Annotated in this window: 349 protein-coding genes, 13 tRNA genes, 2 other RNA genes and 4 pseudogenes (1 of these 368 only partly in view); 126 read left to right on the plus strand and 242 right to left on the minus strand. The window is 35.8% G+C overall.

All coding sequences use genetic code 11. From position 1 onward, the window contains the following. Window positions 1–519 precede the first annotated feature (519 nt). The 7 genes from BZG02_RS02695 to BZG02_RS02725 all read right to left on the minus strand — a co-directional run bounded on the left by BZG02_RS02695 (window position 520) and on the right by BZG02_RS02725 (window position 9,392). The gene (locus BZG02_RS02695) at window positions 520–3,648 is read right to left on the minus strand and encodes an anti-phage protein (RefSeq protein ID WP_101259884.1); all 3,129 of its coding nucleotides are present in this window, start codon (window positions 3,646–3,648) and stop codon (window positions 520–522) included. A gap of 428 nt (window positions 3,649–4,076) precedes the next feature. Next, window positions 4,077–4,481 (minus strand): type II toxin-antitoxin system HicB family antitoxin, encoded by a 405-nt coding sequence (locus tag BZG02_RS02700; protein ID WP_101259885.1) that lies wholly within the window; start codon window positions 4,479–4,481, stop codon window positions 4,077–4,079. A 169-nt stretch (window positions 4,482–4,650) separates the two neighbouring features. After that, window positions 4,651–4,836 carry a type II toxin-antitoxin system HicA family toxin gene (locus tag BZG02_RS02705; protein ID WP_101259886.1) on the minus strand — a complete coding sequence of 62 codons (186 nt, stop codon included), beginning with the start codon at window positions 4,834–4,836 and terminating at the stop codon, window positions 4,651–4,653. A 547-nt stretch (window positions 4,837–5,383) separates the two neighbouring features. After that, window positions 5,384–5,458 (minus strand) — tRNA-Arg (locus BZG02_RS02710). A 38-nt stretch (window positions 5,459–5,496) separates the two neighbouring features. After that, window positions 5,497–5,571: transfer RNA gene (locus BZG02_RS02715), tRNA-Arg, on the minus strand. Between the two features lie 101 nt (window positions 5,572–5,672). Beyond that, complete coding sequence (locus BZG02_RS02720; RefSeq protein WP_101259887.1) at window positions 5,673–7,454, minus strand: aconitase/3-isopropylmalate dehydratase large subunit family protein; 1,782 nt, start codon at window positions 7,452–7,454, stop codon at window positions 5,673–5,675. A gap of 123 nt (window positions 7,455–7,577) precedes the next feature. After that, window positions 7,578–9,392: an aconitase/3-isopropylmalate dehydratase large subunit family protein gene (locus BZG02_RS02725; RefSeq protein WP_218972125.1), complete on the minus strand. Its 1,815-nt coding sequence runs from the start codon at window positions 9,390–9,392 to the stop codon at window positions 7,578–7,580. Between the two features lie 308 nt (window positions 9,393–9,700). Here BZG02_RS02725 and BZG02_RS02730 point away from each other — a divergent pair, with 308 nt between their 5' ends. Then, window positions 9,701–10,873, plus strand: a complete 1,173-nt coding sequence (locus tag BZG02_RS02730) for an MFS transporter (protein WP_218972126.1) — start codon at window positions 9,701–9,703, stop codon at window positions 10,871–10,873. Between the two features lie 108 nt (window positions 10,874–10,981). Here the strand turns inward: BZG02_RS02730 and BZG02_RS02735 are convergent, their stop codons facing one another. The 7 genes from BZG02_RS02735 to BZG02_RS02765 form a co-directional block, all read right to left on the minus strand. After that, window positions 10,982–12,541: a sulfatase family protein gene (locus tag BZG02_RS02735; protein WP_218972127.1), complete on the minus strand. Its 1,560-nt coding sequence runs from the start codon at window positions 12,539–12,541 to the stop codon at window positions 10,982–10,984. Between the two features lie 19 nt (window positions 12,542–12,560). After that, the gene (locus tag BZG02_RS02740; protein ID WP_101260281.1) at window positions 12,561–13,988 is read right to left on the minus strand and encodes a glycoside hydrolase family 28 protein; all 1,428 of its coding nucleotides are present in this window, start codon (window positions 13,986–13,988) and stop codon (window positions 12,561–12,563) included. Between the two features lie 10 nt (window positions 13,989–13,998). Next, window positions 13,999–15,546, minus strand: a complete 1,548-nt coding sequence (locus BZG02_RS02745; RefSeq protein WP_101259889.1) for an alpha-L-fucosidase — start codon at window positions 15,544–15,546, stop codon at window positions 13,999–14,001. Between the two features lie 22 nt (window positions 15,547–15,568). Further along, a complete protein-coding gene (locus BZG02_RS02750; RefSeq protein ID WP_101259890.1) occupies window positions 15,569–17,131 on the minus strand; it encodes a sulfatase family protein in 1,563 nt (520 codons plus the stop codon). Further along, a complete protein-coding gene (locus BZG02_RS02755; protein WP_101259891.1) occupies window positions 17,100–18,605 on the minus strand; it encodes an alpha-L-fucosidase in 1,506 nt (501 codons plus the stop codon). The genes BZG02_RS02750 and BZG02_RS02755 overlap by 32 nt, the downstream gene beginning before the upstream one ends. Window positions 18,606–18,656: 51 nt before the next feature. Continuing rightward, window positions 18,657–20,075: a glycoside hydrolase family 28 protein gene (locus BZG02_RS02760; protein WP_218972128.1), complete on the minus strand. Its 1,419-nt coding sequence runs from the start codon at window positions 20,073–20,075 to the stop codon at window positions 18,657–18,659. Between the two features lie 311 nt (window positions 20,076–20,386). Further along, window positions 20,387–22,468 carry a LamG domain-containing protein gene (locus BZG02_RS02765; RefSeq protein ID WP_180335603.1) on the minus strand — a complete coding sequence of 694 codons (2,082 nt, stop codon included), beginning with the start codon at window positions 22,466–22,468 and terminating at the stop codon, window positions 20,387–20,389. A 711-nt stretch (window positions 22,469–23,179) separates the two neighbouring features. Here BZG02_RS02765 and galB point away from each other — a divergent pair. From galB to BZG02_RS02780, 3 genes are all read left to right on the plus strand, one after another. Further along, window positions 23,180–25,651 carry a beta-galactosidase GalB gene (gene galB, locus BZG02_RS02770; RefSeq protein ID WP_101259893.1) on the plus strand — a complete coding sequence of 824 codons (2,472 nt, stop codon included), beginning with the start codon at window positions 23,180–23,182 and terminating at the stop codon, window positions 25,649–25,651. An 84-nt stretch (window positions 25,652–25,735) separates the two neighbouring features. Beyond that, a complete protein-coding gene (locus BZG02_RS02775) occupies window positions 25,736–27,328 on the plus strand; it encodes a sulfatase family protein (protein ID WP_180335604.1) in 1,593 nt (530 codons plus the stop codon). A 119-nt stretch (window positions 27,329–27,447) separates the two neighbouring features. Continuing rightward, complete coding sequence (locus tag BZG02_RS02780) at window positions 27,448–28,992, plus strand: alpha-L-fucosidase (protein WP_101259894.1); 1,545 nt, start codon at window positions 27,448–27,450, stop codon at window positions 28,990–28,992. A 67-nt stretch (window positions 28,993–29,059) separates the two neighbouring features. On the opposite strand, the gene BZG02_RS02785 is transcribed toward BZG02_RS02780, so the two are convergent. Further along, window positions 29,060–30,688, minus strand: a complete 1,629-nt coding sequence (locus BZG02_RS02785; protein WP_101259895.1) for a helix-turn-helix transcriptional regulator — start codon at window positions 30,686–30,688, stop codon at window positions 29,060–29,062. 197 nt (window positions 30,689–30,885) lie between these two features. On the opposite strand from BZG02_RS02785, the gene BZG02_RS02790 reads away from it, so the two are divergent. Next, window positions 30,886–32,730 (plus strand): sulfatase-like hydrolase/transferase, encoded by a 1,845-nt coding sequence (locus BZG02_RS02790; protein WP_101259896.1) that lies wholly within the window; start codon window positions 30,886–30,888, stop codon window positions 32,728–32,730. Window positions 32,731–32,815: 85 nt separating this feature from the next. On the opposite strand, the gene BZG02_RS02795 is transcribed toward BZG02_RS02790, so the two are convergent. Both BZG02_RS02795 and BZG02_RS02800 read right to left on the minus strand, forming a co-directional pair. Next, a complete protein-coding gene (locus BZG02_RS02795; RefSeq protein WP_245868050.1) occupies window positions 32,816–33,583 on the minus strand; it encodes an MBL fold metallo-hydrolase in 768 nt (255 codons plus the stop codon). Window positions 33,584–33,592: 9 nt separating this feature from the next. Next, complete coding sequence (locus BZG02_RS02800; RefSeq protein WP_101259897.1) at window positions 33,593–34,525, minus strand: bile acid:sodium symporter family protein; 933 nt, start codon at window positions 34,523–34,525, stop codon at window positions 33,593–33,595. A gap of 157 nt (window positions 34,526–34,682) precedes the next feature. Between BZG02_RS02800 and BZG02_RS02805 the strand changes: the two genes are divergently transcribed. Beyond that, window positions 34,683–35,390: an SAM-dependent methyltransferase gene (locus BZG02_RS02805; RefSeq protein ID WP_101259898.1), complete on the plus strand. Its 708-nt coding sequence runs from the start codon at window positions 34,683–34,685 to the stop codon at window positions 35,388–35,390. A 71-nt stretch (window positions 35,391–35,461) separates the two neighbouring features. Here BZG02_RS02805 and BZG02_RS02810 read toward each other — a convergent pair whose 3' ends face one another. Further along, window positions 35,462–36,496 carry a DHH family phosphoesterase gene (locus tag BZG02_RS02810; RefSeq protein ID WP_101259899.1) on the minus strand — a complete coding sequence of 345 codons (1,035 nt, stop codon included), beginning with the start codon at window positions 36,494–36,496 and terminating at the stop codon, window positions 35,462–35,464. 215 nt (window positions 36,497–36,711) lie between these two features. Here BZG02_RS02810 and BZG02_RS02815 point away from each other — a divergent pair, with 215 nt between their 5' ends. Next, window positions 36,712–37,131 carry a nucleoside-diphosphate kinase gene (locus BZG02_RS02815; protein WP_101259900.1) on the plus strand — a complete coding sequence of 140 codons (420 nt, stop codon included), beginning with the start codon at window positions 36,712–36,714 and terminating at the stop codon, window positions 37,129–37,131. Window positions 37,132–37,188: 57 nt separating this feature from the next. On the opposite strand, the gene BZG02_RS02820 is transcribed toward BZG02_RS02815, so the two are convergent. Next, window positions 37,189–37,479 (minus strand): DciA family protein, encoded by a 291-nt coding sequence (locus BZG02_RS02820; protein WP_101259901.1) that lies wholly within the window; start codon window positions 37,477–37,479, stop codon window positions 37,189–37,191. Beyond that, the gene (gene recF / locus BZG02_RS02825; protein ID WP_101259902.1) at window positions 37,476–38,585 is read right to left on the minus strand and encodes a DNA replication/repair protein RecF; all 1,110 of its coding nucleotides are present in this window, start codon (window positions 38,583–38,585) and stop codon (window positions 37,476–37,478) included. The genes BZG02_RS02820 and recF overlap by 4 nt, the downstream gene beginning before the upstream one ends. A gap of 177 nt (window positions 38,586–38,762) precedes the next feature. Between recF and BZG02_RS02830 the strand changes: the two genes are divergently transcribed. The 7 genes from BZG02_RS02830 to BZG02_RS02860 all read left to right on the plus strand — a co-directional run bounded on the left by BZG02_RS02830 (window position 38,763) and on the right by BZG02_RS02860 (window position 41,158). Then, window positions 38,763–39,455 (plus strand): tetratricopeptide repeat protein, encoded by a 693-nt coding sequence (locus BZG02_RS02830; protein WP_101259903.1) that lies wholly within the window; start codon window positions 38,763–38,765, stop codon window positions 39,453–39,455. A gap of 476 nt (window positions 39,456–39,931) precedes the next feature. Then, window positions 39,932–40,013 (plus strand) — tRNA-Tyr (locus BZG02_RS02835). Between the two features lie 39 nt (window positions 40,014–40,052). Next, a tRNA-Gly gene (locus BZG02_RS02840) sits at window positions 40,053–40,125 on the plus strand. A gap of 24 nt (window positions 40,126–40,149) precedes the next feature. Beyond that, window positions 40,150–40,231, plus strand: a tRNA-Tyr gene (locus tag BZG02_RS02845). A gap of 36 nt (window positions 40,232–40,267) precedes the next feature. Beyond that, window positions 40,268–40,340: transfer RNA gene (locus BZG02_RS02850), tRNA-Gly, on the plus strand. A gap of 11 nt (window positions 40,341–40,351) precedes the next feature. Then, window positions 40,352–40,436, plus strand: a tRNA-Ser gene (locus BZG02_RS02855). Window positions 40,437–40,624: 188 nt separating this feature from the next. After that, window positions 40,625–41,158: a site-specific integrase gene (locus BZG02_RS02860; RefSeq protein WP_101259904.1), complete on the plus strand. Its 534-nt coding sequence runs from the start codon at window positions 40,625–40,627 to the stop codon at window positions 41,156–41,158. A gap of 94 nt (window positions 41,159–41,252) precedes the next feature. Here BZG02_RS02860 and BZG02_RS02865 read toward each other — a convergent pair whose 3' ends face one another. The 13 genes and pseudogenes from BZG02_RS02865 to BZG02_RS02920 all read right to left on the minus strand — a co-directional run bounded on the left by BZG02_RS02865 (window position 41,253) and on the right by BZG02_RS02920 (window position 54,191). Further along, complete coding sequence (locus BZG02_RS02865) at window positions 41,253–42,911, minus strand: type I restriction-modification system subunit M (RefSeq protein ID WP_101259905.1); 1,659 nt, start codon at window positions 42,909–42,911, stop codon at window positions 41,253–41,255. A 7-nt stretch (window positions 42,912–42,918) separates the two neighbouring features. After that, window positions 42,919–43,187: pseudogene (locus tag BZG02_RS21260) on the minus strand (four helix bundle protein); the annotation flags it as partial. Window positions 43,188–43,324: 137 nt separating this feature from the next. Next, on the minus strand, window positions 43,325–44,359 hold the full coding sequence (locus tag BZG02_RS02875; RefSeq protein ID WP_101259906.1) for a virulence RhuM family protein: 1,035 nt from the start codon (window positions 44,357–44,359) through the stop codon (window positions 43,325–43,327). A 17-nt stretch (window positions 44,360–44,376) separates the two neighbouring features. Continuing rightward, window positions 44,377–44,556, minus strand: coding sequence for a hypothetical protein (locus BZG02_RS02880; protein WP_101259907.1), 180 nt, complete (start codon window positions 44,554–44,556; stop codon window positions 44,377–44,379). Window positions 44,557–44,565: 9 nt separating this feature from the next. Continuing rightward, window positions 44,566–45,750 (minus strand): ATP-binding protein, encoded by a 1,185-nt coding sequence (locus BZG02_RS02885; protein ID WP_101259908.1) that lies wholly within the window; start codon window positions 45,748–45,750, stop codon window positions 44,566–44,568. After that, window positions 45,747–46,991, minus strand: a complete 1,245-nt coding sequence (locus BZG02_RS20680; RefSeq protein ID WP_218972129.1) for a restriction endonuclease subunit S — start codon at window positions 46,989–46,991, stop codon at window positions 45,747–45,749. The genes BZG02_RS02885 and BZG02_RS20680 overlap by 4 nt, the downstream gene beginning before the upstream one ends. Further along, window positions 46,984–47,112: a hypothetical protein gene (locus BZG02_RS21185; protein WP_281253632.1), complete on the minus strand. Its 129-nt coding sequence runs from the start codon at window positions 47,110–47,112 to the stop codon at window positions 46,984–46,986. The genes BZG02_RS20680 and BZG02_RS21185 overlap by 8 nt, the downstream gene beginning before the upstream one ends. Continuing rightward, complete coding sequence (locus BZG02_RS02895; protein WP_101259909.1) at window positions 47,113–47,931, minus strand: KilA-N domain-containing protein; 819 nt, start codon at window positions 47,929–47,931, stop codon at window positions 47,113–47,115. A gap of 72 nt (window positions 47,932–48,003) precedes the next feature. Beyond that, entirely contained in the window at window positions 48,004–51,000 is a 2,997-nt protein-coding gene (locus tag BZG02_RS02900; protein WP_101260285.1) for a type I restriction endonuclease subunit R, read from the minus strand. Window positions 51,001–51,017: 17 nt separating this feature from the next. Beyond that, window positions 51,018–51,206 (minus strand): helix-turn-helix transcriptional regulator, encoded by a 189-nt coding sequence (locus BZG02_RS02905; RefSeq protein ID WP_101259910.1) that lies wholly within the window; start codon window positions 51,204–51,206, stop codon window positions 51,018–51,020. A gap of 466 nt (window positions 51,207–51,672) precedes the next feature. After that, a pseudogene (locus BZG02_RS21265) lies at window positions 51,673–51,798 on the minus strand (VapE domain-containing protein); the annotation flags it as partial. Between the two features lie 286 nt (window positions 51,799–52,084). Continuing rightward, a complete protein-coding gene (locus tag BZG02_RS02915) occupies window positions 52,085–53,518 on the minus strand; it encodes an FAD-dependent oxidoreductase (RefSeq protein WP_101259911.1) in 1,434 nt (477 codons plus the stop codon). Window position 53,519: 1 nt separating this feature from the next. Beyond that, complete coding sequence (locus tag BZG02_RS02920; protein ID WP_101259912.1) at window positions 53,520–54,191, minus strand: phosphoglycolate phosphatase; 672 nt, start codon at window positions 54,189–54,191, stop codon at window positions 53,520–53,522. 293 nt (window positions 54,192–54,484) lie between these two features. On the opposite strand from BZG02_RS02920, the gene BZG02_RS02925 reads away from it, so the two are divergent. Continuing rightward, window positions 54,485–55,876 carry an OmpA family protein gene (locus BZG02_RS02925; RefSeq protein WP_101259913.1) on the plus strand — a complete coding sequence of 464 codons (1,392 nt, stop codon included), beginning with the start codon at window positions 54,485–54,487 and terminating at the stop codon, window positions 55,874–55,876. Between the two features lie 10 nt (window positions 55,877–55,886). Further along, window positions 55,887–57,899, plus strand: coding sequence for a PQQ-binding-like beta-propeller repeat protein (locus BZG02_RS02930; protein WP_101259914.1), 2,013 nt, complete (start codon window positions 55,887–55,889; stop codon window positions 57,897–57,899). Window positions 57,900–58,180: 281 nt separating this feature from the next. Here the strand turns inward: BZG02_RS02930 and BZG02_RS02935 are convergent, their stop codons facing one another. Together BZG02_RS02935 and kduI are read right to left on the minus strand one after the other, a co-directional pair. Next, window positions 58,181–58,510: a DUF4861 family protein gene (locus BZG02_RS02935; RefSeq protein ID WP_143470408.1), complete on the minus strand. Its 330-nt coding sequence runs from the start codon at window positions 58,508–58,510 to the stop codon at window positions 58,181–58,183. A gap of 111 nt (window positions 58,511–58,621) precedes the next feature. Further along, window positions 58,622–59,464, minus strand: a complete 843-nt coding sequence (gene kduI / locus BZG02_RS02940) for a 5-dehydro-4-deoxy-D-glucuronate isomerase (RefSeq protein WP_101259916.1) — start codon at window positions 59,462–59,464, stop codon at window positions 58,622–58,624. A 314-nt stretch (window positions 59,465–59,778) separates the two neighbouring features. On the opposite strand from kduI, the gene BZG02_RS02945 reads away from it, so the two are divergent. Continuing rightward, window positions 59,779–60,801 carry a LacI family DNA-binding transcriptional regulator gene (locus BZG02_RS02945; protein ID WP_101259917.1) on the plus strand — a complete coding sequence of 341 codons (1,023 nt, stop codon included), beginning with the start codon at window positions 59,779–59,781 and terminating at the stop codon, window positions 60,799–60,801. Window positions 60,802–61,120: 319 nt separating this feature from the next. Here BZG02_RS02945 and BZG02_RS02950 read toward each other — a convergent pair whose 3' ends face one another. From BZG02_RS02950 to BZG02_RS02995, 9 genes are all read right to left on the minus strand, one after another. Next, window positions 61,121–62,044 carry an AbiTii domain-containing protein gene (locus BZG02_RS02950; protein ID WP_101259918.1) on the minus strand — a complete coding sequence of 308 codons (924 nt, stop codon included), beginning with the start codon at window positions 62,042–62,044 and terminating at the stop codon, window positions 61,121–61,123. A gap of 382 nt (window positions 62,045–62,426) precedes the next feature. After that, window positions 62,427–63,635: a GIY-YIG nuclease family protein gene (locus BZG02_RS02960; RefSeq protein WP_101259920.1), complete on the minus strand. Its 1,209-nt coding sequence runs from the start codon at window positions 63,633–63,635 to the stop codon at window positions 62,427–62,429. Beyond that, window positions 63,628–65,589 carry a DEAD/DEAH box helicase gene (locus tag BZG02_RS02965; protein ID WP_101259921.1) on the minus strand — a complete coding sequence of 654 codons (1,962 nt, stop codon included), beginning with the start codon at window positions 65,587–65,589 and terminating at the stop codon, window positions 63,628–63,630. The genes BZG02_RS02960 and BZG02_RS02965 overlap by 8 nt, the downstream gene beginning before the upstream one ends. Window positions 65,590–65,613: 24 nt before the next feature. Beyond that, window positions 65,614–65,973, minus strand: a complete 360-nt coding sequence (locus tag BZG02_RS02970) for a four helix bundle protein (protein ID WP_101259922.1) — start codon at window positions 65,971–65,973, stop codon at window positions 65,614–65,616. Window positions 65,974–66,011: 38 nt separating this feature from the next. Then, the gene (locus BZG02_RS02975) at window positions 66,012–67,025 is read right to left on the minus strand and encodes a virulence RhuM family protein (protein ID WP_101259923.1); all 1,014 of its coding nucleotides are present in this window, start codon (window positions 67,023–67,025) and stop codon (window positions 66,012–66,014) included. An 8-nt stretch (window positions 67,026–67,033) separates the two neighbouring features. Further along, on the minus strand, window positions 67,034–67,453 hold the full coding sequence (locus tag BZG02_RS02980; protein ID WP_101259924.1) for a GxxExxY protein: 420 nt from the start codon (window positions 67,451–67,453) through the stop codon (window positions 67,034–67,036). A gap of 24 nt (window positions 67,454–67,477) precedes the next feature. After that, the gene (locus tag BZG02_RS02985) at window positions 67,478–70,180 is read right to left on the minus strand and encodes a DNA methyltransferase (protein ID WP_101259925.1); all 2,703 of its coding nucleotides are present in this window, start codon (window positions 70,178–70,180) and stop codon (window positions 67,478–67,480) included. Next, window positions 70,177–70,386 (minus strand): helix-turn-helix domain-containing protein, encoded by a 210-nt coding sequence (locus BZG02_RS02990; protein WP_101259926.1) that lies wholly within the window; start codon window positions 70,384–70,386, stop codon window positions 70,177–70,179. The genes BZG02_RS02985 and BZG02_RS02990 overlap by 4 nt, the downstream gene beginning before the upstream one ends. 362 nt (window positions 70,387–70,748) lie before the next feature. Then, complete coding sequence (locus BZG02_RS02995; RefSeq protein ID WP_101259927.1) at window positions 70,749–72,704, minus strand: AAA family ATPase; 1,956 nt, start codon at window positions 72,702–72,704, stop codon at window positions 70,749–70,751. Window positions 72,705–73,667: 963 nt separating this feature from the next. Between BZG02_RS02995 and BZG02_RS03005 the strand changes: the two genes are divergently transcribed. Beyond that, on the plus strand, window positions 73,668–74,387 hold the full coding sequence (locus tag BZG02_RS03005) for a DUF6261 family protein (protein ID WP_101259929.1): 720 nt from the start codon (window positions 73,668–73,670) through the stop codon (window positions 74,385–74,387). Window positions 74,388–74,615: 228 nt separating this feature from the next. Here BZG02_RS03005 and BZG02_RS03010 read toward each other — a convergent pair whose 3' ends face one another. The 17 genes from BZG02_RS03010 to BZG02_RS03090 form a co-directional block, all read right to left on the minus strand. Further along, window positions 74,616–76,916, minus strand: a complete 2,301-nt coding sequence (locus BZG02_RS03010) for a GH92 family glycosyl hydrolase (RefSeq protein ID WP_101259930.1) — start codon at window positions 76,914–76,916, stop codon at window positions 74,616–74,618. A gap of 34 nt (window positions 76,917–76,950) precedes the next feature. Beyond that, the gene (locus BZG02_RS03015) at window positions 76,951–79,599 is read right to left on the minus strand and encodes a GH92 family glycosyl hydrolase (RefSeq protein WP_101259931.1); all 2,649 of its coding nucleotides are present in this window, start codon (window positions 79,597–79,599) and stop codon (window positions 76,951–76,953) included. A 23-nt stretch (window positions 79,600–79,622) separates the two neighbouring features. After that, window positions 79,623–83,180, minus strand: coding sequence for a glycoside hydrolase family 38 N-terminal domain-containing protein (locus BZG02_RS03020; RefSeq protein WP_101259932.1), 3,558 nt, complete (start codon window positions 83,178–83,180; stop codon window positions 79,623–79,625). Window positions 83,181–83,715: 535 nt separating this feature from the next. After that, on the minus strand, window positions 83,716–84,387 hold the full coding sequence (locus BZG02_RS03025; protein ID WP_101259933.1) for a bifunctional 4-hydroxy-2-oxoglutarate aldolase/2-dehydro-3-deoxy-phosphogluconate aldolase: 672 nt from the start codon (window positions 84,385–84,387) through the stop codon (window positions 83,716–83,718). Between the two features lie 113 nt (window positions 84,388–84,500). Next, window positions 84,501–85,544 (minus strand): sugar kinase, encoded by a 1,044-nt coding sequence (locus tag BZG02_RS03030; protein WP_101259934.1) that lies wholly within the window; start codon window positions 85,542–85,544, stop codon window positions 84,501–84,503. 25 nt (window positions 85,545–85,569) lie between these two features. Continuing rightward, on the minus strand, window positions 85,570–86,646 hold the full coding sequence (locus BZG02_RS03035) for a mannonate dehydratase (RefSeq protein ID WP_101259935.1): 1,077 nt from the start codon (window positions 86,644–86,646) through the stop codon (window positions 85,570–85,572). Further along, window positions 86,646–87,833 (minus strand): CaiB/BaiF CoA transferase family protein, encoded by a 1,188-nt coding sequence (locus BZG02_RS03040; protein WP_101259936.1) that lies wholly within the window; start codon window positions 87,831–87,833, stop codon window positions 86,646–86,648. The genes BZG02_RS03035 and BZG02_RS03040 overlap by 1 nt, the downstream gene beginning before the upstream one ends. Window positions 87,834–87,837: 4 nt before the next feature. Then, on the minus strand, window positions 87,838–88,608 hold the full coding sequence (locus tag BZG02_RS03045) for an enoyl-CoA hydratase/isomerase family protein (protein ID WP_180335605.1): 771 nt from the start codon (window positions 88,606–88,608) through the stop codon (window positions 87,838–87,840). Beyond that, window positions 88,601–89,752 (minus strand): ABC transporter substrate-binding protein, encoded by a 1,152-nt coding sequence (locus BZG02_RS03050; protein ID WP_101259938.1) that lies wholly within the window; start codon window positions 89,750–89,752, stop codon window positions 88,601–88,603. The genes BZG02_RS03045 and BZG02_RS03050 overlap by 8 nt, the downstream gene beginning before the upstream one ends. Before the next feature lie 52 nt (window positions 89,753–89,804). Continuing rightward, complete coding sequence (locus BZG02_RS03055) at window positions 89,805–90,857, minus strand: lactonase family protein (protein ID WP_180335606.1); 1,053 nt, start codon at window positions 90,855–90,857, stop codon at window positions 89,805–89,807. Window positions 90,858–90,931: 74 nt separating this feature from the next. After that, entirely contained in the window at window positions 90,932–91,732 is an 801-nt protein-coding gene (locus BZG02_RS03060; RefSeq protein WP_101259940.1) for an SDR family NAD(P)-dependent oxidoreductase, read from the minus strand. An 18-nt stretch (window positions 91,733–91,750) separates the two neighbouring features. Next, the gene (locus tag BZG02_RS03065; protein WP_101259941.1) at window positions 91,751–92,443 is read right to left on the minus strand and encodes an RraA family protein; all 693 of its coding nucleotides are present in this window, start codon (window positions 92,441–92,443) and stop codon (window positions 91,751–91,753) included. A 3-nt stretch (window positions 92,444–92,446) separates the two neighbouring features. Further along, the gene (locus BZG02_RS03070) at window positions 92,447–92,875 is read right to left on the minus strand and encodes a cupin domain-containing protein (RefSeq protein ID WP_101259942.1); all 429 of its coding nucleotides are present in this window, start codon (window positions 92,873–92,875) and stop codon (window positions 92,447–92,449) included. 68 nt (window positions 92,876–92,943) lie between these two features. Next, window positions 92,944–94,392 carry a sugar porter family MFS transporter gene (locus BZG02_RS03075; protein WP_101259943.1) on the minus strand — a complete coding sequence of 483 codons (1,449 nt, stop codon included), beginning with the start codon at window positions 94,390–94,392 and terminating at the stop codon, window positions 92,944–92,946. A gap of 234 nt (window positions 94,393–94,626) precedes the next feature. Beyond that, window positions 94,627–97,497 carry a glycoside hydrolase family 38 N-terminal domain-containing protein gene (locus BZG02_RS03080; RefSeq protein ID WP_180335607.1) on the minus strand — a complete coding sequence of 957 codons (2,871 nt, stop codon included), beginning with the start codon at window positions 97,495–97,497 and terminating at the stop codon, window positions 94,627–94,629. Window positions 97,498–97,764: 267 nt separating this feature from the next. After that, window positions 97,765–98,781 carry a LacI family DNA-binding transcriptional regulator gene (locus BZG02_RS03085; protein ID WP_180335608.1) on the minus strand — a complete coding sequence of 339 codons (1,017 nt, stop codon included), beginning with the start codon at window positions 98,779–98,781 and terminating at the stop codon, window positions 97,765–97,767. A gap of 297 nt (window positions 98,782–99,078) precedes the next feature. Continuing rightward, window positions 99,079–100,074: a GntR family transcriptional regulator gene (locus tag BZG02_RS03090; RefSeq protein ID WP_101259946.1), complete on the minus strand. Its 996-nt coding sequence runs from the start codon at window positions 100,072–100,074 to the stop codon at window positions 99,079–99,081. 115 nt (window positions 100,075–100,189) lie between these two features. On the opposite strand from BZG02_RS03090, the gene BZG02_RS03095 reads away from it, so the two are divergent. From BZG02_RS03095 to BZG02_RS03105, 3 genes are read left to right on the plus strand one after another with little or no spacing between them, the layout of a single operon-like run. Beyond that, on the plus strand, window positions 100,190–101,476 hold the full coding sequence (locus BZG02_RS03095; protein WP_101259947.1) for a cytochrome b N-terminal domain-containing protein: 1,287 nt from the start codon (window positions 100,190–100,192) through the stop codon (window positions 101,474–101,476). A 16-nt stretch (window positions 101,477–101,492) separates the two neighbouring features. Next, the gene (locus BZG02_RS03100; RefSeq protein WP_101259948.1) at window positions 101,493–101,954 is read left to right on the plus strand and encodes a QcrA and Rieske domain-containing protein; all 462 of its coding nucleotides are present in this window, start codon (window positions 101,493–101,495) and stop codon (window positions 101,952–101,954) included. Between the two features lies 1 nt (window position 101,955). Beyond that, window positions 101,956–104,250, plus strand: coding sequence for a tetratricopeptide repeat protein (locus BZG02_RS03105; protein ID WP_101259949.1), 2,295 nt, complete (start codon window positions 101,956–101,958; stop codon window positions 104,248–104,250). 140 nt (window positions 104,251–104,390) lie between these two features. Here BZG02_RS03105 and BZG02_RS03110 read toward each other — a convergent pair whose 3' ends face one another. The 5 genes from BZG02_RS03110 to BZG02_RS03130 all read right to left on the minus strand — a co-directional run bounded on the left by BZG02_RS03110 (window position 104,391) and on the right by BZG02_RS03130 (window position 109,045). Next, window positions 104,391–104,969 (minus strand): uracil-DNA glycosylase, encoded by a 579-nt coding sequence (locus BZG02_RS03110; protein WP_101259950.1) that lies wholly within the window; start codon window positions 104,967–104,969, stop codon window positions 104,391–104,393. Between the two features lie 9 nt (window positions 104,970–104,978). Beyond that, a complete protein-coding gene (locus tag BZG02_RS03115; protein WP_101259951.1) occupies window positions 104,979–105,644 on the minus strand; it encodes a PHP domain-containing protein in 666 nt (221 codons plus the stop codon). Continuing rightward, window positions 105,631–106,113: a DUF1847 domain-containing protein gene (locus BZG02_RS03120; protein ID WP_101259952.1), complete on the minus strand. Its 483-nt coding sequence runs from the start codon at window positions 106,111–106,113 to the stop codon at window positions 105,631–105,633. Before BZG02_RS03120 ends, BZG02_RS03115 begins: the two co-directional genes overlap by 14 nt. A 487-nt stretch (window positions 106,114–106,600) precedes the next feature. After that, entirely contained in the window at window positions 106,601–107,542 is a 942-nt protein-coding gene (locus BZG02_RS03125) for a hypothetical protein (RefSeq protein ID WP_101259953.1), read from the minus strand. A 582-nt stretch (window positions 107,543–108,124) separates the two neighbouring features. Beyond that, the gene (locus BZG02_RS03130; RefSeq protein ID WP_101259954.1) at window positions 108,125–109,045 is read right to left on the minus strand and encodes a hypothetical protein; all 921 of its coding nucleotides are present in this window, start codon (window positions 109,043–109,045) and stop codon (window positions 108,125–108,127) included. Window positions 109,046–109,573: 528 nt separating this feature from the next. Between BZG02_RS03130 and BZG02_RS03135 the strand changes: the two genes are divergently transcribed. Next, window positions 109,574–110,017, plus strand: coding sequence for an Hsp20/alpha crystallin family protein (locus BZG02_RS03135; RefSeq protein WP_101259955.1), 444 nt, complete (start codon window positions 109,574–109,576; stop codon window positions 110,015–110,017). 387 nt (window positions 110,018–110,404) lie between these two features. On the opposite strand, the gene BZG02_RS03145 is transcribed toward BZG02_RS03135, so the two are convergent. The 5 genes from BZG02_RS03145 to BZG02_RS03165 all read right to left on the minus strand — a co-directional run bounded on the left by BZG02_RS03145 (window position 110,405) and on the right by BZG02_RS03165 (window position 117,111). After that, on the minus strand, window positions 110,405–110,833 hold the full coding sequence (locus BZG02_RS03145; RefSeq protein ID WP_101259957.1) for a hypothetical protein: 429 nt from the start codon (window positions 110,831–110,833) through the stop codon (window positions 110,405–110,407). Window positions 110,834–111,201: 368 nt separating this feature from the next. Next, window positions 111,202–112,461, minus strand: a complete 1,260-nt coding sequence (gene glpC, locus BZG02_RS03150; protein ID WP_101259958.1) for an anaerobic glycerol-3-phosphate dehydrogenase subunit GlpC — start codon at window positions 112,459–112,461, stop codon at window positions 111,202–111,204. Window positions 112,462–112,468: 7 nt separating this feature from the next. Beyond that, window positions 112,469–113,710, minus strand: coding sequence for a glycerol-3-phosphate dehydrogenase subunit GlpB (gene glpB, locus BZG02_RS03155; protein WP_101259959.1), 1,242 nt, complete (start codon window positions 113,708–113,710; stop codon window positions 112,469–112,471). 13 nt (window positions 113,711–113,723) lie between these two features. Further along, window positions 113,724–115,349 (minus strand): anaerobic glycerol-3-phosphate dehydrogenase subunit A, encoded by a 1,626-nt coding sequence (glpA, locus tag BZG02_RS03160; protein ID WP_101259960.1) that lies wholly within the window; start codon window positions 115,347–115,349, stop codon window positions 113,724–113,726. Between the two features lie 298 nt (window positions 115,350–115,647). Further along, entirely contained in the window at window positions 115,648–117,111 is a 1,464-nt protein-coding gene (locus BZG02_RS03165) for a hypothetical protein (RefSeq protein ID WP_101259961.1), read from the minus strand. Between the two features lie 403 nt (window positions 117,112–117,514). Between BZG02_RS03165 and BZG02_RS03175 the strand changes: the two genes are divergently transcribed. Then, entirely contained in the window at window positions 117,515–118,390 is an 876-nt protein-coding gene (locus tag BZG02_RS03175; protein WP_101259963.1) for an alpha/beta hydrolase, read from the plus strand. Between the two features lie 24 nt (window positions 118,391–118,414). Then, window positions 118,415–118,612 (plus strand): hypothetical protein, encoded by a 198-nt coding sequence (locus BZG02_RS03180; RefSeq protein WP_101259964.1) that lies wholly within the window; start codon window positions 118,415–118,417, stop codon window positions 118,610–118,612. 59 nt (window positions 118,613–118,671) lie between these two features. Here BZG02_RS03180 and BZG02_RS03185 read toward each other — a convergent pair whose 3' ends face one another. From BZG02_RS03185 to BZG02_RS03225, 9 genes are all read right to left on the minus strand, one after another. Then, on the minus strand, window positions 118,672–119,910 hold the full coding sequence (locus BZG02_RS03185) for a glycoside hydrolase 5 family protein (protein WP_180335609.1): 1,239 nt from the start codon (window positions 119,908–119,910) through the stop codon (window positions 118,672–118,674). Window positions 119,911–120,245: 335 nt separating this feature from the next. Next, window positions 120,246–121,109: a sialate O-acetylesterase gene (locus BZG02_RS03190; RefSeq protein ID WP_101259966.1), complete on the minus strand. Its 864-nt coding sequence runs from the start codon at window positions 121,107–121,109 to the stop codon at window positions 120,246–120,248. A 126-nt stretch (window positions 121,110–121,235) separates the two neighbouring features. Further along, entirely contained in the window at window positions 121,236–122,870 is a 1,635-nt protein-coding gene (locus BZG02_RS03195; protein ID WP_101259967.1) for a sodium:solute symporter, read from the minus strand. Between the two features lie 98 nt (window positions 122,871–122,968). Continuing rightward, the gene (locus BZG02_RS03200; protein ID WP_101259968.1) at window positions 122,969–124,483 is read right to left on the minus strand and encodes a cellulase family glycosylhydrolase; all 1,515 of its coding nucleotides are present in this window, start codon (window positions 124,481–124,483) and stop codon (window positions 122,969–122,971) included. Between the two features lie 154 nt (window positions 124,484–124,637). Next, window positions 124,638–125,651, minus strand: a complete 1,014-nt coding sequence (locus tag BZG02_RS03205; RefSeq protein ID WP_101259969.1) for a glycoside hydrolase family 130 protein — start codon at window positions 125,649–125,651, stop codon at window positions 124,638–124,640. A gap of 122 nt (window positions 125,652–125,773) precedes the next feature. Next, window positions 125,774–127,291, minus strand: a complete 1,518-nt coding sequence (locus BZG02_RS03210) for a hypothetical protein (RefSeq protein WP_101259970.1) — start codon at window positions 127,289–127,291, stop codon at window positions 125,774–125,776. Between the two features lie 54 nt (window positions 127,292–127,345). Then, window positions 127,346–129,049 carry a hypothetical protein gene (locus tag BZG02_RS03215; RefSeq protein WP_101259971.1) on the minus strand — a complete coding sequence of 568 codons (1,704 nt, stop codon included), beginning with the start codon at window positions 129,047–129,049 and terminating at the stop codon, window positions 127,346–127,348. A gap of 8 nt (window positions 129,050–129,057) precedes the next feature. After that, the gene (locus BZG02_RS03220; RefSeq protein ID WP_101259972.1) at window positions 129,058–130,560 is read right to left on the minus strand and encodes a RagB/SusD family nutrient uptake outer membrane protein; all 1,503 of its coding nucleotides are present in this window, start codon (window positions 130,558–130,560) and stop codon (window positions 129,058–129,060) included. A gap of 45 nt (window positions 130,561–130,605) precedes the next feature. Further along, the gene (locus tag BZG02_RS03225) at window positions 130,606–133,698 is read right to left on the minus strand and encodes a SusC/RagA family TonB-linked outer membrane protein (protein WP_180335610.1); all 3,093 of its coding nucleotides are present in this window, start codon (window positions 133,696–133,698) and stop codon (window positions 130,606–130,608) included. Between the two features lie 270 nt (window positions 133,699–133,968). Here BZG02_RS03225 and BZG02_RS03230 point away from each other — a divergent pair, with 270 nt between their 5' ends. From BZG02_RS03230 to BZG02_RS03300, 15 genes are all read left to right on the plus strand, one after another. After that, window positions 133,969–134,826 (plus strand): AraC family transcriptional regulator, encoded by an 858-nt coding sequence (locus tag BZG02_RS03230; RefSeq protein WP_101259974.1) that lies wholly within the window; start codon window positions 133,969–133,971, stop codon window positions 134,824–134,826. A 345-nt stretch (window positions 134,827–135,171) separates the two neighbouring features. After that, on the plus strand, window positions 135,172–135,912 hold the full coding sequence (locus BZG02_RS03235; protein WP_101259975.1) for an NUDIX hydrolase: 741 nt from the start codon (window positions 135,172–135,174) through the stop codon (window positions 135,910–135,912). A gap of 9 nt (window positions 135,913–135,921) precedes the next feature. Continuing rightward, window positions 135,922–137,520, plus strand: a complete 1,599-nt coding sequence (locus BZG02_RS03240) for an MFS transporter (RefSeq protein ID WP_101259976.1) — start codon at window positions 135,922–135,924, stop codon at window positions 137,518–137,520. 77 nt (window positions 137,521–137,597) lie between these two features. After that, complete coding sequence (locus BZG02_RS03245; RefSeq protein ID WP_101259977.1) at window positions 137,598–140,030, plus strand: glycoside hydrolase family 94 protein; 2,433 nt, start codon at window positions 137,598–137,600, stop codon at window positions 140,028–140,030. 13 nt (window positions 140,031–140,043) lie between these two features. Continuing rightward, entirely contained in the window at window positions 140,044–141,777 is a 1,734-nt protein-coding gene (locus BZG02_RS03250; protein WP_101259978.1) for a glycoside hydrolase family 9 protein, read from the plus strand. A gap of 358 nt (window positions 141,778–142,135) precedes the next feature. Then, window positions 142,136–145,201, plus strand: a complete 3,066-nt coding sequence (locus BZG02_RS03255; protein WP_180335611.1) for a SusC/RagA family TonB-linked outer membrane protein — start codon at window positions 142,136–142,138, stop codon at window positions 145,199–145,201. A gap of 17 nt (window positions 145,202–145,218) precedes the next feature. Continuing rightward, window positions 145,219–146,754, plus strand: coding sequence for a RagB/SusD family nutrient uptake outer membrane protein (locus BZG02_RS03260; RefSeq protein WP_101259980.1), 1,536 nt, complete (start codon window positions 145,219–145,221; stop codon window positions 146,752–146,754). Between the two features lie 91 nt (window positions 146,755–146,845). Further along, window positions 146,846–148,306 carry a glycoside hydrolase family 30 protein gene (locus BZG02_RS03265; RefSeq protein WP_101259981.1) on the plus strand — a complete coding sequence of 487 codons (1,461 nt, stop codon included), beginning with the start codon at window positions 146,846–146,848 and terminating at the stop codon, window positions 148,304–148,306. Between the two features lie 49 nt (window positions 148,307–148,355). Continuing rightward, window positions 148,356–150,539, plus strand: coding sequence for a beta-glucosidase (locus tag BZG02_RS03270; RefSeq protein ID WP_101259982.1), 2,184 nt, complete (start codon window positions 148,356–148,358; stop codon window positions 150,537–150,539). 29 nt (window positions 150,540–150,568) lie between these two features. Beyond that, window positions 150,569–152,839: a beta-glucosidase BglX gene (gene bglX / locus BZG02_RS03275; RefSeq protein ID WP_101260286.1), complete on the plus strand. Its 2,271-nt coding sequence runs from the start codon at window positions 150,569–150,571 to the stop codon at window positions 152,837–152,839. Window positions 152,840–153,204: 365 nt separating this feature from the next. Further along, window positions 153,205–153,504 (plus strand): ribosome hibernation-promoting factor, HPF/YfiA family, encoded by a 300-nt coding sequence (gene hpf / locus BZG02_RS03280; protein ID WP_101259983.1) that lies wholly within the window; start codon window positions 153,205–153,207, stop codon window positions 153,502–153,504. Between the two features lie 142 nt (window positions 153,505–153,646). Further along, complete coding sequence (locus BZG02_RS03285; RefSeq protein WP_101259984.1) at window positions 153,647–154,222, plus strand: RNA polymerase sigma-70 factor; 576 nt, start codon at window positions 153,647–153,649, stop codon at window positions 154,220–154,222. 122 nt (window positions 154,223–154,344) lie between these two features. Next, a complete protein-coding gene (locus BZG02_RS03290; protein ID WP_101259985.1) occupies window positions 154,345–155,295 on the plus strand; it encodes a FecR family protein in 951 nt (316 codons plus the stop codon). Between the two features lie 134 nt (window positions 155,296–155,429). Then, entirely contained in the window at window positions 155,430–157,886 is a 2,457-nt protein-coding gene (locus BZG02_RS03295; RefSeq protein ID WP_180335612.1) for a TonB-dependent receptor, read from the plus strand. Window positions 157,887–157,890: 4 nt separating this feature from the next. Then, window positions 157,891–158,754 (plus strand): DUF4249 domain-containing protein, encoded by an 864-nt coding sequence (locus BZG02_RS03300; protein ID WP_101259987.1) that lies wholly within the window; start codon window positions 157,891–157,893, stop codon window positions 158,752–158,754. 33 nt (window positions 158,755–158,787) lie between these two features. Here BZG02_RS03300 and BZG02_RS03305 read toward each other — a convergent pair whose 3' ends face one another. Further along, window positions 158,788–159,231, minus strand: coding sequence for a (4Fe-4S)-binding protein (locus BZG02_RS03305; protein WP_101259988.1), 444 nt, complete (start codon window positions 159,229–159,231; stop codon window positions 158,788–158,790). 255 nt (window positions 159,232–159,486) lie between these two features. Here BZG02_RS03305 and BZG02_RS03310 point away from each other — a divergent pair. Next, window positions 159,487–159,559, plus strand: a tRNA-Trp gene (locus BZG02_RS03310). A gap of 79 nt (window positions 159,560–159,638) precedes the next feature. Here BZG02_RS03310 and BZG02_RS20735 read toward each other — a convergent pair. The 3 genes from BZG02_RS20735 to purB all read right to left on the minus strand — a co-directional run bounded on the left by BZG02_RS20735 (window position 159,639) and on the right by purB (window position 163,203). Continuing rightward, on the minus strand, window positions 159,639–159,794 hold the full coding sequence (locus BZG02_RS20735) for a hypothetical protein (protein ID WP_180335613.1): 156 nt from the start codon (window positions 159,792–159,794) through the stop codon (window positions 159,639–159,641). A 130-nt stretch (window positions 159,795–159,924) separates the two neighbouring features. Next, window positions 159,925–161,748 (minus strand): ABC transporter ATP-binding protein, encoded by a 1,824-nt coding sequence (locus tag BZG02_RS03315; RefSeq protein WP_101259989.1) that lies wholly within the window; start codon window positions 161,746–161,748, stop codon window positions 159,925–159,927. Between the two features lie 117 nt (window positions 161,749–161,865). Continuing rightward, complete coding sequence (gene purB, locus BZG02_RS03320) at window positions 161,866–163,203, minus strand: adenylosuccinate lyase (protein ID WP_101259990.1); 1,338 nt, start codon at window positions 163,201–163,203, stop codon at window positions 161,866–161,868. A 202-nt stretch (window positions 163,204–163,405) separates the two neighbouring features. On the opposite strand from purB, the gene BZG02_RS03325 reads away from it, so the two are divergent. The 5 genes and pseudogenes from BZG02_RS03325 (at window position 163,406) to BZG02_RS03340 (ending at window position 167,142) form a co-directional block, all read left to right on the plus strand. Beyond that, entirely contained in the window at window positions 163,406–164,212 is an 807-nt protein-coding gene (locus BZG02_RS03325; protein ID WP_101259991.1) for an EI24 domain-containing protein, read from the plus strand. Window positions 164,213–164,310: 98 nt separating this feature from the next. After that, window positions 164,311–165,009, plus strand: a pseudogene (locus tag BZG02_RS21400) (NfeD family protein); the annotation flags it as partial. Window positions 165,010–165,057: 48 nt separating this feature from the next. Continuing rightward, complete coding sequence (locus BZG02_RS21275; RefSeq protein WP_483868501.1) at window positions 165,058–165,744, plus strand: NfeD family protein; 687 nt, start codon at window positions 165,058–165,060, stop codon at window positions 165,742–165,744. Beyond that, window positions 165,731–166,153, plus strand: coding sequence for a GNAT family N-acetyltransferase (locus tag BZG02_RS03335; protein ID WP_180335614.1), 423 nt, complete (start codon window positions 165,731–165,733; stop codon window positions 166,151–166,153). The genes BZG02_RS21275 and BZG02_RS03335 overlap by 14 nt, the downstream gene beginning before the upstream one ends. 122 nt (window positions 166,154–166,275) lie before the next feature. Further along, window positions 166,276–167,142 carry a class I SAM-dependent methyltransferase gene (locus BZG02_RS03340; protein ID WP_101259994.1) on the plus strand — a complete coding sequence of 289 codons (867 nt, stop codon included), beginning with the start codon at window positions 166,276–166,278 and terminating at the stop codon, window positions 167,140–167,142. A 65-nt stretch (window positions 167,143–167,207) separates the two neighbouring features. On the opposite strand, the gene BZG02_RS03345 is transcribed toward BZG02_RS03340, so the two are convergent. From BZG02_RS03345 to gldF, 6 genes are all read right to left on the minus strand, one after another. Next, window positions 167,208–169,004, minus strand: a complete 1,797-nt coding sequence (locus BZG02_RS03345) for an AMP-dependent synthetase/ligase (RefSeq protein ID WP_101259995.1) — start codon at window positions 169,002–169,004, stop codon at window positions 167,208–167,210. A gap of 234 nt (window positions 169,005–169,238) precedes the next feature. Continuing rightward, a complete protein-coding gene (locus BZG02_RS03350; protein ID WP_101259996.1) occupies window positions 169,239–169,850 on the minus strand; it encodes a fumarylacetoacetate hydrolase family protein in 612 nt (203 codons plus the stop codon). Between the two features lie 11 nt (window positions 169,851–169,861). Further along, window positions 169,862–170,629, minus strand: a complete 768-nt coding sequence (locus tag BZG02_RS03355) for a 3'-5' exonuclease (protein ID WP_101259997.1) — start codon at window positions 170,627–170,629, stop codon at window positions 169,862–169,864. Window positions 170,630–170,728: 99 nt separating this feature from the next. Continuing rightward, window positions 170,729–171,859, minus strand: coding sequence for a DNA polymerase III subunit beta (gene dnaN / locus BZG02_RS03360; RefSeq protein WP_101259998.1), 1,131 nt, complete (start codon window positions 171,857–171,859; stop codon window positions 170,729–170,731). 320 nt (window positions 171,860–172,179) lie between these two features. Further along, window positions 172,180–173,871 carry a gliding motility-associated ABC transporter substrate-binding protein GldG gene (gldG, locus tag BZG02_RS03365; protein WP_101259999.1) on the minus strand — a complete coding sequence of 564 codons (1,692 nt, stop codon included), beginning with the start codon at window positions 173,869–173,871 and terminating at the stop codon, window positions 172,180–172,182. A gap of 12 nt (window positions 173,872–173,883) precedes the next feature. Then, window positions 173,884–174,615, minus strand: coding sequence for a gliding motility-associated ABC transporter permease subunit GldF (gene gldF / locus BZG02_RS03370; RefSeq protein ID WP_101260000.1), 732 nt, complete (start codon window positions 174,613–174,615; stop codon window positions 173,884–173,886). 196 nt (window positions 174,616–174,811) lie between these two features. Here gldF and BZG02_RS03375 point away from each other — a divergent pair, with 196 nt between their 5' ends. From BZG02_RS03375 to BZG02_RS03390, 4 genes are all read left to right on the plus strand, one after another. Then, the gene (locus tag BZG02_RS03375) at window positions 174,812–175,921 is read left to right on the plus strand and encodes an acyloxyacyl hydrolase (protein WP_101260001.1); all 1,110 of its coding nucleotides are present in this window, start codon (window positions 174,812–174,814) and stop codon (window positions 175,919–175,921) included. Beyond that, window positions 175,911–176,654: a GIN domain-containing protein gene (locus BZG02_RS03380; protein ID WP_180335615.1), complete on the plus strand. Its 744-nt coding sequence runs from the start codon at window positions 175,911–175,913 to the stop codon at window positions 176,652–176,654. The genes BZG02_RS03375 and BZG02_RS03380 overlap by 11 nt, the downstream gene beginning before the upstream one ends. Before the next feature lie 140 nt (window positions 176,655–176,794). Then, window positions 176,795–177,859, plus strand: a complete 1,065-nt coding sequence (locus BZG02_RS03385; RefSeq protein WP_101260003.1) for a hypothetical protein — start codon at window positions 176,795–176,797, stop codon at window positions 177,857–177,859. Between the two features lie 12 nt (window positions 177,860–177,871). After that, window positions 177,872–178,378, plus strand: coding sequence for a hypothetical protein (locus BZG02_RS03390; RefSeq protein ID WP_101260004.1), 507 nt, complete (start codon window positions 177,872–177,874; stop codon window positions 178,376–178,378). A 75-nt stretch (window positions 178,379–178,453) separates the two neighbouring features. Here BZG02_RS03390 and lpxB read toward each other — a convergent pair whose 3' ends face one another. The 3 genes from lpxB to surE form a co-directional block, all read right to left on the minus strand. Further along, window positions 178,454–179,578: a lipid-A-disaccharide synthase gene (gene lpxB, locus BZG02_RS03395; protein ID WP_101260005.1), complete on the minus strand. Its 1,125-nt coding sequence runs from the start codon at window positions 179,576–179,578 to the stop codon at window positions 178,454–178,456. Window positions 179,579–179,644: 66 nt separating this feature from the next. Continuing rightward, window positions 179,645–179,944, minus strand: coding sequence for a hypothetical protein (locus BZG02_RS03400; RefSeq protein WP_101260006.1), 300 nt, complete (start codon window positions 179,942–179,944; stop codon window positions 179,645–179,647). Continuing rightward, a complete protein-coding gene (gene surE / locus BZG02_RS03405; protein ID WP_101260007.1) occupies window positions 179,934–180,710 on the minus strand; it encodes a 5'/3'-nucleotidase SurE in 777 nt (258 codons plus the stop codon). Before surE ends, BZG02_RS03400 begins: the two co-directional genes overlap by 11 nt. Before the next feature lie 428 nt (window positions 180,711–181,138). Between surE and pheT the strand changes: the two genes are divergently transcribed. The 6 genes and pseudogenes from pheT to BZG02_RS21280 all read left to right on the plus strand — a co-directional run bounded on the left by pheT (window position 181,139) and on the right by BZG02_RS21280 (window position 188,897). Then, window positions 181,139–183,589, plus strand: coding sequence for a phenylalanine--tRNA ligase subunit beta (gene pheT / locus BZG02_RS03410; RefSeq protein WP_101260008.1), 2,451 nt, complete (start codon window positions 181,139–181,141; stop codon window positions 183,587–183,589). 190 nt (window positions 183,590–183,779) lie between these two features. Further along, window positions 183,780–184,313 (plus strand): DUF4395 domain-containing protein, encoded by a 534-nt coding sequence (locus tag BZG02_RS03415; protein WP_101260009.1) that lies wholly within the window; start codon window positions 183,780–183,782, stop codon window positions 184,311–184,313. 280 nt (window positions 184,314–184,593) lie between these two features. Then, window positions 184,594–186,327, plus strand: coding sequence for a PAS domain-containing sensor histidine kinase (locus tag BZG02_RS03420; RefSeq protein ID WP_101260010.1), 1,734 nt, complete (start codon window positions 184,594–184,596; stop codon window positions 186,325–186,327). A 313-nt stretch (window positions 186,328–186,640) separates the two neighbouring features. Next, on the plus strand, window positions 186,641–187,315 hold the full coding sequence (locus tag BZG02_RS03425) for a PrsW family glutamic-type intramembrane protease (RefSeq protein WP_101260011.1): 675 nt from the start codon (window positions 186,641–186,643) through the stop codon (window positions 187,313–187,315). Window positions 187,316–187,611: 296 nt separating this feature from the next. After that, window positions 187,612–188,427, plus strand: a pseudogene (locus BZG02_RS21100) (permease). Window positions 188,428–188,471: 44 nt separating this feature from the next. Further along, the gene (locus BZG02_RS21280) at window positions 188,472–188,897 is read left to right on the plus strand and encodes a thiol-disulfide oxidoreductase DCC family protein (protein ID WP_101260012.1); all 426 of its coding nucleotides are present in this window, start codon (window positions 188,472–188,474) and stop codon (window positions 188,895–188,897) included. A 62-nt stretch (window positions 188,898–188,959) separates the two neighbouring features. Here the strand turns inward: BZG02_RS21280 and BZG02_RS03440 are convergent, their stop codons facing one another. Next, a complete protein-coding gene (locus BZG02_RS03440) occupies window positions 188,960–190,054 on the minus strand; it encodes a 6-phosphofructokinase (RefSeq protein ID WP_101260013.1) in 1,095 nt (364 codons plus the stop codon). Window positions 190,055–190,294: 240 nt separating this feature from the next. Here BZG02_RS03440 and BZG02_RS03445 point away from each other — a divergent pair, with 240 nt between their 5' ends. Continuing rightward, entirely contained in the window at window positions 190,295–190,792 is a 498-nt protein-coding gene (locus BZG02_RS03445) for an O-acetyl-ADP-ribose deacetylase (RefSeq protein WP_101260014.1), read from the plus strand. On the opposite strand, the gene BZG02_RS03450 is transcribed toward BZG02_RS03445, so the two are convergent. The 3 genes from BZG02_RS03450 to BZG02_RS03460 form a co-directional block, all read right to left on the minus strand. Beyond that, window positions 190,789–191,223, minus strand: a complete 435-nt coding sequence (locus BZG02_RS03450; RefSeq protein WP_101260015.1) for a rhodanese-like domain-containing protein — start codon at window positions 191,221–191,223, stop codon at window positions 190,789–190,791. The two genes, BZG02_RS03445 and BZG02_RS03450, sit on opposite strands and share 4 nt — an antisense overlap. 93 nt (window positions 191,224–191,316) lie before the next feature. Continuing rightward, on the minus strand, window positions 191,317–191,784 hold the full coding sequence (locus tag BZG02_RS03455) for an HAD family hydrolase (protein ID WP_101260016.1): 468 nt from the start codon (window positions 191,782–191,784) through the stop codon (window positions 191,317–191,319). A gap of 113 nt (window positions 191,785–191,897) precedes the next feature. Beyond that, window positions 191,898–193,430 (minus strand): DUF3078 domain-containing protein, encoded by a 1,533-nt coding sequence (locus BZG02_RS03460; RefSeq protein WP_180335616.1) that lies wholly within the window; start codon window positions 193,428–193,430, stop codon window positions 191,898–191,900. 663 nt (window positions 193,431–194,093) lie between these two features. On the opposite strand from BZG02_RS03460, the gene tnaA reads away from it, so the two are divergent. Both tnaA and BZG02_RS03470 read left to right on the plus strand, forming a co-directional pair. After that, window positions 194,094–195,473, plus strand: coding sequence for a tryptophanase TnaA (gene tnaA / locus BZG02_RS03465; protein WP_101260018.1), 1,380 nt, complete (start codon window positions 194,094–194,096; stop codon window positions 195,471–195,473). Window positions 195,474–195,690: 217 nt separating this feature from the next. After that, window positions 195,691–196,017 carry a hypothetical protein gene (locus BZG02_RS03470; protein ID WP_101260019.1) on the plus strand — a complete coding sequence of 109 codons (327 nt, stop codon included), beginning with the start codon at window positions 195,691–195,693 and terminating at the stop codon, window positions 196,015–196,017. A 115-nt stretch (window positions 196,018–196,132) separates the two neighbouring features. On the opposite strand, the gene trhA is transcribed toward BZG02_RS03470, so the two are convergent. Continuing rightward, complete coding sequence (trhA, locus tag BZG02_RS03475) at window positions 196,133–196,816, minus strand: PAQR family membrane homeostasis protein TrhA (protein WP_101260020.1); 684 nt, start codon at window positions 196,814–196,816, stop codon at window positions 196,133–196,135. A 419-nt stretch (window positions 196,817–197,235) separates the two neighbouring features. On the opposite strand from trhA, the gene BZG02_RS03480 reads away from it, so the two are divergent. The 4 genes from BZG02_RS03480 to BZG02_RS03495 all read left to right on the plus strand — a co-directional run bounded on the left by BZG02_RS03480 (window position 197,236) and on the right by BZG02_RS03495 (window position 199,767). Further along, window positions 197,236–197,991, plus strand: coding sequence for a DUF4197 domain-containing protein (locus BZG02_RS03480; protein WP_101260021.1), 756 nt, complete (start codon window positions 197,236–197,238; stop codon window positions 197,989–197,991). Window positions 197,992–198,347: 356 nt separating this feature from the next. Next, window positions 198,348–198,539 (plus strand): cold-shock protein, encoded by a 192-nt coding sequence (locus BZG02_RS03485; protein ID WP_101260022.1) that lies wholly within the window; start codon window positions 198,348–198,350, stop codon window positions 198,537–198,539. Between the two features lie 401 nt (window positions 198,540–198,940). Then, window positions 198,941–199,132 (plus strand): cold-shock protein, encoded by a 192-nt coding sequence (locus BZG02_RS03490; protein ID WP_101260023.1) that lies wholly within the window; start codon window positions 198,941–198,943, stop codon window positions 199,130–199,132. Between the two features lie 443 nt (window positions 199,133–199,575). Further along, window positions 199,576–199,767, plus strand: a complete 192-nt coding sequence (locus BZG02_RS03495) for a cold-shock protein (RefSeq protein ID WP_101260024.1) — start codon at window positions 199,576–199,578, stop codon at window positions 199,765–199,767. Window positions 199,768–199,855: 88 nt separating this feature from the next. On the opposite strand, the gene BZG02_RS03500 is transcribed toward BZG02_RS03495, so the two are convergent. Next, a complete protein-coding gene (locus tag BZG02_RS03500) occupies window positions 199,856–200,311 on the minus strand; it encodes a cold-shock protein (RefSeq protein WP_101260025.1) in 456 nt (151 codons plus the stop codon). Window positions 200,312–200,601: 290 nt separating this feature from the next. Between BZG02_RS03500 and BZG02_RS03505 the strand changes: the two genes are divergently transcribed. Then, the gene (locus BZG02_RS03505; protein WP_180335617.1) at window positions 200,602–201,135 is read left to right on the plus strand and encodes a GNAT family N-acetyltransferase; all 534 of its coding nucleotides are present in this window, start codon (window positions 200,602–200,604) and stop codon (window positions 201,133–201,135) included. 150 nt (window positions 201,136–201,285) lie between these two features. Here BZG02_RS03505 and BZG02_RS03510 read toward each other — a convergent pair whose 3' ends face one another. After that, on the minus strand, window positions 201,286–202,455 hold the full coding sequence (locus BZG02_RS03510; protein ID WP_101260026.1) for an ATP-grasp domain-containing protein: 1,170 nt from the start codon (window positions 202,453–202,455) through the stop codon (window positions 201,286–201,288). A gap of 212 nt (window positions 202,456–202,667) precedes the next feature. Here BZG02_RS03510 and BZG02_RS03515 point away from each other — a divergent pair, with 212 nt between their 5' ends. From BZG02_RS03515 to BZG02_RS03525, 3 genes are all read left to right on the plus strand, one after another. Beyond that, a complete protein-coding gene (locus BZG02_RS03515) occupies window positions 202,668–203,618 on the plus strand; it encodes an NAD(P)-dependent oxidoreductase (protein WP_101260027.1) in 951 nt (316 codons plus the stop codon). Between the two features lie 63 nt (window positions 203,619–203,681). Then, window positions 203,682–204,449, plus strand: coding sequence for a type III pantothenate kinase (locus BZG02_RS03520; protein ID WP_101260028.1), 768 nt, complete (start codon window positions 203,682–203,684; stop codon window positions 204,447–204,449). 18 nt (window positions 204,450–204,467) lie between these two features. Continuing rightward, complete coding sequence (locus BZG02_RS03525; RefSeq protein WP_101260029.1) at window positions 204,468–204,926, plus strand: CYTH domain-containing protein; 459 nt, start codon at window positions 204,468–204,470, stop codon at window positions 204,924–204,926. On the opposite strand, the gene BZG02_RS03530 is transcribed toward BZG02_RS03525, so the two are convergent. After that, a complete protein-coding gene (locus BZG02_RS03530) occupies window positions 204,897–208,007 on the minus strand; it encodes a serine hydrolase domain-containing protein (protein ID WP_180335618.1) in 3,111 nt (1,036 codons plus the stop codon). The genes BZG02_RS03525 and BZG02_RS03530 overlap by 30 nt on opposite strands. A 461-nt stretch (window positions 208,008–208,468) precedes the next feature. Between BZG02_RS03530 and BZG02_RS03535 the strand changes: the two genes are divergently transcribed. Further along, window positions 208,469–209,011 (plus strand): DUF4468 domain-containing protein, encoded by a 543-nt coding sequence (locus tag BZG02_RS03535; RefSeq protein WP_101260031.1) that lies wholly within the window; start codon window positions 208,469–208,471, stop codon window positions 209,009–209,011. A gap of 6 nt (window positions 209,012–209,017) precedes the next feature. Here BZG02_RS03535 and BZG02_RS03540 read toward each other — a convergent pair whose 3' ends face one another. From BZG02_RS03540 to BZG02_RS03555, 4 genes are read right to left on the minus strand one after another with little or no spacing between them, the layout of a single operon-like run. Beyond that, on the minus strand, window positions 209,018–210,178 hold the full coding sequence (locus BZG02_RS03540) for a cysteine desulfurase family protein (RefSeq protein ID WP_101260032.1): 1,161 nt from the start codon (window positions 210,176–210,178) through the stop codon (window positions 209,018–209,020). 15 nt (window positions 210,179–210,193) lie between these two features. Further along, entirely contained in the window at window positions 210,194–212,140 is a 1,947-nt protein-coding gene (locus tag BZG02_RS03545) for an OmpA family protein (RefSeq protein ID WP_180335619.1), read from the minus strand. Window positions 212,141–212,185: 45 nt separating this feature from the next. Then, entirely contained in the window at window positions 212,186–215,056 is a 2,871-nt protein-coding gene (locus BZG02_RS03550) for a PD-(D/E)XK nuclease family protein (protein ID WP_101260034.1), read from the minus strand. Between the two features lie 34 nt (window positions 215,057–215,090). Further along, window positions 215,091–215,759 (minus strand): YiiX/YebB-like N1pC/P60 family cysteine hydrolase, encoded by a 669-nt coding sequence (locus BZG02_RS03555; protein ID WP_101260035.1) that lies wholly within the window; start codon window positions 215,757–215,759, stop codon window positions 215,091–215,093. Window positions 215,760–216,007: 248 nt separating this feature from the next. On the opposite strand from BZG02_RS03555, the gene BZG02_RS03560 reads away from it, so the two are divergent. Together BZG02_RS03560 and odhB are read left to right on the plus strand one after the other, a co-directional pair. After that, window positions 216,008–218,863: a 2-oxoglutarate dehydrogenase E1 component gene (locus BZG02_RS03560; protein WP_101260036.1), complete on the plus strand. Its 2,856-nt coding sequence runs from the start codon at window positions 216,008–216,010 to the stop codon at window positions 218,861–218,863. A 73-nt stretch (window positions 218,864–218,936) separates the two neighbouring features. Then, window positions 218,937–220,181, plus strand: coding sequence for a 2-oxoglutarate dehydrogenase complex dihydrolipoyllysine-residue succinyltransferase (gene odhB / locus BZG02_RS03565; RefSeq protein WP_101260037.1), 1,245 nt, complete (start codon window positions 218,937–218,939; stop codon window positions 220,179–220,181). A 204-nt stretch (window positions 220,182–220,385) separates the two neighbouring features. Here odhB and tnpA read toward each other — a convergent pair whose 3' ends face one another. After that, window positions 220,386–220,835, minus strand: a complete 450-nt coding sequence (gene tnpA, locus BZG02_RS03570; protein WP_101260038.1) for an IS200/IS605 family transposase — start codon at window positions 220,833–220,835, stop codon at window positions 220,386–220,388. A gap of 496 nt (window positions 220,836–221,331) precedes the next feature. Further along, window positions 221,332–222,282, minus strand: a complete 951-nt coding sequence (locus BZG02_RS03575) for a M23 family metallopeptidase (protein ID WP_180335620.1) — start codon at window positions 222,280–222,282, stop codon at window positions 221,332–221,334. Between the two features lie 857 nt (window positions 222,283–223,139). On the opposite strand from BZG02_RS03575, the gene BZG02_RS03580 reads away from it, so the two are divergent. Continuing rightward, window positions 223,140–224,600 carry a potassium/proton antiporter gene (locus BZG02_RS03580; RefSeq protein WP_101260040.1) on the plus strand — a complete coding sequence of 487 codons (1,461 nt, stop codon included), beginning with the start codon at window positions 223,140–223,142 and terminating at the stop codon, window positions 224,598–224,600. 100 nt (window positions 224,601–224,700) lie between these two features. On the opposite strand, the gene ftcD is transcribed toward BZG02_RS03580, so the two are convergent. Both ftcD and hutI read right to left on the minus strand, forming a co-directional pair. After that, a complete protein-coding gene (ftcD, locus tag BZG02_RS03585; protein WP_180335621.1) occupies window positions 224,701–226,392 on the minus strand; it encodes a glutamate formimidoyltransferase in 1,692 nt (563 codons plus the stop codon). A gap of 584 nt (window positions 226,393–226,976) precedes the next feature. Beyond that, window positions 226,977–228,230 carry an imidazolonepropionase gene (gene hutI, locus BZG02_RS03590; RefSeq protein WP_101260042.1) on the minus strand — a complete coding sequence of 418 codons (1,254 nt, stop codon included), beginning with the start codon at window positions 228,228–228,230 and terminating at the stop codon, window positions 226,977–226,979. 393 nt (window positions 228,231–228,623) lie between these two features. Between hutI and BZG02_RS03595 the strand changes: the two genes are divergently transcribed. Beyond that, a complete protein-coding gene (locus BZG02_RS03595; protein ID WP_101260043.1) occupies window positions 228,624–230,219 on the plus strand; it encodes a YfcC family protein in 1,596 nt (531 codons plus the stop codon). Window positions 230,220–230,336: 117 nt separating this feature from the next. On the opposite strand, the gene BZG02_RS03600 is transcribed toward BZG02_RS03595, so the two are convergent. After that, window positions 230,337–230,507 carry a DUF362 domain-containing protein gene (locus BZG02_RS03600; RefSeq protein WP_101260044.1) on the minus strand — a complete coding sequence of 57 codons (171 nt, stop codon included), beginning with the start codon at window positions 230,505–230,507 and terminating at the stop codon, window positions 230,337–230,339. A 177-nt stretch (window positions 230,508–230,684) separates the two neighbouring features. Between BZG02_RS03600 and zupT the strand changes: the two genes are divergently transcribed. Next, entirely contained in the window at window positions 230,685–231,503 is an 819-nt protein-coding gene (zupT, locus tag BZG02_RS03605; RefSeq protein ID WP_101260045.1) for a zinc transporter ZupT, read from the plus strand. 16 nt (window positions 231,504–231,519) lie between these two features. Here zupT and nth read toward each other — a convergent pair whose 3' ends face one another. Beyond that, the gene (gene nth, locus BZG02_RS03610) at window positions 231,520–232,182 is read right to left on the minus strand and encodes an endonuclease III (protein ID WP_101260046.1); all 663 of its coding nucleotides are present in this window, start codon (window positions 232,180–232,182) and stop codon (window positions 231,520–231,522) included. Window positions 232,183–232,586: 404 nt separating this feature from the next. Here nth and BZG02_RS03615 point away from each other — a divergent pair, with 404 nt between their 5' ends. From BZG02_RS03615 to nadD, 6 genes are all read left to right on the plus strand, one after another. Beyond that, window positions 232,587–233,447 carry a C1 family peptidase gene (locus tag BZG02_RS03615; protein ID WP_101260047.1) on the plus strand — a complete coding sequence of 287 codons (861 nt, stop codon included), beginning with the start codon at window positions 232,587–232,589 and terminating at the stop codon, window positions 233,445–233,447. A gap of 199 nt (window positions 233,448–233,646) precedes the next feature. Next, complete coding sequence (locus tag BZG02_RS03620) at window positions 233,647–235,509, plus strand: ABC-F family ATP-binding cassette domain-containing protein (RefSeq protein WP_101260048.1); 1,863 nt, start codon at window positions 233,647–233,649, stop codon at window positions 235,507–235,509. A gap of 51 nt (window positions 235,510–235,560) precedes the next feature. Continuing rightward, complete coding sequence (locus BZG02_RS03625) at window positions 235,561–236,907, plus strand: MATE family efflux transporter (RefSeq protein ID WP_101260049.1); 1,347 nt, start codon at window positions 235,561–235,563, stop codon at window positions 236,905–236,907. Window positions 236,908–237,052: 145 nt separating this feature from the next. Beyond that, on the plus strand, window positions 237,053–237,919 hold the full coding sequence (locus tag BZG02_RS03630) for a YicC/YloC family endoribonuclease (protein WP_101260050.1): 867 nt from the start codon (window positions 237,053–237,055) through the stop codon (window positions 237,917–237,919). Between the two features lie 82 nt (window positions 237,920–238,001). Then, entirely contained in the window at window positions 238,002–238,568 is a 567-nt protein-coding gene (gene gmk, locus BZG02_RS03635) for a guanylate kinase (protein ID WP_101260051.1), read from the plus strand. Between the two features lie 14 nt (window positions 238,569–238,582). Next, window positions 238,583–239,161, plus strand: a complete 579-nt coding sequence (gene nadD, locus BZG02_RS03640) for a nicotinate (nicotinamide) nucleotide adenylyltransferase (RefSeq protein WP_101260052.1) — start codon at window positions 238,583–238,585, stop codon at window positions 239,159–239,161. Window positions 239,162–239,449: 288 nt separating this feature from the next. On the opposite strand, the gene BZG02_RS03645 is transcribed toward nadD, so the two are convergent. The 11 genes from BZG02_RS03645 to BZG02_RS03690 form a co-directional block, all read right to left on the minus strand. Continuing rightward, the gene (locus BZG02_RS03645; RefSeq protein ID WP_101260053.1) at window positions 239,450–241,513 is read right to left on the minus strand and encodes an insulinase family protein; all 2,064 of its coding nucleotides are present in this window, start codon (window positions 241,511–241,513) and stop codon (window positions 239,450–239,452) included. Window positions 241,514–241,568: 55 nt separating this feature from the next. After that, complete coding sequence (locus BZG02_RS03650) at window positions 241,569–242,894, minus strand: M16 family metallopeptidase (protein WP_218972132.1); 1,326 nt, start codon at window positions 242,892–242,894, stop codon at window positions 241,569–241,571. A gap of 316 nt (window positions 242,895–243,210) precedes the next feature. After that, window positions 243,211–243,762, minus strand: coding sequence for a 2-oxoacid:ferredoxin oxidoreductase subunit gamma family protein (locus BZG02_RS03655; RefSeq protein WP_101260054.1), 552 nt, complete (start codon window positions 243,760–243,762; stop codon window positions 243,211–243,213). Window positions 243,763–243,794: 32 nt separating this feature from the next. Next, window positions 243,795–244,568: a thiamine pyrophosphate-dependent enzyme gene (locus tag BZG02_RS03660; protein WP_101260055.1), complete on the minus strand. Its 774-nt coding sequence runs from the start codon at window positions 244,566–244,568 to the stop codon at window positions 243,795–243,797. 3 nt (window positions 244,569–244,571) lie between these two features. Continuing rightward, entirely contained in the window at window positions 244,572–245,657 is a 1,086-nt protein-coding gene (locus BZG02_RS03665) for a 3-methyl-2-oxobutanoate dehydrogenase subunit VorB (RefSeq protein WP_101260056.1), read from the minus strand. Window positions 245,658–245,705: 48 nt separating this feature from the next. Continuing rightward, window positions 245,706–245,933: a 4Fe-4S dicluster domain-containing protein gene (locus BZG02_RS03670; RefSeq protein ID WP_101260057.1), complete on the minus strand. Its 228-nt coding sequence runs from the start codon at window positions 245,931–245,933 to the stop codon at window positions 245,706–245,708. A gap of 378 nt (window positions 245,934–246,311) precedes the next feature. Next, window positions 246,312–247,628 carry an aminotransferase class I/II-fold pyridoxal phosphate-dependent enzyme gene (locus BZG02_RS03675; RefSeq protein ID WP_101260058.1) on the minus strand — a complete coding sequence of 439 codons (1,317 nt, stop codon included), beginning with the start codon at window positions 247,626–247,628 and terminating at the stop codon, window positions 246,312–246,314. A gap of 207 nt (window positions 247,629–247,835) precedes the next feature. After that, the gene (locus BZG02_RS03680) at window positions 247,836–248,357 is read right to left on the minus strand and encodes a flavodoxin (RefSeq protein WP_101260059.1); all 522 of its coding nucleotides are present in this window, start codon (window positions 248,355–248,357) and stop codon (window positions 247,836–247,838) included. Window positions 248,358–248,419: 62 nt separating this feature from the next. Beyond that, window positions 248,420–249,112 carry a hypothetical protein gene (locus tag BZG02_RS03685; RefSeq protein WP_101260060.1) on the minus strand — a complete coding sequence of 231 codons (693 nt, stop codon included), beginning with the start codon at window positions 249,110–249,112 and terminating at the stop codon, window positions 248,420–248,422. A 443-nt stretch (window positions 249,113–249,555) separates the two neighbouring features. After that, the gene (locus BZG02_RS20740) at window positions 249,556–249,705 is read right to left on the minus strand and encodes a hypothetical protein (protein ID WP_180335623.1); all 150 of its coding nucleotides are present in this window, start codon (window positions 249,703–249,705) and stop codon (window positions 249,556–249,558) included. Window positions 249,706–249,743: 38 nt separating this feature from the next. Further along, window positions 249,744–251,801: an acetate--CoA ligase family protein gene (locus BZG02_RS03690; RefSeq protein ID WP_101260061.1), complete on the minus strand. Its 2,058-nt coding sequence runs from the start codon at window positions 251,799–251,801 to the stop codon at window positions 249,744–249,746. Window positions 251,802–252,073: 272 nt separating this feature from the next. On the opposite strand from BZG02_RS03690, the gene hydE reads away from it, so the two are divergent. Next, window positions 252,074–253,162, plus strand: coding sequence for a [FeFe] hydrogenase H-cluster radical SAM maturase HydE (hydE, locus tag BZG02_RS03695; RefSeq protein WP_101260062.1), 1,089 nt, complete (start codon window positions 252,074–252,076; stop codon window positions 253,160–253,162). A gap of 121 nt (window positions 253,163–253,283) precedes the next feature. On the opposite strand, the gene hydG is transcribed toward hydE, so the two are convergent. The 3 genes from hydG to BZG02_RS03710 all read right to left on the minus strand — a co-directional run bounded on the left by hydG (window position 253,284) and on the right by BZG02_RS03710 (window position 257,556). Further along, a complete protein-coding gene (gene hydG, locus BZG02_RS03700) occupies window positions 253,284–254,717 on the minus strand; it encodes a [FeFe] hydrogenase H-cluster radical SAM maturase HydG (protein ID WP_101260288.1) in 1,434 nt (477 codons plus the stop codon). Between the two features lie 207 nt (window positions 254,718–254,924). Then, entirely contained in the window at window positions 254,925–256,166 is a 1,242-nt protein-coding gene (bamG, locus tag BZG02_RS03705; RefSeq protein WP_143470409.1) for a BamG family beta-barrel-assembly machinery protein, read from the minus strand. Window positions 256,167–256,185: 19 nt separating this feature from the next. Then, window positions 256,186–257,556, minus strand: a complete 1,371-nt coding sequence (locus BZG02_RS03710; RefSeq protein WP_101260064.1) for a DUF4270 family protein — start codon at window positions 257,554–257,556, stop codon at window positions 256,186–256,188. A 333-nt stretch (window positions 257,557–257,889) separates the two neighbouring features. On the opposite strand from BZG02_RS03710, the gene BZG02_RS03715 reads away from it, so the two are divergent. The 3 genes from BZG02_RS03715 to BZG02_RS03725 all read left to right on the plus strand — a co-directional run bounded on the left by BZG02_RS03715 (window position 257,890) and on the right by BZG02_RS03725 (window position 260,149). Next, on the plus strand, window positions 257,890–258,927 hold the full coding sequence (locus BZG02_RS03715) for a Kelch repeat-containing protein (protein ID WP_101260065.1): 1,038 nt from the start codon (window positions 257,890–257,892) through the stop codon (window positions 258,925–258,927). Window positions 258,928–258,990: 63 nt separating this feature from the next. Further along, on the plus strand, window positions 258,991–259,341 hold the full coding sequence (locus BZG02_RS03720) for a DUF4907 domain-containing protein (protein ID WP_101260066.1): 351 nt from the start codon (window positions 258,991–258,993) through the stop codon (window positions 259,339–259,341). An 88-nt stretch (window positions 259,342–259,429) separates the two neighbouring features. Beyond that, window positions 259,430–260,149 (plus strand): LytR/AlgR family response regulator transcription factor, encoded by a 720-nt coding sequence (locus BZG02_RS03725; RefSeq protein ID WP_101260067.1) that lies wholly within the window; start codon window positions 259,430–259,432, stop codon window positions 260,147–260,149. Window positions 260,150–260,393: 244 nt separating this feature from the next. Here BZG02_RS03725 and BZG02_RS03730 read toward each other — a convergent pair whose 3' ends face one another. From BZG02_RS03730 to BZG02_RS03780, 11 genes are all read right to left on the minus strand, one after another. Further along, complete coding sequence (locus tag BZG02_RS03730; protein WP_101260068.1) at window positions 260,394–260,873, minus strand: NADH-quinone oxidoreductase subunit NuoE family protein; 480 nt, start codon at window positions 260,871–260,873, stop codon at window positions 260,394–260,396. A 112-nt stretch (window positions 260,874–260,985) separates the two neighbouring features. After that, window positions 260,986–262,749, minus strand: coding sequence for an NADH-dependent [FeFe] hydrogenase, group A6 (locus BZG02_RS03735; protein ID WP_101260289.1), 1,764 nt, complete (start codon window positions 262,747–262,749; stop codon window positions 260,986–260,988). Between the two features lie 22 nt (window positions 262,750–262,771). Continuing rightward, window positions 262,772–264,565 carry an NADH-quinone oxidoreductase subunit NuoF gene (locus BZG02_RS03740; protein WP_101260069.1) on the minus strand — a complete coding sequence of 598 codons (1,794 nt, stop codon included), beginning with the start codon at window positions 264,563–264,565 and terminating at the stop codon, window positions 262,772–262,774. Window positions 264,566–264,585: 20 nt separating this feature from the next. After that, complete coding sequence (locus tag BZG02_RS03745; protein WP_101260070.1) at window positions 264,586–264,978, minus strand: (2Fe-2S) ferredoxin domain-containing protein; 393 nt, start codon at window positions 264,976–264,978, stop codon at window positions 264,586–264,588. 26 nt (window positions 264,979–265,004) lie between these two features. After that, window positions 265,005–265,544 (minus strand): ATP-binding protein, encoded by a 540-nt coding sequence (locus tag BZG02_RS03750; protein WP_101260071.1) that lies wholly within the window; start codon window positions 265,542–265,544, stop codon window positions 265,005–265,007. 47 nt (window positions 265,545–265,591) lie between these two features. After that, on the minus strand, window positions 265,592–265,960 hold the full coding sequence (locus tag BZG02_RS03755; protein ID WP_101260072.1) for a four helix bundle protein: 369 nt from the start codon (window positions 265,958–265,960) through the stop codon (window positions 265,592–265,594). Between the two features lie 46 nt (window positions 265,961–266,006). Further along, window positions 266,007–266,759 carry a PHP domain-containing protein gene (locus BZG02_RS03760; RefSeq protein WP_101260073.1) on the minus strand — a complete coding sequence of 251 codons (753 nt, stop codon included), beginning with the start codon at window positions 266,757–266,759 and terminating at the stop codon, window positions 266,007–266,009. A gap of 10 nt (window positions 266,760–266,769) precedes the next feature. Continuing rightward, window positions 266,770–267,105, minus strand: a complete 336-nt coding sequence (locus BZG02_RS03765) for a serine kinase (RefSeq protein ID WP_101260074.1) — start codon at window positions 267,103–267,105, stop codon at window positions 266,770–266,772. Window positions 267,106–267,204: 99 nt separating this feature from the next. Continuing rightward, complete coding sequence (locus BZG02_RS03770) at window positions 267,205–268,572, minus strand: [Fe-Fe] hydrogenase large subunit C-terminal domain-containing protein (protein WP_101260075.1); 1,368 nt, start codon at window positions 268,570–268,572, stop codon at window positions 267,205–267,207. A gap of 7 nt (window positions 268,573–268,579) precedes the next feature. Next, window positions 268,580–268,993, minus strand: coding sequence for an ATP-binding protein (locus tag BZG02_RS03775; protein ID WP_101260290.1), 414 nt, complete (start codon window positions 268,991–268,993; stop codon window positions 268,580–268,582). A 6-nt stretch (window positions 268,994–268,999) separates the two neighbouring features. After that, window positions 269,000–269,347, minus strand: coding sequence for a DRTGG domain-containing protein (locus tag BZG02_RS03780; RefSeq protein WP_143470410.1), 348 nt, complete (start codon window positions 269,345–269,347; stop codon window positions 269,000–269,002). Window positions 269,348–269,674: 327 nt separating this feature from the next. On the opposite strand from BZG02_RS03780, the gene BZG02_RS03785 reads away from it, so the two are divergent. After that, window positions 269,675–270,487, plus strand: a complete 813-nt coding sequence (locus tag BZG02_RS03785; RefSeq protein ID WP_143470411.1) for a hypothetical protein — start codon at window positions 269,675–269,677, stop codon at window positions 270,485–270,487. 116 nt (window positions 270,488–270,603) lie between these two features. Here BZG02_RS03785 and BZG02_RS03790 read toward each other — a convergent pair whose 3' ends face one another. The 14 genes from BZG02_RS03790 to tnpB all read right to left on the minus strand — a co-directional run bounded on the left by BZG02_RS03790 (window position 270,604) and on the right by tnpB (window position 285,053). After that, window positions 270,604–272,787 (minus strand): S46 family peptidase, encoded by a 2,184-nt coding sequence (locus tag BZG02_RS03790; protein WP_245868052.1) that lies wholly within the window; start codon window positions 272,785–272,787, stop codon window positions 270,604–270,606. A gap of 75 nt (window positions 272,788–272,862) precedes the next feature. Continuing rightward, on the minus strand, window positions 272,863–273,231 hold the full coding sequence (locus tag BZG02_RS03795) for a four helix bundle protein (RefSeq protein ID WP_101260077.1): 369 nt from the start codon (window positions 273,229–273,231) through the stop codon (window positions 272,863–272,865). A gap of 18 nt (window positions 273,232–273,249) precedes the next feature. Next, window positions 273,250–273,828 (minus strand): Maf-like protein, encoded by a 579-nt coding sequence (locus BZG02_RS03800; protein ID WP_101260078.1) that lies wholly within the window; start codon window positions 273,826–273,828, stop codon window positions 273,250–273,252. 10 nt (window positions 273,829–273,838) lie between these two features. Next, complete coding sequence (locus BZG02_RS03805; RefSeq protein WP_101260079.1) at window positions 273,839–274,792, minus strand: UbiA family prenyltransferase; 954 nt, start codon at window positions 274,790–274,792, stop codon at window positions 273,839–273,841. A gap of 25 nt (window positions 274,793–274,817) precedes the next feature. Continuing rightward, window positions 274,818–275,345: a KdsC family phosphatase gene (locus tag BZG02_RS03810; RefSeq protein ID WP_101260080.1), complete on the minus strand. Its 528-nt coding sequence runs from the start codon at window positions 275,343–275,345 to the stop codon at window positions 274,818–274,820. A gap of 90 nt (window positions 275,346–275,435) precedes the next feature. Then, window positions 275,436–276,212: a Rossmann-like and DUF2520 domain-containing protein gene (locus BZG02_RS03815; protein WP_101260081.1), complete on the minus strand. Its 777-nt coding sequence runs from the start codon at window positions 276,210–276,212 to the stop codon at window positions 275,436–275,438. Between the two features lie 10 nt (window positions 276,213–276,222). Next, a complete protein-coding gene (locus BZG02_RS03820) occupies window positions 276,223–276,723 on the minus strand; it encodes a hypothetical protein (RefSeq protein WP_101260082.1) in 501 nt (166 codons plus the stop codon). Between the two features lie 294 nt (window positions 276,724–277,017). Then, a complete protein-coding gene (locus BZG02_RS03825; RefSeq protein ID WP_101260083.1) occupies window positions 277,018–278,370 on the minus strand; it encodes an OprO/OprP family phosphate-selective porin in 1,353 nt (450 codons plus the stop codon). Between the two features lie 26 nt (window positions 278,371–278,396). After that, window positions 278,397–279,707 (minus strand): glycerophosphodiester phosphodiesterase family protein, encoded by a 1,311-nt coding sequence (locus tag BZG02_RS03830; RefSeq protein ID WP_101260084.1) that lies wholly within the window; start codon window positions 279,705–279,707, stop codon window positions 278,397–278,399. A gap of 105 nt (window positions 279,708–279,812) precedes the next feature. Beyond that, window positions 279,813–281,147: a glycerol-3-phosphate transporter gene (glpT, locus tag BZG02_RS03835; protein ID WP_101260085.1), complete on the minus strand. Its 1,335-nt coding sequence runs from the start codon at window positions 281,145–281,147 to the stop codon at window positions 279,813–279,815. Between the two features lie 713 nt (window positions 281,148–281,860). Further along, a complete protein-coding gene (locus tag BZG02_RS03840; RefSeq protein WP_101260086.1) occupies window positions 281,861–282,895 on the minus strand; it encodes an outer membrane beta-barrel protein in 1,035 nt (344 codons plus the stop codon). A gap of 251 nt (window positions 282,896–283,146) precedes the next feature. Beyond that, on the minus strand, window positions 283,147–284,445 hold the full coding sequence (gene tnpC, locus BZG02_RS03845) for an IS66 family transposase (protein ID WP_143470412.1): 1,299 nt from the start codon (window positions 284,443–284,445) through the stop codon (window positions 283,147–283,149). Window positions 284,446–284,454: 9 nt separating this feature from the next. Continuing rightward, window positions 284,455–284,616, minus strand: coding sequence for a hypothetical protein (locus BZG02_RS20745; RefSeq protein WP_180335626.1), 162 nt, complete (start codon window positions 284,614–284,616; stop codon window positions 284,455–284,457). A gap of 74 nt (window positions 284,617–284,690) precedes the next feature. Further along, a complete protein-coding gene (tnpB, locus tag BZG02_RS03855) occupies window positions 284,691–285,053 on the minus strand; it encodes an IS66 family insertion sequence element accessory protein TnpB (RefSeq protein WP_101260089.1) in 363 nt (120 codons plus the stop codon). Between the two features lie 166 nt (window positions 285,054–285,219). On the opposite strand from tnpB, the gene BZG02_RS20750 reads away from it, so the two are divergent. Then, entirely contained in the window at window positions 285,220–285,363 is a 144-nt protein-coding gene (locus BZG02_RS20750; protein ID WP_180335627.1) for a hypothetical protein, read from the plus strand. A gap of 34 nt (window positions 285,364–285,397) precedes the next feature. On the opposite strand, the gene BZG02_RS03860 is transcribed toward BZG02_RS20750, so the two are convergent. From BZG02_RS03860 to BZG02_RS03875, 4 genes are all read right to left on the minus strand, one after another. Beyond that, window positions 285,398–286,408, minus strand: coding sequence for a glycosyltransferase family 2 protein (locus BZG02_RS03860; protein ID WP_101260293.1), 1,011 nt, complete (start codon window positions 286,406–286,408; stop codon window positions 285,398–285,400). Window position 286,409: 1 nt separating this feature from the next. Beyond that, on the minus strand, window positions 286,410–287,186 hold the full coding sequence (locus BZG02_RS03865; protein ID WP_218972133.1) for a methyltransferase domain-containing protein: 777 nt from the start codon (window positions 287,184–287,186) through the stop codon (window positions 286,410–286,412). A gap of 81 nt (window positions 287,187–287,267) precedes the next feature. Next, a complete protein-coding gene (locus BZG02_RS03870) occupies window positions 287,268–288,215 on the minus strand; it encodes a glycosyltransferase family 2 protein (protein ID WP_101260090.1) in 948 nt (315 codons plus the stop codon). Between the two features lie 9 nt (window positions 288,216–288,224). Then, window positions 288,225–288,872 (minus strand): DUF4199 domain-containing protein, encoded by a 648-nt coding sequence (locus tag BZG02_RS03875; protein ID WP_101260091.1) that lies wholly within the window; start codon window positions 288,870–288,872, stop codon window positions 288,225–288,227. A gap of 167 nt (window positions 288,873–289,039) precedes the next feature. On the opposite strand from BZG02_RS03875, the gene ffs reads away from it, so the two are divergent. The 8 genes from ffs to BZG02_RS03915 all read left to right on the plus strand — a co-directional run bounded on the left by ffs (window position 289,040) and on the right by BZG02_RS03915 (window position 291,384). After that, an RNA gene (gene ffs, locus BZG02_RS03880) (signal recognition particle sRNA small type) lies at window positions 289,040–289,138 on the plus strand. Between the two features lie 28 nt (window positions 289,139–289,166). Continuing rightward, window positions 289,167–289,243, plus strand: a tRNA-Thr gene (locus BZG02_RS03885). A gap of 92 nt (window positions 289,244–289,335) precedes the next feature. Further along, window positions 289,336–289,412 (plus strand) — tRNA-Thr (locus BZG02_RS03890). Window positions 289,413–289,503: 91 nt separating this feature from the next. Continuing rightward, window positions 289,504–289,580 (plus strand) — tRNA-Thr (locus BZG02_RS03895). 37 nt (window positions 289,581–289,617) lie between these two features. Next, a tRNA-Thr gene (locus BZG02_RS03900) sits at window positions 289,618–289,689 on the plus strand. Window positions 289,690–289,698: 9 nt separating this feature from the next. Continuing rightward, window positions 289,699–289,772 (plus strand) — tRNA-Thr (locus tag BZG02_RS03905). 168 nt (window positions 289,773–289,940) lie between these two features. Then, the gene (gene fsa, locus BZG02_RS03910; RefSeq protein ID WP_101260092.1) at window positions 289,941–290,597 is read left to right on the plus strand and encodes a fructose-6-phosphate aldolase; all 657 of its coding nucleotides are present in this window, start codon (window positions 289,941–289,943) and stop codon (window positions 290,595–290,597) included. 175 nt (window positions 290,598–290,772) lie between these two features. Beyond that, window positions 290,773–291,384 (plus strand): L-threonylcarbamoyladenylate synthase, encoded by a 612-nt coding sequence (locus BZG02_RS03915; RefSeq protein WP_101260093.1) that lies wholly within the window; start codon window positions 290,773–290,775, stop codon window positions 291,382–291,384. Between the two features lie 25 nt (window positions 291,385–291,409). Here BZG02_RS03915 and BZG02_RS03920 read toward each other — a convergent pair whose 3' ends face one another. From BZG02_RS03920 to rho, 14 genes are all read right to left on the minus strand, one after another. After that, window positions 291,410–292,858 carry a TrkH family potassium uptake protein gene (locus BZG02_RS03920; RefSeq protein ID WP_101260094.1) on the minus strand — a complete coding sequence of 483 codons (1,449 nt, stop codon included), beginning with the start codon at window positions 292,856–292,858 and terminating at the stop codon, window positions 291,410–291,412. Window positions 292,859–292,919: 61 nt separating this feature from the next. Next, on the minus strand, window positions 292,920–294,368 hold the full coding sequence (locus BZG02_RS03925) for a TrkH family potassium uptake protein (protein ID WP_101260095.1): 1,449 nt from the start codon (window positions 294,366–294,368) through the stop codon (window positions 292,920–292,922). Between the two features lie 116 nt (window positions 294,369–294,484). Next, on the minus strand, window positions 294,485–295,825 hold the full coding sequence (gene trkA / locus BZG02_RS03930; RefSeq protein WP_101260096.1) for a Trk system potassium transporter TrkA: 1,341 nt from the start codon (window positions 295,823–295,825) through the stop codon (window positions 294,485–294,487). A gap of 169 nt (window positions 295,826–295,994) precedes the next feature. Further along, entirely contained in the window at window positions 295,995–298,070 is a 2,076-nt protein-coding gene (locus tag BZG02_RS03935) for a ComEC/Rec2 family competence protein (protein ID WP_101260097.1), read from the minus strand. Window positions 298,071–298,192: 122 nt separating this feature from the next. Next, entirely contained in the window at window positions 298,193–299,143 is a 951-nt protein-coding gene (locus BZG02_RS03940; RefSeq protein WP_342746945.1) for a DUF6588 family protein, read from the minus strand. A 244-nt stretch (window positions 299,144–299,387) separates the two neighbouring features. Next, the gene (def, locus tag BZG02_RS03945; RefSeq protein ID WP_101260099.1) at window positions 299,388–299,942 is read right to left on the minus strand and encodes a peptide deformylase; all 555 of its coding nucleotides are present in this window, start codon (window positions 299,940–299,942) and stop codon (window positions 299,388–299,390) included. 36 nt (window positions 299,943–299,978) lie between these two features. Then, entirely contained in the window at window positions 299,979–300,401 is a 423-nt protein-coding gene (ruvX, locus tag BZG02_RS03950; protein ID WP_101260100.1) for a Holliday junction resolvase RuvX, read from the minus strand. Window positions 300,402–300,686: 285 nt separating this feature from the next. Next, window positions 300,687–300,998 (minus strand): hypothetical protein, encoded by a 312-nt coding sequence (locus BZG02_RS03955; protein ID WP_101260101.1) that lies wholly within the window; start codon window positions 300,996–300,998, stop codon window positions 300,687–300,689. 703 nt (window positions 300,999–301,701) lie between these two features. Next, window positions 301,702–302,253, minus strand: a complete 552-nt coding sequence (locus BZG02_RS03960) for a PepSY-associated TM helix domain-containing protein (RefSeq protein ID WP_101260102.1) — start codon at window positions 302,251–302,253, stop codon at window positions 301,702–301,704. Between the two features lie 492 nt (window positions 302,254–302,745). After that, entirely contained in the window at window positions 302,746–305,466 is a 2,721-nt protein-coding gene (ppdK, locus tag BZG02_RS03965) for a pyruvate, phosphate dikinase (RefSeq protein ID WP_101260103.1), read from the minus strand. A gap of 321 nt (window positions 305,467–305,787) precedes the next feature. Next, on the minus strand, window positions 305,788–306,801 hold the full coding sequence (locus BZG02_RS03970) for a dihydroorotate dehydrogenase-like protein (RefSeq protein WP_101260104.1): 1,014 nt from the start codon (window positions 306,799–306,801) through the stop codon (window positions 305,788–305,790). 384 nt (window positions 306,802–307,185) lie between these two features. After that, the gene (nifJ, locus tag BZG02_RS03975) at window positions 307,186–310,728 is read right to left on the minus strand and encodes a pyruvate:ferredoxin (flavodoxin) oxidoreductase (protein ID WP_101260105.1); all 3,543 of its coding nucleotides are present in this window, start codon (window positions 310,726–310,728) and stop codon (window positions 307,186–307,188) included. 55 nt (window positions 310,729–310,783) lie between these two features. Next, window positions 310,784–311,971 (minus strand): ATP-binding protein, encoded by a 1,188-nt coding sequence (locus BZG02_RS03980; RefSeq protein WP_101260106.1) that lies wholly within the window; start codon window positions 311,969–311,971, stop codon window positions 310,784–310,786. A 284-nt stretch (window positions 311,972–312,255) separates the two neighbouring features. After that, window positions 312,256–314,064: a transcription termination factor Rho gene (gene rho, locus BZG02_RS03985; protein WP_101260107.1), complete on the minus strand. Its 1,809-nt coding sequence runs from the start codon at window positions 314,062–314,064 to the stop codon at window positions 312,256–312,258. A gap of 312 nt (window positions 314,065–314,376) precedes the next feature. Here rho and BZG02_RS03990 point away from each other — a divergent pair, with 312 nt between their 5' ends. Both BZG02_RS03990 and rpe read left to right on the plus strand, forming a co-directional pair. Further along, a complete protein-coding gene (locus tag BZG02_RS03990; RefSeq protein ID WP_101260108.1) occupies window positions 314,377–315,243 on the plus strand; it encodes a sigma-70 family RNA polymerase sigma factor in 867 nt (288 codons plus the stop codon). 117 nt (window positions 315,244–315,360) lie between these two features. Beyond that, window positions 315,361–316,011 (plus strand): ribulose-phosphate 3-epimerase, encoded by a 651-nt coding sequence (rpe, locus tag BZG02_RS03995; protein WP_101260109.1) that lies wholly within the window; start codon window positions 315,361–315,363, stop codon window positions 316,009–316,011. 41 nt (window positions 316,012–316,052) lie between these two features. Here the strand turns inward: rpe and BZG02_RS04000 are convergent, their stop codons facing one another. After that, window positions 316,053–317,285 carry an NAD(P)-dependent oxidoreductase gene (locus BZG02_RS04000; RefSeq protein ID WP_101260110.1) on the minus strand — a complete coding sequence of 411 codons (1,233 nt, stop codon included), beginning with the start codon at window positions 317,283–317,285 and terminating at the stop codon, window positions 316,053–316,055. A 308-nt stretch (window positions 317,286–317,593) separates the two neighbouring features. On the opposite strand from BZG02_RS04000, the gene ssrA reads away from it, so the two are divergent. From ssrA to BZG02_RS04015, 3 genes are all read left to right on the plus strand, one after another. After that, window positions 317,594–317,995: a transfer-messenger RNA gene (gene ssrA / locus BZG02_RS04005) on the plus strand. 472 nt (window positions 317,996–318,467) lie between these two features. Beyond that, window positions 318,468–318,704 carry a helix-turn-helix domain-containing protein gene (locus BZG02_RS21285; RefSeq protein WP_425432609.1) on the plus strand — a complete coding sequence of 79 codons (237 nt, stop codon included), beginning with the start codon at window positions 318,468–318,470 and terminating at the stop codon, window positions 318,702–318,704. Window positions 318,705–318,706: 2 nt separating this feature from the next. Beyond that, entirely contained in the window at window positions 318,707–319,936 is a 1,230-nt protein-coding gene (locus tag BZG02_RS04015; protein WP_101260112.1) for a type II toxin-antitoxin system HipA family toxin, read from the plus strand. 503 nt (window positions 319,937–320,439) lie between these two features. On the opposite strand, the gene BZG02_RS04020 is transcribed toward BZG02_RS04015, so the two are convergent. The 4 genes from BZG02_RS04020 to BZG02_RS04035 form a co-directional block, all read right to left on the minus strand. Next, the gene (locus BZG02_RS04020) at window positions 320,440–323,016 is read right to left on the minus strand and encodes a glycoside hydrolase family 3 C-terminal domain-containing protein (protein ID WP_101260113.1); all 2,577 of its coding nucleotides are present in this window, start codon (window positions 323,014–323,016) and stop codon (window positions 320,440–320,442) included. A gap of 95 nt (window positions 323,017–323,111) precedes the next feature. Then, window positions 323,112–324,494, minus strand: coding sequence for a hypothetical protein (locus tag BZG02_RS20975; protein WP_218972134.1), 1,383 nt, complete (start codon window positions 324,492–324,494; stop codon window positions 323,112–323,114). A 118-nt stretch (window positions 324,495–324,612) separates the two neighbouring features. Beyond that, window positions 324,613–326,010 (minus strand): glycoside hydrolase family 30 protein, encoded by a 1,398-nt coding sequence (locus BZG02_RS04030; RefSeq protein ID WP_101260114.1) that lies wholly within the window; start codon window positions 326,008–326,010, stop codon window positions 324,613–324,615. A 21-nt stretch (window positions 326,011–326,031) separates the two neighbouring features. Then, complete coding sequence (locus BZG02_RS04035; RefSeq protein ID WP_101260115.1) at window positions 326,032–328,890, minus strand: glycoside hydrolase family 2 protein; 2,859 nt, start codon at window positions 328,888–328,890, stop codon at window positions 326,032–326,034. 402 nt (window positions 328,891–329,292) lie between these two features. Between BZG02_RS04035 and BZG02_RS04040 the strand changes: the two genes are divergently transcribed. After that, window positions 329,293–330,468 carry a hypothetical protein gene (locus BZG02_RS04040; RefSeq protein ID WP_101260116.1) on the plus strand — a complete coding sequence of 392 codons (1,176 nt, stop codon included), beginning with the start codon at window positions 329,293–329,295 and terminating at the stop codon, window positions 330,466–330,468. A 363-nt stretch (window positions 330,469–330,831) separates the two neighbouring features. Here the strand turns inward: BZG02_RS04040 and BZG02_RS04045 are convergent, their stop codons facing one another. From BZG02_RS04045 to BZG02_RS04190, 30 genes are all read right to left on the minus strand, one after another. Continuing rightward, the gene (locus BZG02_RS04045) at window positions 330,832–333,009 is read right to left on the minus strand and encodes a glucosidase family protein (protein ID WP_101260117.1); all 2,178 of its coding nucleotides are present in this window, start codon (window positions 333,007–333,009) and stop codon (window positions 330,832–330,834) included. A 96-nt stretch (window positions 333,010–333,105) separates the two neighbouring features. Beyond that, the gene (locus BZG02_RS04050) at window positions 333,106–337,509 is read right to left on the minus strand and encodes a glycoside hydrolase family 38 N-terminal domain-containing protein (RefSeq protein ID WP_101260118.1); all 4,404 of its coding nucleotides are present in this window, start codon (window positions 337,507–337,509) and stop codon (window positions 333,106–333,108) included. A gap of 112 nt (window positions 337,510–337,621) precedes the next feature. Continuing rightward, on the minus strand, window positions 337,622–341,029 hold the full coding sequence (locus BZG02_RS04055; protein WP_101260119.1) for a glycoside hydrolase family 38 N-terminal domain-containing protein: 3,408 nt from the start codon (window positions 341,027–341,029) through the stop codon (window positions 337,622–337,624). A gap of 538 nt (window positions 341,030–341,567) precedes the next feature. Next, the gene (locus BZG02_RS04060; protein WP_101260120.1) at window positions 341,568–342,587 is read right to left on the minus strand and encodes a LacI family DNA-binding transcriptional regulator; all 1,020 of its coding nucleotides are present in this window, start codon (window positions 342,585–342,587) and stop codon (window positions 341,568–341,570) included. 533 nt (window positions 342,588–343,120) lie between these two features. Further along, window positions 343,121–343,579, minus strand: a complete 459-nt coding sequence (locus BZG02_RS04065; protein ID WP_143470413.1) for a V-type ATP synthase subunit K — start codon at window positions 343,577–343,579, stop codon at window positions 343,121–343,123. Window positions 343,580–343,601: 22 nt separating this feature from the next. Continuing rightward, the gene (locus BZG02_RS04070; RefSeq protein ID WP_143470414.1) at window positions 343,602–345,392 is read right to left on the minus strand and encodes a V-type ATP synthase subunit I; all 1,791 of its coding nucleotides are present in this window, start codon (window positions 345,390–345,392) and stop codon (window positions 343,602–343,604) included. Window positions 345,393–345,421: 29 nt separating this feature from the next. After that, on the minus strand, window positions 345,422–346,030 hold the full coding sequence (locus tag BZG02_RS04075) for a V-type ATP synthase subunit D (RefSeq protein ID WP_101260123.1): 609 nt from the start codon (window positions 346,028–346,030) through the stop codon (window positions 345,422–345,424). A 2-nt stretch (window positions 346,031–346,032) separates the two neighbouring features. Next, window positions 346,033–346,536, minus strand: a complete 504-nt coding sequence (locus BZG02_RS04080) for a DUF2764 family protein (RefSeq protein ID WP_101260124.1) — start codon at window positions 346,534–346,536, stop codon at window positions 346,033–346,035. Between the two features lie 2 nt (window positions 346,537–346,538). Then, window positions 346,539–347,144 carry a hypothetical protein gene (locus BZG02_RS04085; RefSeq protein WP_101260125.1) on the minus strand — a complete coding sequence of 202 codons (606 nt, stop codon included), beginning with the start codon at window positions 347,142–347,144 and terminating at the stop codon, window positions 346,539–346,541. Between the two features lie 42 nt (window positions 347,145–347,186). Next, window positions 347,187–348,494, minus strand: a complete 1,308-nt coding sequence (locus tag BZG02_RS04090; RefSeq protein ID WP_101260126.1) for a V-type ATP synthase subunit B — start codon at window positions 348,492–348,494, stop codon at window positions 347,187–347,189. Beyond that, window positions 348,491–350,305 carry a V-type ATP synthase subunit A gene (locus BZG02_RS04095; protein WP_101260127.1) on the minus strand — a complete coding sequence of 605 codons (1,815 nt, stop codon included), beginning with the start codon at window positions 350,303–350,305 and terminating at the stop codon, window positions 348,491–348,493. The genes BZG02_RS04090 and BZG02_RS04095 overlap by 4 nt, the downstream gene beginning before the upstream one ends. A gap of 553 nt (window positions 350,306–350,858) precedes the next feature. Further along, the gene (locus tag BZG02_RS04100) at window positions 350,859–352,211 is read right to left on the minus strand and encodes a TolC family protein (RefSeq protein WP_101260128.1); all 1,353 of its coding nucleotides are present in this window, start codon (window positions 352,209–352,211) and stop codon (window positions 350,859–350,861) included. Between the two features lie 12 nt (window positions 352,212–352,223). Then, window positions 352,224–353,009 carry a Clp protease/crotonase-like domain-containing protein gene (locus BZG02_RS04105; RefSeq protein WP_101260129.1) on the minus strand — a complete coding sequence of 262 codons (786 nt, stop codon included), beginning with the start codon at window positions 353,007–353,009 and terminating at the stop codon, window positions 352,224–352,226. A gap of 16 nt (window positions 353,010–353,025) precedes the next feature. Next, the gene (locus BZG02_RS04110; protein WP_101260130.1) at window positions 353,026–356,067 is read right to left on the minus strand and encodes an efflux RND transporter permease subunit; all 3,042 of its coding nucleotides are present in this window, start codon (window positions 356,065–356,067) and stop codon (window positions 353,026–353,028) included. Window positions 356,068–356,072: 5 nt separating this feature from the next. Next, window positions 356,073–357,152 (minus strand): efflux RND transporter periplasmic adaptor subunit, encoded by a 1,080-nt coding sequence (locus tag BZG02_RS04115; protein ID WP_101260131.1) that lies wholly within the window; start codon window positions 357,150–357,152, stop codon window positions 356,073–356,075. A gap of 147 nt (window positions 357,153–357,299) precedes the next feature. Continuing rightward, the gene (locus BZG02_RS04120) at window positions 357,300–357,866 is read right to left on the minus strand and encodes a TetR/AcrR family transcriptional regulator (protein WP_101260132.1); all 567 of its coding nucleotides are present in this window, start codon (window positions 357,864–357,866) and stop codon (window positions 357,300–357,302) included. A 343-nt stretch (window positions 357,867–358,209) separates the two neighbouring features. Then, on the minus strand, window positions 358,210–359,487 hold the full coding sequence (locus BZG02_RS04125; RefSeq protein WP_101260133.1) for a glycoside hydrolase 5 family protein: 1,278 nt from the start codon (window positions 359,485–359,487) through the stop codon (window positions 358,210–358,212). Window positions 359,488–359,543: 56 nt separating this feature from the next. Next, the gene (locus tag BZG02_RS04130) at window positions 359,544–362,060 is read right to left on the minus strand and encodes a beta-mannosidase (protein ID WP_180335628.1); all 2,517 of its coding nucleotides are present in this window, start codon (window positions 362,058–362,060) and stop codon (window positions 359,544–359,546) included. 276 nt (window positions 362,061–362,336) lie between these two features. Next, window positions 362,337–364,106, minus strand: coding sequence for an arylsulfatase (locus BZG02_RS04135; RefSeq protein ID WP_101260135.1), 1,770 nt, complete (start codon window positions 364,104–364,106; stop codon window positions 362,337–362,339). Window positions 364,107–364,115: 9 nt separating this feature from the next. Next, window positions 364,116–366,083: a sialate O-acetylesterase gene (locus BZG02_RS04140; protein WP_101260136.1), complete on the minus strand. Its 1,968-nt coding sequence runs from the start codon at window positions 366,081–366,083 to the stop codon at window positions 364,116–364,118. Window positions 366,084–366,131: 48 nt separating this feature from the next. Further along, a complete protein-coding gene (locus BZG02_RS04145; protein WP_101260137.1) occupies window positions 366,132–367,505 on the minus strand; it encodes an MFS transporter in 1,374 nt (457 codons plus the stop codon). Between the two features lie 96 nt (window positions 367,506–367,601). Next, complete coding sequence (locus tag BZG02_RS04150) at window positions 367,602–368,813, minus strand: glycoside hydrolase family 27 protein (RefSeq protein ID WP_101260138.1); 1,212 nt, start codon at window positions 368,811–368,813, stop codon at window positions 367,602–367,604. A 5-nt stretch (window positions 368,814–368,818) separates the two neighbouring features. Then, complete coding sequence (locus BZG02_RS04155; RefSeq protein WP_101260139.1) at window positions 368,819–370,018, minus strand: AGE family epimerase/isomerase; 1,200 nt, start codon at window positions 370,016–370,018, stop codon at window positions 368,819–368,821. A 182-nt stretch (window positions 370,019–370,200) separates the two neighbouring features. Beyond that, window positions 370,201–371,622: a glycosyl hydrolase gene (locus tag BZG02_RS04160; protein WP_124992830.1), complete on the minus strand. Its 1,422-nt coding sequence runs from the start codon at window positions 371,620–371,622 to the stop codon at window positions 370,201–370,203. A gap of 96 nt (window positions 371,623–371,718) precedes the next feature. Further along, the gene (locus BZG02_RS04165) at window positions 371,719–373,998 is read right to left on the minus strand and encodes an IPT/TIG domain-containing protein (protein WP_101260141.1); all 2,280 of its coding nucleotides are present in this window, start codon (window positions 373,996–373,998) and stop codon (window positions 371,719–371,721) included. A gap of 27 nt (window positions 373,999–374,025) precedes the next feature. Beyond that, window positions 374,026–375,207 (minus strand): glycan-binding surface protein, encoded by a 1,182-nt coding sequence (locus tag BZG02_RS04170; protein WP_101260142.1) that lies wholly within the window; start codon window positions 375,205–375,207, stop codon window positions 374,026–374,028. A 57-nt stretch (window positions 375,208–375,264) separates the two neighbouring features. Next, window positions 375,265–376,986 carry a RagB/SusD family nutrient uptake outer membrane protein gene (locus BZG02_RS04175; RefSeq protein WP_218972135.1) on the minus strand — a complete coding sequence of 574 codons (1,722 nt, stop codon included), beginning with the start codon at window positions 376,984–376,986 and terminating at the stop codon, window positions 375,265–375,267. Between the two features lie 17 nt (window positions 376,987–377,003). Continuing rightward, the gene (locus BZG02_RS04180) at window positions 377,004–380,171 is read right to left on the minus strand and encodes a SusC/RagA family TonB-linked outer membrane protein (protein WP_101260144.1); all 3,168 of its coding nucleotides are present in this window, start codon (window positions 380,169–380,171) and stop codon (window positions 377,004–377,006) included. 194 nt (window positions 380,172–380,365) lie between these two features. After that, window positions 380,366–381,541 carry a glycoside hydrolase family 130 protein gene (locus BZG02_RS04185; RefSeq protein WP_101260145.1) on the minus strand — a complete coding sequence of 392 codons (1,176 nt, stop codon included), beginning with the start codon at window positions 381,539–381,541 and terminating at the stop codon, window positions 380,366–380,368. A 9-nt stretch (window positions 381,542–381,550) separates the two neighbouring features. Then, the gene (locus tag BZG02_RS04190) at window positions 381,551–382,693 is read right to left on the minus strand and encodes a glycoside hydrolase family 26 protein (RefSeq protein WP_245868055.1); all 1,143 of its coding nucleotides are present in this window, start codon (window positions 382,691–382,693) and stop codon (window positions 381,551–381,553) included. Window positions 382,694–383,031: 338 nt separating this feature from the next. On the opposite strand from BZG02_RS04190, the gene BZG02_RS04195 reads away from it, so the two are divergent. After that, window positions 383,032–383,910, plus strand: a complete 879-nt coding sequence (locus BZG02_RS04195; RefSeq protein WP_101260146.1) for an AraC family transcriptional regulator — start codon at window positions 383,032–383,034, stop codon at window positions 383,908–383,910. 309 nt (window positions 383,911–384,219) lie between these two features. Here the strand turns inward: BZG02_RS04195 and BZG02_RS04200 are convergent, their stop codons facing one another. From BZG02_RS04200 to galE, 17 genes are all read right to left on the minus strand, one after another. Continuing rightward, window positions 384,220–385,014: a peroxiredoxin-like family protein gene (locus BZG02_RS04200; RefSeq protein WP_245868056.1), complete on the minus strand. Its 795-nt coding sequence runs from the start codon at window positions 385,012–385,014 to the stop codon at window positions 384,220–384,222. A gap of 30 nt (window positions 385,015–385,044) precedes the next feature. Further along, on the minus strand, window positions 385,045–385,608 hold the full coding sequence (locus tag BZG02_RS04205) for a carboxymuconolactone decarboxylase family protein (protein ID WP_101260147.1): 564 nt from the start codon (window positions 385,606–385,608) through the stop codon (window positions 385,045–385,047). 502 nt (window positions 385,609–386,110) lie between these two features. Further along, a complete protein-coding gene (locus BZG02_RS04210; protein WP_101260148.1) occupies window positions 386,111–387,142 on the minus strand; it encodes a sugar kinase in 1,032 nt (343 codons plus the stop codon). A 29-nt stretch (window positions 387,143–387,171) separates the two neighbouring features. Continuing rightward, complete coding sequence (locus BZG02_RS04215; protein WP_101260149.1) at window positions 387,172–387,924, minus strand: sulfite exporter TauE/SafE family protein; 753 nt, start codon at window positions 387,922–387,924, stop codon at window positions 387,172–387,174. A gap of 234 nt (window positions 387,925–388,158) precedes the next feature. Beyond that, the gene (locus BZG02_RS04220; protein WP_101260150.1) at window positions 388,159–388,866 is read right to left on the minus strand and encodes a FadR/GntR family transcriptional regulator; all 708 of its coding nucleotides are present in this window, start codon (window positions 388,864–388,866) and stop codon (window positions 388,159–388,161) included. A 292-nt stretch (window positions 388,867–389,158) separates the two neighbouring features. Next, on the minus strand, window positions 389,159–389,830 hold the full coding sequence (locus BZG02_RS04225) for a bifunctional 4-hydroxy-2-oxoglutarate aldolase/2-dehydro-3-deoxy-phosphogluconate aldolase (protein ID WP_101260151.1): 672 nt from the start codon (window positions 389,828–389,830) through the stop codon (window positions 389,159–389,161). Window positions 389,831–389,924: 94 nt separating this feature from the next. Beyond that, window positions 389,925–390,962 carry a sugar kinase gene (locus BZG02_RS04230; protein ID WP_101260297.1) on the minus strand — a complete coding sequence of 346 codons (1,038 nt, stop codon included), beginning with the start codon at window positions 390,960–390,962 and terminating at the stop codon, window positions 389,925–389,927. Between the two features lie 104 nt (window positions 390,963–391,066). Continuing rightward, entirely contained in the window at window positions 391,067–391,828 is a 762-nt protein-coding gene (locus BZG02_RS04235; protein ID WP_218972136.1) for an SDR family NAD(P)-dependent oxidoreductase, read from the minus strand. Window positions 391,829–391,874: 46 nt separating this feature from the next. After that, window positions 391,875–393,161 (minus strand): MFS transporter, encoded by a 1,287-nt coding sequence (locus tag BZG02_RS04240; protein ID WP_101260153.1) that lies wholly within the window; start codon window positions 393,159–393,161, stop codon window positions 391,875–391,877. A 35-nt stretch (window positions 393,162–393,196) separates the two neighbouring features. Continuing rightward, window positions 393,197–393,571, minus strand: a complete 375-nt coding sequence (locus BZG02_RS04245) for a cupin domain-containing protein (protein ID WP_101260154.1) — start codon at window positions 393,569–393,571, stop codon at window positions 393,197–393,199. Window positions 393,572–393,669: 98 nt separating this feature from the next. Continuing rightward, window positions 393,670–395,982, minus strand: coding sequence for a chondroitinase-B domain-containing protein (locus tag BZG02_RS04250; protein ID WP_101260155.1), 2,313 nt, complete (start codon window positions 395,980–395,982; stop codon window positions 393,670–393,672). Between the two features lie 42 nt (window positions 395,983–396,024). Next, a complete protein-coding gene (locus BZG02_RS04255) occupies window positions 396,025–398,274 on the minus strand; it encodes an alginate lyase family protein (RefSeq protein WP_101260156.1) in 2,250 nt (749 codons plus the stop codon). A 47-nt stretch (window positions 398,275–398,321) separates the two neighbouring features. After that, entirely contained in the window at window positions 398,322–399,152 is an 831-nt protein-coding gene (locus BZG02_RS04260; protein WP_101260157.1) for a hypothetical protein, read from the minus strand. 226 nt (window positions 399,153–399,378) lie between these two features. Further along, window positions 399,379–400,905, minus strand: a complete 1,527-nt coding sequence (locus BZG02_RS04265; RefSeq protein WP_101260158.1) for a RagB/SusD family nutrient uptake outer membrane protein — start codon at window positions 400,903–400,905, stop codon at window positions 399,379–399,381. A gap of 12 nt (window positions 400,906–400,917) precedes the next feature. Beyond that, window positions 400,918–403,935, minus strand: a complete 3,018-nt coding sequence (locus BZG02_RS04270; RefSeq protein WP_218972137.1) for a SusC/RagA family TonB-linked outer membrane protein — start codon at window positions 403,933–403,935, stop codon at window positions 400,918–400,920. Between the two features lie 190 nt (window positions 403,936–404,125). Beyond that, window positions 404,126–404,839 carry a FadR/GntR family transcriptional regulator gene (locus BZG02_RS04275; RefSeq protein ID WP_101260159.1) on the minus strand — a complete coding sequence of 238 codons (714 nt, stop codon included), beginning with the start codon at window positions 404,837–404,839 and terminating at the stop codon, window positions 404,126–404,128. Window positions 404,840–405,376: 537 nt separating this feature from the next. Then, window positions 405,377–406,402 (minus strand): UDP-glucose 4-epimerase GalE, encoded by a 1,026-nt coding sequence (gene galE / locus BZG02_RS04280; RefSeq protein ID WP_101260160.1) that lies wholly within the window; start codon window positions 406,400–406,402, stop codon window positions 405,377–405,379. 490 nt (window positions 406,403–406,892) lie between these two features. Here galE and uxaC point away from each other — a divergent pair, with 490 nt between their 5' ends. The 7 genes from uxaC to BZG02_RS04315 all read left to right on the plus strand — a co-directional run bounded on the left by uxaC (window position 406,893) and on the right by BZG02_RS04315 (window position 414,642). Beyond that, the gene (gene uxaC / locus BZG02_RS04285) at window positions 406,893–408,293 is read left to right on the plus strand and encodes a glucuronate isomerase (protein ID WP_101260161.1); all 1,401 of its coding nucleotides are present in this window, start codon (window positions 406,893–406,895) and stop codon (window positions 408,291–408,293) included. A gap of 27 nt (window positions 408,294–408,320) precedes the next feature. Next, entirely contained in the window at window positions 408,321–409,160 is an 840-nt protein-coding gene (locus tag BZG02_RS04290) for an SDR family oxidoreductase (protein ID WP_101260162.1), read from the plus strand. Window positions 409,161–409,271: 111 nt separating this feature from the next. Beyond that, the gene (gene uxuA, locus BZG02_RS04295; protein WP_101260163.1) at window positions 409,272–410,456 is read left to right on the plus strand and encodes a mannonate dehydratase; all 1,185 of its coding nucleotides are present in this window, start codon (window positions 409,272–409,274) and stop codon (window positions 410,454–410,456) included. 63 nt (window positions 410,457–410,519) lie between these two features. Beyond that, window positions 410,520–411,512, plus strand: coding sequence for a TRAP transporter substrate-binding protein (locus BZG02_RS04300; protein WP_101260164.1), 993 nt, complete (start codon window positions 410,520–410,522; stop codon window positions 411,510–411,512). Between the two features lie 13 nt (window positions 411,513–411,525). Further along, a complete protein-coding gene (locus BZG02_RS04305; protein WP_101260165.1) occupies window positions 411,526–411,999 on the plus strand; it encodes a TRAP transporter small permease in 474 nt (157 codons plus the stop codon). Continuing rightward, window positions 411,999–413,459, plus strand: a complete 1,461-nt coding sequence (locus BZG02_RS04310) for a TRAP transporter large permease (protein WP_101260166.1) — start codon at window positions 411,999–412,001, stop codon at window positions 413,457–413,459. The genes BZG02_RS04305 and BZG02_RS04310 overlap by 1 nt, the downstream gene beginning before the upstream one ends. Before the next feature lie 130 nt (window positions 413,460–413,589). Then, entirely contained in the window at window positions 413,590–414,642 is a 1,053-nt protein-coding gene (locus BZG02_RS04315; RefSeq protein ID WP_101260167.1) for a LacI family DNA-binding transcriptional regulator, read from the plus strand. Window positions 414,643–414,664: 22 nt separating this feature from the next. On the opposite strand, the gene BZG02_RS04320 is transcribed toward BZG02_RS04315, so the two are convergent. The 5 genes from BZG02_RS04320 to BZG02_RS04340 all read right to left on the minus strand — a co-directional run bounded on the left by BZG02_RS04320 (window position 414,665) and on the right by BZG02_RS04340 (window position 421,812). Next, a complete protein-coding gene (locus tag BZG02_RS04320; protein ID WP_101260168.1) occupies window positions 414,665–415,618 on the minus strand; it encodes an ROK family protein in 954 nt (317 codons plus the stop codon). Window positions 415,619–415,734: 116 nt separating this feature from the next. Next, window positions 415,735–416,382: a carbohydrate-binding family 9-like protein gene (locus tag BZG02_RS04325; protein ID WP_180335629.1), complete on the minus strand. Its 648-nt coding sequence runs from the start codon at window positions 416,380–416,382 to the stop codon at window positions 415,735–415,737. 65 nt (window positions 416,383–416,447) lie between these two features. Continuing rightward, complete coding sequence (locus BZG02_RS04330; RefSeq protein ID WP_101260170.1) at window positions 416,448–418,775, minus strand: glucosamine-6-phosphate isomerase; 2,328 nt, start codon at window positions 418,773–418,775, stop codon at window positions 416,448–416,450. 257 nt (window positions 418,776–419,032) lie between these two features. Next, a complete protein-coding gene (locus BZG02_RS04335; RefSeq protein WP_101260171.1) occupies window positions 419,033–420,310 on the minus strand; it encodes a sugar MFS transporter in 1,278 nt (425 codons plus the stop codon). 269 nt (window positions 420,311–420,579) lie between these two features. Then, a complete protein-coding gene (locus tag BZG02_RS04340; protein ID WP_180335630.1) occupies window positions 420,580–421,812 on the minus strand; it encodes an ROK family protein in 1,233 nt (410 codons plus the stop codon). Between the two features lie 239 nt (window positions 421,813–422,051). On the opposite strand from BZG02_RS04340, the gene BZG02_RS04345 reads away from it, so the two are divergent. Beyond that, window positions 422,052–423,512 carry an aminoacyl-histidine dipeptidase gene (locus BZG02_RS04345; protein WP_101260173.1) on the plus strand — a complete coding sequence of 487 codons (1,461 nt, stop codon included), beginning with the start codon at window positions 422,052–422,054 and terminating at the stop codon, window positions 423,510–423,512. Window positions 423,513–423,667: 155 nt separating this feature from the next. On the opposite strand, the gene BZG02_RS04350 is transcribed toward BZG02_RS04345, so the two are convergent. From BZG02_RS04350 to BZG02_RS04360, 3 genes are all read right to left on the minus strand, one after another. Continuing rightward, window positions 423,668–424,123: a DUF2062 domain-containing protein gene (locus BZG02_RS04350; protein ID WP_101260174.1), complete on the minus strand. Its 456-nt coding sequence runs from the start codon at window positions 424,121–424,123 to the stop codon at window positions 423,668–423,670. A gap of 77 nt (window positions 424,124–424,200) precedes the next feature. Continuing rightward, the gene (locus BZG02_RS04355; RefSeq protein WP_101260175.1) at window positions 424,201–425,313 is read right to left on the minus strand and encodes an alanine racemase; all 1,113 of its coding nucleotides are present in this window, start codon (window positions 425,311–425,313) and stop codon (window positions 424,201–424,203) included. Between the two features lie 43 nt (window positions 425,314–425,356). Then, the gene (locus BZG02_RS04360) at window positions 425,357–426,778 is read right to left on the minus strand and encodes a nicotinate phosphoribosyltransferase (RefSeq protein ID WP_101260176.1); all 1,422 of its coding nucleotides are present in this window, start codon (window positions 426,776–426,778) and stop codon (window positions 425,357–425,359) included. 177 nt (window positions 426,779–426,955) lie between these two features. Here BZG02_RS04360 and BZG02_RS04365 point away from each other — a divergent pair, with 177 nt between their 5' ends. The 3 genes from BZG02_RS04365 to BZG02_RS04375 all read left to right on the plus strand — a co-directional run bounded on the left by BZG02_RS04365 (window position 426,956) and on the right by BZG02_RS04375 (window position 431,402). Continuing rightward, window positions 426,956–428,335, plus strand: a complete 1,380-nt coding sequence (locus BZG02_RS04365; RefSeq protein ID WP_101260299.1) for an MFS transporter — start codon at window positions 426,956–426,958, stop codon at window positions 428,333–428,335. 153 nt (window positions 428,336–428,488) lie between these two features. Beyond that, complete coding sequence (locus BZG02_RS04370; RefSeq protein WP_101260177.1) at window positions 428,489–429,928, plus strand: MFS transporter; 1,440 nt, start codon at window positions 428,489–428,491, stop codon at window positions 429,926–429,928. A gap of 109 nt (window positions 429,929–430,037) precedes the next feature. After that, window positions 430,038–431,402 carry an MFS transporter gene (locus BZG02_RS04375; protein WP_180335631.1) on the plus strand — a complete coding sequence of 455 codons (1,365 nt, stop codon included), beginning with the start codon at window positions 430,038–430,040 and terminating at the stop codon, window positions 431,400–431,402. A gap of 326 nt (window positions 431,403–431,728) precedes the next feature. On the opposite strand, the gene BZG02_RS04380 is transcribed toward BZG02_RS04375, so the two are convergent. Further along, window positions 431,729–432,709, minus strand: a complete 981-nt coding sequence (locus tag BZG02_RS04380; protein ID WP_101260179.1) for a DUF4097 family beta strand repeat-containing protein — start codon at window positions 432,707–432,709, stop codon at window positions 431,729–431,731. Between the two features lie 441 nt (window positions 432,710–433,150). Between BZG02_RS04380 and BZG02_RS04385 the strand changes: the two genes are divergently transcribed. Together BZG02_RS04385 and rlmN are read left to right on the plus strand one after the other, a co-directional pair. After that, entirely contained in the window at window positions 433,151–433,822 is a 672-nt protein-coding gene (locus tag BZG02_RS04385; protein WP_101260180.1) for a ferredoxin--NADP reductase, read from the plus strand. A gap of 68 nt (window positions 433,823–433,890) precedes the next feature. Then, a complete protein-coding gene (gene rlmN, locus BZG02_RS04390) occupies window positions 433,891–434,934 on the plus strand; it encodes a dual-specificity RNA methyltransferase RlmN (protein ID WP_101260181.1) in 1,044 nt (347 codons plus the stop codon). A 50-nt stretch (window positions 434,935–434,984) separates the two neighbouring features. Here rlmN and BZG02_RS04395 read toward each other — a convergent pair whose 3' ends face one another. Further along, window positions 434,985–436,004: a LacI family DNA-binding transcriptional regulator gene (locus tag BZG02_RS04395; protein ID WP_101260182.1), complete on the minus strand. Its 1,020-nt coding sequence runs from the start codon at window positions 436,002–436,004 to the stop codon at window positions 434,985–434,987. A 192-nt stretch (window positions 436,005–436,196) separates the two neighbouring features. Continuing rightward, window positions 436,197–436,913, minus strand: a complete 717-nt coding sequence (locus BZG02_RS04400; RefSeq protein ID WP_101260183.1) for a pirin family protein — start codon at window positions 436,911–436,913, stop codon at window positions 436,197–436,199. Window positions 436,914–437,207: 294 nt separating this feature from the next. Between BZG02_RS04400 and BZG02_RS04405 the strand changes: the two genes are divergently transcribed. Continuing rightward, window positions 437,208–437,912, plus strand: a complete 705-nt coding sequence (locus BZG02_RS04405) for an XRE family transcriptional regulator (RefSeq protein WP_180335632.1) — start codon at window positions 437,208–437,210, stop codon at window positions 437,910–437,912. Window positions 437,913–438,044: 132 nt separating this feature from the next. Continuing rightward, window positions 438,045–438,986, plus strand: a complete 942-nt coding sequence (locus tag BZG02_RS04410) for a DMT family transporter (protein WP_101260185.1) — start codon at window positions 438,045–438,047, stop codon at window positions 438,984–438,986. Between the two features lie 57 nt (window positions 438,987–439,043). Here BZG02_RS04410 and BZG02_RS04415 read toward each other — a convergent pair whose 3' ends face one another. The 4 genes from BZG02_RS04415 to dinB all read right to left on the minus strand — a co-directional run bounded on the left by BZG02_RS04415 (window position 439,044) and on the right by dinB (window position 442,957). Beyond that, a complete protein-coding gene (locus BZG02_RS04415) occupies window positions 439,044–439,925 on the minus strand; it encodes a cation diffusion facilitator family transporter (protein ID WP_101260300.1) in 882 nt (293 codons plus the stop codon). Between the two features lie 58 nt (window positions 439,926–439,983). Beyond that, entirely contained in the window at window positions 439,984–440,916 is a 933-nt protein-coding gene (locus tag BZG02_RS04420; RefSeq protein WP_101260301.1) for a bifunctional metallophosphatase/5'-nucleotidase, read from the minus strand. Next, entirely contained in the window at window positions 440,906–441,688 is a 783-nt protein-coding gene (locus BZG02_RS04425) for a 5'-nucleotidase C-terminal domain-containing protein (protein ID WP_101260186.1), read from the minus strand. Before BZG02_RS04425 ends, BZG02_RS04420 begins: the two co-directional genes overlap by 11 nt. A gap of 201 nt (window positions 441,689–441,889) precedes the next feature. Next, window positions 441,890–442,957: a DNA polymerase IV gene (dinB, locus tag BZG02_RS04430; protein WP_101260187.1), complete on the minus strand. Its 1,068-nt coding sequence runs from the start codon at window positions 442,955–442,957 to the stop codon at window positions 441,890–441,892. 165 nt (window positions 442,958–443,122) lie between these two features. Between dinB and BZG02_RS04435 the strand changes: the two genes are divergently transcribed. The 6 genes from BZG02_RS04435 (at window position 443,123) to BZG02_RS04460 (ending at window position 447,980) form a co-directional block, all read left to right on the plus strand. Further along, entirely contained in the window at window positions 443,123–444,640 is a 1,518-nt protein-coding gene (locus tag BZG02_RS04435; RefSeq protein WP_101260188.1) for an MATE family efflux transporter, read from the plus strand. Next, the gene (gene mnmC2, locus BZG02_RS04440) at window positions 444,615–445,301 is read left to right on the plus strand and encodes a tRNA (5-methylaminomethyl-2-thiouridine)(34)-methyltransferase MnmC2 (RefSeq protein ID WP_101260189.1); all 687 of its coding nucleotides are present in this window, start codon (window positions 444,615–444,617) and stop codon (window positions 445,299–445,301) included. Before BZG02_RS04435 ends, mnmC2 begins: the two co-directional genes overlap by 26 nt. Window positions 445,302–445,461: 160 nt before the next feature. Next, the gene (gene bamJ / locus BZG02_RS04445) at window positions 445,462–446,064 is read left to right on the plus strand and encodes a BamJ family beta-barrel-assembly machinery protein (protein WP_101260190.1); all 603 of its coding nucleotides are present in this window, start codon (window positions 445,462–445,464) and stop codon (window positions 446,062–446,064) included. 29 nt (window positions 446,065–446,093) lie between these two features. Then, entirely contained in the window at window positions 446,094–446,798 is a 705-nt protein-coding gene (gene bamJ / locus BZG02_RS04450) for a BamJ family beta-barrel-assembly machinery protein (RefSeq protein WP_101260191.1), read from the plus strand. Window positions 446,799–447,147: 349 nt separating this feature from the next. Continuing rightward, the gene (locus BZG02_RS04455) at window positions 447,148–447,585 is read left to right on the plus strand and encodes a peptidylprolyl isomerase (RefSeq protein ID WP_101260192.1); all 438 of its coding nucleotides are present in this window, start codon (window positions 447,148–447,150) and stop codon (window positions 447,583–447,585) included. 20 nt (window positions 447,586–447,605) lie between these two features. Further along, a complete protein-coding gene (locus BZG02_RS04460; protein WP_101260193.1) occupies window positions 447,606–447,980 on the plus strand; it encodes a DUF3127 domain-containing protein in 375 nt (124 codons plus the stop codon). 226 nt (window positions 447,981–448,206) lie between these two features. Here the strand turns inward: BZG02_RS04460 and BZG02_RS04465 are convergent, their stop codons facing one another. Next, window positions 448,207–448,635, minus strand: a complete 429-nt coding sequence (locus BZG02_RS04465; RefSeq protein WP_101260194.1) for a hypothetical protein — start codon at window positions 448,633–448,635, stop codon at window positions 448,207–448,209. Window positions 448,636–448,659: 24 nt separating this feature from the next. Next, window positions 448,660–449,235, minus strand: coding sequence for an RNA polymerase sigma factor (locus BZG02_RS04470; protein ID WP_101260195.1), 576 nt, complete (start codon window positions 449,233–449,235; stop codon window positions 448,660–448,662). A 363-nt stretch (window positions 449,236–449,598) separates the two neighbouring features. Here BZG02_RS04470 and BZG02_RS04475 point away from each other — a divergent pair, with 363 nt between their 5' ends. Continuing rightward, complete coding sequence (locus BZG02_RS04475) at window positions 449,599–449,934, plus strand: DUF6249 domain-containing protein (RefSeq protein WP_101260196.1); 336 nt, start codon at window positions 449,599–449,601, stop codon at window positions 449,932–449,934. Window positions 449,935–450,011: 77 nt separating this feature from the next. On the opposite strand, the gene BZG02_RS04480 is transcribed toward BZG02_RS04475, so the two are convergent. Further along, complete coding sequence (locus BZG02_RS04480) at window positions 450,012–451,295, minus strand: M64 family metallopeptidase (protein ID WP_218972138.1); 1,284 nt, start codon at window positions 451,293–451,295, stop codon at window positions 450,012–450,014. Window positions 451,296–451,410: 115 nt separating this feature from the next. Between BZG02_RS04480 and BZG02_RS04485 the strand changes: the two genes are divergently transcribed. From BZG02_RS04485 to BZG02_RS04505, 5 genes are all read left to right on the plus strand, one after another. Then, on the plus strand, window positions 451,411–452,649 hold the full coding sequence (locus BZG02_RS04485) for a mechanosensitive ion channel family protein (protein WP_101260197.1): 1,239 nt from the start codon (window positions 451,411–451,413) through the stop codon (window positions 452,647–452,649). Between the two features lie 2 nt (window positions 452,650–452,651). Next, window positions 452,652–452,945 carry a PQ-loop repeat-containing protein gene (locus BZG02_RS04490; protein ID WP_101260198.1) on the plus strand — a complete coding sequence of 98 codons (294 nt, stop codon included), beginning with the start codon at window positions 452,652–452,654 and terminating at the stop codon, window positions 452,943–452,945. 41 nt (window positions 452,946–452,986) lie between these two features. Continuing rightward, window positions 452,987–453,541 (plus strand): chalcone isomerase family protein, encoded by a 555-nt coding sequence (locus BZG02_RS04495; RefSeq protein ID WP_101260199.1) that lies wholly within the window; start codon window positions 452,987–452,989, stop codon window positions 453,539–453,541. Window positions 453,542–453,814: 273 nt separating this feature from the next. Continuing rightward, window positions 453,815–454,900, plus strand: a complete 1,086-nt coding sequence (locus tag BZG02_RS04500; RefSeq protein WP_101260200.1) for a 3-oxoacyl-ACP synthase III family protein — start codon at window positions 453,815–453,817, stop codon at window positions 454,898–454,900. A 320-nt stretch (window positions 454,901–455,220) separates the two neighbouring features. Beyond that, window positions 455,221–456,585: a 4Fe-4S dicluster domain-containing protein gene (locus BZG02_RS04505; RefSeq protein WP_101260201.1), complete on the plus strand. Its 1,365-nt coding sequence runs from the start codon at window positions 455,221–455,223 to the stop codon at window positions 456,583–456,585. A 46-nt stretch (window positions 456,586–456,631) separates the two neighbouring features. On the opposite strand, the gene BZG02_RS04510 is transcribed toward BZG02_RS04505, so the two are convergent. The 4 genes from BZG02_RS04510 to BZG02_RS04525 form a co-directional block, all read right to left on the minus strand. Continuing rightward, window positions 456,632–457,492 (minus strand): tetratricopeptide repeat protein, encoded by an 861-nt coding sequence (locus BZG02_RS04510; RefSeq protein WP_101260202.1) that lies wholly within the window; start codon window positions 457,490–457,492, stop codon window positions 456,632–456,634. A 140-nt stretch (window positions 457,493–457,632) separates the two neighbouring features. Beyond that, entirely contained in the window at window positions 457,633–458,373 is a 741-nt protein-coding gene (gene rlmB / locus BZG02_RS04515) for a 23S rRNA (guanosine(2251)-2'-O)-methyltransferase RlmB (protein WP_101260203.1), read from the minus strand. A gap of 12 nt (window positions 458,374–458,385) precedes the next feature. Then, window positions 458,386–459,627 (minus strand): DUF418 domain-containing protein, encoded by a 1,242-nt coding sequence (locus BZG02_RS04520; protein ID WP_101260204.1) that lies wholly within the window; start codon window positions 459,625–459,627, stop codon window positions 458,386–458,388. A 47-nt stretch (window positions 459,628–459,674) separates the two neighbouring features. Beyond that, window positions 459,675–461,373: the 3' portion of an ABC-F family ATP-binding cassette domain-containing protein gene (locus BZG02_RS04525; protein WP_101260205.1), read on the minus strand. Its footprint extends 242 nt past the window's final position; 1,699 of the gene's 1,941 nt are visible here — the last part of the coding sequence; its start codon lies off the right edge, out of view — the gene reads right to left on this strand; the stop codon is at window positions 459,675–459,677.

Genomic DNA, 461,373 nt, shown 5'->3' on the forward strand with positions numbered 1-461,373 from the left:
TTGATAGATATCATAACAGAGATCATCAAGGCATCGATAGGAAGAAGCCGTTTATAATCTATAATATGGCAGCTTAAATTCAACTTAGAAAACAGAAATCTTGGTCCAACAAAACGAGGGTACTATAAAGGAGACCCATTTGGATCTCCTTATTTTTGTATTAGTAGTTTTACCACTATAGTAGTAAAAATAGTTTATATATCAGTACAGGTACTGTATGAGTACTACAAATTTGATAATTCAAACAGATCGCTAGTATATCAACACTTTAAAATTCTGCTTAAAACTGCTTATTAAAGCTATAAAATATATTTAATTTACCTTCTCTTACTGAGAAACAAAATGAAGAAGATATATGTTTCAAGAAAAACCAATTGTAAAAATTAAAATAACATTAATAATTATCGATATCAAAGTGATAATTCAATTTCTCAACCTCACGCTCCAAATCGAAAACACTTTATTACCACCTGTTAATAACTAATATCGGCGAAAGATTAAGGCTAACAATACTCCACCCTATTGTCTATTCTCATTATGACTCTTTTTATAATCTCTAGATTTAACTTCCAATTTTCGTTGCTCTTCCCATTCTATTTCCACAGTATCACACAAACGCTGCTTAATTCTATAATCACTAATTGGATAATAGTTTAAATGTTGCAACACTAGAAATTGCAATGTTTTTTTTGCAAGAGAATTACTTTTAACTTCTTCATAAAGTTTTTCAATTTCCGAAATTGGAAGACTAGTGCTAGAATCAAGTTGTACTGATGCTCTAATTAGTTTATATGAATTAATAGGATTTTGTTCGCAAATCTCTTTGTATATTTGAGATAATTTAGGAGAACCGATTGAAGATCCAATCTTTTGAATCATTATGAAACAAACTATAGTATATAAATTGAAAAGTAAAGTTTTAGCTTCAGTTTCTATTTCAGTTTTAGTTTCAATCTTTTTCTCTTTGATTTTTGATTTAAGTTCACTTAGTATATAATTATTTACATCATTAAAAAAACTTAAAATGTAACTTAAACTGCGCAATCCTAACTTAAATGTCGATAAAACAAGTTTTGATTTATCATCCCCTTTTATAGACCCATAATGTTTTTTAGCTATTTGGCCTATAATTTCCATTGTTTTCATGGCCTTATTTAATTCCGAGGAAAAATCTAATTCTTCCTGTATTTCTCCTTCCAAATTTGTCTTATTCCCATTTTGATTTGAACGGTCATTTTCGGTTGCTACACTTTTGTTTTCTAAATTATCTTGATTTTGAAATTGATCTTCCCTAAACTTCTCAACATCATGATTAGGATTAAATACGAGCGGAGTATATTTTATAGATAATGAATTTATATCCCGAACATCACCGTCAAGTTCAATAGCGGTAACATCAGGAAATAGATCATTGGCCGTTTTTAGTAGAGTATCTCTAACAATTGAATCATTGGAGAGATGAGTAAGAAACATTATAATATTTGAATAATCTACCTTGTGCAATCTACCGCACATGAAAGAAAGACTTTCTAAAACTTCTTTAGATGTTATATTACTAGCCATATAACTAGCAAGAAAAAAATAGTATATATAACTATATCTGAACTCTATTAAAAATTCAATATCAGTAAAATAATGTGCCTTTTTAAGGTTTTTAATTATTTTTTCACAATTAAGAGTAATTTTATAATCCTCACAATACTTGTCAATAAAATCTTCAAAATTATCTTTAGAAATATTATTTAATTTCTCATCATAAAGAAAATAAGCAAATTCACTTAATATATTAAAATACAGATAGATTTCATCGTCTTCGCGAAGTACTTTGTATAAAGCGTCTTTTAATAAAAGTTCATAATAAAAACCATAGCTGCTTACATTTTTACTTCTATTTGTAAATGATTCCGAAGCTTGCAATATTGTTAAAATGAAGATCGGATATGCAGGGACAAGATTTTTACCAATTACATTTTTGATTGTATCCATACTCTCATCTATTTTATATGTGAGAGCCTCTTGAGATATATAATCATGTAAGCCAATAGTGTGCCACTGTCTTATCAGTTTATATTGAAGAAGGTGTCCAAATGCCTTTAAATCATATTTTTTAAAATCATCAAAAGTTACATAAGATGATGATAAAAACTCTTGAAACTTTATTGCCTGATCCCCTGTTGTGATAATATTTTGAAAATACTCTTTAATGTTAGAAAAGAATCTATTTTTATATTTAGGATTGGTAATACTAATATTCTCCAGATCGTCAATTATTATAAAAACTTTAGAATAATCAAGTTGATCAAATATAATATTTTCACTATTTTGAAATTGCTTATTAAATTGGTTAGAGGCAACATTAACAAATTCATCAATTGAAGTGCTACTAATTTCTTTTCCTTTAATTAAAATTGGAATATATCCATTTTCAAATAACTTTATTGTATAGTTTTTAAGTAATGTTGTTTTACCTGATCTTTCCTCTCCAGTTATTAGAACTCTTTTTAATATAGGCAACTCATCTTCCAATAATTTAGCTGATTTATTATCAGCAGAAGCAGTACTATTATCATCTCCTATTTCTTGTAAATCTGGATAAATGTATAAATCATCTAAAGTGATATCATCTTTATGTGGATGTGTAAAAGTCGCACTGGGATCATTTAAATACGCTTTGAAATCCGAACTAAATTCCAACTTTTTTGAAGATGATTTTGAGTATCTAGAAAAATCTTTAGTGATTCCTTGTTCTTTGCAATATTTATCATTAATCCATGACAGCTTCTGATAATTAAATCTTTTGTTAATCGTATCAACATTTAGAATATTAAACTCACTTAATTCTGGTCTAGAAGATTCTTGTAAAACACCACCATCCACAAATTCAGTAAAACTATTATTATTATCAATAACAGTCTTTGCGTCAGATACATGTTCATGGCCTGTTAGTATTATATCAACTGTTTTAGAGATGCTGTTGATAAAGTGTTTTGAGTTATTTGGTTCAAGCCAATTAAAAGTGTGATGTTGCAAACTGACTACTAATGAATAATCTTCACAGATATTAGGAATTAAATCTAATGGAAATTTAAGTTGACCTGCTTTTTCTGGAAGAGTGGAAATCCAAGCTGTATTGAATCCTAAAAATAAAACCTTTTCATTACCAAATGTAAATTCAAATGCTTTATAAACATTATCTTTATTCACTAAAGGAACAATAGTAAGTTTCTCTTCAAACTTAAAAAAATTGGATTGAATTTTTGTACAATTATTAATTAATCCAGTTGCTATAGAATCGTCCTGTTTTCTTATCGTTTGAATTAAAACATTTCTCACATCTAATTCTCCACTAATCTGTTGATCGTCAGATTTAAGAATACAATCATGATTCCCAGGAACAAATATAAAATGAATTGGAATAGTTGTATATCGTTCTAATTCCGTCTTTATATTATTAAAAAACTTTTCAGCAATATTATATTGCTTTTCAGCTCCAGAAAATGCTATATCTCCAGTGACACAAATAAATATAGACTTATAACCATGAATATTGTTTTTAATGGTATCAGTAATTTTTTCAACCCTCCTAAGTACTATATCTTCCTCTGACTTAAGGTGAATGTCACCTAAATGTATGATTAATAACTTCATTTCAATATATTAGATGTTCTTATTTTGAGTTTATTCTTGCGTGGATGTTTCCTTTTTAAAGTTATTCTTAATTCCTCCTTAGTGAAATAATTCCAATTATCTTAAACTTTATCACTTCATTTTATAGTTTTGAACTTTACCACTTTCAAAGTTATGAAAAACTACTGCAACTGCAATCGTAAAATAAGAAAAGCGACTACAATTAATGTAGTCGCTTTTGTTTTGCTTTGTCGGGCCGATAGGATTCGAATTTGTATATTTTTTGCAAGTATTTGTTAATATAAGTAATTGTTATACGATTACTAAATTGGACTTGATGTTGATAAGTTAAATTCTAGGTTCTTTCGTTAGAAAAGAGGAGTAAATACACATTTTAGGCATAAAAAAAGCCACACTGTCTAGTGGGCTTTGGATTATAAACTAACTCTCTAAAGAGTAATGGCTTGTAGGTCTGCTCCGAATTGATGAATACCTTTTTCAATCTTTTTTAATTGTCTTTTACTTGGTGTTTTTAACCCATTTGCATATTGACTAACTAAACTAGCATTCAATCCAGATATATTTGCAATACCTGATCTAGTCAACATACCAGAGACCCAATCAAAGAACGCATAAAGATCTAAATCAAAAATAAGTTCATAATCATCTTGGAATTTCTCAGGGATCACTTCATCAAATTCGACTAATCCTTCTAAATGAAAGTCAATAGCTTCTCGCATATTTTCCTTTACACTCTCAAATGTGTCTCCCGCAGCTACGCAACCAATCAGATCTTCAGTATAAGCTGAATAGCCGGTGTCGGTTTTTTCCACAATTACAATTACATTTTCCATAGCTTTTTGGTTTGTTCTCGATTATAATTAAACAATGTTTAATTGGGTTACATAATGTAAAATTTTTTGATGTAAAGATTTGAATGTTATGCTTTTTGTTAAAGTTTAACCTTTCAAAGCGCAACAATTTTACAATTATGTAATTTTATAATTATTTTTTTTGGCAGGACTATTTAAGTCCTGCCTGTTTAAAAATACTGTTTTCTGTTCCTTTTTTAAGATCGTCACTAAATTTACCTGCAATGGTGACTAAACCTTTTTTTATAGGATGTCTATACTGGCGATGATCGCCTCGTGTTCTAACCAAGCTCCACCCATCCAATTCAATGAGCTTGATTGCCTGTTTAATTTTCATGCTATAAAGGTAATGGAAATATTACCTTTTGCAACAACTAGTAATGAATATATTACTTTTTTTCGAGAGATGGTAATAAATACGTTACTTTTTTCTTATTTAGACACATGAAAAAACGATCAAATAAGATCGCAACACTGTTTAGAATAAAAAATTTATCAATATTATTTCTTAGAATTTGGAGGTGGATTAAATTTAAAATTGCTTCATTGGCTTCCTCGAATGGGATTTAACACCTCATATATGAAGTTATACAAACAACTTTATTTAGGATTATACACAAAGCAAACCCTTTGTATTTCCACAATATCGGCTTTGAAAATTTTAAATTTTGGATAGTTAGGACTAACACACCAAAGAATATCTTCATTTTCAATGTCGTATTCAATTGTCTAATCAAAGATATGAAAAATAAGCGATTATTAACTCCGATAATGAAATCTATGTTAATTGAATTACAAGAGAGTTTATGCAGTTTGGTTAACCTATTGATATTATTCATGAAGATATTAAAAACAAAAAAGCCGATACTTTCGTATCGGCTTTGTGATCCAGCCAGGGCTCGAACCTGGGACCTATAGCTTAGAAGGCTATTGCTCTAATCCAACTGAGCTACTGGACCATCCTTGTTTTTTCTTTTTTTGCCTTTTTAAAAATGAGTGATCCAGCCAGGGCTCGAACCTGGGACCTATAGCTTAGAAGGCTATTGCTCTAATCCAACTGAGCTACTGGACCATTCCTTTAAAAGGCGATGCAAATATAGGGATTTATTGCTTTCCTAAGCAAGTATTTCCTTGTTTTTTTTCAGTAAAAATCACCTACCAGCAAGTAAGAGCTTAAATCTCAGTTCTTACCCAGTTCACAAGGCCTTTACATTTAATTATTTGTTGCAGTTTATCGGGCAAAGCGGGTATTTCGAATCGTTTTTCGCCAATCTGAACGACTCCTTCCTGAAAATCAAGCCTAAGCACATCATTTTTCTGATAAGAATCGACAATTTTCCTGTTTACAATGAGTAGTAATCCCTGATTAATAGCCGAGCGATAAAATATCCGGTTGACTGATTTTACGATAACGGCGCGTACTCCTGCATGTGCCAAACCAACTGCCGGATGCTCTCTGGAACTACCACAACCAAAATTCTCCCCAGCAATTAAAATATCCCCCTCCTCTACTCCATCAGCAAAAGAATCATCGAATCCCTTGAACAAATAGGGTCGAATTCCTTCCGGATCGGAACTCAGAACCTCGTAAGTTAAGTTTCCCGCAAACATTTGGTCGGTATTTAAATGATCAATATCGGAATAATCCCAAACACCATTCGATTTGCGATTGTCCGATTCCTGAATTAGAATGGTGCTAATCTGTTGTTTTTGAAATGGAAATTTTATTTGTCTGGAAGCATCGATTCTGGGATCGGTAATCTCCCCTGTAAGTGCAGAACAGGCTACCGTAGCCGGAGAAGCAAGATATATTTGAGCCGTTTTATTGCCCATTCGACCTAAAAAATTTCTGTTCGCCGTCGAAATCACAGTAAATCCATCAGCAGGAATTCCTTGTCCGGTGCCCAAACAAGGACCGCAGGAAGCACCCAAAATAGTAGCTCCGGCTTTCATCAATTTGGTGATAATTCCCTTCTCGATAGCTTCTAAATAAATATCTTTCGATGCTGGAGCAATTAACAACTGAAATCCGCCAGCAAGCTGCTTCCCATCCACAATTTTACTTGCAATTTCCAAATCGTCTAATCGTCCGTTCGTACAAGTTCCAATTAAGCCCTGATTTACCTTTACGCTGTTTATTTCTGATATCGCTTTTACATTATCGACTTGATGCGGCACTGCAAGCAATGGAACTAAATCATTCAAACTAATTTCGTATTCTTTAAAATATCGCGCTCCTTCGTCGGCCCAAACGCCTTTTATCTTCTGTCCGTAAAAGTCTTCCAGAACCTTATCGGGAGGAAAAACCGCATTCTTAGCCCCCATTTCAGAAGCTAAATTTGCCAAGGTCATGCGTTCCGAAATGGAAAGATTCTTTACCCCGGTCCCATGATATTCAATAGACATATAATTAGCCCCAGCAGCACCTATCATCCCAATGATCCATAAAGAAAGATCTTTTGCATAAACACCTTCGGGCAACTTGCCTTTTAGAGTAATTTTAATGGATTCGGGCACTCGAAACCATGTCTCGCTCCTTTTCCACAATCCGGCGGCTTCGGTGCGATCGATACCAACAGCTAAGGCGTTAAATGCGCCTGCTGTGCATGTATGACTATCGCTACCAACGATTAACATTCCTGATTTGGCATGATAAGACATGATTTGATGACAAATTCCTGAGCCTGCATCGTAGAATTTCTTGATTCCTTGCTCTTGGACCAAATCTCGCACCTTCTGATAATCGGTAGCTAACTTCGCATTGGTAGGAGGTGCATTGTGATCCAACACAACTAACAGATGATCAGGATTTTTCACCTGATGACCTCCCATTTTCTCGAATGTATTTTTAATACTCACCGTATTGTCGTGAGTTAAAACAATATCGGGCGTTTTGAAAACGATACTACCACATTTTGCCCGCAATACTTTTTCAACGAAAGTTAAATTTTGCATGATCGTAATGTATTTTTAACCACAAAGGACAATCTAAGTAATTCTCAAAGTCACACAAAGAATTTTCTTGTTTTTTCTTGATGTAACTTCGTGTTATCCTTCGTTTTTCTTTGTGATTAAAATTTAAAACAGTCCACCATTCTGGTAAATCTCCAACTGAACTTCGGAGAAACGCTCTCCAATTACAGAGATATTCTTAGATATATTGGTGATTTTACCAGTCTCAAAATCCAATCGAATAGTATCCCCATCCTTTAAATTCAGTTTTAAAATTGTATCGCAGGTCATGATTGGAAAAGCTGCATTAATCGCATTTCGCTCGTAAATTGCCCCGTAGGATTCCGCAACAATTGCTTGTATTCCCAGTGCTTTAAAACAATCCACCGCTTGCTGACGAGAACTACCGCTTCCAAAATTTTTGTGCGCAATCACAATATCTCCAGGCATGGCTTTTCGTGCGAATTCTTCGTATCCCATTAAATTATCGAAAGTATATTGTCCCATTTCCTCCATCTCAGTAATGGAAAGATAGCGGTTGTGGAAAATCATATCTGTATCGATATTATCCATGGGAATGTACCACACGCGCCCTTCAATTCTCTTCGGTTTATCGATGGTCTTATGTCCTGAATGAAGCATTGTCCCCACCTCTTTTAATTTTGCTTTTCCAGTACCAAATGTAACGGGAAGCTCTGGTATTTCGTTGTGCGGAACAATACAACCAGCAATGGCAGATGCTGTTACCGTAGCTGGTGAAGCTAAATAAACCAGTCCTTTGCCCTGTTTGCCAGGGAAATTTCTGTTCCCAGTGCTAATCGTCACTTCACCAACTCCATTTTGGCCAACCTGACCAGCCGCACAACCTGCGCATCCGGCATTAGAAACCAAGGCTCCAGCTTCTTTAAATATATTTAGTAAACCTTCTTTTAAACATTCCTTCCATATTTCGTCGGTTGCAGGAACAATTTTAAAAACGACACCCGGAGCTACCTTTTTCCCTTTTAGGATGTTTGCCACGATTCGAAAATCTTCCATGCGTCCATTGGTACAGCTTCCAATAAAAGCAGAATCAATTTTCACTCCTTTAGCTTTACCAACTGGAACGGTATTATGAGGCTCACCTGGCAAGGAAACACGAGGAACAAACTTTTCAATATCCATTTCAAACACTTGATCGTACTCAGCATCAAAATCTGCTCTTACTACATCGATTTTTTTTCCACTACGATACTCAGCGTATTCCATAATAGCCTCATTAGGCGTAAATAGAATAATAATACAGCCCATTTCGGTAGCCATCGATGAAATGGTAATTCTTTCATCAAGCGTAAGATGATCCACCTCTTCGCCATAAATCTCGACGGCATATCCGAGAAGGGAATTCGCTCCAAATCGATTCAATAGTCCCAAAACGATGTCCTTCGCAAAAATTCCCTCTGGTCGTTTCCCGTTAAGATTAATTTTTACGCTTTTAGGAACTTTGAACCACAGCTTCCCTTTGTGAATAGCTACTGCAATGTCTTTATCGCCCATTCCCTGTCCGAATGCACCTACAGCACCCAATATATTGGCATGAGAATCGGTAGTTACGGCTGTAATTCCCGAATAAGCCAGACCTTGCTCAATTAAAGTATGCGTTCCTATCCCCACATTAATATCAAATACCTTCACACCATTATCACGAGCAAACAATCTACATATTTGTTGATTTACTGCATATTTCTGATCCGACCCCGTAGGATTACAATCGAAAGTAAAAAAAGTCTTTTTTGGATCGGCAATTGTTAGGTTATACTCCTGCATATTCTTAACTACATTGGCACCACCAAAATCTCGCGCCGCACGAATATCTATTTCAATATCAACAATTTCGCCAGGTTTCACAACACTCTCTTTGGAGTGATTTGCTAGAATTTTTTCGATTAATGTCATTCCCATAGTTCAAATATTTTAGATTTGATATTATCTCTTCCTGTTTTACTACAGCTCACAAAACCAACACCACTTCTTCTAAATTTACACAAAATATATTCGCTAGCCTCATCAATTAATTCCGATTTAAGGATAGCTTGATTAATTGTGAAAAATAGAAAACTCACGTCCTTCACAAATCCGTAGATTACTCAATATGAGCACAAAAGCCATTCCATTTTTCTTAAGAAACAAAAACATGACCATCAAATAATCAAAAGCAAAGACTTTTCTATTCCGAATGAGCGTGTATCTTTGCAATTCAAATTAAAGCGATGACGAGATCCATTTCCGGAAATATTCCCAAACTGTATTTGATTAAAATTGCCAAGTGGTTTATGCTTACCATGCCCATTATTGTGCTCTTTTATCAGGAGAATGGTTTGAGTATGCAGGATGTATTAACCCTAAAGGGGATTTATTCTGTTGCTGTTGTTGCCCTCGAAATTCCTTCGGGATACATTGCCGACGTTTGGGGCCGAAAAAAATCACTCATTCTAGGTTCTATTTTAGGTTGCTTGGGCTTTGTAGTCTACTCTTTTAGCTCCGAATTTAGTGGCTTCTTACTTGCAGAATTAATACTAGGAATTGGCAGTAGTTTTATATCCGGTTCCGATTCTGCTATGCTTTACGATAGTCTGCTTAAAATGGACAGAGAAAAAGAATATCTAAAACAAGAAAGCAGAGTAATGTCGGTTGGTAATTTTGCAGAAGCCTTAGCTGGCATCGCCGGTGGCAGTTTGGCTTTAATTAGCCTGAGAACACCCTTTATTTTTCAATCATTTATTGCATTCATAGCCATTCCAGCTTCCATTTTATTAGTTGATCCAAATCAAAATTCCATCAAAATAAAAGTTGGATTTAAGCATATTTTAAGCATTGTAAAATTCTCACTTTGGGACAATGCTAAATTGCGTTGGAATATTGTACTCTCTTCGGTAATTGGATCGGCAACACTAACATTGGCTTGGTTCATTCAACCTTACTTGCGTGATTTAGAACTAGAAGTAAGTACCATTGGAATCATCTGGACACTTTTGAACTTAACCGTCGGCTTCGTAGCCCTTTCAGCACATCGAGTAGAGGGATATCTTGGCAAAACAGGCACTTCTGTTTTTATCGTTATTGGAATATCGGCTGGCTTTATATTAACAGGATGGTTTAATTCTTTAATTGGGATTGGTGTCCTTTTCTTTTTCTATTTTGTGCGTGGAATTGCGACTCCTGTTTTAAAAAATTACATCAACCAAATTACGGCATCAGAAATGAGAGCCACGGTACTTTCGGTGCGTAATTTTATTATTCGAATTTGCTTTGCCATTATTGGTCCTTTTTTAGGATGGTACACCGACCATTACACCCTTGCTTCGGCTTTGATATTAGCTGGTATCATCTTCTTTATTTTAGGCGGAATTAGTGTGTTTTTCATGACCAAAGTGGAGAAATAAAAAAACTGCAAACAATTCTAATTAAAGAATTGATTACAGTTTTATATATGCTGCACAATGATCGGTCATAGGTCATAGGTCATAGCATGCTATGACCCTACATTTTAATTAATAAAAATCCCAAAAATCATAGGCATAATCGATGTGTTCTTTATAATCTCCTAATTCAACAGCTTTCTCCTTCATTTCTATTCTCATTACTTTCAAAACTTCCTCATATTCAGGCAGGAATGAAAGATTAGTTGTTTCCCAAGGATCATTCTTGATATTAAACAAAAGTGTGACTCTTGATCCGGACACGAACTCTCCTTTTTGTTTCGAAAAATCCTTTGCCCGAACGAATTCAATCAGTTTATAATCTCCTTTACGATATGCCCGTTGATGCTGACGGTACGCATGATAGGTATAATCTCTCACTTGTTTTTTTTCTCCTTTAATCACCGGCACTAAACTTTTTCCATCCACCGATTCGGGAATAGACAAGTTCGTTAAATCACAAATAGTTGGAAAAATATCATAAGTATAAGTCAAGGCATCAATTCTTTTTCCTTTCTCGGCCCCATTTGCACCAGAAATAATAAATGGCACATGAACACCATCCTCATCGTAAACACTTTGCTTGCCAATTAAACCATGACAACCAACCGCCAAACCACTATCTCCTGCAAAAACAATTAAGGTATTCTCATACTGTCCACTTTCTTTCAAGGCTGTAATTACTCGTCCAATTTGAGCATCCAAATGTGTAATAATCGCATAATAATCAGCCAAATGCTGACGTGCAACTTCTGGAGTTCTTGGCCACGGAGCCAAAGCCTCATCGCGCAAAACCATATGACCATTATCGAAAGGATGCTGTGGCATATAGGAAGGTGGCAATTGAATGCTGTCAGCAGGATACATATCCCGATATTTTTGTGGTGCCTGACGAGGATCGTGAGGTGCATGAAAAGCCAGATACATGAAAAATGGATCTTTTTCTTTATAGCTTTCAATATAATTTATTGCTTTATCAGCAAATATTTCAGATGTATGAGGTCCATCTTCTTCCGTTCCTGTTGGTCCGCGTTTATCCTCTTTTGTGAGTGCTCTTCGAACGGTATTTCCATTCTCATCGTAAACCAGTAAATAAGCATCATCATTACTAAACTTTGCTTCTTTATCCCAATCCCAAAGAGGCATTCGAAAATGGTCGGTAAGGTAAAGACCACGTCCCATCACGGTTGATCCCGAATCGAATGAACGCACTAAGGAATTATTATCCTGATGCCATTTCCCAACCATTTGAGTATTGTATCCAGCCTCGTTAAATCTCTCTCCGATAGTTGTTTGATCTTCTGGAATGAAGTGTCCTTCCCCTTTTAAATGAAACAATTGACGTCCGGTATGCAACATGGCACGACTAGGCACACAAGTAGCTCCAGAAAATGATCCCATTAAATAAGCATTCGTAAATGCGATACCATTAGTTGCTAAAGCATCGATATTTGGCGTTTTAACTTGCTGATGACCCAATGCATGCACCCCTGAATAACGATGATCATCAGTAAAAATAAGTAATACATTCTGCTTTTTAATTTTCTTTGCAAAAACCTCTTTCGCACCTGACACCAAAAACAAACTCATGAAAATGAGCAGTATACCAATATTTTTTTGTTTGAAACACATGATTTTTTTATTTATTCTGTTATTGAATTTGATATTGTTCTCCGTTAATTTTAGCCTCAACTACTTGTTGATTTTGTACGTTTAACATGACAACAGGAAGCCTCTCATCTTTTGCTTCTGTTTGGATTACCAAATTTGAAATCCTTAGAGTTTCCATATGTCGTCCCATAATTCCATAAGAAGGCAAAACTCCAAAAAAGCTAAATTCCGGATACTTTTCTTCATCTTCGGGAACTATTACTTTTGCTTGTTCTTTCGTTCCTCTCCCAGGCAAATAAATTTGGATGTTTTCTAATTTAACAGCACCAAGTGGATGATTTTTTGTACCCGTCATAAAAATTCCTGATGGTGGAGAAACTCTTGATTCTTCCAAATCCCAAGTAGTTGCTACAACATTACTGATGGTCACATTATTTATACTTCCTACCTCTTGTTTTGGAGCATCACGATAAGTTCTTAATCGCTCTCCCAAGCGAATAAAAATTGGCATGTCCACCTTCTCCATTTGAATGCTGTCCATCTTGATGTTATCGATATTTGCACCATCAACACTCAAAATCTTAATACCGCCACCACGCGTTTCGTGGATGTAGCAATTCGTAATTGAAATATCGCGAAAGTCACCCATCGATTCGGTTCCAAACTTGATGGTTCCCCAATCGCTTTTTAAACGACAATTGCTCACCTGAACATTTTGCGTAGCAACGGGACTCGTCGTTTTAAAACAAATCGCATCATCTCCCGAATCGATGGTACAATTTTTAATTACTGCATCTTTACTGGAATCCAGATCGATACCATCGTTATTTTTATGTGCGTGACTATAAATTGTAATGCCATCCACCAAAATATCATTACACTGAAAAAAATGACAAGTCCAAGCGGCTGGCTGACGTAAAGAAATATCAGTAAGAGTAACTCGTGAAGATTTTACAAATCGAAGCAAAAAAGGTCTGTTATTCACAAATTCATTCAGTCTACTTTCATCGAGCTTTAATTTCCTCATGCATTTTGCCAATGCCTCCCGTTTAAAAAGTTCCCCTCTTCCATCGATAATTCCTTTTCCGCTAATGGCGATATTTTTGGCATTTAGAGCACCAATTAAACATTTACCGCGTTGTTGTCCAACCGCATCTGTAAATGGGTCAATTGTTTGATAATCCCCAGGATTATCGCTACCAATTAGTTGAGCTCCTTCGTCTACTTTCAGCGTCACATTATCTTTCAGTAAAACTGTTCCCGAAACGTAAATTCCATCGCGAATAAGAACCGTTCCTCCTCCCGCTTCACTGCACTCATCAATAGCAGTTTGAATAAAAGCAGTATTCAGAGTCAAACTATCTCCTTTGGCTCCATAATCTTGAATGTTCCATACCGTTTTGGGTGCTTGGCAAGAAATAAGGAAAAACACAATTCCCGCAAGTAATAACAATCTATTTTTAAGCATATTAACAATTTTATTTTTCAACAATTTTACGCCTCTCCATCTTCAAACAGTAAGCAAAATCACATGGTTTTTCTTTGGGAAAAGTTACGATCAAAGCTCCTTCAGTTTGTTCCCATTCTATTTTGTCGTTTGAACCAATCAAACTTATATTTTTAATTTGCCCTGGATATAATTTCCCTTGAAAGCCTAAACTTTTAATGTGCAATTTATCCGTTGGCCAATCCAAACAGATCGCGTACAAAGCATCCCCTTTTTCCGTAAAACGGATGTCTTTTTCGGTATACTTAGGAATTTCATTCCCCTGATTTTTTCCTTGACCATGATGTCCTGGATTAATTACCTCTGCCGGTCCTTCGCCATAAATTACCCAAGGAGCTGTTCCATAAATTGCTTCTCCGTTTAATTTCAACCAATCGCCCATAGCATACAATTCCTTTTTCACTTCTTCAGAGAAACTACCATCTGCTTTAGGAGGTACATTCAACAAAATTCGACCATTCTTACTGGTTATATCCGCCAACATATCAATTAACATGTTCGCATCTTTCAGCTTGTTTTTAGGATTGTAAAACCAAACCGTTGGCCAAACCATGTGCTGTTGCATGTTGATATCAGCCATCCAAGGATCGAATTGCAAACCATTCAAATTTCCATTTTCGATATCGCGCATTGCTATTCCTGGTGGGATATCGTATGATTTATAGATAAAACCAACCTCTTTTCCCCATTCCTGAGCTTTGTTAAAATACCTACTTAAATAGGCTTGTTGAATATCTTCACGAATGCCAGACATATGAACAGCTTTTCCTGTATCAACTATTTTTCCGTCTACCAATACCTTCTGTTTCTCAAGCTGTAGCGTTCCTCCAAAACCTACATCAGTCCAAACAATATCGGGCTGATATAGCTCCATCGCCTCCGTCATTCTTTCTAACCAACCTTGCAGGTATTCCGTTCTAAAACGACCTTCTTTCCCATAAATAGTAGGATCAGTCCCTGTCACTACATTTTCATGCTTTGGCGATACATAAGTAGTATCGGTAGAAGAAATTGGTCCCCACAAAGTACTACTATGAAATGAGGCTATAAGCTTCATATCTCGTTTCCGGATTTCACTTGCCAAACTGCCAAAAATATCAACTTTCGGACCTTTTTTTACCGAATTCCAATCGGTGATCTTCGAATCCCAATTCAACATCCCATTTACGTGCCAGGCTACAGGTCCCGCAAATTGAGCTCCAGCTCTTTCGAACAAATCCACCCATTCTTTTGCCGAGAATTTCTCCCCTTTCCACTTTTCAATCGCTTCTGCGTGTGGCATATCCGGATTTCCACTTTCGAGCACCACCGACTGAGCTCCCCAATGACTGTAAATTCCAAATTTGGCATCCTCGAGCCATTGCGGTGTATTGTGTTTTCTCAATGATGACCAATTGGCTTCATAGGGAATTTGCTTTACTTCCTTTTTCATCGCCTCTTGAGCACAACTAGAAAGTAGAATGCTTGCCATTACAGCTAACAAACTCACCCGTTTTTTTGATAGATTTATTTTCATCATGGGTCTATTTTTTATGTTTGGACTATTCTAATTCCTTACTTCTCATTTCCAACAAACCATCAACACTGGTGTTAATCGGCACCTTATCAACACCTAAATATTTTCTAGCATCAATAATTTTATCACCTGTTTGTTTTTGCCATTTGAACAAAAGTTGCTGATAGTTTTTCACCTGTTCCTGGTGTTTGACATCGAAAGCCAAGTTTTTTAGTTGTTTGATATCCTTTTGTAGATCGTACAGCTCAAAAGGCGGTTTTGCTATGAAATACATGGCTTGCAAATCGGTCAATTTATTATTCTTCTGCAAGTCTTTCATGCTCTTAAAAGTTAATGCTCGGCTTGCATAACTATTTTCACAATAGGGAAGCTCTGGGAAAAAATGATGGATGTATTGAAAATCTTTAGTGATCACAGTTCGAGAACAATCAAAAGTGCCATCCATACCATCGCGAGTAGCAAAAACACAAGTACGTTTACGAGGAGCCTTACTCAATAAATTGAGTCCTTCCATTGTTTTTGGAACCTCAGCACTTACTGCCTGCAGACAGGTTGGAGCAATATCAATTATACTTGCCAGCTCTTTATTTACTTGCCCCGCTTTAATATGATTTGGCCAGCGCAATATCATGGGAATATGAACACCTGTATACCACAAACATTGCTTATGTCGTTGTAGTGTTGCTCCATGATCCGACATTAAAATGACCATGGTATTATCGGCACAGCCACTCTCCTCAAGAGCATCTAAAAATTTACCAACTTCAAAATCAACATGGGATACCGCATCTAAACTCGATGCCAATATATGACGAACCTCTCCATTATCTGAATAGTATAGAGGAACATCAATATGAGTTGAATCGACAGCTATTCCGCGCTCTTTTGCCCAAATACGTCCGGGTTCAAAACCGTGTTTTTTCCCTGTTTCGATATTCGCATAAGCGAAAAAAGGCTGTCCTTCCCTCTTCTTTGTCCACTCGCCTCCATTAAAATAGGTTGAAATATCAGTAGGATCAATTATTTGCAAATGATCAAATACCTCTTTACCACTCTCCTGATTGTTCTCCCACTTCCCTCTATCAAAATTCAGATCGGTTTTTGCCGTTGCACCATAAATCTTATTGTACATACGATCGCCATTGCTTTTAAAATTGACGGTAAAATAGCCCGCCTCACTCATCAATTGAGTCAAAATTGTATAAGCTTCGGGTAACTTATCGATATACGAACTACGATGCTGTGGGCACCCAACCGTTGAAGCATAACAACCTGTAAATAAAGAAGTATGGCTAGGACTACAAACTGGAGCCGTTGCATATGCCCGAGTAAACCTCATTCCCTCACCTGCCAATTGATCAATATTTGGTGTTTGAGTTAATTTGTTTCCATAACAGCCAAAATCAGGATCTAAATCATCCAAAAACAGAATTAATATATTGGGCCTGTCCGATTCCGCTTTCAGCATTGTACTTGGTATCAATGCCAAAAGAAGAATTAAGAATACCGCTCTTACGATTCTATTCATGTTACAATTCATGTATAAAGTTGATGAACTATTTTCTTTCGATTTTAATAACATAGGCATAATCACAAGGCTTTACTTGTGGCATTTTCACTTTTAAGCCTTCTGCTGTTTGTTGCCATTTTAGGCTAGCATCGGAACCTAATAAACTTAGCGCCTTAATATCTCCAGGGTATAATTTCCCTTTTGATCCAAGGGTACGAATAAGCGCCTCTTCCCCTGGCCATTCAAGGCAAATCGCATATAAATTTTTACCATTCTGCGTAAAACGGATGTCTTGTGCAGTATAAGTTGGAATTAATTCACCGCGTTGTTTTCCCTGACCATGATGCCCTGGATTGGTAACTTCCGTTGGACCTTCACCAAAGAATACCCAAGGCATGGTATTGTAAATGGCTTCCCCATTAATTTTTAACCAAGCGCCTATCGCCTGCAGTTCCTTTGTAACCTCTGGTGCAAAAGAACCATCAGCCATCGGAGGAACGTTCAGCAACATGCGTCCGTTTTTACTAGTCATATCCACAAGCATATCTACTAAAGTACCAGCAGTCTTCACTTTGTTTACCGGATTGTAAAACCAAGTTGATTTCCATTCGAAATGACGTTGCATGTTTACATCAGCCATCCATGGATCGTATTGCAGACCGATAAGATTACCATCTTCAATATCGCGCATACCAATACCTGTTGGGATATCATGCGTTTTATAGATCACTTCCACATCCTTGTTCCACTCAATGCCTTTATTAAAATAATAACTCAACATTTTCTGCTGATAAGCCTCAGGAACTGAGTTTAAAGAATTATCACCATGAGGCAATAGACGTCCACTGATAGCATACTTTTTTAAATCGCCACCAATAGTTCCGCCAAAACCAACATCAAACCAAATCATATCCGGTTGATATTTAGTAATGGCTTCGGTAATTCTATCGTACCAAGCATCAAAAATAACTTCTGCAATTCTGCCATCGTTTAGGGTAGCATATTTTGAATGATCTTGATTTGGATCCAAGTAAGTACTGTCTTTCCAGCTTAATCGTCCCCACATGCGCTCCCAAAAATTACCCGTATGAAAAGAAGATACAACTGGCATATTTCTCTTGCGAAGTTCTTTAACCAACTCTCCATAAATATCCACCTTAGGACCATGTTTAACGGAATTCCAATCACTTAATTCACTATCCCAGTTTAACATACCACTTCCATGCCATGCCACAGGACCACCAAATTGAGCACCTGCTTCCTGAAAAAGATCAACCCATTTTTTTGCATCAAATTTCTCCCCTTTCCATTTTTCAATGGCTTCCACACGACTTAATTCCTCATTGCCAGGCAATAGCTCGATGGTTTGCGGTCCCCAATGACAGTAAATTCCAAATTTAGCATCCAAAAGCCATTGTGGTGTTTGATGTTTCTGTAGCGAAGACCAATCGCTTTCATATAACGGTTTGACTTGCTTTGTTTCTTTCTTCGTTTCACAGGCAAAAAAGGCAACAAAAGCAATTGATAGTAAGGCAATTTGATTTAGTTTCATAGTTCTTAATTAGCTAGGGTTGATACTATTTTAATCATCAGTAAAGCGCTCTTAGTTCTTGATTTTAACAAGCTTACCATTCCTATAGAATTTACTCACCTCACTATTGGTCACATCATTCAGAATGATAGGTTTACGAGCATCTTCACCAACTACAGTTAAATGAAAATTATCAACAAACACATTTTCCATGTGACGTAAATAAACCCCAGAAGCAGGAAGTGTTCCTACTAAACTAAACTCAGGCCAGTGTCCTTTTAGCACTTCCAAAGTATATTCGTTCAAGTCTGTTTTTTCAGCATCCTCTTTTGTTCCGCCACCCGAAACAAAAAACTGAATGTCTTTAAGAATGATATTTTCAATTTTATGCCCCGGCATACCGGTTAAGAAAAAGGCTGAATTTTTATCCAATTCTGTATTGTCGGCAATAATATTTTGAAAAATGAAGTTTTTCATTTCTTTGTAAGGATACATCTCATCTGGCGCATCAACACATGCCTTTTGTTGTGTAAAAGTCATGAAGATTGGTCGAGGCACATTTTTCATCACCAAATTCGAAAATGTCATGTTCTTCATCGAACCTCCTTCGTTCATCTGAATTTTTAATCCAGAATCTTTGATATTTTTAAAGGTACAGTTGGTTACGGTTACTGATTCAAAATCGCCACGAGACAACAAGCCAATACGCATTCCACCCCATTGTGTCTCAAAAATGCAATTCGAAATCACCACGTCTTTACAAGGCTTATCCACTAAAGAAGCTTGCAAACAAATACAATCATCACTGTTATCAAAAGAACTATTTGATACTCGAACATTGGTGCAACCATCAAAATCTAATCCATCTCCATTTTTATTCGAGCGACTGTGAATATAAATTCCATCCACAACAATTTCGTTGCAATACAACCAAGCCGATGTCCATGCAGCGGGATTAATTAGTTTTACATCTTTCAAATGAATGTCATTACAATTCATAAAACGCATTAGCATTGGACGCTTATTTTTAAAGTATTTCTCGTGTCCATTTCCATCAATTGTTCCATATCCATCTATGGCAAATGATTTTGCATCTTTTGCAAAAATGAAACAAGGATCCATATGCTTTTCACGTTTGTACATGATTTTATGCGTATCATCTGGATAATCCTCTATATCAGGACTCCCCAACAATGTTGCTCCATTTTCCACTCGAAGTGTCACAAAACTTTTCATGTAAATGGTACCAGAAACAACTGTTTTTCCTGCAGGAATAAGAACAAGTCCTCCACCATTTTCGGTGCAAGCATCTATTGCCGACTGAACTGCTTTTGTATCTTTTGTAATTCCATCTGCTTTAGCTCCAAAATCAAGCACATTGAAATTCTTTGAAAAAGCCTGTACTGTAAACAAGCTTAACAATACAAAAACAAAAGTGAACCGACTCATAATTCTCTTTGCATTCATAAGATTTAAATTTCCCTTTTTCATATGATTATTATTTTAAGTTTTTGCCATATGTAACTTACCATGCTGTGATAATCATCTCCCTGTGTGTCAAAACACCCTTGTCATGAACGTTTCATATCCTAAAATAGATTAACGAATAAAACCAATAACAAATTCAATTTGTAGCATTACGTAATGTTCAACTACAAATTAAAAAATCAGAAGTTCAAAAAAGGGTAATGAGGGGGTAATAAATGGGGTAAAATTTAGAATACCCCTCTATTTAATAAGATTTCACTGCAGTAGTACTTATTTTCAAAATATGGATCGTGGAGGTGCTTGTGGAATATTGCTTACGAATTTGTTAAAATACAAGCTTCAAAAGTTTGCTTAAAATCCTCATTGAGCATACTCTTGTAGTTAGTGGTAAACCGGCTGTAAGCATTCAACGCCTTTTGCTTTTGCTCATTATTTACAAGAGCTGTTAGTAAGTAACAAAGAGCCTCCTCGCTAAAAGGATCTATTGAAAGCCAAAGTGAAGCAAACTGCTCAAGAGATTTCCACTCTCGATTTGTAAAAGCTAAAGAACAATAATCATTCAGCAAATCAATATGCCGATCGTTAAATAATCGAACAATAGAATCAAAACATTCATTTTTCAATGGCTTACACAATTGCATGCTTTTGAAAGGAAAATTAAACTCTTTTACAGGCAAATTATCTTTAAAATAAAATAAATCAACAAACACATGCTCAGGAATATCAATTTCCCATTCTTTATTCGTGTAAACAATAGATAATCCGTCAAACTGCTTAAACAAAGTTCGTAAACGGTGGACATTTGTTCCTCGATTATTTTTCTTTTGTGCCACATCATCATTTTCCCAGAGAATATCCGACAGTTCCTGAGAACTAATTTTGCGATTGTAAATTTTAGGATATAAAAGAATCAGTGCAAACAAGCGAATTAATGTAGGCGTAAAATCATGAGAAATATTTGTTCCATTTTGATCAAAAGCTTGAAAAGTCTCAAAAAAGCAGAATGCATTCTTTTGCGGAATATTGTGACCATCCTCTTCATTTTGCTGTTCGTTACGAAGTTTTTTTAATCTATTTTGTATTATTCTCCATAAAAAGAAAATCGCAAAAAGTAAAGTAAGCCCAACAAGAACAATATAAATAGAATAAGAATTTTGAGCACTTGCCAGAACAGCCACATCCAATTTTCCAGAATAAACGTCTTTAATTTCCGATTCGGAAAGCGCACGATCCCAAATCGCAAACTGAGATAATTGTCCATTAAAGGTATTCCCCCAAATACTTTGCCCAATAGTAACAGCTTCCTCTTTACCCACTTTTCCGGAAATACTTTTGCTGTCAACCAATTGTCCATTGATAAAAAAGTCAGCCTTGTGATTATATGTTAATGCGACTGCCAAATGCACCCACTCTTGGGGGTAACCAACCCGTTTTTTTGCCTGACAACTGAACACCATTGGCACATTAAACCACAATCTACCTTGATTAATGATGTACCGAAGGCTAAAGTCCCGATTCCCGACCAGTGCCATCACCCAATTTTTATTGGTAGGTTTTGCCCAAACTGCTATTGTTAATTGATTATCGAAAGAATAACCCGACATCAAAGCATGAGAATCATCCTCCCGAAAATCAGCAACGACACCTCTTATGCTATCCTTTACGAACATCACGTTTCTACTCTCCAACAGCTTTTTAGGATGTTTTGACAAGTCTGAAAAATCTCCTCTCAGAGGCATATAAGATTCGAGCTTATAGGATAAATCAGGAATTGAAACAGTCTCCCTAAACAGCATCTTCATTTCAAGCGAATCAATAGCTCTATCCCATATTTTAAGATCATCGATATATCCCTCGGCGTCAACATTGTACCGATCCTTACCAACAACAATTCGCCCTTTCTTTGTCCACCACAATGGAGAAATTTGTTCCTGTAGAATACTCTCTCCATTCAGATAAATGGTTAAGTTCCCATTCTTTTTTAAACTAAACCCTAGGTGTTGCCACTCATTATTAGTTAGCACCCCTGCAGTGTTCAAGTCTTGTTGCAAATAATGATTAAATTGAATTTCCCGGTTGGGCATGTAGCGAAGATAAAAAACCGAATCTTCACCAATAATCGTACCTGGATGAATGTCGATATTTTCTGGTTTAAACCAGAAAGCAACAGTTAAAGCTGTATCTCGATGATTCGTCAAAGCCAACACATTTTCACTTGCTTTAAATCGGACAACTTCGGTTCTAACTTCATCTTGCAAAAACGCTTCCAAATTTACTTCAGATTGCTTTGCTAAAACACTTAAATCATCAACAAAAAATAAACCTTTCTCATAGCTTTGAGAAACACTACTTACAATGAAAACAAAAAAGAATATCGATGTCGCTATTATTTTCATGAGAAGGTTAAGGTATAGAATTACTAAAGATATACATAATAGCATACTCTTTCACAAATTAACAAATTTGAATCCACTTCCTAAAAAGAATCAAAAAATGGTATAGGTGTTAAAATCCATAATAAATAGGGGGGAGATCGCAAAATAAAACGACAAACACCTAATTATTAGTTGCTTATGTGAAACTTGAAATTATTCTATTTTCATACAAAAAGGGAAATTTTACTTTCTGTAAAGTTTTTGTATAGGCCTACCAAATCAATTCTGACAAACAAATAGAACCATTTAAAGTTCGTATTCGAATCGAAATATCAATAGCTTCTTTCTGTAAATAATTGGATGAAACATTCTATTCTTAAAAACTAATTCATAACCAATTTTAAACTTTTATTAAATAACAATTGGAAGTTTCAAGAAATTGGCATTAGGCTTTACCTACTCAATACTAGTAACATAGAATTGTTTTATTGGCTTGATTTTATCATATCCGCAAACAAACGATATCCAAAGCCTATATTTTGTCTTTATTAATTGCATTTTAATAACAAGATATCAAATACCCCCTTTAAGAAATATTGTCCAAACAAAAACGCTTTATAATATTGATTTAGATTGCATCATTAACGAAAAACACCCCTTTTAAGCAGATATCTCTTTCCAATACTACGTTCAATTTTGCTGAGATTTGTACGAAAGTAAATTATACAACACATGAAGCTAGCAAAAAAACTATTTGGAAATCTAAGTCTCTTCCTGCTTATTTTGAGTGGATACCAAACAGCTCAGGCACAAGATTTAAATTTTAACGACTCGTGGCGCTTCTTTAACGAAGAAGCTAAAGGTGCCGAAATGGCCAATTTTGACGACTCCAATTGGAGAAAGTTAGATCTTCCTCACGATTGGGCTATTGAAGGTCCATTCAACGAAAAATACAACGCTCGATGTGGCGGACTCCCTTTTCACGGAACAGGATGGTATCGCAAGCATTTCAAAACACCCGAAACTGCAAATGGTAAAGTAGTTCGCATCGAATTTGAAGGAGCGATGTACAATGCTCATGTTTGGGTAAATGGAAAATTCGTTGGAAATCGTCCATATGGTTACATCGGATTTGAATTTGATATCAGTAAAGAATTGAAATACGATGGTTCGGAAAATATAATTGCTGTTCGCTTACAACCGCAGGATTTGTCTTCAAGGTGGTATCCCGGAGCAGGAATTTATCGTTCGGTATGGCTAAAAATAGATGAACCTGTGCATATTGCTCAATGGGGAACTTACATTACAACACCAACGGTAACTGAGAAAATTGCAGTCGTTCAAAACGAAACAACAATTGTAAATAAAAGTGGTGAAAAAGCAAGCGTTAGCGTAACACAAGAATATTTCTCACCAGAAGGAAAATCAGTAGCTTCTGTAAATGAAACTATTGAGGTAGATGCAAATTCATCTGCTATTTCCGCTTTATATTGCGAAATTAATCAGCCAGAGCGATGGGATATAGAGACTCCAAATTTATATACAGCTGTAACTACGATTACTCAAAATGGTAAAGTAGCAGATACTTACAATACCCGTATCGGCTTACGTTCGATTGCTTTTACCAAGGATGGATTTTTCTTGAACAACAAAAAAATCCGTTTCAACGGAGTTTGTTTGCATCATGATAATGGAGCATTGGGTGCTGCTATTTACCGCAGAGCCGATCAACGAAAGTTACAAATTATGAAGGACATGGGTGTGAATGCGATTCGCACCAGTCACAATCCTCCATCACGCGTATTTCTTGAATTGTGTGATGAGCTAGGATTAGTTGTTTTGGATGAAGCATTTGATGTTTGGAAAATTGCTAAAGTTCCGAATGGTTACAATGTATTTTTCGAAGAGTGGGCAGAACGTGATATTAAAGATATGGTGAGAAGAGATCGAAATCACCCATCGGTAATTATGTGGAGCACTGGTAATGAAATTTTGGAACAAGGAGATAAAAAGAATGGTTGGAAAATAGCAAAAATGCTGAATGACTACTGCAAGGAAATTGATCCAACTCGTCCAACCACAGTAGGAATGAATAATTACCCAGCCCCTTACGGTGCAAATTTTGCACAACAAACCGATATTGCTGGAATTAATTACAAACCAACAAAATATAGCGAGGTTCGCGAAACTTACCCAGAACTACCAATTTATGGTTCTGAAACATCAAGTTGTACAAGTAGTCGTGGCGTATATCATTTGCCGATTGAAAAATACAAAACTCATGAATCACTGCATGTTACCAGTTACGATTTAATCGGGCCACCCTGGGCATATCCTCCCGATGTAGAATTCCATTACCAAGAACAAAACCCTTACAGTATGGGAGAATTTATTTGGACTGGATTCGATTACCTAGGAGAACCAACTCCTTACGGTGGAAAAGACAATTCGACCAACGGATATTGGAACGGCGACTGGCCATCGCATAGTTCTTATTTTGGAGCTGTTGACTTGTGTGGCTTCCCTAAAGATCGCTTTTTCCTATACCAAAGCCACTGGACTACAAAACCTATGATTCACATCCTTCCGCATTGGAATTGGAAAGGAATGGAAGGCGATATGATACCTGTTTATTGTTACACCAACTGCGACGAAGCTGAACTTTTCGTGAATGGAAAATCGATGGGAAGAAAAGTAAAAGGCAAAGATTTAACTGAATTACAAGTGAATTTCATTCGTTATGAACCTAAGACCTTCCAATCAAAATACCGTTTGTCGTGGAATGTTCCTTACCAAGCAGGAAACATAAAGATTGTTGGTTATAAAGATGGAAAAGAGATCTTAACAGAACAAATCTCAACTGCAGGAAAGCCAGCAAAAATCAACCTTTCGGTTGATCGTAGTGAGATTGATGCTGACGGTAGAGATTTGGCTTATGTAACGGTTCGTATCGAAGATAAAGACGGGAACCTTTGTCCAATGGCAGATAATTTGGTGAACTTCTCTGTAAAAGGATCAGGAGAACTAATTGCTGTTGATAATGGGAACCAAATCAGTTTGGAGTCTTTTCAGGCAAATCACCGAAAAGCATTTAGTGGCATGTGCTTGGCAATTTTGAAATCCTCAAAAAATGCAGGTGAAATCACATTAAGAGCGAAATCGAACCAACTTAAAAGCTCACAAATCACTATCACAACAAAATAAATAATGTTGAATGCCAAATTGGTTGCAGAACCGATCTGGCATTTACTGATTTAAAAACTACAGAATAAGCAAATACAATTGATCATGATGAAGAATAAATATCTTATTACTATCTGTCTTTTAATCCTGTGCAACATTGCATTTGGAAAAAAGAAACAACCAAACATTCTATTCATCATGTCTGATGATCATGCAGCACAGGCAATTGGTGCATACGGTGGTTTATTAAGTAGTTTAAACCCAACACCAAATATCGACAAATTAGCCTCGGAAGGAATACGATTTGAAAATGCTTTTTGCACCAATTCAATCTGTACTCCCAGTCGGGCGTGTATCATCTCAGGGCAATACTCTCAGACCAATGGTGTTTTAGATTTAGATAATCCTTTAAATACGGACAAACAACACTTGCCAATAGAATTAAAAAAACTTGGTTACTCTACTGCTATAGTTGGAAAGTGGCATCTGCATACCGAGCCTGTTAACTTCGACTACTACAAGGTTCTTCCCGGTCAAGGAAAATATTTCAATCCTAATTTTCTAGAAAAAGGGAAAGGAGATTGGCCTAAAAATATCGTAAAATCAAAAGGTCACTCATCGGATGTAATTACCGATATAACAATCGATTACCTAAGTCACAGAGATCCATCCAAACCATTCTTTTTGATGCATCACTACAAGGCTCCTCACGATATGTTCGAAAATGCACCTCGTTACGACGACTATTTAAAAGATGTTGAAATTCCGGAACCTGCCAGCTTGTACAATCAACCATTTTGGGGATCGGAAGGAACACGAGGAAAAAACGATAGCTTAATAGATTATATTGGCACCTCGATTTCGCCACGACACCAACAAAACCACAAAAAACCTACCAATTACACCAACCGATTTTTTGGTGACTCCATCGATCCAAAATTGGGAACACATTTAGCTTATCAAAAATATTTAAAAGATTATTTACGATGTGTAAAAGGTGTAGATGATAATTTGGGTCGTTTGTTCGACTATCTGAAAAAAGAAGGACTGTGGGAAAACACCATCATTATTTATACTGGCGACCAGGGAATGATGCTCGGAGAACATGATTTAATGGATAAACGTTGGATGTATGAAGAGGCCATGCGCATGCCCTTTATTGTACATTATCCTGAAATGATTGAGAAAGAACAGGTTTCTGATATCTTAATCAACAACACCGACTATGCACCAACAATGATTGAACTTGCAGGTGGAAAAACACCAGAATACATGCAAGGCCATAGCTTTATTAACACTTTAAAAGGCAAAGCAGAATCAAATTGGCGAGAAGCAACCTACTACCGATATTGGATGCATATCATTCATCATTACGTTCCTGCACATTTCGGCATAAGAACCAAACAGTATAAGCTAATGTTCTTTTACGGTGCGCATTACATGCCTAAGGAAGAATTTGCCGGACATTATTGGGCTACACAATATAATGGTATCGATCAGGAAACTCCGCATTCATGGGAATTATACGATCTGAAAAATGATCCTAATGAACTTCACAACAGATACAATGATCCCAATTACAAAGAGATTATCAATCAACTTAAAAGTCAGTTGATTGAGCAGCGAAAAGCCTTGAATGAAACCGATAAAAACTATCCTGAAATCGAAAAAATAATTAAAGCAAACTGGGATAATTAATACGAAACAATCAAAATATCTGCTAAGGATATATAATTCGAAATCAGTTTTTACAACTACGCCCAGGCTTCTATTAACTTGTTAAAAGTGAAAAAAAAATAAATATAAAAATAAATAACATGCGAATACTTGCTATCATTCTGATAACAATGAACTTTATTGGATTTGCAAATGCAAAAAAGAAGGAAAAGTTCAAAGAAAACTGGAAATCCCTAGAGAAAATAGAACAGGTACCTGAATGGTTTCAGGATGCTAAATTTGGTATTTATGCACATTGGGGACCTGTCTCAAATGCATTTGAAGGAACTGACCCCAACAAATTTTATGCAGGTTGGCACGGAATGAAGATGTATGAAGATGGTGTGAAAGTACCAACAAAATCGGGACAACCAACCAGTAATTTCATTCATCACTCTGAGCATTTCGGAGATCCTGCAGTGTTTGGCTACAAACAACTAATTGAGAAATTTAATCCATCAGGTTTTAACGCCAAAGAATGGGCTGATTTATTTGCACTCTCAGGAGCCAAATTCGCAGGACCTGTTGCCATGCACCACGATAATTTTGCCATGTGGGATGCAAAATCAACACGTTGGAATTCGATGAATTATGGAGGTATTGACCCATCTGCCACTTTGAAAAAAGAAATTGAAGCCAAAGGCATGAAGTTTATGGCCTCCTTTCATCATGCATTCACCTGGCAATATTATGCGCCAGCGCATGCTTACGGTGGTGTTAGTCCAGAAGATTACGACTTATATACAAATCCACACGAATTGGATTCTGAAACTCCAGACGCACGTTTTTACAAAGAATGGTGGGCAAAATTAAAAGAATACATTGATGTATATCAGCCTGATTTAATTTGGTTTGATTGGTGGTTGGAGAACATGACAGAAGAATGCAGACAAGAGTTCTTAGCTTATTACCACAACAAAGGATTGGAATGGAACAAGGATGTTGCCGTTTGCTACAAGGAAAGCACTTTTCCTGCAAGTACTGCTATTAAAGATTACGAGCGAGGAAGACCAAATCAGCCAGTTGATCAGATGTGGTTAACCGACACCTCTCCAGGAGCATGGTTTTATCGCCCGGGAGCAGTATTTAAAACACCTAACGAATTGGTTGATATTTTAGTGGATATTGTATCGAAAAATGGCTGTATGCTTTTAAATGTTCCTCCAAATCCTGATGGTACTATTCCTCAGGAAATGAAAGATTTGCTTCTTGAAATGGGGAAATGGTTAAAAATAAACGGCGATGCCATTTACGGAACACGGGTTTGGACTGTTTTTGGTGAAGGTCCTACCCGTTTGCCTGAAGGAGGTCATAAGGTTGAAAAACACAAAATTGTGTATACCAATACAGATATTCGTTTCACTAAAAAATCGGACAAAGAATTTTACGCTATTGTAATGGATAAACCTGTAGGTGAGACTATTATTAAGTCGCTAAGCACTCAAATTGGTGTATTAAACTCCAAAATCGAGAAAATCGAACTATTAGGAAGCAATGAGAAAATTGAATGGGAAAGAAACGAAAGAGGTTTGGTAATTAAATCTCCTAAAGTTTTACCTTCGGATTATGCTCATTCTTATAAAATAACATTGGTAGGTTATAGTGAAAATGCAATTGGTGGCGATACCGAAGCACATGTAGAATAAACCATAAGATACTTATGATTGAAAAAAGGGCGTACAATTTAAATTGTATGCCCTTTTGATATTTCAACTATATAGAAGAAATAAAATTACTCAAATTAATATTTCTTTCCAGATCCATTTTCTTCCGTAAGCGATGTCGAGCCATGTGAACACTATTCACCGAGATACCCAATAAATGCGCCATTTCTTTTCCTGAAAAATTTAGTTTAATTAAAGCACAAATTTTTAAATCGGTTGGACTAAGATCAGGAACTTCGGTTCGTAACCTTTCGTAGAAGTTCTCATTCACCGAGATAAATCGATTATTAAAATCATCCCATAAACTATTCGAACTCTTCGTAATTGAACTCATTAAGGAATCATTTATAGCATGTTCTTTCGAAGCGTTTAACTGGTCGGCTAATAACTTAATAATCTCCTCTTTTTCGATTAATTTTAAGGTGGACGCCGTTAATTCTTTGTTCTTAATTTCGAGTAATTCTTTTGATTTAAGTGCCTGTTTTGCACTCACTTCCTTTTCTTTCCGATATTTATTTTGTTGTCTTTTATTCCGGATAATTAGTACCAATAGAACAAGGCTGAAAAGAAATATTACAATCACAATTCTAAATACCAAAATGGCTTGATCTTTTTCTGCCAATTGCAAATTAATCCGATTCAATTCTTTATCCTTGTTGATTAATTCTTCGCGATAACGATTTTTCACCTGAAGAAAACCACTGTTTCCTTTTCGTTTCGTACTAAAAAAACTCTCATTAATATTCTTCGAGATTCTAATATTTTTATAAGCTTTTTCAAACAGTCCCTCTTTTGCCTGTATCCAAGCCAGCCTTTCCAATAAATAAGCCTTTTGAATTGTATTTTTTCCATATAAATTGGAAAGATTATTGGCTTTATTCAGGTAAAGCAATGCCAAAGAGTCTTCATTCTCTTTCCGATATTCCTCACTCAATTTTGAATAGATCGTAATTAAATACCTATTGCTTTCCGAAGCATTTTCGTTACTATTCTCGAATACATCCAATATTGAAAGTAATAACTTAGTCCCTTCTTCTCTCTGATTATTTTGATACAAAAAAGTTGCTTTTTTAACATCCAAATATGCCCTTTCAATTGGACTTTGCTTGATTGCATCAGATATCATGTAACAACTATCTAAATAGCTTCTGGCAGTATCGAAGCTTTTATATTTTAAATCCACAAGCATTTTATGAAAATAGGAAAAAATCATTTCCGATGGAAGTATCCGATTGTGTCGATAAGAATAACGGTTTAACTCAAGCGATTTCTCGATATATTTTTTTGTATCTTCTTCCTGATTAAATGTAAAATTCAGCATCCCGAAATCATCATAGACCTTTGCTAGTAAAATAGTATCACCATATTCTTCGGATAAAAACAAAGCCTCTCCAGAATGATCAAATGCATCACTAAATTCCAATTCGTCCCGTTTCTTTTTACTTAGGGACAATAAAGACCTAATGATACCTGCAGTATCTTTTTCAAAAACTCCCTTTTCATAAGCTTTATTCAATACAAAAATAGAAGAATCAATAGGAATCTCTAAAGTGGCATCACCATTTTCCAATTGCTCCCCCAAAACCTGAGCTTGTAAAGTTCCCAATCCTACAAAGTAAAAATATAGAAATGCGGTAATTACCGGAAATAAGCCACTAAAACTTATCTTAAATCTCATATATATAGGCTATTACATTTTACAATTCAAATAAACACAAATATATGTAAAGTCTTTGTAAATACCGAAAATGAGTCATGTATAGTTTTTGTGAGCAATTATAATGTGGAATGAATACCCTTTTTTTGTAAAATTGTTATCAGAATCTATCAAAAGCTAAGTTTAAAATTTAGCTAAAAAACAATCGAATTCAAAAAATGAAAACAGCAAGACTAATCCTCACCGCTTTTTACTTGTTTTTGTCCTTACTTACCCTAGCACAAAAACAAAAGCCAAATATTCTTTGGATAATTACCGATGACCAGAGAGCTGATGCTTTGGCCTGTTTTAATGAAGCCGCAAGTGGTAAAAAAAGTAGTCCTTTGGGCTATGTAGAATCTCCAAATATAGATCTGTTTGCCAAAGAGGGAGTTCTGTTTTCCAATGCTTATTGTAATTCTCCTGCGTGTGCTCCATCCCGAGCTTCAATGTACACTGGTAAATATCCACACCATTCTGGCATTTATGGATTCGAGCAAAATCATCCCAACGCAAAACATTGCAATCCTGTCATTCCCGAAATTTTACGAGAGAATGGATACAACACAGTAAGAATTGGAAAATCAGGCGTATACATCTTTAAGTGGGGCCCAGGATTAACTTGGACAGATCCCGATTTTTACAATCTTGTTGTAGATACAAAAAACAACTTACAAAAAGTTGGAATGACTGACTATTACAAAGCAAAAGTACATGGAAAAGGGAAATTAGGAGGAGAACAAGAAACATGGTACCACCCCAACGGAAGTACAAGCAACTACTATCTCTCCGTAAAAGAAGGTGATGTTCCGCAAGAAGATATTGCCAAAAATAATCAAATAGATAAAGGACAAGATATTTTAAGAGCATATACACGTTCTCAAACAAAAATGATTTTAGGCGGAGAAAGTACTATGCCCGGATCGAAAACAATTGATGGACGTATTACTGAAGAATTTCAAAATTATTTTAAGAACGCCAACAAGACCTACACCAGCTTAGACGGAAGAAAATTAAAAGGTCCTAACACTTTGGAACCTCAATTTGTGAGCCTCGGTTATCATTTTCCTCACTCCCCTGTTCTACCTCCAAAGTCGTTTCGGGATCGATTCGAAAACAAAGTTTATAAAATTCCTGAATTAAAACGTTCGGAATTAGACAGACTTCCTCAACAGTTGAAAAAGCTATATGAGAAAATGAAGATAGATGCGATGACCAATGATGAAAAACAACAATTAATCCGAGACTATTATGCTTTTTGTGCCTTTGGAGATTCATTAGTGGGTGCTTCTATTAAAACATTTAAAAAGTATTGTACCGATAATAAACAAGAATATTTAATTCTGCTTGTTTGTGGCGATCATGGCTGGCACCTGGGAGAACAAGGAATTAGTGCCAAATTTGCACCTTACGACAAATCGAACCATACCACTGTAATTGCAGTTTCATCTGATAAAAAGAAATTTCCAGCAGGAAAAATTATCGACAAATATGTAGAATTTGTTGACTTTGCACCAACTTTTTATGCTACCGCCGGAATTCCTGTAGAAGCAAAACAATATGATTATTTAGATGGTTACGATTTAGCAAAAGTAGTAAGTGGCGACAAAAAAGCTCGTGAATATGTTTTAGGCGAAATGAATCATGTAATTGGGGATCGTGCCTATATCCGCACAAAAGATTTTGCTTTCTCGATGCGCGTTCGCGAAAAAGATGGAAAACCCAAAGCTAAAACACTTACTATTGATATCAAATGGGCGCTTTATACTTCACCCGAAAATGCTGAAATGGCACTTTACGACTTACGTGTTGATGATGCAGAACAATGGAACGTTGCCAATACCGAAAAGTATAAAAAACTTGCCGAATGGTTTCGACAAAAATTAGGAAACATTGTGTTAGGCGATGGTAGAATTGAATGCGACTGGTCGTATGAAAATAAATGGGCCCGAAGCGATTTTGCGATTGGCGCAGACGACAAAGTAGTTGATATTCCAAAGAAAATTATTCCAAAGATAGATTAGTTTAGTTTACAGTTAGGATTGCTGGTGCCATTATCATTTCGGGTAATGGCACTTTTTTTTCCATAATAAACAAGCTGTGAAATGCTTATTCCACTTCCAGCTCTAAACCATCGTAGGCCAGAAATACATTTTCAGGTAATTCAGCTTCTACTTCATCATGAAAACCCATTTGGTGACTTATGTGAGTAAAATACGCCTTTTCAGGTTGTAATTCTTTCACAATTTCTAAAGCCTCGGAAAGTGTATAGTGGGAAATATGAGGTTCTCGGCGAAGCGCATTCAGTACCAGAACCTTTAGTCCCTTAAGCTTCTCCTTTTCTTCCGGAGAAATATAATTTGCATCGGTAATGTATGCCAAATCACCAACACGAAAACCATAAACTGGTAATTTTAAATGCTTTACTCGCACTGGTTGTATGCTTGTTCCGTTAATATGAAAAATCTCATTCTGTAAATCCATCATATTTAGCTGCGGAATACCTGGATATTTAAATTCTGCAAAAACATAAGAGAATTCTTTCTTTAAAGATTCCTGCACTCGCTTTTCCGCATAAATAGTCACTGCTTTTTTATTCACCCAATTAAAAGCCCGGATATCGTCTAAACCAGCAGTGTGATCTTTATGTTCATGAGTAAAAAGTATAGCCGAAATATTCTCCACCTTTGCCCGTAACATCTGATATCTAAAATCAGGACCACTATCGATTACTAAATTTTGTCCATCGACATGAATTAAGACTGAAGAACGCAAGCGTTTATCTTTAAAATTGCTTGATTGACAAACAGGACATTTACAAGCAATAATGGGAACTCCTTGAGAAGTTCCGGTACCTAAAAAAGTTAATTTCAACATATTGCATTTCTAATTCGAATTCCTTGAATCTCGTAGCTCTTTTCGAATGGATAGATAAAGTAGGTATGCCAACACAAAAACAGCCATTACCGCCGAAGGTATTGCTGCCTCTTCTCCAAATAATGTTAATGCTGTAACAACTGCAAAACCAGAACTCTTAATTGTTACCAAAAGATTCTGCGTAATTGCCACGGGAGCTTTCACCTTCAATGTACGGGTTAGTAGCTCATAAATCCATCCCAAACCAAAAATCCCAAGAAACAAAACTAAGGATACTAGTAAGAGTACATCAAAATTAGAAAAAAATACTTGCCGATTGAGTCCAACAGCTGTAAAAATTAATAATGCAAAACCCCAATCAACAATTTTTCCTCTTGCTTTTTCAACCGTTGGCTTAATAGGTTTCCAAAGTAGCAATCTTGAAATAAACAAGGGAACCAAAACAAGTTGCACCATTGTTATAAATAAATCAAATGGCTGAATACCTCCATCAATATTTGAAAACAAGCCAACAATAAGCGGTGCAAAAAACAAAGACGAAATAAAAGCTCCCAAAGTTCCCACAATAGCATATTTTAAATCACCATCTAAAATATGGGAGAAAGGAATAACAGCAACACCCGGTGGTGTAGATGCAATTACCACAAAACCAAGAAATAATTCGGGAGTTGGCATTAACCAATACGACAAGGAAATAATTACCACTCCAAACACGACGTAATTCAGAAACGATCCCATTACGATTGGCACCATCATCTGCTTTAAAGGAAACATTGCTTTTGTTGAAATACCGGTGGTTGAAAATGTCATTACGATCGCTAATATGTAAAAAGTGTACGCTTTTAACCAGCTTGCCCACTCGCCAATTAGCAATCCTAAAATAACTGCAAGAACCAGTATAAAGTTTCGATTTAATATTATTTTCCTTGCTATTTGCGTCATATTGTAACAATTATCATCAATGAAGTGCAAAGATGTAACAATTCAAGATAAGTTCAAAACTATTCATAATGAATACAGATAACAAAAACAGATTTGATCGGCATCCATTTATTTAGTGACAGACATATTTTGTACATTTGCGGAAAATATATCATTTATGAAAGGCAAACTTTTTTTAATCCCAACTACATTGGGAGACACGGAAATTGATCAGGTAATCCCAAATCAGATACTACAATTGATACCAGACATCAAACATTTTATTGTTGAAAATATCCGAACAACAAGACGTTACCTTAAAAAAGTGAATCAGGATATCAATATTGATGACCTTACTTTTTACGAGCTAAACAAACGAACATCACCCAAAGATATCTCCACCTATTTAGATGCGATTACCGATAATGACATGGGAATTATTTCGGAAGCGGGATGCCCTGGCGTTGCTGATCCGGGAGCCGATGTTGTAAAAATAGCACACACAAAAAACATTGAAGTAGTTCCATTGGTTGGTCCCTCCTCCCTATTACTATCCTTAATGGCATCGGGCTTTAACGGACAAAACTTTGCCTTTAACGGTTATTTACCTATTCCGAGTGACGAAAGAAGCAAGAAAATTAAACACTTGGATCATCGTTCTTTAAGCGAAGGCCAGACCCAAATGTTTATTGAGACTCCTTTCCGAAACATGAAAATGTTAGAAGATTTACTTCAGAATTGCAGTCCGGCCACTAAACTTTGTATTGCTGCAGATATCACACTCGAATCCGAATATATCAAAACAATGAGTATTCAAGCTTGGAAAAACAATCTGCCAGAACTACACAAAAGACCAGCTATTTTCCTAATTCACAGAGATAAATAAAAAAAAACAGCGCAGCTATTAAATCTGCGCTGTAAGTATTCTACCCATGAAGCATGGTTTATTAATTCCTTCTATTCCGATAAGCTTTCATAAAAATCAGGCAAAACCTGTTTAAATAGATCGATAGCTTCCGTTAATGTCTTTTCGGTTCGACCTCCGGCTGCGTTCATATGTCCGCCACCATTAAAATAATCTCGGGCAACACTATTAATAGGAACATTCCCTTTCGATCGGAAGGAAATTTTTACCGCATCGTCCTTTTCGATAAAAATTACGGAAACCAACATATCCTGAATCGACAAAGGATAATTCACAAAGCCCTCGGTATCGCCATCTTTAAAATTAAATCGAAGCAAGTCTTCTTTTGTTAGGGTAATAATTGCTGTTTTATATTCCGATAAAACCTCCAATCCCTGATCCAAACAAAATCCTAACAATTTCATTCTATCGGGAGAAAAATTATCGTAAATATTCGAGTGAATTTTACTTTTATCGATTCCTTTTGCCAGTAAGCTTCCTACCACCTGATAAGTTCTGGCTTGCGATGAATTATAACTTAAGCCACCTGTATCGGTAATAATTCCCGTATAAATACACTCCGCAATGGCTTCATCAATCATATCCTCATCGCCTAAAGCTTCTATGAATTCGTACATCATTTCGCAGGTAGAACACATTTGAGTATCCGAAAACATCACATCAACAATTTGTTCTGGTTCGGGATGATGATCGATCATGATTTTTTTTGCATTCGCATTTGCCAACACCTCTTCCAAATCTCCCGATCGCTTAAAAGAATTATGGTCTACAATAAAAATAAGATCGGATGAATTAATATATTTCTCCGCTTTTTTCTTTCCGTTGGTATAAATCCAAACCTCGGAATTACCAGGCAACCATTTTAAAAAAACAGGATAAGCACTTGGACTAATAATTTGAGCTTGTTTTCCTTTCTTTGTTAAGTATTGAACCAAGGCTAATGATGAGCCAATAGCATCACCATCGGGGCCCGAGTGAGGGATAATTGAAATCTGAGTAGATTCCCCAAGCAATACTTCAACCTCTTTAATCAGCTCTTTATCAATCCTATTTTGCAAATTATTCATTCTATTTTCTTCTACTAATTATTATAAGCTGATAAAGATACAATAGATCATTAGATTTTAACCCCTGAAAAGAGATAGATTTACGAAACACAAGCCATGTTGAAGCAAGCCTAAAAAAAATAAAGCAATCAGCTTCTGGTTTTTGTTAAACTAACTCTTGCACAAGAGCTCAGAATCCTTATTTTTGTGTACAAAACATTTAACCATACACATATATGAGAAGCGATAGGACCTTTACCATGATAAAGCCGGATGCAGTTGCAAACGGACACATAGGAGCGATTCTTGCCAAAATAAACGAAGCAGGATTTCGAATTGCAGCCATGAAATACACCAAAATCTCTAAAGATCAGGCCAAGAAATTTTACGAAGTTCATCAGGAAAGACCATTTTACGAAGACCTTACCGATTTTATGAGCTCTGGAGCTATTGTAGCTGCAATTCTCGAAAAAGAGAACGCTGTGGCGGATTTCAGAAAACTGATTGGAGCAACAAATCCTGCCGAAGCAGAAGAAGGAACTATTCGAAAAGAATTTGCAGAATCGATGTCTCGAAATGCCGTTCACGGATCGGATAGCGATGAAAATGCTTGTATCGAAGGCGCTTTTCATTTCTCAGGAACAGAAATATTCTAATCAGTAAAAGCTTAAAAATACAGGGCGCATCAAGATTCATCTTCGTGCGCCTTTCTTTTAGCGAACAATAATCTCGTCGATAATATTTGCCTGCACCTCTCTGTTTAAGGCGCGCATTAAACCTTCCCGAATCATTAACAATTCATTTCGAATAACCGATGATCGCACTTTCACAAATAGTTTGCGGTTCCGAATATAAATATCAGTAGTAGCATTGGCAACCGTTTTACCAATCACTTTTTCCCACGAATTAACCAACTCGTACTCTTTCAAGCGTCCATCCAGATTACTTTCCTTAAGCACCTGTCGGATTAATTCATCTATTTTTTGAGTTTGGCTTCTTCTCATTTTATTTCGCTTACAATGGCTCCCTTATCAATAACAAATAATTGGTACTCCTGTCCCATTCCCGAAAGTATTTCCTTTAAATGATCCCGATTCGTATCGGATATAAAAATTTGTCCGAAACGATCTTCAGAAACCAATTTCACAATCTGTTCCACCCTTTGCGAATCCAGCTTATCAAAAATATCATCCAGCAAAAGAATAGGATTAAAACCCGCAATTTGCTTGATAAAATCGAATTGTGCTAATTTTAAAGCAATCAAATAGGTCTTTTGCTGTCCCTGAGAACCCATCTTTTTTATTGGATAGGTCCCTAAAGTTAATTCCAAATCATCTTTATGAATACCTACTGTAGTATATTGAGATACCTGATCTTTCCAACGAGCATTTACCAGTAAATCGCGCAACGAATTTTCATGTAATAAAGACTTATAATCCAAATTCACCCTTTCATTCCCTAACGAAATAGTCTGATAGTAATCCTGAAAAACAGGCATTAATTTATTCAAAAAATCTTTTCTCTTTTCATAAATGGAAGTACCCAAAACAATCATCTGCTCATCCCAAATACTTAAAGTATCTTCATCAAATTTAGTACCTGCGCCAAAATCTTTCAGCAATTTATTTCTTTGTTGCAAAACCCGGTTGTACCGAATTAAATCTTCCAGGTACTTGCGATCATATTGCGAAATCACACTATCCATATACCTACGACGCTCCTCACTTCCATCAGTTATTAAGCTGGCATCCGCTGGCGAAACCATTACAATTGGCAGTAAACCAATATGTTCGGATAGTTTTTTATATTCCTTCTTATTCCGTTTAAAGTTTTTCTTCTGTCCGCGTTTTACACCACAATATACCAATTCGCTCAACTCTTTACGCTTATAAGTACCTTCCAGCACCATAAATTGTTCCTCGTGATTAATATTTTGCTGATCGCTAACCGAAAAATAAGACTTACAGAAACTTAAATAATAAACCGCATCTAATAAATTAGTTTTGCCCATTCCGTTATTTCCTATAAAACAATTGATTTTAGGTGTGAAATTCACTTCTAAATCAAGTATGTTTTTATAATTTAAGAGGGATAACTTTTCGAGATGCATGAATGAATAGATTAGGTGTCTGGGGCAAAATTACTAAATTAAATCAATTTGGTTTTAATTATTTAGTTCTATAATAATCTAAATTCGCATCTACATTTTTTACTGAAAAAATGTCTAATATTTCGTAAAAAAAATTACATTTGCGTTAGAAAAAATAAAACTAAATAATATTTGAGCATGTCAAAAAATAAAAACAATCAGGAAGCTGAAGATAATTTTGAGAATTTAGAAGAAGCATTAAGCAAAACCGAACAATATATTGAGAAGAATCAGAAAAAACTTTCCACTATTGCATTAGTAATAATTGTTTTAGCAGTTGGGATTTTTGCTTATCAAAAATACTATAGAGCTCCTTTAAATGAGCGTGCTCAAAACCAGTTATTTCAAGCTCAAAGATATTTTGAAAAAGATTCCTTTAATCTTGCATTAAACGGAGATGAGAATTATCCTGGATTTTTGGATATTGTTGACGAATATAGTTCAACTCCTGCAGGAAACATTTCAAAATATTATGCTGGTGTATCTTATTTAAGAATGGGTAAATTCGAAGATGCAGTTGATTATTTAGAAAAATTTAGTTCGGATGACTTTCTTCTTAGTGCACTTGCAAAAGCCGCTATTGGTGATGCTTACATGGAACTAGGAGAAACTAAAAAAGCTGCTTCCAGTTATATGGATGCCAGTTCTTTTAATACAAATGATTTTACAACTCCTATTTATTTACAAAAAGCCGGACTTGCTTACGAAATACTAGGCGATTATAATAAAGCACTTGTAGCTTACGAAACTATCGAGCAAGACTTTGCTAAGTCAGCCGAAGCTCGTGACGTTGAAAAATACATTACAAGAGCAAAATCGATGATTAAGTAATACAAAACTGAAAATATAAAAACGGAGGCTAATTTATAGTCTCCGTTTTTTTTTGCTTTGTTGAAACGAATATGAATTAAAACTACCATTTTAGAACGATAGAAGCCTTATCGCTAATTAAAGGAACAAACTTCCACCTTGATTTCTATATGTACATTTTCGCTCTTTAAAAACACAAATAACAGCTTCGGTTAATTGTGTCCCGCTCGCTATTTTACCAACTAAATTTATGCACAAGAAATTGGTACCTATTCTATTTTTTAATTGCAACCAAATCCCAACTATTTCTAAAAAACGCACTAGTTAAAAATTCTATTCAAATGATATTGAAAAAATATTCCTTAGGAAATCAAACACTTACATAAATATTTCATTTTTTTTGAAAAAAAAACTCGGGCAGCCCTTGTATTTTGTAGTAAAGCTCCTATATTTGCATCCGCAATCAAGAAACAAAGTTCTTTAAACACATTGCATTTGGGGAGATACCAAAGTGGCCAACTGGGGCAGACTGTAACTCTGCTGACTTCGTCTTCGTAGGTTCGAATCCTGCTCTCCCCACTTTAAAACTTGCTAAAGAAACAAACGTGTTTCTTGCATGCGGGAATAGCTCAGTTGATAGAGCATCAGCCTTCCAAGCTGAGGGTCGCGAGTTTGAGTCTCGTTTCCCGCTCACTTTTTTTTGAAATTATTATTTGGGGAGATACCAAAGTGGCCAACTGGGGCAGACTGTAACTCTGCTGACTTCGTCTTCGTAGGTTCGAATCCTGCTCTCCCCACTTCAATTACCCAAGAAACAAAAGTGTTTCTTGTATGCGGGAATAGCTCAGTTGATAGAGCATCAGCCTTCCAAGCTGAGGGTCGCGAGTTTGAGTCTCGTTTCCCGCTCACTTTTTTTTGGAGAGATGGCAGAGTGGTCGAATGCGGTAGTCTTGAAAACTATTGTGCGGCAACGTACCGGGGGTTCGAATCCCTCTCTCTCCGCAACTAAAGAGAGTTTCATTCATTTGAGACTCTCTTTTTTTATGCGCAAATTTCAAAATAATAGAAAGGGATGAGAACCCATTTGAGGTTCGTAACGTGTTTATAACGAGCAACGCGAGGCATAATCCCTCTTTCTCCGCCATGCAAAAATGCAATAAAATAAAACAATCGATCCATTCATTTTACGGATGAAAAAATTAATGCCGGAAAATTTCAAAATCAAACGTCTTGAAATCATTAAAGATCTCTATCTGTTTTGTTGCTTTACAGGATTAGCATTTACTGATGTAAAATCTCTTTGCCAAGAACACATTGTAAAGGGCATAGATGGGAATCAATGGATTAAAAGCAAAAGGCAAAAAACTAAAATCGAATTCGAAATTCCACTTTATGATGTTCCTAAAGCAATTCTTGCTAAGTACAAAGATGATCCTATTTGTAAGATTCAGCAAAAGCTACTGCCCGTACCTAGCAATCAAAAAATGAATGCTTATTTAAAAGAAATCGCAGACCTCTGTGGTATCAATAAGAACCTAAGCACTCATTCAGCTCGACATACGTTTGCAACAATGGTTACTTTGGGTAATAATCTAAATAGTAAGGCGATTTCGAAGATGATGGGACATACTAACACAAGAATGACAGAAAACTATGCGAGAGCCAGCGAAAAGCTCATTTCAAACGAGATGAGTAAGATTCAAGGCATGTATCAATATGTTTAAAATCACCCTGCAACTTTCCGAGCAACATTAATGTTGCTCGGTTGAGTTGTACTCCTGTAAGAGTCTAAATTATTTTGTTGGCTTATTCCAACATTTAAATTGTTTTCAGTCCTAAATCCTTCAAGTATTTATTGTGTTCATCACGGGCTTTGGTTGCTGATTTTTCTATGTTAGTTAAATTTTGATGAACTACCTCCAAGTCGATCTTCTTCTCTGCTATTGCTGTGCTTACGTATCGTGAGATATTGAGGTTGTAGTCGTTATCTTCAATCTCTTTCATAGATACTCTGCGTGCATAACGCTCTATATTTTCAGGACGGTTTTGATAGGTGTCTATGATTTCTTGAATATCATTTGGTTCTCCTTCTTTCAACTCTCCATCTACTTTACCATCGCGTAAGATGTTTTGACGTTTTTCTTTTTTATAATGCTCACTAGCATTTATGAAGAGTACATCATCATCCTTCTTGCATTTTTTCAATACTAAAATACAAACAGGAATACCTGTAGAAAAGAATAAATTAGAAGGCAAGCCTATTACGGTATCTATATTACCATCTTTTAAAAGCTTTTCTCTGATGCGTTGCTCTGCTCCACCTCTAAATAACACGCCGTGAGGTAGAATAATCGCCATTGTACCTTCATCGCTTAAAAAGTGGAAACCGTGTAATAGAAAAGCAAAGTCTGCTGCTGATTTTGGAGCTAAGCCGTAATTTTTATAACGGAAATTTTCACCCATTGCTTCGGAGGCATCCCAACGTAAACTGAATGGTGGATTGGCTACTACAGCATCAAAAGTTACTTTTTTGGCTGGGTTCATTTCATTTAAAATGTCCCATTCATTTTTTAAGGTGTCACCGTGAAATATTTCAAATTCTGAGTCTTTTACGCCGTGAAGCAGCATATTCATACGAGCCAAGTTGTAGGTTGTTATGTTTTTTTCTTGACCGTATATTCTACTTATCGTTCCACCACCTTCTTGTTTTTCTATTTTGTCTTTTACATTTAATAGTAAAGAACCCGAACCACAAGCAAAATCGAGTACCTTATTTAGCTTTTTCTTTTTACCTGCTTTGGGATTTTGACTGTCGAGGGTTACAATTTCTGATAATATGGTAGATAATTGTTGTGGCGTATAAAACTCGCCTGCTTTTTTACCCGAACCTGCCGCGAACTCACCAATTAAATACTCGTAAGCATCGCCAAGAGTATCGCTATCTGTTGAGAAATCTGCAATACCTTCTGATATTTTTTGGATGATTGTACACAGCTTTTCATTTCTGTCGGTGTATGTTTTACCCAATTTTTCAGAATCCAGATTGATTTCGGAAAATAAGCCTTTAAAAGAACTTTCGAAGGATTCGTTTTCTATATACTTGAATCCTTTTTGAAGGTCGCGTAATAAATCCTCATTTTGTGTACGTGCTAATTCTGAAATGCTAGCCCATAAATATTTTGGCTCGATTACATAATGCACTTTTCTACGCATTTGCTTTTCGAATGGCTCTATATCGTTTGGATTAGCCTCATACCAAACTGAAAGCGGTGTACGCTTGTCCTCTTTTTCTAATTTGGGATAATCGGAACCTAACTCTTTTTTTACTGACTCTACGTAATTGTCTGATAGGTAGCGTAAAAATAGGAATGAAAGCATATAATCACGAAAATCGTCTGCATTCATTGCTCCTCTTAAATGGTTGGCTATATCCCAAAGTGCTTTTCCTAATTTTTCTTGTTTTTCTTTTGCTGTCATGGTTTATTCAATTACGAATTTTATTTTTTATGCTTACTTGTATGCTTCCAATTATTTTACAGATTTCTTCTGCATCAATTAAAAGACTTTCGGCTTGTTCTGCTGAAAAATAATCTGTGGCTTGCAATAGTTTTAACCAATATTTTGATTCTCTGCTTCTTTGCAGGCAATACTTAATTTTGATAAGAAATCTTTTTCTGATTGTCCACCAATAGACTCTTCTACATTTGCACCAACAGAAGTACCACTTCTTAATAATTGTTTCGAAAGCACAAACTCTTTCTTTTCTGTGGTTTAGTGCTTATATAAATTTACAATCCTTACGGCAAAAGCAAATGATTTCTTCTGTATTACGTTTTCCTTTTTCATTTATTGGTAATTGAAAATTCATAATTGATTCACCTTGTATGATATTATTCTTCATCTCGTAATTTTTGATTTGCAATTTGCAATTGACTAATAGCTTCATCAATATCGCCTGGTTTTTGGCTTTCTATTTTTAATCTGTTTTGATGAAATTTATTGTAGTTATCTTCTGCTAGTTTATCGGCTATTTTTTTAGATATATTACCAGCATTTTGCAATATTTCTTGGTTGTTAAACTGCAAAAAAGCATCTAGTTTTTCTCGCCAATCTTTCATAAACATTTGATTGTGATTTTTAGCTTGAAATTCGGCATAATCTAGATACATCGTTACAATTCTATTTAAAGTATCTAGCTCTGTTTTATTTAAATAGTTTTTAGAAACAGTAACATCTTGTTTTCTTATTTTACTGCCGTTAAAGGTAGTAAGTCCCATATTATCTTTAGTAACATCGCTTCTTTTTGCTATTATTTCGGCTGCGGTATTTCCTGTAGATGCAAAAATAAGTTTGTTTTGCACTGCTTTAAAAAAGGCTTGTGTTTCTTCTTCTTTAGGCGAATAATCAACGGCTAAGGCATAAATATCTGTTATTTTGCGATAAAAACGTTTTTCGCTGGAACGAATGTCTCTTATTTGCTCTAGTAATTCATCAAAATAATCTTTACCAAAAGGATTGTCTGGATTTTTGAGTTTTTGATTATCTAAAACAAAGCCTTTTCTTATTAAGTCTGTAAGTTGTTTAGTTGCCCATATTCTAAAGTGCGTGCCTCTAATAGAATTTACACGGTAACCCACTGAGATAATCATATCTAAATTAAAATACATTACCGGTTTTGTTTGTGTTTTATCTAACATTGCACCGTGCTGAGTGGTTGTTGCAATTTTTGCAACAACCACTTCTTCTTGCAATTCTCCAGTTTCAAATATATTTTTTATATGTCTAGAAATACCACTTTTATCTATACCAAATAAGTCGGCCATTTGGTTTATGCTTAACCAAATAGTTTCGTCTTTTAGTAATACATCTACTTTTACTTCGCCTGCTTCGTTTGTATAAAGTAGAAAGTTGTTGTTTCTTTTCATCTCGTCATTCGTAATTTTTAATTCGTAATTGATTGCGGAAACAGTTGTTGCATTAGGCCTTTTTTATGGGTTTTTAAGGCTTCTATTTTTGTCGTTTGTGCTTCTATTAAATCGTCTGCATTCATTGCTCCTCGTAATTCGTTGGCTATATCCCAAAGGGCTTTTCCTAATAGTTCTTGTTTTTCGTTTTCTGTCATAAGTTGACTTTATTTTTTTAACAGTTCTGGTAAATTAAATCTATATTCATCCAGAAAAGCTTTTAGTATTCGTTTAAATAAATCTTTATTGTCATCACCCATTTCTACAGGTTCGTATATCGAGTACTTACCGTGACTTAGTAAATTCAAAGCACGCTCGTATAAAACATCATCTTTATCAATACCATAAATACATTTTGCAAAATCATCTAAGCCAAAAAAGGTAGCTGTTTTTTCTAATATGCTACGCAATAAATTGAAATGGTAAGTATTTATATCGTCAGTTATTGCAACTTGACTTAATTCACTTAAAATGGCTACGTGATGAAAAAATGGCGTGTCATCTGTTTTTTGTAAAGTATGACCATCTAATCCATTCTGATGTAAAAAATATCGGTTATGATTGAATCTTTTTAACTCATTGCACATTACATTAAAGAACAGACTATGATGTGATGAAACCACCGTTTTTATTTTATCGTCTTCACTTCTTTCTACAATTCTTTTCTCTCCACCTTCTTCAATTTCCTTAGTTACTCCTGTTTTTAATAATTTGGATAAATCACTTGCAATGGCAATTGCATTGTTATCATCTAGAGATGAGATAGGGTCATCTATATAAATATATTTCACCCAATTGTATGCTTCTGAAGCATCTAAAACCAACTCGCAAATAGCTAAGAAAATACACCATATAAATATATTTTCTTCTCCTCTTGATATTTTAATGTTGTCTTTTATAACAAATTCTGGTTCAGTATTATTGGGATTTTTAGCATTGTATTTTTTATTTCTTACCTGCTTTTTAAAACTTATTTTCCAAGTTTCATAATCTATTTTAAAATCAAACGTAGAATAGCGTTCTAAGTATGCAAATATTTTTTCTTCTAAGGCTAACTCCTTAAATCCATTAAAAAAATTAGATTCCGATTTTATTTGTAAAACACGTTCTGTATCGTTTTCTAAATCATTATCCCAAACAAATAAATCTTCTGTAAATGCATTGAAGTAAAGTGTATCTCTAGGTGGGGTATCTGCTTTTCCTTTTTCTTTAAAAGCCATAGAGGTTCTGGTTTTACCAGTACCATTAAAAGCGTAGAGTAAAATAAAATCATTGGCTTTTAGGTCATCTCTAAAACGAACTACCAAGTTATTTAGAGTTTTATATTTAAAGAGCTTTCTTTCAGTACTCATATCGCTAACTCATTTATATTAGGAAACAATTGTTGCATTAAACCTTTTTTATGGGTTTTTAAAGCTTCAATTTTTGTGGTTTGTGCTGTAATTAAATCATCGGCACTAGATAAGCAATTGGTTATTTTTTGTTGTTCTTCTGGGTCTTTAGGAATTAAAACCAAAAGTTTAGAATAATCTTTGTAATAAATATGAGGAATACCAGAACCTTTTACAAATGGATTAAAACTTACAGTATGTAATAAATAGTATAGCCACTTAATTTTATAATTTTTTTCATTTTTTGAAATCAAATAAGTTAATGTACCAAGTAAAGATGATTTCCCTTCGTAATAAAAGAGATTTCCAACACCAGAACCATCCTTAACTATTGCAATATAATCCTCCTTTTGAGTAAACGAATTAATACATCCAATTAATCCATCAGCTCCGTAAATAGGAAACCCATCATCAACTATTTCTAATTTATTTTTGGCAATTTGAGAACTCTTACCGTCTAATGCGACGCTTAGTTCTTTCTCCTCCCACTCCCCATCACCCACAAACTCAGGGAAACGAACTAATGGTTTGGTTTCTCCATTAGCAGGGAATAATTGTTGTAATAAGCCTTTTTTGTGGTTTTTTAGTTGGTCTAGTTTATCTGTTTCTGCTGTTATTAGATGGTCTAATGAGGATAGACAATTGGCTATTTTTTGTTGTTCTTCACTTTCAATTCTAGGATATATAAAAGGAATTTTTTTTATTAATGTAGAACTTAAATTCTTTTGACCACCTTCATTGCTTATTTTTCTTATCTCCTCATAACGAGCTGATAAGTTTTGAAAAACGAATTCGATATTCATTCCTTTTTTCAACGAAATTGCAGCACAAGCTTGATTTATTGCTGCTTTAATATCCAAAACAGCAACTTTCCCTCTAGTTTTTCCTTGTCCATACATTGCCATTAAAATTGTTCCTTTAGGGAACATTTTAGTAGAAGAGTTCTTTAGCCCCAATTCTGTTATAAACTCATTTGCTGTTCTAATTTTATTGTAATTAATTAAAGTGGTCGAAACCCAAGGTATCTCACCATTCCAGTATTGAGGTTTTGAACGACTAGGTGTACCACCTGAAGATATTGAACTAATTTCTTCAATAGTTGAATCAATCCATTCCCCATCCTCCACAAACTCAGGGAAACGCAATTCAGGAACTAATCCTTTGGTTTCATTCGGGGCAGGTTTTCGTATATCCTTACTCATTGGTGTGTAATTTTTTTGCGTGAGGGATAGCAGCGGCATCCTTTTTTGTATTTTCACAAAAAAGATATAGCGGATAGCCCGACCCTTGGGTCACGCCCAAATTATTATTTTCTTTATTCATTTACTTTAGCAATTTTTTATTTTCCACTTCTTGTAATACTTTCATTTGCTGAATAGCTATGTGGTTTAATTTTATCAATCGTTCTTGTTGTGGCATTTGTTCATCAATAAAAACAGCATTGAGGTTCTCCAAGTTCGATAGGCAAATTAATTCATTAATAGAGGCGTAATCTCGTCTGTTTCCTTTTAGGTCTGCATTTGCATCGCGCCATTGTTTGGCAGTTGTTCCAAATAGTGCCATATTAAGCACATCTGCTTCGCTAGCATATATGATAGATGTTTGCTTGGCGGTTAATTCATCGGGAATTAAGTTGTGTTTAATGGCATCGGTATGAATATGGTAATTTATTTTTGCCAACTCACGTTTAGCCGACCATCCCAATTGTTTTTGCTCCTCTTCTTTAAGGCGTTGAAACTCTTTTACCAGATACAATTCAAATTCAACAGAAACCCAAGAGGCAAATTTGAAAGCAATATCTTTTTGAGCGTAAGTGCCTCCGCCTCGTCCATTTTTCGTAATAATCCCAATAGCTCCCGTCAGTTCAACCCATCGAGATGGACTCATTGTAAATGCATTACTTCCAGAATCATTTAAAAGGGGGTCGAATTCGACCCCTTTAAAAGATGCGTTATTTAAATGCTCCCAAAGTCCTAAATATTCTAAGGTATTTTTTAGTCGCATCCAATTTTTAACCACATCTTTCGGTTCTATAGGATTTTTTTGTTTGGCAATATCGGTAATACTGATAAAATCTTCACCATTTACATTTATAGTACGAACAGCAACTTCTTTAACATTTATTTGTTTTGTTTTTGCCATAATTCATTGTTTAATCCATCGAATTCGAGAGCATTAAAAATTCGTAATTGAGCATTCGTAATTCGTAATTGACTATTCGTAAGCATTGAGTCCTGCTATTTCGCGCCCTTGGGCTAGTTTGTTAAGTAATGGTATTAATTCTTCCATTAAGGCTTTTTCTTTTAGGCTACGGTCTTTCCAACCTAAGTCTAAGGGTTCTAATAAATCGGTGAGCTTTTCACCATCAAAAATTAGTCGGTTTAGTATTTCATCAATAAAAGCGTTTAAGCTTTCAGTAGTGATACCATGATTATCTGCAATTTCTTGAATTTCTTTATCCGCTTTAACTTCCTTAAATTTTTGGTAGCCTTTGCGTATTTCGCCTTCATCTAAACCATTGCCCACTTCTAAAGTATTTATGTAGGCAATAATGTCTTCACGTTCGTCTATTAAATTGGCACTGGAGCTTAATAGGTTGATGAGCTCTTCGCGTGTCATTTTATGTTTAGATGGTTTGTCTTGCGTGTATTTAGCAATTAAACCAATAATATAATCGTAATCGATGACCGCAGAAGCAAAGAGTACAAATTCAAAATCGAGTTGTTGTACATCGTCAGGCGCTTTATCTCCCTTTTTACCTTGCTCTGCTTGTAAACGTTTTGCCGTATCGATATACACCGATTTAAAGGAACGTAAATCATCAGTAGGTAATAAGTCTTCAATGATTTCGGTTTGTGTTTCTTCCAAGTCTGTATATTGGTCTAATTGTGTTTTATAGCGTTGCACTTCTTTAAACGCATTTATAAAACCAGCTCTTGCTTCATCGCCTTTTAGATTACTCACCTCAGAAGGAGAACAGTCCAGACCATTCGACTCCATAAATTGGTTTAAATTCTGAACCGCCTTTTCGTATTTAGCAATTACTATAGGAGCTGGATCTACCAACCAAATTTCTTTTGCTTTCTCTATTTTAGCACCCGAGAAACGAATCATTGCTTTATTTACGTCATCTTCCTGTTCGCGAAACACTAAAATGTTACCATAGGGTTTGGTGTCGTTTATGACGCGATTGGTACGTGAGTAGGCTTGTATTAAACCGTGATACTTCAGGTTTTTATCAACGTATAAAGTGTTTAAGTATTTAGAATCGAAGCCTGTTAATAACATATCTACCACTATCATCACATCAATTTTATTTTTGTGCGGATAGTCAGCATTGGTATATTTTTGATCTTTTATGCGTTGCTGAACATCTTGATAATATAAATCGAATTCATTTATACTATGGTTTGTTCCGTATTGCTTGTTGTAGTCAGTAATAATGGCAGTTAATGCTTCTTTCTTTTTGTTCGGTTCTACCAAGTTATCCGCCTTTTCTTGAGGTAGATCTTCTTGTAGTTGTTTTACATCACTGTTACCCTCGGCAGGAGGAGAGAATACACAGGCTATATTTAACGGTTTGTAGTCTTCATTAACTGCTGCAAATTCTCTTTGATTTTGCTTGAATAAATGATAGTACTCTATAGCATCAGCAATAGAAGAAGTTGCCAGAACACCGTTGAACCTTCTGTAATGCGTTGCATTGTCGTGCTTTTTTAAAATGGTATCAATAATCGCCATTTTATGACTCAAACTATTTGGGTCTGGTTTTCCTTTGATACTAAAATAATCGATATGAAAACGCAGTACATTTTTATCTTCTATCGCATTGGTAATGGTATAGGCGTGTAATTCTTTTTGAAAAACATCCTTTGTTGTTTTGTAAGAAGCTTGTGTACCTTCAACAGTCCGATACGTTGCATTTTCTTCGAAAATAGGTGTTCCCGTAAAACCGAATAGTTGTGCTTTTGGAAAAAACTCTTTGATAGCATCGTGATTATCTCCAAACTGTGAACGGTGACACTCATCAAAAATGAATACAACACGCTTATCTTTTAAAGGTTCTAATCTATCGTAATAGCTTGGTTTATTGTCTTCTTTTTGTTTTACGTTGCGCTTGCTATTCTGATTAAGGGCTAAGCCTAATTTTTGAATGGTGGTTACAATTACCTTGTCGGCATAATCGGTAGATAGCATTCTTTTTACCAATGTTTCTGTATTGGTATTTTCTTCCACACTGCCTTCCTGAAATTTATTAAACTCTTCTCTTGTCTGTCTATCCAAGTCTTTTCTGTCTACAACAAATAAACATTTTTCAATATCATCATTATCCTTTAACAGTGTAGAAGCCTTAAAAGAAGTTAATGTTTTACCGCTTCCTGTAGTGTGCCAGATATATCCGTTTCCTCTATCTTGTTCTATACAGTCGACTATTGCCTTTACTGCATATATTTGATAGGGACGCATGACCAATATCTTTTGCTCGGTTTCGACCAACACCATATAGCGACTAATCATTTCGCCTAAGGTACATTTGGCTAAAAACTTCTCGGTGAATTCGTATAAATTCTCAATTTTAGAATTATCTTCTTTGGCTAAGGTATATACAGGTAAAAACTGCTCGTCGGCATTAAAAGCAAAATGCTTGTTGTTATTATTCGAGAAGTAAAAGGTTCTTGATTGATTGCTAACGATGAACAACTGCATAAAGCACATCAACGAATTGGTATATCCGTTTCCTACATCATTTTTATAGTCTACAATTTGTTGCATTGCACGATTAGGACTAACCTCTAAAGTTTTTAGCTCTATTTGTACAACAGGCACTCCGTTGATTAATAAAATAACATCATATCTATGATTGCTATTTTCGGTATTCATACGTAGCTGATTGATTACCTCAAACTCATTTTTACACCAGTTTTTTATATTTACTAATGTGTAGTGTAATGGCGTATCATCTTCCCTTATAAATGTGTTCCTTTTTCTTAAGAGGTTAGAAGCTTTAAATACATCTGGGTTTATAATCTCCGATAATAGTTTTTCAAATTCAGCATCGCTTAGTTTCACTCTATTCAATGCTTCAAACTTTTGTCTGAAATTTAACTCTAAAGCATTTCTATCTCTTATGTCTTTACGATAGGTGTATTTTAAGTCTTGTAATTTTCCTACAAATCCATATTCTATGTCTGCTTCTTTTACAATATCCATTTGTTGTTTTTTGGTCATTAATTTTCTTGTATCAATGATTTAACGTCTACATTTAAGATTCTTGCAATCTCAAATAAGGTTTCCAAACTTGGTTGCCTTCTGTTTTGAGCATAAGAATTTACCATATTGTAACTCTTGCCTAGTTTTTCAGCTAGCCAAGTCTGTTTTATTCCTTTTTTTTCTAAAACCTCTTTTATACGGTTCATTTTTGAATCTTTTAATTCAGTTCACTAAAGTACGTGTAATTATTTAACATCTCATTTAATGAGTATAAAAACAATCATTCAAAAACGATTATGAAAGGGAGTGATTATCTATATATCTAGTTACTGGATATAAAATTAAGCAATGGAATGTAACTAGTAGGTTCAAATCAACAATTTCCTCTAAAAATTAAGTGTCAGAGAACAAGAATGGGATAAAGAAATATATTTCAAAGGGGTTTTAAACAGGACTTATACCGGTTTCATATCTAGATAACCTGATTATCCAGATAGAAAACAATTGCTTTAGAGAAAATCCCCAATTTCACAAGTAAAATCAGCCAACAAAGAGTATGAAATCCAATCATTGAACAATGACACTGCTGTTTTAAGCTAGCTTATTATCTAGATAAGGATCCATACAGATCGTAAAGCGAATCATTTTAGTGAATATTCCCAAGCCATTTTTTCAATCTCGAAACACAGATCCTGTTTCATCCATAAGGAACTCCATTTCATTAGTAGAACCAATAAAACTACATCTTCTGGGAATAACGGAAGCCTTTCGTTCATAGGGTGACCTGTCGTTGATCTTCTCCTTTGAAAAAAGAGCCGTTTAGACTATTGATAACTCTTCGGGAAAGTGTTGCCAATTCATCCAGATTGATCAAAATTTTTGTTACCAGAGCAATACGACTGTCTTTATCAATCGGTATGTTCTCGGAGGTATAATCGCCCCAATAAATTCTAATTGGAATCGTATTGATTTGAACGGGGAATTTCCTAAATGGGTGAATTTTTTAGACGCCCCAATAGGACGTTTGTACAGAATTCTCATCATGTACAGACGCGACAAATCGCGTCTGTAAGGAGAAATAGCATCAATTTCTCTCTATAAGCAGTCGAGAAAGTGCCTCTGGGTAACCACGTTGAACGGCTAACTCACCAGCCAATTGGTCAATTTCATTTTTCGAAATTGCATCTAACAACAGGTATTGCGCTGATTGTGAACAAATAGTAGGAATAATTTTTTCTTCCTGAATTTTATTGATGATTTGATTGGCTACAGTTAAAGCAGAAGAAGCCTTAACTATTTCACTTCGCGCATACGATTTACTGGGAAAACTAACTTCACCAACTCTTAAATTTGGATCCTTACCAGGTATTTGCTGTGCTCCGAACAAAGGCGGTCCTCCCAGAACAGCAGATTTAAACGAAGGAACAAATTTAGCAACAAAATCAATCGCATTTTCAGTTCTGGTTTTAATTTCACCTTCAGCCCAAGCGCCTTGTAATTTTTGCTGAATTCCCTCATTAAATTCGGGTTGTGCCTTATTGAATTCCGATTGTATCAATCCATTTTCGAACAAGGTAATGTCCTTTGTCATTCCATGAATTTGATAAAAATCGTCGCAATAGGGAGTCAATTGTGCCATTCCATGAGGTGTATCGCGTTCGCCATGAAAAATAAGCTCTGGAATTAAACCTGAAATGGGTTTCCATTTAGAAACATAAGCGGCTTTAAATTCGATCAATCGTTCCACATTCAAATGCAAGCTTTCATCGAGCGTTCCTGTCTTAAACCCACATGAATTCACCAAATAATTCACTTTATAAACTCCATCACGAGTACATATTTCCCAATTGTAGTCTAACTTTTGATTCCGAACATCCTTTATATTCGTAACCATAGTATTTGTTTTTAGACTGCACTTCTCTGTTTTATTTAAAGCCAATTGAGCTTGAGCTCCAAATCGAAAAAGATTCCAACCGTATTCTTGAACGATAATTACAGGTGATTTTAACTTTTCGTGATCAATAAACTTCATTGTATTGGACATCCATTCATCAGCTGAACTTGGACGTTTTACGCTTGGCTTATCTGATAAAGCAATTAAATCTTCTTTGGTATATATTTTATAATAGTTATTTGGAGCACCCAAAATTTCATTGGATGGATCTTCATCCACCAATTTTTGGTAGTAATCGACTAACATTTCGAGACGACTCTCCATTTTTTCTATTTCGTATTTTTCTGATTTAGGAATGCTAATAAACGTTGGCCTTTTATCAATAGATTGCGGAAATAATCGCGCCATATCTATTGATTGTTTCATAAGTAGTTTGCATTGCTCATCAGATATATCGGGATATAAATTCCCCCCTGCATGCAAATGACAAAATGGAGGACCATTAACAAGACTCGTCTCTTTTTCGAACAAAATAGAATCTATATTATTTTTAGCCAATTGTAAAGCTATAACAGCACCTGAAACTCCCCCTCCTATAATCCCGACATTGTAAATTTTGCCCATTTTAAAATAGTTTTTGTAGATCTGCAAAATTATCTACTATTAGCGTAGGCTTATAATCTGCAATATTTTCATTGTAATTGTATCCGTAACTTACACCAATATTTTCCATACCTGCATTTTGAGCGGCAAGAATATCATTTTTTGAATCACCAACCATTATACATTTCTCTATACTGGTATTCATTACTTTAGCTAAGTGGAAAAGCGGAGCTGCATCCGGCTTTTTTGTCAATAATGAGTCTTCACCAACCCAACATTTAAAAAATTGCTTAATGACTAATTTATCCAAAATGGGTTCAATAAAATCGTAAGGTTTATTCGTACATATCACCATTTTATAGCCTTTTTTATCCAAATTGTTTAGTGTTTCTATAACACCTGGATAAGTATAGGTTTCTTCACAAATAACCTCTTGATAAGCCAGCAGGTAAATTTTAAAAGCTTCATCCAATAAGGCTTTCGATACTTTTTGATTTTGCATGGAACACTCTAGAGATCTACTTACTAAAGTTTTAGCACCATTTCCAATAAATGCGGTAACTTGATGAACCGATAATGGCACTAAATGATAATGCTGCAACATTTTATTTACTGCCAGAGCTAAATCGGGAATACTATTGATAAGCGTTCCATCAAAATCGAATATAATGAGTTCTTTATTTTTTAAATTCATAATTCTTAATTTGAAGCAAAAATACAGAGTTTTCGCAATATTTACTACCTAAAAAATCATTACCAAATACCACTATTCCAAAGAGACTAACCAACTTAAATACAAGACATTTAACCGGCAAAAGCTGCCGGCGAATCTACAGCTATACAATATCTCTGCAATTACTCCATCTAAAAAGCTTCCAAATCCAATACTTTCCAGTCTAAAAGATCCCAAAAATAGATCATTACCCATAGTCCCGATTCAATATATTTATTTATTTTTAGGCAATACAAACATAATTCCATTTTATAATGAGAAAACTCTACCCAAAACATCTCCTAATATTGACTTTTATTTTCACATGGTTTGGATCCTATGCTCAAGTTCAGAATATGGTACTTAACCCGGATTTTGAAGTGTATGAAAAATGTCCTGAAAGTTACACTTTTATGGACAATACCCATAAATTAGTTCCTAACTGGACCTATCCAACAGCTACTACTCCCGATTATTTCAATGAGTGTGGCTCTGGTGAAGTAAAAGTGCCAGATAATTTTGCAGGATACAGCAAGGCTAAATCTGGGGAAGGTTATGTGGGAGCTATTTTAAGTGGAAGTAATCGCGATTTTAGAGAATACATTCAAGGTACCTTAATTTACTCTATGGATGCAGGTCAAAAATATTGTGTTTCATTTTGGTACAAATTAGCATCAGGAAGTAAATTTGCTGTTGATCAGCTGAGTGTGCATTTTTCAAATTCAGAATTGGCAAATGGGAATAAAACATTTTTAAACCTAGAGGCGCATTTAACGAACAAAGAAGGTTTGTTTTTAGACAATACAGAAGAATGGATTCAGTTCTGTCAGGTATATACAGCGAAAGGCGGTGAGGAATTCTTTGTAGTGGGTAACTTTAATAACTATGATAATACGAACTATGTAGTTACCGGTCGTGATACCAAGAATAAAAAAGGCAAGACATATGCTTACTACTTTTTCGACAATTTTGAGATTCATCCGCTAGATGATTGTAATACGTGTGCATCCGTTCCTAAAGATTTAGCAACTGTGGTTATTGATTCTTCTTACACAGGAGGTCTAAATCCTATTACGGGTCAAATTAATAAAATAATAAATGACGGAAGCATTAGTTTAGCGATATCAGGAGGAGAACCTCCTTATACTATCGATTGGAGTAACGGAACAAAAAATGTACAAAAGATTCAAAATTTAAAAGCAGGTACATATACTTACCATGTAAGTGATCAAAATAATTGCCACTCGGAAGGTACTATTGTTTTTAAAGAGCCTCTACTGCCTAAAGATGCTCTTACCGAGGGATTAAGAAATATTGAAGAGGGAGGCGCTCTTATTTTAAACAATATTTTCTTTGAAACTGCTAAAAGTACGCTTCTGCCAACTTCGTTTGAAGAGCTAAATAAAGTAGTCGATTTTTTAAAAGAAGGAACAGTTAGTTTGATTGAGATTAGCGGGCACACTGATGATGTGGGTTCTGATGACTTAAATCAAAACTTAAGTCAGCAACGAGCAGAGTCGGTGGTTACGTATTTGGTTAGCAAAGGAATTAATTCTCAAATAATTAAAGGTGTTGGGCATGGAGAATCTAAGTTTTTAGATACCAATAAAACAGAAGTTGGACGATCAAAAAATCGTCGTGTGGAATTTTTAGTACTCAAAAAATAAACTCTTACTTATGAATTCAAGAAAAATAAATATACTAATCATTTTCCTACTACTATCGTTTATTAGTTTAGCACAGAAGCCTAAAAAAATATATAATAATTATTTATTCAAAGGCTTGGAGGCAAGTGCAAAGGCTGATATTGATAAAGAATTTGGCAAAGCCATAGAAGATTTCGATCAAGTTTTATTAGAAGAACCTGAATCAGCAATGGCTAATTTAGGATTAGCTATTGTTTACTCCTATGATAAATATTCTGACAAAGATTATTTTAAAGCTTTGGGATACTTTCAGAAAGCTTATGAAGCACAATCTCAGTTTTCTGCAGACGATAAGGATGTTTTAAATGAATTATTTGCTAAACAAGATAGAAATCGTAGAAATAGAACTATCATTAAAAACATGGACTGGCAGCTCCAACAAGTGGAAGATAAGTTGATTAAATATGTGCGAGAGGAAAATAATACAGATTATGCCAAGCGGTTTTTAAAAGAATTTCCTGATTCTAAATACTATACCAATGTTTCACATATTTTGAATTACATCCTATTTAGGGAAGCCGAGAATAAAAATACTGTTGCTTCATTCAATCAATTCTTACAGGATTATCCCGAAGCCGCTCAAGCTGATATGGCAAAAAAAATGCGTAATAAGTTAGCCTATAAAATTACTATAAGTGAGGGAACATTAAGTAGTTACCGAAATTTCGCTGAAAATTATCCTGAGGCCTCTCAAGTTGAAGAAATTAAGAAATTAATGGAAGTAATGGCTTTTAAAGAAGCATCCAATAAACAGACACTTGAAGCTATTGAGCGTTTTATGGTAGATTTTCCTAATTCATCAAAAATGTCGGAAGCTAGAGCTTTAAAACAGAAATTACTTTTTGAAAGAGCTAAAAGTGTAAACAGCATAGAGGCTTATAATCAATTTATAGCTGCATGCCCCGAAGGGAAGCCTTACATCGATATTTTTAATTTAAAAGCTAGTGTTTTAGGAGAAGAGATCCTTACGGATTTTCCGATGGAAAATTACCAATTTGTAAAAGGATTCGATAATCAGCAGCTTAACGATTTTGGTGGTGGAATTGCTAAACGCCCAAATGGAGAGCTTGTGGTGGCCACAACATCGCGTAAAGCAGAGGGAGAGATGTATGACTCTTGGCTTTTAGGTTTAGATGCTAGTGGAAAAATGATTTGGAATCAGCTATTAGGAAACCGTTTTGATGATATCGTAAATAAAGTTAGCATCAATTCTCAGAACGAAATTTTTGTTGCCGGTATTACTGATGCCATTGTTGATAGTGTGCCAGGACAAGCGTGGCTTTATAAGCTTGATGCCAATGGTAAAAATATATTTAATCAAAGAATTGATATGGATGAAGTACTTGATTTTGTAGTTTATCCCGACAATAAAATTTTAATTGCAGGCTATAGCAAAAACACAAGTGATTCCACTTTTACACCTCGTTTAGTAAAGCTCAATGCGAATGGTAAAATGTTGTGGTCTCGTGCTTACTCAAGCAAGGGCAAGCTTTATAATTTAGCAGGTGATGCCTCAGGTATTACTTATGTGGCTGCTGGCAATTGGATATTTGCTATTAACCAGGCAGGTTATTTAGAATGGGATATTTTGTTGGATCAAGATGTAAAATCAAGCGCTGTTGGTATTAATGGAAACAATAAACTGGTTTTTGCTGGTTTAAATCCTACAGGAGGTTTTGCAAGTGCATATACTATAAACGGGGAAAAAATTTGGGAATCTCCTATTGGTATTTCTGGAAATGGAAATGTAGAGCAAATTATAACTTTACCGGATAATAGTTTTGTTATTGCAGGAACATTTAACAACAAAATTAAGGTAGTACACCTTGATGAAACAGGAAATTTAAAATCAGAAAAAGAATTTAGTTTACCACAAGGAATTAAACTAAACGGTTTAACTGCTATGGATGAAAATTTTGTAGCAATTAGCGCTACAAGATTAAGCGAAAAAGGCGATTTAGTTGTATTTAAAATGAGTCTTTAAAAAAAGACTGATCCTGAAGTCTCCCTCCAATTGGAGACATTTAATAAAAGTCTATTTTGAAATTAAATCGGTACTAATTATCATATTACATCCAAGCTTGCATAAAAGAAGCCTGTAAATCGAAAGACTTACAGGCTTTATAACTTGCATCAATAATCTACTTAAGCAATTTAGACTACTGATTTAATTCAATTTTAAAAACGGTTGAAATATCATCTAATTCAGTGTCTGGAACTCTTAGAGTAAAATTGTGCACAATCTTCCAAATCGATTCACGAATACTATTTTATTGTAACTTTAACAGGAGAACTCAATTCCTCTGCCTGAGTTTTCATCATGTTCTCAAAGTTTTCTTGCTGAGCCCATTTCAGATTTTCTTTTTCCCAAGCAGTAAAAAAATAATGCGTTGCCGACTGATTATTTTGAATCTTTTGAGTGATAAAAGTTGTTTGTCCAACTGGCTGATTCCAACGATCTCCTTTAATTATACTTTCTGGTAAAATTGGAGCATCTCCCAATCGAATTTTCTCTTGTGATTTCAATAAAATACCCATTCCCAAAAAGTCAACTAAGTGTGCAACAGCTTCAACCAAAGAAATTGCTATAACCAATTCTAATCTGTAAATAGCACCAGCTATCAAGGCAACCTTCCCCTCTAATTTACATTAGATCTAAAATTATCATTAAAAAAATTTACATTCAACTACAACCATTCAATTTTACTAACGCATCTCATCTGGTTGACATACATCCATGTCGCCATAGTTCAAGTTTTCACCAGCCATGCCCCAGATAAAAGTATAATTACTCGTTCCTGCTGCTGAATGAATTGACCATGTTGGAGAAAAAACTGCCTCTTCGTTGCCCATCCAAATGTGACGAGTCTCTTTAGGATCTCCCATAAAATGACAAACAGCCTGTCCTTTTGGCACTTCGATATAGAAATAAGCTTCCATTCTTCGGCTATGCGTATGAGCTGGCATTGTGTTCCAAACCGATCCTGGATGCAATTCAGTCATTCCCATTTGCAACTGATTCGTTTTAATAGTATCCGAAACAATCAGCTTATTTAAGGTTCTTCGATTTGAATTTACCGCCTCACCTAATTCAACAACAATTGCATCTTTACGACCAACTTTTACATTTGGAAATACCTCATGTGCAGGTGCAGAATTCAGGTAAAAGTGAGCAGGAGCTTTTGCATCATCACTTGAAAAGATGATTTCTTTATTTCCTTTTCCAACGTAAAGAGCCTCTTTGTATGCTAACTCGTAGACTACACCATCCACACTCACGCTTCCTTTTCCACCAACATTTACAACTCCTAATTCTCTTCTTTCTAAAAAGTAATCTGCTTTTAATGGATCAATAGCCTCCAATACCAAAGCTTCTTTTGTTGGAACAACTCCACCAACCAGAAATCTATCGTACTGAGAATAGCTCAGGTTAATTGTTCCTTCTTCCATTAGTTTTTCAACCAAGTACTCATCTCTTAATCTGGCTGTGTCATAATGTTTAGCATCTGCAGGATGAGTTGCATATCTTTCGTCGTATTTTACGCTCATGATAACTATTTTTAGATGGTTACTATTTTATTAAAAATGTGCCATTCTTATCTTTTAGCACTTTACAAAGAAATTAAATGCAATTGAATAGTGCAATCGATTGTCTGTATTTTTGATAAAAAAACCCTTCACACGAACAGAACAGGTTCGTGCAAAGTACAGACAAAACAATAAATACAGACATTTTAAATAAGATCTATTTTAATTATAAATTACTAATTGCGCGCAATCGATTATCTTTATTTTCTTTTCTCGCACATTTTCATCAAAAAATATGCACCTTTGTAACAGATTAACTACCGTACAGTAATTATATGAAGAAGGAAGGTAACATTACTATTCACGACATTGCAAAAGCGCTAAATATTTCTGGATCGACTGTATCTAGGGCTTTAAACGACAATTCGAGAATCAGTAATAAAACTAAAAAAGCGGTACGAAACATGGCCAAGCAATTAGGCTACCAACCCAATGCCTTAGCTTCAAATTTGCGCACAAATTGCACCAATACAATTGGAGTTATTATACCCCGAATTAGTCGATACTTTTTTTCATCAGCAATTGCTGGTATCGAAGAGCTTGCAAGAACTAAAGGATACAATGTAATTATCTGCCAATCAAACGATCAGGAATCTCGCGAATCCGATTGTGTTCAAACATTATTTGCCAGTCGTGTAGATGGTGTTATTTCTTCGATAGCAATCAACACCAAAAACTACGATCACTATAAAACATTCACCAGCAGAAATATTCCCTTGGTATTTTTCGACCGGGTTTGCGATGAATTAGCAACCAGTAAAGTTGTAGTTGATGATTTTAAAGGTGGTTTTTTAGCTGCCGAACATCTTATTTCCAAAGGTTGCAAGCGCATTGCACACATTGGTGGTCCACAGCACTTAAATATTTACATTAACCGCTTACAAGGCTATTTAAAGGCGCTTCGAAAACACAACATCCATATTGAAGAGGATCTTATTATCGAAAGTCCGTTAACCAGAGAAGACGGCATGGCCTGCGCAAAAAAACTATTGGAATCTGCCAATCCTCCCGACGCAATATTCGCTGCCAACGACACCTCTGCTCTTAGCATTATTCTTTACGCGAAAGAAAATAACATTCGAATTCCAGAAGACTTAGCGATTGTCGGATTTAGCAATGAACCTTTTTCTGAATACCTAAGCCCATCTCTTACTACCATAGAACAATCGGGCTTTGATGTTGGCACAAAAGCAACTGAGCTTTTGCTCGACATTATTAGTAATAAGATAGAAAATCATCAGGAAACCATTGTTTTACCTGTAAAACTAATCGAGAGAGAATCCTCAAACAGAATTTAAACATCAAAGCTCTTGATACATCAATTATTCAGGCTATTGTAAAAATAAAGTCTTAACAAAAGGCTGCTGCCATAGCTATGTGCCATTGTCAACTATTCTAAATCTAAAACACAAAAAAAGCTGTAGACGGATCTACAACTTTCTATTATTCTTTGAAATTACTGCATTTAAAAATCTTTCCATATTAAATTCCCTTTCTAAAAAGGTTTTCACTTACACCATTCTCCATAAAAGTAAGAATTCTGTCACCGGTTACGTCAACCCACCCTACCTATTGGGCAGTTCCTGCCACACGAACGCTTAGTTGTTAGAACAGTTCTTACATTCCGTAATATTTCTTAATAGCCTCTGCTAGTACACTTCCTGCCGCACCAATTCCAATATTCCAAGAACCGTCAAGTACTTTCCCAAACATCTTTTGTGTCCACAAGTTAACTTTTTGTCCAAAAGTTTTTTTCTCTAAATCTGGCTCTTCCGTATCGATAATACCAGAAAGTTCAACTATATCTTCTTCGCAGACACCGCTGGTCTGCAAGTGTTTTTTGAGCTCTTCCTTATTGCCTTTAGTTATATTGATCTCTGCCGATATATTTGCTTTATCACCTGTGTTGAGAACATTCCCATCACCCGTATTATTAATTATCGTTTGGTTCATAATCGTTGCTATTTCTTCTTGTTTTGTTCTTAATTCTTCGATTTCTGTAATATTTCCATACTCCGAATCAATTTTCAGCATAAAATCTAAAAGATTATTTCGAACATATGACAAAATTTCATGTAATGCATTTCCTGCAATTGAAACTTTACAGTTAATTAATTGTAAATATGGGTTTCCCATTTTGCGCCAATTCTGCTGAATCATTCCAGTTAATTCAGCAGAAAATGAACTTTCGAGCAACCCTGAAGTCTTTTCTTCTTTCATAACTTCAAGACTTAAAATGCTATGAGTTAACTCTACAGAATGAATTATATTTTCCATTTGCTTATTCAAACCTATAGTTGGAACTGGTTGGTCATTATATTGCATCTCACCATTTATGTAGGTTCCAGTAAGATTCCCATGAAATATTCTGTATTTTGGTAACTCGTCGTTACTATCATATCCCTTTAATTCTTTACTCACCCAATTTAGTAATTCAGCATTTTGCAATCTACTTGCCAATACTTTCGTTTTAAGGAGTGGTGAAGTTATCGACATTTGTGTATCAATAAGTTCGTTTATAATGTCGTTTATTAATTTCATTATCTTATTATTAATAGAGTTTTATAAATAACATTCAATGCTGAGATGAATTGTGGCTAACGGTTTATGTATGAATCGTTTGGCATTTCGAAGCACTTTCCTGTCCAATTACACCGAACTTGATGCGTGGCAGGATGTTTGAATAACCACCTAAACCCCAATGTTTTATACCGCGTGTTGTATGCTGGGCTTTATTCATTAACAGTCAGTTATCAATTTACTACAATCTAAAATCCGCTCAATCGAAGCACTGCTGTTCCCGAAAAAATTAGTTTTTAGGGTCGGCAAAAAAGCGGTGGCAGTTTTAAGCTCTTTTGCAATTTTTGGTTGCAACGTTGGCTGGTGCGAATTGCAAATGTGTATGGCTTTTAGCGTTGGCATTCTATTTCAGTTTAATTTTTTGCGTTTCTGTGTCATATTCGTAATTCACGATATTTTCATTTAAAATCAACTGGATAGTTTCTTCAATAACCTCAAAAGGAACTACAAACCATTCTCTCGGATTTAGTCTTTGTCCATTTTCGTTAAACAAGTCAATATCCAAACAAGCCTTGGCAAAAAACCTATGCAGAAGGTTTTCAAGTTTGTCTGCATTTCTATTATAAACTTTGTAAGTCGCTATTTTTTTAACATCAGCAAATAAATATGTTGCTTCATTTTTAGCATTCTTTATTCTGTCGTCAACAGAACCACTTGCAAAGCCAATTTTGTATAAGTCCTTAATTTCTGCAAGTTCCTTTTTAGTTGACTTTGTTTTCAAAACGTAAATCCAACCCGATTGAACATCTTCTTCTTTTACAAGGCCTGAGTTAACAAACAATTCCTGCTCAATTTTTTCAAATGTGTTAGTAATTAACTTTCCGTCTTTTTGGATTTGTTTACCCAATGAACGATAAAGCATATTGCTATAAGTTCCATTCTCAAAAACCGTTCTTGTTCTACCTTCAACTCTAACTCTGTTGCCTGATTTCTGCTCCCATTCTTCTTTTTTCAAATTGGCTGATTCCAAGTACAGCATAATGCCATTCATTAAATAGAAATCGCCAACGTGAAGATTCTTTTCAATGTTGATGAAAGGCTTTATCTTTCGTTTTCCTTCTTTAATTTCTTTGTGAACCTGTAAAAACATAAGCTCATACTTCTCAAAGTCCTTTTCCTTTATTGATTTTCTTTGAGCCACAAAATCGGCTTCTGCTCGGTCTTCTGGTCTTGGCGTGTGTTTGAATTTGAAAATGTCTAAATCTTTGTCAGTTTCTAATAAACCCAAATCATCATCATTCAAAATATCGTCTATTGATGGCGAGTCCATTTCTACGTGACCTAATAAATTATGTCTGTCAAATGGTTTAAGGATTTTTTTCTGGTCCTCATTTCCTCTAAAGTTTTTGAGTTTGGCTAACAGTCCATATTCTGACATACTAGATTTGCTTGGTTCTCTTTCGTTTTTATCAATGAATACATTGATTTCCTCAAAAGAGTCAATAAGCCTTTCCTCGTCTGTTTTTACAGTTGAAGTTTTGACCTTAGATTCCAACAATCCAAAATCATCATCTTCAAAAATATCTTCTATTGTTAGTTTCTTCTTAACCATTTTCTAGTGCTTTTTTACGTTTCAACTCTCTCAAAAACACTAAAGCTTCTGCCATTCTTTTTTCTTTATGGTCAAATGCCTGAATACTCGGTTGCTCCCCTTTATTGTTTTTTACCCATTCTTTTATTTTTGGCCATAACAAAATGGCTTCTTCTTCGGTCATTTCAATTTTGGTAGATTGAATATGCTCGTCAATTAATTTTAAAACCTGAGTAGTAACTGACTTTGATAAAATTTCAAATGCTTTTTGGAACGGATTCACTTGGTCAATCAAATCAATGTGAATATTATCTATGTTCACAAAGCTACCCGCCATTCTGATAAACTTCTTGTCGCCTTGTTCTTCAATCGTACTATTCTTTATAACAGAATCAACAACTACGTGTTGCCTAACTGCTTCTACATCATCATCACTTAAATCAGGATATATTTCTCGGATGATTTTAGGAATTAGAACAGTATTGATAACCTCTGGCTCAACATTGCCCGGCATCGCTTTAAGCATTTGAGGGTCTTGCAATAATTTAGCTTTCAAATCATTTAAATCTGTATCAATGATATCTTTGGCTCTTTGAGAAGTTGGCAACTTGAAACCTCTAATCTTAATAGTTTTATCATCATCTTCTTCGTCTTCATCATCCTCATCTTTTTTGATTTTGAATTTGAAGTTTGGAGCCAAAACTTGTTCCATTAGTAAAGATGCTGTAATGGCTTTTAGCATATTGTTTACAGAAAGCTTTACATCATCATCTTGTGCATCAGGTTGAGCAATTAGGTTTGTGAATTGCGCGTGAATTTTATTGTTGCTGTCTCTTGTTGCCCTACCAATAATTTGAATAATTTCAGTTAGTGAACCTCTGTAACCTATGGTTAAAGCATGTTGGCAATAGGGCCAATCAAAGCCTTCTTTTGCCATTCCTAAAGCAATAATTATATCAATATCATCTACCGATTTTACTTCACGTAGATAGGCACTTATTTTATCTCTTGATTTAGGGTTGTCATTAACCAAGTCGGCAACTTTTAAAATCTTACCTGTTTTTTGGCTTTTAATGTGTAAAACACCTGTTGTTTCATCTTGATATTCCAATTCGCCTAAAACGTCAATGATGTGATTGACTTCTTCGTATTTCTCTTTGGAAGATTCGGCTGAATTAACACTTGGAATGTGGATGATGGTTTTTTGATTTTCATCTAATATCTCTGCCAAAGCGGACATTTCTTTTTCAGGGTGTTTCTTGAAATATTTACCCGTGTAAAAATGATAGCCAATTCCCAAGGATTTTAAAAATTCATAGCCATTCAACTGTTGATAATAGGTATAAGTTACTTTGGTGAATTTGGCTTCATCTTCTGGCATTAATACAGGAATGCTATCGCCTCTAAAATATGAGCCTGTCATTGCTACAATATGAGCGGTAGAATTGTGCATAATACTTTTTAAAACCTGCCCTAGAATATTGTCACCTTCTGCTGAAACGTGATGAAATTCATCAATAGCAACTAGTGTGTCATCTAACTTTTTTGGTTCTAATCCGTCAAATGCAAAACGCAAAGTAGCGTGTGTACAAACCAATAATTCTTCATCGGATTCTAAAAAGTTTAAAAATGCCGTTACCTTGCTTTTTTCTTCGCCTGGTGTGCAGAGATTGTATTTTGGGTTTGGATTCCAATCTGCGAAAAAGCCAAACTTTTTAAGTTCCGTTGAGCCAAAAGATGCTCCAATTGATTTTTCAGGCACAGCAACAATTACTTTCTTGATTCCTTGATTTTTCAATTTATCCAAGGCGATAAACATTAAGGCTCTCGATTTTCCTGATGCTGGAGGTGCTTTAAGCAATAAATATTGAGCAGTTCTGCCTTCGTATGCCATTTCCTGCATTTCCCGCATTCCTAAAGCATTGGTGCTTTTGCTCTTTCCCGTTTGGTCGTATTCTACGTGAACTAAATCCATTTTCTAATTATTAATGTTCAATGGTTAATTGTTAATGTTGGTCTTTGCGGACTTGATGATAGCTGTTATTAGCTTAATAATTTCAACAGCATCCAGATTTAAACTTTCAAATTCTGATTCACTCAAATAATCTGTTCCTTTCAATAATTCAAGCCAATAAATGCTTTCGTTTATTTCCTTTTGTGCAATGGCCATTTTATGAATAAAATCTTTCTTTGTTTCTGCGTGTTCTGCTTCTCGAACCATAGCACCCACACTTGTACCTGAACGCAGTAATTGTTTTGATAGAACATATTCTTTTTTATCAGAAACTAAAAACTGATATAATTTTACAACTCTAATTGCAAATCCAAAACTCTTATCCTTCACAACATTTTTCGTCATCCTACTTTTTTATTATATCATTCACAATTAACCATTCATCATTTACCCTTAATAATTCGCTTCATTTCCTTATCAAAATCGGAAACATAATTTTGGTCTTGAATTACACGGAATTTATCATACTCACTTTCAGCTTTTAGCTTTGCTTCCAACATTGATATTTTGCCCTTGTCTTTCAAAATGGGATAATCTGCCAATTCCAAAAATTGAACTAAAAAGCTATCCCAATCTTTCATATTCATTACTTGCCTGTTTCTTGCTCTATTTTCTGCCAAGTCTAAATAAGAAGTAACTATCCTTTCTAAAGCTTTTAAATGTTCAACATTCAAATAATTTTTTGCAATCGTTACATCACTTTTTAAAATCTTTCCCTCAGGGGCTTGTTTCCAAGTTTTTAAACCCATATAAATTTTGGTGGCATCTGCTTCTGTGTAAATAATCTCAGCAGCGGTTTTCCCTGTTATTGCCCAATGCAGTTTGTTCTGAACCGTAGCAAAAAAATGTTGTGTTATTTCCGATTTATTGTCATAATCAGCCGATAGTGCATAGATGTCTGTAATTTTTTGATACAAACGTCTTTCACTTAATCGAATCTCTCTGATTCGCTCCAACATTTCTTCGAAATAATCTTCTCCAAAATGTTTAATTTGTTTCAATCGCTCATCATCCATAGCAAAACCTTTGATGATGTATTCGTGCAAAATTTCAGTTGCCCATTTTCTAAATTCAATGGCTCTTTGTGAGTTTACTCTGTAGCCAACCGCTGTTATGGCTCGTAAATTATAGTATTTGGTTTGGTAGGATTTGCCGTCTTCGGCAGTGTGTCGGAAATCCCGACATACTGAATTTTCATCCAATTCGGCATCTTCAAATATTTTTTTAAGGTGTTCGGTTATGGTAGAACGCCCTTTTTCAAAAAGTTCAGCTATTGTTTTTTGCGTAAGCCAAAGCGTTTTGTCTTGATAAAAGACATCAATATTTACTTTGCCACTTTCGGTTTTGAAAATAACAAAGTTGTTTATAGGTTGCAAACCGCTATTTTGATTTTCCATTGTCTGAACTATGATTTTATCTGATTTATTTGATTACGTTGATTGTACTTAGAGTTTATCAAGCGTTTAAAATCTAAACTTTTTGTGCCGAAATTTATCAATAAACCAACTTCTAAATTATACGCCTCCAAATAATTAATTGCTTGTGCCAAATGAACATCTTCGGTTTTTGTTACAGCTTTTAATTCTACAGAAATTACGTCTTCAATCAAAAAATCTACTCTTCTTGTTCCTATGTGTTCTTCTTTATAATAGATAGGCATTTCGTGTTCTCGCGAAAATCCTATTCCTTGTAAACCCATCTCTTTTGCTAATGCCCTTTGATAAATAACTTCCTGAAAACCATTTCCCAATATCTTATGCACTTCCATAGCACATCCAATAATTTTACCTGTTAATTCAGAATATTTGTATTGTTCTTTTATCATAGTTTAATCATTTAATCACTTTAATCAGCGGTTCAGACGTTTTTTCTTCTGCTTCGCAAAAAGCGTATCTTTTAGTAACATGTCTTCATACTGCTTAAACAAATACTCCAATCGCTCGGTATCGTTTTTAAAAGGTTGTAAGCGGTAGCATTGCTCAATGGCAGTATCTAATTCTTGATGGGCTTGCAACAACCCTTTGGGCATAGTGCTTGGATTATACAATTGCGCCATTGTTTTACTTGGGTGTTTGGCACGCTCATCTAGTATTGCAAAAACATAGAGGTTTAAATTTTCCTTTTGCTTAGTGCTGATGTCAGGAAAAGGGAAAGTGTTATAGCATATATCCTTTGAGTATCTATAATCCGTTTTTAATTTCCCTCCAACATTTTTAACCCAAACCATATGCATACTAGAATTAATGATAGCGAACATATAGGGTTCAGCATCATAAATCACTTGGGCTGAATTTGAAACAATTGTAGTATTATCTAAATAGCCACAAGGAATATATTGCCTAGATTCAGATGAAACACTCGGAATTATCAATTGACTTTCTTTTGCGGTATTTCTGTCTCTGAATTGGTGTGAACGTTCACCTAATCTATTTGTACCTTCATCTTTGCTGTTTAATCTGTGTATTTCCGTTTTCTCAATACGCTTTGCAATTTCAGGTATTTTGATAGCTTCATCTAATTGTTCATCTTCTATCCACAAACAGTACCTTTTACTTCCTCTAATAAATTCCGCTGAACCCAAAAGTAATCTCGTAAATGCTTTAGCTTTAGGGAACTGATTGATTAATTGGTCATATTCTTCTTCTATGAAAATTAAACCACCACCATCATTTGGCATATTACCAAACTTCATTTCAGGAAAATTGGATAGAGGTTTACTTCTTCCTGAAACCACAATATTTGAACCATCTAATAAATACGGATTTATGTTTTTAGCTGGATGAATTAAACCGTCAGTAAATAAAAATTTGGGTTTATTACTTACGTTTCTTAATCCAACAATAATTACCGTTACTCCTGCATTTCCTTTGGCATTATTAGTCCATTTAAAAGATTGGTGAGCAAAGTCTATTTCTATACCTTTAGAAAGTATATGTGGCCAAATTAAAGGCACTTGTTGCCCTTGGCAAATTGAATTAGTAGTCACAAATGCACATTCTGCATTTAAGCCTGAAATATATTCAGCTCCCTTATAAATCCAACAGTTTATATAATCTAAGTCACGATATTTTTTGAGTTTATTAAAAACAAAATCCATATCTTTTTTCTGTTCAGTATCTTGCAATCGAGCACCCAAATATGGTGGATTCCCAATAACATAAACTTCATCTACTAAAAAAATTGGGCACACCTCATTCCAATCTCTTCTTGTGGCATTTCCTTGTTTTATTTGTCCGGCTTCTTTTAATGGTAGTATGGGTTTCGATTTTCCGTAATCAAACAGTCGTTCTTCAAATACTTTATTCATTTGGTGTTCTGCCAGCCAAAGTGAGAGTATTGCCATTTCGTGTGCAAAATCGTCTATTTCAATACCATAAAATTGCGAGAGTTGTATATCAGTCCATTTTATGGTTGGTGCAATCCCTTCTAAATCGGTTATTTTTTCTAAAATCTTTATTTCTAAAAGACGTATCTCTTTGTAGGTAATAATCAAGAAATTTCCGCTACCACACGCAGGGTCAAAGAATTTGATTTTTGAAATTCTGTTTATTAGAGTTCTTAATTGCTTTATTGTGGTGGCATTTTCAAAGGCTTCATACAATTCATCCAAAAATAAGGGTTTTATGAGTTTAAGGATGTTTTCTACAGAAGTGTAATGCATTCCTAAATCGCTACGGTAATCGGGAATTACCACAGCTTGTATCATTGAGCCAAAAATATCTGGATTAATGTCTTTCCATTGCAATTCGCCCAATTCAATAAGCGTTTTTCTAGCTTTTGCAGTAAATATTGGTGAGTTTATTTTTTGACCAAACAAACCTCCATTTACATAAGGAAATTTGGCTAAAAAGTCAGGATAATCTTTTCCGCTTTTGCTGTCTAAGCGGTCAAACAAATCATCCAAAAAAGTATGTGTGTCACTTCCATTTTCTGCGGTGTGCTGAGCAAGCGTATTGGTAAAAATACTGTCTTGCTCAAATATTTCAGTATCTTCTGCAAAGAAGCAGAACAACAAACGAGATAAGAAAATATTGAGGTGGTGGATGCTTTCCTTTGAATTGTAGATGTTTGGATTTTGCTCAATCAACAAATCATACAGAGAAGCCATTTTGTAGGAAGCATTTCTGTCGGCTTCATTATTGTTGCTCGCATTGTAAACCTCACTACCTGCCAATGGCAAAAAGAAGTCGAAATAATTAGGCAGTTCTTGTATTTCAATATCTAAGCTTTTACCTAATCTTAAATCTTTTGCAACAAGCTCCTTGTGGTCAGTCAGAATAGCAAATCTTGGCTTATGCTTTAAGATTCTTTCGTCCTTTGAAATAGCATCAATACTGCTCAGTAGTTTGTTTGTTCTTTCTACTTTAAAGAAGATTTTCTTTTTGTAAAGTATTTCCCCATCAATCTTTGAGAGGTTGTAATCGCCTTTCTTTAGTCTAGTAACAGAGGTTTTTGATATTCCGTAAGCTACTAACAAATCATAAATGAATTCTTCTTTCGAGAAATTATCAATTAGATTCTGAACGTTATGTTGTATTTCGGTTGATTTCATTTAGTTTTTTGTTCGGGCTTATTAGAAACTAGCAACTCTTTAATGTCTACATTTAAGATTTCGGCAATCTTGTACAAGTCGTCTATACTTGGCTGTCTTTTGTTTTGAGCATATGAGTGAACCATATTGTAGCTCTTCCCCAATTGCTCAGCCAACCAAATCTGCTTAATTCCTTTTCTGTCTAAAACCTCTTTAATTCGGTTCATTTTGCATTATTTTATTCAGTTCACTAAAGTAGGAAAGATTTTAGAAATACTCACTAAATGAGTATAAATATTATCATTCAATATGGAGTGAGTTGGCAAAAATTCAAGCTCTTTTGGTTTTTTTGCATTGGATTTGCGTGTCGGCAAAAAACCAAATGTGCTATTTGTGGGTGGGCTTTCCTTTTTCGTTCTTGTAGCAAATTTTCATTGTTGTGCGGTCATTTTAGCTTGTGCCTAACGGTTGGTATAAGAATAGTAGCCGACTTCGTGACACTTTCCTGTCAAGTTACAAGGAAGTTGAAGCGGGCTAAACCCCTTGAATTTACTACTATCTCGGCTATTATTTTTATACATTGTTATGCCTAGTTGTTAATTATCTTTTTAAGTGTATTAATCCATTGTAAGTCTATTTCTTGCTGATAAAATGGTTTTTTCATTATCTCAACATATTTTTTTGCAAAACGAATTTTATTGTAGCCGAGATGGTCATCGAAGAAATCCTTTATTGTTTTACTTTCACTTGTTTTTAAGTCAAGAAAACCAGCCGAATTAGTTGCTTCGGATAAAAGAGTATTGTTTTTCAGAATCTCATCTAGCTTTTCATATTCATCAGAAAACTCTAACAACGTTTGATAAAAAAGTACAGGATTTAAACAATCTTCTATTTCTGTTGGTGGACTGGAAGCCACGTTGTTGACCTCTACTAATAATGTCTCTTTATTATTCTTATTCAGCAATCTTTCGAAAAATAGGTTTCTATTTTTTTCATATTGAATTTCAACTCTTTCAGAATCAGTATCAATTAGGCAAATTACCTTTCCTTTTATATTATAATCTGGGTCTTTAATTGGGGATAATAAATAATTGTATAATTTCTTAACCTCCTTAAAACTACCAAGTGGAAGGATACGAAGATTTTTAGAATTTATTTCATCTTTAAATATCTCTTCAAAATATATTTTTTCAGATTGTCCTTCGCAAATAATCCAGTTATATGGTGTGTCTGCAATAAGCGAGAAGATAATTGACTGGACTAAATCATTATAACTTTTAATGTTGTAATCTACAGGTAAAACACCTTTGATTTTTTTTCTGGACTGAGTTATTGATTCACGATAATTATACAAATTGAAATAATCAACAGATATATCATTTTTGCCATTTCTTCTTAATGAAGTTGCACTTCCATTTGATACAATTGGCAAGTAACCATACCAATGAGTTGAGATTATTATTTGATGATTTAGTTTACTAATACCTATTAGTTTCTCAAATTGTGAAAAGCAATTTGAAATATGTAAAGAAGCTTCTGGTTCATCTATAGCCAAAATAATATTTGATTCTCTATCTTGATTAGTCAACAAGAAAGAGTATGCCACATCAATTAAAGCTTTCCTTTTTTCTCCTGAACTTAGCTCGTTAACTGGTATTCGTTTGCTGTTCTCAAATTTTCTATTTAAAATTTTAATTGAAAAATATGCTTCAATTATTTTTGAAACTAAATCTGGCATTGTCAGGCTATTCTTATGATGCCCTTTGTATTCATAAATTTGGAGAATCCGTTCTATTTCATTCACAAATTCTCCTAAATCCTTATTAATTTGTTTTAAGGTGCCAGGGCGGATTGCTTTTTCTATTTCAGATTGAATGTTTTTATCCATTAGCTTCTGCATATCCTGTGTCTCTAATTTTGTATAAGTATGGACGTCTGTTTCTACAGGAATATAGATATATGAATAATGCGAAACTATGTATTCAAAGAAGCCTTTAAAATAGCTTTGTATCTCATCTTCATCAGGTTTTATTGCAGGGTTGTCAAGAATAAAATCAATATAAGTATGAAATGAACCAAAGTAAATTCCTTGCTCGTTATATTTCTTTCCAATAATTATCAAAAAATAGTTATCTCTATTATAAACTTCTTTTAATTCATCTCTATGACGATAAAACTCATTAAGAGCTTTTGATTTGGTTTTCTGTGTTGTTTCCCATAAGAAATTCGAAAGTTTCTCTGCTTTTTCGTAAAACTTAACATCATCTTTTAGCTTATTTCTTAATTTGTCTTTTTTAATGACAAAAATTGGGGCAATAAATGGAATATTTGAACCTCCTAATCCACCTTCAAGTTTTGCTTCATTGTTTATTGGCCAATCTTGGTTGTTTTTCCAGTTAAAGACACAATCTATTGCTTCTAAAACTGAACTTTTTCCAACTCCATTTTCTCCAATAAGGCTAGAAAACCCATTACCTTCAGAAATTGGGATAAAAGATATTCCTTTATATATTTTAAAATGTCTTATAAAAAGTGATGATATCATAAATCTATTTTAGTTGTTAGCACTCATTTTTTTCAATTAGGCACAACTCATAAATAAACACCATTGCGTTTATTTCCTCTATACTTCATCCTAGAGCCACAATGCACAGCTGTTGTAATGATAATAGTAATCGTTTTGCTAAGGTAGTAAAGCTAAATTAAAATACGTACTGTCAAACCTGCCAACTTAGATTATGCACATAAAATTTATTTTAAAGAGGTGGTTATCTAGTTAGGAGAAAAGGGAAAGTATCTGTTTCGAGAAAGGGATCAGTAAACCAATGCTAGTCCTTTAAAACATCAAGCAAATACAAATACTTAAATGCGATAAACAGGAGAAAGGCTATTGTTTCGCATTCCTCTTTTCGAAATACACAAAAGCAAAGGGCCGCATAATTTACCACAACAAAACTGATTAGCAAGAATTTTACACTAAAACCTTACACATCAGTAAAACTAAGCTTAGTGTATAAAAACACCTAAAATAAGGGAGGTCGTAAACATTTGTTCATGGCTCCAGCTAAGGCTTGGGCGAGTCGTGAACATTTGTTCCTGGCTTGTTTTATTGAAAAAAGGAGCAATTTACTTCCGTTAACAACTCCACTAAAGGCTTGGGCAAGCCGTAAACATTTGTTCCTGGCTTGTTTTATTGAAAAAAGAAGCAATTTACTTCCATTCCTAAATTCCAAACTAAAAAAAAACGACAGTTGTAATCATACAATAAGTAAAGTAAGAATTCGGCCTACTCCTAATCTATCATTAATATGCTGCCTTCCCAAAGCCAAGTCTACTAACACACATGCATTATTACAATTAAGCATTAGTCTTCATTATCAAATAAATAATTCACTCTATATTTTCATATGATTATATTTTTTGTAATTTTAATCGACAGTAGATACAAAAATTATGTATTTACAACACAAACCCAAATAGTTATTAATAACCCAAAAACAGTAAAATTATGATTCCAAAATTATCGTACAAAACACGTACCACTGAAGTAAACTCAACATCGGAAAATTTAGGATTGACTTACAAAAAACAAAACATAAAAGAAGACAATTACCTGACAGACCTTTTCACCAACTTGCAAAACAAATCTGATTTATTGAGAACGGCGATAAATCGTAGCAAAGCAGAGTCGAATTTAGATGCTAAAGATGTGATGAGAGATGAAAAAGTACAAGCTTTGTACTATCTACTACTGGGTGCTATGCATAATCCTAATGCTGCAATAAGTGCACCGGCTGCCAAACTGTATGATGTGTTTATAAAATATGGTTTAAAGATGACACAGAAGAGCTATATGATTGAGTCATCTTTAGTAGAATCGATGCTGGAAGATTATGAGGCTGTCGATTTACAAGCTGATATTGCTGCCGTGTTGGGTTGTGCCGAGCTAATTGCTCATATCGAAACGGCTCAAAATGATTTTAAAACTGCTAATATTGCATGGGAAGAAGCAAAATCAAAAGAGGGATTAACAGTATCTGCAACTAAAATTAAGAAGGAAATTATTACGTTTATCAACGATAATATTGTGGTTTATTTAAAGGCCATGAACCTAGCCAAAAATGCTGTTTACGGCGAATTGGCTCAAAACGTATCGCAAATTATTAACGATACCAATCAGTCCGTTAAAAGAAGAACAAAAATGGGCGAAGAAGTTGTTGCAGACTAAATAAACTTACTAATGCAGATTAGAAATATACGCCGATTACCAATCGAATAAATCTGTAAATACCAAGAGGGTGTCCGAAAAGGAAAGCTTTACTTAAAGACGTCATGTTGAGCGAAGTAGAAACATCTGTTATTCCATGTTAAAGATTCTTCGACAAGCTCCGAATGACAATAAAATTGAACTTTTCGGACACCCTCCAACAACTAATTTTCTATTGTTTTATTCGTTTCAATTTCCTTGTTTTGCATTCGGCATGGAACCCATTTCAAAAATCAATTCGCCACCTTGAACTATTTCTTTATGGTTTATGTAGTTTCGATTTAACTGCTCTCCATTTAAACTTACAGATTGTACAATGTAATTCTCGTTACTTAGGTTGTTAGCAATTACTTTAAAATGTTTGCCATTGGGAAGATTGATTACTGCTTCATCGATTTGTGGAGCTCCTAAAATATATTCTCCACCGCATGGATTCACAGGATAGAAACCCAAAGAAGAAAATAGATACCAAGCAGACATTTGTCCGCAATCGTCATTTCCCTTTACGCCTTCCGGATCGTTGTGGTAATAGTTCTCCACCAGCTCTTTAATAATTTTATCGCTTCGATAGGCTTTATCGGTGTATTTATACAAATACGGCACATGATGACAAGGTTCGTTTCCGTGCCAATACTGTCCCATAGTTCCGTAAATATTCCACTCTAAGGTTCTTACTTCCGGTTTCGTACTGGTATAAAACATCGTATCCAACTTATTTACAAAGGCATCATTTCCTCCCATAGTTGTCATTAACCCTTTTATGTCGTGTTGAACATGAAAAAGGTAATGGTAAGCATTCCCTTCGGTAAAATCCGATCCAGGAACCCACTCACCAACTACTTCAACAGGATCGACATCGGTACGGAATTCACCATTCGCATTTTTCCCACGAAAAAAACCAGTCTTCGTATCAAACACATTGTGATAATAACCTGCTCTGTTCATCAAGAAATTGTACTCCGAAGTTTTCTTTAGGTTTTCGGCCATAAGTCCAGCACAATAATCGTCGTAGGTATTTTCCAGCAATCGGGAAACCGTTTCCCGACCATCGTCGATATCCGAAATTTTGGCATCGGTTGGAATGTATCCATACTTGTCAATCAGATCAACATGATTGCGATAGTGAGTTTTGGTAACTGAAGTCCAAATCGCATCAAAAACCTCATTATTCGTATATTTCGATGGCTCGATTCCTTTTAAATAAGCATCTGCAATTACGGGCACAGCATGATTTCCAACCATGGTATGCGTTTCTTTTCCCCAAAGTTGCCATCGAGGTAAATACTTATTCGCTTCGCGCGGATTATTAGGATCGAATGGCTTGTGTGTATAACTATCCATCATGGAAGTCACAAAATCGCTCACCAATTTGGGCGAAAGAATGGTGTACATCGGATTTGCCGCACGATAGGTATCCCATAAGGATAGAGTGGTATAATATTTTCCAATGGACGACTGCTTCACCGAGCCATCTTCACCACGGTAACGACCATCGATATCCGCAATATTGTTAGGCTGAATGTACAAGCGGTAAAGCGAGGAATAAAAAGCTATTTTTTTCTCTTTGCTGCCCGTAACATCTATCTTTGACAAAATCGCATTCCACTTTTGTTTTGCCTCCGTTTTCACCTCCTCAAAAGTTCCAAATCCTTTTATTTCGGCTTTCAAATTTTTCTTTGCTTCCTCCACTCCTACGGTCGAAAGTCCAATCATGACTTCCAAATTATTCTCTCCCTCCATATCGAAAGCAAGCAAATAGCGAGGCGCTTTTTCTTGATTCCCTTTCGGAGCAGTAAGCGATTCTTTCTGCTTCACTTTCTTGCTAAAACGAATCACATAATACAAATCTCTTTCGGCCCACACTCTTGCTTTTCGGTAACCCGATAAAGTAAATTCATCGTCGAATTGCTGATTGGCTTCCAAAACATTGGTTGGAATGGAGTTAATCCCGATTCCATATTGTAAATCGATCAGTAAACTTGCTGTTTCGGGCTCATCAAAAGTATAAGAATGATAGGCCACATGCTCGGTAGCTGTTAGTTCTACATTCACATGATGATCGGTTAAGCGAACCGCATAATAACCTGGAGCAGCCACTTCTGTCTCCTTCGCATAGGTAGAACGAAAATTCTCTCGCGCCGATGGATCGATGGAATTCTGACAGTAGGCTTGCAATAAAATATCGGAAAGAGAAGGACAACCAACCCCATTAAGATGCGTTTGTGCAAAGCCCCAAATCCATTTGTCGTTGTACTGATATCCTGTACAATGATCCATTTCGTAACCCGAATAGTAGTCGGTATACGATTCGGGACCAGGCTGAACCATTCCTAAAGGCGTAGTTGCACCCGGAAAACAGTGTCCTTCGTGCTGGGTACCTATAAAAGTATCCACGTATTTTGTGTAATCTATGCTATTCAAATTATCCTTACATGAGCTTAGAAATCCTAAACCCATAATGAGGATAATACAGTTGAAAAAAATCTTCATTCTTTCTTATTTTGAGAAACAAAAGGAATCAGAATTACTTCAGGATTCCCCAATTTTTATTCGGTTCTGCACCCATTTCGAACACTAAGTCACCACCATTCATCAAATCGGAATGAGTTAAGGTACATTTCGTATATTCCTTACCATTTAATTTGGCAGATTGGATGTATGCATTCTCCTTCGAGTTGTTATTGGCAATAATGGTAAAGGTTTTTCCTTCGCCAACATTCAGTACTACTTTATTAAGCACAGGACTGCAAAGTTGGTAGATAGGATCGCCTGGACAAGCAGGATAAAATCCCATAGCACCAAATACATACCAAGATGAAACCTGTCCGCAATCATCATTTCCGGGAAGACCTCCAACATCGTTAAAGAAGTATTTCGATAACATCTCCCGCACCACTTTTTGTGTTTTCCATGGAGCGCCAATATTGTTGTACATATAAGGGGCATGCATCGAGAATTCATCTCCTACATAGTACATATCCTTATCAAAAAAATCATCTAAGTAAGCTTCTAATTGATCATTCCCTCCCATAAAATTGGCTAAACCAGGAATATCGTGAGGAACCAATAAAGTATGATTCTTATAATACACCTCCGTATCGTGATCGGTTCCTTGCGCCCAAACACTTATGCTTTTATCGAAAGGAGGAAGCCATTCTCCATTTAATTTCTTACCACGAACCAATCCTGTTTCTTTATCAAAAACATTAATATATCGCTTAGAGCGCTCCATATATTCGGCCAAATGATCAATTTTAAGCAAAGCTCTTGCCATTTGAGCAATGCAGTAATCATCGTAAGAAAATTCAAGTGTTCGTGCAACAGGTTCGCCATAAAATCCGAAGATATCGGTAGGTACGTAACCCATTTTATTGAAGTAATCGATACCAACACGGCCAGAGAAACCACGATCGCCTTTTACATTTGCATTTTTCAGCATCGCCTCGAAAGCCAAATCGGCATCAAAACCTCTAATTCCTTTTACGTAAGCATCAGCAATAACTGCATCGGCATGAGTTCCCATCATAATGCTGCGATACCACGGATTTGGCCATTTAGGAATCCATCCCCCTTCTTTATAGGCATTCAACATGCCATTAATAATATTGGTAGTTTCTTGCGGTTTTAGAATTACCCACAATGGATGCAAAGACCGGAAGGTATCCCAAATGGATAAATCGGTGTACATTTCTCCTTCGTGAACCTTAAAATCAAAAGGACTAAAATACCGACCATCCTCATTCAAATTACGTGGGTTTACGAAACATTTGGTTAAAGCTGTGTAGAAAATAGCTTTATCGTCTTCCGATCCTTCCACTTGAATTTTATCCAATTCATTCTCCCAAACCTGAGCACCTTTGGCTACCGATTTGTTAAAATCAAAATCAGGAAACTCTTGATCCATATTAGCTCGGGCTTGCGCCAGATCAATCAAAGAAGTACCCACCTTCATTTTCACTTTTTCCTGATCTTTAGTCGCAAAAGTGACATAAACAGCGTTGCCATCCGCTCCTATCAATGCCATTTCAGAACCAAAATCAGGGTCTTGTTTTACTGGCTCTGCACACCTCAGCTTCATTACTGTTGAACCTGATCCATCGTAATATTCAATACGAATATCGTATTTCTCTCCTTTGGTCAGCTTTGTTGTGTAAGTCTCGGTTCCCGTAGCACGATATTCCCATTTATCAATCACCAATTGATTGTTAAGGTACATTCTTGTACCATCTTCGGTTGTTAGTTCAAAGGTATGTTCTCCACTATGTCTTGCAACAAGAGTACCTGTATAAATTGCAGAAAAGAAATCATCTTTAATGCCCTCAACAGGAGCTTTCAACCATTCCCTATTCAAATCAGAATAAGTATCAAAAGCAGTAGGTTCTCCTTCCAATTTATCGTTGTTGTAGTAGCTTGCTTTAAATCCTTCGGGAACCAAGTTGGCATCTACTACAGCTGGCAATACATCAACCCGGTAGGTTTCAAATTCTTTATCGAATTTAGCAACAAAGTGATTTCTAAAATTCCCTGCAATAATCATGTATCCCTCAATTTCATTTCTTTCGGGAATTACTTTATAGTACCCAGGAACAAATACACCATCGAAAAGTACGGATGAAGATTTAGATTCGGGAAAAGTAAATTGAAAAAATGCTGTTTTAGACGCTGCAGTAAGCTCGGCTTTAATATTGTAATCGTCTAATTTTACAGAATAGTAATGAGGTCTTGCAATTTCGCTATCGTGACTAAATTTTGAAGCACGAGCTTTTGCATCTATGCTTACCACACCTGTCATTGGCATAATACACATCGCTCCCCAATCTCCAACCACAGCGCCATTCGGATAACGAGTGCCCCGAAAACCCTGAATTTTTTCCTGATCGTACCAATAAGGCACAGGAACGGTAATTACACGATCAGTCCACGTAGCAGTTTGTGGTGTCCAGTGTGTTAAAGCAGATGGATTTCCAACAATTGGAGATACATATCCCATTGGTTCCTCTACCTCCGTAACGGTAATATCGGCAATACTAGCTGCTGTGCCCACACGGGTATCAACATATTGCAGCACTCCTTTATTTGCAAAATCAGCACCTTCTTTCGAAGGTGCGTTACAAGCAGCTAATGTGATTGCCACAAGTACAAAACACAAACATTTTCTCAGTAATTTTTTCATTTTTTCCTTTTCGTACAATACTGTTATTTTACGTCAAGCTGATAAGTTTCAATTCCATGATGCGTAATTTCAATCTGATCAACAGCCTTGGGATTTTCTTCGATAATATTTGTTTTTTGTAAGTTTTTTAGATCGAAAAACGAGTTCAATTTCACACTTGCATCCTTCCCTTCGGTATCGTACATACGAACCACAACAGCATCGCTATCTTCGGCTTTTTTAATAGCCGTTACAATTACGTTTTTCTGATCGATGCTAAAAAATTCCATTTCTTCAGCCATATTTGCTTTTGTAGATCTTTCCGGATTTACCACGACTTTAATAGGCTCGTTAAACTGTTTTGCAATTCTTGATCCAGTAAGGTCACCTGCGCGGTTCGACGTTAATACATGACTATAGGCATGGTTTCCAGCTTGAGAATATTCATTTCCTTCCCAATGGCATGATGTTCGACTTGCCAACAAAACATGTTGTAACAAATCTGCATCGCCATCCTGTGTTGGATTGATCCAATCGGCAGCAGCAACCGATGAACTTAAAGTAACACAAATATCCTTATCGTCAGCCGAAATCCAATCCATAGTTGCTCTTGGATGAACATCTTTACAAAGTGGCGTATAACGCTCTCCTGCACTGTTAATTTCATCCTTACCAACTTCTACTGTTCCAAACGGAACTTCATGTTTAATGGTAGAATTTTTAATGGCTACCGGATATGCAGTTCTGAATTCCCGGTACAATTCACCATCCCAATTCAATAAGTTATTTTCGAACTGAATGCGTTTTAATTGATGGTAAATAGTAACTTTTTGTTCCACCTTAGCGTGTTCGATATTTTGCTCCAAACGATAAGTACTAAATACATCGCCGGATGCAAGTAGTTCCCATTTAGCATTGTGTTTACTTACCTGATCGAAATTTTTCATGAATGGTTGCTGCACATCCCCAAACTCACCAGCACCATTACCTTCTGATTGTAGTGTGAAAATTTCGCCCACTTTAAACTGCTTGCTTGTAAACAGATTTCTTTTTAGTTCCTTATCGTAAACCTGATCGATTCCCCCTTCTGCAAAACTTACTTTATAAAAGTCATTTTCATATTCAGCATTGAATTTTAACTCCTTACCTGCAACATTGCTTTTCATTTCTGGTTTCACATAGTAAGTTTTGTAGCCTACCGAAGGCAAATTTTCAGCAATAAAAACAATCTCTGCATGCTTGATACTTCCATCGGCATATTTAGTTAATTCGGCGAACTGAACCGGAACGTTTTTCTTATCGGAGTTGGTAACACTAAGGCCAATTGCTTTTCCTTGTGCTAAATCCAAACTTACTGTTACAGGATCTGTTCTTTCCCATGAAAGACTATTGAATAGCACTACTGGAATTCCTTTTTTCTCTTGAGTTTTTACACGCTGAGCAATAAAGTTAGTTGCCTTATCCAGTAGGTTTTCCCCAATTACTTGAGATTTCACCAAACTCTCCTTAAATAAATTATCGGTAACATCGCCATCGTGTCCACCCCAACCATGGTCTGGATAAATCTTAGCTTGCCATCCTAAATCCAATTCCTCATACGGATAGGACATTTTTTCTTCATCCATAACAGAAGCTACGGTCCAGAATTTCTCTGCTGCCGGCAATAATTTTGCCGCTTTACGACTCGCGGTTAATGCATCGTGATGAGCTGGTCCGTGAATATAAACCCAAACATTAGGACGTTCGCCTCGAATGGTATCAACTGTTGTTGCATTTTGTTTGGCCAATGGCATAAATTCATCCACTGTCATCAATTCCATATGAGGAAAGTACACCTCTTTTTCATTCCCATTTTCATCCGACACACTTTCGGTTTGGTTCCAAGTCTCAATAAAATCGGTATAATCGATAGCCGGAAGCATATCCTGACTTGATAGAAGAGGTGTTTGCGTTTGGCCACCTTCAAAATACTGACTCCACCACTCCACTTGCTCTGCACCATATTTTATTTTCTCATCGATATCCTTCGAAAGATGCAGTAAATCCTCACCATAATGACCTGGAGAATAGGTAAATACTGTACTTCCATCGGGACTAGCCCAATGAACCATACTTTTAGCATGACGACTAATAATCATGTAATCAACACCTGCTTTACTCAATATTTGAGGCAACTGCATGGTTTTACCCGGAACATCAACATTCCAATATACTTTAGAATCGTAACCCCCAAAAGTCTTCTTTACCCATTTTTTTCCCAAATACAATTGACGAACCAAATCTTCTCCGTCGTACATGTCTTCGTAAGGACAATTGTAGGTAGCACCTACGGAAAGTAATTTACGATTTAATAATTCTGTTAATTTAGCTTGAGCCTCGGGATGACGATGAAGATATTCTCTTAACATTAATCCATCTTCAATATCGAAACCATAATCAGCACGCTCGAAAGCGTCTTTAATTATTGGCGTAAAAAGCATTGTATCTCTCATAATTATGCATGCCTCTGGGCGATCGACCCAAGCGATATCCTGATGACTTGAATTCATGATTGAAATCAGGCCTTTTTCGTATTTATTCTCGAAAAGAGGTTTGTAGGCAGTATAAAAATCGGGTCGGTACCTTTTTGTAAAATCTCCTAACCAACCATCGTGTGAATGTGCATGTGAGGCATAAAAGAAATCTCCTTTCACTACATTTTCGTTGATCACACCATTTCCCTTCTCAAATTCAACAGAATACTGATCTTTTCCATAAAAAATTTGAAACGTTTTTTTTGGCGCTGAAGAAATCACGGAAGCTTTCGCAGTTTCACCTTGTAGCTTAAAAGTTGCCACTTCACTTTTCTTTCCATCAGAAATCAAATAAACCTTCTGTCCAACTAATCGAGAAGGAGCATCAATTAATAACTTATCGGCAAATTGCTTGATGGAAAATGAAACCTCATTCAGCGCAGCTCCTTGCAACCACTTAATTGCATTTGGCACTTTAAATAGCATGAACCAAGCGTTAGTTCCTGCTGCATGTCCGAAAACTGAAACCTTCGCTTTTTCACCTTTTACCAACATGTTCACCGGAACGCTCAAACGAAACGCACCAATTCCATCGCCATTTGCATCTCTTCGATACAAGTAAAACTGAGCATTTCCATTTCCTGTATTCTTCGAAACCTGAAGTTTACCATTTTTATCCGGAGTAAAAGTTAGGAGCGATTTTCCATTCACTTTTATATCATATGGCAATAAATTATTCAAATCGATATCCGAATAAAAAAAGAAATTTACCATTTCCTCTTTACAATCAACTGGAACCTTTGCAGTTAAGAATTCGAATCCAGCTTTACCTGTCGAAGCTCTGGCAATCATAGCATCTCTAATATCACTGCGTAATGCTGGATATCCATAAACGCCACCACTAATCTGACTAGTAAAACCTTCTACATCATTTTTACAAATCTGATATAAATTGTAATTATCGTTTACACTATGAATTTGATTTTTTCCAGCACTTTCGTGTGCCTTCACATTTTTTGATGTGAAAAATACAATACTCAACATGCTTAGTATTATAATTTTCCATCTTAAATTAGTTCTTGTCTTCATATGATTATAATTTGTCTTTTAGTTGCCATATGGAACCTACCATGCTGGGTTAATCATCCCCATGTGTGTCAAAACACCCTTGTCATGGACGTTTCATATGATTATAATTTGTCTTTTAGTTGCCATATGGAACTTACCATGCTGGGTTAATCATCCCCATGTGTGTCAAAACACCCTTGTCATGGACGTTTCATATGATTATAATTTGTCTTTTAGTTGCCATATGGAACTTACCATGCTGGAATAATCATCCCCCTGTGTGTCAAAATATCCTTGTCATGGACGTTTCATATTATCAATTCTAAATATTAGTTAAGCTTCGATTGCCTAAACGGTTTGGCAAACTCTTAAAAAAATAGTTCAATGTTTATTACAAACCTGAACAGCAACATAACCAGTATATTAAAGTCTAAAAATACAATTTAAATATTGTATTAACAAGCTAAAAAAGCGACTCCTTCTACCTACTGTATTTTAGGAGAAATCTTTAGTACCCTTGAATTCTTTCAACTTCTTCTAAATAAAAACCTTGCTATTATTTACGAATACTCTTAATCATTTCAATCGTATTCTTAACCTTTCCGCTTAATTCATCGAAATTACCTGTTTCTATTACCTGCTTGCTTATTAATTGTGAACCCATTCCTACACAATGCACTCCTGCATGGAACCACTGAGTTAAGTTCTCTTTTTCGGGTTTTACACCTCCTGTAGGCATGATCGATGACCATGGAAATGGACCTTTTACAGCTTTCACAAACTCCGGACCACCAACTTGTTCTCCCGGAAAAATCTTTACTACCTCGGCTCCTAGTTCTTCTGCATATGAAATCTCTGTTAAAGAACCACAACCTGGCGACCAAGCAATTTTTCTGCGGTTACATACCTTGGCCATTTCTGCATTTAAAATTGGAGAAACAACAAAATTTGCACCCAATTGAATGTACAGGGAAGTGGTACCGGCATCAATCACCGAGCCTACTCCTAAAATCATTTCGGGACATTCTTTGATTGCCCATTTATTCAACTCACCAAACACTTCGTGAGCATAATCGCCTCGGTTCACAAATTCAAATACCCTAGAACCACCTTGGTAACATGCTTTCACAACCTGCTTACAAATTTCAACATCAGAATGAAAAAAAACAGGAATTATACCAATTTCTTTCATTTTTAACACTACTTCTATTCTTGAAAATCTTGCCATTACTATTCTAATTATGAGATATAAGTTATGAATTATGAGTTGCCTTTCTTTATTAAAAAAAGCATTCCATTTTTCAAATTCATAACTATTAATTCATCATTTATAATTCAGTATTACCTTGCTACTCGTCCGGAAGCATCACCATTCATTAATTTCTCTACTTCTTCCACCGTAACTTGATTGTAATCGCCATAAATAGTATGTTTTAAACAAGAAGCCGCAACTGCAAAGTTTAATGCTTTTTGATCGTTTTCGGGCCAGGTTATTAATCCATAAATTAATCCTCCCATAAACGAATCACCGCCACCAACACGATCAACAATGTGAGTAATTTGGTAGGTATTATTTGCCTTGTAAAGCGTTTTTCCATCATACAAAACTCCTGTCCAAGAATTGTGATTCGCACTAATCGATCCACGCAAAGTGGTAATTACCTTTTTACAACGAGGAAATTGTTTCGTAATTTGCTGTGAAACAGAAAGGTAAGCATCTGCTTCTACATGACCACCAGTAATATCAAGACCTTCAGGACTAATCCCTAAAACTTTTTCAGCATCTTCTTCGTTTCCTAGAATCACATCGCAACCAGCAACCAGTTCCGGCATAATTTCGCCTGCGGTTTTACCATACTTCCAAAGGTTTTTTCGGTAGTTTAAATCGGTAGAAACAGTAATTCCTCTTTTGTTGGCTTCTTTAATTGCTTCTAAACAAACCTCTGCCGCTCCTTGCGAAATTGCTGGCGTAATGCCTGTCCAATGAAACCATGAAGCACCTTCAAAAACCTGATTCCAATCGATCATTCCCAATTCTATTTCGGAAATTGCTGAATGAGCCCGATCGTAAACCACCTTGCTACCACGACTAACTGCGCCAGTTTCCAAAAAATAAATTCCTAAACGTTCCCCGCCATATACAATATTATCAACGCCAACGCCATATTTGCGCAAATCCATACTGCACGTACGTCCTAAATCATTTTTGGGCAATCGAGTAACAAAATCTACCGCAAGACCATAATTCGCTAATGAAACTGCAACATTTGCTTCACCACCACCATAAGTAGCTGTAAATTCACTTGCCTGATTAAAACGTAAATAATCCGGCGTTGCTAATCTCAACATGATCTCACCAAAAGTGATCACTTTTCCTTCTTTCATTATTTTAATTCTTTATTCTCCTTAATTAATCTTCTTTCTCAACTCCTGACAAAGCCGCTTTCATATATCCCATTGCATATGCCATACCCGCATGCCAAGGTGCACTGCAAGTCATTTGTGGTGTATGATCTGGGATTAGCACTCCCTGAAAATTATTCTTCTTCAATATTCTAAGGATTTTCACCATGTCGATATCTCCCTCATCTACAAATACTTCTTTGTAATTAGGTACTTTTCCAACAATATTTCTGAAGTGAATATATCCCAGCTTATTTTGTTTTGAATAAGAATCGGTTGCTTCGTAAACATCGCCTTCTGTCATTTCGGCTACCGAGCCCAAACAAAATTCTAACTTGCTATTTTCACTCGGATAAATATCCAATAATCGCTGATACATATCTGGTTGATAAACCAAACGAGGTGTATTTCGAACGTAAGGCATCGGCGGATCATCTGGGTGAGCGGCAAGAATAACTCCTGCTTCCTCGGCAACCGGCAAACTATTTTCTAAGAAATACTGCAAGCGCTTCCACAATTCGTCGTGGTCGATTCTTGGCAATGAGCCTTCTGGAGCATTTTTATCGTAAACCATGTTCCAGACCATTCCATTGGGAATTGGTGTTTCATCCACACTACCATCCATTCCTACCGATTCGGCTCCTCCACGAGCATAGGCTCCAATATCTCGACTCGAAACTCCTGCCAACGAAAAATTGTATCCGAAATAGGGAATTCCAGCTTTTCCAACAATTCGAATCTGTTCTTTTACTAGCTCCATTTGCTCCTCTTTTTTAGGACCATCCAATAAAATATCATGCCAAATGGCTGGATCGAAATTTTCAATTGCTTCCAATTGCAAACCATGACTGTTAAGGTCATTTTTAATCTTTACAATCTCTTCCAAACTCCAAAGCTGACCAGAACCTGCTCCTCCCCATCCCTCTTTTTGTCCAATAGGTTGATTGGCATTGTCTTTATTGTTGGAATCATTTCCGAAATAATCTACCAAGTGAATAACTACATGAGTAGCCCCACATTGTTTGGCAAATTTATAATGCTCTTCGTTAAGCATGTGTTTGTACAATCCGAATCCTAACTTCATTACTTATTATTTAATAGTTTCTTAATCTCCTCATCGCTATAATCACAATATTCCTTCAAAATTTCTGCCGCATGCTCATTTAGTAATGGAGCCGGTTTGTATACCTTTTGAGGTGTATCACTAAAAGAAACTGGAAAACCGGTAGTTTTTACGGCTCCAACAGTTGGATGATCGTATTCTATAATCATCTGATTGTGTTTAATCTGCGGATCATCAACCATTTCGTTGAAAGTATTTACTTGCGAACACCAAATGTCCTGTTCCAATAGTATCTCCAGCCACTCTTCTGTTGTTTTGGTTTTAAATACCTCATCAAAATCGAATCGAATTTGATCTCTATTATCACCAATATTATTGGAAGCAAACTCCTCTGAATCGTATTTCTTTAAGCCTACAACCTGAGCCAGTTTCTGTACCGAATTCATGCCAATAGCAACATAAGAATCTTTCGTATTGTAAAGACCATAAGGCGCGCCAATCCACGGATTCGGAATTCCACTCTCACTTCTTTCAGGATATTCTCGATTGCTTAAGTAGGCTGTAATTTCCTGAACATGAAAGCCAACAATAGAATTCAACAGATTAGCCTCAATTTTTTGTCCTTTTCCAGAATTTGTTCTGGAATAAACTGCTGCCAATACAGATTGTGTAATAAATAAACTGGTTAATAAATCGGCTTGACCAACAGCTGTAACTACCGGTAAATCTCCTTTTTTTCCATTTAAAGCCGGACCTCCACTAATCGACTGAGCCAATAAATCTTGTCCAGGTCGTTTTAAATACGGACCTGAAGCACCATATCCCGAACTAGAGCAATAAATCAAAGCTGGATTTAGTTTTTTAATGTCCTCGTAGCCCAAACCAAGGCGTTCCATTACACCTGGTCTAAAATTTTCCAATAGAATATCAGCCTTACAAATAATATCTTTTGCAATTTTCCTGCCCTCTTCCGATTTTAGATCTAAAGCAATACTTTTCTTATTTCTGTTAAAGCTGATGAAAGAAATACTTTCCCCATTAGGATAGATATTTCCATAAGCATAATGGCGCATCCAATCCCCTTTTATTGGCTCGATTTTAATGATATCGGCTCCCATATCTCCCAACATCTGTGTTGCCCATGGCCCTTGCGCCAATTGTGAAAAATCGGCAACGACCAAACCTTTTAAAGGTCCATTATTTTCCATCTTCTTATTTATTTTTTTGTATAAAATCCTGAATTGCTTTTTGTGCTTCTTCTCCAAGAAATAGTTTCTTTACCGTATTTGCTTCATCATCTATTCGCTGTTTAAATGGCATTTCGGTAAGACTCAAATTGGCCAGTCTTTTTAAGTCTGCGATAGATTTTGAAGGTCTTCGAGATAGCTTTTTTGCAAAATCGAATACTTGAAGCAAAAAATCATCATCACTAAAAACACGATTCACAATTCCCCAATCGTACAATTGTTTGGCATCGAGCGGCGTTCCCATAAATAGCATTTCTTTTACTCGATTGATTCCAATTTTCTGAACCAAGCGTTGTGTTCCGCCACCACCTGGAATCAAACTTAAAAACACCTCAGGAAGTCCCATTGTTGCTTTTTCTGAAGCCAGAATTAGATCGCAGGCTAAAGGAATTTCGAATCCTCCTCCTAAAGCAAACCCATTAATGGCTGCAATCCACGGTTTAGTAGAATTCTCAATCGACTCGTACAACAGCTTTCCTTTTTCCTGAAATGAAATGAATTCTTCAGAAGTCTGATTTCCATATTCTTTAATATCGGCACCAGCCATAAAAGCACGCCCTTCTCCGCGAATAATGGCAACTTTTACGTCCTTATTCGCATTTATGCTACTGATGGCTTCAATAATTTCATCCATCATTTTTCTGTTCATTGCATTTAACTGATCGGGTCGGTTAAAAACTAAAACCGCAATCCCATTTTCAATTTCAACAAAAATATTTTTAAATGTTTTATCCATTACAAAGCTCTTTGTACAATTCATTTAACAGTTTCATGAGTTTTTCTGATTCAATATTTTTCAAGACACCTTCGTGCAAAAGGCATGCTCCTTGTTCCTGAAAACTATTCCACATCGGATGTTGCGGTCGTATATAAGCATCCTTCATTGTTTTCATGGTATTTGTAAAAAAATCCGAACACAATTCGTTGTTCTCTTTACTGGTCCACGCAACTAAATTTCCTGGCTGTCCGCCCTCTTTTGTATAAATCCCTTTTTGAATTTTCGCATCTGCTACAAAACTTACAAAATCGACTGCCGTTTTCACTTCCTTACAATTGGCAGAAATTGCTAAACCAACACCTCCCATAATGGTAGATATTTCCTGTTTCGGATTTACCGGACTATTGGTAAAATGAACCAAGTTCTTCGAATATCCCTTTCTCGAATAATTTGTATATCCGAATAAATAGGGAGAGTAAACAATTTCATTTCCTTCTCCCATTCGATCTAAAATCTGAATTGGATTCCAATTCATTGACTCTGGATGAATAAAGTCCAAATGTTTCTTAATTTCATTCAGTGCATTTACGCCTACAGTTTTGTTAAGCGTATAATCCTTTATAAAATCTCTTCCCCCATCCTGAGCGCAAATAGTAAGAAATACGCACCAAAAATCTGTCGGACAAAGTGCCCATGCTACAGACTTACGACTCGGTAGCGTTTTGTAGTAGGCGAATAATTCCTCTCTTGATTTTGGCAAACCAGAACATCCAAGCTCTGCAAGCAAATCTTTACGATAGGCGGCCACCAAAGCTGCGGCATCAACAGGCAAAGCATACAAGTTATTCTTAAAATTGTAGGTTTGATAACTTGCCCCTACCGATTCTTTGGCATGCATATCCAATACATCTTTCGAAATTTTATCTTTCAAATTCAAAAGTAAATTATTAGCATCTGCCTGTCCCATATAGGGATGATCGATGGTAATAAAATCGTATTTCCCAATAAGATCTTCAATAGGCATATCACCAAACTCCTTCAATGAACGAATATCCCACTTGATGTTCACATTGGGATTTCTCTTTGAAAACTCTTTGGAGGCTGCAATCAATGGTTCATATCCTCTTGGATGATCCCATGCAATGCCTTTTAATTGTATCATTATTCTACTCTTTTTTAGTGTAATTTTTGTGCCTTAACGGTTTGGCAAATTCTTAATTGAACCAACAAATAGCAACCGGAGTTTCTACAGTAATTTTCGATTTCGATTTTAACTCTCCAGTTTCCTGATTTATTTCGAAAACAACAAGCTTATTGGAATCCTGATTTGCCACGATCAACCACTTCCCGGATGGATCAATAGTAAAATCACGTGGTGTTTTTCCTTCTGTAGCTTGATACGCTACAACTGTAAGTGTCTTTTGTTCATCATCAATCTTGAAAATTGCAATAGAATCAGAACCTCTACAAGAAGCATACAAAAATTCTCCATTGGGATGAAGCCTTATTGCAGCACCTCCAAATTCTCCTTCATAATTATCAGGTACAAAAGCTATTTTTTGAAGCACTTCGAATTTATTCTTCTTCTTAGCACTTACAAATATTTCTCCCGATAATTCACTCAAAACATAGGCATAGTCTTCAAACTTATCCATCACCATATGCCTTGCACCTGCTCCAGCTTCTATGTTAATATCTAAATCGACATTTGCTTTCCATTCCTTGCTAACTTGATTGAAATTATAAGCTTTTGCCTGATCCAAACACAAATCAAGCACGTACATTTGATGATCTCCGAAAGGATAAATCATATGCGCATGAGCAGCTTCCTGACGAACTTTATTCGGTCCTTTTCCTTGGTGCTGAATCAACTGATGATACGGACTTAAGCTGCCATCACTAGCAATTGGATAAGAAACAATATTTCCTGAAACGTAATTGGCAACCACCAAATGATCGTGAATTATAGCCAAATGACAAGCATAATCTCCAACTAGCATTTGAGAATTAATCAAATCTAATTCGCCCTTCTCACCAATTCGATAGGCAAAAACCTGCGGATGCAAACTTTCAAACATTTCCTCTAAAGCATACAAATACTGTTTATCCTCCGAAATCGCTAAATAACTTGGATTTCGTTGATTTGTATATTGGACTAAGTTCACCTCACCACTTTCCATATTCAACTGAAAACATCCAATGCCTTTTCCTTGAGGATTAGTTGCCGGTGATCCATTTTGCGTATAACTTCCTGTAAAAAAAATCATAATCGTTTTCAAAAATAATAGTTTACAATATAAGCTGGCAATCATACTCGATTAACTTTCTCTAGCACAACAGTTTAATTCTTTTTTCGAGGAGGACGAGGATCGTATTGAATGGTATGGTTCATATAAGAACCATCGATGTATAGATCTGTTCCGCTTATATAACTTGCCAAATCACTAGCTAAAAATGCCACCGTTGGAGCTATATCAGATACTTGTCCTAGTCTGCCCTGTGGAATCCACTTTTCGAATTTATCGACTCCAAAATTGGCTATTTCTTGGCGGTTCATTTCTGTCTCGATTGCCCCTGGCGCAACCGATACAACACGTACATTACTATCCGCCAACTCCAACGACAAGCATTTTGAGAACATCTTTAATCCCGCTTTCGCTGAACAGTAATGAATTAGCCCTTTGCGAGGAACCACATCATGAATCGATGAAATGTTGATGATAACACCTCCACCCGATTTCTCCATTCGTTTACCTGCTTCTTTTGCACACAAAAAAGGTCCTTTAAGGTTAATTTGAAACACTCGATCCCATTCATCTTCCTCCATATCCAAAACATGCACAACACTTTCAGAACCAGCATTATTCACTAAAATATCTATTCCTCCAAAAGCATCATCCATTTGACTAAACATTGCCTTCACTTCCTCCGATTTTGCAACATTCGCTCCAACAGCTACGGCTTTTACATTATAGTTTGAAGTAATTTCGTTAGCAAGTACTTCTGCTTTTTCTCTGTTGCTATAAAAGTTAATAATAACATCCGCTCCACACTTGGCCAATTCTCTACAAATCTCAGAACCAATACCCTGACTACCACCTGTAACCAAAGCTCTTTTTCCTTTTAAGTCTATTTCTCTCATCCTTCTGATTTTGTTTTTTTACATGATTCCAAACTTTTCAAAAGCATCAACGGTACTCATGCCTTCTTCCAATGCTTTTTTCACTAATTGTTCCCCTCTTGCTTTTTCAATTGCGCCCTCGAAAGCATCTTTAACCACTTCTTTAGGAACAATTAAAACACCATCTCGATCGCCATAAACAACATCACCTGGTTTAATTCTAATTCCGTCAATCTCTATCGGTACACGATAGTCAATTACTTTGCCTCTTGGTCCCTGATCCTGCGCATATCCTCCGAACGAAAAAGTTGGGAAATTTAAAGCCAATATTTCATTCGTATCTCGCGAATAGCCATTAACAACAGCACCTGCAGCTTTTAATTTTAATGCTCTAGTGCTCATTAATCCACCCCAAAGTGCATATCTGGGAGAAGAACCACTACAGATATAAACTTCATCTTCCTGTAAGCTATCCAAAGCTTCAAACATAATTCCAAAAGGCTTTTTCATTAAAGGATTATTGCTCTCTTCGCATGCCTCTTCAAAAACATCAGCTTCCAACACCGGCATTGCTCGTCCTATCACAACAAAATCGTTGTTAACAGGCTTAAAGTTTGGCGACAGAAATTGATGCTGGTAACCTAATTTATCCAGCACATCACCCACTAAAGCCACAAAAAGTTCTTTTTTTGCGATGCTAAATAACTCTTTATCATTTGTCCAAGTTGCCATATCTTAATTTTGTAAATTTTCAGTATAAATTTCACTCACCTTACTTCTTAATTCTACCAATTCGTTTTCAGACAAATTATGAAACTCAAAATCTGCTAAATGTGTGTTTGATTTTTCAATAATTATCACTTCACTTCCTTCTTGCATCGCAATATTATGCCATGTATTTTTTGGAATATTATAGGTAACTCCGGCTTGCATCAATTCCAGCTCATACTTCGGTTTATTATCCTGAATGCTTGCAGTAATCAAAACCACCTCCCCTTTCAGTAATAAAAACACTTCATCGGTATGGAAATGAACATCTAACCTGGTGATGTTCTCTATCTTTTGATTTTCATCCGCATTAAGCTGAGCCACTTGCCACCCTTCTCGAATTAGAAAAGGATGGTATCCCTCTTCTTTAACCTCAAATTTCTCTATTAAACTCATATACTTTTATTTCTAATAATTGTGCCTGTTTTTGAAACAGATAAGCACTTTCATCCATGTAATAAGAATTAATCCCATTTTTTATTCTTCCAATATCTTTCGATCTGTTCTAAGGTTTTTCCTTTTGTTTCCGGTACATATTTCCAGATGAACCAAATTGCAGGAAGGGTTAAGATTCCATACAAAAAGAAGGTACCACTTGGCTCTATTGTTTTAATGAAAACAGGATTGGTAAGCGTAATAAAAAAACCCGTTACCATTAATGAAAAACTTCCTATTGAGACAGCTAGACCTCTAATTCGTGTTGGGAAAATTTCACTGATAATAACCCAAACAACCGGTCCAAACGAGAAGGCAAAACTTGCCACATAAAGGAGCAACGGAATAATTACCAGATTTGAACCTATTGCGAACATGATTCCAACTCCGGTTAAAGACAGGAAAGCTCCCGTTACACCTACCAAAAGTAATTTACGTCGTCCAAATCGCTCTATATTTAAAATTGCCACAAAAGTAAATACAGAATTTACAACTCCCACTAAGACAGCACCTAAGAAGGAACTTTCTACACTTTGAAAAGATTCGTTCAAAATATTGGGTGCAAAATACATGATTGCTGCAATACCACTTAAGTGTGAAAACATGGGAAGAAGTATTCCAATCATGAGAGGTGTACGCATAAATGGCTTAAACAATTCTTTAATTCCTCCAGACTCTGCCTGAACCATTTCATTGATCTGTTCCATCTGCTGTGTCGCCTCTTCTTTACCATTTATTCGTGTCATTATTGCTAATGCTTCCTCTTTTCGACCTTTTGAAACCAGCCATCTTGGACTTTTAGGCGAGAAAAATAGCAATGTTAGAAAGAGCAAAGCAATTGGAATCTCCGTTCCAAACATTCCCCTCCAAATTTCATGAACAAAGAGCCATGACCAAAATCCAGTCGCTTCGTTTGTTATGATCCCTGCAAGTTCACCAGCACTGTTTAATACAATCCAATCCACTAAAAATGCCAATAAAATACCCAGTGTTATGGATAGCTGATAGATGGATACAAATTTCCCTCTACTTTCAGGCTTGGTCAATTCCGAAATATAAATAGGTGCAACCACTGATGTAATTCCAACACCAAGACCTCCAATTACTCGAACAATAATTAGAAAATTAAAAGAAAAGTGACTATTCGCTGTTAGCCAATGAGCATGTTCTGGATTGCCTAAAAACTGAGGAGGCAACATAGAACCTACAGCGGAAATTAGTAAACAACAAGCGGCAACGATCAATGCATTTTTACGCCCAATTCGATCGGTAATAATTCCCGAAACAACACATCCGATAATAGTTCCCAGTAAAGCTGAGGAAACCACCCACCCCAACATTGCCGGCGATAAATCGAAATGAGCTTGCAAAAATGAATTGCAACCTGAAATAATTGCCGTATCATATCCAAATAGAAATCCTCCTATGGTAGAAACAAAACTAATGGTCAAGAGGTATAATGAACTTTTACTTTTCATATGATTATTATTTGTTTTCTAGTTGCCATATGGAACTTACCATGCTGGGATAATAATTTCCCTGTGTGTCAAAACACCCTTGTCATGGACGTTTCATATGATTATTATTTGTTTTCTAGTTGCCATATGGAACTTACCATGCTGGGATAATCATCTCCCTGTGTGTCAAATACTTTTATCATGGACGTTTCATGTTTTTTAAAGATTTAATAATAGCTGAATGCTGTAATAAGTCTACTTAATTTTATAGGTTTCAACAGCATTTTTACCCAGCTGTAATTCAATAATTTTCCCTTTTTTATTCAAGCTTTTAGGATTTTCTTCAATCATATCCGTTTTCGAGATGCTCTTCACCTCTTTGTTTAGTTCTAACTGAATTTTCTTATCCAGCCCTTCTGCTTCCAACAATCGAATAACAACATCACTGTCGTCTTCCGCTTTTTTGATGGTGGTAATCACTGTAAAAGGATCATTTGTACTTGCAAAACTTTTTGTTGCAGGCAAATCTCCAGCTTGTTTCTTCTGCTTTAGTACCGTATGTATTGGATGATTTTCTGCAACTCCAAAATGAAATCCATTCTTCCAACCCTCTCTATGAGAAGTAATTGAAAATTTAAAGGTATGACTTCCTTTTTGCTCGTACCAATTCCCTTGCCAATGACAGCTTTTATGTGTCGATAAAAGAATGGAATTAATAACCGGAAAATCTGCAGCATTCATGCTTGGATCTACCCAATCAGCAGTTACCACATTGGTAGACATGGTGAATCCATATCCACTTCCATTCGCAGTCATAAAGTTTTGAATCTCGCGAGGATGAATCTCTTCTGGCTTTTGAAGGTAAGTTCCACCCCAAGCAGAACCACCTGGACGCATTGTTAACTCATCTTCTCCCACATGAACCATTCCCATAGGAACATCGTAGGAAATTTTCGCACTATTTTTCATGTTTAACGGAAACATAACCCGCAACTGACGATTGTGTTCTCCTGGCCAATTGGGAATGGTATATTCCAAGTCTATTTGTTTTTTCTGATGAAATACAGTAATATTTTGCTCAACTCGGAACGTATCCATTTCGAATTCTGATCGAAACTTAGAATATACAGCTCCCGTTTCAACTAAATTCCATGTACTTTCCTTCTGATGAGCACGCTCCATATTTCCGTAGTGAGGCGCGGTAACCGTTACAAACTCTCCAGCTCCATTACCTTCATATCCCATATGAAAAAGATCACCTGCCACCATTGTACTGGTATTGAACACCTCTTTATTTAGTGTTTTATCGAATAGTTGAGTAATTCCACCTTGTCCGAATTTAATTGTATAAAACTGATTTTCACAATAATTTGAACCTGCCGTAATAGTAGCCGTTTCCTGTTTTCCTTTTTTAATGGTAAACGTTTTATATCCTATTGATGGCATATTGCTTACACTAAATACCAGCTCTTTTTTTCCGTTAACGGTTGCCAGTTGTGTCGGAATTGTTTTACCCTCGCTGGTTGCAAGCATCCAATTCGTTCCCTTCAAATGTGAAATATCAACTCTTGCATAGCCATCTCTAGTCCATGACAAATCATTAAAAACAATCACATTTTGCGTTTTCTTCAAGTCTATTTTAGATGCAATACTCTCTAAAGATGAATCGAGTAGTTTTTTACCGATTTCATTTCCTGTTTCAAGTGCAAGTCGAAAAAGACTATCGGTAATCTGCCCATTTTTTCCACCCCAACCATGATCAGGATAAATAGCATTGTACCAGGCTTCATCCAATTCTTTTTGTGGATACAATGAAAAATCATTGTTCAACTCACAGTTGATCGTATTGAATATCTCAGCGGATGGAATTGCAACCGCAGCTTCTTTCTTAGCTTTAATAGCCTGATAGTGACCTGCCCCATGAATATACAACCATAAATTTGGACGCTCCCCATAAATCGAATCAATTTTTGCTTCGGGCACATCCACTTCCTGTAAAAACTCCAATGCTGTTGAATGGGCGATTTCCGGAATATACCTCCCTGGCATTTTTGCAATCTCATTCCATCCCTCAATTACCTTTTTGTAATTTTTCGGTCCGCCAGCATCGGCACTAATCACAACAGCATAATGTGGAGGTATATTTCTTTCACGGTAATACTCATTCCATCCTTTTAGTATTTTGTGTAACTCATGCATTGCAGTAATTGCATCCTCATCAAGCACCTTATGATGGTAATGATACCAACCGTAATTCCCAGGACTATAGGTGAAAATACTTGTTCCATCAGGACTATACCATTTGTAAAATCCTTCTTTCATTCTAGAAACAAACAGGTAGTCGATTCCTGATTTCTTAAATAACTGAGGAACCTGCAACGAACGTCCTGGAACATCAACATTATATGCTACATGAGCATCCATTCCTGGCATCTTTTTCTTAATCCAACGACGACCGAGGTAAGATTGACGAACCAATTGCTCTCCCGATTCTAAACCTTCATAAGGCTGAGTAAAAGTAGCTCCCCACTCAAAATTTCCCGATTTATAAGTGTCAATTAGGCGTTGCTTGTTTTCCGGAGAATCTTCAATAACCTCCATCAAGTTCAAGGATTGCTCCATCTCAAATTTAAATTCTGGAGCTTCCTCCATAAGATCCAATGCTGGCAATACAATTTTATGCACTCGTTCCTCCCGACAAGAATCTGGTGTATTCATCCAAGCAATGTCTTGATGCGATGAGACAATAACATGCAATTTACCCTCCCCAAAATAATCCCAATCGGCAGGAATTAAAGGTTCGAATAACTGTTTACTCACTACTTTTTCACCTTTTGTTCTTTGGGTAAATTCAAGCATTCCTGAATTGCCAATAAGTGGCAACCAAATTTGTACAGAATCACTTTCAAGGGTAAAAAGACTAAGCTTTTCTCCTTGAAAAGTTACTTCTACTCCTTGTGTGGAATTCAATCCTGTTAAGTTTGCAAGCACTTTGTAAGTTCCATTTACTAATTCATATTGATAAGGCTTTTTATAAGAAAGCTCCAACATTTTCTCTGACACATTACCTGATACGGTTGATAGCAACCAACTCATAACAAATAAAAACAAGGCTATTTTCTTCATATTCAACATTTAAGCATTTAAACCTACTTCTCTAACCAACTTGCTAAACCGGTTAGGCAAATTCATCTAAAAAAATGCACTCGAAGAGGCATTAACAATTCAAAGATAATAATTTTCATTCATCCTTGACATTTTTTTTAGTAAGAACCTATATCCAAATAGAACAAACTCTTTTTATTAAACTAACCACATTAGTAAGCTTTTCATCTTTCACTTTTTATTCAACGATAAAACTCACAATTCTTTTTTATATATCCTAGAGTTTCGTTACGCTCCACAAGATTTTCGAACTTCGATGCTACTATCTAACATCTCCTGTTTATAAGCAGTAATGCCATCTTTTAAATTTTCCAGCAAAATATCAACAGCTCTACCTCCTAAATCCTCTACAGGTTGAGCTATTGAAGTTATAGGAGGATCAACTAAATCAAAAGCACTCATTTGACCAAAACTAACGATAGCTACTTCATTTGGAACAAGAACTTTACGTCGTTTCATTTCCCTTAAACCCGAAGCAGTTAAAAAGTGAGTTGCAAATACAATCCCATCAATATCATTTGAAGAATTGAGCATGATTTCAAATACAGCAGGCATTTGCTCGTCAAAAGTTTCGTAATTCAATTCATGCACAAAACCATCTTTTACTTCCAGCTCAAACTTCTTCATTGTTTGTTGATAACCCACCAATCGTTCGTGAATTGCCTCCAAGCCTGGTTTTAAAGTAATAAATCCAATGCGTTTCCGTCCCATCTTTACCAACTGCTCAACCGCCATTGCGACTCCACCCACATTATCAACACCAACAAAATTAGTTTCAATATCAGGATATCGTCTATCGATAAGCACAAAAGGAAAATTACTTTTCTTCAATCTCAATATATCTTCCTCATTCTGTTGAGTGGATGCAATAATCAAACCATCTACTTGTCTGTCGAGCATCGATTCAATTAGCTCCGACTCTCTTTCCTTACTTTCTCCAGTACTACTAAAAATAACATTATAGCCAGAAAGTCTTGCCTTGGTCTCTATTCTTCGTGCTATTCTTGCGTAGAAACTATCCGATATATTGGGTATCACTAAGCCAATCATATCGCTCTTTCCCCGACTTAAACCTCGCGCTAATTGATTGGCTCTGTAATTATTTTCTTCAGCAAACTTTATTATTGTTTCTTGAGTATCCTTACTAACCCGCTTTTCATCACCATGTCCATTAAGAACAATAGATATTGTTGATTTAGAGATATTTAATCTCTTAGACATATCTTGTAATGTAATTTTCTTCACGTTTCTAATTGTTTTGCCAAAGCGGTTAGGCAGATTATAATTTAAAAAGGCGAATTGCTCACCTTAAAATAAACCTGCCTTCCTACGTTTTTTAATGGCGCTAATATAGAGAGCATTTTCGACAAATTCAAGTTAAATAAAAAAAAACTCAAAAACGACCATACACTTTTCTAGCATCCGTTTCTTTTCCTCTTCTCAACAAAACTCAAGTTGCTTACTAACCGGCAGAAAAGAGCCAATGCAACCTACAATCATTATCATGAAAAAATCTAATACCAATAAAGAATCGCAAGAAAACTACAATGATTTTCTTCTAACCAGCTTAGTGGGAACACAATAAAAAACTCTTTCTGAGTTCATTACAAACTCAGCAACCTTCTTCCCCATCAAATTAAAATCTGTTGATATCACCGTAATACCTTTGTCTATATACTTTTTCATTGGAGTTTCGTTGTAGGAAATAAGCCCTACATCCTTTCCAAATTCGAATTTTTTCTCTCTAGCTTTGTCTAAAATTTTAACCATCGCACGATCACTTACTGAAAAATAGGCAGTCCCTTTTTTCACTTCGATGGCATCCATATTGGTACAAACAGAATGCTTAATCTTGTTTTGTTGGCAAAAACGATTAAAAAACTCCACTGTGTCATAGGAGTGGTAGGTATAATCTGGATACAACATGCAAAACTCTTTGTACTTAGAAATCTCTTTTATGCCCGATTGTAGGGAGGTTAAAACAGACTCACCAAAATCTTGAAATATCTGAGAATGTTGATCATCTGCATTAATATTCCAATCAATAATCATCACATTTTTTGGATCAAGCTTCTTTAAGCAAGTAGCTACTTTTGGATGATCGAAGTTCATAATAATGTATTTACTATACTTTCCGACGCTCTCTCGAATTTGAGATTTAAACACATCAATATTGTAGTGATGAAAATGAAGATCGACAATTACATTCGCTGCCAAATTTTTTCTGAAACTATCGTACAAAACCTCCTTGTATGCTTTAAATGTATCCAAAAACAAAAACACTCTTGTAATTTCGCCCGACACAAAATATCCTTTATTTGGAACCGACTCTATCACATTTCTTTTCTTTAATTCAGCATAAGATTTAAAAACGGTATCTCTCGACAAAGAACACTCTCTACACATCTCATTTACAGATGGTAAAACATCCCCAGGGTGCAAAATCTTTTGACTAATTGCATCCTGAAATGCTTGAATTAATTGTTTAAATTTCGGAATTGGAGAAGTACTGTCTGGTGTAAATTGGAAGGCTTTCATACGTAAGTCGTTCTAGTGTTCTGTTCTGTTATGGCTCGCAATATAGAAATAATAGCTAAAATTACAGTATTTTTCCTTTTATTTGTAGTGAAATAGAAACCATACATTTTCAATAATGATAAATAAGAATATAGAAGGAAGGAGCCCTTCGAGCATAGAAAAGTTCTTTTTGCACTTACACCCATCCAAAATAGATACCAGAGCCATTAAATTTAACCGCACCTTTGGGTTAGGTGGTGTTTGCGCCTTACTTTTTGTAATTTTATCGTTAACCGGATTACTACTTCGATTTTCGTATATCCCCACTGTTGAACATGCATACGATTCTATTTTAGGCTTAAAATACAATACTATTTTTGGTCAATTTATTCGCAACCTGCACCATTTATCAGCCAAATTTTTAATTGTAGCATCTTTTCTTCATTTAGTCCGAGTTTACTACAGCCAATCTATTTTCAATAAACGCGGTGAAAATTGGATTTACGGATTATTGATGCTGTTTCTGGTGTTAGCATCTAGTTTTACCGGATACCTTTTACCATGGGATCAGCTTGCCTATTGGGCGATCACAGTAATTACCCAAATTATCGAATACATTCCTTTTATAGGTCATTCGCTGGCGTATCTTGTGCGTGGAAGTGACACCGTAGATGGAAACACACTGCTCAACTTTTACACCTTACATACCGGAATTCTCCCTTTACTCTTTATTTTCTTAATGAGTATGCACTTTTGGTTGGTACGAAAAGCAGGAGGTGTTGCTTTACCTAAGCGAGACGAAATACAAAAAGTAGATGTTATTCCCAATTTGGTTTCCAAAGAAATTATGCTTGCCAGTATTGTTATTGCAGCATTGTTTTTAATAGCTGTTTTTTACGATGCACCACTGCTCGATCAGGCCAACCCATTAAAGAGTCCCAACCCAAGCAAAGCTCCCTGGTATTTTCTAGGAGCTCAGGAGTTACTCCTACATCTTCATCCATTTTTTAGTGCTGTAATAATACCTTTTGCAACAGCTCTATTCTTTTTTGGACTGCCATATTTTAAATACAATAATTTAAATATAGGAGTTTGGTTCAATTCTCCTTTGGGCAAAAAAATTACCATTCAATCGGGAGTTATCGCCTTTGTTTTTACATTTGTATTAATTTATTTTCTAGAACATTTTCTACATTTCGATTTATGGTTGTCTAACTGGCCAAGTATTATCTCAACAGGTTTTATTCCTGTATTATTATATGTAGTTCCAGTTGCCATTTATCTATTATTTTGGCATAAAAAACATCAGGCCAATCGTACCGAATTAATTATGGCCTGCACAAGTATAATACTATCATCTTATATAAGCATGTTGCTTATTTCTTTGCTATTGCGAGGAGAAGGAATGTTGATGATTTTTTAAAACATTAAAGTCCACAATGAAATTAAACAGACGAAAATTTATTACGCGATTACTTGTAGCGGTTGCGTCGATTGAAGCTTTATTCTTAATAAAAGGAAGTGTAAATAAGGTTGCCAGTGCATCTGCAACAAACAATTTATTTAACGCTGGCAAGGCATCTTCATTCGATACGAACAAACTATATCCTTTTTTAACTGGTCAATTCTTTCTGAAACGTTTCGAAGATGGTGGATTTTTAGCAATGTCCTTTAAATGTACCCATTTAGGATGCGTAGTAAATACAAATTCGCAAACTGGCGGATTTAATTGTCCTTGTCATGCCTCACAGTTTAATAAATTTGGAGAAGTTTTATCGGCACCAGCCACACGACCATTGGATTACTTTCCTATTACCATTGAAAAAGGAGAATTACTAATTGACACCAAAACTCCAATTAGAAGAAGCTCTTTCGACAAATCTCAGTTAACCTACGTATAAAATGGAGAATCGTAAAAAAACAGAACGAATCAGCTTGTTGGCAGCAGTAGCCACCATAATTTCGATTCCCTTGTATTTATTAGTAAATACTTATGGTGCAACCACCGAAACAAGTGAAGAAGCACAATATGTTGGACGAGAAACCTGTATAGAATGTCATTTAAATGAATACAACGATTGGGTAGGTTCAGATCATGATAAAGCCATGGATCATGCCAATGATTCAACTGTTTTAGGTAATTTCGACAATCAATCGCTTGAATACAACGGAATGGTTCATAAGATGTACAAAAAAGACAATCGTTTTTTCGTACAAACCGATGGGGAATCAGGCAAACTGGAAGAATTTGAAATTAAATATGTATTTGGATACTATCCCTTGCAACAATATTTGGTAGAATTTGATAGAGGTCGCATGCAAACTCTTCCGCTTACTTGGAATTCGAAAGACAGTGTTTGGTATCACATGTCGACCCAAGTGTATAAAGATGAAATAATAGAACACGATAACTGGTTACATTGGACCAATCAGGCTCAGAACTGGAATGGAATGTGTGCCGATTGTCACTCTACTAATTTAGTGAAAGGCTACGATTCCAAAACCGATACTTACCATACTACCTGGAGCGAAATAGATGTAAGCTGTGAAGCCTGTCACGGACCAGCATCGAAACATTTGGAGTGGGCAGCTAAGGCTGATTATGCTCGAGATGAACACAATAATTTTGGATTGATTGTAAAAACAAGTGGTATTGACAACAAAGAATACGTCGATTTATGTGTGCGTTGCCATGCCCGACGAGGTTCTTTATCCGATTTTAAGCACAGTGCAGATATCTATAATCATACCATTCCTAATTTACCTAACGGCGAAAATTACCATATTGACGGTCAGATATTAGATGAAGATTACGTTTACGGTTCATTTACACAAAGTAAAATGTATATGAGAGATGTAAAATGCAACGACTGCCATAACGTTCATAGTACCAAACGATTATTTGAAGACAACCGTTTATGTACGCAATGCCACAGAGCGGATGATTACGACACCAAAGCGCATCATTTTCATCAATTAAAAGGCGAAGCAGGCAATGCTGTTATTGCTGATGATGGGGTGAAATTTGAAGTAGGTGATGGTGCACGATGTATTAACTGCCACATGCCCGCACAATTTTACATGGGCCCCGACTACCGAAACGATCACAGTTTTAGAATTCCTCGTCCCGATTTAACACAAACATTAGGAACTCCCAATGCGTGTAACCAATGTCATGCCGATAAATCGACCCAATGGGCTGTTGATTACGTAAATAAATGGCATGGAATAAGTCGTCCTTCGCAATATGGAGTTGCCTTTAAAGAAGCCCTTACCGGAAGTCAGGCAGGCTTTGATGCTTTGGTACACATTTACAATGATGAGGTATATCCTGAGGTTATCCGGGCAACGGCAATTCGCTTACTTGGTGTTCATTATCAAAAAAAGAGCAAGGATATTTTATACGAAGCTTTGAATAATTTTAATGGTCATATTCGTTACAATGCCCTTCAAAATCTTTTAATGGATGATCAAAAATCGTTCAATATTGTCTTGGGAATGCTAAACGATCCAACCAAAGCCATTCGTGTTGAATGTGCCACTAAATTAAATACAATTAGCAAAGATCAAATACCTGCAAAATATAACGAACAGCTTCAACGAGCCGAAAAAGAGTACTTAGAAGCTTTGGAGTATAGTGCCGATTTTCCATCGGGAAAATTTAATCTGGCTAATTTTTACTACAACAGTAAACAAACCGAAAAAGCAGAGGAATTCTACAAAAGAGCTTTGAAACAGGATCCTGAGTTGCATCCTATTAAAATAAATTTAGCCATATTATATAACAACAAAGGCGAACATGAAAAAGCCGAAATATTGCTAAAAGATTATTTGAAACATATTCCTACCGATGGTGCTACCACTTTCACGTATGCGCTGTTTTTATCGGAACGACAACGCTACGAAGAGTCGATGACTTATTTACTGAAAGCAGCCAAACTATCGCCCGAGAATCCAAGAATTTTCTATAATATAGCGATGATGTATGATTTTAGAAATAATTCGAAAGAGGCCGTTAGTTATTTAAAAAATGCCATTAGCATTAATCCTGAAGATCAGAATTATTATGTGGCGCTGTTAAATTTGCATGTAAAATATCAGCAAACTAAAGAATCGAAAACGGTAGCCAAACAAATACTCGAAAAATTCCCTTCTATTCCTGATAAAGCGAATATTGAAGCAATTCTAAAGCAATAGAATTAAGAAGCCCTGAAATATGAAAAAAGACCCAAACGGGTCTTTTTTTTTGTATGTATATTTTTCTTCGCACTAGTAACTAGTAAGTTGCAGAAAACCATTTTTTTTTGGCTGTATTGTGATGCCTAAAAAGTGCTTACTTAAACATGTTCAGAATAATGAGCTGGATTAACCAGTTCGCGGTATTTATAAACTATTTTCTTAAAATCCTCCCAGGTATCTCGCTTAAGAGCTGGGTTACGCAACAATGCTGCAGGATGAAAAACAGGCATCACCAATCGATTTTCCCACTGGATCCAGTTGCCACGGATCTTCGTAATTTTTAAACTATCATCATTTAACAGCCTTTTTAGTGCGGTTGCTCCTAAGGGAACAATAATTTTAGGATTAACCAACTCTATTTGCTCATACAAATAAGCAATGCATTTGTCGACCTCCTCCTCTTTAGGAACCCGATTACCAGGTGGTCGGCAACGAAGTATGTTACTCAAAAAAACGTGTTCCTGTCTGGTAAACCCACATGCCAGAAGTATTTTATCGAGTAGCTGTCCTGATTTCCCAACAAAAGGACGCCCAATTCTATCTTCATCGGCACCCGGAGCTTCTCCAATAATTAATATGTCGGCATTAGGATTTCCTTCGCCCCATATTGCATGATTTCTTGTTTTGGATAGATCGCATGCCGTACAATTTACTATTCGTTCTTTTAATCGTTCCATATCTAAAAGTTAAATAGTATTCCTCGTTTTATTCCTCATTGCAAGCACAATATCATATGGAATTAGCATATTTCCAAACCCATTTCCCAAATCTACTCCAGGTTTTCTAGTGCCATGAAAATCAGAGCCACCAGTCAGCAACAAATCATATTTTGCAGCTATTGCCGTAAATTGTTTCACCTGAGCCTTGGTGTGAGTCGTATAAATTGCTTCTACCCCATTTAATCCCATAGATGCAAGTTGCCCAATCAACTTATCTAAAGCCATCATTGACAAGCAATACTCTAGCGGATGAGCTAAAGAAGTAATACCTCCATATTTGGCAACAATTTTTATTGCTTCCCCGGGACTTCCTAAGCTATTGCGCAAGTCTACCTCTACATTTTTAATAATTGCAGTTCGTTCCTCCTGATTTTTATCGATAAAGTAGGCTAAAATATGAATCCCATAAACCAGTCCCATGCCCGAAGCAGAGATTTCCATGCCAGGAATTAATTCGATTGGAAGTTGTGATGCTGCGATATACTCCAATGCCTCTGGTATGCCCTTCATGGTATCATGATCGGTAATTGCAATGGCCGAAAGTTTCTTTTTTACTGCATAATCAACAAGTTCTTTAGGAGTATAAGATCCATCCGATGCACTTGTATGAATATGTAAATCAATAGTTTTCATGATATTTTATTTTTTGAATATGAGCAATTGCTGCTGCCGGATCATTATTATTTGTAAAATCTTTATCAAATAAATTAGTAACCAATGCATTTGACATTTTACTGAAAATCATATCGTGGCCAACACACAAGCCCATAGAAATATTTAAATCGGTATTTTTCTTGTTTAAAAAATCGGCTTGTCCTGCCGGATTACATAGAATTCTACCGCCAATTCCTCCAATAATATCTCTCTGCGCAATTCTTCCATACTTACAGTCGATGGTATAAACATCAAAATATTGCGAAAAGTATTGCTTTAGTATTTGAGCTTCGTTCGAAAATGTAATGCAATGAGCAATTCCAATTCGCTCAAAATGAATCCCGCGTGCAAAATTCATTATTTCTTCAATGCGATTGGAACTCATACTTGTAGTCTCAAAATTGACTTTCATTACTTTTCGAAATTCTTCTGTATACAAATTCTTCATTCTATTTTTACTAGTTTAGAGTACTTAAAAAAGTTTGTAATCAATGTTCTTAAATAGCGTGCAAATCGAAGGACTTTTTAATAGTGCTATTTTATATTTAGGGAGTATTTAGGTGTTATTAGAAATAACCTGAGTACAAATATAATGAGAATATTCTCATTTCAAAAAATAAAACAAAACCCCTTCATCTGTTTTAGAATGGCTTAACACAAGTCGTTAAGCCACTTATTTACAAATTGTGTACTAAACAAATTTCACCTACTCCCAACTAAAATCGTTGTAAAACACAACCGATACTTTAATAAAACTGTAAACCGATAATACATTCGTAGTTTCTAAAAAAAAACTCTCCGCCAGACAAGATGTGCCTAGGGAGAGTATTTAGATTTTTTTTTACCAAAGAGAACCATATGAAGAATTCACTTTGAACCTCTTAATTCCTTTTATTGTATGCTATATTTTTGCTTTGTTTATTCAAAAACTCCTTCTATTCCTCCATTTGTTCCATCAACTCTTTCATTGTTTTTCTTTTAAAGTTAACAGTCTCGGCAGGTAAGCTAAACTTATCAGCAGATGGCATCGCTTGAGTAATTTTAGTGATTTCCTTCACCTTCATTTTTGTACCATCCAAAGCATTTGGCTGAAGCGTGCACACCACAACAGGAATATTCCCATTAACCCAGACCGCTCCGGCGTCTTTTGCATTATTCATTCTAGGTATAAATTGAACCATTTTTTCCCACATGTGCTTCACCATTATCGTTAAACCCATAGTATCTTCCGAAGCCCAAACTACCATAGAGGACTTATTATTTTCTAATAAATATTCCTTACATTTTCGTCCATACTTAGTCATTTCTCGACCCATTGCAGTAGTTTTTATGCTAGTTGGCTGTAGCTTCTTTTCCCTTTTCATTTCCATCTCCATTGCCATTCTTACCTGTGCTTGCTCTTCAGGTGGCAAGTCTGCAATCTCCTCTTCCATTTTTGCTAACATAGTATTCTGCAAGCCGTCTAAATTATCCTGAAAACCCACAATATCCTCATTCGTAAACTCATGAATCTCCTTCTGTCCCCAAGAAACTACATAAAAAACACCTTCACTATAATTATAAATCATTGTGACTTTTCCTTCACCTTCTATAACACCATCCAAAGAAAAATTTTCGCCATCCAAATAAATTGTAGACAGATACACTTCAATATCCCCAACTTTTTTTGAAGCATCAAGATCTTTTAGTTTACTTTCAGAAAGTTCAAGAAAGTAATCAGCTTTATCAGCAATATTAACAAACTCCTTATTTGCCGGAAGTAACTGGTGATTGATAGGAATTTCATACGTGATCTGTTCAATAATAAACTGAGCCTGCAATAACACACTAAACCCAAACATGAAACCAATCAGTAAAAACATTTTCAACTTACGCATACAAACCTCCTATAAATTTAAGATAAATTAAACATTAATATAATTATTATGACAAAGGTAATTCTTCTATCTAAAAAAGCAAATCGTGAAAATATGTTTTATTTTACTTTCGGACATTTAAAAATAGAACAACAACTAATACACTGATATATTGCTGTTTTTATTTTTTTAAGAAAACAATAATTAGAGAAGCTCTACCGATAGATCACCAGCTTTATCACTAATAGAACAATGGTATCTATCCAACACATAGCAATAGTTTTTACCCAAAAATAGACAGGGTAGATTATAAAGAAAAATGGAAATAATACATCACCCTTTCAGGGCTTTATTTTGAGTAGTTACCAATTCGATAAAGTAATTTGTAATAGCACACTAATTACGCCCACTTCACCTACTCTCAAAACCAACAATACATTTTGGATTAAATAAAACTCCCCGTTGAACTGAATGCGCCAACGGGGAGTTTTTCGATGTTTTATGCGGCAAAAAGCAGAAGTGTTTTTTACCAAGGAGGGCCATTTATTATACTAGCTTTAAATTTCCCAATTCCTTTAATTATAGTCTATTTTTTACGAGTGTTTATTCAAATCCTTCTTCCATTCCCTGCAACAATTCCTGCATTTCTCCCATCATCTCTTTAAAAGAGCTTCTTTGGAACCCAACCGCCTCGGCAGGTAATATAAACTTATCGGCAGAAGGCTTAGTTTTAGTAATTCGAGTAATTGCTTGCACCTCAATTTCGGCTCCTTCCATCCCATTTGAATGGTAGCTTCGAGTTTCAACAGGTATTTTTCCAGCAATAACTTCCCATTCGTCTCTCTCCTCCTCTTCCATACCAGGAAAAAGTTCGGCTAACTTTTCCGACATACTTTTTACTTTTGCAAGCAATCCCATGGTATCTTCTGCAGCCCAAATAACCATCACATCCTCTTCGTCTTCCACAAAATATTCCGAACACTTTTGTCCGTACTTTACCATCTCCCTGCCTGTTGCCGTAATTTGTTGCTTGTTGTTATTTTGCGTTGCCATTTTTGCCTGTTCCTGCAGTTCGGGTGGCAGTTGCTCCATTACCTTTAGCATTGCTGCATTTACCCCTTTCTGAATGCCTGCCATATCCTCATCCGAAATCACATAAATTTTCTCCTGAGCCCAAATAACATAGTAAATAATGCCTTTATTCTGATTGAAAATTACGGTAGTTTTTCCTTCCTCTTGCGAGCTGCTTTCAACAGTAAAGTTATCGCCGTCGATATAAATTGTGGATGCAATCATCTCTATATCTCCAAATTCTTTTTGAGACATATCTCTTAATTTACTATCCGAAACTTGCAGAAAAAACCGAGCCTCTTCAATTGGATTCTCTAACTCCACATCTTCTGGAACCAGCTCGTAGTTAAGAGGAATATTGTACTCTAACTGTTCAATAATATATTGTGCTTGCAATGTTATACTATACACGCTCACAATACCAATGAGCAATACTAATTTCAACTTATTCATACAAAATCTCCTCAAAATTTAAATTATCAATATTTATTCTGATAAAATCAAAAGCGAGTCCTTCCTCCTAAATATCAGCCCTATAAAATTAAATCTTATTTGCCGTTTCAACAAAAAAAACAAATTGCTAAACCAGTTGATTTACAGAGTTTATTATTTTAAAAATCGATAACAATTAGAATGCATCTAGATAATCCCGTCAGTTTTATCCCAAATAAAGAACTAGCAAATATCCAATAAACTGCAATGGAATCTGCACCAAAATAAATAAAGTCAAAATGGCATTTATAGCAAATAGTCAGTGTCAAAATGGCAAACCTAACATTTTTATGGCTCCCCCTAAATTGCCACACCTTACAACACATAAAACTCTTAAATACTACTACTTAGCACACCAAAACCAGACTCCTCCCCTTTAGTTTGGCATCTAATTTGATCGAATTAAATCGAATCGCGATTCGAATATTTTTACAAATTAATTTTTATTGATTTTATAACTAATAAAGTAAAATTTAGGAGGATTTAATCATGACACTAGTAAAAAGAAATTCTGACAATTTGTTCCCATCCTTGTTTGACAATTTCTTTTCAAGAGACTGGATGGATTGGAACAATTCGAACTTTTCGAATACCAACACCACATTACCTGCGGTAAATGTTCGTGAAAATGAGAATGAGTACATTATTGAAGTAGCCGCTCCGGGAATGAAAAAGAGTGATTTCAAAATTAATTTAGACAACAATCAGCTTAATATTTCATCGGAACAGAAAGAAGAGAAAGAAGTAAAAGAGCACAGATACTCGCGTAAGGAGTTCTGTTATCAATCTTTTCACAGGTCGTTTCAACTGCCGATAGATCGTGTTGACAGCACTACTATTTCGGCTAAATACGAGGAAGGAATTTTGAGTATTCATCTGCCTAAAAAGGAAGAAGCAAAACCAAAACCTTCTAGAAGCATCTCTATTGTCTAATAAAACAGGCAATTAACTACATATATACTTTGTGAGAGGGAATCCCTCTCACAATCAATTAAAATCAAAAGTGATTTCAATAATGCTGGAACATCAGAAATTTGTTTTAAAATCGGTTTCGGGACAAGACCATTTATTTCGCAAAGAGCTCCTGAAATCGTTAAACTGGTTAAACGGGAGTGAACAAATTGAACTGTTTAACTGGTTAAAAAGCAACTCTTATTTTTCTAACGAGGATTGTGTTAAGGAGGTATTTAATCATTTATTTTTTAAAATTGGAGCCTAACACAAATCTAATTTATCGAACTCCTAATGAGTTTAATTTCTAAAACAATACAAGAGTCTGTAACCTACCAGTTGCAGACTCTTTGTTTTTACACTTATCAACTAACTTTTTAAACTAGTAATATGCGATGCAATTAGTTCCCAATCTTTTTTGGGGAGCCCTATAAAAGTGAATACGGTTTCGATAGTGCTACAAACATGAACATGAATTTTCAGGTCTTTTTTTAAGAAATCAAAGCCCATTGCTGTTGTTACCTGATTTGGCGTTTCGGTAAGCATAGCAGATTTTCTGGTGCCCTTATATTTTTCATTCTCGGAAATAAGCTTAACGTATTTGGCAATTTCTTTAATTTCCAATTGAAATTCAATATCTCTAAAATCATGAATAATATTAAAATTTGGATGGTAATCTTTATCCTCCCCGACCTTCTCCTTAAACGCGATTAACTCATCAACATTAAACTTCCCGTTATAGGATTCAATAATCAATGAATGATCTGCAATAATTTGATATGCTAACTTTTTTTTCATATGATTATTATTTGATTTTTAGGTGCCATATGGAACTTACCATGTTGGAATAATCATCTCCCTGTGTGTCAAAACACCTTTGACATGGACGTTTCATATGATTATTATTTGTTTTTTAGTTGCCATATGGAACTTACCATGCTGGAATAATCATCTCCCTGTGTGTAGAAAGCTTTATACATGGACGTTTCATACTTATTTAACCGCCTTAAAAACAAGCTTTTCAATTTCTCTTAGTTTGCAGCTATATGGAAATATAACTGCACTTAAAACAAATGTGCCGCTGCGATAAATCGCAACGGCACCAAACCCTAACCTATGTAAAATATAAGTGATGAACCATCACCCGTACTTTCCTTTTTAACAAGCTACTCCTGCCATAACTTCATAGTAGCTTCTACATCTAAAGCTGCTGCAAGAATCGATATTGGATGTTCTACCTTTTTACTAGTGGACATTTCAATTTGCCATTTACAAGTTTCACAATCCGTAGCAACAAAATCTACATCCGAACCATCAATCTGATCGAAAAGAGGTTTTCCAACCCCTTGAGCAGTTTCGTAATTTTCTTTCTTAAATCCGTAAGTTCCTGCAATACCACAACATCTCGATTCTAAAGCCATAAAATCAACTCCCGGTATCATTTTTAACAGCGAAGTGGAATAAATAGACCAACCCAATTTCTCCATATGACAAGGCGTGTGGTAAGCAATCCGTTTCTTATAGTCTTTTTTAAACACAAGCTTCAGATCTCCAGAATCGATTAATCGAAATAGGAAACGAGTTGCTAATTCGCTTTCGTCGCGAATTTCTTCATTTTTCACTCCCAATAAATGCGGATACTCATCGCGAATGGTGAATATACAAGTAGATGAAGTAGAAATTACAGGTCTTTTTAGTCCGACAATCGATTTTTTAAACGCTTCGACATTATGACGTGCCTGCTTAGTAGCCTGATTAATAAGACCATTGGAAATTAAGGCAACTCCACAACACTTTTCTTTTTCGAGCAAATGCACACCATAACCTGCTGCATTCATAATTTTGATTAAGTCTTTGCCCTGTTGTGGAAAATTATAATTTACATAGCAACCATGAAAGTAGCTAACGTGCTTCTTAAAATCATTCTGTTTTTTTGCCGCATATCTTTTGTACCAAGTTTCAAATCTCATTCCAGCATATTTCGGAAATATACGATGATGATCGATTTTCAGTACCCCATCCATAATTTGGCGCACCGGTTTTAATGCAACAATAGGATTCACAATTGGAGCAAAAGTACTTGCCATTGTTCCAACAATATCTGTATTTGCAAGAATCATATCTCGTAATTTTGGCTTTTTCTTACTATGTTTGATTCTTGCCAACTGAATAATATCTCCAATTTTCACTCCGTGCGGACAAGCTACCTCGCAACGCTTGCAGTTCATACACAAACTTAAGGCTTCATCAAAAAAATTGGGATCCTTTAAGCGCAACCGCTCCCCATCTGGTCCCGACTGCTTCGGTCCCGGATAATCTGGATTCACCTCTAGAACAGGACAATAAACCGTACAAATAGTACACTTTACGCACTGTTCAAAATTATTATCGCTTATATTGAATGGTTCAAATATCTCCTTTTTCATTGTCCTGTTATTTTAAAAGTTGCTCCGCTACATGCAAGGAAGTTAATAAGCTAATTCCCGCTCCACTTCCTTCCTTAAGTGCATTTGCTCCTCCAAGTACCGAACCCGCTACATATAAATTCTCAATTGTTTTTCCGTTCCTCAAAGCACGAAAATTACTATCGGTTTTCACGCCATAATGCATGTAAGGCTGATCGTTAAAAAACTTACTGTCGAGCCATTTATTATTATCGGTATCTCCGTCGATATCCAGTCCTAATATAGGTTCGTATAACTTATCGCGAGTAGCAACAATCCCTTTGCTATAAAAGCTTCCGCTTGCCAAAATAAATTGATCCGCTTCTAACTTAATATCTGCATGATTATTCGTGAAAATTGCGAGTAGCTTATTATTTTCTATCACTCCGTCTTTTACATTATCGCCTAAAAAATAGGTGCCACCAAGAGCTTCGAATCGTTTACGAAGCAATATCTGACTGCGAATGCCTGGAACCGATGGAGGAATTGCCGGCAATAATACCACTGGTTTATTTACTTTCGCCTTAAGTGCCGTTGCAATATTTTTTGTGAACAAACCAAATACTGCCGGCAAAATTACTACTTCAAAACCTTCGCTAAGCTGATTCACTTTTTGAGCAAATTCTTCAAGCGCATTTCCCTGATCGAATACTTTTGCAATATTAGTAGAACGCATTTCGCTTGGGTTGCGGCGAATTGCCTCAAACTCCTTCATTGCAAAATTTTTAATTTGCGATTCAACATTAAATTTCTTCAGTCCATCCTGAATAAATAAGGTGTGAAAATCAAGAAAACCACTAAAATTTAAGATGGCTGCCTTTTTCCATGGAAAAGCATTTTTATTTTCGAAAGGAGTAAAATCATCAATAGTTAACCAAGTAGGTTTCATAATCCCCATAGGAGTTAACACAAAATGGTTTTTAGTTGCAATTCCAAAAAACTTTAAGCCCGCGCGCTCTAATAATTCAGGAGCTTCGGTAGCCAAACGGGAAATATTATCCACTCCCACCCGCTGATAAGGATGCGTAGCTGCCAAACTTGCCATACTCTCTATTGGATTCACCACTTCCTCGCCATGAACCCGTCCTAGTAAATCGAATGAACCAGAAAAGAAATGGATCGCACTTTGTCCTGATGAAATAATGGCACATTTACGACCCTGCTCTGCCAATTTAATTCCACAAGTGAGTCCACTTAACCCACCACCTATAATAATGTTATCGAATTTCATACTAATCCTCTCCTTAATTATTGTCTGGTTTCAACCCGTATATGCCTTCATAAATCCACGAAGTAAATTGAATTTCGTTGATTCCTTCGCCCCATGCAATTGGCGCCATTCCCTTCCATCGTTCCTGCAGAAAATTCGCCAAATCATCTTTTGCTTTGCCTGGTTTATCAGACGATTCGCAAAGAAGACCTGCTGCTCGGCAAGCGCATAATTCGCCCTGACAAGTTCCCATACCTACGCGAGTACGACGACGTAAATCAATCAAATTATTTACATGCAATTCTTTAATAGCATATCTTACTTCGCCAATAGATACTCCTTCGCACTCGCAAACCAAGGCATCATCATTACTTCCTCCATTAGAAGTTTTATGAGCTAAAGACCCATGTCGGTCCTGTGCTGACTTATGAGAAATACTTGAAGTAGAATATATTTTTTGGCTGGCATTATTTAAAGACAAATCACTTTTTTCGGATCCCGGTAATGGTTTAACAGCTGTCTCGCATTTTTTGTCGACAGAAAGCTTTTTACAGATTAAATCGGTAGCTTCTTCGGCCATTAAACGGTAGGTCATTAATTTACCTCCAGTAATGGTAATAAAGCCCGAAAGTCCGTCACGTTCCTTATGATCCAACAATACAATTCCACGACTAATGCTTCTTCCGCTGGGATCATTATCGGCAGCGACCAAAGGTCGTACTCCCGCATAAGCACGAAGAATACGAGTAGTAGCTAATGCGGGAGAAAGTTTTACTCCCTCTCGAATCAGCACATCCACATCCTGTTTAGAAACAAACATGTTATCAATTTGATCGTACGGAATATGCTCCGAAGTAGTACCAATCAAACAAATAGTATCGCCTGGTACCAAAATATCTGCATTAGATGGTTTCCTGCAACGATTAATCACCATTTTATTTACTCGGTGACCAAAAATAAGCAAGGAGCCTTTTGCAGGAAACATATTGATATTAACACCGGCAAGACTTGCAATATGATGTCCCCAAATACCTCCGGCATTCACAATTACTTTTCCGTAATAACTTATATTTTCTTTTTTTGCATGATTGAACAATTCCACGCCAACAACCCGATCCTGCTGTTTTACAATTCCTATTACTTCATGTTGAGTTAAAAGATCGGCACCATTAATTTTAGCATCCAAAGCATTCGACATGGTAAGACGAAAAGGATCAACCGAACCATCTGGAACCTTCACGGCTCCAATTAAATTCGGATTGACCGACGGTTCCATTCGTCGTGCAAAATCCGGATCGAGAATTTCAGTAGCAATACCAGCACTTTTACAAGCATCTACAAATTGAGATTGAAAAGAAAGTTCATCTTCCGGTAGTGTAATAAACAATCCATCATTTTCTTCCACGCAATGGTTTGCAATGCGTCGCAAAATCATATTTTCCTTAATACATTCGGCTGCAGACTCGTGATCTGTTACTGCGTATCGTGCTCCACTATGCAACAAACCATGATTTCTTCCGGTAGCACCAGTTGCAAAATCATGACGCTCTACCAGCAAAACACTTAGTCCGCGCATCGCACAATCTCTCGCCGTACCAGCACCGGTGGCTCCTCCCCCAATGATGATTACATCGTATTCTTTGGATTTGTTCTTGTTCATGATGAATTCTATTTTTTCGACATCTAATATTCAATTGGTACAACAACTCCTCAAAACCCCCTCTACATCTCCAGTTGTAAACCAATTACCAATTATTCACTCAGCAAATATAAAAACATTTACCTAGCAATACAAAGTACATACCATCTAAATGTATTTTGTATTGCAAAAAAGACTCATTTTAAATACCCGGAAAAATATAAGAACTAGTCTATACAAAAGAAGAATTGCTGGATACACGCATAAAAAAAGAGGCTTTATCACATTTGATAAAGCCTCTTTTTTTAGTTCAAAGAACCTATACTTTCTCTACTTTTTTAATTCCCCGTCGGTTAAAAATTATCCGATAACGGCGATAACTTGTTTGATTATCAAGTTTAAAACGAAGGATCATATTCACGAAATAAACTTTTTCGCCAGATATTTTCTCAAAGGTATCCTCGTTTAAATAGTAAAGTGGTATTTCCGGATTATCCATTTTTTGGATGAAATTCGAAACATTAAATCGAATAATATCAACCACTCCGGTAATATTATAGTCTCCGTAAGAATTATCTAAAGCCACTCGATCCAAACGAAGCAATTTACGATAAAAGATAATTTTCTCGCCAACGCCCCTGCTTTCTACATCCACTATTCGAGATCGATCGCGATGTTTCATTACCCGCGTTGGCACACTTTCTTCAGGTACAAAATCGAAACTTTCTTTACACCAACCAATTTTCTCATTCCCTTTCACCCGAATAACACTCTTATGATCGAAGAAACGTTTGTTTATTTTTCCGACCAAATAAAGGCGACTAAGATCCTTGATTCTATCTTTAAGCATGTAAATAATTACCAAAGCCACAAATAATGGCATGGTTAAAGTCCCCAAACTTTTCTGAAAAATAAAGGTAAGAGAAGCTCCAAAAATCATTGCCAAACCGGCAGCCAAACTATACAATAGTTGCATGGCTAAAACTCCTTCTTTTTTCTTTCTGGAATTCAGCAATAATTGACCTTCGAAATATTTCTTAAAAGCGCCTCTTCGATGCACCAACCATCGATTTCTATCGTTGGCTTTTTGCTCTACAACCAGATAACCCATACTTTTTTTGTAGGCAATTTCTTCTCGAATCAAATTAAGGATTTCCTCCTTGCTCTGCTCAAAATCGGAATGGTGTAACTTTTGCAACCCCCGATGCAAATAAAAAGAGTGTTCTTCGAACTGATTGCTCATAAATTCATCACCAAACAAATAGTAATCGAACATTTCCTTTTGAATGGTAGGCACATTTACAATTCTGCGCAAATCGCGATAATGGCGTCCAATTTTTTTAACATTGGAAATGTATTCACTAATAAGGTAAAGTCGATCCCTAAGCAATTCATTTTTTAAAATGTGCTGTATTTCTCTGCGTAGCGCCGATCTTGTAATAATATGAAACATTCGAATATGGTACTCATAATTCGCTTCATTTTTAGAACTAGACTCATTGGCCAGCTTATAAAAAGCCTCCTCTAAATGATGAAAAACGGAATGTTCTCCGAGTGCAATTTCGCGCAACAAATACGTCGGCGTAATTAGTCGAATGTTAGAATTAAAATCGTTGTAAAAGTCTTCTTTTTTGTAAGTTGAAGAATTAATATCCAAACCGCTAGGAATAAAAAGCCAAGTTTTAATAGAAAACTCACTTACTTTTTGATCCTTTCGAGGCTCATACCCCAATTTAATTTCTACGGAAAATTTATCATGAACTTTTACAATTTCATTTATCATACGCACTTTAATATATTATTTAGAAGTTAGGGTAATTAAATGCAAAGGTACTTATTTCTCAATGATCTTTAACAGGATAAACAGCCTATTTTAGATGGTGTCGCGAAGATATCGATTGCATAAACTGAATATTTTTCATTCTAAGTATCCATTTTTTGGGGATGAACTTTTCAAGAAAATCTCACATAATTTTAAAATCCCCCCATCAGTCCCAACTATTTTTATGCCTAAAAAGCAAGCTTATTTACAAGTAAAAGCACAAAATACCCCACAAAAAAAAGCGTTTAGACCTTTCTACAAAACCTATCGAATGCTTACTTTAGCTACTTGTGATTTTTAATCACAAACAAATCAAAACAGAAATAAGAAACTTATAGCTATCTCCTACAAAATCAATACAATCATGAGAAAAAAAATTCTATTTTTACTATTCATCAGCTGCACACTTTTTGCTGGTGCACAGGATGTAATCGAGTTAGAATTCGAAAAATCGAATGCCATAGCATGGAAAGGAAATGAGAAAGAGTACTACTCTGAGGCATGGTCGACAGAAGTTGTTACCAATGTATCCAAACCAAGCATGCTAGTTTATAAGCCAGCCACGGGAAGCAACTGTGGTGCAGCGGTAATCATTGCTCCTGGCGGAGCTCTTTATGCGCATAGTATTAATAGTGAAGGTAGAGAGGTTGCAAAATGGTTAGCAAAAAACGGAATTACCGCTTTCGTATTAAAATATCGTTTGGTACCAACAGGAGAGGATGCTGTTGCTGAAATTAGCGAATTATCCCGAACCAATAAAGCAAAAATTAGCCAAGAAGTAGCCAAAATAATGCCTCTCTCCATTGCCGATGGATTAGCGGCCATCTCCTATGTAAGAAATCATGCAAATGATTATGAAATCGATCCAACTAAAATTGGTTTTATGGGCTTTTCGGCAGGAGGAGCTGTTACCATGGGCGTAGCCTATAACTTTACTGATGAGAACAGACCCGATTTTTTAGTTCCGGTTTATCCGTGGACTACAGAAATGCCTGTGCAAGCGCCTCAAAAAAATGCTCCACCAATGTTAATTGTTTGTGCCTCTGATGATCCTTTGGGTTTAGCTCCTGGATCTATTGAATTGTATCAATCGTACCAGAATATAGGCTTAAACGTTGCCTTGCATATGTACTCGAAAGGTGGCCATGGGTTTGGAATGCGAAAAAAAGGCTTAGCAACAGATCGTTGGATTGAACGCTTTTACGACTGGGCAGTTGTGGAAGGATTTGTTGCGAAATAACGAACTAAGTTTAAATAAGAAGCTATGTATCCCTATCACAATAAAATAAAGCAACGAATTAACAACAATGAATTAGTACGCTATGAGTACGTTGAAAAATACAAAAACATTGCTTCTTGCATGCTCTTACATTTTACTACAGAACCTAAAATAAGACCGATTCGCGAACATCGTTTCAAAGAATACGAGGAGCTTTTTTATAAAATTACAAAAGGAAAATAAAGTCAAACAGAAAAGGCTACCCAAATTGAGTAGCCTTTCTATTTTCTTTTCGTTTTTTATTATTCTGAAATTAACTTGCAAAATTCCTGAATGATTAACTTGGTACTTTCGTCGGTATCGTAAACCGAATACCAACCTTGAAACTCATGAGGCGGATCGCCAATTAAGTCATCACCCGTTTTCCAAACTGCTTTAGGAATTCGAGGTCTTCCCTCGCCTGCCCAAGCCCAAAAATTTGCTCCTGCCAAATTTTCTTCTTTCGATAGGCTCAAAACCTTATTGAATATGTACTTGTAATAGGTATCTCTGTAGTTTGTTAGAGCATTTGATTCATAGCTATTAAAGTCTCTTGAAATTCCAAACTCTTCCAAAACGATTGGTTTGTTTAGTACTTTAGTTGCAATATCAACATGATTTTTAATGTATTTGTCCGCTTTTACAATAGCCGTTTTGTATGTTTCTTCCGGATTTAATGGATCGTACAATCCCCAATTCTGTATCCACAAATGAAACGTGCAATAATCAATGTACTTCGACTGATGATCTTTTTCGAAGTTATTACTTGTTTGCGGAAAAGGAGTATTCCCCTCGCTTCCAATGGAAACCAAATGGTTAGCATCTAAACTCTTAATGTACTTTGCAGTTTCGTGCAACCATTTCCGATAAGCTTCTTCTTGGTTGATTCCTTCGGGCTCATTGGCCAATTGCCAAGCCATAATTGTAGGATCGTTTTTATAAGCAATATGATTGACTGTATTCTTACGATTTACTATCAATCCGATGAGCTCATTAAAATACTGTAAAGCCTGTGTATTGGTATAAAACTGAGCTGAATATTCCTGATATTTTCTCCAATCCCCATCTTTTGCTGGTGGTGGAAAAGGAATTGCCTCGTTACTATTTGCCCAGGAAACATATTGCGACATTCCACCAGACCAAGGCCAAAAGTTGTTCAAACACATGACACCAAGCATGTCTCTCTTTTTCATTTCGTTTAAGAGAAAATCCAATCCTACCAGAAGCTCTTCATTAAATACTCCAGGAGCAGTTTGCAAGCAGGGTTGTAATCGCCATTCGCCATTTTCATCTCCTTCGGAAGAAGCCATTAAACGAAGATTTTTAACACCTAAATCCTCTAGTCGATTCAATTCCCGAACCAACCTTTCTTGATCGAATGCCCCGAGGTTCATGCCATACCAGAAATTGGTTCCTATGTATTTGTAAGTCTGTCCGTTTTTAATGAACTTTCCATTCTCCACTTTGATGAATTCTTGCGAATGAATAGACTGTACTGACATAATTATCAAGGCTATTAGAATATATTTTATTGATTTCATGCATTTTAACTTTCAAAAGCTTCCAACTATCTGATTTTAACCATTGTCTTCAAGCCAGACGGGCTATTCTTTTGTCATTACCACAAAAGAATCAAAAAGTCTAGACTTCAGCTCTTCGATACCCAAAACGATTCAAAGCCTAAACAGAATAATATTCCCTCGTTCCTCACTCATGGAATTCTGTTTTTAACGCCTTTTTCATCTATGGGTCCCATCGTTAAACTGAATGTCGATTGGCTCCCTGATTAATAAATTTATAATATCCTGTTACTTAAATAACATAGGAGCAATTTCAATTACTTGATTCCTTCTAAGAAAAGCATTTTCTCGGCATATCGCTTTCCCAATTCTCGAACTCCTGCAGCATTAAAATGCACATGATCTTCTCTCACCGTGCATCCTTTCGAAGAAATTACGTGAGCAGTAGAAATAAAGTCTGGTAGTGTATTAATGATTGGATTCATGCTGGCACAAACGCCTTCTTGATCTTCACCAACTACTTCACCTGCTAATAAAGGCACATCATTCGCATCTAGAGAAAGATCGGCAAGCATATTTTCATAAACTGTTTTCACATAATTTGGCCACTGCTCATCGTCCTGATTTGTTTCTCCCTGATGAAGTAGAATTCCTTTAATTACGCCCTCTTTTTGGGCTAATTTTGCCATTTCAATCAAACGAGCATAAGGATTTCCGCCGTAAGCCTTAATTTTATCGCCAAACCAAGCCTCCGGGTAAATATCTGTATAATCTTGATAGCTATTTTTATCGAATAATCGGATATCGCAACCACCAATCGCAACACTAATTACGCCAATAGTAATATCCTCAGGAAGCTTTTCAAGCATTGTTCTGCCAAAATAATCAGCAGGCGAAAGACCAGCCCAACACTGACTTAAAGGAGGAACAGCATCGTACCATTGTCCCTGTTTTCTATCAAAATCAGCACAATCCATGGTCGGCATCATTTTAAATCGAGGATTTACTGTTTTGTCTTGCTCTTCAATGGTAGCCGAACCTTCCATATTCGACTGTCCAAAACACAAATAGATTTGAAATTTCTCTTTTTTCATTTCTTCTGCTGATTTTGATGGAGTAGTCTTACATCCAATAAGAGAAATTAAAATAAAACAGCACATTAATATTGTATTTTTTTTCATGACTGATTTAATTTTTAAAAATTAGTGAAATTGATTTTAACACGAAGACAAAAAGACGCAAAGAAAGCGAAATAGTACATTTTACAAATTAGCGTCTTTGTGACTTAGCGTTTGAATTGCTATCTTTTAAATAAACATGAAATACATTGTAAAACAAGCAATTACCAAAAGAAGTGACAATACTCGGAAATTTTTATACCAAACAATCCCTTTTAATTCTTCTGTTTCCTCGTGCCAAATTTTAACTGTCCATGTATTTTGAGCCACTTTTTCAGGATCGGGCAATCGAGTCATTAAACTTACAATTACATTGATACTCATACTGAAAACCATTACCACTGGAGCAATTAATAGGAAATGATATGGAATAGTAATGCCCAGTGCATATTTTGAAATCATTAGAATTGCAGCAACTACTATTCCCGAAATTAAACCCCAAAGTGCACCATACTCATTGGAACGCTTCCAAAATAATCCTAAGAAAAACGTGCCTACAATTGGAGGTGCCAAATAGGATACAACCTCCTGATAATAGGATACTAACGAATCAAAATTAGCAATAAAAGGAGCCCAAACAACTGCGAATATCAATACAACAACAGAAGTAATTCGACCAACCTTCACCAATTTCTTACTATCAGCATTCTTATCGTACCGAGCATAAAAGTCCATGGTAAACAAAGTTGAAACCGAACTTAAAGTTGCACTCAAGGTGGATGTTAGAGCAGAAATCATAGCTGCTAAAATCAATCCAATTAAGCCAACTGGTAATAATTTCACAATTAATCGAGGATAAACCTGATCGGTATTGATTCCAAAAGTGGTTTTTAAAGTACTTCCATCGATAATTTCGGCAGGCAAATTCTCTACTCCAAACAAGTTAATTCCACGTCCGATTAATCCCGGAAGGATAAAAATGAATAAAGTAAACAGATATAAAAATCCTACAAAAAGAACTCCTTTTCGACCATGGTCGATGGATTTTGCAGATAAAACACGTTGCACCATTACTTGGTTATTGGCCCAAAAATAGAATCCTAAAATTGGAATTCCAATCCACATTCCTAACCAAGGTACAGTAGGATCGTTAATCGGACGAGTTAGTTTTAACCATACGCCATCGCCAAAACGACTGTACAATTCTTCCCATCCTCCAATCTCGTCTAAGGCATAAAAGTAAAGGATACCCGAACCAATAATTAGGATTGTTGCTTGAATCATATCGGCATTAATAGCCGAAGAAAGTCCACCAATAATGGTATAAGAACCAGCAACGGCAGCCATAATTACAATAATCCAAAACATATCCACTTCCGGAAAAATCAACTTGATTATCAATGCTCCTGTGTACAAAGTTGCAGCCGCATCTAAAAACACATTCCCGAAAATGGTGATGAATGAAAAATAATATCTGGAACGTTTATCGAATCGTTTTTCTAGAAATTCAGGCATCGTAAATATACCCGATTTGATATAGAATGGGAGAAAGAATAAGGCAAAGAATACCATTACCAAAACAGAAATCCAGTTGTAATTAAAAACTGCAATTCCAGTTATAAATCCTTCTCCTGAGTGTCCCATTAATGTAGAACTGGAAACACTTGCTGCAAAAAGGGAAAGTCCAACAACAGGCCACGTCATGTTTCTACCTGCTAAAAAGTAGGAGGTAGAATCCTGACTTTTTCCATTCTTCAATGCCCACCAGATAATTCCGACGATAAAGGCAACAAGAATGGCAATATCAATTGTACTAATGTTCATTTTTTCTAAGTATCAAGACAAAAGTATCAAGTATCAAAAATCGATATACAAATTCTGTATTTTCTATTCTTTGATCTAGATATATTCATCAATTCAAATTAATATTCTAATGTTGTTAATAGAATGAAACTATTAGCTGGAACGTTTAATTCCAACACATCGTTTACTTTTATGTCGTTTTCTACCGCTATAGGAAATCCGTTAGCATCAACAGCTCTTTCTCCATCTACGTAAAGGAATTTTTTTAATGATTTAGAAGTCGGCATTGCAATAGTAATTGTATTATCTACAGCAGAATTATTAACTATGGCAACAGTAATTTCATCACCATAAATACCAGTAGTTAAACGAAGACCTTCAATGCTAGTTGAATCTGTTTTAACAATACTACTACCGGTTGGAAAATAACGGCAAATTAACGACCAGGAATAAAACCAAGGTCTCATGTTTTCATCAGCTGGATCATTACAGATTTCTGTTCCCAGACTGTTCCACATTCCCCATCTCTTCAGCTCATTTTTGTTACCCAAATCACCACAAGTATGCATTGCATCATCTAAAGCCCAAGCTGCAGCTCCTGAGTAACCCGCATTCATAGATTGAATTACGGCATCAGCCATATCAACTCCGTAACTGAATTTATATACATCCATTTGACTGTCTTCACAAGCAAATGGGTCTTCATTCGTTTTGTCTTGATTTTCTTGACCATTGCGACTAAAACCAAGTTCACCAAAAATGATTTGTTTGTTCATTTGCTTTGCAAATTTGGCTATCGCACCATGATATTCCTCAAAACCACCACTTCTAACCAAATCATATTCAGTATAATCGTGCACTTCATAAATACCTACAATATCATCGAGCTGTTTTGCAGTTTCTTCTACCCAACCCGAACCTGTATAAGTTGAATTAGGATTATCGTAGCGAGTAACGGCATCGGGTCCAGCAATAGAAACCAAACTATCTAATCCCTTAGCCTTTAAGCCTTCAGCTAATAATTCAACTCCAGCGCGCCATTTTTTAAAATCGCCATTCACACTCGACCAATCGCCATTTGGCTCATTAATAAAATTGAAATGTTTGATGCATGTATAGCCGCGGGTATTGATTAAATAATCCAAATATGCCACAATACCATTGATCCATTTAGGATCATCTGCTCCTGAAAATTTATCCGAATGACCTTCATTTAAATCATGTACCTTATAAGGTGTACCAACTTCGCCCAAAAGTACTGTTATGTTATTTTCTTGTGCATACTTCAAAATTTTCTCAACAGCTTTAACTTCAGGGGTTGAAAAATCGAGAATAGGCTCTCCTTCTTTATCAAATCCAACCAGGTATCTCCAATTGGCCTGATCAAACACCCTAAATAACTTAGCTTGCATGTAGTCGAGTCTATGGAAATTCATATCCCATTTAGCATCGGTCATTAATTTTCCCCATTCAGCATTTTCTGTATCGGCATGCGGATAAGCCGACCACTGCACTCCATTTCCAATAAAATCGGTAGAAATAACTTGATCGGGATGAATCCGAATCACATTTTTATCTTGTTGGCAAGAAAAAAAGAGTATCGAAATTAGGATCAAAAAAATTCTATTTTGCATCTGTATCTATTTTTTTATTGTCTAAACCAATTGAAATAACCTCTTCTTTATTAAAGAAATTTAGCTGATTTCGCTTATAAGAAGTGGATTTTCCTTCACTCAAAAAAAACTAAAAATGAAAGAAAATCCAAACCTCTCCTAACTACTTACTAATTTATCCCTTTTTAACAAATTCGAGGATTTCTTTCACACTACAAGTTGCTAAACCAACATATTTATCGGCAGCACCATAATATACATACAAAGTATCATCAACAATTACATTTCCTGTTGGGAAAACACATCCTTTATAGAAACCTTCCATTTCGTAATCATGTTCTGGTTGCATGATCCAATCGCTGGCACGAGCGATCACTTTCGTTGGATCTTCCAAGTCGAGCAAGGCAACTCCAACACGGTAATGACCTTGTCCGCCATTTTCAACACCATGATAAATTACCAACCATCCTTCGTCGGTTCTTAATGGTGGTGTACTACCTCCCACTTTCTCTTCCCAAGTTCCCTTGATACCTGCAATAAGTAAAGTACTAGGTTCATTCCACACCATTAAATCATCCGAAAAACGAATCCAAACTGCAGGAGTTTCGCATCCATACTCTGCACCAACCCATTGTTTAGGACGATGAAGCATAGCATATTTACCATTAATTTTCTCTGGAAACAGAATTACATCCCGATCATCCAAGTTGGTTTCAGTAACACGACCCAAACGGCGCCAGTTTTTAAAATCTTTAGTTACAGCAAGACCCGAATTTGCAATATTATCTCTCATTACAGCTGGAGAATCGCTTCCCACTTCTGGCAAAAGAATTACATCGTGAGCAAATTTCCAATATTGACCTGGATAATGAGGACGAAATGCATAAGTTACATAAAACTCATCTCCAAATTTCACAATACGAGGATCCTCAACCCCTCCTTGATCGGGCCCATCTACACTCGGCCCAAAACTTGGCTCATCCGAAACTCTATCAAAGTTTACACCATCCTCACTCACTGCCGTTCCCATTCGAATGTAATGCTGCTCATCATCACCAGCAGCACGATACAACATGGTAAATTTACCGTTTTCGTACCATACTCCAGGATTACAAACCACTAGGTTTTCCCAATAGTTTGTAGCATGTGGTTTTAAAATGGGATTATTTGGGTGTTTTATTAATTTCATGTTATTTTTATTAGCAACAAGCTTACAACTTCTAGTAATCAGCAAATTACAACTCTCTACTATTAAGCTGTTCTTACTTGCATCTTGTTTTATTCTATTATTAATTGACTTTTTGATTTTTACTATTCCATATTTGTAAACAGAATAAACGATTCACCTTCCAATGTCATCTCTACTCCATTACTGAAATCTAAACTCATATTATTCTCAACAGGAGTAGCAAATCCATTTTCATCAACTGTTCCTACAAATGAACCATCAGAATTTGATTTATAGCTGTATTTGTTCAATGTTAGAGTAGAAATAAAATCGGACTTCAAGTTAATTGGATAAGTAACGTAATGCGAGTTTACCAATGCAATTGTATATTTTCCATCTTTAACTCCCATAATAGCACGAACCCCTTTTTTATTAGGTAGGTCGATGTCGTAAATATCTGCACCAGCAGGAAAATAGCGACACAATAAGGATACAGGGTAGAAATATGGACGAATTTCTTCATCTGAAGCATCACCAGTATGTTCTTCTCCCAAAATATTCCAGAATCCCCATCTTTTCATTTGATCGACGTTGTAGTTATCATCTTTAGGACTAACGTACATGGCGTCGTCCATATCCCAAACCAAAGCACCAGAGAAACCTGCTCTCATCGATTGAATAATTGCATCGGCCATATCGATACCATAAAATGCTTTGTAAATCATCATATTAGAATCGTCACCAGCATAAGGATCATTCTCAATAGCCTCTTCATTTTCAGCCTTTAAATCCGCATCAACATCGGTATACTTGAACCCAATCTCGCCAAGTACAATTTTCTTGTCGGATGGTGTTGCATCGCGATAAGCCTGAAGCATTTCAGTATAATCGCCATTACGCACGATCAATTGTTTCGGATAAACGTGAATATCATACAGTCCAATCGCATCTCCCAAATCATCTTTCGCATTGGTAATCCAACTGGTTTGATTTGCACTTTCGAAAATAGCGATATCTGGTCCCATCAATTTTACTGCTGACAATTCATAATTTGCCATTTCTGCAATAAATGCTTGTTGTGTATTTTTCCACGCAGTATAATTGCCCAAAGCCGAAGACCAATCGCCATTAGGTTCGTTAATAACATTGAGTGTTTTAATGCATGTATACCCTTTTGTATTTACCAAATAATTCAGGAATTTTACAGCATTCGCAACCCATGATGCATCTATTTCTTCAATATTTCCATTGGTATAATGATGTCCCCACTCTCCATAAGTTATCTCGATATTACGACTTTGCGCATAATCCAACATTTTGAATAATGTTGTGTTTTTAGTTACCTCATCGTAAGTACCATTATTATCGTAGGAAGATGCATTGGTCATGATACGCAAAAATGGAGGACGCATAAAGTCGATTCGCTGGTATAAAGTATTCCAATCGGCATCGCTTAAAGTTTCTGTTCCAATCCAAGATTGAACATTTTCGTAGCCTCCCCACTGTGCTCCATTTCCTACAAAATCGGTAGAAATTAGATTAGAAGTAATGGTAATCTCCCTATTTTGCAATACAAAATCCGAATTATTCTCATCGCTATCGCAAGCTGAAGTAGCAAGAAATAGAGAAAGTAATCCGGCTAATAAAAATCCTGTTCTCATGTGTATATTTTTTAAGACCAGTTGCAGTTTGTGCTGCAACTGGTTTTATAATGACTATTGTTTATTTAGGTTATACCACATTTTCTTAGACATGTGAGCAACCTCTTCGTAACTGTAGTTTGATACATCCCAGTCAAACAAGTCTGCTAAAAATTCCACTTCGGTTGTCAATGCAACTTCTGTTTCCGTTTTTACCTCCAAAGTAAGTACATACTCAGTACCTCCACCATCAGTAATTTTCACAGTTTCTCCTTCCAAAATCCATGTTCCAGTTCCCGTAGGCACTTTTCTATATCTTTCATTAAAATCTGTTTCCGGCCAATCAGTACCGTCATAGGTAAAGTCAGCATTTGCAGCATCGGCACCTGCATTGTTTTCGTAAGATCCGTAAGGCTGACCTTCGCTATCTTTACCATCCACAGTAAATGTAATTGTGTTGTCAAGCTCTGCAGTAGCATTTGAAAGGTAATTGGTTAGCTTCTCAGACTTGTCCCATCCCCAGCTTTCCCAGGTAAACAAGTCACAGTAAATTCCAATTTCACCAATAGTCCATGTTCCAGCTATTGAAACATCACTAACGTCAAGATCTATTTGCAATTTAATAGTCCAAGTTGCAGACTCTCCTACTTCTGAAATAACGGTAATTTGAGTAGAATTATCAGTTGAAAAATCAAGCATTTCAGCAACAGCTTTATCTGCAGTAGCACCATAAGAAGTACTTATACTCACAACTTCAATAGCTGACTTATCAGCACCATTATCTTCTATTTTAACAGTAACAGTTTTGTTTGCTGCATCAATTACAGCATCGCCAACTTGATCCTTCACTGTTAAACCAGTAATACCATTACCTGTTTGCAATACTTTCTCTCTTGTAAGCGTGTACCACATTGGATTCGACATGTGAGCCAACTCTTCGTAGCTCCAATCAGTATCACTCCAATTAAATAGGCTAGCTAAGTATGGTAATTCAGCTTTAAGTGACACCTCATTTGTTTCGGTTAAAACCTCAAGATCTAGCTCATGCTCTACATTGTTTGCATCTGTAATAACTACTTTATTGCGTTCAAAATCGCGCAACCAAGTACCATTACCCATAGGAATCTTACGGAATCGCTCATTAAAATCCCATCCTTTTTCAGTATCACCATAGTGACCAAAAATACCGTCAGGACCAGCACTGTGCTCGTAATTACCATACGGATTTCCTTTTGCATCAGCACCTTCAACAGAAAAGGTGATCACATTATCCAACTCAGGACTTAACTCAGGCAGGTAATCAGTAATTTTCTCATTCTTTTCCCATCCCCAGCTTTCCCAGGTAAACATATCGCAATACATACGAATTTCGCCAATGTACCACTCTCCTTCCAAATCCGATTTAAATGGGCTTAAAGTAATTTCCCATTCTAAAGATTCTCCTGCACCTGATACCACCGCTACAATAGCAGTTCCATCTGTAAAATCAAGAGTAGTACCTGCAAGGCTTGTGGTAGTAGCTCCATAAGCAATATCTATGCTTTTAATTTCTACTTTCGTGATATCAACAATATTTTCGATTTTTGCGTAAATATTAATTTTGGCATCGTTTAAATCGCGCTCTACTAGTGCCGTTCCAATTTGTCCTTCGAGTAAAATTGAAACAATATTACGCTCCTTCTTCCAATCATTTCCATCTAAATCCTTGAAAGGATCGTCCGTACAACCAGCCATGAATGCTACCAGTACGATTAGAAATATATTTAATAATTTTTTCATGGTAGTTTTTAATTAATGTTAGGATTCAAATCTAATTCACGTTGAGGGATTGGATAAAAAGAAACTTCTTCAGGAGATAATCCTGCAGCTTGAGTTACTTTATCCTGTACAATATTCTTACGTCTTAAATCCCAAAGACGATCTCCTTCATAAGCCAATTCGCGCTGACGTTCTTCAATTACCAACGTACGGAAATCATCTTTCGATAATCCTGAAAGATCAGCCAATTCGCTTACTCCGGCACGACGACGAATTGAGTTGTATTGCTCCAATCCATTTGCATCAGCTGTAGCTTCAGCATAAATCAATTGAACTTCTGAATAACGAATCAAATAAGGACGTGTACTGGTTTTATCACCTGAAAATTCAGTGTCGATATATTTTCTGGTAAACTCATAAGGAATCGTTCCATCAGCCACAGTTCCTGTCAAGTTGTTACTTGCATCATAAATTTCAGATACAAACAACTGAGTACGACGATTATCTGTCACCTCATAATTTGAGATCAAAGCACTAGTTGTTTGGAATACACTCCAACCATCGTGAGTTGGTGAGAATGAATCATCAGTATTTTTCAAATAAATTGTACCTCCGGCAATCCAAGGAATAAAATATTTCGAAAGTTTTGAATAATCACCTTCTGAAGTTCCTGAACGATCCATTGATAGGATAAAAATATGCTCAGAACCATCTGGCTTGTTCACATCATAAATATCCTGCAAACTATTATCGTGAGCATATTCCGACTGGTCATTTAATACATATCCAGCATATTCAGCCGCTTTAGCATATAAATTATCAACGCTTTCGGTTAATACATCATATTTAGAAACACCACTCTCCTTCGCCGAAGCCGCAAACAAATACACTTCAGCCAATAAAGCCTGAGCAGCAACCTTATCTGCACGACCGGTTACCCGATTTACTTCCAAATAATCAACAGCTTTAGTCAAATCATCAATTAAAAATGAATAAACCACCTGCATATTGTCGGCCAATGGGGCAGTTGTTTCATCCATCTGATCGATTAATGAAGTTTGCAATGGAGCCAATCCAAAAGCTCGAACCACATTAAAATGGTTGTATGCACGAAGAAAATAAGCTTCACCTAACAAACGTTTCTCATCTTCCTCATTAAAGCCTCTTCCTTCCACATTTTCAATAACCGCATTAGCTCTGTTAATTGCAATATAAGCACAACGGTAATACTGAGTTAGCAATTCATTTTGAGAAGTTACTTCCCAATTTACAAATGCCTGAGCATCGGCTCCTTCATCTGATTTCACAATGCAATTATCGCTTCCCAATTCAGTCAAGTAATAGGTTACTGGAGCGTAACTAGTTAATGTTAAAGCATCGTAAGCATACAATAGTGATGCTTCAGCATCTTCCACTGTTTTATAGAAATTATCCTCAGAATAAAAACCGGTAGGCTCAACATCCAGACTTTCGCATGAAGCCAGCCCCATAACAAAAGCTAATCCTAGTGTAATTTTATTTAATATTTTCATTTTCTATTCTTTTTAAATACTGTAAATGATTCTTGTGATATCGAATTAGAATGTTAATTCAACACCCAACGTCCATTTTCTCAATTTAGGATAACCACCCCAATAGATACCATCACTTCCTAATTCAGGATCATACCCATCAAAATCAGTAATTGTGAATAAATTAGTAGCATTCATATAAATACGACCTCGTTTGAACCATGAAACCCCTAAATCAGGAATATTATATCCTAACGAAACGTTCTGCAACCGCACATAACTACCTTCCTGAATATACCAGTCAGACATATATAGACTTCTACCTTCGCGTAAGCTAGGATAGTCGTTTGTTGTATTGTCCTGTGTCCATCGTAATGGCTGATTACTTGGCTCACTAAAAGCTTTCGTATTAAAAATATCCTGCCCAAAACTTCCATTGAAGAACATTGCCAAATCGAAATTTTTATAGCTCACCTGTAAGTTCAAACTTGCTGTAAAATCAGGATTTGGATCACCAATCACAGTACGATCATTCTCGTCAACCACACCATCTTCATTTATATCAACATATTTAAATTCTCCTGGCTGGGCCTCTTTTCCTTCCAAACCTGCTGCCAAGCCTTCCTGAGTAGTTTGAATAATACCATCCACTTTACGACCGTAGAACACATTAACAGCCTCTCCAATTCCTAAAATATTTGGAACTGCACGAAATGCCTCAACAGTACTTCCGTTAAATTCGTATTTCATTCCATTATTAGGATCTTCACTTAATCCAAAAGCAAGTTCATCACCAAGACTCATAACTTCGTTCTTATTTTTGGAGAAAATAAGTGTACCTGAAACTTTCCAGTCTTTTTTATTAATGATATCGCCATCAATAGTAACTTCTACACCTTGATTTTTTATTTCTCCACCATTAACCCACATCAGATCGTAAGCAGATGAAGGAGATAACCAACGCTCACGAAGCAAATCATCTGTATATTTATTATAATAATCAACAACAACACGTAAACGTCTGTTCAGAAAAGCCATATCCACACCTACATTAAACTGTCGGGTTGTTTCCCATTTTAAATCGGGATTAGGAATTCCAGACCATAATTTTTTACCGGTTTGGCTATCCCATCGTCCAACGTAACCCGGTCCTATGGCAGTTTGCCAGCTTCCATTTACGTAGTACTGATCTTCTCCGTACTGACTATTAATAAGGTAAGCTCCAATTGGTTCTTGATTACCAGAAATACCGTAAGATGTACGAAGTTTCAACTCATCAAATATTTCTAAATCTTTAATAAAATCTTCGTGATGCATTTTCCATCCTAAAGCTCCCGATGGAAAATAACCCCACTGATTATTCTCTCCGAACTTAGAAGAAGCATCGGCACGCATGGTAACGGTTGCCATGTATTTACTATCGTACACATAATTTAATCGTCCCATTACCGAGTACATAACCTCTTCGCTTAATGCGTTATCTACACTTTGTTTTTCAGGATTTCCACTAGAAAGATTACCACTACGCAAGGACTCGTTCAGAAAATCGTAAGCTCTCAGACTGGAAGAACGATCTTTCTTGTAACGATATGAAAAACCTCCCATTGCATTCAGGTTGTGAACCTCGTTAAAAGTCTTATTAAAAGTCATGAATGTTTCGGCTACAATCTCATTACTTTCCCAGTTATCGATACCGCCGGCTCCATTATTAAAAGCACCATCCTCAGTATAAACTTTAGGATTATAAAAGTCGGTAGTCGATCTGCGCGATTGATAGTTAACCTGCGACTTTAATGAAAGAGACGGCAAAATTTGCGCTTCTGCAAAAGCAGATCCCAAAAAATCCTGAAACTCTGTAGTGTTTGATTTATTCTCTGTTAAAGCAATTGGATGCGAATAATCCTGAGTTCCAACCATATAATACCCTTTCGATGCATCATTATCATTGTAAACTGGAAAAATAGGATTACGCCAATAGGCCAAACCACCATTGTTATTTCTTTCTCCTTTTGAAAAAATAACATTGGTTCCAACTGTTAATTTATCGTATACCTTATGAATGATATTCAAATTTGCATTCAGCTTTTCATAGTTGTCTTCGATATAAACCCCTTCATCCGTAAAATAAGTTGTACTTAAACTAAACTGAGTTTTTTCGTTTTGGCTACGAATAGCAACATTCGTATTGTTTGAAACCGGAGTACGAAATACTACATCATCCCAACGAGTGTTATATTTCCAGGAACCACTCTTTAATTCACTAACCGATGGATAATAAACTCCATTAGGATCATTCGCTCCAATATATAAAGGAACATATCCTCCATTAATTCGAGACTCATTACTTAAACCTGCCATTAAAACAGGATCGCGCCATAAGTTTAGATCCGAAGTAAACTCCGAAATAGTATTTTGCTGAGAAACAGTAATCTCTGTACTATTCTTAGATCCTTTTTTTGTAGTAATCATGATAACACCATTTGCACCACGCGAACCATAAATCGCTGTTGAAGAAGCATCTTTTAAAATCTCCATCGATTCAATATCACTAGGTGAAATTTGCTTGATATCTCCAGCATTACCTATTGGAAAACCATCAACAACTACTAACGGCTCGTTACCACTTCGATATGAACTACCTCCCCGAATGCGAATAGTAGCACCTTCTCCCGGATCATCGGAAGATGAAACCACCTGAACACCTGCACTTTGCCCTTGCAGTAAACCATCAATCGAATTCGAAGGTTTCATAGGAACAACATCCATTTTTACAGATGAAACAGATCCAGTAAGATCACTTTTCTTAACCGATCCATACCCTACAACCACAACCTCTTCCAAACCTAAAGTTTCTTCCTCCAAGCTAATATTCATATTCTGATTTACATCGGCCTGAAATTCGACAGTTTTGTAACCAACAAATGAAAATACAACGATTGCGTTCTTCGACACAACCTTTAATGTAAATTCCCCGTCGATATTTGTGACGGTACCATTTTGAGTGCCTTTTTCAACAACACTCACACCAGGAATACTTACTCCGCTTTCGTCAGAGACTACTCCACTTACACTTTGAGATTGAGCATTTGCATGCGTTGTCAGACTTAAAAAGCAACAAAGCATCATTATTAAACTCAATATCCTGTTTCTTTTTTTCATAGATATAGATTTCTCGTTTCTAATAGAATTATCGATGTTTCAAAAATAGTACTGATCTCGAAATAAAATTTCACTTTAAATGTTCATTACCTATACTTTAATGAATAGTTAATTATACAACAATTAGCCTATTTAGAATAATAAAAGCTCAACCTCCTGTATTTTCAACAATTACACAAACATAAAAAGCAATACTTTTATGAATATATTTATTACATTTGCGCTGTATTATTAATCATTTAATAACATCTAACGCAAACTTTTTGATTCATGACAAGAATTGTACGCGAGATTACGCCACTTACAGAACACGATTTTTTTATTGTTCTTGACCATCAAAATGCCAAATTCGATTTTCCAATTCACTACCATCCCGAATACGAATTAAACCTAGTACTTCACTCCTCGGGAAAACGCATTATTGGAGATTCTATAAAGAATTACGATTCTGCAGATTTAGTATTAATAGGTCCGAACACTCCTCACGCATGGAGCGGAAGCACCGATAATGCAAGAGTAATCACCATCCAATTCCAAAATAACATTCTTAGTGAACAAACACTAAACCGAAAAGCAAGTTTACCTATTAAAGATCTTTTGGGGAAATCGAAAATGGGAATTTTATTTTCCGATGAAACCACTCAAAACATATTGGATCGCATCATCAAACTATCCGATGTTACTGGATTCGATTCTTTTCTTGATTTTTTATCTATCCTATACGATTTATCCATTTCCCGGAATCAAAAAACCTTATCATCGCCTTCCTACGTTGATCAATTCGATACCTCAAAAAGTAGACGCATTAAATTAGTGAATCAATTTTTAATCGAAAACCTTCACAATCCCATCAGAATTAACGATGTTGCTTCTATGGTAAACATGTCACCATCGGCATTCAGCCACTTCTTTAAAAAAAGAACACAAAGAGCATTTTCCGACTATTTATTGGATATACGCATTGGTCACGCCGCAAAAATACTTATTGAAACCGAAAAGAATATTTCCGAAATTTGTTTTGAAAGTGGCTTTAATAACATCTCCAATTTTAACCGGTCCTTTAAAAATCTTAAAGGATGTACACCCAGAGAATTCCGTTCGCAACAGAAAATGATCACCAAGCATTAAATACTCCAAAACTCTGTTTTTAAAAAACAACCAAATGGAAAATCCACTCGCCGATTTTCCATTTTTTTATTCTCCAAAATAGCTTCAACAACAGCCCATTTCCAGTTTTTTCTATTAAGACTAATTCCAAATAGAACTATCGAAACAAATAGTTATTCCTCTCCAAAAGACAAGGAATAAAGCTATCTTAGTGTACTTTATACAATCTGCAACGCACACGTTTTCGACAGACCATGTTTTCTTTTTTTGATATTTCTAAAAAAGGATTTACATTAGCGCTAAATATAGTTAGTGTCGTTTCTACACCTTACCAAATAAAAATAGACATAAACACCAAACGTAAAAATGATAAAAAGGCCACTTAACAACTACATATCTGTCGATTGTGTAATATTCGGATACAATGGACAAGAGCTACAAGTGCTACTTGTAGATAGGACACTTACTAATGAAACTACAGGAGAATCCGAATTTACAGATTTAACCCTAACTGGAAATCATATTTACGAAGATGAAACCATAGAAGAAGCAGCTTATCGTGTCTTATTCGACCTTACCGGATTAAAAAATGTATTTCTCGACCAATTCAAAACTTTCGCTCATCCAGACAGATTGAAAAAAGAAAATGACCGCAAATGGTTACTTCATGATGGTAGAGATCCTGATAAACGAATTGTATCTATCGGCTATTTTTCGTTGTTAGCCACTCAAAACATCACTTTAGAATGGAAAGGCAGAAACGTAAAATGGGTTCCAGTATCAGAAGTAGGAGAGCTAGCTTTTGATCACAATCAAATTCTGGAGGAAGCCTTAATTGCTTTACGAAACAAAATTAAACATGAACCGATTGGCTTCGAGTTGCTTCCAGAAAAATTTAGCTTAACACAACTTCAAAACATCTATGAAGTAATATTAAGTACAGAACTAGACAAAAGAAATTTCAGAAAGAAAATCGCCCGAATGAAATATCTAATTCCTACGGATGAAAAACAAACTGGAGTTTCGCATAAACCTGCTCGTTTATATGTTTTTAGCAGAGAAGTTTACGAAAAAACAAAAAAAGAACTATTCGATTTTACAGTCTAAAAAGGGAAAATGGCTAATTCATATAAAATATCAATAAAAGAAAAACTTGGCTATGCTTTGGGCGATGGCGCCGCGAATATTGCATGGAGAGGTGTAGCCACTTTTCTATTTATATTCTATACCGATGTGTTTGGAATAGCTCCTGCAGCGGTTGGTATCCTCATGTTTGTTTCCCGTTTATCCGATGGAATCAGCGACGTATTAATGGGTGTTGCCGGAGACAGAACCAATACAAAATATGGCAAATTTCGACCTTGGATATTGTTTACCGCCATTCCTCTTGGAGTAATTCTATCCTTACTTTTCACAGCTCCAAATCTAGGTTCTACAGGCAAAATCATATATGCTTATACAACCTATATTCTATTCACTTTAATATATACAGCCAACAATATTCCTTACGGAGCATTAATGGCAGTTATGACTGGTGACGATAAGGAAAGAACAAGTATCGGATCTTACAGAATGGTTGGCGCTTTTGCAGGAGGTATGCTTGTGCAGGGAGCCTTACTTTTTTTAGTAGCACATTTTGGAAATATAAACCCTACAATTAGTGTCAATGAATTGGCTTCTGATAAATTTCAAGTCATGGTTTCTGCTCCATCGGATGTAGAAAATGTAAACATTAAAACAAAAGATGGAATTGCAAATTTTATTTGGGAAGACAACAAAACAGCTACAGATACTCCTACTACAGGAAAAAGCTTCTCGATGGAAGCCAATAAATCCTATTCTTTTATTGTTTCGGGAGAAAAAGATCTAAACAAAGACAAAATTGTAATTATCGACCAGAAAAGCGGTTACAGCTATTCCATTTATCTGATGTCCGCTTTTTTAGCTCTTTTCATGTTTATCACTTTCTGGTCTACAAAAGAAAGAATTCAACCTCCTAAAGAACAAAAAAGTAATCTACGAAGAGATTTAAAAGATTTAATTACCAATAAACCTTGGATAGTATTATTAACAATCGGATTACTATTCAGTATCTACAACTCAATAAAACAAGGCATTGTAGTGATTTACTTCACTCATTATCTGCACAATCAGATTTTAGCTGCCTCTTTTATGGTCGCACTCATGATTGCTTCTATTGCCGGCGCAATGATAACTGCTCCACTAAGTAAAAAACTAGGAAAAAAGAAATTATTTATTTATGCATTTCTATTCTCAGGAATAGTAAATGCATCCATTATATTTTGCGGTCCAAACGATATCAGCGCAATCTTTATTTTGGGTATTGTGTCAGAATTTGCTGCCGCAATATTCCCAACTCTATTCTTTGCTATGCTTGGCGATGCTGCAGATTATTCTGAATTTAAAAATAGCAGAAGAGCTACAGGATTAATCTATTCTGCAGGCTCATTTGCTACAAAATTTGGTGGAGGTATAGCAGGAGCAATAATCGGTTTTATTTTGGCAGCTTTCCATTACAACGGACAAGATTATTCGGCCATTCAAGGAGCAATTCCAGGAATTACCATGCTGATGAGTTGGGTGCCGGCAATCATAGCAATATTGGGTGCTATTTTCATGACAATATATCCTTTAAATCAGGATAAAATGAATGAAATAACACTGGAACTTGCTAATAGAAGAGTTACAGAATAAACGAGAAAAATTAAAACAGATAATGATAATAGGTGCTAACAACACTTAAAAAGAATAAACAATTTAATATTAGTATTATGAAGTACGGTTTCTTTGACGATGCCAACAGGGAGTATGTGATAACATCACCAAAAACACCTTTTCCATGGATAAATTATCTTGGGAACAAAGATTTTTTTGGATTGATATCGAATACAGCGGGAGGATATACTTTTTATAAGGATGCGAAATTTCGAAGATTAACGAGATATCGTTACAATAACGTTCCTGTAGACATGGGCGGACGTTACTACTATATAAAAGACGAGGAGTGCACATGGAATCCAGGCTTTAAACCGACTCAAACCGAATTAGATAAATACGAGTGCCGTCACGGCCTTAGTTATACTCGTTTTTTAAGTAGCAAAAATGGACTTTCTTCCAATTTACTTTGCTTCATCCCACTCGACTATATGGGTGAGGTGCACCTTTTGAAACTTAAAAATGAAACCGACAAAGTAAAAAAAGTTAAAGTCTTCTCATTTGCAGAATGGTGTTTGTGGAATGCCGAAGATGACATGACTAACTTTCAACGCAACCTATCAACAGGCGAAGTGGAAGTGGAAGGTTCTGCACTTTATCACAAAACAGAATACAAAGAGCGCCGAAATCATTACGCATTTTTCTCTGTAAACTCTAAAATTAATGGTTTTGATACCGATCGCGAAAGCTTTATTGGCATGCACAATGGCTTCAATAATCCACAAGCAATTGAAAATGGCAAAGCTAGCAACAGTATTGCTCATGGATGGTCGCCCGTTGCCTCTCACTATATCGAACTTGAATTACAGCCTGGCGAAGAAAAAGAATTTGTTTTCATTTTAGGATATGTAGAAAACAAAGACGAAGAAAAATGGACTTCAAAAGGTGTAATTAATAAAACAAAAGCCAAAGCAATGATGGCTCAGTTTGACACATCCGAAAAGGTAAATAACGCTTTCGCAGATTTAGAAAACTATTGGTCGAAATTACTCAACAAATTTAATTTGGAAAGTAAAGAAACCGAGCTAAACAGAATGGTTAGCATCTGGAATCAATACCAATGCATGGTAACCTTTAACATGTCTCGTAGCGCAAGTTTCTTCGAAAGTGGAATTGGTCGTGGCATGGGATTCCGTGATTCCAATCAGGATATCATTGGTTTCGTTCATCAAATACCAGCAGAAGCAAAACAACGAATTTTAGATATCGCAGCCACTCAATTCGAGGATGGTGGATGCTATCATCAATACCAACCATTAACAAAAATGGGAAATCATGCCTTAGGTGGCGATTTTAATGATGATCCACTTTGGTTAATCTTATCGGTAACTTGTTACATCAAAGAAACAGGCGATTTCAGTATTCTGGATGAAATGGTTCCTTTTGATAACGACGAATCGAAAGCTCAATCTTTATTCCATCACTTAAAAGTATCCTTCAATCACGTTATCAACAACTTAGGCCCTCACCAATTGCCTTTAATCGGTCGTGCCGATTGGAACGATTGCTTGAACCTGAACTGCTTCTCAACAAACCCTAACGAATCGTTCCAAACCACCGGAAATAAAAAAGGACGAACTGCCGAATCGGTGATGATTGCTGGATTATTCGTTGTTTATGGAAAAGAGTTCATTAAACTTTGCGAACGAATTGGCAATACCGAAGAGGCCAACAAAGCCACCAAGCATGTTGAGGCAATGACTCAAACAATTAAAGATCATGCCTGGGATGGAGAATGGTTCTTGAGAGCCTATGATTACTACGGTAAAAAAGTTGGATCAGAAGAAAACGAAGAAGGTAAAATTTTCATTGAATCGCAAGGTTGGTGTACCATGGCCGAAATTGGTCGTGAAGAAGGTTTAATGGAAAAGGCTCTTGATAGCGTTAAGGAACGTTTGGATACTCCGTTTGGCATCGTTCTAAACAACCCTGCCTTCACCGAATATAAAATTGAATATGGCGAAATCTCTACTTATCCTGCCGGATATAAAGAGAACGCAGGTATTTTCTGTCACAACAATCCTTGGATAATTATTGGTGAAGCTCTTTTAGGTCGAGGCGATCAGGCTTGGGATTATTTCCGAAAAATTTGTCCTTCTTATTTGGAAGAAATCAGCGAATTACACAAAGTTGAACCCTACGTGTACTGCCAAATGGTAGCCGGAAAAGATGCCTTTAAACCAGGCGAAGGAAAAAACAGTTGGTTAACTGGAACCGCATCGTGGAATTTCTATGCAATAACACAATATATTCTAGGCATTCAACCCGATTACGACGGATTAAGAATTGATCCTTGTATTCCTAAAGAATGGAAAGAATATACCATAACACGCGAATTTCGCGGAGTAAGCTACGAAATCAAGATTTTAAACCCTGAAGGAAAAAACAAAGGTGTAAAATCTATGGAAATGGATGGCAAACCTATGAATGGAAACCTTATACCCGTTTTAAAATCAGGAGCTCATAAAGTCACAGTTATTATAGGATAATAAACACAACGAGATGAATATCATGAACTATAAAACATTCTTATTGTCGCTTTTTATTTCGCTTTCCCTATCCGCTTGCATGCAAACGGACAAAGAACCTGTTTCAAACAACGAACAATTAATTCTTGTCAATCAGGTTGGATATGATTACGATGCTAGTAAACTGGCACTAATCAGAACAGAAGCGGAACAGTTTAGTATCAAAAATAACAAGGGAAAAACCCTTTTCGAAAAAGCCACCGGTCCCAAACAGTATTGCTCTCTTTCGGGCGATACTGTGCAGACAATCGATTTTTCCGAAATCACCAAAAAGGGAGAATATTACATTGTAATTAAGGACAGTATCATCTCGCATAAAATTGTGATTACAGAAAGACCATATGCCGATTTAGCAAAAAGCGCTTTGAAATCATTTTATTTGAATCGCTCAGGAATGGAAATTGACAGTATTCATGGCGGAATTTGGGCTCGTCCCGAAGGCCATCCCGACACAACTGTCTATTTTCACTCTTCGGCAGCTGATAAAAATCATCCTGAAAACAGCTCAATATCATCTCCAAAAGGATGGTACGATGCTGGAGATTATAACAAATACATTGTCAACAGCAGTATCTCAACTTATACTTTGCTTTTTGCATACAATTCCTTTGCAGCTTATTTCGATGAATTGAACCTAAATATCCCGGAATCGAATAACAAAATCCCTGATGTTTTGGATGAAGCATTGTATAATTTACGATGGATGATGACCATGCAGGATGCAAACGATGGTGGTGTTTATCACAAGCTAACCACTAAAAACTTTGAAGATTTTGTGATGCCACACGAGGCTACAAACAAAAGGTATTTGGTGCAAAAAAGTACCTCCGCAAGTTTAGATTTTGCCGCAACAATGGCTTATGCTTCCCGTATTTTTGCTGATTTTAGCTCCAACTTACCTGGACTGGCTGATTCCTGTCGTATTCAATCCGAAAAAGCTTGGAATTGGGCAATTAAAAACCCCAACGTGTTATACGAGCAAGCACCTGATATTAGTACTGGTACCTATGGCGATCCAAACTTAAGTGATGAATGGTATTGGGCAGCATCGGAATTATATTTAACTACAAATGATAATGCTTATTCAGGACTTATTTCAAGTATTCAACTTGATAGCAACACTCCTAGCTGGCAAAATGTGAACTCCCTTGGAGTAATGTCACTATTAAGTTCCGATAAAAAAGATGATTACACTGAATTACAAGTACGTTTTCTAAAATACATCGATCAACTAATTGAAATGGAAAATACTAGCCCCTATCGAATTGCCATTAGTAATTACGATTGGGGAAGTAATTCTGAATTTGCAAACCAGGGAATGATCAAATTATTGGCATACCAATTAACAAAGAATTCCAAATACCTGAACTCAGCAAGAGAAAGTTTAGATTATTTGCTTGGCCGAAATGCAACCGCTTATTGCTTTGTCACAGGTTTTGGTTTTTTGAGTCCAATGAATATTCACCATCGACCATCAGCTGCTGATTCTGTTCAAGAACCCGTACCTGGCTTTTTGGTTGGCGGTCCAAATCTAATTGTGCCCAACGACTGTAACGATGAAATAACCCGGTCTCCTTATGTGGCCAAAGCATATGCCGATGAGCAATGCAGCTATTCAACCAATGAGATCGCCATTAACTGGAATGCCCCACTTGTTTATTTAACTTCTGGAATCGACGTTTTTGGGAAAAATACTAATGAGGAATAAAAAAATGTCGGAAAGAGTAGTTGGTCCTCTCCTTCCGACAAACAATTCATTTCAATTAATACGCTAATGAATCGTCGCAAAAGTATCAAAAAAAACGAGAATTGAACAAGTCATCCTCAATCTTCATGTTTAATTAAAAACATTTTACAGAACTAAGTATATATTTTCTCTTTTAAAACTAATAAATATTATAAATCTGATTATTAAACAAATAACTACTAACTAAAACATAAACTTAATTACTATGAAGAAATAAAACGGTGCAAATAAGATCTATAAAAACCCTAAGGATATGTTGGTCCTCTCCTTATGGGAAATAAATTGTAACCATAATACGCTAATGAATCAATTTAATTTTATGAAAAAATCAGAAAGTTTAAATGCTTCCGAACATTGCCTAAAAATAGGGAAGCAAAACAACAGTAGATGGCTTTTAAAGTCATCAATGGTACTACTGATGGTACTTTGCAGTGTAGCCATCACATTTGGTCAAAGTCCTAGCAAGGAAATCACTGGTAAAATAACAGATTCGTCTGGTTTTGGTATTCCTGGTGTTAATATCTCGTTAAAGACAACAACAATGGGAACCGTTTCGGATATAGATGGGAACTACTCTATTTCCGCTAATTCCGAAAACGTTATCGTGTATAGTTTTATTGGATATACAACACAAGAAATACTAGTTGGTGATCAATCATCAATTAATGTTATTATGTCTGAAGATGCTTTAAGCGTAGATGAAGTTGTAGTAATAGGATACGGCATTCAAAAAAAGGCACTGAATACAGGATCTATTTCAAGTGTAAAAGGTGAAGAGCTACAAAACACTCCAGCCTCTAGAGCAGATCAGGCAATTCAAGGACGTACTGCTGGTGTATCTGTATTATCAAATTCAGGTTCTCCAGGAGCAGGAACAAAAATCAGAATTCGTGGAGTTAACTCAAATGGAAATTCGAATCCTTTGTTTATTGTGGATGGGATGAAAACTGGAGACATCAACAACATTGATCCAGGTGATATTGAATCCTTCGACGTATTAAAAGATGCAGCCTCTGCAGCTATTTACGGTACCGAAGGTGCAAATGGTGTTATCATTATCACTACTAAATCGGGGAAAGCTGGCGAAGCTAAAATCTCTTATGATTTTCAATATGGTCTTCAAAGTTCAAGAAGTGACTTAGAATTGATGAATGCCAAAGAATACCAACAATGGATGCAAGAATCTGGTGCAGGAACTGTTACCCAAAATGGTACCGATACAGATTGGTTAGATGAAGTTTTCGAAGTTGCTCCAATGCAAAAACATCACTTAAGCTACACTGGAGGAACCGAAAAATCAACTTATATGATATCCGGCTCTTACTTCTCTCAAAACGGTATTGTTGGAGATGACAAAGCTAAATATGAGCGTATTACTGCCCGTGTTAATGCCAAGAGTAATCTTAAAGAATGGTTAGAGGTTGGAAACAACTTCAGTTTTTCACATTCTAAACAAAAATATATTGGGGAAGACGATGAATATCGAAGTGTTGTGAATAATGCTCTTTTAATAGACCCACTTACTCCAATAACTTATGATGGTACTCCAGCAAACGTTCAAACTTTATTAGATGGTGGCAATACCATTCTTAAAGACAAAAATGGACGTTACTACGGATTAGCTGAATATGTAACAGGTGAAACTGCAAACCCTCTTGCTTTATTGCAAACATATCATAATACCATTACTCAAGATAAAGTGTTAGGGATGGCATATGCTACAGTTAAACCAATAAAAGGATTATCTTTTACCACTCGTGTTGGACTTGACTTAACTTACCAAACACAACATTCATGGGCTCCAACTTACTATTTCTCAAGTGAAAGTCAAAACTCGGCAACTTCCGTTGATGACAACATTAATAAATGGTACACTTGGTTATGGGAGAACTTTGCCACGTATAATACAAAAGTTGGCGATCATGACTTTACCATTTTAGCTGGTTATTCGGCAGAAGAAAATCAAGAGCCAAATTACACAATGCATTCCGGGCCACTTATTGCTGAAGGAGATCAGTATGCTTACCAAGAACATACTACTTCTGATGAATTTGACAGAACTGGTGGTGGATTTGTAAATCATACCATGACCTCTTATTTTGGTCGTTTGTCTTATAATTATCTGAATAGATACATGATGGAATTATCCATTCGTCGTGATGCCGCCGATGCCTTTCCTACTAACGATAAATCAGCAGTTTTCTCTGCAGCTTCATTAGGCTGGATTGTATCTGAAGAAGATTTCTTTGATATTAAAGGTATCGACTACTTAAAATTAAGAGGTAGTTGGGGACAAAATGGTAGTCGTTCAAACCTACCAGGTAACGAAGATCGCGAATTTTGGGTATTCTCAGGAATTCAATATCCGGGAGCTGATGACGCTTACCAACCTGGTGCCGAAATCGATAAATTAACCAACCCTAACTTAAAATGGGAAACAACAGAACAATTAGACCTCGGCCTAGATCTTAGGTCGTTGAATGGAAAGCTAAGCTTTTCTATGGATTACTACAACAAAAAAACTAAAGATTTAATTTTTGTAAAACAAGGTCCATTATCTGTTGGTAATGAATTTCCATATGCTAATGCAGGAACTGTAACCAATAAAGGTTTTGATTTTGAATTAGGATACAGAAATAACGACAATGAATTTAAATATAGCGTTAATCTAAATTTATCAACATTAGATAATGAAGTAACCAAACAAGCAGGATCACCAATCGTTGGTGATAATTTGAGAGGTCACGATTTAACTTGGTTCGAAAAAGGATATCCAATTTGGTATTTCAAAGGATACAAAACTAATGGTATCGACAACGATACTGGAGCCCCTATTGTTGTGGATGTAAATAAGGATGGTGAAATTTCTGCTGCCGATCAAACTTATATTGGCGATCCTCATGCAGACTTTTTATATGGCGCTACCTTTAATGCACAGTATAAAGGTTTTGACTTTAACCTTTTCATACAAGGATCACAAGGAAATGATGTGTTTATGGGTTGGTTCCGTTCCGACAGACCATTCTCTAACAAACCAAAATTCATGTACGACGATAGATGGACTGCGTCTAATCCTAATGCTAGCAGACCTGCTGCCGACAACACAAGCGATTACGTTTATCGTAGTGACTTAATGGTATCTGATGCTTCATACATGCGTATCAAACAAATCCAGTTAGGATACACACTTCCTAAATTAACAACTCAAAAAGCGGGTATCGATCGTGCTAGAGTATTTGTTTCATTGGATGATTTTTTCACTTTCACTGATTATGAAGGTTTAGATCCAGAAGCTGGTAGTTCAACAAATACCAGACAAGGTGTTGATAGAGGTATTTACCCAATCTCCGGAAAAGTGATTTTTGGTGTATCACTAAACTTTTAATTCTAAAATTGCAACAAATGAAATATTCAAAATATTATAAATTCATATTAGGACTGGCAATCGCTTTTTCTAGTACTTCCTGTAACGAAGACGAATTTCTTGAAATAGATCCAACTGGTCGTGTAACCAGTGATAATTTCTTAAATACCGATAGTGAAGTTAAATTGGCAATTGTTGGAGTATACAATGCTATGCAAAACAACTTCTCTAGTGGAAGTTGGGCAAGTGTTTATTTTGTAAAAAATCTTCCTGGCGATGACTGTTTAGCTGGATCAACAGAAGGTGATCAATCTGGATACCAAGACATTGATGATTTCAAGATTCAAACCGACAATGACAAAATTAAATTGATTTGGTCTAACTTTTACAAGACTATTAGTTCAACCAATACAATTATTAATCAGGTTGAACCTAATACCGATGGTAAAAAAGAAATGATTGCTGAAGCTAAAGCCTTAAGAGCTTATTGTTACTTTGAGTTAGCAACTATGTTTGGAGATGTTCCTTTAATGACCGTTAATCCGGTAAGCGAAGCGGATTATCATTTACCTCGAACAGATGTAGCTGACATTTATACTCAAATAGAAAAAGATTTTACCGAAGCAATTCCAGATCTGCCTTTGAAAAGTGAATATAGTGCAGGTGATCAATACCGCATGTCGAAAGGATCCGCTCAAGCTTATTATGGCAAAGCTCTTCTTTATCAGAAAAAATACAGCGAGGCTGCAATTCAACTAGCTCTTGTAATTAGCAGTTTAGAATACGATTTAGAACCAAACTTTGCAGATGTATGGACTAAAGAAACTGAATTCGGACAAGAGTCATTATTCGAAGTATCTTACACAGCTCAAGAAGCCTACGATTGGGGTAACTTCCCTTGGAGTGGTGGCAACGAAAATAATATCGAAGCACAACTACAAGGTCCTAGAGATGCGATTTTTGATGTATCTAACTCAACACTAGGAGTGGTTAATGGTTGGGGGTTCAATAATCCGTCCGCTAAAATTGGTCAAGCTTTTGCTGATGCAGGAGATGTCGAAAGAAGAAATGCAACCTTGTTATCTGCAGCTGACTTTATAGCAACTGGTGGTGTAATCAAAAACCCTAGCGCTCATGATTACGAAGGATACATGCGATTAAAATATGCAACCAAAGCCTCAGAAACAAGCGAAAGTGGTGTTCCTGAACTAAACTACACAATCAACTGGCGCTTAATGCGCTATGCCGATGTACTATTAATGGCTGCCGAGGCATATCATTTTTCAACCCAAGATGGACTAGCATTAATCGAATTAAACAAAGTTCGAAAGCGTGCAAAACTAACTGACATTCAGTCTTCTGATGATATCTTTGAAGCAATTGTAACTGAAAGACAATTAGAATTAGCTTTTGAAGGAAGCAGATTCTGGGATTTAGTCCGTTGGAATAAAGCTAATCAGGAACTTAGTAGCTTAGGTTACGAGTCTTTGAAACACAATTTATTTCCTATTCCACAAAGTGAAATTATCGCCAACGATGCAATTAATGAGGAAAATCAGAACCCTTTCTATTAAAAATTATTTGTATCAAATTTGAATCAATAAAAAAGACTACCCTAACTGGGTAGTCTTTTGCAAATTTATTAGAATTTAGAAAAATAAGGCTATGAAAAGATTAATCCCGGTTCTTACTATCGCATGCATTGCATGTTCGCAACCAAATAAGACAGAAAATATAAACTCTAAAAATGAGTTTACTGCAGAAGGAAAAACCGCAACAGTAATCACTACTGCTAAGGATACTGATCTTAGATTAAGTCAAACTGCAAAGCTTGACTTCCAAAATACAAAACAAGCTTTAGAAACCGAGAATTCCATTTTCGTAAATCCAAACAATACATTCCAAACATTTATTGGAATTGGAGGCGCTATTACCGATGCTTCTGCCGAGGTATTTGCAAAACTTTCCAAAGACAAACAAGAAGAATTAATTTCTGCCTATTTTGGCAAAGATGGAAATAACTACTCCTTAATTCGCACATCAATACATAGTTGTGATTTTAGTAGTGGCAGCTACACCTATGTTGAAGAAGGCGACAAAGATTTAAAAACCTTCTCAATCGATCATGACAGACAGTTTCGTTTGCCGATGATAAAAAAAGCAATTGCAGAAGCAGGAGGATCTATGCTATTTTATGCCAGCCCATGGAGTCCACCAGCATTCATGAAAGACAATAAAAACATGCTTCAGGGAGGTAAATTGCTTCCTGAATACTACAATACTTGGGCAAAATACTACGCTAAGTTTATTAAAGCCTACGAAAACGAAGGTATTCCTGTTTGGGGAGTAACTATTCAGAATGAACCAATGGCCGTACAGCGTTGGGAATCTTGCATTTATACTGCCGAAGAAGAAAGAGATTTTCTTAAAAACCACCTAGGTCCAGTTCTGGAACAAGAAGGACTTGGTGATAAAAATATTGTGGTGTGGGATCACAACCGTGACTTAATTACACACAGAGCCAATACTATTTTCGATGATGCCGAAGCAGCAAAATATGCTTGGGGAACTGGTTTTCATTGGTACGAAACATGGCGCGGAGGCGAACCAATGTTCAACAACCTACAAAAAATACAGGAAGCTTATCCCAATAAAAAATTACTATTTACCGAAGGTTGCAACGAAGCTTTCGATTCATTAAAATATCAATATTGGCCAAATGCAGAACGATATGGCCGATCTATAATTAACGACTTTAACCGTGGAACCGTAGGTTGGACAGACTGGAACATACTTTTGGATGAAACCGGAGGTCCAAATCATGTTGGAAATTTATGCTTCTCTCCTATTCATGCAGATACGAGAACCGATAGCTTGATCTATACTCCATCGTATTACTATTTAGGACATTTCTCAAAATTTATCCATCCAGGAGCAAAAAGAGTAAGCACTGTGTCGAGCGTAAGTTTACTTGAAAGCACTTCATTTATTAATGAAGACGGAAAAATGGCAACTGTTGTTCTCAATCGTTCAGAACAAGCCTTAAACTATCAACTATATGTTGGAGCCAATCAGGCAGTTAGCATCAACATTCCTGCAAGAGCGATTCAAACGATCACCTACTAAACAAAATCATAAAAGCTCACCAGCGATTCTCAACCATAACTCACATTACATGAAGAAATTATTATTTGTAGTATTTCTATTCACTCTAATCAGTTTCAATCAAGTTTATGCCCAAACCAATAACAAATCAATGGACAATAAAATTGAAGATATTTTAAAGCAACTCACTTTAAAAGAAAAACTAGACTTATGTCATGCGCAATCCAAATTTAGCTCCAAAGGAGTTGCTCGTTTAGGAATTCCAGAAATTTGGATGTCCGACGGACCCCATGGCGTACGGGCAGAAATTGCTTGGGATAGTTGGGAACATGCAGGGTGGACAAATGATTCCTGCACCGCATTTCCAGCTTTAACTTGCCTTGCCGCTACCTTTAATACCGATTTATCCTATAAATATGGAAAAGCAATTGGCGAAGAAGCTAGATATCGTAAAAAAGATATTTTGTTAGGTCCAGGAGTTAACATTTACCGAACCCCTCTTAATGGAAGAAATTTCGAATACATGGGCGAAGATCCATATTTGGCTTCAAAAATGGTAGTTCCTTACATTCATGGCGTACAGGAAAATGGAGTTGCTGCATGCGTAAAGCACTATGCTTTAAATAATCAGGAACACTGGCGTGATCATATTAATGTTGAAATAAGTGATAGAGCACTTTACGAAATTTATTTGCCAGCATTTAAAGCTGCCGTACAGGAAGGAAAAGTATGGTCGATTATGGGTGCATACAATCAGTTTCGTGGACAATATTGTTGTCACAACGAACTTTTGGTGAATAAAATATTAAAAGGAGACTGGGCTTTTGATGGTGTTCTGGTTACCGATTGGGGAGCAACTCACGACACAAAACAAGCTGCACTATATGGTTTAGATATCGAAATGGGAACAGGAACTGATGGATTAACCAGCTCTCAAAAGAATGCTTACGACAACTATTTTATGGCAAATCCCTTGCTGAAAATGGTTAAAGCAGGAGAAATAGATGAATCTGTTATCGACGAAAAGGTAAGACGAGTTCTGCGATTAATGTTTAGAACAACAATGAATAAATCGCGCCCATTTGGAAGCATGAATAGTGAGGAACATTTTAATGTGGCTCGAGAAATTGCCCAAGAAGGTATCGTTCTTCTTAAAAACAAGAATAACTTCTTCCCTATCGATCCAAAAAAAACACAAACCATAGCAGTTATTGGCGAAAATGCCACGAAAATAATGACGTTAGGAGGAGGATCTTCCGAACTAAAAACCATTCATGAAATATCTCCTTTAGAAGGGATACAAAAACGATTTAAAAATGCGAAAGTACTTCACGCAATGGGATATGCTTCGGGTCCGTCTGTATATGGCAGAGTAATTGACTCAAAACTAAATACCGATTCATTAAAAACCGAAGCAATAAAAATTGCCAAGAAGGCTGATATCGTTCTTTTTGTAGGCGGTTTAAATAAAAATCATCACCAAGATTGCGAAGGAGATGATCGTAAGCATTTCTCTTTGCCTTTCGGACAAGATAATTTACTGAATGAAATTTTAAAAGTAAATAGTAACACCGCAGTCATCTTAGTTAGTGGAAATGCAGTTGAAATGCCATGGCTTTCTAAAGTAGATGCTGTTTTACAAACTTGGTACTTGGGCAGCGAGGCAGGAAACGCTATTGCGGATATTATTTCTGGCGACATAAATCCATCAGGAAAATTGCCTTTCTCTTTTCCAGTTAAACTAGAAGATAATGCGGCTCATTCTTTTGGAAAAATTGCTTATCCTGGTGATGGAACTAATCAGGAATACAAAGAAGATATACTAGTTGGTTACCGTTGGCACGATACTAAAAATATCAAGCCATTGTATGCTTTTGGATATGGATTATCCTATACCTCTTTTACAGTTTTAGAAGCACAAACCGATCAATCTACCTATCAAAAAAACGAACTTATTACAGTTTCCTGTGAAATTAAAAACACCGGAGATAAAAAAGGAGCCGAAGTGATTCAACTTTACGTAAGCGATTTAGAGGCATCGGTTCTGAGACCTCTTAAAGAATTAAAAAGCTTTAAAAAAATAGTTTTAAACCCTGGAGAATCAAAAACAATTACCCTGGAGATTTCAACCAATGATTTGGCTTATTTTGATGATTCAATGATGGATTGGAAATTGGAAAAAGGCAGGTTTAAATTATTGATTGGAACATCCTCGCAAGATATTGAGAAAACAATCACCATTGAAGTTAACTAAGCTACTACTCCTTTAAATTTATGGAAATAATGATACGAAAAATAAAACTCATAACAATCTCCCTACTACTATTATCATCTTGTAATCAAGATAGTAGCACATTATCTAAGGAAGACGAATTTGTTTCTGATCTTCTCGGAAAAATGACACTTACTGAGAAAATAGGGCAATTAAATCAACATACGAGTCATTGGGAAATGACAGGACCGGCTCCTAAAAATAATGAATCGCAATACCGACTAGAACAAATAAAAAATGGTGACGTTGGCTCGATGCTTAACGTTACTGGTGCAGAAGCAACTCGTAAAACTCAACAATTAGCAGTTGAGAACAGTCGACTAGGCATTCCATTACTATTTGCTTACGATGTAATTCACGGTTATCAAACCATGTTTCCAATTCCCTTAGCAGAAGCCTCATCGTGGGATCCTGAAATTGTTAAACTATCGGCTCAAGTTGCGGCTAAAGAAGCTTCGGCAGCAGGTTTACATTGGACTTTTGCTCCCATGATGGATGTAGGCAGAGATGCTCGTTGGGGAAGAGTAATGGAAGGATGTGGAGAAGATCCATATCTGGCAAGTGTTTTATCGGTTGCTCGAGTTGAAGGATTTCAAGGAGACAATTTATCGAATACAAACACCATTGCGGCTTGTGCCAAACACTTTGCTGGCTACGCGTTTTCCGAAGCTGGCAGAGATTATAATACCGTTGATATTGGAAGCTACACACTACACAATATTGTTTTACCACCCTTTAAAGCGGTTGCCGAAGCCGGCGTTGCAACTTTTATGAATTCATTCAACATTATTAATGGAAGGCCTGCTACGGCAAATCCATATTTACAAAGAGAATTACTAAAAGGGAAATGGAATTATGAAGGATTTGTAGTTTCTGATTGGGGAAGTATTGAAGAAATTGAAATTCATGGAGCTGCTCACGATTTAAAAGAAGCTAGCTCTCTTTCCATAAATGCAGGTTCCGATATGGATATGGAATCGAATGGATACATTCAATACCTTAAAGAACTTGTTGAAGAAGGAAAAGTGGATGAGAAATTAATTGATGATGCCACCAAACGAATTCTAAAAATTAAATACCAACTTGGTTTATTCGATGATCCTTACCAATACGCGAATCAAGAGCGCGAACAAAAAGAAATTTACACGAAAGAAAATCGAGAAATTGCACGTAAGGTAGCTCATCATTCCATGGTGCTTCTTAAAAATGAAGGCCAATTATTGCCTTTATCTAAAAGTCTAAAATCAATTGCTATTATTGGTCCATTAGCCGACAGTAAGGACATTCCACTAGGAAGCTGGAGAGCTAAAGCCATTAAAAATTCAGCAGTATCCCTATTAGAGGGACTTACAAATGCACTTCCACAAACCAAAATTAATTATGCAAAAGGCTGTAATTTAACAAGTGGTGATCGTAGCTTTCAAGCAGAGCTTTCCTTCAATGAAAATGATCAATCCGATTTTCCAGAGGCAATTAAAGTGGCCAAACAATCCGAAGTGGTAATTATGGCAATTGGCGAAGATTGTTTTCAAACAGGAGAAGGCAGAAGTCAAACCGATATTACTCTAAAAGGAGAGCAAATGGAGCTTTTTAAAGCCATTTACCAAGTAAATAAAAACATAGTTGTAGTATTAATGAATGGAAGACCCTTAGCTATTCCTGAACTATCTAACATGGCTCCAGCCATTTTAGAAACTTGGTTCGCAGGCTCCGAAGCAGGTAATGCTATTGCAGATATTCTTTTGGGAGACTATAATCCATCTGGAAAATTGACCATCTCCTTTCCGAAAAGTGTTGGCCAATGCCCAATTTACTACAATCACATGAATACCGGCAGACCGACCTCCACCAATAATGTATTTTGGTCGCACTATACCGATTCCCCAAATACACCTCTTTATCCATTTGGATATGGTTTGAGTTACACCACTTTTTCTTATGGAAAAGCAACCATCAATTCCAATGAATTAAAAAAGAATGAGTCCATTGAAGTTAAGCTCTCACTTAGCAACACAGGAAGTTACGAAGGAGAGGAAATTGTTCAATTATACATTCAAGATCCGAAAGCCAAATATGCTCGTCCGGTAAAAGAGTTGAAAGCATTCCAAAAAATCAAATTAAAACCTGGGGAAAACACCGAAGTATCCTTTCTATTAAAATCGGAAGATTTGGGATACTATTCTCCAGAAGGAGAATTTTTGATAGAATCAGGAGAGTATCACATTTACATTGGAGAAAATTCCCAAAACGTACAGCAAATTAATATTTCCTTATTAGAATAGTTAGAATAGTTAGAATAGTTAGATTAGTTAATGTCAAAAAGGTGGGAAACAAACTTGTTTTCCGCCTTTTTCTGTAGAATATTGCGCTACTTTTTAGAAATTGAAATGAAAGCATTTTAAAAGTTTAATATTCAATAAAAATTATAAGCCTTATTCTTAAGCCATTGGAAAATAATAATTGTTAAAGACCTTTAAATTCGCCTTCAGCATTTCTTTTCCTTAGTTATTTTGCGTATTTTCAATCTAGAAAGATGAATCATTCATGGCTGAAAAGTCATCAACGCGCGAAAAAAAACAACCGGTTCATATTTAACAGAATATTAACTTGTGCATAAGATGCATATTAAAATATAGGAGGAATTGTGATGAACATGAAAATGCAATCCGTAGGTTTCAAAGCTGATAGCAAATTAGAAGCTTTTATCAATCAAAAATTTAAAAAACTTGAAAAATTAGAAAGTTCAATTACAGGATATGATGTCATATTAAATGTTGATAAATCAAGTACAAAAGATAATAAAGTAGTTGAAGTAAAAATTAAAGTGCCAGGAAGTGAGCTTTTTGCCAAAAAGAAAAGCTCAACATTCGAAGAAGCGGCCGACTTAGTTTCTGAAGCATTACGAACCCAATTACTAAAATACAAAGAAGTAAAAGCAAACAAATAAAATCACCAAACCCTCTGTATTCGCAGAGGGTTTCTTTTTCCCACTCCAAAAAAAAACATTCCAGTCTTCAATACCTATCTCCAAAACAATAAAATATTTAATACTAGATTATTTTTCTATTTTTGATTTTTAAAACGGAGATATGACGCTTACGCTTTCTAAAACCAAAACGAATATTAATTTTGAAAAAACATTCAAAGAGTTTTATTCTCCATTGTGCAATTTTGCATACTCCTTTGTTCCCGATAAAGACTTATGCGAAGATTTAGTGCAAGATATCTTTTTAAAAATCTGGGATAAATCACCTACTATTACCATCTCAATTTCATCCTATCTGTATCGAGCTGTAAAAAACTCCTGCTTAGACCACTTAAAACAAAGGTATAAGCAATCCATACTTCCAATTGAAGAAATTGAAGATCCCATTTACTCTCCTTACGAATTAAGCCACGAAAATAATTTGGAAGCTCTACAAATAAAAATTGAAGCCGCAGTTAATGCTCTTCCTCCTAAATGCAAAGAGGTTTTTTTATTACGGAGGAATTTTCAATTGTCGTACAATGAAATTTCAACAGAATTGAATATTTCGAAAAAAACCATTGAGAATCATATGAATACGGCAATTAAAAAATTAAGAACTCAATTAAGTAAATCCGATTTATTGATCTATTTTTTATTTTTCGAAAAAAAAACAAACAAAAAATCACTTTCCAACTAGGGGTATAATAAAATTCCTCGTCTTACCTATAGAGCCAAAACAAAACGCATTAAGTTTTGTATTAACTCCAAGAACTAAAAATTGCAATTTTTTTATTTCGAATTCCAATAATATCATGCTCCATGAAGGTAAACACCCAATTATTAACCGACTATTTAAATAATAAATGTGACAAGGAAACAAAACGAAAACTGAATACATGGCTGCATGAAGATCCTAAAAATCAAAAATATCTGAATGAACTAAAGATATACTGGGACGCAAAAGAATCAAAACCTACCAAATTAGAATTCGATTCGAAGACTGGCTTTCAGAATTTATTAGCAAAAAAATTACATCGACAAAAACAAAATCGAAAAAGAACACTTCGATATGCAGCTCTTATTGCAGCTCTTATCTCTACTAGTTTATTCGGATATCTTTTTATATCGAATGAAAATACAGATCAAAAAGTTGTGAATATGTTGCCCATTGAGAAAACTGTATTGCTTCCCGATGGAACATCCATTTCTTTAACACGAGGATCGACAATTGAATATCCTAATAAATTTTCGAAACAGGAAAGGCTTGTAAAACTGAGTGGTGAAGCGTTTTTTAATGTCGCTAAAAATAAAGAAAAACCTTTTATCATATTGGCAGGAAAAACTAGAACAAAGGTTCTTGGCACCTCTTTTCGAATAAAAGAAACCGAAAAACGAACAACAATTGAAGTTCAAACTGGAATTGTAGAGTTTATGGAACAAGAAAATACGGCCAATAAAATAAAATTAGAAAAAAATGATTACGCACAATTTGTAAACAATCAAAAAGCCGTTCTTAAAAATATTTCGCAATCGGATACTGTTGATTTTGCAGTAAAACTATTAAAATATAAAAATGAAAGATTAGAAGTAATTTGTAAAGACTTAAGTGAACTTTTCAACACTACCATCCAAATTCAAAATGAATCAAAATCTCAACTTTCGATTACTGCAGTATTCGAAGAGCAGAACTTGGAAAGTATCATAAAGTCGCTTTGCTTCACGCTTAATCTTGAATACGAACAAAAAAATAACATTCTCCTACTAAAGTAAATAATTAAATGAAGCATATCATTCTCACCCTTAGTTGCATAATAATGTTACTAGGGAATACCAATTTATTGTCGCAAAACAGGATAAATAAAATTATAAAAACCGAAAAAAAATCCTACCCCTTTAATGACCTAATGATCCTGATTAAAAGTCAAGCTGGATACAATTACACATATCCAACGGATAGCGAATTAAGTCAGAAATTAATTCATTTAGGCAAAAAAGAATACGCACTCGATCTTCTTATAGATAAAATATCCCTTCAGTTGCAACTTAAATACAGAATCGTTGAAAAACAGATATCATTTAAAATAATACCAAAAAAACCTGTAACCATTAGCGGATATATTCGCGATAAAAAAACGGGTGAAGACTTAATTGGAGCCGCCTGTTATATTAAAGAATTAGCAAGTGGAACCGTTAGTAATGTATATGGTTTTTATTCGCTAAGCATCCCTTCTGGAAGATATACAGTTAGCTATTCGTTTTTAGGTAACAAAACAGTAGAATTAATACTAGAAATTGAAGAAGATAGAATTTTAACCATTGAATTAGAAAACGAAAGTCAGCAAATTAGCGAAGTAACAATTACTGGCGAAGGAGTCGCAAAAAACATCAAACGCAACGAGATGAGCGTTATAAAACTCCCGGTTTCCACCGTTAAAAAACTTCCTGCCTTAATGGGAGAAGTTGATTTAATTAAAGCAATTCAAATGCTTCCCGGAGTAAAACCTGCCGCTGAAGGAAGTACTGGTTTTAGCGTTAGAGGTGGAAATCCGGATCAGAATTTGATTCTTTTAGATGAAGCTCCTGTTTACAATGCTTCACACCTTTTGGGGTTTTTCTCTATTTTTAATAACGATGCCATTAGTGATTTAAAACTCTACAAAGGCGATCTCCCAGCTAGCATTGGCGGCAGACTCTCCTCTTTTTTAGACATCAGAATGAAAAATGGAAATTCGAAAAAATTTTCAGGAAATGGAGGAATAGGAACAATTTCATCGCGACTTACCTTGGAAGGTCCAATTGGTAAAAATGAAAAAACTTCCTTTATTTTAAGTGGCCGAAGAAGCTACCTCGATTTATTTCTACGTCTTTCCTCTAATGAAGATGTAAAAGACAATATCGTTTATTTTTACGATTTAAATGCTAAAGTAAACCATAAAATTGATGACAAAAACCGCTTATTTGTTTCCACCTATTTTGGGAAAGACAAATTTAAAAGTAGTGAGAATCAGCTCTCTTTTGGAAACCAAACTTTAACTCTTCGCTGGAATCATCTTTTCTCTAACAAAATATTTTCGAACACTACACTACTTTGGAGCAAATACAATTACGAACTTTCGGATAGCGGAGGAGCAAATGCTTTTAAATGGGAATCGAACTTGGAAGATTTATCTGTAAAACAAGATTTTAATTACTTCCTTAATTCAAACAACACCATAAAATTCGGAGGGATATTTACCTATCACAAATTTGAACCAGGTTACGCCCATGGTGTTGGCGATCAATCTTTTATTTCGGAATACAAGGTGAACGATGCAAATGCTTTCGAGGAAGCTTTATACATTTCTAACGAGCAAAAAATTGGTAGTCGGTTAAACCTAAAATACGGACTGCGATTTTCAATGTTTAATAATGTTGGAAAAGGCACTATTTACGATTTCGATGAAAACTATCAAGCAGTAGATTCAACAATTTATAAATCAGGTAAAATATTTAATACCTATACCAATTGGGAACCAAGAGCAGGACTGCTTTATACGCTAAATGAGCTTTCCTCAATAAAAATGAGTTACTCCAGAACCGTGCAATACATGCAACTTGCCCAAAACTCATCAGGAGGAATGCCTTTAGACGTTTGGTTTCCCGCCTCTCCAAATGTCGAGCCTCAAAAGTCAGATCAATATGCTATCGGTTACTTCCGAAATTTTAAAGAGAACACCATTGAATCGTCGGTGGAACTCTACTATAAAAAAATGAAAAACACCATCGACTTTAAGGATTTTGCCAACCTGCTTCTTAATAAAGAGTTGGAAGGAGAATTACGCTTTGGTTCCACCGAAGCCTATGGACTTGAATTTATGACTCAACTAAACTTAAATCGCCTACAAGGTTGGTTTGGTTACACTTACTCTAAAACCAATCGTACTGTTACAGGAATTAATGATGGCAGATCGTATCGTTCTCCATACGACGTACCGCATGACTTTAAAGCTGCAATTAGTTATCAATTAACGCCAAGAACCAGCATCTCGGCCAATTTTGCATATTCCACCGGAAAACCTATTACTTTCCCAACAGGAAGAGCCGAATACCAAGGTGCATTTATTAAAATATATTCCGATAGAAATTCTTATCGTTTGCCAGATTATCATCGAATGGATTTGGCCTTAACCGTAAAGAATAGGAAAAAGCCAAATAGAAAATGGGAAGGAGAATGGAATTTTTCACTATACAATGCTTATGGAAGAAAAAACCCTTGGATCGTGAATTTTATTCAGGATGAAAATGATCCTAAAATCATTTATGCAGAAAAAACCTATCTGTTCACTTTTGTGCCTTCGGTAACTTACAATTTCAAATTTTAAGATCATGAAACAACTCCTATTATTAATCACATCGATACTAATTGTAAGCTCTTGCACCGAAAAAATGGATGTAGAATTAGATAGCACTTATACCCGCTTATCGGTAGAAGCCAAAATAACCACAGATTTTAAAAAGCATTTTGTAAAACTAAGCGAATCGAGCGATGTTTTCTTTAATCAGGATGCAATACCTGTTACAAATGCAACTATTCAAGTTAACGATGGCACTTCCAATTTTAGTTTTGAAGAAACAAGCCCAGGTTACTACGAAAGTAGTACTGAGTTTTCAGGTATTCCAGGAAAAACGTACTTCTTATCGATCTTGAATGTTGACCTCCATCACAATGGGAAATTAGAAAGTTACGAAGCGCAATCCCTAATGCCATATCCGCACAAGGTAGATTCAATAGCCATGAATTATGACGATAATTATAGAAATGAGGGAAATGACAATAAAGAATATTGGCTATTATCCTTGTATTTAAAAGATAATAAGGAAAACGAGGATTATTATGGATTTGCGTGTCAAATTAATAATGTTTTAGTTCACGATACGATAACAGAAGTAGTTATTGCTGAGGATACTTTTTTTAATGGCGAAGCGTCAAAAGGAGTAGAAGTTGGTTTCTTTGATCAGGAAAAACCAGACGAAATAATTCGCAACAATGACTTGATAACTTTAGAAACTTATGCACTGACAGAAGATTATTTAGATTTCGTAAACGAACTTCAATTTATGGATATGGAACAAATCCCTTTATTTTCTGGCCCTCCAGCCAATATTCGGACGAACATTTCGAATAATGCAATTGGTTTTTTTGCAGTTTACTCCATTACCCGAACATCCACAATAGTAAAAGTTGAATAGTAAAGTAAAAAGAGCACTTAGTGCTCTTTTTTTTTATTCTTTAAATCCAATTTCTTTGTGAGAACCATCGCAAAATGGTTTGTTTTTAGAAGCTCCACACCTACAAAAGTAGCTTGCGCTCGAAAGAACTTTCCGTTGTCCATTCGAACTAATAAGTGTAATTGGTCCTTCCATCATAATAGGTCCATCTTTAAACACTTCCACTTTTTGCCCAGCCTCAATTGCTTTAATTTGACCTTTTTCATCATCTGTACGTTCTGGGCCATTCATATAAAAGGAAAGAGCTCGCGACGGACATTTCTGAACCTGTTTAATAATTTCTTCGGTAGAAGCTTCCTCTACTTTGATCCAGGGTCTTGTTCCTGGCTGAAAAACAGCAGGCAATCCTTTAAAGCAAACTTCGGAATGAATACATAAATCGGGTTCGTAAACTACCGTAACAACTCCATTAGAATATTCTTTTTTCGATTTTATCATAGCTCATTATTTTGGTGTATTCTACTTCACCTATTAATTTACTACATTTTAGCGAATAATGTTGAAAAAAAATACAACAGATAAAAACACTCCTACAACAGCAATCCCCTCATTCTGAAACCCCTGCAAAATTGGAATAAAATTTAATATTGAAAAATAAAATCAAGCCTACAAAAAGAGCTTGCACATCAAAAAAAATATTCTACTTTTGTCGCAGACTTTTCGGGAAAACAGTTTTGAAAAGGCTAATTACAGACGGGTGTAGCTCAGTTGGTAGAGCACTGGTCTCCAAAACCAGGTGTCGGGAGTTCGAGTCTCTCCACCCGTGCAAAAACCTTCCTAAATAATTAGGAAGGTTTTTTTTGTTTCATAAAAAAAGCGACCATTTCTGATCGCTTTTTGCATTTTTATAAATTATCCTTTAAGTAATACTTTTCGTTTGGGTCCATCTCTACTATTCCATCTCTCAATTTATAATTTGGAATTTCCCTTTTTGACTTTTCCGGATGAAATCTTCTTTTCTTCTCTTTCTGAGGCTGAATTGATCTAATAGTTTTCGACATAACTTTAAATTTTAAAAAAACTAAGTGCACACTATTATCTATTTACTACGCAAGTAATAAAAAAAAGTGACAAAAAAAAAGATGAACCAATTAAATGATTCATCTTTCTGAATATATTTATTACAAATTTTTATAACAATTGCATGTCGTATAATTTCTTGTAAGCACCATCTTTTTCAATTAATTCATCGTGATTTCCTCTTTCTACAATTTCGCCCTCATGAAAAACACAAATTAAATCGGCATTTTTTACTGTTGACAAACGATGCGCAATTACAACCGAAGTACGGTTCTTCATTAATTTATCTAAAGCATCCTGCACCAAACGTTCCGATTCGGTATCTAAAGCCGAAGTAGCTTCATCTAGAATCATAATTGGAGGGTTTTTAAGAACTGCTCTGGCAATGCTAAGCCTTTGGCGCTGACCACCGGAAAGCTTTCCTCCACGGTCACCAATATTGGTATAATAACCTTCTTCGCTAGCAGAAATAAAATCGTGAGCATTGGCAATTTTTGCCGCTTCCATCACCTCCTCTATCGTTGCATTCTCAACTCCAAAAGCTATGTTATTAAAAATAGTATCATTAAACAAAATTGATTCCTGATTCACATTCCCCATCAAGTTTCTCAAATCCTTAATCTTATAATCCCTGATATCAATTCCATCCACAAAAATACCACCAGCAATTACATCATAAAATCGAGGCAATAAATCTACGAAAGTAGTTTTACCAGAACCCGATTGACCAACCAAAGCCACTGTTTTTCCCTTAGGAATTTCCAACTGAATATTCTTCAAGACTTTCCTTTCTCCATTGTACGAGAAAGTAACATCCCTGTATTCAATTACTTTTTCGAATGCTTCCACGTGTTTCGCATCCTCTTTATCAACAATTGTAGATTCGGCTCTCAAAATTTGATCGATACGATCCATTGCTGCCAATCCTTTTTGAATACTATACAAAGCCTTCGAAAATTCTTTTGCTGGATTAATGATGGAATAAAAAACTACCAAATAGGCAATAAAACCTGCTCCATTCATGCCAGTCTCGCCATTCAAAATTAAACGGCCACCATACCACAAAACGATTACAATAACGATTGTCCCCAAAAATTCACTTACCGGATGTGCTAAAATTCGTCTGCGCATTAAACTGTTCATAATACGACGGTAATCGTTATTTTCTGCAGAAAATTTTTCTTTTACCTTATCTTCAGCTGTAAAAGCTTTAATAATTCGAAGTCCCGAAAGTGTTTCTTCAATGGTCGATAGTAAATCTCCCATTTTATTCTGCCCCAAACGCGAGGTTTTTTTAAGACTCCTCCCTATTTGTCCGATAATATAGCCAGCAATAGGCAAAAGAATAAAACTGAAAAGTGTTAATTGAGGGCTCATAATAATCATTGCCGCTAAACAAACAATAATTATAACCGGATTTTTAAGGAACATATCCATCGAGTTCATGATAGAATTTTCTACCTCTTGAACATCTCCAGTAGTTCTTGCCATAATATCGCCTTTCTTTTCTTCTGTAAAAAAAGGAATTGGTAAACTCACAATCTTATCGTAAATCTGATTTCTCATATCCCGAACAACTGAATTTCGAATTCCAACAGTATGATAAGAACCTAAATAAGTGAAACCCACCTTAAACAATGCTGTAATAATTAGAATAATTCCTACAAACAAGAGTGCAGAGTCTGCACCATACTCCAATTTCATTAAAGTTGTATAGTAGTAGAAATTGTGTTTTAATGCATCTAAACTAACTTCCCAAGGCACTAATTTATCAACTGGTTCTGCCATCTCAAACAGAATTTCCAACACTGGCTGCATCATTACAAAGGAGAATACTCCAAAAACTGCAGCGAGTATATTATAAAAGAAACTCATTATTAAATCTCCTTTATAAGGAGGCAAAAACCGTTTTAAAATTTGAATAAAATCTTTCATCAAGTAATTAGTGTGTGAAACAAACGCTTACAAAACATCAATAAGCAGTCAAAAAATAAGGCTGTAAAAGTACAACTCTTACAGCCTATTTACAAAGTATTAACAAGATTTAATATTTTAGATTCCTGTATAATTAACAGGACTAATTGCCTTTAATTCAAGCTTTAAACTATCACTAATTTCTAATGTGTCGATGAATTCGGCAATACTTTCTTTCGTTACATGACTATTGGTACGAGTTAACGCTTTTAAAGCCTCGTAAGGATTAGGATATCCTTCGCGACGAAGAATGGTTTGAACTGCCTCGGCAACAACCGCCCAGTTTGCTTCCAAATCGGCTTGAAATGCTTCTTTCGAAATAATTAATTTATCCAAACCTTTCAATAAAGATTTAAACGCAATAATAGTATGTGCAAAAGGTACTCCAATATTTCTCAATACAGTAGAATCCGTTAAATCGCGTTGCAATCTCGATACTGGTAATTTTGCTGCTAAATGTTCAAAAGTAGCATTTGCCAATCCAAGATTTCCTTCTGAATTCTCAAAATCGATTGGATTCACTTTATGTGGCATAGCCGATGATCCAACCTCTCCCTCTTTAATTTTTTGTTTGAAGTAATTCATGGAAATATACGTCCAAAAATCACGGTTCAAATCCACCAAAACAGTATTAATACGTTTTAGGTTATCGAAAATAGCTCCCATATTGTCGTAATTGGAAATTTGTGTGGTAAATTCCTCACGCTCCAATTTCAGAATATCATTTACAAAATGATTTCCAAATTCTTTCCAATTGGTATTTGGATAAGCCACATGGTGAGCATTAAAGTTACCAGTAGCACCACCAAATTTAGCAGAACATGGTACACTTTTCAGAAGATCCAATTGCTTTTTTAAACGATATACGTAAACCTGAATTTCTTTCCCTAAACGAGTTGGCGACGCTGGCTGACCATGCGTACGAGCTAACATCGAAATTTCTTTCCAATCATCAGCAAGACTGGCTAATTTATTAATCAATTCGTCTAAAAGTGGATAATACACATCGTGCACTGCATCGCGCAAAGAATAAGGCGTTGCAGTATTATTAATATCCTGAGAAGTTAATCCGAAGTGAATAAACTCTTTGTATTTTTGAAGGTTTAAACCGTCGAATTTTTCCTTAATAAAGTACTCAACAGCCTTAACATCATGATTTGTAACGCTTTCAATATCTTTCACTTTTTGAGCATCCTCAACCGTAAAATCGATATATAAACTACGCAAATCGGTATATAAATCTTTATTAAAATCTTTTAATTGTGGTAGAGGAATCTCGCATAATGCAATAAAATATTCTACTTCTACCAAAACTCTGTATCGCACCAAAGCATATTCCGAAAAATACTCTCCTAGAACGTCTACCTTACTGCGGTAACGTCCGTCAATAGGCGAAATTGCTGTTAAACTCTGCATCTCAAAAAAATTAAATGTCAATAATGGTTATTTAGAAGCTCAAAGGTAACTAAAAGCGATGAGTACCGAAAACTTTACGCATAAGATATCCGCATAGAAAGTATTATATAATCCTAGCTTGAAACATCTCCCCTTATCTTTCGCATTTTATCGATAAATACTATTTTTGTTAAGTCACTCATGCTAATTTAAGAACAAATCAATGAAATTAATTAAAGATTTTAGCTTTGGATTGCGAATGTACACCGAAGCCATTCAATATATTTTCAGAAAACAATTGGCCTGGTTTTTCCTATTTCCAATTCTTCTCAATATCGTTTTATTTTGGGTTGGTTGGGATTATATTGGCGATTTGGCACAACAATCGCAAAGCTACCTACAAGCTTTACTGGATTTAGAAAATGCTGATTTTTGGGGTTCTGCTTTCTTAAAAGCAAGCATTGGTGGGTTTATTTGGATCGTATTTAAAATACTCTTCTTTTTAATATTTGCTTATTTTGGTGGCTATATCATCCTCATCATCATGTCACCTGTATTCTCCTATCTATCGGAAAGAACCGAAAAGTTAAAAACAGGAAATGATTATCCGTTTGATGCATACCAGTTTTTAAAAGACATTATTCGCGGAGTTTTTATTGCCGTACGAAATTTACTGATAGAATTAGCTTTAACAATACTCATGTTTATTCTAAGCTTTATTCCAATTATAGGATGGGCTGCAGCCATTTTCTTATTTTTTATTTCGGCATATTTCTATGGATTTTCATTTCTAGATTATGCCATTGAACGCAAAAAAATGAGCATTGCACAAAGCGTTCAATTTATGAGAGAAAACAAAGGAATCGTAATAGCCAATGGTTTTGTTTTTTCGCTCTGTTTAATTGTTCCATTTTGTGGGGTTTCTTTTTCAAGCTTTGCTGCAATTATAGCTGTTGTTGCCGGAACTTTAGCAGTTAACGAAATTTGGGACGATGACAAATACCCAAACAAAAAAACAAACAAAATTTAAACTTAATTGCTATCTTACCTAAACGTTTAAATTGCTGTAAACATTTTACCTAAACATGAATTTAAACGACATAAAACACCTTAAAACAGTACACAAACATGAATAATATCCGCTACTTTCTTATCCTCCTTTTTGCGCTGGCTATAAGTTTTCGTTTGGTTGCGAATCAGCCTGCCGACAGCATTCCTGAAAGTAAACAAACGCAGGTCTATAAATTTGATATAAAACGCGAAATTGGACCTGCTGCCTGGAGACAAACAAAAGATGCGCTACAGGAAGCAAATGAATGGAATGCCGATATTGTTCTAATTCATATGAATACGTATGGAGGCATGGTAATTCATGCCGATTCGATTCGTACTGCCATTTTAAACAGTAAGATTCCTGTTTATGTATTTATAGATAATAATGCAGCTTCGGCAGGAGCGCTTATTTCCATTGCTTGCGATAGTATTTACATGAGGACCGGAGCCAATATTGGAGCAGCAACGGTTGTTAACCAAACAGGCGAGGCAATGCCCGATAAATATCAGTCGTATATGCGCTCAACAATGCGTGCCACGGCCGAATCGCATGGAAAAGACACCTTAATACAAAAAGGAGATACCACCTACAAATGGCGAAGAGATCCTTTAATTGCTGAAGCGATGGTGGATCCGCGCACCTATATTGAGCATGTTATTGATACAGGAAAAGTATTAACCTTTACGCCCGACGAAGCTATTAAAAACGGATACTGCGAAGGAATAGCCAATAGTGTTGAAGAAGTACTTGCAAAAGCTGGGATTAAAGAATACACAATTAAAAAATATGAACCAACAGCAATCGAACAAATGGTTGATTTTATGATTAATCCTGTATTACAAGGAATTCTAATCATGATAATTATTGGTGGTATCTATTTTGAATTACAGACTCCAGGGATTGGATTTCCAATATTAGCATCGGCTATTGCGGCAGTACTCTATTTCTCTCCTCTTTATTTGGAGGGCATGGCCGAAAACTGGGAAATTCTTTTATTTGGGATTGGGGTTATCCTTCTGGCGGTAGAAATATTTGTAGTGCCAGGATTTGGTATTCCTGGTATCTCAGGAATTATTCTCATTATTACAGGCCTCGCATTAAGTCTTGTTGATAATGTTGCTTTTGATTTTGAACCTCGTCATATAAGAGCATTGCTTGGCGCGATAATGCTGGTTGTTTTCTCGATGTTTACCTCTATACTGGCATCCATTTATGCGAGTAAAAAACTATTTGCTACCAATTCCTTTTTAGGTCATTTAGCCCTAGGAGCAATCGAAAAATCGGAAGATGGATACGTTGGTGTAGATATGAAAGCCAAATCATTAATCGGCAAAACAGGAACTGTACTTAGCGTTCTTCGTCCTTCGGGCAAGGTTTTTATCGAGAATCAAATTTACGATGCCAAATCGGAAGATGGTTTTATAGACAAGGACACCCTTGTAGAAGTAATCCGTTTTGAAACCGGACAAGTATATGTTGTTAAAAAAGAGGAGGATGAGCTCAATTAAACTTAGAGAATATGAAGCCCTGGATTATCAATCCCTCCTTAGATTATGGGAAATCACGGACTTAGGAGGCAACGAACGTGGCGACAATGCTACTAGCATTGAGCGAAGCTTATTGCATGACGGAAAATTATGGGTGCTTGAACGAACCGAAAGTAAGGAAATTATAGGTTGTTGCTGGCTCACCAATGATTCCAGAAGATTGTATCTGCATCACTTAGGAATTCATCCTGAATATCAACAAAAAGGATACGGAAAACTTCTTACCAAAAGGGCTTTAACACATGCCAAAAACTTAAAAATGCAAATTAAACTTGAGGTGCATCATACGAACAAAATTGCTCTAAACATTTACAACCAACTTGGATTTAAATTTCTGGAAGGCTACGAAGTAATGATTAAAAGAAAGTAACAGTAACCAACTTACCAATCTAAAACTCGCCAATAAAACCCAATTTAACAACTGATTTTAGTATTTCAGAAATTAAAAGAGTAAAATTGCAAAAAATCCGAAAACATACATTAAATACCAGCATGACTATAATTTCTTCTCAGGGATTACTTGATTTCTCCCTTCTCGAAAGCATCACCAAGAAACCAAAACTATTCGCAAAAGACGATGGGGATTTTTGGCAGGATCCTTACATCTCCGAGCATTTATTAAATGCTCATCTTGACGATGAATCGGATCAGGGTTCTAGAAAATATCAGGATATTCTGCAATCGGTTCTTTGGTTGTGCGAATATTTAAAACTTCCTGAAGACAGTAAATTGCTAGATTTGGGTTGTGGACCTGGATTATACAGCGAAAATTTCTACGGTCAAGGATTTGATGTTACAGGAATCGATTTCTCGCAAAGCTCTATTGATTATGCCAAAGAGCAAGCCGAAGGATTTCCATATCGCATTAACTACATCTGCCAAAATTATCTAGAAATAGATTACCATGAGGAATTCGATGTAATCACACTTATTTACGGCGATTTATGTGTGCTTTCTCACACCGACAGAAACTTACTACTTCAGAAAGTAAAAAAGGCATTAAAACCAGGTGGGTATTTAATTTTTGATGTATTCACGAAACATTATTTCGAGAGTAAGGAACCAGATCAATCCTGGTATATTAGTAAAGAAGACGGATTTTGGAGTGAGGAAGAACATCTACTATTACAATCTCGTTATAAGTACAAAAAAGATAAAGTTAGATTGGATAAATATACCTTGATTTTAAAGAATGGAACCGTTCGCACTCACAACATTTGGAAGCACTATTTTTCGTTGAAACGAAGTATTTCGATGATGGAAAAAAATGGGTTTAGCGTGAAAGACTACTGGTCTGATTTAAAAGGAAAAGCTTTTGAAAAGAACAGCCAGTGGATAGGAATGATTGCCCAAAAATAGAAATAAAAAAAACTCCGACAGAACTAATTCTCTATCGGAGTTTACAAGATAAACTGGTAGGTTTATTAATCCTTGTACATCTTATCTATAAGATGTTTGTATTTTTCCTGTATTACTTTTCTTTTCAATTTTAAAGTGGAAGTAATCTCCCCGGCTTCAATCGAAAATTCTTTAGGCAATAAGGTAAATTTCTTAATTTTTTCGAACATCGAGAATTCTTTCTGCATTTCCTCAAAGCGTTTTTCGAAAAACTCTATAATTTGAGAGTTTCCCAATAATTCTTCAATAGTTTCAAATCCAATATTATTCTGCGATGCGTATCGCTGAAGAGGTTCTATAGCGGGCACAGCCAAAGCAGTTACATATTTTCTGCAATCACCAATTACAGCAATTTGCTCAATAAACTGATCGTTAACCAACATTTTCTCTAACTTTTGAGGAGCAATATATTTTCCTCCTGAAGTTTTCATCAAATCTTTAATACGATCGGTTATGGTTACAGCACCATTTTCATCGATTACACCTGCGTCTCCAGTACAAAACCATCCATCTTTCATCACCTCTGCAGTAGCTTCGGGCTTCTTGTAATAACCACGCATCACACCTGGCCCTTTCACTAAAATCTCGTCGTTTTCACCAATTTTAATCTCGGTACCAACAATAATACGACCAGTTGTGTTAAAATCGATATGTTTATCGCTATACAGGCATACTGTAGCCATTGTTTCGGTTAAACCATATCCCATTTTCACATTTAAACCTGTAGCGTGAAAATATTTAATAATATTTGAATCTAATGGAGCTCCGCCACAAGGCATAAAATTGATTCTACCCCCAAAAATATCACGAAGTTTGCTTAGTACTAGTTTATCAGCAAGCTTGTGTTTTAATTTCAATCCAACAGGAATTCTCTTATCAAATAGGAGGTAATCATTATTATACTTCGCCCCAATTTTAATTGCCCAATTCATTAAAGATCGCTTCACTCGCGAAGCATCCTTACTTTTTACCTGAATTGCCGCATAAATTTTCTCATATATTCGTGGAACCGTACACATTAATGTAGGTTTCACTTCTTTCATTGCGTCTCCAATCTTTTTTGGATCGAGATTGAAATAAATTTCTATTCCCCGATGAAAACAATAGAAACACCAAATTCGTTCGTAAACATGACTTAAAGGCAAGAAACTAAGCGAGATATCTTTATCAGATACATTTAACTCGGCATCATGAGAGACCAAAACACTAGAAATGTTATTGTGATCAATCATCACTCCTTTTGGTTCTCCGGTAGTTCCTGATGTATAAATTAAAGTTGCAAGATCATCAATTTCGGCTCTTTGAAAACGATCTTCAAACTCTGCACCAACCATTGAATTCTTTCCATAAATTAAGAATTCATCCCAATGCATCGACCTTTCGTAATCCGATAATACAACATTCTTATCGAAAGCCACTACCATTTTCACATGAGGAACCGTTTGAATTAAATCCATAGTACGATCATATTGCTCCTGTTCTCCAACAAAAACAACCTGTGTTTCCGAATCCTCAATAATATATTTTGCTTCTGTTGTAGAATTAGTTGGATAAATAGGAACCGTTACGCCACGAATACTCATGATCGCTAAATCGGCAGTAATCCATTCTGGCATATTTTGCGAAAAAATAGCAACCATTTGCTTTTCTTCAACACCTAACTTTATAAGCGCTTTTGATATTTGTCGAATATCTAAGCCAAATTTAGTCCAACTTACACCAACCCATTCGCCACTTTTTCCATCCTTATAGTGCATTGCAATTCGATCCGAATATTTTTCAATACGATTTCGAATTAGTTTGCCCCAATGTTGATATTCCATAAAAGTTTTTTAGTTGTGATATTGGTACAAAGATAGTGATGTTTCCTTACTATTAAAAGGTTTTCGATTGTAAAGCATATTCTCTAAAGTGTTAAATATCATAGAAATAGAGTCGCTCACAAAGTTTAAATGCTCGAAAGTAGTTACCTCTCAACAGGTTATATAAAAACGACCGTAAACATAAGAGTTCCGGTCGTTCGGCGTATTAAATAAAGAAATAATACTGTATTCTGCTTAGCGGATGTTAAAATCCATCATTTCCTCGCCCTCGAGTTCTGCAACCAGTCGATCGCCTATTTTCACTGGCCCCACACCTTCGGGAGTACCAGTATAAATCATATCTCCAATTTTCAGGGTAAAATATTTCGACAGATAAGAAATAAGATAATCAATTGAAAAAATCATATTTGAGGTATTCCCAGTTTGCACCCGCGTACCATTTATATCCAAATGAAAGTTTAATTGATTTACATCCTTAAATTTATCTTTCGAAATAAATTTACTAATAGGCGCAGCACCATCAAAAGCCTTCGCTTTCTCCCATGGTAAACCTTTCTTTTTACAATCAGCCTGAATATCGCGAGCAGTAAAATCGATTCCTAAACCAATTTCATCATAATAACGATGAGCAAATTCTAATGGTATATTTTTACCAACTCTAGAAATTTTCACCACTACTTCTACCTCGTGGTGGATATCTTTGGAAAAATCAGGAAAGTAAAAATCATTATTATTTTTTAACAGTGCTGAGTCGGGCATAGAAAACACCACAGGCTCTTCAGGAACTGGATTGTTAAGTTCCTTTGCATGATTCACGTAATTTCTTCCTATTGCTAATATTTTCATCACTAATTATTTTACTTATTAAATCCTCTTAATTTAATTTCTGTAAGCACTTTTTTAGTGTATAATGGGAAATCACTATTCATTACCCATCCATAGTAACCAGGTTGATCGTCCAACACTTTTTCGACAGCAACTCCTTTATTTTTCCCAAAATTAAACATTTCAATACCATTTTCATCTTTTACAATAAAACCGGCAAAATCAACATTTTTATTCTGAGATGAATATTTCGACAGATAATCAATACTATTTTCCAGATCGCTGTATTTATCCAGTTGCGATTTTAATACTTCGTAAGTTGCTTTTGTGTCGGCCTCGGCACCATGTGCACCTTCTAATTCTTTATTACAGTAGAATTTATAAGCCGCAACAAGAGTTCGTTGTTCCATTTTATGAAAAATGGTTTGTACATCCACAAACTTTCTCTTTCTCATATCAAAATCAATATCTGCACGTAGGAACTCCTCTGCTAATAAAGGAAAATCAAATCGGTTCGAATTATATCCGGCCAAATCGCAACCCTCTAAATATTTTGCGATTGTCTTCCCTACCTCTTTAAATACAGGCTCATCCTTTACATCTTCATCCGTAATTCCATGAATCGCAGTCGACTGGGGTGGAATTGGCATTCCAGGGTTCACTCGAAAAGTTTTTACCTCTTCGTCGCCATTAGGATTCACTTTTACAATACACATTTCTACAATACGATCTTTTGCAACATTTATTCCTGTTGTTTCCAAATCGATAAAGGCAATTGGATTCTTTAAATTCAGTTTCATGATATTCTTATGAAATTTAGCTTTTAACAAAAATATAAAACCCAACAGAACTTTACGCTCTGTTGGGTTATTTTATTTCTTAATTATGCAAGGTTTATCTTATGCATTAATCATCATTGGCATTAATAACATCAATACATCTTCGTCGGCATTATCGTTATCGTAAGGTAAGAAAATACCGGCTCTTGTTGGATCGGATAATTCTACCATAACATTTGAAGAAGAAATATTAGATAAAATTTCTAAAAGAAAAACCGATTTAAATCCAATTTCCAATTCCTGACCTTCGTACTGACATTGTAATCTTTCTCTTGCCGAGATTGAAAAATCAATATCCTGAGCCGAAACCACTAATTCATTTGCTTTTAATTCAAATTTAATTAAGTTACTTGCTGGATTTGAAAATACAGAAACTCTTCTTAATGTATTATATAATTCAAGCCTGTCGATGGTTAATTTATTAGGATTGGTTTTAGGAATAACCGAGTTATAACTTGGATAATTTCCTTCTACCAAACGACAAATTAACTTGTAATTAGACAAAGTAAAAAATGCATTTTTCTCATCAAACTCAACACGAACAGGGTTTGTTTCTTTCGGAAGAATATTACGCAATAAAGAAGCTGGTTTTTTTGGTAAAATGAATGATGATTCGACCTCCGACTTACCATCTAATCTCTTATAACGCACCAACTTATGAGCGTCAGACGCTACAAAAGTAAGATCATTATTTCCTAACTCCACAAAAATTCCATTCATTACCGGACGAAGTTCGTCATCGGCTGTTGCAAACAATGTTTTATTGATACCAGTTAAAAGAACCGCACCTTCAACAGAAATATTTACCAAATTAGCTTCCTGTTTTACTGGTAGTTTTGGAAAATCTTCTCCATTCTGTCCAACAATACTAAACACTCCATTTTCGGAAGTAATTTTTACCGCCAAAGAAGTAAGATCAATATCGAATGTAAGAGGTTGCTCTGGAAATTCTTTTAAAGTATCAGTCAAAATCTTAGCTGGAAAAGCAATTACTCCTTCGCCTACCGAAGTCTCTAATGGAATTGTAGTAATTAAGGTAGATTCTAAATCCGAAGCAGTAGCTACCAATTGATCATTCTTTAGTTCAAACAAAAAGTTGTCGAGAATAGGTAAGGTATTCTTACTACTAATAACACGACTAATTGCCTGTAAATGACTTAACAATTCTGTACTTGATACTACAAATTTCATTTGCATAATATTTTAAAATTAACCTAAAACTCAAATTTTTCAACCCTTGCGCAAGTTATAGTAAACTGTGACAGAGGGCAAATAACAAGTGGTGAATATACAAATTTATTAAGGAAACTTGTCCATCTTCATTTAAAAAACAAAGCTGATCTCGTCAAATAAAATCAGTATTTAATTGAAGACTTGCTATTTACTATTAAAACATATTACAACACCACTATAAAAATCATAAAAATAAAATTCAGAATGGAATATTCCGTTTCTGAAACTTTATTTTAGAGGCGACAAAAATAGTATTTCTAAGCAATATTTTAATCACTCTAGGATGCAAATTTTCGTTTTCGAATGTAGAAACGAATTAATCCAAAAATAAGTAGTAGAATTAAAGGTACTAACACATTTACAAGTTGCCAAAACAATCGCTCCGATCGAATTTTAGTTTTGTTTAACATTCTCAATTTTACCTCGCGCGACCGTAGCTCCATCCATCCATTATCATCGCACAAATAATCAACACAATTAAGCAGGAAATTTCTGTTTCCATAGGTCGATTTACTATATCTATCGTATCCCAATGCTTCAATTTGTCGATTGCTACCTACTCCTCTCACCCTGTTCTTAATAATATCACCATCCGATATCACAATCATTTTGGTTGGTACGCTTTCCGTTTTAAAATCGTTTTTTTGAATTCCTTTCCAAATTCTATTCTGAAAAACCGAAGGAAATACGCCTTCTAAAAGAACTGCAATATTTTTCGGTCCGGCAGGAAAATCGGATGCCTTCATCTTCTGATTTACAATATCTAAACTAATTGGCTTTGGAACTTTTTCTAGTCTGGTATACTCCGAACTAGCTAATAAAACTTGCTTTTTTATCTGTTTATTATCCCCTACAAAATCAATTGAATTTGCAAACTCCGCTTTAATCACGTTTAATTTTCGTGTAATAGGATGAGTATCAGGAGCTACTAAAAGTGGCGAATAATACCAAGGTGCTGGTGTAAATTTTGCTTGCTGACCCGCCAAAGCTGTTTGCACAGGAATCAACTGACTCTGAACGTCTAACACCAAATCAGGATTAATTCTCACTCCGTATCGAAATAGTTGATCTTCCATATTTAACGGTTGATAAAAAGCCATGGTACTTTCCTGAGTCACCAAGCTATCCATTGAAGCAAGCACCTCATCCACCAACCACAACACACTTCCACCATTCATCACGTACTGATCGATATGGTATTTATCTGCTTCGCTAAACTTCTCACGCGGTTGAGCAATTACCAAAGCGGCATATCTATTTGGTTGCATATTTATAGCTTCGGCAGGTATTCTTTTCACTTGGTAGCGCTGTAAAAGAGATGCGGTAAAATCTGCCACTTCAAACTCCCCCAACTCGCCATGTCCGGTAAGAAATGCTATTTCTTTTGGAATAATATCCTGCAACACTCGTATCGCCGAAGTCAGTTCAAACTCCAGTTCCTCGATGGAATGATTCAAATTCTGATCGGAAGACAAACCTGCCACACTTTTTAAGAGGTGAACACTTGTTTCTTTCTCCCTATCATGAACAATGATTCCAGGAACGACTAACTTTTGATTCAAACTGCCATCGGTGGTTTTCTCCTGCAAATTTATTGGTTGCAAACCTCTACTTACCAATTGATCGAAAAGTTCTTTTCGCTTTTGCGGATTAGCAATATCGTTGGGATTAATTAAGGCATAGGATATATTGACATTAGAATAGGAAGAAAACTCATCGATCATTTCTAAACAAGCCTTCTGCAAATTTGTAAAACCAGGAGGCAAATCTCCGGAAAGATACACTTCAAAATAGAGATCTTTATTTAAATTGGATACCAGATTCTTGGTATTATCCGATAAAGAATATCGTTTTTCGGAAGTTAAATCCCAACGAAAAAAGTACACTTGTAAAACTTGAATAACAACTACTAAAGCCAATAAAGATATCAGTAATTGAAAAAGGTCTTGTAATTTTCTATTTCGTACCATATATAAATTCAATTACCATTTTCTACTTTTAAGAACAGTTTGTGTCAGCAAAAGAAAACCCATTATCACTCCAATAAAATACAGTAAATCACGAGAATCAACAATTCCGCGTGAAATAGATCGATAATGTTGGTTGATTCCCATCGAAATAATACTATTCTGTAAAGACTGCAAGCTAGCAAACTCTCCTAAATAGTCGAATCCAATATAAAAAATGAAACAAAACACCAAGGCTAATAAAAAAGCGACAATCTGATTTTCGGTTAAGGAACTTGCAAATACACCGATAGAAACATAAACTCCTGCCAATAAAAATAGACCAATAAAAGATCCCCAAAAAGCTCCGGAGTCAATATTTCCGATAGGATTCCCTAAATAATATACCGAGTAATAGTAAACCAAACAAAATAGTAAAGAAAATACTACAATTGTTAAGCCTGCAAAATACTTTGCCAATACAATTCCCATATCGGAAATAGGACGAGTCATTAAAAGCTCGATTGTACCTTGTTTTTTTTCTTCGGCAAAGAAACGCATGCACACTGCAGGAATCAAAAACAAATAAATCCATGGAGCCATTTCAAAAAGAACATTCAAATTTGCATCGCCCGAATCTAAGGGATTTGAGTTGCCTGGGAAAACCCAGACAAATAATCCTGTTGCAATTAAAAAAATAGAAAGAATTAAATAGCCGGAAATTGAGCTGAAAAAAGTCCTGATTTCCTTACTAAGTAGTGGCAACATATATTTAGGTTCTGATTAAAAATTCTTAATTCTACAAATTTGCAAAATTATTCGAGTTGAAAAAACTCTTTGGGAAATCAATTTACTTACATAAATTTGAAGCCTAATTACCAAATTAAATTGCCAACTATACTTTTTCGGATAAATTCTAAGTTAACATTTTAACTACGAGCTTTGATGAAAGCAACAGCATAAAATGAAAAACTATTTTCTCCTTTTTATATTTTTTCTGCTTAGTAAAAATATATTTGCCCAAGAAAACCCTGAAAAAGATATATTCAACACCACTGTTCGGTTTCATTATGGCGTAGTTATGCCTCATCACAAATCTATCAGTTATTTGGTAAACGATCGTATTTCAGCCTTCGAATTAAACATGGGTTACCTGCCTTCGAATGAAAAAAACTGGACAAAACTATACAAACAACCTGAAATTGGACTTGGATTATATCATGGTAGTCTTGGGAACGATCGGGTTTTAGGAAACGTAACTGCCATTTTCCCTTACATTAACTTCCCCTTAGTGCAAAGCAATAAATGGGAGTTTAGTACACAACTTGGCTTTGGACTTGGATATGTAAAAAAACACTTCGATCCGGTTGAAAATTATACCAACGTAGCCATTGGAACCAAATTCAATGCTTTTTTCAAATTATTGGTACAAAGTAGCTATACAATTAGTCCAAAATGGGGAATTAACGCAGGTATTGGATTCAATCACCTTTCTAATGGATCTATTAGTGCTATTAATAAAGGATTAAACCTTTTAACCAGTAATATTGGCGTAAGCTATTATTGGAATGAAAAGAAACGCAAAACTTATACTACCACTTTCATTAAAAATAAATTACCCAATGAATTTTTAGTTATTTGGGGAAATGGTATGAAACAAGTTTCGGAGAAAGATCACCATAACTACTATACTTCTAGCTTATCAGGAAACTATTCTTTTGGCATTAACTCGAAACAAAAATTAGGCTTTGGAATTGATCTGTTCTACAATAAGGCCGCCAATAGAGGAAAGTGGGATTTCGATCCTGAAATAAGTTTTAAAAATCGATTTAGCCAAGCCTTATTTATTTCGCATGATCTTGTTATTGAGAAATTTAGTATTATTGCCAATATTGGAGTTTACACTTTTTACAAAACAGAACCTGAAAAACCTATTTATACTCGACTTGGTATTCGTTACAGACTTAACGACTACTTATTAACTAGTTTAAGTTTAAAAGCACACATGGGCAAAGCCGATTATATAGAATTAGGAATTGGATATCGAATTAAAAGAAACAAAAGTGAAAAATAAAATATACATATTCATCTTAATACTGCTAACTCTTCCATCTTGCGAATCCCTCAATCCGTTTGAGGAAGCTGGCGACTATATCGAAAAAAGAATTGATTTAGTTGGGGTTTCGAGTATCGAAAATAACAACACATTTAAAATTACTTTAGTTGAAGATGATGATGAATTTCTTCTATTAAAGGGAGGTGAAAATATAATATCAAAAGTAAGCACAATTATAAATGAGAATAAACTTAGCCTTGACCATTCTCATAAAAACAAAATTACAAATCTCGATTTAATTGAAGCTGAAATTCATTTAAAAGAGTTTACACTAATTACCGCCTATGCTCCCGCATATTTTAACAGTAAAGGAACCCTTAGCGGAAACCGATTAGATATCGACATTACTTCCGAAAGTGAATTGGTGGAAATGAAATTAGATTTAAATTATGTTTTTTTAGATTTTCATTCTTTTGGATCGGCAGCCGGAGGATATGAATTTTCAGGCATTTGCGAAACTTCAAATTACGTATTGAATGGCGTAATCAATATTAATGCTTCCGAAATGCTGAGCCAGAAAGTTGTAGTAGCACAAAATGGAATTGGCGAAGCTCATGTATGGGCCGAAAAAGAACTAAATGTCACCATTTATAGTAGTGGAGACATGTATTACAAAGGATATCCTGAAATAATTATTAAACGAATACAAGTAAATAACCAAAGTCCAACAGCAGAAGTATTCCCCGAATAAGTATCTCCCCACTTTAACCTACCAATTATTTATATTTTCTATCAAAACTTCTTCTTTAAAATACAGTTAAGATAGTGTATAATTTTTTTTGTTTAACGATTTTATTTTTCATAAATTTGTGAGTTATAATCAAAAAAAATATGAATTATCAGTTAAACACAACCATACAGGAACTTATTCGATGCATACAAGATGCGGAACGAGAAGCTCAACATCAAAGCAATAAAAACAGCAACTCTCAATCTATTTTTCTTACTGCGCTCGATTATCAAGTTCAACGGTATGTACAAAACATGCCTTCTTATTTGAATATGGATCACGTAGTTGGATTTCCAATTCAATTGAATAACTATAGTATAAATACTTCCATATCTGATCAGGAACTGGGTATAGCAATTAATATACACTACTATCCTCCCGTAAGGCCTCTTGTAATTAAGTCTCCTGAAATGATTATTGAATTACTTGCAAAAGTGGACAAATCAGGAAACATGGAGTATCGCTTGTCTAAGTATTTTGCGAATCCTGAAGAACTGCAACAATTAGCCAAGTATTTGCCTGATGATGAATGTATTGTAATGCAGGAAGATGGATCCTTATCCATAGAATATATAGAGGAACCTATTCCTTCTCCTGTCTGGAACTATTCTACTCAAAATTATTCAATGATGGGAGAAGATGCTACTGCAGGAAGCGATCCTTTTTCTGACAATACCTGGACAACTGCAATTGATTGGTCAAACAATGGTGCCGGTGGCGTTGGCACCAGTATGAGTAAATTAAAAGGTTCCTTCCGAATGAGCAATGGCGCTGCCAATGGTTCTAAATTTAGCCCTAAGTATTACGAATCGAACTGGTCGGGAGGCAGCAGAGCCAGAATAACAACTCATAGTGCTGCCAAATGGGGTTCAAAAATATCAAGAGGAACTGTATTTGTCACCATAGGCTTAGCAGCTTACAATATTAATGAAGCAAACAAATTAGATAATAGATCTTTTGGCTACAACACTCAGGTTGCAACAGCACAAACCGTAGTTGGTATTGGTGGGGCAATGGCTGGAGCCCAAATTGGCGGAGCAATTGGAGTTTGGTTCGGAGGTGTTGGTGCCATACCTGGCTCTATTATTGGCGGAATTATTGGTGGCGTATTAGGTGGCTGGGGTGGCTCCGAGTTGGGCGAAGCAGGCGTAAACTTATTTTACTAAAAACTATTTCTTATGGAACGATTTTGGAATCTTATTCATTATTTCATTTACAAAGCTCATAATCAATTTCATCTATTTTGTAATAAAATAAACCCAATCTTATTTCTTTATAAGCTACCCTTCGCAAAAAGACATTTTGCAAAAAAAGGAATTAACCCCATAAAAGAAGTAAACAAGGCATTTCAAAGACCTGATATAGGTTTGAGCAGTATTGTTTCAGGAGGAGCAATCTACACACTATTTTTCCTGCTCTGCTTTGGAGTAATAAACATCTTTTCAGGAATAATTCAAAAAGAACTGAATCTTCAACTCTACCACTTCATCATCCTGATTATCTTATCAATAATCATTAATTACTTCTTAGTATTTAAGGGTGATAAATACTTAAGCTATTTTAAAGAGTTTGAAAAAATGGAACAGAAAGATAAAACAAAATGGGCTTGGATTAGTTTTGCTGTAAGTATTGGAATTCTCTTCTTTATTGTAGGTAGTTTTATTTTTTTAAATTATCGGCTATAGTTAGCATCCACACACCTACGATACAATAGATTAATACAGAGCTAGATAATAAATAATTCAGTCCAACTTTATTTATTACTGTAAATCTTCATAAATCATTTTAGCAAAACGAGCCGATGCTCCTGCTCCTCCTAATTTTTCATTCAAAAGCTGATAATTGTGCAGCATTTGACTGCGATACTCTCTATCGAAAAGAATTTGATTTAACTCCTGAGTAATCATCTCTTTGTTGCAGGTATGCTGAATCAATTCTTTCACAATCAAACGATCCATTATCAAATTCACCAGCGAAATATACTTCACTTTTAAAAGTCGTTTTCCAATAGTGAACAACAGCTTTCCTCCTCCGGTAAGATAACACACTACTTGAGGGATACGTAGCAATGCTGTTTCTAAAGTTGCAGTTCCAGATGTAACAACAGCAGCTTGCGATTGTTGCAATAAATCATAGGTTTGTCCGTATACAAACTGCACATTTTGATTTCCCACTACAGAAGCATAAAATTCTGGATCGATAGCTGGTGCAGCAGCAACTACAAACTGATGCTCGGGAAAAGAAGTTACACATTCCAACATTACCGGCAATACTCGCTCAATTTCCTGCTTACGAGAACCAGCAAGCAGAGCAACAATTGGTTTTTCGCTTAACTTGTTTCTCTTTATAAAATCGGGAAAACCCTCCTCTTTATTTGGGCGGTTCTCAATAGCATCTAATAATGGATTTCCACCAAAACTCACCTCGTAATTATGCTTCTGATAAAATTCAGTCTCGAATGGAAAAATAGTAAACATTCTATCCACATAAGCCTTTATCTTTTTCACTCGCGACTCTTTCCATGCCCATATTTTAGGCGAAATGTAATAATGCACACGAATTCCACGTTTTTTTGCAAATTTTGCCATTCGCAAATTAAAACCAGGATAATCAACTAAAATTAATACATCGGGCTTAAATGCAAGTAAATCTTCTTCGCAGAGTGAAAAATTAGCTTTTATCTTGCCCAAATTCTTCATCACGGTCAAAAAACCCATAAATGCAGTTTCGCGATAATGCTTTACCAATTCGCCACCTTGAGCCAGCATTAAATCTCCTCCCCAAAATCGAAATTCAGCTTTTGAATCCTGAATTTTCAACTCCTTCATTAAGTTCGATGCGTGAAGATCCCCAGATGCTTCCCCTGTGATGATATAGTATTTCATTTTAAAGATAGATTTGAGAGGTCAGATTATTTACACATTACTGTTTGATATCTAATCTCTATACAATTACATTCCAAAACGAAAAATCAGGATCGCAAAAGAATACAAAATAGTTGCCAACAATACGCCTCTGGCAGCCTTTAAAAAATCTGTTTTAATAAACAGAAAGAAGAAAACGATGTTTCCAAAATACACGCCAAGTGCCAGTACTTTCGTATAGATTTTATGAACCAACAAACTGTCAATAAATGTTTTCAAACTCATTTCGGCTTGAAACTTCACCGCAAACACGAGTAGAATGGAAAGAAGAGGAACCAAAATTCCAATAATCAATCCTAAAGTAGTTGAATTGATTCTAGACTTCATAATCCCATTTTTTTAAATCCGCAACTAATGCATGAGCTGTCATGTCAATTTGGGTAGGAACTACCGATGCATATCCATTTTTAATAGCCCACTCATCGGTCTCCTCATTATTCGGCTCTGCATTTATAAACTGTCCGGTTAACCAATAATAATCTCCTCCAAAAGGATCTTGCCTATGGTCAAATTCCTCATTCCATCTACCAATTGCCTGACGACAAACGCGAATTCCTTTCAATTCACCTTTCGGAAAATTAACATTTAAACAAACACCAGTGGCCAATCCATTTTTTACCAAATTAGAAAATATTTTACGGCCATATTGCACAGACTGAGTAAAATCAGCATCAGCTGCAAATACATCTAAGGAAAAACCTACCGAAGGAATTCCATTGATGCATCCTTCGATTGTTGCACCCATAGTTCCAGAATACAAAACACTTACCGAAGTATTGGCACCATGATTTATTCCGGAAACCAGAAAATCCGGCTTTTTTGGAAGTATTTTATTTAATGCAAGCTTAACACAATCAACTGGCGTTCCCTTACAACTATAAATATGCAGGTTCTTCTCATCCCTAACTTTTTTAATTCGGATAGGAACTTCAACCGTAATAGAATTTGATTTTCCTGAGTTGGATCGATTTGGGGCTACCACATAAATATCTCCAAAATCTTTCACCATAGCAACCAAAGCCTTTATCCCTTTAGCATTAAGTCCATCGTCGTTCGTAACAAGTATAATTGGTTTTTCTTTCAGCTCGCTCATATTTTTATTTTGATAATCCTACAAATATATTCGAATTCGAGGCAATTATCAATTTCCTAGAACACTTAATTAAAAAAGTGTTTCACCAAAAAAGAAAACCAAAGAGTTCCTAAAGCATATAAAAAAATTAAATGCTGTACTAATAAAAAAACGAAAAGCCACCAAAAAGAAAGAAAATTCACAGTGAACTTCGGCATACTTGCCGGTTCATTCTCCAGTAAATTTAAACTCCTTTTTTCTTCGCCTTACCTAGCGTTGCACTTTCCAAATCTTTAAAGCTACTATTTTAAAAAGCTTTCCAATTTTAAGCTCCTATCCTACTTGTTACTTGGAGGTAAAATTTCTACTTTTGTAAGCTTGAAGAAGAATGGCGACATTTTACATTCCTCTTTTTTACATTGAAAATTATCTGAAAAAACACACATACAATGAAGGTATCATACAAATGGCTGAAAGATTACATTGATATTGATCTTACGCCTGCTGAAATGGATGACATTCTAACTCAAATTGGTTTGGAAGTTGGTGGAATCGAAAAAATTCAATCCATTAAAGGTGGCTTGGAAGGTTTGGTTATTGGTGAAGTAAAAACTTGCATTCCGCATCCAAATTCTGATCATTTGAGCATCACAAGTGTTGATGTAAACGGCGCAGAATTACTACCAATTGTTTGTGGCGCAGCCAATATTGCTGCCGGACAAAAAGTGGTAGTTGCTACAGTTGGAACTGTTTTATACGATGGTGACGAAAGCTTTACCATTAAAAAATCGAAAATAAGAGGCGAAGTTTCTTTAGGAATGATTTGCGCCGAAGACGAAATTGGCGTTGGCACCGATCACGATGGAATTATGGTATTGCCTGCCGATGCAGTGGTAGGAACTCCAGCTGCTAAATATTTTAATGTAGAAGATGATATTGCCATTGAAATTGATTTAACTCCAAACCGAATTGATGGAGCATCGCACATTGGTGTTGCCAGAGATTTGGCTGCTTACCTAAAGCAACAAAAAAATATAGAATATAAAACCCCTTCGGTAGAAGCCTTTAAAGTTGAAAACAATAATACTCCTATTGAAGTACTTGTTGAAAATCAAGAAGCTTGTCACCGTTACTCGGGAGTTTGTGTTAGTGGAATTACCATAGCCGAATCACCAGAATGGTTACAAAATCGCTTAAAAGCAATCGGCTTAAAACCAATTAACAATGTTGTAGATATCACCAACTATGTGTTATTTGAAACCGGTCAGCCATTACATGCGTTCGATTACACTAAAATTGCTGGAAATAAAGTAATTGTTAAAACACTGGCTAACGGAACTCAATTCACAACGCTTGATGAAGCAAAAAGAGAATTGAACGAAAACGACTTGATGATTTGTAATGCTAAAGAACCAATGTGTATTGCAGGGGTATTTGGTGGATTGGAATCTGGTGTTAGCCAAACAACTAATTCAGTTTTCCTTGAAAGTGCTTATTTTGATGCAGTATATGTACGTAAAACAGCTCGTCGTCATGGTTTAAACACCGATGCATCGTTCCGTTTTGAACGTGGTACAGATCCTAACAACACTATTTATGCAATGAAACGTGCTGCTCTTTTAATCAAAGAGATTGCTGGTGGTAGTATTTCGTCCGAAGTGATTGATATCTATCCAAACCCAGTTGCCGATTTTAAAGTGGAAGTGAGTGTAGATCGTATCGAACGCCTAATTGGAAAGAAAATTGGCAAAGAAACTATTAAAAATATTCTAACTGCGCTAGAAATTGGTATTGAAAAAGAAGATGGAGATACATTGAATCTACTTGTTCCTCCGTATCGTGTTGACGTAAAACGCGAGGCCGATATTGTAGAAGAAGTATTGCGTATTTATGGTTTTAATAATGTAGAAGTTCCCGGCAAAGTAAATGCATCCTTAAGCTATGCTCCAAAACCGGACGAACACAAATTAAAAAATACCATTGCCGACTTACTATCATATAGTGGTTTTAACGAAATAATGAACAATTCGCTAACCAAAACTTCCTACTACGAAGGATTGGAAAGTCTGAAACTAGAAAATACCGTTCGTATTTTTAACCCGCTTAGTTCCGATTTAAATGCAATGCGCCAAAGTCTTCTATTTGGTGGCTTAGAATGTATTGCTTACAATATTAACCGCAGAAATACGGATTTAAAATTCTACGAGTTTGGTAAATCGTACCAACACTTTGTGAATCCAGAAAACGAAAATCCGGTTGATAATTATTTCGAAAAAGAACACTTGGGCGTTTTCATGTGTGGAAATAAAACGGCAACTAACTGGAATTTAAAAGAAGAGCCTACCAACTTCTTCCACCTAAAGGCTTTCGCTGAAAATGTATTGAAACGTTTAGGTTTTCAGATCGAAAAATTACGAATTAATGAACTTGAGAACGACCAATTTACCGAAGGTTTAAGCTATGGTGTGAAGAAAAAAGTATTGGTGGAAGTTGGAATGGTTAGCGGTAAAATTTTAAAAGCAATGGACATTGACGTTCCTGTTTACTATGCTGATTTCGATTGGGAAATGCTAATTGGAGAAGCTACTAAAAACAAAGTTGCTTACACCGAAATTCCTAAATACCCTGCTGTTAAGCGCGATTTGGCTTTACTAATTGACAAAGCAACCAGCTTTGCAGAAATTAAAACCATTGCATTCAATTGCGAAAAAAATCTCTTAAAATCAGTTTCTTTATTTGATTTTTACGAAGGTGAAAAATTGGGTGCAGATAAAAAATCGTATGCAGTAAGTTTCATTCTTCAGGACACTGAAAAAACATTAGAAGACAAGCAGATTGATAAGATCATGCAAAAGCTAATTAAGAGCTACGAAAAACAATTGGGAGCCGAACTTCGTTAATTGTAACCAGATATTATTTGAATGCCGATTCCTAATGGAGTCGGCTTTTTTTTATCTATCTTAACTAATGCTGATAGTTAAGATGTATGTTAGCTCTCCTACTTTAACATTTGCTTAACTCTTTCAATTTAATCGCTAAAGGTATTTTCAGTAATTTGCAATCCGATTTTTAATATTAAATATACCGAAAATGTCAAGATTTAGTTTTGGAGAATACGTAGATGGAATTAGCTATAAAGTTTTAAACGAGAGAGAAGTTCGTGCCACAGCAGGATTGTTGTTCCTGACGATTTTTGTGACCTTAATCGCAGCAGTATTTTTCAAGAAGTACGCTCCTATCCCTTACGTTTCAGGATTTATCGTACTCAACTTTGCCATTAGTGTTTTCATTAATCCGAAATACGCTCCAGCAAATATTATAGCACGTCTTATCGTGATTAAACAAGAACCAATATACATTGGTGCCATTCAAAAAAGATTCGCTTGGAGTTTAGGCTTAACGCTTTCTGCTATTGTATTTTTTCTATCGATTCCTTTACAAAGCGATCCTGCTATTTTTGAATCGGTATGTATGCTTTGTCTACTCTGCATGTTATTGATGTTTATCGAAACAGCATTTGGAATTTGTATTGGTTGCCAATTCTATTTTTTAGCTCTACGTTTAAAGCTGATGAAACAACCAGAAGTAAAACCAAACTGTATGGGCAATTCCTGCGAAGTATAAGTAATAATTAACCATACAAAAAAGTCAATTCTTATAAGAATTGACTTTTTTTTGTATTTAACAATATTTTTATTGCTCCAAATTACCATCTATCCCTACCTTTCAACACCAAATAAAAACTCCTTTTCCTAAAGTTTCAGAACTTTTTAAAACTTATTCAAATTTCACTTTCTGAAAATTAATATGTACCTTAGAAATTAGAAATAGTAGTTAGCATCTAACATTAATTACCACCTTAGTTTAAATTCTATTACCTGTTTTATCGCTCAATATAAATCTTATGGATTATACGAATAAAACGAAGAAAGAACTCCTTTCCATCATCAAAAAGATGCAGGTACAAAACAATACTTCCAAACAACTAACAGAAAAAGAAACTAGCATTCAGAAAAAATCAGAAGCATCTTTATATGAATCAAAAAAGATGCTTGAAATGGTTATGAATAGTATTCCTCAGTTTATTTTTTGGAAAGATTGCAATTCTGTTTACATGGGATGCAATGAAAATTTTGCACTTGCTGCTGGATTAAAATCTGCCATCGAAATTGTAGGGAAAACAGATTATGATTTGGCTTGGCAGAAGGAAGAAGCTGATTTTTTTGTGAAAGTTGACAAACGAGTAATAGAAAGTGGCGTTGCAGAATATCGAATTATAGAACCACAATTGCACGCCAATGGGAAACATGCATGGTTAAGAACAAATAAAGTCCCAATTTACAACGATCAGATTGAAATTATAGGTATTCTGGGAACCTACGAAGACATAACCGAACAAAGGTATGCTGAAATAAAGTTGCAAGAAAATAGCGAAAAGATTAAAAAACAGAACAAAGATTACCAACAAATTAATAAAGACCTTAACCACATAAACAAAGAGTTACAAAACGAGAAAGAAAGATCGGAAGAGGGAGAAAAGCAATTAAAATTAATCGCAAACAACCTTATGAATGGAATGCTTTATCAGGTAGTAACCACTGATGGGCAGAATAGAAAACTTAACTACATAAGTGATGCCGTAGAAAAATTTTATGGTTGCAGTGTTAAGGAAGCAAAAATGGATGCATCCTTAATTTACAATAAAATTCATCCAGAAGATAAGGCTCATTTCTTAGAAATGGAACAAGAGTCCATAAAAAACATGATCCCCTTTAAAGCAGAAGCACGAATAATAAATCCCGATGGTAGTATCCGATGGTCTTATTTTACTTCTAACCCTCGAAAAATAAAAGGATTAACTTGCAGTGACGGTATTGAGATAGATATTTCGGACCGAAAGCAATTAGAACAAGAGCTAACCGAAGCCAAAGAAAAAGCAGAAGAAACCGACCATTTAAAAACAGCATTTCTTCAAAATATGAGCCACGAAATTCGTACTCCTATGAATGCGATTATGGGTTTCTCGAGCTTACTAAATGATAATTTCAATAACAAACAAAAATTAGAACGATTCTCCCAAATCATTAATCAGCGTTGCAACGATTTGCTCGAAATTATAAATGGGATACTCGATATCTCAAAAATTGAATCGGGACAATCCACCACACACATCGAAGAATATGATTTAAAGGATTTGTGTACTGAACTCGATCTATTCTACAATGAATATCGAAAGCGTATTGGAAAAGAACATATCCAGCTCCATCTTCGCTTACAAAATTTACTTGAAGAAACTATAATTCAAACCGACAAAGTAAAACTAAAGCAAATATTAATCAACCTAATTAGTAACGCATTCAAATTCACTGAAAGAGGTTCGATTGAATGTGGATGCAAATTAGAAAACAATCAATACATATTTTATGTTACCGATACTGGAATTGGTATTCCGGAAGACAAACAAAAAATGATTTTTGAGCGTTTTATGCAAGCCGATGTTTCCACCTCTGGAGTGCATCAAGGAACGGGTCTTGGCTTAGCTATTTCAAAAGCATTTGTAAAAATGTTAAAAGGTGAAATTTGGCTGGTAAGTAAGCCTGGCAAGGGAAGCTCTTTTTATTTCAGTTTACCAAGCTAACAGGAAACATTTTCTTGTTTACCTACACATCAGCAACAAGCAAAAAAAAAAGCCATATAAAAACAACAATAACAAGTAGTTGATAGTGAATAAAAAAGTAAGCTCTCCCCCCTATTTGGTTTGATAATTCTTATTTACATGCAATCTATTTTGTTTGCTAAGGAGCTTTTTCTAAATTCGTAACTTTCACAACAAAAACAAAATTGATTTTATTACAAAATAGTTAGAATCACAATTATCCACAGATGGATACTCGCTGCCTAATTGCAATAAATCAACATGAATTTAATTTTTTTTCACCACTACAAAATCTATGAATCTCCTTATTGTCTCTGTTGCACCAATAGCTATTATTTTATTCTACATTTACTATCGTGACAAATACGAAAAAGAACCAATAAGGCTTTTAATGAAAGGTCTTGGTGCAGGCATGATCATCACCATACCAGTTATTTTTGCTGAGCAGGCAGTTTCTGCTGTCTATCCTCTTTTTCTTTGGGGACAAATTGGAGATGCATTTGGCAATGCTTTTTTAGTAGCGGCACTGTGCGAAGAAGCTTTTAAATTACTAGCCGTTTACCTCCTAATTTGGAAAAACCCTAATTTTAACGAACGATTCGATGGTATTGTTTATGCTGTTTTTGTTTCTCTAGGTTTCGCACTAGTAGAGAACATGATGTATGTATTTTCTCATGGAATGGAAACCGGTTTATCAAGAGCTTTTACCGCCGTTCCAGCGCATGCCATGTTTGGAATCATGATGGGTTATTATTTGGGTTTGTCGCGTTTTTCGGCTCGCAAAAGAGTCCAGTTTTTCACACTCGCCTTTATCGTTCCTTTCTTTTTTCATGGAGTTTACGATTTTATCTTAATGGTTAATATCCCATGGATACTGCTTTTATTCTTTCCATTTTTGATTTTCCTAATGCGAAAAACAAACGGCAAAATGAGGGAGCTTGAAAACAATTCCATATTCAAATATCAATAATTGATATCTTACTTATGCACATTAATGGAATTTATTTGAGTCCGCGATAAAAACACAACAAACCAAGCTTAATTTTATTTCCAAAATTTTCCTTTTTCACAAAATACAAAGCACCAATAGAAAACAACTTATACTTGCATTACTTTTACTACTGGTTTGGTATTTACTGTATGTAAATCTGCAAAACATATCCGATTTTTAGATGCAAAAGGGACCCCACTTATCCGAAACCTTGCGCTTTTTTATTTTTGAGGTACCTAAAGTATTGCTCTTACTAGTACTTATAATATTTGGTGTTGGCATTATCCGAAGCTATTTTTTCTCCTGAAAAAACCAGAAAAGCTTTAGCTGGCAAATCCACTTTTATGGGAAATATTTTGGCTGCAATGCTTGGTGTTTTAACTCCCTTTTGCTCGTGTTCTGCAATTCCTTTGTTTTTGGGACTTGTAGAGGCAGGTATACCTTTAGGAGTTACTTTTAGTTTCCTTATTGCGGCTCCAATGGTAAATGAAATAGCCCTAATTATGCTGGTTGGATTATTTGGGTGGAAAACTGCAATTATTTACACCTTAACAGGTTTACTTATTACCATTTTTGCTGGCTATTTAATTGGAATTCTAAAACTTGAAAAATATGTACAAGCATGGGTTTTTGAGGTGAAAACAAGGCAATCCGGTACCAATGAAACCAAAATAACTTTCTCCGAACCAGTTAAAGTTGGCTGGGATACAGTAAAAGAAATTGTTGGTAAAATATGGCTCTACATAGTTATTGGTGTAGCAATTGGAGCTGCAGCTCACGACTATGTTCCTGAAGATTTTATGGCAAAACTTATGGGAAAATCAGCATGGTATTCTGTCCCATAATCCATCCTTATCGGGATTCCCATGTATTCTAGTGCGGCTGGAATTATTCCAATCGTAAGCGTTTTAATTGAAAAGGATGCCGCATTGGGAACTGTTCGTGCTTTTATGATGTCGGTAATTGGTTTGTCCTTACCAGAAATTATAATCCTTAAAAAGGTATTAAAAATGCCTTTGATATTCGCATTTGTTGGAATTGTTGACGTTGGAATTCTTTGTGTCGGATTTATTTTTAATTTTATCTACTAAAGGGATGAACATTTTGTCTTGTAAACTGTTTCACCAATAGTTATATGCAACATATCCAATCAGATCAAAATTATTCAAACCCTATCGTACTATTCGATGGAGTTTGTAACTTATGTACAACTTCTGTTCGGTTTTTACTCGCTTATAACCAAAAAGAAAATTTACATTTCGCATCACTTCAATCCAATTTTGCCAAAGAATTACTTTTACAATACCATCTCCCAAGTTCAAAATTAAGTACTATCATCCTTATCGAAAACCAACAAGTGTATACAAAAAGCATTGCTGTATTAGAACTAAGCAAACATTTAACATATCCTTGGAGAGTGTTTTACTTTTTAAAATTCGTACCAAGAAGAATTTCCGATTGGGTTTACGATCGAATCTCAAAAAACAGATACAAATGCTTTGGTAAAAAAAACCAATGTATGATTCCCAAACCAGAATGGAAACATCGATTTTTTGAATAATTAAAAGCATAAAAAAAACCGAAATCCATAAGGACTCCGGTTGTATATCTTTAGCAACAGAATTAGTCTCCAAATGCGATACCAACACCTTTTGCTGTTTTCACTAGGTTAGCTTTTGGATCAACAAGGTTTTGTTTTCCAATTGCCTCAGGAAGAGGAACTCCAACCACCTCAGGATGACGATAAGCCACCATCTGACCAAATTTTCCTTCCAATACCATTTCGAATGCCTTTACTCCAAATTGAGTAGCCAACACACGATCATAAGCCAAAGGAATACCACCACGTTGTAGGTGACCTAATACAGTTGTACGAATATCAGCTTCAACACCAGCAGCTTTTAATTCAACCAACAAACGATCGGCGGCACCACTTAATTTTAAGTTTGGATTTCCCACCTCGGTACTTTGTGCGGCCAAAGCAGAACCACCTTTCGGCATAGCTCCTTCAGCAACAACGATAATACCAAAACCTTTTCCTTTTAGAAAACGAGTATCTAATTTTTCCTTAATTTTTTTAATATCATAAGGAATTTCAGGAATCAAACAAGCTTCTGCTCCTCCTGCAATCGCAGCACTTAAAGCAATCCATCCCGCATCACGTCCCATAGCTTCTAAAATAAAAACACGGTTATGAGATGCTGCAGTTGTTTTTAACTTATCAACAGCTTCGGTGCAAATTTGAACTGCAGTTTGATAACCGAAAGTAAAATCGGTTGCCGAAAGGTCGTTATCAATGGTTTTAGGTACCCCAATAATGTTTAATCCTTTTTCGTAAAGTGCTTGCGAAATTTTCTGAGAACCATCACCACCAATACTAATAACAGCATCGATGCCTAGGTATTGCAGTTTGCGAATCATCTCATCCGAACGGTCGGCAGATCCCCAAGAACCATCTTTATTTTTTACAGGCCAAGCAAATGGACCACCTTTAGTAGTAGTTCCAATTATAGTACCACCTTGGTAGTGGATTCCTTTTACAGCAGCATCATCTAATATTTTTATCTCTGTTGGTTCTTTTAGTATTCCATCGAAAGACTGAATACTTCCAACTACTTCCCAATCTTTTTCTTGAGCTGCACGTTTCACCACGGCGCGAATTACAGCATTCAACCCTGGGCAATCACCACCTCCGGTTGCAACTAATACTCTTTTCATAATTGTCAATTTAATATATTTCAATCAATTTGCTTGGCTAGCTCGGCTAAAGTAAAAATATTTTTTTAATCTCGAACAAACAATTTCACAATCAGTGAATTGCAATCGATTTCGGAATCATTTTTTATAATGATTTTGAATTATTAATTTTAAGCTAATTTATAAATTTAGGGATTGCAAATCAGTTTTATGCAATTATAAGCTGAAAAACAGTCATTTAAACTTTAATTCTCAACAATAATGGAAATTTTAATCGCAAAAGCGAACATAACCAAACTAACTGTTGATGCCATTGTAAATGCAGCCAATGAAAGTCTACTTGGCGGAGCTGGTGTAGATGGAGCAATTCATCGAGCCGCTGGACCTGAATTATTGCAAGAATGTAGAAACCTAAATGGTTGCAATACTGGTGAAGCCAAAGTAACTAAAGCATACCGACTTCCAACAAAGCATGTTATTCATACCGTTGGACCCATTTGGAAAGGAGGACAATTTAACGAGAGACAGCTACTCAAAAATTGCTACCGAAATAGTATCCAAATAGCCGAGAATATGCATCTAGAAAGCATTGCTTTTCCAAATATCAGTACCGGAGTTTATGGTTTCCCAAAAAAAGATGCTGCGGAGATAGCGATTAAAACCATTCAATCGGAAGCAAAACATCTAAAATCAATTCGTAAAATTATCTTTTGTATTTTCGATGATGAAAACCTTACTATCTATAAAGAATTACTTTAGAATGAAATGGTTTCTTCTACAACTTCCGGATAGGTCCAGAATTTGTATTTCCCCCAATTCAGCATTTGAGTATGTCCTTTTTCCTCTAAAAAGTTAATAACACTTTGCGACTTTAAACTTATATCGCAATAAAAAATCAATTGCTTTCCTAAAGGAAATTCAGCATATCGATTCTCTATTTCATCAAAAGGTAAATTAATTGCGGTAGGAATATGTCCTAATAAAAAGAATTCCTCCTCGCGAGTATCTACTATCCAAATATCATCAACCGGATTTTTTGTTAAAGCAAATAAATCTTCGGCTTTGCAATATTTCTTTAAATTCTCACCTCCAATTGAAACATACCCTGTGTAATTAGGGATATGAATAAAATACCAATAGATTCCGAAACCAATCGCAATCAACGAAACAAGAAGCAAAAACATATTCATAACCTATAATTTCTTAAAAAGTAAACTTTATCTATAAAAATGCAAAAAAAAATCTCCAAAAAAGGAGATTTTAAATGTCTTATAAAGAAACGATTACCGTTTCATAGTAGCTATAAATGTATCTTCATCTAAAAAGAAGTCTAAAGCATCGTTAATAGAAGGAACGATAACATCCACATGGTCAATAATATCCTTATGAATTCCTTCTCCCTGAAGGGTCGCAATAGATACCACTGACTGAACAAATAAACCAATATCAATACGAGCATTACCAATAGCAGCAACATTATTACTTCCTAATGATAGTAAGATATCTTCTTTTTCTCTTGAATTATTTGCCTCATAGTAAGCAACTCCGGTTGCATCTGATAGTTCACGTGCTTTTCCTCTTTGATCCGAAGAAATCATCACTACATTTACGCCAAAAGATTGCAGGCGTTGAATTTTTTCAATTACTCCAGGTACAATTTCACCTCTTACAGTTAATGTTCCATTCGAATCAACGACTAAAGTGTCGATCTCAATTTTTCCAACTCCTGGTACTCTATAAATTAAACTCATCGATTTACGCTTTAAATTTAGACCGGAAAAATAGTGTTTTTTATAGTAAGTAAAAAAGGTTTTAGAACATCTTTTACATCGAATTTAGTAACAATTATAGTTCTAAATAACCACTAAAACCGATAGCTGACTCCTACTTCAAGATTCTCTTTAAACTGCACTTTTGATCCCGTATCATCATCGGATATTAAATGGGTAGATAATTTTGTGGACAGGTATTGATTAATTGGCATCAAAAATGTGAGTTCCCAATTTACATCTACATTTTTTGGTTTCATTGCGTAGTTGGAATATAGAGTTAATTTGTTTTCTAAACTTAAATCACCCCAAAATTTCACCTTATGAAAAATATTAACATAAGATCCAACTTCCTTTTTCACTTTTTTGTCTTCATCAACACCAAAAACAGTCTGATCAATTAAACTAGTATCTCGTACTATGGTATATTTAGCCGCAATTGGGGATAATAAAATCGAAAAATCCTTCTTTGGCTTATAATCCATACCAATCGAAGCAATTATATATGCAGGAGCAAAAAAGCTCGACTTTAAAGTCCTACTCTCATCGTTAGCGTATGTATAGCCCCGAACAGCTTGTGTTCGTAAATTAAACAATGCCGAATAATACCATTTTTTTACCGCCTTTTGTCCATATTTGGTATTAAACTCTATTCTATCCTCGTTTTTACGAAAACTATTATCTCCTGACTTTAACAAGCCATATTTCACATCTAGTTTATTTTCCCAAGTATGATTACCCGAATTATAATTTATAAAACCACTGGTGGTAAATATCGTTGCGATGGAGCTCTCTCCTCCGCCTGCCCAACTATCACTTACGTGGCCTTGATTGAATGATAAGCCAACTGTAGCCCCCAACTTCCATTTTTGAGAATAACGTTTATACTTTCCAAGTTTAGCCAAACTATACTGATCGCTAGCAATTTTTTCTTCCAGCTTTACTCTGGTTCCTCTCATTTTGGATTTCTGAACCGATTGCTGATATACATCATCATCTACAAGAATACGAACCGATCGGTCATTGGTATTCTGAACCCATATTCCAATTGAGTCTCTCCTATTTTTCTTTAACCAAAACCGTTTAAAATCCTGTTTCCCATTATTAATCCAGAATTTTATAGAATCATTCTGATAATTTTTCACTCCTAAAAGAACGGAGTCTCTACTAATTTCACGAATCCATTGATGAACCGGATCATTTTCAACATACCCATACAATTCCTCCATAGCATGTGCTTTCCATGCATCATCGGTATCCAACTCTTCGGGCTTTGATAATTCTGGCTGATAACTCAATACCTTCTCCAATGCCATTTGCTTTTTTACCTTTCGGAGTGCCTCTTCCGTAGTACGCGTTTCGATATATTCTTTCAGATAGTAAACCATATTGCGAATACTATCATTTTTAACGTATTGCAAAAGAGTATTCACTGCATCTTGTACTGAATCTGTTTGATGATGATGCTTCTTTGCATAATTCATTTCCAATTCGCGAACAATAAATCGAAACCCTACATTATCGATATGATGCAAAGGATCTACAAGTAAATTCAAAACTGAATCATTAGAATAATACTTGATTGAATCAGACTTACTTTGTTTCAATTGATAAGTCGATTTCTCCATTTTTATATTTTTGGGGAAAACAGAATCTTTCTTAACATTTCGTTGCGAAAACGAAACTAGTGACTGAAGCAGAATTAACAAAACACAAAAACCTCTAATCATAGGACAATGATTTTTACTTCTTTAAATAGTTATATGGCTAATGGAAAATCTTATCAAGTAAGAATTTTACCAAGAAAACTTGGCTCTTGCAAATTTGTTGAAATTATTTCTTTATAAAAAGAATAATAACAGTCAATTAACTCAATTTATTGTCACTTAGTCAAGATTTGTATGCTTTCTTCAGAAACAAACGTTTGCACAAAATATTCTATTCTTCTTTCTATTCAGCAAAATTTATTCTAATTTTGACAATAGTAGCAAATCAGAAATCATGGAAACAAAGTATCAACTTCCAAAACTGACACACAAAGTCTATCTTAATATTAAAAATAGAGACGAGTTTCACTTCTAAACTCGTTAGGAGGCATCCTGCCCCAAATTTTTACGCATACATCTTAAAAGTACTTTATTGATAGGGAATAATTACATTCCATAGATAATTACGTGGGCATATACTCCAATAAAATGTCATGAATAGGTCTCCTATTTAAAATCTTCTGTCTACAGTAAGATTAAGCAGGCGATAAATTCCTCAATTACAAATATTTAAAACATAAACTTATGAAATTACCATTCGCAGAATCATATAAAATTAAGATGGTTGAAACCATCAAAAAAAGTACTCGTGAAGAAAGAGAACAATGGTTAAAAGAAGCTAATTACAACCTTTTTAATTTGAAAAGTGACCAAGTATTTATTGACTTACTAACCGATTCGGGAACAGGAGCAATGAGCGATAAACAATGGTCGGCAATGATGTTGGGGGATGAAAGTTATGCAGGTGCACGCTCCTACTACAATATGAAAGAAGCGATTAAAAACATCATGGGGTTTGATCATTTCCTACCTACTCACCAAGGCCGAGCTGCCGAAAATGTATTGTTCTCGGTTTTAGTTAAAGAAGGAAATATTGTTCCGGGAAACTCACACTTCGACACCACCAAAGGACATATTGAGTTTCGAAAAGCAAAAGCGGTTGACTGTACAATTGACGAAGCTTTTGATACTGTAATCGATCATCCTTTTAAAGGAAATATCGACCTAGTAAAACTAGAGTCTGTTCTTTCTACCTATCCAAAAGAACAAATTCCAATGATTATAGTTACAGTTACTTGTAATAGTTCCGGTGGACAACCAGTTTCGATGGCTAATATGAAAGCAGTTAAAAAACTGGCCGACAAATATGAAGTTCCGGTTTGTTTCGATTCTGCTCGTTTTGCTGAAAATGCTTACTTTATTAAAATCCGCGAAGAAGGATATCAAGATAAAACGATTAAAGAAATCGTGAAAGAGATGTATACATATGCTGATATGGCTACCATGAGCTCGAAAAAAGATGCTATTGTAAATATGGGTGGATTTATTGGTATGAAAGATAAAAACCTTTGGAAGCAAGCATCTACGTACAATATCATGTTCGAAGGCTATGTTACCTATGGAGGAATGTCGGGGCGTGATATGAACGCATTGGCACAAGGACTCGACGAAGGAACTGAATTTGAATATCTTGAAACTCGAATTAAGCAAGTAGAATACCTAGGTGCTAGATTGGAAGAATTTGGCATTCCTTTTCAAAAACCAATTGGTGGCCATGCTATTTTTGTTGATGCTAAAAAGATTTTAGCTCACATTCCAAAAGAAGAATATCAGGCACAAACTTTAGGTTGTGAATTGTATTTTGAAGCTGGAATTAGGGGCGTTGAGATTGGGGCGATATTAGCCGACAGAGATCCAGAAACAAGAGAGAATCGTTACCCAGCCTTAGAGTTACTTCGTTTAGCTATTCCTAGAAGAACATATACGAACAACCATATGGATGTAATTGCAGTCGCGCTCAAAAATGTTTTCGATCGTAGAAAAGAGATTAAACATGGATTTAAAATTATTGACGAAGCTCCAATAATGCGACACTTCACGGTTCAATTACAAAAAATCGATTAATTAAAAATCAAAAATACCATATCCTAAAGCTCTCTGTCGAGAGCTTTTTTTATGCGCCAAATAAAGAATTACTTCCTTAATAATCTTTTATTTTTCCGGAAGCCAAAAATTACGTATTTTTAAATATCAACGAGAACATTCAGATTATCAGGAGATAAATACACAAACTCTAAATATAAATAAAGAAAAAAAGAAGTAAATCCTAATCTCCAAACCCATGACTACAATTGACTTAAAATTAACTCTTCAGTTAAAGGAAAACGAATTTTTTAAGGTTGGCGATCACATTTTTACCAAAAATGAAAACCTGCAACCTCTTGAAAACCAAGTACATTTTTGTGGCTCCTGCGCTATCGAAGCATTTAAAGAGTACGAAAATTTACTAAGCTTGGAAATCATGGAACGCTGGTCGAAATTAACAAAAGCCCTAAACCAGTCCACCTCTTGCTGTGCCGTTTGGGATGATCGAAAAATAATTCAAGAATTGGTTGACAACAAGGAACATTCTGTTTCCTGGTATGTTCAAAACTGCAGAGTTTGTTAGACTCAACTAAAATATTCATGAGGCTGTTTTAAACTCAAACCAGACATAGTGATTCTCGTCCATAGAAAAATCGCAATTCCCCCGAATTCACATTCTTATTTCGAGTCAGCCTCATTTACAAAATACAATAATAAACCGCAATAAAGTGAGAAATACTACCTGCAAATACGAACAAATGCCATATAAAATGATTGAATGGTAATTTTCTCCACACATAAAAAATCACACCCAACATATAAAATACACCACCTGCAATGATCCATTGCAAACAAATGGCTGGCAAAGACGCACTAAAGGCCGAAAAATTAAAGAAGAGTATCCAGCCCATAAATAGGTAAAGTAGGAGAGAAATCCACCGATATCTTCCTAATAAAAATATTTTATAAATGATTCCAATAGCAACCAATCCCCACAAAACCATTAAATAAAGTCTTCCTACTTGATTATTCAAATAAATAACAAGAAAAGGAGTGTAAGTTCCTGCAATCATAAAGAAAATGCTGATATGATCGAACTTTCGATATAGTTTTCGATTGGGATGTCCAACCATATAATGGTACACAGACGAAGATGCATAAAGTAAATTAAAAGCAATTACAAATAATAAACACGCAATAAAACCATTAATATTTTGTGTTTCGTAAGCGATATTTAACAACCACAAACCGGCCGGAATACCAAAAACGAATCCGAGTCCATGAGAGAACCAATTAGCAAACTCGTGAATAGCTTCCTTATCCGATGAAAATCTTTTCTTTTCCTCTTCAGCCCAATTTACAAGTAATAAAATCCACTTCATAGTATCCAATTTAATCGTCAATCCATACCTCCTTTTTAGAGGAAATCAAATTTCAGGAAAAGTTTCGATGTAGCAAAATTAATAACACCTCAATTTGCAATCAATTAAAGTAGAATGAAAAAGCCTGTTTGTATTGAGTATTTCCTTCCTATAATTGAATAAAATCTTATTATAGTCATGCCCTATAAAATTAGTTTACAAAAAATAGAAGTAAGTATGAAAACCTTACTAAAAAGAATAACTACTCTACGAAAAAGGGAAGATTTTATGCAAACATTAACCAAAAAAGAACGGCAAGTAAACAAGCTCATTTAATACCTTCAGATATTATCTATGGGGATTTTTTAGTGAATATTCTATCATTTTTTTTTGATACCTTGGTACTTTAAAAAATAAACAGCTTATTAAAAGCATACCTTATGAATAAAAAAATCACCATTGTCCTATTTAGTTTACTATTTGCATCTTGCGCTGAGCTACAACCGTTCATCGATCAGTATGCACAAACACAAACCGCACCTTTAACTAGCACTGATGTAAGCACTGGATTAAAAGAAGCCCTAAAAGTTGGGAGTAAAAATGCTTCAAATGTTTTATCCTTACAGGATGGCTTCTATAAAGACGAGTTAGTTAAAATACTACTACCTCCTGAAGCACAAAGCATTACCAAGAACATCAACCTAATTCCAGGAGGAGAACAGCTAATTGAAAAAGTAGTTGTTCGACTTAACCGTGCCGCCGAAGACGCCGTTACCGAAGCGACACCAATATTTGTAGCAGCAATTACCGAAATGACTATAGCTGATGCATTTGGCATACTTAAAGGGGAGGATAATGCAGCAACATTATATCTTCAAAATAAGACTCAAGATAAATTAAAAGAACTATTTATGCCCAAAGTGAAGGCATCTCTTGATAAAAAACTAATAGCCAATCTATCAACAAATGAATCGTGGAGCCTATTAACACAAAACTACAATACGGTAGCAGGTAGTTTTGCAGGCAAGTTAGCCAACTTAGAAACAGTAAATACAGAACTAGATGCGTATGTAACAGACAGAGCTCTTAGTGCACTATTTCTTAAAGTCGCAGACGAAGAAAAACTCATCCGAAAAGACCCTTTGAAAAGAGTGAACGACATCTTAAAAAGAGTATTTGGCGAATTAGATCAATAAAAGAGTCTACTTTCTTTGTTAATATAGACTTAAAGAATCAAAACACCTGGCACTACGCGAATCATAACGTGCTATATAACAGCGGTATGATAGTTGCAATTAAATTAGCAGGAATATATTTTACAATTCCACACTCCAATTTAAAACTATCTGGGTACTTAGTTAGGATAGCGTAAAAGTTTTATATAACTTTGCAATGTTTAAAAGTCTTAATGGAGATTTATTCTTCACTATTAATTTCAATATCAATCATTACTATTTGTTTCTTTTGAAATAAAAATAATAAGTTTGTTACTGTTAATTACTAAAATTTAGAGTCTTTAAACGTCAAATTTATTATTTTAAAAAACATTACAATGGAAGGAACAGTAAAATTCTTTAACGAATCTAAAGGTTTTGGATTCATTAAGCCAGACGATTCAAGTGAAGACATCTTTGTACATTCAACAGGTCTTATTGACGAAATTCGTGAAAACGATAAAGTTGAGTACGATTCAGAACGTGGAAAAAAAGGTATGAATGCCGTTAACGTAAGAGTTATCGACTAATTCGTATTACTTTTATACAAAATAAAAACCATCCAATAGGATGGTTTTTTTATGACTATAAATGAAGAACAATATTCAAACTGGAGCAAGAGAGCTTTTAATTCAATAATTTAAACTAGCAACGATAAATTCCCTTTCCTAATAAGTGAAGCCACAATCCCCCCCCTTTTTCGAACAAAACCTCCGGATTTTAATTAAAACAAAAACTTCACCTATTATTCTTGGATAGAAAAAATTTTTATCTATCTTTGTCGCGTTCTAGAGTCTTACTAGATAATAATTTCAATATCATTCATTACTATTCATTCCATCAAGGAATAAAAAATAATAGAACTGTTACTGGCAATTAATTAAGATTTAAGACCTTAAACGAACATTTTATTATTTTAAAAAACATTACAATGGAAGGAACAGTAAAATTCTTTAACGAATCTAAAGGTTTTGGATTCATTAAGCCAGACGATTCAAGTGAAGACATCTTCGTACATTCAACAGGTCTTGTAGACGAAATTCGTGAAAACGATAGAGTTGAGTACGATTCTGAGCGTGGAAAAAAAGGTATGAATGCCGTTAACGTAAGAGTTATCGACTAATTCGTATTACTTTTATACAAAATAAAAACCATCCAATAGGATGGTTTTTTTTATGACTGCAAATGAAGAACTTAAGAGCAATGAAAGCTTTTCAACCATATTTAAGAATCATTAGATCCTCTGCAATAATTACTCCTTCTAAATTGTATTCTTCTCCTCCCCCCATTTTACAAGCAAAACATTGCTATTTCGAATAGTAAACAAGCACAAACTCCTTATTACAAACACGATAAAGAGCAACAAAAACTTTACATGTAATTTTTGGATTGAAAAATTGTTTTATTTATATTTGTTTTGTTATAGAGTCTTACTAGATAATAATTTCAATATCATTCATTACTATTCATTCCATTCAGGAATAAAAAATAATAGAACTGTTACTGGTAATTAAATAAGCATTAAGACTTTAAACAAACATTTTATTATTTTTTAAAAACATTACAATGGAAGGAACAGTAAAATTCTTTAACGAATCTAAAGGTTTTGGATTCATTAAGCCAGCAGATTCAAGTGAAGACATCTTCGTACACTCATCAGGTCTTATTGACGAAATTCGTGAAAACGATAAAGTTGAGTACGATATGGAAAAAGGAAGAAAAGGTATGAACGCAGTAAACGTAAGAGTAATCGACTAGTTCATATTACTTTCATACAAAATAAAAAAACCACCCAAAAGGGTGGTTTTTTTATTTTCTGAAATTTTGTAACAACCAAAGTGGCTATTTATTTTTTAACTAAAGTAACATTTACTGCATTCATCCCTTTAGGACCACGCTCTGTTTCAAAGTTAACTTTATCGTTTTCATTTACAGAATCTACAAGACCATTGATATGTACAAAAATACTTTCCTTGGTTTCTAAATCTTTAATGAAGCCATATCCTTTACTTGTATTGAAAAAAGATACAATTCCTTCTCTTAAAGGTTGTTCTATATTGCTATCATCACTATTTCGAGCACCAAGAACGATATCCTCTTCGTTAATCTCTTTCTTCTTTTTAGTTGGATCTGGTGGAGTATCACTCAAATTTCCAAACTCATCTGTATAGGCAAGCATTTCTTCGAAGGTACGGCCAGGATTGGCTTTACGCTCTTCTTTACGCGCTTCTTTTTCTTTTCTTTTTTGGAGTTTTTGCTTCTCTTTCTCTTTTTTGTTGTAAGTTTCTTTTGGTCTCGCCATAGCTTTTTTAAGATTCGAAATTCATTATATTCCTTTAAAAGTTGAATTAGATAATTAATTTGTCTATCCGATCATTTCCTAAAGGTTCTGCAATGTACGGAAATATTCTCAACAAATTGCTAATTATTTATCCTTAAGGGCATAATGTGCACCTGAATATGAAAAATTTAAACTGTAATTCTAGCAATTCATTGAATGAAAAAAGCCAATTATAGAAGATTTAAACTCGAATTAGCTAAATTTTCTCTATCTGGTATATGTTTTCTATCTTCGAAATAAATTGGTAACAAATGGAATTACATTCAAAAAGATTATGCTTGCAAACAATTCAAATGGATCACGCTGAAGAAGTATTCAATTATCGTTCAGATGTTAATACCAATCAATACCAAACTTGGATTCCAACAAAGATGAATGATGTTTACAATTTTATCAACAATCAAGTTTCGATAAATATCGATCAAATAAGTTCATGGTATCAATTTGTAATTGTTTGTAAAGAGAATAAAAAAGTGATTGGAGATATTGGAATTCATTTTTTAGATGAAGATAAAAAACAGGTAGAACTTGGTTGCACGCTGGCAAAAAACTATCATGGTAGAGGTTTTGCAAGCGAAGCATTAACTGAAACTATTCGCTTTCTATTTCAGGATTTAAATAAGCATCGAATTATTGCTTCGGTTGATCCTGCAAATGAAAAATCGATTGCTATGCTCGAACGCATAGGGTTTCGAAAAGAAGCTCATTTTATTAAAAGCCTTTTAATAAATGGAGAATGGGTTGACGATGTTGTTTATGCAATTCTTAAAGAAGAATGGACCTGAAAACCGAGATAAAGCGATCGCTAAAAAACTATGACTTCTTATAAAACACACAATTTTCCTTTAATTTTTAAGCATCTCTAAAAACATTGTCTACACCAAAAAAGTCTTTCCGATACTAAAACTAGTATTTGCAGTAATTAGCCAACTTCTTTAATGAGGTTCCACAAGAACAAAATCACGTAAATCAGAAACTAAAATATCTTCTATCTCTTTAAATTTATGCTTTGGAGTTTTAGTAAATAACATTCCGAATATTGAGTATAATTTATAATCTATTTTACGCAATTCCAATGGATTATAGAATAGGCTTAATAGTTTCTCATAATCAAATTTTGAAATTTGATTAGATGGTATTTTTGTAGAATTATCTAAAATGATTAAAGAATAAATCTCCTCATCCATTTCACTCAATATCTGATCCCAATCGGGCTTTACATTACATAAAAAGCTGTGGTATGGATTTAATTTGGTTGCCAAAAATGTTAAATCAGCAGTTGTACACCAACCTCCAAATCGCATTGGATTCACCTCGATAGGAATTAATTTTCCCGAAGCATCCACACGAACTTCGATATGAACAGGAAAATTTTTCAATTCAACTCGCTCTCCTAGCTCCTGAACAAATTGTGTAAATTTTGGAAGGTAAGTCTTAATCAACTCTTTGGAGGTATAATAAACTCGATCGCTAACATCTTTTTCGGAAGCGAAAAGATGTTTCAATACCCCTAAAACTACGGCTTGACCATTCTCGTCGAAATAAGCATCAAAAGCAAACTCCTCCCCGTCAATAACCTCCTCAATTAAAAAAGAGGATGCATTCACAACCTCGATAGGAAATAGTGCCTGAGCATCGTTAAATTCTTCAAGAATTAATTGTTTCACTCGTATCCAATCCTCCTTATCAACAACCTTATGCACTCCTAAACTTAAAAACCCGACAGCCGGTTTAATAATAAAAGGCATGGGTAGCTCATTTAATTGAATATCATCTAATTTCTGGAACAATACTTCCTTAAAAAAGAAGTCCGGAAACATTGTTTGGATCAACTTTCGAAATTCTATTTTATTTTTAAATACATTAATATATTCCGGTAGTTTGGTGAAAGTTAAATGATTCATCACCCAATTAATAGAATTCTCCGAATTAGTATAAATTCTACTATTCGAATTCTCGCGAAAATTCCGAATAATTAGATCTGAATTTACCATGGAAAGCTCTCCCACTTCCAGAACATTTCCAGTATCCAGAGCTGAAAAATTATATTTTGCAATTGTTTCCTTTAAAAACCTGGAAACGTATGGCTTATCCAATAAAATCATAAAAAATAAGTGTTGTCTGTTGTAAAATTCGAAACAAAGCTACAAAATATGTTGATAGAAATCTATGTCCAATAAGAATCCATCAAATTCAGACTCTAAGCTACATATTCAAAATTGATTGAAAACTGTATTAAAATCATCAACTATTATTCATGGTCATTTTGATTAAATCCTTACCTTTTCAAGTCTAAAAATTAGCAATACTCAATCCTGTGAAAAATAAAATACTTATCACCTATTCTGTTCCAAAAGAAGGACTTACTCAATTAAGTTCCCATTTTGAATTAATTTATCCTGAAAAGGAATTCTTTACAAAAGAGGAATTGATTGAACGAATTCCAGACTGCTTGGGTTTACTATCTATTTTTAACCGAGAAGTAGATGCAAGCATAATAAAAGCAGGGAAAAATCTGAAGATTATTAGTAATTACGGCGTTGGTTTTAATAATATTGATATAAACGCTGCAAATAATCAAGGAATAGTTGTTTGCAATACGCCTGATGCAGTATGCGAACCGACTGCAGAATTATGTATGGGACTTTTATTAAGTCTAAGCAGACAAATTGCAAGTTGCAATAATGGCTTAAAAACAAATTCGGAATTTGAGTGGGGTGTAATGAAAAATTTAGGAAGCACACTTCGAGGAAAGACATTAGGTATTATTGGAATGGGGAAAATTGGTAAATCGGTAGCTGAAAAGGCACTGGTTTTTGGAATGAATATCGCGTATCACAATAGAAAACCTATTTCGGAAATTAGGTGGAAGGATGCCGTTTATATGAATTTATCGGATTTGCTTGAAAAATCGGATGCTATTTCTTTACACTGTCCTCTTACTCCCAAAACGCACCATTTATTAAGTGAAAAGGAGTTCTTGAAAATGAAAAAAAACTCCTTTTTAATTAACACATCCCGAGGTGCAGTGGTTCATGAAGCAGACTTGGCCAATGCTTTAGAAGAAGGAACAATAGCAGGTGCAGGATTGGATGTTTTCGAAAATGAACCACTTATTCATCCCAAACTATTGCAACAAAAAACAGCTCTTCTTGTGCCACATATTGGTACTGCTACCATCGAGACCAGAATTGAAATGGGAAGAGAAGCTAGTGAGAATCTGATTCTTTATCTGAATAATGGAATTATAAAAAATAGAGTTAATTAGGCCATTTTTTTAATGCTTTTGCCGATCTTTATCTGTAATTAAACAGTAAATAGAATCCAATATATGCTTTTAGCCATCGATATAGGAAATTCAAATGTAGTTTGTGGTTTATCGAACAACAATCATTGGACCGAACAATTTAGAATTCATACGGTTGCAAATAAAACAGCTGACGAATACGAAGTAATTTATCGAACCTTACTATCTAGTCGAAATATCGATTTGAATAAGATTGACCGAGTAGTTTTGAGTAGTGTTGTTCCCTCCTTGATTCACCCTATTCGTGAAATGATTCAAAAACTATTCAATCAGGAACCACTTGTTTTAGGTCCAGACTTGTATCCCCGCTTAGGTATTGGGATTAGTAATCCTTACGAAATAGGAACAGATTTAGTCGCTAATGCAGTAGCTGCTCACAATAAATACTCGGGCAATTGTATTGTTGTTGATTTTGGAACTGCACTTACTTTTACAGTAATAAAAGCAGATGGTGATTTGTTAGGTGTTACAATTGCACCAGGTTTAAAAACTGCCATGGCATCGCTTTCTCAAAAAACAGCTCAGTTACCAAATGTCGATTTGGTTGTACCACCTTCCTGCATAGGAAAAAATACGGTTCATGCCATTCAAGCAGGTATTGTACTTGGTTACAAAGGATTAATAGAGTCGCTTTTGATTGGAATGAAGCAGGAAATGGAAGGAAAAACAACTGCTATTGCTACTGGTGGGTTAGCATCTGTAATGTTACCAATTCTTACCCATTTCGATCATCATGAACCAATGTTAACTCTCGACGGACTCAAAATTATTGGAAATAAGTTTTATAAATAGAACAATCAGTCATAAAATATGCCTTTAGAAATAGAAAGAAAGTATCTGATTAAAGCAAATTTATTGAAGCTTCCCCAAGAGGGAAAAAAGCTTATTCAAGGATACATTTGGAGCGATCCGACTAAAAGTTTACGAATTAGAATTGCAGGAATTAAGGCATTTTTAACGATCAAAAGTGGAACCAATCCTTTAAACAGATCGGAATTTGAATACGAGATACCGATACAAGATGCTCAAGATCTTTTACTGCTCTGCGATTCGAAAATTGAAAAAACACGATACCTAATTCCTCAAAATAATTTATTTTGGGAAGTAGATGTATTTGAAGGGAACAACACGGGTTTAATTGTTGCTGAAATTGAGTTAAACTCTGCGGACGAACAATTTGAAGTTCCACAATGGATTGACCGTGAGGTAACAAACGACAGCAGATACCTAAACGTTGAATTAATAAAACATCCCTTTTCCAAATGGTGAAAAAGGCAAGGTGATAAATTCGGGAGCATTTTTCTCTTCCTGAATGATTGACTTGTATATTTGTTTCTGAATTTTTGTTCGCACATCCATTTCAATTAGCTTGGTATTCGATTCATCCGGACAAATTCTGTTGGATAGAAAAATATACAGCAAATTATATTTAGGATCCACCCAAATCATAGTGCCTGTAAAACCCGTATGACCATAACTTAATTCGGAAGCCTCTTTACAAGTCGGCCCTCCATTTTCATTGGTGTTGTAAAAAGGTTTATCAAAACCAATTCCTCTTCTATTATCGGAGTTAGGATAAGCCCGAGAAGTAAATTTTTTTATTGTCTCGGCACTAATGAATGTTTCCCCTCCATAGGAACCTTCCTGAAGATACATTTGTGCTAATTTTGCTAGATCGCCAGCATTGCCGAACATTCCAGCATGCCCCGAAACGCCACCCAACATTGCTGCCGTAGGATCGTGCACGTAAGCTGTAAGCAGTTGTTTTCGAAAAAACTTATCATCTTGCGTTGGAACCATTCTATCTACATTAAAGCGTTTTAATGGATAATACCCTAAGCTGGAAGCACCTAATAAGGTATACAAATGCCTTTGCACATAACTATCTAAACTTTCACCTGAGATATCCTTAACCATCTCTCCCATCATAATAAAACCAAGATCGCTATATTTATATCCTTTTGAATCGCGCAAATCAGTAGCAAGTATTTGATTAATAATTGTATCGTGATATCCTTTATGAATATACATATTGTCTGCAACCTGTACTGGATACTCTTCAGAACTTAGATTGGAAAAAATTCCATCCTTAAATTTATAATTTCGATCTAAATACAGTCTGTCGGCCACCTTAAGACTGTGTCGTTTTGAGTAGGTACGACTAAACAAAACACGGTCGAAACTCGAAGAGTCGATAGCTTCCCAATGAAATGGTTTCCAACTCAACAATCCTGCTTCGTGAGCTAATATTTTTCTAAGAGGAAGCGTATCTTTATTGGTTCCTTTCGCCTTCTTGAAATACTCCCCAAAGGAGTGATCCACATTAATCCATCCTTCATCGCACAATTGCATTAAAGCAGGAAGAGTAGCTGTTATCTTTGTAAGAGAAGCCAAATCGTAGATATCCGGATTGCGAACCTCCACTTTTTTATCGTAGGTATAATGCCCATACGATTTATGAAACACCACCTTACCATTTCGAGCTACCAGGACTTGACAACCGGGAGTTGCTTTTTTTTTTATAGCATCATTTACTATTGAATCAATCACATTTAGCTTAAGCGTACTTAAACCAGCTTGTTCGGGCAAAGAAAATCCCAAACGGGTATGTTTGGTTTCGAACCCCGTACCCACCGTAAAACGCTCATTTACCGTAACCGGTAATCGTCCCTGAGATGCTAAGCCTCCAAAAATTATTTGTGAAGAAGCCATCTGAGTTTCAATATTATCCTCATACGAGACTAAAATTCCCTTTAAGCGATCTGTACCTTCGTACAAATCCAAACCGTAAGGATTTGCAAATAAATCAAAAATTACCTTTTTACTTTTTGAAAGCTCGGAAAGAAACTCGATAGTTTGATTTGTTATTCCAAATTTTCTCGTTGCCCGAAGATCACTATCGTGCTTACTTACAATTATTAAATTATATTTATCCAGCTTTTTTAATAACTGATAATAACTTTCGATAGAAGCATTTTTCTCAATCTGAAAAAAGTCGATATCGGCATATCTACCAAGGTATTCCTGAAATCTATTCCGAATTGGAACGCCCATAGCGATCGACGCAATTTTTAGAGTATCCAATCTTTTTAATGGCAATAATTGATCCTCATTTTTCACTAAAGTGATTGCCTTTTCGGCCAAACTTCGTCTTAGAATAAAACCTTCCTGTGTATTTAGTCCCGACCAAAGCTTATTCTGATCAATTGGCTTGTAGTTATTTAAGTTCAACCAATATTTTGCCTTTAAAATCTTCAAACACTTTTCGTTGATATTCGTCCAAGAAAGCTCTCCGCTTTTTAAAGCTAATTTAATTTCTTTTATCGCTATTGGTACCTCTTCGGTAAATAAAAGAACATCATTACCAGCAACTAAAGCCTTGGCATCAACCACTCCTTTGGCATAAAATTTACGAACTCCATGCATATTTAAAGCATCTGTAAAAACTAAGCCTTTAAATCCCATTTGCTCTTTCAGTAATTGAGTAACGATGGGTTGCGAAAGTGTAGCCACTTTTTGAATGGAATCTAGAGCAGGAACATTTAAATGGGAAACCATAATGCCTCCCAAACCATTATTTATTAAACGCTGAAAAGGAAAAAGCTCAATAGAATCGAGCCTAGCAATAGGATGATCTACCAAAGGAAGATCAAAATGGGAGTCTGTTTCAGTATCTCCGTGACCAGGAAAATGTTTTCCTACTGGAATTATTCCTGCTTTCTGCATTCCAGCTGCAAATGCAAACGACTTATTGCTAACATTATAACGATCCTCGCCAAAAGAACGACTATTAATTACCGGGTTTCGCGGATTATTATTTACATCCATTACTGGTGAGAAATTTACATGAACACCAAGCCTAACACACTCACTACCAATTTGTTTTCCCAGCTGAAAGATCAATTCATCATCTTGAATTGCTCCCAGCATAATTTGCCTAGGGTAACTTATTGTTTGTTTTAATCGAGCTCCAAGTCCAATTTCAGCATCCATCCCAATCCACAGCGGGACTTTCGCCAAGCTTTGATACCAGTTCGTTAATTCTGCTTGTTTACCAGGTTCACCTTGGAAGAATATAATTCCCCCAATTTGATACTTACTTACAATTCCTGCAATTCGTTCGGCCTCCTCTTTTCCTTTATTTGAGTATGCTGCAATCATAAACAATTGAGCAATTCGCTCGTCATCACTTAAAGTGCTCAAAATTGAATCGGCCCAGCTATTAGGCTCAGTCAATCTATCAATCAATCTATCCTCTTCCAAAGCCAAATTTTGTGCCGACACAAAAAGGTGACTTACAAGAAAAACAAGGAGAATTAAGAATCGGTTTAGGGAATATATATTTGTCATGAAAATCTTTCTATAGCAATAATAACAATGCATTAAAACAAAATTAGAAATACCTTGTCAATTAATAGAATGATTCATCACATAAAATGAAAGATTAATAAATTATTTAGGAGAGCCTATTTTTGGTCCAATAAAAAAGGGGCTAAGCCCCTTTTTTAACTACGAACAACTAATACCATACTTTAAACTTAAAAAGAACTGAAACTAATCAAGATTAAATATGAAAATTGAAGGTTTTACCACCTTCACTACACAATAAAAATATTGTAATAAAAAGGAAAATACAAGTGTCAAGTGTGCCAAGTTTCACTAATTGATCATAAAAATATGACGCTATCTTTCTGATTCCCCGCAAAGTAAGGGGTTCGACTAATTTTACAATCTAAAACTGATTTTTGAAAAACCAAAAAAAATAAGTAAATTAAAAGGAAGCATAATGTTAAATTTTAAATCTACATCCCATGAGAAGAATCTTCGCTCTTTTATTATTCTTTGCAATTAGCTCCTACCTGATTGCCCAGCAAAACGAAAAAATAAACGTGATTATAGATGATGATACCAACATTAGCTTAGTAACAGAATATCAACAAAAAATAACAAACGGGCAACAATTTGAAGAATGGATTACTTCATTACCTAATAAAGTAACAGGTAAGATCGAATATATTAATTCAAACACCGGAGATTTTCGTTACATCGGTTGTGTTCCCATTTATTTTAGCGAGAAAACATCTGTTTTCCAAACCAGAATGCATTTTACACTTTTAATTCAAACTACCGAAAACAAAATAATACTTACGATTAAAAATATCTTCTACCAATCTTATCCAGAATATGGAAAACAAGGCACTCCCGCAATAATTTCCTACCCAAAAGACTGGTACTCCAAAACAAAATTGCGAAAAAAATCGAATGCTTTGCCTTGGCTGAATCAAATGGTGAAAGAAAATACCATATCCACAGCTAAAGAACTATTAACCAGTGGATATGAATTCTTCAATTAATAATAGCTACGCATTGGTGCTCTTTTTTTGATTCGCATCTCTGCGCATTCCTTTAATCACCTCAACAATTTCTTTAGATGCCAGATCAATTTCGGCTTTAGTAGTATATCGGCCAACTGAAAAGCGAATGGTTCCCATTGCATATTCCAAGGGAATATTCATTGCTTTCAATGTTGATGAGACTATAATGGAATCGGTATGACAAGCCGCACCTGCCGACGCCGCAACATTTTTTAATCTTGCTATTATATCTTTTGCTTGAATATTTTTAAACGATACACTTAAGGTGTTTGGCAAACAATAAGCTTCATGTCCATTCAACTGTATTTCTGGAAGTTGAGATAGGTTTTTCCTTAAAACCCGAATTAAATCTTTTTCGTGTTTTATTCTTTCTTCCTCCTCCTCCATAGCCAATTCGGCAGCTCTGCCCAAACCTACAATTTCCAATACATTTTCGGTTCCAGCTCTTAAATTTCTTTCGTGATCGGCCCCATGAATTAACTTTTGCAAATGAATTCCCTCACGAATATACAAAGCACCAATTCCTTTAGGACCATAAAACTTATGACCTGCAAGTGTTACTAAATCGACACCCAATTCCTGCACATTTACAGGTACTTTACCAATTGCCTGAGCACAATCGGAATGAACAGCAATGTTATGAAACTTAGCTAGTTTTGCAATTTCGGAAATTGGCTGTAAAGTTCCCACCTCATTATTCGCATACATGATTGAAATTAGAATGGTATCCGTTCTAATCGCACTTTTCACATCCGACAATTGAACTCTTCCTGTTCCATCAACAGGTAGGTAACTTACTTCAAATCCCTGTGTTTCCAAAAACTTACAAACCTCGATAATTGCAGGATGTTCAATGGCAGAGGTAATTATATGTTTCCCTTTCTCTTGATTGGCAAAAGCATAACCTTTTAACGCATAATTATTCGATTCAGAACCTCCGCTTGTAAATATCAATTCATTAGCCTCGCAATTCAGTAATAAAGCAACTTGTTTTCTAGCCTTACTGATAGCCTCTTTAGTTTGTCGCCCATAAAAATGGGAACTCGACGGATTGCCAAAAAAACCTTTTAAATAAGGTAGCATTGCATCCGCAACTTCAGGAGCTATTGGTGTAGTTGCATTATAATCAAGATATATCGGTTTCATTTTATCAGTTATTATTTATTGATTTTCAATAATCTTAAATTCGGTTCTTCGATTTAAAGCTCGTCCTTCTTCTGTTTGGTTGCTTGCAATAGGTTGCGAAGCTCCATATCCTTTATAAGTTAATCTGGCTGTATCGATTCCCTTCAAAATTAAATACTGACAAATTTCCTTTGCCCTATTGTTTGAAAGGTTCAAATTATACTCTTTAGTTCCGGTAGTATCGGTATGACCGGCAATTTCTATTTTTAATTTAGGATAAGTTTGTAATAAGGTAAACAAACGATTCAATTCAATTTCAGATTTCGGCAAAATATCCCATGAATCAACATTAAAAAATACATTTCGAAGTACGATTTCTTTTCCTTTTTCAATCCTATCTAAAAAGATAGCTAACTGTTGCGGATTCGATTTTTCTTGATCATTCAACATTTCAAAATGCTTTGAATAAAACAAATAATCAGTCGCTTCGGCCGAAAAAGTATATTCTCTACCCGAAGGCAGGCAAAGTAAAAAACTTCCATCACCCCCATCCAATTTTATACTACTAATGGTATCTTTCGTGCTTAAATCGATTAACAACACTGATGCAAATACTGGTTTTTTCGACTTTGCATCCAATACTTTTCCTTTTAACCAGGAAGCCGATGGCGGTTGCAAAAAAGAAGGCATATCAAAACTAAAAATATCCTTTCCTTTGCCCTTTAAACGATCTGAAGAGAAATAAGCTTTATCGCCTTTTGCATTAATCACCAATCCTATTTCATCAGTAAACGTATTAATTGGATATCCCAAATTTTCAGGTTCGCTCCACTCTCCATCTTTATTTTTTATTGTTTTAAATAAATCATAAGCTCCCATTCCGATCATTCCATCCGAAGAAAACACTAAATACTGATTTCCAGCATGAATAAAAGGAGACATTTCATTATCCTCAGTATTAATAGAAAGATTAACTGGTTGAGTCCATCTTTGCTTTCCATCGGCCAAAGTTTCGATTAATTTGGAATGCCAAATGTCCATTTTCCCCTTTCCTGATTTTCGATTGCTCACAAAGTATAATTCCCGTCCATCGGCAGATATACTCGGTTGTGCTTCCCAATCTTTTGAATTTATAGGTTTTCCAACATTTATTGGAACCGACCAATTCTCTCCTTTCCGCACCGAATAATAAATATCGCATCGACCATATCCATCAGTACGATCACAAGCCGTAAAATACATATATTTCCCATCGGCAGTAATGCTTTGTGCTCCTTCATTCTTTTCGGTATTAATAATTACAGATAATGGTTTGGCCTGCATCCACGCCGTATCGCTTTGATGAGATACATAAAAATCTTCTTGCTGATTTATTTTTACCTCAGCTCCTTCTTTTTTCTCGAATAACAAACGAGTAAACACAAGCAATTCCTCATCAGCGGTAATACTAGGCCAGTATTCATCAAACTCGGAGTTCACACTTTCGCCTAGATTTACTGGCTTAAAATTGACCGGATTTGCAATAGATTTAATCGCAAAAAGGCAACTTTCCCTTCTAAATTTAGCCAATTTCTGATTTCTGCCTGAACCGTTTGAAAGCGATAGAAAATATTCATATTTCGTTAATGCCTTTTGATATTCTCCGATTTTAAGATAAGCATTCGCCAAATTGAAATGCACATTTTCAAAAAAATTGGCATCAATTTCTATTGCCTTTTGGTAAGCTTCTATTTCTAATTTGGTTTTCCCTGTTTCGTGCAATACATCGGCTTTAAAAAGCCAAGCTTCAATAAAATCGGGACTTTGTTCAATTGCTCCCTCTAAATATTTCAGAGCTTCGGAATTATCCATGTGCCGATAAGCCTCCGAAGCCAACTCGTAATTTTTGATGGCTCTCTTTGACTTGACGCTGTATTTTTTCTGTGCATTGGAAGTAAAACCAAGCAACAAGCAAAATAATATTAAAATAACTGATCGACACATTTTTTTACTATTTTCAATTCCTATGAACATAAACGAAGCCACAACTTATCGATGACAAATTTCTGAATACACACAAGTTCGGCAAATATCTTTATTTTCCACTTGCGAAAAAGGAATATCTTGATTAAAAATCTCTTCCAGTAATTCTTTTAAACCTTCAATAAATTCTGCTTTGAACATTCTATAATCATCAACTCGAATGGCATTTCCACGTCCTTCTTTTTGAGCTAAGGTACAATCGAACTCATTGTTGAAAAACTCTTTCAGACTGTATATGCCGGGCGAAATTGGCGCGCCTGGATTGTAATTATCATCGTAAAACAAGCAATAAAGCAAAGTTTGAAATGCCGCTTTATTTTTATTCTTCCCTTCTTTTTCGAAAAGAGATGCGATGTCCTTAAAAATCAGATCAGCCTTACCTGTTTTGTAATCCAAAATACGAATGGTATCTCCCAATTTGTCAACCCGGTCAATCAATCCACTAATATTTACGAAACGATTGGCTTTCTCGCCTATTGACAGCTTAATATTATATTTTCCCTCCAACGAAACAATTTCGAAGGGTGCAAATTTCTGATCCAAAACCAATATCCGATCAATAAATTTCCTCAAAATATCGAAAACAAGAAGATTTCTACCGCCAATCTCCATCACCTGCCCTTCCTTCAATTGAAAATAAATAGTACGAAAAGCATCCTTCAAAAACCGATCCAGCAAATCTTTATTTTTTCGCAATCCCTCCAAATCCTCTTTTCGAATTGTTTTCCCTCGAAAAGGCTTGTACAATTCTTCTAAAACCGAGTGAAATAAATTACCAAATGTTGGGGCATCAATCTCCTCCAAAACCACATCGGGTTCTTTTAATCCGGCTAAATATTTAAAGTAAAAGCTTAAACTACAATTCATGTAAGTATTTAATGCCGAGGGAGAAAAACTCCTAATATTCTCGCCACAATACTCATTTAAGCGAGCTTGAATTCGTTCATTTTTAGCGACACTAATTGGCTTGGCTTCCTGCAACGAAATATTGTAAGAGGGACTATTTTCAACAATCTCAAAATCCGATTCATATTTTAATTGATACAAAAAACGACTCATTTCCCCTGTCCGCATTCCATCACTTTGAGTGCTGTACAGTAATTTAAGATCTTCAACACGTTGAATCAGTCTGTAAAAATAGTAGGCAAAAATCGCATCCTGATGATCGATAGTTGGCATTCCAAAACCTTTACGCAAATGGTATGGCACGAATGAGTTTGCTGCTCCTGTTTTAGGCAATTTCCCTTCGTTCATCGAAAGAACAACAATCTTTTTAAAATCGAGCAATCGTGTTTCTAAAATTCCCATTACCTGCAAGCCAGCCAAGGGTTCTCCTTCAAAAGGAATGCTTAAACTTTGAATCATTTTATCCAGAATCTTATAAAAAGTATCCTGTTTGAGGTCTATTTTATGCTGATTTAATAAAGAATTCAGTCGTTTTATCGCCAAAAATAGATGATAGATGTATTCCTGTTCTATTTTATCGACCAAGCTTTTTTCCTCATCTGCAGTCTCTAATTTCTGATAAATTCCCTGAAGTAATTCAAGCAAATAAATGGAGAATTGCTCAACACTACTTACCGGAGAAAATAGTTTTTCCAAAACAGGATCCCCTTGAATCAAACTTTTCGGAACTTCAATCCTATTAGCTGTTAAAATATCCTGAGTGATGGTATGTGCCAATTCAGGATTCACCGAATTCAGATATTGGTGATTCAAAAGAGCCAATACTTGTTTGTGATGAAAGGATACCTCTCCTGCAGGATTTTTTACACTTTTTTGAAGGTCGATTACCAAGCGCAACAAACTTGCCACGGGAGTATTTTTGGCAGGATATCCCATGGTAACATTCACATTCTTTGCAATTTTAGGAATGGAATGCAATACCGGAAGCAACAACTCCTCGTCTGCTAAAACAATAGCTGTTTCCTCTAAAGCATCCTCCGAATTCTTGCAAAATTCCGCCACCACAGTGTGCGCATACTTCGCCTGTCCAACCTCCGAAGAGAGCGAAACAAATTCAACCTTTGTTTTATTGTTTTTAATATTATTGAAGCGAATATTCGTTTTTGGTGAAGGAAATCGCTTGATGTTTTCGCGTAAGAATAAACCCGCTTCATGAAAGGGATTTTCTAGATAAGATTCATCGTAATCCCAATAGAAATCAGCTTTATTCTGTCTCTTCAACTCATCAAACAAATTTTGTTCACATCGATTTAAAGCATTAAATCCAATAAAAATCACCCGTTCCTCGTGAATCTTAATATTCCCAGCCTCTAAATTATCAAGCAATTTTCGAGAAGCCATTCCTTCGTAAGCCAACCCTTCAGCTTCCAATTGATTTCTAAAATCAGAATAAATAAGATATAAATTTTCCCATAGCTTCACAAACTCTTTCTGATGCTCGGAATATTTATCGGGACGAAAAGAACTCCAAAATGACTGAATAGCAACGATCTGTTCTTCAGTCAAATAATCAAACAGGTTATCAATCTCTTTTTCCTCTGCTAAATTCTGAAACAAATGCTTAGCGTTGACACGATATTTATCCAAATCGTCGAAATCGCCCAAAAGCATTTCTCCCCAATGGTAAAACTCATCGAAACTTTCCGAGACATCCATTTTTTGAATGTAAATTTTATACAAACGAAAAAGCAAACCCAAATTATCCTCTGTCTGTAATTGCGAATGCGTTTTAAAAAAATCATTAATGGTAAGAATCTTTGGTGCCCAAACAGGCTTATCAATCAATTCATTTAAATATTTTGAAAAGAATAAACCAGCACGACGATTGGGAAACACCAACATGCAATTGGACAAATTACTGCCATATTTTTCGTACAGCTCGTTAATTAATTCACGTAAAAATGAGTTCATTATTTAAGTTTGATTTGAGGTAAGAGATTTGAGATTATTGTCGCAAGTAGGAAAAAACAATCTCAATATTCGGAGACTGATGCATCCCATTGGGATTCAAACCTGGCTTTCCTTCTGGAATTTCCACGCCTAAGTTTTTGTAATATGCGATCCAAAATGGAAGAAAATCGCCACTATTTGCATCTTTAAAAGTCATTGGGTTTAACTGAAAAACTTCCATAGAATCTCCTTTACTTGCAAAGATATCATAAATCAGTTCGGAACAATAGTAGCTTGAATCCCCCATTACATAAATAGCATCGTAGGGCTTTCCAATTAGTTTTTCCCCAGCCTCGAGTGCTTTATCGATGAAAGATTTAAATTCTGGATTTAGTCGCCCCACCTCCACTTTAAACTTTTTATCCGCAGTACTACTCCGTTCTAAAAACGATTGAAGCGTTGTATAGGTAACCCCTTTCGAGATGGCTTCTAGAACCACAGTATCGCCATTGGATTTAATATCTACAATGCCTACGTGTGAAAAACTCAAATCTTTAGCACCTCCGGTTACCGATTCGATAGCATCTGAAATTGAATCCGAATCGAGATCCTGAAAAAGAAGATCTCCTTTTTCGAGAGTAAACCGAGGTTTTTTTTGTAAATTATGACAGCCTATAAATTGAGCACTAAGCACCAATACAATCAAAATACGAAGAAAAGACATCTTTGAGATTTTACATGTTCATCTTAAAAAAACTAAAGTAATTCGAACAAGCATCAAATAAAAGAATTGTGCAGTTTATTTTTAGTAATGTTAAGTCAAAACATCTTATAGAAAAACTCTATATGCTTATTTGTAAAAAAAATGATCTTTTTGTCTTTTATTCGTTCTTGATATCAGCATAAGCTTTAAAAATTAATACATTTGTTTAAGTAACAACGATAATCAGACTAAGTACAACGAACAATTTTATGGATAAATTTAGCTTTTTGGGGAATAGTGAAATCGAATACATCGATCAATTATACCTATCCTATAAGAATGATCCTGAATCTGTTGAAGAAAGTTGGAAACAATTTTTTCAAGGATTTGATTTTGCAAGCGCTAAGTTCCCAATTAAGGAACAAACGGTCAGCGAAATTATTCCTGCCACAAATTCGATGAGTAAAGAATTCAATGTTATGAATTTGATACAAGCTTACCGTCAGCGTGGACATCTTTTTACCAAAACAAATCCGGTTCGAACCCGACGAAAATATTTCCCAACCCTCGACATCGAAAACTTCGATCTGTCTGAATCAGATATGGAAACCGTTTTCCATGCGGGAACTGAAATAGGCTTAGGAGCTTCGAAATTAAAAGATATTGTAGCCCATTTGCAGGAAACGTATTGCAAATCGATTGGAGCAGAATATGTTTTTGTTCGTCATCCACAAATGATGAGATGGCTACAAAACAAGATGGAGGGAAGCAAGAATACACCAAATTTCAACGACGAACAACGCAAACACATTTACTATCATTTAAAACTTGCTGTTGGTTTCGAAAACTATATCCACAAAAAATTTGTTGGTCAGAAACGCTTTTCTCTGGAAGGAACCGAGACCTTAATTCCTGCTTTAGATGCCATGATTGAGCGCGGTGCTGAACTTGGAGTGGAGGAGTTCATTTTCGGAATGGCTCATCGCGGAAGATTGAATGTTTTAGCGAATATTCTAGAAAAACCTTACGCCAATATTTTCAAAGAATTTATGGGCGAAGAGTTTGAAGAGGATATTGCTTTGGGAGATGTAAAATATCACTTGGGATATGGAAATACGGTAAAAACAGATGATGGCAGTAAGGTAAAACTTCATTTGGCTCCAAACCCTTCTCATTTAGAAACAGTGGGTGCTGTTGTGGAAGGAATTTCGCGCTCGAAAATTGACAACGACTATGCTGGCGATCAGGACAAATTAGTTCCTGTTATTATTCATGGAGATGCAGCTATTGCCGCACAAGGAATTGTATACGAAACAGTTCAGATGTCGCAACTAAAAGGATACAAAACCGGAGGAACTATTCATTTGGTAATAAATAATCAGGTAGGTTTCACTACCAATTATTTGGATGCCCGATCGAGCACATATTGCACCGACGTGGCAAAAGTAACCCGTTCTCCTGTATTTCATGTAAATGGCGACGATGTTGAAGCATTAATTTTCACCATTAAATTAGCAATGGAATACCGTCAGGAGTTCAATTCTGATGTTTTCATTGACATACTTTCGTATCGTAAATTTGGTCATAACGAAGGAGATGAACCTCGTTTTACACAGCCAATTCTGTACAAAGAAATTGCAAAACACAAAAATCCGCGAGATATTTATGCCGATTTCTTAAGCGATAAAGGCATCTATACCAAAGAGGAAATTAAAAATATCAACGCAGATTACAATAAACTTTTAGATAAAGATTTTGAGCTATCAAAAACATTTAAAAAGGTAATTATACAACCTTTCTTAGAAGATTATTATCAAAATATTCGATATTCTGAAAAGGCAGATTTTGAAGCTTCACCAAAAACAGGAGTCGCAAAAAAAACCTTGTTAGAGCTTGCCGAAAACATTACCAGTTTACCTAAGGATTTGACTTTTTTCAAAAAAATTAGCAAACTAATGTCCGATCGAAAAGAGATGATTCAGAATGATGAATTGGATTGGGCAATGGGAGAATTACTCGCCTATTCCAGTCTGCTGGAAGAAGGAAACAGTGTTCGTGTAAGCGGACAGGATTCGGAAAGAGGAACCTTTTCGCACCGACATGCAGCTTTGGTGATTGAAAATTCGGACGAGAAATATTTCCCGCTAAAAAACATCAGCGACAAGCAAGCTCCTTTCCACATTTACAATTCACATTTAAGTGAATATGGTGTACTCGGTTTTGAATATGGATATGCTTTGGCGCATCCATCTGGCCTTACCATTTGGGAAGCTCAGTTTGGCGATTTCCATAATGTTGCGCAGGCTGTTATCGACCAATATGTAAGTGCTGCCGAAGACAAATGGGGAATTAAAAATGGTTTGGTTATGTATCTGCCTCATGGATATGAAGGTCAGGGAGCCGAGCATTCGAGTGCAAGAATGGAGCGATTCCTTACGCTTTGTGCCAACAATAATATGCAAATTACGAATCCAACAACACCAGCCAATCTGTTTCACATGCTTCGCCGACAAGTAAAGCGTGATATCCGGGTTCCGTTAATTTGTTTTACTCCAAAAAGTTTGCTTCGTCATGCAAAATGTGTTTCGAAAATTGACGACATGGCCAAAGGTCAGTTTCAGGAAGTAATTGACGATAATAATGTGATTGCCGAAGAAGTTCGTCGAGTTGTATTTTGTACTGGAAAAATTTATTACGATTTATTGGCCCGAAAAGAAGAATTATTTGCTCAGGATATTGCCTTAATTCGACTAGAACAACTGTATCCTTTTCCTGAGAAACAAATCGATAAAATTTTGAATCGCTATCCAAATGCACTTCTTCATTTATGGGTTCAGGAAGAACCTGAAAATATGGGAGCATGGCAATTCATCAATTACAATTTTAAAAATAAAAAAGTTAAAATTGTACCCGTTGCACGCCAAGCTAGTGGTAGTCCGGCCACCGGATTATCGAAGATTCATTTAGCCGGGCAAAACGAAATTATTAACAAAGTATTTCGAAAATGCGATTGCGATCGGAAACTGAAATATTGCGGATTGCAATGTGTAGAAGGTAGTTCGCATGCCGATATTTTGGTACAACACGAATATTTTGAAGAGAAAAAAAGCAAATTGTTAATGTAAGTAAATAGATGTGAGAGTTGAGATATTAGAGTTAAGACAAAGCTCATTCACCTAATTCACAAAATCAAAAATAATGATCGAAATAAAAATACCTAGTCCCGGAGAATCCATTTCCGAAGTAGAAATAGCCAACTGGTTTGTTGCAGATGGTGATATTGTTGAAAAGGATCAGGAAATTGCAGAAATTGAATCAGACAAAGCTACACTGACTCTTATTGCTGAAGAAAGCGGTAAAATTCAAATTTTGGCACAGGAAGGCGACACCGTTGCTGTTGGATCTATTGCCTGCAAAATAGATACAAGTTTTGCAGGAGAAGCTAGCACAACGTCTGCACCTAAAGAAATTAAAAAAGAAGCTCCTGCAGCAAAAGAGACTCCTGCAACTGTTGAGTCGCCTAAAGCTGTAACTTCTGAAAATTACAAGGAAGTTAAGATTTCTCCTGTTGCGAAAAAGTTGATGGAAGAAAATCACCTTTCGGTAGATGATGTAATTGCAGGACTGCAACGCTTGTCGAAAAAAGACATTCAAGCGGTAGTCGACAATTCGGGTAATAAAACCGAAATTCCATCACAAACTAAAAGCTTTTCGCGAGAAGCCAAGCGCACAAAAATGAGCAATCTTCGAAAAAAATTAGCTGCTCGTTTGGTTTCTGTAAAAAATGAAACTGCCATGCTAACTACTTTTAACGAAGTTGACATGACTGCAGTAATGGAATTGCGTAAAAAATATCAAAAGAAATTTATAGAAACGCACGATATTAAGTTGGGCTTTATGTCCTTCTTTACCAAGGCGGCATCGGAGGCTTTAAAATTGCATCCTGCAGTAAATTCGATGATGGATGGGGAAGAAATAGTTACTCCTGATTATGCCGACATTGCCATTGCAGTGCAAACACCAAAAGGTTTGATGGTTCCCGTAATTCGTAACACCGAATCATTAGGCTTGGCCGAAATAGAAAAAGAATTAATGAATCTAGCCAACAAAGCTCGTACCGGTAAAATTAGCCTGGACGAAATGACTGGCGGTACTTTTACCATTACCAATGGTGGTGTGTTTGGTTCGCTGTTGAGTACTCCAATAATTAATCCTCCACAGTCGGGAATTTTAGGCATGCACAATATTGTGGAACGACCAGTTGCTGTTAACGGCAAGGTAGAAATTCGCCCCATGATGTACATCGCTCTATCCTACGATCACCGTGTAATTGATGGAAAAGATTCGGTTGGATTCTTAGTTAAGCTAAAAGAAATGATTGAAAACCCACAAAAAATGCTGTTTGGAGGTAAAGACCCAGATAATTTATTGTTGGAGATATAACAGAACCTATTTTTATAAGATAAAAGGCCGGAATTCAATCGAGATTCTGGCCTTTTTTCATGTATTTCTCTCCAAAACTCACCTAAATTACGAAACAAAAGCCTCAAACTTAAAAGCAAGGCTGAAGGCCTTGTATCCCGCAGCTAGGGGCATCGTTCCTAGGTTATGCGCCATGTTAATCACAGCCTGTAGGGCTGACACCAATCAAGACCAAAAGTAAGTGGCATCGTATTCAATTACATCATACTCTCTCATTAATTCTTCGAGTTCCTCTTTATAATCCTGCACATTATGATGTTTTTTTTGTTGCTTAATATATCGTTCCACTTTATTTACGGCTGAACTACTCACCGAAAAGGCACCATAACCAATTTGCCAGGTAAATTCCTTCACCCCTTTTTCCTTCATCCACTTCGAACTTGACTTTTTTACTTCTTCAACAATTTTTGCCAATGCATAATTTTTCGACAAACGAAACAAAACATGAATGTGATCGGGTACCGAATTAATTTGTAAGGATGGACTCTCCATATTCTTTAGGATGCCAATTATATATGCGTGCAGTTCCTTTTCAATATCAAGAGTGATATATGGCTCCCGAAATTTGGTTCCGAAAGTTAGATGAACATAGAGTTGTGATAGTGATTGTCCCATTATTAGTTTTTTTTCATGGGACGATGTCCCTGTGATACTTAGAGGTGATACCTCCGTGATATGAGGCGATACCTCCGTGATGCAATATCTTGGGGCGATGCCCCAAGTTATGGAATTAGAGCCTTTCAGGCTCAAACAAGAATAAGGCTGAAGGCCTTGTATCCCGTAGCTAGGGCATCGCCCCTAGGTTATGCGCCATGTTAATCACAGCCTGTAGGGCTGGCACCAATTACGGAACAAAAGCCTCAAAATCAAGAATAAGGCTGAAGGCCTTGTATCCCGCAGCTAGGGGTATCGCCCCTAGGTTATGCGCCATGTTAATCACAGCCTGTAGGGCTGACACCAATTACGGAACAAAAGCCTCAAAATCAAGAATAAGGCTGAAGGCCTTGTATCCCGTAGCTAGGGGCATCGCCCCTAGGTTATGCGCCATGTTAATCACAGCCTGTAGGGCTGACACCAATCAAGACCAAAAGTAAGTGGCATCGTTTTTAGTTTATTGCTCTCCTACATTGGTAAATAAACTACTAACGTATTTCTTTTTCTCTCTTTTCGAAAACTCCTGAGTAATAATTTCATCGGTACATGTAGCCACGTAATAATTATTCATCAGCAAAATAGCCGATCCCCCTTTATAACAAAAAACTGGATTTACATATCCGTATTGATTTGCTTTTTCGGCATCGGTATTGGCATTAAGAATATCACGGGTATTCAAATAATAAATAGCTAACTTCAATTGGCATTGTTTATCTGAATTGTATCTGCCCGACAATCCTAGTTCCGAATTAGCTTCAACAAATTGACCTTCTTTTACTTTAATGCTACCCACTTTAAATCCAGAGTATCTGGCCAACGTACCATCTTTATGCTCAATTAAAATCTCATTTACAGAACGAACAAAAGAATAATTTCTCGAAGTATCTGTAGAAAACTCATCAACAACCTTCACAACTAACCCTCTTCTAGCCGCAACTACCACCTCTTCTTTTTCACTAGTAAATTGAAAAGCCTTCCATGTATCTGGCACCCCATCGCCTAAAGTAGCTCCTAAATAATCTAAGGGATGAACCTTTACTTTTGTTCCAATTTCAAATGGCAGTGTGTAAACTATATCGTCCTTTATTTTAGGCATTGGTTTTCCTTGCTGATATCTATAAGAGTAGGAGAAATTTATTCCTTGTTCCGAATTTTTAGGTTTTAACGTGCAAACTCTACCTGCATTACCCGTAATAGTTGTACTATAACTATCTCCATAGGCATTCTCCAAATTATCAAACTCTATTGTAATAAAATAAGTTCCATAAAGACTCTTTTTAAAAGTGAAATCTACACTATTATCAGGCTGTCTATTGTAAACTACTTGAATAGGCGATTGCGCCTTTACCTGAATAAAAAGAGATAGAAAAGTGATAACACAAAATAATCTAATTACTAAGCTATTCATTACTTCTATTTTTAAATAATTTATATGATCAACAAATATAATCATTAATTATGAACAACTAAAAGTCATTTTGCAATTCAGAAACAGTTCTATACCTCCTAGAAGCACTTTGATGGGTCCCAGAAGCACTTTTGCCTGACATAGAGTCACTTTTGTGGGTGCCAGAAGCACTTTGATGAGTGTTAGAGACACTTTGATGGGTGTAAGAGGCACTTTCCCAAGTTTTGTCGGAGAGTTTTCAGAGAATGTTCACGCAACTGTGTCTGTGCTTTTTTACATGTAAAATAATTACTGCTAATACTTATTGTTATTATTTTTAGTCATAGCCTGACATGTACGGCTTGCTTATAGTCGGAGCATGATGATTCTGAAATGTGCAGGAGCGAAAACTACAGGCTGAAAGTCTGATATTCCAGAGCTTGGAGTAACACTCCAAGGAAAAATAAACGAGTTGTATATTGATTAATTATTGTGTTCAGGTGGCAGGCCTGAGATTCCGCAACTTGGGGCATCGCCCCGAGAAATTGGCGACAGGATGAGCAACAATTAATAAATGCGACCTTTTCCGCAACTGATGGCTTAAGGATTGCAGTGGAAACCCCACAGGATTGCCTGAGGAACGAAGGCAGGCCGAGGAGTTGCAACGGAAAGCCTGCCCCAAAGGGGAAGCCCCTGAAAAGAATAGAAAAATATGTTTGAGGCATAGGACTGTAAGTTTTTTAGATGCTGAGATTCTGGAAAACTACGTATGGTAAACAGCCTCTTTTTTAGAGCAAATAGGACTAAAAACAAAAAAACCATGAGTTATTACAAACGAGAAAACTTATCTTTGTTTAGCCCATAAAAAAAAATCAAGAATGAATTTAACAATTGAAAACATATTACTAGTTGGCTCTTTACTACTTTTTATAAGCATTATTGTTGGCAAAACTACTTATAAATTTGGCGTTCCTACTTTATTGCTTTTCTTAGGAATTGGCATGTTGGCGGGTTCGGAAGGAATTGGGGGGATTAATTTCGACAATCCAAAAATAGCACAATTTATGGGTGTTGTTTCTCTTAATTTTATTCTGTTTTCGGGTGGATTGGATACGAATTGGCAAATGGTAAAGCCAATACTTCGACAGGGTATTGTTTTGTCGACCCTGGGGGTTTTATTAACGGCGGTATCGCTGGGTACTTTTGTTTGGCTCGTTACAGATTTCACGATTTATGAAAGTATGCTGCTGGGTTCCATTGTATCATCGACCGATGCGGCGGCTGTATTTTCTATTTTACGATCGAAAAACCTTGCTCTAAAAACAAATTTACGACCCACTTTAGAGCTGGAAAGCGGAAGTAACGACCCGATGGCTTATGTTCTGACCATTGCGTTTTTAACGCTGGTAATTAATCAGGACCAGAGTATTGTTTCGGTTATTCCTATGCTACTGCAACAAATGATTTTGGGTGGTATTGCCGGTTTTGGTTTTGGGAAACTGAGTAAATTCATCATCAATAAAATAAAACTCGACTTTGAAGGACTTTATCCGGTTTTAGTAATTGCGTTGATGTTTATTACTTTTTCGGTGACCGATTTTATGGGTGGTAATGGTTTCCTTTCCATTTATATTTGTGCGGTTTACCTCGGCAATCAAGACTTGCTTCACAAGAAAACCATTTTAAAAATGTACGATGGTTTGGCTTGGCTAATGCAAATTGTTTTGTTCCTTACTTTGGGTTTACTTGTTTTTCCAACTCGTATTTTTCCGGTAATTGGTATTGGGATGCTCATTTCTGTTTTCTTGATAATAGTAGCACGACCAATAGGTGTTTTTATTAGTTTGATATTTTTTAAAATGAAACTAAAAAGACGCTTTTATATTTCGTGGGTTGGTTTGCGTGGTGCTGCTCCTATTGTATTTGCTACCTATCCGCTATTGGCAGGAATAGAAAAAGCCGATATGATTTTTAATATTGTATTTTTTATTTCTGTTACATCGGTCTTAATTCAGGGAACCACTTTAACTCTTTTTGCAAAATGGCTAAAGGTTGCTTCGCCCGAACAGGCTAAAGCTTTTGACGCATCCGACCGATCTATTTCTGAGGTGATTAAAACAACGATGCAAGAAATTAAAGTTTTGCCTGGCTGTTATGCGGTGAATAAAAAAATTGTGGAATTAAGTTTTCCGAAAGAAGGTATCATTGCCATGATTAAAAGAAATGACAACTATATAACGCCAAGCGGATCGACGGTACTGGAGGCAAACGATATTCTACTTATTCTTTCGGACAACCAGGAAGGCATCGACAAAGTAAATGATTGCCTTAAAAAATAAACTTCCTTAAAAACATTTGTAGCATGCCATGGCGTGCTAATAAAATAGCCCCGACAGCTTTAAAAGCTATCGGGGCGAATAATATATAGGGCACTACTAATTAAATTTTAGCATTTACCATGGCTACAATTTCGTTTTCGAGTGCTACGGCTTTATCAACAATTGCTTGTCCTTTAGCAATAATACCAGCAGCCCAAGCTTTATCCTGCAAATCGGCAGCATTAATTTTCACATTCATGAAAGCGCCCAATACTCCCGAACGGGCAGCTAATGCGCCAACACCTGCATCGGTAATCGAATTTGGATTTCCAATTTCGGCCATTGCCTTGCAAACATCCATGCATCCTAAACACAGCTCCATAGTTTGAAAAGGAACCATAGTTGCAAATTTAGTTGCCTCTTCCATTGCCTCGGCGCGAGCTGTTTTCTCGGCATCGGTACCTTTTGGCAAACGAATGGCATCCATAATTTTATTGAAAGCATTGGTATCCTCATCTACCAAATGAACCAGCTTAGAGTGATACGACTTGCCTTTTTCTGCCCAATCGGAAAACTCTTCCCAACGCTCGTCCCACCCTGGCTTGTGAGCCGATAGGTTGGCAACCATTGAACCCAAAGCGGCTCCCATTGCTCCCATATATGCAGAAATAGAGCCTCCGCCCGGAGCCATCGATTCTGAAGCTGTTTCCTCCACAAACTGAGTTAAATTCAGGTCAACCAACTTCTTCTGATTTTTATCCTCAAGAATGTATTCGATAATTTTTTTATCAGCATCGAATGGGTACAACTCATCTAAACCAAGCGATTTAACCGCTATTTTAATAATTTCGCGATCGGCAATACCGGTTGAGCGCTCCTGCATGCGCAGATAATGCTTACCCGCATCGAGCATTGCTTGTAATGGAACAACCCCTACCAACTCCGAGCCTGTTACGCGAATACCACGAGCCTGAGCTTTGGCGCAAACCTCGTCGAATGCCTTATGAATAGAGGTAACCGTAAGGTCGGTCATGTTCATAGAAATTTGAGCAACGCCAAATTCTTCGATAAACCATCCAATTGCCTTGGTAGCTTTCAATGTACCCGGAGTCATTACTGGATTTCCTTTTTCGTCGGTCACGATTTTTCCCGTTGCCGCGTTTCCTTCGCGCAAGGTACGACCACGCTCGCGAACATCGAATGCAATAGCATTAGCACGACGAGTTGATGTTGTATTTAAGTTGAAGTTGTAAGCAATTAGAAAGTTACGCGCTCCAACTGCAGTTACCCCACTTTTGGCAACAGCAGGTGTAAAAGCTGAAGGTCCGAAATCTGGTTTCCACTGCTCAGTGCCAATTCTGTCTTTAACCGCTTCGTACTCGCCGGCACGACAAACTGCCAGATTTTTACGCTCTGGTGTGCGTGCTGCACTTTCGTAACAATAAACAGGAACACCTGCTTCTTCGCCAATACGTTTCGCCAATTTGTGAGCGTAGTCTACAGTTTCTTCCATTGTAATATTAGCAACTGGTACCAACGGACAAACATCGGTAGCTCCAAAACGAGGATGAGCTCCGGAATGCTTACTCATGTCGATTAATTCTGCGGCTTTTTTTACCGCACGAAATGCGGCTTCGCAAACCTCATCGGGAGTTCCTACCATGGTAACTACCGTACGATTAGTTGCTTTTCCGGGATCAACGTCGATTAAACGCACGCCTTCAACAGATTCAATTTCATTGGTAATCTGCTTAATGATATCCATGTTATTCCCTTCGGAAAAGTTAGGAACACACTCAATTAATTTTTTCATTCTTGTAATAGATATTAGACCTGAGATGTAAGATTTGAAATGTGAGATTTGAGAAAACTCAATTCCTCCCCAATAAACACCTTAATCATAACTCTCTGTCTGGTTGTTATTGTTAGTTGTTTTAATAATTTATGAACGATACACCCCTCTTGTCCTTCGGACATCTCCCCTGCAAAGGGGAAAACTTTAAAATGCAACTTATTAATTCTTTACTTCCGCCTAATCAAAGAATCTTTCCCTTCTAGGGAAAGTGCCGACAGGCGAAAGGGTATTGTTATCATTTTAACCTAGCTGCCTGGTTGTATTTTAAGTATTTGTTTTTTTATTTATTTAACCACAAAGAGCACAAAGTACTTCACGAAGTGCACAAAGTTTTTATTTGTATTTCTTTGAAAAGGAATTATAAAATACCCAACTCCTGTCCCTTTTCACCTCATCCCCCAGCCCCTTCTCCTTTAGTAGAAGGGGAGTTCCTCTCCAATGTTCTTTTGTTCCCTCTCCTTCAGTGGAGGATTAGGGTGAGGTTTTTTCAAATTTGAAATTATAGAAATTGAGATTGCTTATCTCCTATCTCACTTCTATCCTTACAACACCTTTCCACGCAAAATCACCACATCAATAAGGTTGCTTCCGTAGGCGTAAGGCATGTACTCAATCGAAGGAATTTCTTTCGTGATATACACATTAGCAATTTTTCCTTTGGCAATACTTCCCAATTCATCCTCAACACCCATGGCATAAGCCGAGTTTAAGGTGGTTGCATTAATTGCTTCCTGTGGCAGCATTTTATAGTTGATACAAGCCAGCGACATAATAAATTTCATATTCCCCGATGGCGACGATCCAGGATTAAAATCGGATGCCAAAGCAACTGGCAAGCCTGCATTCATCATTTTACGAACCGGCGAACACACCATATTTAGAAAAAAAGCCGCGCCTGGCAATACCGTAGGCATGGTTTCCGATCCTTTTAAAGCTTCAATTTCGGCATCGCCAACAAACTCTAAATGATCTACCGAAAGGGCATTGTACTTTACTCCTACCTGAATTCCTCCAGAATAATCCAACTCATTGGCATGAATTTTAGCACGCATACCATGTTTCATTCCAGCATTCAAAATACGATCTGTTTCCTCCACTGTAAAGAATCCCTTGTCGCAGAAAACATCAATATAATCTGCTAAATCTTCGGCAGCTACCATCGGTATCATTTCATTAATCACCATATCCACATACTCAGCTTGTCGGCCTTTATATTCTGCAGGCACAGCATGCGCTCCCAAAAAACTAGCTTTAATGGTTAGTGGAGTAGTTTTCTTTAATCGCTTAATAACACGAAGCATTTTCAGCTCATCGGCAAGCGTTAAGCCGTAACCACTTTTAATTTCGACAGCTCCAGTACCCAAACCAATAATCTCCTGAATTCTTTCCAATGCCGATTCGTACAACTCCTCTTCGGTTGCTTCGTGCATCAATTTGGCCGAATTCAAAATTCCACCACCTCGCTTGGCAATCTCTTCGTACGATAAACCTTTAATTTTATCAGAATATTCTATTTCACGACTACCCGCATAAACCAAATGAGTATGCGAATCGCAGAAACTAGGAAAAACCATTCTTCCCGTTGCATCGTACTCTTCCACACAGTCAAACCCCTCCTTCTCATCAAAGTCAGGAATATCTTCCATCTTACCAAAATCGGTAATTCTCTCGCCTTCAATCAGTAAGTAGGCATCATCAATACAATTCAACTTAGCCATATCGGTTCCGGCAACCCACTTTCGAGCTTCGGTATCCACTTGCACTAATGTTTTTATATTACTTATTAACAGCTTCATGTTATAGATATTTGATATTAGACATGAGAAATTCCCATTCTCTATATTTTCTTTATTCCTTATTTCTTTTCGGGCGTTTCCCTCCTTGGGTCGGGTCAGGCTTTTCACTGCTACTCCTCGTTTCTCCCCGCAAAAACCAACGCAACTCGGGGTATCCGTTACAATCCTTAACGCACTGCATAACTGATCTATTACTCCACTTTTATTCCTTGCATTTCACAATCTAAAAAGTTAGGATATCACAATGCAAATATTAGGGAAAAAAGAGCAAATTGCAAACCTTTTCGATATGCTTTTAAAATAAATTCAAGACTTCCATTCTCTTCATATTTTTCTATTTTTACACATTCATAATTTACAAGCCAATTAAAACTTACAACAAAGCTACAAATCATGTTTAAAAAAATACCGCATACTTATGTAATTGTATTCGCCATTGTCGTTCTATCCGCTATCCTCACCTGGTTAATTCCGGGCGGAGAATTCGAACGAACCACCGTAAATGTTAATGGAACCAATAGAGAGGTAATCGTACAAGATTCCTATCAGCAAATCGAGAGTCAAGGACAGTCTTGGGAAATATTCTCTTCTTTTTTTAAAGGATTTGTTGATAAGGCGGACATCATCATGTTCATCCTAGTAATTGGTGGTGCCTTTTGGATCATGAATGCAAGTAAATCCATCGATATTGGAATATACTCTTTTCTGGAATTCACCAAAAAGCTCGAGAAAAATAAACTCATTCGCAAAATCGGAGTCAACAACATCATCCTTACCCTAATCATGCTCATATTTAGTGTGTTTGGTGCCACCTTCGGCATGAGTGAGGAAACCATAGCCTTCACTATTATCTTTGTGCCTATGGCGATTAAAATGGGATACGACTCAATTGTAGGAGTTGCCATTTGCTTTGTTGCTGCCGGACTTGGTTTCGCAGGAGCACTTTTAAATCCATTCACCATTGGTATTGCTCAGGGCTTATCAAATCTTCCTCTTTTCTCGGGCATCGAATACCGATTATTCTGTTGGGTAGTTATCAATGTAATCGGTTTTGCTTTCATCTTGCGATATGCTGCCAAAGTTCATAAGAATCCTACAAAATCGTTGGTTTACACCGATGATGAATACTGGAGAAAGCATCACGACACCGACATGGAAACCATTGAATATTACACTCCTAAATCTGCTTGGCTCACCTATATTATCCTGTTAATCTCCATGATTGGATTCTCCTGCTACTATCCTGTTAGCACTCTAAAAATCGGAAACTCGGAGAGTACTTTTATGGTACTTCCAATTGTAACAGCTCTTTTTGCCATTTCAGGAATACTATCCCTTCGCAAATCGGTTCATTTTTATATCCTAAACTTACTTTTGTTTACCATTATTTTTCTGATTGTTGGTGTAATGGGATATGGCTGGTACATCATGGAAATTGCCACACTTTTCTTTGCCATGGGAATTTTTTCGGGAATTGCATTTAATAACACCGCCAACGAAATTACGCAACTATTCTTAGACGGTGCTCGCGATATCCTTTCTGCCGCAATGATTGTTGGCTTGGCAGGTGGAATCCTCATCGTTTTAGAGGAAGGACACATCATCGATTCTATTCTTTACTACATCTCTCAATCGATGAACGATTTTGGAAAAATGGCTTCGGTTAGTATGATGTATCTGATTCAAAACATCATTAACGTAATTATTCCATCGGGTTCGGCAAAAGCAGCTCTTACCATGCCAATGATGTCGCAATTCTCCGATTTAATTGGCGTATCGCGACAAGCAACCGTAATGGCTTTCCAATTTGGAGATGGCTTCACTAATATGATTACACCAACCTCGGGTGTACTAATTGGTGTTTTAGGTGTTGCCAAAATTCCTTACGATAAATGGGTAAAATGGATTGGTGGATTCATGGTCATCCTAATTTTGTTAGGATTATTATTACTAATACCAACCGTTACTATGGAGTTGAATGGGTTTTAAAAAGGAACAAAAATAATTCCAACTTATTATCATTCTGAGGGAAATCGAAATACCTTATCTTTAATTAACTGGTACTTCGACTTCCCTCAACTTGATAACTTTTAACCTACTTTAGTCTTATTCCGCCTCCGAAATAGCTTCAACAGGACATACTTCTGCACAGGCTCCACAATCAATACAAGTATCAGGATCTATTTTATAAATATCTCCTTCCGAAATTGCATCCACAGGACATTCATTAATACAAGAACCACATGCCGTGCAATCGTCTGAAATAATATAGGCCATAATTTTAGATTTTAAATGAGAAATTATTGAATTTATTACATTAGAATGAATTAAATTTACCACTTGTTTATTTGCTAAAACAAGATGTTAACATCTCAATATCTTATTTAGAACTATTCCAAATAATTTATTACATTTACTCCATCCTTTAACGAAAAAAAAATTAACGCTCAACATATGGAATTTGAATTCAACACCGTTGCAATTGCTTTTGGAATGACTTTGTTTGCAGGTCTTGCCACCGGAATAGGTAGTGCAATTGCTTTTTTTGCAAAACGTACAAATACAAAATTTCTTGCTCTTTCCTTAGGCTTTTCGGCCGGAGTAATGATTTACGTATCGCTCGTAGAGATATTTCAAAAAGCAAAAGACGCGCTAATTCTTGACCACGGAGAAGTTACTGGAACATGGTACACAGTTATTTCTTTCTTTGGAGGAATCTTATTCATTGCAATAATCGATAAAATGATTCCCTCTTTCGAAAATCCCCATGAAGTAAAAAAGATCGAAGATCTAGAGGGCAAAAAACCTGTAGACAAAAAATTAATGCGAATGGGACTTTTTTCCGCTCTTGCTATTGGAATTCATAATTTCCCAGAAGGTTTGGCGACATTTGCAGCAGCACTAGCTGATCCTACCGTTGCGATACCAATTGCTGTTGCGATTGCTATCCACAACATTCCCGAAGGAATAGCCGTTTCAGTTCCTATCTATTTTGCTACAGGAAGCAGAAAAAAAGCATTTTTATATTCTTTTCTTTCTGGTTTGGCAGAACCTGTAGGTGCATTAATCGGTTTTGTGCTAATCTACTCCTTCTTAGGACTTAACAATACGGTTTTCGGAGTTTTATTTGGAGGAGTTGCCGGAATTATGGTTTTTATATCTTTAGATGAACTACTCCCAACTGCAGAAGAGTACGGAGAACATCACGTAGCTATTTACGGATTAATTGCCGGTATGGCAGTAATGGCACTTAGTTTACTTTTATTCTTATAACAATATATTAAAAGCCTCACAATGAGGCTTTTTTACTTTTCTTTTCCTCCTTCTCGTAATATTTACAATAGGCTTTAATTCCACAAGCTTTACATTTTGGTTTTCGAGCCACGCACACATATCTACCATGCAATATTAACCAATGGTGAGCAGTAGCAATATATTCCTCGGGAATAAACTTCACCAGTTGTTTTTCTGTTTCCAAAGGTGTTTTCGAATTTGTTGTTAACCCTATTCTCTCCGAAACTCGAAAAACATGTGTATCTACAGCCATAGCTGGTTTATCGTAAACCACCGAAGCAATCACATTAGCGGTTTTCCTTCCTACTCCGGGTAATCTTTGCAATTCTTTTATATCTTCCGGAACAATCTCTTGATATTCTTCCACCAACATTTTTGCCATTCCAAGCAAATGTTTCGCCTTATTATTTGGGTAGGAACAAGAGCGAATTAAATCAAAAATATTCTCCTGTGTGGCATGTGCTAATTCAAAAGCTGTTGGATACTTTTCAAATAAAAAGGGAGTCATCATATTCACCCTTTTATCGGTACACTGAGCCGATAAAATTACCGCTACCAATAATTCATATGGATTTGAATAGTGCAACTCTGTTTCCGCAATAGGCATATTCTCTTTAAACCATGCTATTATATTCTCAAATCGATCTTTCTTTCGCATATTCTTCACATTTTGTACCCGAAAGTATAAAAGTCACAGAATAAATAACAAAATTTTATCAATTTATTCCCAAACAATAAACCTTCCCCTTCATTATGGTTTTAGTTGCAAGACCTAACGGCAACCAAAATACATACCAACTAATTTTTCTTTTGATTGTTAATATCCAACTAATTCTAGCATAACTATCCCAAAAATACCCCACTATAAACTGGGGCATATCCACATTTTTATTGTAAAATCCTCAATATGCTACAAAATACTAATTTGAGATGATCCACCGCTAATATATGTAATACACTTCGGTCCATTCACTTACAAACAACACTACTTCTCCGCTACATATTGGCATAAAATTTTCATACTGCAATTTGTTATTGTATTATTAATTTTAAAAAAATATCATGAATAAGAAGCTATTAAACTTGTCATTGATCTCCTTACTAACAATGAATTTAGTATTCCTCACAACTTCCTGTGATGATAATGACAAAGCACTACCTAACGAGGAAGAAAATCAACAAGAGGATACCAACATTGTTATCAATTCTGGTTATTTACCTCTTCCTCAAGAAGAATATGAGAAAATCCCTAGTGCTGAAGAAATTAACAAAACAAAATCCTATCCTCAATCTGTTCACCTGTCCTGTCCTCCAATTCGTAGTCAAGGAGGCGAAGGCTCTTGTGTTTCGTGGGGAGTTGGTTATGCTGCAAGAAGTATTAGCTGGAAAAAACAGTATGGTGGCTCGTACAGTTATAAAAAAAATATTTTTAGCCCAGAATATATTTATAATCAAATAAAAATTACTGATTGCTCAGGCGGATCTTATGTAACCGACGGCTTAAACCTAGTAGTAAATCAAGGTGTGTGTGTGTGGAATGACATGCCTTATACTGATGTTTCGTGCGATACATATCCTAATAATTATCAAGCATCGCAGGCTGCAAAACATAAAGCTACAAGCTATAGAAGAGTACCAAAAAATTTAAATTCGTTTAAAGACCAACTTGCTGCAGGCAAACCAATTGTAGTTGGTGGACCGGTTTACAGTCAGTTTTACTATTTAGACTATGGCCAAATTCAAACTAATACAGGTCGTAGTTATGGAGGACACTGCTATTGTGTTGTTGGTTATGATGACAGTAAAAATGCCTTTCTTGTTATGAACTCATGGGGAACAAACTGGGGAACCAACGGGTTTGGATGGATTTCTTACAACATAATGACCCAAGTATGGTCTGAAGCATATGTATTAAATGAATAGTCTAGATTAATTGTTGTCCATAAAATAAATCTAGTTCTATCCTGCTATTCCTGAATAGCAGGATTTTTTTGGTTTAATCCGCACGAAGTGGATGAGATTATTCGAACCTACTCGCAACTGATAATTCTAATTCAAGATCAAATTAGTAATGTCAGTACTTATTCGTAAATTTGAACTCCAAAAATTAAGAACTTATTAGATGATATCATATTTACAGGTTGAAAACCTTAGCAAGAGTTACGGAGACCTTACACTTTTTGAAACGATTAGCTTTGGTGTAGGACAAGGACAAAAAATTGCTTTAATTGCAAAAAATGGGACTGGAAAAACTACCCTTTTAAATATTATTGCAGGATTAGATAGTCCGGACAATGGAGATATCACCTTCCGGAATGACTTAACGATGGCATATCTGGAGCAAAATCCTGATCTAAATAACAACAACACAGTTCTTAATGAGGTATTTAACTCCACAGATCCTGTTCTTTCCGTAATTCGTGATTACGAACGAATAATCAATGAAAATGATCAGGAAGCAATGGTTGAGATCCTTGAAAAAATGGATCATTTTAAAGCTTGGGATTACGAAAACAAGGTAAAGCAAATCTTATCCCAACTAAAAATAACCAATTTCGATCAAGTTATTGGCGAGCTTTCCGGAGGACAAAAAAAGCGAGTGGGTTTAGCAAAAGTATTAATTACAGCTCCTGATTTCTTAATTCTTGATGAACCAACCAACCACTTGGATTTGGAAATGATTGAATGGCTAGAAGAGTTTCTAAATAAATCAAAAGGTACGCTGTTAATGGTTACGCACGACAGGTATTTTCTGGATCGGGTTTGTAATGAAATCATCGAAATGGAATCCAATACCCTTTTCACCTACAAGGGCAACTACTCCTACTACCTAGAAAAAAGAGCAGAACGCATTGAAAACCTGAATGCTGAAGTTGGCAAGGCTCAAAAACTAATGAAAACAGAGCAGGAATGGATACGAAGAATGCCACAGGCCAGAGGAACAAAAGCAAAATATAGAGTTGACGCCTTTGAGGATATCAAGAAAAAAGCCGGTTCGGGATTTAAAGAAACAAAAATGGATTTAGACATTAAATCCGCAAGATTAGGGAATAAAATTCTGGAACTCGATCGTCTTTACAAAAACTACGCCGATCTTAAAATATTAGAAGATTTTAGTTATAAATTTCAGCGAGGAGAAAAAATTGGGATTGTAGGTAAAAATGGTACTGGAAAATCAACTTTTCTGAACATGATTACCCGTAATATTGAAGCCGATTCGGGCACAATTGAAATTGGAGAAACCGTAGTTTACGGCTACTACAAGCAGGATGGAATTACCATTAATGACGATGAAAGAATTATAGATGTTATTAAAGAAATTGCAGAATCGATCGATTTAGGCAACGGAAAAGTGATGTCGGCATCTCAATTTTTAGAATACTTTCTATTCCCCACTAAAACGCAATACAATCAGGTTGCTAAATTAAGCGGTGGTGAAAAAAGAAGGTTGTATTTGATGACCGTTTTAATGAAAAACCCAAATTTCTTAATCTTAGATGAACCAACCAATGATTTAGATATCATGACATTGAACGTTCTTGAAGATTACCTGCTGAGCTTTTCTGGTTGCCTGATAATCGTATCTCACGACAGATACTTTATGGATAAAGTCGTAGATCAGCTATTTGTATTTGAAGGAAATGGAGTGATCCGAAATTTCCCTGGAAATTATACCATTTACCGCGACTCTCTAGATCAGGAAGAAAAAGAAGTTAAAAAAATAGAGAAACAAGCAATTCCTAAAAAAGAAAAACCAAAACAAGAACCAAGCAAAAAATTATCCTTTAACGAGAAGAGAGAATTTGAACAATTAGAAGTAGACATTGAAACTTTAACATCAGAAAAAGAAGAGATAGAAACAGCTATGAGTTCGGGCAGTCTGTCGAACAACGAATTGATGGAAAAAGCAAGTCGTATCGAAAAAGTAATTGAATTAATTGACGAGAAAGAATTTCGCTGGTTAGAATTGAGCGAACGAGCTTAATTTCCCAAGTTCATTAACTCGGAAGAGCTCCATGGCTCTTAAAGAAACTTCATGAAAGATTTTACTACAGGAAATGTTACCAAACTAATACTAAACTTCACCTTACCGATGTTGCTAGGAAATGTATTCCAGCAACTCTACAATATCGTGGATAGCATAATTGTTGGAAAAGTTTTAGGCAAAGAAGCTCTTGCATCCGTAGGGGCATCCTTCCCTATTATTTTCACTCTAATTGCCCTGCTGATTGGTATTGGCTCTGGGTTCTCCATTGTTATATCGCAATACTATGGTGCCAAGGATATCAATAAAGTAAAAAGAGCTATTGATACCATGTATTTGTTTTTATTTGGCGCGGGAATTTTAGTGTCGGTACTTGGAATTTATTTTAGCAAAGATCTTTTTCTTTTACTACAACTTCCAGTAGAATTAATTCCTCAGGCAACAAGCTATTTAAATGTGTACATGACGGGGATGATCCTATTTTTCGGCTTTAGTGGCACAAGCTCAATTCTTCGAGGATTAGGAGATTCTAAAACACCTCTTTACTTTTTAATACTGGCTTCTATCTTTAATATCATCTTCGATTTACTGTTTGTAATGGTATTTAAATGGGGAATTGCAGGAGCTGCATGGGCTACAGTTATTGCTCAAGGCGGTGCCTTTATTTCCGGTATTATTTATTTAAACCGAAATCATAAAATCATTAAGTTATCCATTTTCAAACTGGTATTTGATAAAGAACTATTTATTAAAAGTTTAAAAATAGGAATCCCATCGGGACTACAACATACTTTTGTTGCACTTGGCATGATGGCCTTGCTTGGAATTGTAAACACATTTGGAACCGATGTTATTGCAGCCTATACAGCCGCCGGAAGAATCGATTCTTTGGCGATGATGCCAGCCATGACTTTTTCGCAGGCTGTGGCTACTTTTGTTGGTCAGAATTTAGGTGCCAATAAAATTGACAGAGTTCGAATCGGATTTAAAGCTACATTTATCATGTCGAATGTATTTTGCTTGCTGATGACAGCAATTATCATTCTATTTGGCAGCTACTTAATGAAAATGTTTACTACCGATATCCATGTAATCGCTATTGGGGAAAGATACCTGATTATTGTGAGTTCATTTTACCTTCTATTCTCCACCATGTTCACAATTAATGGAGTTCTAAGAGGTGCTGGCGATACTCTAATCCCAATGTTTATAACACTTTTTTCTCTTTGGATTATTCGCATTCCTGGAGCTTACTTTCTTTCCTCTCACATTGGAGAAACAGGTATTTGGTGGTCAATTCCACTTGGCTGGTCCATGGGAGCATTATTCTCCTATCTTTACTATCGCACCGGACGATGGAAAACGAAATCAATAGTAGCTCATCAAGAATACGCTTAAACCCATTCTTATCAATTATATAGTACAGAACAAATCAAATAAAACGAATCGTTAATTCTAATAAAGCAACAAAAGAATTTGATTGGTAAATCCACTTCAAACTCTTACCTTTGCTGAAATAAATAGCACAAATATGTTAATATCGATGACAGGCTTTGGTAAAGCCATTCTTGAATTGGAAAATAAGAAGATTTCAATCGAAATCAAATCCCTAAACAGTAAACAACTTGATATCAATACCCGAATACCGAATCTTTACAAAGAAAAAGATCTGGTAATAAGGAATGAGATTAAAAACAAGCTGGAAAGAGGAAAAGTTGAGCTTTCCATTTTCATAGAAAGTGTTGGTACTGACAAGGAAACAAAAATCAACAAGCCAATAGTTGAAGCCTACTATAAGCAATTAACTGAACTTGCTCAGGATCTGGGAATTGCAATAGAAAAAGAACCTATTTTACAAACCATTGTAAAGTTACCAGATGCTCTTAAAGTAGAATATCAAGAACTTAACGAAGAAGAGTGGAATTTAATTTTTGAAGGATTCAAAACTGCCCTTGCGGGGATTATGGATTTTCGAAATCAGGAAGGAAGCGCTCTTCAGGAAGATATTTTTGCAAGAATTGCAACAATAGAAAAGCTTTTAGCTGAAGTTCCTCAATACGAAAATGACCGTATTGAAACCGTTCGTACTCGAATTAATGATAATTTAAGAGATTTTGTTGAAAAACAGAATGTCGATAAAAATCGTTTCGAACAGGAAATCATCTATTATCTTGAAAAATTAGATATTACAGAAGAAAAAGTTCGGCTGGCAAACCATTGTAAGTATTTCATCGAAACATCAATTGCAGGAAATGCGGAGGGTAAAAAATTGGGCTTTATTGCTCAGGAAATTGGACGCGAAATAAATACTTTAGGTTCAAAAGCCAATGATTCCAACATTCAAAAAATTGTAATTGACATGAAAGATGAATTGGAAAAAATCAAAGAACAACTCCTAAACGTCTTGTAATTAATACAATAAATCATATTTTAGCGTAGGGTTAGTCACTCTGCGCTTTTTTATAATACTAATCTCACTAACGAAACAGTACATGTCTGGGAAATTATTCATATTTTCTGCACCAAGCGGATCTGGAAAAACTACAATTGTTCAACATCTGCTAAAGCAAGATTTTAAATTAGAATTCTCAATATCGGCTACAAGCAGATCTAAAAGAGCGAACGAAATAGATGGGAAAGACTATCACTTTTTATCCGCTAAAGAATTCAAACAGAGAATTAAAAACGATGAATTTCTTGAATGGGAGGAAGTTTACGAAGGTTGCTTTTACGGAACCTTAAAAAGTGAAGTAGACCGAATTAGAAAAGAAGGCAAAAACGTAATTTTTGACGTTGATGTTGTTGGCGGTACAAATATCAAAAAATATTATAAAGAGGAAGCACTAGCTATTTTTGTTCAGCCACCTTCAATTTCCGAATTAGAAAACAGATTACGAAACAGAAATACCGATTCGGATGAAGTAATTGCCAAACGGGTAGAAAAGTTTAAATTCGAATTAGCTTTTGCAGATCAATTTGATAAAGTGATTGTGAATGATAAGCTGGAAGATGCTTTAACTGAAGCAGAAACTACTTTACATGATTTTTTAAGTAAATAAATTACCATCAAAGCATGAAGATAGGATTGTTTTTCGGATCATTTAATCCCATACATATTGGGCATCTCGCTATTGCAAATTATATGGCAGAATACACCGATATGGAACAAATATGGTTTGTGGTTAGTCCTCAAAATCCTTTCAAAAATAAAAATAGTCTTTTAGCCGAATACCATCGACTTGAATTGGTAAACAGGGCCATTGAACGATATCCCAATTTAAAGGCATCTAATGTAGAATTTTCGATGCCACAACCTTCTTTTACCATCGACACGTTAACCTATTTAAAAGAAAAAAATCCGGCCCATCAATTTTGTCTTATTATTGGATCGGATAATTTGAAAAGCTTCTCAAAATGGAAGAATCATGAATTAATTTTAAAAAATCATGATTTATTTGTCTATCCACGACCAAATTTCAAGAGCGAAGACATTATTTTAAATGGGAATATCCAAACCGTGAATGCACCTTTAATAGAAATTTCATCGAGTTTTATTCGCAAAGCCATAAAAGAGAAAAAAGAAATTCCTTATTTTATGCCCGAAAAAGCATATAGTTACCTAAAGGAGATGCACTTTTACGAAAAAGTATAAATAAAAAAAGGCTGGTCCCCACCAGCCTTTTATCTAACCCAAAATGATTTCCAATACGAAGTTTTAACCCTAAAACCATATACTATTCATAAGGAAATTCCGATACGATCATCATGCCTAACCACTACACTCCTGAATCGGAGTGCAAAGGTAAACATTATTTCAAATTCACAAAGTATTTTAGATTATTTTTTATCTTTTTCAAACGACAAAACACACACTTAAAATACATTACAAAAAAAAGGCTACAATTACTGGTAGCCTTTCTAATAAATAAATTTTAATCTTCTAATTAAAAATAGAATCATCCACACCTTTGTTTACCGACAATTCTGTAACTGTCAGTGGCATTTCCTGTGGTCCCATTTTAGTAACTGTTAAATAAGGATATTTAATTCCATCTACCTCTTTGTAATCTTTGAAAAGAACAACAACACTCATCCCATTTTGTTGCATTATTGTTTTTAATTTTAATCCTGAATCTGCTGCAAAAAAGTCAAATCTTGATACTCCATCCGCATCAACAATCTCCACTTTATACGATTTTTCACCATCGACAACTTCAGTGCCTGCAATATTCATCTTATAACCAAGTTCACTCATATGTAATTCAGGACACATTTGAGCTTGCAATTTAAATTTTGCTAACTCCGCATCTCCTGCTTGTTTTTCCTGTCCCATAGCAACTACTTTTCCCGAAGTACCATTATAAACTATTGACTGCATTACCTGACCATTCATAACCATTTTCAAGCAATACTTCTCGTTATTTTTATAGGCAGATTCGATACTCATACTCATAGGTCCCATTTTCATTTCGCCTTTCATACTCAGATTTTTTACTGCAAGCCAATTATCGCGACCACCAATGGCGGTAATATAGTTTTCCATAACAGACTCGCAAGTCAAACCTTCTGGAATAGCATTAGGATCTTCCTTTACAATATCTCCTTTATAATCGTATTCTTCTACTTCACCAGCCGAGCTTAATTTGGTCAATTTATTTTTGTACTTCTTATCCCCCACTACCAAATAAATAGCGTTATTAGGGTCAATATACTTCTTCGCCATTGCCTGAACATCTTCCAATGTTACCTTATCTAACTTCTCTAAATAAGTTACATAGTAATCTGCTGGTAAATTGTAACGTTCAACAGCCATTGCAAAACTAGCTATGGTAGAAGGGTTTTCTAATGTTCTAGCAAAATCGCCAGCCATAGCCGCTTTTGTCATGTCCAAATGATCCTGTGTTAATTTCGTATCTCTGATACGATCAATTTCAACTACCATTTCCATTAAAGCACTATCGGTAACCTCTGCTTTTACATTCGACTCGGTTCTAAAACTTGCAACTAATTTATCGCTTGAAATTCTTGAGTAAGCGCCATAAGTATAAGCTTTATCCTCTCGCAAATTTTTAAATAATAATCCGGAAAATCCGCTACCCAACATAGCGTTCATCACTCTTGCAGGAATCTCATCAGGATTACCTTTTTTCATTTCAAAAGTATTAATAATCTGAATTAAAGATTGTGATGCAGCATCCTTATTGGCAAGCGCAACACGTTTTCCTTCAATTTTAGCAGGCATTTCGTACTTATGCTCAGGAACTTCTCCAGCTTCCCATTCTCCAAAGTACTTTTCCACCAATTTTTTAGCCTCTTTCGTTGTAATATCACCAACAATCGCCAAAATAGCAACATTGGGTTTAAAATAAGTATTGTAATATTCTTTACAATCAGCAGTTTTAATATTGTTTACAGTTGCTTCCGTTGTTACATCACCATAAGGATGTTCCACACCATAAAGTACTTTACTTCTTACATTCGATGCAATGGAAGCTGGATCATTCTTCGAAATCTCTAATCCCGAAAGTGTTTGTTTTACGATTTTTTCGAATTCATCTTCTGGAAAAGATGGATTCATAGTAACATCAGCCATTAACTCAATAATCTTTTCTTTATATCGAGACAAACCACCTGCATCAACTCCATTGGAGGATGTATGTAATTCTGCACCTATAAAATCAATCTCTTCATTCAGCTGCGAAATATTTCTATTTACAGTTCCCATTCCCATAAGTTCACCAGCAAAGGAAGAATATCCTGCTCTGTCCCCTTCTACAAATGGATCCACATTTAAACTTAAAGCCAAGTTTACTTTTGGAATTTTATGATTTTCAACAACCAGTACTTTAAGTCCATTCTTTAATGTAAACGAGTCGTAATCTCCCAATTGAATTTTTGGAGCAGGACCAGCCGCCGGCGCTTTCGTTCTATCTACCTGAGCATTTGCTGATACAAAAAAGCAAACAGCTGCAAACAGTAAAAATATTTTATATGAATTTTTCATTTTATTCTAATTTCAATTTTAGAAAAAGTATTTAAATCAATTAATAATGAGGAACTTAGTTTTGCTTTGGCAAATAATAAAGTACCACTCTATTTGTAGGAACGAAGTATTTATTTGCCACTGCTCGGATATCTTCCTTAGTTACGGCAAAATATTTTTCTAATTCCTGATTTACTCTACTTGCATCTTTATAATAAGTATGAGCTGTTGCTAAATTCTCTGCCCGTTTTTCAATAGTTGCATTCGAACTCACCAATTCATTTTCAATTTTATTTCTTAATTTCTGAAATTCTTTCTCGGACATTAATTCTTCTCGTGCTTTAGCGAATTCTTTATCCATTTCATCTTCTAAAGCCTGAGGATCAACACCCATATTTGGTATTCCAAGAGCTAATGCTAAACCTGGATCTTCATTAGGCATTGGTATTGCCATTAACTCCAAAGCCATTTGTTTATCGCTTACAAGCGTTTTATACATTCTAGAACTTTTTCCATCTGTTAACAATTTAGCAAGCATATTTACAGAATAGTAATCTTTCGATCCCATTGCAGGAATATGGTAAGCCTGAATTATCGCAGGAAGTTGAATATTATCATAAACAGTATCTCTTACCTCGGCTACTTTTGCAGGTTCAACAATTGTTGGTCGATAAATTTCTTCTGTTCTTTTAGGTATTTCAGCAAAATAATCATTCACTAATTTCTTAGCTTCAGCAGAATCAAAATCACCACAAACAGTTAAAACAGCATTATTAGGCACGTAAAATTCCTTATAAAAATTTAAGAAATCTTGATCCTTTGCGTTCTCAATATGCTTCTCATCACCAATAGTTATCCATCGATAAGGATGATTCACATAAGCTCTTTTCATTGTTTCTGGAAGAATTCCTCCGTAGGGACGATTATCATAGCTTTGCTTTTTCTCTTGAATCACTACCCCTTTTTGAGTTTTAATACCAATTTCCTCCACTTTAGCATGCATCATTCTCTCCGACTCTAACCAAAGTCCTAAAGCCAACTGATTGGATGGGAGTTTCTCATAATAGTAGGTTCTATCAGAAGAGGTATTTGCATTTAAAGCACCTCCTGCTCTAGAAACATATTTATCGTATTCGTGACGAGGAATATTTTCTGTTCCTTCGAACATTAAATGTTCAAAAAAGTGTGCAAACCCAGTCATTTCAGGATTTTCGTTTTTAGAACCAACATGGTACATTACCGAAACTACAATATTAGGAGTGGTATGATCCTGTTGTAGAATAACATGCAATCCATTATCTAGATCATACTCTTCAAATTCAATTTTTCCATTTTGAGAAAAACCGCTTGCGAGTACCGTAAATAAAAGAAAAGTAAGCAGTGTAAGCCTTTTCATCATCATTTGATTTAGTTTTACATTAGTGAATAAATATTATAAACTGTAAAACAATAGTAGCTTAATTGAAGGTCATTATCAATTTTTTTTGTACAACAGCGATCTTAACTCGACAAAATACCGTTTAGCACAGACAAACAAATATAGATAAACAATAAACCCGAATATTGTTAATTGAAAACGAAACACCTATACCATAGGTAATGAATAATTGCACCACATAATTCCTCCATCACTTCCAATTCTCTGCCTAAAAAAAAATGCGGATATCCAATGGATACCCGCATCTATAAACCTTATGTTAGGATTGTTGTGCTATTTCTTATACTGTGTGAACAGTTTCAACTGAATCGCTACCTTTTTGAATTGCTTGAATATTTAAAGGTATTAATTTATGATGACGTTCGGGTAAAGATTTCTCTAGTCCTTTTTTAACATTTTCTAATAATACGATTGGTTTTATTTTAAGAAAACCTCCCATAATAATCATGTTAAAAGTTTGAGGATTTCCCATCTCAACAGCTAAAGCGGCTCCAGGAATTCTATAGATATTAATATCTCTTCTTTCTGGGTGATGCGTAATACCATTTGGATCGTATAACAAAGTACCACCTGGCTTAACCTCATTCACAAACTTATCCATTGATTGCTGGTTAAGAATGATTGCTGTATCAAACTTTTTCAAAACAGGTGAGCTTATTCTATCGTCGCTTAAGATTACAGTTACATTTGCAGTTCCTCCACGCATTTCCGGTCCATATGAAGGCATCCAAGATACCTCTTGATTTTGCATGATTCCAGAATAAGCAAGAATTTTACCCATTGAAAGTACACCTTGACCACCAAATCCTGCAATTATTATTTCTTCTGTCATTTCTTTACAGTTTTATTGATTAAAATGGATTTTTACTCATCTTTTAATGTACCCAATGGATAGTAAGGAAACATGTTTTCTTTCATCCACTCGTTAGATTTAACAGGAGAAAGTTTCCATCCAGAACTACATGTACTTACAATCTCGATAAAAGATAATCCTTTCTTTTCTCTAGTATTTTCAAACGCTTTTTGAACTACTTTTTTCAATTTACGAACTGCTCCAGGAGTTTCTGCTGATTGACGGGTTACAAAGCGGGTGCCTGGCAACATAGCGATCATTTCAGTAATTTTCATTGGAAATCCAGTCACGGCACAATCACGTCCGTAAGGAGTAGTTGCAGTAACCTGACCTTCCAATGTAGTTGGAGCCATTTGACCACCTGTCATTCCGTAAATTGCATTATTTACGAAAAACACAACGATATTTTCACCTCTGTTGCATGCATGAATAATCTCAGCACAACCAATAGAAGCTAAATCACCATCTCCTTGGTAAGTAAAAACATATTTTTCAGGCATTAAACGAGAAGTTGCAGTAGCCAATGCAGGAGCACGACCATGAGCTGCTTGTTGCCAATCGATATCAAGGTAATTATAGGCTAAAACAGAACATCCAACAGGCGAAATACCAATTGTTTTATCCTGAATCCCCATTTCGTCAATAACCTCTGCAATTACTTTATGAATTACTCCATGAGTACATCCAGGACAGTAGTGCATTTCATTATCCAAAAGAACACTGGTTTTACCATAAACCATATTCTCTTTGCTAATTATTTTGTTGATTTCAGTCGTTGCTGTCATAACTTATTTTCCTAAAATTTTTTGTTCCAATGCTTCAACTACTTCCTCGGGTGTAGGAATGATTCCACCATAACGTCCAAAATGTTCAACTGGAACTTTACCATTCACAGCAAGACGAACATCTTCAACCATTTGGCCAGCACTCATCTCCACTGCTAAAATTCCTTTCACATTCTTCAACATTTCTTGAATCGCTTTAGTAGGATAAGGGAAAAGGGTAATAGGACGTAATAATCCAACTTTAATTCCTTTTTCACGAGCTTGCTCTACTGCTTTTTGGCAGATACGAGCACTAGATCCATAAGCAACAAAAAGATACTCTGCATCATCACATGCAATCTTTTCAAATCTCACTTCATTTTCTTCCATTGCGCGATATTTCGCTTGCAATTTATGATTAAAAATTTCCTGCTTGGCAGAATCTAAATCTAAGGAAGTAGAAATTCTTCGTTGTGCACCTGGAGTTTTACCTGTTGTTGCCCAAGATCCAGAAATTTTCTCAATTTCTTCAGCAGTCCAACGAGGTTTATATTCCGACAATTCAACTTTTTCCATCATCTGGCCAATTACACCATCAGACAAAATCATTGCTGGATTTAAATATTTAAAGGCCAATTCGAATGAAAGATCAACAAAATCGTTCATTTCCTGCACAGATGCAGGAGCCAATACAATTAATTTATAGTCACCATGACCACCACCTTTAACAGCCTGAAAATAATCTGACTGAGCAGGTTGAATAGTACCTAAACCTGGTCCGCCACGAACAATATTAACAATCAAAGCAGGCAATTCGGCACCCGCTAAATAGGTAATACCTTCTTGTTTCAAACTAACACCTGGACTTGATGAAGAGGTCATTACTTTTTTTCCGCATGAAGCACCACCATATACCATATTGATAGCTGCAACTTCACTTTCGGCTTGTAGAACCACCATCCCAGTTTCTTCCTGAGGTTTGCGGATCATTAGGGTTTCCATTACCTCGGATTGAGGAGTAATCGGGTAACCAAAATACCCATCACATCCGCAGCGAATCGCTGCTTCAGCAATAACCTCATTTCCTTTCATTAAACGAACGTCTCCCATTACAATTATTTTTATAAAATTTTCAGATTTAGAATAAGGTAGCTTAGTCTAGCTTGCTTTTACTCTGTAAACAGTAATCACTGTGTCTGGACAAACCAATCCACAACTTGAACAACCAATACATGCTTCAGGATTGGCCATATGTGCATAATGATAGCCTTTGCCATTCACGTCGCGCGCAAGTTCGATTACCTTTGTTGGACAGGCTACAACACATAAGCCACAACCTTTACATTTTTCGGTATCAACAACAATAGCGCCTTTGAATTTTGCCATAGCGTATTTAGAATTAAGAATTACATTATATTTTACCCGATAAAGGTAACAAATCAAAAGCACTTTTCATTGTTTTGCTTTCGATTCATTAGGTTTTTAAGAAATTTACAATCAGTCTAAATAAATATCCTAGTTTGAAGTAATAATTTATTTGTTTTAATCGCGACTTGCTTACAAATTGAAACGCAACACAAACAATATGATTCGTAATCGCTCTTCAAATCACGATTCCTAAATATACGCCAAAAAAAAAGTTTCAGGAATTGAAATCCATGAAACTTTAAATATTATTTTTCTACTATTTAGACAAACTACAAGTCTTAAACGCTATCGATCAAGACAATATCCTATCGCAAAAGTAGTTTTTAAACTTTTTTATTAAGCCATCACCTGATGATGCTTATGAAACTCTTTTAAGCGAAATTCCAACACATCAAATTGTGTTCGGGAAACTTGAGAGACACAAGCTCTAAGTCCTTCTTTTAAACTACCTGTTTCATTCAAACAAATTGCAGAAATTCCATAATACAAAAGTTTTTTATTTAAATCGGCTCCGGTTAAACCCGGATAAGCAATGGTAAAATAAAAACCATCTGCCAAAGGTAAATCAATATCATTTTCATAAACCAACTCGAAACCATTTTCTAAAAATAGTTTTTTCATGATATTGGCTCTTTCTCCGTATTCTTTTACCTCTTCAACAAAGTTAAATTTTCCCTCGTTAGCAGCTTGCAACATGGCGCGCAAAGCGTATTGTGCCGAATGCGAAGTACCAGAAGATAAGGTGTAAATAATTCTATAAATAAGCGTATAACCAAATTCTTCTGCACCAAAGCGTGGTTTTAGGTTCTCGAAACGTTTATGGAATAATTTATTTGAAATGCACAGCAATCCAATTCGCTGACCAGCATAACTAAATGCCTTTGAACTCGAAATCATCAGTACATAATTATCGGTATAATTGGCAACACTTGGCTGGTAGGGAGCGATACCTGGCTGACTAAGATCGGTTCGGAAATCCATTGCGAAATAGGCTAAATCTTCCATCACGATTGTGTCGTACTTATTTGCCAATTCTCCAATAATTTTCAACTCATCTTCGTTGAAACAAATCCATGCAGGATTGTTTGGATTTGAATAGATGATACCAGCAATATTTCCCTTTGCCAAAAAGGCTTCCAATTTTGCTTTCAATTTATCGCCACGATAATTGAAAACATCAAAAGACTCATATTTCTGATTCATAACCTCTAGCTGAGTTTTCTGAACTGGAAATCCGGGATCAATGAATAGAATTGTATCTTTTTTAGCATCGCAATTTCCTATTGCCATAAATGCCGCATAACCACCTTGCATAGAGCCTACTGTAGGAACAATACCTTCTGCAGCAATAGCTACATTCATAAAATTTTTCACGAATTTAGATGCTTCCTCTTTTAATGACTTTACTCCTTCCAGCATTGGGTAAGCAGATGCAACGCCGTCTTCTAAAGCCTGTTTCTCAGCTTCAATTCCAACTCTTGCAGGTTTAAGCCCTGGAACACCCATCTCCATACGAATAAACTTCTCTCCACTTTCTTCTTCAATCATATTAACAACACGAACTACATCACGAATAGTAGCATCCTCCATTTTATGAATCTCACACAAAGCAAGTTTCTGATCAACAATATGAGCGTTTATAGGGGTTTTCATTATTTTTGATTTAAGTATTTTATTAAAAAATTGGTATAATTTTAGATCACTGCAATTTTACTAAAATTCATTACAATTTGAAACATTTTAGCTTAAAATAATTACAGAACAAACAAAGTAATCGTTACCGAAATATCAAATCATTACGTGAGAGCAAAAAAAAGGCTGATCGGTAAACCGTCAGCCCAACTATTTTAATTGTTCTAATTATTTAAATTCCGGAAGAACTATTTTCAACCAATTCTCCACTCTCTCTTCCGTTAAATCATCTTCGAAATCCTCATCCAAAGGCAAGCCAATAAATTTACCATCTTTAAAAGCTCTTGAATCTCCAAATTCATATCCCTCGTCGCTTACTTGTCCTATAATTTTGGCTCCAGTCAACTGAATACTCTCTGCCAAATCGCCCATTGCATCTACAAAGAAATCTGCGTAAGCAATATGATCTCCTAAACCAAAAAGAGCTACTTTTTTCCCTTTCAAGTCTATGCCATTTAATTTTGGAAAGAAAATATCCCAATCGTTTCCTGAATTTGCCGAAGACCAATTGTGTTTGCCAAGCGTTGAAATTCCCATGATGATATGAGAATACTGAGCTAAATCTTTAGCTTCACAATCCTTCACTTTATGCACAACAATTCGATCAGAATCAATTTTTTCAGCAATTAACTTTGCTACCTTTTCTACATTTCCGTTTTCGGGGCCATAGAACAATCCAATTTTACTCATAGGATACAGTGTTTATTGTTATCAATTTTGTTCGTGTGTTTAACGCTCTTACAAAGTTAAAACTATTTGGAACTTTTCAAACTTGCAATTGCAAGTAAAACCCCCAAAATAATTCCTAACAAAGCTGCAAATAATACCTGAAAATCAGCAGGTAATAAAAAGGTAATGGTATGAGCTGGAATCCAGAAAAAAGGAATGGTTTTTTTAAAAACAAAATTCCACTGCACATCCCAGTTAAGCTTGATAAAGATATTGGAAATTTGAATTGGCCTCATAAATCCCGACAAGCTTCCTCCATTATCAAGAATATGTGTATCGGTAATTTTATGCAGGGTCATCATCACCGGCGCATAAATTAAATTTAGACAAGCCGAAGTGGAAAAAGCAACCAATAATTTCACAAGAGAAAAATCTCCCTTCATGGCCTCAACTGCTCCTTCTACACCCAATTGAGATAATAAAATGGGAGTTCCTGTTGCAAAAATAACAAAAGACATTTTTATGGTAAGTCCTAAAAATCCCCAAACTATAGCTCTTGGTAAGATTCCAAATCCTTTTTGATAATAATTTCCTGTTCTTAACCTTAACCCTATGAGCTCACCTAAAGTTGCCAAAACGGCAAATTTCACAAAGCTGGTAATCATTCCATGTGCCTGATTAAAGTCGATATAGAAATTAAAAACACTTTGGGAAATAAAAAAAGGCAAAAACAAAAGGCAAAATCCAAAAGCAAAAAGTAGATCCTGTTTTTTCATCTATTTATTTTTTCATATGATTATTATTTGTTTTTTAGTTGCCATATGGAACTTACCATGCTGGAATAATCATCTCCCTGCGTGTCAAAATTGCTTTGACATGGACGTTTCATATGATTATAATTTGTTTTTTAGTTGCCATATGGAACTTACCATGCAGGAATAATCATCCCCCTGTGTGTCAAAACACCCTTGTCATGGACGTTTCATATGATTATAATTTGTTTTTTAGTTGCCATATGGAACTTACCATGCTGGGATAATCATCTCCCTGTGTGTCAAAACACCATTGTCATGGACGTTTCATATTAAAATCAGGCAAAACACAGCTCCAATAAATAATCATTTCCATATATAAATGACTAATTCATTTCCTGCCTATTTCCTGAATAAATCGTTATTATAAACTAATAGCATGAGAAATTCTCATGCTATTCTTGTCGCTATTTATCGGTTTGTTCTGTGTATTTATTCCAGCCATTAAAAAACCCTTCCTTCACCCCTTTCCATTTCACGACGATCCCTAATAATAGAATTACTACGAAACTAATCATCAACTTCTCATTTAAAGTAAGGTCCTTCAACTTTCTCATCACAAAATTATAAGTTTAAATTCCTAATACATTCGGGATTATTTTTCAATTCGAATACGTGCATCAACAGCAACAACAGCATTTTTATTTCCTAGCAAAGGATTTAAATCCATCTCGAAAATTTCAGGTGCTACTTTCATTAAAGCCGCAACTCTTGTAATTGCCTCGGCAAATTTGTCTTCATTAACCGGCTCCTGTCCTCTTACTCCTTTAATAATTCCATAAGATTTTAATCCCTGAATCATTTCATGAGCCTCCTGCTTAGCAATTGGGGCCAATGATGCTTTTACATCTTTTAAAACTTCGATAAAAATACCGCCTAAACCACACAACACCATATGTCCGAACTTATCTTCGCGTTTTGCGCCAATAAACACTTCGGTTCCCTTAAGCATTTGTGCCAGCATAACGGCATACGTATCTTTAATCTGCATCATTCTTTTGAATTCGGAACGAACAGTTGCTTCATCTTTCACATTTAAAGTTACTCCTCCAACATCCGATTTATGAACGGGTCCGACCACTTTCATCACCAATGGAAAACCTATTTCTTTTGCTAAAGCTACAATCGCTTCCTCCGAATCGGCCACCCCTTCTTTTGCCCGGTTAATTCCTGCAGCATCCAATAAATTATGCAACTGTTCTGGACTCAGATAACCATTTTCAGCCTCATCGATAATTTTTCGAATGGCAGTCTTATTTACTTTAGGCATTTCAATTTCTTCTGCCTGAGGTTTTGATGTATTGTAAACCTTAGCTAAAGCATCACCAAACACCACTTCATCCGGAAAATTAATTCTTCCTTTCGCTAGGAAGTGCTCAATTTCATCCTTTACATTAACTATAGATGGCAAAATTGGGTAGATTGGTTTTTTACATTCCTTCATTTTCTCGTGCAAAAGGTTGTAAACATCGTACACAGGAAATAATCCAGGACTACCAAAAATTACCGCCATTGCGTCAATATTATCAAAGTCATTTTCGCAAGCGTCAATAATATCGCCTAATTGTTGGGCAGTACCGGTCGCTAAAAAATCGATAGGATTCGCAACCGAAGAGCCAGCATATAATTTTTCCAACAATTGATCGGCTTTTGGTCCGTCGATATGAGGAACATCCAAACCATTATTAGAAAGAGAATCTGTTAACATTACCGCCGGTCCGCCAGCGTGAGTAATTACAGCAATATTTTTACCTTTTAATTCGGGATGCATAAAAATGGAAGCCACTGTAGCTAACTCATCTCTTCCCTTACAACGCACGATTCCTGCTTTTTTAAATAAAGCATTTACCGCAACATCTGGACTTGCCAAAGCTCCTGTATGCGACGATGCCGCACGACTTCCAGCTTCGGAGCTACCCGATTTTATGGCTGCAATTTTACAACCTTTACGAATTAACGAGGAGGCATGCTTCAGCAGCATTTCGGGCTTATCTATATTCTCAATATATAATAGTTTTACCTTGCTACTAGTTTCCGGATCAAAACTTTCATCCAAATATTTTAGAATCTCTTCCACTCCCATTTGGGCAGAGTTTCCCACGGAATATACGCTTGAGAAAGATAAACCTTTAGGAACACCAGATTCCATAATAAATACTGCAGTAGCACCTGAACCTGAAATAAAATCACATCCTTTCGGATCTAAACTTGGAATAGGCGTGGTAAATACACCATTGTAATTCGAATTTAACACCCCAACACAATTTGGCCCAATTAAAGAGCCTCCCACCGAATTAACTATTTCTACAATCTCTTTTTCCAACTTTTCGCCTTCTTCATTCTCTTCACTAAATCCTGCCGAAAGAATAATAAAAGCTTTTGTATTTTTTTCTGTCGCAAGTAATTTTATCGTTGCAGGACAAAATTTAGCCGCAATAGCTATAATTGCTAAATCAACCTGTGGTAAGTTCTTCAAATCTTTATAGGATGTAATTCCCTGTACCTCATTCATTTTAGGATTAGCAACATAAAGCTCTCCTTTGAAATTACCATCAATTAAATTTTTTAGGACTTTACCACCTGGCTTTTGCACATCATCAGAACCTCCGACAACTACAATACTTTTAGGTTTAAGTAACTGTTCGTTTATCATGTTTTGTTGTTTAGTATTTTGCTATTTTGCGACAAATATAATAATAATCTATTCTCAAAAGAGCGATTTATCGAACAAACCGTAAGCAAAAACAAACGTTACCGTAAAATATCGTTTATCCATCAAACTTCTCCAATCATTTTTTTATCAACGATTTACTAAGTAAACAAATTCAGAGTTTGTAATGCGAATATCCATTTTGCATGATGCGGTACAAAAAGCTAAAATTTTATCAGTAATTTTACTTCAGAATTAAAAGTAACTAATTCCAAATGGAGAAAACTATCGACCAGATCTTGCAACAAGATCAATTTACCAAAAACGACATTGTTCGATTGTTAAAATCGGAAGGTAAAGATGAAAAAGCATTATTTGCAAAATCATCTGAAATAAAACTTAAGTATGTTGGGAATAATGTATACTTCCGTGGATTAGTTGAGTTCTCGAATATCTGTAAAAAAGATTGTCTTTACTGTGGAATTCGTGCCAGCAACAGCAAAGTAAACAGATATGATATTGCTGATGCAGAAATAGTAAAAGCAGCCAAATTTGCTCACGAGCACAGGTACGGATCTTTTATACTTCAATCGGGAGAACGAGCTGACAAACAATTTATTGGTCGGATAGAAAACTTATTAAAAGAAATTAAGAAAATCAGTAATAACGAACTCGGCATTACGATTTCGCTAGGAGAACAAACAAAAGAAACCTATCAAAGATGGTTTAATGCCGGCGCTCATCGTTATTTATTGCGCATTGAATCGAGCAATAAAGAACTCTACAATAAAATTCATCCTAACAATAAAGAGCATTCGCATGAAACACGATTAGAATGTTTAAAATTCCTTCAAGAAATTGGCTACCAAACTGGAACTGGGGTCATGATTGGACTTCCTTTTCAAACCTACGACGATTTGGCTAACGATCTGCTTTTTATGCAAAAAATAGATATTGATATGGTTGGCATGGGTCCATTTATAGAACACGATCAAACTCCGATGTATCAGTATAAAGATCAACTAATGAGCTTAAAGGATCGTTTTAGACTAAGCTTGAAAATGATTTCTGTACTAAGAATCATGATGAAGGATATTAATATTGCCTCCTCGACTGCTCTGCAAGCAATTGATCCGTTAGGAAGAGAAAAAGCAATCCGAATTGGCGCTAATGTTATTATGCCTAACATTACACCAACTACCGAAAGAGCAAACTACCTCCTTTATCAAAATAAACCATGCATAGATGAAGGAGCTGACGATTGTACAAATTGTATGGAAGCCAGAATAAATATGGCTGATGGAGAAATTGGATATGGCGAATGGGGAGATTCAAAACATTACAAAAACAAACACATTAAATAAAAGTAAGTTCAATTTTCTGATTTTTTTTATAGAAATATAAAGTCCTGGCATCTTAGTTCTTTAACAAAAAAAAAGTTCGACGATGTCGAACTTTTTTCTTAATCGGTAAGAAATAGTATTTTTAATAATAAAGATCACGTTCTCCTTGTTTTACTTTATCTAAACGCTTCAATAAATCTTCCGTATCCTGAGAGTCTTTTAATTCATCCACTTTTATATCTATTAATTCATATCCCTTCCTTTTCACTTCCGAAGTTCCGTAATCTTCCAGATATTCAGCCAAAGTTAAAATTGCATTTCGAGTGCAAAACCGCTTAATAAAACCAGGAACCGAAAATTCCATAAAATGCTCTCCAGTTCTGCCTTTTCGATAACAAGCAGTACAAAATGAAGGCAAATACTTCTTGTCTAAAAGCTCATCAATCACTTCCGCTAAACTACGAGGATCACCTATTTCGAATTGTTCCTGCTCTAGCTTTTGTTCTTTTGCATTATCTTCGGAATATCCTCCCAATTGAATATTAGTACCTGCATCGATCTGAGACACGCCTAATTTAATTACCTCTTCTCTGATCTCTTTTGTTTCTCTTGCAGTAAGAATCATACCTGTGTATGGTACAGCAAGTCTAAGAATAGCAACCAGTCGAACAAAATCCTTATCGCTCACCTCAAATTCCGGGTCGATATTCGAATCGGAAGCCGCCTTAATACGTGGAAAAGATATTGTGTGTGGTCCAACATTATAACAAGCCTCAAAATGGTTCACATGGCGAAGCAAGCCTAATACCTCATACTTCCAATCGTACAATCCAAACAATGCGCCGATACCCACATCATCAATCAAAGCCTCTTGAGCTCTGTCGAGACCTGTTAAACGCCAATTAAAATCTCTTTTCTTACCACTAAGGTGATATTTGGCATAAGCTTCGCGATGATAGGTTTCCTGAAAAATCTGATACGTTCCGATTCCCGATTCCTTTACGATTTTATACCCTTCAATATCGAGAGGTGCAGCATTAATATTTACTCTTCGAATTTCACCATTACCCGATTTAACCTTATAAACTGTTTTTACCGAATCGGCAATAAAAGAAGCATCATACATGGGATGCTCGCCATAAACCAGAATTAATCTCTTTTGTCCGGAATCCTCCAAAGCTTTCACTTCTGCACTAATTTGCTCGTGCCCGAGTGTTGTTCGCTTTTGTTTTGTATTAGAAGCTCTAAAACCACAATAAGTACAATTATTTACGCACTTATTACCAATATACAAAGGAGCAAAAATAACGATACGGTCACCATATACCTTTTCTTTTAACTCTCTTGCACCAGCTTTAATTTCTTCTATTAACTTTTCGTCCTCCACCTTTAATAAAACTGCAGTTTCCTGCAAGCTTAACCGATTCTTATCCAATGACTTTTGAATAATTCGACGAACATTTTCTTCAGTTGGTTGGGCCTCTTCCAAAATCTCCCAAATTTCGGCTTCGTCAATAAAAGGTTTCATCCTTTCATCTTTGATCCGATACTCCTGAGGTTTGTAGATCATTTTCATGTTTTGCGCTGTATTGTCATGAAATTTAGATAACATATATCATCCAAATATTTCATGTATTTTGTTAGTTTTCAGAGCAAAATTAAACATTATTATTTTGATTCAATAATAAATTAGAGTTTAAGATCTATTATATTCTTATCCTTATTTCATAAAAAAAACCCAAGCTTAAAAATAGCTTGGGTTCTCCTAAAATTATATTTTTTATTATTGATACTTTCTTTTTACAAACCAAGTTTCAAACAAATTAAAATCGATAGTAATCCGTGTATAATCTTCACGTATCAAATTACTACTTAAGCTTCCTGAGCTTCCAAATTCAACTCCGATATTCAACATACCTTTTTGTTGCGCCATAGGAATTCCAAGTCCTAAACTCACACCATAAGAATCAATAGCAATCCCGTCAACTTTAATATAACCAGAATCGTAAAATGCTCCCATTCGATAAGTCATTTTCTTTAAGAATTTTCTAGCATAACCATCATTGGCATCGTACTCCATTCCCAAACTAAATCGATCCCTATCTACTAAATCGGTAGCTTCCTTTAATATCTTAGTTCCACTCCATTGTTCATGTAAATAGTCAGCACCAATCCAAAGTCGTTCATTTTTTGAAAATCCCAATCCAAAACCATAGGTCATTGGCACATCAAAAGAACCCTTACTTAAAGTATTATCATCAATTATTGTTCCCGAGCTCGAATTGGTAACACTTTCTTTTTTCTCGGCTGCAACCTGAATTTTTGGTTGAAACTTTGCTCCAACAGTAACATCCCATCCCTTAAAGAAGTTATCCTTATATTGTAGTCCAACATTACCATATATTCCTTTTGAAATTAATTCTTCAACCGTATAATTATAAGTACTACTAAGTGTAATAGTCTCATTCGAGGTGTTATTTCCAAATAAGTATACCGCATTTACACCTAAGGATAATTTATCGGTAATTGCGACACCGTTACTAATCACAAATTGATTTAAACCTCCCGAACCAGAGAGTATTCTCTCGTAAAAATCAACACTTCCATTTACTCTTTCCAGAGTTGAAATATTATATCCTACGCTACTATATGGCATCAACGAAACTGCTGTTGAAACCTCTGGAGAAATTCGAAACCCCAAAGAAATACGTCTGATATTATTATCGTAGAGTACATCCGAATCCCCACTTTGATTCAGCTTTGAAATTTTAGAGGATGCACCAACATTAAAGATAAACTTTAAACTATCGATAGCTGCTAATGCTGCAGGATTATCAATAGACAAGTAGCTTTTATTTCTATAAGAAAGACTTGCTCCACCAAAACCAGAAGCTCGACCGACACCAACCTGTTCTAATTCGCCAAGACCATATCGAGAATATGGTGATGAGGTATTATTTTGAGCAAAACTAACATGAACTCCACTAACTAATACCAATAAAATCGTGAAATATAAGTTTTTCATACTGACACTAAATAGTTTGTTATTTTTGCACTGCATAAGTTGTTCTTAATTTTATTTTCAAACTTGAATTAGGATCATTATTAACTACCATTCTATTAACAAATGCATTATTGTACTGATCCGTTAACTTCACTAAAAGTCCGTCATCCTCATCCATACCATTAACCAACACGTTACTTACATAGGTAGTTAAGTCAAAAGTTAAAGGAGTATCTTCTGGATTTTCATAATCTATATAGTAAATAGAAGTAATCTGACTATTTCTAGAATTGACTACCTGACTTACCAATCGATTCAATCGATCCGTCTGATAAAGTTCAAAATTCAATTTATTCAAAGGAAATAATTCTTTTTGATCTGTTCCCTCTTCCGGATATAAAAGCAATTCTGCTTTCAGTAAAGAAACCGCATCGCCTTGTTGATTTAATAATTCCAAATATGGAAATTTCAATTTAGTATATATTCCTGTACCACCTTGAATAAAAGCTAAATTATTTGTTTGTTCCGATGGAATATCAATCTCACTCTCAACCAAACCACTTAAATTTGTACCTAATTGGTTCGAATTCGATCTATCTGCCTGATAATTTGTAAAAGACAATGTTTTACTAATCTTAAAATCCCGATGTGATTCAATTGATCCACCAGAACTATTACCAACAGTTCTATAGTACAATCGAATATTCATACTATCCGTTTGGAAGTTAAGAACGGAGGCATTATCATTCTCTCCAGGAACCAAAGCAATTCCTTCTAAATATTCTTCCCATCTTGTTGCATCAGACAAAATTCCATCATTAACAAGAGCAGAATCAAGAATTTGCTGCCCTAATTCGTCATTCAATCTAATTCTAAAATCATGATATACTCCTGAATTAACCTCAGTTTTTCGTTTAGGACGAGCAACAAATGTTTTTGTTCCTAATACCTCTGGATCAATATTTAAGCTGTAAGTATTAAAATAAGCTAATGTATCTGAGTTTATTTCGATATGATCCGTTACCCGATGTACATTTATGGTTTGCATTTGAGTTGTATCTCCCCAAAAAATACCAGTACTATATGCTACTAAAACAATAGAATCAAGTCGAGCTTTATCGGTAGTTTCTAAGCTAAAAGTGGCACCCAAATCAACTTTTGAATAGGAAGTTGCTTTTATACTTCCCAGGTAATCATCCACGTAACGACCTACAGATACGCTTCCCAAGGAAGATGTTTGGACTGAATCCCTAATAACTGTTGAACTTGTTACTGTAAAAGTATCTAGCATGGTAACAACGGTAGAGCTTTCAATTAGATTTCCACCTAATTCGTGTATTTCAAATTCTTCCGAATTGCACCCAATAATCAGCACCGAAAAAATAATAATTAACAAAAATAATCTATTCATATTTTATATAAATTCTAGTTGAAAAGTCCCTCAAATTAAAACAAAATTAAGACAGCAAAGAACTTTTATAGATGTCCTATGTTGATTTTCCTGACAAATGTAATTAAAATATCGACAAAGTCGATCCCTAAAAACAATAGTTAAAATTTCTAAATTATTTATCAGTTTTTAGTCGCACAAAACTAATAATATTGTTTTTTGTTTATATTTGTCCTTTGGTATATTTTAAAACAGGGATTATTAACCTTAATTAATCCTATTCGAATTCATATTTTAGAATGGAATTTTTAGATGGCTATTCAAGATATTAACATTGAAAAAAATAAATAACAAATGAGAAAAGTACTATCATTAGGGATTATTGCTACCCTCTTTCTATTCGCAAGTTGTAGTAGTGGAGATGATCTTATTGGAAACTGGGTTAAGAAAGATGATTTCTCTGGTGCAGGTCGTAATAACGCTGTTACATTTACTATTGGAAACTATGCATACGTAGGTTGTGGATACGATGGTGAAGACAGATTAAACAGTTTTAAGAAATTCGATCTAACAAATGAAACTTGGACTTCGGTAGAAAGTCCGGGTGAAAATTTCGAACTTCGTCAAAATGCAGTTGCGTTTTCTGCAAATGGAAAAGGTTATGTAGGAACTGGGTTTAATGGTGACTACACTCGTTATGCTGATTTTTGGGAATTTGACCCAGCTACAGAAACTTGGACTGAAATAGCTGCTTTCCCTGGTGGAGTTAGAGAAGGTGCTGTTGCTTTTAGCACACCAACCTATGGTGTTGTTGGAGCTGGTTACGGAGACTTAGATGAAGCGGACAAAAAATACCTAAATGATTATTATAAGTACGATGGTTCTAGTTGGATTAACATGGGTACTCATGGTAGCAAAGTAGAAAATGCAAGTTCTTTTGTAATTGGTAACTATGCTTACATTTGCACAGGAACTTTAAATACTGGTGCTATGCTTAAAAAAATCTATAAATTTAATATAGAAGCTGGCGATTGGGTATCTCAAGCAGAAGAAGATAATATTGAAGCTCTTGATGAAGATAACGACAACGAAGATGTTCTTAGAACTAACGCAGTTATTTTTGTGATTAACAACAAAGCATATGTTGCAACAGGAAGTTATGGTTCTAGCAGCTTAAAAAATGATGTTTGGGAATACGATCCTGCAACAGACAAATGGGATGAAAAAGAAGAATTAGAAACTGAAGTAACTGCAAGAACTAGTGCTGTTGCTTTCTCTAATGCAGATCAAACAAAAGGTTATATTACCACTGGTAGTGCAGGGACTTATTATCTTGATGACACATGGGAATTCCAGCCTACTATTGATGAAGACGATATTGATAATTACTAATTATTATAATTTCAAAAAAGGCTGATTCTTTACGATTCAGCCTTTTTTATTTATAGCACATTTATGATTAAAAAGAAACAGTTTTTTTTGATATTCTTACTTTTGGGAGTACTGCTTATTGCTGTGTACCTTTTTACCAACAGAAATTCAGTCCCAACACACAGTATGGAAACCTATAAAACCGAAGACGGATGGGGTTATAAAATATTAAAAAATAATAAACCAATCATTAATCAATACAGAATTCCAGCAATTCAGGAAAAGCATGCCTTCCCTTCTGAAAAATCTGCAAAAATTATTGGTGAGAAAGTTCTTGAAAGAATACAATCCAAAAAAAGGGTATCTATATCTATAGAAGACCTTATGGAATTAATGGTAATTGACTCCCTACAGCAGCCTATCCTTACCGAATAAAAGTAAAGAGCTTAACACTATTTAACCTATGTAGTTAAATAGTGTTAAGCTTTATTCTTTCCCGACAAAAGCTACTATATTAGTGGCCATGATAATTGATTGTATTATTCTTGACCGTGACTTGCCTCATATTAAATCTCTTAAAGAATATGGAGAAAGTATTCCCTTCCTAAATATAAAAGCTTGTTTTTCTGATTTAGATCAAGCTAAGGCTTATATTGACAAGAATAAAATAGACTTACTGTTTATGGATCTGGAATTTGCGCAACAGCAGAAAAATGATTGGAGTAATTTCAGCATTCAAAAACCAGAAGTCATTATCAGCATGACTTGTGCTTCCTTTGAATACAAAGATCATTTTCTTAGTGCATTCGACTATATTATGAAACCAGTAGCATTTGAAAAGTTCATACGAGTGGTAAACAATATTTACATCCAAAAACAAAGAAAAACAGATCATCCTAAAGCTGAAAGTAAGAAAAATGATTTTTTCTTTATTAAGAATAATTCACTGATCGAGAAAGTAAAATACAGTGAAATCCTATTTTTTAAAGGAATGAAAGACTATATCAGGATACAGACAATTCACAAGAAAATTATCACCCTGCAAACAATGAAAAATTTGTGTATTAATCTGCCCGCAGATAGATTTTTAAGAATTCACAAATCCTATATTGTTTCCATCGAACAAATTGATGCTATTGATAAAAATAGAGTTGTTATTGGACAAGAAAGAATTCCTATTGGTGATACTTTTCGTCCTTCTTTCTTCAAAAGCTTAAAAGAGCAAGAACTAATTTGGGATTAATACCGGTTTAATAATTGATGTTATAATTTTTCGATTTTCCGAACAGATTAGCGCCTCACAATAATTCAAAAAAGGGAACATTAACCAATGTAAACTGCAACGAGCTCGAAAGTAACTTCCATCAGCTGATGGAAGCTTGTTGCGAGCTCGTTGCTCCTTCCATCATATTTAAAGAAAGCAATTAATACGATACCAAAAAAAACCTCCGACCAATGGCCAGAGGTTTCCAATTCAGAATTCGATCCTATTTCTGATATTCTTTAATGATATCAGCTACGTCGCCAGCAGAAACACGTCCGTAAACACGTTCACCAACGGTTACCACAGGTGCTAATCCACAAGCACCCACGCAACGCAAACAGCTAATAGAAAACTTACCATCTTCGGTAGTTTCCCCAACAGGCACATTCAGCTGACGTTTGAATTCTTCCAAAACTTTCTCGGCACCTCGAACATAGCAAGCAGTTCCCATACAAATAGAGATTGGGAATTCGCCTTTTGGCACCATAGAGAAAAAAGAATAGAAAGTTACAACGCCATAAACATGTGCAACCGAAACATTTAATTCTCGAGCAATAGTTTCCTGAACTTCAGCCGGAAGATAACCAAAGGTTTCCTGAGCCTTATGAAGCACATTAATCAACTCGCTTCCTTTATTATCGAATGATTTGCAAATCTCCACAAGTTTCTCCACTTTGGATTTTGCTAATTTAATTTTTGCCATAATATCTTAAGATTTTAGATGTGAGACTTAAGATTTGAGATTCTGAATTTCTCCAGCATCTCATTTCTCATCCCGATAGTTATCGGGACTATAAACTCATTTCTATTTAAAACTATTCAATCTCAATATCATTACTCTTATCGAAATAGTGAGTGTGCAATAATTTATGAGACAATTCACCACATGGTTTTCCCAAGAACTCTTCATACAATTTAATAATATATGGATTTTCGTGAGACTTACGAATTGCTTTCCCTGCATCTTCGCGATAAAGAGCCGCTGCGCGTTTCTTCAATATTGAAGAATCGCCATGATGTAATGGCTGACCACCGCCACCAATGCAACCTCCAGGACAAGCCATAATTTCAATAGCATGATAATGCGATTTTCCATCACGAATATCTTCCAAAAGTTTACGAGCATTTCCTAAACCATGAGCAATACCTATATTTAAAGGTAGTCCATCAAAATCGACGGTTGCACTTCGAATACCTTCCATCCCGCGCAAGGCTTCAAAATCAACTTTTTCAAGTGTTTTGCCGGTATACACCTCGTATGCTGTACGAGCTGCGGCTTCAATAACACCACCGGTTGTACCAAAAATTACACCAGCACCAGTAGATTCTCCCATTGGATTATCAAATTCTTCATCGGGAAGCGTTTTAAAATCCATATTAGCCTGTTTAATCAGGTTAGCCAATTCACGGGTAGTAATAGAATAATTTACATCCGGATCGCCATCTACTTTAAACTCGTCGCGCTGACATTCGTATTTCTTTGCCAAGCAAGGCATAATTGAAACTACGATCATATCCTCCCGTTTAATTCCCATTTCTTTTGCTAGATAATTCTTAGCTATAGGACCAAACATTTGTTGCGGAGAACGTGCCGTTGATGGAATCTCTTTCATATCCGGAAAGTGGTGCTCAAAGAAGTTCACCCAGGCAGGACAACAAGAAGTTAAAATTGGTAATTTAACATTTTTATCTCCATCCAAGTGTTTCTTTAAACGATCCAATAACTCTGTGCCCTCTTCCATAATGGTTAGGTCGGCAGCAAAATCGGTATCAAAAACACTATCAAAACCTAATTGACGTAGTGCTGCAACCATTTTTCCAGTAACTAAAGTTCCTGGTTCCATTCCAAACTCTTCGCCTAAAGCAGCACGAACAGCAGGAGCTGTTTGAACAACAACAGTTTTCTTAGCATCAGCAAGATCTCTAATTAATTGGTTAGTGTGATCTTTTTCGGTAAGAGCTCCCGTAGGACAAACCGCAACACATTGTCCGCAGTAAGTACAAACTGACTTCTCTAAATCCATTTCAAAAGCTGGTGCAACCACAGACTGAAAACCTCTATTTACAGCAGAAAGAGCTCCAACTGTTTGCACTTCGTTACACATGGTTTCGCATCTGCGACACATAATACATTTGTCCATGTCGCGAATAATCGATGGAGAATAGTCTACCTTATAAGTAGATTGTTCGCCTTTATAGTGCAACTCACGAACGCCTAATTGTTGTGCCATTGACTGAAGATCGCAGTTCCCTGATTTCGCACACACCAAACAATCAAATGGGTGATCTGAAAGCATTAACTCCATAACGGTTTTTCGTGCGTTTAATACTCTAATGTTATGAGTATTAATCACCATGCCATCTCCACATTTTGTATTGCAAGACGGTGCCAAATTACGACGGCCTTCTACCTCTACAACACAAATTCGGCATCCACCAGGATTGTGTTCAATTCCCATATCGCCAAGATTCATATAGCAAAGAGTTGGAATATCAATTCCGATTCCTTTGGCGGCTTCTAAAATAGTAGTTCCCTGCGGTACTTCTACTTGTTTTTTATCAATGATTAATTTGATCATTTTTTCCATATTAAGATCCTCCTTACTGTATGCTTATTGCATTAAATTTACACTTCTCCATACATGCACCACATTTAATACATTTTGATGTATCAATAAGGTGTGCCTCCTTACGTTCGCCTGAAATACAATCGACAGGGCAATTTCGTGCACAAAGCGTACAACCAACACAAAGCTCCGGATCGATCACGTACTGCATTAAAGCTTTACACTGACCTGCCGGACACCTATGATCTACGATGTGAGCAAGATATTCATCGTAAAAATTATCTAGTGTTGAAAGAACTGGATTTGGAGATGTTTGTCCTAATCCGCAAAGAGAAGTATCTTTGATAACATTACTTAAATTTCTTAATAAATCAAGATCTTCTTTGGTTCCATTACCTAAGGTAATTTTATCTAATATTTCGTGAAGACGTTTGTTACCAACACGACATGGAGTACATTTACCACAAGACTCCTCTACCGTAAATTCTAAATAGAACTTAGCCATTGATACCATACAATCGTCCTCATCCATAACAATCATACCTCCCGATCCCATCATGGAACCAACAGCAAGTAGATTATCAAAATCGATAGGAGTATCTAAATGTTTTTCGGTTAAACATCCTCCAGAAGGGCCACCGGTTTGAACAGCTTTAAATTTCTTGCCATCTTTTATGCCACCACCAATTTCGTAAATTACTTCGCGAAGAGTAGTTCCCATAGGCACCTCAATTAAACCCACATTGTTAATTTTACCTGCCAATGCGAATACTTTAGTACCTTTCGATTTTTCGCTTCCAATTTTATTAAACCAACTTGCTCCTTTATTAATGATAACAGGAATATTGGCAAATGTTTCAACATTATTTACGTTAGTAGGTTTTCCATTATATCCCGATTCAGCAGGAAAAGGAGGTTTTACGGTAGGTTCACCACGAAGACCTTCCATGGAATGAATCAGAGCTGTTTCTTCACCACAAACAAATGCTCCTGCACCATAACGCATTTCGACATCGAAATTAAATCCCGAGCCTAAAATATCATTGCCTAACAATCCGTATTCACGAGCTTGCTTAATCGCAACCTTTAATCGGGTAATTGCTAAAGGATACTCGGCACGAATATAAATTAACCCTTTATCGGCTCCCATTGTGTAAGCACAAATGGCCATTGCTTCTAAAACAGAATGTGGATCTCCTTCTAAAATAGAACGATCCATAAATGCTCCAGGATCTCCCTCATCAGCATTACAAACTACATATTTTTGGTCGGCTATATTTTTGGCAGCAAATTCCCATTTTAAACCAGTTGGGAATCCTCCTCCTCCTCGTCCTCGTAGTCCCGATTCCTTAATCTCGTCGATTACTGTTTGAGGAGTCATTTCTGCCAAACATTTTCCAAGAGCGGCATAACCATCTCTAGCAATATATTCATCTAAATTTTCAGGATTAATAAATCCACAATTCCGAAGAGCAATTCGAATTTGCTTTTTATAAAATCCCATGTGTTTGGAATCACTAATCACTTCTTTATTTTCAGGATCAACGTAAAGCAATCTCATCACTTTACGTCCCTTAACGATATGCTCTTCGATTAGCTCTTCCGCGTCTTCGGGTTTCACTTCTACATAGAAAGTATTATCCGGAAGAATTTTAACAATAGGACCTTTTTCACAAAATCCGAAGCAACCAGTCATCACAACCTGTACTTCATCATCAAGTCCTTTGGCTTTAATTGCTTCTTGCAAATTATTTTGAATAGCCTCACTTGCAGAAGCCCGACAACCGGTTCCTCCACAAATAAGAATATGCATTTTATACTTTTCCATAATTGTTGTTTCGTTTAGGTTTAGTCTAGAGTTTTGTAGTTTACAGGTATTATTCCATCCACCAATTCACCATTTTTGATGTATTTTTCAATAATTTCGTCTGCTTTCTTAATATTTACATCGCCAAATACGATGGGTTCTTTTCCTGGAAGATGAACCTCGATTGTAGGTTCTGCATAGCAATATCCCATACAACCGGTTTGGGTAACTACGGTCCGAATTCCTCTTTTTGCTGTTTCCTCAATAAGGAATTCCATCACCTCTTTGGCTCCGGAGGCAATTCCGCAAGTAGCCATTGCAACTTTAATCTGTACAAGGCCTTCTGGATCGTTACTTTTCTCCCTAAGATCCATTTTCGACTGAAGCGCGTCTTTCATTCTCTTCAGATCTGCAAGGGATTTAACTTTTGCCATAATCTCAAATTATTAAAGGTTAAAATTTATATTATTGTGTTTAGGTTCTCGTTTATTAGTTCTTTCAAATACTTCATAATATTAGGATCTGTTACGGAAACATCTTCTAATACTTCTTTTACCTCTTTCGTATCAAAAATATATTCCCCCTTTGCTGTGCAATGCCGATATACAAAATCCATGTTTGGATTTGCACTCACCAACAATACCATTACACCTGCAATATCACCAATCACCGGTCTGTCTATATTTTTATGAGAAAACAAAACCTCTAGTACTGTTCCCACTCCCTCTTTCGAATGTATTTCCAATTTCCCTCCGGTTTGCTCGGCACTCTGTTTTAACAAAGACAAACCTAAGCCTACTTTTCGAGTAGTTCTGGTCGTAAAAAAAGGATCTGTTACCTTCTTAACTACTTCTTCCGACATTCCACATCCATCATCTTTTATCGAAATAGAATAGATATCTTTCTCCAAATCCTCTTTAATTTCCAATTCGACATTAGAGGCTTCCGCCCGAACCGAATTCTGGATAATATCCATAATATGTAAAGACAAGTCTTTCATTTTAATTTTAGGTTAAAGCTTAAAGGTATTAGCTAAAAGCATTATTCTCATTTAGCTTTATAAATTTCAGCTTTAAGTTTATTAATAAACCCACTAATCATTTTCTCTTCTTCTAAAATCATAGACAACAATTTACTGTCTTCTTGATTCGAATATTTTAATTCTTGAACAAATAAAAACTGTATCTCTAATTCAAATAATGATCCCAATGCTATTTCTAAAAACCTGACAAAATCTTTATCACTTCCTCTACTACAACCTTCCGCTATATTTGAAGGAATCGAAACTGCAGCCCTGCATATTTGACTTCTCAATCCATATTTTTCATTCTCAGGAAGCAATTCTACCAATCGATAAATCCTTTTAAGTATTGATATTCCATTTTGCCAAACATTTAACTTCCTGAAATTTCTCATTCTTTTTTTTGCTAAAAGCCAAACGCCAATTGCTGCTTTAAACCTTTTACTTTAATCTCTCTTCCAATTCAACTATTCGTCCGTCTTCCCCTTTAAGTGCCTTTTTAATTTCCGAAAAACTTGCTTCCTTCATTGTAAACTTAGTACACACATTCCCAATATTCTCAATATAATGAGCATCTGAACTTTGAATGAAAGTATATCCTTTCAGGTACTTATTTTTACTTAAAAATTCTTCTTTTGTGATATGCATTGAAATTTCCAAAGCATCCACATTTAAATCTGTCGGCAAAAAACCTAGCTGACTTATAATACTATTTTGTGTTTTATTAATATGAGCCGGAATAAACAAACCTTTCAGTTCATGAACTTTCTGTTCTATCTCATTAATTCCCTGACTCAATCCTGATATCAATAAATTATCTATTTCCTGTACTATCTCCTCCTCTTCGTTCACCACAACCTGATAACCAAAGTATTTGGTGTCATTTGGTATTTTAGGCAAATATCTGTCCAAGTAAATTTGAAACTCAGAAAGCAAGTCTTCCGTTTCAAAAAAGCATAAGCAATGCACCTCTTCTTTAGTAGTTACCTCTGCTCCCATTAGCACCATAATTCCCTCTTTTTGTGCCAATTGCTTAATTAAAGTGGCATGCAAAGTTGAATTATGATCGCTTATCCCCAATATGTCAAGTCCACGTTCTTTTGCTGCCCGAACAATATTTACAGGACTCATCTCTAAATCTCCGCAAGGAGATAAAACCGTATGTGTATGTAAATCTGCTCGAAAAACCTTCATTCTATATCCTTTATGCTTTCAAAAGTTCAAATAATTTCCCTGATAACTCAAACGCCTCCTCTGTTGAGGAAAGAATAGGAATTCCTTCCACATTACTTTGCTTTGCCGCATCGGCTTCCGGTTCATATCCTTTTACAAGAACAATTGCAGCTAACTCTTTTAAAGACGCTATTGCCATGATATTTTTATGAGTCTGCAAAGTCACCCAAACCTGATTTTCATCTGCATTTCCCATCACATCACTCAATAAATCGGAGGTATATCCCCCTTCAATCTCGCGATTCAATCCTGCAGATCCACTACAAACTTTTAATCCTAATGCTTCAACTATATCCTGTACTTTCATATGATTATAATTTCAAGTTTTTGCCATATGGAACTTACCATGCTGGGATAATCATTTCCCTGTGTGTCAAAATTGCATTGACATGGACGTTTCATAATATTAATGATCGTTTAAACTTTTCTTTTCAAACCTTTTTACCCCCCAGGTATTTTCTGATATATCAAATGACTCCTGTGGCGTAATTAAACCTTCCTTAGTCAACATTTTTTGTAGAAAAACACACTGCGTCATCTTTGCTTTCCCCTGCACTACGTCTTCTGCTAAAGCCTGACAACGTGGTGCGCCACATGCACCACAATCGATACCTGGCAACACTTTTAAAATACGATTGATCTTCTCCATCTTTTTCATGGCCTCCATCATATCTGTATCAAGACTTAAAATAGATCGAGGTTCAATATTCTTGATGGAAATATTTCCCAATAGGTAAGTGCGATACTTTTCCACTTCTTTCTCTTCCAGAATAATTGGTTTATTTCGATGATACCAATCTGCTCTTTTTCGTAATCTTTCTATTGCTAAAAATCTGTTTTCGGTAGTTAAAACTCCACCAGCACAAGAATGATCACATGCCCGCAACTCCAAAAAGTCAACGTCGGTAATTTCCTCATTCTCCAACTTCTCGAGTACTTCAATTACATTATGAATTTCATCGATTGCCAAGCATCTGCCAGCATATTGTGAAGCTTCCCCATTTGTTAATGTCCAGCCAATACTTCGCCGCGACATGTGTTTATTTAATTCGTATTTACTTCCTGAAGTTTTGTTCTGTTTGATACTTAGTAAAACCTTATTGTAGATGAAGTCCATATTAATAACACCATCAATAAAAGATTTATCCTCCCCAACAGGACTTTTTACAGCAGCAATTTTTGCAGCACATGGTGTAACGTAGAAAATTCCAATTTCATCATCTGTAAACCCTTCATCTTTAAGTTTCTTACGATAAAATAAAGCGGAAATATCAATTACAGGTTTTAAATGAATGATGTGTTCGACCAAAGCTGGAAACTTCACCTGAATTAAGCGAACGATTGCGGGACAGAAGCTAGAAATGAACGGACGTTCCTGATGATGTTTATTCATGTATGTATTAGTAGCCTCGGTAAGAATATCGACCGTTTCATCTACTTCGTACACATGAGTAAAGCCCAGCTCTTGTATCACAGAATATATTTGTTTTTCGGATATATCGTTAGGAAACTGCCCTAATAAAACTGTTGGTAAGAGAGCAACACGTTGCTTAAAACTGAATATTTGAGAAAAGTCATCCTGTTCGACAATAATGGCATTTACCGGACAAGCATTTAAACATTCACCACAATCAACACAAGCATTTTTATTGATAACAGCCAAACCATTTTTAACACGAATTGCCGAAGTTGGACACACATTCATACAATGTGTGCATCCAATGCAAACCTCCTTAACAACTTTAAGTGCATGATAAAAATGAGCTTTCTCCATTCTTCAATTATTTCAAATAGTTAACAATCTCTAATTGAGTTCCCACATTAATGGTACTGCTTATATTCATCCGATCGGAATTCTTTTTAATATTAGGCAATCCCATACCTGCACCAAAGCCCATTTCGCGAACTTCTGGTGTCGCTGTAGAAAAACCTATTTGCATTGCCATATCGATATCAGGAATTCCTGGTCCTTTATCTTCTATCCGAACTACAATTTTATCCGGAAATATTTCAACATTCATATTCCCCTCAAAAGCGTGTGCGACCACATTCACTTCTGCCTCGTACAATGAAACAACGGTTCGTTTAATAATTTTTGGATCGACATTTAATTGCTTTAATATTTTTTTCACTTCGCTAGAGGCAGTTCCTGCCTTAGAAAAATTTCCCCCTTCAATAACAAATGTAAATTTCATTCCCATCTAATATACTGGTTCTAAACCCATTTCATACAAAACCGCACATGCCTTAAACATAGAATAACTACATTCTATTAGGGTTATATTATTTTCGCAAGCCAGTTCTTTCATTTCCTGCGAAACCTTCTTATCCCGAACAAATAAGATAAAAGAAATATCTGACATTTCCGATGTTCTTATCGTTTGAAGATTGTTTAGCCCGGTGACTAACAGAAGATTATCTGTATCTAATGTCAAAACGTCACTCATCAAATCCGATGCAAATCCGAAATCTATATCCTGATTTAAACCATTTTTTCCACAAATAACTTTTGCATTAAGTTTATCAACTACATCCACTACTTTCACCATATCGCAGTATCAACTTATGTTTATCAATTAATCATTTACAATGGGACTAAGATAAGTAATTGAGTAGGATTAATAAATGATATCTAATGGAATAGCGACAAAATAATAAAATACATATTTAATCTAAATAACTCAGTAAAAACATAAGTTATTCTGATGTCTTACATTTATAGCTATTCATTTTACCATAAATACATCCTCTTTTTTATGTCAATATTTTCTAAAAAAACTCTTCTTCTCTTAAGAATAAAACGAACAGAAATTTTTTCTTTATATTCGCAGGTAAGCAAATGCCGACAAACAAATACTTATTTTTTTCTTTATTCAATGAGTCTTAAAAAACAACATATACTAGTAATAATTCAAGATATTCACTATTCGGAGGTAGCGATAAGGCACGCTTTTAGCTTGGCAAAGTTTTTTAAATCGGAGGTTGCGTTTGGCTACTATCCTTCCAAAAAGAATCAAGATCTATTGCCCGCTAAGAATTTTATCGAAAAGAATAATTTGTACGCAATTCCTTACCAACTTATGATACTAAAAAATCATAAGAGTGAACCAAATCATTGTATACAAGAATTAGATGCAATATTTATTGTTACTCAATTTCGGAGAGAATCCTTGAGCTATTTCCCGAAGAATCATTCTATTTTTAAATGGATATTTGATGCAAAAATCCCATCTATTATCGTAACAGAACACACAAAAGTCGATTACGATTATAAAAATATAATTGTACCCATAAATTATAAAAAGGAAAGTAAGGAGAAAATGATATGGGCTAGCTACTTTGGGCGTTTCAATAATGCGCTTATTCATATCATTGCACCAAACGAAAAATACGAAGCATATCTTCGTACCATTAAAGCAACTCTTTTATTCACTAAAAAAATGTTTGAACAATTTTCCTTCGAATATAAAACAGTGAAGGCAAGTTGTCAAAGTAAAAATATAAATCGGGAAGCCATTACCTATTCGAAAAGTCTTGATTCCGCTTTAATTGTACTGATATCGAATCGGGATCCTGGCTGGATTGCTTCCTATTGCGGACCAAGCGAATTAAAATGCATTCTTAAAAAAGAAGAGAATCCAATTCTATTCATTAATCCTTTAAAAGATTACTATCTACCCTGCGACTAACAGTCGATGGATATTCTACTCTACCATTTATCGTTTACTTCTAAATGGCAATAAAAAAGGAATTACCTTTAACAGTAATTCCTTTTTATAGATTGGGAAGTAAGTCTCTTAAAAAACTATTTCACAAGATTCATTTCGTCTAGCAAGTAACCCGCTCCGGCAAATTTATCAACAATAAATAATACGTAGCGAATATCTAATGATACGTTACGGCAAATTTCCGCATCGTACATTAAATCGGACATTACACCTTCCCAAGCACGATCGAAATTTAAACCGATTAACTCTCCATTAGCATTTAAAACCGGACTACCTGAATTTCCACCTGTAGTATGATTGGTTGCTGCAAAACAAACCGGCATTTCTCCCTTTGCATTTGCATAGCTTCCGTAATTCTTAGTCTGATAAAGAGCTTTCAGCTTTTGAGGAACATCGTAATCAAATATCTCTGGATTATCTTTCTCGATGATTCCTTCTAATGTAGTATAATGATCGTAAGTTACGGCATTACGTGCCTTATAACCAGACACTTTTCCATAATGAACTCTAAATGTTGAGTTGGCATCTGCATAAAAGATTTTATCCTTTTGCATCTGCATTAAACCCGCCATATAGATGCGTTGTAGTTTTGTTGTTTTTGTAAGAATTTTACTATACTTCGGAGCAATTTCGGCTTCGTAAAAGAAATAGATACTATTTGCTAATACAAAAATTGGATCTTTGGTCAAGCGTTTTCCCGAAGATAACTTATAATTATTCAACAGATTATTCAATTTATTCTCGTCGGCAAATACCGATTTAGCCATTGCCTTCTCAGCATAAGCTTCAAAATCACCTTTATATTTGTCTCGAATAGCTATAATTTCTTTTGGCAAATACTCATCTGTCAAATTCTCGCTATACATTTTCAATAAAGCAGCCAAAAGTTTTTTATCCGTAGGATTATTATAATTTTTAAAAAACTCGGCACTCGACTTCTTTAATTCTGTAAGCAAATCAGGAATATCCTTCTGATCTTTTTTAGTTAAACCCGCCAACTTTTTAAAATTATAGGCAAAAGTTACAGCTTCGGCTCCACGCAAACCTGCTTCAATAGCATAATCGCGAGCCAGACTCGTTGGTGCTAATTCGGTATACAAAGCGCCCATTTCAGCAACAATTCCAGCATATTTTTTCTTCAAATCATCGGTGCTATTCGCCCAAGTTTCGAAATTCTCTTCCAATTCTTTTTTCTTGGCAATAGCATCCAATCGCTTCAGGCCGGTAATCTCTCCTTGCCATCTTTTCCAAGAATTTGCAACCCCTGCATATTTTGCAGAATACTGAATTCGAACCAATGGAGAAGCGTCCATGTCCGCTCTCATCAGATCTAATTTTTTTGTTCTGATTTTGATTTTATGAGGATTATCCACCTTAGTCATTAAATCTAAAGCATGAGATGTTAGATATTCCGTAGTGGTTCCAGGATATCCGAAAACCATTGTGAAATCGCCTTCGTTTACCCCTTTTAAAGAAATTTTGAACGACTGTTTTGGTACCATTGGAACATTCTCTTTCGAGTAAGAAGCAGGCTTATTGTCTTTATCGGCATAAATTCGAAACATCGAAAAATCTCCAGTATGACGAGGCCACATCCAATTATCGGTATCGCCGCCAAATTTTCCAATTGCTGATGGAGGAGCACCTACTAAACGAACATCCTTATATATTTCGTAAACTGAAAGAAAATACTGATTCCCATCAAAATAAGCTTTTACGCTTGCACGATAGTCTGAATCCTTTTCTGTTGCTTCCTGAATTTTTTTAATTCGCTTTTGAATCATTTTCTGACGATCCACCTCTTTTGTTTCATCGGTAATACTATCTAAAACTTGCGCAGTAACATCTTCCATACGAATTAAAAATGAAGCAGTTATTCCTTCATTCACCAATTCCTCTTCTTGACTCATTGCCCAAAAACCATCTTTTAAATAGTCGTGTTCCAGAGTTGAATGATTCTGTATTGCACCATAGCCACAATGATGGTTGGTAACAATTAATCCCTTATCCGAAATTAATTCGCCAGTACAAAAGTGATGAAAAGGACTTCCCTCGCGTCCTAAACCAATAACGGCATCCTTTAAACATGCCTTATTGATATCGTAAATATCATCCGCAGAAAGCTTAAATCCAGCTTTTTGCATCTCTTCAATGTTGTATTTTTTTAAAAGCATTGGAATCCACATTCCCTCATCCGCTTTTACCTGTGTTCCTATCAGCAATATAAATGCGATAAGAAGTAGACTTAGTTTTTTAATCATAATTTGTGTTTAAGTAATGAATTATTAGTCATGAATTATGAGTGTTACAAGCAAAACCAAACCTTTACATCAAAACTAATCCTTCTTTTTATTATTTTGTTTTGTTGTTAATATGATACTTCTAATTATTTTCAACAATTCAGACGCGTCACTTTTCATAGAAGTAAATTCATCATCTGCAATGTAATTCGTCTCTCTTAGTAATTCTAACCAGTATAAAGATTCATCTGTTTCTTTTTGCGCAATTCCCAATTTATGAATAAAATCAGCTTTACTTTCAGCATTTTGACTCTCTCCAACATTTGCTCCAATTGAAGTTCCTGAACGTAAAAGTTGTTTACTCAATACAAATTCCTTCTTTTCACTAATAAGATATTTGTATAGTTTCACAATTCTTATAGCAAACCGAAAAGACTTTTCTTTGATGATACTTTTACTCCTAATTTATAACTCGAGTGGCAATTAGAAATTTAATAATTCCTGATACAAGCGTTGAATAGGTAAACCCACCACATTAAAGTAGGATCCTTCTATTCCATCAATCCCAATAAATCCAATCCATTCTTGAATTCCGTATGCTCCTGCTTTATCGTAAGGTTTATAATTATCTATGTAATAATCGATTTCTTCATCCGACAAGGCTTTAAAATGCACATTAGTAGTTGTTGAAAAGCTTAGTTTCTTCTCGTTACTCATTAAACAAACTCCACTTATTACTTGGTGCGATTGGTTCGATAATGCATTTAGCATTTTTACCGCATCCTCTCTGTCTTTTGGTTTCCCCAGTATCCAACCGTTAACACAAACAATTGTATCAGCAGTAATCACCAGCTCTTTAGATGTAAGTTCTTTTTCGAATGCTTTCGCTTTTAGCTCTGCCAAGTAAACCGGAATTTGCTCTGGTGTTAATCCTTCCGGATAAATCTCTTCTATTTCTTTTGTTCTTATTTCAAAAGTTAATCCCAAATCCTTCAACATTTCATGCCGGCGAGGCGATTGAGAGGCTAATATTATTTGATAATCTTTTAGATTATTCAGCATGTTAACTAAATTATAATTTATGAACTATATAATTGACCACAAAAGCATATGAAATACCTGCTAAAATGGCAAACCGTATCAGAAAAAGTCCCGTCTTAAACTTATCTCCTTCCGAAAATTGATAAATTCGATAAGCCAATAAAAATAATGGCAAAATAATTAAAATACCAAAATACCACGGAGTAATTTGATCTAAAGGAGCATTTAAAAATTGATACCAAACCCCAAAAACAGATACCGATAAAAATAGAATAAGCAGGATAATAACGACTTTTGCCCACTTTACACCAATTACAATTGGCAAGCTTTGGCGAAGAATTTCACGATCTCCTTTTATGGAAAGTAAATCTCGAATAAATTGCGCAATTAGAACACCTACAAAGGAGAAAAAAGAAAAGGCTCCAACCCAATATAACAAATAGTTAAAATTAGTTTTGGAGGCAATTAGTACTTCGGCATACGTTTTATTAAGCGGTGGTATCTCGTAGATAACCACTAAAAAAGGAATGGTGGCAACCAAAAAAGCCATTAAAAAACTACCTAGCAAAAAGTAATATTTATAGGATGTTGAGTAAAACCAAAGCAATCCTCCGCCCATAAAAAAGATAAAAACAAATTGCCAATGACCAATTTTATAGGAAATATATGCTCCTAGCAAAACCGATATAGCTGCAATTATTTGTTGCAGAAATAGTGCAACTCGTCTTGTAATTTTTCGTCCTACAATAACATCTTTTTTATTGATACGATCGGCTTTGGTATCAAAATAATCATTTATTACATAACCTGCAGCAGCCATACAAACGGTAGCCAAAACCAGAATAGCAAAATGCCAATCGGATAACTGAAGTTTAATTCCATTGATTCCCAAAATAGGTTGAATAATAAAATACCGCATCACATATTGAGTTAATGCAATAATAACCAGATTGGGTAATCGGATCAATTTTAGGTAACTGTTCATTGGGCTTTGTGGGTTAAACTTATTACTAAATACTTTGAATATTCGTATCGGCCTCGAGCCATTTACTATGGGCACGTAAAACTTGTTCAATTACGTCGCGAACACAACCGTAACCGCCCTCTTTATCGGATATGTAATTGGAGATCGCCTTAATTTGCTCTACTGCATTACACGGACAAGTTGGAACTCCAATCCTCTTCATCACCTCATAATCAGGCAAATCGTCACCCATATACATAATATTGTCAGGATTTAAATCGTATTTGGCAATAAAATCTTCAAAATCTTTTATCTTATTTTTCGATCCCATGTAAATATCTTTCACACCAAGACCACGATACCGCTTTTCTACAGCATCGGAAACTCCGCCAGTTATAATTGCAACAGGATAGCCTTTTTTAACCGCATACTGAATAGCATATCCATCTTTTGTATTTGCTGTGCGCAACATTTCTCCCGATGAATCGATAACAATACATTCATTGGAAAGAACTCCATCCACATCGAAAATGAATGCAGCAACTTTCATTAAATCTTCCTTAAAAAACGCCATTTTACTTAGAATTGAGAAACAAGATATGAGAGGTTAGAAAAATAGTACATTCAACTTCCCATTTTCTTTTTCGAAATACAACAAATTTACTTATTTACTTTTATGCATCATATAGATGCTTTCACTCACAAATCTATACAATTTTTGAAATACAGGAGAATCTTTTAGCTCCTTCTCGTGCGAACTCATTATTTCTTGGTCGAAACGAACCGCTGGACCTGTTTGTGCCACTATAGGATCTAATTGCAACGCCTTTTGTGCCGTTTCCATAATTAAAGGTTTTAACAAGTCGAAATCAAGCTCTTTTTCTGCCAGTAATTTCTGTCCAACACTATACATGTGATTGGTAAAATTACAGGTAAAAACGGCTGCTAAATGCAATTGCTTTCGTTGTTCCGAACTTATTAAATGAACGTTATTTGATATTTTCGTTGCTAATTCAATCAAATCTGTCTGTAACTTCGAACCATTAGATTCTATACAAATAGGTACATTCGAAAAATCGACATTACGTTCCTTCGAGAAAGTTTGCAAAGGGTAAAAAACCCCATAATTACCGCTGTAATTTTCAAAAATAGCAGCAGGAATACTGCCAGCAGTATGCACAACAGTACCAATTGGAAGTATAAATTCATCCAACACAAGTTGCAAAGCTTTATCGCTTAAAGCAAAAACGTACAAATCGGCATGTTTTTCAATTTTATTTACGGCTATGGTAAACGAGCAGTCTAGTTTATCCGCCAACGCTTTTGCTGATGCAACCGTCTTGCTGTAAACTTGCAAAATTTCGATGCCATTTTCATGAAGGGCCAAAGATAGCTGTGTTGCTAAATTACCGGCACCAATCATTACTACTTTTTGAATCATTTTCCCGATTTTATAAGATTCCTAATTCCTGTGGAGAGGCTGCAATATTCTTTAAAGGTACTTTTCCCCGATCAATCATGCCAAATAGTTTTTCGCAAGCATTCACCAAATCCTCATACATATCCTCGGCTACTAGTACCAGTCGCTCATCTATAAAATCTAAATGTTGTGCATCCTCAGGCTGATTATTTCGAGAACAAAGTAAAAGAGATTTACTAGGAACAAATGAATGCGTTAACTGATTTCTCAACCTATCGTACAGCCAAAAATCCTTATTTACAATGCGATAATCGTTCCCCATTAATATATTTAGAGCTTTTGAAAAACGTTTCGATGATTGCGCACGCGCTTTTAACGGTTTGTTATCCAGGAAGCAACCTAAAGCCTCAATGGCTTGTCCCATCATGATAAATGAAAAAAAATAGAATCCTTCTTTTTGCAAACGACCTATTTCATCAATGAATATCTTTCTTATAAACTGTTTCTCCTGTTCAGCTTTTTCTTTGTCCATATGGCAAAGATAATTAGATAATATGAAACGTCCATGTCAAAGGTGTTTTGACACACAAGGAAATGATTATCCCAACATGGTAAGTTCCATATGGCAACTAAAAATCAAATAATAATCATATGAAATCTTACTAAGCTTTCGCTGGATGAAAAAAGGAAAACAACAGCTTACTTTGGTAAAATCTACCTAGTACCAACTTCCATTTAAAAGATAAAATACTATTTAGATCAAAAAAAAGGGTGAGGCAATAAAAATTGCCCCACCCTTACAAGTACAAATACTGTCTGCTTTCTACTAGAAATTCACTTGAACTCTAGCTTTTAGCATGCCAATTTTTTCATCCAATGGATACGCTTGATTTTGAACATCCATATAGCTGTAGTTTAAACGAAACATTACATTATCGCTTAAATAATAGTTAACTGCTACGCTATAGCTTTCTGATTTTCCACCTTGAATACTCATATTTCCAGCTCCGCCTAAAGCAGCATCTAGATCAGCAGGACCATAAGATCCGTTAAAATAAGTACCATCGATATCATTCAAATTAGTATTATCGTAACGTACAAGAAATTCGTAAGAACCTGCTTTTGGACGTTTGATATAAGCTGATGCTGAATCGTAAGCATAGTTATCTCCTAAAAGGAAACCTGCCTGAACATAGTAAGCTTTTGTTTCGATATCACGTAACTCACCATACCATCCTGGGTAATCGCCAGGTGTTGTAGGCCATGCATATCCGCCAGAAGCTGTGTGCGTCCAATAAGGATTATCCTTCATTAATCTTGAAACATAATCGTCGTCACGAGTAACTTTTGTTTTAGTGTATTCAGCTTGCAATAGAAAAGGACCGCTAAGTACCATCGATTGGAAGTTATAACGCATATCGGTTCTTGCATACTGGATATCTGCATTTAAAAATTTATCCTCAGGACCAGCAGCTAAAACAACTTCTCTATTATAATCATCATCATTTAAAGACTCATTGAAGCCATTAGCTTCTGGAATACGATAAGTAAATGATCCTCCCAATTGGAAAGTTACTTTATCGGTTACAATTGGAGTATAAACTAATTTTGTAGTAGTTGCAAATCCTTGATCCCCTTCGTTATCGTTATCAACCGATCCAGCAAAAACACCTGTAGATCCGTAAAATTTATCGGTATAGTAAGTATAACCTAAACCAATACTACGACCAATTCCCATTGCTTCTGTCATGTTTGAAGCTCCGATAAAACGAAGATCTTTACTTGATGCAGCACCTTCGATACCAAATGGTTCGAAGAAATTACCTACAGTAAAAATACTGTTCTTTGCATAGTTATATCTCAAAAATGCATCTTTAATTTTCACTTCATCATTACCAAAGCTAACATTCACTTTAGCACTCCATTGTCCCCATTTTACGCTTGTTCCTAATCGGATATCACTAATGGAAGCATCAGAACTTAGGTCGGTTGCATCATCGAAATAATGAACTCCGTCCATATAAATTCTGCCGTTAAGGCTAACTTGATAATCTTTATCCGCGGAGGTTAAAACAATCCCTCCTTTATTTGATTCAGCAGTCAATTGTTTTTCCTGCCCTATTGCACTTGTCGCCACCAATCCTAAAGCTAGTGTAGCGATATATAATTTTCTTAACATATCTTTATCTATTATAGATTTAACAATTAGTAGCCTAAGTTGTCCATTACTTCCTGAGCAGTACCCGCAACTTCACGGTTTTGATACTTCATCGACAAATCAGTCAAGTTAGTAAAACCACCATCAATAAACATATTTGGGTTTACATCGTATTCAAAGTCACCACTAACTGTACGAGCAGGATCGTCGAAACGAGAAACTCCAGCATAAAAATAATCTCCATTGTATTTTCTCAACTGATCTTCAGTATCGAAAGAGTAAGCATGAATAATCATACCCGCACGGTGATACATTTCACACATCCAAGGCTCTGTTAATTCAGGATATCCATTAGGACTTCCTGCAATCGAAGGACCAGCAATATGACAATTATAATCTACTGAGAAATTAATAAATTCTGCTAAAGATTCAATTGAATTTGAAGGACGAACATAAGCCGCACTCTCATCTTCCCAAAGCAACATACATTTAGGAACACCTGGAAGAACTTTCTCTAAGGATACAATAGATTGACGAGAAAATGTTTGTAAAATAAAACGTCCCATAGTGTTTGCAACATCTACTTTACCAGGAGTTGTAGCAATTACTTTTGGAGAATCGGTTACATTCCATCCCATTTCTGACAAAAACACTGCTAAATCGGCTTCCATACTAGGAAATAAATATGGCTCTTTTGTTTCAGCATAAACACCTGGACGGTTGCCATTATCTTGTGGATCTACTTCAAACTCGTAATATCCAGCCCAATCACCCTCTGAATCTAAACGAGTCATATCTTTTACTGGCTCACCAGCAATATCACGCTTAATTCTCATTCCTTCAGAAATTTTTAAAACTTCTTCTAGAGTTGAAATTTTTTGTCCTACAAATGATTGACGAGCATTTTCCGGCACATCAATATTAAACCAAGAACCAGCATCTAATTGACGCAATTGAGCTAAAGTAAAAACACTTACAGGATAATCTTCTTTTCCTGGAAATTGACTTTCAATATTTGAAGTACGACGAAGGTTTCCATCGTGCAAAGCAAGCAATACACCATCTTGAGTTCTCTGAAGATCAATTTCTAAATAGTCAGCACCCATATTACGAGCCCAACGAAAAGCAGCTTCTGTTTCTTCAGGAGCCCAAAAAGTAGAACCACGGTGAGCAATAACAGCATCAGCTTTCACATAATCGCGAACAGCTTTAGCTTCATCACTTAGCTCTTTAAGAGGATAAGTTTTATAATTATTGTAAGGATTGTAGTCAGGGGTGTCATCTTCACACCCTGCAAACCCAATGCTGGACAAGATAAGTGCTCCTGCCAACAAATTCTTCACATTAAAGTTTTTCATTTGTTTAAAATTATAGTTTGTAAATAGTATTAGAATTTATGATTAGGAGGTGTAATTAAGCTTCTCTCCTTTTATTATGAGCTTAACTCCACAACAAAATCCTCGTTAATGCAATCCGTTATATCCTTTATTTTCAAGAATCCACGACATTCCAATCAATATAATTGAACCTACACATGCTCCTAAAAGAACAATAAAACCGCCAGTCCAACCCCAAGTATCAACAACTGCACCCATGGCAATATTGGCAAATAAAGCACCTCCCATATAACCAAACAATCCAGTTAATCCAGCTGCAGTTCCTGCTGCCTTTTTAGGCACCAAATCCAATGCATGAACTCCAATTAACATTACAGGACCGTAAATAAGGAAACCAATACATACCAATGCAATCGAATTTGCTATAATTGATTCACTAGTCCAGTACATAAACACAGAAACAAATACCAGTACCATATAAATAATACTAACCGGAGCACGTTTCCCTTTAAATACTTTATCGCTTAAATAACCACAAAGTAAAGTTCCTGGAATACCTGCCCACTCGTAGGCAAAGTAAGCCCAACCCGATTCTTTAATCGAAAATCCCTTTGCTTCTTCAAGATATAAAGGAGCCCAATCGAGCACACCATATCTCACCAAATAAACAAAAGCATTCGCAAAGGCAATTGCCCATAACAATCTGTTCTTCAGAATATACTTCATGAAGATCTCCTTTGCAGTCATCTCTTCTTCAAATTTCTCTGAATAGGAATCGGGATAATCATTTTTATATTTTTCGATATTCGGAAGCCCACAAGATTGAGGAGTATCACGAATTAATAACCAAGCAATAAATGCCACAACTAAAGCAACAATACCAGGAAAATACAATTTCGAATGCCAATCGGTAAAAATGGCAACTCCAAGAATAGCTAATGGACCAATAATTCCGCCACCAACATTATGTGCCACATTCCAAATAGACATTTTAGTTCCTCGTTCCCGAATAGAAAACCAGTGAACCATTACACGACCACTTGGAGGCCAACCCATACCTTGAAACCAACCATTTAATAGGAGCAATACAAACATGATAGCTATTGATGATGTAGCTACAGGTAGTATTCCCATTACAATCATAGTAATGGCAGAAAGCACCAAACCTAAGGTTAAGAAACGTCGAGCATTACTACGGTCCGACACATTTCCCATGATAAACTTACTTAAACCATAAGCTACGGAAACCCCGGACAATGCGAATCCCAACTCTGTTTTTGAATAACCCAAAGCGATTAAATCAGGCATTGCTAAAGAGAACACCTTTCTTACTAAGTAATAGCCAGCGTAACCTAAAAAAATACCTACAAATACCTGAAATCGCAATCGTTTGTAAGTTGGGTCAATTTTACTTTCCGGCAACAATTCCTTATGTGCCGCCGGCTTCAAGAAACCAATCATATTAAAAGATTTAGAGTGATTATTTTAATACACGATTCATTACTGAACCTGTAATATTTCCATTAGAATTTTCTCCTTTCGAAGCTAAAAACCTTAGTTTTTAAGTCATTACACTTACAAAGCCACTATTAAAACTAACACTATTTCAGATATTTAACAACTAACATTACCACTTATTAAATATGTCTGATTATATAATACATTACATAGTATTATACGTACCGCTACCTTATATCTTGTATTGCTATGTATTGTTGACAAAAAAAAACCAATCTGCTTTCAGATGAGGTTTTTCGTGGCGACAAACTTAGGAATAAAATACTTGGTCAACAAGAATAACATTAAGGAATATTACTATTTAGAATTAATTCACACAGCCGTTATTTAAATATACATTTTACTGACACACAATACCATATACTTTCCACTATTGTAAATTATGTTTTGTTTCTAATTTTATCAATTCAATTCTCAACTCCAATTTACTTGTTTTAAATATAAAAACTCCACTACTATTATCTACCATCAAACTATTAAATACAACGTATGCTTACTGATATTACAGGCAATTCTTTGGAAACAATCCATTTCATTTACTTACCACTCCCAGTTCTATAAATAAAAAAACATAGGATAGTGAATCTAGATGCAACTAATCTGTATAAAAAAAAGACTGCCAAAAGCAGTCTTTGCATCACTTATATCCACCCAACTCAAAATTTAAACTCAAAATTTAAATAAACTAATGATTTGTCTTCATTACTAGAATCCTTAAAATTATATCCTTGATAATTTAAAGCCATTTTAACTCCATTTACAGGAGCATACTGAATTCCTGTTGTAATAGCTCCTCCATTTTTCGATATATTCCATTTCTCGCTTTCCCCTTTTAGGGTATTAGAACTAAGCTTATCGTATCTTCCAAATACTTCCCATTTGTCATTAAATGTATAAGTAGAATATATAGATATCCCGGTCATATCTTTATCTGCTTCAGCTACCGAATATTTGGTTGCATTACTTAATAGGATATATTCTGCACCTAATCTTAAATGATCGGAAAATTTGTATCCGAGAAAGGTGGCAAAACTAGTTGCTGTAACCTCCTCTTCATTTCCCTCTTCATCAGCAACAGCCGCTGTAAGTGCATCTACATAAACTTTTGCTGATAAACCTTTCTTTTCGTATACTAAGCTCGCTCCTACCTTTTGTTTTCCATCTTCATCTTGAAGGTTCTTATATCCCTCACCGTTCATTACAATAGCATTTGCGGTGAAAGCATTACTCAGCTTAAAACTAGCTTTTATCCCAACATCAGCACTTGGTTCAAAACCAAATTCATCTGCAAAAGACTTCAACATATAACGATATCCCCAGAATTTCTCTTGCTCCTTAAATTGAATAGTACTTATCATACCTAAAGAAACTTTTACAACTGGTGAAATAGTCCATTCTAACTGCGCCTTTTTAAGATAGGCTGTATAATCACTACCTCCATCATTTTTACCAACATCAAGCGTAATGCTTGCTTTAAAATCTTTGGCTATATTATAATCATACCCTAAATAAGTTCTTGATATTTCAAAACTACTTTCCTGTTCTTCTCCACTTGTCATGTCGTAATGGTAGTTAAAGAAAACTTTTCCAGTAGCCTTTCCCGATGGGATAAAATCCTGACTTTCTTGCGCAATAGTCGCAGAAGCTAAAAATAATGCAATTGCGCTGATTAATAATTTTTTGCCTTTCATTTGGTTTGTTTAGTGGTATGTAATTTTTCTGAAATTAAGTCGACATATTTTCTTAACAACTGCCGACAAAATTAGTAGCTTTCTTTCTCCTAGCACTCACAACTATTTTAAATAAACGTTAATTCGGCTTAACGAAAAATTAACACGGCCATTCAACAGCGCTGTAAGCGTCTCCGCGTCGCCAGCCCATCCAAAAAAACACACCCGGTCAAATTTTGGTTCAAATTGACGGGGTATTACAATTTCAGATATTACTCAGCCCACTTATCAGGAAGCAAGTCTCTCATTTGTTCGTTGGTCATGGTTTGGTGTTCTGCTAGGTGCTGTATCACATCTTTGAAATAAGAAAAGGTATTCACATTGTTCAGTCTACATGAAATGGCCAGAGAATATAGTTTCGCAGTTCTAGCAGCTCCAGCATTAGAGCCACAGAAAAGCGAATTGCGACGACTAATGCTAATGTAACGCATCGGTCGTTCAATCCTATTATTATCCAAATCGTAATCTGTAGATATTATAATATTGTAAATTGATTCCAGTTCGTTGAGACAGTATGCAGTGGCTTTATTTAAAATATGGTTGGGTAGTATTTCAGGGTCTCGATCAATAGTCCTGAGTTTTTGTTCTAAATCCGTGTAAACTTTCAAGGATTCTTCTTTCCATTTTTCTTTTGGTTTCTTTTTTCGGATAATGTAAAATTGGTTGTACAGATCAATAATATTTTGTGCTTTTGGTTGTTCTTGAATCTCTATAAATTTTCGTTTGCAATGTTGAATACAACCTAATCGCATTGCTTTTGGATAATTCCAACCTTCAAGTACTTTGTACGAGCTGTAACCATCAGTCTGAACGACTCCTTTATAATCTCCAGACAGGTAGTTTGTAAATACCTTTTTGGCTCTTGATCCATTTTCATAAATGAACTGAATTAAATTATTTTGATGGGATAAAGCACTCCAAAAGTAACCTTTGCGACTTCCTTTATCGCCGTCTAATACGGTATGATAGGTTTCATCGAAATGGATATAAGGATCTGCAAGAATAGCATCCTTAAGGTGTGGAGTCAATCTATCGAGCAGATCCGCTGATTTTTCAATTAAGCCATGAACAGTTGCTTTGGGGATATCAATGCCCATCTCGTTCAAGTATTTCATAATGCGTTCTACGGGCATGCCGTACACATATCTTTGTTGAATTAGATGTGCCAATATCGAGCTATCGAAGTTGGAGTTCTGAAATGGCGCCACTGGAGCTTTTCCTTCAAAAATGTTATCACCCATCCGATATTTCTTACAACGATAAATATGTTTGATCAGTCGGGGTGGTATATATGTATACCTTATCACATCACGGTGAAACAAGTAAACAGCAACTTTTTCGTCAAAGTCGGCATCGCAAGGCAGTACATCTTCAACAAGCTCTTCTATATTATCGTAAACCTTTCGTTTAGCACCATTATTACCTCTTTCTTTTGGGGAGAGAGCTGGTTTTTTATCAACTGCAACAGGAGCTGTATATTTACGTTTTTCGGTCTTTTTAGGAAGGTTGATATTCGCAAATCACTTCAACTTTTGGGCATCTTTATCCTTCTCTAAAAGTACTGCCTTCAAAGCAGCTAACTCTTTAGCTTGTTCTTCTATGGTTTTAGTCAAAGATGCCAGTACAGCTGTTAATTCTGAAATCTGTTCCTGATAAAAAGCGCTTAACTCTCTGTTTGTCATGATATAAAGATACAAAAATAGTAGGGTTTTACCATGCAAAACGCATACTATTTTTACATCTTTCACACTCTATATCAGGCCGTTATCGTAGCTTTTAAGCGAAGTTCGTTCGAATTGCTTTTGTGTTTTATTGAGTTGACGATTTGATCAAGAATAGTACTTTCTACCTCAAAGAAAGGTGCATCGCCTACTTGTTGTGGCAGAGTATAGCAACCCAATTCAAACTTCTTGTTGTAAAGAACAAATCCTTCTTTTTGCCATCGTAAAACCTTAATTGATTTACGCGTACTACCAACAAAAACATAAGCATTGCCATTTAGTGCATCCTTTTTACCTAAAGTCTTTACCAGATGATAAAGCGAATGAATTCCCTTACGCATATCTACTGGTTCGCGAAAAAAATAAAAACGTGTCGTAGCCGTGAAATTGAAAATCATAGTACATCCTTTTTATGTGAATTTTAAGAATGTAAAAATCAAAAGTTTTTTCTCAAGAAACTATGCGCTATTGTGGAGACGGATACGACACAAGCTACTGAATGTCATAAAATAGAAGCAACAAATTCATATCAATACTGAAATGATATCTTTAACTCTTCGGACAATGCGTGGGAAGACAAATACGGCAACATTACAGCCGGATCAATTCCTGACCATGACAACACGTGGGTACGATTTTCTATCCAATACAATTTTAATGATTTTAAAGGAGGAGCAAGTAAAAAATCGGCAAGCGAAAGCGAACTAAACCGCTTATAAATATACAGGAGTCCCTTGCATACTTATTCGTAAAACCCTTTTCCAAACACACCAAACTCATCTTTCCCCAGCACCTTATGTTTCCATGCAGCATCCATAAATCCGATACCATAAGCAAATAATTGAACAAAACTTGCAGCAAGCGCCTTTATGGCAATGGTGAACGATTTGTTTTTTGTTAGTGCATCGGCAAACACAAGGAAAGCATATAAAAGAACTGGAAATGCAAAAATTCGGTGAACAGCCAAGCCTAAAACCAATGCTCCAATGGTTCCAATTGCAAATAAAGATGGAAACAAGAAGAAGATCTTGAATGTTTCGGGATAATGTTTTGAGATGATATAGCGGGTTTTTCCAAAGCCGAAAACCTGTTTATAGAATTTTTTAAAGGATACTCTTCGCTTGTGAAACACATAAGCATCTCGCACCAAGCGAGTCTCGAAACCACGCTTAATTACTTCTATGGCAAAAACCATATCTTCACCCGGATGCATAGTAGTAACTGGAAATCCACCAGTGTTTTCATAAACGGCTTTCGAAAAGCCCAAATTAAAACTACGTGGGTGAAATTGGTGAACCTGTTGCTTTCCTCCACGAATACCTCCAGTAGTAAAAAAGGAAGTCATGGCATAAGAAACGGCTTTCTGAAAATCCGAGAAATCGTTCATAGCACCATCGGGACCACCATAACAATCCACAAAATTCTCACTTAGCTCCTTATGAATGGTCTGCATGTATTGAGGAGGAAGAATACAATCGGAATCAAAAAACAGGAAATAATTCCCTTTTGCTCTGGCCAATCCGTAATTGCGCCCAATGCTGGGTCCTTCGTTTTGTTTGTAGAAATACGATATATGTATTCGATCGCGGTACGTATCGCAAAGCACTTCACTTTTAATGGATGAACCATCTTCAACAACAACCAATTCAAAATCTTTATCGGTCTGCACCGCTAAACTATCTAGCAATTCTTTCATTTCATCCGGACGATTGTACACCGGAATAATAATCGAAAATTTAATTTCTTCGGTCATTTTATAATTTTTGATTGAAATAAAAGATTTCATTCATCGGCAAGCGATACTTTTCGGCCAAATCAGAAGGAATTTCTTTTGCATATGGCGATTGGGAAACAGAAAATCCCACTTTTGACAATTTATCAGCATAATCTAATCCGTACAAACGAACATGATCTTTTTGACGGTAAAGTCTCTCTCTTTCTTTCGGATCTGTAACCCCTGGATCTTCCATGGTTACCGGATTCTCGGAATCCATAGGAACTTGTAATATTGCAAAGCCATTCGGTTTTAACACCCGGTAAATCTCACGCATTGCTTTAGCATCATCGGTAACATGTTCCAACACATGATTACAGATCACCACATCATACGATGCTTCGGGAAAGGGAATTTCCTGCACATCGAAATGAACATCAGCAATAGGTGATTCTAAATCGGCGGTAGTATAATCCAAATTAGGGAGCTTTCTGAATCGCTTGTAAAAACATTGTTCCGGAGCGATGTGTAAAACTTTAAGCTCCTTCGTGAAGAACTCCGTTTTTTCATTCAGATACAACCACATTAACCGATGACGTTCTAAGGAAAGACATTTAGGACAAAGAGCATTATCTCGCCCTGTTTCCTTTGTGTAACCATAAGGAAGAAACTTTCTAAATCGTCCACCACAAACCGGACATTCAACTTTATTTCCAATTAAAAATACAGCAACAATACGATTTATTACCAAGCTCATCCGAATCAGAACAGGGCGAGGAAATATTTGCAATAAAATTCTTATTATACGTTTTATCATTTGGAATTTCGTAAGATTTCAAAACTACAAATCACAGTAAGGGATAATTCATAACTCCTCACTCATAATTTATAATTCAACTTAGATTTCTTTTTCAATTTGATAAGTATTTCGTTCAGATGAACTTCGACTTACCAATTCAGCAACAAATCCTGTAAGAAAAAGTTGAGTACCTATAATCATTGTTGCTAATGCAATATAAAAATACGGACTATCAGTTACCCGAGGAGCCATTTCCCCTAGACTCATACTATACAATTTCTGAGCACCAATCCAAGCAGATGCAAAAAATCCAATAAGGAACATAAGTGTCCCCAACAATCCAAAAAAGTGCATGGGTTTTTTACCAAATTTACTGATAAAGGTAATTGATAGTAAATCTAAAAATCCATTAATAAATCGGCTTAAGCCAAATTTAGTAACACCATATTTTCGTTCTTGATGTTGCACTACCTTTTCGGTGATTTTCACAAAACCGGCCTCTTTAGCCAAAATTGGAATATATCGGTGCATTTCGCCATACACCTCGACACTTTTTACCACCTTTTTCTTATAAGCCTTTAACCCACAATTAAAATCGTGTAGTTTAATACCCGACATAGCTCTCGCCGTTCTATTAAAGAATTTACTAGGAATAGTCTTTGAAATTGGATCGTAACGTTTCTGCTTCCATCCCGAAACCAAATCGAAACCCTCCTCTTTTATCATACGATACAGTTCAGGAATCTCATCAGGAGAATCTTGAAGATCGGCATCCATAGTAATAACAACATCCCCTTTAACAATTTCGAAACCACTAAAAAGAGCCGCTGATTTCCCGTAATTCCTACGAAATTTAATTCCCCGAACCGAAGCATTCTTGCTTTTTAAATCCTCTATCACCTTCCAAGAGGTATCATTACTTCCATCATCCACTAATACAACCTCATAGCTAAAACTATTTGCCTGCATTACCCGGTCGATCCAAGCAAGTAATTCGGGAAGCGATTCTTCCTCGTTATATAAAGGAACTACAACAGAAATATCCATATTGAAATTTTACTGATTATTCGATTCGTTAAATTTATCAATAGAGTTCTTATTAAGCAAATTTCTATTCTGACGAAAGAAAAAGGCTAAAATAAGAGAAAAAAGCAAACCAGATAAAGCTTTGCTAAACCACTGTCCAAAGGCAAATACTCCAGGGGTAATTTTGTTGTAAATTCCCATCAGCAAATCAATATCTTTTTGCTGATAACCCATTTCGTGTAGGCCTTTTTCTAGAAATACTATAGCTTCTTGAAGAATAGAAGTATCAAAATAGCTGATTAGAATGTATAGAAATATGGAATAAAACATAGAGGCAAACCCTATAATAAGAATGCCTGCAACCAAAGCTTTCCCATAACTAATTAGGCCTCCCAATTCATCGTCGCGATATTTTTTCACGCCAAAAAATATACCGCTTACAATTAAAAACAGATTTATCGACCGAAGATTTGGATCAAAACTAACCGATAAACCTTTCAGGTAAACCACCAAAGCTGCCACAATTAATGCCCCTCCAACCAGAGTTCCAAATAAAAAGGTATGCCTAAGTAATGAATTTTTAAAAATCTGCATGAAATAGTAAATTTGTTTTTCCCGCACAAAGATATCCGTTTTTACTAGAAAGCCTTGCTCAAAAAAGCTTAATTCTGATTTCAATTGCTCTTAATTTATCTCCAAAATGAATGAATGTGAAAAAAAAACATCACATTCTAAAAAAATTATTTCTCTGAAAATAAAACCATTGGCTTACCTTCACTAAAAAATTAAATAAGAAGTTGCATAATTTGTTTGCGAGGAATCAGGATTTTTCTACTTTTGTCCTCGGGTAAGCACTATGCGACCAGCTCCTATTGAATCCCCCCAGGGTCGGAAGGCAGCAAGGGTAGGTGGTCGAAGCGGTGCGACGTAGTTGCTTGCCCACTTTTTATACTTCAATATTCGTATAAAAATGCCGATATAGCTCAGTTGGTCAGAGCAGCTGATTTGTAATCAGCAGGTCGCGGGTTCGAATCCCCCTATCGGCTCCAAGAAAAAAATTAAAAGAAAGCTTGCGGGCTTTCTTTCGTTCTTTACAAGATTATTTGAAGGTTTATAGTAGCCCTTTAAAATAATAACAATTGCCGATGTAGCTCAGTTGGTCAGAGCAGCTGATTTGTAATCAGCAGGTCGCGGGTTCGAATCCCCCTATCGGCTCCAAGAAAACTTAAAAATAAGTTTTTGAGTTTTCGTTCGTTCTTTATTAAGATTATTAGAAGGTTAAAAGTACACCTTCAAAACAGTAACAATTGCCGATATAGCTCAGTTGGTCAGAGCAGCTGATTTGTAATCAGCAGGTCGCGGGTTCGAATCCCCCTATCGGCTCCATAAAGGAAAAACACTTTCCTTTTTTAATTTTGTTACTGCCGTTGTAGCTCAGGGGTAGAGCGCTTCCTTGGTAAGGAAGAGGTCATGAGTTCAATTCTCATCAATGGCTCAGAATATTGCCGATATAGCTCAGTTGGTCAGAGCAGCTGATTTGTAATCAGCAGGTCGCGGGTTCGAATCCCCCTATCGGCTCTTTTTTTTTACCCCCACCAACTTCATATTTTTCGAATCAATCCGATGCGAAAATAATTTCGTATCTCTATGTTTTATTTCATGCGTTCAAAATGAATTGTATTCTTTGTTGATCAAAGAATTTAATGTATTTTCGTTTTGAACAAATAACAAACTAAAAATCGTAAAATGAAGTTTTTTATCGACACAGCAAATCTTGATCAGATTAAAGAAGCCCAGGATTTAGGAATCCTTGACGGCGTTACCACTAACCCTTCTCTTATGGCTAAGGAAGGGATTAAAGGGGAGAAAAACATCAAAAAGCACTATGTTGATATTTGCGAAATTGTAGATGGCGATGTAAGTGCAGAGGTTATTGCAACCGATTTTGAAGGAATGATTTCTGAAGGCATGGAATTAGCTGCTCTTCATCCTCAAATTGTTGTTAAGGTTCCTTGTACCAAAAATGGTATTAAAGCAGTAAAATACCTTAGTTCAAAAGATATCAAAACTAATTGTACTTTGATTTTCTCTGTAGGACAAGCATTATTAGCAGCTAAAGCTGGAGCAACCTATGTATCTCCTTTTGTTGGACGTTTAGATGATATCTGCGCCGACGGAATTGACTTAATTCGTCAAATTGTAGACATGAACAGTTACTATGGTTTCGAGACTCAAGTTTTGGCCGCATCTGTTCGTCACACCATGCACATGGTTCAATGTATTGAAGCTGGAGCTGATGTTACAACTAGTCCTTTAAGCGCTATTACAGGCTTGTTAAACCATCCTTTAACAGATAAAGGATTGGCTCAATTCCTTGCAGATTACAACAAATTAAACGGTTAATCACCACATGACATTAAAAAAAGGAGTACTTCGGTACTCCTTTTTTTGTTGCTTTATAACTATTTATTTAGAATAACGAATCACTAAAAAACTAAAATAAATAAGCATCAGTAGATTAGCTATTGCAAAGAATCTTCTATCTTTACCTGCGTAATAACCCAAAACCACTACTAAAATGCTTTTAAAATTGTATCCTGACAATCCCAACTATAGGGAATTTAGGAAAATTGCCGATGTTTTAAAAGACGGCGGCATCATCATCTACCCTACTGATACTGTTTACGCCATTGGTTGCGACATCAATAACAACAAAGCTATTCAGAAGATTGCGAATATAAAGGGAATTAATGCTGACCAGGCAAATTTCTCCTTAATTTGCAGTAGTTTGAGCAACTTGTCGGAATATGCCAAAGTAGACAATACGACTTTTAAAATGATGAAGAAAAATTTACCCGGAGCCTTCACATTTATTCTACAGGCAAGCAATAATGTGCCTAAACTCTTCAAAAGTAAAAAAAAGACCGTTGGTATTCGTGTTCCCGATCACTACATCCCTTTAAGTATTGTAGAGGAATTGGGAAATCCGATACTAACCACCTCTATTCACGATCCGGATGAAGTGATTGAATACACTACCGATCCGGAATTGATACATGAAAAATATCACAAACAGGTTGATCTAATTATTGATGGTGGCTTCGGCAAAAATACAGCATCAACAATTGTTGACTGCACCACTAATTCGTTTGAAATTATTCGCCCAGGAATTGGAGAATTAAAACTTTAAAATCAACAATTTAGATAGGACTTTTTTAATGCCTCCAGAAAGAGGGCGAAAATAGAATTAACACGGTAAACAATTCCAATCGACCTAACAGCATTAAAAACGATAAAAACCATTTTGCCAAGGCAGGTAAATGAAAGAAATTCTCCATTGGTCCGATTTCTCCAAATCCGGGACCAATATTTCCGAGTGTTGTAGCAACAGCACTAAATGCGGAATAAATATCAGGAGTCCACAATGACATGAGGATGGAAGATATCATGAAAATGATAATGTAAAAAACAAAAAATGCCAAAATATTAGTTACTGTTCTTTGATCGACAACATGACCATTGTAACGTATTGGAATAATTGCATTTGGATGTACCAAACGTTTCAATTCGTAAAAGCTATTTTTGAAAAGCAATAAAATTCGCACCACTTTTACTCCTCCTCCTGTTGAGCCAGCAGATCCTCCAACAAAAAACAAAACGAAAACCAGCATTCCTAAAAATGGCGACCATAACAGATAATCGGCTGTTGCATAACCTGTTGTTGTAATAATTGAAACCACAGTAAACAAACTATCGCGAAAAGCTTGTTCGAATCCAAAATTATTTCCAATAACCAACACAATTGTAATAATTCCGGTAAACATCAGAACCACCAAGGTGTAAAAACGAAATTCCTCATCTTTAAAAACCCTCGACAATTTTCCTGTTACCATAGCATAAGCAAGAGTAAAGTTGGTACCTGCAATAAACATGAAAAAGATCATTACATATTGCAAATAAGCAGAGGTAAAGAAACCAGCACTGGCTTGTTTCGTTGAATAACCACCTGTAGCCATTGTTGTTAGCGAGTGATTAATTGCATCGAAAAAAGTCATTCCACCAACAAAAAGCAGAATAGTTTCGGCGAGTGTAAAAAGAATATATAAACCCCATAAATTACGAGCTGTCTCTCTTATTCTTGGCGCTAGCTTATCGGGTGCAGGACCAGGAACTTCGGCGATAAACAATTCGCGACCGCCAATTCCTAGAGTTGGAAGTATCGCAAGAAACATTACAATAATACCCATTCCTCCCATCCATTGGGTTAAGGATCGCCAAAAAAGAATTCCATGAGGTAGTTCTTCAATATTATTAAGTATTGAGGATCCTGTGGTTGTAAAACCCGACATGGTTTCAAAAAAAGCATCGGTTACCGATGGAATAGCTCCACTAAAAAGGTATGGTAAACAACCAAATATCGAAAAAACAACCCAAACTATACTTACAATAATATATCCTTCTCGTTTTCCCAGGTCTTTTCCAGCCCCTTTAGAAAGCATATAACTCATTCCTCCAACTGTAAAAGTTATAAGGATCGACTTAACAAATGCCATACTATCAGGCTCTTGATAAATCAAAGAAACCAATAGCGACAAGAATAAGAAAAGACTTTCTCCAACCAGTAGCTTCCCAAGAATGTTTAGAATTATTTTGTGTTTTATCACTTTTAATTAGCTTAAAATTTTAACCAAAGATATTACTCTCAAGTCTTAAAAAAAACAGTGTTTATTGATTCCTCCAAAAAGAGGGGACAAAAATAATTAAAAAGGTGAATAACTCTAACCTTCCGAGTATCATTAAAAAAGAAAGTATCCATTTCCCAACTTCCGGAACCGATGCAAAATTATTCATTGGTCCTACAACGCCCAATCCTGGACCGATTCCCCCCATAGTTGTTGCTACTGCACCCATAGCGGAAATTAAATCCAAACCAATAAGTGTCATGGCAAAACAACCTATAAAAAACACCATAAAATACAAAATAACAAATGCTAAAGTTTTCGAAATCACATCCTGCCCCACCATCTCCTTATTGTAACGCACCGGCAATACTGCCGATGGATGAATCATTCTTTTAAATTCGAGAATAGCATTTTTAAAAAGAAGTAAATGTCGAAGAATTTTTACACCACCCGATGTAGAACCAACACAAGCACCTGTAAACATCAAACCAAAAATAAGAAACACCAAATAAGGATGCCACAAAGAATAATCAGCACTCACAAAACCTGTACTTGTTATTACCGAAGTAACCTGGAATAATGCATCCCGAAATGACTTCTCTAAAGATCCGTGATCCAAATAAACCAAAGTAAGAGTAATAATACCGGTAACTATTATAATTAAGCTGGTATAGACTCTAAATTCCTGATTCTTCCAAATTTTATTCAGTTTTCCTTTTATCGCAAAATAGTGTAAGGTAAAATTCACACCAGCTAAAAACATGAATACGATAAGTACATACTGTATATATGGAGAGTAATTCGCAATACTCGAATTTTTGGTAGAAAATCCACCCGAAGCTAAGGTCCCAAATGAGTGACAAATTGCATCGAACCAATCCATTTCTCCAAAAACCAAAAAAATGGTTTCGACGACCACAAACAGCATATAAATTCCCCAAAGGCGCTGAGCAGTTTCTTTAATTCGCGGATGTAATTTATCGGGAGTAATACCTGCAGCTTCAGCATTAAACATCGCCATTCCACCAACACCAAAAACAGGTAAAACAGCCACTGTTAACACCAAAATACCCATTCCTCCCAATAGATGAGTTAAAGACCTCCAAAATAAAATACCATGAGGTAAAGCCTCTATGTCGTTCACAATGGAAGCACCAGTAGTCGTGAAACCAGAAATAGTTTCAAAAAAAGCATCTGTGAAAGTTGGAATATAACCGCCTAAAAGAAATGGGAATGCACCAAAAATAGAAAAAACAACCCAAACTAAGCTAACTACCAAAAACGCTTCCCGTTTGCCAATTTCCCGGCTACCATTTCGGGTATTTAGAAATACAATACCTCCTAATAAAAAACAAATTCCTGCCGATTGAACAAAGAATATAAAGTCACCTTCTCCGTAGAGTAAGGCAACGGCAGAACTAATAATCAGGAAAAAACTTTCCACGATCATTAAAACCGACATCACATAAAAAATAAATTTCCAGTTGAACATTTCGAACTAGCTTAGGTTATAATTTTCAAAAAAAAAAAGAAAACTATGTTTTAAAATTCGTTCTATAAAGAAGGGTAAAAAGAAACCGAATTAATCCAATTCGGTTTCGGGTCATATTATTTGAAGAATTTTTCCACTTTTTTAATTGCTGAAGGAAGCGTAAACACTACCACTTTATCGTAAGCCTGAATTTGCGTTTCACCAGTTGCAATAAAACCTTCATCTTCCCTAATAATTCCCCCAATATTCGCATCCTCGGGGAAATCCAGATCCATTAAAATTTCTTTGGTGATTCGGGAATCTGGTTTAGCTACCAGCTCAACAACTTCGGCCTCCGAAACAGTTAACCATTTACAATGCTGCACATCGGCATCCATCGTAAAGCGATAGATATAACTCGCGGCCAATAATTTTTTATTAATCATGGTACCAACACCAATATTATCGGCCAAATCGATATAATCAATATTTTCTACCTCGGCAATGGTTCTTTTTACCCCCATTTTTTTTGCCAACAGACAAGCTAAAATATTGGTTTCTGAATTTCCGGTAACTGCTACGAAAGCATCCATCTTGTGAATTCCTTCTTCTTTTAGCAATTCTTTATCGCGACCATCTCCATTAATAACTAAAGTATCTTGAAGATAATCAGCAAGTTTTAGACTTTTATCTTTATCAATCTCAATTAATTTCAGGTTCATTTTTTTGCCCAGTTCCATTGCTGTTTTCTGACCAATACGGCTTCCCCCTAAAATCATTGCATTTTTAATTTCGTATTTCTCTTTTCCTGCAAGATTCATAACTCTTTCCATTGCATCGGGCTTGCTAACCACAAAAACTAAATCGCCACGAGAAAAACGGTTGTGTCCTCTTGGAATAATAGTTGTATCGCCTCTTTTTATGGCAACTGCTCTAAAATCCAAATTAGTAGTCATTTCGGCTACCTCGGCCATGGTTTTATCCATGAACACCGATTTGCTGCTTATTTTAATTCCATACAAAAGAAGTTTCCCTCCTGAGAACTCATAGAGCTGACGCGTTCCTGAACGTGATAAATAACTAATTACTTCTTTCGAAGCCAACCGTTCGGGATAAATCAATTCATCAATCCCTAAACTCCTAAGGTATTCTCTATTTTCAGGAATCAAATATTCTTGATTATCGATACGAGCAATTGTTCTAAGTGCGCCCAACTTTTTGGCCAGAATAGACGAAGTAATATTGGTTTCCTCCGATTGAGTTACAGCTATAAAAAGATCCGCCTTTTTAACACGAGCTTCTTTAAGATCATTTAATGATGAACTTGATCCTACGATGGTTAATAAGTCCAAATGCGAATCAATTTCCTTCAATTTTTCCTCATCATTATCTAATAATATGATGTCGTGATCTTCATTACTCAGCATTTTAGCTAAGTGTATCCCTACTGCCCCTGCACCAGCAATTACAATCTTCATAACATGGTTCCGTTAAATAAATGGAATTTGAGCGGCAAATTAACACATAATCAAGCGAAATTTAAAGCTATTTCTTGAAAATAATTAATTAAGCCAAGCCGACTAAATTAGCAAAAGACTTTCTGAAATCAAAGAGAACGATTAAAAGCTTTTGTTTCAAGGATAAAGCTCAATTATATGTTGATAAAGTGCATAAGTAGGCTCCATTCTCTTGCACATCAAAAAAATTCACCTCCTCCTCTTTATCATTTAAGAGGTATTTTTTCCGATCTTTCTGATAAACCGAGGCATCAATAATGATTTTAGAATTCGCAAATTCTTTTTCCAACATTTTTTTTGCTTTTAAGGCTCCCGAACGTAAAATAATATAATTAGGCTGAGTAGCCTTCAATATTTCCTTCAACTGAAAATTGTTTTTACCTATTATAGCAACAACATCACTACCCAATACTTTAATATCAAATGGCTGAAGCGTATCATAGCTTATTGATTGAATATTCTCTTCTAAAACAAATGGTTGAATTACTCTATCTCTTATTTCGGATGAAATTTGTTTATCCACTAAAAAGAAACTTTTATTCCCTTCCACAAAACCAATAATACTATGTCCGCGAGAATTGAATACCAACAATTCATTTTTCGGCTTTTGAAAAATTTGATAGCTATATGGCAACTGAAAACAAATTAAAATAATTAAAAGAAAATAAACAGCTTTTTTACGTTTAAACGAGAGGATAGCAATAAGCGAAAAAAGAAGAAAATAGCTAAGAATTAATTGATACTGACTAATCGACAAATCTCGAAGAACTGAACCAGGCAAGCCTTGAATTTTTACAATTAAAAAATTCATTCCCTCAACAAGACTTCGTAATAACCATCCTAAGCTTTCGGAAATAATAGGAATTGGAGATAAAAGAAGTAATAATGCAGAGAGATAAATAAGTATTCCCGCCATCAGTATAACCACATATCCTGAAAGTAAAAAATAGGATGGAAACTGATGAAAATAAAAAATAGCCAAAGGAAAAGTTCCTATCTGCGCAGCAATTGAAACCGTTGTTAATTGCCAGAATTTTTTCAAAATTGGATTGCCTACATAAATAAGTTTGTCGAACTGAGGTTGAAAAAACACAATACTCACAACTGCCAAATAGGAGAACTGAAAACCCACTGTAAACAGCAAAAAAGGATCAATCAGCAACAGAAAAAATGCGGATATCGCTAATGAATTGTAAATACTTCCGTTCCTTTTTAGTATTTCTCCAAACACAATAAAACTAAACATGGTTGCCGATCGCATTACTGAAGGCGACATTCCGGTTAAGAGAGCATAAATCCATAGTATCAGCAAAAGAAGCAAGCCACGCAAAATTATCCCATATTTAAAGCGAGTTAAAAATCGAAGCAGATAACTCATAATCATATAAATAATCCCAACATGCAAACCCGATACAGCTAAAACATGCATGGCACCTGCATCGGCCCAAGCTTTTTTTATTTCGGGATCCATCCCGGTTTTATATCCTAATGTGAGCGCAGCTAAAATATCAAAACTCTCATTTTGAATTCCATTTTTTCGGTAAATGGCTAATAAACGATCCCTCCAGTTCGATGCCAATACTTTCATCGAAAAAGCAGATTTCTCTTCTATTTTATTCCAGGCTAAAGAGTCGGAATAAGCGGCATACAGAATATGTTGAGTTTTTAGATAGTTTGCGTAATCAAACTCATGAGGGTTCCCAGCATTTTTCACTCTTTGCAGTTCGGTATTCACTACTAACAAATCTCCAATTCTAAGCTCTTTAGCTTTGCTGTTTTTTTGAAGATACACCATTGTTTTTCCCGAAACTTTTTGCCATTTTTCCGACACTTTAATTGTTTGAACAGCAAGAACAAAAGCATAACTACTCTTCTTTTCGATAGGCGTATCGACAACTTCCCCTTTTAAAATAATTTTTGACTTATTGGTAGGAAGATACATGAGAGACTGAATATCCTTATTCCTAATAACTCCGGCGCCGAAACAAATAGCAAATACAAAAACGCCAAATAAAGTACGAAGCGAATACGATTTTCGAAGCTTTACAAAAAATGTGAAAAGGAAAACACCTATTATGCCAAAGAGAACCAATATCCAATTCAAAAGAGGAGGAATGTCGATTAGATCCGACAAGGCAATTCCAATTACCACGGGCAATAGAAGTCGAAGAAAAGGATTTTGACGGAACAGTTCTCTCGTTGTCATCAAATAATTCAATTTATGATGAATTGAATGTAAGACTAATCCGCCAAAAAAACAAAAGTCCTTGTTGTAAAAACAAGGACTTAAATATCTAAGCTAGAGAATACTGTAAGTTATTTCCTCTATTATCTAAAACTAAATGCTATTCCTGCAGTAATCGTATTGTACTCCTGAATGGTGTAATCTCCAAATAACTTGAAAAAACCTAAATTAAAACGAGTACCAATAGTAGCTCTTAGTCCATTCGCCTTAAAATCAATCGACACCGGATCAACAACGGTTTCAGAAACACTCATTCCCGACCCTTCTTCTCTATACTCTAATTCGTAAGAACCCTTTATATCGACATCCATTTTTGCGGTATTGTAACCAACTGCTCCATAAAATTCAATCAATTTTAGATTAACCGAAGCAATAGCCTGTATGGTATAAGCATTCGTTGTGAATTCCATCATTTGACCACTACCATCCAAATCCGAATCCCCCTGAATATCGTATTCTGAAGTCAATTTTGTATAAGCAATCAATGCAGAAACATCTACAGGAGTTTTATCAATCTTCAAAATTTTCGATAGGTTTTTCTGAATTCCAACACCAAACATTCCCACTTCTAAATCGGAACCACCAACTTTAGGAAGGTATCGCAGTTTTAAATCAGCATCAATTCCAGGAATACCAAGTCCAACTTGCAAGGTGGCTGTAGGAACTGCATTCATCGGTAAATCATCTCCAATACCATCAGGCATTGTAAAATCTGTTAACTTATAATCGCCATTCTCTGTTTGAATTCTTGCCGAAAGAGTTGTGTTATTATCTCCTCCCATTAAAGTCTGAATTCCAGTCGATCCGCTAGCCAAAGTAATATTCGAATAATCACTTTCTACAAATTGAAACATTTCATCTTTACTTGGAACCTTTGCCAAATTTGCAACAAAAGTAATATCAAAGCCAAATTTCTTATGTGTACGCGCGGTAGAATACCAACCATTATTTAAGCCATACATAAAACCTTTCGATACCGGATTTACATAGTTTTTAGTCAATTTTGATGCATCTTCGGTTCCGGCAATAAAAATTGTTCAATATCTTGCGATTGGCCAAAAAGTGGAGCAAATAAAATAAATATTAAAAATAATTTTTTCATCATAAGAGATTTAAGTTAGTTTAAAAGTTAACTCCTGCTAATACGAACCGATTGTAATTTTGTTTAAACATTAGAAAACAATTCAGCACACATACCCAGTAATATGGTTCGTTACCAAACAGATAAGGAAACTATTTTAAGAAAAAAAAACCTTACCGAAATGGTAAGGTTTAAAATTATTTTGCGAGAGTAAAGCGATATTTAGCTTTAAAATTTCCTTTCGAGATCCCCGTCAGTTTTCCTTTTAACAATCTTCTTTTTAAAGGTGCGCAATGATCGGTAAACATGATTCCTTCCAAATGATCGTATTCATGTTGAATTACTCTGGCTGCAAAACCAGAATATTCTTCCTTATGAAATTCCCAATTCTGATCGTAATACTCAATTTTAATACTTTCTGGACGACTAACATCCTCATTAATACCGGGAATACTCAAACAGCCTTCCGACATGTCCCATTCATCACCAGTGCGTTCAGTAATTTTTGCATTAATAAACATCTTCTTAAAACCTTCCAATTCAGGTTCCTCTTCGGCAAAAGAAGAGCAATCAAGTACAAACATTCGAATAGCTCGCCCCACTTGAGGTGCAGCAAGACCAACTCCATCGGCAAAATACATTGTTTGCCACATATCATCCATAAATTTCTCTAATTCCGGATAATCTTTATCAATATCTTTGGCGACCTTCCTTAAAACCGGATGGCCGTAAATAGTAATGGGTAAAATCATTCTATATTTCTCTAATTATCTAAATACAAACAAATCTTAAAAAAGATTTCTTTTGGTTTCCATATACGATTGCAATATAATAGTAGCACTTACCTTATCAATCATCGCTTTATCTCTTCTCGCTTTCTTTCCTAAACCACCATCTATCATAGCCTGAAAAGCAAGTTTCGAGGTAAATCTCTCATCAACGAACTCGATTGGCATTTCCGGAAATTTCTTTTTTAACTGTCCTAAAAACGGTTTTAGATATTTCATTGATTCACTATCCTCATTATTCATTTGCTTTGGATATCCTACCACAATACATTCCACCTTTTCAGTCAGAAAATACTTTTCTAAATAGCTTAGAACATCTTTTGCTGCAACAGTATCCAAACCATTGGCAATTATTTGAGATGGATCAGTAACTGCTAATCCTACTCGTTTTCTTCCGTAATCAATTGCTAAAATTCGTGCCAAATCTCTTATTTAAACTAATTTTGAATTGCAAAGATAGAAGAAACTGATTAAAATATATCTTTTTCAACAAAGAATGAAGCAAATAGAACCCAATAAAGAGGATGTTTAAAGGCGCTCAAAACTTATTACCGCTAACTTTTTTTTAATGTAATTACCAGTTTTAGCGAGCTAAGCAGTAGCTTGTGCAAATAATTCCACCCAGAAATAGATTAAGCAATTAACTTCAATAAACAACAAAGCTTGCTTCATTTGAGGAAAGCTATTTTTTTTGTGCTAAACCACAGCCTATTCTTTGTTACCTCCCAATAGGCGAATTACCTTTTTCAAGGTTTCATTTTCGGTAGTAAGCTTCTCAATTTCAGGATTAATTGGATGATCGATATGAAGGTCAGCGGCTAATATTTTAAAAAAATTCACCTGAAGAATCTCACTAATCTGAGCCAAACGATCGGTTTGAATACTTGGCTTTTTTAAAGCATTGTGCGTGGCATTTATGCTTAGATTCAGCTCTTTGGCCATTACAGATATACTTACATCCTGCTTTCTCATTTCTAATAATATCAGCTCGCCTATAAAGATTGTTTTATTCGCAGTCATATTTAAATGTAATATTTATTAAAAAAACAGTATTTTATTATCTATTTATAGTAAAAATTCAATTTATTAAACAATTTACTAATTTATTTTGATATTTAAATTAACTAATACTTATAATATTTACTGGTAATAATTAAAATTGTAAGTAAAATCGTCTTATTTCCTAGTAGAATAGTAATAGTAGTCATTAGAACGGATATTGTATTCATTAGATCAGATATTGCAATCACTAGAACTGATATTGTAGTCGTTAGAACGAATATTGCAATCATTAGAATGGATATTGTAGTTAGTAGAATGAATATTGTAGTTAGTAAATCAGTAATATTTGCGCGTTAAACAGCACAAATATCACTTAAAATGACTACTGTATTAATTTTTATGGTATAATATTGTTATTTAGAATAATAATATACATTAAAACAGCATTAGAATGCAGTTTTTCGGTAAAATAGACCAGTAATCGTGTTTGCTTTATTTCTGATGTGAACAATTGGCTTAGGGATTGTAGAGGAAACCCCACAGCGATGATAAGGCTGACTAATAGGTATGCTTGTGATTTCGAAACAGAATACCGGAAAGCTAAACATGGGCAGGAGCCTAAGCGAGGAGTTGGAACGAAAAGCCCGCCCTGAAAGGGAAGCCCCTAAAAACATAAATGACTGTCCTTCAAAGTAAGCTTTGCAATTTATTTTTTGTTGATTTACAGAAAAAACCACAACACCGATGGAATGGCAACACCAACAAGAGCTAATTTCCATCCCCGTTTTTTAAATCCGTTCTTCCCTTTTGGGATAAGCAAACCTGTAATACAGATTAAAAGAACACTTATTGCAAATAAATCTGAATACCAAACCCAGGTATTGCTATTCGATTTGTGCAAATCTACCATCTGACCCAAAACTGGTCTTATTTTAAAACGTTCAATCTCACCTTCGCCAGTAAAAGGATCAATAAAGGCGTAAGCGCCATCAAAATAAAGGTTATATCCACCTCTTCGCCAAGCGGTTCCTCTCAATTCAAGATCTACTTGATTCTCTTTCAAGCAAGTCTTAAAAAATTCCTCCGTAATTAAATCTCTATTCTTTGGCATATCCATTTTCACCGCAATTGTTTCATACACATAATCGCGAGGATCCCAAGCGTGACGATGATTCAAGGCAATTCCAGAAATTGCAAATGCCATTAATAAACCTGCATAGAAATAGGAAAAATCTCGGTGCCAGTTTCTTAATTTCAAGTTCCAGTTTATCATTTAACTATTAATTTTAATGAATTTAAACAAATTTTAAGATAGAACGAAAGACTGTCTCGTGTGAGACAGCCTTTCTATATATTGAGAATTTGAATTCTCTTGGTTTTGCTTCCAATTTGCTTGAGCAGCAGCTTATCTCTTAACAAAGACTTTTCGATAATGCCGATGGATGTTTTTAAATAAATTGTAAACGAAGTGAAACGATTTATTATGAAAACACATATCGGTATAAACGTGCAATAGGTACTCGGAAAGGAGAACAAGAAACCCTGGAAATTAATTTTCCATACCAACTGAGTTACAAAACTTAACTAGATAAATAACTCTTCTCAGCGCAAAAATACAAATTGACTCTCAAATAAAAAAACGAGTTCTTTTGAGCTTCATCACCTCTAACTTTTCCTGCGAATTCAAAATTAAAGGTATTCCTAAAAACACGAAAGGCTGTCTCGTGTGAGACAGCCTTTCTATATATTGAGAATTTGAATTCTCTTAGTTTTGCTTCAAATTTGCTTGAGCAGCAGCTAAACGTGCAATAGGTACACGGAAAGGAGAACAAGAAACGTAATCCATACCAACTGAGTTACAGAACTCAACTGAAGATGGCTCACCACCGTGCTCACCACAAATACCTAATTTGATATTTGGACGAGTAGATTTTCCTTTTTCACAACCCATACGTACTAATTGTCCGATACCTTCTTGATCTAACACTTGGAAAGGATCATTTTTCAAGATTCCTTTTTCAATATAGATAGGCAAGAATTTACCAGCATCATCACGAGAATAACCGAATCCCATTTGAGTCAAGTCATTTGTTCCGAAAGAGAAGAATTCAGCATACTCAGCAATTTTATCAGCAGTAAGAGCAGCACGAGGAATCTCAATCATAGTACCTACTAAGAAATCAACTTTCACACCTTTCTCAGCGAAAACAGCAGCAGCAGTTTCTCTGATAATAGCTTCTTGCATTTGGAATTCTTTCAAAGTTCCGATTAAAGGAACCATGATTTCTGGTTTAGGATCTTTTCCTTTCGCTTTCAAATCACAAGCGGCTTCGATAATAGCACGAGCTTGCATTTCTGTAATTTCAGGATAAGTATTTCCTAAACGACAACCTCTATGACCTAACATTGGGTTGAATTCGTGTAAAGACTCTACTTTCGCTTTCACGATAGATACATCGATACCTAATTTTTGAGCCATTTCAATTTGAGACTCTTCATCGTTAGGAGTAAACTCGTGCAATGGTGGATCCAGTAAACGGATAGTTACACCAAAACCGTCCATAGCTTCCAAAATTCCAGAGAAATCTTCACGTTGAACAGGAAGTAATTTAGCCAAAGCTGCTTTTCTTCCTTCTACATTTTCTGCAAGAATCATCTCACGCATTTTCCAGATTTTATCGCCTTCGAAGAACATATGTTCTGTACGACAAAGTCCAATACCTTTAGCTCCGAATTCACGAGCAGCTTTAGCATCAGCAGGAGTATCAGCGTTAGTACGAACGTACATACGAGTGTTGTTTTCTGCAACCTCCATCAATTTACCAAAATCACCATCTAAAGAAGGAGTGATTGTAGCAACTTTACCTTCGTAAACTTTACCAGTAGTACCGTTTAATGAGATGAAATCACCTTCTTTAAACGCAACACCATTGATTGTCATTGATTTTCCTGTTACCAGAACACCAGCAGCAGAAGAAATACAACATTTACCCATACCACGAGCAACTACAGCAGCGTGAGAAGTCATACCACCACGTTCGGTAAGAATACCTTCAGCAGCGTACATCCCTTTCAAATCTTCTGGAGAAGTTTCGCGACGTACTAAAATTACTTTTTTACCTTCAGCGGCCCAAGTTTCAGCAGCTTCTGCAGAAAATACGATTTGACCAGTTGCAGCACCTGGAGAAGCTGGAAGACCTTTAGAAAGTTCTTTGGCAGTATCAAGGGCAGCTTGATCAAATACAGGGTGAAGTAATTCATCCAATTTATTAGGCTCTTGACGTAAAATTGCTGTTTTCTCATCAATCATACCTTGAGCTAACATATCAACAGCCATTTTTACCATAGCTGCTCCAGTACGCTTACCATTACGAGTTTGCAACATCCAAAGTTTACCATCTTGAATGGTGAACTCCATATCCTGCATATCAGAATAATGATCTTCTAATTTTTGTTGAATTGTATTCAACTCATTATATAATGATGGCATAGCTTCTTCCATAGAAAGGAAGTTAGCTTTACGAGCTTCTTCAGAAGTACCGTTACGTTCAGCCCAACGTAATGAACCAACTTTAGTAATCTCAAGAGGAGTACGAACACCAGACACAACATCTTCACCCTGTGCATTGATCAAATACTCCCCGTTGAATTGATCTTCACCAGTAGCTGCATCACGAGAGAAACAAACTCCTGTAGCAGAAGTATCACCCATGTTACCATAAACCATTGCTTGAACATTTACTGCAGTACCCCACTCCGATGGAATGTTTTCCATTTTACGGTAAAGGATAGCTCTTTCAGTATTCCAAGAATCGAATACTGCACATACAGAACCCCAAAGTTGATCCCAAGGATTTGTTGGAAAATCAACACCAGCGTGCTTGCGAATAACTGCTTTGTATCCTTCAACAAGACCTTTAAGATCTTCAACAGTTAATTCTGTATCAACTTTATAACCTTTAGCTGCTTTTACTTCATCCAAAACAACTTCGAATGGGTTGTGGTGACCTTCTTCAGCCTCAACACCCATAACAACGTCACCATACATGTGAATGAAACGACGATATGAATCGTAAGCAAATTTTTCGTTTCCCGATTTTTCAGCAACAACTTTTACTGTTTCATCATTCATACCTAGGTTAAGAACAGTGTTCATCATACCTGGCATAGATGCACGAGCACCAGAACGAACGGATACTAATAATGGGAAAGAACCATCTTTAGCATCGAACTTAGCATTCATTGCAACTTCTGTATCTTTAACAGCAGCTTCAACTTGCTCTTTGATCATTGCTACAACAGCATCTTTTCCAAGCTTGTTGTAATCAGTACAAACGTCAGTAGTGATAGTAAATCCAGCAGGAACTGGAACACCAATTAGGTTCATTTCAGCAAGGTTAGCACCCTTACCTCCAAGCAAATTCTTCATGTCTGCTTTACCTTCGGCTTTCCCGTCACCAAAAGTATAAACGTACTTAGTACTCATAATTATCGCTTTTTAGTTTTAATGTTATTATCCTGCAATAAATCAAGGCATTCAATAACAATTATATATTAACTTAATATTTTCAAAAACTTAAATTTGCAAGGCCATATTCTTAAATACGCCCTGAAAATTGTACACAAAAGTAGTGTTCTTTTTTTTAAAAAGGAAGTAAAGAAGAGACAATCTAACTGTCTTTTTTCAAATGATTTACACTTTTGTTTTTCAAACGTTTGCAGAATATTATAACCCACTTTCGCCTGAGTAATATTCATTAAAAACAGCCGATCTTTTAACCGGCTGTTTCCTCAAATTATCAAAGCTTTATCTCATTGGATACTTATTTATTATTTCTTCGGGATGCAGAATAAAATCCAAATATTGAGCTCTGTAATAAATATCAGAAGCTTTTAATTTGTTATCCGACAATTTTCCTCTAAACTCATCCAGACTCTTGTATCCTTTCTTATCCATCCACTCCTCTAACTCCGAAAGAACTTGAGCAATATGCGAAGGTTTATTTTTATATAATGCACTAACCACCTGAACAATGTCGGCACCACTTAAAAGCATCTGTATTACATCCTCATAGTTATAGATCCCATTTGAACCACATAATCCTCCTGAAATCTTTTTATATAACAAACCAACATAGCGCAATCCTAATTTATAATCTCCCTGATGACTCAAATTAAAGTTTGTAACATGTCGTTCGGTTTGAATATCAATTTCTGGTTGAAACAATCTATTAAATAATACAAATGCCGAGGCTCCTGCCTGATCTAATCGATTCACAAAATTTAATGTATTGGTATAGTACGGACTAAGCTTGATACAAAAAGGAATTGACAATCTCTCTTTAAGTGTTTTTACAATTTTCACCTTTTCATCCTCCATTTGAGCCGCCGTTTTATCAATATCTCCCGGCATTTGGTAAAAATTCAATTCCAAAGCATCCACTCCAGCTGCCTCCAGTTGTTTGGCGTAATCGAACCAGGTAACATCGTAAATGCAATTTAAACTGGCAATTACAGGAATATTCACAGCCTTTTTCACCTCCGACAACCTCATGATATGTGCTTTAGGTCCGGCATGTTCAATAGCTGGAAAAAGAGAAGTCATCTCTGCATTTCTATCCGTATATTCATCAAGTTCATTCGCTAATTGTGCTCGTTCCATCTGAATTTGCTCTTCGAAAAGAGATTTATAAACAATTGCTGCCGCCCCTGCTTTTTCCAATTCTTGAGCTCCTTCAACGGTAGCTGAAAGAGTACATGCTCCTACGACTATGGGATTTTTGAGTTTTAATCCCATAAATTCAACGCTTAGATTTGCCATATTATTTTTGATTTTAAATTTCTGTTCTTATTAAATTTAATAAATGAACCTGATATATTCAACCAAAAAATCAAATTTAAAATTCTGACTATCAATACAAAACCCTGAAGCGCCCACAAATAAAGGACTTGACAGTCTTATTTTTTTTTAATTACAAAATGCCTTCTAAAAATAGATCCAAACATTTTCATTACACTTTTGCAATTCTACAATAATTAGATCCCTTTTATCGATGACATGGTATAAAAAGCACCATTTCTGCAAGAAAGAATATTGATCTGAAAATAACATGAACAGCTTATATCGCTTATCCCTTAGTTAATTATTAATGCAAAAAAAGGGATTCCAAAAATGGAATCCCTTTTATTATGTATACTTAAAAGTTTATTCTTCGGAATAATCTAATGCAGCTTGACGTTTGTAGGTCTTAAATCTCCACTTCGCATTCTCTTCGGCAGCAACAAACAATTCTTTAGCTTGCTCAGGGAACGATTTTTGTAATGAAGTATAACGAACCTCACCCAACAAGAAATTTTGGAAATTTTCCCAAACAGGCTCTTTTGAATCAAGAGTAAATGGGTTTTTGCCTTCATTTTCCAATGCTGGATTGTTACGATACAAGTGCCAGTATCCTGCTTCAACCGCTTTTTTCTCTTCTGCTTGTGATTTACCCATAGATGCTTTCAATCCGTGAGAAATACATGGAGAATAAGCAATGATCAAAGATGGTCCTGGATAAGCCTCAGCTTCTTTAACAGCTTTCATGTATTGTGCTTGATTTGCTCCCATAGCAACTTGAGCTACATAAACATATCCGTAAGACATTGCTATCATACCAAGATCTTTTTTTCTGATACGCTTACCTGCAGCAGCAAACTTAGCAACAGCACCAACAGGAGTTGCTTTAGATGCTTGACCACCTGTATTAGAGTATATCTCAGTATCCATTACCAAAACATTTACATCTTCACCAGAAGCCAATACGTGATCTAAACCACCAAATCCGATATCATAAGCCCAACCGTCACCTCCAAAAATCCATTGAGATTTCTTGATCAGGTAATTTTTAAGCTCTAGAATCTCTTTAGCAACAGCATGAGTTTCATTTGCAAGAACTTCTTCCACTTTAGCCGAAGCAGCAATAGAAGCCTCTCCATTGTTTTTGTTCTCTAACCATTCTGCAAAAGCAGCTTTAGTATCAGCATTCACAGCATCCATTGCAGCTTCCATACGAAGAGCAATACGGTTACGCATTTTACGTACACCTTCGTTCATACCAAAACCAAACTCGGCATTGTCTTCGAATAATGAGTTAGCCCAAGCCGGACCTTTACCACTCTTATCGTTTTTACAATATGGAGTAGATGGAGCAGAACCACCGTAAATAGAAGAACAACCAGTAGCATTAGCAACCATCATTCTCTCGCCAAACAACTGAGTAATTAATTTGATATATGGAGTTTCACCACATCCAGCACAAGCTCCAGAGAACTCGAATAATGGTTGCGCAAATTGTGAATTCTTCACGTTGTTTTTAGGCAACAAATCTTTGTAACCTACTTTTTCGTCCATATAATGCCATCTTTCTTTCTCAGCAGACTGAGTTTCCAAATGTTTCATTTCTAAAGCTTTTGCTTTAGGAGCAGGACAAACATCAGCACAGTTACCACAACCTGTACAATCTTCAACTGCAACCTGAATACGGAAATGTAAACCTTTCAATTCTTTTCCTGTAGCAGGCTTAACAGTAGTTCCAGCAGGAGCTGCTGCTAATTCTTCGTCGGTTAAAATAAAAGGACGAATTGCAGCGTGAGGACAAACGTAAGCACATTGGTTACATTGAATACAAGTTTCCTCATTCCACTCAGGAACACTTACTGCAACACCACGTTTTTCGAATTTAGTAGTTCCATTAGGGAAAGTACCATCTTCGCGACCAGAGAATGCAGAAACAGGTAGATCGTCTCCTTTTTGAGCGTTCATTGGATCACAAACATCAGCAACAAACTTAGGACGATCATTAGAAACAGCAACAGCTTCGTTTTTAATTTCCAATTTTTTCCAATCAGCAGCAACTTTAACTTCAACAACATTAGATCCACCAGCATCAACAGCTGCGAAGTTCATGTTAACTACTTTTTCTCCTTTATTACCATACGATTTCACAATCGCTTTTTTCATTTCCTCAGCAGCTTTCTCGAAAGGAATTACACCGGTAATTTTAAAGAAAGCAGCTTGCATGATTGCATTAGTACGGTTACCAAGACCTAACTCTTCACCCAATTTTGTACCGTTAATAATATAGAATTTGATCTCATTATCAGCCAAGTACTTTTTCATATGATTTGGAAGATTCTTAACCGTTTCTTCAGCATCATAAATGGAGTTTAATAGGAAAGAACCACCTTTTTTCAATCCTTTCAATACGTCGTATAAATACACGTAAGCAGGAACGTGACAAGCAACAAAGTCAGGAGTAGTTACTAAATAGGTAGAACGGATAGGTTCATCACCAAAACGAAGGTGAGAAGCTGTAAATCCACCAGATTTTTTAGAATCGTAAGCAAAATAAGCTTGACAATATTTATCGGTAGAACCACCAATAATTTTGATTGAGTTTTTGTTAGCTCCAACAGTACCATCAGAACCTAAACCATAAAATTTAGCTTCGTAAAGAGATTCAGAGTTCATTTTCACCTCAGGCAACATAGGTAGAGATGTAAAAGTAACATCATCAACGATACCCAAAGTAAATTGATTTTTAGGTTCGTTCATTGCAAGGTTTTTGTAAACTGCAACAATTTGAGATGGAGTCACCTCTTTAGAACCTAATCCATAACGACCACCAATAATTACAGGAGCATTTTCTTTTCCGTAAAATATCTCTCTTACATCAAGATATAAAGGCTCTCCGTTGGCACCAGTTTCTTTGGTACGATCCAAAACGCAAATACGTTTTACTGATTTTGGAACAACACTTAAGAAATGTTTTGCAGAGAAAGGACGATACAAATGAACACAAACAAGACCAACCTTTTCTCCGTTAGCCATTTTGAAATCAATTGTTTCCTTAATGGTTTCGTTTACAGAACCCATTGCAATAATGATATTTTCTGCATCAGGAGCACCATAATACATGAAAGGCTTATATTCTCTTCCAGTAATTTTAGTCATTTCCTTCATATAATCAGCAACGATATCCGGAACCGCATTATAAAATGGGTTAGCAGCCTCGCGAGACTGAAAATACACATCAGGATTCTGAGCTGTTCCTCTTGTTACAGGAGCTTCAGGATTTAATGCACGAGCACGAAAAGCTTGAAGAGCTTCTTGATCAACAAGACCTCTCATGTCTTCCATATCAACAGATTCGATTTTCTGAATTTCGTGAGAAGTACGGAAACCATCGAAAAAGTTCATAAAAGGAACTCTTGATTTGATTGCAGTTAAGTGAGAAACAGCAGAAAGATCCATTACTTCCTGAACTGAACTTGACGCTAACATAGCGAAACCAGTTTGACGTGCTGAATAAACATCTGAGTGATCACCAAAAATACTTAATGCTTGAGCTGCAAGAGCACGAGCACTAATATGAAATACACATGGCAATAATTCACCAGCGATTTTATACATATTAGGAATCATTAACAACAATCCCTGAGAAGCAGTGTATGTAGTTGTTAATGCACCAGCTTGTAAAGAACCGTGAACAGCACCCGCTGCACCAGCTTCCGATTGCATTTCTACTAACTGAACTGTTTCTCCAAAAAGATTCTTACGTCCTTGTGCAGCCCACTCATCAACATATTCAGCCATAGGCGAAGATGGTGTGATTGGGTAAATACAAGAAACCTCACTAAACATATATGCTACGTGAGCGGCAGCTGCATTACCATCACAGGTAATGAATTTTTTTTCTCTTGCCATTTTACTCCTCCGATTAAATTTTATTATTTGGTATTTTATTTTTCTATTTAATTCTTTAATACAAAAAGCCGAACAACCAAAGTGGAATTTTATTTCCCTCACCTCGTTCTATCATATCAGCAGCAATAAAAAAGTCCTCCGTCCTAAATTTTGACTCCGACGAATCATCACTACCTGTAATTTCAAAATTATACTTATCATTCACTAAAAAATGCCCTCTGTCGGTACTCGAAATATTCCTATCGGGACCAACCTGATTGTAAAAAAACGTTTCTCGAAGATTGCTTTCATTTACATTCTCGGGTGCTATAGCATATAATAAATTTGTATTGTGTAGATATACCTTATTAGGTTTCTTGGAGGCATCCTTATAACTCTCCGAAGAATTCAGTAAACGAATTAATCTTGCATTTTTTAAATAACGCAGGTAATTCATAATTGTAGCTCTTGATGTTTCCACATCGTTTGCCAACTTACTAACATTTGGCTGAAAGGGTACATTACAAGAAATAATGTATAGAAGTTTCTTTAATTTCGAGAGGTATTTCAACTCAATTTGATTCAAATAAGTGATATCAAACTCCAAAATTAAATTAATCATTTTCAATAGATTATCTATAAAGCTTTTCTCATCCTGATAACAAGGATAATATCCAAATCTTAAATAATCATTAAAATAAGCTAACGGACGAACTTTGCCAAGAATTTCTTCTACAATACTTTCGTGATTTGTTAAAAGTTCTTCCAAGGTGTAACGAGGAAAACTATTTCCCGATTCATAATTTAAAAATTCTCTAAAAGACAGGCCATTTAAGTAGTAAACACTTGCATAACCTTTCAAATCTTCATTCGTTTTAATGCGAAGAATAGATGAACCGGTAAAAATAATTTTTAAATCAGGATATTCTTCATAGCAAGTTCGCAAGCCTTTTGCCCACTCTGGATATTTATGAATTTGATCCAATAATAAAATTTTACCACCTCTTTTATAAAACTCATCTACAAATGGCACTAAACCTTTCTCGGTAAAAAATAGATTGTTCAAATTAATGTACAAGCAATTTTTATCGTTTGCATGATGCTCTCGAATGTAATCCAATAAAAAAGTTGTTTTCCCAACTCCTCTGGATCCTTTAATGGCTATTAAACGATGCGACCAATCAATTTCATCGGCCAGCTCACGTCTAATCGTGCCTTTCTTATGCTTCAACAAACTATTGTGAGTCTGTACTAAAGTATTCATTTTCTGTCGAATTTACTTCGCAAATTTATAGAATAAAAGGGATTTTTTGCTATCTAGAGATTACAAAAAGCTTTTCTTTTTGCTATTTATACTTATTTAAAATAAGATACAGTAATTATATAAATCACTAATTATAAATAGACTAGACCTAAAAACACTTCTATTCTCAATCTTTAAGAAAGAGTTAATTCGAATACAAATTAGCACTTTCCGTTTAACACAAAAAGAAAGGGTAGTGACCGTAATCACTACCCTTTTATATCTTAAAAAAAACAAAAAGTAATTTACTTATCGTTCATTGAGATTAAGAATTCTTCGTTCGATTTTGTTTTGCGTAAACGATCCTGCAAAAATTGCATTGCCTCAATAGAATTCATATCTGTTAGATAATTTCTAAGAATCCAGATTCGATTCAATTGGTTCTCATCTAAAAGAAGATCTTCACGACGAGTACTTGAAGCTGTAATATCAACAGCAGGATAGATACGTTTATTAGATAACTTACGATCTAATTGAAGCTCCATATTACCAGTTCCTTTAAATTCCTCAAAGATAACCTCATCCATTTTAGAACCAGTCTCGGTTAATGCTGTTGCTAAAATTGTAAGCGATCCACCATTTTCGATATTTCTTGCTGCACCAAAGAAACGTTTAGGTTTGTGCAATGCATTTGCATCAACACCACCCGATAAAACTTTTCCAGAAGCAGGAGAAACGGTATTGTAAGCACGAGCTAATCGAGTTATTGAATCCAATAGAATCACAACATCATGACCACACTCCACCATTCGTTTTGCTTTCTCTAAAACGATATTCGCAACACGAACGTGACGCTCTGCTGGCTCATCGAAAGTAGAAGAAATAACTTCGGCATTTACGCTTCTTGCCATATCGGTAACCTCCTCTGGACGCTCATCGATAAGCAAAATAATCATATATGCTTCAGGATTATTCGCAGCAATTGCATTTGCAATTTCTTTCAACAAAACAGTTTTACCTGTTTTTGGTTGTGCTACAATTAATCCCCTTTGTCCTTTACCAATTGGAGCAAACATATCAACAACACGAGTTGCCATAGAGTTCATTCCCTTTCCTGTTAAATTAAATTTCTCATCAGGAAACAAAGGAGTTAAATGATCGAAAGGTACACGGTCACGAATTACCTCTGGTAATCTGCCGTTTATTTTAGCGACTTTAATTAATGGAAAATACTTCTCCCCTTCTTTTGGCGGACGAATTGTTCCATTTACCGTATCTCCGGTTTTTAAACCAAATAATTTGATTTGCGACTGCGACACATATATATCATCAGGAGAATTTAAGTAGTTATAATCCGACGAGCGAAGAAAACCGTAACCATCAGGCATAATTTCCAAAACTCCTGAATTATCAATAATCCCATCAAATTCAAATAATTTCTCTTTTTCTCGTTTTTCAAAACGTTTTCTACCTGAATTCTCTTGTCTTTCCGATTTCTCAGGTTTATCACTCGCCTCTTGTCCTTCTGCCTTTACTTGCTCCTCAGAAACATCCTGAACATCCTGTCCTTCTTGTCTTTCCTGACGTTCTGGTCTTGGTGTTCTTGCAGGCCTTGGGGCTCTAGCTGGCCTTGGGGCTCTAGCAGATCTATCGTTTCGCTGTACATTTTCAGTTGCAACAGAAGTATTTGAATCTGCAGATTTTGAATGCTCTTCCGTTTTCTCCTCCACAGCAACATCTACCGCTTTTTCGGCAGGTCTTCTAGTTTCTCGGATAGGATTTCTTGGGGCATCTTTTGGTGCTGTATTTTTTTCCTGAGCAGCCTCAGTACTTACAGCATCTTTAACTGGTTGTTCTGGCTTTTTTCTTTTATGCAGAAGCGATCTAGATCGCCCTTCATCAGCCTTATTATCCCCTACTGGACTCTTAGGTCTTTTTAGGATAGTCTTTTTTTCTGGTGTTTTTCTTTCAGAAGCTACAATTGCCTGTTGATCAAGGATTCGATAAATTAAATCCTGTTTCTTAAAAGACTCAATTTTTTTAACGTTGAGTTCTTTAGCGATTTCTCGTAATTCAGGCACAAGTTTCTTGTTTAATTCAAGAATATCGTACATAAATGATATATTAATATTTTCGGGTGATTTTTTTAGATAGAAATTGTTTTGAACAATTGGGAACCTGATCTTTCGACCTCTAAATGAGAAGAATTAATCTGAATTCAATTGCAATATTACGGAATTAGTTATAATTCACAAAAAATAAATGATTTTATTATTCAAATAGATATCCAAAGTTCGTCAATAAATATATTAATCTCAAAATAAACCTCTTGAAAGTGCCACAAATTTCTTTTTCAAAATGATTTTGTTATATTTAAATATAAACGAGGATAGCCCACTCGTATATAAATACCATTAAAATCCACTATGAGACAACTAAAGATCACTAAACAGGTAACCAACAGGGAGACTCCGTCACTTGACAAGTATCTTCATGAAATTGGGAAGGTCGATCTTATTTCAGCTGAAGAAGAAGTTAAGCTTGCCAGGGAAATAAAAAAGGGTAGTAAAAAAGCTCTTGATCGACTAATTAAAAGCAATTTACGTTTTGTCGTTTCCGTTTCAAAGCAATATCAAAACCAAGGTCTTAGCCTACCTGATTTGATTAACGAAGGAAACTTAGGACTAATTAAAGCGGCTCAAAGATTTGATGAAACAAGAGGTTTTAAATTCATTTCTTATGCTGTTTGGTGGATTCGACAGTCCATTCTGCAAGCATTAGCCGAACAAGCACGAATTGTTCGACTGCCGTTAAACAAGATTGGTTCTATTAATAAAATCAACAAAACATTCGCTCAATTGGAGCAAGAATATCAGCGGGAACCTTCCCCTGAAGAAATTGCTGTCATACTTGAAATGAGTCCTAAGGATGTAAAAGAAGCTCTTAAGGCTTCGGGAAGACACATTTCTATGGATGCACCTATAAATCCAGACGAAGAGAATACGCTTTACGACATATTGCTTAGTAATGATGAAATTAGCCCGGATAAAAAGTTAATTCGAGATTCGCTCCGTAAAGAAATTGACCGCTCTTTATCAACACTTTCGAAACGGGAGGCGGCAATTATTCGATTGTATTTTGGTTTAAATGGAAAACCACCATACTCTTTAGAAGAAATTGGAAAAGAATTTGGATTAACTCGAGAACGGGTTCGCCAGATTAAAGAAAAAGCAATTAAACGAATGAAAACAACATTTAGAAGCAAAATATTAAAAACTTATTTAGGAGAATAAATTTTTATTTTAGGGTGAAGAAAGGGATAAGAATAACTGGTGAATTTTCATTTGCCTCCTCTTATCCTTTTTTAATTATATCTTTGCGCTTTCTTTAAACAAAATATAAACAACCAAATGCAAACATTAATTTCCCCCTCCTTATTAGCGGCAGATTTCACCAACTTAAAAGCCGATATCGAAATGGTAAACAACAGTGATGCCGATTGGTTTCACTTAGACATTATGGATGGAGTATTCGTTCCCAACATATCCTACGGTCTGCCTGTTGTTGAGCAAATAAAGAAAATTGCTAAGAAACCATTAGATGTTCATCTGATGATTATCGATCCAGATCGCTATGTGGAAGCTTTTAAAAAGGCAGGTGCAGACATACTAACCGTTCATTATGAGGCATGTACACATCTTCATCGAACCATTCAAAACATTCACAATTATGGTATGAAGGCCGGCGTATCACTTAATCCTCATACTCCAGTTTCTGTTTTAGAAGAAATTATTTCTGATATTGATTTAGTTCTTTTAATGAGCGTAAATCCTGGCTTTGGCGGACAAAGTTTTATTGAGAATACCTATTCAAAAGTTGAAAAGTTAGCTCAATTAATTAAAGAGAAAAATGCCTCGGTAATTATTGAAATAGATGGAGGAGTAAATTTAGAAACAGGTAAAAAATTAATGGAAGCAGGAGCGAATGCTTTGGTTGCCGGAAGCTTTGTTTTTGGAGCTACTAATCCACATCAAACCATTAGTGAATTAAAAAAATTATAACATACAAAAGACCAAATGCAAAAAACATTTGGTCTTTCTTTTTATATTCTAAGGACATCTTCCCCTTCTAAATACGCCTGAAGATAAGCAAAATGAGCGGTTAATTGGCCACCTTTTGCAATCGTAGCCCGCTCTACCACCCCATCAGGATCCTCCCCAAAAAGATAATCGTACACATTCTGGTACAAAGCTTCGCCAAAATCAATTGAAGAATCTCGTGGCAATTCGCCCGGTAAATTATCTACGGCCATAACTGTAACGTTTCTTTTATCGATAAAAGGAATGGTTTCTTCTTCGGTAAAACGCTCGTATCCATAAAATGAAGAAGCAATTGTGGAAGCTCGAAGCGTAGAAGCTATGGGACCATTTAGGTCACAACTGACATCTGCTATTACCGATATCTTAAAATCCTCTTCCTTATAATCTTCTGGCTTTAAGAATTTTGGTGATTTGGGATCCCAATAATGGCAGGCAATAAATAAATCGGTTACTTTCGTAAAAGGTTTAAAAGTTGAACGATATAATGTCGGATTCTCATAAAAATCTTGCACGCTGAATACCGCTCCATCTATTCGCTCTACATAATGTTCCGGATCGATACGACAAACAACTGGTTCGTTAAAATTTTCATGTAAAAACTGTGTCGGTGTCACCTCTTTTAAGTTTAGCACCCGAAGTGTCTGCATTGCTCCCATTGCAACTCGACCACCTCCCGTAAGTAATATCTTTATTGGTTTTAAACTAATCTTTTTCAGATGCATATACATCTCCTCCATATCCTTACACGCACTAGCCGGTGGCAAATCGAAAAAATCGGTACGCACCCCTCTTGCTCTTAAAGCTTTATATGCGCCAACTACCCCGGCCCAATGTCCAAAAGCTACCAAACGCTTATTTTTACTATTCTTTAAATACTCATAATCAATCAATGTTATATTTCTATTGATTATTTGTTGTAGTAATTCGCGGTTATAAAGTTGTTCTTTGGCAGTATGTGAAAAAAATAAATAGGTTTTATTTGGAATTAAGGTTGGGATAGCAACTTCTTTCACCCCAATTAAAATATCACAATCGCGTAAATCATCCGTTAAAAAATATCCTTGCTCACGGTATTCGGAATCCGTAAAACAGCGAATATCACTAGGCTGAATATAGATACTTACATGAGGATATTTATTCAAAATTTGCAAGCCTGTTACTGGTGGTATTGCAACTCTTCTATCCGGTGGATTCTTGGTCTCCCGTAGTACTCCAATTCTAATTTTTTTATTCATAGGATTCCTTATTAATATGCAATTGAGCGATTTTATTACGAAAAATAAACTTTAAGATAAGCATAAAAGCGACTGTTATTTGTACTCCTCAAATAGATTCCTCCCCTTTTTGAAGTAATTCCCTAATTTACTTCATCAGCAAAGCGTTATTTCTTAACAAATACAAACTAAGCAAGCTAAAAACTTATTCTTTGTAATTGATAATTAAACATCTATCCTTACAAACTTAAATTTAATACTAATTCTGTAAGGTTTCCATGAAAAAATCATACAAACTGTGTGAATTTTATTAATTTTGTATCGATTCTGGGGCTGACGTGGATTTTGACAGCATGATGAATTAGTATGTAAGCATGTCGAGCGTTGTTATTCCAGCTCGTAAATATCGGATATCAAACTTTTTAATTGGCGAAAATAACTACGCTCTTGCTGCTTAATCGAATAAAGTAGATTAATGCTTCATCACCGCTCTAGGAGCGGAGACGAGACGTCCAGCTCATGGTCCCACCTTGTTCCGGTGAGTAATTGGATGCTATCAATTCAGGGTTAGTCTACTTCACGCTTTGGGGAGTGGGCGAAATTAAGAAGATAAGATAAAGACTCGGGTGTGCTTTCCCTAACTTTGTACGAAAACCAATAAATCACTACACATGTAGAAAGCTTATTGATCGCGTGTTTGGACCAGGGTTCGATTCCCTGCAGCTCCACCAAACATAAAAACACCCTTAAGTTATTGACTTAAGGGTGTTTTTGCGTTATAAATACTCTATTTTATTTCAAATATAGATACTTATTCGGATACCAAAAAATCACATTTCCACTAAAGACAAAGGAATATATTCGATAGAATATTTACTAAAGTTCTTAACTAAAGAGAACGTTTTTCGAATTCATTAACTATGCAATATCATTTCTCGAAACCACCATTACCGTAACCTGTGTTACGGTAATGCAAAATCAATCCATTTTACAGACTAAATATAGCGTACAGGTGCATTTTTTGAATCATTACTGCCTAAATAAACATTCGAACCAAAATAGCTACCCAGATAGCAATATTCCCGTTAATAGATCATAAAATGCTACCACAATAGCATTTTTAATATAAATTCCGTACCTTTACATTCTAAATTTACAGTAGATATGGGAGAGTATGGAGATCAAAATTCACCTAAAGAAGTAATGATTCTTTTATCAAAAAAGATAATAATTTTAAGAAAACAGGAGAAGATGTCTCAGAGGAAATTATCAGAAAGATCCGGAGTAGCTTACGCTAGTATTCGAAAATTCGAGTCGACAGGTATTATTTCTCTTGAATCACTTCTAAAGATCTGTGAGGTTCTTAATCGTCTGACAGACTTTGAATCAATATTGCTACCAAACGATATGAAACAAAAAAAAGACCTATTTGATTATTGATTATGGAGACAACTAAACTTAACGTATACATACAATTTTCTGAACAAGAAGAACTAGTAGGTCAGCTTATTATAGATGGTCGGAGAATATTATTTAAATATAGTGATGCTTATTTAAAATCAGGAACGAATCTATCACCCAATCAACTAATGTTTGACGATAATCCTCAAACTGCTGAAGAAAAACCATTCAATGGCCTCTTTGGTGTATTCGCTGACTCTTTACCAGATGCTTGGGGATACTTGCTAATAAAGAAGCGGCTCAGTGCTGATCGAATTGCCATTGAATCTTTAAATGCGTTAGATCACTTAACATTTGCCGGAAAAAATAGCATGGGAGCACTACAGTACAAACCAAGTGTTGAGTCGAACCAACAAGCTATAGAAATTAACCTAGATAAACTAAATAACAATATTTCTCGTGTACTCAAAGGCGAAAGTAGTGTTGTAATTGATGAAATCTTTGGAAGAGGAGGTAGTCCTGGTGGAGCACGACCAAAAATTTATGCAGGGTATAATCCAAAGACAGATTCTATCATCAGTGGTATCGCAAATCTTCCAGAAGAATATGAACACTGGATTATCAAATTTGCAGCAAATGAAGATTCGAAGGATATTGCCAATACAGAATTAGCCTATTATAAAATGGCTTTAGATTCAGGAATTAAAATGTCTGAATGTAAAGTATTTCATAGCAAGGCCGGCAACAGCTATTTTGGAACCAAACGATTTGATAGAATTGGGAATGATAAACTTCATATGCTCTCAGTTGCAGGACTTCTTCATGATGACTATGAACACAGCACTCTTGACTATGGGAATTTAATCTTCCAAGCAAAAAAACTAACAAATAACGCGCAAGCTGCAGAACAAATGTTCCGTAGGACTGTTTTTAATGTGCTGGCACATAATCGTGATGATCATTCTAAAAACTTTGCGTTCCTAATGGATGCTAAAGGAATGTGGTCACTTGCACCAGCATATGACTTGACATTCTCGTCATCTTCTCAGGGATTCCATAGTACAGCTTGCGCTAAAAACTATGTAGATCCAGGAAAGAAAGAATTACTGGAATTGGCAGATATATTCTCGATCAACAAAGCAAAGGTAATTATCGATGAGATAAAGGATATCATCGATGCTTGGAGAATGTATGCTGAATTATGTGGAGTTTCCAATGCCTCAATAAAAACTATAGAAACAAGTTTGAAAGGCATTAGATCCAGATTTTAAAAATAAGAAAGTGATAATTCAATAATAAGATGACTTCAAATACAACAAGATAAAAAAAACTGAAACTAATAATTCTGAGAATCAACTTCCTCTCAATTAAATAACGATGTTTCAAAAGACTTTCGCATCCTTAAAATGATTCTAAATACAAAATTAATTTCGATTACGAAACAAGATACCTATTAGGATACCAACGAATTACATGAAGCACATTACCAACACATTAGAGACCTGCAACAACTCCCTGCAGCTCCACCAAACAATTATAAAAAAACCATTTAAACAATACAGCTTAAACGGTTTTTTCATATCCCCTATTAATTAATTTCCAAAACTTTCAAATCAACTTCAATTAATATCTATTGTAATTGATAAGTACTATGAGTAATGTATTGTCGTATTTTATTATTTATAATTAACGGATATACAGCTTGTTCTATAATTATTAATTGTTCATTATTAATTTCTAATTACTTAAGATACCTATTTAATGCTATTTCTACTTATTTTTTTGATTGGTTAATAATTTTTGAAACCTCAAAAGATTCCTTATCTCCTGGAGGAATAATTTTAATGGATTGATGCTTAACCTCACCATGCAAAGTTTTAATTTTTAGGCGAACAGGTTTTCCATATTCTGGTGGAATTGGAATTCTGATAGGAAGTTTCAATTGCTTGGTCATAATTGTATATGAACCAATTGTAGCTCCTGCCATAGATGTTTCAATTATTGCCTCCTTGGTAGCTGATTCAAAATGCAATTCAGCATCCCATGCATTTACATAAAATCCAGGATCGACAAATGTAATTTCATATTCAATCCATTCATTTCCGTCATCTTTACTTTTAAGCGAAGAGCTCATTGCTGCTTTATCTGCATACAAACAATCCCAACTTTTGGTTCTATTTTTATTCTTAGCATCGAAATAGCCACTTTTTTGTCCCACTTTAATGGGTGGAATAGCTCCACCTTTAACCATCACCGTTACTACTTCGTTAATATTCTCGCTTGAGTTACCGATCATGATTTCAAAAGCACCTGCCTCTACCATAAATTTATTTTGAATGGTATCGTAATGTGCAAAAGCCTCGTAAGGAAGTGTAATTTTAACCAATTTTGTTTTTCCTGTTGGCACATTCACACGCTTGAATCCTTTTAGTGCTTTAATAGGTGTTCGTTGTGAAGATTTTACATCGTGAATGTACACTTGAACCACTTCATCACCATCCATCGTACCTACATTTGAGATGTTAGCTGTAATTTCAACATTTTCTTGTGCCTTTATTTCTTTACTACTTAGTTTTAGCTTGTCAATTTTAAAATCGGTGTAGCTCAAACCATAACCGAAAGGATACAGTGACTTGCCTTTAAAATACATATAGGTACGTCCAGTTTGGATACTATAATCTTCAAAATCGGGCAAGTCATTATCCGACTGAAACCATGTTGAGTTTAATTTTCCGCCAGGGTTCACATCTCCAAATAATACATTGGCAAGTGCGGTTCCTTGTTCCTGACCATTTGGCCACATACAAACAATTCCAGGAATATTTTTTTGTTCCCATGCAACAGCAGTTGGGCCACTAGGAACAAGCACCAATATAATATTTTTGTTTACGGCCTGAACAGCTTTGATTAGTTTGTGCTGGTTGCCGGGTAATTTTAACGATTTACGATCCACATTTTCGGTTGAAGTAGTTTCATCGTTTCCAACCACAACTATTACTTGTTCCGATTTTTTAGCCAAGGCTACTGCTTCTGTAATTTTTTTGTCATCATCGGCTTTGGCCGTTACAGCACAACCTTCGGCGTAGCTTACTTTGCCAGTACTAGCTTTCTTTAATCCATCAAGCGGACTAATTTTACTTTTTGGGAAACCAGAATAAATTCCCATCCAACATCTATTCGCGAAAGGTCCAATCACAGCAAGACTTTTCGTATTTTTCTTTAGGGGAAGTACATTATCATTCTTCAAAAGAACAATAGCTTGTTCAGCAGCTTTAAGCGCTAATTTTTTGTGTGCATCACATTCCATAACGCTTGCCGGAATTTTTGAGTAAGGATTCAGTGATGGATCGTCGAAATCTCCAGTCATAAAACGTAAACGAAGCAATCTGCGCACCGATACATTCAATTCTTCTTCCGTAATCAAGCCTTTGTCGATAGCTGGTTTCAATGCGTTTACCATAGGTGCCTGTCTCTTGTCATTTCGAAAGCACTCTTGGTCAACACCTGCTTTTATGGCCATTGCGGCAGCTTCTGGCTGACTTTTAGCATAATGCATTCGTGTTTCAAGTCCCTGGACGGCTGCCCAATCTGCAATAACATAACCTTTAAAGCCCCATTCATTACGCAAAACACCATTCACAGCCCAATTGTGTGCAGAGCAGGGAATCCCGTTCAATCCATTTAAGCCTGTCATAATTCCTGTTGCTTCTTCGTCTACCAGACAAGTTTTGTAAGCAGGGAAATAATATTCGTACAGGTCCTTTTTGTTGATCATGGAGTGATGCTTTTCACGGCCTTTGTCAACATTATTTGCTACATAGTGTTTTACTGTTGTGACGGCTTTTGTGTATTTAGGATCGTTTCCCTGCATTCCTCGCACATACATTCTCGCCATTTCCGACATTAAAAACGGATCTTCGCTGTAACATTCTCCATTTCGCCCCCAGCGAGGATCTCGAGCCATATTTACAGTAGGTGAAAACATCATCACTTCTTTTTCACCCTTATTCTTCAAAGCTCTTGCTTCATTAGAAGTAGCAGTTGCTACCTCAAACATCAAATCGGGATTCCAAGTACTTCCCATAGCAATATTCTGAGGAAACTGTGTGCAATTCCATCCAATTATTCCGTGAAGTGCCTCGCCATACCATTCAAAATAGGGAATTCCCAATCGTTTCACTTCTGGGATTCTTGACCCGCAATAACTGATTTTTTCTTCTAGTGTCAATTTCGACAACAAGTCATCAACACGTACGTCGATGTTTGCGCTGGAATCTTTCCAGATTTGGGCACTAACAGAATTTCCTATTATAAGGAATAAGGATATTAGGAGAGTTATAAAACTTTTCATTTTCTATAATTACTTTAAAAATATTATAAACACATTATCTTATGATGATTACTATTCACCTATTGGGTTATAATTCTTGCTAATACAAACTATTTTTATTGATTAGCCATCTTTTTTGCATCCTCAAAACTCATGTCTTTATACAGAATAAATTTATCAATTTGCAAAAATTCAGAACAAGCAGAAACTTGCAAAGTGTAAAAACCTGCTTTCTCAAATTTCACCGTCATCCATGATTGATCACCATGTAAATCTAACTGACCATTCATTGTAAAATCATTTTTACCTCGACCAGCAAACTTGTGAAAACCTTTTACTGGCTCGTGTCCAATCTGAATTGCATCAGGGAAATTAATCCATACACTACCCACTCTATCTCCCTCAATTTCTTTAGTTTGGCGCATCAACCACTTCACAGTGTAAGTACCTGCTTCCTTAATCTCAAAGTTTGATTCACAAATGTTTTCCTTTGTTATTTCCTGATCGTTATTGGCTCCAATGTATTCAATAAATCTGCCTCCACTAGCCAAATCATCATTCTTAAAAGCCCATTGTCCATGTAAATCAAAGTGCTCAGCTTCCATTGAAATGAAATTATCTTTCCCCTTATCTTCAATTAATTTTTTAACTGCTATCCCTTGTACCGAATTGGCTATGCCATCACCAATAAAATTTTTAAATTTCTCAGGATTTCCGCTTTCATCACCAGTCAAAAGCCAGTATAACAATCCGCAATCTGATATATCTGCTTTACCTGTATTGTGTGCTTGAACTCTGGTGTAAAGCCAATGAATACTTTCATCTTTGTGATCGCGCATCCAATACCAAGGTGAAAAATCTTTCCCCGAACACCATAAAACATCAGGTTGGTTACAAGCATTCTGATCCTTTATTTTGTGGTATTGCATTCTATTTCCGCAAAGTTTTTGAATATCATCCCAAGTATGATGCCATTCTCTGCGTTTGTGGTTTTCATTAAAACCACTATGCGAAACCAATTTTACATATCTCAAATTTTCCAATCCTCCCAATTCAATTGCTTTTTCAACTGCCAGATAAACAAATTCAGAAAGGCCAGCATGTAAAAAATACAGTGGATCGTCAGCCGTAGATTTAGTCATCTCTTTTGCCAAGCTATTTGTTGCTTGTTCTAATTGCGTAGTTACATCATAAAACTTTTCAGCATCAAAATGCCAACGAATAATACCACCGTCACAGCTTATTTTATTCTGATTTCTACTGTCTGGACCTGCTGGTGCATCAATAAAGTTGTTGTAAGAATAATGAACCAACTTATCTTGCATTTCCAGCTTCGCAAGAATGGCAAGCATAGCGGCATTTGCTCCCCAATCATCAGGATCTCCAATTGGCCATTTGTGCAAATTGTCCGGAGCACTGTTTCCATCAGCGCTTATAGCAATACGATTATTGTTGTAATTCCATGCTTGAGCAAAACTATTTATACAAGATAATAGCATACAAAAGACAATTAGTAATCCGATTTTTGGTTTCATTTTTTCTAGTGCTTCTAATTATTAGACCAAGAATTATTCCGTTGTAATAATGTGAAATTGTACTCAAGCAATTTTGACACTCTTATTTTCTTAGCTCTATTGCTGTAATCGCCTGAGCAATAACATTTACTTTAATTGTTTTTTCACCAATAACTAGTTCAAACACTCCATCTTTTTCATTGGTGTTTTGCACCAAAACTTTTATGGTTCCATCAGGCGATTTTACAGTAATTATTGGGTGACTATTACTTCTGTTTACAGATGCAATACGCACATCGCCAGGCTGAATAAACTTACTGATGATGTACATTGCATTGTAATCAGGATTGTATTGCACGTTGCCATTTTTTCGATCGATGTTGATGAGTGAGTTTTGTGGCCAATCCCAACCGCTTTTGGTCGTTTCATTCAAAATCATGTTCCAGTAGGTGAAGTTGGTGCTTCCGCTATTAATGTAACTGGCTACTTCTTTCAATCGGTTTCCTGCTTCTTCCACCGAATTTTTCCCGTTATAACAATCACCTTCGGTATGTATAATTTTCATGTTGGGAACTAAAGTTCGTGCATCGTTAATAATTTTTGTTTCGGTGTATTGAATGCCGATACCATCTATACCCTCCATGTTTTTGCACTGAACAAAATCCATCAAATCCATTTGGTTGCTAGCTCTGAACGTTCCGGCATAAATTTTCGTTTTGATTTTATTTTTCTTGAATGCAGGAGCCATATATTGATTTGCAAAAGCAACCATTTCTTTGGCTGGAAAAACACAACTAGGGTATTTCGTATCCGCATCGTTTTCATTCTGAATACAAATGCGGTCAATCTTCACACCTGCTTTTGCATACTCTTGCACATATTTTACAAAATACTTGGCATAAGCTTTCTTCACTTTTGCATCACTTTTCATGCGGTTGCCTTCTTTTTGCAAACCGACCATTTTGCCACTTTCTTTCATCCATGCGGGCGGACTCCAAGGCGAAGCAAATAGAGTAAAGTTGGGATTGATAGCAAATGCACTTTTAATATAAGGCAACACATATTTTTTATCTCGATCTAAAGAGAAATGCTCCATTTCAAAATCATCAGCTGTCATCGAATAACTATAAGCATCTATTCCAAAATCGCTTGCTCCAATAGCCGTACGGCAAAACGTAAACCCAGCTTTGTCTTTCGCAAACATGTTGTTCATGACTGCCTCTTGTTCTTTTTTAGAAAGAGAAAGTAAGGCCTCGCCACCAATTTCGTTAAATGCACCACCAATACCTTCTATTGTCTGAAAAGTGACATTCGGTTGCATGTAAATGCGGTTTTTCCAGGCAATTTTACCGTCCACATTATCTTGCTTAACCTCGATTAAAGGATTGGCTTGACCTTTATCTAATTTTACTGCATATACTTTTACGCTTGGTTGTTGCGCAGATACTGTAACACAGAACAATATGCTGATTAGCGTCAATAAATTCTTTATTTTTCTCATGCTATCCTATAGTTAATGACTTTATTTTATTTGCTTGAATTCCAGACCATTCAGCCAAGTTTGAGCATCCTTTTTATTGGTTTCAAACTTGATAACAACTGGACTAATGCCATCACTTTTAATGTAATTAGTAACAGATATTGGTGAACGCTCTCCGATGTCCTTACCATCCATAATTTGAACAGATGCATCATCCGATACGTACTCGAAAACTCCATTCCCGTCATTCAATTCTACTTTCATAGTATATGGAAATAGCTTCTGTACATCCTGAAAAGAGTGATGATAGCTTTTTAACTGGTACTCGCCTTTCGGCAGATTATTTATTGTTAGAGTCAATTGGCCTTTTTCAACAAAAACACCATCACATGCCATGAAAGCTAAATCACCCAAGATAGTATAAGTCCCTTTTCTCCAATTCAAGTCCGACTCAGCCTTTATCACGAAAGTGCAATTCCCAGCTTTAAACTCACATTTCGTACTGTCTCCTCCATTTACAATGTTCCATCCAAATTGTTCCAACTGATCTTCCGTTTGAATATCTGTTTTATAAGTTGGATAATCAAAAATTGGTTTCGCGCTTGCCAACAATTCATCCGCTTGGTAAGCTTCTGTTTTTAGAGTCAGAGTTTCCGACTTCAGCTTACCTGAGATCGCATTTATTTTAATTTCTCCAGCCTCTTTAGTACCTTTTAGATATACTGTAGCAACCCCATGATAGGTTTGCATATTTTGCACAAAGTGTTTTTGCTTGTATAAAATAGAACCAGCACCTTTGGTTTCAAAATGAATTTTTAAATCAGCATCAACAAGCGTTTCTCCATTTTTATCCACCACATAAGCACGAATCATCTTTAAATCTGAACCTCCAGCTTTTAAAAGTCTATTCGGATTATCGACTGCTAATTTTAGTGCATAGGCTTCTGTAATTTTAGTTCGTGAATGTGTGGCAATCACCTTACCAAAGCTTAAAGCTTTTGCGGTAAGCTTTTCATTCTTCCAATTGTAGTTGAAGGTAAATGATGGATGAGCGTTCCATAATCTTAGTGGGTCATTATCAGCTTTCTGAATAGCAACTAGCTTATCATCAGCATAAAGAGCCACTTCTGTAGCATTACTGTAAATATGAATTTTCCGGTTCTTATAAACAGACTCATCTGCAATATGAATGTATGGAGTCGCTGTCAACTCTGATTTGTACCAATAGTAAGCAGGACGAGGAATTCTATAAGCTGTTTGCAAGCCATATTCAGTAATAAAATCGTAGGTTTCGGGTTTGGGCTGTAAGCGGTTGTAATCTGCTCCTACCCAAAGCAATGCTCCAATATTATTTTTACGCTTTTTATACCTCGATATGTGATGTTGCTGAGCGAGACCATTGTGAGAATATCCATGCTCCATTACCATACAAAAATCGCCTTCCGGAAAATCCGTTCTGCGGTAATCCATCGTTGCATAAATATCCGTTACTCCTGCATTCTTTATGCCATTCCATGGTGCTGAAGCACTTGCAGTTAAACGAAAAGGATCTTCTTCCTTAGCTGCATTATTTAATTGCGGAACAGGTCCACGGTGATTAATACCAGCTCCCCAAATTATTATAGAAGGATGATTTCTATGATTGCGCACCATAATGCGAAGCGATTGCTCCAACTTGTCCATCCACTCTCCTTCTTTCCACCTAATCCAAGTAGAAGGCTCTTCGTAAAGTAAGATCCCTAACTCATCGCAAGCTTCGATAAAAGAATTATCCTGAGGATAATGAGACAAACGAATCGCATTTATTCCGGCTTGCTTATAGCGAAGTGCGGCTTCGTAATGCATGGAATTAGGCACAGCATCGCCAATATGAGGATAAGACTGATGACGATTTACCCCAGTCATAAAAAATGGCTTTCCATTCAAGAGCAAACCCTCACCATCAACCAATTCTACAGATCGGAATCCAAATTTATTTTCCACAAAATCAACCGCTTTATTATCCATATAAATGACTGATACCACTCGATATAAATAGGGATCATCAGTCGACCACAGACGGTAATTGTCTACAATCTCGGATGTTTGACGGAATGTTTTACTCTGTCCTGCTTTAAGCTTAGAGTTTGAGTTAAGCTTTTTAACTAAATATCCATCAGCATCTAATAGCATGGTTTCAATTCTACAATCTACCTGCTTATCGTATTCATTAACAACTGTTGTTTTTACAGATACGGTTCCGTTATTTTTTTTAACGCCAGGCGTTGTGATATGCACACCAGCATCAAATGCTTCCCAATTATAATTTACATGAAGCTTGTTGGTCTTCACCAAATAAACATCCCGGTAAATTCCTCCCCACTTTAAATAGTCTGTTTCGTATGGATCAGGAGAAATAGTAGGATTAAAACTGTGGTCAGCCAAAATGGCAATGGTATTTTCTTTTCCTGAATTTACAAAATCTGTAATATCAAAATGGTGAGGCACATATCCATTTACCTCAAATCGTCCAACAAATTTTCCGTTTACATATAAGTCTGTTGCACTATGAACTCCTTCAAACTCGATAAAAGCTTTTTCATCTTTTTGAATAGTGATCATTAACTTTTTTCGATACCAGTTAAAATCACGCAAGTAATTTTTCTGCTCCCAACGATCACTAACACTATCCAACCAAATAGATACTGGATCGGGGTTGTGAGGTAAACAAACCTCTTCCCATTTACTATCATCAAAATCTGTAGCAGTAGGTTTTTCTAATTTGGACATTTTGGAGAACTTCCAATCGAGGTTGATGTTTTGTTTTGTTCGGTTCTTTTTTGGATAAGCCTCAAGAGAGTTAGCCATGGATAATGTTCCAAAGGCCAATAATAAACCTATAAGTAAAACTTTAATTTTCATATGATTATTATTTTATATTTTTGCCATATGGAACTTACCATATAATCATCTCCCTGTGTGTATAAAGCTTTATACATGGACTTTTCATATGATTATTATTTGTTTTCTAGTTGCCATATGGAACTTACCATGTTGGGATAATAATTTCCCTTTATGTCAAAATTGCTTTGTCATGGACGTTTCATGATGAGATTTTTACTGGGTTGCTATTGCTTACTACAAGAATACAGAGAATGTATCATCAAAAGGGAAACATATTCCTATTATTTTGTTCCGAAACGGCAACTGCAACGGTCACTTAACGGTTAATTTTAATACTTTAATATACTGATATCCATCAGTATAAGCAATTTTAAAATGAAATGTGCAGATTAAAGAAAAATCGTGCTATTTTTGTAAAGTATGATCAATAAAAACGAAGAGAAATCCATTAAAGAAGCTTTAGATCGCATCTGTTCGCACAAGTTGTTTGTAAACTCATCTACAAATATCAACCTCCTAAAATACCTTGTTGAAAAGGCTATTGCGCAGGAAGAAATCAATGAGATAACAATTGGCAGTGAACTTTATGGAATTGATTATTCGGAAAATAAAAATAACAGCACCGTACGCTCCTATCTGTACAAACTTCGTAACAAGCTGGCTGATTACTATAAAGAAGCAGGAACAAATGAATCTTTACTATTCAATATTAGCAAGGGACAATGCAACCTCAATTTTTTATCGCCTACAGAATATTATAAATCACAAGGAGAAAAGAGTGAATCGCTTAGCATACCGATAAAGTATCTTAAAATTTCAGCTGGAGTGTTATTGCTATCAATGCTGAGCTTTTTGCTGGTGAAAACAATTGTCGATAAACCCAATTTTATTTGGGAAGCTTATTTTGATACCAATTCTGAAAACTTATTAATTGTTTCGGATCAATTTGTAGTCGGAGAAAAATTCCCAGATGGTAAGGAACGTGCCGTTTTGTATAGCGAAGTTAAAAACAACAGCGATTTTATTAACTACAGCCAAAAACATCCCGAAAAAAGCTTACATCTTACAGATTATACCGTGATGTCGAAAATGGCTCCCTACACGGTTAATGTATTGAGCAATTGGTTTGCAACAAATAAGAGTCGTTTTCATCTTAAATTGGAAAGCAAACTAAACTACGATGATGCAAGAACTCATAACACCCTATTTGTAGGACAGTATAAAACCATGAACTTATCGCAATCCTTATTTTTAAAGGACAGCAAAGTATTTTCAACTTTTGGTGATGGTTTTAAATACCATAATGGCGATACCGAAAAAGTTTACAACACCCGCTTTGGCGGAATTCAGAAAGTAGAATATGCTATGGTTTCCTACTATCCGCTTGGCGATGGCAAAAATGCATTGTATTTCGTCTCGAACAATGATATTGGAGTAATGGCTACAGTACGTAATTTTACCGATAAGAAATGGTTGAATGAGTTTTCATCGCAACTACCAAAAGAAGCTAAATATTTTAATGCTTTGTTTGAGGTAAGCGGTTTGCAACGAACTGATATCAGTTGTAAATTGGTGGAACTGGAGGTATTAAAATAAATGGTTCTTTGGTGAATACAGATGTATTCAATAGACTGTTTTTCAAAATTATTGATCAAGGCAGATGCCTTTGTTGCAATACACTACGTTTAATTTTATCGCTATTCTCTTTTACTTCAGCAAAAACGAAACGTTTTCGTTAACTGCAACAATAATGTTAGTACTAAGTTTCAACTCGCAACAACTCCATGCCTATATTCAACACCGAAAAGAATTCTCTTGAGATATAATTATATTAGGTGTTGATTTCCCCGAACAGGAATTTATTCCTATTCGGGGATCAACATACCGCTTCAAGCTAATCATCTACTTCAACAGATGAATATATCCGTTGAAGCAAGTTTTTTTTATTCTGATAATTGATTATAAAACCACCTTTTCGCCATAAAACTTAGTAACAATCAACTTTTCGCCTTCATAAACCGAAAAGGTTTTTTGATTTAATTTCACTCCGAACATTCTGCCTTTATAAGGGATATCTTTAAGGATTGCCTCACCAATATCTTCGTGATTAAATGGCTTAATAGTTAATTTATCTTCATCCATTTTCACACCGAAAGTTCCAAAAACAATTGCTTCCAGACCTGCTCCGGCCGCAATTTGTAATGGCATGGAAGAGCGATCTTGTTCCGGCGCATCAATACGTGGATTTTGTGGCAGATAAGGAAAGTGATCAACATATCGTATGTTTCGTTTCAATACATCCCAACCTTTACCAGCAAAACCTTTTTGATATAGATTACGGGCAATACGACCTGGCATTCCTGCATATTGTCCGCCACCTCCCCAATCGGAGTCAATTAAATCCCAATGAACCGTGTCGCGACGTGCTATTGAATACACTCCGTATTTTCCTAAGAATTCTCCTTCCTGCAAATGACTCACCAAGCGAAATGCTTGATAATCGGGAAGATAATCCGTCCCCAGCAGGTCAAATAAATGGTAGGTCCAAATAGTCCCTTTTGTTCCATCAGGATAATAGTTATCGAACCATCCTAACTCCTCATTCCACATGTATTTATCAACCAATCCTTCTAGCTTTTCAGCATCCTTGAAATATGTTTTCTGCAATTTGCTTTCGTCTTTCTTTTTTGCCCAATCAGCCATGGTGTATAACAAATCGATTGTCAAAGTATTGGTAATTGGTACCGCATGGTTATATCCATCGGTGCGAATCTCAATAATTTTCTCTGTATTGTATCCTACATCAATTAAACCAAGTTTATCGGTATAATTGGTTTGCAATTCGGTTACCCAACGTTGCATCCATTCCCAAACAGAAACACCCGCTGCTTTTTCATCAAAAATCGAATAATCACCTGTATGACGGATATATGCTTCGATCATTATTTGAAGTGCAAAAGGTTCTTGAATGTATAGAATATCCCAATGTGCACCATTCCAACCAACGTAAGTTCTTTTTAACTGTACTTGTTCAAAATCAGTTAAAATTGCTCCTTTTAAACTTTCTGGATCCAACATGGCAAGAACATCTGAGGTATAAGAATTATCCCAACTAATGGTATAAGGCCAAGTTCCAACTGCCCAAAATACATCGGTGATATAATTTGGATTTTCGTATCGGCTCATTAAAACCGACAACATGCAACGGTAGTAATACTCTTCGAGTTGTTTATTAGTACTGGTAAATTTAGGTAGCTTATTGTATGCCCAGGCCAACATATCACGTGTCTTCGTAGCCGCCTTATCCATACGCTCCTTAATATCTGACTGCGAAATGGCAGGAGCTCCAATCTGAGGTTCGTAAAATTTTACCACAAAATAATAAGTTTCCGATTTTCCGGGAGCAATATCAATCTCAAAACCTTTGTCACTTGTTTCTTTTATTGAAGAAGATACTCGAGCATGTACCATTTCACTTCCAAAAGTAAAAGCATCTATATTTTTAGCTTTCGTATCACCAACTTTAAAGTGACATTCCATAATTTCAGCCACCTGATTTGGAATAATCGTCATCTCTAAATCCTCTTTATTTCGATTGGTCAATCTAAGCTTAATAAAAACCTCATCGTCATCATAAGATACATTGGTCCAGCTTTTTGCCGAAAAACTTGCTAACTTATTATTGTATTCTTTATGGAAGGTTGCAGTTCTAACATATTGATTAGGTTGCCAGTTTTCATCCTGTGTCACCATTATTGATGGAGAGTTAGGGCGAAAATTCGAACCTAAAGGATCATAACTTTTTCCATCATCAATCCACGATTTCCACTTTGTTGGAACATCATCTTCGATTAATCGTTGCGTACCTTTATCGAAGAAATTTAAATTAAATTCGTAACGAGGTGCACCAATAGGCAAAAACCAAACATTGGTAAATTGCGTTAAACTGTACTGCCTTGGCGATACAAATCCACGATGATTAAACAAAATAACTTGTTCATCATCGAAGGTCATATCCTCCCTGTTCATTGCATAATACTCCGGATCTGCAGGCGTAAACTCTCTCTGTGCAGACAGTTGCTGACTAAAGCATAATATAGCTAACAGAAACAATAAATGTAAATTTCTCTTCCTCATTCTATTTAAATTATTTCAATTAATAAAGATTTCAAATATTTTCAACCTAATTATTTCGTTTAAAGTATAAGTTTGAAAACAAGCTTTTATTATTTTCTACTTGATTAAAATTTCATCGACAAATAGCCATGCTTCGGCTCCAGAGAAGTTATGCCACACTGGGTTGTAACCAATGTTTTTGGCAAACACTTTTATATACCGGCATTTTGTTTTTGGAAAAGCAAGCATCAAATCATCTTTTTTCGAAATCAGGCGTTGCCACTCTTTAATTGTTTCCAAACGCCCAACTCTTTGAAAATTTTTCCCATCTTCTGAAGTAGCAACTTCAATATAATTAGGAAAGAAAACCCAGTTTCCAACGTTTTGCAAACAACCAACAGCAACCGATTCTATCTCTTTCAGTTCTTTCATGTCGATGATAATATCCATATCATTAACCTTAAATCCCTGCCAGCGGTGTCCTAAACTTTCCTCTCCACGGTAGTAATCGATTAATGTAAGGTCGCCAGCTCCTTGCCATTTATCATTATATTTCGAGTTGTAAACAACTTTATAATCTTTCACCTTCTGAAATTCCTGTGCAATAACTCCCACACCTTTGTCATTCTGCGGCAAAAACAAGGAAGCTGTTAGTAGCAAATCATCACTTATTATTATAGGTTTAGTATATAATACCGAACTTTTTATAGGCAGCGTACCGTCGGTAGTATACCTGATTTCCCAATCGTTATTGTTTGGATTATGAATTGCGGCTTCGGTATTTTCCCGGAACGATGTTGTGCCCGAAATTCGCAAATAACCAATCCCTGCGGTTGTGCTTGTTTCATTTGAGAATTCACCTATTTGACCAGCATCATCCTTTGCTGCAACTTTGTAATAATACGTTTCAAATGGCTGTAAGTCTTCATCGACATAAAGTTGGCGGTTATAAGCCTTTAATGGGCGGGTAACCTCGGCAAAACCATGAGGTGTTACATGTTTTATCTCCTGTGTAACATCCATTTCGGCAATTATATCCGACGGCTTTGGAGTAAATTCCTTTTCTGTGCTTCGGTAAATTACATATTTAGAAACATCTTCCTCAATATTGGTATAAAAATATAGACCAACATAGTTGTGGTTGGTGATAGAACTTACCAAGGTAGAAACCAAACCTTGCACTGCATTGGGTTTTAGGTTTTGCTCTCCCGATATTTTCGTTTTCACCGCAATTTCATCCGAAACTGTTCCATTTCTATTGCCAACTCCAATGGCTTGAATTTTATAATAATATTTTGTTTCGGGTTGAATATTATTGCTTTGCCAACCTTTTACATTTAGTACCGGAACATCGATAAATTCCAACAAATCGGTATTGCCAATATATGTTTTTGTTGATGGTTCAAAATCAGATTTTGTACTCCTGTAAATCTTATAATAAGCAATTAAACTTCTTTCTCCTGCTGTTAAATCCCAATTCAACTTCACCATTCTGTCGGCAACGGCATTGGCTTTTAGCTGTTTAATTACAGGAAGTTGCTGTTTTGCAGGCACAACTCGTATCGTACGCAAGCCAAAAGCCGGGATTATAAACTTAAAGCTGTTTTCTCCCAAAATATCCAAGGGATAATCACGATCAACTTCAACCAGATTTGTAAGGTTAGCTCTCTGAATTTTCTCAATAAAATTAGCTTTTACCGTTACGATTTGTTCTTTGCCGCTTTGCTCAACAAAACGCATAATATAACCTTCGCCGTTGGCTTCGGCAGGCTTTATGGTCGAACAAAGAATGTCCTCCGAATCCAACTCAATAAAAGCCATTGAGTTTGCTGGTAAAGTTCCATTCTTCTTCTCATTAACAATTATTGCTGTTAACGGATTGGCAAAATCGCGCCCAAACTGATAAGCCTTTCCGCCTTCCCAATTTCTAGCATGACTCCTTACCGACCATCGAAATTTCTTTGGCCCGGGTTGAGATTGCCTAACGTTGGTGAAAAACATATTATTCAAAAGATACAAGTAAAAATGGCTATCATCAGCCTTTTTCATGATATGCTCATAATCGTCGCCTGTACTCCAATAGGCAGGGCGGGGTTTTCCATATTCAATCAAATTTGGTTCTATAGTTGCCAAGGTAATTCCCCATTCATCATTCGAAATATCGGAGAAATTCTGAATGCCATAATAATCGGTTGACGAACCTTCAAACTGGTCTTCAACAGGCTCCATAACTCCACCAGCCAGCTCATGCTGAATAGTAAAATTCGGAATATCGAAAGGCAAACAATAAAACAAACCTTCTTTCCCAATTGCTGAATAATTTCTGTAATCCTGTAAAGTTCTGCCCGAATCATCTTTATCAAAAGTTACTTCAAAATCAATTCGATTGCAGTTTTTGTAAATCGTTACTTTCTGCACAATATTTTGAGCTCCTGTGGCTTTCACTTCAGAAATTACCACGGTTGCCAACGGTCCCTCCTGCAATTTAAAAGAAGCACTTTCTGGCTGGTATTTTTTAATGCTGTCGTTATACGAATTTGTCTCGAAACGCTCGTAGTAATATTCATTCAGTTTAAATCGTGCCTCTTGGTCAACCAACTCTCGATTCAATTTCTTATCGAATAAACTTTTAATCCCACCTGATTTTGAATCGAATTCCAACACATAATAGTCGTTCTCTATTTTTGGGTTCTGAACAGTTTTAAAATCGGAAAAAGCTTTATTTTTTGAAAATTCCAAAGCATAGGTTTTGTATCCCATCGACGGAACCTCTGTTGAATAAAACACAACTTTCTGTTCGCTTACATACTGAAACGAAATTTTATTACCTGTTGAATTATCAAGAATTGTTTTTAAACCTTTGCCCTTTGGAATTTCAACATAAACCACATCAGAACGCTTGCGAACCAAAGAGTTTCTAAGTACCAATGTATTTTTAGTATGAGTAGTAATCTGGCTTTCGAGTTGCTTATTTGCGATAGCTTCAACCTTATTTGTAAATTGTTCACTTTCGCGTACCAAATCACGGTGCATTTCCTGTTCTAATTCATAATAAGTGGCATTTGCAGCTGTCGGGTCATCTAACGACGGTGGCACATAAATTGGCCCTTCAGCATAGGCGCCGTTGGTATGTTCACCCCACATTAATAGACTAAAATATGCCTGATAAATATCGAGCCATGGATATGTTTTTGCTGTTACTGCTGAAGCTATGGTTGCCCACTTTTCTGTAGCAGGTAATTTCGACTGCAATCTTCGAGCTTTGTTGGCATATTCCACATCAGTTAAATCTTCATCAGCCCATGCATTGGGAGCATCTTCGGTATAAATTTTAAACGATTCTTTATCTTGTTGACTGCTTAAATCATCGAAATACATGTCGAATGTTCCCGACACCAAAACAGGATTGGAATATTCTTCATTCCACTTTTTAATGCCCTCTACGTTTTCAAATAAAGGCATTCCAAAATCTGTACTGGCCTCAGCCAACAGGCATGAATAAGGATAGTTTGTATGCGCTTCGTAACGCCCACAAAGTGCAGCAACTTCAGGAACATTGTATTTCACCAAACGATCTGGCGAATAATAATGCCATACTTTGTAAAGCGTCATTTTCGAATCTTTATCGGGCGATTGCCAATAAAAAGCCATATCATCCTCAGCCTTATCAAATGCTTTTACTGTAGAATTACGACCAAACATGGAGTAAGGAATATCAGACTCTTTGCTGTATAGTGCTAAAGCCCTTGTGAATCCTACAACATCATCATTAAGAGCAGTTTTGGATGGCTCGGTATTAAACCAATCGCAGACATAGCGGTTAGGCGTGTAAAACTGGCGCGCCATGGCTTCGTAGCCCAAATGTTCGGTAGTAACCGAATTATGCACACCTCCTAAAGATATTTGACCTTTTTCAATTCGTTCAAATAACTCTGTTAAAACATCTTCCGGTTGTTTCGATAGGTACTGAATCATGGGTTCACTTGTCTCCACGGTCCAGTGAAACTGACTTTCCTTTGGCCAACTGTCTGTTTTTCGGGCAAATTCCATAGCCATTTCAATTCCCATTTCGCGTACATCGCGACGCATCATGTGGTAATAATCGGCATAACCCAAATCGTGATGTGAAACCTGCACATCGTATATTTTCCAGATTTTTGGTGGCGAGAATTGCACCATTTTTTCGAACAATACTGCTTCTTTTTCTACTATCCGAACCTGAACATTTGTCCGCTCTTTAAGTACAGGAAACTCAAAAGTAACCGTATGATGCTTCTCTTCCAGATTTGTAAAATGATGATTTACCGTTCCTTCGGGAAATTGCAATTCAACCTCTATCGAATTAATCGATCGATCGGCTATTTCAATTATCCCCATTTGAAGGGGATTTCCATTGTTTCGCTTTACAACAGAACTTGAAAAAACTTTTACGGTTTCTTCTTTGGGCTCACTTGCTTGCCCTTTACTTGAAAGAAAAAAACAAAAAGCTATTATAAAAACTTGAACTGTCCTAGTATTCATAATTAGTAATTATTAAGTACCCTTTCTAAACATACAAACTAACACTATATTAAGTAACTCATTATATATCCGATCATTGCGACATGCATTAACAATCAAAAATATTTATATTTTATTTTGTTTTTAAAAGAATAAATTTTGCTTCCCAATGCTCAATTAATAAAGGAGAAGTTAATTGTTGCAATTCTTCACCGATTGAATTTACTTCAAACACCGATTTTACATTCGAATTTTGTAGTAGTTTGGTAATGTCTAAAATAGCATGATCTCCCTCTGTCTCACGCAAGTGCAATAATATTCCATCACCATCAGGAGTTGGTCGGGAACTAACCAATAAGAGGTTGTTAACCGTATTTAAATCAAGAAATGATTTTGCTTCTTGCTCAGCTACGGAGTTAAATTTCCCTGCATTTGTTCGCGTAATCAGTGGTACTCTATTCCCCCAACCAAACTTTGTTGCGAAAGAATTTGAATTATCGGAAGACGAAGTGATTTGGTATTTCCAATTTAATTCTCCAGACTGACTGGCTTTAAAGTTGGTCGTCCAATAATTGTTTAGTACCCAAGAATAAATATGTCCGTTGCCAGGTTGCTTTTTATAATAATAACGACCTGTGTTAATATCGCCAAACTGAACCAGTGGAATATCATTACTGCTAAATACAATTTGAGAATTATTTGATTTTACTGTTGCAAAGTTTTGTATGGTATTCCAATCTGAAGCGGATCCACCCAATTGATTTTTCCCTGGCTGAACAACTCCACCCTGAACTTCAAATGCTAATTGGCCATCATTATCATTCGTAAATGGAAAAGCTATATACAAACCTTCAGGATCTGTAATAGACAGCTTTCTCATATTATACAACAACTCTATCTCTTTCTTATAGTTATACAATCGAATTTCAATATTTACACCTGAAGCATCTGCACAGTCTGGAATTTGTGCCTTGCATTTGATACTGTTCCAAATTTCACCATTCTTCCTCTCAACTATTTTAAAATCAGAAAACTGTATCGTTTCCTTTTTTATAGGTTTATAGACTGTATCTCGAAGCGCATTGGTTAGCCTTTCCAAATCCTCTCTATTTTCAAGCAATTCATAAATAAAACTTCCTAATTTATAAGTGCTTGCATCATCTATTAACTCTCTGTTTAGTTCTTTATCGAAAATGCTGGCTAAACCATTATTATTTTCATCAATTTCTATTTTATAGTAATCATTTTCAATAGTGTTAGAAATTGGCATATCAGTAGATTTACGTATATTGGGTTTGTCAGAAACATCAATTTTATAGGTAGCATATCCCATTGCAGGAACGTCTTTCACCCATAATGCCCAATAACTTCCTTCCCCTCGGCTCTTAATAATTTGAGCGGGAATTCTATTACCGCTCTCATCTACAATACGATACGATTTGTCAAGTGGTAAAATATCATGATCGATAAATGCTTCTGCTACACCAGATCGATTCCAATTTAAAGTATTAAAAACAGTAACAGATGGCTCTTTAGGTATTTTAACGTATGGTTGAACTAAACCGATCGCTTTTTCTCTAAGTAAATTTGCCTGTTGATTAGCCATCCATACATAGGAAGATTTTTGACTCCACTGATCTTTAGAATTTTTACAATCAGGATCAGATATACTTTCCGATGCACCAAAAGTATGTTCACTGTATAACAAAAGATTGTCATAACAGTTTCTAATTTCATCATGAATCTGTTTGGGTATAGCACCTCCAGAAGCTTGAGTCATAGAAAACAGTCCCATTGTTGCTAACATTTGCGAGTAGGTTATTCTCGATACTTTAGTTTCCTTCATTGCAGAACCAAAACCATCTGTCCACCAATCAGGCCAAGCTTCTCGCTTCGTTTCAATTTCACCAGAATGATTCTCATCAACATACGCCATAAGTTCACTTGCCAACGACAATTTAAGTTTTGGCCATTCATATTTTTCGTTCCATTCTTTTACAATATCACAAGCTTTAGTGGATGGTGGCGAATTATCGGTAGTATATCCTGAAAATTGAAAAGCTACTCGATCCATAGGATATTCTTTGGATTCTAATTTAGCAAGGTATTTTGATAAGTTATTTCTAAATACATCTATTCTACCTGCAGTAAGACTAAGTGCATTACCATGCATATAATGCTCGCTTCTGTATGCTAAAAGACGCTTACCTGAAGGTGATTCCCACCAAAATGAGGTCGGTTTATCAAAAGGCAATCGGGCTCGATGCGCATGCACACCCATTGAAACATATTTTACTCCTGTATTTTGATACATATCGGCCATACACCAACCAATACCATTCACATCATTTTGCATAGCTGTGGTTACATCTATGCCCAACTCTTTAAATTTTTTCAAACTTGCCAATTGAATTGCTAAGGCTGTTTCATCTACAATTTCAGCAAAATTTAAAAACATTCCTGCTACCTCAATTCGCCCCTCTTTAATCCTTTTTATCAAACGATCAACCTGCTGTTTTGGGCGACTATTTATGTATTCTCGAACTGTCCAGGTTACTTCGCATGTCCAACGAAACTGAGATTCTTTTGGGAAATGATCTGTCTGGTCACAAAAATCCAAAGCGTCATCGATATACCTTAAATGCTCTGCTAATATTTCAGATTGTTGTCTGGTATAACCAATATCGGTATGAGAGTGTTGAACCAGATAAACCGTCCATTCTTTAACCGGCTTCAACTCTATCACCTTCTCCTGCACGATTTTCCCTGTTTCAATTTTTGTATTAACTGTTGTGGCTTTATTTACTTTTGGAACCAGAAAATCAATCTCATTTAAGCCTGTTTTTAGCATAACTTGTTTCGAATCGTTATCAACAGAAATTGTTACATTTTCAGGTTGAGCCAGATGAACACAATTAAAGCGTACCATATTGTAAAGCTTTCCATTTTCCTTTTTCACGGTATTTAGTTGCTCGGTTGAAAAATCACTTGCAAGAGAACGTTTAAAGGTCATGTACCAAGCGGTGCTATTGTTATTCACACCGTCTACTTTTATTTTAATAGGCTTACCGGGAATTACCATTTTAGTTGGCAAAGTAAGCACGGCATATCCCATTTGATCTTGATTGCTATCAATCATCGACTGATAAAAATTTAATTCTACACCCTTTTCGCCTATTACCTTCCAATTCTTATGAATATTAGAGATTGGATTCGAAAATGTAAGTAAAACCTGATCATTAACAAAAAGCTCAAAATTCTGTGGTTGAGTGCTTACATCTATTCCATACAACCAAATAAAAGATATCGTTTTCTCCTTGTAAGATTCAGGAATTACAGCCGTTTCCCACTCCATAAAACCAACCTCCTTATTCGCTCTTGTTAAGTAGCATTGGTCGTTGTATAAATAAGGTGAAGGATAAGCAAAATCTACTCCTGCTACCTCTTTATCGTATCCAGGTAGGTATTCATTTTGCGAAAATGAATAATTACTGAAACTCACTAATAATATCGTTAAAGCCCAATACATCAAGTATTTCATATGATTATAATTTTAAGTTTTTGCCATATGGAACTTACCATGTTGGGATAATCATTTCCCTGTGTGTCAAAACACCCTTGTCATGGACGTTTCATATGATTATAATTTTAAGTTTTTGCCATATGGAACTTACCATGCTGGGATAATCATCTCCCTGTGTGTAAAAACACCCTTGTCATGGACGTTTCATATGATTATAATTTTAAGTTTTTGCCATATGGAACTTACCATGCTGGGATAATCATCTCCCTGTGTGTAAAAACACCCTTGTCATGGACGTTTCATATGATTATAATTTTAAGTTTTTGCCATATGGAACTTACCATGCTGGGATAATCATCTCCCTGTGTGTCAAAATCGCTTTGGCATGGACGTTTCATATTCCTATTTTTATTAAATTACCGTTTAAAACAACACAAACCATCCAATTAAATTCCTCTTATAAACGCACTCTTTATAGCTACTCTCCAATTAAATATAAATTGAATTCTATTTCCTCATTAAATTGCTAAATCGGTTTAGTAAAATATAAAAAAAATTATTTTGCACCACATGATTTTCTTACTACTAATTCAGTCTTTAAACGAAGCTGTTCATAGCTAAAATTTGTTTCTTTCATATTCCTTAATAATATATCCACCGCCTTATCTCCCATTTCGTTAATAGGCAGGTTTACTGCAGTTATAGCTGGTTCGAAAAGATCAAAATCCTTTTGTTCCCCATAACTCACAATAGCCACATCATCGGGCACCCGAATATTTAATTCTTTTAATTGTCTCAATCCCTCGGAAGCTAAAAAATGCGTTGCAAATACGATAGCTTCAATATTACAGGGCTTTTTAAGCATTTCCCGAATAACATTTTGCATATCCGCCTCATCGTTATTATAATCCATTTCATGAACAAAACCATTTTCAACAGGAAGAGCATGTTCTTTCATTGTTTGCAAATAACTATCTAAACGCTCCCGGATTGTTCCTAAATTCATCGATAAGGTAACAAAACCTATCCGTTTACGGCCCGCTTGTATTAACTGATTTACTGCTGATGAAACTCCTCCCACATTATCAAACCCCACGTAATTGGTTTCAATTTCAGGATATAACCTATCTATAAGCACAAAGGGGAAATTATTTTGTTTCAACTTTAGAATGTCCGAAGTATTTTTCTGGCAGGAAGCTATTATTAAACCATCCACCTGTCGATCGAGCATGGATTGTATTTTTTTCGATTCTTTTTCTATATTTTCGCCTGTACTACTAAAAATAACATCGTAGCCCGCTTGTTCGGCTTGTTTTTCAATTCTTCTCGCAATTCTCGAAAAAAATACATCTGAAATATTAGGAACAACCAATCCAATAATTTCACTTTTCCCTTTTTGTAATCCTTTCGCAAAAGAGTTCGGTCTGTAATTTTGCTCCTGAGCATATTCAACAATTCTTTTCTGAGTGGTCTTACTAATTCGTTTTTCGTCCCCTTTTCCGTTTAAGGTAAGCGACACTGCAGAAACAGAAACGTTTAAGTGCTGGGCAATATCTTTTATGGATACTTTCTTCATAGTTGTAAACAATTTCCTTTATTTGTTTTGCTTTCTATTCCTGCTTTTGAATCCTGCTAAAACGTTTTAGCATAAAAGCTATAAAAAAAACTAAAACTCACCCATAGGCTAAAACGTTTTAGCTAACTCGTGCAATGTATTAATTTTTAATAAAACTGACAAATTTCTTAGTGTTTTTTCCTTTTCAAACCAATATGCCAAGTTGATTTATCAAAAAAAAGGAATAACATTTCAATCCAAAAAAAACTAGTTGTACAGTAAATCATCTAAAAAACTGACTGCATAAAAGCAACTATCTAAATAGCCAAGTAATCATGATCAATCAGTTGATCCAATAGGTGGTCAAGTTTGTTTAATTGATGTACTAACTGAAAAAATAGCGATAAAATTTACCGAAGAAAAACTGAAAGCACATCATTAGTTCTGTTATTCGGAAAATGATACCTATCGAATAAAAAATACAAAAAAAGCAGCCCTTACGAATAAGGAGCTGCTTTTTAAAATATAAACCAACATTATGAAAAAAAAACTCTTTATGCTGAAGGAATTCCTCCCATGCCAAATACCATTGCAAGCAATGCTACGGTTTCAATAATACCCATAGCGGCAATATACATTCCTGATCCTTGCTTATCGTCAACTGCAAGATTTGCGCAAGCGGCTGCACCAACTTTACCCTGCATAACTGCAGATGTTGCGATGGCAATACCTACAAAAAATGCCCAAATCATTTGATTCATATAACTATCGGGGTTTAAGTTTGCTCCAATCATCGAATTCATAAAAATCATTCCATAAATTACCTGACTTAAAGGCATACCTACCATAGCCAATGCTAATGCCGGCAGTTTTTTCTTATCTTTTATGGACTGTTTCCACAAACCTAATGCGCCCATTCCGGCAATTCCTGTTCCTATTGCAGATCCTACACCAGCTATTCCTAATGCAATAGCATGTCCTCCAAAACCTGTTACAACTGTTGATAACATCATTATTTAAATTTTAAAAGTTTACTTATTTTTTCAATTTGAAAGGGGTATACTCGTTACCCGAAAACTCTACTGATGCATGACCTGCATACTCGAGCATATTTAAACGAACACCGTGAACAAGCACAGCCATTGCTGCAAGAATCATGTTCAAACCATGTCCGAGAATTAATATAATTGCGGCTCCAATACCTGATGCAAGTGTAGTTACACCATCGCCAAGTGCCATTTGATTAAAACTTGCAGCCATTAACACTGTTGATAAACCAACTGCGTAAAGGCGGATGTACGATATAATATCAGAAAAACCATTGATAATACTTAGCGGTAAACTGGCTAAGGAAGAAAGCATTCCTTTTGCAAAATTGGTTCCCGGATTGGAAAATAAAGCAATCAATAATGCCCCGCCAACAAAAAGCCAAATCATTATTCCTGGAGCAGTAATGCCCAATACCATTTGAGAAACAATGAGGTACAAACCCCAAATTATTGCTACCCAACCGATCTGAGCTATGGCTTTTACGCTGTTAATATATCTCCAAGCTATTTGCAAATGCCCTATGGTAAGATGAATCGCACCAATCAGAAACATTAATTTCTGAATAAAAAGGCTATCGCCTCCAAAACTAGCAAGTTGTTCTATTCTTAAACTTCGCAATATTGGTAATTCAGCAATTAATTCCGAACCAAAATACGTTCCAGTAAGCACACCCCATATCATAATGGAAAATGAAAGCGTGTAGAACAAACTATATTCAACTTTCTTTGCAAACTTTTGATGTCGATGTACCAGAAAAGTTATCAGCAAAAATACCAAACCATAACCTGCATCGCCCACAAGAACACCACTAAAAAAAGTGAAGAACAGCATAAATACCTTCGAAACATCCAACTCTTTATAACCAGGCACAAGTCCCATAAAATCCATAACAGGTTGAATGTTTTTTGCCCATCGAGATGTGCGAACAAGAGTAGGAACTTCGTCTATTTCTTCGGATGATGGCTCCTCAATAAGATAACCCCACCCATTTATTTCTGCCTCCTCAATAAATTTATCTTCGACATCTTCGGGAATAAATCCTCTCCAACAACCCACCTGATTATCGATACTTATACCTTCATATTGAATGTTGCGTACATCTAATCTCCTATTCCTTTCATCAAGAGCTTCTTTAAGTATGTTTTTTTGAAAGCTAAACAGCTTCAATAAATTCTGATTTTCTTTCTGTTTATTTTCAGTATCTCTCAATAGATCTTTTGCATCTTCAAGTTGTATCTGTGGCCATTCAACCTCCTGAAAATCCAATTTTTCATCCTCATCATCAGCAATTAAAAGCACTTGACGAAAATCATTTCTTTCTCCAATAACATAAATATCTTCACGCTCTGTAATGCTTTTTATTTCTTTATCATTAAGAAGATACAATCTCAAAAAGACATCTTTCTCTCTTAACTTTTCAATATCAGTAAGTGAAATATTCCCCCACTTGCTAAACCAGGCTAGGTCTATATTTACTCTTTGCGCAGTAGCTTCCAATTGTTTTTGATCATTATCAACACTCAAAACCCTCTCCAACAACTCAATTTCACCTCTTTCTACATTTGAATAATCCGGAATTGAAATCGATCCTGATTCTAAATCCTGCCCATTCTCATACAAATCAAGAATGGAAATTGCTTTCTGCAATTGCTTAATCCTTGCATCAACCCGCTCTATCGACTTATCTTTCGCGGGTTGAAAAGGGCTAACATGTAGCACCCCAAGTTGACCCAAAAGAGTCAAATTGGCATCCACATCAATTGCTGTATCTGACATGAATAAGGTCAATTTTTTCATTTTAGTAATCATACACTAACCTCCTGTAGTTTACTGGTTTTCACAACTTTTGCAGTAGCAATTGTTAAGCGTTCATCGTCCTGTAATTTTTGTCCAATTTTACGAATTGCTATTTTCGCATTAGGAATCAATCTGTTCTCAAAAAGCTTTATTCGAGCCCGAACATCCAACAGCTCCTCTTCCAGCAAATAAATCTGCTCTTTAAGGCATTCTATCTCGGCTAATAATTGCAATTGCTCCTGCATCAAAGAAATAGCATCATCAAGCCATAGAGGCGCATCATCACGAATTGGTATCAGCTTAAAATCAACACTTTCGAATTGTTTCACCCGAACACCAGCTACATCAACCGGCCTAGTAATTATCTCGTTCACCGAAATAAATTCATTCATATCCACCCACGAATCGCTCATTACTGCCACCCATGGTGTTGCTATTTTTCGATTCCTTTCAATCTGTTCCCGAATTTTTTCAATTCGTTCAGAAATGGTATTAACCGTTGCCATCAACGATTTTTCCATTGCCTCGAACAAGGGAAGCATTCGTTCCGAAACCTTCAGTACTTTTTTCTGACGAGCTCGTTCGGTTTTTGTGTATTTTATTTTTATACCTGCCATTCTTAGTCCTCCTCTTTTTTTGATGGATTAACAACAGAAGCCAATACCTGGGCACCTTTTTCCGTATTGAATGAATACAGTCGACTTAAAATTTGCAACTTCAATTTGTACACCATCACTTCAATTAATGTGAAGGTTTTACCCACTTCGATAGACTCCAATTCCTCCCACTGATACTGCATTATTTTCCGCTCGCGTTCTAAAGGGGTTCCTTGAATTTCTTTAGCTGATAATCGTTCCAATTTTGGCATACGATCTTGAGTCCTTGCTTTTCTGATTTCACAAATATCATCCTGAACTCCTTTCAACATTGCAACTATACTTTTCACTCCCACTTTCGAAGTCTCACCGCTTACTCCTTGAATATCAATCAATTCAAGATTATTAAATTGACTCGTAGAAAGTTGATTTTTAGCATCTTGATTGAACTCAAGAATTGAAATGGGTGGCACTTCACCAAAAGTTAAGGATGGCAAACTACTCATGAGGTATACCAGATTCGACATAGCTAGCTCTCCTTATTTTTAGTAATATTTTCAACCAAATCTTTATTCAATAAAGAAAAAAGAGCATCTTCCACATCCTTAGCACTCAATACAAAACTCACCCCTTGTTTTTCTGATGAATTAATCTCTATTTTTGTATCGCTAGTTGAAAGAGGCTTTAATTGAATCTGCTCCGAAAGAGATTGTTTCAGTAAAAAACCTTCCATATCGCTTAGCATTTCTGGAGAAACCTTTAGAGTTTTAGATCCTAAAATTGATTCACTTGTTACCCGAATAAGCTCTTGCAGATATTCTTTTTGAGTAAATAGATTTTCGCATTGCTTACCAAAAACTGATTTTAATGAATCAAGCATAGCAATTTTCGTTGCCTCAATAAGATCTCTGGAAGATTGACGAATGGCTATTTGAGCATTCTTCTCCATTTGAGTCGCATTTATCTTTGCCTCTTGAATAATTTGATTACTTTCCAATTTAGCCTTAATCAATAATTCTTCGACTTGTTTTTTACCAGCCTCAACTAATTTATATTTTTCCTCTTGTCCCGCTTTAATGCCATGCTCTTTAAGCTTTAAAACAATTCCCTCCAGATTTTCTTTAGTTTCTTTCATTTTCTTTATTTTTAATAGGCAACACTCCTCTTATTCTGCACCTTATAAATCCCAATACTTTTCAATCAATTTCTTACTCAAGCCAGTTTCTGTTGGCTCAAAATGTCTTTTTAAAATGTCCCAGCATCTATCCAAAGCAAGTTCTAACTCTATAGGTTCACCAAAAGGCTCTTCCATATTTGTGATAAAATCTTCCCGATAACTAAGAAGTTTCTGAGAAAAAGCATCGTTAGCAGCTCCTACTTCAGCAGCTTCGTAAGCTTTTTCTGCTTCAGCCAAAAGAGAGGCCATTGCAGTCATTATAGGACGATGATCGTCACGAGTTTTTCCATTCACTGCCTGTTTTAATCGTGAAAGCGAACGAGCCAATTTCAACTTACCATTTTCAAGAAACAACTGACCTTCCGTAATATATCCCGTATTATCAGGAACTGGATCTTCCAAAGATTCTAGAGTTGTTGCTCCAATAATTGTAATAGAACCAGCACCATCAATATCGGCCGCTACTTCGTAACGTTTAGCTAATTCGGAATACAAAGAACCTGGATAACCTTGCAGAGATGGAATCTGATCTTGATAGTTGGCAACATTTCGTAAAATATTCGACCAATTGGTCATATCAGTCAATAAAACCAGCACGTCTTTCCCCTGATCGGCAAATTCACGAGCAACACCCAATGCTACATCTGGCAACATTAATCCTTTAATCTGCGAATCACCAGCTAGGTGAGAAAACATTATGGTTTTATCGATATTTCCAGATTGCGAAAGCTGTTTTTTAAAATACTGGTACTCGTCGAATTTCAGACCTATTCCTGCAAAAATGATAATATCAGCCTGTGCACCTTGTGCAATCTGCGAAAGCAAACGATTATACGGTTCTGTTGGTCCTGCAAAAATTGGAATCTTCTGCGATTTTACGAGCGTATTAAATACATCAATCATTGGAATACCTGTCCACAAAGCTTGTTTAGGAACCAAACGAACAGTAGGATTTAAAGTATCCAAACGCGTTGAAACCTGCTTATCGAAAATTACTTCAGGACCTCCATCGGCTACTTTTCCAACTCCATCAAAACTTCGGCCCAACATATTGTAAGAAAATCCGGCTGTTAAAGGAACTTCATGCATACGAATTTTTGTTTGAGTACTTAAACCCTGAGTTCCATTAAACACCTGGAAACGAGTAGATTTTTCGGTAATATTAATGGCTTTTGCAAAAGAAAGGCTTTGCTTTGTATCTGCTTCGAGCAACTCTACTACATGATTTAAAGCCACTCCAGGATTTCCTTCTACTGAGATTAATGCTTTTCCAACTTCGCTTATTCTATTGATTTCTTTTCGGATCATAATACAACCTCCTCTTGCTTAATAAATTGTTCAATTTTATTTGAAAGACCATCTAGTTGCTCCTCATTTTGAGCACTACTGTTCCAATCTTTCCACCATTGGCGCAATTCATCAAATTTTGTTTTAACCACCGCTTTCAACTCCTCATCTTCCATCTCATTTTGAGAGAATTCAATCGGATTGTCAATCAATTTCTGAACTGCTATATTAATAAGTCCCAAACGCTCTGGCCGAGTACAAGCATCTATCTCGTGAAAAGCATCTTGTTGCATCACACAAAAATCGATGGTTTGTCCTTTTTGATACTGCACATATTTGTCAAGAGGCACTTTTTTCAAACCAATGGTACTAATGGTTTGATCTATCCCATTTGCTTCGTGAAGTGTTTGTAGAATTTTGTTTCGATCTGTATCAGAAATAAAACTATCGTAAACCGAATTGGTATAAACCAGTGGATCGATAGCCGGATATTTTTTTGCATCGGCACGATCTTGAGACAAGCCCCAAAAACCACCTGTAGCATCCATTGTAGACTGCGTAACAGGCTCTTGAAAATTACCTCCTGCTGGCGATACTGTTCCAATAAAAGTTAAAGATCCACCTGTTCCAGCATCAGCGCCAGCTCGTTGATACATTCCTTTAATTTGGTCGGGAATATCCATTGGAAAAGCCTCTGGTCCGGGAATATCTCCCTGACGACCACTACGCTCACGAAGTGCTTGAGCCCAACGCGAAGTAGAATCAGCCAAAAGAATTACATTGTATCCTTGATAACGATAGTATTCACCAACAGTTAATGCAATAAACACACTAGCTTCACGAGCCGCTACGGGCATAGAACTGGTGTTTCCGAAAATACACATTCGATTCATTAAAGATTCACCCGTTGAAGGATCTTCTAATTCAGCAAAATCTTTAAAAACCTCTACCGCTTCTCCGGCACGCTCACCACATGCGGCCATTATAATAATGTCGGCTAATGCATATTTACAAAGCGAATGTTGAAGTACAGTTTTACCTGCTCCAAATGGTCCTGGATTTCCTACTGTTCCGCCATACCCTACTGGTGCGAGCAAATCAATTACCCGAACACCAGTTGAAATGGTATCGCTTGGAATTGCTCTCTCTTTAAATGGAATTGGAGATTTTACTGGCTGATGAAACACCAATTTTAGTATGTGACTATTGTTCTGCTCATCGATTATCATTGCAACTTGCTGTGTAATATTCAATTCACACTTAGCCTCAATACTTTCAATCTTGCATTTACCAAAACTAAAAGGCACTAAAATTTTATGTTCTAATCTACCTTCTGGTACTGATCCGATTGCATCTCCACCCTTCACAATATCCCCAACTTTAAGCATTGGAGTAAAATTCCACAATTTCTCCTCATCTAGAGCTGGAGCCTTCATTCCAGGAACCAAGTAAGCATTTTGCTCACTTAATTTATAGAGAGGATTCTGCAACCCATCCCAAATACTTGTTAAAAGTCCAGGGCCAAGAAGTACAGAAAGTGGCTTTCCTTTAAACTCAACCAAATCGCCGATTTGCGCCCCAGTTAGATCTTCAAATACCTGCATTTCTACAATGCCTGTATTCTCTCCTGTTGATTCTGCTTCTATTTGAAGGACTTCAGCTTGTAACTGCTTACCCTCCACTGTGATTTCAGCAGTTTCACCCATAATCACATCCTGATAAAAACGTGCTTTTACCAATGAATCTTGGATGGAAATAAGTGTTCCTGTTCGCTTTTTACTACTACCCATAATTGACTTTTCCTCTCGTCTGAATGAACCCACTTGGTTCATTCGGTCTATTTTTATTAAAAAATTTATTGTATTACCTAAAGACTAATACCCAATAATGCTTATCGTTTTTCTTTCTTATTCTACTCGCAGTATCATTATCGCAGAGCCAATTAAAAAAAAGACCTTTTAACTCAGGATTACTAATTTTGTTAACGACTCTTGTAAACCGAAAAGTTCATTTTAGTTTACTTCGGCTAAAGTAGTAATAAAATCAAGCTCCTATTCATTTGTTATTTTTGTTTAAACTTAATTAGCAAATTTTAACCTTAGACAAATGAAATAAAATATGTTAGTATCAAATATTATTTTCATTGTAAATAAAAGGACAGGCCGGAAGATTCACTAATATGCTAACATATAGAATATTTAAGACATTAAACACAACTCCATTAACAAACTTTACCCCCACATAAAATTTATTCTAGTAAACTATTTTGTTGTCAAATTCTTTACCCTTAATTGAAGTCTTAAATCCTATAATTCAAAAATACAACCAACCTGTCCTAAGCGAACTAAATCAGGAAACTGATACTATGAAATCCTTAGTCAGGATTTACATTCTTAAGTCTCCAATTGCCTTATAATATTTAGCTTCGTTTGTTTTCACTGCTGTTTTGGCACTGATATAATCAGCATGAGATACTTGCCATTGCAATTGAGCATTTAACAATTCACGGGTAGTTGTCACCCCTTCCAACAAACGATTTGTTTCCAGTTTCAAATTTTCATCGGCTTGTTCCAGCGATGTTGTTGTGAAATTTAATTTCACCAACGACTCTTTCAAACGAAAAATAGCCTGTCTTATTTCCAAGGTGATTAATTCAGAACTTTCATCTAAATCGAGTTCGGCTTTTTGAATTGCCATTTTGTTTTGAACTTTTTTCAATTTTTTCTCACCCCAATGAAAAACAGGCATACTTAATGCCACACCTGCATTAAAAGTAAATTCATTTTCTTGTTTCGCGTAATGATTTGGATTCTGAGATGTATAGTTCGCAAAAGACACAATTTGTGGCTTATAATCTGCATTGACTAACTTTTTCTCAATTTTCGACATCTCTACCTGATTGTTCAAGAGTTTAATTTCAGGTCGATTACTCAAATGACTTTCGTTAAATGAAATGGAAGACAATTGTTCAGGAATATAAATTATTGAATCTTGAATTTGAATGGAAGACAAAATACCATTGCCAACACTCTGATTCAAACTCATTTTTGCTAACTCCAAATTGTTTGAAATTTCAATCAAGGATAATTTAGAATTGTTTAACTCTACCTGAGTTTTTAAAACTTCATTTTTTGTTACAATACCCGTTTCATATCTATCACGAACCTCTTTTAGAACATCTGTTAAAAGCTCAATTGATTTTTCAACAACTCCCTTTTGCTCTTGTAAGGATACCACAACCCAATATTCCGTCTCTACATTCAACAACAAATCTGCTTGCGATAAATCTACATTATCTTCGGCCATTTCCAAAGCTAGCTCTGAAAGTGTATTGGCATTTCTTAGTTTACCACCTAAATAAATTGGCAAACTCATTCCAATACTTGCAGAATATGAATTTTCATAAGCAAGATCGCTTGTACTTCCTGGTGAATATACACCACTTGGCTGACCATCGGTTGTTGGCAACTCAAATCCTGGAACAATCATTTGATTTGGGTCGCTTAAATAAGTATATGAAGAGGATAAATCAAATTTTGGTAACATCGATCTTTTGCTCAACTTTAAAGAAGCCTCACTAAATTCCCTATCTGACAAAGCAGACTTGACGCTTTGATTGTGGTCCATCGCTTTTTGTTTGCAATTCCGAAGCGATAAAACTTCTTGTGCATCTATTTTGGAGATGTTCAGTAGCCCACAAAAAAGGACTACTAATACCTTTATTATAATATTTCTCATTGAATTTTACTATTACTTGATCCGAATTAAATTGCGATCATGAGGATTACTTAAATTTTTCTTTTTTCGAATACAGGTCAATAAATAATCATTTTCTTTTTGTAGAATCAGTTCCAATTTATTCGACCTGCTTTGTTCAATCATTTTTACTGATTCTAACTCTATGTAATCAAATTTACTATATCGCGTAGCTATGGTAAGTATCCTTTCCATCAGCTCCTCCTGATTAAATATCTCATCTACAATATGCTTTTCGTATAAATCCTGAGAAAACACCTTATCGGATAGGAAAAGCATTTTTACCGGATTCACGTACATCAAACTCGATTCAATAAAGATTGCTCCCCCTTTGGGAATGTTCACAAAGTTGTGGTTATCATTATCGATATAAAAATCGCGTGAAACAAACCGTAAATCAGCTGCCATACTCAAACAAAACAACATGGTATTCGCAAGCTTAGAGTTAACCGAAAAAACAATTTTTTGTATCGATTTGATTTTCAAAAGCAGCTGATTGTAAGTTCTAAAGACTCGCAAAATATTGCCCTCGTAATTCTTACTCTCGTATAGTGCATTCCATTTTTCTTTGTAATTCTCCAAATTAAAATCAGAATGATCATTACTAATAACCAACACCTTAACTGAATCACTTTTATTGACTTCATCCAAAAAATCCAATAATTGATCTCTATACTTAAAAGTTTCCTGTTCCAGAAATACGCAGTAGTTCATATATAGAACCAATGTTTTATCATTTAATTCCGAGTGAAAATATTTATTATCTATTTCAATATTCATTTTCTTTGTTTTAAGCTTATTCAATCACTTTAATACCATAAAATATCACGTAAAGTAGAGGTACAACCACTAAAGTAAGAACCGTTGCAAACAGTAATCCAAAAATTATAGTTATAGCCATAGAACCATACATAGCATCTGTAATAATTGGTGTCATACCCAATATGGTGGTTACTGCTGCCAAGGCTACAGGACGTAAACGGCTAATTGCTGCATTAATAACAGCAGGAAAAGGTTTCATTCCTTCTTCATTAAGATTCAAATTAATCTGATCCATTAAAACAATTGCATTTTTAAGTACCATCCCAATTAATCCTAAAAATCCTACAATAGCCATAAAACCAAAAGCATTATCGGTAACATACAATCCAATTCCAACACCAATAATCGACAAAGGAATAATAGCAATTACTACCAACGATTGACGTACACTATTAAACAACATCACGATTATGCATACCATTAGTAACATGGCCATTGGGAAGAAAGTTCCGGTACCTTCTTTAGATTCGGTAGAGGGTTTTAACTCACCATCCCACATAAAACTATAACCAGCTGGTAAGGGAATCGCTTCAATTTGGTCTTTCACAGCTGCTAATAAAGTTGATCCTGTCATATCTGGATCGGCAGGATCACATTGTACCGTAATAGCACGCTGACGATTATAACGCTTAATTACAATATTTTCCCAACTTACAGTAATGCTGTCAACAACCTCTTTTAAAGGAACCGAAAAGGCTCCAGTTTGTGACCAGACTCCTGTATTTTCAATTGTTTCAATGCTATTTTTTGCATTTTGATCCACTTTAAGCATTACCGGCAACTTTTCTTCATTCTCGCGATAAAGACCGATGCCCAAACCTGTACTTGTCAGTTGTTGTATTGTATTTCCTAAATCACTTCTAGATATGCCACAACGAGAAGCCTTCTGTTGCGAATAATGTGGAGCCCAGGTCAACACTTTATTTCGCCAATCATCACATATATCGCCACATTCAGAAGTGTTATGCATAATTGTTTTAGCCTGCTCCGATAAATCTCTTAGTACAGCAGGATCGGGTCCCATAAAACGGCCTTCAACTTTGTAAGAAATTGGCGGTCCTGCAACGTATTTTTGCACCCTTGCACGTGCTTGTGGATAGTTATCATTAAAGTATTTTGTAAGCTTTGGAACCAACTCATCCGTTTCTTCCGGACTGTGTGTTTCTATCATTAACTGACCAAAACTGGTATTGTAATTTTCTGCATGTGCCATTAGTATATAACGTGGCGGGGTTTGGCTAATACTGGTAATAATATTCACAATTTCCGGATTGTTCTCGAAAAGTTGTTTTTCGGCAATTGCCAGATCATTTTCAACTTTATTAACAGAACTGCCTTCGGGCAACCAATAATCAACAACAAAATAGGATTTCTCCATGGCTGTAAAGAATGCCTGCTTTAGGTTCGCAAATGCAATCATAGAAATTATAAGGAATGCAATTACACCTGCTAATGAAGCCCATCTATATTTTAAAGTTTTAATAAGAACACCTTTAAACCACAGATACATTTTGCTTTCGTAAGGATCTTTAATTTCTTTAGGAGCTTTTAGAAATCTCTCATTAGTAATCGCAGTTTGCGTCATTGCAAATAGCCAACTTAATGATAATGAAATAGCCAATACCAAAAATAAATCGTGACAGATTTCACCAGCGGCATTAGGAGCAAGAAATACAGGTAAGAATGCAAATATCGCGATAAGTGTGGCACCTAGTAAGGGTAGAGAAGTTGAGCTTGAAATATCTACAACAGCCTTTCTTCTGTTCATCCCTTTTTGCAAGGAAACTAATGCACCATCGGTTACTACAATAGCATTATCTACCAACATTCCCATGGCAATAATAATTGCTGCCAGCGAAGTACGATGAAGGCTGATATCCATCATATTCATGATAATTAATGTTCCCAGAATAGAAAAAATTAGACTACTACCAATCAAAATTCCCGATTGTAAACCCATGAACAGTAACAATACAATAACTACAATGGCTACAGATGCTATTAGGTTAAAGATAAAACCATCGTTAGCTTCCTCCACCTCTCTTGCCTCATTGTACACCGATGATATTTCAACTCCTAAAGGTAAATTAGATCTGATGATATCTAACTTGGCATTGATGTTTTCGGCTAGCGTAAGTACGTTTCCACCTTTTGTGGTAGAAATACCCAAGCCAATGGCATTTTGCGTATTTCTTTTCATTAGACCCTGAGCTGGTTCCAAAAACGACTTTTTAATCTCGGCCAAATCCTTCAAGTAAAACTGTTCGTTGCCAACTTGAACTATTGTATTCTTTATTTCCTCGAGACTTTTAAATGCATTATTACCAGAAACTCTGATGTAACGATCGTTTAACTCAATGTTCCCCGCAGCAGCAATCTCGCCTTGGGCGTTAAATACCTGAGCAATAATGCCAGGGTTAACACCCAATTCCGACTTTTTAGATTCTTTGAGAATAACATCGATACATTCGGTACGATTTCCAAATAATGTAATTTTACCGACCTGCCCAGCAGGCAATAGTTCCTGCTTTAAGTATTGTGCATAATCATTTAATTCTTCATAAGTAAATCCATCGCCCGTAATGGCATAAAACATACCATAAACATCACCATAATCGTCTACTACAACCGGTGTATTTGCTCCGGCAGGAAGATTTACTTCACCATCTTTCAATTTTTTGCGAAGAATATCCCAAACCTGAGGCATTTCTTTCGAACGCAACTTATCCTCCAGATCAATTTCAACAATAGAAAGACCAGCATAAGAACTTGAAAATATTTCATCAATATTGTCCATGCTCTGCGCGGCACGTTCTATTACTTCAGTTACTTCCTGTTCAACTTCATGTGGTGAAGCTCCTGGATATTGTGTAACAATCAAAGCTGTTTTAATAGTAAACACCGAGTCTTCGAGCTTACCCATACTAAAATAAGAAGAGACTCCTCCTACCAGCACAATCAGTAACAAGAAATACACTACAATCTTGTTCTTCAGTGAATATTCAGTTAAATTCATTTTGATTACAATTTGTTACCTACGTTTGTTTTTGCGAATCCTTTGTACTTCTTTACTTTTTGTCCTTCAAAAAGGTAATTAACTCCAGTGCTAACAATATTTTCACCCCCTTTTAATCCCCTTTTAATTTCAATCATGTCGTTAGCTACTACTTTACCACTAAGAACTTCTTTTGCAGAAACAGTATTTGTGCTTTCATTAAAAAGCCAAACAAAAGTTTTGTTTTCTTTATTGTACACACAGGTAATTGGAATTTGCAGAGAGCCTACAGAACTTGTTTCTTTTTTGATGATCTCCATATGTGTAGTCATTCCAGCTCGTAACTTGATGTTTTTAGGAGCATCAATCAATATTGATATAGGATAAGACTGTTTTGACATACTGGTTTTATGACCAATTTCTTTCAAAGTTCCCGGGACTCTTATTTTTTTATTCCCCACTTCAACTAAGCATGCATATTGAGTACTATCAGTAACTTTCGCTAAATCTTTTAGCGAAATCCAGGCTTTTACTTCAAATTTTGAAAGATCGATAAACGATATAATTGGTTGTCCAGGATTCACCTCTTCAAAATTATTTACAAACACATCACTAATATATCCAGAAAACGGAGCTTTTAAATCGGTATCTTCTAATGCATTTTTAGCCGACTCATAAGCTGTTTTTGCTGCCGTATAATTCGACTCCATAAGGTCGTATGTACTAGCAGCAACACTTTCTTTTTCCAATAATCGTTTGTAACGCTTGTATTCCGCCTCTGCTAACTTAAAGGTTGCACTCGATTTTTCTAATGCTATCTTATAATCCCGAGGGTCTATCTTAGCAATCACTTGACCTTCTGACACATAATCCCCAATAATATCGTTTAATTTTACCAACGGACCATTCACTCGAAAAGCTAATTTGGTTTCTCGCTTCTCATGAATACTTGCGGGCACAACAATTTTATTACTATTGGTTGCCTCAATACTTGTTTGCAAAACTTTAACCGATCTTACACGAACCTCTTCTTTGGCTTTTTCTTTACAACCAACAAAAATTAACATTCCTATCAGCAAATAGCTGACTCCATTTAAATACCTCATTACTTAAACATTAGTGAATTTTCACATTAACTCTTCAACAATATCATGTAAACTATATTAGTATCTTTAGTTTACTTTAGGACAAAAAAAAATATGGGTCACTCATATGCTTAAGTGTACCCTTAACCTTTTTATAATTAATTGTTCCTATTTCTTAATTACTTCAAACAAAAAATCAAGCTGTTTCTTGGTCTTATCTCTAAATTCCCTTTGATCCTTACTATTCATTACATTAAAACTCATGATTGCTGATACCATACTATTTATAAGTTGAGCATCCACATTATCTTTTAGTAATTTTTTATCTATCCCTTTTTCAAAAAAAGTGATAATCAACTTTTGATGCTCTTTAATTCTCGCCTCTATCATTTTAGATATGTGAGGATATTCTGTTTCTATGCTTTTTGATCCAACAATCACAAATTCATTCACTCCATTAACTATCAAATTAGATAATTCATCTAATAATAAATAGTAATCACCATCTTGTTCAATGTTCTTTTTTACAAATTTCAAATTCGACTTAAAAGTCTCATCATAACATCGGTATAACAAGTCTTCTTTATTGCCAATAATTTTATATAGAGTCCTTTTCGACATTCCACATTCTTTTGCCAAATCGTCCATATTCCAACCTTTTACCCCTTTCTTCAGCAAAATACTTTGAGTACTTTCAAAAACAATTCTTTCTATATTCTCATTTCCAAATTTCATATCAGCTAAACTAGATGTATTATTTCAGTTTACTTTGTGCAAAAGTAGACTTGATATTTAATCCATGCAAACAATTTTAAAAAAATTAACATTATTTTTAATCCTACGGTAAAAACCTGATCTACATCTAACAGTAAGACTTATTTGGTTAGGTTTAAATGCATTTACTCTAGAGAACCATTTTATTTTCTATAAATATGAATCCAATTCGAATAGTTACATAAATACAGTAAAATACAACTACAAATATTCGTACAAAAGACTTCAGTATTTCGTTGCATTCCTCACTAAAAAACAAAAGTTCCAATCGATTTTTAATCAATCAGAACTTTCATCATTACAGCTATCTATTGTATTCTCTTATTATTCCCAAGGTGGAAGAATCGGTATCGTAAACTCCATACCAGCCTTGTAATTCGTGAGGAGGATCGCCCAAGAAAGTATCCCCTTGCAACCAGAATTCTCCCGGACGCGGTGGTCTGCCCTCTCCAGAATAGGACCAAAAATTCAATCCTCTCACAACTCCTTTGTTCTTGATAGATTCATCGACCTTACTAAATATATATTCAAAAAATTGATCCCGAGAAGTTGTGGTAGTATCAGGAGAAAATGAAGATGCATCGCGGGCAATACCAAATTCCTCCAAAACCATTGGTTTGTTGAGCTTTTCGGCTGCTTCCACATGTACATCCCAATAAGCATTTACCTTTTTCATTGCTTCTTGATAAATTGAATCGCTTTGTCCGGGTTTGTACCAGCCCCAATTTTGCGCCCAAATGTGCATAGTTATGTAGTCAATGTTTGGATCATCATTATCAATCAGCACATTAACACCAGAATTTACACTGGCCGTATTTCCTTCGGTTCCCAAACAGACCAAATGATTTTCATCCAAACTTTTAATGTAGGCAGAAGTTGCGCGTGTCCATTTTTGCAACTGCTCAGGCACATCGTATCCACGTGGTTCGTTCGCCAATTGCCAAGCCATAATAGTTGCATCCTCTTTATAGACTTTTCCATTTACCGAATTAATTCTTATGATGGTAGTTTTAATATGATTCCTCATCATCTGTTGCGCCGAATCGTTGCTATAAAACTGTTTGGAGTAATCGGTAAACTCTTGCCACGAGGTAGGAGGTTCCTGAGGATAGGGAACATCGCCCATACCTGCCCATTGCAGATACTGAGGAAATCCCCCACTCCAGGTCCAGAAATTTCCAAGCACCATAATCGCTTTCATCTCTCTTTTTCCCATTTCGGCAAGTAGGAAATCCAATCCCTGCCAAATATCTTCATTGTACACTCCTGGCGCAATTTGCAAAGCCGGATGAATGCAGTAGCGCATTGCCGAATCGGCTTCGCTGGCGGCCAATATGCGTAAATTGGTTATTCCCAATGCTTGCATCTGATCCAATTCCCGAATTAATCGTTCCCGATCTCCCGATTTGGGTGCACCCAGATTCATGCCCTGCCAGTAATTAGCTCCCTTATAATTGTAATCTTTTCCGTTTATCGTAAAAGTCATGGCTTCAACCTTCACAAAATTGGTTTTGTTTTCTTGCTGGCAAGATGAAAATATAATGCTCGCAAAAAGAATTAGTAGTCCTAAAAATTTATTCATTGTTCGGCTATTAAAAGCGACGATAAAAATGAATTCTCATCGTCGCTATGGATTTTTTATTCTGTAATTTGTTGCAAATGCATTAATTGTAAGGCACTTGGTTTTGGAATGTCTGATCCAGACAATTCAAGAGTTCTTTTCTCTCCCGGCAACAAATCAAAATAGTTATCGGAACATTTAAGGTCTGAATCTTTAAAGTTCAAATATAAATCACGCACCAATTTATCGGTAGATACTTCGACAATATATTTGCCCTCATTTTCAACAATTTGCACCTCCACATTTGCTTTAGGCAATAGCAACTCTTTGGGCTTGGCAAAATAATATTTATTGTCTGCGATTAATTTACCATCAGTCTTCAACTCCATTTGCAATACAACAGCATTTTTATCGTAATCTCCAAGAAGCGTTTCAATACTCGAATCGTACAAAACACGACTTGCATTGGCTACTAAATCGACAGCTATTTCCTTTTCAAACAACAGCTTTCCTTCAAAATTGACCAAGCGAAGACTTAGTTTTGCATTTTTACTTTCCAGTAAATCAGAAACTCCATATATTTTTAATTGTCCTTCGTTTGCAAAAGCAGACAATAAAACTGACTGATAGGCTTTACGAACCATATAATGCATGGCTTTCCATTTGTGATAATAATCGGTACTGCTCCAACTTGCTACCGGCCAACAATCGTTTATTTGCCAATACAAAGTTCCCATACAATACGGCATTGCTCGTCGGTGAGCTTCAATGGCTGCTTTAATTCCCCGTGCTTGCAACACATGACTCATGTATAAAAATTGCTCAAAATCGGCAGGTACTTTATAATCCCAGCTCATGTATTCTTTAATGCGCAAGTTTCCAATTCCACTGCGCTGATGCGATGCCATCACTTCCGATTCGATGTTGTAATCTTCTGGCAACGTATACTTCTTCACCGTTTCAAAATCAGGAAATGACTGAAAGCCATACTCACTCATGAAACGAGCTTTGTACTTGTCGAAATCCTCAAATGGGTGCAATCCGTGCCAAACGCCCCAATAGTGCATATCGCCGCTAGAGGTTTCGTATCCGGCATGCTTTTCCACCGCAAAACCTGCTTGTGGCGACGATGGCCAATAAGCATCCCCATCGGTATATTTACTCACTGCATCGGGTAAAATTCCATGAAAAATATCCATATAGGCTTTCTGAATTTCTTCTCTCTGTTCTTCGGTATACAGCTCTTTCCAACCCCAACCATCTTTCGAGAAGTAGCTCCAAGCGGTATTCATTTCGTTATTTCCACACCATAATGCAATAGAAGGATGATTACGCAAACGAATCACATTATCTTTGGCCTCCTCTTTTATGGAGTTCAACATTTTTTCGTTTCCCGGATACATGGAACAAGCAAACATAAAATCCTGCCAAACCAGAATCCCGTTTTTATCACATAAATCATAAAAAATATCATTCTCGTAGATACCACCACCCCACACTCGAAGCATGTTCATATTGGCATCTTTTGCATCGGCAATTACTTTTTCGTAATCCGCTTGGCTTACTCGTGGTAAAAAATTATCGTTTGGAATGTAATTAGCTCCTTTGGCAAATACAGCCACACCATTCAATTCAAAATAAAACGATTCTCCGGCCTCGTCTTTTTCACGAATCAATTTCAAGCTTCGCAATCCGGTTGAGAACTCATAATTGGTAACAATTTCGTTGTCTTTTATCACCTTAGCTTCAAACTGATACAAATTTGGTGCTCCCAAACCATTCGACCACCACAATTTTGGGTTTGTGATGGTAAAAGGAATCGAAATTAGAGTACTTCCTTTTTCAACATCTACCTGCTTACTCAACATTACTTTTCCGGTCGATTTATCGGTCAACAGCACCTCTCCCGAAAAAGCCTCATTTGCTTCCAAACTAAAATCAGCAAGCAATTGCGCTTCCTCTTTCTTTACGGATGTTTGTTGAATAAAAACATCTTTAATGCGAAGCGCATCCCAAATTTTCAGATTGATTGGTCGCCAAACCCCCGAAGTTACAAATCGTGGCCCCCAATCCCAACCGTAATGATAACCAGCTTTACGTGTAAAAACAGATACTTTTTGATCGCCCAAGCCGCCATTTTCTGATTGATCATTATTTGCAGGATAGACATAAGGTGATGCCTTCAGCAATTCCAATCCCTTTGCAATCGGAGAATGAAAATAAATTCTAACCTGATTCTCTCCTACTTTTGCTACATTTTTGATATCAATTTCCCACTCTCGAAACATGTTATCGGCTTGCAAAAACAAACTATCGTTCACATACACATCGGCATAGGTATCCAAACCTTTAAAATCCAAAATTAGGTTTTGCTTTTCGATTTCCTTTTCGGATAATTGAAATACCGTGGTATATTCCCAATCTTCCTTATCAATCCATTGCTGACTCTTTTCATTGATTCGATAAAATGGATCTTCTATTTGCTTATTGACCAATAAATCGGTGTGAATCGTTCCTGGTACCGTTGCGGTTCCCGAAACAGATCCATTCACCTGTCGGTAAGTCCAATTTGAATTCAATTCCCTCGTTTCCATATTTTGGATTTCTTTAGGTTGACATGAGGATAGAAAAGTTGTGGCAACTATCCAAAAAGTTAAATAATACAGGTAGTTTTTCATTCTAGTTCATTTAATTTCAGATACAAGTATCAAGAATTCTATAATCTGATTTTATTCTCGTTTAATATTCTTAGCATTTCAATATGATGATAAATCGATTTTCCTTTTTGCCCTTTCGCTTCAATAATTGGCATTCGTTCGGCACGTTTTAAGTTCTCGGGAACTATTTAACATCATACAAACCTATTGAGCTCAATTTTTAATTAAATGAATTTCTTTCAATTCAATCGTTTTTTTACCGGAAATATCTAATGCCTGAATAGTAAGATTGTATTTCCCTTCTTTTAAATTCACATTTCCCACATCTAGTTTACCCCAATCCGTTTCTGGTGCTTCCTGCTCTCTCTTCACTCTATCGTAATCTTTTAATTCACTATGAATAAATGCTTTGTCTACTTTAAAAACAACATGCTCATCTCCAATTGTGATTTTTAATTTAGTGCCAACATCCTCATCTGCAAGAGCATAATATATCTCCAATTTATAATTCGCTTCTTCAACAACATCTATTTGCCACTGTGCATAAGCGTCGGTTTTGGTCCAGAAGTCAATCCAATCATGCGCCCAACCATATAAACTATGATAGGCAATTCCCGTTTGTCTTCTGTCTTTTCGAAACTCAAAAGGAGGAAACAGGTTTGCTTCATGAGCTGGAAGTTTACAAATAGGATATTCCTTATAACCTACTGGAATAGCCTTACTTTCCTGCTTCCCTACCTGTAAATCATCATACCATTTTTTATAGTCAGCTTGCAAAGAGTCAAACAATTCGGCATGTTGACTCCGAATGTCTTTTAATTGCTCAGGATCTTTCTGAATATCGAAAAGCTCCTCATCAATCATTAAATAAGGATCTGAAAGAACTCGCTTTCTACCCGACCATTCTCCATATAATTTTCTTTTTTCCAGTTGTGCTTCCTCTTTTAATAAGCTCGCAAAACTTAGCCCATCCAAAGGCTTTTCAAATTCATATTGCTTGCCTATTAGGTCTAACAAAGTGGGCAATAAATCGATATGTGCCAAAGGAGTAGAAATGGTTTTCCCGACAATAGTTTTCCCTTTCCAACTGATGATGAAAGGAACTCTTACACCTCCTTCATCTTCCATTCCCTTGCGACCTTTTAAACCTTTATTAAACCGAAAATTTAAAGGCCCGTTATCCGACAAAAAGACAATAATGGTATTCTCTTTTAAATCCTGTTCCTCCAGTTGCTTTAGCAAACGGCCAACATTATCATCTAAATTCTCGCACATGCCGTAAATACAAGCATTAAAATCATCCAATCCCTTTTCTTTGTACTTATTAAAATACTTATCGGGAACTTGCAAAGGTGTGTGTGGAGTTTGGTAAGGAAGATAACAAAAGAAGGGTTTACCTTCCTCCTTACTTTCTGATATAAAACGAATTGCCTCATCGGTTAACACATCCGGCAAATATCCTTTTGTTTGAAAATCCTTTCCATTTTTCTCGATGGTGGTATCGAAATAATTACTCCAGTGTCCTGATGTGAAACCAACAAATTCATCAAAACCTCTGCCTAATGGATGATAAGGATAATGCGCTCCATTGTGCCATTTTCCAAATATTCCTGTGGTATAATCAAAGGACTTCAAAATAGTCGCCATGGTAGTTTCATCCAAACGCATGTCTTCTCTGCCCCGAGTTACACCGCTAACACCAGTTTTTTGATGATACCTTCCAGTTAGCAAACTCGCTCGAGTTGGTGCACAAACCGGACTCACATAAAAATGATTGGCAAATACTCCTTCCTTTGCCAAGCCATCTAAAACTGGTGTTTCCAAATAAGGATTCTCGGTTAAGGACAAATCGCCATAAGCTTGATCGTCAGCAACAATCAGTAAAATATTAGGTAGTTTTTGTGCTTTCTTCTTTTGATTCTGACAAGACGAAAAACCTATAATCAAAACAAAAAAGCTAGTAATTACTTGATTTATTCTCATGATATTCCGCTACAAATTTGCTTGAAAAGGACTTGCTGGTAATTCTGCTGAATTAATTAAATTACAATCTGGATTCGAGCTCCAAGCATACCGTACAAAAACAGGTTGAATCACTTGATCTGAACTTAGAACTATATTATTTCCATCAATTTTTGCTTTTGCCCAATGGTAAACTCCATCTTTTCCTGCAATTGCAAAACCAGTTACCTCTCGTTGGTCTGAAGTCTTTAAGCCTTGATAGCAATGATCAAATTCAACGACCAAAGATGATTCTTTTAGCTGCATCGACTTGTAGCTTGGTCCGCAATACGGAATGTTCTCTGCATACACTTTATTTCGTGCCCACAAAGCCAATCTTTTTCCAACATCCTGCTTGTTGCCAGGATGAATATTATCGGCATCGCCAATATCAACAGCTACCGCCATTCCTGTATTTTTCAATTGCAATGTATTTCGTTGTGCTTCACGCAATTCCGACCAAGAATCCTCAACCGGTTGTTCATTTCGTTTTAAATAAGTGGCTAATTGTACAAAAAGAAAAGGAAACTCATCTGCGCCCCATTGTGTTCTCCAATCGCTAATCATAGCAGGAAACAATTCTTTGTACTGTTCTGCTCTACCCACATTACTTTCCCCCTGATACCAGATTACGCCCTTAAACGCATAGGGAATTAATGGGTTGATCATTGCATTGTACAAAACAGATGGCTGATTGGGTTCGTTGGGCTGAACGGGCCTTGTTTTCACATCACGCATATCGTAACCGACCTTCACTTTCCACTGATTTGCCAATTCAATGCGAACACCATCCTCAGAAGTCAATGCAAAATGAGAAGCTTCACCCATAAAACCACCAGCACCTCTCCAATCAGTTAATCGAACAGCTATTGTATTTTTTCCAGCTTTCACCAAGCCTTTCGGCAAGGAATAAATACGAGGTACATCCCACTCGGCACTCTCGCCTACTTTTACACCATTCAACCAAGTCTCATCCGAATCATCGGGAGCTGCAATGTGCAGGCTATTTATTTTTTGAGCATTCTCTTTGGTAACTTCAAGCGTTTTCCGAAACCAAATGGCTCCATCCACAGATCCAATTTTAGTGCTCTCAATCATACCAGGTAGATTCATCTCCATCCAATCCGAATCATCCAGATCAAGAACCGAATAAAGCGTATCCTTTCCCTCAATTCCCTTATCCAACTGTGCTGTCTCTATGAATAGTGCTTCTAAATCTTTCTGATACTTCTTCTCAAGTTCTTTCTTGTCAGTTGGCAATTTCTCAATTGCTATGGCACTTTCTTTAAAATCGGCAAGTGTTTTTAATGTTTCTCCGCTGGTCCATGCTTCGGCAACGGTTCCTCCCCAAGCTGTTTGAATCAAACCAATTGGCATGTTTAGCGAATTGGACAAATTGCGACCAAAAAAATAAGCTACAGCAGAAAAATCGGCAACAGCTTGTGACGTACATACTTTCCAGCCTGTAGAAGTCATTTCTTGCAAAGGATGAAAGGATGTATTTCGTTCTACCACAAAAAGGTGAATATTAGAATCATTTGCCTCTGCAACTTCTTTTTCAGCATTATTCACATGAGCCCAATTACTTAGCATTGGCATTTCCATATTCGATTGTCCAGAACAAATCCAAACCTCTCCAACATAAACATCATTGAAAACAAGCTGCATACTTTCTGTCTTGATAATCAGTTCATCAGGACCGCCATAAACTTCAGGTTTCAAGTTCACTTGCCATTTGCCTTCACTATCAGCAAGAGCTGTAGCAGTCTGAGATCGAAATGTAATGCTGATTTTTGCATTCGGGTCTGTCTTTCCGAAAACCGGAATGCTCTTGTCTCGTTGCAAAACCATTCCATCTCCAAATAAGGGTGAGATACTTATTTCTTGAGCCTGTGAAATAATTTCTGTGCACAGAAATGCACAGAAAAGAATCCATTTTATATAATTTATTTTTCGCATAAGAATAATTTTGTAGCTATTTACAAATCAGTTTTTTATACTCGAAAGTTATTTTCGCTTCTCTTTTAACTCTTTAATAATTTGTTCCATATACTTATCGTTCAGTTTATAAATCAACAAGAATAAAGCAGACAAAGCAGCTCCAATTGCAGGATAAACACTAATCATCATTCGAATTCCTTTTAGTGATTCGAAAGATTGTTCAGCATTGGCTTCGAAACCGTAGGCAGCCAACAACCATCCTGTAACAGCTCCACCTAGTGTCCAACCCATTTTTTGTGACATGGAGGAAGATGAAAATACCAATCCTGTAGCTCGGCGTCCGGTTTTCCATTCCGAATAATCAGCAATATCGGCATACATCGACCAAATTAATGGCAATACAATACCTGCTGTAATTCCGATAAAGATATTTAGCAGAAAGATGAGACCTATTTGTTCTGCTTGTAACCAGTAAAGAGCAACACTTAAAAAAGAAGCTAAAACCATGGCTCCAATAAATGTTTTCTTCTTTCCAATTCTTGCAGAAACAGGCTTGGCTAACAAAACACCAATCATATTGGTAGCCAGCCAAATGGTCATGTAGGCACCCGCTAACTTATCCCACTTCATTTCTCCAATTAAAGGTATGCTTTGATCCTTAATAAAATACTTAAAGTAGTACATGATACTTCCATCTCGTAAAGAATTGAAGATCAGCACAGCAATGCCAGCGCCAAGCATGATAAACCACTGTGCATTTTTCCCCAAATCTTTAACATCTTTCCAAATTGAGGTTTTCTCTGACAAAGGCTTAACTCTCTCTTTAGTCCACAAATAAGTCATGATGAAAAAGAAAGCAGCAACAACAGCATAAATGGCTACCGAATATTGGTAACTACCAGCCTCACTAGAACCTATTTCCCTGAAATAATCCAACAAGTACGGAATAGAGGCCGTCATGAAAATTCCACCAGAATAGGCTCCTATAAAACGAAAGGAAGCCAATGAAGTTCTTTCCTCCGAATTATCGGTCATCACTCCCATTAAGGAAGAATAAGGAACATTAATTGCCGTGTAAACCATCATCATTAAGGTGTAAGTTACATAGGCGTAAATCAATTTCCCAGACGGACCAAATTCAGGAGTAGAGAAAGTTAAAACCCCAATAATCCCAAACGGAATGGCCACCCACAAAAGATAGGGTCTAAACTTCCCTTTTGATGTGCGGGTACGATCCGAAATAATCCCCATAATAGGATCATTTAAACCATCCCATAATCGGGTTAATAACAACATCGTTCCTACTGAAGCAGGAGATAATTCAACCACATCAGTATAATAAATCATAAGGAACATAGAGAATATCTTCCAAAACATGGAAGATGCAAAGTCTCCAAAACTATATCCTATTTTTTCTTTTAAACAGATTTTATGATCCATTCTATTTGCTTTAAATGGAGATTTGAAAATAGATACTCCAAATAGATTTATACTTGCAAAAACTGTTCAACACAGCTTCCCGTTCGCTTATTTTTATTATTTCTGAGGACTTAATTTCAGCAATAAAACGTCGTGCTCTTTAATTTTTGATACAAGATTTGTATTGGTTAACCCAATATTTTTTGATGCATAAAGATCGTATATGGAGTAACTTTTATATTTCTTTTCCAATTCTTTATGAGTTAACTGATCGTTTATTGGATGTTTCCACCAATCAAAAGAAAGTTGTAATTCCTCATTGCTCCTATTAACAAAAGCCACAGCCCATTCTTCATTGTCCAGAGGTTTTACCCAGATCTCCAGTTCAGGACTTTTCAAATGACAATAAGCTTGAACACCCAAAACATCTTGATTGACTGCAATTACGTTCTTATTCACCAATGTTTTCAGGGTTTCTTTTGACATCGTGCGAAGGTCGTTTCCTAAAATAAGAGGTGAAGTTAATAAACTCCACATGGCAAAATGCACACGATCTTCCGAATCTGTCATACCATTTCCAACCTCCATCATATCCAAATCGTTCCAATGACCAGGACCAGCATATTTGCGAAGATCTTTATGAAGATTGATAATTGGCCAAATACCACGCGATGACCAGTTTCCATGACTAACTTCACAATCCCAGCAATTAATAATATCGCCGGTTACTCTCCACATGTGACCAACATCCTTTGCCCATTTCCAGGGTTCGTTGTCGCCCCACTCACAAATGCTGAAGACAATTGGCTGTTTGCATGCATACAAGGCATCTCTCATGGTTTCATAAGCTCCTTTGGCATTTAGATTTTCGGAATTGCACCAGTCATATTTAAGGAAATCGATTCCCCATTCAGCAAAAAGTTTTGCATCCTGATATTCAAAACCACGACTCCCGGGATAACCTGCACAGGTTTGATTTCCTGCACATTCATACAAACCAAATTTCAAACCTTTTGAATGCACATAATCTACAAGTGATTTTATTCCTCCGGGAAATTTCTTTGGATCAGGAACCAGATTATTATTTTCATCCCTTTCCTTTGCCATCCAACCGTCATCCAAAACAATGTACTTGTATCCAGCATCTTTTAGCCCTAATTCAACAAAAGCATCTGCAGTTTGCATCACCAACTGCTCATTAATATCTGTACCAAAAGTATTCCAACTATTCCAACCCATGGGAGGAGTTAAAGCTAAATTTTCTACTTTCTGAGCATTCACACAAATACTCAATGCAATTAATAAACTAAATAAAACTAATTTTCTCATTCTGATTATTTTTTTAGTCTGCTGTAACTTTCGATTAAGGCTCTGGTATTATGGTAAGGACACTTCCAAAATCCTACTTTACAATCACCAACTACAGGTTTTCCTGCTTTATCAACCCGCCAAAACCATTCGCCGCCTTTACTATCTTTAATATTGGCTTTAACAAATGACCATATTTGAATGGCTCTCTCTAAATACTTTTTATTTTGTGTTATTTTATAGGTATCCACCAAGCCTATAATTGACTCGGCTTGAACCCACCAATGCTTATCTTTATCTATAACCCCGTCAATTTTCTCGTAAAAAACACTCCCATCAAGATCCATTCCGTCATGAATAACTTTATCTGTTACGTGAACAGCAGCTGTTTCCATTTTCTCAATCCATTTCTCATCATGAATCACTCTTGCCGCATCGCTAAGCAGCCAAGCCGATTCAATATTGTGTCCAAAGGATATTTCATTGGATTTTACGGTCCAATCCATATCAAAAAACAATTGAAACTGGAAGGTTTGTTGATTAAGAATACGATTGTAAAATATCGCCAGCAAATCTTTAATGCTATTCTTCAATTCAATATTTTCCCATACTTTATACAAATTAGTGTAGGGTTCAATAATATGAAGGTGAGTATTCATTGACTTTGGCTCATTGGCATCTTTTGTGCTCAATCGCATATCACTTAATGGTTTCCAATCCTTACTCAAAGCTTCCACATAACCTCCAAATTCATCATCTTTGTATTTACTTTCCAATAAATAGAAAAGATTTATTGCATGTGTAAGGCTCCTTTGATCTTTTGATGCTTTGTAATATTCGGAGAAAGCATAAATCCCAAATCCTTGTGCATAAGCTTGTTTTCTATCATCAACCACCTGTCCGGCAGTATCAACTGCCCAAAACAAACCGCCGTTATCATGATCAAAAAAATAGGTGAGGATATAATCGAAAGCCCGCTTGGCTATTTCAAGATACCGCTCATTCTTACAGTAATTATAAGCGGATGAAAATGTCCACAAAATTCTTGTGTTTAACACAACCCCTTTTGCAATTTTACTATTCACCACCCCGCTATTATCAATCTCTCCTAAAAAACCACCATTGTGCTTGTCAATTGTACTTTCTGCCCAATAATCAAGTATATCAAACCATTCTTTTTTAATTTCATCTAGGAATTGCTCCAATGAATCATTTTCTTCACTCATTTTCAATCTATTAATTCATTTTGGAATCTGTATAAAAACATGAAACCCGCAAAATATTTATGTCTTTCAATTGATAGGTTATTGTATTGCTCCCAGCTACGTACTTGCCAAAATTTCTCAATATCAATAACTTTTATCCGATTTTATTTGGACTTGCGCCTTAAACCAAACGCATTCCTTATTTACTTTAAATCAGGAATTTGATCACGGGTAAGTACATAACTATTACTAAATGCATTTGTCCACCACGCGGCATTGGCATGTTCATGATCTGTACTGGTAAAATCCACCTCATTGATATCATTTGTCCTATCATAATCGTACCAAGGCATATAATAGACCCATTTAGCTCCGGCATCCCATTGTTCTGATACATCGGCCGTGTTGCCACACTCACTTAGGGTGATCATTTTAGTAGGATAAGTTTGCTGTATTGTATTGAATTGATCAGCAATAGAAGTAGCCTCGGTATTATTATAAATGTCTCTTCCAACGATATCCACATACTCGTCACCAGGATAAAAGTCGCTGTCTTTTGTCTGTGTAGTCCACACCCATATCAAATTGTTCAATCCGGCATCCTGAAAATGGCTAAACATATAAATCCACAATTTTTTGTAGGCCACGGAACCATTTGCGCCCCACCAAAACCAAGCTTTCCCATCGGTATATTCGTGAATATTACCTGCAGCCTCGTGCAAAGGACGCCATAACACCGGAATATTCTTTTGCTTAAGCAGCAGCAAATAATCGGTTATTTTTTCAAGATTAGCCTTTACAAAATCATTTTCCCAGGTTCCTTCAATAGTTGCATTTGAAGCCTTAAAAGTTGTTTCATCCGGTTTGTAAGTATAATCTGTTGAACCTTCGTAGGTAGGAATCAACCAGTGCCATCCTGCACTTATAATTCCATTATTGTTCCACCAGTCTTCTACTGCTGAAATATCAGAATAGTCGATCCAACTTGCCGGAGAAGACATAAGATGGATATAATCAAACGTGTTTATCGCAGGATATTTCCCAGTTTGTGAATAAACCCATTCAGCCTCATTAAAATTCCAGTTTACATTGGCCATCGTTGCGGAAATTATTTTTTCTCCGTAGTTGTCTTTTAAAAAGGCATAAAGATTTGTTGCTTCAGAGGAAGGATTAGTAACAGCAAGATTATTTGTAATACCAATCGCCTGACTTGCCCCTGTTGTGAAACGAATTAAAATTTGCTCTGAATTTACCGCTCCATTTATTCTTTTAAAAGCAAAGGCATCAACAAGCAATGTGTATTCTGTTTCAGGTTGAAGAGTTGAAAAACTTACTGTCACAATATTTTCTTCGGCCGTTGCGTTGTTTACAACATCGCCATTTAAATAAATTTTTGATTTTGAAACAACAATTAGATTGCTTTCAAACACCAATTGCATAGATGTCGTTTTTGTATCTACCTCTGTAGCTCCATCTTCAGGATTTGAACTTACCAAATGAGGAGTTTCAAGTACAGGAGGTTCATCTGGGCCACTTTCAGCACCGCACGAAACAACAAAAAGCACAAACAAAGCAGGCAACATACTTTTCACTAAACGATTATACAGGAATCTTTTTTGTAGCATTATTGATTATTTTAACCTTATTGCCTTTTTCTCGAAAGAGAAAAGTGGCAATAAGGTTTATTGAACAAATAAATTCAAAATTGAATTAAAATTTTATTAGGATCCGATAGAAACTTCTGTTGCAGTATAATCATGCCCACCAATTATCAATCCTCCCGATTGCAATGCTGTTAAAATATCTGCTGTAATCGTCAGTTCAAAATCTCCGCTTATATCGAAGTAATCCGTTCCTGCAGCTATTTCTGTCCATGAGCCATTTTTTAACGAACCTTGTGCCCCAGTCAGAACATCTATGGTTTTTACGTAAATTACATCACCAACATTTGCAGAAGTAAAGAGATCGGCAGATAATTGAATATTTCCTGACCAATCACCAGGCATTACTTGTGAGCCTGTCCAAACCGTTTCAGAAGCTGAGGCCACGAAAGTAATAACAGACACCTTCGATATAACCAAATTTTGGCCTTGTATTATCGTAGCAGTTTCAGACCATCCGTCACTTGTATTTAATATCTGATCCAGAAATTCCTGTGTCAGCTCCATTTCATAAGATGTTTGGGCTGCATCGCTAAACTCCAGCATGGCTTGTTCTCCCCAATTTGCATCATTAATCTGCATTTTTCCCGGAGTAGCTGATACGGTAAAATAGAATTTCAAGATTGACCCTGCCTGTACTCCGTCAAAAGAAGGTTTGTAAAGACGAAAAGCTCCACCAGCATCTTCACTTGCCCATGATGCCAAATCATGAGTCTCATTCATAATTACTGTTTCTATACTACTAACACCAATTACTGAGATTGTGTATGAAATACTTCCTGTAGCAGAAATCAAAGTTAAATCGGTATTGCCGTTAGCCTTACTTGGAATAAAAACATACATAGTAGTTCCTTCAACAAAAGAACTAGTCGTATTACCATCCACTTTTACCTCTGTTAATGCGTCCCCATTTACTACATCAATCGAGAATATTTTACCCGAATTAATCTCCGTCTCGGAATCAGGAAGTATTGGAATATAGCAATAATCAGGACTATTTATAGTTATTGCGGAAGTGTTAACCGTTCCTCCGTTGCTCATGGTCAATACCAACACACCTGTTGTGGCCAGCATTGGAACTTTAACGGTTATGCTTGTGCTGGATTCAGGACTTACATCAACGGTTAAATCATTCGCAAAAGTGACAGATTTCACCAAGTCCAAATCAGTACCAGTAATTGTAATGTCGTTATTTGCATCGACCGGATTTGGTGTTATATCGGTTACGACCGATTTTGCCAATACAATAGCATCTGTGGATGCACTTTTACCGGAAGCAGTATTAAGAGCAAGCATTCCATCAATTGCATCATCAGGAATAGTAACGGTTATGCCAGTCCCATCATAAGTGAATTCGGTTATTGCAGTTCCTCCTGCAAACTGCACCGAAGTTGTCAAATCAAGATCAGATCCTGAAATAAGCACTTCAAGTCCAGCTTTGTACCGACTTACAGCAGCAATACTTAGTCCTGATGGAATAATGGTTGTTACAGATTCAGTGCTAACTACTTCAACACCGGAATAAGCCTTCAAAGTAATAGCACCATCCTGAATATAAGCAGAACTTACTACCTCGATAGAGGTTGCGCTCATGCTTACAAAATCTTTAGCCACAACCGATGAATCTCCGGAAAAGATTACTTCTGAAACCAAATCTAGATTTACCCCACTAATCACTATATTATTACCCGCCTTAATTAGTGTTGGTGCGAAACTCGTTAGTACAGGCTGTGAAATGGTTAATTCCAAATCCGAATACAATTGATTCTCATTTGCATCTTCAATGATGATCTTACCCGAAACAGCTTCTTTTGGTACTTTTAAAACTATTTCCTTACGAGATTGAGATACAAAATTAGCCGAATCAACACTTGCACTTCCCTGAAAAACTACTTTTACAATGTTGTTTAGGTAATCGCCGCTAATTGTCACCTCTTCTCCTTCACGAACCGCGGTTTCAGTTGGAGAAATAGAGGTAATTGAGTAAGGTTCAGTATAGCCAATTTTTGATTTTGTTGTAATAGAACCTCCTTTATAGTTTAAAGTCACAAGACCTGGTCTAGCCTCCTGTGGCACTGTAATCGTAATTTCGGAGCTACTAAGCACTGTAATATTGGTAACCTCAATGTTATCCGGTAATACAACAGATGAAACTAAGTCAAGATTTTCCCCTATAAAATGGATATCATTGCCACGTAAAACCGGACTAGGTCCAAATGAATATAGCTCAATCCTTCCACCATTGTCATCGTCTTTGTCGCAAGAAGCCACAAATATACCAGCCAATAGTGTAATGCATATTAATGCTATACGTAATCGATTATATATTATATTTTCCATAACTAAAATTCGTTTTTTGTTCGATTTTTATTTTTTAACATTAACAAGGCGAACATTATCAATCCATAATTTCAACCCGAATTCGGTAGTTGATTCGTTAACATCTCCAAACCACATTACATTTAAATTCTGAAGTTCATCAAAACTTGTAATCGCACGATCTGTTTCCGATTCATCCTTGCTATACTTAAAATCCGAAATTGGCATTGTTACAGTTATCCAACCATCAGTTGTATAATTCTCTGAAACACCATTATTACTATAAGGTTTCCAATGGTATTGAGCATCGGCTCCATCTACATTATGACTGCCATCATTGTCAAACCAAATTAACATGGGTGTATCGTGCCATTCATGACAGAAATATTCAAATTTCAACACATAATCAGTCACTTCACCCACCGAAACAAGAGGTTGTGCATCTGGATTTACATAAAACATTTGAATTGCATTAGATGGCCAGGCCCAAGCACCTGTTGCACCTTCAAAATTCACATACGATCCATCAATTCCATCAACAGAATCAAAACCCGATAAGGACCAGGCATTCCATTCTGAAGTGTTTTCAGCATCAATAAAAATATCACTATCATCTCTGAAAATAAAAGATGTGCGCCCTGTTCCATAATCATTAGTTACAGTAATGTAACCTTTCATCGCTCCATTCGGCACAATAGCTGTAATAGATTCAGCGGTAAAATCAACCACTTCAGCTAGTAAATTACCTGGAAACAAAACCTGTATATCGCCATCTGCTTTTGGAAAAAAGTACGAGCCGTAAAGGATTATTTCTGAGTCATCCCCAGCCCATTCGCAACTTACTGCTTTAATCGTTGGAGGAGTAATTTTAGTTGTAAAATCATAAACCAAACTTTTACCTGACAAAGTGGTTAAAGTCATCGTATTTGTAATTTCATTAGGAATTGATCCAGGAACCGTAACAATAATAGAAAATGAAGTTACGTAAGTTGGATTTAGCTTGGCTTGCTGATCATTAAAATAAATGGAAACAACATCCTGCAAATCTTTTCCTATTATAGTAATAGTTTGCCCCATTGAAGCACTAATCAGTAATGAGTCGGAAGCCGCTGCTTCGGTAGGGCGTACGTATTGAATGGACGGTGTGCCTCCATCGTCATCTTTATCACAGGCCGTAAAACCCAATGTTACTATAAATAGGAATGATAATATCTTTAGTATATTTTTCATATGCTTATTTTTTTCTAATCCTTAATTATTAGGAGTTTGCCATAGTTACGATACATTTTATTCACTATAATAATCAACTGCTCCTTCAAGTAAAATAGGCGCTTTTGTAGTTACCTCAGCAGGTAAACTAATGTACATTGATGAACTATTGAAAACTATATTATTAACACGTTCTCCATCCCATTCTCCAGTGTCAGTAGTTTCCCATCCGATTACATAAGAATTTCGATCGTTCTCAAGAACATATTTGTCAGCAGTGGATAATCCATCCAAATTGTTAGTGTTGAAATCAAATTGATACAATTGGTCTCTTTTCATGCTATTCAAATATTCTATAGCAGCAGTGTTATCTCTATAGTAGTAACGTTTTATATCGTACCACGAATTTCCTTCAAAAGCAAATTCCTTGCGACGCTCTTTAATTAAATCAAGAAAGCTTAAAGGAGCTGAGACATTGTAGCCCGCACCCTGCGTATCCAATACTTTATTGATATTTCCGATTGCTGTGGCATCTGATGTTGATTCGCCTAAACCCATTGTTGCTTCGGCATAAAGGAAGTAAACATCGGAAAGTCGCAGAATGTAAATATTGTTACCTGCATCCTGATTTGTACCTACTTGTCCTCCTGTATCAGCGGATTTACCAATAACATACTTTTTAATATGTGCTAACATCCCATTCGTTGATTCTACCTGAGTATCTAAATCATCCGGATCGCGGTATGAGAATTGGTATGTATATCCACCATTGGCCTTGTCTAGATTCTCATAATAATCTCCATGAGTCATATAAGTCCATTTACGGCGGGCATCATTAGGCTGTTCATTAAAAAGTTCCTGCAGTGAAATAGTAGGTCCTTTTCCTGCTCCCCATGTTTGGTCTGCAATACGAGATCCCCGACTCCAATTTACATTGCGTGCATTCCCGTCGCCATAACTTCCTACCATGCATTGAATAGAGAAAAGAGATTCAGAACTGTTATTCGCTTCTACATCAAACATCGAAGAAAAATTATCATACAAAGCAAGGTTCGATTCTTCAATTACCTGACGAGCATACTCCTTCGCTAAAGTAAAATAATCACCATTTGCCTCATAGGCTCCTCTGGTTATGTAAACTTTTGCCAACATACCTAAGGCCGACCATTTGGTTACACGTCCCTCTTCATCCGTATTTGGAAGAATACTTGCAGCAAACTCCAGATCTTCACACATAAACCTATATAGGTTTGATTGTGTATGTTTATTAACGTAAATATCGGCGACGTTTCCTGAAGTAATCAACTCTGTGGCATTTTCAATAATAGGCGCTTCACCCCAATTTTCAGCAATATAATAGTAAGCTACAGCTCTCATGAAACGGGCTTCGCCGAGCGCTTTTTGAATTACATCTTCTGAAACACCATTTAGGCGTGCGGATGATGGCATGTCGTTTATAATCGAGTTAGAAAAAGATACCACACGGTATAAACCTTCCCAGCCAGTATTGTTAAATTTATTACCAGCTCCAACCTGATTGTAATAAAACTGACCTTCGGCATCGTAGGTGTAATAAATATCACCTGCTAATTCGTCTCCTGCCAACCACATAAATTGAGTGTGGAAATCCCACCAAACACTGCCATAAAGCGATGCCGTATTAGCCCTTACGTTGGACTCTGAAGTATAATAGTTTTCTGCAACGAGTGAATCCTGTGGCACCACAGTCAGAAAATCGTCACAACCACCCATTGTCATTACAACAATTAAAAAATATATGATTTTAAATAAATTCTTCATCTTCTTCATTTTTTAGTTTAAAATCCAACATTAATACCAAAAGTATAAGTACGAGGAGTTGGATAACGTCCCATATCAATATTTTGATACAATGCAGATTGGTTGTAAGCTCCAACTTCAGGGTCGTAACCAGAATAGTTTGTCCAAGTAAAGACATTTTGAACTGTTCCATAAAACTTAACATTTGACAATCCGATGTATTTTAATGCAGATTTTGGAACACTGTATCCAAGAGTAATATTTGATATTCTTAAATAACTTCCATCTTCAATCCAACGATCACTCATTCGGGTGTTTCTGTTAAAATCGTTGGTTGAAGGACGAGGTATATTTGCCTCTGAGTTTAAAAGATAAGCATTACCCGATCCATCGGTTCCAACCTGAGCTCTGTTAACAACAGCTTTCGACTGATTATCCCAAATTGAAGTCATACCTTCGGTTCTGAATCTGGAAAAATTTAACACATCGCCACCATAAACTCCACTTACTCCTACTGATAATTCTAAATTTTTGTAGCTAAAAGTGTTATTAAATCCGAATGTGAATTCTGGATTTGGATCTCCAATTACTGTTTGGTCATTGTCATCAATCACTCCATCAGAATTTAAATCCTGAAATTTAATATCGCCAACGTAAACACCTGTTTTCTGATTGTATAAATTGACATCAGAATTTCCAGGATCTTTAACTTGAACAGGAGAATTTAAGATATCTCCTTCATCGGTAAATAAACGGTCCGTTTTGTACCCATAATAGACTCCCATTGGTTGACCGACCATTATGGCTGTTGCTGTTTGGAATTCACTCCACCAATCAAGATTTCCATAAATCACCTGAGAATCATCATTTAAGGCAATTACTTTATTTCTATTTACAGAAACAACAACATCAGTCGACCATTTAAATTTATCATTCGATAAGTTTACCGTATTTAAAGAGACTTCAACACCCTGGTTGCGCGTTTCACCAATATTAACAAAAGGTGCAGCAATTCCATTGTATTCATTTTCATCCCCTAAATAGGAAGGAATTGAAACTTGCATCAATAAATCTTTAGTAGATTTTCGATACATATCAACTGTTAGAGAAACTTTATTTTGAATAATTCCTAAATCAATACCAGCATTGTACTGCTGCGATGCTTCCCATTTTAGCTTTGGATTGGATACATTGGCTAATCGGTATGCTGTTCCCAAAGGTGTTGTCATGGTATGCATAGCCGAACCGTATTTATAAGTACCAATATTGCTGTTGCCAACCATACCATATCCTAATCTTAACTTCAAATTACTAACCAAGTCAGAACTTTTAAGAAATGATTCCTGTGAAACTCTCCAAGCTACAGCTGCAGAAGGGAAATAACCCCATTTATTATCTGATCCAAACTTTGAAGATCCATCAGCACGGAAGGTTGCAGTTAATAAATACCTGTCGTCATAATTGTAATTAAATCGACTAAACACCGAAGAGCTGGTTGCTTCATCTTTCGATCCATCATTGGATACAAAAACACCATCTTCTGTCATCACAAAAATATCATCTGTTGTAAATCCTTGTTTAATCAGTTGAGTTCCCTCCCATGCTGTTTTCGACATCTCTGCACCAGCCATGATATTAAAACCATGTTTTTCGATCTTGAAATTGTAGGTTGCATAATTTTTCCACAACCAATAAACAGAATTATCTTCCCGCTGCATCATTTTATTGAGGTCGGATGAAATTAGACCGAAATCATAAGTTGGTATAAAACTCTTGTTTTTGCTGCTAGATATATCGTATCCAAACTCACTTCGAATGTTCAGATTTTTAATCGGATCGATTGATAAATACACATTTCCCATAGCTCGATTACGAACCAATGTGTTATTTTGCATTTTGGCCAGCCAAACAGGATTGTATTGAGAAGCTCCATTAATATCACCAGGACCAGCCCAGCTGCCATCAAAGTTAAATACTGGTACCGAAGGCTGCATAGTTAAAGATTGCATAATTACACCATCTGTACCATCTTGACGAGTTATCGTTTCGTCGGTATGGGTAACAGCAAGAGAAGCACCCATCTTAAGCCATTTACGAACTTCCCCATCTACATTAAGACGTGAGTTATAACGTTTAAAACCAGAACCAAATATGATTCCATCCTGATTCATGTATCCTACACTCGCGGCAAGTTTAAATTTTTCTGATCCTGCAGTTAATGATAATTGATGCGATTGCAAAGGAGCAGTACGATAAATAGCATCTTGCCAATCGGTACCTTCACCCAGAACAGATGGATCCTTATACGCCTCATCAACTGTCTGTTGTGTGAATTTTCCAAGTTCAGTCTGGTATTGTGCATACTCTCTTAAGTTCATCAAGTCAAGCTTTTTAGCAACTTTTTGGAATGCCATGTAACCTTCATAGCTAATTTTTGCTTCACCAGCTTTTCCCCTACGGGTTTGAATGATTACCACACCATTAGCACCTGCGGCTCCGTATATTGCTGTAGCTGATGCATCTTTTAAAACATCCATGGATACAATATCCGAAGGTGCAATAGTTGACAATGGATTAACTTTTGTTTGTCCACCAGTTCCACCAGCCCAGGCAAAACCACCAATTTCTGATCCTTCACCACTAAATGGAATACCATCAATTACATAGAGAGGTTCGTTAGAATTGTTGATTGATGAAGCTCCACGTATTCGAATAGAAGCGGCTCCACCGGGAGCTCCAGAGTTTTGAGTCACCTGAACTCCTGCTAATCTTCCTTTAAGCATTTGATCAGCATTAGAAATTGTCATTCCTTTTAGCTTATCGGTTGTCACAGAACTTACAGCTCCAGTCAAATCACTTTTTTTCATCTTACCATATCCAATGACAACAACTTCATCCAAACCTTCAGTTTCGATTTCTAGCTGTGCATTACACAAAGTAAGATTGCTTACATCAATAATTTTGTCCTGAAAACCTATAAAAGAAAATACAAGTATTGCTTTCCCTTGTGGAACCACAAAACTATAATTTCCGTCCACATCACTAATTGTACCTTTTGTAGTACCTTTAATTACGACAGAAACCCCCGGCAAAGGAAGCTTTTGATCATCCGTTATTGTCCCGGTAATTGTTTTGTTTTGTCCGTATGCCAATTGCTGAGAACAAAACAAAAATATAATCGCCAAGATTTGTAGACTCTTGTTCATAAAAAAATAGATTTAGATTTAAATAGTTAAATTTATTTACACATTACATTTTGTAATTGTATTTACCCATCATAATTATTTAACAATTATAAAACATCATAAGATTAGATACTGCGCATTATCTTGTCTTTACACATTAGGAGAATGGTATTTCACATAGCCTTTAAGTGGCTTAACTGAATATAATTACACTTTCATGAATTGAAATTTTTATTTATTAAGTCGTTAATAGTATTTACAGATTTATGAGAGTGAAATTTATCTTGAGGCGAATTAATGCAATAGTCCAATAATTGATCTATTGTTGATGTTGCCACATGCATCCGTGTATCTGAAGAAGCATAATAGATTTTTACACTAGCATCTTCATCAGCAATCCATCCACTCGAAAACACAACATTAGAGACATCTCCAATACGCTCTTCCTTTAAAGGCGCAATAAAATGACCATGAGGTTTATGGGTAATTATCCATGGCTTTTTCAAATCAGTCATAAACATGTATAATGTGTATCGAAGACCTGCTGCCGTATTTCGAACCCCGTGAGCCAAATGCAGCCATCCGCTATCGGTACGGATTGGGGCTGGTCCTAATCCGTTTTTCACCTCGTAAATGGTATGATAGGTTTTTGCATCAACAATCACTTCCTCTTTTACCTCCGAATTTTCAATTGTTTCAGACAAACCAAACCCAATTCCTCCGCCTTTTCCAGTATCAATAAATCCATCCTGAGGGCGGGTGAAAAATGCATACTTCCCCTCTATTAAATGCGGAAACAACACAACATTTCGCTGCTGGCCTGATGTCGATTTTAAATCCTCCAATCTCTCCCAGCAAACCAAATCTTTAGTACGTGCTATACCTGCCGCGGCAACAGCACTTGAAGTATCGCCATCGGGTGCGTTTGGATCTTTTCTTTCTGTACAAAATATGCCATAAATCCAACCATCATCGTGTTGAGTAAGGCGCATATCATATACATTTGTATCTTCCTCTTTGGTTTGAGGCATACTTATGGGACGATCCCAAAACTTAAAGTTATCGATCCCGTTCGGGCTTTCAGCAATCGCGAAAAAAGACTTCCTGTCATTCCCTTCAACACGAACTACAAGCAGGTATTTACCATCTATTTTTAAAGCGCCCGCATTAAAGGCGGCATTAAAACCAATACGCTCCATAAAAAAAGGATTGGTTTCTGGATTAAAATCAAACCTCCAGTGCAATGGTACATGTTCCCTTGTTACAATCGGGTTTGCATACCGATTGTATATTCCATTGGTACTAAACAGCTTTTCATTCCTACTTCCCAACAATTCTTCCTGTTTTTCACGAATTAATTTTATTCGTTCTGCAAACAACTCTTTATTCATACCAAAAGTTTAATTATTTATTTTTTTTAGTTTATTAAAATCATTCAACAAAAGCATTTCAGGTTGATCTAAAAAGCTCTTGGCGTCTGTTGCTGCCGAATGATTTTCGTACGGAAAAAAGAAGTGAACCTTTGGGTCATTTCTCCATACCATTACATAACTTAGTTCTTTGCTCACTAATGAATCAGAAACTACTTTTCCTAATTTTTGTGTAAACCACAAGGAGTCAGTAACATTTTCCAAGCCTGTTTCTGTTAATGCAGAAAATTTTTGTTTTTCTTTTGCGTAAGCAATTAATATGTGTAATTTTTTTATGGCTTCTTTTTCACCATCCGGCATTTTCAAATCGTAATAATTATCCATTCCTATGATGTCAACAACATCATCACCCGGATACCATGTAAGATATTCTTCCAAGCTTGTGAAATTTCTATCGGGAGAATAAGCCACCAACATTTGAGATAATCCTTTCTTATTTTTTAAATAGTCAACCGAGAATCTGAATAGTTCTTTAAATTCATCAGGAGTACAATTTTTGGCTCCCCACCAAAACCAAGTTCCATCCATTTCGTGCCAAGGTCTAAATATGAAAGGAACAACCTCACCATCTCCAGTTTTAAGAGATTGCAGGAAATCGGCAACCCGATCCAGTTGTACTAAAAACTCCTTATGGTGTGATCCATTTTGCAAAATATGCTTCACGACATCAGTTTCGGTATTCCATGCATTTTCACCATTAATTACCGAAAAAGGGTGCCAGCTAAACGTATTCACGCCTCCCATTTCATACCCTTTAACCACCAAGTCTTTCATTACTTGAAAAGGAATACTGTCCAAATCATGAGTATTTTTAAGTTCAACTCCTCCTAATTCCCAACCAAACATAGCTGGATAATCTCCGGCAACACGTTTCACATCCGATTCACCATCCACATAACTCCAATTCATTCCATAAGCCAAATCATCCTGATGACCAAAAAGAATTCCTTTTCCTTTCACAGATTCCAATTGTTCTGCAATTGGATTGGTACTTTTCTCAACTGGTTTTTGGCAACAAGCCATCAACACAGCCAGACCTAAAACAACTGTTATCTTCGCTCTTATCATTACATTATGCTTTTTAAATACTCCTATTAATAGTAATTTTATCATCTGTCTAAAATTCAGCATTTAATTACATTTCAAAATTATATCGTTTGCGATATCCGCACAAGTAGTTTTCTGTCTATAACTGATACTTTTTAGTCATTTTACAAAACTCACTACTGAAACCAAAAAAGAAAACATACTAACCACTCATTACCTTACACTTGAAACTTTTCGAGTCTATTTAAAATCAGGTAATCATTGCAACACCGCGCCAATAATGGGATCTTCACTAGCAAATAACGAACGCATCCATTCAATTACACATCCTTTTTGATACTATTTGCACTGTATCTATTGTACTATCTTATCATTTTGCGTAACATTGCACAAAATAGAAACCAATGAAAGACCAAATCCACAGGGAGATTACCCCTTTAAAAGAGAACGATTGTTTTTTAATCTTTGATCGTGAAAGGAATGCATTTAATTTCCCCATTCACTTTCATCCAGAATTTGAGATTAATTACATCTCAAATGCACAGGGAGGAAAACGAATTGTAGGAGATCATATTGAAGAGATAAAAGAAAAAGAATTGGTAATGGTTGGTCCTAATTTATACCATGGTTGGGAAAATTACAAAAACGACAGCTCGGAACTTTTACACGAAATAACCATACAATTTCCCAGAGAATTGTTCGACGAAACCACCTTAAACCGAAACATGCTTAAGCCAATTCGTGAATTATTAAACAATGCCAACAGGGGTATTTTATTTTCGAAGGAAACCACCAAATTAGTGGAAACCAAACTTACTGCCCTTAGTCAAAAAAGAGGTTTTGATAGCTATTTGGCTTTTCAATCTTTACTTTATGATCTCGCAATTTCAAGAGAACAAAAATTACTGACGAATATGTCTTTTCATCGTCAGAATGATTTTCACAATAGTGAAAGAATTGAACGAATTTATAAATACATACAAGAAAATCACCAACAAAAAATTAAATTAGAAGATGCGGCTGCACTAGTAAGCATGTCGTCGATATCATTTAGTCGCTTGATTAAGCAAAGAACTGGTAAGTCGTTTGTTGAATTTGTAATTGAAATACGCTTGGGTTACGCCACCAGAATGCTAATTGAAAGCAACGATAGTATTGCTGAAATTTGTTTTGAATGCGGTTTCAATAACATCTCTAATTTTAATCGTATTTTTAAAAAGAAACAAGATTGTACACCTACCGAATTCAGAATGAATTTTAAGGGAACAAAAAATGTTTACTAAAATTCGAGTCTAATAACAGAAAATAAGAAAGGTCAGACTAAAAATAGCCTGACCTTTTATCTCGTACCAAATTAACATCGAAATAAGTCTTCTAAAATATTTCTTTTCAGCTATATCTTCGTTAAAAAAGATGCTTACTAACTTGGATATGCCTTACTTTTTTGCCTCGTCACATCTAAAAATTAATTCATTTTAATGAAAGTCTATTTTGAAATTAAATTGGTATTATCTACAGACTTGTCTGTATTTTTTATAAGCTAGTAAAACATCAAAGAAACCAATTCATTTCCTACTAAGCCTTTCATTTTCTTACTTATTCAATTTTAGTTTCTTTAAGGCAGAAATTATTTCTTCAGGTTCGGCTCTATTTCTATAATCTGCATCTAAAAATGCATATTGAATTACTCCTTCTTTATCCACAACATAAGTTACTGCCAACGGCAATTCATTGCTTTCATTTCCATTATAATCGTGCAAATTAAAAGCTTTTTGATAAATACTTGCAACCTCGGGAGTTAACTCGAATACAACTCCATATTCCTTAGCAACTTTATTATCAACATCACTCAAAACACTAAATTCAAGTTCGTGTTTTTCCGACGTACTTATTGATTTATCAGGCAATTCTGGAGTAAGAGCAATTAAAGATGCTCCTAACGCCTTAAATTCAGGAAGCTTCTCTTGTAAAAAATGCAAAGTGATATTGCAATAAGGACACCAACCACCACGATACCAAATTAAAACAACAGGTCCGTTTTCTAATTCTTCCGACAAGCTAACCGATTTGTTCATCTGATTATTTAAAACAAAATCAGGCACCTTATCTCCAACATTTAACGCCTTTTCGAGTATCCCCGATTTTTTAACCGCCTGAATTCCCTCTGCATACACTTTCTTGGTTTCATCGGGAGCCACTTTTGCAAATTCCATTCTCCTTTCATCAAGCTTAGCATCTAAAGATCCACTTTCATCACTTGTTTTCATTACATTTTCATTAATTACCGACTTCGAATCATCAGATTTAGTCTCTTTTTTATTTATATTTTGACAACTCACACTTGCCAACACAATTACTATTCCGATTAAAATATTTTGACATTTCATAAAATCATTACGTTTTAGGTTAATAATACACTACGAGTTATTTTTTGCTTTTGTCCAAGCATACTTTTCAAATCCTTTATCAATAGGAGTTGCAGCAACCCGATTTGTATAATTACTAATTACTTTTTGCGATAAGCCCAAAATAACTTCCAAAACGTGACGTTGTTCATATCCTGCAGCAAAGAATTCGTTAATATCTGCTTCGCTTACAGCTCCACGATTACGAACCATAGCAAGGGTAAACACATGCAAAGCTTGTAATTTTTTAGTTGGCATTGCAGTACCATTACTTAAAGCTTCAATAATGGAATCATCAATCTTCATCATTTTAGCAATAGCTGTATGCGCCGGCACACAATAGTGGCATTCGTGTTCTACATTAATAGTTTGCCAAACAACAGTTAACTCTTCATCGTTAAACGAGGTGTTTACAAACAACTCATGCAACATTTGATATGCCTCCAGCAAACCAGGAGATTCTGCTAAAACAGCATGCAAACCTGGTACCATACCAAATGCTTTTACTGATTTTTCTAATAATGGTTTACTCTTCTCAGGAGCCGATTCTACACTATGAATTTTAAAAATACTCATGCTTCTATTCTTAAATTATTATAATTATTATAATTATTTTCTATCAAAACTATCTAAGCGTACGCTTAGATTTAAACTAAAAAAAACCTTCCAACTAAAACCTCTCCAACTCCTATTTTCGAGCAATAAATTAAAAGACTTAACAAACCTAAGCATTCGTTTAGATAAAAGCAAATTTTTACAAAGCTTTCGCTTAGATATTTTACTAAGCAAGTTTCTTACAGAACAAATTCTGTAAACATAAGATATATAGAAACTTGCCACTTATGCAAAAAGCTACTTTATTAGGCAGGCGAAAAGATTACAAAAAAAATACATTTATAATTATCAAGTAAATGCAAGAGCTTGTAATTTTAAAGTGGACTGTTACACCCAACCGAATACTAGCAAAGGAGACGAATCATCGACCAAGATAGAGGTTCAAATACACGATTTTCCAATAACTCATCATTAAAACTAGTTTAGCTGCAATTTGATGGAAGTTATTTACACTCCCTTCTTACTACCAGTCAATTTTTCCAGCTAAATCACCTTTCACCAACTGTTTTACTTCTTCGATACAAACATCGTTTCCATCTCCGGAAATAGTGTGTTTTAAAAAAGAGGCTGCAACCGCAAAACAAATGGTTTTTTGATCGTTATTGGGCCAATTTAAAAAACCATAAATCAATCCCGCCATTAAAGCATCACCTCCCCCTACGCGGTCAACAATGTGAGTCATTTGATAGGTAGGAGATTCAAAAACCTTTTCTCCGTTAAATAAAATACCTACCCAAGAGTTATGGTTAGCACTAATAGTACCTCGACGAGTTGTAATTACTTTCTCGAGCCTCGGGTATTTCTGCATGAGTTGCTTGGCAATTAATTCAAATGTAAATTTTGAATATTCTACTCCAACTGGCAATTTATTTCGAATCCCCAGTACTTTCTCTGCATCGAATTCATTTCCGATCAGCACATTCGTTTTTGCAATCAAGCGAGGCATCACCTCTTCTGCCTTAATACCTTCTTTCCAAAGCTTACTACGATAATTCACATCGCACGAAACGGTAATTCCTTTCTCATTCGCTTTTTCCAAAGCCTCTTCCAATACCCGCGTTGCACCGGGCGAAATAGCAGGTGTAATTCCAGTCCAATGAAACCAACACGCATCTTTAAATACCTCATCCCAATTAATCATGCCTTTTTCTAGACTCGTAAAAACAGAATTTTCACGATCGTAAACAACTTTAGAACCTCTGGCAACCGCCCCTGTTTCCAAATAGTAAATTCCCAAGCGTTCTCCTCCAAAAACAATATGACTTGTATCTATACCAAACTCATTTAGTTTCTCTTTACAGGATTTTCCAATATCATTATTGGGTAATCGGGTAACATAAGCAGTAGGAATCCCAAAGTTGGCCAAGGATACAGAGACATTCACTTCTCCACCACCAAACGTAGCAACAAAGGAATTGCTTTGTGAAAAGCGTTTGTATTCAGGCGTTGCCAATCTCAACATAACTTCTCCGAAAGTAATTACTTTATTATTCATAAATCTCTACAACTAATCTTCATTAATTATTACTGGAAAAACCACAATTTAATTGCCAATACTACAATCGTTACCAAAAGTATTGCCTTAATCCATTTATCACCTCTCTTCACCGAGAAAACGGATCCTAGATATCCGCCAAAAGCGTTTCCGACAGACAATACCAAAGCATATTGCCAATTAATGGCATCTTTATAAATAAAAACCCCTACTGCAGCAATGGTGTAAACAAAAGCAACCGTTACTTTAATGCTATTGGTTTTCACCAATGAAAAACCATTTATTTTTGTGAGTGCCAAAATGATAATAAACCCAATTCCAGCATGCAGAAAACCACCATAAATTCCAATAAAAAAGAAACTTACTACTCCCCAAAATTGATTCTTAAATTCCATTTTTTCGGCTTTTTCGAGCCCACTCGCTTTTGAGTTAAACAAAATTAAAATGGCTACTACCACCATCACAACAGAGAGAATTCGCTTAAACAAAACTTCATCGAGATCGACCACCAATAAGGCTCCTAAAGTAGACCCAATTAAAGCCGATATTCCCAAGTAAATACTATAAGGATAAGAACTTACACCTTTTTGATTAAACTTAGCTATCGCAAAACTATTCTGCGCCAAAATTGCAATTCGGTTGGTTCCATTAGCAATAGTTGGAGGCAATCCTAAAAAAATTAGGAGTGGTAAAGTAATAAGCGATCCGCCACCGGCAACAACATTTAGGAAGCCAGCAACAACACCTGCAACAACAATAAAAAGTGATTCTAAGATTTCCATTCTTCCCTTTTAAATTTGCGACTTTTTGGCAACAGCCCAACTATCTATCGTTCTGCTTTTTTTAAGCCTAATTGCTAATAAAAACAATTCTTAATTCTAAGTAAGGGTACAAACAGGAGAATGGATCAATCCGAGGGAAGATCCATAACATGTAGAAGGTGAAAAAGATAAACAGTTTATATGGAGAACTACTTATCGGATAAAAAATTAGTGCGCTCACACGCACTAATTCAATTACAATATTTTTTTGCTAAACTCTAATACGTTTTTAAGATGCTCTTGCATTAAAAGAACTGCTTTATCGGCATCTTTTTCTTTAATCGCATCTAAAATAGCCCGATGTTCACCCAATCTTTTCAGCTTTTCATCTTCACCACAGAAATTTTCTTTCTTATAAATGGCCAAAATATCCGGCAAAATAATCAGCATCATGGTCTTAACCACTGCATTATGACCAGCCTCGGCAATTTTTAAGTGAAACAAAAAATCCTCATTTTCGGCATGTTGGCTTATTTTTATCTTCGCCTCGTAAGCCTCCAAAGCCTTCTCCAGATTTTTCAGATCTTCGTCTGTTCTTCTTTTCGTTGCATTTTGCACCGAAAAAAGCTCCATACTCACTCTGGTTTCCACCAAAGAGAAGAAATCCGGCCGTTCTATTTTCATCACGTTTGAAAACAGACCTTCCATAGCCGAAATATCTGTGCCATTTACCACAACACCAGACTGAGGATGGGTTGTTAAAATTCCAAAAAACTCCAATTTTTTGATTGCATCTCTGATATATGTTCTTCCCACCCCTAATTTTTCGGATAGCTTTCGTTCTGAAGGCAACTTATCACCAGGAGCCAGATAACCAGACACAATTAAACTGCGAATTTGACGAATAATTTTATCAACGGGAGTTTCTACCTCAATTGCTTTAAAATTATCTAATAATTCCATACAAATAACTAAATTTTACTACAAGCCCATTTATACAGACTATTGGTTGGACAAATCTAGCTACTTTTCACCTGTTTACAAACTCCTAAGACACAATTTGTGGAAAGGTGCTATAAACAAGGCAAAAACAATACTTTAAACACCTTTTTACTAAACGCAAAATCAGATTAACCAATAAAAACACCAATTTATTCTTCTAAAAAAAACACTATTCTCCTTTAATTGGTCTACCACTTAACTCATTTGATATTTAAGAGATATGCTTTTGCCTTTTCTACACACTACTGAATTCTTACTTCTTTAATTCTTGAACAATTTGCAAGGCATTTTTTGCAGTTTGTGTCAATTCATCGTATTTTCCTTCTTCAATTACACTTTTACCAATTAACTGTGATCCCATGCCTACGCAAGTAACGCCTGCCTTAAACCATTCGGTTAAATTCTCCCGATCAGGAGTAACTCCGCCTGTTGGCATAATAGACGACCAAGCACATGGTCCCTTTATTGCTTTTACAAATTCAGGACCACCTACCGAAGAACCTGGAAATATTTTACATACTTCAGCACCTAACTCTTCCGCATAACTAATATCACTTAAACTACCACAACCTGGAGACCAAAGTATTTTTCTTCGGTTACAAACCTTTGCCATTTCAGGATTTAACACCGGCGAAACAACAAAATTAGCTCCTAGTTGAATATATAAGGATGTAGTTCCAGGATCAACAATAGAGCCTATTCCAAGCATCATTTCTGGCGTATTACATATTGACCACTTGATTAATTCTGCAAACACTTCATGTGCAAAATCTCCGCGATTTGTAAATTCGAACACACGAATTCCACCATCATAACAAGCCTTAACAACCTTTTTGCAAATCTCAATATCCTTATGAAAAAAAACAGGTACAATACCGGTTTCTGCCATTTTTAATGCAACCTCTATTCGAGAAAACTGTGCCATATTTTAATTTAATTATGAATTTAGAATTACGAATTAAAAATTATCAATGCATTATTTATCCTTATCAATTTCTAATTCGTAACACCTAATTATTTTATCGTGCGACTCTTCCAGAAGCATCTCCATCCATTAGCTTTTCTACCTCATCTACACTCACTTGGTTAAAATCACCAAAAATGGTATGCTTTAAACAGGAAGCTGCAACAGCAAAATTCAATGCTTTTTGATCATTTTCAGGCCAAGTTAGTAGGCCGTAAATTAATCCTCCCATAAATGAATCACCGCCTCCTACGCGATCTACAATATGTGTAATTTGATAGGTTGGCGATTCGTAAAGTGATTTTCCATCCCATAGAACACCTGCCCACGAATTGTGATTTGCGTTAATAGATCCACGCAAAGTGGTAATCACTTTTTTACAACGTGGAAATTGTTTCATGATCTGTTTAGACACTGACTCATAAGCCGCTCCTTCTACATGACCACCAGTCACATCAATACCTTCTGGCTTCACTCCTAATACTTTCTCGGCATCTTCCTCGTTTCCAAGAATAATATCGGTACCTGCAACCAATTCGGGCATCACTTCCCCTGCAGTTTTTCCGTATTTCCATAGATTCTTCCGGTAATTTAAGTCGCAAGAAACGGTAATGCCTTTCTCGTTTGCTTTTTTAATTGCTTCCAAACAAACAGCTGCAGCTCCTTGCGAAATAGCTGGAGTAATACCAGTCCAATGAAACCAAGTAGCACCATCGAAAACCTGATCCCAGTCGATCATACCAATTTCAACTTGAGAAATTGCAGAGTTTGCACGATCGTATACTACCTTACTACCACGACTTACCGCTCCGGTTTCCAGAAAATAGATTCCTAAACGATCTCCTCCATAAATAATCTGATCGATTCCAACACCATATTTTCGAAGCTCCATTGCACAAGTTCTACCAATATCATTTTTTGGCAAACGGGTTACAAATTCTGATTCAATGCCATAATTTGCTAAAGAAACCGCTACATTGGCTTCTCCACCGCCATAAGTAGCAACAAATTCGGATGCCTGATTAAACCTCTGATATCCAGGGGTAGATAATCGTAACATAATTTCTCCGAAGCTAATAACTTTCTGACTCATATTTTTTGATTGTAAAAAATGAAACAACATTCCGGGGAGCGATTGGGAATAATACAGCTCCCCGGAACTTGCTAACCAAAGTTTTTAAGAAATTAGTAAATTTCTTATATTCCTAAAGCCTGACCACCACCAATTTGAATTGTTTCAGCCGTAATAAAAGCGGCATCATCACTTGCTAAGAAAGAGATAACAGAAGCAACCTCTTCTGGTTGCCCAATTCTTCCTAATAAAATACTATTTGCCCACGAAGCAAAAACTTCAGGTTTAGTTGCTTTAATTTGCGCGTGAAATGGAGTATCAATTGTACCTGGTGATACTGCATTCACTCTAATTCCATATTCAGCCAAATCTTTTGCTAATGCTCTTGTAATTGCATGAACTCCAGCTTTTGATGTTCCATAAACACCAGCACCTGGTCCGCCTGCATTCCATGCTGCATTTGAAGTATAATTGATAATAGAAGCATTTTTTCCTTTTTTAAGGAAAGGAATTGCAGCTCTTGAAGCAAAAAATACAGAATCAAGATTCAAAGCCATCACGAATCGATAAAATTCAGTTGTCATTTCTTCAAATCGAGATCTTCCACCTAATCCACCTGCATTGTTTACTAAAAGATCAATCTTACCATACTTCTCTCCAATTTTTTTAATATTGGAAGTCACAGCCTCATCGCTTGTAACATCAAAACCAAAATACTCTGCCTTAATACCCTCTGCAGTAAGCTCTTTTACTCTTTCAGCTCCCGCTTCATCTTCGATACCGTTTAAAACTACAGTGTATCCATCTTTACCTAATCTTTTGGCTACTTGAAAACCAATCCCTCCAGTCGCTCCAGTAATAACGGCTACTTTTCCTTCTGATTTCATAATTGTTTGTTTAAATGTTATATTAATTTTATAATTAATAGTTTTCTTATTTTTCTACTGATTGTATATTTCTTGCAAAGAAGTATATGGCTCCAACCCCAAGTGGCACAAAAACAGCGATTGCAATAAAAATTGGGGTGTATGATACTTCTGCAACTATAGGAATTAAGAAGTTCATTACAATTACTGAAAATACTCCTACCATTCCACCAAGTCCGGCTAATGAACCAACTGATTTACCACTAAAAAAGTCACTTGGTAATGTTTGTACATTGCTAATTGCAAATTGGAATCCGAACAATACGAAGAATACAATTGCCACAAAAGCTTCCGCTGAATCGGCAAACAAAACAGTAGCTATTAATCCGCAAAGCATAATGATACCACCAATTAATATGGTTGTTTTTCTTCCTTTATCAATCGAATTTGTTTTCGCAATAATTTTACCGGAAACATAACCACCTGCAATACTACCAATGGCTGCACCTACGTAAGGTACCCAAGCGAACATACCTACCTCTTTTACATTAAAACCGTAAACATCAAATAAGTAAATTGGCATCCAACCAACAAATAACCACCATATTGGCTCTAAAAAGAAACGACCAATTACAATTGCCCAAGATTCTTTGTGTGAAAGAATTTCTTTTAAGCTTTTTCCTTTTGTGTCTTCTGTTGCCTTTTGATCCGCTTCACTTTGACCTTCGATTATGTACTTTTGTTCTTCTTTGGTAATCCAAGGGTGTTTTTTAGGTCCTGCTTTGTTAATTAGCAACCAAGGAATAATCCAAAGCATACCAAAAGAACCAACAACCATAAATGTAATTCTCCATCCAAAAGCAACGAATAAAGCGGCAATAAATGGAGGTGCAATTACCGAACCAATCGATGCACCTGCATTAAATAACCCTTGTGCAATCGCTCTTTCCTTTATTGGAAACCACTCGGCATTACTTTTAACCCCTCCAGGCCAGTTACCTGCTTCAGAAAATCCCAATAAACTACGAAATATACTAATGGATAAAAATCCACGTACCGTTGAATGTAGGAATGAAGAAAGTCCCCATACTCCGATTGATAATACATATCCAATACGAGTACCTACTTTATCAAAAATTTTACCTGTAAGCAATTGTCCTAAGGCATAGGCAACCATAAATATGTTTAATATGTAGCTATAATGATCTTTGGTTAATCCTAATGACTGAGAAATTGATCCCTCCACATTATCGTTCCCCCACATAATAGCCAGAGCACTTCTATCGATATAATTTATTACTGTAGCTAAAAATATAAGCCCAATAATGAACCATCTTAATCCTTTTAATTTCATAAGGAATTTATTTAATTATTAATTAAGGCTTTAACTTACTTCCCGAAATAGGAAACTGCACTACCATCTAAAAAATCTTCACGAACAGGACTAAACACATCAATTAGGATACCTGCCTCTAAACAAACAGCACCATGCGGTAGGTTTGGTTGAATATAAACGCCATCACCTGCCTCAACAAGCTTCACATCATCGCCAATTGTAAATTCAAATTTACCTTCAGCACAATAGGTTGATTGTGTATGAAAATGATCATGAGTAGATCCGACTGCACCTTTCTCAAATTTCACTTTTACCATCATAATCTGATTGTCGTAACCTAAAAACTGGCGTTGAACTCCACCTCCAAGATCTTCCCATTTCATTTCTTTAGAAGTAAAAAATTTTGGTCTTTCGCTTTGATTTCCCATGATTAGCTATTTTTTTTATGTTAATATTTTATTCTCTGAGAGGTTTTCCTCTCTCCCAATCTTATTATTTATAAAAATCTATTCGTATCACTCAAGTGTTAATACAGTAATTTTTGAGTCAGGAATTCGTCGCTTACAATTTTCGACTTACCGTAAATCGTATTTCCACTTTCCACATTATTTTTCTCGCCCCACAACCTTGCAACGAATCCAGATTCAATAGAGCTAAAATTATTATTCAAAATCCTTACATTAACAATTCCTTGAGTTTTTAATAGAATTTCATCAGCACCTCTTTTACCTGCTCCTTCAACCGTATTATTGTTGAATACAAAGTTGCCGCCAATGGTAGATTCATCATATCCTCCACGATAGAAGTTTACCAATACATTTTCAATTGTACTTATTTTGTTGTTATCCAGAATCAAAAACTCTGCATTATAGTCTCCTTTAGCCTCCGTTTCCGAATCTAAAATAAAACCGTTTACCAAGTCTTTTAGTTCCGAATTCACCACTTTTAGTGTATCCGCAAACGAACCTTTTTTAGATTTATAGATGGAATGAAATCCACTTAAAGTGCATTCATCAACAAATACATTTGTTGCAATCGACATATCTGCCTGATTAGGTTCAAAGCAGTTTAAGGTCTTAGTTCCTTCCACAATTAGGTGATTTAAGTGAAAATTTACACCTGCACCTAGTTCAAAAGCAGGCACTTGTTCGGTGGATGTAAATTGCAGTCTTACTTTCTGATCTTTATTACTAGACGCAAGTACAACACTTTCCTCAACCTTAATCAGTTTATCAAGCTTCAATAAGTCAGCATCAATTAGGATTGTATCTCCATCGTTTATTTTCTCGAAAGCAGCATAAAGCTCCTCGCTAGATTTTACGCTAAGCTGCTTTGTATTTGTATTCTTCTTTGATTTTTCGAACCAAACCGGACCATACTTATCTACATCCAGCAGATTCTGTTTTGTATTCTTAACAGCACAAATTGCACCTGCTTGATTTTCACTACGACCATTAGAGAAGATATCGTTCTTGATATTCGAAAAATTAAATCCATTAAAAAGCGCCGCATTACGATCTACTACGGTTACCAAAGGAACAATCGATTGGCTATTTGCTACAGTCATTTCTGCAGTGATAAAACCATTTAGGTTTTCAATTCCCTCCACTCCACTCACGTAGTTCGATTGAAAATCGATATCACCAGGAGTGTCGTAATACTTTACGATAGCTTCACTGATCGTTTTACTGTTATAAATGAGGTTGTTCGCGACTGATGTGCGAATAGGAAGTGCTGACCGAATTTCAGACTTTGGTAAAACATCACTCTTATTCACATTAGAACCAACACTAAACTGCAATGGACTAATGCAATCAATCCAACTATTATGAGCAATTACCACATCGGTAACCTGATTATATCTGTTTAATGGCGATTTTGGAATCCCATTCATTACCGCAATAGCACTGCGAAATTCGTTTCCTTTTAAGTTGTAGAAATAATTATTGGTAATCCAATGACCTGTATTAATTACTCTTACACCTCCAATATTATCTGAATTATCGTCACCAATAAACCAGTTAGAATCGATAGTCGCATAATTACCATGTCGTAATACGAGCGATCCTTCGCACTTATAAAAAACGTTGTTGATGAATTTATTGTAGTTTGTTTTACTGGAAATAACCTCCACTTCACCATTACATCGATCTAAAAAATTATCTCTTACTTCGATAAATGCAGGAACCATTGAGGTGTAACTATCACCCAATTGCATTGTTTCTCCTCTTGGGCCTCCTCGTCGTGGACGTGGGCCAAAATAGTTATTAGCAATTATGTGATGACAATTTGCGTGTTGGTTTCCCTTTAATTCGGCTCTAAGAGTTGGTCCATCGTTAGATTTGCCTGCTATATAGCAATATAGCAACTCATTACGCTGTCCCCAGAATTCCACCCAATGATCTTTCTTTCTTCGATCTAATTGTGTAAAATTCTCAATCACACAATTTACCACCTTACAATCGTAAGCAGCATTTTTTTCGTCGCTTTTAAATTGAATAACGCTATTGATAGGAGTATAACCATTACGGAAATATAAATCGTGAACCTCGAGATAATGACCGGCTATTTTTAAAAATGATTGTCCTTCGATAAAGACTTTACCAGGAGTCTCTGCTTTTAAAACGATAGGCTTATCGACAATACCATTCGCCTTAAAATCTATCTCTGCATCTTTCCAAATACCGTTTGACATTACAATCACATCTCCTGCTTGAGCTTTATCAATAGCCGATTTTAACTCCGCCATATTATTAACGATATTTCCTGAGTTGCTTCCGCAAGAAGTTAGCAAGAATAAGGCCAGGCTAAGAATGCTAATAGATTTAAACAATTTCATGTTGTTTTCTTTTATGTATTTGAATTCGGTTTGCTATCTTTTCTATTTGGACTGAACAAAGTAAAAAGCTCCGCTCCATTTATAATCTGCCCCATTTATTTGCAATTCGTGCTGCGATTCTTTGCCAGCATCTTTATTAGCAAGAATGAGTATCCATTCGTTTTTATTTTTATCCTGAAAAGAAATAGCAGTGTACGCGTTGGTATTCAACAACAAATCAATTTTTGAAATGCTACTAAAAGCATTGTCAGCAAATTCAGTAACTCTATCGTATTTTCCATGTGCTTCCACTATCGAAACAAACACCGCATTTTTTTGTGGATTTTTTTTGATAATAAAAGCAGGTTCACTACGCAAATTAAAATTAGGATCGTTAGCACCCGAACGTACCAACTGCAATTTATCTTCAGGACTCACATAACTTGTTATGGAATAAAAATGATCCTTCGCAAACCAAGTGAATTTTGCATTATTTCCTTTCGCTTGTCCTTCGGCCTCTAATCGCAAATGCTGATAGCCATGAGAATCTCCCATAGGAACTAACTCCTTTGCTTGCACATATTCATAATTTGCTGACAATAATTGACCAACAAAATGATAAGGCAATTCGTATTGATTTTCGATATCCGAAGTCGCACGAAAGATGTCTAACAACAAAGGCTTTTCAAATCGATCATCCGCTAATAAAGCAAGCGTTCTATGCATTTCTACTCCTGGATATGCATTCAATTCTTTTGCGCTAACAATTTGAATAGCCTTATTAGTCGCATCAAAAACAAAAGGATCAGAATGAAATTCATTTCCGGTATCGGTACTTCCTCCAAAATGAGATATTCCATTAACCACAAGTGTATTATGAGCTACTGTTTGTTTTGCCCAAGTATTATTTTCAGGCAGATATCCACCGCCAAATTTTTGTTCTATGTTCACATACCGGGCGCAACCATAATCTGGAAGCACTTCACCCATATAATCGTATAAGGAAAAAGACAATTTATCGAAATGACCATGTCCCATTCCCTGCGAAGTATTTTTCATGACCAAACAAATCTCTTTGTCGCCTTCGCCGGCACGAAGAATTCCTAAAGCTCCTTCCGTTCCAGAGGCGCCATCTTTATAATTTGCTGATCTTTTTATATAATTGGTTTTCTTTCCTTCTTTAATTGCTTTTGCTACCGATAAACCAGTATCATCTAGCATAACTTGTCCTTGTTGCTCAGCAACAGCTAACAAACCAGCATCTTCGCCACCAAAATGATAAACGATATTCACCGACGACACTAATTCTCTGGATAGGTACGACATTCCTTTTTGAGCATCGTTAATTGGAAAAAATAAACCGTTTACATCGGTTAAGTTTAGTAAGGTTTGAACCGCTTTTACTAAAAGACTATCGCGATATTCGAATATTTTCACTTCTGGTTTACAATTTTCAATTGCTTCGGCAAACATCACAAAAGGATACATCGCATATCTCTGATAATATGGACCTTCGGTATAATAACCGTCTGGTGAGAATAAATGGTCTAATTGTGCAAAGAAACCAGCCTGCCCTTGTCCAGGCATTTTTATCAGACCACCATCGTTATCCTTCTGATCTGCTTTAATATTATCTGATTTTAATCCGTAAAATGCACGGTCGATCAATTCCTGATCATTCATTACCAAACCAATCATGCCTACCGCAGCATTTCCCCACGTACTGTGATTATGCACTCGGTTATAGAATTGTGGAGAATCAACAGACAAATGATCGGCAAACGGGCGAAAAAGGTCTTTCTCTAATTTCTTTCTTTCTTTTGATGACAACCAATCGTAAACACAATCGTAAGCCTGACTTGCGTAAACCAGCCAGTTTGCATCGTTCAAGTTCTGCCAGAAAATTTTTCCAGGCGCGTAAGATCTGTTTGCAGGATGCAAACCCAATGTAGGATACAATTCAGCGTACTGCATTAACATATCGCGAACAAAAACAGCATATTTTTCGTCCTGAGTAATTTGAAATAAAACCCCTGCATTTTGAAGCGCTAAATAGTTTTTCTTGTGACAATTATGCGTATAACCTCCAGCCATATCTTTAGGTAGTGGCACATCGATTCCTTTTTCCATTTCATCCCCAACAAAACGAACAGCCATTTGCACTGAAGTTTGAAGCATTGGCAATTGATTCAATTGTGCTCTAATTTCAGCCACACCCTTTTTGGTTAAAATTAATTTAGGATGCGATTGAGAATAAGCAATGCTACTCACCATCAGAACGAAAAAAAGAATGTATGTTTTTAATTTACTCATGATCTAATCGGGTATTTTGTTTCTTATAAATCTATTGGAACGAATTTTTATTCTTCCTTAAGTGTATTATGCGTTTTCAACCATTCTTCTCCTTTTTTATCAAGAAAAAAATCCATCCACATATAGTACATTTTTTTTCCATTCTTCACTTCTACAGAATGGCTGGAACCCAGAGGAATATGTAGAAGCGAATAGGCTGGAAATTCTACCTTAGCCTCATCAGCAAAAACAACTACCTCATTGTTTGTTAGGCCTAAAAATAGTTGCTCAAGCATTCCATGCTCATGAGCATCAACCTTGTCTGGACCAATTGTCTCCACTGTTCCCATTGCTATGCGCGGAATGTATTTGTTAGGCAATACTGTTCGACTAACTGTATTTGGACTTTTTATTGGCTCAGTATAAGGTTCGCAATCTGAAAATCTTGCAAAATATGGATTTTGGGTATTTTCTTTTGGAAACTCTTTTAAATCATTAATATCTTGCTCGCTTAGCTTACTAGAAATCTTAATAAAATGAAGAGTATCATTTTTATTACTACTAACTGATATAACAGGAACTGAATTGGGTAAAAAAATGGTTTCCGGAACGATACTATAGTCTTCTTTATTAGCAACTACATTTCCATTCCCTTTAATAAAAAGATAAATGAATTTGTATCCTTTTTCCATCGATTCTTCGCTAACAAAATCTCCTGTTAAAGCAATGTGGTCAACTTTTATTCCATCAATTTCATTTTCAAGAACCGTTTTACGATACTCTTGCTGATTCAGTTGTAAATTCATATTGAGATGATCAATAGGAATCTCCTGTGCATTTATCGTTGAAACCGAGAATACAGCTATTGCAAAAATTAAAAAATTAAATTTTATTTTCATTTCGATGGTGAAATTCAAGTTTCAAATATTCTTAAAAAATTAATCCTGTGTTAGGAGTCCATAAGCTAAATTATGGACTCCTATTCACAGCATAATCAATAATCTACTATTCTAAATGTTCTTTGCTTGGAACTAATTACCCTTTTCTTGCATGGATCTCTCCTTGAAGAATTGGTTTATTGACGCATAAAGTTCCACTCATTCAGTCCCAGTAATTATTTAAATCCTAATAACCAGCATTTTGAGGTAATAAGTTTGGATTTCGCACTAATTCATTTGTAGGTAATGGGAATAAGTAATTTCTATTTGGATTGAATTGTGGTTTAAAACCTTCTAATCCAGAAGCACTAAACACTTCATTTCCCATTTTTCTTCTAGCAATATCGTACCATCTTTTACACTCGAAAGCCAGTTCCAATTTGCGATCTTCTAAAACCATTGTTCTAAAATTATCTTGGGATAAACCAGAAATATTTGCTGGTATTGCACTTGGAACACTACCTGCAGCTCCGGCTCTAGCTCTAGCTCTAACTCTATTTACATAACCTTCTGCCTCTGCAGTTCCTGGAGTAATTTCATTTAAAGCTTCTGCCGCAATTAGCAATACTTCTGCATAGCGCATCATTAAATAATTACTATTTGTATTTCGACCATTTCCATTAGAAGCTGGTCCTGCTTTACGAGTATATTTTGCAATATGCGGACTATTTACACTTGCACCGTAAAAGGTCGTAAACTCAGTATAAGGATGTACTTCACCACCAAAAACTCCGGTAGCATCAAGACTAACCGATTTTCTATAATCCTGATCATCCCAAGTGGTATAAACAGCAACAGAAGGGACTAATACAGACCAACCGCCACTATAACCATACTGTTCATCACTTCTAATGCCAGTATATGCTGCTAAATAATCTCTACCTTGATCACCATCGGAAGTTCCAATAAAATCGATTACGAATATTGGTTCTTTAGAGGCATCTGTTTTAGAATAATCATATAAATCTTGAAAATCAGGTTCTAAACCTAAATCATATACTCCCTCATTATCAATAACATCCTTAGCTTCGTCGTAAGCTTTTTCAAAATCACCCATGGTTAAATAAACCAAAGCTAAATAGGAACTAGCTGCTGACTTTGCAGGTAAAGCCCTGGTAACTTGTGTATTTGGCAACCACTCTTTAGCAAACTCTAAATCTGCAATGATATTTGTATATACATCGGCAGCCGAAGTTTTACTAATAGTAGATGCTGCTTGCACATCTGTTACAGGTTCTGTTAAATAAGGAATCGCTCCAAATTGTCTAACCAAATGAAAATACGTAAATGCTCTTGCAAAATAAGCTTGCGCCACAATTGCATTTTCTTCGGCAACATCAGCATCAACCAATTCTGCTCCTGCAATAGCTTGATTAGCCGCACCAATTATTTGGTAACATTTTGGCCAATAATTAGCAATATTTGCATTATCAGCTAAAAGACTTACGTCATTAAACTGAATTCTTTCTGCCTGAGTAACTGCAGGATTAAGATCGACCATATCACTACCCAACATCAAAGACATTGACATAGCTCTAGACATAAAATATCTATGTTGCATGTGACCGTAGGCGCCATTTACTGCTATTTGTACCTTATCTAAAGATGTGAAAAAGCTTTCAGGGGCTAATAAACCTACCGGCTCTTCTTCCAAATCTGAACATCCAAACATTGATATTCCTATCAACAATAATAAATATTTATATTTTTTCATTATCTAGTTTTTTTAAAGTTTTATCTGAAGGCTAAAATTCACTGATTTAACAGTTGGGTAATTTCCAAAATCAAACCCTTGAGTTGTATTACTGGCTCCACTACTTTCGCCACCAGAACCAAAATAACTTACCTCAGGATCTAAACCAGAGTAATTTGTAAACGTTAACAGATTCTGTGCACTAACAGAAAATCTAACGCTAGCCAGACCTAACTTTCTAGTAATATCTGTAGGTAAATTATAGCCTAACGCTAAACTTTTCAGTCTAATATAACTACCATCTTCTACAAATCTTGAAGAGATTTCTCTTCCTCTACTAGCTACAACACGAGGTATATTTGTATCCGTATTTGTTGGAGTCCATGCGTTTAAAACATCTTTAAGTCCATTCGAATCTCCGTTATACAACTGTACATTTGTTAGATTAAAAATATCACCACCATAGGAACCTTGAAAAAAGATATTTAAATCAAAATTTTTGTAAGTAAATGTATTTGTAATCCCCAAATTCCAATCTGGATTAGGATTCCCTATAACTTTCTGATCATCAGTAGTAATATCACCACTACCATCTACATCTGTAAACAGTGGATCGCCTGCTTGGGCTCCCGAATAGGTAGCTGTACCTTCAGGCAAAGCACCTCCTTGGTAAACTCCTTTATAATCGTATCCCCAAAAAAGACCAACTTCTTCACCTTCTCGCAAAACATGAGTACTTGCAACACTAAAATATCCTGGCGCAGCATTTTGAAAAACGTCTATCCCATTAATTAAGGATACAACCTCATTTTTATTTGTAGACCAGTTAAAATCGGTAGTCCAAGTAAAATTTTCATTAGAGATGTTTCTTGTATTTAAAGAAATTTCAAATCCTCTATTATTAATCTCCCCAACGTTTCTAATACTTGCTAAGGTTGAAAAACCAAGATATTCTGGTTGACTTGCATCTTCTAAAAGAAGATCTTTCGTATCGATATTATAATAGTCTAAGGAAAGTGAAATTTTATTATTGAATAAACCCAAATCCAAACCAATATTTGTTTGGTAAGAAGATTCCCATTTTAAATTATCATTGGCAGCTTGATCTGGCACAACAGCACCTACTACCTGACCATTAATTCCACTAAAAATAGGGTTTAAACTTGCAAATGATTCATATGGACTAATTGCCTGATTACCAGTTACACCATAACTAGCTCTTAACTTCAAATTTGAAATCTTATCCTGATTTTTTAGGAATTCTTCATTCGATACTTTCCAGCCAATAGCCGCAGAAGGGAAAATAGCATACTTTTCATTTTTTGAAAAATTAGATGCCCCATCTCTTCTGACTGTAGCTGTTAGTAAATATTTATCATCATAATCGTAATTTAATCTTCCAAATTGAGATTGAATTTCTTGTTCGGTAAAAGATGAAGTAGGTATTGAAGTAACTTCACTACCGGCTAAATTATAGTAAGAAAAACTATCGTCAATAAAACCTTGAGCACCTGCAGAAAAACGTTCTGAAGTTGTTTTTTGATATGAATAACCTGCCAATAAGGTTAAATCACCCTTCCCAATTTCAGCTTTATAGGTCAGGTAATTTTCATTCAATATGTTTGATTTTTTTAGATTTGATATGCTTGCTTTTCCACCTGTACCACCTCCAGCGGTAACAATTAACGTGGATGGTCTAAAAACACCAATGGTTTGATTTGTTGTACTATAACCAAAAGTAGTTTTGAAAGTAAGGTTTTGTAAAATATCGTAATTTGCAGATAAATTTGCTCTATTAATATCTGTTTTAGTTCTATTTACAGCCTCAGTAGCAACAGCATACGGATTATCGATATTATCACCTATTGTATTCGTTGTATTTAAACCGTTTGCATCTTTTATTCCAAGGTCGGGCATAAATCTAAACATCAATGAAATAACATCATCACCACCACCATTAGCAGTATCCCCGGTAGATTGTGTAGGAACACCCTGTTTATCTCCTCTGCTACTATATAGATTAAAACCTAATTTTAATTTATCCGTTACTTGCGCATCTATATTCGATAAGAAAGTTATTCTTTCAAAATCTGAATTTATAATAACCCCTTTTTGTTTATAATAATTAGCCGAAGCATAAAAGTTAATTTTATCACTTCCTCCTGAAAAGGAGAATTGATGATTCTGAGTACTACCTTGTCGATACAATAGATCTTGCCAATCTGTATCTGCAGGTCCTTGAACGTAACTAGGGTTTGATATTTGCTGATAAGCTGCAAATTCATCTGCATTAAGCAAATCTAGTTCGTTTGCAGTATTTTGAATAGAATAATTAGAATTCAGTTCAACAGATAATTTACCACTTTTACCTTTTTTAGTGGTTACCAAAACAACACCATTTGAACCTCTAGAACCATAGATGGCAGTTGCCGAAGCATCTTTTAAAACCTCCATAGATTGGATATCATTTGGCTGTGGCATTGTTGCTCCAACAAAACCATCGACAACAATAAGTGGTGAACTACTTGCATTAATAGAAGTATTTCCTCTAATCTTTATACTGATAGGAGCCCCTGGCTCACCACCATTATTAGATTGTACAACAACACCAGCAGCACGTCCTTGAAGAGCTTGCGAAGCATCTAATACAGGAAATGCATTTATCTCACTTGATTTAACTGAAGATACAGAACCTGTTACATCACTTTTTCGACGAGCTCCGTAACCAACTACAATAATTTCATCCAAGCTTTCGGAACCGGCTCCCATTGCCACATCAATTGAAGTTAGAGCTCCCGCTAATTTTTCAATGGTTTCATAACCTACAAAAGAGTACACTAAAATACTTTCTTTTCCGGCAACACTTAATACGTATTTCCCATCAAAATCAGTAACCGTACCATTTGTTGTTCCCTTTTCATATACACTCACTCCTACTAAAGGAGAGTTATCCGCTTTATCAACAACATTCCCCGTAATCGTTTGCTGCGCAAACAAAAAAGAAGAGAATCCTGTTAATAAAACCATTAGCATTAGGATTTTTCTTTTCATTTCACTTTAGTTTAGTAAAATTAGTTAGTTATTAGATTTACAATTCAACACTTTAGGAACTCTAAACATTGCACAGGGCCCAACACTACAAAGTTTTAGTTCAAAAAATATTTAATAATTAGTTGAATACTATTTTGTATTCATTTACTGCCTTCGGAAAACTGTTTCCTATTATCTAAAGGCAGTAAAATCAGAGATTTAATTTCTTTTTACTGAATTCCAAAACATCTTTTAAATGTTCATTCATATAGTTTGTTGCCAGACTAGAATCCTGTTCAATAATTGCATTTAATATATTTCGATGTTCTATTAATGATTTTCTAGCTTCTTCTTTTGGACAAAGCTTTTCGTTACGATAAATTTCAAGAATATCTGGTAAAACAATCAACATCAGAGTTTTTATTACTGAATTATGACTGGCCTCCGCAATTTTAATATGGAATATAAAATCCTCATGTTCTGCAGGCAAATCACTTTCCACCTTAGCCTCATAATTTGCCAGCGCCTCCTGTAATTTTAAAATATCTTCCTTTGTTCTTCGACTTGCTGCTTGCTGAACAGAAAATACCTCCATAAAGCATCTTGTCTCTACTAAAGAAAAAAAGTCGGGACTTTCAATTTTCATCACATTCGTAATCAAACCTGCCATAGCAACCATATCGGTACCATTAACTATAACACCACTTTGAGGGTTAGTTGTTAAGATACCGTAGAACTCCAGCTTTTTTATCGCATTTCTAATATGAGTTCTTCCAATACCAAATTTATCCGAAAGCTTTCTTTCCGATGGCAATTTATCTCCTGCTTTTAAATAACCCGCAATTATTAAATCTCTAATCTGACGGATTATTTTATCTACTGGACTTTCGACTTCTATCGTTTTAAAACTCTCTAAAATACCCATATCATAAATTTATCGAACTAACATCTGCTCGACCTTAAACTGGTACACCAAAACTACAAGCTTTTTTTTAAACTTCAAAATTTATTTATTTAAACCCCTACTAACTTAAGAACATAAATGCATGCCAAAGCCCATATATAAAGGAGTGCAAAGGTTTACATTTTTTAATTATTTTTCAGATTAAAAGTGAAGAATTGAAAAATAATAAATTAATTGAGATATAAAACTATCGCTTTAAATTGGTTGACCAATTTTAAGATGGGGAATATTAGCGATATTTAAGGAAGAACTTTTGGAATAATTAATCAAAATTGAATTCTATTAATAGCTACTACTTTCTTACAGGATGAAAGTAAATTTTGAAATGAAGAAAAGGGATTGTCGTATCTTTTAGCAAAAGAATTTTATAGTAAAAACCAATATTCGGAATAGTAATAACTATTTTGAGACTTGGCCTCGTAAAAACAAACCATATCAAAAAAAATATCCCAACTTGTAAAAAGTTAGGATATCCTATTCCATGTATTTTATGTGTATTTACATTTTAGCTATTCTCAATTGCCATTTCCATGCAGAAAGAAGTGTTTCGTCGAGAGTACTTTGCGCTTTCCAACCGAGCTCTTCATTTGCAAAGGAAGTATCGGCATATATTTTTTCGATATCGCCAGCACGACGAGCAACAATCTTATGAGGAACTTTCTCACCAGTTGCTCTTTCGAACGATTTAATAATCTCAAGAACAGAAACTCCATTTCCTGTGCCAATATTAAAATACTCACAATTCCTTTTGTTCTTACCTGTTAGTAGTCGTTCGATGGCAACAACATGAGCTTTCGCCAAATCTACCACGTGAATGTAATCGCGAACAGCCGAACCATCTTCCGTATTGTAATCGTCACCAAAAACACTTAATTCTGGTCGAATTCCTGCTACTGTTTGAGTTAAGAATGGAATTAAATTATTAGGCACTCCCAATGGTAATTCACCAATTTTAGCTGTTGCATGTGCACCAATAGGATTAAAATATCTTAGTGCAATCCCCTTAAGCGATGGATATGCCTTTATTGTATCACGAATGATATCCTCACAAATAACTTTGGTATTTCCATATGGAGATTCCGCTTCTTTTCTTGGAGTTTGCTCCGTTACAGGTAACTTATCAGGTTGTCCATACACAGTACACGACGATGAAAACACTAGATTAGATACCTCACAGTCGATCATCGACTCCATAATATTCATTAAAGAACTCAAGTTATTATTATAGTACATTAAAGGTTTCCCAACAGATTCACCAACTGCTTTTGATGCAGCAAAATGAATAATTGCCTCAATATCACTATACTTCTTAAAAAACTCTTTTACTTTTTGTTTATCCGTTAAATCAAACTGCTCAAATTTCGGACGAATTCCAGTAATTTCTTTAATTTGATCCAGCACTTCTACCTTTGAATTCGAAAGGTTATCAACAATTACAACATCGTAACCATTATTTTGTAGCTCCACAACAGTGTGCGATCCAATAAAACCAGTTCCTCCGGTAACAAGAATTTGTTTGTTCATTTAATATAATTTAGTGTCGGTATTCGAAAACAAATTTACATTAGTTGTTTTGCAAAAGCAACAATAAAAAAAATTAATAGCCAATAATAAGATTGGCTTAAACATGATTTAAAGTAGCCATTTCTTACAGATGTAAGAACGAATTTTATAATTTGAATAACAATTGTCTCCATCCTTTTCCTTTTATCAAATACACATGTATTTCTTTTATATCACAAATAAACATACCAATCAATTTATTTCTCATCAGTCCTCTATTTCAGTTGACTACATCATTTATCCTGTTCCCATTTTGAAAAGGAATGCAGATGGCAAAACAGCATTTCACCTTTCCATTTAAATCTTATATTTGCAAATAAATCAAAAACCATCTATCTTCGTGTGCGAACACGTTATAGTAAAATTAGGCTTTTAAAACTTGAATATTATACAATATCAATCGTTTTAATTAAAATAAAATCATTCTTCGTGTTCGTTAACGCCATTAAAAATGAAAAAATTTTTAGACCAAGATTTTATTCTAGAAACAGAAACTGCAAAAAAACTATATCATGAATTTGCTGCTAATTTACCAATCATCGATTACCATTGCCACATAGATCCTAAAGAAATTGCAACGGATAAAAAGTTCAAGAACATCACTCAAATTTGGCTTTATGGCGACCATTACAAATGGAGAGCACTTAGAGCAAATGGTGTTTCTGAAAATAATATTACCGGCAATGCATCAGACTGGGAAAAATTCGAAAACTGGTCAGCAACCGTTCCTTATACACTTCGAAATCCACTGTATCACTGGACTCATTTAGAATTAAAAAAAACTTTTGATATTGATAAAATTCTAAGTCCGAGTACAGCTAAAGAAGTTTGGGAAGCATGTAATGAAAAATTAAATACGCCAGATTATTCGTGCAAGAACTTAATTCGCAAGGCCAATGTTGAGGTAATTGGAACTACAGATGATCCAGCTGATTCTTTGGAATACCATAAAACCATTAAAGATTCTGGTTTCGAGACAAAAGTAGTTCCATCGTGGAGACCAGATAAAGCCATGGCTGTTGATAATGCGAAAGAATACAACCTATATATCGACAAATTAGCTACAGTTTCAGACCTGGAAATCAATTCATTTTCTGATTTATTAGTAGCCTTGCAAAAACGTCATGATTTCTTTGCTGAAATGGGATGCAAAGCCTCAGATCATGGTTTAGAACAATTTTTCGCGACTGAATATACGAATAACGAAATTGCTAAAATATTCGAAAAAATCCGTAAAGGAACTGATTTGAAAGAGGAAGAAATCTTAAAATTCAAAGCTGCAATGTTATACGAATTTGCTGTATTAGATCACTCGAAAAATTGGGTTCAACAATACCATGTTGGTGCAATTCGTAACAACAATTCTGGAATGTTCGATAAGCTAGGTGCTGACACGGGCTACGATTCTATCGCCGATAAATTGGTAGCAGAAGACATGTCGAAATTCTTAAACCGCTTAGCAACAGAAGAAAAATTAACAAAAACCATTTTATACAATTTGAACCCTGCCCACAACGAAGTGTATGCTACCATGATTGGGAACTTTCAAGATGGCATTACTGCTGGTAAAATTCAATGGGGTTCTGGATGGTGGTTTTTGGACCAAAAAGATGGCATGGAAAAACAAATAAATACCCTTTCAAACTTGGGCCTTTTGAGTCGATTTGTAGGAATGCTTACCGATTCACGATCTTTCTTAAGCTACAGTCGCCACGAATATTTCCGAAGAATTCTATGCAACCTTATTGGTAATGATGTGGAAAAAGGATTGATTCCATACAACGAAGAATTACTAAAAGAAATCGTTCAAGGAATCTGTTATTACAATGCTAAAAACTATTTTAACTTCTAATTAATCAAATACATATACTAAAACAAGATGGAAACTAATTTAAAAAATAAAGTTGCTGTTGTAACAGGAGCAGGAGGAGTTATTTGCTCGGAAATGGCAAAATCATTAGCTGCAATGGGCGTAAAAACAGCCTTAATTGATATCAATGCCGAGGCAGTTGAGAAATTAGCTATCGAAATTGAAAAAAAATACAATATTGCTTCTATTGGTGTAGCTGCAAGTGTTTTAGACAAAGAATCTCTAAAAAACGCAAAAGAAATTATTAATAATAAGCTAGGTAGCATTGATTATTTAATCAACGGTGCTGGAGGAAATTCTCCTTTAGCAACTGCAGGTGTAGACCAAATGGTTGATTCTGACCTTGATAACTTGGACGAAACTTTTTTTGGTATGAAAATGGAAGGTTTCGATAAGGTTTTTGACTTAAACTTTAAGGGTACTATTCTTCCAACCATGGTATTCTCGATGGATATGATCGAAAAGAAAGAAGGTTCAATTGTTAATATATCTTCTATGAATTCTTATCGACCATTAACACGAATAGCCGCTTATTCGGCGGCAAAAGCAGCGGTTAACAACTTCACTCAATGGCTATCTGTTCATTTTTCGAAAATGGGTGTTCGTGTCAATGCAATTGCTCCTGGTTTTTTATTAACCAATCAAAATCGTTTTTTATTGACTGACGAAAAAACAGGTGAACCAACTGCTCGTGGTGTTAAAATAATCAACAACACTCCAATGGAACGATACGGAACTCCCGAAGAATTGCAAGGAACTCTACTCTACCTTTTATCAGACTGGTCGGCATTTGTAACTGGAGTTGTAATTCCTGTTGATGGTGGATTTAGTGCATATAGTGGCGTTTAATCAACTTTTTAGTTTCAATTATATATTTTAGGTTAGTGTGTTTATGTAATAAAACGGTACAAGCAATCAATCACCTCTTGTCCGTTTTATTCACTTTTTAAAACAAACAATATGGCTTTAGAGCAAACATGGAGATGGTATGGGCCAAATGATCCAATATCATTACAAGAAATCAGACAAACAGGTGCTACAGGAATCGTTTCGGCTCTGCATCATATCCCAAACGGAGAAGTTTGGACAGTTGAAGAAATTAAAAAAAGAATTGCAGAGATTGAAGCAGCAGGCCTTCGTTGGTCGGTTGTTGAAAGTGTTCCTGTTCACGAGGACATCAAAAAACGCACATGGAACTACAAACAGTACATTAAAAACTACAAGGAAAGCATTAAGAACATAGGTGCATGTGGTATTGAAACCATTTGCTACAATTTTATGCCTGTATTGGATTGGTCGAGAACCGATTTGGCTTTTGAATCGAGAGATGGATCGAATGCGCTTAAATTTGAAATGGACATTTTCGCCGCTTTTGACGTTTTTATCCTGAAAAGAGAAAATTCAAGAGAAGATTATTCTGAAGACATTTTGAAAAGAGCTGAGGCAAAATTCAAGTCTATGTCGGCTGAAGAAATTGAAAAAATTACAAGAAACGTAATTGCTGGACTACCAGGAGCTGAAGAATCTTATACGTTAGAAAGTTTCCAAAAAGTATTGGATGGCTACAAAGAAATAGGAGCTAAAGAGTTAAAAAAACACTTACACGAGTTCCTGTCAGAAATTATCCCGGTAGCTGAGCAAGCTGGCGTACGAATGGCCATTCACCCTGATGATCCTCCACGTGCTTTACTCGGATTACCAAGAGTTGTAAGTACTCTTGAAGATGCAATTGAACTAACAAAAGTTGTTGATTCCGTTTCTAATGGCATCACACTGTGTACTGGTTCGTTTGGCGCTGGTTATTTTAACAATTTACCAGAAATGACAGAAAAACTAGCCTCTCGCATCAACTTTGTTCACTTAAGAAATGTGAGTAGAGATACAGATGGGAATTTCTTAGAGGAGTATCTATTCGAAGGCGACATCGATATTCCTGCTGTTATGAAAGCATTATTAACAGAGGAAAAAGAGCGTAAAGAAGCTGGTCGAAAAGATTGGCAAATTCCAATGCGTCCCGATCATGGCAATAAAATGTTAGATGATCTTTCAAAAACAACAAACCCAGGATATTCTCTTTACGGCAGAATGAAAGGACTGGCTGAACTAAGAGGTTTAGAACAGGGATTAATGGCTAGTCTTAAATAAAATCGATACATTAATTACCTTAATTATAAAGAATTAAAATAAATCTTTAGCTCCCAATAAGGCATGAAAAAAACACCACTATTATCCAAGCTACTTTTAAGCATCCTCTCTTGCTTTCTGCTTTTTAGCTGTCAGGAAGTAAGTAAGCACAAAACTTTAAAGTTAGCTCACGGGTTAGATCCAACGCATCCTGTTCATAAAGCCATGCTGTATATGGCTCAAGAGTTGGAACAAATATCCGATGGACAAATGAGCCTTGAAATTTACCCAAGCGGTCAATTGGGTTCCGAACAGCAGTGCGTAGAGCTAATTCAATTGGGTAGTCTGGCAATTACAAAAGTATCAGCCGCTATAATGGAAGGCTTTACCAACAACTATCAAGTACTTGGATTGCCTTATGTTTTTCGTTCAAAAGCTCATACTTTTAATGTCTTAGATGGATCAATTGGTGAAGAATTGTTAGCCTCTACCGAGAAATTTAATTTAAAAGGACTGTGTTTTTACGATGCAGGGGCAAGAAGTTTTTATACCATCGATAAAAGCATTGACACGCCCGAAGATTTAAAGGGATTAAAGATGCGCGTAATGAAGAGTCAAACCGCCATAAATATGGTAAAAGCTTTGGGTGGCTCTCCAACGCCTATTTCTTGGGGAGAATTGTATACTGCTCTTCAAAGCGGTGTGGTAGACGGAGCAGAGAATAATCCGCCAAGTCTGTATACATCACATCATTACGAGGTTTGTAAAAATTACTCCTTAAACGAACACACAAGGGTTCCCGATGTACTAATTATTAGTACTGTTGTGTGGAATAAGTTAAGCAATCAACAACAAAAATGGTTGCAAGAGGCAGCTAAAAAATCGGTAATCGAGCAACGTAAACTGTGGGCTGCTTCGGAAGAGGAATCTCTAGAGAAATTGAAGGAAAATGGCGTAATAATCACCTACCCTAAAAAAGACAAATTTGCAGAGCGCGTTCAAGATTTACTTGATGCTTATCAGCAACAACCGGAACTGTATCAATTAATCCAGCGCATTCAAGCAACCCAAGACTAACCTTGTAGAACTTATGACATTCAAAAATCAATTAGATCGAATACTCGAAAAGTTACTCATTAGCCTCATGTGCATATTGGTACTCGACGTACTTTGGCAGGTATTAAGCCGTTACATATTGGCTTCGCCAAGTTCTTTTACCGACGAGTTAGCAGGATTTTTACTCATTTGGGTTGGCTTATTGGGAGCTGCTTATGTTGCTGGCCAAAAACAACATTTAGCAATCGATTTGCTCCTGCAAAAATCAGCCCCAGCAAAGCAAAAACACTTGCTTCGTTTTATTAATGTGTGCATCGCTCTTTTTGCTTTAGGTGTAATGATTATTGGCGGAAGTTGGCTGGTAATTACCCGTTTTCAATTTGAAGTTAGCTCCGCCGCCTTACAAATTCCTTTGGGCTACATCTACCTTGTTTTGCCCCTTAGCGGATTAATTACCCTTTACTACTCAATTGTATTTATTGTTGAACCATCAGAAGAATTGAAATAATGGAATATTTAGGAATTATTGTTTTAATCACATCATTTTTATTCTTGCTGATCATTGGAGTTCCAATTGCCTTTAGTATCGGAATATCAGGAATACTAACCATGCTGGTAAGTATTGATTCACTACCTGCATTTGCCACTTTTGCACAAAGAATGGCCACAGGTTTGGATAGTTTTGCATTGCTAGCCATCCCCTTTTTCATACTAGCAGGAAACATCATGAACAGCGGTGGAATTGCCATTCGCTTAATCAATTTAGCCCGTGTTTTGGTAGGCCGATTGCCAGCAAGTTTGGCTTTTGTGAATGTATTTGCCAACATGTTATTTGGTGCAATATCAGGTTCGGCGGCAGCTTCAGCATCGGCTATTGGAGCCATTATGGGACCACAAATGAAAAAAGAAGGCTACGACGAAAGCTTCAGTGCTTCTGTGAACATTGCATCTGCAACAACAGGCTTGTCCATACCTCCGAGTAATATTCTTATTGTGTATTCATTAGCCAGTGGCGGTGCTTCCATTACCGCTCTTTTCTTAGCCGGATATATTCCTGGAATCTTAACCGGTTTTTCGATCATGCTAACAGCAATGAGCATCTCCATTTATCAAAACAAAGGCATTAGTGCCATGTTTACCAGCTTATTTAAAGTTTTTATTGGTATTGCTCTTATCCTTTCGGTGATTTATGGATTAAATCTACTTAAAGCAGGTTCGGCAACTGCATTTAAAGGCCTTAGCACTACTCTAGCGCTGGCTACACTTGGTTTTCTTGCCTACAAATTGCGAAATAAAGGAGCAGGAATTAAAAGAGGATTGAAAATTTTATGGCAAGCCATTCCGAGTTTATTTTTACTGATTATTGTAATTGGTGGAATTATAGCTGGATTTTTTACGGCCACCGAAGCATCTGCTGTAGCTGTTCTTTACGCGCTGATTTTAAGCTTAATCTACAAAGAAATTTCGATTAAAGACATTCCAAAAATTGTACTTGGCTCGGTAAAAACAACGGCCATTGTATTAATTCTTGTTGCTACCTGCATTGGTTTATCGTGGATTATGGCCTACGAAAATATTCCACAAAATGTAAGTGCCGGTTTATTAGGACTAAGCAATAACCCAATTGTTATTTTATTGCTGATTAATTTAATTCTACTATTCGTTGGTGTTTTTATGGACATGACACCTGCCGTACTCATTTTCACGCCAATTTTTTTACCCATTGTGATAAATTTAGGAATCGATCCTGTTCATTTTGGAATTATTATGGTTCTAAACCTTAGTGTAGGCCTTTGTACGCCACCCGTTGGCTCCGTTCTATTTATTGGCTGTAGTGTAGCAAACATTAAAATTCAACAGGTGATTAAACCGTTGCTTCCCATGTTTATTTCCATGATTGTATGTTTATTATTGGTAACCTACATTTCTGATTTAAGCATGTTTTTACCCAACTTTTTTGGTTTTTAAGTGAATATAAATGTGTTAATACTCTATTGATATGCATAGAACTCTTACTTTTGTTTCTCAATTGTAATTGTAAACTTTCTTCTCAGAATAAACAAAGCTTCGATTCTGAGTGTTAAGAAAAAGGAATTAAATGGCGAAAATTCGTATTAAAGATATTGCTGAACAGGCTGGAGTATCAGTAGGAACGGTAGATCGTGTTCTTCATAACCGAGGAGAAGTTGCAGAAGAAACCAAAACTAAAATTTTGGAAATCGCGAAAGCAAACAACTATCAACCCAACCTAATCGCCAGAGCACTCACCTCTAAAAAAAGATGTGTTTTTGCATCATTATTACCCAGTCCAACCGAAGAGGATGTCTTTTGGCAAAGCCCCTTAGATGGAATAAATAACGCCACTTTGGAACTGGAACAGTTTCAATTAAAAGTTGAAAATTTCTTTTTCGAACACTATGACAAATCCGATTTTATCAAAAAAACCGAAAAAATCCTTGAACTTCAACCTGAAGGAGTTATTTTTCCCCCTATATATAAAAATGAAAGCAAGGAATTTGCAACAAAACTAGAAAAACTAGGCATTCCTTTTGTGTTTTTAGAGTCGAAAATAGAAACCTGCAACTACTTGGCTTATGTAGGCAGCGATGGGTACCATGGAGGCCGTGTTGCAGCTAATCTTATCGATTTTGGAGTTGCAGACAATGATGATATACTTGTTCTCAACTTAGCAAAGGATTTGGAGAATATCCATCACCTAAAACAACGAACACAAGGCTTTCTTGATTATTTTATGGATTATGGTAAAAATCAAGGATCAAAAATTACCATGGAAATCCCATCAACAAATAGTATGGAAATTCAAGAGAAACTCGATTCTATACTTAGCAGCAACAACAATATCAAAGCTATATTTGTTACGGGATCTAAGGTGTACAAAATAGCTCAATACTTAATCAAAAATCAAATAAAGAACATTTCTCTAATTGGTTTTGACCCCATCGATCAAAACATCAAGTATTTAAATCAGGGTGCAATTAATTTTCTTATTGGACAACATCCCTACCAACAAGGCTTTAAATCTGTTAAAACATTATTTGAACATGTTCTTTTAAATCATGACATTGTAAAAGATGAAATACTACCAGCTGATATTATCACGAAAGAATCTTATCAACTAAATAAAGCTTAATGAAATTTTAGAAACCATCAACTTAATTCAAATCGTTCCAGATTAAAGCCGCGGCACCAAGAACTGCAGCATCATCGCCTAATTCGGAAGGCAGCAAACTAATTTTATTCTTATATAAGAATAGTAAATTCTTTTCCATAGCCTCACGAACAGGCTCAAAAAGCAGTTCGCCAGCCTTGGCTAATCCTCCAAAAAAGAATATTGCTTCCGGACTAGTTACCGAAGCTACATTCGCCAATGCTTCCCCTAACATTTTACCAGTATAGGCAAATACTTCCATAGCCAATAAATCCCCTTTGTTGGCGGCATCGGCAACCATTTTCGCAGTCAATTCATCAAATGGAATTGCGCGCAAAGAACTATCACCCAAATGTTTTGCCAACATCTTATAAGCAGTTCGTTTTACTCCGGTAGCTGAAACATAGGTCTCTAAACAACCTCTTCGCCCGCAACCACATTCGCGTCCTTCTGGCCGCATAATTATGTGCCCAACTTCTCCGGCAAATCCATCATGTCCGTAAAGTAAATCGCCATTTACAACAATTCCACTTCCTAAACCAGTACCTAAGGTTATTACCATGAAATCGTTCATTCCTTTGGCTCCACCAAACATTCGTTCCCCAAGAGCGGCGGCATTAGCATCGTTCGTTAGCTTTACTGGAACCTGCAATTGTTCTTCCACCATTTTAACCAGTTCCAACTCCCCCTTCCATCGAAGATTTGCGGCATTTTCAATGGTTCCTGTTCTGTAATTCCCATTCGGAGCACCAATACCTACACCAATCAGTTTAAGATCTTCACTTGAATCATTAATCGTCTTTTCGATTAAATTACACAAGTCATTCAGGAAATCCTCAAATCGTTCTTGCTCCTGAGTAGGAATACTTGCATTTCCCCACGATTTTCCGCTTGCATCAATACAAGAAAAAAAAGTATTAGTTCCACCTATATCAATACCAATTGCTATATCTGTCATTATAATTTATTCTAATTTGCTTGCCAATAAAAAATAGTCCTATTACTACTCCTATTTTGCTGGTAAAAAGTAAGGCGCACACACAAATTACTTGGCAAAGTTAGTTTTTTCTTTTGTTAGTCTTCGAATTTCAACTTTCCAAATGATGATGGAATATGAAAATCAGGCTCTTTAGAATCCGGTTTCACCCAGGAAATCCATCTTAAATCGGCATCTCCACCTTCTTCCGGTAATTTCATGCAGTATGCCCGATACAAACCAGCTTCTAAAGTGTGATTTTTTAATAATCCCAGTTCTACTAACGAGGACAGTTTTATGGCACCTTCAACCACATAAGTAGTGCCATTTACCGAAGCTTTTACTTCCAGATCTTTAGAGTCAGGCCATTGCCATTCGTAATCAAAATCACGATAATAGCGAGTAAGATAATCTAAAACTCTGCCTCGGGCATCCATCTCCAAACAATAATATGGATTCAGTTCCTCATCTTTTCTAAAAAATATTTCTACCCGATCGCTATGTACAACCTCCATCTTATGATCCTGATCGACGAAAGTGAGTACATCCTCATCCTCGACATCATAACGAAAATAAAAATATTCCTCATCGTGCAAAGCTCTAAAATTAGTTTTTGGAGCTTTCTCCTGTTCCCATGGATACGTAAAATCTGAATTCAAATTAGCCATTTCCCATACAGGATGCATTTCTTTTCCTGTAATTTCTAAAAGACTATGCTTTATTCGCTTTACGACATATTCTTTCATAAGCATCAAAAAAAAAGGATCGAAAGACAAAAGCCCTCCGATCCAAAGGTATTTATGTGTGGTACTTAAAACGGATTTTCTTCCACTGCTTTTTCTAAGTCTTGTGCCATAGCAACAAACTCATCGGCGGTCATTTCTTTCATATACACCAACCCATGTGTAGCACGCACCAATGGGTGGTTGTTTTCGTAAAAGAAATTCTTACCTAAAAGCAATTGAATTTGTTTTAACTGTTGCACCCAAACCTTTTGGGTTAACTCGTTAAATTTGCCATCGTATTCATAGCTTGGGAAAGAGGCATTTACCTGACTCATATAACTTTCGGAAAATGAATTTTCCATCACATCCAAAGCATTTAAAGAAACAGGAACAATAGAATCGGCTTCGGAAGGATGGTATTTAAACCATACATTTCTATATCCAACAATACGAAGTTTCGAAAGATCTTCCTCTTCTTTCCACTCTTTAACCGCACCAGCAATGGCTTGTAATACTTTATAATGCGTATCGGGTCCACTACCTTCCGGATCCATAGCCAAGCTGATAATTGTTGGTTTTAATCTTCGAAACTCTTCCAATACAGGAAGCATATCTCTATTTTTTTCAGGAAGTTCGGTAAACACATCTCCTTTATAAAAACCCAAACGCAGGTGATGAATATTTTTAACCGGAGTACCAAAATGAGCCCAAACCAGTTCCTCTTCAAACTCACGAATCATTCCCTTCATCTTTTGAACTTCAGGAGAATTTTTTCCTCCATCGTAACTGCTTTCTAAATCACTAATTACAAAAGCAATTACCTCATTCAGATGCTCTTTGCTGTTTACTTTCCAAGTTTCAACAATAGAACGAATAACACGATGGCACAAACCTCTTCGTTTTCCATTTTGATTTCGAGCAGCAACTGAATTTAAGAAATGATAAACATCTTTATCCCACTTTTTGCTATATCCTACTTCGAAAAAATCGGCATACTCCAGCATTTGAATTTCGCCTTTAGCGATAAACTCCTGACATTCCTTTAATACTCCAATTACAAAACCATTTGTTACTGCGGTAAAACCGGATGTAAGCACCGAAAAATGAACATCATTCGTTGCCGAGCGCATCTGGCGATTGGTGTATGGCATTATTCCCAACATGATATCATCATGATGTGGACCAGTATGATAAATTACCTCATTGGTATCGGGCTTCATGCCTTTTTCCAACTTCTTTTTGATGGAATCAATAACAAGCTGAACAGTTCCTGCATTTAAATTTGGAATTTGACTGGTGTACGGATCGGCTTTTAAATCATCCATAGTTATATGGTGACCATACTTATTAATTTTCTGACAAAGATCAATTACCGCTCTTTCGGTTTTTGAATGCGTCCACTCCCCATTTTTATAAAACTGATTTACACTATCAGTTAACTTACAAGCTGCACCGTTTGTTAGGTAAAAACGACTATTTTTCTGCCGTTGTAATACGGATGCAGGATAAATAGCATTTGGCTCACTTTCCAGTGATCCTTTTACAATATCGGCTTTAGCCTCGCCTGCTGCAAAAATGATTGAAACGGCATTCGGATCATGAGTAATTGTATCTAAACCAATGGTGATTACCAAACGATTTCTGGATACTTCAATTCCTCCCAAATCTCCAGCAGCAACTGCTTGTGTTTCAAAATTTGTTTTGGTTAATCGAGTCGTCGAAAAATGATCCGATCCACGAGTATTAAAAGCGATATGACCATCAGGACCAATTCCTCCAAGGAAAAACCCGATACCACCTTTATCGCGAATTTTTTGCTCGTAAGAAGTACACCAATTATCAATCATGAAAATTGATTTTTGCTGCATTTCTTCCACAACACTTGTTGCTTCGCGGTAACGAAGCGACAAATCGATATTATAATCTGGAAAAACTTCCAGAAAATATTTATTATCTACCAATGGAATTTCATCTGAATTAATCAGTAATGAATTGGCTTTTTCCAAACCAAAACCATCAATATAGTATTTCATCACATAGTTATAAAAACTATTGTGCTGACGTGGATCAATTGGATAAAACTCATCAATTTGAACAAACTGTAAACCGCTCAAATTTGGTTTCGCCATATCTCCAAGTCCATACTGACTGCGAATTTCGATTCCTTTAGGCTTGTTCCAATTCTCGAGAAGAAACTGCGTGTACTTAATAAAATACTCCGGAGTTTTTCCAGTTGGCAAACTAATTACTCCCTGAGGATTTTGTTCCGCCCACTCCAAAAATCGAAGAGATGTCATTAAACCCAACTTTGGGAAATTATCAACCGTTACATAAGGAATCTTAGCTGTCATTTCCGACATTCCCGATAATTCGTGAAATGCCTGTTCTACTTTTGATGTAAACATTGTTTTCATCTGTTTTAAATTTTCATTTGATGATTAAATGAAACTTCAACGAATTAAAAAACCGATCTCTTGTTGGAGAAAAATTGTTCAATCACGAAGCTTTCATTTTCTCTTTTTATTTCTATAATCTCTACCTCTTACTCGTTTAAAACACTTTCTTTTTACAAAAGCTTTCGTGTTTTAAATCTCGCTACCACACGATTAAATACCAGGTTTAGTATCCGAAATAAAATTATATTCCTCTGTTGTAAAATCTACTCATTAAATTATTTCGTCAATTTCCACGACTTTATTTTATATCCTTTAAGCGCATAAAATAAAATGAACATGTAACATGGAATCATAATCCAATAAGCCTGCTGACTACCAAACATATCCGATAAATATCCCCAAGCTAAAGGAAGAAGCGCTCCTCCGGAAATTGCCATAATTAACAATGCCGACCCTGTATTGATAAAGCTACCTAAACCAGAAAGTGCAAGTGGCCAAATTGCCGGCCAAACCAATGCATTTGCCAAACCAAACAGCGCTACAAAAATCACAGAAGTAAATCCCGTAGTAAAAATGGCACCCAAAGCAAATACCATTCCCAGAATTGCAGATACTTTAAGAGCTGTTCGCTGATCAATTACTTTAGGAATAAGAGTTACTCCTAACAAATAGCCAACCACCATAGTTACCATAACATAGGAAGTAAAAGCTTTAGCAGTATCAAATTCAATATTTAAAAACTGTCCATATTTTATAATCATATCCCCGGCAATTACTTCCGCTCCCACATAAAAAAACAGTGCTATAACCCCTAAAATTAGGTGTGGAAATGCCATTATTGACTTCTTTTTCTCTTCTCCATTAGCAGTTTGCTCCTCCTCTTCACTGGTTTCAATCTCGGGTAGTGGAGCCATTCTTACGCCAATTCCCATTAATACCAGCACAAATGTCATTACTATGTATGGGTTAATAACTCTTGCAGCCAAGGCATCTAACTCAACAATTCGTGATGCAGCATCCATTGTTTTTAAACTTTGCACAAAAACATCCGCATCATTTAAAATATAATAAGCTAAAATAAGCGGAGCCATTGCCCCTGCAAATTTGTTACAGATTCCGAGAATACTAATTCTTCTGGCAGCACTCTCTTTGGGACCAATAATAGTTACGTAAGGGTTTGATGCTGTTTGAAGTAAGGCTAATCCGGTACCCATTATAAACAAACCAGTTAAAAAGAGTTCGAATGTTCTTGTTATCGCCGCAGGAATAAAAACAGTAGTTCCAACAGCCATCACAAACAATCCAACCATCATACCATTCTTAAAACCAGTCTTTTTCAAAAGCCAAGCCGAAGGCAAAGCCATAACGGTATAAGCAATATAAAAAGCAAAAGTTACAAACATCGCCTGAAAATCGGTCAGTTCACAGGCTATTTGCAGGTAAGGAATTAAAATACCATTCAGCCAGGTTACAAAACCGAAAATAAAGAACAAGGCTCCAATAATAATCATTGGAAGAATAAAGTTCTTAAAAGAAGATTTAGAAGTACTCATTTTATCTTGTTTAAAGTTTATACCGTATTTATCATCGAACTTAAAACCCCTTTTCCCCGATAGTTTTTCTATTGAGGAGCAGAATAATTTTGAACACATTAAAAAAAGTAACCACCTGCCATACATCACTACTACTACAATGCTCCTATAAAATTTAGAAACGGCAGGTGATTACCTTAACCTATTACAATCAATTCCTGAAAGAACACTACTTCTACAAAAATCTTCAACAAAAAAATGAAAGACCTCAGGAATTAATTTTCATCTCACTACTCTAACCTATTACTTAATACTTTTTTCATTACGCTGGCCATAGTCCCCATTAAAGCTGCATCATCCAGCAAATCGGAACTTACTAATTCCATTTCCGAACTAATCCGATCCATCGCATATTTATTCATCCACATCGTAACGGGATTAATAATAAACTTTCCGGCATGAGCCAATTTTCCACCGATGATAATCATCTCTGGATTTAATAAATGGAGTAAAGTCACTAAACCTTTCCCCAAATACTCACACATCTGATTCAATTGATCAATTGCAAACTGATCTCCTGCTAAAATTGCAGCAACAACAGCTCTTAAATCGATTCGTTTCCCTTCCTTTTTATAGCTAGCTAAAAAACTAGCTTGTCCCTCATCAATCGCATCCTTAATCTTCTGCACTAAAATCTTACCCGATGTTAAAGTCTCCAAACAGCCTATTTTTCCACAACTACACAGTTTCCCATCAGGATCTATTAATATATGTCCAAACTCCCCTGCAAAGCCATTTTTACCACTATATAACTCTCCGTTAAGAATCATCCCCAAACCTATACCATTACTCAAGTTAAGGCACAATACATTCTTTTTATCCTTCGCTTTCCCAAAAGCCTTCTCGCCCAAAGCCATTGTTCTGGCATCATTATCAAGCAAAACTGGAAACCCAAATTGGGAACCCAAATACGCTCCCAAACCTAATTCTGTAAACGATAAATGCGTATGACTAAGTCCATGTTCTGCATCTACCAAACCAGGAATTGAAAACCCTGCGGCCAACACTTTTTCTGGTTTTATATTCCTTGTTTCCAAAGCAATTTTCACTTTTTCAACAATAATTTGTGTGCAGTTCGAAGTATTTTCCAAATCGAACTCTTTATATTCTTCGCGATACACCAGTTGATTGTTCATATCGAACAAAGCGAGACTTAACGAATGCAAGGTAATATCGATACCAACCACATACTGATACTCCGGATTTAAGCAGAATAAATTCGGACGCCTTCCTCCAACCGATTCTCCAATACCACTCTCCAACACCACACCAAAGCCAAGTAAATCATCAACAAGAGAAGCAACTAATGGCTGACTTATTTTTGAAGATTTTACAATTTCAGCAATCGATGCCGCTCCATGATAATACAAATGAGCTACTATTTTTCGATACTGCTCCTGCTTTCTTTTTTTTGCATTTACAGCACCTTGCAGTGTCTTTTCGTATAGAAATTCAAGTTCCAATATCTCTTTCGTTTAAAATTTCAACAAATCTCTTCGGTCAAATATAAAATATTTTTCTGAAGCTATCACTACTTTTATAATATTTTTTAAAAGTAATAATTTGCAACTAAATTTTAGCTTGTATTAAAAATCCTTAATTCCCAATCACTTTTTAGATTTCTCTTTTCGGCTTGATTAAAAAATACTACCTTTAGTGCTCTTGAATAAATAACACTAAAATTTAACGGAGGAATATAATAATGAGCAAAGAAATTTTAAGCCTCGAACCTAAGGCTATTTGGGAAAACTTTTATTCATTAACACAAATACCACGCCCATCGAAGCATGAAGATGCTATTCAGGATTTCATGATGAAATTCGGACAAGATTTGGGATTGGAGACTATTAAGGATGCTGTTGGAAACATCATCATTAAAAAGCCTGCCACCCCAGGTTTCGAAAATCGTAAAGGAGTTGTTTTGCAAGGTCACCTGGATATGGTACCTCAAAAAAATGCCGACACGGCTCACGATTTTGAAAAAGATCCTATCGAAACATTTATTGATGGCGATTGGGTAACTGCAAAAGGAACCACTTTAGGTGCCGATAACGGAATGGGAGTAGCTGCTGCAATGGCGGTTCTGCAAGCTACAAATATCGAACACGGACCGGTTGAAGCTTTATTTACTGCCGACGAAGAAACTGGAATGACAGGTGCTTTTGGTCTTCAAAATGATGTTTTAGATGGTGATATCCTGCTAAACATGGATTCGGAAGATGAAGGCGAATTGTATGTTGGTTGTGCCGGTGGTATCGATGCCAATGTTACTTTTAAATACAAGGAAGATAAACTTGACAAAGGATATGTTGGCTACAAGCTATACATGAAAGGCTTAAAAGGGGGTCACTCAGGAATGGAGATCATTTTAGGTCGAGGAAACTCTAACAAATTATTGTTCCGCTTTTTAAAAGTGGCAACTAAAAAATACAAATTAAGAATGTCTTCTGTTGATGGTGGATCATTGCGTAACGCCATTCCTCGTGAATCGTTTGCAATTGTTGCTATTCCAGAAAGATATACCGAAAAATTCCTTGCCGGAGTTGCCGAATACGAAGCTATTTACAAAGCAGAACTTTCTGCGGTAGAGCCTGATTTAGCATTCTTTGCTGAGCCAACAGATGCTCCAAAGCACGTGTTCAAAAACAAAAGCCAGAAAAACTTAATCAATGCTATTTACGCTTGTCCAAATGGTGTTATTCGCATGAGCGATGCCATGCCAGGATTGGTTGAAACATCAACTAACCTTGCACGTGTAGTAAGCGAGAATGGTGTTGTTACCATTCAAGCATTATTGCGTTCATCAGTAAACTCCGCAAAAGAAGATTTGGGACAAGCAATTATTTCCACTTTTGTATTGGCTGGTGGTAAAGTAAAATTAGAAGGCGAATATCCAGGATGGAAACCAAACATGGATTCTCCAATTTTAAAAACCATGCAGGAAGTTTACAACAAAAAATTCGGAAAAATTCCTGAAATAAAAGCAATTCATGCTGGTTTAGAGTGTGGTTTATTAGGAGCTGTTTATCCTCATTGGGATATGATCTCTTTCGGACCAACTATCCGTTTCCCTCACTCTCCAGATGAGAAAGTAAAAACAGATACAGTCGTTAAATTCTGGGATTTCTTAGTAGAGACACTTAAGAATGTACCGGTAAAATAATACAATCAAATACTGATTTGTAAGGAACGTACGATTGTGCGTTCCTTTTTTTATGGGGTTTCCTTTCAGGTCGGGCTTTTGTTCCAACTCCTCGCTCGTACCTCACTGCGGGGTTTCCACTCCAATCCCTAACCCAATTGTTGCGAGCTTAAAAATTACAACTTACGGTACTTTCCTAAAATTAAATAAATAACCAAATAGAAAATCACACCAATCATTAATGCAAAAACGAATGATCCCAAAGCAAATTGCAGGTAATTTTCACCCAAATTCCTTAAATTCATCAAATCAGGTACCTCATTCTGAAATTCACCATGCAAAACAAGTGCTCCGGTCTGATAACCAGCTATTATAATTAGAGGAATTAAGGGAGGAATACTGCTGATATTCACAGTGATTAAAGCAAGCACTTTGTTCAATTTCAAAAGTAAAGCCAAGCTTATTGCAAGCACCGTTTGAAAACCCCAAGCGGGAGAAAATGCAAGAAATACTCCTAAAGACAAGGACAATGCGATAGTCACATTGGAAGTATCAACACAAGTAACTTCACTAACAATGGTATTTTTTACCTTATCTAACTTTAATCGTCGTAAAACTGATTGATAATTCATCCTCTTTATCTTTCTTCAGCAAACAAACCGTACTGATATTTTTTTATGATTCTCTGATAACTGGTAAGAATCACTTTCTAACTATTCATTGTCTCGATCCATTCCCCTTCCGTAGTCATAAAGCGCCTCATCAAATTGGCAGTCATGCACGAATGAACCGGCAATATCCCAATTAAATCGCCAATTCCGAATTCATCAAATAGTTCATCACTACAACGAATAATACCGTGCTCTTGTGAAAGACTTGCTAAAAATCCACCACCTAAAATCTCACTCCAACCATTATCAGTAATTCGAACAATACTTCCAAATAGCTTTGTTCCCTCATCATCGGCCTCTAAATATTCTTTAGAAAAATGTACTCCTCCACCATGAATAACCAATTCATTACGATCGATATTCCTTGCAATTACCGGACAAGCCATTGCAACAGCAATCTGATTCTCATCACAAGAACCCAATACGTATTGCATAATATCATAAAAAACAAAATTACCCGGACGAATCTCATCAATTCCATAAAACTCCTCACTAATACTACAAGCTGGCGTATCACCCAATGAGACTTGAATCTCCGGAATATCTTTACGAAAAACATCCTTCAATTCGTTCAATGCAAGTAAAGTTCTGCTATGATTTTTATGAATTTCTTCCTGATCGGCAGCCTGATAATTATGCCCGGTATGCGCCAAAAATCCCTTACAATCTAACTTGTCAGATTCCTTCATTAAATCCACCAACAAACAAATAGAACCAGTTGCTTCCGCAGGCACACCAGAGCGATGATAACCAGTATCAACTTTTATAAATACCCCAACAGCATGCTTTAATTCCAACTGCAAAAACCGTATCGTTTCCTGCGACTCCACGACTAAATTCAATTGAATTTTGGAAGCCAGTTCGTTAATCGAATCTATTTCGCGCACATTAATTGGAATTGCAAGCGTAATGTCTTTCCAACCAGCATTAGCAAAATAGACCGCCATTTCCATCGATGAAACAGCAATATCTTCTACTCCTCGTTCCTTAAACCATGCGCCAATTGCAGCCGATTGATGCGTTTTAAAATGAGGTCGTAAACGTGTATTATTTCGCTGTGCCTTGGCCAGCATCGATTCAATATTAGTAATGCATTTTGCCTTATCAAGCAAAAATGTAGGACGAATGATCTTAGCGTTTAAATTTTGCATCAAAAAATGGTTTTGAAATTTTACCCAATCAAAAATAACGAACTTACTCTTTTATTTTTGAGCGCAAATCCATTAAAATATGATCTCTTACACTTAGTATGTTTTCCGAGAAACCAACCTTATAAATGTGCGGACTAATAAATCGTTTGTGTTCATCAGGAAGCTGAGCAAAACGTTTCCTTACATAAGTATTAATTTCGACCGGAGATTGATTTTCAATTAATATCTCCCCATTTTCCATTACTTTACTCATCAATTCCTCACAGGCATAACCAGTAACATAAGTATGTTTATGTGTATGAAAAGGATGATATAAGCGATTCGCAGCTTCTTCATTCTCTAACAAAATTCCATCTCGAAAAAACATTCCCTCCTCATCGTAATATCGAATTAACTTCTTCTTTCCGGGCATGGTAATTTTTTCGATATTTTCGGATATTTTCAATCTTGGAATTCCATTATTTTGAACCAGCTTATAAACCCCATCCAAAGCTCCAGTATCTTTTCCTGTTACCAATTCGGTACCAATGCCATAACCATCAATGCGCGCTCCCTGATCGTTCAAACTTTTAATCACATATTCATTCAATTGGTTCGATGCGATGATTTTTACATATTCCAAACCTGCAGCATCAAGCATTTGGCGCGCTTTTTTACTTAAATATGCCAAATCGCCGCTATCCAAACGAATACCAATCATTTTATGTCCTTTGGCCTCCAATTCCTTTGCAACAATTATTGCATTCGGAACACCCGACTTTAATGTATTATAGGTATCTACCAACAAAACCGTAGCATCAGGATTAATAGCTGCATACCTGCGAAAAGCCTCCAACTCATAATCAAAACTCTGTATCCAAGCATGAGCCTGTGTGCCCGTAACTGGAATATCGTAATTAAATGCACTATATACATTCGAAGTTGTATTTGCGCCACCAATCACAGCCGCACGACTAGCATGTATTCCCCCCAAACCTTGCGCCCTACGCAAACCAAAATCAGCAAAATCTTTATCACCAATTACGTTTCTAATTCGACAAGCTTTGGTAGCAATTAACGACTGAAAGTTCAAATAATTCAAAAGTAAAGTTTCAATTAATTGAGCTTCTATAATATTTCCTTCAACTCTTACTAACGGTTCATTTGGAAAAACAATCTCGCCTTCCTTTACACTATGAATTGTAGCCGTAAACTTAAAATCTTTCAAGTATTCTAAAAACTCATCTTTCAATCCTGTTTTCCTCAAAAAATCGATATTTTCCTTGCTATACTCAAAGGTTTTTAATATTTGAAGCAAGTCGTACAAGCCAGCAAAAACAAGGTAACCACCTTCATAAGGATTGGTTCTATAATAGTAGTCGAAGACGGTTTGTTCCTCTTTTTTTCCGCTTAAAAAATATCCCTGAGCCATGGTAAGCTCATAGAAATCGGTATACAAACCTGAATTTTCTGTTAATGTGTTCATTGGATTAAATTAAATAAAATCTTGCTAAAGATAGGGATTATCTGCAATTCTGCCCAGAAATATGGAATCGATATGTTTAGATAAAACATGACATTTGCTTTTTGTTCCTATCAGGATTAATCTTACTTTAGCGCTCTTTATAAGATTTCTTAATCAACAAAAAACTTAAATATGGTAATGACAGAACAAATCAAAGCATCTATTCGGGATTCTAAGTCGGCTAGATGGTTTGTCCTAATCACAGTATCATTTTTGATGCTTACAGGTTATTTTTTCACCGATATCATGTCTCCTTTGCAAGGAATGTTAAGAGACCAAATGGGTTGGTCTAACTCATCTTACGGAACCTTTGCAGGATCTTACTCTGTATTAAACGTATTCTGTTTAATGCTCATTTTTGGAGGTATCATACTTGATAAAGCAGGTATTCGTTTTACAGGAACTTTCTTTGTTGGTGTTATGATTCTTGGTGCCTTCTTCAACTATTACGCCATGACCGACACATTTAATAATGGTGGTTTAGGTTATGATTTCCTTAATTCATTCCTAACAGATTATAAGCCTTCGTTAAAAATGGCTATGATTGGATATTCATTATTCGGTGTAGGAGTTGAAATTGCAGGTATTACTGTTTCCCGAATCATTGTAAAATGGTTTAAAGGAAAAGAGATGGCTTTGGCAATGGGACTTGAAATGGCTTGTGCTCGTGGTGGTATGCTAATTGCATTCTCGGCTTCTCCATGGATGACTGGAGCGGATAAAATTATTTCTCGTCCATTAGCATTCGGAGTAATTCTTCTAATTATTGGTTTGTTAGCTTTCTTTGTTCATAACATGATGGACAAAAAATTAGATGCAGAAGTTGCTGCAGATACCAGTATTGTAGAATCTGAAGAAGAATTTAAAGCCTCTGACGTATTTTTACTATTCAAAAATCCTGGCTTTATCCTAATTTCTCTTCTTTGTGTATTATTTTATTCTGCAATTTTCCCTTTTACCAAATTTGCTCCTGATTTAATGGTTCAAAAATATGGTTTTGCAGAAGAATTTTCAGGAATGATTGTAGGATTACTTCCAATTGGAACAATGATTTTAACTCCTATTTTTGGAGCTTTCATGGATAAAAAAGGATTATCAGCGAGTATCATGATGTTAGGATCTCTATTATTGATTTTCTCCCATATGATTTTTGCTTTCCTTCCTGGCAACACTATTTTTGCTTTTATTGCAATGATTGTTCTAGGCTTTGCATTTTCTTTTGTACCTGCAGCAATGTGGCCTTCCGTACCAAAAATTATCCCGGAATCGCGTTTAGGATCTGCTTACGCAATGATTTTTATGATTCAGAATGTTGGTCTGATGTTATTCCCAATGCTATTAGGATATGTTCTTGATCAATCTAATCAAGGATTAGCAGAAGGTGCACCTCTTGACTACACAAAACCAATGATGTTGATGGTTGGCTGTGGTGTTGCTGCTTTAATTGTAGCTTTCCGCTTAAGATCTGTTGATAAAAAGAGAGGTTATGGCCTTGATTTACCAAATATTCAAAAATAGATAATCCCTATTATATGATTATTAAAATCCACCTTTCGGTGGATTTTTTTTTGTCTAAATACTTAAAGATAACTTATTTGTTTATTTACGCATTAATCTTAATTTAGTATCCTATTAAACCAAAAAAATAATTTTAACCCTAAACTTATTGTAATGACAGATGCTATTAAAAAGTCTTTGAGAGATAGCGCAGGCGCCCGTTGGTTTGTGTTGATTCTCGTTTCGGTCACTATGCTTATTGCATATACCTTTATGGAAGTACTATCTCCACTCCAAACCCTCATTCAAAGTACTTACGGATGGAGCGGTACCGATTGGGGATTGGTTACAGGTGCACAGGGATACCTAAATGTGTTTGCATTTATGTTAATATTTGCAGGCATCATACTCGATAAGATGGGGATTAAATTCACTGCCATTGGATCTGGTTTAGTCATGATATTAGGTGCTATCGTAAAATACTACGCATTTGCTGGCAACTTCGAAATGGGTTCTACAATTATTGGAATCGACTCAAGAGTATTTATTTCAGCTTCTGGATTTGCAATTTTCTGTGTAGGTGCCGAAGGTGCTGGAATTACAGTATCAAGAATAATCGTAAAATGGTTTAAAGGAAAAGAAATGGCACTTGCTATGGGTACAGAGATGGCCTTAGCACGTTTAGGTTCTTTCCTTGCATTATTTGGATCTCCACGTATTGCTAATGCATTTAGCATTCCAACAGCGGTATTAGTGGGAACTCTTGCATTGTGTATCGCTTTAATTCTTTTCATTGTTTATTGTATAATGGATGTCAAATTAGACAAACAAATAGATGATGAAGTTGAAGAAGAAGAACCTTTCAAGATTTCTGATCTACTGGTAATTATTAGAAGTAAAGGATTCTGGTACATTGCTATTCTTTGTTTATTATTCTATTCTGCAGTTTTCCCATTCTATAAATTCTCTTCCGGATTAATGGTGAACAAGTTTGGAGTTGATCCTTCAACAGCAGGAGATATTCCATCCATCTTACCTTTTGGTACTATTCTATTGACTCCTTTATTTGGATATATCTACGATAGATATGGTAAAGGTGCTTCTATCATGATTTTGGGAGCAGTATTATTAGTCATCGTTCATACTATTTTCTATATACCCGTTTTAACAGAGCCTTCGGTAGCAATTTTTGCTGTAGTTCTATTGGGAATTGCTTTTTCATTGGTTCCTTCAGCAATGTGGCCTTCAGTTCCAAAAATTATTCCTGAAAAACAATTAGGTTCAGCATATGCACTTATTTTCTATGTACAGAATATTGGTCTCATGTTAGTTCCTATTTTATTAGGAGTTGTTTTGGATAAGACAAACCCAGGTGTGAACGAGAAAATTGAAAATGCAATTGCAAACTTTAGAGCTGAAGGTATTCCTGCCGGAGATATCTCAGCAAAAATTCAAACGCTTAGAGAAACTGGTGAAATTCCAATGTTTGACTACACTACTACTTGGTTAATTTTTGTTGCATTAACTATTCTTGCAACTATATTTGCCTTTCTGTTAAAAGCAGAAGATCGCAAAAAAGGATATGGTCTTGAACTTCCAAACATTCAGAATTAATATACTACTTCATAAATTTTAAGCCGTCTTTCGAGACGGCTTTTTTTTTATGCAGTCTCGTAAAGCTTTCGTACTTTCGAAAACAATTGAAAACAAACACTTGAATTACATGACTAAAACTAAACTCCAAAAATCACTACGAGATTCTGTTGTAACTCGTTGGGCAATGTTACTACTTGTTGGCTTTGTTCTTGCTGCCAACTACTATTTTTACGATGCCCTTTCGCCCTTAAAATCAACCTTAACCAAAGAGTTTGGTTTCACAAGTACCGATTTTGGCACCTTTGTATCTGTCTATTCCATTCCCAACGTATTTTTCCTAATGGCTGTATTAGGAGGAATCATTCTGGATAAACTAGGCATTCGACGCACAGGTTTCCTATTTGTTGCCTTTATGGCTTTCGGCGCACTGGTAACTGCCTATGGCGCTAGTGATATATACATAAATGATGGATTTGGATATGCATTTATGTCTTCGTTTTTACCTGGATATTCTCCAGAATTAAAAATGATGCTTCTAGGCCGATTTCTATTTGGTTTAGGGGCTGAAACCAGTATTGTTGTAATTAGTAAGATCATCGTTAAATGGTTCAAAGGAAAAGAATTAGCATTTGCTTTTGGCGTCAAATTAGCATTTGCTCGAACAGGTTCATTTTTAGCATTTAATCTTTCTCCTGTACTCATAGAATCTCAATCGGGATGGACATTGGCCATTTGGTTTGCGGCATTTTTAGTACTTGCCGCCTTGCTCGTATTCCTAATTTATATGCTATTTGATTTGAAACTTGACAAACAGGTGAAACAAGAAGGATTATTAGCGAGCACTGATGAATTTCACATTTCCGACATCACGAAATTACTCACTAATCGTTCATTCATATACGTTACACTCTTGTGTTTAACTTTTTATTCAGCAGTATTCCCATTTCTCTCCTTTTCATCCGATTTCTTTCTCAATAAATTTAATCTTTCGATCAAAGAAAGTGGTTTTATTTCGTCCATGCTGCCAATTGGAACCATGATATTCACTCCTTTATTTGGTTTTTTTGTTGATAAATATGGAAAAGCAGCCTCATTAATGATTTATGGATCGATTATTCTAGTTGTCGTTCACCTTACCTTTGCTTTCACCAATTTATCGCCATACGTTTTGATGGTGATACTTGGACTCGCATTTTCTTTAGTACCTGCATCCATGTGGCCATCAGTTGCGAAAATGGTTGATGAAAAAAGAATTGGTTCCGCCTATGGTTTAATGTTCTCCGTTCAAAATCTTGGATTATGGGCATTTCCAATATTGGCCGGAGTCGTTTTAGATTCTACAAACCCAACAGCTGCTGAAACATTAGATTATACTTACACAATGATCATGTTTGCTGGCTTGGGAATTATAGGTTTGGTTTTCGCACTCCTATTAAAAAGAGAAGATAAAGTTTCGGGTTATGGCTTGGAATTACCATCCAATAGTAAATAGAATTAAATAATTTACCTGATTAAGAGCTGTCTTTCGAGATGGCTTTTTTTGGCGAGATAAAATGTAACAAAAAGAATGGAGAGTCTACACTGCAGACTCTCCATTCAAGAAAACCAATTAATTATGCTATTAAAACCAAAATCCTGGGACACCACTCCCACTATTTGGGAAATCATTTAATAAATAATTTCGAATATAGAATAACAATCACCAGACCACAAGCAACAAATCATTCACAATCTGCAACTTATCGTAAAACACCTTTCTTTTTGCTTCAAAAAAGTGTACGTATCCATCACACCTAATGTACGTTTTCGAACAAAAAGCTACTTGAAGCTTTGATTTCCAGAACTCGTTTTAGCATGAATCCAAATTTTGCCACTTTTAATATACAAATCATCCTCCCCACTTCTATTCCCTGCACGAAGGGATCCCGAGGATGCTGCAAGATCAAAACTTAACTGCTCGAAATCATTTAAAAAGGACATCGTTACGTCTCCCGAAGTAGATTTAAAATAAGATTCTCCTAACAAAACCAGGCCTTGTCCGCGCAAACTACCCGAACTACTCAACATATTTAAAATTGTTTTCGAATTAAGAATCTCCACATCTCCCGATGAAGAAATAGTTTTAACTTGTCCTTCTATTTTATCAAAATCCTGATCTCCAGAAGAAGTTCGCGACGAAATATCTCCAACTACATTTACCATTTCAATATCGCCTGAAGTGGAAATACATTTTACATTTCCGATTACTTTATTCGCTTCCTGATTACCAGAACTAGATTGCAAGCTTATATTACCTCTTGTTTCGGATAAACTAATTTCTCCCGAACTTGTAATCACCTCCATATTGGAGCATATATTTTTTACATTCACATCGCCCGAGGAAGCGCTAATTTTTAAATAATCAGAGGTAAGATTTTCACAAAAAACATCTCCAGAAGAATTTTTCACAATCACCTCCGTTTTTAGCGGCACTAAAAATCGTAAGGATGCATCAATATTTCCCCATATGTTTCTCGGTGATTCTACCCAAACCTTTAGGGTATTTCCTTCGAGCCGGTGATTTATTTTATAGGAATTACCTCTTGTAGATGTTCCTTTTATAAGACCTTTAAACTGCACATCCTCGCGATTTTCCCCGAAAAGGGTAAGCTCACAAAATCTTCCTTCCACCACAATCCTTTTTACACCATCATAATTTGCCTTTTCATCGGCAAAAACCGTTTGAGCAAAAGAAGGAAGCGAAAAAAGAAACAGGACAAGAAGTAATAAATTCTTTTTAATTAAGTGTTTAGTTTTCATATGATTATAATTTTAAGTTTTTGCCATATGGAACTTATCATGCTGGAATAATCATCTCCCTGTGTGTTAAAACACCCTTGTCATGGACAATTCATATGTTTCTAATTTTTAAGATTTATCGTAATACAACCTGGTTTGAATAAATGAATGGAAAAGCGTTTACTTCCTACAATTTTTCAAAATTAAACTTGTAAATTACTGTTCGAGAAAAATTCTCCAACCATATTAAATAAGACGCCATAAGTACACTAGAAGTTACAACAAAGGAAATATTTTGATTTTAATGTAATTTAGAATCTTTTTAAATAATTTATTACCTTTGCCTTCGGATAAATAAATTACACCCGCTAAACAGAATTTTAATAGCTGAAATTAGAAATAACTCAGCTCGTAAAAATCTTATGATAGTTCAAAATAAATAGTAATCGTATCAATTAATATATGGAATCACAAATAGATCAAAAAAACAAACTTTCCACCACAACCGTACTAGAAAACAAAGCAATTGCTCCTGGTGTTTATGTCTTAAAATATAAAAAAGTAAAAAGTTTTAGAGCTGGACAATACATCGGATTAACTACCGATTTAAGCGTAACACCGCGCCTATATACCATAGCTAGTGGTGAAAACGACACCGAAGTGCAGGTATTATACAATTTAAAAGACGATGGTTGGCTAACTCCAAGACTTAGTGAAATTAAACCCGGCACCCAACTTTATGTCACCAATCCCGAAGGCGATTTTACTGATGATGCTTCACCAGCATGGTGGATTGCATCGGGCACCGGAATTGCACCTTATGCAGCAATGTTTCGTTCTGGTCTGATTAAAAATAAAACTCTAATTCATGGAGGAAGACACAATCAGTCCTTCTATTTTGAAAAGGAATTTCTACCTGCTTTTAATGAAAATTATATTCGTTGTTGCTCACAAGATGAAGGCGAAGGTTTGTATCATGGAAGATTAACACGATATTTGCAGGAAGTAAAAGAACTACCTGCAAATTGCCGTTACTTTTTATGTGGCAGTCCTGAAATGGTAGTTGAAGTACGCGATCTTTTGATTAAACGTGGAGTTGAATACGAAAGAATTGTAGCTGAAATTTACTTTTAACGCAAAAAAATTTACAGAAAACAAGCCTATTACAAGCCTCTATTTCTCTGTAATCATAAAATAAAATAATGGTGAAAGATACCCTTTTAGGAAAAACGTTAGAGGAACTGATTCAAATTGTTAATGAATTAAAACTTCCGAAATTTACAGCGAAGCAAATTGCCGATTGGTTATACAAAAAAGACATTACTAGTATTGAAGAAATGTCGAACCTTTCCTTAAAAGCAAGAACTGCTTTAGAAGAGAAGTACGAACTTGGTATTACAGCATCCACAAAAATGCAAGTTTCGGTAGATGGGACAAAAAAATACCTTTACCCCACCGCTCACGCTCATAAATATATCGAAACCGCTTATATTCCTGATCTGAAACGAAATACCCTTTGTGTATCCTCTCAGGTTGGTTGCAAAATGGGCTGTTTGTTTTGCATGACTGGCAAACAAGGTTTTCAGGGACAACTATCTAGTGGCGAAATAATTAATCAAATTAGAAGCTTGCCCGAAAGAGAGCACCTAAGCAATATTGTTTACATGGGAATGGGAGAACCATTGGATAATGTTCCCGAACTTATGAAATCATTAGAGATATTGACTTCGGATTATGGAATGGCGATGAGCCCAAGAAGAATCACCGTATCTACAATTGGGATTATTCCTGGAATGATCGAATTTCTTAATCATAGCGAATGTCATTTGGCAGTTAGTCTGCATACCCCTTTCGAGGACGAAAGAAAAAGATTAATGCCCGTTCAAAATGTATATCCTATAAAGGATGTTTTAAAAATAGTTCGCGATTTCGATTTTGGACTTCAACGAAGAATTTCTTTCGAATACATCATGTTTAAGGGAATTAACGATACTCCTGCACACGTAAAAGAGCTATGCAGAATATTAGATGGAATTAAATGCAGAATTAACTTAATTCGTTTTCATCCAATTCCCGATACTCCGTTAGAAGGTTCTGATGAAGCTACCATGGAAGATTTTAAGGAACAACTCGTGAAAAAAGGAATTACCACCACAATAAGAAGATCCAGAGGATTGGATATTTTTGCTGCTTGCGGATTGCTTTCCACGAAAGAATTGGTGAAAAAACAAGAAGAAGACTTCTAAAAAAAAATCCTGCTTAAAGTTAAGCAGGATTTTTTTTATTTCTATTTTTCTTATCTATCGCTTGATGTTCTAACAATTAAATCGGCATGAACAACAACCTCTTTTATGGCTTTCGCATTAGGCGTTTTTTCCATTTGTTCAAACAATAACCTTGCCGCTTCGCGACCAACTTCTTTTGGATTTTGATCCATGGTAGAAACCGAAGGTTCCATATAGCGTGATCTACGGCTATTTGAAAATCCTACTACTGCAAGATCTTCTGGAATTCTAAGCCCTAATTCTTTTGCTGCAGCAATTGCTCCAATCGCCATATCGTCGTTAATAGCAAAAATAGCATCTGGACGATTTGATCGACTCAATAATCCCAATGCCAAGCTTTTTGCATCTTCAACAGTAAAATCACAACGCGAAATTAAAGTCTCATCAAGAGGAATTTTATTGTCCTCCAAAGCTTTTTTATAACCTCTTAGTCTGTTAGTTCCAAATAACATGAACTCTGGACCAGTCATAAAAGCTACTCGTTTTGCTCCACCATTAATTAAGTGAGTTACTGCTGTGTGAGCTGCAGAGGCATCGTCAGCCACTACTTTCGATACTTCTAATTCTTTAGAAGTTCTATCGAAAAGCACCATTGGAACTCCCAAATCTTGTATTTTGTGAATGTGATCGTAGGTAGTTGTAGCACGAGTCAACGATAGAATAATACCATCCATTCTCATATTCAAAAAACCGTTCACATTTTTCTCTTCTTTCTCAATCTTCTCATTCGAAGAACTAACAAACACCTGATAATTGTGCTCATCAGCAACCTGCTCTATACCTTTCACCACGGTAGCGTAAAAAGAACTCACAATTTGAGGAACAACAACACCAATAGTATTGGATTTTTGTGTTTTTAACGCAACAGCCAATGGATTTGGCTGATACTTTAGTTCCTTAGCCAATTTCTGAACTGCTTCTCTAGTGGTTAAGCTAATTTCGGGATTGTTCTTTAGAGCACGTGATACTGTGGAAACGGAAATACTTAGTTTCTCAGCAATATCTTTAATGGTTACAGGTCTGTTTGCCATAGTCTTATTTTTAGAATCTTACATTCGTCTGTCTGAAATTGTAATAAAAATAATGAATTATATCACTTTTCCCGACAACAAACAAAGATAATATAATTTAGACAGGTTCCATCCTGTGAATTATACTTTTTAATTGCGGATTATACCCATTTTTAATATTTTAGGAGCCTTAAAACTAATTTTGCATTTTATTTAACCCATTGGCATTTCAAAAACCAAAAACTCTGCATCTACAATTCCGCTCACAATCACTAGTTCCATCTCACTTAAACCCAATCCATCGCGAGATTTTATTAGCTCTCCATCCACTTTTAATTCTCCATTAAGAACAAAAATATAAACTCCGTTCGAATGCTCATTTAAAACATACTCCAGCGTATTTCCCTGATTTACTTTCGCTCGATACACATAGGCATTCTGATTAATTTTTAAGGTTTCGTGTTGCGATAATTTAGGAGCTACCAGTAGTTGTAATCCTCCAAGCTTGTTTATTTCCGTAAAAGTTCTTTGATGGTAACTGGGCTCCAATCCTTCGGCGTCGGGAATGATCCATATTTGAATAAAATGAACATCTTCTGTTTCGGAAGCATTGTATTCCGAATGCATAATTCCTCTTCCGGCAGTCATCACTTGAACATCGTTTACCTGAATCAGTTCTGAATTTCCGGCACTATCCTTATGTTTTAATGCGCCTTTTAAGGGAATGGAAATAATTTCCATATTTTGATGGCGATGCATTCCAAAACCCGTTCCAGCCTTAACAATATCATCGTTTAGCACTCGCAAAGTTCCAAAATGAATTCGCTCGGGACAGTAATAATTGGCAAAACTAAAACTATGTTTGCTGTTCAACCAATCTAATTGACTGTTTCCTCTTGTTTTTGCTTCGTGAAATACCCTTTTATTCATATATACCTCGTATTATAAACTATTTACAACAAATTTACTACAGAAGTGCTTGATCGTAAATGGACAAAATTGCGTTTGTTTTGGACTATTTATTGAATAGTAAGTTACAATTGATTTGCGTGAAGGATTGAAGTGTTACCCCACAGCGAAGTATGAGCGAGGAGTAGAAACGGAAAGCCTGACCCAAAGGGACACGCCCAAAATATGAAAATTGTTCTGCTCTATTTTCCCGAAAAAAGAGAACAAACATGTACATTTGCAATTCGAAAATTTTTACCTCTACAAAGTCACCTCATGGAAAACTTAAATAAAAACCTAAAACATTTACGCTTACGCAAAAGATTATCGCAAGGCAGATTATCGCACAGAATAGGTATTGGAGCATCATCGATTAGCGCTTACGAGAAAAAAAGAAGCACGCCAAAACTTACTACGCTGATGAAATATTCTAAATTCTTTAAACGGAATTTAGACGAACTGGTGAATGAGGATATTAGTGAACTGGATTTGGAAAAAATGCAGGATACTAAAGGCGATAAACTACGAGTTTTGCCCATTTTAGTGGATGCTCAAAATGAGGAAATGATTAGCCTGGTTCCTGTTAAGGCTGCTGCCGGATACTTAAATGGATATTCGGATGCTGAATTTATAAGCGAATTACCCAACTTCAGGATGCCTTTTACCGAACTATCGGAAAACAAAACCTACCGCGCTTTTCAGGTGGAAGGTGACAGTATGTTGCCAATTCCGTCGGGTGCTTATATTATTTGCGAGTATGTGCAAGATTGGGAGCTGGTAAAAGATTACACTTGTTGCATTGTTATTACTTCGGACGATGGTATTGTGTACAAGCGAGTAATTAAGGATTTTGAACACAATCAATTACGACTTCATTCAGACAATCCTGAATATTTAGCTTATGAAGTTGGTTTAAACCAAGTGTTAGAAGTGTGGAAATCGTTAGGATTTGTAAGTTTTAAACTACCCGAAGTGCCGTAAACGGAATCACAAAAAAACAGGTTAAAATAACATCAAATTTTGTTACCGAAAGGGAGCTACTACTTTCAATTTTTCCTATTTTTGACTCCGTAAAATCATTCTAAATAAATTACATACAACACCAACTAAATAATGATCCTAAACGGTATTTCGAACAATTACAAAGGGGTTTTATACGCCATGATAACTGCCCTTTTATGGGGATTTCTACCAATATTCCTAAAGGTATCGTTAAAAGATCTGGATTCCATTTCGGTGGTATGGTTTCGTTTTACTTTTGCTTTTTCGATTCTGTTTATTTACTATGCCTTAAGCGATAAAAAGCAACTGAAAATTATTAAAAAACCTCCTCTTATTTTGGTGATTGCCGCGCTTGCATTGGGCGTAAACTACTTGGGATTTATGCAGGGAATTAACTATACCAGCCCAAGTAATGCCCAAATTACGATGCAAACGGCTCCTATTTTATTAGCCCTAGTTGGTATTTTCTTTTTTAAAGAAAAAGTAAACGGTAAACAATTGCTTGGATTTGGCATTGCAGGATTGGGCTTATTTCTCTTCTACAGAAATCAGTTACAAGCCTTTATAGAAGATGCCGATGCTTTTAACACTGGATTTTTCTGGATTGAATTAGGAGCAATAATGTGGGTTTTGTATGCCTCCTTACAAAAGCAGTTGGTGCAAAAGCACCCAGCACAGCTACTAAATATGGTACTTTACGGAATACCTGCTATTCTTTATACTCCTTTTGTTGATTTTTCGGCCTTTGCAGGTCTTGATTTTTCCTCGTGGATGATTGTGATTTTTTTGGGCCTAAATACACTAATTGCCTACGGATGTTTAGCCTTAGCTTTTAAATACACCGAAGCCTATAAAGTGAGTTTAATAGTAACTGTGAATCCTATTATTACGCTGATAACGATGGCTATACTTGCCAGTATGAATGTACAATGGATTAAAACAGATAGTTTAAGTATTTACTCAATGCTTGGTGCTGCACTTGTAATTGGTGGTGCTATTACTGCAGTTTACTTTTCTAGAAAAAATAAAAAAACGCCTGCTGAAAATACCTGATCTACAATTAAATAACCACATAGTAATAGTAGACAAAACAAACGGATTTCCTTTATATTAGTTCAAATGCGGTTCGACATGAATAGTAGACATGTAGCCAAATTTTTCTTGAATTGCTACTTCTAAAACAGTAGCAATATCGTGAGCATTTTTTAAGGGCATATCTGGCGGCAGCATAATATGAAAAGTTAATTCGGTATGATCGCCATAAACATGAAGATGAAAATGGTGAGGTTTCAAATTATTAGGATTTACCTCCTCAATAGTCTGCTTCAGTTCTTTAATAACCGTATCGGAAGGGCTCTCGCCCAAAAGCGAATGAATAGAATCGCTAACAATTTCGTAGGCCGCATAACCAATCATGATTGCCACAATCATTCCTAAAGCTCCATCAATCCACCAAAAATACGGACCCAAAAATATTCCCGCCAAAATAACTAAAGAAGATATCGCATCGCTTCGGTGGTGCCAAGCATCTGCCTTTAGCACTTTCGAATTCGTTTTTTTCGCTCCGTAATAAGCAAATTGAGCTAACAATTCCTTTAACACCACAGAAACAATCATTACAATTACTGCAATACTTCCAAATTGTGATGATTCCTGATTTTTTAGCGTTTGATAGGATTCAATTATAAAATCGAAGGCAACAAAAAGCAATAGAATACCAATAATAAAAGCACTAATTAAATCGGCGCGCCCATGTCCAAAAGGATGATCATCGTCGGCAGGTTTTTTCGATATTTTAGCTCCAACAATTACAATTACCGAACTTAAACTATCCGACAAGGTATGCCATGCGTCGGCAATAATTGCAATAGAACCGGTAGCTATACCTGCCCAATATTTCAATCCAAAAAGCAATATGTTGCCTATTATAGAAAGCCAGCCTTCTACCGAGGCCCAGTTCGATTTATCTAATTTAAATTTGGAATTTTTCAATGCAAACAAATTTTAACAGCAACCAATAAACCTTAAGTTGCCTTTATTATTGTATTAATTACGCTAAATTTTCCGCTACCTGAATCAATTTTGAGGCTGCTAATTTCGTATTATTCTTTTTATCGATGTAAAAATCTATTCGTCCCAAAGCAATACCAGCCCAGCCCACCTGATTGATCAAAACCTCATCCCCATCTAAATTTAAAACCCGTTCCGGAGTTTCCATTAAAGTGTGGGTATGTCCGCCAATAATTAAATCGATTCCTCTGGTTTGCTTTGCCAAATCAAGATCACCATCTCCATCGGTAAAACTTTTCAGTCCCATATGCGACAAGCAAATAACCAGATCGCATGCATTTTCATTTTTTAAGATGTTCACCATTTTTTCCGTAACTATCACCGGATCGATATAGGAAATAGCACCTCTGTTTTTGGGTTCTACGTATCCATCTAAATTTACGCCTAATCCAAAAATACCAATTTTTAAATCCCCTTTATCGAATATTTTATAAGCAGGAATTTGTCCCTCAAGTTCGGTTCCCGTAAAATTATAGTTTGCATTTAGCAATGGAAAATTGAGGTGCTTCATTTGACTGGCAATTCCTTCTACTCCATTATCGAACTCGTGGTTGCCAAGCGTTCCAGCATCGTAACCTATCTTCGACATCAATTTAAATTCTGCTTCTCCTTTAAAGAAATTAAAATAAGGCGTGCCTTGAAACACATCTCCAGCATCAAACAACAAAACCAATTCTTCTTCTTTTCTTATTTTTTGCACCAAAGCATGAATTCTGGCAAAACCGCCCAAACCCGAGTAGTTCGGATCCTCTTTGGGAAAAGGTTCAATGCGACTATGCAAGTCGTTGGTATGAAGAATCGTAATTTTCTGTAATTCTTTCTTAGCAGCAGTAGCACTTTTAGGTAAAACACCTGTTCCCAAAAATAAACCTGCAAGTCCAATATTTTTCAAAAAATCTCTTCTATTCCACATGATAAATCCTCCCATCTAATTTTGCAGCAATATTTATTCCCTTCCTATAATTACTGCTAATGTATTTAATTATCTCCGATCGTAGTTTTAAATGCATATGTCTGAATGTCTCTCTTGTTTCGAAAGCAGTTACGCCACCGCCGCCATTCACCAAATAATCAACCGATAAAATATGGTATATTTTTTCCGGATCAATGGCATTTCCACCTACCAAAATAGCAATTGCTTTATTCTCTTTAATCCCCATTTGCACCCCACTAATTCCTTCTCCACCAACGGCTGCAATTTGATTTAAAAGAGTAATTACATCCGTTCCTTTCATACCAACAATTACCAATTTGTTTTTAAAAGGCAGCATCTCAAACATTCTTCCATTAGTAATTTCGCCTTTTGGCATGCCTGTGCGAATACCACCAAGGTTCATAATTACAAAATCTACTGAGTGATTCAATTTATTTTCCAAACAATAGTCTTTCCCGATCGCAAGCATGGCATCGGTAATAAAATTAGACAATTTACTCTCTGGTTTTCCAACAACCATTTCTTCATCACTTACAGATATAATTGCATTCATCTCTCCGTCGAGCTGCGATTTATAACTCTCAATTACCTGCGCAAAAGCAGTATCCTTCTGTGCGTCAAAATCAATAAGCGAATCGATACTGTAATTAGACTGATGCCCTGGTTTGTTGGTATTCCTTGTCACCGAACAGGCCAAAACAACTAGTAGTAACAATAACAATCTCAACATTTTATATAATTGAAATTTCATACGTTTCTATTTTAAAAATTTTGTATTATCGTATATCCTCCCTGCTTGGAGGCACTTCTCATATCATTAATCCTCTTTATTTAAAAAGCCTTAACTCGTAAATTATTTTATACTTACGAATTAAATACGTGTTTGTCTTTTTTTAAGGGATTGTAAAATTATAAAAATACCTCGGTTTTAAATTATATAAATCTTACTAATTTAAAAATCTAAGGTTAATTGCTGAGGTTCAGAAAGATTGATTTGGTTGGATACGGTTAATCCTAGTAAGCGAATGCTTTCTTTTAGCTCTACTTGATTTAACAATTCATTTGCCAAACTAAGAATTTGATCCAACTGATTTAATTCAGTCAAAACAGTTTTACTTCTGGTTACCTGCTCAAAATTGCTGTATTTCACTTTTATACTTAGAGTTTTTCCTCGAAAACCACTCTTCTTTAACCTACGCAATAGATCTTCGGCAGTAGCCAGTAGGTCTTTTTTAATCAATTCCCGATCCGACAAATCGGTAAGAAAAGTATGTTCGGTACTTACCGATTTTCGAATTCGGTTTGGATTCACCGGACGATCATCAACTCCTTGAGCAATTTGGAAATAGTAAACTCCCGCCTTACCAAAGGCACGAGTTAATTCTGCAAGACTTCGTTGCTTCAAGTCTTTTCCATGAAAGATGCCCAACCGATGCATTTTATCTGCTGTTACCTTTCCCACCCCAAAAAATTTATCGATGGCTAATTGCTCAATAAATTGCTCCACCTCTTTGGGAGGAATCACAAATAAACCATCTGGTTTTTTATAGTCGGATGCAATCTTAGCTAAAAATTTATTTACTGATATTCCAGCCGAAGCTGTTAAACCGGTTACCTCCTTAATTCTTTCTTTAATTTCTTTGGCAATTAAACTAGCCGAAGGCAGGTTTTTCTTGTTGTGCGTAACATCTAAAAAAGCTTCATCGATAGAAAGAGGCTCTACCAAGTCGGTAAACTCATAAAAGATACGCATAATTTGCTTAGAAACTTCTTTATATCTATCATGTCTACCCTTCACAAAAATTAAATTAGGACACCTTTTTTTTGCAATAGAAGAAGGCATTGCAGAACGCACACCAAACTTTCTTGCTTCATAACTGGCTGCAGCAACAACACCCCTATCGCCCGATCCGCCTACAGCAATTGGTTTGTTTCGTAGTTCAGGATTATCCATCTGTTCTACCGAAGCAAAAAAAGCATCCATATCTACATGAATTATTTTGCGTTTCTCCTCTCCCATTTTCAATTTAAATATCCCTAAAAAATTTAAAAAATAATCGCTTCAATTTTCGTAATTTTACACGCCCAAAAATGGCAAACAATACCTACTCGCTATTTAAGCACTTTGCGAAAATAGGGAATAAATGTAATCAAACCTGTTCTTGCGGGAATCAAATTAAGGAAAGTGAATCAAATTAAAGATCTTACCAGTGGGAATATTTTTCCACAAATTATAAAACTGGCTATTCCCATAATTGCCACCTCGTTTGTGCAAATGGCGTACAACATGACAGATATGGCATGGCTAGGACAAGTTGGAAGCGAAACGGTTAGCGCCGTAGGAATGGCTCTGTATTTGGCATGGTTTGGTTCATCGCTTCTATTCATTACCAAAATTGGTGCCGAAGTAGGAATTTCGCAATCCATTGGAAGCAAAAATATGGAGCGGGCCCAATCTTTTGCAAAAAATGCTTTTACATTATCTTTCCTTATTTCCATTACTTTTGCCTTATTGGTTTGGATATTTGCCGATCCTATTATTAGTCTTTTCAATATTAAAAGCGAGTTCGTAAATCAAACCGCTTTAAAATACTTGCGAATAATTGCCATTGGAATGCCATTTACCTACTCCAATATCACCATGGCAGGTATTTACAATGGAGTTGGCAACACAAAAACTTCATTTTGGATCAATGCCTTTGGCTTGATTATTAATATGATACTCGATCCTATTCTTATTTTTGGATGGGGAAGCATTCCAAGCATGGGTGCCGAAGGTGCTGGTATTGCAACCGTAATTTCTCAACTTAGTGTTTTTCTGATATTTATATACTTTCTGTATGTAAAAGAGAATCCCTTACAGGTTAAAAACTATTTAGGGAAGATTCAAAAAGAATTCTTTCTGCCAATTCTTAAAGTAGGTGGTCCGGTTGCTCTTCAATCGGCATGCTTCGCTTTTATTGCCATGATTTTGGCAAGAGTAATAAACGACATTGCCCATGGAAATTCGATTCCTTTTTCGGTTCAATCCATTGGAGCACAAATAGAAGCACTTTCGTGGATGACAGCCTCTGGTTTTTCCACTGCACTTGGCACATTTACTGGTCAAAATTATGGCGCAAACCAATGGGGCCGAATACAAAAAGGCTTTTTTATTACCATAGGAATTGCTGGTTGCATCGGCTTAATAAGTACATTACTTTTTGTATTTGCCGGAGAGCACATTTTTGGATTATTTATTAATAATAGTGAAAATGACGTTGCAAAAATGGGTATTGTTTACCTAATGATTCTTGGCTTTTCGCAGATTTTTATGAGTATCGAAATTACTGCAACCGGTGCATTTAACGGAATAGGACGAGCAGTTCCCCCTGCAGTAGTAGGGATAGCAGGAAACCTTCTACGTATTCCTGTTGCCTATTTTTTAAGCTATACTTTAGTCGGTTACCTACCTGAATTTAGAAATTGGATCAGTCCGGAATCTGTTTCGGCAACAGGGGTTTGGTGGGGATTAACAATCACCAGCGTATTAAAAGGAAGTATTTTATTTTTATGGTTCCTACTTTTACTAAATAAACAACCCGAAAACCTATCTCCTATTCCATTAAAGCGCTTGCTGATACGAATCATCCCAAGCAGAATCCGTCAATCTTCAACCATCATTAATCCACTCGAGAATGAAGAATTTAAAAAGAGAGCTTAAAATTACTGAAGATGGTTCTCATACCTTATTTGTTCCTGAATTAAATGAACATTACCATTCCACACATGGCGCTATTCAAGAGGCAATGCATGTGTATTTAAATGCTGGCTTTAATTATTGTGATCAAAATCCAATTCATATTCTGGAAGTTGGGTTTGGAACTGGTTTAAACTGTTTCCTGACTCTTATGGAAGCACAAAAACAAAAAAGACAGGTGGTTTACCATTCTATTGAGTTGTATCCTATACAGGAAGAACACATTCAAAGTTTAAATTACACCGATCAAATAGAGAGAGCCGACAAAGCTGTTTTTTTCAAATTGCATCAGGCAATATGGAATCAAGAGGTTAAAATAACCGAAGACTTCACCCTTGAAAAACTGCAGGGCGATCTGCGAAGTTTTCAATTCCCTGCAAGTTATGATCTCATTTATTTTGATGCCTTTGCTCCCGATATTCAACCCGAATTATGGACACAGGATATATTCGAAAAATTGCACCATCACCTAAAAGAAGAAGCAATTTTAACCACCTACTCTACAAAAGGAATCATAAAACAAGCCTTAAGAGCAGCTGGATTTGAAGTAAAACGCTTGCCCGGGCCTCCTGGAAAAAGACAAATGCTACGAGCAAAGAAAAGCAACATACACATCAATATATAAGCTTGAATTAATATCTTTGCATCCTTAAAAAGTGCAAAAAAAGGTTAATTACAGACTGATTATCGATATTCTGAGAGAAAAGTTTTACCTTAGACGATTCTTATGACTTTACTGATCATAAACGACTTTGAATTATTATCATTAAATATACAATACCCGAATGAAGTACACAGAAGAACAAGATAAGGTAAGCTATTGCCTTGGATTAAGCATCGCAAGTAATTTATTAACATCAGGAGTTAAAACAATAAGTGTTGAACCATTTATGGAAGCTTTAGATGCTGCTTTTAATGGAAAAATGCCAGAATTATCTCCAGAAGAGGCCAATGCTATTCTTCAGGAATTTTTTGGAAAACTACAAGAAGAGCAAGCTGGAAAAGCGGTGGAAGCCGGTTCTAAATTTTTAGAAGAAAACTCTAAAAAAGAAGGCGTTGTAAGTCTTGAAAGTGGATTGCAATACGAAATTATTACCGAAGGAAATGGCAACACTCCAAAAGGAACCGATAGTGTTAAATGTCATTACCACGGAACTTTAATCGACGGAACTGTTTTCGATAGTTCGGTAAGAAGAGGTGAACCAGCTGTATTTCCTGTAAACGGAGTAATAAAAGGTTGGATTGAAGCTCTTCAATTAATGCCTTTAGGTTCAAAATGGAAATTATATGTTCCTTCGGACCTAGCTTATGGTGCACAAGGTGCTGGAAACTTAATTGGCCCGCACACCACTTTAATTTTTGAAGTTGAATTACTTGAAATCGTATAATTATATTAATAACTGTAATAAACCAAAAAATGAAATTAAAAGTATTATCGCTTGCATTTGGTCTTGGACTAATAACCTTTGCTTCTTGTACTCAAGAAAGAAATAAAAATGTAGCACTTAACAACGAACTTGACTCAGTTAGTTATAGTTTAGGAGCTAGTTTTGGTACTAACCTGGAACGTAACGGACTTACTGATCTTAACGAAGAAGTTCTTTTAGCAGCTTTGTATGCTTCTCTTGACAAAGATTCATTAGTGATTGATCCTCAACAAGGAAATGGAATCATTAACAATTACATTAAAGGTCTTCAGGAAAAAATTGGTGCTGAAAATCTTGCTAAAGGTGAAAAATTCTTAGAAGAAAATAAATCAAAAGAAGGTATCGTTGTAACTGAAAGCGGTTTACAGTACCGTATTATCAACGAAGGAACTGGTGAAAAACCACTTGCTACTGATAAAGTTTCAGTACACTATAAAGGAACAACTATTGATGGAACTGAATTTGATTCTTCTTACAAAAGAAACGAACCAGCTACTTTTGCAGCTAATCGTGTAATTAAAGGATGGACTGAAGCATTACAACTAATGCCTGTAGGTTCTAAATGGGAATTATTTATTCCTTCAAACCTTGCTTACGGTCCACGTGCAATGGGTGCTGATATTAAAGCAAACGAAACTCTAATTTTCGAAGTTGAACTATTGGAAATCGTAAAAGAAGAAGAACAAGCTAACTAATTAAAAATTATTTTTAATTAGCACAACTTATTAAAAACACCAGCCCCTTCCGGATTTTTTCGGAAGGGGTTCTTTTTTCTTTTTTGACAAAGAATCTTTTTTTAGATTTGCATTCTTTTGCAACTGCAATTGCATTGTTGTAAATTTAAAATCTTGATTTTATAAGAATAGAGGAATATCCGTATAAAACTCTAATAACGAGCCAATTAATAAAGATGAGCCTTCTATCTTAGGAAAAAAACTTTTAGAAAAGAAATACGAAGTGTACTCGAAATGCTCAAAAATAAGCAGTAAAGAGTTGAAACTTCCGTTTTACTATTAAAATTGAAATAATTAAAAACAAATAAAAATGATGCACGCAGAAATTCATACCGAAAAAGGAGTTATGAAAGTGGAATTCTTTGAGAATGATGCTCCAAAAACTGTTGAGAATTTTGTTAACCTGTCAGAATCCGGATTTTACGATGGGCTTACTTTTCACAGAGTTATTCCAAATTTTGTTATTCAAGGCGGTTGCCCGGATGGAACTGGTGCTGGCGGACCAGGTTACAAAATCGATTGTGAATTGAATGGAGAAAATCAATTTCACGACAGAGGAGTATTATCGATGGCTCATGCCGGAAGAAACACTGGTGGATCGCAGTTTTTCATTTGCCACGGTCGCGAAAACACTTCCCACTTAGATCGCCAACATACTTGTTTTGGAAAAGTGGTGGAAGGACTAGAAGTTATTGATGCAATTCGCGCAGGCGATAGTATTGATAAAATTGTGATCGTTAAAGAATAATACAAAATATACAGAACATTATGAATTTTGAAATTAATGGTAAAATGATCGTGAAAGAGGACACTCAATCAATAAGCGATCGTTTCAAAAAAAGAGAATTTGTTATTGAAGTTGAAAATGAAAGAAATTCTGAATGGAATGATTTTATAAAATTTCAGCTAACACAAGATCGTTGTGACTTATTAGAAACAGTTTCTTTGTACGAGGAAATTAAAGTTTCTTTCAACGTTCGCGGTCGTAAGTGGGAAAAAGATGGAAAAGTAAACTATTTCTCGAACCTTGAAGCTTGGAGAATTGAGAAAGTTCAAGCTGCAGGTTCTCCAGTTCCTGAAATGCCTGAATTTAGAGCAGAGGATGTTCCTCCAGCTCCAGAAGAAGATGATCTTCCATTTTAGAAGATACAAAACCGCACTTTTAGTGCGGTTTTTTTTGTCAAAATTTTAAATGACACTTCCCTATCAATGCTATATTAATACCAATTTAATTTCAAAGTTGACTTTCATTAAAATGAATTAATTTTTAGCTGTATGGAAACAAAAAAGTAAAGCTTTGCCAAGTTAGGGTGCATCTTTTTTAACGAGGATATAGCTGAAAAGAAACACTTTAGAATACTTATTTTGATTAATGCTGCAATAATTTGTGAGCAATTCGATCGAAAGCCGCCAATCCTGCAAAAGCAATAGCAATAATATAAACCATAGCAGGAAGTTGAATTAAACTCTCGAATACTTTGCTTAAAATATGATGAATGGGTTGCAGGAATGTATTATCAAGCTGATTTAAAAAGACATTATCCGTTGCGTTTACTAAAGTTCTTACATCGGTTCCTAATAGAATCAGTACAACCAATAAAATAAGACCACTTATCCAAATCCATTGATTTCTCGAAATAGGTTTCTTCATTTCAATCGGTTTTGCAAGCCAATCCTGCATCACACTATCCATTACTTTATTTGTAAACTGATCCGAAGGCTCCACTAAATCAATATTATTCATCAATTCCTTCACAAAATCATCTTTATAGATATCCTCTTTTTTGCTCATTTCCATCTAATTTACTATTTATTAGAAAATCTATAATATCGTTTTTAATTCGTCATGCAAAGCTAGCTCTAACTGAGCATAAAGTCTTTTTCTTGCACGATGCAATTTCACTTTCACGTTAGAAGCAGTCCATCCAGTAATCGAGCAAAGCTCATCAACCGATTTTTCTTCCAAGTAAAACAGAGTAATAAGAATCCTTTCGTCAGAAGTTAAGCTTTTTAAGGCTTCACCAAGATACTTTTTCCTTTCCGTATCCCTTAATTCCTGCAAAGTAGACTGTGTTGATTTCACATTAACAGATGTTGTAAAATCATCGTCGATAGAACTAACATCCAACTTTTTTTTTCTTAATCTTGATATTCCCGCATTATAAATAATTCGGTAAATCCAAGTAGAAAATTTCGATTCTCCTTTATAGCTATCCAAAGCCTGATATGCTTTTAGAAAAGCATCCTGAGCAATTTCTTCAGCATCCTCCCGATTGCCCATTAACTGCAACGCGACATTAAATGCCATTTTCTTGTATTTATTTACAAGAAAAGCATAAGCGCCAGGATCACCTTCTCTAATTTTGGCTATATAATAACTATCTTTTTGAAACTTCATATACAGTTTACAATTTCGATTGGAAGAATAAAATCATGCTCTTAAAAGACATCCTTTTGTTTCTTACTGTTGCCTTGATTCTCCTTTTGTTTCATTTTAATTGAATCATCTATAACTTAGACGCCTTACCAACTAAATCGGTTACAGCTTATGCTCTCTTCTCAACATCTTTTTTTTTGAACAGCATTTTATACTGCGTCAACACAACAATATTCATTGATATTATTAGTTGCATAAAAAAAACTAATAATAATTGTAACCTGTTTCAAAAAACCGGCGTCATAAAGTTGAATGCAAAAATCAAGCTTTGGTTCTTGAACCCAATAAAAAAAACAATAATAGTTTCATCTAAAAACTTAAATCATGGATATAACAGGAGTAGTAGCAATCATTTCTGTATTTGGAGTAATTCCTTTGGTAGTATTTTTAGTACACCGACACAGAGAAAGACAAGCATTAATCGAAAAAGGAATGGACATTAGCCTGTTGCAAGGCGAAAAAAAGTGTAGTACGCTTGAAAGTTTAAAATATGGAGTTCTATTAATTGGTTTGGCAATTGGAATTCTCGTCGGAAACATTTTAGATGCTTACACTGGTTTAAATGAAGAGGTTTCCTACTTTTCAATGATTTTTTTATTCGGTGGACTAGCGCTATTAGTATTTTACGGTATTGCTAAAAAGCAAGAAGAACAAAAATAACTCAAACCAAATATTACAAAAAAATGCGCTCCTTTTTGGAAGCGCATTTTCGTTTGCGGTTTACTAAAATTATACCATCACTCTCCAAGGTGATACAAAATTACCTCTTCGACAGCCTTTTCGCACACCGGACAGAAATGTTTCATTTGGTTCGATTTCATTTTACAATCCTGCATGGGCGAATAAATCCCTTTTTCCATGTATCCTCCTCCTTCAAACACGCCTAATTTATCCGCAAAATCTTTAGTTCTGGGAGTAGGTATAGGAATAGAATCATTCAGCATATTTTTCCATTTCTTCTCAAAATTAACAAGCGTAGTAATATTTGGCTCCCAAGGTTCCACCTCCAGGTTATAAAAATCCTCATATGCCACTTCCGAAGAGTAATACTCATCTCCTAAGCCAGCAAATCCATGACCAAATTCATGACTTGACACTTCGTAGGACAATACATGATCAGCCGAACAACTCGAATAATAGTTATAAAAACCACCTCCTCCATATTTATCGGTATTCACCAATACAAATATCTGATCGTAAGGAACATTTGCAGAAATATCATGTAAAGATTTAAGATCAAATGTAGTTAGATAACGATCCACATCAAACGTATAAAAGGTGGAGTTTACAGCTGTATTTTTGTAAACATTTTCTCCTGGAATATCCGTACCCGAATCTTCCGAAACCGACTCCAGTGCATAAATATTAAAACGATCGGCATATTTACTAAATGGCGCAACATCCAACAAATAACCAGCAACACGCTTGGTATCTGCTCTAAACTTATCCATTTCAGCAGCAGTGTATCCTTCTGCAATAAATGCAATATCAACACTTTGTGCTGGATCGCCCGTTCCCATTATTTTCGTAAATCGGATAGGATTCGGTTTTTCCTTACCAATAAAATAATTGCTTGGATCAATTTTATACTCCCATATTTTCTCCATACTTCCATCCCATTTTCTGGATTCAAGAACAAATCGGGCTGTTTTTTTCGGATAAGGCATTACGTTTACCTGATAAAAGGCTCTTTTAACCTCTTTTGCCTCGGCTGTGGATTGCCATTCCTGAAATAAAGAATTAAATCCCTTTGAGTAAAGCAATTCCCCAGACTCCCAATCAAAAAGTTGAAACCGAAAGGAACCGTAACCAAAGCGGTCAATTAAATTAGATTTACTTCCTCCCCACATAGGTTCTTCCTTCAACTCCTTCAGAAAAATTGTTTGAGAATCGGCATCACCACCCATCAAATAATCTATTCGGAGGGTTTTATTTTCAAAATATTTCTCAAAATTACTTTGTCCGTAGCAAACCGAATAGAATCCCATTAAAACAATTACCAGTAAAGATTTTGCACTCATATTAGTTGTTTTTGTATTTAGAGTTTAAATTTACAAATTATTATGAAATACATTTTTCTTTTCCTGAAAGGAATAGATATCTTAGATTTTTAATTTAAAGTAAACTTAGTATCACATGAAAGAACTCTTAGGCGTTCAATTAAAAAATTGGTTGATCAACGAAGGAATTGCCGTTTACTGGGCAATAATATTACAATCACTCATCGCAATTGTTATCGTAGTTTTTATTGCTTTAATATGCGACTTTATAGCAAAAAGAGTGTTAATCTCGATCATTACTAAATTGGTACGAAAAACCAAAACAAGCTGGGACGACATACTCTTGGAACGAAAAGTATTTAATAAAATAGCTCATTTCGCACCAGCAGCAATCATTTATTATAGTGCAGGAATGCTCGACCATCCGGGATTGAGTAATTTTATTCAAAACAGTGCACATGTATATATGGTGGTATTGGCGATCATTCTAATCGACACCTTTTTAAATGCTGGAAATGATATCTACAATACCTTACCTGGAAGCAAAACAAGACCGATTAAAGGCTACCTACAAATTGTAAAGATTTTTTTCTACTCCATGGGGATTATCTCCATAACCGCACTTCTATTTGATCAGAATCCTTTTAATATTGTAGCAGGAATGGGAGCTTTTGCTGCTGTTATCCTGTTAATATTTAAAGATACCATACTCGGCTTTGTAGCCTCTATTCAACTATCAGCCAATAAAATGGTAAATATTGGCGATTGGATTTCGATGCCAGCCAAAGGAGCCGATGGAACTGTAATTGATATCAGTTTAAATACCGTTAAAGTTCAAAACTGGGACAAAACTATTAGCACCATACCAACCTACGCTCTTGTTTCCGAATCGTTCAACAATTGGAAAGGAATGGAGGAATCGGGCGGACGAAGAATAAAACGCCATTTGAATATAGATGTAAAATCTATTCATTTCTTAAATGAGGAAGAAATCGCAAAATTTGAAAAAATTCGCTTGTTAAAGGATTATTTAGTGGAGAAAAAGAATGAGATTCGAGCGAGCCATCCCGAAGGTGAAATCCCAGTAAATCAGCGACGATTAACCAATGTAGGTACCTTCCGAAAATATGTGGAGGCCTATCTTCAGGAACACCCAAAAATTCATAACGAAATGACTTTTCTTGTTCGACAATTACAAGTATCGGAAAAAGGATTGCCTCTTGAAATATATGTATTCTCTAACGATCAGGAATGGGCGAACTATGAAGCCATTCAAGCCGATATTTTCGATCATATTCTAGCCATTGTACCTGAATTCGGCTTACGAGTATTTCAAAACCCTACGGGAGATGATTTTCACAAACTAGTAAATTAAGCATGAAAAAAGCTTTTGCCAAACTAAATTTTTTTGAATCACTAGGTTGGTTTGGAAACATTATTTTAAGCATTGGGGTTATTCCACAAGTGGTGCAAACTTACAAAACGCACGACGTTGCTAGTTTTAACTGGCCATTTTTACTCATGTGGGCTTTTGGTGTGTTCTTTACTTTTATTTATATTGTAAATGGAGATTTAAAATCGAACAAACGACAATACCCACTGTGGCTTAATTATATAGTAAATATATTTGCTACCTTTTACCTATGCTATGCAAAACTAATATTTAGTTAACCACTAAAAGTTAAATCATACATCAACCTAAGCTCATAAAAATGAAAAAAACACTTATTATTTTTCTTTTACTAAGCAGTTTTTACGGATTTTCCCAAACAAGAGTTGGCGGCGTTGAATTTCCTAAGGAGCTGATTATTAAAGATAACCATTTGCAATTAAAAGGAGCAGGCACCCGCGTTAAACTTTGGATGGACATGTACGCAATGGGCTTGTATCTTTCAACGGATAGAAAAGATGCTGACAAAATTATTATTGCTGATGAAAGTATGGGAATCCGCTTAGAGATTATATCTGGATTAATTACCTCTGAAAAAATGGAAAAAGCTACCAGAGAAGGTTTTAAAAATGCAACCAACGGCGAAATGGAAAATATCAAACAAGAAATTGAAGATTTCATTTCTATTTTTATGGGCGATATCGAGAAAAAAGATGTATTTGAATTTATCTACTCGCCAACTATTGGCACAATGGTATATAAAAATGGAGAATTGAAACAAGCCATTCGCGGATTATCGTTTAAACAAGCCTTATTTGGAATATGGCTTTGTAACAAACCCGCAGACAAAAGTCTAAAAGAAAAATTAGTAAATTGATTCAGCCTGCCAGATAAGTACGCTTAAAGAGTTTGGTTTTGGCTTTTCATGTTTTTTTATGAATTGTAGACCTTAACGACTACGCCTAAATATTGATAAAAAAACACCAATTTTAAAATAAATCTTTACCTTAGCGCCACATACCTAGCAGTAAGTTTAACTTACAACTTATCAATAAACAAAATCTTTCGGACACAAAAAGATAGTCGCTTAAGAAAAATTTGTGCGCCAATAATAAGGGCACATATATTAGTTGAAACAAAAACATTAACAATGAGTACCAAAAGATTTTCGAAAATTGTTGGGTCCGGTAGTTATATCCCAACCGTTCAAGTTAAAAATGAGCATTTTTTGAATCACAGTTTTTTTGATCCAAATGGCCAGAAAATTGAAACACCCAATGCTGAGATCATAGAGAAATTTAAGGACATCACTGGAATAAGTGAACGAAAATATGCTCCTGATGATCAGAGAAACTCTGACCTTGCCTATTTAGCAGCGAAAGATGCCTTAGAATCTTCCAAAATAGATAAAGAAAGCTTAGATTATATCATTGTTGCTCACAACTTTGGTGATGTAAAACCAAACTCTACGCTAACCAACCAATTACCTTGTTTGGCGGCAAAAGTGAAAAATCTGCTTCAAATAAAAAATCCTAAGACAATAGCTTACGATGTTCTTTTCGGCTGTCCGGGTTGGATTCAATGTATGATTCAAGCAAACTATTATATCAAATCGGGCGATGCCCAACGAGTAATGGTTATTGGATCCGAAACTCTATCGAGAGTGTGCGATCCGCACGACAGAGATAGTATGATTTATTCGGATGGTGCAGGAGCAACAATATTGGAAGCTTGCGAAACAGAAGAAGCATCGGGAATATTAGCTCATGCTACACGAACAGATACAATTAATGAAGCCTACTTTTTGCGTGCTGACATTTCGGACAAAGCCGATTTTGAAGGCAATAAAAACAATCTTTTCATTAAAATGCACGGTCGTAAAATTTACGAATATGCCATTTCGTATGTTCCAGGTGTTGTAAAAGAAGCAATTGATAAGGCAGGATTAGATATTAAGGATATCAAAAAAATCCTCATCCATCAAGCAAATGAAAAAATGGATGAAGCCATTGCTAAACGTCTTTACCGTTTGTATCAGGAAAGAAATATTCCTGCGAAAATCATGCCTATGATTATTCAGGAAATGGGAAATAACTCTGTTGCTACTGTACCTATTCTTTACGATCAAATTGCTAAAGACAAATTAGAAGATCATAAACTAAAAAAAGGAGATTACATTGTTTTTGCTTCGGTTGGTGCCGGAATGAACATTAATTCTTTCGTTTATAAAGTTTAATTAGGCTTTTTTCGATCCAATTCGAAAGATTTTAAAGAAAGACTTGTATTCAAGAATTAATTTTAGCAAATTAGCAGGGCTGAATCTGAAACAGACAAGGGAATTAGGAGATTGAGGAGATAGACAACATTCAGAAGTCAGAATCAAATTGCATTCTAACCCTAAGATTACTATAGATAATTACCCGATCAAATTCGTTTGATTCGGGTAATTCTTTTTTAAGACAAACTCCTTTTTCGAAGAAAGAATCCAAATTAGAGATAAAAAAAACAAGCTGGAAAAATACCTTTATCTTGCAGTTAATAAAAACGATAAACCGGATGGATTCACTATATACTTTCGCTATTCTTATTTGTTTAGCAGCAGCCATTTTGTTCTTTATTACTCTACTTTATACCAGCATCATTTTTTGGAAAGAGAAGGAAAAAAGAGCCACTTTTCGGGCGGTTACATTCCTGTTCGTACTACCTGTTCCTTATCTGCTTTCTTGGTATTATTCGTGGGAAATAGTTGCCTTACTTTTATCCATTGATCTTTTGCTTACCTTTCTTGTTTTTGCAATTCCATTCCCAAGGCCTAAAAATATTTGCGACGATTTTCCAGCATCTCAAATTGATGAACGAGATATCATGTTCGCGAGAAACGAGTTAAAAGTTGGTTCGAATCGATACGATGAGTATTATCAGAATAATCCTGACAAAGAGATTCTGGATAATAAGTTTAGAAAAGAACCCGGTTTACTAACTAAAAAGTCCGTTTTTTACAACCGAATGGCTTATGCCGCATCCAATGCCAGTTTTTTTGCTGTAGACCATTTTAAAACGGCTATCGATGGAGAGGTGAATCCTATTCAGGAAGCTATTTCGCAGGAAAAAATGATTGTATTCCTAAAATCCTGGACCAAAAAATTAGGCGCTCTTCAGGTTGGCTTCACAAAATTATCCGATTACCATTACTACTCACATAAAGGCAGAGGTGATCAATATGGAGAGCAAATAAAAAATCATCATTCCTACGCAATTGCCTTTACGGTTGAAATGAATCAAGAAATGGTAGCCGCAGCACCAAAAGCCTCCATAGTTATGGAATCGGCACAACAATATTTAGAGGCAGGGAGAATTGCGGTACAAATTGGTCAATTCCTTCGAAATTTGGGCTATTCGGCAAAAGCCCATATCGATGGAAATTACGAAGTAATTTGTCCTCTTGTTGCAAGAGATGCTGGTTTGGGAGAAATTGGCCGTATGGGCTTATTAATGACTCCAAAAGAAGGCCCTCGTGTTCGTTTAGGAGTAGTTACCACCGATTTTGTACTGCCATCCAAGCAATGGAAAAAAAACAACAGTTTGCTCGATTTCTGTAATCGATGCAAGAAATGTGCAGCAGTTTGTCCGAGCAAATCGATTTCTTTTGATCCACCCCACAGGATAGATGGAATAAAACGCTGGCAAATAAATTCCGAAAGTTGTTTTACCTATTGGAGCAAAGCAGGAACAGATTGTGGACGTTGCATGGCGAGTTGTCCTTATTCTCATCCAAATAATTTCTTACACAATTCTATTCGCTGGGGAATTCAACACTCTCCTTTATTCCGAAGAATTGCCGTACCATTGGATGATTTCTTTTATGGCAGAAAACCTAAAGCAGCAAAAATGCCAAACTGGATTCCCAATGAGAAATTATAATAAATAAGAAAAATAAGCCACTTGTATTTCGCTTAATTTATTACATCTATTGATAATCCTTAACTTTTTCATGTTCATTACATTTTTTGTAAAGGTTATACAATGCATTCTTTACATTGTTATTTGGTTTTAATTTGTATGCCACTAACAAAAATGGTTCTGCTTTGCGCATATCAGCTCTTGCAACATCTAAATTTTTTATACATTTCTGATAATCGTTATCAGTTGGTTTAACAATAGCTTCATATTTCTCAACTGCGGTATCGTAAGCCCGATTTGCCTCTAAAAACAAAATAACTCCTAAGTTCATATTTGAATTCACATCATCAGACTTACAGTCGATTGCTTTCCGATACTCAAGCACAGCATTTTCAACATCCTCTAATTTCTGATATGCGATTGCCTTAAAATAGTGATATTTATAATTCCCCGAATCCCAAACCAGCAATTCATCACATAGCGGAATTAACTCTTTAAATTTTCCAGTATTTACATATAAATATGCAAGACTCTTAACAGATTCCCTATACTCATGCGGTAAATTCTTACTTTTAGTCAACAATACAAATTCTTGTCCATCAGTATCATTTTCCGATTTATAAATCGCCAATAATTTAGAATAAAAACTTGGCCCTGGAGTTCCCATACCTATTGCAATTCGGTAATTTTTCTTTGCCTCTTCCATCTTACCTCGCTCTTGCTGGCAAACTCCAACATATCCAAAAGCCCACGATCGTTGTATTGTATCACCAATACCAGTTGCTATTAGTTCTTGATAACTTATTAAAGCTTCCGTATAGTTTTCCTCAAAAAATTTACTGTTTGCCTTATTCAACTCACTATCAAAATCTTGTCCGAATCCAAAAAATGACAAGAAAATCAGAAATACAGTTAAAACTACTTTCATAATTCTATTGTTTACGTTTTTAATACACCTACAATATAATAACGTTTAAATAGGAAACTAGGGTGACTGTATTCAATAATATTTCATAAAAAAAACGCAGAAATAAAATTTCTGCGTTCAAATAAATATCTATTATCGGATTATCCTCTTTGTCGAACCGCTTCGTAAACCATTAGAGAAGCTGCAACAGAAACATTTAAAGATTGAATGGCTCCTAAAATAGGAATCTTCACCTGCTCATCCGCCAAACGTAATAAAGCATCTTCAATACCAGTATCTTCCGATCCCATAATAATTGCTGTTGCAAGAGTAAAATCACCTTCGGTATACACTTTATCTGCTTTTTCAGTAGCTGCTACAATTCGAATTCCCTCTTTCTTCAAATTTCGAGTAAGTGTTTTTAAGTTTTGCACTCTACAAACTGGAATATTGTACAACGCTCCTGCAGATGTTTTAATAGAATCGGGAGTAATTTTTGCTGAATTCTTAAATGGAATTACAATTGCATGCACGCCTGCACACTCTGCCGATCGAGCAATAGCACCAAAGTTTCGCACATCAGTTACCTGATCTAAAATCAAAATTAAAGGAGTTTTACCTTGCGTAAGCAATTCCGGAATAACTTCTTCTATTTCTTGATAAGGAATTGGTACAATTAAGGCAATTACTCCTTGATTGTTATGCTGATCCAAAGAATTTAACTTCTCAACAGGAACGAACTGATATTCAACTCCTTTTTCGCGAATTAAATCGAATAACTCTTGAAATAAAGCACCCGATAAACCAGTACGGATTAATACTTTTTCAATTTCCTTTTCACTCTTTATTGCTTCCATTGTTGCTCTAATTCCGAACAACATCTCCTGTTTTTGTTTAGCCATCGATTTATTTGCTTATTGGTATTTTACATTCAGTGATAATTGTGGTTTTTCCTTATAAGTTAAGTATCGCCACAACCATTCAAATGGTCCCATTTTATAATATTTCAACCAAATAGAGGAAGAAATCAATTGAAATGTCCAAATTATCAAAACCCAAATCAGTAATTCTGCTCTTGAGTAGCGTGCAAACATTCCAAAGCCATAACTATAAAAAATAATGGAACAAATTATGGATTGACAAAGGTAGTTCGTAAAAGCCATTCGACCAACTGCTTCAAGCGCTTTTGTGAAAAAACGCAAAATTTTCATTTGATATATCAAAAGGATCAAGCCAATGTATCCCAACGCAGTAAATAAACTCCCAAAATAGTTGAACTGATAGCCATATTTAAAAAAGTAAATCATCTCCCATTTGCTAGCCACAATGTGCTGAAATCCTTCATGAGCAAAAAAAGTACCCATACCAATGCCTAAAACAGCCATCCAAAAATAAAAGTATTTCGTTTTTTTGGCTGCTAGCACTCCATTATTTAATAATACCATTCCCAATAACATAACTCCGGTTGTTCTCCATAAAGAGAGCATAAAAAAGGAACCTAGCTGGTAATTCATATTTAATTGAGCCCGTTTCACAAAAATATCAAACCAAGTCCCCGTTTGGTACAAATCAATTTCCCCGGCCACCGCATTAGGAGCAGGATTAAAATCTGCCATGGCTTCTTTAGCCATTTCTGCGGGCATACTTTCAAATAAGCCACCTACTAAATAGAAAAAAGCCATCGGAATTAAATATAGTACCACACACAAAATAATTTTATGGTTTTTTGGCATCTTTCTAAGTAAAACAGCAATAAGTCCTACCACTGCATAAGCAACCAAAATATCACCAAACCAAATTAAATAAGCGTGTAACATCCCAAAAATAAGCAAGAAAATCATTCTCCTCACTTGAAATTTAAAGCCATCCAATCCCCTCTCATTCAATCGATTGATAAACAATACAATTCCCGCCCCGAATAAAATAGAAAAAATGGTCATGAATTTTAGCTCTCCAAATACATTCACAAAGTAATAGGAAAAATAATCAGAAGCAGACAATTCCCCCATTACTGAAGGATTCGAAAAGGAGGCATTGGGAAGCCCAAATAATTGAATATTGATGAGTAAAATTCCTAGTAAAGCAAAACCCCGGAGTACATCCAGAGAATGTATTCTTTCTTTAGGCAAAGTAGGAATAGCTTGTATATTAGGCATTTTTTTTGAAGTTAAGATGATTTCAGGGAAAATGCACGGGAAGCACACTACTCCCCTTTCTCTGCAATTAGCAGCTCCAATTCTTCATTAAAACGCTCCCAATCCAACATTTCTTTTTCAAGGTCTTTTTTGGATTTTTCATATTTTGCAAACAGAGAATGATCCTGAATATTCTCCGGATTTGCAAGCAGATCTTCCATTTCGGCTATTTGTTCTTCAAATCGCGCAATATTTTCTTCCGAGTTAGAAACAGCTCTTTCCATTTTAGAGATTTTCTTACTCATCTCTTTTCGCTCCAAATAGTTCAGCTTATTATCGGAAGGAGCAACTTCAACCTGTACAGAGCTTGCAACATTTTTCACTTCCAATTCCTTTAAGGAGTCCATCTTCTTGGTTTGAAGAAAATCATAAATTCCTCCCAAATGTTCTTTTATCTTCTTATTGGTAAACTCATACACTTTCGATGATAATCCATTTAAAAATTCACGATCGTGAGAAACAACAATAACAGTTCCGTCAAACTGATTCAATGCTTCTTTCAAAACATCTTTCGATCTCATATCTAAATGGTTGGTTGGCTCATCGAGCACCAATAAATTTACTGGTTCCAAAAGCAGACGAATCATAGCCAAACGAGAACGCTCTCCTCCAGACAATACTTTCACTTTTTTATCAATGTCCTCGCCTCTAAACATAAAAGCACCTAAAATATCACGAATCTTAGTTCTTACATCTCCAACAGCAACATCATCAATCGTTTCGAATACCGACTTGTTTTCATTCAGCATTTGAGCCTGATTCTGAGCAAAATAACCAATTTTTACATTGTGTCCAATTTTACAGATTCCCGTATGCTCCAGCTCTCCCATCAAAACTTTCACCAGAGTTGATTTTCCTTCTCCATTTTTTCCCACAAAGGCAAGTTTCTCACCTCTTTCAATTACAAATTCGAGCTCGTTTAAAACCAAATGATCCCCATAAGCCTTGCTCAGATTTTTCACCTCACACACCAAGTCTCCCGATCGCGGTGCTGGTGGGAACTTCAAGCTCAGCTTCGAGCTATCCTCCTCATCAATCTCAATACGATCAATTTTTTCCAATTGCTTGATCCGAGATTGAACCTGAACCGATTTGGTTGCTTTGTAACGAAAACGCTCAATAAAATCCTCGGTATCTTTAATTTGCTTTTGCTGATTAATGTAGGCTTTCATTTGTTGTTCGCGACGCTCTGCATGCAAAATTACATACTGAGAATAAGAAACCTTATAATCATATATTTTCCCAACAGAAATTTCAACGGTTCTATTGGTAATATTATCTAAAAATGCCCGGTCATGCGATACCAAAACCACAGCTCCAGGATAGGTCTTCAAGAAATCCTCTAGCCATTGAATGGATTCAATATCTAAATGGTTTGTAGGCTCATCGAGAAGAAAAACATCCGGACGACGCAACAAAATCTTAGCCAATTCTATTCGCATTCTCCACCCTCCACTAAACTCGTTAGTTTGGCGAGTAAAATCGCTTCGTAAAAAACCCAATCCAATTAATGTACGTTCCGCTTCTGCCTCAATATTCTCACCACCCATCATATGATAGCGGTCATTTCTCTCCGTCAGTCGCTCAATAAGCTTCATGTAGTCATCCGACTCATAATCGGTTCGCTCGGCAATCTCTAAATTAATAGCTGCAATTTCCTTTTCTAAACCCAACACTTCTTCAAAAGCCGACAAAGCCTCTTCCATT

The organism is Labilibaculum filiforme (assembly GCF_002843315.1).
In the GTDB taxonomy this organism is placed as follows: Bacteria; Bacteroidota; Bacteroidia; order Bacteroidales; family Marinifilaceae; genus Labilibaculum; species Labilibaculum filiforme.

Coding starts and splice junctions, on each gene's coding strand:
- BZG02_RS02695 (WP_101259884.1), bottom strand. CDS start 3,648: ATGAAGTTATTAATCATACATTTAGGTGACATTCACCTTAAGTCAGAG.
- BZG02_RS02700 (WP_101259885.1), bottom strand. CDS start 4,481: ATGGAAAATGTAATTGTAATTGTGGAAAAAACCGACACCGGCTATTCA.
- BZG02_RS02705 (WP_101259886.1), bottom strand. CDS start 4,836: ATGAAAATTAAACAGGCAATCAAGCTCATTGAATTGGATGGGTGGAGC.
- BZG02_RS02720 (WP_101259887.1), bottom strand. CDS start 7,454: ATGCAAAATTTAACTTTCGTTGAAAAAGTATTGCGGGCAAAATGTGGT.
- BZG02_RS02725 (WP_218972125.1), bottom strand. CDS start 9,392: ATGGGAATGACATTAATCGAAAAAATTCTAGCAAATCACTCCAAAGAG.
- BZG02_RS02730 (WP_218972126.1), top strand. CDS start 9,701: ATGACGAGATCCATTTCCGGAAATATTCCCAAACTGTATTTGATTAAA.
- BZG02_RS02735 (WP_218972127.1), bottom strand. CDS start 12,541: ATGTGTTTCAAACAAAAAAATATTGGTATACTGCTCATTTTCATGAGT.
- BZG02_RS02740 (WP_101260281.1), bottom strand. CDS start 13,988: ATGCTTAAAAATAGATTGTTATTACTTGCGGGAATTGTGTTTTTCCTT.
- BZG02_RS02745 (WP_101259889.1), bottom strand. CDS start 15,546: ATGATGAAAATAAATCTATCAAAAAAACGGGTGAGTTTGTTAGCTGTA.
- BZG02_RS02750 (WP_101259890.1), bottom strand. CDS start 17,131: ATGCCTATGTTATTAAAATCGAAAGAAAATAGTTCATCAACTTTATAC.
- BZG02_RS02755 (WP_101259891.1), bottom strand. CDS start 18,605: ATGAAACTAAATCAAATTGCCTTACTATCAATTGCTTTTGTTGCCTTT.
- BZG02_RS02760 (WP_218972128.1), bottom strand. CDS start 20,075: ATGAAAAAGGGAAATTTAAATCTTATGAATGCAAAGAGAATTATGAGT.
- BZG02_RS02765 (WP_180335603.1), bottom strand. CDS start 22,468: ATGAAAATAATAGCGACATCGATATTCTTTTTTGTTTTCATTGTAAGT.
- galB (WP_101259893.1), top strand. CDS start 23,180: ATGAAGCTAGCAAAAAAACTATTTGGAAATCTAAGTCTCTTCCTGCTT.
- BZG02_RS02775 (WP_180335604.1), top strand. CDS start 25,736: ATGATGAAGAATAAATATCTTATTACTATCTGTCTTTTAATCCTGTGC.
- BZG02_RS02780 (WP_101259894.1), top strand. CDS start 27,448: ATGCGAATACTTGCTATCATTCTGATAACAATGAACTTTATTGGATTT.
- BZG02_RS02785 (WP_101259895.1), bottom strand. CDS start 30,688: ATGAGATTTAAGATAAGTTTTAGTGGCTTATTTCCGGTAATTACCGCA.
- BZG02_RS02790 (WP_101259896.1), top strand. CDS start 30,886: ATGAAAACAGCAAGACTAATCCTCACCGCTTTTTACTTGTTTTTGTCC.
- BZG02_RS02795 (WP_245868050.1), bottom strand. CDS start 33,583: ATGTTGAAATTAACTTTTTTAGGTACCGGAACTTCTCAAGGAGTTCCC.
- BZG02_RS02800 (WP_101259897.1), bottom strand. CDS start 34,525: ATGACGCAAATAGCAAGGAAAATAATATTAAATCGAAACTTTATACTG.
- BZG02_RS02805 (WP_101259898.1), top strand. CDS start 34,683: ATGAAAGGCAAACTTTTTTTAATCCCAACTACATTGGGAGACACGGAA.
- BZG02_RS02810 (WP_101259899.1), bottom strand. CDS start 36,496: ATGAATAATTTGCAAAATAGGATTGATAAAGAGCTGATTAAAGAGGTT.
- BZG02_RS02815 (WP_101259900.1), top strand. CDS start 36,712: ATGAGAAGCGATAGGACCTTTACCATGATAAAGCCGGATGCAGTTGCA.
- BZG02_RS02820 (WP_101259901.1), bottom strand. CDS start 37,479: ATGAGAAGAAGCCAAACTCAAAAAATAGATGAATTAATCCGACAGGTG.
- recF (WP_101259902.1), bottom strand. CDS start 38,585: ATGCATCTCGAAAAGTTATCCCTCTTAAATTATAAAAACATACTTGAT.
- BZG02_RS02830 (WP_101259903.1), top strand. CDS start 38,763: ATGTCAAAAAATAAAAACAATCAGGAAGCTGAAGATAATTTTGAGAAT.
- BZG02_RS02860 (WP_101259904.1), top strand. CDS start 40,625: ATGAAAAAATTAATGCCGGAAAATTTCAAAATCAAACGTCTTGAAATC.
- BZG02_RS02865 (WP_101259905.1), bottom strand. CDS start 42,911: ATGACAGCAAAAGAAAAACAAGAAAAATTAGGAAAAGCACTTTGGGAT.
- BZG02_RS02875 (WP_101259906.1), bottom strand. CDS start 44,359: ATGAAAAGAAACAACAACTTTCTACTTTATACAAACGAAGCAGGCGAA.
- BZG02_RS02880 (WP_101259907.1), bottom strand. CDS start 44,556: ATGACAGAAAACGAAAAACAAGAACTATTAGGAAAAGCCCTTTGGGAT.
- BZG02_RS02885 (WP_101259908.1), bottom strand. CDS start 45,750: ATGAGTACTGAAAGAAAGCTCTTTAAATATAAAACTCTAAATAACTTG.
- BZG02_RS20680 (WP_218972129.1), bottom strand. CDS start 46,991: ATGAGTAAGGATATACGAAAACCTGCCCCGAATGAAACCAAAGGATTA.
- BZG02_RS21185 (WP_281253632.1), bottom strand. CDS start 47,112: ATGAATAAAGAAAATAATAATTTGGGCGTGACCCAAGGGTCGGGCTAT.
- BZG02_RS02895 (WP_101259909.1), bottom strand. CDS start 47,931: ATGGCAAAAACAAAACAAATAAATGTTAAAGAAGTTGCTGTTCGTACT.
- BZG02_RS02900 (WP_101260285.1), bottom strand. CDS start 51,000: ATGGATATTGTAAAAGAAGCAGACATAGAATATGGATTTGTAGGAAAA.
- BZG02_RS02905 (WP_101259910.1), bottom strand. CDS start 51,206: ATGAACCGTATAAAAGAGGTTTTAGAAAAAAAAGGAATAAAACAGACT.
- BZG02_RS02915 (WP_101259911.1), bottom strand. CDS start 53,518: ATGGGCAAAATTTACAATGTCGGGATTATAGGAGGGGGAGTTTCAGGT.
- BZG02_RS02920 (WP_101259912.1), bottom strand. CDS start 54,191: ATGAATTTAAAAAATAAAGAACTCATTATATTCGATTTTGATGGAACG.
- BZG02_RS02925 (WP_101259913.1), top strand. CDS start 54,485: ATGAGAAAACTCTACCCAAAACATCTCCTAATATTGACTTTTATTTTC.
- BZG02_RS02930 (WP_101259914.1), top strand. CDS start 55,887: ATGAATTCAAGAAAAATAAATATACTAATCATTTTCCTACTACTATCG.
- kduI (WP_101259916.1), bottom strand. CDS start 59,464: ATGAGCGTAAAATACGACGAAAGATATGCAACTCATCCTGCAGATGCT.
- BZG02_RS02945 (WP_101259917.1), top strand. CDS start 59,779: ATGAAGAAGGAAGGTAACATTACTATTCACGACATTGCAAAAGCGCTA.
- BZG02_RS02950 (WP_101259918.1), bottom strand. CDS start 62,044: ATGAAATTAATAAACGACATTATAAACGAACTTATTGATACACAAATG.
- BZG02_RS02960 (WP_101259920.1), bottom strand. CDS start 63,635: ATGGTTAAGAAGAAACTAACAATAGAAGATATTTTTGAAGATGATGAT.
- BZG02_RS02965 (WP_101259921.1), bottom strand. CDS start 65,589: ATGGATTTAGTTCACGTAGAATACGACCAAACGGGAAAGAGCAAAAGC.
- BZG02_RS02970 (WP_101259922.1), bottom strand. CDS start 65,973: ATGACGAAAAATGTTGTGAAGGATAAGAGTTTTGGATTTGCAATTAGA.
- BZG02_RS02975 (WP_101259923.1), bottom strand. CDS start 67,025: ATGGAAAATCAAAATAGCGGTTTGCAACCTATAAACAACTTTGTTATT.
- BZG02_RS02980 (WP_101259924.1), bottom strand. CDS start 67,453: ATGATAAAAGAACAATACAAATATTCTGAATTAACAGGTAAAATTATT.
- BZG02_RS02985 (WP_101259925.1), bottom strand. CDS start 70,180: ATGAAATCAACCGAAATACAACATAACGTTCAGAATCTAATTGATAAT.
- BZG02_RS02990 (WP_101259926.1), bottom strand. CDS start 70,386: ATGAACCGAATTAAAGAGGTTTTAGACAGAAAAGGAATTAAGCAGATT.
- BZG02_RS02995 (WP_101259927.1), bottom strand. CDS start 72,704: ATGATATCATCACTTTTTATAAGACATTTTAAAATATATAAAGGAATA.
- BZG02_RS03005 (WP_101259929.1), top strand. CDS start 73,668: ATGATTCCAAAATTATCGTACAAAACACGTACCACTGAAGTAAACTCA.
- BZG02_RS03010 (WP_101259930.1), bottom strand. CDS start 76,916: ATGAAGATTTTTTTCAACTGTATTATCCTCATTATGGGTTTAGGATTT.
- BZG02_RS03015 (WP_101259931.1), bottom strand. CDS start 79,599: ATGAAAAAATTACTGAGAAAATGTTTGTGTTTTGTACTTGTGGCAATC.
- BZG02_RS03020 (WP_101259932.1), bottom strand. CDS start 83,180: ATGAAGACAAGAACTAATTTAAGATGGAAAATTATAATACTAAGCATG.
- BZG02_RS03025 (WP_101259933.1), bottom strand. CDS start 84,387: ATGGCAAGATTTTCAAGAATAGAAGTAGTGTTAAAAATGAAAGAAATT.
- BZG02_RS03030 (WP_101259934.1), bottom strand. CDS start 85,544: ATGAAAGAAGGAAAAGTGATCACTTTTGGTGAGATCATGTTGAGATTA.
- BZG02_RS03035 (WP_101259935.1), bottom strand. CDS start 86,646: ATGAAGTTAGGATTCGGATTGTACAAACACATGCTTAACGAAGAGCAT.
- BZG02_RS03040 (WP_101259936.1), bottom strand. CDS start 87,833: ATGGAAAATAATGGACCTTTAAAAGGTTTGGTCGTTGCCGATTTTTCA.
- BZG02_RS03045 (WP_180335605.1), bottom strand. CDS start 88,608: ATGGATAAAACATTTAAAAATATTTTTGTTGAAATTGAAAATGGGATT.
- BZG02_RS03050 (WP_101259938.1), bottom strand. CDS start 89,752: ATGATACAATTAAAAGGCATTGCATGGGATCATCCAAGAGGATATGAA.
- BZG02_RS03055 (WP_180335606.1), bottom strand. CDS start 90,857: ATGATTTTTTTTACAGGAAGTTATACGCAAAATGGATCACCGGCAACT.
- BZG02_RS03060 (WP_101259940.1), bottom strand. CDS start 91,732: ATGAGAGAAATAGACTTAAAAGGAAAAAGAGCTTTGGTTACAGGTGGT.
- BZG02_RS03065 (WP_101259941.1), bottom strand. CDS start 92,443: ATGGCAACTTGGACAAATGATAAAGAGTTATTTAGCATCGCAAAAAAA.
- BZG02_RS03070 (WP_101259942.1), bottom strand. CDS start 92,875: ATGAGTTTAATAGAGAAATTTGAGGTTAAAGAAGAGGGATACCATCCT.
- BZG02_RS03075 (WP_101259943.1), bottom strand. CDS start 94,392: ATGAAAAGTAAAAGTTCATTATACCTCTTGACCATTAGTTTTGTTTCT.
- BZG02_RS03080 (WP_180335607.1), bottom strand. CDS start 97,497: ATGAAGAAAATAGCCTTGTTTTTATTTGTTATGAGTTGGTTGCTATCA.
- BZG02_RS03090 (WP_101259946.1), bottom strand. CDS start 100,074: ATGAAAGCCTTCCAATTTACACCAGACAGTACTTCTCCAATTCCGAAA.
- BZG02_RS03095 (WP_101259947.1), top strand. CDS start 100,190: ATGATAAATAAGAATATAGAAGGAAGGAGCCCTTCGAGCATAGAAAAG.
- BZG02_RS03100 (WP_101259948.1), top strand. CDS start 101,493: ATGAAATTAAACAGACGAAAATTTATTACGCGATTACTTGTAGCGGTT.
- BZG02_RS03105 (WP_101259949.1), top strand. CDS start 101,956: ATGGAGAATCGTAAAAAAACAGAACGAATCAGCTTGTTGGCAGCAGTA.
- BZG02_RS03110 (WP_101259950.1), bottom strand. CDS start 104,969: ATGGAACGATTAAAAGAACGAATAGTAAATTGTACGGCATGCGATCTA.
- BZG02_RS03115 (WP_101259951.1), bottom strand. CDS start 105,644: ATGAAAACTATTGATTTACATATTCATACAAGTGCATCGGATGGATCT.
- BZG02_RS03120 (WP_101259952.1), bottom strand. CDS start 106,113: ATGAAGAATTTGTATACAGAAGAATTTCGAAAAGTAATGAAAGTCAAT.
- BZG02_RS03125 (WP_101259953.1), bottom strand. CDS start 107,542: ATGCGTAAGTTGAAAATGTTTTTACTGATTGGTTTCATGTTTGGGTTT.
- BZG02_RS03130 (WP_101259954.1), bottom strand. CDS start 109,045: ATGAATAAGTTGAAATTAGTATTGCTCATTGGTATTGTGAGCGTGTAT.
- BZG02_RS03135 (WP_101259955.1), top strand. CDS start 109,574: ATGACACTAGTAAAAAGAAATTCTGACAATTTGTTCCCATCCTTGTTT.
- BZG02_RS03145 (WP_101259957.1), bottom strand. CDS start 110,833: ATGAAAAAAAAGTTAGCATATCAAATTATTGCAGATCATTCATTGATT.
- glpC (WP_101259958.1), bottom strand. CDS start 112,461: ATGAAAAAGGAGATATTTGAACCATTCAATATAAGCGATAATAATTTT.
- glpB (WP_101259959.1), bottom strand. CDS start 113,710: ATGAAATTCGATAACATTATTATAGGTGGTGGGTTAAGTGGACTCACT.
- glpA (WP_101259960.1), bottom strand. CDS start 115,349: ATGAACAAGAACAAATCCAAAGAATACGATGTAATCATCATTGGGGGA.
- BZG02_RS03165 (WP_101259961.1), bottom strand. CDS start 117,111: ATGATAAATGAAATTGTAAAAGTTCATGATAAATTTTCCGTAGAAATT.
- BZG02_RS03175 (WP_101259963.1), top strand. CDS start 117,515: ATGAGAAAAAAAATTCTATTTTTACTATTCATCAGCTGCACACTTTTT.
- BZG02_RS03180 (WP_101259964.1), top strand. CDS start 118,415: ATGTATCCCTATCACAATAAAATAAAGCAACGAATTAACAACAATGAA.
- BZG02_RS03185 (WP_180335609.1), bottom strand. CDS start 119,910: ATGTCAGTACAGTCTATTCATTCGCAAGAATTCATCAAAGTGGAGAAT.
- BZG02_RS03190 (WP_101259966.1), bottom strand. CDS start 121,109: ATGAAAAAAAATACAATATTAATGTGCTGTTTTATTTTAATTTCTCTT.
- BZG02_RS03195 (WP_101259967.1), bottom strand. CDS start 122,870: ATGAACATTAGTACAATTGATATTGCCATTCTTGTTGCCTTTATCGTC.
- BZG02_RS03200 (WP_101259968.1), bottom strand. CDS start 124,483: ATGCAAAATAGAATTTTTTTGATCCTAATTTCGATACTCTTTTTTTCT.
- BZG02_RS03205 (WP_101259969.1), bottom strand. CDS start 125,651: ATGAAATTAATAAAACACCCAAATAATCCCATTTTAAAACCACATGCT.
- BZG02_RS03210 (WP_101259970.1), bottom strand. CDS start 127,291: ATGAGAACAGGATTTTTATTAGCCGGATTACTTTCTCTATTTCTTGCT.
- BZG02_RS03215 (WP_101259971.1), bottom strand. CDS start 129,049: ATGAAAAAATTATTAAATATATTTCTAATCGTACTGGTAGCATTCATG.
- BZG02_RS03220 (WP_101259972.1), bottom strand. CDS start 130,560: ATGAAAATATTAAATAAAATTACACTAGGATTAGCTTTTGTTATGGGG.
- BZG02_RS03225 (WP_180335610.1), bottom strand. CDS start 133,698: ATGAAAAAAAGAAACAGGATATTGAGTTTAATAATGATGCTTTGTTGC.
- BZG02_RS03230 (WP_101259974.1), top strand. CDS start 133,969: ATGACAAGAATTGTACGCGAGATTACGCCACTTACAGAACACGATTTT.
- BZG02_RS03235 (WP_101259975.1), top strand. CDS start 135,172: ATGATAAAAAGGCCACTTAACAACTACATATCTGTCGATTGTGTAATA.
- BZG02_RS03240 (WP_101259976.1), top strand. CDS start 135,922: ATGGCTAATTCATATAAAATATCAATAAAAGAAAAACTTGGCTATGCT.
- BZG02_RS03245 (WP_101259977.1), top strand. CDS start 137,598: ATGAAGTACGGTTTCTTTGACGATGCCAACAGGGAGTATGTGATAACA.
- BZG02_RS03250 (WP_101259978.1), top strand. CDS start 140,044: ATGAATATCATGAACTATAAAACATTCTTATTGTCGCTTTTTATTTCG.
- BZG02_RS03255 (WP_180335611.1), top strand. CDS start 142,136: ATGAAAAAATCAGAAAGTTTAAATGCTTCCGAACATTGCCTAAAAATA.
- BZG02_RS03260 (WP_101259980.1), top strand. CDS start 145,219: ATGAAATATTCAAAATATTATAAATTCATATTAGGACTGGCAATCGCT.
- BZG02_RS03265 (WP_101259981.1), top strand. CDS start 146,846: ATGAAAAGATTAATCCCGGTTCTTACTATCGCATGCATTGCATGTTCG.
- BZG02_RS03270 (WP_101259982.1), top strand. CDS start 148,356: ATGAAGAAATTATTATTTGTAGTATTTCTATTCACTCTAATCAGTTTC.
- bglX (WP_101260286.1), top strand. CDS start 150,569: ATGATACGAAAAATAAAACTCATAACAATCTCCCTACTACTATTATCA.
- hpf (WP_101259983.1), top strand. CDS start 153,205: ATGAACATGAAAATGCAATCCGTAGGTTTCAAAGCTGATAGCAAATTA.
- BZG02_RS03285 (WP_101259984.1), top strand. CDS start 153,647: ATGACGCTTACGCTTTCTAAAACCAAAACGAATATTAATTTTGAAAAA.
- BZG02_RS03290 (WP_101259985.1), top strand. CDS start 154,345: ATGAAGGTAAACACCCAATTATTAACCGACTATTTAAATAATAAATGT.
- BZG02_RS03295 (WP_180335612.1), top strand. CDS start 155,430: ATGATCCTGATTAAAAGTCAAGCTGGATACAATTACACATATCCAACG.
- BZG02_RS03300 (WP_101259987.1), top strand. CDS start 157,891: ATGAAACAACTCCTATTATTAATCACATCGATACTAATTGTAAGCTCT.
- BZG02_RS03305 (WP_101259988.1), bottom strand. CDS start 159,231: ATGATAAAATCGAAAAAAGAATATTCTAATGGAGTTGTTACGGTAGTT.
- BZG02_RS20735 (WP_180335613.1), bottom strand. CDS start 159,794: ATGTCGAAAACTATTAGATCAATTCAGCCTCAGAAAGAGAAGAAAAGA.
- BZG02_RS03315 (WP_101259989.1), bottom strand. CDS start 161,748: ATGAAAGATTTTATTCAAATTTTAAAACGGTTTTTGCCTCCTTATAAA.
- purB (WP_101259990.1), bottom strand. CDS start 163,203: ATGCAGAGTTTAACAGCAATTTCGCCTATTGACGGACGTTACCGCAGT.
- BZG02_RS03325 (WP_101259991.1), top strand. CDS start 163,406: ATGAAATTAATTAAAGATTTTAGCTTTGGATTGCGAATGTACACCGAA.
- BZG02_RS21275 (WP_483868501.1), top strand. CDS start 165,058: ATGATTAATCCTGTATTACAAGGAATTCTAATCATGATAATTATTGGT.
- BZG02_RS03335 (WP_180335614.1), top strand. CDS start 165,731: ATGAGCTCAATTAAACTTAGAGAATATGAAGCCCTGGATTATCAATCC.
- BZG02_RS03340 (WP_101259994.1), top strand. CDS start 166,276: ATGACTATAATTTCTTCTCAGGGATTACTTGATTTCTCCCTTCTCGAA.
- BZG02_RS03345 (WP_101259995.1), bottom strand. CDS start 169,004: ATGGAATATCAACATTGGGGCAAACTAATTCGAAATCGTATTGAAAAA.
- BZG02_RS03350 (WP_101259996.1), bottom strand. CDS start 169,850: ATGAAAATATTAGCAATAGGAAGAAATTACGTGAATCATGCAAAGGAA.
- BZG02_RS03355 (WP_101259997.1), bottom strand. CDS start 170,629: ATGAAACTGAATTTAAAGAATCCAATTGCCTTTATCGATTTGGAAACA.
- dnaN (WP_101259998.1), bottom strand. CDS start 171,859: ATGAAATTTGTAGTATCAAGTACAGAATTGTTAAGTCATTTACAGGCA.
- gldG (WP_101259999.1), bottom strand. CDS start 173,871: ATGGTACGAAATAGAAAATTACAAGACCTTTTTCAATTACTGATATCT.
- gldF (WP_101260000.1), bottom strand. CDS start 174,615: ATGTTGCCACTACTTAGTAAGGAAATCAGGACTTTTTTCAGCTCAATT.
- BZG02_RS03375 (WP_101260001.1), top strand. CDS start 174,812: ATGAAAAACTATTTTCTCCTTTTTATATTTTTTCTGCTTAGTAAAAAT.
- BZG02_RS03385 (WP_101260003.1), top strand. CDS start 176,795: ATGAATTATCAGTTAAACACAACCATACAGGAACTTATTCGATGCATA.
- BZG02_RS03390 (WP_101260004.1), top strand. CDS start 177,872: ATGGAACGATTTTGGAATCTTATTCATTATTTCATTTACAAAGCTCAT.
- lpxB (WP_101260005.1), bottom strand. CDS start 179,578: ATGAAATACTATATCATCACAGGGGAAGCATCTGGGGATCTTCACGCA.
- BZG02_RS03400 (WP_101260006.1), bottom strand. CDS start 179,944: ATGAAGTCTAGAATCAATTCAACTACTTTAGGATTGATTATTGGAATT.
- surE (WP_101260007.1), bottom strand. CDS start 180,710: ATGAGCGAGCTGAAAGAAAAACCAATTATACTTGTTACGAACGACGAT.
- pheT (WP_101260008.1), top strand. CDS start 181,139: ATGAAGGTATCATACAAATGGCTGAAAGATTACATTGATATTGATCTT.
- BZG02_RS03415 (WP_101260009.1), top strand. CDS start 183,780: ATGTCAAGATTTAGTTTTGGAGAATACGTAGATGGAATTAGCTATAAA.
- BZG02_RS03420 (WP_101260010.1), top strand. CDS start 184,594: ATGGATTATACGAATAAAACGAAGAAAGAACTCCTTTCCATCATCAAA.
- BZG02_RS03425 (WP_101260011.1), top strand. CDS start 186,641: ATGAATCTCCTTATTGTCTCTGTTGCACCAATAGCTATTATTTTATTC.
- BZG02_RS21280 (WP_101260012.1), top strand. CDS start 188,472: ATGCAACATATCCAATCAGATCAAAATTATTCAAACCCTATCGTACTA.
- BZG02_RS03440 (WP_101260013.1), bottom strand. CDS start 190,054: ATGAAAAGAGTATTAGTTGCAACCGGAGGTGGTGATTGCCCAGGGTTG.
- BZG02_RS03445 (WP_101260014.1), top strand. CDS start 190,295: ATGGAAATTTTAATCGCAAAAGCGAACATAACCAAACTAACTGTTGAT.
- BZG02_RS03450 (WP_101260015.1), bottom strand. CDS start 191,223: ATGAATATGTTTTTGCTTCTTGTTTCGTTGATTGCGATTGGTTTCGGA.
- BZG02_RS03455 (WP_101260016.1), bottom strand. CDS start 191,784: ATGAGTTTAATTTATAGAGTACCAGGAGTTGGAAAAATTGAGATCGAC.
- BZG02_RS03460 (WP_180335616.1), bottom strand. CDS start 193,430: ATGGAGAAATCGACTTATCAATTGAAACAAAGTAAGTCTGATTCAATC.
- tnaA (WP_101260018.1), top strand. CDS start 194,094: ATGAAATTACCATTCGCAGAATCATATAAAATTAAGATGGTTGAAACC.
- BZG02_RS03470 (WP_101260019.1), top strand. CDS start 195,691: ATGACTACAATTGACTTAAAATTAACTCTTCAGTTAAAGGAAAACGAA.
- trhA (WP_101260020.1), bottom strand. CDS start 196,816: ATGAAGTGGATTTTATTACTTGTAAATTGGGCTGAAGAGGAAAAGAAA.
- BZG02_RS03480 (WP_101260021.1), top strand. CDS start 197,236: ATGAATAAAAAAATCACCATTGTCCTATTTAGTTTACTATTTGCATCT.
- BZG02_RS03485 (WP_101260022.1), top strand. CDS start 198,348: ATGGAAGGAACAGTAAAATTCTTTAACGAATCTAAAGGTTTTGGATTC.
- BZG02_RS03490 (WP_101260023.1), top strand. CDS start 198,941: ATGGAAGGAACAGTAAAATTCTTTAACGAATCTAAAGGTTTTGGATTC.
- BZG02_RS03495 (WP_101260024.1), top strand. CDS start 199,576: ATGGAAGGAACAGTAAAATTCTTTAACGAATCTAAAGGTTTTGGATTC.
- BZG02_RS03500 (WP_101260025.1), bottom strand. CDS start 200,311: ATGGCGAGACCAAAAGAAACTTACAACAAAAAAGAGAAAGAGAAGCAA.
- BZG02_RS03505 (WP_180335617.1), top strand. CDS start 200,602: ATGGAATTACATTCAAAAAGATTATGCTTGCAAACAATTCAAATGGAT.
- BZG02_RS03510 (WP_101260026.1), bottom strand. CDS start 202,455: ATGATTTTATTGGATAAGCCATACGTTTCCAGGTTTTTAAAGGAAACA.
- BZG02_RS03520 (WP_101260028.1), top strand. CDS start 203,682: ATGCTTTTAGCCATCGATATAGGAAATTCAAATGTAGTTTGTGGTTTA.
- BZG02_RS03525 (WP_101260029.1), top strand. CDS start 204,468: ATGCCTTTAGAAATAGAAAGAAAGTATCTGATTAAAGCAAATTTATTG.
- BZG02_RS03530 (WP_180335618.1), bottom strand. CDS start 208,007: ATGACAAATATATATTCCCTAAACCGATTCTTAATTCTCCTTGTTTTT.
- BZG02_RS03535 (WP_101260031.1), top strand. CDS start 208,469: ATGAGAAGAATCTTCGCTCTTTTATTATTCTTTGCAATTAGCTCCTAC.
- BZG02_RS03540 (WP_101260032.1), bottom strand. CDS start 210,178: ATGAAACCGATATATCTTGATTATAATGCAACTACACCAATAGCTCCT.
- BZG02_RS03545 (WP_180335619.1), bottom strand. CDS start 212,140: ATGTGTCGATCAGTTATTTTAATATTATTTTGCTTGTTGCTTGGTTTT.
- BZG02_RS03550 (WP_101260034.1), bottom strand. CDS start 215,056: ATGAACTCATTTTTACGTGAATTAATTAACGAGCTGTACGAAAAATAT.
- BZG02_RS03555 (WP_101260035.1), bottom strand. CDS start 215,759: ATGTCTTTTCTTCGTATTTTGATTGTATTGGTGCTTAGTGCTCAATTT.
- BZG02_RS03560 (WP_101260036.1), top strand. CDS start 216,008: ATGGATAAATTTAGCTTTTTGGGGAATAGTGAAATCGAATACATCGAT.
- odhB (WP_101260037.1), top strand. CDS start 218,937: ATGATCGAAATAAAAATACCTAGTCCCGGAGAATCCATTTCCGAAGTA.
- tnpA (WP_101260038.1), bottom strand. CDS start 220,835: ATGGGACAATCACTATCACAACTCTATGTTCATCTAACTTTCGGAACC.
- BZG02_RS03575 (WP_180335620.1), bottom strand. CDS start 222,282: ATGAATAGCTTAGTAATTAGATTATTTTGTGTTATCACTTTTCTATCT.
- BZG02_RS03580 (WP_101260040.1), top strand. CDS start 223,140: ATGAATTTAACAATTGAAAACATATTACTAGTTGGCTCTTTACTACTT.
- ftcD (WP_180335621.1), bottom strand. CDS start 226,392: ATGAAAAAATTAATTGAGTGTGTTCCTAACTTTTCCGAAGGGAATAAC.
- hutI (WP_101260042.1), bottom strand. CDS start 228,230: ATGAAGCTGTTAATAAGTAATATAAAAACATTAGTGCAAGTGGATACC.
- BZG02_RS03595 (WP_101260043.1), top strand. CDS start 228,624: ATGTTTAAAAAAATACCGCATACTTATGTAATTGTATTCGCCATTGTC.
- BZG02_RS03600 (WP_101260044.1), bottom strand. CDS start 230,507: ATGGCCTATATTATTTCAGACGATTGCACGGCATGTGGTTCTTGTATT.
- zupT (WP_101260045.1), top strand. CDS start 230,685: ATGGAATTTGAATTCAACACCGTTGCAATTGCTTTTGGAATGACTTTG.
- nth (WP_101260046.1), bottom strand. CDS start 232,182: ATGCGAAAGAAAGATCGATTTGAGAATATAATAGCATGGTTTAAAGAG.
- BZG02_RS03615 (WP_101260047.1), top strand. CDS start 232,587: ATGAATAAGAAGCTATTAAACTTGTCATTGATCTCCTTACTAACAATG.
- BZG02_RS03620 (WP_101260048.1), top strand. CDS start 233,647: ATGATATCATATTTACAGGTTGAAAACCTTAGCAAGAGTTACGGAGAC.
- BZG02_RS03625 (WP_101260049.1), top strand. CDS start 235,561: ATGAAAGATTTTACTACAGGAAATGTTACCAAACTAATACTAAACTTC.
- BZG02_RS03630 (WP_101260050.1), top strand. CDS start 237,053: ATGACAGGCTTTGGTAAAGCCATTCTTGAATTGGAAAATAAGAAGATT.
- gmk (WP_101260051.1), top strand. CDS start 238,002: ATGTCTGGGAAATTATTCATATTTTCTGCACCAAGCGGATCTGGAAAA.
- nadD (WP_101260052.1), top strand. CDS start 238,583: ATGAAGATAGGATTGTTTTTCGGATCATTTAATCCCATACATATTGGG.
- BZG02_RS03645 (WP_101260053.1), bottom strand. CDS start 241,513: ATGAAAAATTCATATAAAATATTTTTACTGTTTGCAGCTGTTTGCTTT.
- BZG02_RS03650 (WP_218972132.1), bottom strand. CDS start 242,894: ATGATGATGAAAAGGCTTACACTGCTTACTTTTCTTTTATTTACGGTA.
- BZG02_RS03655 (WP_101260054.1), bottom strand. CDS start 243,762: ATGACAGAAGAAATAATAATTGCAGGATTTGGTGGTCAAGGTGTACTT.
- BZG02_RS03660 (WP_101260055.1), bottom strand. CDS start 244,568: ATGACAGCAACGACTGAAATCAACAAAATAATTAGCAAAGAGAATATG.
- BZG02_RS03665 (WP_101260056.1), bottom strand. CDS start 245,657: ATGGGAGACGTTCGTTTAATGAAAGGAAATGAGGTTATTGCTGAAGCA.
- BZG02_RS03670 (WP_101260057.1), bottom strand. CDS start 245,933: ATGGCAAAATTCAAAGGCGCTATTGTTGTTGATACCGAAAAATGTAAA.
- BZG02_RS03675 (WP_101260058.1), bottom strand. CDS start 247,628: ATGAAAACCCCTATAAACGCTCATATTGTTGATCAGAAACTTGCTTTG.
- BZG02_RS03680 (WP_101260059.1), bottom strand. CDS start 248,357: ATGAGTAAAATTGGATTGTTCTATGGCCCCGAAAACGGAAATGTAGAA.
- BZG02_RS03685 (WP_101260060.1), bottom strand. CDS start 249,112: ATGAAAAAACAGGATCTACTTTTTGCTTTTGGATTTTGCCTTTTGTTT.
- BZG02_RS20740 (WP_180335623.1), bottom strand. CDS start 249,705: ATGAGAAAGTTGAAGGACCTTACTTTAAATGAGAAGTTGATGATTAGT.
- BZG02_RS03690 (WP_101260061.1), bottom strand. CDS start 251,801: ATGATAAACGAACAGTTACTTAAACCTAAAAGTATTGTAGTTGTCGGA.
- hydE (WP_101260062.1), top strand. CDS start 252,074: ATGGAGAAAACTATCGACCAGATCTTGCAACAAGATCAATTTACCAAA.
- hydG (WP_101260288.1), bottom strand. CDS start 254,717: ATGAAAATGATCTACAAACCTCAGGAGTATCGGATCAAAGATGAAAGG.
- bamG (WP_143470409.1), bottom strand. CDS start 256,166: ATGAAAAACTTATATTTCACGATTTTATTGGTATTAGTTAGTGGAGTT.
- BZG02_RS03710 (WP_101260064.1), bottom strand. CDS start 257,556: ATGAATAGATTATTTTTGTTAATTATTATTTTTTCGGTGCTGATTATT.
- BZG02_RS03715 (WP_101260065.1), top strand. CDS start 257,890: ATGAGAAAAGTACTATCATTAGGGATTATTGCTACCCTCTTTCTATTC.
- BZG02_RS03720 (WP_101260066.1), top strand. CDS start 258,991: ATGATTAAAAAGAAACAGTTTTTTTTGATATTCTTACTTTTGGGAGTA.
- BZG02_RS03725 (WP_101260067.1), top strand. CDS start 259,430: ATGATAATTGATTGTATTATTCTTGACCGTGACTTGCCTCATATTAAA.
- BZG02_RS03730 (WP_101260068.1), bottom strand. CDS start 260,873: ATGGCAAAAATTAAATTAGCAAAATCCAAAGTGGAGAAACTTGTGGAG.
- BZG02_RS03735 (WP_101260289.1), bottom strand. CDS start 262,749: ATGATCAAATTAATCATTGATAAAAAACAAGTAGAAGTACCGCAGGGA.
- BZG02_RS03740 (WP_101260069.1), bottom strand. CDS start 264,565: ATGGAAAAGTATAAAATGCATATTCTTATTTGTGGAGGAACCGGTTGT.
- BZG02_RS03745 (WP_101260070.1), bottom strand. CDS start 264,978: ATGGCAAAAGTTAAATCCCTTGCAGATCTGAAGAGAATGAAAGACGCG.
- BZG02_RS03750 (WP_101260071.1), bottom strand. CDS start 265,544: ATGAAAGACTTGTCTTTACATATTATGGATATTATCCAGAATTCGGTT.
- BZG02_RS03755 (WP_101260072.1), bottom strand. CDS start 265,960: ATGAGAAATTTCAGGAAGTTAAATGTTTGGCAAAATGGAATATCAATA.
- BZG02_RS03760 (WP_101260073.1), bottom strand. CDS start 266,759: ATGAAGGTTTTTCGAGCAGATTTACATACACATACGGTTTTATCTCCT.
- BZG02_RS03765 (WP_101260074.1), bottom strand. CDS start 267,105: ATGAAAGTACAGGATATAGTTGAAGCATTAGGATTAAAAGTTTGTAGT.
- BZG02_RS03770 (WP_101260075.1), bottom strand. CDS start 268,572: ATGGAGAAAGCTCATTTTTATCATGCACTTAAAGTTGTTAAGGAGGTT.
- BZG02_RS03775 (WP_101260290.1), bottom strand. CDS start 268,993: ATGAAATTTACATTTGTTATTGAAGGGGGAAATTTTTCTAAGGCAGGA.
- BZG02_RS03780 (WP_143470410.1), bottom strand. CDS start 269,347: ATGGTGAAAGTAGTGGATGTAGTTGATAAACTTAATGCAAAAGTTATT.
- BZG02_RS03785 (WP_143470411.1), top strand. CDS start 269,675: ATGAGTCTTAAAAAACAACATATACTAGTAATAATTCAAGATATTCAC.
- BZG02_RS03790 (WP_245868052.1), bottom strand. CDS start 272,787: ATGATTAAAAAACTAAGTCTACTTCTTATCGCATTTATATTGCTGATA.
- BZG02_RS03800 (WP_101260078.1), bottom strand. CDS start 273,828: ATGCTGAATAATCTAAAAGATTATCAAATAATATTAGCCTCTCAATCG.
- BZG02_RS03805 (WP_101260079.1), bottom strand. CDS start 274,792: ATGAACAGTTACCTAAAATTGATCCGATTACCCAATCTGGTTATTATT.
- BZG02_RS03810 (WP_101260080.1), bottom strand. CDS start 275,345: ATGGCGTTTTTTAAGGAAGATTTAATGAAAGTTGCTGCATTCATTTTC.
- BZG02_RS03815 (WP_101260081.1), bottom strand. CDS start 276,212: ATGATTCAAAAAGTAGTAATGATTGGTGCCGGTAATTTAGCAACACAG.
- BZG02_RS03820 (WP_101260082.1), bottom strand. CDS start 276,723: ATGGACAAAGAAAAAGCTGAACAGGAGAAACAGTTTATAAGAAAGATA.
- BZG02_RS03825 (WP_101260083.1), bottom strand. CDS start 278,370: ATGTTAAGAAAATTATATATCGCTACACTAGCTTTAGGATTGGTGGCG.
- BZG02_RS03830 (WP_101260084.1), bottom strand. CDS start 279,707: ATGAAAAACTTTAATGTGAAGAATTTGTTGGCAGGAGCACTTATCTTG.
- glpT (WP_101260085.1), bottom strand. CDS start 281,147: ATGATTGGTTTCTTGAAGCCGGCGGCACATAAGGAATTGTTGCCGGAA.
- BZG02_RS03840 (WP_101260086.1), bottom strand. CDS start 282,895: ATGAAAGGCAAAAAATTATTAATCAGCGCAATTGCATTATTTTTAGCT.
- BZG02_RS20745 (WP_180335626.1), bottom strand. CDS start 284,616: ATGACAAACAGAGAGTTAAGCGCTTTTTATCAGGAACAGATTTCAGAA.
- tnpB (WP_101260089.1), bottom strand. CDS start 285,053: ATGATTTTCAATTTCACGGCTACGACACGTTTTTATTTTTTTCGCGAA.
- BZG02_RS20750 (WP_180335627.1), top strand. CDS start 285,220: ATGCGTGGGAAGACAAATACGGCAACATTACAGCCGGATCAATTCCTG.
- BZG02_RS03860 (WP_101260293.1), bottom strand. CDS start 286,408: ATGACCGAAGAAATTAAATTTTCGATTATTATTCCGGTGTACAATCGT.
- BZG02_RS03865 (WP_218972133.1), bottom strand. CDS start 287,186: ATGATAAAACGTATAATAAGAATTTTATTGCAAATATTTCCTCGCCCT.
- BZG02_RS03870 (WP_101260090.1), bottom strand. CDS start 288,215: ATGGATATTTCTGTTGTAGTTCCTTTATATAACGAGGAAGAATCGCTT.
- fsa (WP_101260092.1), top strand. CDS start 289,941: ATGAAGTTTTTTATCGACACAGCAAATCTTGATCAGATTAAAGAAGCC.
- BZG02_RS03915 (WP_101260093.1), top strand. CDS start 290,773: ATGCTTTTAAAATTGTATCCTGACAATCCCAACTATAGGGAATTTAGG.
- BZG02_RS03925 (WP_101260095.1), bottom strand. CDS start 294,368: ATGTTCAACTGGAAATTTATTTTTTATGTGATGTCGGTTTTAATGATC.
- trkA (WP_101260096.1), bottom strand. CDS start 295,825: ATGAAGATTGTAATTGCTGGTGCAGGGGCAGTAGGGATACACTTAGCT.
- BZG02_RS03935 (WP_101260097.1), bottom strand. CDS start 298,070: ATGACAACGAGAGAACTGTTCCGTCAAAATCCTTTTCTTCGACTTCTA.
- def (WP_101260099.1), bottom strand. CDS start 299,942: ATGATTTTACCCATTACTATTTACGGCCATCCGGTTTTAAGGAAGGTC.
- BZG02_RS03955 (WP_101260101.1), bottom strand. CDS start 300,998: ATGACTGCGAATAAAACAATCTTTATAGGCGAGCTGATATTATTAGAA.
- BZG02_RS03960 (WP_101260102.1), bottom strand. CDS start 302,253: ATGATAAACTGGAACTTGAAATTAAGAAACTGGCACCGAGATTTTTCC.
- ppdK (WP_101260103.1), bottom strand. CDS start 305,466: ATGAGTACTAAGTACGTTTATACTTTTGGTGACGGGAAAGCCGAAGGT.
- BZG02_RS03970 (WP_101260104.1), bottom strand. CDS start 306,801: ATGGCAAATCTAAGCGTTGAATTTATGGGATTAAAACTCAAAAATCCC.
- nifJ (WP_101260105.1), bottom strand. CDS start 310,728: ATGGCAAGAGAAAAAAAATTCATTACCTGTGATGGTAATGCAGCTGCC.
- BZG02_RS03980 (WP_101260106.1), bottom strand. CDS start 311,971: ATGAATACTTTAGTACAGACTCACAATAGTTTGTTGAAGCATAAGAAA.
- rho (WP_101260107.1), bottom strand. CDS start 314,064: ATGTACGATATTCTTGAATTAAACAAGAAACTTGTGCCTGAATTACGA.
- BZG02_RS03990 (WP_101260108.1), top strand. CDS start 314,377: ATGAGACAACTAAAGATCACTAAACAGGTAACCAACAGGGAGACTCCG.
- rpe (WP_101260109.1), top strand. CDS start 315,361: ATGCAAACATTAATTTCCCCCTCCTTATTAGCGGCAGATTTCACCAAC.
- BZG02_RS04000 (WP_101260110.1), bottom strand. CDS start 317,285: ATGAATAAAAAAATTAGAATTGGAGTACTACGGGAGACCAAGAATCCA.
- BZG02_RS21285 (WP_425432609.1), top strand. CDS start 318,468: ATGATTCTTTTATCAAAAAAGATAATAATTTTAAGAAAACAGGAGAAG.
- BZG02_RS04015 (WP_101260112.1), top strand. CDS start 318,707: ATGGAGACAACTAAACTTAACGTATACATACAATTTTCTGAACAAGAA.
- BZG02_RS04020 (WP_101260113.1), bottom strand. CDS start 323,016: ATGAAAAGTTTTATAACTCTCCTAATATCCTTATTCCTTATAATAGGA.
- BZG02_RS20975 (WP_218972134.1), bottom strand. CDS start 324,494: ATGCTATTATCTTGTATAAATAGTTTTGCTCAAGCATGGAATTACAAC.
- BZG02_RS04030 (WP_101260114.1), bottom strand. CDS start 326,010: ATGAGAAAAATAAAGAATTTATTGACGCTAATCAGCATATTGTTCTGT.
- BZG02_RS04035 (WP_101260115.1), bottom strand. CDS start 328,890: ATGAAAATTAAAGTTTTACTTATAGGTTTATTATTGGCCTTTGGAACA.
- BZG02_RS04040 (WP_101260116.1), top strand. CDS start 329,293: ATGATCAATAAAAACGAAGAGAAATCCATTAAAGAAGCTTTAGATCGC.
- BZG02_RS04045 (WP_101260117.1), bottom strand. CDS start 333,009: ATGAGGAAGAGAAATTTACATTTATTGTTTCTGTTAGCTATATTATGC.
- BZG02_RS04050 (WP_101260118.1), bottom strand. CDS start 337,509: ATGAATACTAGGACAGTTCAAGTTTTTATAATAGCTTTTTGTTTTTTT.
- BZG02_RS04055 (WP_101260119.1), bottom strand. CDS start 341,029: ATGAAATACTTGATGTATTGGGCTTTAACGATATTATTAGTGAGTTTC.
- BZG02_RS04060 (WP_101260120.1), bottom strand. CDS start 342,587: ATGAAGAAAGTATCCATAAAAGATATTGCCCAGCACTTAAACGTTTCT.
- BZG02_RS04065 (WP_143470413.1), bottom strand. CDS start 343,579: ATGATGTTATCAACAGTTGTAACAGGTTTTGGAGGACATGCTATTGCA.
- BZG02_RS04070 (WP_143470414.1), bottom strand. CDS start 345,392: ATGTCAGATACAGCAATTGATGTGGATGCCAATTTGACTCTTTTGGGT.
- BZG02_RS04075 (WP_101260123.1), bottom strand. CDS start 346,030: ATGGCAGGTATAAAAATAAAATACACAAAAACCGAACGAGCTCGTCAG.
- BZG02_RS04080 (WP_101260124.1), bottom strand. CDS start 346,536: ATGTCGAATCTGGTATACCTCATGAGTAGTTTGCCATCCTTAACTTTT.
- BZG02_RS04085 (WP_101260125.1), bottom strand. CDS start 347,144: ATGAAAGAAACTAAAGAAAATCTGGAGGGAATTGTTTTAAAGCTTAAA.
- BZG02_RS04090 (WP_101260126.1), bottom strand. CDS start 348,494: ATGATCCGAAAAGAAATCAATAGAATAAGCGAAGTTGGAAAAGCATTA.
- BZG02_RS04095 (WP_101260127.1), bottom strand. CDS start 350,305: ATGAACCAAGTGGGTTCATTCAGACGAGAGGAAAAGTCAATTATGGGT.
- BZG02_RS04100 (WP_101260128.1), bottom strand. CDS start 352,211: ATGAGAAATATTATAATAAAGGTATTAGTAGTCCTTTTTTGTGGGCTA.
- BZG02_RS04105 (WP_101260129.1), bottom strand. CDS start 353,009: ATGAATATTGAAATAGATAATAAATATTTTCACTCGGAATTAAATGAT.
- BZG02_RS04110 (WP_101260130.1), bottom strand. CDS start 356,067: ATGAATTTAACTGAATATTCACTGAAGAACAAGATTGTAGTGTATTTC.
- BZG02_RS04115 (WP_101260131.1), bottom strand. CDS start 357,152: ATGAGGTATTTAAATGGAGTCAGCTATTTGCTGATAGGAATGTTAATT.
- BZG02_RS04120 (WP_101260132.1), bottom strand. CDS start 357,866: ATGAAATTTGGAAATGAGAATATAGAAAGAATTGTTTTTGAAAGTACT.
- BZG02_RS04125 (WP_101260133.1), bottom strand. CDS start 359,487: ATGAATAAATTTTTAGGACTACTAATTCTTTTTGCGAGCATTATATTT.
- BZG02_RS04130 (WP_180335628.1), bottom strand. CDS start 362,060: ATGGAAACGAGGGAATTGAATTCAAATTGGACTTACCGACAGGTGAAT.
- BZG02_RS04135 (WP_101260135.1), bottom strand. CDS start 364,106: ATGAGAATAAATCAAGTAATTACTAGCTTTTTTGTTTTGATTATAGGT.
- BZG02_RS04140 (WP_101260136.1), bottom strand. CDS start 366,083: ATGCGAAAAATAAATTATATAAAATGGATTCTTTTCTGTGCATTTCTG.
- BZG02_RS04145 (WP_101260137.1), bottom strand. CDS start 367,505: ATGGATCATAAAATCTGTTTAAAAGAAAAAATAGGATATAGTTTTGGA.
- BZG02_RS04150 (WP_101260138.1), bottom strand. CDS start 368,813: ATGAGAAAATTAGTTTTATTTAGTTTATTAATTGCATTGAGTATTTGT.
- BZG02_RS04155 (WP_101260139.1), bottom strand. CDS start 370,018: ATGAGTGAAGAAAATGATTCATTGGAGCAATTCCTAGATGAAATTAAA.
- BZG02_RS04160 (WP_124992830.1), bottom strand. CDS start 371,622: ATGCTACAAAAAAGATTCCTGTATAATCGTTTAGTGAAAAGTATGTTG.
- BZG02_RS04165 (WP_101260141.1), bottom strand. CDS start 373,998: ATGGAAAATATAATATATAATCGATTACGTATAGCATTAATATGCATT.
- BZG02_RS04170 (WP_101260142.1), bottom strand. CDS start 375,207: ATGAAAAATATACTAAAGATATTATCATTCCTATTTATAGTAACATTG.
- BZG02_RS04175 (WP_218972135.1), bottom strand. CDS start 376,986: ATGAAGAATTTATTTAAAATCATATATTTTTTAATTGTTGTAATGACA.
- BZG02_RS04180 (WP_101260144.1), bottom strand. CDS start 380,171: ATGAACAAGAGTCTACAAATCTTGGCGATTATATTTTTGTTTTGTTCT.
- BZG02_RS04185 (WP_101260145.1), bottom strand. CDS start 381,541: ATGAATAAAGAGTTGTTTGCAGAACGAATAAAATTAATTCGTGAAAAA.
- BZG02_RS04190 (WP_245868055.1), bottom strand. CDS start 382,693: ATGATAAAATTACTATTAATAGGAGTATTTAAAAAGCATAATGTAATG.
- BZG02_RS04195 (WP_101260146.1), top strand. CDS start 383,032: ATGAAAGACCAAATCCACAGGGAGATTACCCCTTTAAAAGAGAACGAT.
- BZG02_RS04200 (WP_245868056.1), bottom strand. CDS start 385,014: ATGAAATGTCAAAATATTTTAATCGGAATAGTAATTGTGTTGGCAAGT.
- BZG02_RS04205 (WP_101260147.1), bottom strand. CDS start 385,608: ATGAGTATTTTTAAAATTCATAGTGTAGAATCGGCTCCTGAGAAGAGT.
- BZG02_RS04210 (WP_101260148.1), bottom strand. CDS start 387,142: ATGAATAATAAAGTAATTACTTTCGGAGAAGTTATGTTGAGATTGGCA.
- BZG02_RS04215 (WP_101260149.1), bottom strand. CDS start 387,924: ATGGAAATCTTAGAATCACTTTTTATTGTTGTTGCAGGTGTTGTTGCT.
- BZG02_RS04220 (WP_101260150.1), bottom strand. CDS start 388,866: ATGGAATTATTAGATAATTTTAAAGCAATTGAGGTAGAAACTCCCGTT.
- BZG02_RS04225 (WP_101260151.1), bottom strand. CDS start 389,830: ATGGCACAGTTTTCTCGAATAGAGGTTGCATTAAAAATGGCAGAAACC.
- BZG02_RS04230 (WP_101260297.1), bottom strand. CDS start 390,962: ATGAGTCAGAAAGTTATTAGCTTCGGAGAAATTATGTTACGATTATCT.
- BZG02_RS04235 (WP_218972136.1), bottom strand. CDS start 391,828: ATGAAATCAGAAGGAAAAGTAGCCGTTATTACTGGAGCGACTGGAGGG.
- BZG02_RS04240 (WP_101260153.1), bottom strand. CDS start 393,161: ATGAAATTAAAAGGATTAAGATGGTTCATTATTGGGCTTATATTTTTA.
- BZG02_RS04245 (WP_101260154.1), bottom strand. CDS start 393,571: ATGGGAAATCAAAGCGAAAGACCAAAATTTTTTACTTCTAAAGAAATG.
- BZG02_RS04250 (WP_101260155.1), bottom strand. CDS start 395,982: ATGAAATTGTTTAAATCTATTAGCATTCTTAGCCTGGCCTTATTCTTG.
- BZG02_RS04255 (WP_101260156.1), bottom strand. CDS start 398,274: ATGAGTAAATTAAAAACATACATTCTTTTTTTCGTTCTGATGGTGAGT.
- BZG02_RS04260 (WP_101260157.1), bottom strand. CDS start 399,152: ATGAAAATAAAATTTAATTTTTTAATTTTTGCAATAGCTGTATTCTCG.
- BZG02_RS04265 (WP_101260158.1), bottom strand. CDS start 400,905: ATGAAAAAATATAAATATTTATTATTGTTGATAGGAATATCAATGTTT.
- BZG02_RS04270 (WP_218972137.1), bottom strand. CDS start 403,935: ATGAAAAGAAAAATCCTAATGCTAATGGTTTTATTAACAGGATTCTCT.
- BZG02_RS04275 (WP_101260159.1), bottom strand. CDS start 404,839: ATGGGTATTTTAGAGAGTTTTAAAACGATAGAAGTCGAAAGTCCAGTA.
- galE (WP_101260160.1), bottom strand. CDS start 406,402: ATGAACAAACAAATTCTTGTTACCGGAGGAACTGGTTTTATTGGATCG.
- uxaC (WP_101260161.1), top strand. CDS start 406,893: ATGAAAAAATTTTTAGACCAAGATTTTATTCTAGAAACAGAAACTGCA.
- BZG02_RS04290 (WP_101260162.1), top strand. CDS start 408,321: ATGGAAACTAATTTAAAAAATAAAGTTGCTGTTGTAACAGGAGCAGGA.
- uxuA (WP_101260163.1), top strand. CDS start 409,272: ATGGCTTTAGAGCAAACATGGAGATGGTATGGGCCAAATGATCCAATA.
- BZG02_RS04300 (WP_101260164.1), top strand. CDS start 410,520: ATGAAAAAAACACCACTATTATCCAAGCTACTTTTAAGCATCCTCTCT.
- BZG02_RS04305 (WP_101260165.1), top strand. CDS start 411,526: ATGACATTCAAAAATCAATTAGATCGAATACTCGAAAAGTTACTCATT.
- BZG02_RS04310 (WP_101260166.1), top strand. CDS start 411,999: ATGGAATATTTAGGAATTATTGTTTTAATCACATCATTTTTATTCTTG.
- BZG02_RS04315 (WP_101260167.1), top strand. CDS start 413,590: ATGGCGAAAATTCGTATTAAAGATATTGCTGAACAGGCTGGAGTATCA.
- BZG02_RS04320 (WP_101260168.1), bottom strand. CDS start 415,618: ATGACAGATATAGCAATTGGTATTGATATAGGTGGAACTAATACTTTT.
- BZG02_RS04325 (WP_180335629.1), bottom strand. CDS start 416,382: ATGAAAGAATATGTCGTAAAGCGAATAAAGCATAGTCTTTTAGAAATT.
- BZG02_RS04330 (WP_101260170.1), bottom strand. CDS start 418,775: ATGAAAACAATGTTTACATCAAAAGTAGAACAGGCATTTCACGAATTA.
- BZG02_RS04335 (WP_101260171.1), bottom strand. CDS start 420,310: ATGAGTACTTCTAAATCTTCTTTTAAGAACTTTATTCTTCCAATGATT.
- BZG02_RS04345 (WP_101260173.1), top strand. CDS start 422,052: ATGAGCAAAGAAATTTTAAGCCTCGAACCTAAGGCTATTTGGGAAAAC.
- BZG02_RS04350 (WP_101260174.1), bottom strand. CDS start 424,123: ATGAATTATCAATCAGTTTTACGACGATTAAAGTTAGATAAGGTAAAA.
- BZG02_RS04355 (WP_101260175.1), bottom strand. CDS start 425,313: ATGCAAAATTTAAACGCTAAGATCATTCGTCCTACATTTTTGCTTGAT.
- BZG02_RS04360 (WP_101260176.1), bottom strand. CDS start 426,778: ATGAACACATTAACAGAAAATTCAGGTTTGTATACCGATTTCTATGAG.
- BZG02_RS04365 (WP_101260299.1), top strand. CDS start 426,956: ATGACAGAACAAATCAAAGCATCTATTCGGGATTCTAAGTCGGCTAGA.
- BZG02_RS04370 (WP_101260177.1), top strand. CDS start 428,489: ATGACAGATGCTATTAAAAAGTCTTTGAGAGATAGCGCAGGCGCCCGT.
- BZG02_RS04375 (WP_180335631.1), top strand. CDS start 430,038: ATGACTAAAACTAAACTCCAAAAATCACTACGAGATTCTGTTGTAACT.
- BZG02_RS04380 (WP_101260179.1), bottom strand. CDS start 432,709: ATGAAAACTAAACACTTAATTAAAAAGAATTTATTACTTCTTGTCCTG.
- BZG02_RS04385 (WP_101260180.1), top strand. CDS start 433,151: ATGGAATCACAAATAGATCAAAAAAACAAACTTTCCACCACAACCGTA.
- rlmN (WP_101260181.1), top strand. CDS start 433,891: ATGGTGAAAGATACCCTTTTAGGAAAAACGTTAGAGGAACTGATTCAA.
- BZG02_RS04395 (WP_101260182.1), bottom strand. CDS start 436,004: ATGGCAAACAGACCTGTAACCATTAAAGATATTGCTGAGAAACTAAGT.
- BZG02_RS04400 (WP_101260183.1), bottom strand. CDS start 436,913: ATGAATAAAAGGGTATTTCACGAAGCAAAAACAAGAGGAAACAGTCAA.
- BZG02_RS04405 (WP_180335632.1), top strand. CDS start 437,208: ATGGAAAACTTAAATAAAAACCTAAAACATTTACGCTTACGCAAAAGA.
- BZG02_RS04410 (WP_101260185.1), top strand. CDS start 438,045: ATGATCCTAAACGGTATTTCGAACAATTACAAAGGGGTTTTATACGCC.
- BZG02_RS04420 (WP_101260301.1), bottom strand. CDS start 440,916: ATGTGGAATAGAAGAGATTTTTTGAAAAATATTGGACTTGCAGGTTTA.
- BZG02_RS04425 (WP_101260186.1), bottom strand. CDS start 441,688: ATGAAATTTCAATTATATAAAATGTTGAGATTGTTATTGTTACTACTA.
- dinB (WP_101260187.1), bottom strand. CDS start 442,957: ATGGGAGAGGAGAAACGCAAAATAATTCATGTAGATATGGATGCTTTT.
- mnmC2 (WP_101260189.1), top strand. CDS start 444,615: ATGAAGAATTTAAAAAGAGAGCTTAAAATTACTGAAGATGGTTCTCAT.
- bamJ (WP_101260190.1), top strand. CDS start 445,462: ATGAAGTACACAGAAGAACAAGATAAGGTAAGCTATTGCCTTGGATTA.
- bamJ (WP_101260191.1), top strand. CDS start 446,094: ATGAAATTAAAAGTATTATCGCTTGCATTTGGTCTTGGACTAATAACC.
- BZG02_RS04455 (WP_101260192.1), top strand. CDS start 447,148: ATGATGCACGCAGAAATTCATACCGAAAAAGGAGTTATGAAAGTGGAA.
- BZG02_RS04460 (WP_101260193.1), top strand. CDS start 447,606: ATGAATTTTGAAATTAATGGTAAAATGATCGTGAAAGAGGACACTCAA.
- BZG02_RS04465 (WP_101260194.1), bottom strand. CDS start 448,635: ATGGAAATGAGCAAAAAAGAGGATATCTATAAAGATGATTTTGTGAAG.
- BZG02_RS04470 (WP_101260195.1), bottom strand. CDS start 449,235: ATGAAGTTTCAAAAAGATAGTTATTATATAGCCAAAATTAGAGAAGGT.
- BZG02_RS04475 (WP_101260196.1), top strand. CDS start 449,599: ATGGATATAACAGGAGTAGTAGCAATCATTTCTGTATTTGGAGTAATT.
- BZG02_RS04480 (WP_218972138.1), bottom strand. CDS start 451,295: ATGAGTGCAAAATCTTTACTGGTAATTGTTTTAATGGGATTCTATTCG.
- BZG02_RS04485 (WP_101260197.1), top strand. CDS start 451,411: ATGAAAGAACTCTTAGGCGTTCAATTAAAAAATTGGTTGATCAACGAA.
- BZG02_RS04490 (WP_101260198.1), top strand. CDS start 452,652: ATGAAAAAAGCTTTTGCCAAACTAAATTTTTTTGAATCACTAGGTTGG.
- BZG02_RS04495 (WP_101260199.1), top strand. CDS start 452,987: ATGAAAAAAACACTTATTATTTTTCTTTTACTAAGCAGTTTTTACGGA.
- BZG02_RS04500 (WP_101260200.1), top strand. CDS start 453,815: ATGAGTACCAAAAGATTTTCGAAAATTGTTGGGTCCGGTAGTTATATC.
- BZG02_RS04505 (WP_101260201.1), top strand. CDS start 455,221: ATGGATTCACTATATACTTTCGCTATTCTTATTTGTTTAGCAGCAGCC.
- BZG02_RS04510 (WP_101260202.1), bottom strand. CDS start 457,492: ATGAAAGTAGTTTTAACTGTATTTCTGATTTTCTTGTCATTTTTTGGA.
- rlmB (WP_101260203.1), bottom strand. CDS start 458,373: ATGGCTAAACAAAAACAGGAGATGTTGTTCGGAATTAGAGCAACAATG.
- BZG02_RS04520 (WP_101260204.1), bottom strand. CDS start 459,627: ATGCCTAATATACAAGCTATTCCTACTTTGCCTAAAGAAAGAATACAT.